Here is a 455,390-nt window from a genome sequence, read left to right on the forward strand (position 1 = left end):
GGCCGTGCTCGAGCAGGTAGGCGCAGATGCCGGTCAGCCGGTCGAACACGTTCTCGGCGCTGTCGTCGGTTTCGGGAATCTCGATGTCCATCAGCCCGAGCATGTCCATCCCCAAGGTGTGGCCGGTCATGGTGCCGTCGGGGCGCGCGCCGATGTTGAACGCGACCCAGGCCAGCGGCATCGGTTCGGGCAGCTGGGCCATCGCCAGTTCGCGAAACAGCGCCGGCAGCACGATGTGGTTGGCGCTGCCGAAGTAGACCGCGCGCACGGTGTCCAGCAGCGCGGTCGCCGAGGCCAGCACGCGGCTGAGCAGCACGGCGCGGCCGAGGGCGTCGAGCGTGGGGGCAGTGCCCTCGGCCGGGAATTCCATGACCGTGACGATGGTGTGCGCGGCGTAGTCCTCCGGCGCGGGCTCGGCGTTCGGCCACAGCCGGCTGTGGGCGGCGATCTGCGCGATGTCGTCGCCGATCGGGGCGGCGATGGGCATCAGCAGGATCGAGACGTCGCCGTAGTCGATGCTCAGCGGGCCGTCGGGCATGTCGAAATCGCGTGGCTCGGCGCGCAGAAGCTCGGTGTCGAGGTCGGGCCAGTCGGCGCGCATCTGCGCGGCCAGTGCCTCGGCGGTCAGCGCGGGGTCGGCACGGTCCTGCAGCAGCATCGCCAGACTCGCGGTCATGCACCGGCCTCCGCGTCGCCGTGCAGGTAATCCAGGCTGACCTGCAGCAGGGCGCGCAGGCCGAGGTCGAGCGCGGATTCGTCGAGGTCGAACTCCGGCGAGTGGTTGCTCGGCGCGCGCATCGGGTCCTGGCCCTTGGGCGTGGCACCGACGAAGAAGAACAGGCCGGGCACTTCGCGGGCGTAGTACGAGAAGTCCTCGGCGCCCATCGTCAGCGAGGGGTCGACGACGTTGTCGGCGCCGGCCACGGCCTGCAGGCTGGGCAGCAGGCGCGCGGTCAGCGCGGGGTCGTTGGCGGTGACCGGGTTGCCGTCCTCGGCCGGGATGCGGGTCTGGACGGTGGCGCCGTGCGCGGCGGCGACATGGGTGGCGACGTTCTGCAGGTCGGCGAAGATCGCCTTGCGCACGTCTTCGTCAAAGGTGCGGATGGTGCCGACCAGTTCGACCTTGTCGGGAATGATGTTGTAGCGGATGCCGCCGTCGATCGCGCCGAACGACACCACCGCCGGCAGTGTGGAGATGTTGGTGCGGCGGCTGACGATGGTCTGCGCGGTGCCGACGAGGTCGGCGGCCGCGACGATCGGGTCGATGCCGCCCCAGGGCCGCGAGCCGTGGGTCTGGCGGCCGATCACGTCGATCGAGAAGCGGTCGGACGCGGCCATCAGCGGGCCGCCGCGCACGCCGATCTGCCCGGCCTGCAGCGTCGAGAACACATGCAGCCCGAACACCGCGTCGGGGCGGAAGTCACGGAAGATGCCTTCGGCCAGCATCATCGAGGCGCCGCCTTCTTCGCCCTCCGGTGCGCCTTCCTCGGCGGGCTGGAACACGAACAGCACTTCGCCGGGCAGTTCGTCGCGCATCGCCACCAGCGCCTGGGCCACGCCCATCAGGATCGCGGTGTGGGCATCGTGGCCGCAGGCGTGCATGACGCCGGTGGTCTGGCCGCGGTACTCGGCTGTGGCGGTGGAGGCGAACGGCAGGCCGGTGCGCTCGGTCACCGGCAGCGCATCCATGTCGGCGCGCAGCGCGATGCGCGGGCCGGGCCGACCGCCCTTGAGCACGGCGGTCACGCCGGTGTGGGCGATGCCGGTCTTGGGCTCGAGGCCCAGGCTGCGCAGGTGCGCGGCGACCTTGGCCGCGGTGCGGGTCTCGCGGTTGCCGAGTTCGGGATGCTGGTGGATGTCGCGCCGCCAGTCGACGACGCTGGCCTGCAGCGTCGTCGCGGCGCGGGCGACCTCGGGGCGTTGCGCGCTCTGCGCGTGGGCGGTGACGGGCAGGGCGGTACAGGCGCATAGCAGCGCGGCGGCGAGTCGCGTCATCGACAGTCTCCGGACATGGAATCCCGATCCTAGGCGATTTCGCGCCGCAACCGGTCGGTCGCGGCGGGGACGAAGCGGGCAGCGCTCTGGCACTCAGCCGTCGGTTGCGCCGCTCTGCAGGTCCAGCGTCGCGCGCAGCAAGGCGCGGACGCCGATCTGCAGCGCGGCCTCGTCGGGTGCGTAGTGCGGCGAATGGTTGATCGGCATCGTCGCCGGGTCCTGGCCTTGCGGCGTGGTGCCGACGAAGAAGTACGCGCCGGGCACGACATTGGCGAACTGCGAGAAGTCCTCGGCCACCGTGACCAGCGGCATTTCGAGGACGTTGTCGGTGCCCACCGCGGCCTGCAGGGCGGGCAGCACGCGGCGCGCGAGGTCGGGGTCGTTGACGGTCGCCGGGGCGTTGTTGACGACGTCGAGCTTCGCGGTCGCGCCGGCAGCGTGGGCGTAGTCGCTGGCGATGCGGTCGAAGCGGGCGATGACGTCCTCGCGCACGGCGGCGTCGTAGGTGCGCAGCGTGCCGACCAGGCGGGCATCGTCGGGAATGATGTTGAAGCGCACGCCGCTCTGGAACTGGCCGGCGGTCAGCACCACCGGGGCGTTCACGGTGTTGATCTGACGCGCGAGCATGCTCTGCGTGGCCAGCAGCACCTGGGCGCCGACGGTGATCGGGTCGATGCCGTCCCACGGCCGCGAGCCGTGGGTCTGCTTGCCGGTGATCGTCAGCGCCCACTCGTCGGCGCTGGCAAGCGAGGGGCCGCTGCGGAAGCCGATCTGGCCGGTGTGCAGGCCGGCCCAGACATGCAGGCCGAGGATCGCATCGGGCTTGCCGTCGGCGAATGCGCCCTCGTCGAGCATGCGCTGGGCGCCGAAGGTCTCGCCGGGCTCCGGCGGGCCTTCCTCGGCAGGCTGGAACACAAACACCACCTCGCCGGCGAGCTGGTCGCGGTGCTCGGCCAGCGCCTGTGCCACGCCCATCAGGATCGCCACGTGCATGTCGTGGCCGCAGGCGTGCATGACGCCGACCTCCTGGCCGCGGTAGGTGGCGCGCGCGGTCGAGGCGAACGGCAGGTCGGTGCGTTCGGTCACCGGCAGCGCGTCCATGTCGGCACGCAGCGCGATGCGCGGGCCGGGCCGGCCGCCCTTGAGCACGGCGACCACGCCGGTCGGGCCGATGCCGGTGCGCGGTTCCAGGCCGAGGCGCTGCAGGTGATCGGCGACGAGCGCGGCGGTGCGCGTCTCCTGGTTGCCGAGCTCGGGGTGGCGGTGCAGGTCGCGGCGCCATGCGACCAGCCGGTCCTGCAGCGCGGCCGCGGCCTGGGTCGGATCGAGGGCGTCCTGGGCGTGGACGGGCCCGATGGCGGCGAACAGGCAGGCGAGCAGCGGAACGGCGAAACGAGGGCGCATGGCGGTGTCCAGAACGGGGGGCCTCCGGATGCTAGGGAATTTCCGCGTGGATTGCGCGCGGGTCCAGACGCGGACGCGGGCGAGGACACGTCACGAAAACTATCGTCTGAAGATCGTGAGAGCGACTTTTGCGCATGTCCGCATCGCGCACACTTCGGTCCGCAATCTGCGGGAGGGCCGATGCGCAGCAAACTGTTCGTGCCGGGCGTGCGTCCGGACCTGTTCCAGAAGGCCTGGTCCGGCCCCGCCGATGGGGTGTCGTTCGACCTGGAGGACGCCGTGGCGCCGTCGCGCAAGGCCGAGGCCCGCGCCGCGGTCGCGGCGTTTCTACGCGAGCATGCACTGGGCGAACACGCGTTGCGCGACCCGGCCCGTGCGGCCTCGGCACCGCTGGCGATCGTGCGGGTCAACGCGCCCGACACCGCCGACTTCGAGGCCGATCTCGCCGCGTTACTGCCGGTGTCCCCGGACCTGATCAACCTGCCCAAGATCGACTCGGCCCAGGCGCTGCGCGCGGCGGTCGCGCGCATCGAGGCGCAAGAAGCCGCGTTGCCGGCCGATCCGGCCCGGCGGGCGCCGGCATTGCTGGTCAACATCGAGACGCCGCGCGCGCTGCGCGTTGCCGCAGAGATCGCCGGTGCGCATCCGCGCGTGGCCGGACTGCAACTGGGGTTGGGCGATCTGTTCGAGCCGGCGGGGATCCGGCGCGATGTGGCCGCGCACGTGCAGGCGGTGATGTTGCAGGTGGCGCTGGCCGCGGGTGAGGCGGGGGTGTTCGCCTGCGATGGGGCCTACGCCGATTTCCACGACGATGCCGGTTTCGAGCACGAGGCGACGATGGCGCAGCAGTTGGGATTCATCGGCAAGAGCTGCATCCACCCGCGGCAGGTGCCGCTGGCGCACGCGGTGTTCTCGGTCGACGCGCAGGCGCAGGCCGACGCGCGTCGGATCGTCGATGCCGCGGACGCTGCGCGCGCGCAGGGCTTGGGGGTCTGCGTGGTCGAGGGCCGCATGATCGATGCGCCGTATCTCAAGCGTGCCGAGCGCGTGCTGGCCCAGGTGGAACGCGATGCGGCGCGCTGACCGCGCGGGTCGGCGCTCGGGATTGCTGGCAGCGCTGCTGGCCCTGCTGGCGGTTTTCGCCGTGTTGCCGGCGCAGGCCGAGAGCCTGGCTTCGGTCGATGCGACGCCGTTGGCGGCGTTGCCCGACGGTGCGCGCGTGCAGACCTTGCTGACGCTTGGCGACCGGCCGCTGGCGATCGCAGGCCACCGCGCGTGGCGCTTGGACGGTGACGGCGCCGACGGCCGCTGGCAGCCGATGGCCTTGCCGGCCGGGGTCTCGGTGGCGCGCCTGCAAGCGGCGACACCCGACGGCGCCGGGACGCATCTGCTGCTGGGCAATGGGGGCATGGCCCAAGAGGCCGTGACGCTGGCGCAGGTGTCGGGCGCGCTGGTCGTGCAGCCGTTGCCGCCGTTGCCCGAGCCGCTTGTCCACGCCCGTCTGGCGGTGCTGGCCGGGGTGCTCTATGCCGCCGGCCTGGACGCGGACGGCCAGGCGCGGTTCTACGCGCTGTCGCGCACCACGCCCGGTGCCGGCTGGATCGCGCAGGCGTCGTGGCCGCACGGCAGCGCGCCGTCGTCGCTGGTGGCGCAGAAGTTCGCGTTGTACCTGACCGCGGTCGACGGCCGCATCCGCCAGTGGACGCCCGCCGAAGGCTGGCAGGACCGCGGCGCGCTGCCCGGCGCGGTGGTGGACGGATCGGCCCAGCCGATCGGCCAGGCGCATGTGCTCTACCTGCTGCGGCCGGCACCGGGCGCGCAGCCGGCGCTGCAGACCTTCCACACCATCACCGGCTCCTGGGCGGTGTTGCCGGCCACGCTCGACGGCGAGGCGCGCCTGGCCGCCGGCTGGCGCAGCGGTCTGGTTTGGGCCTCGGCGGACGGCGGCCTGCACGCGGCGCAACTGCGTTCGGGCAAGCACCTGCTGCACTGGCTGGACTGGGTGGTGATCGTGGTCTATCTGCTCGCGATGCTCGGCATCGGCGGCTACTTCTATCTCAAGGACCAGACCGCGTCGGAGTCGGACTTCTTCATGGGTGGGCGCAGCATTCCGTTCTGGGTGGCCGGCGTGAGCCTGTATGCGACCAACACCAGTTCGATCAGCTTCATCGCGATTCCGGCCAAGGCCTACGAGACCAACTGGCAGTACCTGACCAACAATCTGATCGCGGTGCTCGGCCTGATGTTCGTCGCGGTGTGGATCGTGCCGCTGCTGCGCCGGCTGGATCTGATGTCGGTGTTCTCGTACCTGGAGACGCGCTTCCATCCGGCGATCCGGATGCTGGCCAGTGCGCTGGCGATCGCGATGCAGGTCGGCAGCCGCCTGAGCGTGATCCTGTTCCTGCCGGCGCTGGCGATCGCAACGATCACCGGCATCCCGGTGGTGTGGAGCATCCTGATCATGGGGGTGTTCACGATCCTCTACACCGCGATGGGCGGTATGCGCGCGGTGGTGTGGACGGACTTCGTGCAGGTGTTCGTGAAGATGGGCGGCGCGGTGTTCGCAATCATCTTCATCCTGGTGTCGCTGGGCAGCGACCTGGACACGGTGCGCGAGGCGGTCGCGATCGAGCACAAGACCAAACTGCTGGACTTCAGCTTCGATCTGACCAAGGCCACCGTCTGGGGCTTCCTCTTCCTGGTCGTGTTCGACGTGGTGCTGACCTTCCCCAAGGACCAGGTGCTGATGCAGCGCACGCTGGCGACCAGTTCGGACAAGGAGGCGGGGCGCTCGATCTGGGTGTTCGCCGCGATCATGATTCCGGGCGGCTTCGTGTTCTACAGCATCGGCACCGCGCTGTGGATGTACTACCGGCAGAACCCCGAGCGGCTCGACCCGCTGCTGCCGATCGATGCGACGTTCCCGTTGTTCATCGCCGCCGAGTTGCCGGTCGGCGTGACCGGCTTGATCATCGCCGGCATCTTCGCCGCGGCGATGTCGACGCTGTCGAGCATCATCAACAGCGTCGCCACGCTGCTGTCGGTGGACTTCTATTCGCGGCTGGCCAAGGCGCCGACCGAGAAGGGCAGCGTGCGCTTCGCCGAGTGGATGACGGTGGTGGTCGGGTTGACCGGCATGGGCCTGGCGCTGGTGCTCTCGCGCTACGACATCCATTCGCTGTTCGACGTGTCGATCGAGCTGGCCGGCCTGCTCGGCGGCGGCTTCGCTGGCGCCTATACGCTGGGCATGTTCACCAAACGGGCGAACTCGCCGGGGGTCGCGATCGGCATTGGTGGCAGCATCGCGCTGACCCTGCTGGCCTGGTCGTTCGACCTGGTGCACCCGTACTTCTATCTCGGCATCTCGATCATGCTGTGCATCGTGATCGGCTACGTGGCCAGCCTGTTCTTCGCGCCGACCCCGCGCTCGCTCGAGGGGCTGACCATCCACACCCGCAAGGCCGACGCCTGAGACGCCCCGCGGCGGCCGGCGTCCAGGCCCTTCGGCAGGGGCGCAGGCGGCCGCGGCGCGGGTAGGCTGGCGCGTCGCCGCCGACGTCCCCCAGGACCGCGCCCTTGGATACCCAGTTCCTCAACACCTTCGTGCACGTGGTCGATCGCGGGTCGATGGCCGCCGCGGCGCGCTACCTCAACATCACCCCGGCCGCGGTTGCCCAGCAGATCCGCACGCTCGAGCGCGAGTTGGGCGCGCCGTTGATCGCGCGTGCTGGGCGCACGGTGTGCGTGACCGAGCCCGGCGCGCGGATCCTGCAGCGTGCCCGCGACCTGCTGCGCGACGTGGCCGACCTGCGCAGCGTCGCCAACGACCGCGCGCTGTCGGGCGAGCTGCGGCTGGGGGCTTGCCCGACTGCGCTGGCCGGGATGCTGCCCGACGTGCTGGCGCGCATGGTCAACGTGCTGCCGCAGATCAACGTCTTCATCAAGCCGGGGTATTCGGCCGAACTCTATGCCGATGTCGAGCGCGGCGACCTGGACGCGGCGATCGTGCTGCAGGCGCCGTTCGCGCTGCCCAAGACCTGCGACTGGGAAGTGCTGCGCGAGGAACCGCTGATCGTGCTCGCGCCGCAGCACCTGGCGCATCGCGACCCGCACGCGTTGCTGGCCGAGGAACCGCTGATCCGCTACGACCGCCACCAGTGGGGCGGCCGCCAGGCCGACGACTATCTGCGCCGGGTCGGGATCGTGCCGCGCGAACGTTTCGAGCTCAACGCGCTCAATGCGATCGCGGTGATGGTCGATCGCGGCCTGGGCGTGTCGCTGGTGCCCGACTGGCAGCAGCCGTGGCCGGCCGGGTTGCGGCTGGCGCGGCTGCCGTTGCCCGAACCGACCGAGCCCCGGCGCATCGGCATCGTGTGGTCGACCGCCAGCGTGCGCAGCCGGCTGGTCGCTGCGCTGCGCGAACAGTGCCGCACCGTTGCACGGGCGTCGACACGCGACGAGGCCACAGTCTCGGAGTGACCGGAATGCTGCGGCGCAACACATATTTGCTTGCCTCGTAAGCAATAAAAACTTCGGTTTGAACATACGTTCAGGCGATGCATCGCTGTGGCGCAGACCCCTAGTCTCTCTGGCCACCGGAGGACGCATCGCGCCGCCGGTTCCACAGCCTCCAGGCCGCCGCCGGCACATCCGGCCGCCACGCACTCCTTCAGAGACTTCGACATGATCAAGCCGCTTTCCGCCGCGATCGCCTGCATCCTGCTGCTGCCTGCCGCCGCCTGGGCGCAGCAGGTCGACGACGCCGACGAGCGCACCCGCGACCGCGATGCCGTGAACCTGGACCGCATGGTCGTGACCGGCACGCGCGTGGCCACCTCGATCGACAAGATTCCCGGCGCGATCAGTCTGGTGTCGCAGGAGCAGGTCGCGCACACGCTGGCGCTGACCGAGGACGCGACCGCGGTGCTAGCGCGCACGGTGCCCGGCTACGCCGAGTCCTCGCAGGCGATGAGCAATTCGGGCGAGACGCTGCGCGGCCGCATCGCGCTGCGCCTGTTCGACGGCATCCCGCAGGGCTCGCCGCTGCGCGAGGGCAATCGCAACGGCACGTTCACCGACATGGGCCTGGTCGGCCGCATCGAAGTCATCAATGGGCCGTCGGCGTCGGAAGGCATCGGCGCGGCCGGCGGCATCATCAACTACATCTCCAAGGTGCCGACGGTCGAAGGTCATGAGACCACGGTGGTCTCGCGCTACTCGACCCAGTCGGGCAGCGACAGCGCGGGCTGGAAGCTGGGCGTCAACCACGCCTACAAGAGCGATGACTTTGATGCCCTGCTCAGCGCCTCGTACATCGACCGTGGCATCTCCTACGATGGCAACGGCCGCCGCATCGGCATGAACACCAGCGGCTCGCTGGCCGATTCGGAATCGCGCAACCTTTACGCCAAGCTGGGCGCGAATTTCGGCGAAGGCGGTGTGCAGCGCCTGCAGCTGAGCCTGAGCGACTTCCGCATCGAGGGCAAAGGCAATTACAAGCAGGTCGAAGGCTGCCGCTACGATCCGGTCGACTGCCCGATTCCGAGCACCAACACTTCCGAGCGCGGCCAGATCGCAGGCGCGCTGACCGAGTTCAACGACTTCCAGCAGGCCGCGCTCAACTACAGCCACGGCGACCTGTTCGGCGGCACGTTCACCGCCGACATCTACTGGGCCGACCAGGCGATGCGCTACCTGCCCGAAGACGGCGACGACCGCCAGCTGGTGAAGGTCGACGACAACTTCGACGAGAGCCAGCGCATCTACGACCAGTCGGAGATCGTGTCCAAGAAGCGCGGTCTGCGCACCAGCTGGACCCGCGGCGATCTGTTCGGCGTGGCGGGCCTGCAGCTGCGCACCGGCGTCGACGTGGTCGAGGACGAAGCCGCGCAGCGGCTGGCGCTGACCCATCGCGTGTGGGTGCCGCCGATGGAGTACAGCAGCGTCGCGCCGTACGCGCAGCTGACCTGGGACGTGGGCCCGGTGACGATCAGCGGCGGCCTGCGCCGCGAGGACGGCGAGCTGCATGTTGACAGCTACACCACCACCGCCTACCGCAACAGCGTGTTCGTGCAGGGCGGCGGGCTGGAATACACCGAGACGATGAAGAACCTCGGTGCGATCTGGCGCATCACCGATACCTGGTCGGTGTTCGCGTCTTACGGCGAGGGCTTCGGCCTGGCCAACATCGGCATTCCGCTGCGCAACATCAACGTGCCGGGGCAGTCGGTCGACCGCATCGCCGATCTCGATCCGATCATCGTCACCAACAAGGAAGTCGGTTTCAACTGGCGCGGAGACTCGGCAGCGTTCGGTGCCTCCTACTACGACTCCAAGTCGCCGTTCGGCTCGACGCTGTCGGTCGATCCGGTCAGCAACGACTTCGTGATGGCGCGTGCGCCGGTGCGCATCCGTGGCTTCGAGGCCAACGGCGAGTACCGCTTCAATCCGCAGTGGAAGGTCTCGGGCATCTATTCGCGGATCCGCGGCAAGACCGCGTTCTGGGCCGAGGCGGCCGACGGCAGCTACGGCGCCGGTGGGCTCAACAAGCCGATGGGCGTGCTCGATGCCAACCCCGACAAGCTCGCGGTTTCGGTGACCTGGAACTTCGCCCCCGATGCCGACCTGACGCTGGGCGCGACCAAGCTGTTCGACCGCCATCTGTCGGGCAGCGACGTGCGCGAGTACGACGGTCAGGCCTTCAGCTACGAAGAGAACACCCAGGGCTACACCCTGGTCGACCTCGGCGTGAACTACGACACCGGCCGCTACGGCAAGCTCACGCTCGGCATCGAGAACCTGTTCGACAAGCAGTACATCCTCAGCTGGTCGCAGGTCCCCGGTTGGCAGAACTACTGGGCCGGTCGCGGGCGCATGGTGTCGCTGACCCATACGATCGCGTTCTGATCGAAACGAGGGCGGGGCGCAAGTCATGCGGGAGGTGCGGGTGCAGCGGGACACCAGGCGGCGGCCAGTCGCCGGCGCGCGACTCGGTGTCGTCTGGGTGGCCGCGCTGGCGCTGTTGGCGGCAGTCGCGCCGGTCTGGGCGGGCAGCGATGACGCCGCGCGCTGGCAGCCGCTCGACCGGTTCCTCGATGCCGCCGTGGCCGATGCCGGCTACGTCGGCGTCGTGGCGACGGTGTGGCAGGACGGCCGGCCGCCGCATACCCGCGTCGCCGGCCATCTGGATCTCGCCCAGCGCAGGCCGATGCGCGCCGATGCGATCTTCCGCCTCTACTCGATGACCAAGCCGGTGGTGTCGGTCGCGGTGCTGATGCTCTGTGACGACGGCAGGATCGGCCTCGACGACGACATCGCCCGGCATCTGCCCGAGTTCGCCGACCTGCGCGTGCTCGCGGCCGACGGCACGCGGCGCGCGCCGTCGGCCGCGCTGACCATCCGCCATCTGTTGACCCACACCAGCGGTATCGCGATTGGCGACGGCCCGGCGCTGGAACTGCGCGAGGCCGCCGACCTGCACGGTGCGCCCGATCTTGCCGGCTATGTGCAGCGGCTGGCGGCGTTGCCGCTGCAGCACGATCCGGGCACGACCTTCGCCTACGACGGCGCCGCGACCGAGGTGCTGGCGCGGCTGGTCGAGGTGATGTCGGGCCAATCGCTGGACACGTTCCTGCGCACGCGCCTGTTCCAGCCGCTGGACATGCCCGACACCGGCTTCGTGGTGCCGGCCGATGCGCGTGCACGCGTGGTCGACATCACCACGCTGGGCGACGACGGTCGCCTGCGACTGGCCGACGGCCCCAGCGCGACGACGCCAGGCGCCTCGCTCAATCCCTACACCAGTGGCGCCGGCGGGCTGTACTCGACCGCGGCCGACTATCTGCGGCTGTGCCGCATGCTGCTCGGCGGCGGTGCGCTCGACGGCCGCCGTTACCTGCGCGAAGAGACGGTCGCGGCGATGCTGCGCAACCAACTCGGCCACCTGGCGCAGCCGCATACGCAGTTCAGTCCGGCCGAAGGCTTCGGTCTGGGCCTGGCGGTGCAACTCGATCCGGCCGTGCGCGGGCGTCTCGGCGCCCCGGGCCAGGTCGGCTGGTCGGGCGCAGCCTCGACGCACTTCGTCATCGACCCCGCGCAGCATGCGATTGCGATCCTGCTCGCCCAGCATCTGCCGCGCGACGTTCCAGGCGACCTGCCGCGGCTGGCCACCCCGTTCTACAACCTCGTCCAGCAAGGGCTTTCGCATGAGTGAGTCGCCGGCCGCCGCTGCGGTCCTTGTCGCCGGTTCGGCCAACCTCGATTTCGTCGTGCGCGCAGCGCACATTCCGGCGCCCGGCGAGACCGTGCTCGGCCGCGATTTCCGCACCTTCCCCGGCGGCAAGGGCGCCAACCAGGCGTTCGCGGCCGCGCGTGCCGGCGCCGCGCCGACCCGGATGCTGCTGGCGCTGGGCGACGATGCGCATGCCCGCCCGCTGGAAGACTCGCTGCGCGCGGCCGGCGTGTCGTTGGCGATCCGCCGCCAGGCCGCGTTGCCGACCGGCGTGGCCTTCATCTGCCTGGCCGACGGCGCCGAGAACGCGATCACTGTTGCGCCGGGCGCGAATGCCGCGTTGACGCCGGATGACCTGCCTGCGCTGGACGGCGTGGGCTATCTGTTGCTGCAGCTCGAAACGCCGCTCGACAGCGTGGCCGCCTATGCCGCGCGTGCGCAGGCGGCCGGCGTGCGCGTCGTGCTCAACGCCGCACCGGCGCAGGCGTTGCCCGAGGCCTTGCTGCGCCTGGTCGACGTGCTGGTGGTCAACGAGGGCGAACTGGCGATGCTGGTCGGCGACGATGGCGACCTCGTCGCCGCGCTCGCGCGCCTGCCGGTGCCCTGCGCGGTGGCGACGCTGGGCGCGGCCGGCTGCCTGGCGCGCGAGGGCGAGGCCTTGCATCTGCAGCCGGCGTTTCCGGTCGAGGCGGTGGACACCACCGGCGCCGGCGACACCTTCTGCGGCGCGCTGGTCGCCGCGCTCGCCCGCGGCGACGCCTTGCCGGCCGCGCTGCGCGACGCGGCCGCCGCCGCGGCGCTGGCCTGTGGCGCGCTCGGCGCGCAATCGAGCGTACCGGCCCGCGCGCAGGTGCAGGCGTTGCTGGCCAGCGACGGCGATGCGCCCGGCCGCGCCGCGCTGGCCGCACGCTGCGGCCTGGCGCCCTGATCCCCCATTCTTTGACGAGACGCCCCCGATGACCTCCCCCTACGAGACGCTCGACGACGCCGACAGCGCCGACCACGGCCCGGCGCCGCTGCGCAGCGAGTACAAGTTCTCGCACGTCACCACCGGCCGCTACCTGCCCACGCCGGGCAAGGCGCCCGGCTGGCCGTTCGCCGATATCGGCGGCTGGATGATCGACGCCAACGAGAGCGCGGCCGACTGGCTGGCCGAACTGCGCGACTGGCGCCGCGAGCATCTGGTGCGCATCGGTTACGACGACGCCAACTACCGCCGGCCCGAGCTGCTGTGGGCGCAGCGCAATTTCGTGCATGCGCAGATGATGGTCGAGGACCGCTACTTCTACGACGCCGAGCGCGCCGAGTACACGGTCGACCGCTATCTCGACGATCTGATCGCGCGCTTCGGCGGCATCGATTCGGTGCTGATCTGGTATGTCTATCCCAACATCGGCATCGACGACCGCAACCAGTTCGACCTGGCGCACGATCTGCCCGGCGGACTCGACGGTCTGCGCCGTGCAGTGCAGGCGTTCCAGGCGCGCGGCGTGCGGGTGTTCCTGCCGGCCAAGCCTTGGGACCACGGCACCCGCGATCCGGGCACCAACCACTGGGAGGGCCTGGCGGAGATCGTTGCGGCGGTCGGCGCCGACGGCATCAATGGCGATACCTTCAACGGCGTGCCGCGCGCGTTCCTCGAGGCCTGTGAGCGCCATGGCCGGCCGGTCGTGCTGCAGCCCGAATCGACGATCAGCTCCGAAGAGCAGCTGATCTGGAACGTGCAGAGCTGGGGCAAGAAGGCGCCCGACGGTCCGGTGCCGCCGGTGTCGAAGTGGAAGTGGCTCGAGCCGCGGCACATGGTCAACTACGAGAACCGCTGGGGCCGCGACCGCACGCACGACCTGCAGTACTGCTTCTTCAACGGCATCGGCTACAACGCCTGGGAAAACATCTGGGGCATCTGGAACCAGTTTACCCCGCGCAATGCCGAAGTGCTGCGGCGCATCGCGACGATCTACCGTGCGTTCCCCGAGCTGGTGGTGAGCCTGGACTGGGTGCCGTATCAGCCCTGCCTGCAGCGCGGCGTGTTCGCCAGTCGTTTCCCGGGTGCGGACCGCACGCTGTGGACGCTGATCAACCGCCACGAATATCCGCTCGACGGCGAGCAACTCGCACTGCCGCACGTCGACGGCACCCGCTACTACGACCTGTGGCGCGGCCAGCCGATCGCGCCGCGCGTCATCGACGGCGAGGCGGTGATCGAGCTGCCGCTCGAGGGGCGCGGCTTCGGCGCGCTGCTGGCGCTGGCGCCGGGCGCCGACACCGAGGGTCTCGACGCGATCCTGGCCACGCTCGCCGCGCAGGCCAAGACGCCGATCGGCGCGCACTCGGCCGCCTGGCACCCGTTGCCGCAGGCCATCGTCGAGGTGGCGCCGACCGCGCCGCAGGCCGCCGCGCCCGAGGGCATGGTGACGATCCCCGGCGGCGAATTCCTGTTCCGCGTCGGCGGCGTCGAGATCGAGGGTTTCGACTGGGCGGGCCTGGACGTGCAGTACCCATGGGAAGCGTGCCCGCGCCGGCACCATCGTCGCCGGATGACGCTGGCCACGTTCCACATCGACCGCCATCCGGTGACCAATGCGCAGTTCGCGCGGTTCCTGGCCGACAGCGGCTACGCGCCGCGCGACGCGCACAATTTCCTGCGGCACTGGGTCGACGGTGCGCCGCGCCCGGGCTGGCAGAACAAGCCGGTGATCTGGGTGTCGCTGGAGGACGCGCGCGCCTACGCGCAGTGGGCCGGCAAGCGCCTGCCGCGCGAATGGGAGTGGCAGTACGCCGCGCAAGGCCACGATGGCCGCCGCTATCCCTGGGGCGACACCTGGCACGACACCTGCGTACCGCGGGTCAACCGCGGCCGCCGCCTGCTGCCGCCGGCCGATGTCGGCGCGCATCCGCAGGGCGCCTCGCCGTTCGGGGTCGAAGACCTGATCGGGCACGTCTGGCAATGGACCGACGAGTACATCGACACGCATACGCGCGCGGCGATCCTGCGCGGCGGCAGCAGCTACCAGCCGCAGACCTCGCACTGGTATTTCCCGCAGGCCTACCGGCTCGATCAGCACGGCAAGTACCTGCTGATGGCGCCGGGCAAGGACCGCTCTGGCACGGTGGGCTTCCGCTGCGTGGTCGATGCGGAGCGTGGGCATGGCTGAGCCGCTGGACATCGCCGCCGGCGACGCGCAGCGCCCGCCCGCGCCCGCCCAGGTGCGCTTGCGCGGCTTGCTGGGCGAGGCGCTGGAGGCCAATCGCCGCGGGCGCTTGTCGCATTTCGTCACCGGGCCCGACAGCCCGGCGATCGCGATCTTCGATCCGGCGCACCGCGCCGGCAACGAGGAGGGCGACTGGTACGGCGAGCACGCCGGCAAGTGGCTGGCGGCCGCGGCCAAGGCCGCCGCGCGCAGCGGCGACGCCGCGCTGGAAGACAGCGTGCGCGCCGTCGCGGCGTACCTGGCCCAGGTGCAGGAAAACGACGGCTACCTCGGCACCTATGCACCGCACCGGCGCTTCATGGTGCCGCAGCCACCCAAGCCCGAAAGCTGGAACGGCGAGCCGGCGCTGCGCACCTGGGACGTGTGGACGCACGCCTATCTGCTGCTGGGCCTGCTCGAGGTGTACCGGCGGTTCCCGGAGGCCGGCGCGTTGGAGACCGCGCGCCGGATCGGCCTGCTGTGCTGGCGCACGTTCTGCATCGAAGGCCTGGACATCACCACGGTCGGCAACCACCACGGCATGTCGGCGACGGTGCTGCTTGATCCGGTCATGGACCTGCACGCGGCGACCGGCGATGCGCGCTTCCTCGAACTGGCCCGGCGCATCCTCGCCCAGGCCGATGCCAATCCGCGGCTGGCATTGCTCGAGCGCGCGCTGGCCGGCGCCGATCCATCGGAGATCGCCACCGGCAAGGTCTACCAGCTGTGCTGGAACCTGGTCGGGCTGGCGAAGCTGGCGCGGGCGAGCGGCGATCCGCGCCATCGCCAGGTGCTCGATGCGCAGTGGCAGGCGATCCGCGACCATCACCTGAGCCTGGGTGGCGGCCCGTTCGGCGGCATCGGCCACCGCTCGCGCGAAGTGTTCAACCCCGCGTTCGTGTTCGACCCGCAGGCGTATGTCGAGACCTGCTCGATCCTCGCCTGGCTGCAACTCAATCGCGAACTGCTGGCGATCACCGGGCAAGCGCGGTACGCCGAGGAGATCGAGCGTACCGCCTACAACGACCTGCTCGGCGCGCAGGCGCCCGACGGCGAGGGCTGGTGCTATTACTCCTACGCCAACGGCCGCCGCATCCACACCAACTACTGGCGCTGCTGCAAGTCCAGCGGCGCGATGGCGATCGAGGAGCTGCCGGCGCTCGCGTATGCGACCGATGACGAGGGCGTCGTCGTCAACTTGCTGGGGCCGGGCGAGGCGACGTGCACGCTGCCCGGGTCGGGCGAGGTGACCGTCGTGCAGGACACGCGCTATCCATTCGACGGCGACATCGGCCTGCAACTGCGCCTGGCGCAGCCGGCGCATTTCGCGCTGCGCGTGCGCATCCCGGCCTGGGCGCAGGAGGCCACGCTCACCGTCGCCGGTGCGCCGTGGCCCGTGGTCGCTGGCGACTATGTGCGCATCGAGCGGACCTGGACCGATGGCGACGAGGTCGCGCTGACCCTGCCATTGCGTCCGCGCATCCACCGCCGCGTCTACCGCAACGTGCAGGAATCGCGCGCGCCCGACGGCTCGCCGGTGCGCCAGCAGGTGCTGCGTCAGGACTACATCGCCTTCGGCCGTGGCCCGCTGGTCTACGCGACCGGCTTGATCGACGGCTATCGCACCGCCGAGACCGTGCGCTTGCCCGACGACGATGCGCAGATCCGGATCGAGGAGCTGCCGCCTGCGGGCGACGGCGATGCGGCCGCGGTCGGCCTGCGTCTGCACCTGGCCGAGCGCGCGCCCATCGATTTCGCGCCCTACTACGGCATCGGCGAGCGCCGCGATCGCATCTGGCGCACCACCTGGCTCGGGCTGGCGCCGTCGGCCGACGGTGCCGATGCTGGCGATTGCGGCGCCCTTTGAATGCAGCGACGGATGCGCAAGCAAGTTTCTGTGGCGGGAGAACATAGGTCGGACGCATGGCTCGCGGCGCACGCGTCGCGCAGACTGCCCCGGACCTGCGCTGTCGCGTTGAATGGATATCGGACGAGATGACGGATTCCCCCTTCGCCCATGACCGCGGCGGCGCGCCCGGCCCGCTGAGCGGCATCCGCGTGCTGGACCTGAGCGCCTACATCGCCGGCCCCTACGGCTGTGCGCTGCTGGCCGACCAGGGCGCGGACGTGATCAAGGTCGAGCCGCCCGACGGCGACAACCTGCGCAACTACCCCTCCACGCTGGCCGCCGAGAGTCGTGCGTTTCTCGGCATCAACCGCAGCAAGCGCGGCGTCACCCTCAACCTCAAGGCCGAGGACGACCGCGCGGTGCTCTACCGGCTGGTGCGCGAGGCCGATGTGCTGGTGCACAACTTCCGGCCCGGCGTGCCCGAGCGGTTGGCGATCGACTTTCCGACGCTGTCGGCAATGAACCCGCGGCTGATCTACTGCGCGGTCACCGGCTACGGCGAGACCGGGCCGCTGAAGGACAAGGCCGGCTACGACCAGGTACTGCAGACGATGACCGGTATCTGCACGCTGCAGGGCAAGCGCGGCGGCCCGCCGGAGCTGGTCTACGGCTCGGTGGTGGACTACTACGCGGCCGCGCTGCTGGCGGCTGGCGTGTCGTCGGCCCTGTACGAACGCGAACGCAGTGGCGAAGGCCAGTTCGTCGGCGTCTCGCTGCTGCGCAGCGCGCTGGCGATGCAGTCTGCGCGCATGGTCTGGGCCGAAGGCGAGGCGCTCGACATCGGCCGCGACATGCGCTCGGGCGGGGTGACCGGGCTGCATCCCACGCGTTCGGGCTGGCTCTATATTTCGGCCAATACACCGCGGTTCTGGCAGGCGCTGTGTGCGCTGACCGGGCTCGAAGCGCTGGCCGCCGACCCGCGCTACGACAGCGTGCGCAAGCGCGCCGAGCATGCCGATCAGATCCTGCCGCAGTTGCACGCGGCGCTGGCCGCGCGCGATGCGCTGGACTGGGAGACGCGCTTCGGCGATGCGGTGCCGTGCGCGGCGGCGCGCGCGGTCGAGGACATGTTCGAGCATCCGCAGGTGCTGGCCGAGGGCATCGTCACCACGATCCCGCATCCGACCCTGGGCAGCTACCGCGGCGTCGCCCAGGCGATCCGCTTCGGACGCACGCCGGGGCCCGCTCCGTTCGCCGCGCCCACGCTGGGCCAGCACTCCGATGCGGTCAGGGTGGCCCTGGACGCCGGTGGACGCGACAATGGCGATTCCGCCTGAGCGGCGGTCCACGTCCCAACCCGAGGTGTCCATGTCCGCTGCCGCATCCAAGCTCGACCAACTGCGCACGATGTCTGTCGTCGTCGCCGACACCGGCGATGCCGACGCGATCGCGCGGCTCAAGCCGGTCGACTGCACGACCAACCCGACGCTGGTGCGCAAGGCGCTGGACCTGCCGATCTATGCCGAGCTGATCGAGCGTGAGCTCGAGCGCGCACGAAGGATCGACGGCGATCCCGACGCGTTGGTCCGGCAGGTCGTCGACCGGCTGACGATCGGCGTCGGCCGCAAGCTCGCCGGCCTGGTGCCGGGCCGGGTGTCGACCGAGGTCGATGCCGACCTGTCGCACGACACCGAGGCCACGCTCGCCAAAGCGCGCCAGTTCATCGACATGTACGAGGATGCCGGCGTCGGCCGCGAGCGCGTGCTGATCAAGATCGCCGCGACCTGGGAAGGCATCCGCGCCGCGCAGCAGCTGCAGCGCGAGGACATCGACTGCAACCTCACGCTGATCTTCAACCGCAGCCAGGCGATCGCCTGCGCCGAGGCCGGCGTGTTCCTGATCTCGCCGTTCGTCGGCCGCATCCTCGACTGGCATGTCGCGCGCGGCGAGGTGCCGGCGACGATCGACGACGATCCGGGCGTGCGCTTCGTGCGCGACGTCTACACCGAGTTCAAGCGTCGCGGCTCGCCCACCGTGGTGATGGGCGCTTCGTTCCGCTCGACCGCGCAGATCGAGGCGCTGGCCGGCTGCGACCGGCTGACGATCTCGCCCGACCTGCTCGAAGCGCTGGATGCCGAGCACGGCCCGCTGGCGCGCGCGCTGACGCCGGGCAAGGGCGATGGCCGGATCGACCCGCCGGTCGACGCCGAGCGCTTCGCGCGCGACCTCAAGGCCGATGCGATGGCCGATGAAAAGCTGCGCGACGGCATCGCCGCGTTCGCCAAGGATCTCGCCGCGCTGCGCCAGACGATCGCCCAGCGGCTGCAGGCCGGCTGAGATGCGTATCCGGCGCGCCGTGGGCGTGCTGGTGGCGCTGCTGGTCGCCGGTTGCGCCGGCGGCCCGCGGTCCACCGCAGCCGCGCCGGTCGTCGTGCCCGAGCACCGCCCGGGCGTCAGTGTCGGTTACCTCGATGCGCCCGGCTTCGACAGCCGCGCGTTGCTGCCCGCGCCGCCCGCGCCGGATTCGGCCGCGCGGGCCCTCGACGAGGCCATCGCCACCCGCGCACTGGCGCTGCGCGAGACCCCGCGCTGGCAGCAGGCGGCGATCGATGCCGACCTCGACTTCCCGCAGGCGGTCGACCTCTACGCCTGCGCGCTCGGCGTGCCGATCGACACGACCCACACCCCGCACCTGGTGCGGCTGCTGCGGCGCAGCCTCGCCGACGCCGCGATCGACGGCCGCGCCGCCAAGCTGCACTGGCAGCGCCGTCGGCCGTTCCTGGCCAATGGCGCGCCGATCTGCACGCCGGACGATGCCGCGCACCTGCGCGACAGCGGCTCGTATCCGTCGGGCCACACCGCGATCGGTTGGACCTGGGCGCTGGCGCTGACCGCCATCGCGCCCGACCGCGCCGATCCGCTGCTGCAGCGCGGGCGCAGCTTCGGCGAGAGCCGACTGGTCTGCAATGTGCACTGGTACAGCGACATCGTGCAGGGCCAGGTGGTGGGCGCGGCGACGTTCGCGCGGCTGCAGGCCGAACCGGCGTTCCTGGCCGACCTGGCGGCGGCGCGCACCGAAGTCGCCGCCCAGCGCGCACGCGGTGCGCAGCCCGAGGGCTGCGACGCGCAGACCGCCGCGCTGCGCCTGTCGCCGTTGCCGGCCGCCGACGACCGCTGAGCCCGGCTTACTGCGCGACAATGGCCGCGCGATGACCACGACGCCTGCCCCCGATCCCGATCCCGATCCGCGGCCCGAGCCGCCCGAAGCCCCGCTGCCCAGCGACTGCTGCGACAGCGGCTGCCCGATCTGCGTCTACGATCTGTACGCCGACGCGATGGCCGACTACCGCGCCCGGCTGGCCGCGTGGCGCGCGCGGCATCCGGGGGCTGACTGACGTCGGTCTTTGCCGGGATTGGCTTGAAAGGGGGAGACGCTGGATGACCAAGCGCTGGGTCGGCGTGGGCGCGCCGCGCGTGGCGCTCGCCGTGCCGTTGTTCGATGACCGCGCCAGGACGGTGGCGAACCTGGTCGATCTCATCGCCCACGAAGGCTTCCACATGGCGGGATTCTTCTCGGGAGATGGGTTGACCGCTGGCGATGAGCGCAAGGCGTATTACGCAGGCCTGTGCGCACAATTGGCCGTGCGGGGCGAGATCCATATGAATTCGCTCCCGGGTGCAGTCATTGAAGGGGTGGACGATTCGATGGTCACGGCGTCTTCGGGGGCTGCCTATCGGGTGAGGCGGGAGTTCGCGAAATTCTTTGAAGACGACAAGCGCATCGTGCAGTCCGAGGCCGGCGCCGCGGTGATCAAGCGCTGCGAGGCGGTGCTCGGTCTTACGTGGAACAGCTGACGTCACCGATCCCAGTCAGAGCGGCCGACTGACTCATGCGGCTGCGCTTACGCAACCACGTCGAAGCGCGCGGCGTGACGGGCCAGGAACGCGTCGGCTTCGGCGCGCAGCCAGGTACCGACGGCGGCGACGGCCGGCGTGTGTGCGGTACCGGGTGCGGCCAGCAGCCGGAAGTCGTGGCCGTCGAGTGCAGGGCCGAACGGGATCTGCAGCACGCCGTCTTCCAGCGCGTCGGCGACCAGGGCGACGCTCGCCAGTGCGATGCCCTGACCGGCGATCGCGGCCTGGATCGCATGCGCTTCGTCCGAGAACCCGAGTTCGCCGCCGTGCGTATCCGGCAGGCCGGCGGCGCGGCACCAGCGCGGCCAGTCGGGGGTGTGGGCGTCCTGTAATCGCCAGGCGTAACGCAGCCGCGGCACGGTTGCCAGCGCGCGTGTGCCGGCCAGCGCCAGGCTGGGGGCGCAGACCGGAATGAACCGTCCGGGCAGCAGCGGCCAGGCCTCGACCTGTGGACCCGGTACGGGGCCGTAGCGGATCGCCAGGTCCGCGCCGCCGGCGGCCAACCGGACCGGGTCGTCGGCCGCGTGCAGGTGCAGGTCGATCTCGGGCGCCGCGGCGGCGAGCGCGGGCAGGCGCGGCAGCAGCCAGCGTGCGGCGAAGCCTCGGGTCGTGCTCAGCGTTACGGCGGGCCGGCGCGTCTGCCGTTGCAGGTCGGCGACGGCGGCGGCGATGCCGTCGAAGCCGCCACGCACGCTCGGGTACAGGCGTTGCCCGGCTTCGGTCAGCCGCACCTGACGCACCTGTCGTGCGAACAGCCGCAGGCCCAGCCAGTCTTCGAGCTGGCGGATGCGATGACTGACGGCCGTGGGCGTCAGCGACAACTCCTCGGCCGCGGCCTTGAAGCTCTGTCGCCGCGCGGCGGCCTCGAACGCGCGCAGCGCGCTCAGCGGGGGCAGACGGGCGGGACGCGTGTGCATGAGCGCAATTCATCCATTGGACGAGAAAACATCGTTTGTCGGGGTTCCGGTTGGCGCCAATCATGCCGGTGTGCCTCGGCGCGCATTCTCTCCCATGTTCGACAGGTGAATCATGCTCAGCTTACTCCATCTCGATGGCAGTGCCCGTCCCGGTTGCTCGGGCGAGGTCCCGCACGGCTCCCACACCCGCCGGCTCGGCGCCCGCTTCGTCGCGCGCTGGCGGCAGCGCCGCCCTGGCGATCGCATCGTCTATCGCGATCTCGGCCTGACGCCGCCGACGCATGTCGACGGTCACTGGATCCATGCCGCGTTCACGCCGCCGGCGCAACGCGCGCCGTGGATGATCGAGCGACTGGCGCAGAGCGATGCGCTGATCGACGAACTGCTCGACAGCCCGCTCGTGGTGATGGGGGTGCCGATGTACAACTTCGGCATGCCGGCGCCGGTCAAGGCCTGGATCGACAACATCGTGCGCGTGGGCCGCACCTTCGGTTTCGATCGCGCGCGCACCGGCGCGCCGTACTGGCCGATGCTCGCCGATCAGGGCCGCCGCGCCGTGCTGCTGGGCGCGCGCGGCGATCACGGCTATGACCCCGGCGGTCGCAACGCCGGCGACAACCTGGTCGAGCAGGGCGTCATGACGCCGTTGCGCTACATGGGCATCACCGCGTTCGACCGGGTCGCGGTGGAGTACGACGAGTTCGCCGATGCCCGGCTGGCGGCGTCGATCGCGTGCGCCGAGGCCGCGGTCGATGCGCTGGTCGATCGCCTGGCCGATGAGGCCGATGCGCGGGAGACGGCCGCCGAGGCGATGCCCGCTTGACCGCCCGTGCGGTCGGGGCTACCGTGTCGCCGCCAAGGTTCATCTCTTCATGCGAATGAAGCGATGATTAAAAGGGAAGCCGGTGCGCCGCGATGCGGCAATTCCGGCGCTGCCCCGCAGCGGTAATTGGAAACGACCCCCGTCAATGCACTGGCGCCCGTCCGGGCCGGGAAGCGACGGACAGTAGGCCCGCCACCTCGCAGGTGGCCCGTCCATGAGCCCGAAGACCTGCCTTGGCCGTCCGCGTCGACAGGTGCGGACGTACGACCTGGGGCCTCCGCGGGGAGGTGCACGGGCATCGCGCCGCGCATGTCGCGGCCGGTCCCGCACGTCCGCACGCAGGCCCCGGTTCGCCCGAGGGGGCGAAGGTCGGCCGTGTGGCAGGCGGGCGCGCGCAGGCGCGGCGCACACCATGCGGACCCTTCGTTCCTCAATCCCACGCATTGAGGACGCATCCACCATGACCGGCATCACCAATCTCGGATTTCCCCGCATCGGCCGCAAACGCGAGCTCAAGCGCGCTGTCGAACGTCATTGGCGCGGCGAGGCCGACGCCGCGCAGTTACAGGCAGTGGCGCGCGAACTGCGCCTGCGCCATTGGCGCCTGCAGCGCGAGGCTGGTGTCGCCACGCCGCCGAGCAACGACTTCTCGCTCTACGACCAGGTCCTTGATGCCGCGTTTGGCGTCGACGCCATCCCCGAGCGCTACCGCGCGCTGGCCGATGCCGATCCGCTGGCGGGTTACTTCGCACTGGCGCGGGGTCATCAGCAGGACGGCATCGACCTGCATGCGCTGGAGATGACCAAGTGGTTCGACACCAACTACCACTACCTGGTCCCCGAACTGCAGGCCGGCCAGCGCTTCGCACTGCGTGACGACAAGCCGGTGCGCGAATACCTGGAAGCCAAGGCCGAAGGCATCGAGACCCGGCCGGTGCTGCTCGGCCCGGTCACGCTGCTGTGGCTGTCGAAGACTGTTGACGGCAGCGATCGTTTCGCGCTGCTCGATGCGCTGCTGCCGGTGTACGCCGAGTTGCTGGCGCGGCTGCAGGCCGCCGGCGCGGCCTGGGTGCAGATCGACGAGCCGGCGCTGGTGCTCGACCTCGATCCGGCGGTGCGTGCGGCCTATAGCCGTGCCTACGCGGCGCTTGCCGAGGGCGCGCGGCCGAAGCTGCTGCTGACGACCTACTTCGGGCCGCTCGACGACAACCTGGCGCTGGCCGCGTCCTTGCCGGTCGACGGCCTGCATGTCGATCTGGTGCGCGGGCGCGAACAGCTCGACGCGGTACTCGGTGCGTTACCGGCCGGGCGCGTGCTGTCGCTGGGGCTGGTCGATGGCCGCAACATCTGGCGCACGCGGCTCGACGACGCACTGGTGCTGGCGCGCTATGCGATCAGTGCGCGCGGCGACGATCCGGTGTGGTTGGCGCCGTCGTGTTCCCTGCTGCATGTGCCGGTGGATCTGGCGGGCGAGACGTCGCTGGATGACGAGCTGCGCAGCTGGCTGGCCTTCGCCCGGCAGAAGCTCGACGAACTGCGCCTGCTGGCCGAGGCCCTGGCCGACCCCGATGCCGCCGAGCCGGCGCTGGCGCGGGCGCGCGACGCGATCGCCGCGCGCCGCGCCTCGCCGCGTGTGCGGCGGCCCGAGGTCGCGGCGCGGGTGGCCGCGCTCGACGCGTCCGCGGCGCGCCGCAGCGCGTCCTATGCCGCGCGCCGGGTTGCGCAGGACGCGTTGCGCCCGCTGCCGCTGTGGCCCACCACCACGATCGGTTCGTTCCCGCAGACGCTCGAGGTACGGGAGGCGCGCGCCGCGCACAAGTCCGGCAAGCTGAGCCAGGCCGACTACGATGCGTTCATCGCCGAGCAGATCGCGCACTGCGTGCGTGTGCAGGAGGAGCTCGACCTGGATGTGCTGGTCCACGGTGAGTTCGAGCGCAACGACATGGTCGAGTACTTCGGCGAGCAGCTCGACGGCTTCGCGTTCACCAAAAACGGCTGGGTGCAGAGTTATGGCTCGCGCTGCGTGAAGCCGCCGGTGATCTATGGCGATGTCGCGCGTCCGGCGCCGATGACCGTGCGCTGGTCGCAGTACGCGCAGTCGCTGACCTCGCGGCCGATGAAGGGCATGCTGACCGGCCCGGTGACGGTGCTGCAGTGGTCGTTCGTGCGCGACGACCAGTCGCGCGCCGACACCTGCCGGCAGATCGCGCTGGCGTTGCGTGACGAGGTGACCGACCTGGAGGCCGCCGGCATCGGCGTGATCCAGATCGACGAACCGGCGCTGCGCGAGGGGCTGCCGCTGCGCCGCGCCGACTGGGCGGGGTACCTGGATTGGGCAGTCGAAAGCTTCCGCATCAGCGCGTCGGGCGTGGCCGACACCACCCAGATCCACACCCACATGTGCTACTCGGAGTTCAACGACATCATCGAGGCGGTCGCGGCGATGGACGCCGACGTGATCTCGATCGAGACCTCGCGCTCGCGCATGGAACTGCTCGAGGCCTTCGTCCGGTTCCGCTATCCCAACGGCATCGGCCCAGGCGTCTACGACATCCATTCCCCGCGCGTGCCCGATGTCGAAGAGATGACCGCGTTGCTGCGCCGGGCGGCCGAGTCGATCCCGGTCGCCCAGTTGTGGGTCAATCCCGATTGCGGGCTCAAGACCCGCGGTTGGCCGGAAACGCGCGCGGCGCTGGCGGCGCTGGTGGCGGCCGCGCGTACGCTGCGTGCGCAAGCGCAGCGCAGCCAGGCCGAGCCGGTTGCGGCGGTGACCGCCTAGCCTGCGGGTCGAGGCCGGGTGCCGCGATCGTCGTCAGTGCTGGGCGACGGCGTGGCGCCCGGTCTGGCCGGGCGCGTGGCTGGCGTGGCGGTCCGGGTCGTGGCGCAGGCGCAGGCGGCCCGGCGTGCTGGCGTCGGCCACGATCGGGTAGGCCTCGCACAGCGCACCGACGAAGGCCAGCGGCGCATCGCTGCGGAACACGCCGGTCACCCGCAGTGCCTGCAGCGCCGCGTCCTCGATGACGATGCGCTCGTGGCTGTAGCGGTTGAACTCGGCCACGACCTCGGCCAGCGTCGCATCCTCGAACACCAGCCGGCCCGACAGCCAGGCCGGTGCGGCGGGCTTGCGCAAGCTGCCGATCTGAGGCGCGTCGAGGTCGCGGCTGAGCCGCGCGGTCGTGGTCTAGGAATATCGTGCGCTCGCGCGGCCGGCAGGCCTCGCGCAGCCGGGTGTCGGTGTTGAGGTGATGCGGGTCTTGTGTTCGAGCGTCATCTCGCGGCGCTCGCAGACGCCGGTGGCGCAGACGCACTCGGCCGGCGTCACGGCTTCCACAAACGCGAAAACCGCGACCACACCTTCTGGGCCGGCGTCACTTTCTGGCAGGCCAACCTCCTCGACGACTAATACCGGACAGCGTGCAAATCCTCATATGACGGCGAGCGACGCTCTAATGGCGTCGCTCGCCGTCGCAAAGGCGTTGTCACTGGCACGCCATCGCTAGGAGGCGAACATGCCCCGACGCCACCGGTCTGACCCCGGTGTTCAGAGGGGCGGGAGGCGGAGGGGCGGGAAGGCGCGTTGGACGCAGTCGGTGCGTTCGCAGACTTTGCAGCCCGGGCCGATCGGGGTGGCGGTGGCGGGGTCGTCGAGGTCGAGGCCGCGCGAGTAGGTCAGGCGGTCGGCGTGGCGCAGGTCGCAGCCCAGGCTCACGGCGAAGGTCTTGCGCTGGCGGCCGTAGCCGGTCGGGCCGCTCTCGACCTGTCGGGCCAGCCAGAAGTGGCGGCGGCCGTCGGGCATGCGTGCGACCTGGGTCAGGATGCGGCCGGGCTGGTTGAAGGCCTCGTAGACGATCCACAGCGGGCAGGCGCCGCCGACGTGGGAGAAGTGGAAGTCGGTTGCCGAGTGGCGTTTGGAGATGTTGCCGGCGCGGTCGACGCGCACGAAGAAGAACGGCAGGCCCGGCCGGCCGGGGCGGGCGAGCGTGCTCAGGCGATGGCAGACGGCCTCGAAACCGACACCGAAGCGATGGGCGAGGCGGTCGATGTCGTAGCGCTCGGCCTGGGCGGCGTCGAGGAAGGCGCCGTAGGGCATCACCAGCGCGCCGGCGTAGTAGTTCGACAGACCGATGCGCGCCTGCGCGGCGCGCTCGGTGTCGGCGAAGCCGGCCTGGGCGACCAGGGTGTCGATCAGCGCGCCGTGCTCGCGCAGCGCCAGTTCGGCGGCCATCTGGAAGGCCTGCTGCCCCGGCTGCAACCAGTCGGGCAGCCACAGCGTGCGGGTGTCCGGGTCGAAGCGGCGCTTGGCGTCCATCCGGTCATCCAGTGCCACGGCGATGCTGTGCGCGTCGCGCAGGCGCTGGCGCAGTCGCGGTGCGACCTGGCCGGCGACCAGCCCGTGCGCGCCAAAGGCGGCTTCGGCGATGTCATCGAGTTCGGCGACGTGGTTGCGGCGGCGGTTGAAGTAGTCGCGCACCGGGTCGCCGTCGGGCCCGGCGAGCTCCACCTCGCCGAGCTGCGCGGCGAGCACGTCGGCGCGTTCACGGATCGTGCGCTGGCGACGATGCAGGTCCAGCAGCAGGCGCGCGATGCCGGGCAGGTCGCCGGCCAGCGTCTCGAGCTCGTCGGGGGTCGCGGCCGACTCGCCTAGGTCGGCCAGCGCCTCGCGCAGCTCGCCGACCAGCGCGGCCGGGCCGGCGTCGTCGAACAGGGCCGGCTGCGGACCGAGCAGGACCTCGAGGCGCGCCTGCACCGCAGGGGTCAGCGGGCGCTGGTCGCGCTCGATCTGGTTGAGATAGCTCGGCGACAGGGCCAGCGCCTGGGCCAGCGCGGCCTGGGCCAGCCCGTGTTGCTGACGCAGTCGTCGTAGCCGGGCGCCGACGAAACGCTTGGGGCGGCTCATGGCGGATTCGCAATATTCGCAGGAATGTGCGCGATGTTCGCACGATACGCGGGCCTTCGCAGGCGCCTACCAGGCCGATTCTGCAAATAATGCGAATCCCGTCCCGCCCGCAGGCCTGCCCCATGTCGAATGCTCCGCACTCCGTCCCGCTGCTGATCGACGGCGAATTCGTCCAGTCCCAGACACGCGAATGGCGCGACGTGGTCAACCCGGCCACGCAGGCGGTGCTGGCACGCGTGCCGTTCGCGACCGCGGCCGAAGTCGACGCCGCCGTCGCCGCTGCGCAGAAGGCGTTCAAGACCTGGCGCAAGACCCCGATCGGCACGCGTGCGCGGATCTTTCTCAAGTACCAGCAGCTGATCCGCGAGCACATGAGCGAGCTGGCTGCGATCCTGACCAGCGAGCAGGGCAAGACCCTGCCCGACGCCGAGGGCGATGTGTTCCGCGGTCTGGAGGTGGTCGAGCACGCCGCGGCGATCGGCAATCTGCAGCTGGGCGAGCTGGCCAACAACGTCGCCAATGGCGTCGACACCTACACGCTGCTGCAGCCGCTGGGCGTGTGCGCCGGCATCACCCCGTTCAACTTCCCGGCGATGATCCCGCTGTGGATGTTCCCCATGGCGATCGCCACCGGCAACACCTTCGTGCTCAAGCCCTCCGAGCAGGACCCGCTGGTGACGATGCGCCTGGTCGAGCTCGCGCTCGAAGCCGGCATTCCCAAGGGCGTGCTCAACGTCGTGCACGGCGGCCCGGACGTGGTCAACGCGATCTGCGACCACGCCGACATCAAGGCGGTCTCGTTCGTCGGCTCGACCAAGGTCGGCACCCACGTCTACAACCGCGCCTCGCTCGCCGGCAAGCGCGTGCAATGCATGATGGGTGCGAAGAACCACGCGATCCTGCTGCCCGACGCCAACAAGGAGCAGACCCTCAACGCGATGGCCGGCGCCGCGTTCGGCGCGGCCGGCCAGCGCTGCATGGCCGCCAGCACCGCGGTGCTGGTCGGCGAGGCGCAAGCCTGGATTCCCGACCTGGTCGCCAAGGCCAAGACGCTGAAGGTCGGCGGCGGCACCGAAGCCGGCACCGACGTCGGCCCGGTGATCTCGTGCGCGGCGCGCGAGCGGATCGAAGCGCTGATCGCCTCGGGGATAGAGGACGGCGCGACGCTGGAACTCGACGGCCGTAATCCTAAGCTCGATGGCGACTATGCCAAGGGCAACTTCGTCGGCCCGACGATCTTCTCCGGGGTCAAGCCCGGCATGCGCATCTACGACGAAGAGATCTTCGGGCCGGTGCTGGTGATCCTGTCGGCCGAATCGCTCGACGAGGCGATCGCGATCGTCAATGCCAACCCGAACGGCAACGGCGTTGCGGTGTTCACGCAGTCGGGCGCGGCCGCGCGCAAATTCCAAGAAGACATCGATGTCGGCCAGGTCGGCATCAACGTGCCGATCCCGGTGCCGGTGCCGCTGTTCTCGTTCACCGGCTCGCGCGCGTCCAAGCTCGGCGACCTTGGCCCCTACGGCAAGCAGGTGGTGACGTTCTACACCCAGACCAAGACAGTGACCGCGCGCTGGTTCGACGACGAGACGCTGGGCCACGGCGTCAATACCACGATCAGCCTGAAGTGACGATGGGCGCGACCACGACCGCAGGCAACGATTTCGGCCTGACCGAGGAGCAGATCGCGTTCCGCGAGGCCGCGCGCGATTTCGCCGTCGCACAACTCGCGCCGCAGGCCGCGCACTGGGATGCTGCATGCATCTTCCCGCGCGAGGTGATTGCCAGCGCCGGCGCGCTCGGCTTCTGCGGCGTCTACACGCCCGAGGATGCCGGCGGCATCGGGCTGTCGCGGTTGGATGCGGCGCTGATCTTCGAGGAACTGTCGGCGGCCGATCCCTCGACCGCGGCCTACATCAGCATCCACAACATGGCGACCTGGATGCTCGCGTCCTGGGCCGGTCCGCGCGTGCGCGGGCAGTGGGCCGCGGCGATGGCCAGTGGCGAGAAGCTCGGCTCCTACTGCCTGACCGAGCCGGGCGCGGGCTCCGATGCCGCCTCGCTCAAGACCCGGGCGGTGCGCGACGGTGATGAGTACGTCATCGACGGCAGCAAGGCGTTCATCTCCGGCGCCGGCGCGACCGACATGCTGATCGTGATGGCCCGCACTGGCGGCGAAGGCGCGCGCGGGATCAGCGCGTTCGCGGTGCCGGCTGACCTGCCGGGCATCGAGTACGGCAAGAAGGAAGAGAAGATGGGCTGGAACAGCCAGCCCACCCGCACGATCAGCTTCACCGGCGTCCGCGTGCCCGCCGACCACCTGCTCGGCGCGGAGGGCGAGGGGTTCAAGATCGCGATGAAGGGCCTGGACGGCGGCCGCATCAACATCGCGGCCTGCTCGCTGGGCGCCGCCCAGGGCGCGCTCGATGCCGCGCGCGGCTATCTGCGCGAACGCAAGCAGTTCGGCAAGGCGATCGGCGAGTTCCAGGCATTGCAGTTCAAGCTCGCCGACATGGCCACGCAGCTCGTCGCTGCGCGGCAGATGGTGCACACCGCCGCGCGCAAGCTCGATGCCGGCAGCGGCGATGCCACGGTGTGGTGCGCGATGGCCAAGCGTTTCGCGACCGATGCCGGCTTCGCCGTGTGCAACGATGCGCTGCAGCTGCACGGCGGCTACGGCTACATCCGCGAGTACCCGGTCGAGCGCCTGTTGCGCGACAGCCGAGTGCACCAGATCCTGGAAGGCACCAACGAGATCATGCGCGTGATCGTCGCGCGCCATCTGCTCAACACCGAGGAGGACCTGCGATGAGCCAAACCGCCCACGACTACCGCACGCGCGACTGGACCGGGCTGGGACTGGAGATCGACGGGCACACCGCGATCGTCACGCTGCGCAATCCGCCCGCCAACACCTGGACCGTGCACAGCCTGGCGGCGCTGCGCGATCTGGTCGCCGCGCTCGACGGCGATCGCGACATCTACGCGCTGGTGATCACCGGCGAGGGCGAGAAGTTCTTCTCGGCCGGCGCCGATCTCAAGCAGTTCGCGTCGGGCGACAAGGCGGCCGCGCGCGAGGCCGCGCGCCGCTTCGGCGAGGCCTTCGAGGCGCTGAGCGCGTTCCGCGGCGTGTCGATCGCCGCGATCAACGGCTATGCAATGGGCGGCGGGCTCGAATGCGCGCTGGCCTGCGACCTGCGCATTGCCGAGACGCAGGCGCAACTCGCGCTGCCCGAGGCGACCGTGGGCCTGTTGCCGTGCGCGGGCGGCACCCAGAACCTCACCCGCCTGGCCGGCGAGGGCTGGGCCAAGCGCATGATTCTGCTCGGCGAGCGCATCGACGCGGCGACGGCACTGCGCATCGGTGTGGTCGAGGAGGTCGTGGAGCGCGGCGACGCCAAGGCGCGCGCGCTGGAGTGGGCCGCCAAGGCCGCCAAGCAATCGCCGACCAGCGTCGCGGCCTGCAAGCGGCTGGTGCAGACCACGCGCAGCCAGCCGGCGGTCGCCGGCCTGATCGCCGAGCGCGAGCTGTTCGTCGATCTGTTCGACACCGCGGACCAGAAAGAAGGCGTCGCTGCGTTTCTGGAAAAGCGCAGCCCCGTGTGGACCAACGCATGAGCGCGGCCGATCCCGCCGCGGTGCTGTTTGAAGAGCGCGCCGCCGCTGGCGGCCGCCGCGTGGGCATCGCCACGCTCAACCGGCCCAAGACCCTCAACGGTCTGTCGCTGGAGATGGCGCAGCTGCTGGATGCGCAACTGGTGGCCTGGGCGAAGGACGAGGCGATCGCCCTGGTCGTGCTGCAGGGCGCCGGCGAGAAAGCGTTCTGTGCCGGCGGCGACCTGCATGCGCTGTACGAGAGCATGACTGCGTATCGCGCGGCAGGTGCCACCGACGTGCGTGACAACGCCTACGCCGCCGAGTTCTTCGAGGTCGAGTACCGTCTCGACCACCGCATCCACACCTATCCCAAGCCGGTGCTGGTCTGGGGCCACGGCATCGTCATGGGCGGTGGCATCGGGCTGATGGCCGGCGCCAGTCACCGGGTGGTGACCGAGCGCTCGAAGCTGGCGTTCCCGGAAATCACCGTGGGTCTGTTTCCGGATGTGGGTGGCAGCTGGCTGCTCGCCCGCGTGCCCGACCGCGCCGGCCTGTTCCTCGCGCTGACCGGCGCGCTGCTGGGACCCGGGGACGCGATCCACGCGCAGTTGGCTGACGTGCATCTGGTCGAGACCGATCGAGAGGCGGTGTATGACGCCATCGCCGCCGAGCCCTGGGCGCGCGACGACCGCGACAACCATGCGCGGCTGGATGCGCTGCTGCAGCGCTTCGTCGCCCCGGTCGAGGCCGGCCCGCTGCAGCGGCATGCGCAGACCGTGGCGGCGGTCTGCGCCCACGCGCGGCTGGAGGACATCGTCGAGGCGATCGCCGTCCTCGACACCGGCGACGATGCCTGGCTCGCCGCGGCGCAGACGACGCTCGCCGCCGGCGCGCCCGGATCGGCACGGCTGGGCTTCGAACTGCAGCGCCGCGCCGCCGAGTTGTCGCTGGCCGACGTGTTCCGCATGGAGTACGTCGCCGCGCTGCATTGCGCCGCGCATGGCGATTTCGCCGAAGGCATCCGTGCGCTGCTGATCGACAAAGACCGCAACCCGCGTTGGGCGCCGGCAACGCTGGCCGCCGCGACGCCGGCCTGGGCGCAGACCTTCCTCGCCGAACCCGACTGGCTGGGCGGTGCGCATCCGCTGGCCGACCTGGCCGCGCCGCGCGCCGCATGACCTGCCGGCCGTAGAGCGCGCGCCCCATCCGCACCGTCACCTGGAGAACCACATGACTCGCATCGCCTTCATCGGACTGGGCAACATGGGCGGACCGATGGCCGCCAACCTCGTCAAGGCCGGCCACGCTGTGCGCGCCTTCGACCTCAATACGGACGCGATCGCCTCGGTCGTGCAGGCCGGCGCGACCGCTGCCGCCAGCGCCGCCGATGCAGTGGTCGAGGCGGAGGTCGTGATCTCGATGTTGCCGGCCAGCCGCCACGTCGAGGGCCTGTACCTGGGCGAGGACGGCCTGATGGCGAAGATCCCCGATGGCGCGCTGGTGATCGACTGCAGCACGATCGCGCCGGCCTCGGCGCAGAAGGTCGCCGCCGCGGCCAAGGCGCGCGGCCTGCAGATGATCGACGCGCCGGTTTCCGGCGGTACCGCTGGCGCCCAGGCCGGCACGCTGACCTTCATTGTCGGCGGCGCTGCGGAGACGCTCGAGCGCGCCCGCCCGGTGCTCGAAGCGATGGGCAAGAACATCTTCCACATGGGCGATGCCGGCGCCGGCCAGGTCGCCAAGCTGTGCAACAACATGGCGCTGGGCGTGATCATGGCCGCAACTGGCGAGGCGATCGCGCTCGGCGCCGCGCATGGTCTGGATCCGAAGGTGCTGTCGCAGATGATGGCGGTCAGCACCAGCCGCAGCTGGGCGACCGAGGTCTGCAATCCGTGGCCCGGCGTGCTGGAGAACGCGCCGGCATCGCGCGGCTATACCGGCGGTTTCGGCAACGACCTGATGCTCAAGGATCTGGGCCTGGCCGCGGAGGCCGCGATGGGCACGGGCGTGGCGGTGCCGTTGGGCGAGCTGGCACGCAACCTGTACGCGATGAACAGCCAGGCCGGTAATGGCGGGCTGGATTTCTCCAGCGTGGTGACGCTGCTGCAGCGACGCTGATCTGCACCCCCGTCCGGCATCGCCGGGCGGCTGATCGCGCAGGCGTACGTGGCGCCGTCGCGTGGCGTGGACACGCACACGCGATCGGCCGGCGCGGGGCGCGCCGCGTCTGTCGAGCTGGCGGATGCGCGGCGATCCCCGCATGTCTGCCTGAGAATGCGACGGCGCGCACACAGGCGCATGCCCGCGCATGACTTCCGGCGCCTGCGCGACCGTCACTCGCCGCTTAAGCTCGCGTGTTGGGTCGCCTGTGTGGCGGCGCGTTTGTCTGGGGACTCCTGATGACTTCACCGTCGCTGCGCGCGCGGGCCCTGCGCCTGCGGTCCTGGTGTCTGCTGCCGTTGCTTGGCCTGCTGCTGTGCGGGCCGGCGTCGGCAGTGACCGGCTACTACCGCGATCCCGCCCTCTACGGCGCGCATCTGGTGTTCGCCTCTGAAGGCGACCTGTGGCTGTCGGGCATCGACGGTGGCCAGGCCCGGCGTCTGACAAGTCATCCGGCCAACGAGACCCAGCCCTGGATCTCCGCCGACGGCACCCGGCTGGCCTATGCGGCCGACTACGACGGCGCCACCGAGGCCTATGTGATGCCGCTGGCCGGAGGCATGCCCAAGCGCCTGAGCTTCGAAGGCGGGCGCGTGCTGGTGCAGGGCTGGACGCCGCAGGGCGAGGTGCTCTACGCGACCGACCAGCGGGTGGGGCCGACCTGGTCGTGGACTTTGCATGCGGTGCATCCCGACACGCTGGCGCGGCGCGAACTGCCGCTGGCCGACGCGCGCGAGGCGACCTACGACGAGCAGGGGCGGCTGTACTTCATCCGCTTCGGCCTGGCCGTGACCCAGGACAACGCCCGCGAGTACCGCGGTGGCGCACGCGGCCAGCTGTGGCGTTTCGATCCCGGCGCCCGCGAAGCGGTGCGCCTGGCCGCCGACCACGTCGGCACGCTGGCGCGGCCGATGTGGTGGCAGGGGCGGCTGTACGTCACCAGCGATGCCGACGGCGTGCCCAATCTGTGGTCCTTCGATGCCGACGGCGGCGATGCGCGCCAGCTCACCGCGCATCGCGATTTCGAGGTGCGCGGGGCGCAGCTGCGCGAGGGCCGCATCGTCTACCAGCGTGGCGCCGATATCGCCCGCTACGATCTCGCCAGCGGCGACGATCGCCTGCTCGCCCTGACGCTGGCGACCGACACCGCGTCGCGGCGCACGCGCTGGCTGGATCGTCCGCTGGCCTTTCTCGACAGTGCGCGCGTCTCCGCCGATGGCAGCCGCGTGGCGCTGACCGCACGCGGGCGCGTCGCACTCGCCGGCACCGGCGCATTGCGGCGGATCGAGCCGGCGCTGCCGGAAGGCAGCCGGGCGCGCAATGCGGTCCTCAGCCCCGACGGACGCTGGCTCTACGCCATCGGCGATGCCACCGGCGAGCATGAGATCTGGCGCTTTCCCGCCGACGGCAGCGGCCCCGGCGAGGCCCTGACGCACGACGGCCGCACCCAGCGCTTCGATCTGGCGCCGTCGCCCGATGGCCGCTGGCTGGCACACAGCGATTTCAACGGCGCGCTGTGGCTGCTGGACCTGCGCAGCGGGCAGAACCGTCGCATCGACCAGAGTCCGGTGCGCGCCTACGAAGGCATCGTGTGGGCGCCCGACAGTCGCGCGCTGGCCGTGGTGCGACCCGATACCAGCTATCAGCGCGAGCAGATCGTGCTCTACAGCGTCGCCGACGGCCAGCGCCATGTGCTGACCAGCGATCGCTACAACAGCCACTCGCCCGCGTTCACCGCCGACGGCCGCTGGCTGTACTTCCTGTCCGAACGCGAGTTCCGGGCGACCCCGGGTGCGCCCTGGGGCGACCGCAACATGGGGCCGATGTTCGACCGGCGCACCCGCCTGTATGCGCTGGCGCTGCAGCCGGGCAACCGCTTCGCGTTTCAGCCGCCGACCGAGCTGCGCGCCGTCGATCCGGCGATCGATGCCGATACGCCGGAGCGCGAGGCCGAGAAGGCCGAGGACGCCAAGGAGGCCGCGGCGGGCGCGCTGCCGCGGATCGTCACCGCTGGGCTGTCGTCGCGGCTGTACGAGGTGCCGGTCGAGGCCGGCAACTATCGCGCACTGGCCGCCGGCCAGAAGCAGCTGTTCGTGCTCGAGCAGCCCTCGCAGGCCAACGCCACGCCGGCGCTGCGCAGCATTGCCTACCGTGCCGAACGGGCGCGCATCGACACCTTCGCCGAGCATGTCGCCGAGTTTGGGCTCTCGGCCGACGGCAAGACGCTGTACTACCGCAGCGCCGAGCATGATGGCCCGGGCGCGATGTACCTCGTCCCGGTCGCCGACAAACTGCCCGACGACCTCGCGCCGTACCAGGTCCGGATCGGTGACTGGCGCCTGGCGGTCGAGCCGGCGCGCGAATGGGCGCAGATGTTCGACGATGCCTGGCGCATGCAACGCGACTATCTGTTCGATCCCGGCCTGCGCGGCCAGGACTGGGTGGCGATCGGCAACAAGTACCGGCCGCTGCTACCGCGCGTGGGCGAGCGCACCGAACTCGACGATCTGCTGCGACAGATGGTGGCCGAGCTGGGCGTGCTGCATTCCCAGGTGCGCGGCGGCGAGTACCGCCAGGACCCCGAGCGCCCGGTGCCGGCCTCGCTCGGCGGTGTGTACGAGGCCCACGCCGACGGCGTGCGCCTGCGCCACATCTATCGCAGCGATCCGGAACTGCCCGACGCGCGCGCGCCGCTGGCGCAGCCCGGCACCGCGCTGCGCGCCGGCGACCTGATCACCGCGATCAACGGCCAGCCAGTGCACACGCCGGCCGATGTCGCCTTGCGCCTCGAACACCAGGCCGGTCAGCAGGTGCGGCTCGACTACCGCCGCGACGGCGCTGCGCGCAGCACCGTCGCGGTGCCGGTGACGATGGAGCGTGATGCCCAGCTGCGCTACGACGACTGGGTGCAGTCGCGCCGCGAACATGTCGAACAGGCGACCGACGGCCGTATCGGCTACCTGCACCTATACGCGATGGGCGCCAATGACATCGCCGCGTTCGCGCGCGAGTTCTACGCCAACGTCGACCGCGAGGGCCTGGTCATCGACGTGCGCCGCAACCGCGGCGGCAACATCGACAGCTGGGTGCTGGGTACGCTGCTGCGCCGTGCCTGGGCGTTCTGGGCACCGCCGGGGTCGGCGCCGTACTGGAACATGCAGCAGAGCTTCCGCGGCCACCTGGTGGTGCTGGCCGATGCGCTGACCTACTCCGACGGCGAGACCTTCTCGGCCGGCGTGCAGGCGCTGGGGCTTGGGCCGGTGATCGGGCAGCGCACGGCCGGCGCCGGGGTGTGGCTGAGCGACAGCAACCGGTTGGTCGATCACGGGGTGATGCGCGCGGCGCAGAACGCGCAGTTCGACCGCGACGGGCGCTGGCTGATCGAGGGCCGCGGCGTCGAGCCGGACATCGCGGTCGACAACCTGCCGCACGCGGCGTGGCGCGGCGAGGATGCGCAGCTCGACCGCGGCATCAGCGAACTGCTGCGCCGGCTCGAGGCGACCCCGGTGCCGCGGCCGCAGCCGCAGCCGTTCCCGATCCGCGGCCGTTTCGACGACGGGCAGACGCCCGCCGTCGATGACGTGCAGACCGGCCCATAGCCGCAGCGGCCGCACCTCATCCCGGCGTGCCCGGGATGGCGCGCCGGCGGGGCGGTACCATACCGTCCGGTCTCTCTCCGCTCGCATCGCCATGTCCACACCCGCACGCCAGCCGCTTCCGCTTCCCGACGGGTTCGAACCCGCGCACGATCGCCTGCTGCTGCATTCGTGCTGCGCGCCGTGTTCGGGCGAGTTGATGGAGGCTTTCGTCGAGGCGGGCATCGACTACACGGTGTTCTTCTACAACCCCAACATCCATCCGGTGAAGGAATACCTGCTGCGCAAGGAGGAGAACATCCGCTTCGCGCAGAAGCACGGCGTGCCGTTCGTCGACGCCGACTACGACACCGATAACTGGTTCGCACGCGCCAAGGGCATGGAGAACGAGCCCGAGCGCGGCATCCGCTGCACGATGTGCTTCGACATGCGTTTCGAGCGCACCGCGCTCTACGCCCACGAGCATGGCTTCCCCCTGATCACCAGTTCGCTGGGCATCTCGCGCTGGAAGAACATGGCGCAGATCAACGACTGCGGCCACCGCGCCGCCGCGCCCTACGACGGGCTGCGTTACTGGGACTACAACTGGCGCAAGGGCGGCGGTTCGTCGCGGATGATCGACATCAGCAAGCGCGAGCGCTTCTACCAACAGGAATACTGCGGCTGCGTGTACTCGCTGCGCGACAGCAACCGCCATCGTCGTGCACAGGGGCGCGAGCGCATCCGCATCGGCGTCCAGTTCTACGGCGATGCCGAGGACTGAGACGCACGGCGCCGCGCGCGGCGCCCCCGATGCGCTACTGTCGCCGATCATCCGAAGGAGACCCGTCATGCGCCTCGTCCTGGCCGCCTGTGCCACCCTGGCCATCGCGCTGCCCGCGGTTGCCGCAGACCGCATCACCGGTCGTGCGTTCGCGACCCGCAGCGAAGTCCTTGCCCCGCACGCGATGGCCGCGACCTCGCACCCGCTGGCGACCCAGATCGCACTCGACACGATGCGTGCTGGTGGTTCGGCGGTCGATGCCGCGATTGCCGCCAATGCCGCGCTCGGGTTGATGGAACCGACCGGCAACGGCATCGGCGGCGATCTGTTCGCGATCGTCTGGGACCCGAAGACGCGGCGTCTGTACGGCTACGACGGCTCCGGTCGTTCGCCGCAGTCGCTGACGCTGGCCGAGTTCGCGCGCCGCGGGCTGACCGACATTCCCTCGCACGGTCCGCTGCCGGTCACCGTGCCCGGTGCGGTCGACGGCTGGTTCGCGCTGCATGGCCGCTTCGGCCGACGCGCGATGTCCGACAACCTCGCGCCGGCGATCCGCTACGCGCGCGAAGGCCATCCCGTGCATGAGGTCATTGCCTACTACTGGGACCGGTCGGTGCCACGGCTGTCGCAGTGGCCCGGCTTCACCGAGCAGTTCACGATCGACGGCCGCGCGCCGCGCAAGGGCGAGACCTGGCGCAACCCCAATCTCGCCAATACCTTGCAGGCGATCGCCGACGGCGGCCGCGACGCGTTCTACAAGGGCCAGATCGCGCGCACCATCGGCGACTACTTCGCCGCCAATGACGGCTTCCTCTCGTACGAGGACCTGGCCGCGCACACTGGCAACTGGGTCGAGCCGGTGTCGACGAACTATCGCGGCGTCGATGTCTGGGAGTTGCCGCCCAGCGGGCAGGGCATCGCCGCGCTGCAGATCCTCAACCTGCTCGAACCCTACGATCTCGCGTCCTACGGCTTCGGCAGTCCCGAGCACGTGCACCTGTTCACCGAAGCCAAGAAGCTGGCCTTCGCCGACCGCGCGCGCTGGTACGCTGACCCGGCCTTCCATCCCGCACCCGTCGCCCGGCTGATCTCCAAGGACTACGCACGCGAGCGCGGGCAGCTGATCTCGATGGACCGCGCGCTGCGCGAGGTGCAGCCGGGCACGCCGCGCCAACTCGACGAAGGCGACACGATCTACCTGACCACGGCCGATGCCGATGGCATGATGGTCTCGCTGATCCAGTCCAATTACCGCGGCATGGGCAGCGGCATGGCACCGCCGGGCCTGGGCTTCATTCTGCAGGACCGCGGCGAGCAATTTGTGCTCAAGGCCGACCACCCCAACGGCTACGCGCCGGGCAAGCGGCCGTTCCACACGATCATCCCCGCGTTCGCGACCCGCGACGGCGAGCCGTGGCTGAGCTTCGGTGTGATGGGCGGCGCGATGCAACCGCAGGGCCATGTGCAGATCCTGATCAACATGATCGACTTCGGCATGAACCTGCAGGAAGCCGGCGATGCGCCGCGGATCCAGCACGACGGCTCGACCGAGCCGACCGGTCAGAACACCGCGATGACCGACGGCGGCGAGCTCGACCTGGAAAGCGGCTTCTCGTACGAGACCGTGCGCGCGCTGATGATGAAGGGCCATTCCGTGCGCTTCTCGCACGGGCCCTACGGTGGCTACCAGGCGATCATGAAGAACCCGCACGGCGGCTGGATCGGCGCCAGCGAATCGCGCAAGGACGGCCAGGCGGCCGGCTACTGAGCGAAGGTCGACGCCCCAAGTCACCTCCCCCGCTTGCGGGGGAGATTGGCGCGGCAAGCGCCGGTTGGGGCACCACACAATCGGCACCGCGTATCCTGCACCGATGATCGACATCCGGAAGTCCTCGATGCGCCCCCTGCTGCTCGCCGTCCTGATCGCGACGTTCGCCGCGCCAGCCGCGCAGGCCCAGGCGCCGTACACACGCTTCGACGAGGCGCCGCAGGCCGATGCGCCCTCGCAGGCCGAACAGCGCGCCTGGACCGACTGGCTGCAGCGCAGCGCCGCCGCCCTTGCCGAACGCGGCCAGCCGCGCGATCTCGCACTGGCGGCGATGCTGCGTTCTGCGACCACGATGGCGGGCGATGCGCCGAGTGATGACGACGCGCCGTCGTTGGCGGCGCCCGCCGATGCGCAGGCCGACGCCTGGCGTCGCAGCGCGGCGGACAAGGCCGGAGGCGATGCGTTGGCCAATGCGTTGTTGATGGCCGGCGGCGACGCCCCGCTTCGCCTGCGCGCAGCGCAGCGCTGGCTCGGCAGCGACCCAGAGAATCTCGCGCCCTTGCTGTACCGGGGCGGCCGTGTCGACACGCTGCTGGCCGATGCGCGCGGCGCCCGTCGCTTCGACCTGGGCATGCTCGAGCAGGTCCGCTGGATTCAGGCTGCGCTGCTGCGCCACCCGCCGACCGCGACCGAACGCGCTGCATTGGCCGATGCCGGCGACTACATCGCCGATGAGCACGCGGCGACAATCGCGATGACGCTGTGGGCCGCGTTCCCGCCGCCGGGCCTGGCGCCGATGTTGCAGGCCTGCTCGCCGGACGCGTTGCGCGGCGACGTCGGCCGCCTGCGCGATTGCCGCCATGTCGGTACGCTGATGGCCGACACCGCTGATACACAACTCGGTCGCATGCTCGGCCTGGAACTGCTGGCGCGCACCGCGTCGACCGCGGCCGATCGGCGCGACGCGCAGTCGCGCCAGCGCACGCTCGATTGGCAGATGCTCGAGTGGGGGCGTATCGCCGGGTCGCAGCCGCGCGACGGCGCCGCGCAGCTGGTGCGTCTGCTTGCCGACCCGTCGATCCGCAGCGAGGTCGCGCTGGTCGAGCGCGTGCTGCAGGAGGCGGGCGTGCCGCTGACGCCCCCGGTGGACTGGCAGCCGATGCGTTGATCCGCAGCGCGCCGCGTCGCGTGTGCGTGGTCAGTCGCGTCTGATCGCACGCCCGCGCACGGTGCGCGCTTCGAACACGAACGCGTAGGTCAGACGCACCGGCACGGCGACGGCGACCGCGTCGTCGCCGCGACAGTCCGGATCGGCGTCGGCGGCCGCCGCGTCGGGAAATGTACAGATCGCGGCCGCGATAAATGACCAACGCGCCAATGCGGCGTCTACAGCGTGGGCGAACGGCGCAATGCCGGTCGTCCGCAACGCACGAAGTGCGGATCCCGTGCTGCGCGGTGGCCGTGGCCAGGCGGGCTTGCCGCTGGCCCAGGACGCCCTGTTCGGCGCCGAGCCGGCGTTGCTCGCTGCCCAGCCGTTCTTGCTGCGTGCCCGGTTCGCCCTGTTCGCCGCCGAGGCGGGCGAGCGGCTCGAACCAGGGGTCGAAGCGGCGCTGGGCGGCGGGGTCGCGGATCAGCTAGCGGTCGCCGCCGCGTCGCAGCCACAGCGCAGTGCCGCCGGGTTGGCGCCAGGCGTCCTCTGCGCGCTCACGGCTTCCAGATAGGCCGTGCACATCAGCAGCAACTGTTCGCGAACAGCCTCGGCTTCAGTGGAAGGGAGGTTGCGTTCGAACACGTTGCGCACCGTCCCGAAGATGGTGGTCAGAAGCGTGAGATTGACGCCCGGCAAGTCAGTGAAGACAGCGTCGGACGCACTGGAGAGCATCGTGGTGGTCGCGGCATCGACACGTCGGCCAAACGCCTCAATCAACGGGCCGTTATCCAATTCCGCGATGGCGCGGTAGAGCGCTTGGGTCACGTCGGGGCGTTCCATCTTGGCGTTCCAGTAGGTGGTGAGAAGCGCTTCCACCATCTGGCGGACGGGGATTCCATGCCGTGCCTTACAAGTGGTCTCCACCTTCTCAGCCAAGGTGTCCATGTAGCGCTCATTCAAGGCATAGAACAACGCCTGCTTGTTCGGAAAGTACTGATACATGGTGCCGACCGAGACCCCGGCGCGCAGGGCGACCCGCGTCGTCGTCAGTCGGTAAGGGCCATCGGTCAGCAAAACCTGAATCGTTGCCTCGAAAATCGCATCCAGCGTGGCCAGCGCGCGGGCCTGACGCGGCTTTTTACGGGCGTCCAGGCGGGGAGACGTGCGCGACGGCATAAGCGAATTCCAAAACCGAAGGATCCTTCACACAATAGCAACGCCCACACACTCCTGATAGGAGCTGGTCGTGAATGCCACACAGCGCGTTGCACTCGTCACTGGCGCGAATAAAGGGATTGGACGGGAAATTGCCCGCCAGCTTGCCCGCGCTGGCATCTCCGTCATCATTGGCGCTCGCGATCTGGGGCGCGCGCAAGTTGCGGTCGACGATCTGGCCTCTCACGGACTGCGTGTTGAGTCCCTGCGCATCGATCTCAACGATGCAGTGAGCATTCAATCCGCGGCTGAGTTTATCCAGGCCAATTATGGAAGGCTGGATATTCTCGTGAATAACGCCGGCATCGTGGATACCCACGACGGGCCGCCGAGCACGGCGGCACCTGAAGCGGTGCGTCGCATTATCGAGACCAACTTCGTCGGCACGTTGCAAGTGACGCAGGCCATGCTGCCTATGCTGCGTCAATCGGTGGCGGGTCGGATCGTCAATGTGTCCAGCTCTCTCGGCTCACTGACGCTCAATGGCGATCCGACCTCGAAATTCTATGCCGTACGCTTGACTGGCTATAACGCATCCAAGGCGGCACTCAACATGCTGACCGTGCTGCTTGCCGAAGAGCTTCGTGGGACATCCATTGTCGTCAATTCGATCTCCCCCCGGTCATGTGAAAACGGATCTGAACGGGCATCAGGCAGAAATCGAAGTGGAAGAGGGCGCGACGTTGCCGGTCGAGTACGCGCTTCTTGGTGATGACGCGGTTTCCGGTCGATTTGTCGAAACACCGCACACCGCGATCCCGTGGTAGCGCAACGAGCAGGCATGCGGGACCTAAAAGGGGTTCCATTCCTGGTGCGTCGGGCGCATCGGGCCGTTCGCCGCAAGCGTCGCAAGGCGCGGCGCCCGTCGCAAGGCGCGGCGCCGGTAGCGGGGCACGGCACGCGGGCGGTGCGTGGGCCGTGGCCCTGCGCATCGCCCGCGGCCGCGACCACGGTTACAGCCGCTGCGCCTTGCCGGCGGCCAGTGCGTCGTCGAGCAGGCGCGGCAGCGCCGCTTCGACCTGGCGGCTGGCCTCGGCCTGGCGCTCCCCGAGCGCGCCCTGACGGCGGCCCAGTTCGGCCTGCTGTCGGCCCAGCGCACGTTGACGGTCGCCAAGTTCGCGCTGGCGGGCGGCGATCTCCTCGAGGTCGCGCCGTTCGCTGGCCGGCACGTCGCCGTCGCCGGCCAGTCCGCGCTGTGCGGCGGCAGTGGCCAGGCGGGCCTGCCGCTGACCCAGGGTGCCCTGCTCGGCGCCGAGCCGGCCTTGCTCGCCGCCCAGCCGACCTTGCTGCTTGCCCAGCTCGCCCTGCTCGCGGCCGAGGCGGGCGACGGGTTCGAACAGCGTGTCGAAGCGGCGCAGGGTGGCGGGGTCGCGGATCAGATAGCGGTCGTTGCCGCGTCGCAGCCACAACGCATCGCCGCTGCCGGTCTGGCGCTTGGCCTCCTCGAAATCCTCCGTCGACCCGCTCATGACGAAATCGGCGCCGCCGCGGCTCCGCACATAGGCCTGGGGCGTGTGGCCGGAGATCTGGATCTGGCGGGTGCTGACCGTCGTCGCCGAGGCGACCGACGAGGCGATCGCCGGTGCAGCGGCGGCCAGGGCTTCGGACGTCGCGGCGGCCGTGATCGCGGCGATCTCGGCTGAACTGAGCGCGGCCTCGGCCGCCTGCGCCGCGGAGGTGGCGATCTTGGCGATCTCTTCCGCGCTGAGCGCGGCGGCCACCGTCGCGGCGATGGGGTGCGCAGGCGCCAACGGTGTCGCGGGCGCCGCCGGTGCCGTCACCGGCAACACCGGGCGCGTGGGGGTCGCGGCTGCGGCCGGCACCAGGGGCACGGCGGGGGCGGCAGGCGCCGCGACCAACCGCAGCGGCAGCACGCCGGCAACGGCGACCCCGAGCAGCAATAGCGATGCGCCCAGGCGAGAGGAGGAATGCGTGGTCTGCAGCATGGTCAGTCTCCGCTTGAGGCTCAGGAAGGTGGGCGATGCACTGGCCAGGCACGCGGGCCGGCCAGGCGTGACGCCCAGGCGCACCAGCAGGCGGCCGTAGCCGTGCCGGCAGCGATGGTCGCCGGCGACCACCGCGGCGTCGCAGGCGGCCTCGCGGGCGATGCCGTACTCGCGCACGGCCAGATGCACCAGGGGGTGGAAGAACAGCAGGTGGCGCGCCAGCGTCGGCACCCAGCCCAGCCACAGGTCGCCGCGGCGCAGATGCACCAGTTCGTGGGTCAGGGCCATGTCCAGTTCGTCGCTGTCGAGCGCGGTCTGTTCGGGCAGCAGCAGGGTGGGGCGCAGGGCACCGACCAACTGTGGCGAGGCGATCCGTGCGGAGATCCGCAGCGGCGGTGCGCGGCGCAGGCCGTGAGCCTCGCAGGCCAGCGCCAGCGCCTGGGTCAGCGACGCGTCGGTGCAGGGCCGCGCGCTGCGGACCAGGGCGCGAGCGTCGCGCCAGCCGCGCAAGGTGCCGACGGCCATCAGCAGGACACCGGCGGCCCACAGGGCCGCGATTGCGACCGGCCACAGCGGTACGGCGAGCTGCGGCGTCTGCACGGCGACGATCGCGACGTCGCTGGCGGGCAGCGCCAATGCCGGCATCGGTGGTGGGGCGGTGGCCGGCAGCCACGGCAGTTCAAGCCGGCCGACGGTCAGGCCCAGCACGGCCTGCAGACCCACCAGCCACCACAGCCAACACTGGCTGGCGGCGGACAGCCGCGGCAGCCAGCGGCACAGGCCCCAGATCACGGCGGCGAGCACCAGAGTGTGCAGGCTGGTCGTGGCCAGGCGTTCGAGCAGCAGCGTGATCGTGGTGTCCATGCTCAGTCCTCCCCGCGCTCGGATTGCAGGCGTGCGACCAGCGCCTCGAGTTCGGCCAGCTCGTCGTCGCTGACCTTGCCGCGCTTGGACATGAAGGCCACGAACGGGCTCACCGAGCCCTGCAGGGTCTTCTCCACGAAGGCCGCGACCGCGCCCTGTACCACGTCGTCCTCGCCGCGCGTGGCGGCATAGCGATAGACGCCATCGACGCGATGGCGGCGCAGATAGCCCTTGGCGCGCAGCCGCTCCATCATCGTGAGCACAGTCGAGCGCGCCAGGCCGCGCGCCTCGCCGAAGTCGGCGGCGACTTCGCCGACCGTGGCATCTCCTTGCTGTCCGATCGACTGGAGCAAGGCGAGCTCCTGGTCTCCGATCGTGGATCTGGCCATCATGGTGTCCCGGGTTGACTACAGATGTCGTCAGGCTAGGCGTGACGACAGCTGTCGTCAACCATGACCGATGGCATGGGTGCGCCGTCCTCGTGCCGCGATCGGCTGCCTGCCGGCTTGTCGGGGCTCCATACACGCCTGTCCGCTCGCCGGTGTACGCTGGCTCGACCGGATCTGCGGAAGACCTCGATGAAGACCGTGCTGGTGGCCAGTTCCAAGGGCGGCGTCGGCAAGACCACGATCGCCACCCATCTCGCCGCGCACGCGGCGCTGGCGGGCGAGTCGACCGTCTTGGTCGATGCCGACCCGCAGCACTCCTCCACGCGTTGGGCTGAACGCCGCGCCGGGCTCGATAGCGCGGTGCTGCCGATCGACGGCAGCGCGCGGCACCGCAAGGTGCTGGCGGCGGTCCCCGAGGGCACGACGCGGTTGATCATCGATGCCGCCGCTGGCGCGATGGCCGACGATCTCGACGCCTATCTGGAGGCCGCCGATGCCATCGTGGTACCGGTGCTGCCGTCGGCGCTCGACATCGATGCGACGGTGGGCTTTCTCAATACGCTCGCCCGCCATCCGCACGTGCGTCGCGGCAACACCCGCGTAGGCCTGGTCGCCAATCGGTTGCGGCCGTGGACCAACGCCTCGCAGCAGGCGCTCTACCTGCTCGCGCAATGGCCGTACCCGGTGGTCGCGCAACTGCGCGACAGCCAGGCCTACGTCATGCTCGTGGGGCTGGGTCGCAGCCTGTTCGACTACCATTCGGCGCAGGTGCGCGAGCATCAGGACGATTGGACGCCGCTGCTGAAGTGGCTGAAGAAGTAGCCGCGCACCCGATCCCGACCCGACGACGAGACCGCCACGCCCATGCGCGAACTGATCCTGCTCCGCCACGCCCACGCCGACCCTGCGTTGCCCGGACAGGCGGACATCGACCGTCCGCTGTCGGCCGAGGGCCTGGCCGAGGCCGAGGCCGCCGGGCGCTGGTTGCGCGACAAGACGCTGATCCCCGATTGCGTGCTCTGCTCGCCGGCCAGGCGCACGCGCGAGACGCTGGAGGCGGTGCTGGGCGTGGTCGGCTACGTCGATCAGCGCCTGGAACCGGCGATCTACGAAGCCATGCCCGGCACGCTGGCCGGCCTGGTCGACGAGCATCGCGAGGTCGGGCGGTTGCTGCTGGTCGGCCACAACCCGGGCCTCGAACGGCTCGCGGCGCTGCTGCACAGCGGCCAGTCGGGCGACTACCGTGGCATGCCGCCGGGCGGCATCGCGGTGTTGAGCCTGCGCGACGACGCTGCGGTCGAGCCGGGCGTTGCCGACCTGTCGGCGTTCTGGTGGCCCTGAGCGTCACGCTCGAGACGATGCCCACGCCACCGGGTCGCATTGCGCGCGCAGGCCGCAGGCCGTCGCCCGGCACGCCGTGGCTGCTGTCGGCCGGCCTCTGGCTGGCGGCGGTCGCGGTCGCGCCGGCGATGGCCAACGAGACCCGCGCGCTGGTGCTCGACACCGCGCGCTCGGACATCGGCTTCCAACTGCGCACGCGCTGGGGCCAGCAGCTCGAAGGCCGGTTCGATGCTTGGCGCGGCGAGATCGTGGTGCTGCCCGACGGCCGGCATCAGGTGCGCTTGACGCTGCCCACCGGCGGCGTGGAGATCGTCGGCAGCCGCAGCTACACCCGCATCACCCGGGGCGCCGGTTTCTTCGATGTCGAGCGCCATCCCGAAGTGCGGTTCGTTTCCGATCCCTATCCGCCGACGCTCGCCCGCGAGGGCGGTGCGATGACCGGCGTGTTGAGCATCCGCGGCATCGCCCAGCGCGAGACATTCCGGATCGCGCCTGCCGAGTGCGCGCGTCCGGCCGTGGACTGCGACGTCGTGGGCGAGGGCGATGTCCGCCGCAGTCGTTACGCGATGGACCGCTGGGGCTACGCCCTGTCCGACCAGGTCCGCTTCACGCTGCGGATCCGGGCGGTGGAGCCGCACTGATGCGCTGGATCGGACGTGCCCTGCTGCTGGCGGCCACGCTGGCCACCGGCGCCTGTACGACGCTCACCACCGCGCAGCGCGAGCGCGCGGCGCAGATCGCGATCGAGGCGCGCGACACCACGATCGTGTGCGCGCGCGCGGATGCCTGCGCGACGCCGTCACCGCTACGCGAACTGGGCGTGCGCGCCTTCGCACGCAGCGCGCCCGAGGCGCCGCACCATGCCGCGTTGCTGCTCGAGTACGGCCAGGATGCGCTGATTGCGCGGCTGGATCTGATCCGCGGCGCGCAGCACACGCTCGATGTGCAGACCTACATCTTCGACGAGGACGATTCGGGCCATCTGGTGCTCGAAGAGCTGTTGGCCGCCGCCCGCCGCGGTGTGCGCGTGCGGCTGCTGGTCGACCAGCTCTCGGCATTGCGCACCGTCGAGACCCTCACCGCACTGGCCGGTGCGCATGTCGGTTTCGAACTGCGCATCTACAACCCGGTGCTCGGCCGTGCGCGCATCAGCTATCCGCGCTACGCCCTGGCCGCGGCGTGCTGCTGGCGCCGGCTCAACCAGCGCATGCACAGCAAGGCGCTGCTGGTCGACGGCCTGGTCGGCATCACCGGCGGCCGCAACTACCAGGACGACTATTTCGACTGGAACGATAGCTTCAACTTCCGTGACCGTGACGTCCTGGTCGCCGGCCCGGTGGTGGCCGACATGGCCGCAAACTTCGAGGCGTTCTGGCAGTCGTCGCTGAGTACACCGGTCGAGCAGCTCACCGACGTCGGCCAGCATCTGCTGCGCGGCGGCGTGCCCGATGTGTCGTTCCTGGACTATGCGCGGCCCGAGCGCGTGGCCTCGGTCTCGGCCGACGCCAGCGACGCGGTGCTGGTGCAGCAACGCCTGGCGGCGGCCGCGATCGACGTGGGCCACGTGGAATTCATCGGCGACCTGCCGGCCAAGCACAAGCGCGACCACGAGCGCGCGCAGGACGCGACCGCCGCCACGCCGCGACTGCGCGAACTGATCGAGTCGGCCGACCACGACGTACTGCTGCAGACCCCGTACCTGGTGCTGTCCAAGCCGGCCGAGCAGATGTTCGAGACGCTCCGCGAGCGGCCCGATCCGCCGCAGGTCACGGTCTCGACCAACAGCCTGGCGGCGACCGATTCGTTCATCACCTACGCGTTGTCCTACAAGTACAAGCGCCGGCATCTGCGCGATTTCGGCTTCCACATCTACGAGTACAAACCGTTTCCCGAGGACGCACCGATCGATCTGGAGGCGACCGGTGCGGTCGGCATCTCCTGGAATGCCGATGGCAGCGTCAATATCGAGGAGAGCGGGGCGGAGGGCGTGGCGACGACCCGCGAAGCGGCGCTCGCCGCCCGGCCGGACAGCGCGCCACCGCTCACGCGCGAGTACTCGGCGCTGCGCTATGCCGGCATCGGCGTGAACCGGCGCGTGCCGCTCAACCGCGCCGGTGTGCGCGTCGGGCTGCACGCCAAGTCGATGGTGATCGACGACCGGGTCGGCGTCGTCGGCACGCACAACTTCGACCCGCGCGGCGACACACTCAATACCGAGAGTGCGATCGTCATCGCCGATCCCGCATTCGCGCGCCGGCTGGCGGCGAGCATCCAGCGCGACATCGCGCCGGCGAACTCGTGGACCATCGCCCGGCGCGACAAGCCAGCCTTCTTCTCCGGCATCGATTACACGATGGCGAAGATCTCCGAGCGATTGCCGGTGTTCGACCTGTGGCCCACGCGCTATGCGACCAGCTACGAGTTCCAGCCCGGACCTGATTGCCCGGCGCCGCTGTCGCCCGACGATCCGGGCTTTCGCGCCTGCTACGCGCCTGTCGGCGACTTCCCCGAGGTCAGCCTCGGTTGGCGCAGCCTGCTGACCCGGATCTCGACCGCCTTCGGGGCGGGCCTGGTGCCGATCCTGTAGCGAACGCCGGCCCACGGCGCGCGGTGGAGACGCCTTGCGCGGGCCGTCGGCGTGCTGGCGTGTGCCGCAGGTGCCTCTGGCGGCCTTCCTCCCGCACCACGCGCCGTGTCCCCCTGGGATGGACGGCTGGGAGGCGCGCCTTGCGCCCGGCGCGGGCGCCGGATGGTCGGCAGAAAATAAACGATTGCTGAACAGTTCCGAGGTGCTGGCCGGCTATGACCTCCGGCACATGGTGTTCTCGAACGGTGGTGTTGTAGTCTACCAACACACCGAAGCACAACCACACCGGAGCACGACCATGCAGACCCAGACCGCCCCCACCCGCACCGCCCCCAACGCTGCCTATGTCCGCCCCTTCGGGGTTGGCTACGGCCGCAGCAGCGGCTACGGCACGCCGCGCAGCTACAGCCAGTCGTCGGTGCCCAGCCGCTTCCGCGTCGCCTGACCGTCCCCTTCCCCCCTCCCCTTTCCCCCTCGCCCCCGGACCCTCGCCATGACCCGCATGCTCGCCATCGTTCACGCTGCCGCCCGTCTCGCCCCGATGTCGTCGCTGCCGCGCGCGACCGGCTGCGCGCAGGCCGCCCGCCGCCGGAGCGGCGCCGCTGCCCGCAGTCGCGATGCCGGCACGCTGCCGTCGCGGTTCCGTTTCGCCTGACCCACTGCACCGGCCGCGACGGCCAGGGCCCACGAGGCCGCCCCGTCGCTGACGCCCGGCCGCACCGCAACGCACCGATGCATGCGCCACGTCGAGGAACGGCCTAAGCTGGCACGTTCCCGCCCGGAGTCCGCGACGCATGTTCCGCAGCGATACCACGGTCGAGCAGCTCAACGCGCTGTCGGCCAATACCGCGATCGCCACACTTGGCATCGTTTTCACCGAGATCGGCCCCGATTACCTGCGCGCGACCATGCCGGTCGATGCGCGGACCCATCAGCCCTACGGGCTGCTGCACGGCGGCGCGTCTGCGCTGCTGGCCGAGACGATCGGCAGCTCCGCCGGCGGCCTGGCCGCGCCCGAGGGCTGCGGCGTCGTCGGTATCGAGATCAACGCCAATCACCTGCGCGGTGTGCGTAGCGGCATGGTCACCGGGACTGCGCGCGCGCTGCACGTGGGCCGCAGCACGCAGGTCTGGGATATCCGCATCGAGGATGCTGACGGTCGGCTGGTCTGCGCCTCCCGGCTGACGCTGGCGGTGATCCCCAAGCCGTGAGCGCCTCCTCGTTCCGCAGTGGCGCGCCCATGACCGGTTTGGGTATGGTGCGCGCATGACGTCCTCCCCCATTCATGCCGGCACCGGCGGCCGGTCGGTGCGCGCATTGCGCTACGCGTATCGCGTGCCGATGCTGCTGTGGCACGTCTTCGTGCACCTGCCGCTGGTGCTGTTGTCGATGGTGCCGTTGATTGGGACACGCACGCTGCGCAGCGGCGAGCGGATCGACCACCGGATGATCCGCTGGTGGCAGGGCGGCTTGATGCGGGTGTTCGGCTTCCGCATGCGCCGCATCGGCACGCCGTTGCCCGGCGCGACGCTGTTCGTCGCCAACCACGTGAGTTGGGTCGACATCGTCGCGCTGCACAGCCAGCGGATGATGGGTTTCGTCGCCAAGCGCGAGATCGCCGGCTGGCCGGTGGTGGGTTGGCTGGCCGCGCGCGGGGAGACCATCTTCCACCAGCGCGGCAGCCAGGAATCGCTGGGCGGGGTGCTGCAGGAAATGCTCGCGCGGCTGCGCGCCGGGCGTCCGGTCGCGGTCTTTCCCGAAGGGCGTACGCGCGGTGGCACGCACGTCGGCCCGTTCCACGCGCGCATCTTCCTGGCCGCGGTCGAGGCCAATGTCGCGGTGCAGCCGGTCGCTCTGCGCTACGGCGTCGACGGTGCGGCGCAGACGATCGTGGCGTTCCACGATGGTGAGTCGTTCTTCGCCAACTTCCTGCGGTTGCTCGGCGAAGCGCCGCGGCAGGCCGACGTGATCTTCCTCGAGCCGATCCTGCCGGGCGAGGGCGACGGCCGGCGCCGGATCGCCGATGTCTCGCGCGAGCGCATCGTCGCCGCGCTTGGGGCGGCGGGATGACCGCGACGCATCCGTCGGCGACGGCGGATGCGGACCGGCCGCCGGGTCCCGATGGCGGCCTGCGCGGCAGCGACTATGTGCCGCCGGTCTGGCTACGCAGCCCGCACGTGCAGACCGTGCTCGCCAGCAGCCCCTGGCGCCGCCGACGCGGCGCCCGGCTGCTGGCGGCGACTGGCGCGGTGACCACCGAGCATCTGGTCGACGGCGGCGAGGGCGTGCGCCTGCACGGCCTGCATTCGGTGGTGCCCGGCGCCGCATCGCGCGGGCTGGCGCTGCTGTTGCACGGTTGGGAGGGCAGCACCGAATCGAGCTACATGCGCTTGACCGCGGCGCGGATGCTCGAGCGCGGCTACGAGGTGTTCCGGCTGAACTTCCGCGATCATGGTGGCAGCCATCATCTCAATGAGGCGATCTTCCACTCCAACCGGATTGACGAGGTGGTGCACGCCGCGCTCGACGTGTCGCGACGCTTCCCGGCCCGGCCGATGGTCGCAGCCGGCTACTCGCTCGGCGGCAACTTCGTGCTGCGCCTGGCGCTGCGCGCGCCGGCGGTTGGCCTGCCATTGGCCGGCGTGGCCTCGGTGTGCCCGGTGGTCGATCCGGCGCGCACGATGGTGCACATGGAACGCGGGCATCGGCTGTACCTGCGGCACTTCGAACGCAACTGGCGCGCGTCGCTGCGGCGCAAACGCGCGCTGTTCCCGGACCGCCACGCATTCGACGATGCGACCTTGCGCCTGGGCATGCGCGAGTTGACCGAGTGGCTGGTCCAGACCCATACCGATTTCGGCACGCTCGACAACTACTTCGACGGCTACTCGGTCGCCGGCGACCGCCTGGCCGGCCTGCAGGTGCCGACCGACATCCTGATGGCCGCCGACGATCCGGTGATCCCGCTCGATGCGTTTCACACCCTGGCATTGCCGGCGCATGCCCGCATCGAGCTCAGTCGCTGGGGCGGACACTGCGGTTTTCTGCTCGACGCTCACCTCGACGGGTTCGCCGAACGCTGGGTCGCCGCGCGACTCGACGCGCATGCCGGCGCGGCACGCGAGGCCGGCACGCGGACCCGGCTGGCGAATGCGATCGGCAGCGACCTGGCGCCCGGCACCGGCTGAGCGTCGCCGCACAGATCACCTCCCCACATCGTCGGCGAAGATCGACGCGCGCAGCGCGACGCGGGCGCACGAGCGCCGGCCGCCAGCAGATGGCCCGCTACAATGGCCGGCCCAGCCAGACGGACGGCGCCTCGCCGGCACCAGCATGCAGCAACAGATCCTCGATGCCCTGCGCCGTGGCGCCCACGACGATGCCGCCGCGCTCGCGCGCCAGGCCCTGGCCGATGCGCCCCGCGATGTCGGTCTGCTGCGCGCCGCTGCGCTCGCCCTGCGCACGGCCGGTGATCGCGACGGCGCGCTGGCCGCGATCGACGCTGCGATCGCCGATGCGCCCGACGAGGCCGAGCTGCACTTCCTGCGCGCGGGCATGCTGCTGGACGCGCGCGACCTGGAGGCCGCGCAGGCGGCGTTGTCGCAGACGGTGTCGCTCGATCCCAATCAGTTCGGCGCCTATGTGATGCGCGCGCAGCTGGCGATCGGCCGCGGCGATCTCGACGAGGCCGAGCAACAGCAGAAGCTGGCCGAGCGCGTGGCGCCCGAGCACCCGTGGACGACGATGCTTGCCGGCGCGATCGCCTCGCGTCGCGGCGACCACGACCGCGCGCTGGGCCTGCTGTCGCACGCCTCCAGCCAGGCGCCGGACGACCTGCAGGTGCTGCATGCGCTGGCCTTCGGCTATCTCGCGGCCGGGCACCTGGCGTTTGCCGAGCAGGCGTTCCGCCGCGTGATCGAGCAGACCGGCCAGGCGCCGTTGCGCGGCTTGCTGGCGCAGATCGTGCTGCAGCAGGGCCGTCCGGCCGATGCCGCCGACGTGATCGCCGAGATCCTGGCCGATCCGGCGCAGATCACCCCGGCGTGGCAGACCCTCGGCGGCGAGCTCGAACTGGAGGCTGGGCGTCCCGAGCGCGCAGCGCCGTTGCTGCATGCCGCATTCGCCGCGCATCCCGAGTCACGCCGCGCGACCAATGCACTGGTCCAGCTGTGGAGCAGGACCGACGCTGCGGACGACGCCCGCAGCACGCTCGATGCCGCGCTCGCGGCCGGCCCCGAGCACGATCATCTGTGGCTCGCGCGGCTGGCGTTCGAGCCGTTCGCCGGTGAGGCCGCGCGCGGCATCGTCGAGCGCTGGAACGCACGCCGTCCCGATCACCTGCCGGCGTTGCAGGCACGCCTGTCGCTGGAGACCGGCGCCGGCGACATGGAAGCGGCCGAAGCGGTCGCGCGCGCGGTCACCGCGCTGCAGCCCGGCCATGCCGCGGCCAACGAGTTCCTGTTCAACCAGTTGCTCGCGCGCGATCCGGACGCGGCGGTGACCTTTGCCGAAGGTCTGCAGGCAACTGCGCACGACGCTGCGCGGCTGATGCTGCGCCGCTGGGTCGGCCTGGCCCAGGACGCCGCCGGCCGCCACGCCGATGCGGTCGCGACCTGGACCGCGGTCAGCGTCGAGACCAGCGCCGCGGCGAGCGCACCGCCCGAGCCGACCGCCGCGCCGCCGCAGTGGCCGCCGGTCGCCGACTCGTTGGCGGCGCAGCCCGCGGCGGTGTTCCTCTATGGACCGCCCGGCGCCCAGGTCGACCGCATCGCCGGCCTGCTGCGGCAGGCGGTGCGCCAGTTCCGCGCCGACCGCTTCGCCGGCCCGGTTGCCGACGCATTCCAGGACACTCGCGTGCCGGCCCGGCTCGCCGCGGGCGAATTCACCGCGCGCCAGATCGTCGACAGCTGGCGCACCCAGTTGCCGGCACGCGATGCCGGTGACGGCGCAATCGTCGACTGGCTGCCGTGGTGGGACAACGCCTGGCTGCTGGCGCTGCGGCCCGAACTGCCGCAGGCGCGCTTGCTGCTAGCGCTGCGCGATCCGCGCGACATGCTGCTCGAATGGCTGGCGTTCGGCACCGCGTTGACCATGCGCATCGAAGACGCCCAGAGCGCGGCCGACTGGCTGGCCCGCCACCTGGCGCAGTTCGCCGACCTCATCGAGCAGTCGCTGATGCCGCTCACGGTGGTGCGCACCGACGCGCCGGCCGCCGATCCGATGGCGGTCGCGGCCGCACTGGGCGAGGCCCTCGCGCTCGACGGCTTTCCGGTGCCGCCGCCGCAGGCGCTCGGCACAGATCGCCTGCCGGCCGGACGCTGGCGTGCGTACACCGACGCGCTGGCCGGCCCGATCGCCGCCTTGACCCCGGTCGCGGTGCGCCTGGGCTATCCGCAGGCCTGACCGCCGCCCCGACTTTCCGCATCCCAGGAGACGACACCATGCGCATCCACAGCGACAGTTTCGCGCCCGGCCAGCCGATTCCCGCGGCGTTCGCGGCGGGCACGCCCGACGGCTTCGGCGGCAACCGTAACCCGCACCTGGCCTGGGACGAGGTCCCGGCCGGCACGCGTTCGTTCGCGCTGCTGTGCCTGGACCCCGATGCGCCGACCGACCCGTCGCTGGCGGGCCGCGACGATGTCGAGATCCCGGTCGCGCATCCGCGCGGCACGTTCGTGCACTGGGCCGTGGTCGACTTGCCGGCCGAGCTGCGCGCGATCGAGGCTGGCAGCGCCAGCGACGGTGTGACGCCGGGCGGCAAGCGCCGACCGCCGGGCCCGGCCGGCGCGCGCCAGGGTCTGAACGACTACACCGGCTGGTTCGCAGGCGATCCCGATATGGCCGGCGACTGGTTCGGCTACGACGGTCCGTACCCGCCGCCCAACGACCTGCGCACGCATCGCTATTTCTTCCGTCTGTTCGCGCTCGACGTCGAACGTCTCGACGTGCCGGAGCGCTTCACCGCCGGCGACGTGCAGCGCGCGATGCAGGGCCATGTGCTGGCCGAAGCGACTATGTGGGGCAGCTACGCGCTGCATCCGGGCGCCACGCCGGCCTGACGCATGAGGCGCGCGCGTCGTTGCGCGCGCGCTTCATGCGGTCGCGCCAGGTTGGGCTCAGCGCGTGACGGTCTCCGACTCGACCACCATATCGAGCACGTAGGCCTGCGCCGGCGCATCGGTCGGCGGGTCGGCCACATCGAAGCGTCGCACGCGCACGACATTGCGTGTGCCGTCTTCGTGGGTGAATCCCTCGATCTCCTGGTACAGCGGCGCCCACGGCGCGTCGCCGGGCACGCGCACGCCGTTGGCGTCGTAACGCACCTCGCGCGCCTGCAGGCAGCGGTGGTCGGGGATCAGCGGATGGCTGCAGGCCACGCGCTCAGGCGCGATCTCCAGAAACACCTGCTCGCCCTCGCTGCCATAGCGCGTGGCGGGCGTGGGCGTGCCCTCGAACGTCAGCACGTCGCCGCTGTCGGTCTGCAGCGTCAACCGCGGGGTTTCGCCCTCAGCGATGGTGATGTGATGGGTGCCGGGCAGGCGCTGGCCGATCTCGCGCTCGAGCGTCTGCAGCCGCGGGTCTTGGCAGGCCATCATGGTCGAGATCACCTGGTCGACGGTCATGCGGTCGTCGTCAAGCGCCACGTTCGCGCTCATATTGTTGCAGGCGTTGCGGACCTGGACGCCGCCATCGCGGAAATCGAGCTGCAACGGCGCGCCGCCTTCGGCCAGCAGGCCCTCGATCCGCGCGCCGGCGCCCGAGCGGGCATCCACCAGGCGCCAGTGATAGGCCCCGAGCGTGGCCGTGTGGTCGGCCGGCGCGGCGTCGGGCAGTTCGGCGGTCGCCGCTTGCCCATCCGGCGTCGCGGCGCCATCGGGCGGCGAGGGGGTGGGCGAGCAGGCGATCAGGGCGAACGGCAGCAGCAGGGGCAGTGCACGACGCATCGGGCGTCTCCTTGTCGATCGAACAGATGCGCCCAAGCTTAACCGGCCCGCCTGCACGCACCTTGTGCATGCCGACGCGCAGGGGGCCCGCGGTTCAAACATCGAACAGGACGACTGCCCGGACCGCGCCCAGTTCGAGATCGCTCGGCGCGTTGCGCGGAGCAGACATGGCCGATGTCACCGCCCGTGTTCGCGGGGGCGGGCGGCGACACCTGGGCCTTGCGAAAGGTCTCAGACCCCCGACGGCATCAACAGCAGCAGGCCCAGGCCGAGCGCGATGCGGTAGAGCGCAAAGCCGGTGAAACGATGGCGCTTGATGTAGCCGAGCAACCACTTGACCACGATGAAGCCGGTCACCATCGCGGCGACGAAGGCGATCGCGACGTCGCCCCAGGCTTCCTCGCCCAGGCCCTGGTCGAGCCACAACTCCAGGAACGCATAGCCGCTGGCCGCGAACATCGTCGGGATGCCGACCAGGAACACGAACTCGGTCGCCGCCGAGCGCCGGCTCAGGCCGGCCAGCATCGCGATGAAGATCGCGGCCGCCGAGCGCGAGGTGCCGGGGAACACGCCGGCCAGCACCTGCGCCAGGCCGACCAGCACCGCGACCGTCCAGGTCACATCGCTGCGGTCGGGCCGGCGCTCGGCCAGGCGCTCGGCGACGATCATCCACAGCCCGCCGATCACCAGCGCCCAGGCCACCGGCGTGACGGTCTCGGGCAGCTCCCAGCCGGCCATGCGCACCGGCAGGCCGACCAGCGCGGTGACCAGGAACGCCAGCGCCAGCTTCATCGCATAGTCGCGGTTGGCGCGTTCGTGCAGGCCGGTGGTCAGGCTCCAGATCCGCTGGCGGAACACCAGCGTGATCGCGACGATCGCGCCGGCCTGGATGACGATGTTGAAGAAATCCGAACGGGCGCCGAGCCAGTGCTGGGTGATCAGCAGGTGGCCGGTGCTGGAAACGGGCAGGAACTCGGTAAGCCCTTCGATGATGCCGAGCAGCAGGGCGGAAATCGGGTCGGACACAGGGACTCGCGGTGCAGCGGTGGGGGCGGGCAAGCATACGCGCCCGGTCCGGGCGGGGCCAAACCACGCAGTGCCGTCCTGGTCACTTTCCCCGCTCGCGGGGGAGGTCGGTGTGCGCTGGGCGCCGGGTGGGGGCCCGCCCCGCGCTGTTAGTCGTGCACTGCCGCCGCCGGCTGCTTGAGCTCGCGATAGCGCGCCAATGCCGCGCGCAGATCGCCGCCAAGCGCGGCCTGGTCGGCCAATTGCTGCTCGAGCACCGCGGTCTGGCGTTCCAGATCCGTGCGCTGGGCGCGGATGCCGGCGATCAGCGTCGCGTCGACCGGCGCGTCGCGCAGTTCCAGATCGGCGGCCTGGCGCAGCAGCGACAGCAGGCTCGCGCGCAGATTGGCGATGCCCAGCTGCGAGGTCTTGATGGCTTCTTCGACCAGCACGATGCGCTCGCCGTAGGCGCGGCGCAGGTCGGCTTCGGTCGCGTAGGCCTCGACCATCGCCAGTTCCCGGCGCTGCAGCACGCCGCGCGCGTCGGCCTCGCGCTGCGCCTGCGCCTGGGCGGCTTCGGCCGCACTGCGTTCCTCGTCGGTGAGCGCGCGGCCGATCTCGGCGGTGCGCACGCCGCTGCGGGCGTCGATTTCGGTGCGCGCCGCGTTCACTGCGGAGGCGGGCAGGGCATCGCCGCAGACCCGGCGGCCGCCTTCGTCCCAGCAGTACACCTTGCGCTCGGGCGCGATGGTCTGTGCCCCGGCGGTCGCGGCGGCGAGCGACAGCGCGACGGCCAGAAGTCCCTGCAACGTCATCGTGTGCCTCCCCCGGCGGCGCTGGCGGGCCATCAGCGCGCCGGGCCGCTTCCGTACTGCGACCGGTAGGCGAGCAGGCGGTCGCGCTCGGCGTCCAGTGTCGCGTTTTCGCCTGTGAACGCAAGCAGGTCCGACAGCCCGGCGATCGACACCACCGGCACGTCCTGCGCGTCGGCCACGCGCTGGGCGGCCGAGCGCGGATCGTCGTCGCTCAGGCGCTCCTGGCGGTCGAGCGCAATCACGATGCCCGCCACTCGTCCGCCGGCCGCGTCGATCAGGCCCAGCGCCTCGCGGATCGCGGTGCCGGCGGTGATCACGTCGTCGACGATCAGCACCCGGCGGCCGTCGAGCGGTGCGCCGATCAGGGTGCCGCCCTCGCCGTGGGTCTTGGCCTCCTTGCGGTTGAATGCAATGGGCAGGTCGCGCCCGCGGCGCGCGTACTCGACGCCCAGCGCGCTCGCCAGTGGAATGCCCTTGTAGGCCGGTCCGAACAGCAGGTCGAAGTCGAGCTCCGCCGCCTCGAGCGCATCGGCATAGCAGCGTGCCAGCGTCGCCAGGGCCGCGCCCGAGTCGAAGCGACCGGCATTGAAGAAGTACGGGCTGACGCGACCGGACTTGAGCGTGAACTCGCCAAAGCGCAGCGCCTGCACATCGAAGGCAAGCTGCAGGAAGCGGGTGCGGTGGTCGGACATCGGCGGCCTGACGGAAGGACGGAAAGCGCAAATGGTAAGGCACAGCGCGTCGCGGGCCGTGCCAGCACAGGGCGGCGCGCGTGAGGCCGGCCGTCGTCGCGTCCTCGATGTGCAAGGGCCGGCCGGACAGGGCCGCTGACGGGCGAGGCGGCCGCGATCGCGCGGACTCGATCGCCGTGCGTCGGTTACCCTTCGCGCCATGAGAATCATCAGCTTCAACGCCAATGGCCTGCGCTCGGCCGCCCGCAAGGGGTTCTTCGACTGGTTCGCCGCGCAGGACGCCGATGTGTTATGCGTGCAGGAGACCAAGGCCCAGGAGCACCAGCTCGCCGGTGCCGAGTTCCTGCCGGCCGGCTACAAGGCCTGGTTCCGCGATGCGACCACCAAGAAGGGCTACAGCGGGGTGGCGATCTATGCGCGGCGCGAGCCCGACGAAGTGCGCACCGCGCTGGGCTGGGCGCCGTTCGACGAGGAGGGCCGCTACATCGAGGCGCGCTTCGGCAACCTGAGCGTGGTCTCGTTCTACATCCCGTCCGGCTCGTCGGGCGATCTGCGTCAGGGCTTCAAGTTCGAGGTCATGGCCTGGTTGCGACCGATCCTCGACGAATGGCTCGCCAGCGGCCGTGATTACGTGCTGTGCGGCGACTGGAACATCGTGCGCAGCCGCAACGACATCCGCAACTGGTCGAGCAACCAGAAGAACTCCGGCTGCACGCCGCCCGAGCGCGCCTGGCTCAACGGCATGATCGCCGATGCCTGCGGCGACGGGCTGTGCGCGCCGCCAGCGAGCGGCTGGCTCGACGCGCTGCGCGTGCTGCGGCCCGAGGCCGCCGAGTACACCTGGTGGAGCAACCGCGGCGCGGCGCGTGCCAACGACGTGGGCTGGCGCATCGACTACCAGTTCGTCACGCCCTCGCTGCGCGAGCGCATCCAGGCCGCCGCGGTTCATGCCGAGCCGCGCTTCTCCGATCACGCGCCGCTCATCGTGGACTATCGCGCGTGAGCGCCGCCGCGCCGACGCGCGCCGGCAAGCCGTCGATCTGGCAGGCCTTCACCCAGCCCGCGGCGCGGACGATGTTCCTGTTCGGCTTCGCGTCGGGCCTGCCGTTCCTGCTCGTCGCCGGCACGCTTGCCTACTGGCTGCGCGAAGGCGGCATGGAGCTGCGCGACATCACGATGATCGCCAGCGCCGGCATGGCGTACTCGTTCAAGTTCCTGTGGGCGCCGCTGGTTGATCGCTGGCGGTTGCCGCTGCTCGGACGGCTGGGCCAGCGGCGCGGCTGGTTGCTGCTGGCGATGGTGGCGGTGATGGCAGGACTGCTGGGTATGGCGGCCGTGGGCACCGGGCCGCTGGCGTTGTTCATCGCGCTGACGCTGCTGGTCGCGTTCTCGGGCGCGACGCTCGACATCGCGGTCGACGCCTATCGCGTCGAGATCGCGCCGGCCAATGCGCAGGGTGCGCTCGTGGCGACCTATTCGCTGGGCTATCGCATCGCGCTGATCGTGACCGGCGCGCTGGCGCTGGTGCTGGCCGACCATGTCGCCTGGCCGATGGTCTACCGCGCGATGGCCGCCTGCATGCTGTTGCCGATCGTCGCCTGCCTGCTCGCACGCGAGCCGGACGTGGTGCGCGTGCGCGCGCAGAACTGGGCGCAGGGTCTGCGCGAAGGCGTGGTCGAGCCGTTCGCCGATTTCTTCCGCCGGTTCGGCGGCAAGGTCGCGCTGGCGATCCTGATGTTCATCCTGGCGATGAAGATCTCCGACCAGGCGCTGATCGGCGGCATCATCGGCCCGTTCTATCTCGACCAGGGCTTCAGCAAGACCGAGATCGCGGCGGTCACCAAGGTCTACGGCATCTGGATCGGTATCGCCGGTGCTTTTCTGGGCGGCGTCGCGGTCGCGCGCTGGGGCGTGCAGTGGCCGCTGTTTGTCGCCATCGTGCTCGGCGCGGCGAGCAACCTGCTGTATCTGGCCCTGATCGGCGCCGACGGCGACCTGACCCGGCTCACCATCGTGATCTCCGGCGAGAACCTGGCGCAGGGCTTCCTCGGGACGGTGGCGGTCGCGTACATGTCGGCGCTGGTCAACCAGCGCTACACCGCCACGCAGTACGCGTTGTTCTCGTCGCTGATCATGTTGCCTGGCAAGCTGCTGGGCTTCTTTTCGGGCTGGATCGTCGAAGTCACCGAGGGCTACGCGGTCTACTTCGTGATCACCGCGGTCGTCGCGGCGCCGGCATTGCTGCTGTTCTTCTGGCTCAAGCCGCGTGTGAGGCTCGGCGAGGACGCCGCGGCCGGCGCGCAGAGCGACGCCGGCCCCTAGGGCCGGCGCCGCCGCACGGTGGCGTCAGCCCTGGATGTCGGCGAGCGCACCGTCGGTCGCCGGGGGCGCATGCAGGCAGGCGTCCGGGTTGCCATCAAGGCCGGCCGGCATCTGGCAGGTGCGCGGCGCGAAATCGAGCGTGCCCTGCCAGCCGAGCCGGCGGTCCGGACGCAGGCCCACCTGCACGTCCACGTCGCGGATCACCACGCGTGCGGTCTGCGGCGCGCCGCCGGCGACCGCCCAGCTGTCGAGCTGGTGGGCGAGCGTCGGATCGAGCAGGCGATTGTCCTCGAGCAGACCGCGCACCTGGTCCAGCGCCGCGGTGTGCTCGCCGCCGGCGCCGCTGGGCTCGATGTTGACGCTGGCGAGCATGCCGTCCTGCTGGCGGAACGCGACGCGCTCGGCCGGGACCGTCAACAGCCGGCCATCGGGCAGTCGCAACGTCACCTGACGCGCTTGCGCGATCGTGTGCTCGCTGGCGAGCGCGCCGTTGTGCTGCGGCCAGGCCAGGTCCACCTGCTCGGCGACGGGCGCCGACAGGTCGATGTGCAACGGTTTGACCAGCGCGGGTGGCGTGTCGATCTTCGCGCAGCCGGCGGCCAGCAGGCCGGCCAGGAGCAGGGCGGTCGCGGCCTGGCGCAAGCCGGACCGGGTGTGGGAAAGGGGGGTCGAACGCATGGCAAAACATCCTGTGGAGGGAGACAGCGGGGACCTGACCGGGTCCGTCTGCGCGGACCCTGGCGTCGTCGTGGCGAAGCGCGGCCGACGACAGGCGCGCTGCGCCTGCGTGGCGTTGCCGATGATCCCCCGCGGCGGATCAGACCAGCGCTGGAGTTAAGGGCGCGTCGATGATGTGTTGGCGTCGCTGCTCTGGAAACGCTTTCATTGCCGGGTCGACGGTGCATCCAACCGCGCCATTGCAGCCACCGCGCCTGCGCGATCGGGCCTGTGGCATGGCGGGCTATCCCGCGCGCTGGCTCAGCAGTTCGCGCAGCGCCTGCTTGCCGGCGGCGTCGAGCGCGCCCTCGCGCTGGCGGGCCAGCAGGTCGTCGATACGCTGCTGCAGCACCTGCCGGTCGAGCTGGGCGACGACATCGCGCAACTCGATCTCCCACGTCGCCTCGTCGCCGGGTAGCGACTGGCTGGCGAGCTTCTGCAGTGCTGGCGCCTCGTCGCGGCCGTCGAAGTGGGCGAGCAGCGAGCCGGTGCTGATGTCGGGGCGCACGCTGGCAACCGCGATCAGCTCGGTCAGCAGGTCGATGCCCGGCTGCTGCAGCGCGACGAATGGATACGGCGGCGGCAGCGTCGCGGCCATGGCCGGCTTCTGCAACAGCAGCGCGATTGCGTGCCGCACCAGGCTGCGTCGTGGCGCCGGCACCGCGCGCCCACCGCGCGGCATGCGTGTCGGCGGCGCGGCCACCGATGCCGCAGGCCGGCCCAGCCCGGTCAATTCGGTCAACCGCTGGCGCATCAGATCGGCGAACGCGCCTTCCGGAATCTGTGCCAGCATCGGTTTGGCGCGCTCGGCCAGGCGGGCCTTGCCGTCGAGCGTCGACAGTGCGATGCCATCGCCGATGGTGTCGAAGAAGAACGTCGACAACGGCGTGGCCTGCGCCAGTCGCGCCTCGAAGCCCTGCACGCCCTCCTGGCGCACGATGGTGTCCGGGTCCTCGCCGTCGGGCAGGAACAGGAAGAACGCCTGGCGGCCGTCGCGCATGCGCGGCAGCACCGATTCCATCGCGCGTGTCGCTGCGCGCCGGCCGGCGGCGTCGCCGTCGAAGCAGAAGTACACGTCGGCCGCGTTGCGGAACAACAGCTCGGCGTGGTCGGGCGTGGTCGCCGTGCCCAAGGTGGCGACCGCCTGCGGCAGGCCGTGCTGGAACAGCGCGACCACGTCCATGTAGCCCTCCACGACCACCAGCCGCTCGATCTTCTGGTTGGCCTGGCGCACCTGCCACAAGCCGTAGAGTTCGCGGCCCTTGTGGAACAGCGGCGTCTCGGGCGAGTTGAGGTACTTGGGCGAGTCCTCGGCCGCCAGCACCCGGCCGCCGAACGCGATCGGCCGGCCGCGGCGATCATGGATCGGAAAGATCACCCGGTCGCGGAACTTGTCGTAGCTGTGCCCGCGTTCGTTCTTCGACAGCAGGCCGACCTTCTCCAGCACCGCGATACGGCGTGCGTCGTCCTTGCCCAGTGCGTCCTTGAGCGCCGAGAACCCGTCCGGCGCATAGCCGATCGCGAACTGTTCGCGTGTCGCCTGGTCGACCTCGCGGCGATCGAGGTACTCGCGCGCCTTGTCGCTGCCGGCCAGCTGGCTGCGGAAGAACCGGGTCGCGGCCTCGAGCGCCTCGTACATCGGTGCGCTGTCGGGCCGCGCCTCGCGCTGCGTCGTCTCGCGTGGGATCTCCATGCCGGCGCGCTTGGCCAGCTCGTCCACCGCGTCGAGGAACTCGAGGCGGTCGTAGTTCATCAGGAACGAGATCGCAGTGCCGTGCGCCCCGCAGCCGAAGCAGTGGTAGAACTGCTTGGTCGGCGAGACGGTGAAGCTGGCCGAGCGCTCGTCGTGGAACGGGCAGCGCGCCGAATACTCCTTGCCCTGCCGCTTGAGCGGCACGCGCGCGTTGATCACCTCGACGATGTCCGTCCGGGCGAGCAGGTCGTCGATGAAGGCGTCGGGGATGCGGGCCATGGCTGCACTAGGATGCCATGCGCGCCCGCCTTCTCCGCGTGGCGCGGGTAGATCAGTCCGGTGCGCGGGGCGGGGACGCCGCCGGGGGTAGGCCTGACGCCGAGGTGCCCTCGCCGGTGGCCTGCCGCTCGGCGCGCTTGCGCAGCGCGCGGTCGACCGACGCCCGGCGCAGGCGCTCGTCGACGACCGCGGTGATCAGCGCGCCGACGAAGAAGATCGTCGCCGCGTAGTACATCCAGATCAGCAGGATCACCAGAGTCCCGAACGAGCCGTAGGCGCTGCCCGGTGCGGCGTGGGTGATGTACAGCCCGATCGCCCAGCGTCCGAGTACGAACAGCATCGAGGTAATGAGGCCGCCGAACAGCGCCTGGCGCCAGCGCACGCGTCGGTCGGGCAGGTAGTGATAGAGCAATGCGAACGCCATCGAGTAGAGCACCAGCATCAGCGCGTTGCCGATCAGCGGCAGCACCGTCGGCACGTTGGCGAAGATCACCTCGACCGCGGTGGTCAGCAGGGTCGAGGCCAGCACCAGGAAGCCGAGCGCGAACACCACACCGGCCGAGAACACGCGCTTGCGCAGGAACGCCTTCAGTCCGCCGGGAATGTGGCCGCTGTCGGTCTTGAAGATCAGGTTCAACGTGCCCTGCAGCTGCGCGAACATGACCGTCGCACCGACGAACAGCAGCAGCGTGCTCCACAGGCCCGCGAGCGAGCCAACATCGGGCTGCTCGTTGGCGTTCTGGATGACCGTGCCGGCCACCGTCCGCGCGCCTTCGCCGGCGAGCTCGCCGATCTGCTCGAGCAGCGCGTCCTGCGCCGGGGGGTACAGCGACGCGGTGATCCACAGTACCAGCACCAGCAGCGGTGCCAGCGAGATCAGGGTGTAGAACGACAGCGACGCGGCCTGCGTCAGCAGGTCGGCATCGATGAAGCGCTTGACCAGCGTCATCGGCACGCTGTCTTCCATGCGCTCGACTGTCTTGTCCAGGCGCCGGCGCGCACGCGACCAGCGCGTATGCGGCACAGATGCGGCGTCGTTGGACTGGGACGAGGCGGGCGACGGGGAGGAATTGGCTGTGTTCATGCAGTCGGTCGTGATCGGGGCTGGACGGCGGGCTGCGCGAAGCGCCCTTTCGGCGTGGCCGTCACTCTAGTCGCGCAGGCGTGCGGACGTGATGAACGTGCGACGCACGGCGATGCCTGCGCGGCGTCGTCGTGCGTGCCCTACCCGATGCGCAGTACGCATCGCCCTTCTGCGCAGGCGGGAAGTGGCACAGGCGGTGCTCAGCCGATCACGCGCTCGAACGGCGGCAGCGCGTCGAGGATGCGCTTGCCGTAGCGGCGGGTCAGCAGCCGCGAGTCGAGGATCACCACGCGGCCGGTGTCGCTCGAGGTGCGGATCAGGCGGCCGGCGAACTGGGTCAGCGTGCGCAGCGCGTGCGGCACCGCGATCAGGTTGAACGGGTTCAGCCCGCGGGCCTCGAGCCATTCGCCGAGCGTCGCGGTCTGCGGGTCGGTCGGCACTGCGAACGGGACCTGGGTGATGACGACCGTTGTGCAGGCCTCGCCGGGCAGGTCGAGGCCCTCGCCGAACGAGTTGAGCCCGAACAGCACCGAGCCCTTGCCGGCGGCGACGCGCTCCAGGTGCGCGGCGACGACCTGCGATTTGTTGCCCGCACTCTGCAGCTGGATCGCACCGCGGCGCGAGGCCGGCATCAGTTCGGCGACCTTCTCCATCTTCCAGCGCGAGGTGAACAGCACCATGCTGCCTTTCTTCCAGTCCAGTTCGCGCGCCAACCAGTCGGCGACCGCCTTCGGATGCCCTTCGCGGTCGTCGGGCGGCACCGGGAACGGCGGCACCACCAGTTGCGCCTGGCGCGGCAGGTCGAACGGAGAGGGCAGCGACGCGGTCTCGGCATGCTCGGGCAGGCCGGTGTCGATCGCGAACGACTGGAAATCGCCGCCGCCGGTCAGCGTGGCCGAGGTCATGACCACCGAATCGACCTCTTTCCACAGCAGCGTGCGCAGCACATGCGCGGCCGAGACCGGCGAGCAGTGCAGCGCCAGATCGCCTTCGCGCGTCGCGGTGACCCAGCGCGCCATCGGCGGTGCGCCGTCGCGGTCCTCGCGGCGCCAGCCCGCCCACAGGTCGTATTGCTGCTCGACCATTTCCAGCGCCATGCCCAGACTGCGTTGCAGCTTCTCGCGCGCCGGATCGTCCTGCTTGGCGCGCGCGACCGCCTGTTGCGCGGCATGCACCCAGTTGAGCAGTGCGCGGGTGTCCTCGGCCAGCGTCTCGATCGCCGGTGCCCAGTCGTCCGGCAGCCGCCCCAGCGGCGCGCGCCACATCGGCTCGCGCTCGCCCGGCTCGGGCTGCCAGACCCGGTCCACGTCCAGTTGGAAGGCTTTGAGCGCTTTCGACACCCGCACCGCCAGGTCGATCGCCTCGTTGGGCAGCAGCGTGCCGATGCGCTCCTTGTCGACCAGCCGGTAACTGCCCGCGATCAGGATCTGCATGCGGCCGGTGCGCTTGGCCATGTCGGCCAGCGGCAGGCGCGCGGCGCCCTGGTCGATCGCGACGTTGGCCACATGATGGCCCTCGTCGAGCACCAGCAGCATCTCGTTCGGCGGTGCCAGCAGCGGCTGGCCGTTCTCGACATCGCCCATTGCCAGCGACGACAGCAGCAGCGCGTGGTTGGTGACCACGATCTGCGCGTCGCGCACGGTGGTCCGCGCGCGCAGCACCGGGCACTGCTGGGCGAAGCTGCAGCGACGACCCGCGCAGCCCGAGGCCGGCGTGGTGATGCGTGCGCGCAGCGTCGGCGAGACCGGCTCGGGTGCGGCATCGAGGTCGCCGTCCCACAGCCGGTCGGCGTGCGCTTCGAGCAGGCGGCGCGCGGCATCGACCTCGTGCGGCGCCAGCGGGCGATCGAAGAGCTGGCGCTCGAAATCGCCGCCCTCATCAAGGCCGGCGTCGCCCGGCAACAACGCGCCCTGGCTGTGCTCGGCGTGCAGTTCGGCCGCGTTGCGGGTGCACAGATAGCGGGTGCGCCCTTTGGCCAGCGCGACCTTCGCCTCCAGTCCGGTGGCGGCGAGGAATGCGGGAATGTCGCGTTCGACCAGCTGCGACTGCAACGCGACCGTGCCGGTGCTCACGACCAGCTTCTTCTTCGTCGCCAGCGCGATCGGCACGCCGGCGGTCAGGTAAGCGAGCGACTTGCCGACGCCGGTCGGCGCCTCGGCCACACCGATGCCGCCCGAGGTCGCGAGCGCGCGCGAGACCAACCCGATCATCGCGCTCTGCGAGCGACGCGTGCTGAAGCCGGGCGTGTTGGCCTGGAGCTTCGCGTACGCGGCGCGGATGTCGGCCTTCAACGCCTCGGTGAGGACGCGCGGCGGTGCGTCGGCCGCAGGCCGGGCCGGCGGCTGGAGTTCGGGTTCGCCCATGCGCGCATTGTCCCACGGCCGGTCGCGCCGTTTGAGAGCGCCGCCCCGCCGCTAGACATGAGCACAGGCGGTCGACGACACGTGCAGCCGCGCCCAGTCGGTCTCGAACAGCGGTTGCCCGTTCGAGGCCGAGACGCCGCCATCCGACCGTGGCGACATGGCTGAGCAGCGGCTGGTGTTTACGGTAGACATTCCGGCTCGACGGGCCCTTCCGTGCAGGCGGAGGGGTTGCTCACGGTTCTTCTGCAGTACGCCATATCCAGGCGGGCCCGATCCAAGCGGGCCCGACAGTCGGGACCGCCCAGGCGCCGTTCGACGCCGGGGGCGAGCGGTTCCATGCCAGGTTGGCAGGCGGGCAGATCGGGCTGGCGTGTGCAGCAGTGCCTGACCGCCAGCGTTGCATGGCTGCGACGATGCGTCGTGGCGCCGCCGCTTCCGTGTATCGGGGCCCGCGCCCATCGTGAGAGGCGATCCCGCTCCCAGGTGCCCCCATGTCCCCGCTGCCCGCGCTGTACGTCTCCCACGGCTCGCCGATGACCGCGCTGTCGCCCGGTCGGGTCGGTGTGCGGCTGGCCGAACTGGCGCGCGAGCTGCCGCGACCGCGCGCGATCGTCGTGGCGTCCGCGCACTGGCTGGCGGCACGGCCGCAGGTCGGTGGCGGCGCGCAGCCGCAGACCGTCCACGACTTCGGCGGCTTTCCGGAGGCGCTGTATGCCATGCGCTACCCGGCGCCAGGGGACCCGGCGCTGGCGCAGGACATCGCCGCGCGCCTGGCCGCGGCCGGCCTGCCCGCGCAGGTCGATCCGCAGCGTGGGCTCGACCATGGCGTCTGGGTGCCGCTGCGCCTGCTCCATCCCGAGGCCGACATCCCGGTGGTGCCGCTGTCGATCCAGCCTGCGCTCGGTCCGGCGCATGCCCTCGCACTCGGTCGCGCGCTGGCGCCCCTACGCGCGCAAGGCGTGCTGGTGATCGGCTCGGGCAGCATCACCCACAACCTGCACGACTGGCGCGGCCGCGACGGCAGCGAGGCGCCGTACGTGCGGCCGTTCACCGACTGGATCGAAGCGCGGCTGCGCGCCGACGACCTGCCCGCACTGCTCGACTACCGCCGGCAGGCGCCGTTCGCGGCGCAGGCGCATCCGACCGACGAGCACCTGCTGCCGTTGTTCGTGGCGATGGGCGCGGCCGGCGGCGCGCGGCTCGGCGCGCAGCGCATCGAGGCCGGTATCGACATGGGATTCCTGGCGATGGACCTCTACCGCTTCGACGGGGCCAGCGAGGCCTGAGGCGCGGCCGCGCGCCAGGCGCGCCAGGCGGCGCGGTCGTCGAAGTGCGCGGCATAGTGCGACTGCACGTGCCGGCTGATCCAGGTCGACAGCCCGCGACCGGCCTGCGCGGCCGCGCACAGTGCCGCGAAGTGTCGCGCGCCGATGTCCCGGCGCGTGTAGACGTAGACCGGTCCGTGCGCGAACTCGACGGCGATCGCATCGTCGTCGATCGCGTAGGCGGTGACGCCGCTGTCGCCGTGCCGGTTCGCGTAGCGCTGTAGCGCCGGCCCGGCCATCGTGCGGCGCCGCGGCGCTCAGGCCACGGCCGACTGCAGCGACGCGGTTGCAGCCTCGACGCTGGCGACGAGTTCGTGCTGGCGGAACGGCTTGCCCAGAATCGTCAGGCCCGGATCGAACTCGGCCATGCTGGTGTAGCCCGAGACGATGACCACCGCCGTGCCCGGCAGCCGGTCGCGCACGGTCCGGGCCAACTCGGCGCCGGTCATGCCGGGCATCAAGTGGTCGGTGACCAGCACGTCGGGGGCCAGGCCGCCCTCGAGCGCGGCCAGCGCTTCTTCGGCCGAGCCGGCCTCGATGACCCGGTAGCCCATGTCGTCGAGCGCGTCGGCGGTGCACATGCGCACGGCGTCCTCGTCGTCGACCACGAGCGCGGTACCGCGATGTTCGTCTGTCGTGTTCACATGATCGTCCTCGTTGCTGTCTGCATTCGCGGCTGCGCGGCGCGTCCCCACCGGCAGCCAGAGTTCCATGGTGGTGCCCCGCTGCGGGGCGCTGTCGATCGCCAGCCGGCCGCCGAGCTGCGAGGCCAGGCCGTGCGCCATCGACAGGCCCAGGCCGGTGCCGCGGCCGATGCCCTTGGTCGAGAAGAACGGCTCGACCGCGCGTGCGCGTGTCGCCTCGTCCATGCCGTGACCGGTGTCGGCGACCGAGACGACGACGTAGTCGCCGGGCGGCAGGCCGTCGGCGCGCGTGCCGGCATCCATTCGCGCATTGCGCGCGCGGAGTGTGAGCACACCGCCATCGGGCATCGCGTCGCAGGCGTTGACGCTGAGGTTGAGCAGCGCCATCTCCAACTGATTGGGGTCGGCGATCGCCGGTGGCAGGTCGTCGGCGATGTCGAGTACCAGGCGTACGCGTGGGCTGCTGGAACTGCCGATCAGTTCGGCCATGCCCGCGACCAGCGGGCCGACCTCCACATCCACCGGCTGCAGCGGCTGCCGCCTTGCGAAGGCCAGCAGGCGCTGCACCAGGGTGGCGGCGCGTTCGGCCGAGCGCTGGGCCACGGCGATCATGCGCGCACGGCGTTCGGGCCGGGCATCGGGGTCGCCGGCGAGTTCGAGGGCGGTGAAGATCGGCGTGAGCAGGTTGTTGAAATCGTGCGCGACGCCGCCAGTCAGCTGGCCCATCGCTTCGAGCTTCTGCGACTGGCGCAGCGCCTCTTCGGCGTGGCGACGCTCGGTGGTGTCGATCGCCTCGGGGACGACCGCGATGATCCGCCCGCTGGCATCGCGGATCGGGCGGATCGACAGGTCGTGCATCCGTCGCCCGGACGCCAGCTCGACCTCGATCTCGGCACGTGCGGTGCCGCCGCGGGTGGCTTCGTTGAACAGGCCGCGGACGCGCTCGGACATGCCTGGCGTGGTGCTGAACCAGGGCGTCTCCCACAGCGGCCGGCCGACGATCGCGTCCAGCTCTTCGCCGATCGCATCGAGCACAGTGCGGTTGGCGTCGGTGAGTGTGCCGTCGGGCGTGCACATCGCCTGCAACTGGTAGCTGGTCTCGAACAACGTGCGTAGCTGCGCCTGCGAGCGCGCCAGCGCGTCGGCGGCGGCCTTGATGTCGGTGACGTCGCGCGCGCTGCAATAAAAGCGCCCGCTTTCGGGCGTGGCCACCCACGACAGCGTGCGCACGCCGCCGGCGCGCGTGCGCCAGCGATTCTCGAAGCGCAACACCGGTTTGCCGGCGCGCAGGGTGTCGAGCACGCTGCGGGTGACATCGTGGTCGTCCGGATCGACGTACGCCCACCACGGCTGGCCGACCAGTTCATCGGCGCGCCAGCCCAGCATCTGTGCCCATGCCGGATTGGTCGTCTGCATGCAGCCGTCGGCATCGACCACCGCCAGCAGATCGGGCGTGACCTGCCAGGTCAGCGAGCGTTCGCGCGCGCGCGCCACAACCTGTTGTTCCAGGTCGCTGTTGAGCGTGCGCAGCTCCGCCTCGCGCTCGCGCAGCGCTTCGTCGGCCAGCGCGCGCGCGGTCACGTCCACGCCTTGGACGAAGATCCCGATCACGCCGCGCTCGTCGGTGACCGGTTGATAGACGAAATCGAGGTAGCGCTCGACCGACGGCCCGCCCGGCGTGGCCTGGACGACGAAGCGGGCTCCGGTGGCCGAAAACGCGCGGCCGGTCGCGTAGACGTCGTCGAGTAGCGACTTGAAGCCTTGGTCGACGGCGTCGGGCAAGGCCTCGGCAACGGTGCGGCCGATCAGGTCGCGGTCGCCGACCAGGCGCCGGTAGCCGGGATTGGCCAGCTCGAAGCGGTGCTCCGGCCCGCGCAGCATCGCCATGAAGCTCGGCGCCTGGTCGAACAGCCGGCCCAGGCGTTCGGCTTCGGCCGCGAGCCTGCGCTGGGCGAGGACCTTCTGCGTGGTCTCGGTGGTGATGTTCAGAAAGCCCGGAATCTGTCCCTGTTCGTCGCGGACCGGCGTGTAGGAGAACGTCCAGTACGTCTGTTCCGGATAGCCGTGGCGCAGCATCGTCAGGGGCATGTCCTCGTGCGAGGTCGACGTGCCCGACATCGCTTGCTCGATCAGCGGCAGGATGTCGTCCCAGACATCCGGCCAGATCCGCGCGATCGGCCGGCCCAGCGCGGTAGGTTCCTTGGCGCCGAGCATCGGCGCGTAGGCGTCGTTGTAGAGGAGCGTCAGCTCCGGGCCCCAGCTCAGGCACATCGCAAAGCGCGAATCGAGCATCAGCGCCACGGTGGTGCGCAGCGACTGCGGCCAGGCCTGCAGCGGCCCCAGCGGCGTCGTCGACCAGTCGAACGCAGCAATACGGCCCGCCATCGCGCCATGCGCGGGCAGGAAATCGACAGTGGCGGGACAGGCAGCAGGCGGGTTCAACAGCGGGACGCGCAGCTCGGATCGGGCCGCATCCTGCCATAGGTGCCGGTGGTGGGGGGATGACGACCGCGGGCCGGCGTCGCACTCGGGGGCGGCTGCCTCACCTGCGCCGGCGCGCCGCCGGGCCGGCAGCGGTGGCCGGCCCCGCCTGCAGGCGATCCTGCAGCGCGGCCGCATTGCCGGTGGCATGGCCGGCGACGGTGTTGTCGAACACGACCCAGTGGCGGCTCGCGGGGCGCGCGGCGATGGCTGCGGCCAGCGCATCGAGTGCGGCCGCGTCGTAGGCGCTGCGGTAGATCTGCGGCGAGCCGTGCCAGCGCCAGTACACCAAGTCTGGGGCGCCGCCGGGCCGGGCATCGGTACCATGCCGGGCCGGGTCCGCGGCGACGCGCGCGACGCCGTGCCGCTGCAGCAGCGCCTCGGCCGGCGGCGTCAGCCAGCTGCCATGGCGGACCTCGCAGGCCAGGCCGCCCGTCCAGCGCCTGCGCAGCACCGCCAGGAAGGTCGCGGCGCTGCGCGCGTCGAACGCCAGGCTGGGTGGCAATTGCACCAGCAGGCAGCCGAGCCGGTCGCCCAGGCCGGTCGCCGCCTCCAGGAAATCGTCGAGCAGCGGGCCGCATCCGCGCAGCCGGTACTCGTGGGTGATCGTGCGCGGCAGCTTGGCGCTGAAGCGGAAGCCCGCCGGCACGCTGGCCGCCCAGCGTTCGTAGGTTGCCCGTCGGTGCGGCCGATAGAACGAGGAATTGATCTCGACCAGATCGAAGCGGGTGGCGTAGCGCGCCAGCATGCTGGCGCCGTCGCCGAACAGCGCGACATCGCGCGAGGCGATCGACCAGCCGGCGCAGCCGATCCGCGGCGGGGCATGCGGCGGGCGGGTGGAACCCTGGACCATGCCGATGTCGTAGCAGGATGCGTCGTGTGGCGGCGTGAGGCCGCGCGCATCCCCTGCACACCTGTGGCCCGAGTCGACGCGCGCGCTCACGGCGGCGCGGCGTCGGCGGCAGGACGCTGCGCCCACCGATCCCAAGCCGGAGCCTGCGATGGCACGCAAAGACCCGCCCGACGACGCCCCGATCCCCAGCCGGCCACGCAGCTATCCGCACGGCAGCGGCGACCGCAATGTTTGGTCGCCGGTCGGCGACGACCGCATGCGCCGACGTGGTGGCGGCGCGGAGCGCGCGCCCGATCCCGACCCGACTGGGCCCGATCACGCCGATTCCGCGGCCGAAGACGGGGCGAGCGACAGCTGACTGGCGCTTACTTCGGCGGTCGCGTCAATGCTTGGGCTTGGGATAGGGGCGCTCGGCCAGCAGCCGCGCCAGGTGCGCGGCGTTGCTGGCGACCGTGCGGATGGTCTCGTCGACCTTGTCGGGAATCGCGTCGAGATCCTTGAAGTCGGTGCTGCCCATCGCCTCGCCGACCCAGTACGGCGGCGCGCCGGCCGGCAGGGTGAATCCCACATCCGCCAGGCCCTGGTAGAGCTGGGAATGGACGAAATGGGCGCCGTCCTCGTTGCCGACGACCGCGGCGATGGCGACCTTGCCGAACGTCGGATAGACGCCGTCGTCGTCGATCTCACCGAGCACCGCGTCCAGCCGCTCAAGCACGCGCTGGGCCAGGCTCGAGGGATGCCCCATCCAGATCGGCGTGGCGAGGACCAGGATCTGCGCGTCCATGATGCGGCGGCGCAGTGACGGCCACTGGTCGCCGTCGCCTTCGTCGGCGGTCACGCCGGGGCGTACGTCGAAGTCGGCCATGCGCGCGCTGTCGGTGCGCACGTCGTGCCGCGCGAGCGCGGCCAACACGGCGTCGAGCATCTTCTGTGTCGAGGAGGGGGCGTCGCCTGACTTGAGCGTGCAGTTGAGGCCGAAGGCGGACAGGGACATGGCGCGACTCGCGGTGCGGACAGGAGCGCCACTGTCGGCGTCCGGCCGTCCAGGGCGCGTCGTCGGTCTGAGATGCCCATGAACGCGCACGCACTGTCCCAAGATGCGGCCAACAGCTACTTGCTGCAATGCAACATAATGCGCAGTCGTCCTTTTCGGAGACCTGCGATGGCCAGCGCCTCGCCCGCGTCGCTGCCCAGCCGCGCCGCCACGCCGATCCTGTTCGCGCTCGCCCTGGGCGGGTTCGCGATCGGCACCAGCGAATTCGCGATGATGGGCCTGATGCCCAATCTGGTGCGTGCGTTCGGGGTTAGCGAACCGGAGGTCGGCCACCTGATCAGCAGCTATGCGCTCGGTGTGGTCGTTGGCGCGCCGTTGTTGGCGATCCTCGGCGCACGCCTGCCGCGGCGCACCTTGCTGCTGGCGCTGATGGGCTTCTACGCCGTGGGCAACCTGGCCAGCGCGCTGGCGCCCAATTACCTGGCCATGCTGGTGGCGCGTTTCGTCGCCGGCCTGCCGCACGGCGCCTATTTCGGGACCGCGGTGCTGGTCGCCGCGTCGATCAGCCGGCCCGACCAGCGCGGCACGGCGGTCAGCCGTGTGCTTCTGGGGTTGTCGATCGCGATCCTGGTCGGCAATCCGCTGGCGACCTGGCTGGGGCAGTTGTCGAGCTGGCGCTGGACGTTCGCGCTGGTGGCGGCGATCGCACTGGTCACCGTGGTTCTGGTCGCCCGCTTCCTCGCGCCCGACCCCGTGGCGCCAGGGCAATCGCCGATGCGCGAGTTGCGCGCGTTCAACCGCTCCCAGGTCTGGCTGGCGTTGGCGATCGGCGCGATCGGGTTCGCCGGCATGTTCTGCGTTTTCAGCTATCTGGCGCCGACGCTGATCGAGGTGACCGGCGTGGCCGAGACCTGGATTCCGGTTGCGCTGGCGGCGTTCGGTGTCGGCGCGATCATCGGCAACGTGGCCGGCGGCTGGCTGTTCGACCGGCTGCAGTTCCGCGCCGCGGCAGTGATCCTGGCGTGGTCGCTGCTGGTGCTGCTGCTGTTCCCGCTGGCGGCGCAGGCGACCTGGTCGATCCTGCCGGCCGTGGTCGCGCTCGGCACGATGGGCGCACTGGCGCCGGTGCTGCAGACCCGGTTGATGGACGTGGCCGGCGATGCACAGACGCTCGCAGCCGCGTCCAACCATGCCGCGTTCAACACCGCCAACGCACTTGGTCCGTGGCTCGGCGGGCTGGCGATCAGTGCGGGCCTGGGTTGGACCTCGACCGGATGGGTGGGCGCGGCGACGGCCACGGCCGGCCTGCTGATCTACGCCTGGGCACGCCGCGACGAGCGGCGGCAACCGGTGCCGAGCGCAGGCTAGCGGCAGTGCGCACGCGGCGTGCTGTCTTCACGTCCGCGGCGCTGGTCGACGTCGACACTCGGCGCCGACCCCCGACATGCGGAGCACCCGATGGCATCGCCCAGCAAGGCCGAAGAGGACGCGAAGACGATCGCGTCGCTGATCGACGATATCGACATCACGATGTTCACTACCGTCGCCCGCGGCGGCGCGTTGGTCAGCCGGCCGCTGTCGACGCAGAAAGCGCAGTTCGACGGTGAGCGGATCTGGTTCTTCGTCGCCGCCGACAGTCCGAAGATCGACGAGATCGCGCGCAATCCCAACGTCAACCTGGCCTATGCCTCGCAGCGTCGCAACACCTACGTGTCGGTCTCGGGCCGGGCGCGGGTCAGCGACGACCGCACCAAGGTGGTGGCGTTCTGGAACGATGCGCTCAAAGCCTATTTCCCGGGCGGCATCGACGACCCGAACCTCGCGCTGGTCGAGGTCGAAGCCCACACCGCAGAGTACTGGGACGCGCCCGGCACGTTGATCGGCAAGGCGATCGCGTTCGCCACCGCGCGCGTGACCAAGCGCGAGAATACGATGGGCGAGAACCGCATCGTCGACCTGCGCGGCGAGCGCAAGACGTCGCGCCCGCCGCCGTCGCGCAAGGCACGCGGCAAGGCACCGGCAGCTTCGAAGACGGCGTCCACGACGCGGGCCGCGGCCGGCAAGTCGGCAACCAGCACGCGCGCGACGACGAAGGCCGCCACGAAGAAGGCCGCCACGAAGAAGGCGGCGTCGAAGCGGGCCGTCACCAAGGCAGGCGCGGCCAGGACGGGCGCGAAGAAGACCGCAGCCGCCAAGACCAATGGCCGCACCGCCGCGGCCAAGGCGCCGGCGAAGCAGGCGGCCGGCACCTCCAAGCGTCGGACGCACTGAGCGGCCATTGGCACGGGGGGCTGCAGCGCGGGCGCAGCAGCGGCACACTGCACGCCCCCAACGCCGATCCGCCCGTCATGTCCCTGCCCGAGACCGAGTTCGACCCCGACGACAATTTCGCCTTCCTCGCCGATGGCCGTGCCGAGGCCGAGGACGATCCGGACGCCGACCTTGAGGCGATCGCCTGGCAGTGGCTGTTGCTGATCAACCCGGGGGACGAGGAGGCGGCGCGCCAGCAGGTCCTCGCCTGGCAGGAGGCGTTGCCGCCCGATCCCGACGCCGAGGCAGTGCGTGACGCGCTGGGTGTCGTGACCGACTGGCGGGCGAGCTTCCGGATCGATGAAGACGACCGCGTCGCGCTGATCGAGGTGTTGGTCGAACTGGCCGCGCGGTTCCGCGTGGAGATCGACTGGGAGGTGGAAGACCCCACCGATGCCGACGCCCTGGCCGAGGTTCCGCCCTCGGCCCTGCTCGGCGCGGCCTACGATCAGCTGCGGGTCGCCGGCTACACGCTGTGGACCTGGGAGACCGGCGACGACACCTTCGCCGGGGCGATCGCGCTGCGCGACGACGACGATGGCGTGCGCACGATCGGTCACGCGCTGGGGCTGGATCTGCGCCCGGGCGTCTGAACACGGGCCCGGTGTCTCTGCACACCACCGTCCCCGATTCGGTGCTAGCGTCTGCGCCATCGCCAGCGCGTGGAGGGTGCGATGGACGAGATCGTCAGTGGACGTGCGCAGCGCTGGGCGGTGCCCGCCGCGCTGCTCGCGCTGGCCTGCGGATCGCCGGCCTGGGCCGGCGACGGCGCCGCCGCGGCGCAGGCCGACGCGGTGGCCGCCGAACCGCAACCGTGGGCGCAGCCGATCGGTGAGTCCTGGCCGATCCGGCGCGCCTCGTCGTTGAAAGCCGAGTACCGCCGCATCCGCGCATTGCGGATCGAGCAGATGCAGCCCGAGTACGAGCGCCGGAGCGCGCAGGCCGGTCCGGATGCGGCGCAGGCCTGGCGCGACGCCACGCTGCGCGACATCGCCCGCCAGGATCTGCGCGACCTGCGCGCGCGGCTCGATCGCTGACGCGGCTACCTGCGCTGCGATCAGCGCGGCGCGGCAGTGACGTTGGCCTCGGCGCCGGCGACCGCCGCCTGTGCATCGGCACGCGCCTGCGCATCCGGGGACAGACCGGCGTCGGGCGCGTTGTGACCGGGTGCGAGCGCCAGTTCGACGAGAATCGGGAAGTGGTCCGAGCCGATCGCCGGCAACCGGCGCATGCACACCAGGGTGAAGTGCCGGCTGTGGAACAGATGGTCGAGCGGCCAGCGCAGGCCCGGCAGGCGCGCATGGAAGGTGTTGTACATGCCACGCCCGATGCGCGGATCGAGCAGGCCGCTGACCTTGCGAAACAGACGCGTGGTCCGCGACCACGCCACATCGTTGAGGTCGCCGGCGACGATCACCGGGTGCTCGGCTTGCCGCGCGGCGCGTCCGACCAGCACCAGTTCGGCGTCGCGGTCCTGCGAACTGTCGGCTTCGGTCGGGCTGGGCGGGCGCGGATGCAGGGTGTGCAACACGACCCGCTGACCGTCATCGAGCTCGAGGGTGGCATGCATCGACGGAATGTCATCCTCGACCAGATAGCGCACCTGGGCATCGTGCAGCGGCAGGCGCGCGTACAGGTGCATGCCGTACAGATTGTCGAGCGGGCAGCGCAGCGCATGCGGCAACAGGTCCTGTAGACCGTCGAGCGCGCGCTCCCAGTGCCGGTCGGTCTCCACCGCGATCAGCACGTCGGGGCGGTGCTCGCGCACCAGTGCCACAAGGGGCGCGGTGTCGCGGTTGTGCATCAGCACATTGCTCGCGAGCAGGCAGATGCGCGTGCGTGCATCGGCGGGCGCATCACTGACCTCCGGCCGCCGCAGCCGGGTATAGGGGACGATCCACCAGGCCTGCCAGAGCACGCAGCCGGCATTGACGATGACGATCGCCGTGGTCCACGCATCGTCGATCGGCTGCAGCACCATCTGCGCCGCGAGCACGGCAATCGACAGTGCGAGCAATTGCAGACGCGGAAAATCGAAACCGCGGATCCACCATGCACCGCTGCGGATGGTGGGCATCAGCGTGGCGGTCGCCAGCACCATCGTGGCGATCGCGAAGACGGGGGTCAGCATGGACGGGCCGGCGGGAAGGAGGCCGGACTATCCGCGATGTCGGCCCGCGCCGATGTGAATGCGGCGCGGACCGCGAGGCCGGGGCGGCGTGAGCCCCCGCGAGGACCTCAGCGCGTGCCCGCGTCGCCTGGTGACGACGCGCCGGCACCACGTTGCGCGCCGGACGCCAGGTCGCCGGCGCCCTGGCCGGTGTCGTGTTGGCGCGCGGCGGTCGACAGCGGCCCGACCGCGCCGGGGCCGGAGGCGGGGGGCACGTAGGTCGATGCGCCGGTCGAGGTGGCACTGCCCGACGCATCGCCGCCCGAGTGGGCCGAGGCCGTGCCGCTTTCGGACTGCCAGCGCCCTGCGTCGCGCACGCGGATACGGTTTTCGACGTCCTTGACGCCCGCGCAGCCCTCGGCGATGTCCTCGATGCGGTGCTTGGTCCAGCGCTGCTCGACGTGACCTTCGAGCGTCACGACGCCGTCGTGGACACGCACCGAGACCTCGCGTGCATCGATCTCGTCGCTGTGGGTGAGCCGTTCGCAGATGTCTTCGGTGATCCGCGCATCGGAGCGGACATAGCCCTTCGGGCCCACGCCGCGCCAGCCGCGTTCCGGCGCGCGCGCAGCCTCGCCACGCGGAGTCGCTCGGCCGACACGGCCCTCGCGGTCGTAGGCCCCGAAATGCGCGAAATCGGGCGCGCCGCCCAGGTGGTCGACGTCGTTGAACCAGTGCGGGCTGCGATGGCCCCAGTCCGACAGGCGGTCGTCGCCGTCGCGCAGATCGCCGCGGCCGCCGCCCGCACCGTAGGCGCGACCGCTGCCGCGCGCGTCGTCGGGATGGCCGGACGCATCGTGGTGACTGCGCGGGCCCTGCTGGCGGTGCCAGTCGTGGTGTTGCGCTGCCGCTGGATCGTCGTACCCGGCGTCGCCGCCGCGGTCCTCGCCGCGATAGGGCGCGTCGCGGTAGGCGCGGCGCCCCCCGTGCGGGCCGTGGCGACCCGCGTCGCCGTCTCGGGATGCCATCTGGTCTCTCCTCTCGCTCAGCCAGCGTCTGCCGGCGTCGATGTAGCGCGCACCCGTGGCCAGCAGTTCTTCGCCGAAGGCCTTCATTTCCGAGGTGCCGGGAATATCGTCTTTGCGGTCGTGCATCGCGGTCTCCTCGCCGTCGGGCGGCGATGGCGGCGGCGCACCGTAGGCGGTGCCCGTGGAACGGCCGTCGGGACACCCGTGTGCGGGGTGCGCCGTCCACCTGGACGGCCGGCCGTGCGGCATCTCCTTGAAATCAGGAACGCCCGACGCCGCGTTGGCGCGGGCGTCGGGGCGATGCCGTCACGCGACGGTGCGCGCGGGCGCGTTCGCGAGGCGTCAAATTCCCGCGGCATTTCCGTGGCGCGACGGCAATCCAGTGCCCTCAGCGGCCGAGCGCGGCCATACCCGCCTGCGGGTAGCGCGTGCCGGCGGCGGCATCGGGCGGGAAGATCGCGTCGATGCGCGCCAGGTCGTCGTCGGTCAGCCCGATGGCGAGCGCGGCGATGTTCTCGTCGAGGAACGCCAGACGCTTGGTGCCGGGGATCGGCACGATGTCCTCACCCTGGGCGAGCACCCAGGCCAGCGCCAGCTGGCCGGGAGTGACCCCATAGTCCTGCGCGATCGCCTGCACCTGTTCGACCAGCGCCAGGTTGCGGTCGAAGTTCTCGCCCTGGAAGCGCGGCGAACGGCGACGGTAGTCGTCGGCTTCGAAGTCGTCGGGGGTGCGGATCGTGCCGGTCAGAAAGCCCCGGCCCAGCGGCGAGTAGGCGACGAAGCCCACGCCCAGCTCGCGACAGGCGGCCAGCGTGCCGGTGGTCTCGGGGTCGCGCGACCACAGCGAGTACTCGCTCTGCAGCGCGGTGATCGGATGCACCGCGCAGGCGCGGCGCAGGGTCTGCGCCGAGGCCTCCGACAGGCCGAGGTGGCGGACCTTGCCCTGTTCGACCAACCGCGCCATTGCGCCGACGGTGTCCTCGATCGGCACCGTCGGATCGACACGGTGCTGGTAGTACAGGTCGATCGTCTCGATGCCCAGCCGCGACAGGCTCGCCTCGCAGGCGGCGATCACATACTCGGGACGCCCGTCGACGCTGCGCGCCTGGGGGTCGTCCGGGTTGAGCCGGATGCCGAACTTGGTCGCCACGAACGCGTCGTCGCGTCGGCCCTGCAGCGCCCGGCCCACCAGCGATTCGTTGGTGTGCGGGCCATACATGTCGGCGGTGTCGAGAAGAGTGATGCCCTGATCGAGGGCGTGGTGGATGACGCGGATGGCGTCGGCGTCGCTTTCGCGGCCGCCGTAGAACGCGCTCATGCCCATGCAGCCCAGGCCGATCGCGGAAACGGCGGGGCCGCCGAGGCCGAGTTGACGGGTGTTCATGGTGTGGCTCCGGGGTCGGGGGAAGGAGGAGGCAACGGGGCGGCCGCAGCTTCGCGTGCGGCTTCGCCTTCGCGGTCGGCGGCGGTCACCGTCTCGGCGCCGGGCGAGCGGGTATCGGCAAGGTCGGGCGCGGGCACCGGCTGCGGCGGACGCGTCCGTTGTGCGCCGACGTCCTCGACATCGTTGCGCAACCGCGGCAGCGCCTCGGGGTGATGCGCGGCGAGGAACGCCAACATGCCTTCGCGGACCGCGCAGCGCAGGTCGAACAGCTCGCCCGAGTTGCGCGCGCTCACCAGCAGGCGGACCTCGATCGTGTGCTTGTCGGTCTCGGTGACCTGGGTCACGCACACGCGGCGATCCCAGCGCGGGTCGGCCTCGCACAGCCGCTGCAGTTCTTCGCGGATCGCCGCGATCGGCGCGCGGTGGTCGAGCCACAGGAAGGCAGTGCCGAGCAATTGCGCGTTGGTGCGCGTCCAGTTCTGGAACGGGTTGGAGATGAACCACTGCAACGGCACCACCAGGCGGCGCTCGTCCCAGATCCGCACGACCACATAGGTGGAGGTGATCTCCTCGATGCGTCCCCATTCGCCCTCGACGATGACCACGTCGTCGAGCCGGATCGGCTGGGCCAGCGCGATCTGCAGGCCGGCGATCAGATTGCCGAATACCGGCTGGGCGGCGATGCCTGCGACCAGGCCGATGATGCCGGCCGACGCCAGCAGCGCGGCGCCGACTTGACGCACCTGCGGAAACGTCATCAGCGCCAATGCCACGCCGACCAGGATCACCGTGCCCTGCACGACCCGGCTGATCACGCGGGTCTGGGTCTGGATGCGCCGCGCAGCGAGGTTGTCCTCGATGTCGACCGGATGCTCGCGCAGGATGCGTGCCTCGACCGCGCCGACCACGCGGGCCAGCAGCCAGGTCAGACACAGCATGCCGCCGATCCCGAGGCCATGCCGCAGCGACCGCACCAGATCGGGATCGAGCGGCGTGTAATCGAGCGCGATCGCCAGAAACAACAGCGGCAATGCGACCGCGGCCGGAGTCGCCACCACCTGCGCGATGCGCGCGCGCAGATGGTCCTGCGCATGGCGGCGCGCAGAGCGGCGCAGCGCACGCAACGCCCAATGCACGATCAGGCCCAGCAGCAACGCCGCCGCCAGCGGCCAGGCCACGGCGGTCAGGTAGTGCCAGTCCAGCCTCATCTTGCCTCCGCGTCGGAACGTGAAAGCGGCGATCCTGCCCGAGCACCGGTCGATGGCATGTGGAGCGCGCGGCATGCACGCTATGCACCGCAGCTGCGCTTCAGCCGCGGTGACGCATCCGGCGCAGCAGCGCGACCACCAGCCACAGCCCGACCACGATGTACGGCACGCCACTGGGTACCCACATCAACAGCCCGGCCAGTTGCTGGTCGCGCAGCGGGTCGAGGCCGATCAGCAGGGCGCGGTCGGTGTAGACCGGGTACAGCAGCCGCGGCGCGAAGGTCAGCAGCGCGCCGAGAAAGCCCATCTGCATCATCACCGCCACCAGCGCGACGAGTCCGCCGACGGCGCCGGCATCGGGTGCGCGCAGCCGCCGCCACACCGCCGCCCAGAACCAGATTCCGGCAATCAGAAAGCTGGCGTGCATCGCGCGGTGCAGTGCCGTATCGGCAAGCGCGGCCGAGGTCGCACCCGGCAAGTGCCACAGCCACATCGTGGCGCCATGCACCACGGCCGCCGGCGCGAGCGCGGTGGCCAGCGCCGACAACGGCCGATGCAGGCTGCGGTGCAGGCGCGCGGACCAGCGCCTTGGCAACGCGGATGCGACGAGCGACCACGGCCGGCCTGCGAGCAACAGCGGCGGCGCCAGGGCGAGCAGGGTCATGTGCTGGGCCACGTGCGCCGACAGTGCGTAGGCGGCGAACGCGTCCAGCGGCCAGACCATCGCCAGCAGGAGTGTGAGCACCCCGGCTGCGAATGCACCGGCCTCGCCGCGCGACACGCCGCGACCGATACCCGCGCGGCGCCACAGCCGCGTCAGCCCGCGCACGTACAGCGCCGCGAGTACGAACAGCGGCAGCAGCGTCCAAGGCGACAGCGTCCATGCGCTGGCAAGCGTGGGCGGCGGCCCCTCGGGCACGGCGGCGATCGCCGACGTGGCGGCGCAGGCGACAAGCAGGAGCAGACAGCGGAGGGTCGAGCGCGACATCGCCGGCAAGCCTAGCAGCGGTGATGTCGCGGCAGCGGTGGGCCATGCGCGATCGACGCGGTGCCGACCGCGCGCACGTCGGCTTTACCGGCGACCGCCTAGGCTGTCGGTATCCCCGTCCCGGAGTCGCCGGTGTACTTCTGGCTCAAGGTGCTGCACATCCTCGCGATGACGGTCTGGTTCTCCGGGCTGTTCTTCCTGCCGCGATTGTTCGTGGCGCGGCACCGGCGCGAGATCGATGCCGATCCCGCGTTCTGGAATCCGGTCACCAATACGCTGTTCTTCCGCGTCATGACGCCGGCCGCGCTGGTGACCATCGTCGCCGGTGGTGTGTTGATCGCGTTCGGCCCCAGCGGCGCCTGGCTGGTGCTCAAGCTGGTGGTCGTCGCCGCTGCGGTGCTGCTGCACCTGTACTTCGGCCTGCTGCTCTACGAACTGGGCCAGGACCGCGACCATCACGGGCCGACGTTCTACCGTGCGATCGGCTGGGTGCCGCTGGTGCTGCTGCTGTCGATCGCCGCGCTGACCGGCGCCAAGCCGCGCACGATCGGCGATCTGCCGCCACCGCCGCAGGCGTCGGTACCGTCCCGCTGACGGCGCAGCACGTGCGCGCGACAGCGATCACGCGGACGCGTCCGGCAACGCGCCGCCGGTGGTGCACCCCGATATGGGGCGCACCGGGGCCCGTCACTGGAGGGTGTCGGCCTGCAGCAGACGGCCGATCTGCGTATGCGACGGCGAACTGGCCAGATCGAGCGGCATCACCAGCTTCGGATTGGGATGCGGGATCGCCCGGGCAGGCGTCTCGGCCGAGGCTTCGTCGAGCAAGGCGCCGGCATCGTCCACGCTCGCGGTGATCGGCAGCACCGACAGGCCCAGCCGTTCGCGCACGGCGTTGGCGCGCTCGCGCAATGCGGCGTCGGCCGGCGCGCCTTGCAGCGGCGGGGTCGCGGCCTTCGGATCGGTCTGCAGGTGGGTGCGGATGGCTGCCAGCGCCTGCTGGCGCTGTGGATGCAGCAGGCCCCAGACCTCTTCGAGCAGCGCCTTGGCATCGATCTTCGGGAACGGCAGGTGCGTCGGCCCGGTCATCACGATGCGCGGTGCGAGCCGGCCGACCGGCTGCACATCGCATTCGGCGAGCGCGCGATAGACGACCTCGCTGCAGATCATGTGGCTGGGATTGTCCTGGATCAGATGGTCGAGTGCTTCGCGTACGACGATGCGTGCCAGCCAGTTCTGCGGCCACTTGCCGCGGACCGCGACGACCACGCCCAGAAACGCCAGCGCATCGACCGGATAGGGAATGCCGATCATCGACTCGGCCTTGGCCAGCACGCTGGCGCGGTCGGCGTCGTCGAGCGCGCTGCCGTCGTGTGCGAGTGGGCGGTAGGCGTCGATCAATACGATCTCGGTGGTGTCGACCAGCCGCTGCGCCAGCGGATACCGGCGCACGCCCGAGGCGGCGGCTTCGATCAGGTCGCCCTGGTTGGCGACGATCGCGGCATGGCTGTAGATGCTGTCGCCGCACCAGGCGATCAGCGCGGACAGCTGGCCGCTGCTGAGCATCAGCAGAATGTCTCCGGGCAGCAGGTCCTGCTCGCTGGCGGCGGGCGGTGTCGGCGTGGCGTGGGTCTGGGTCATGTGCTGGCGTCCGTGTGGGCGGCGGGAAGGGAAGCGGGCGGTGGGGCGATGCTGACGCGGTCGCGGCCGCTGGTCTTGCTGACGTACAGCGCGGCGTCGGCGCGCGCGAGCAGGTCGGCCATCGACTCGCCGGGCACGAACTGGGCCACGCCGATGCTGAGCGACAGCGGCAGCGTCTGCTCTCCGGCCGACAGCGGGTGGGTGCGGACGGCTGTGCAGATCGCCTGCGCGGTCGCTTCCGCCTGCGCGAGCGGCGTTCCGGGCAGGACGGCCAGCAGCTCATCGCCGCCGTAGCGGCCCAGCGCATCGCGTTCGCGCAGGCGGTTGCGGGCGCGGGCGGCGACGATGCGCAGGCATTCGTCGCCCAGCGCGTGGCCATAGCGGTCGTTGATGGCCTTGAACCGGTCGAGGTCGATGAACGCGACCGACAGCGGCGTCGCGCGTGCGTCCGCCTGTGCGATCTCCTGCGCCAGGCGTTGCTCGATCGCGTTGCGACTCGACAGCCCGGTCAACCCGTCGATCATCGCCAGCCGGCTGGCGCGGTCGCGATCGCGGCGCATCTCGACCATCGCATCGGCCAGGCCCAGCGTCAGCAACAGGCCGGACGTGGCCAGGCCCAGATCCATGCCGCTGCCCACCCACGCCGGCGCGTTCCAGGCGCCCATCAGTTCGAGCGTGCGCAGGATGCAGAAGCCCAGCAGCGGCAGCCAGGCGATCGACAGGATCCGGGCCTCGCGCTGGCCGCGCCAGGCCTGGACCCACGCGACCAGCAGCAGGATGACCGACGACACCATCAACCCGAGATTGCCGAGATAAGACAACAGCCGGCTGTCGAACAGCGCATGGCCGCAGGCGATCGCGGCCATCACCGCCGCACAGATGCGCAGCACAATCGCGATCCGCGGCAGATGGCGATCCACGTCGAGATAGCGTGCCTGGAACAGGATTGCGAACAGACCGCCGAGCGCGGCCAACACGCGTTGAGGCTGCAGTGAGCTGCCGAACGTAGCCTCCAGCAGCGGGATGTCGCGGGCTTCGCCGCCCAGCACCAGCAGGTAGGTCAGCACGCAGATCAGATTCGCGGCGAAGTACAGGTGTGCGCGCTCGCGCAGGCGCAACCAGAACGCGGCGGCCAGCAACAGCAGCACCGTCGTCGCGCCCAGGCTGAAGGCGCGCCGATAGGCATAGCGCAGGTCCTCGCGCTGCACCTGCGCCAGGGGCGCGATGTCGACGTGCATCGGGATCGAGCCGTTGGCGATCACCCGCAGCCACACCGTCTGCCCGGCGCGCAGACCGTCGGGCAGGTCGATCACCAGTGCGCGCGGCGAATAGCGGTGGTCGGCATACGCGCCGTAGACCCCGTGCCGCGACGGCGTGTCCGCACCGGGTGGCCAGGCTTCGATCTGGTTGAGGAACGGCGTGTACACCAACAGCTTGGGCGCCTCGTCGGCCGGGAACGCTACCCGGCTGGTGAGCTTCCACCACACGCCGCCGCGTTCGCGCTCGAACAGCATGTCAGGGCGGTTGGGGCGCAGTGGGCCGGCCGTGTCCGCCGGGGGCGCATCGGCGCTCGCCGTCGGATCATCCAGGCGCTGCAGCGTCCAGCCCTGCGCATATGCGACCGTCGCGCACGCCCACAGCAAGGCCGCCGCCGCCCAACGAGCCACCATCCCCATGCCTGCGCCGCGTGTTCCCCCCGAGAGCAGGCAGAATATCGCAGCCCCCGGGCCGGCGCAGGGCGCGCAGCGCCCTTTTTACGCGCACGGCCGTATTCAGTCTCCGCCGCCGCATGCGTCATTGCGCGGCGCGGTGTGCCCCGCCTTTTGGGAGCGCGCCGCCGGGGTCACTCCGTCGGCGGTGTCTTCTCCCGATCGCGGTCTTTCGGCGTCTGCGCTTCCTCGTCGCCGTAGACCCCGACGCCGTGGCGAAAGCTCAGCGTGCCACCGAGCCAACCGGCGACCGCCACCAGCAGCGCCATCACCGCCGACGACAACAGGCCCCAGGGCCAGACCGCGGCCACGGGGTCGGGCAGGCGCAACCACACGCCGAGTGCGGCCATCGCCAGCACCATCACCGCGACGATGAAATGGTTCCAGGCCGAGACGTGCCGCCGCACCACGCGGATCGACATCATGTCCATCGTGCCGACGATGCCGGCCAGGACGCCGAAGCCCAGCCCGCCGACGTTGAGCCAGAACGCCAGTTCCGCCCAGAACGGCACGCGCAGCCACAGGTACAGACCGTCGGTGACGACGACCATCGACAGGAACGCGATCGGGAAGGTCACCAGCATCGGATGGATCGGGTGCTTGGCGATCGCCACCACGCTCTCGACCGTGTGGCTCTGGGTCTTGGGAACGGGTTGTCTCAGATCCTTGCGCATCGGGGTCTCGTTGGGCGCCTCAGGCGCAGGTGGGCAGCAGCGCGACCGGCAACGCGGTGAACACGACGCCGATGGCCGCGACCAGCGCGACGAGCGCGGTCAGCAGGGGCAGGAACTGGCGGCGGTCGCCCGGCGGACGGGTCGGCGCGACCGCCTGCCGCGCGCGCCAGGCCGCACGGCCGGACCATGCGATGCCCAGCAGTGCGAGCAGTGTCAGCGCCCACAGCGCCCAGGTCATGGCCTCGAGCCCCGCGACCGGCGTGCGGCCCAGTCCGCGCGCGCAGGCCAGCCCCTGCAGGCTGTAGACGACGACGAAATGCAGCGCCCAGACCGCCAGCGGTGCGGCCATGCGGGTCAGGCTCAGGCGACCCTCGGGCCGGGTCATAGCCACCTCGGGAACAGGTGCAGCACGCCCCAGGCGACCACGCCCTGGCCCACCGCGTAACGCCAGAAGCCGGCGGCCACGCGCGACTCCAGGCTGCGCACGGCGTCCACATGGCCGCGGTGGATGCGCAGCGCGACGAAGCCGCCGATCAGCATCGCCACAACGATGTGCACCGCATGGAAGCCGGCCAGCGTCCAGACCACCGACGCGTAGGCATGGACCTGCGGCGCGCCGGTCGACTGCCAGATCGCCGGCAGGTGCAGCGCGAGGAAGGCGGCACCGGCGACGAGGGCGACGCCTTGCCAGGCGATCGCGGTCCCGCGACGTCCGGCGCGCAGCGCGCGCGGCGCGGCCCATGCCGACAGCAGCGGCACCATCAGCGCCGCGAATGCGGCGAGCGTCGGCGCCCAGGCCGCCAGCTGCGCACCGCCGGCCGGCCACGCCGGCGCGTTGAGCCACAGGTAGAAATACGCGAACACCAGCGACGCGAACAGCGAGCCGTCGATCAACAGTGTCGCCACCAGCGCCCACCAGCCCGGCGCGTTGCGCGCCGCCGCCTGCGTCGGCAGCGTCAGGCCCGGTGCGACCTCGATCGACGCCGGCGCATGGCGGTCGCCGGTGGTCCAGGCCCAGACCAGGAACACGCCGAGCAGCGGCCCCAGCATTAGCACCGACAGCCAGTACTGCGAGGTGATGAAGCCGGTCAGCAACACGCCGATCGACAGCGCCGCCAGCAGCGGCCACCAGGTCGAGGTCGAGACCCGGATCACCTGCTCGGGGCGCGCCGATTGAATGCCTGTGCCGAGGATCTCGCGGCGCCCGTCGTGCGCCTCGCCGAGCAGACCGTCGGTGCGGGTCACCTCGTCGGCGATCGCCGGGCGGTGCCACAGTGGGTAGCGGTCGCCGACCTCGGGCACCGAGGCGACGTTGTACGCCGGCACCGGCCGCGGCAGCGCCCATTCCAGCGTGCCGGCCTGCCAGGGATTGGCCTCGGCGCGGCGGCCGAGCACGAAGCACAGCGCCACATCAATCAGGATCGCGATGACCCCGACCGCCAGCACGAAGCCGGCCGCGGTCGACACCAGATTCAGCCAGTGCACGCCCAGCTCCATCGCATAGCTGTCCACGCGCCGCGGCAACCCGACCAGCCCGGTCAGGTGCATCGGCAGGAACGTCAGGTTCATGCCGATGAACACCAGCCAGAAGCCGCTGCGGCTCAACGATTCGGACGGCATGCGCCCGCTCGCCAGCGGCAGCCAGTAATAAAGCCCGGCAAACATCGGAAACATCAGCCCGCCAATCAGTACGTAATGCAGGTGGGCGACGACGAAGTGGGTGTCGTGCGCCTGCCAGTCGAACGGCACGAAGGCCAGCATCACCCCGGTCAGCCCGCCGCAGACGAACACCACGAAGAAGCCGACGATGTGCAGCATCGGCACGCGCAGCCACGGCTTGCCCGACCACAGCGTGGCGATCCACGCAAAGACCTGGATGCCGGTGGGGATGGCCACCATCATGCTCGCGGCACTGAAGAACGCCAGCGCCAGCAACGGGATGCCGACCGCGAACATGTGGTGCACCCACAGCCCGAAGCTCAGAAAGCCGGTCGCCACCAGCGCCAGCACGATCCAGGTGTAGCCCACGATCGGACGGCGGGCGAACGTCGGCACCACCATCGACACCACGCCGGCGGCCGGCAGGAAGATGATGTAGACCTCGGGATGGCCGAACAGCCAGAACAGGTGCTGCCACAGCAGCGGATCGCCGCCACGCGCGACCTCGAAGAACGCGAAATCGAACGCGCGCTGGATCTCCAGCAGTAGGCTGGCCAGGATCAGCGGTGGAAAGCCGAACGCGATCATGAAGGCGGTCACCAGCACCGCCCAGGCGAACACCGGCATGCGGGTCAGATCCATGCCCGGCGCGCGCGTGATCAGGATCGCCACGATCAGCTCCACCGCTGCGGTAACCGCGGCGATCTCGGCGAACGTCACCCCGATCAGCCAGAAATCCGCACCCTTGCCCGGCGAGTAGGTCGCATCGGTCAGCGGCGTGTACATGAACCAGCCGCCGTCGGGAACGCTGCCGAACAGGAAGCTCGAATACAGGAACAGCCCGCCGAACAGATAGCACCACCAGCCGAACGCCGAGAGCCGCGGGAACGGCAGGTCGCGCGACCCGAGCATCTTCGGGATCAGATACATCGCGAAGCCTTCCATGATCGGCACCGCGAACAGGAACATCATCGTCGTGCCGTGCATGGTCACGAACTGCGCATAGCGCTCGGGGTCGAGCACCTGCAGGCCCGGCCAGGCCAGTTGCAGCCGGATGAACATCGACAGCATGCCGCCGATCAGCAGGAACGCAAAACCGGTGACGATGAAGCGCATCGCGATCGTCGAGTGGTTGACCGCGGTCAGCTGGCCGACCAGGCCGCGCCTGTTCGACCACACGCGCTCCAGCAGCGCCAGGCGCTCGGCGTGGCGCAGGTGATCGCCCGGCGACGGCAGCACCGGATCGGGCCCCAGCCCGCCGCTCACAGCACATTCTCCGAGGCGCGGTGGCGCGGCGGCGCGCGCCCGGCCGGGGCCTGCGCCGGCGGCTGCGCGGCCAGCCATTCGGGCATCGCCTCGGCGGCCATCACCCGCACCGGAAACAGCATGCGCGCGTGCTCCAGGCCGCAGAACTCCGCGCACTGGCCGCGCATCGGTACTGCGGCATCGGCGCGCAGGCGCAGGACGTTGACGCGGCCGGGGATTGCATCGATCTTGCCGCCAAGCCGGGGCACCCAGAAGCTGTGGATCACATCCTCGCTGGTGATACGGAACTCGACCATCCGGCCGAGCGGCATCGCCAGGGCGTCGACACTCTCGCCCAGCACCCGGTCGTCGGCATCGCGATAGCGGAAATGCCATTGCCATTGCCGGGCGGTGACCTCGACGACCATGTCCGGTGTCGCGCCCACTCCCGTCACCCGCGCGCTGGTCAGGCTGCCGTAGACCAGCAGCGCGGTCAGCACCAGCGTCGGCAGCACCAGACCGCCCCACACCACCAGGCGTTCGGGTTGCCGCAATGCCTGGCCGGCCTCACGGCGGCGCAGCGCACGCCACAGCAGTGCGAGCACGAGTGCCCAGACCACGGTGAACGCGCCGGCCATCAGCCACCAGCCGAAGGCGATCTGCGCCGCGGCCGGGCCGGCGGGGTCGAGTGCCGATTGCGGGCCGGCGCAGCCGGCCAGCGCGAGGCCGCTCAGCGCCACGCCGGCGGCGATACCGGCGCGAAGGCGCCGTGGTTGTCGGTTCCGATGCTCGATGATGCCGCCCCTGGGATGCACGCGCCGCAGTCGTGTCGATCGACACCACCCGCGCTGCACGCTAACGGCCGCGGCGGCCACACGATGTGAATGCGCGCTGTCGTGCACGCCGCGACGCGGCAAGGTCGGCGATTGGCTCGGCGGACACGACCTCCTGCCGCCGCGGTTCAGCGCGGTGACGATGCCGTCTCACGGATTGAGACCTCGACCTGTCACGGTGCGCCGGTGAATCTGACCGACAAGCTCGCCGTGCTCGCCGACGCCGCCAAGTACGACGCCTCCTGTGCGTCGAGCGGTGCGAACCGGCGCGACTCGTCGAAGACCGGCGGCATCGGCAGTACCGAGGGCATGGGCATCTGCCACTCGTACACGCCCGACGGCCGCTGCGTGTCGCTGCTCAAGATCCTGCTGACGAACTTCTGCGTGTTCGATTGCGCCTACTGCGTCAATCGCGTGTCGAGCAACGTGCGCCGCGCGCGCTTCACGACTCAGGAGGTCGTGGACCTGACCCTGGATTTCTACAAGCGCAACTACATCGAAGGGTTGTTCCTGTCGAGCGGCATCATCCGCAACGGCGACTACACGATGGAGCAACTGGTCGAGGTTGCGCGCAGCCTGCGGCAGGACCATCGCTTCGGCGGCTACATCCACCTCAAGACCATCCCTGACGCCGCGCCCGAACTGCTTGCCGCGGCCGGCCGCTACGCCGACCGGCTCAGCATCAACATCGAGCTGCCGACCGAGGCCGGCATGTCGGCGCTGGCCCCGGAAAAGACCCATGCCGGCATCCATGGTGCGATGGGCGAGCTCAAGTGGCGCATCGACGAGGACAAGGACGCGCGCCGCGCCAAGCGCCAGGCCGTGGGCGTGCGCCGGGCCAAGGCGCCGCGGTTCGCGCCTGCCGGGCAGAGCACGCAGATGATCGTCGGTGCCGACGGCGCCAACGATCGTCGCATCCTCGAATCGAGCAGCCGCATGTACGGCACCTACCGCATGCGCCGCGTCTACTACTCGGCTTTCAGCCCGATTCCCGATGCCGCCAAGACCCTGCCGCTGCAGGCCCCGCCGTTGCTGCGCGAGCACCGGCTCTACCAGGCCGACTGGTTGCTGCGCTTCTACGGCTTCGATGTCGACGAGATCGCGCCCGAAGCTGCCGCCGAGGGCGTGCCAGCCGGTGACGGCACCGAGGCGGGCATGCTCGACCTCGACGTCGATCCCAAGCTCGCCTGGGCCCTGCGCAACCCGACGCGTTTCCCGGTCGATGTCAACCGCGCACCGCGCGAGATGCTGCTGCGCGTGCCGGGGCTGGGTGCGCGCAATGTCGAGCGGATCATCGCCGCGCGCCCGCACGGGGCCCTGCGCCTGGACGATCTGGCGCGGCTGCGGGTGCCGCTGAAGAAAGTCATGCCGTTCGTCGTCGTGCCTGGTCACCATCCCCGCCAGCGGCTCGACGATCCCGCCCGCCTGCGCAGCGAGCTGGCTCCGCAACCGCGCCAGGCGAGCCTGTTCTGACGCCCGTCGTGAGGTCTGCACCCGCCCACGCATGTGTGACCGCGACGGTCGACCCGCCCTGGGACGCCAGCGCCTGGCGCAGCGCGGCGCGTGCGGCGCTGTGCGCGGGGCTGCCGCCCGAGCAGCTCGATTGGAGCGGCGGCGCGCAGGGCTCGCTGCTGGGCGGCGTGGATCTCGCCGCGCTGCCCGCGCAACGCAGCGCGCCGCAGGTTCCGTCTGCTTTTTTGGCTCTGGCCGACGCCGTGCTCTGCCATCGCGCCGACGATCGTCATGGCCTCCTGTACCGCATGCTCTGGCGCATCGCGCAGGGCGAGCGTGCGCTGCTGCTGCGCGCAGCGGACCCCGACGTGCACCGCGCGCGCACGATGGCCCAGGCGGTGCGCCGCGACACCCACAAGATGAAGGCCTTCGTGCGCTTCCGCGCCGTGCCCGGCGCCGACGAGGAGTACGTTGCCTGGTTCGAGCCCGACCATTGGATCGTCGATCGCGTCGCGCCGTTCTTCGCGCGCCGCTTCGCCGGCATGCGCTGGGCGATCGTGACCCCGTACCGCAGCGCGCTGTGGGATGGCCGGACGCTGGCCTTCGCCGCCGGCGGTACGCGCGCCGACGCCCCGGCCGAGGACGCACGCGAGGACCTGTGGCGCACCTACTACGCCAACATCTTCAACCCGGCGCGGCTCAACACCACGATGATGCGCGCCGAGATGCCGCAGAAGTACTGGAAACACCTGCCCGAGACCGCATTGCTGCCGACGCTGGTGCGCGAGGCCGGCGTGCGCGTGCGCGAGATGGCCGAGCGCGAACATCAGGCGCCGCGTCGGCGTATTCCGGCCGCGCCCGCAGCGCCCGCCCCGGCGCCCGACGGCCTGGATGCGCTGCGTGAGGCCGCGCGCGATTGCCGGCGGTGTCCGCTGTGGCAACCGGCGACGCAGACGGTGTTCGGCGAAGGGCCGGGCGATGCCCGCACGATGATCGTCGGCGAGCAGCCGGGCGACGAGGAGGATCTGTCGGGCCGGCCGTTCGTCGGGCCGGCGGGCCGGCTGTTCTCGCGCGCGCTCGACGAACTCGGCATCGACCGTGGTTCGCTCTATCTGACCAATGCGGTCAAGCATTTCCGCTTCGAGCCGCGCGGCAAGCGGCGATTGCATCGTCGCCCCGATGTCGCCCACATCGAGGCCTGCAACGGCTGGCTGCGCGCCGAGATCGCGCAGCTGCGGCCCGCGCGCATCGTCTGTCTGGGCGCGACGGCGGCGCGTGCGGTGTTCGGGCCGGGCGTGCGACTGACCGAGGCGCGCGGGCTGTGGCGCACGCGCGACGATGGCGTGCGCGCCTTCGCGACCGTGCATCCGTCGTGGGTGCTGCGCCAGGGCGATCCCGACGCGCAGGCCCAGGCCTATGCCGGCTTCGTCGACGACCTGCGGCTGCTGACGGCGGCCTGATGCCGGCGTCGCCCGTGCGGGCCGGTCGCCTCAACGGCCCTGGGCGTGCTCGCCGCGCAGCGTCATGACCTTGCTGGCCATGCGCGCGACGACCTTGCCATCCTCGCGCTGGATGTCGCAGCGGTAGTGCGCGATCGTGCGGCCGCGATGTTCGGCCCAGGCATGCGCGCGCAGACGCGTACGCCAGACCGGCCGCACGAAGGTCGCGTCGAGGTCGATGCTGGTGAAGGTTTCGCCCGGCTGCATCAGCGTCGAATGCGCGGTGCCGATGGTCGCATCGGCCAGTTCGCACAACAGCCCGCCGTGCACGGTGCCTTGCTGGTTGCCGTGGCGTTCGGGATCGGCCTCCAGCTCGATGGCGGCCATCGCCTCGCTCACCGCGACGAGCCGAAAGCCCAGCAGCTGCGAAATCGCGGTGGGGTAGCGCAGAGGAATGGCAGTGGGGTCGGCAGGACGTCCATCGAGCAGGCGCTGCAGGTGGTCGAGAATCGGCAGGCGCGGTGGTTCGTGAGACATCGGCGCTCCTTGGGGCGTGAGGTGGATGGCGTGTCGGCGCGGCGTCACCAGTCCACAGGTGAGGCCGTTGAGCCGGGCCGCGCCCGCATTTCGTCCGGAAGCGTGATCGCGTAGATTGGAGCAATCAAGAAATTGTCCTAGGGACGTCTGCATGGCCACTTCGCCGGTCGCGGTCATCGTCGAGCGCCTCGCCGCGCAGATCCACAGCGGCCGGTTGGCGCCGGGCACGGCGCTGCCCACGCATCGCGAACTGGCCGCCCGGCAGGGGATCGCGGTCGCCTCGGCCAGCAAGGTCTACGCGCAGTTGCGGTCGATGGGCCTGGTCGTCGGCGAGACCGGACGCGGCACGTTCGTGCGCGATCGCCCGCCGCAGCGCGAGTGGGACAGCGGCGACGAGGCGCGACGCAGCGCGAGCGCGGTCGACCTGTCGTTCAACCATCCGACCTGGCCCGGCCAGGCGGCGCTGCTGCGCGGCATGCTGCGCGAGTTGGCCGCCTCCGGCGACCTGGCGGCGCTGATGCACCAGCAACCGCCCGGCGGGCGACGCCACGAGCGCCGGATCGTGGCCGACCTGCTGGCCGCCGCGCGCGGCATCGATGCCGATGCCGAGCGGATCCTGCTGGTCAACGGCGCCCAGCACGGCCTGGACGTGGTGGTGCGGGCGATGCTGCGGCCGCACGACGCGGTCGCGGTCGACGCCTTGGGTTACCCGGGCTTTCGCATGCTCGCCGAGCTGCAGGCGCTGGATCTGGCGCCGGTGCCCGCGTGCGCCGACGGTCCCGATCTCGACGAGCTGGAGCGGCTGTGCCGCAGCCGCCCGATCCGGGCGATCTACGCGATGCCGACGCTGCACAACCCATTGGGCTGGGTGCTCGACATCGAGCAGCGGCAGCGGCTGGTGGCGATCGCGCGACGCCACGACTGCGTGCTGATCGAGGACGCGGCCTATGCGTGGCTGGCCGAGCCGGCGCCGGTCGCGCTGGCGACGTTGGCGCCCGAACGCACCTTCCATGTCGCCAGCCTGTCCAAGAGTCTGGCCAGTGGCTTGCGCTTCGGCTACGTCGTCGTGCCTGCGGCCTGCGCGGTGCGGGTCAAGGCGGTGATCCGGGCCAGTCACTGGAGTCTGCCGAGCCTGGTGACCGCGATGGCGACGCGCTGGATCGCCGACGGCACGGTCGCGCAGCAGGAGGTCGCCTTGCGCCATGACGCGCGCCAACGCCAGGCGATCGCGGCCGACGCGCTCGCCGGTCTCGACGTGCGCGCGCATCCTGCATCGCCGTTCCTGTGGCTGCGCCTGCCCGAGGACCTGCGTATGGATGGCGCCTGCGAGGCGCTGGCCGAGCGCGGCATCGCCGTCTCCAAGGCCGAGGCCTACGCGACCGGCCGTCACGCACCGCACGCGCTGCGGCTGGCGCTGGGGTCGGTGCCGCTCGACGGACTCCAGCCGGTGCTGCGGCGCCTGCGCGACACCCTCTGGATCTGATGTCCGAGTCAGTCGGCGCACCACCTGCGGTCGTGGCGTCGTGTCAGACCAACGGCGGCAGCAGATTCATCAGCAGCACCATGCACAGCCCGACCAGCGACACGATCGACTGCACCACCGAGATGGTCTTCGTCGCCTCGCCCATGCTCATGCCGAAGGACTCCTTCACCAACCAGAAGCCCGCGTGGTTGGCGTAGTTGAAGAACAGCGAGCCGCAGCCGATGGACAGCGCCAGCAGCGGCAGGTTGAGCGTGGGCTCGGCCGCGCCCAGTGGTGCCAGCAGACCCGCCGCGCCGACCACGCCCACGGTCGCCGAGCCGGTGGAGACCGACAGCAGCATCGCGATCAGCCAGCCCAGCAGCAGCGGCGACAGGGCCAACTGCTGGCTCATGTGCACGATCGCATCGCCCACCCGGGCATCGGTCAGTACCTGCTGGAAGGCACCCCCGCCCGCGATGATCAGCAGCACGCCGGCCACCGGCTTGACGCTCTCGCCCAGCGCTTTGCGCACCGCCGTGGGCTCGCCTGGCCGCAGGACCACCATGGCCAGCATCACGCCCAGCAGCATGGCGACGATCGGATGGCCAACGAAGGCAGCGACGTGCAGCACGGTCGAGCCTTCGGGGAGCAGCACCTCCGCCACTGCATGGCACAGCATGAGCAGCGCGGGTGCCAGCGCCACGACGATGCCAAGCCCCAGTCCCGGTGGCGCGTGCTGCGCCGTCGCCGCGCCTTCAGCGGCGGCATCGGAATCGAGCAGGGCCGCGTCGGGTCTTACCGACATGCGCGGCGCGATGAACATGCCGTAGACCGGCCCCGCCAGGACGATGGCCGGGATCGCGGCGATGAAGCCGTAGAGCATGGTCGCCCCCACGCTGGTGCCCAGGGTGGCGATGGCGGTCAGCGGCCCCGGATGCGGCGGCACCATGCCGTGCATGGCGGCCAGCGCCGCGATCACCGGCACGCCCACATACACATAGGCTGAGCCGCGACCCTCGCCGTGCGACTCGAGTTTGCGGGCCACGCCGAAGATCAGCGGAAGCAGGATCACCAGCCCGACTTCGAAAAACATCGGGATGCCGATGATGAAGGCCACGCCTGCCATCGCCCACGGCAGCACACGCGGCGAGGCGCGCCGCAGGATGGCATTGGCCAGCGTGTCCGTCACGCCCGCCTGCGCCAGCACCTTGCCCAGCATGGCGCCCAGCGCCACCACCAGGCCGACGGCGCCCAGCGTCTTGCCGGCGCCGTTGCTCACCGCATGCACCAGCGCGTCCAGTGGCATGCCGGTGGCCAGGCCCGCGCCGAACGACACCAGCAACAAGGCCAGCAGCGGATGCAGCCGGGGCCGCGCCACGATCAGCAGCACCAGCACGACGACGCTGGCAAGGGCGATGAGCAGGACCTGGATATCGCTGGACGTCATGGGGGCGGCGGTGCGTGGAGGCCGGCCGCGAGCATAGTCCGCCTGCTGTCCGCCCCGTGTGTCGCCGCTGGCGACGGTGCGGCGCCGCGTCGATGAACCGCGCCCGGCATCGGCGACCGCCGTTCACTGCTGCTTCGCGCAGCCCGCAGAAGACTCGGCTCACCCTTTTCCTGGAGCCCTATCGATGAAGACGACCCTGATCCGTGGCCTGGTGTTCGCGCTGTCCCTGGCCGCCGGCGCCGCCGTTGCGCAGGACGCCATGACCAGCGCCCAGGTCCGCACCACGCTGACCGAAGGCGGCTATACCGACGTGACCGATCTCGAATTCAAGGATGGCTTATGGAAGGCCGACGCCAGGGATGCCAACGGGCGCAAGATCGATGTCCGTCTCGATCCGGCGACCGGTCGCGTCTATCCGGACACTGCCGGCGCGACGACGCTGGGCGAGGCCGACATCCGCGCCAAGCTCACTGCCGCGGGTTTCACCAAGATCGAGGACGTGAAGTTCGATGACGGCCTGTGGGAAGCCGAGGCCGATACCCGCGAAGGCCAGCGCGTCGACCTCAAGCTCGATCCGCAGGACGGGCGCGTGATCAGCCAGTCGCGCGACTGACCGCAGCGCGACACCACGCTTCGAAACGCCCGGCGCAAGCCGGGCGTTGTCGTATCAAGGATTGACGCCGTGCGCGAATGCTGCCGGATCAGTCGCCGCGCTCGGGACGCGGCACGTCGCCCGGCATCGCGTCGCGGACGCAGTTGGCGGCGGTGCGCGGTTGTTCGGGCGTTGCGACCAGGCAGTGCGCCGCGGCCTGGGCCCAGCGCGAGACCGCGTCGCGACGGTCGGCCAGCGCGCCGGTCTCGACCAGCCAGTGCGCGATGTCGAGCATGCGTTGGCGATCGTCGAGCGAGGCGACCGCATCGAGTGCCGCGGCGCTGACCACGAAACTGTGCGCGAAGGCCGCGGTCGCCCGCTCGGCGGTCTGCGCCGGGTCCAGCCGTCCGTCGTCCGCCACCAGCAGCTCCTGCAGGCGGATGGCCTCGCGCGCCTTGAGATCGCCGGCCGAGCCGATGCTCGTGCGCAGCATGACCGTCGTGCCCAATGCGCCGATGAAGATGCCGCCCAGCAGCACGAACACCGCGCCGATCATCATCGGCGTGCGCGATGCGGGCTCGGCCCGGGGAGTCGGATCGGGATGGGTCACGCCTGGCCTCCTGTGCCGGCCACAGCGGCCGGGCCGGCTAGGCTAACGCAGCCAGCCGGCGAGTTCCTCGCGGCTGAGGCGGCCATCGCGATTGCTGTCCACCGCGTCGAACTCCGCCAAGAGCGTGGGATGGGCGCGCGCCTCGGCGCGGCTGATGTAGCCGTCGCCGTTGACATCGAGCGCGGCGAAATCGATCCGGTAGGCGCTCGTCGTTGCCGGGCGCGGCTCGTAGGAGCGGATGATCACCTGCTGGCCATCGGCGCCGTCGTAGGTCACCACGCCCGTCTGGCGTCCGCTCTGCGACGACACCGCCGGCGGATCGGCGAGCGGCTCCAGTGCGCTGGTGCTCACTTGCGCGGATGCGGCGGCGGGCAGCGCGAGCGCGATCAGCGCGGCAGGCAGCAGGCGGTAGTGGGACATGGCGTGCTCCTGGGGACGAGGCCTCTACGATGCCGCGCCGATGCCATGCGGAACATGAACGCGCTGCCGCATCGCGGCACGCGTCATGCGGCCCGCTGGCGCAGCTGCAGCACGACCGTCTGCACGACCAGCAACGTCGCGATGCCCAGCGCGACCCAGGCCGAGGTCGTCGCCCCGGCCAGCGGCCAGTCGGTCTGCTTGATCCACACCGCAAACAGCCCCCACAGTGCGACCGCGGCATAAGCCGGGTTGCCGCGCATGCGCGCATTGAGCACCAGCAACAGTGCGGCCGCGATCACCCACAGCGCCAGGCTCCAGCCGAGCATGCGCGAGGTCGGCAGCCACTGGTAGGCGACGATGGTCTGCGCGATGTTGAGGAAGGCGGCCAGCGACAACCACCCCGCGTGCAGCGACAGCGCCACCCAGGCGATGCGCCGGCCGCGCGCGGCGTTGCCGTCCGACAGCCGTACCGCGCACCAGGCCAGGCACGCGAGTGCACCGACGATCACCGCGACGCACGCGATGAACTGACCGGCCGAGAACAACGGCATCCAAATCGTGGTCAGCGCGAACCCCAGGGCGGCGACCGGGGCGATACGCGCGAGCAATGGATCGTGACGGCGTGCGCCGGTCGCCTGCCAGGCGGCGTAGGCGATGTCGAGCAGGAAGATCAGGCCCCAGACCGAGAACGCGTAGCCGGCCGCGACCAGCAGCGTCGGGTAGCGCCCCGACACCGTGCCCTGGTCAGGGCCGAATGCACCGGTCTGCGACAGCCAGCCGACGATGGGCATGGCGAGCGAACACAGCAGCACGAGCAGGCGCATGGACGCGATCCAGGAGTCGACCGCGGGCATGGTCGCACGGCCGCGTGACGGCCGCGCAGTGCGGGCGCGGGGCGGTGTCGCCGACCGGCCGTGCGCTCAGGCGGCCATGCCGCTGTGCCGCAGCAATGCAGCGATGTCGGGATCGCGGCCGCGGAACGCGCGGAAGTTCTCGGCCGCATCGCGGCTGCCGCCGCGTGTCAGGATCTCGTCGCGGAACCGGGCGCCGGTCTGCGCCAGACGGTCCGGGGCCTGCTCGAACGCGGCATAGGCGTCGGCGCTGAGCACCTCGGCCCATTTGTAGCTGTAGTAGCCAGCCGCATAGCCGCCGGCGAAGATGTGCGCGAACTGGTGCGGGAACCGGTGCCAGGCCGGCGTGCGCAGCACCGCGACCTCGTCGCGCACGCGCTCGAGCAGGGCGAGTGCATCGTCCTGGGCCGGGTCGAAGCCGGCGTGCAACTGCATGTCGAACAGCGCGAACTCGATCTGGCGCAGCGTCTGCAGGCCGCTTTGGAAGTTGCGCGCGGCCAGCATGCGGTCGAACAGATCGCGCGGCAGCGGCGCGCCCGTGTCCACGTGCGCGGTCATCGCTTCGACGCGCGGCCACTCCCAGCAGAAGTTCTCCATGAACTGGCTCGGCAGTTCGACCGCGTCCCACTCCACGCCGTTGATGCCGGCGATCGGCAGTTCGCCGACCGCGGTCAGCAACTGGTGCAGGCCGTGGCCCATCTCGTGGAACAGCGTGGTCACCTCGCCGTGGGTGAACGTCGCCGGGCGACCATCGGCGCCGCGGCCGAAGTTGCACACCAGGTACACCAGCGGCGTCTGCACATGGGCGCCGGTCGCGCGACGGTTGCGGCAGTCGTCCATCCACGCACCGCCGCGCTTGCCTTCGCGCGCGTACAGGTCGAGATAGAACTGCCCGACCAGCGTGCCATCGCCGTCGACCAGCCGGTAGAAGCGCACATCCGGATGCCAGACCGGGGCGCTGTCGGTTTCGACGCGCAGACCGTAGAGGGCGTGGATCAGGTCGAACAGGCCGGCGAGCACGCGATCCTGCGTGAAGTACTGCTTGACCGTCTGTGCCGAGTAGTCGTAACGCGCCTGGCGCAGACGCTCGGCGGCGAACGCGACGTCCCAGGGCTGCAGCGTATCCAGGCCCAGCGTGTCGCGCGCGAACGTCTCGAGCGCATCGCGGTCGCGCTGGGCATGCGGACGTGCGCGCGCCGCGAGGTCGCGCAGGAAGCCGAGCACGTCGTCCGGCGAGGTCGCCATCTTGGTCGCCAGCGACAGGCTGGCGTAGTCGTCGAAGCCCAGCAACGTGGCCTGCTCGGCGCGCAGCATCAGGATCCGGGCGATCAACGGGCCGTTGTCGCGCTCCGCAGGACCGGCCTCGGACGCGCGCAGGCCGTAGGCGCGGTACAGCGTCTCGCGCAGGTCGCGATCCTCGGCGTAGGTCTGCACCGGCAGGTAACACGGCATCTGCAGCGTGAGCGTCCAGCCAGGCCGTCCGGCTTTCTCGGCGGCTGCGCGCGCCGCGGCGACGACATCATCGGGCAGGCCGGCCAGCCGCGCGGCATCGTCGACATGCAGCGAAAACGCATCGGTCGCATCGAGCACGTGCTCGGAGAACTGCGCCGACAGCGCGGCCAGCTCCTGACGGACCGCCGACAGCCGCGCCTTGCCTTCGGCGTCGAGCGCGGCGCCGCCGAGGCGGAAGTCGCGCAGTGCGTGGGCGATCACCCGTCGACGCAGCGGATCGAGGCCGAGCGCATCGGCCTCGTCGGACAGACGCCGGTACTGGGCGTACAGCGCCTCGTCCTGGGCGAGGGCGTTGAAGAAGGCGGTCACCTTCGGCAGGGCGGCGTTGTAGGCCGCGCGCAGTTCGGGCGTGTTGACCACGGCGTTCAGGTGCGAGACCTGGTTCCAGGCGCGCCCCAGGCGCTCGGTCGCATCCTCGAGCGGGACCACGACCTGCTCCCAGCCCACCGGCTGGGTCCGGCCCGCGACCGCCAGCGCGGCCTCGGCCTCGGCGACGAGCGCATCGATCGCCGGCTGCACGTGCGCCGGCGTGATGGCGTCGAAACGGGGCAGGCCGGAGAAGTCGAGCAGCGGATTGGTCATCGTCGGGCACAGCGGCTTGGGGACGTTCGATTCTAGGGGCTCGCGGCGTTGGGCGATGTCACAGACCGCTTCGCTCCTCCGCCGCGTTAGACGAAGTCGCGTTCACAACCCTTACCGCAGTGGGCTGGCGGCCGGAGGCCACGTCAAGCGCGCCATGGATGGCGCGCGCCCGAGTCAAGGCAGGATGCCTTGTCGAGTGAAGAGTGGCTTCCGGCCGGCAGCCCGCTGCCCACTTGAAGTCGAGCTGCAATGCTGGCGCGAACGACGCGCCCCTTCAGGAAACCAACTGCCATTCCAGCCTCAACCTCCGCATGCACGCGGGCTATACCGAGACACGGGCACGCACGCGATGCGCTCCCCCGCGATCGCCGGACAGCGTTATCGTGTTGGACTCCCGCGCCGCGCGCCGCCGACCGCCCCATGCATTCGATCGAAGTCGTCCTGGTGATGCTGCTGGCGGTCGTCGTCAGCGGCTATCTGACCCGCGTGCTGCAGCGCTGGCTGCCGCTTCCGCTACCGGTGGTGCAGATCGCACTGGGCGCGACGATCGCCGGCGTGTTCGGGCGGGGCGTCACGCTCGACCCGCACCTGTTCTTCGTGCTCTTCCTGCCGCCGCTGCTGTTCCTCGACGGCTGGCGGATCCCCAAGAGCGGCCTGTTCCGCGACCGTCGCGTGATCCTGCAACTGGCCCTGGGGCTGGTGGTGTTCACCGTGCTCGGCGCCGGTCTGCTGATCCACTGGATGATCCCGGCGATGCCGCTGGCGGTGGCGTTCGCGCTGGCCGCGATCCTGTCGCCGACCGATCCGGTCGCGGTGTCGTCGATCGCCGCGCGCGCACCGATTCCCTCGCGCGTCATGCACATCTTGGAGGGCGAGTCGCTGCTCAACGACGCCTCGGGCTTGGTGTGCTTCCGCTTCGCGGTGGCCGCCGCGCTGACCGGCGGCTTCTCGCTGCTCTCCGCCTCGCTGACCTTCCTGTGGGTGGCCCTGGCTGGCGTCGCGGTCGGCGCGGCGTTCACGATCGCGATCAACCGCGGACATGCGCTGGTCTCGCGCGTGTTCGGCGAGGAGGCGGGCACGCCGATCCTGATCAGCCTGCTGACGCCGTTCGGCGCCTACCTGCTGGCCGAGCAGATCGGTGCCTCAGGCATCCTCGCTGCCGTGGCAGCCGGCATCACGATGAGCTACGTCGAGCTCAGCGGCCGCGCCCTGGCGACGACCCGGGTGCAGCGCGCTGCAGTCTGGGACACGGTGCAGTTCTCGCTCAACGGCATCATCTTCGTGCTGTTGGGCGAGCAACTACCGTGGATCGTCGACCGCGCGGTGAGCACGGTGCGCGAGGCCGGCCACGTCACGCCGTGGTGGCTGCTGGTCTACGTGCTGGCGATCTACGCCGGCTTGTTCGCATTGCGCTTCGCCTGGGTGTGGGTGACCTTGTGGATCGCCCTGTCGCGCAGCGGTGCGGAGCGGCGGCTGCCGGCGACGCGGCTGGTTGCGGCGATGTCGCTGGCCGGTGTGCGCGGCGCGATCACGCTGGCGGGTGTGCTGACGCTGCCGCTGGCGCTGTATGACGGCACGCCGTTTCCGGCGCGCGACCTGGCGATTTTTCTGGCGGCGGCGGTGATCCTGATCTCGCTGCTGCTCGGCAGCTTGGTGTTGCCGCGGCTGCTGCGCGGCCTCACCGCGCCGGTCGAGGACGAGAGCGACCGTGAGATGGATCTGGCGCTGTACGAGGGCGCGGCCGCCGCGGTGGCGGCCGTGGAGCGCGCGCAGCATGCGCTGCCCGAGGCCAAATCCGAGCCCGACCTCTACGCCAGTGCCGCGGTCCGGGTCATGGCGCTGTACGAGGACCGGCTGCGCCGCGAGGCGGGCGGCGGCATCGATGCCGAAGAGCTACGCCGCGCCGATCACGCCGAGCGCGCGCTGCGCATCGCGGCCGTCGCGGCCGAGCGCGAATGCATCTACAGCCTCGCCCGCCATCGCCGGATCTCCGACGAGGTCGCGCGCCGGCTGGTCCGCGATCTCGATCTGCTCGAGGCGCGCTACCGCTGACCGACTACGGCGCCGTCGCCCGTTCCAGATGGGCGAGCAGGGCGAACGCGGCATTGCGCGATGCCCCACACATGTCCTCGGCCGGGCGCAGCGAGGCGCAGAACGCGGGTCGTTCGGGACGGCCGAACAGCCGGCAGCGCAGTGTCTCGTCGAGCTGCACACACGCCACGCCCGCCGGCTTGCCGTCGGGCATGCCGGGAATCGGCGAGGTGATCGACGGCGCGATGCAGCACGCCGCGCAGGCCGGACGGCAGTCCATCGGTGCCCGCCGTCAGCGGCGCCGGCGCACGACCGCCAGTGCCACCAGGATCAGGCCGGTCGCCTCGATCATCGCCAGTCCGATGCCGATGACGCTGTAGAACAGCCCCGTCGCCGCGAACGGCAGCGCGGCACTGGTGACATAGGCCTGCAACAGCGGATAGGTCACCGCCGCGAGCACCTGGGCGGCCAACATCACGCCGAATCCCCAGGCCGCCAGCCGCACTGCAAACGGGTCGGCCGCCCGCTGCCGCAGCACCAGCGCGAGCGCGACAGCGAGCGCGATCAGCAGCGGCACGCGAGCCGGCAACTGCATGAGCATCGACATCAACAGCGCCTGGACGTCCACCGTCGGCCCTTAGTCCGCGCTGACCAGCGCGACGTTGCGCGACTGCAGAGATGCGAACACCGCATCGGTCTCCGGGCGCACGCCGTGCCAGAGCGCGAAGCTCTCGGCCGCCTGCTCGACCAGCATGCCCAGCCCGTCGATCGCATCGCGCACGCCGTGGGCGCGCGCCCAGGCCAGGAACGGCACCGACGCCTCACCGTAGTTGAGGTCGACTGCGGCGGTGCGCATGCCCACCAGGGCGCGTGGCAGCGCCGGGACAGTGCCGGCGCGCCCGGCGGAAGTGGCGTTGACGATCAGGTCGAACTCGCCCGCCTCGCCGACGCGTTCGAGATAGCGTGGATGCACCCGCCCGGGCTCGCCGAGCGCATCGGCCAACGCGTCGGCGCGCTCGGGCGTGCGGTTGACGATCGTCAGGCCGTCGACCCCGGCTTCCAGCAGCGCCCCGGCGACCCCGCGTGCCGCGCCGCCGGCGCCGATCAGCAACGTCCGCCGCCCGCGCAGATCCAGGCCGTGGCGATCGGTCAGATCGCGGACCAGGCCGGCGCCGTCGGTGTTGTCGCCATGCCAGGTCGCGCCGCGGCGCACCAGCGTATTGACCGCGCCCACACGTTGCGCGCGTTCGGACTGCGTGTCGGCCAATGCGAACGCCGCCTCTTTCAGCGGCAGCGTGACGTTGGCGCCGGTGCCGCCCGATGTCGCGAAGGCCGTCAACGCCTCGGTGAAGGCCGAAGGCGCGGCATCGATCGCGGTGTAGTCGATCGCGATCCCGGTCTGCCGCCCGAACGCGGCATGGATCCGCGGCGACAGCGAATGGGCGACGGGATGGCCGAACACGGCGTAGCGGGGGCTGGGCATCGGGCGACTCGGGCAGGCGGCGCGCCGGTCCGGCGCGTGACGAGTCTAGGGCATGCCATCGGCATTGGCAGGGATGCGCCGGGGCGAATCGGCCGCAGCGCAGGATGCGGCCACGGCCAGGACGCGGTATACACGGAAGTGCAAGCAGGGGGACGCAGCGAGCCAGGGGGGCGCGGCGGCATCGAGAAGGTCGGGCGGGGACGGCACCCGTGCCGTGCGCGTCGGACAGGTCACCGGTGAATCACCGTATCTGAAGAGGGGAGTCTTTCGCATGTCACGTATCCGCACATTCTGCGGGGCTTCGGTCCTGCTCGGCGTCGTTGCCGTCGCCGCCGCAAGTACCGTCATTCCCGGCGCCGAGCCCGCCGCCCGGCAGGCCCTGCAGTCGGCCCGCCAGAGCGTGGGCGCGCTGCTGGGCACTGCCCCGGTCGCCTCTGCCGCCACGCCGCGCGGTGCATCGCCGGCACCGGCCGCACAAGGCCCGGGGCGCTACATCGTGGTCTTCGACGATCCGGCGCTGGCCGGCTACACCGGCGGCGTCGCCGGGCTGGCGGCGCCGGCCAAGCGCCGCGACGGCCAACGCCTGGACGTGCGCAGCGCACCGGCGCGCAGTTACCTCGGCTATCTGCAGCGGCGCCAGCGCGAAGTCGAAAGCGGCATCGCGCTGGATCTGGGGCGGTCGCTGCGGGTCGAGCGCCGGATGCAGCATGCGATCAACGGCATTGTCGTCGAGCTGGCGCCCGCCGAGGCGGCGAAGGTCGCCGCGCGCAGCGACGTGCGCTTCGTCGAGCCCTACCGCGAGTACGCGCTCGACACCGACACCGGGCCCGGCCTGATCGGCGCACCGGCGCTGTGGAACGGCGCGGTCGGCGGCCTGGGCGCGCTGCAGGGCGAAGGCGTCGTGGTCGGCATCCTCGATTCGGGCATCAACTTCGGCTCGCCGTCGTTCTCGGCGGTCGACCCGGTCGACGGCTACGTCCATACCAATCCGCTCGGCAGCGGCACGTACCTCGGCACCTGCGCGCCCGGCGGCATCGATGCCGGCCGCTGCAACGACAAGCTGATCGGCGGCTACGATTTCGTGTGCGAGGCGCCGGGGCTGACCTGTGGCCGCGAGGGCATCCGCGAGGAACCCGGCTTCGGTGATACCAACAGCCACGGCAGCCATGTCGCCTCCACCGTCGCTGGCAACCGCCGCAACGTGGTCTTCAGCGGCAACGCGCGCGCGATCTCCGGCGTGGCGCCGCGCGCGAACATCGTCGCCTTCGACATCTGCTACACGCGTCTGTCGGACGGTCAGGGCCTGTGCCCGAACGTCTCGGCAGTGGCCGCGGTCGAACAGGCGCTCGCCGACGGCATCGTCGACGTCATCAACTACTCGATCGGCGGTGGCGGCCAGCCGTGGAGCGAGGCGGTCTCGCTGGCGTTCCTGTCGGCCAGCGAGGCCGGCATCTACGTCGCGGCCTCGGCCGGCAACAGCGGTCCGGCCGCCAACAGCATGGGCCACCTCGAGCCCTGGGTCGCCTCGACCGCCGCGGCGCAGCATGGCCGCGGCGCCTTCGCGTCCGCGCTGCAGGTCACAGGGCCGTCCCCGGTGCCCGAGCCGCTGTCGCTGATCCTGCTGACCGAAGGCACCGGCGGTACGCCGCACACCGCGAGCATTCCCGGTACCACGCCGCTGCGGATCAGCGCCGGGATCGACGGGGGCACGGATGGCTGCAGCGCCTACGCTGCGGGCACGTTCCAGAACGCGATCGCAGTCGTGCGCCGCGGTAGTTGCGCGTTCTCCGACAAGGCCGCGAACGCAGCCGCAGCCGGTGCGGTCGCGGTGCTGATCGCCAACAACGCGCCGGGTGGTCTGGTGCCGTCAGTGCCGGGCGCGACCGTACCGGTGTTCTCGGTGACCCAGGCCGAGGGCGATGCGCTGCGCGACTTCGCCGCGACCCGGCCCAACGCCACCGCCGGCATCGGCTACCCGCCGCTGCCCACGCCCAACGTGCCCGACGCGCTCGGCGCCTTCAGCTCGCGCGGGCCGGCCGGGACCTTCAACCTGCTCAAGCCCGACGTGGTCGCGCCGGGTGTGTCGATCCTGGCCACGGTGGCCGGCGACACCATCACCGGCTACGAGAACGCGCTGGGTCTGATGAACGGGACTTCGATGGCCTCGCCGCACCATGCCGGCGCCGCCGCGCTGCTGCGCCAGGCCCGGCCGGACTGGTCGGTGCCCGAGATCAAGTCGGCGCTGGCACTGACCGCCAAGACCCTGGTGTACACCGAGGACGAGGTCACGCCCGGCACGCCGTTCGATCGTGGCAGCGGCCGCATCCGCGTCGATCGCGCGGCCGAGGCGGGTCTGGTGATGCACGAGACCGGTGCGCGCTACCTGGCGGCCAACCCGGCGCAGGGCGGCGATGTCGCCAACCTCAACCAGCCGGGCCTGGCCAACCGCAACTGCCAGACCAGCTGCAGCTTCGTGCGTACGTTCCGCAATCCGCATGCCCAGGCCTCGACCTGGCGGGTGCGCGTTGCCGGCGTTGCGGCGACGGCGGTGCCGGCGCAGCTGCGGGTGCCGGCCGGTGCCAGCGTCAGCGTGCGCATCACGGTCGACGCGCGCAGCCTGCCGGCCGACGGCAGCTGGCGCTTCGGTGAGGTCACGCTCGAGCCGGTCGGCGGTGCGCTCGGTCCGCAGCGCACCGCGCTGACGCTTCCGGTCGCGGTGGCCCGCCAGGCCAACTGAAGCAACGCCGCCTCCCCCGTTCGCGGGGGAGGCCGGCATCGGCTGCGCGGGGGCTCAGCCCGCGCGCAGCCAGCGGGCGGCGTCGAGGGCGAAGTAGGTCAGCACGCCGTCGGCGCCCGCGCGCTTGAAGCCCAGCAGCGTTTCGAGTACGCACTTGCGCTCGTCGAGCCAGCCATTGGCGGCCGCCGCCTTGAGCATCGCGTACTCGCCGCTGACCTGGTAGGCGAACACCGGCACCGCGAATTCGGTCTTGGCGCGGCGCACGATGTCCAGGTAGGGCATGCCGGGTTTGACCATGATCATGTCTGCGCCCTCGTCGAGGTCCTGCGCGATCTCGCGCATCGCTTCATCCGAGTTGCCCGGGTCCATCTGGTAGGTCGCCTTGTCGGCCTTGCCCAATGCGCCGGCCGAGCCGACCGCATCGCGGAAGGGGCCGTAGAACGCGCTCGCATATTTGGCGGCGTAGGCGAGGATGCGCACATGCACATGGGCGTCGGCCTCGAATGCGGCCCGGATCGCACCAATGCGCCCGTCCATCATGTCGCTGGGTGCGACGATGTCGGCCCCGGCGTGCGCATGCGACAGCGCCTGGCGCACCAGTGCCTCGACGGTCACGTCGTTGAGTACGTAGCCGGCCTCGTCGACGATGCCGTCCTGGCCGTGCGTGGTGTAGGGGTCGAGCGCGACGTCGGTGATCACGCCCAGCTCCGGAAAGCGTGCCTTGAGCGCACGCACCGCGCGCTGGCACAGACCCGCATCGTCCCAGGCGGCAGCCGCGTCGAGCGACTTGGCGTCGGGCGCAGTGACCGGGAACAGCGCCAGCGCGGGCACGCGCAATTCGCTCGCGACCTCGGCCACGCGCAGCAGTTCGTCGATCGACAGACGCTCGACACCGGGCATCGACGGCACCGCCGCGCGCCCGCTGGCCTCGTGCACGAAGACCGGATAGATCAGGTCGTCGGCGGTGAGCGTGGATTCGCGCATCAACCGGCGCGAGAAATCGTCGCGGCGCATCCGCCGCATGCGGGTATCGAGTCTGATCATCCGGCGATTCTACGCTCGCCCCGGCGCCGCGCCCTGCGACGCCGGGTCGCAGGGCGCGGGTGCGCCCGCGAGACGACGCGGTTCGGTCAGCCGAGGTCGTGGACGCCGTCGATCTCGACCGCCAACTCGCGCCGGCAGATCGCCGCGTGCAGCAGGACCCGCGGGACGTCGCCGCCGAAGCGTGCATCAAGGGCGTCGGCCACGATCGGCAGGTCTTCGGCATCGCGCACATAGACCTTCAGCCGCGATCCCGCGCCGAAGGCACCCGGTAGACCGGGGCGGCGGGTACGCGCCGATGCGATCAGCGCATCGAAATTGGTGAAGGTCTCGTCGAGCTGGGCCAGCAGTTCGCCCTCGTGCAGCGAGGCATGCCCGACGATGCTGGCCGTGCCCGACAGCATCAACGGCATCGGGCTGCCCTCGGGCGGCAGCATCGCCCGCGCGAAGCTCGGGGCCTGTGGCCCGTGTTGACGCGGATAGCGGTAGGCGCTGACCTGACGCGGGTTTTCCACCGGCGTGCCGGGCACACGCGCGGCCAGCCAGTAGATCTGGATCGTGCGCGCAGCGTCGCAGCGGCCGATCGCGGTCGCGGCCGGCAGGCGCGAGGTGTCGAAATCGCCCAGGCCGCGGGCACGGCCGATACAGAACTGCCGATAACGCTCGGTATCGCCGTCGCCCAGCGTGATCGCATCGAGGTAGTTCCAGATCCGCAGCAGGTGCGGGTGCTCGCCGGCCTCGATGAAGCGCGTGAGCTGCCGGTAGGCGTGTTCGGCCGCCAGCAAGATGCCGCTGTGATCGCCCTCACCGGTGTGGCCGGCGGGCTCGTCGACCTCGATCGCGCCGAACAGCAACGCGCCGTCGCTCGACCAGGCGATCTCGCCGTCACGCCCGCTGCGCACCGGGGCATGCGCGTGCCAGACCTCGATGGGCGTGGCGCCGTGCGGCTGCAGCGGCACGCGCAGCCAGCGCGGATCATCGATCCTGGGCGCGTCGTCGCCGAACCCGAACGCGGCGAGCACGTCGGGTTGGGCGAGCAGCTGCGCCGGGTCCTGCCCGTGCACGTACTCCACGCGCAGCCGTGGCAGCGGATGCGGCATCACCGGCGCGGGGCGGCTCATGGGTTGCCGCCGTGCAGCGTGTCGCCGCGGAAGGCGACGCGGGCCTGACGCCGTCGCGTGCGCCAGCCGCGCAGCGCCTGCGGTGCGATCGCGATCGCATTGAGCGCGTAGATCATGCGGAACACGTACAGGCGCCAGCGCACCGCCGCGTTGTCGAACACGTCTCCGGCCAGCATCGAGATCACCGCCTGCTCCAATTGCAGATCGTTGCGGGGCGCCGAGAACAGCCGCTGCATGACCGGCGTGTTGAAGCGATAGATGAACCACGTGAAGTGCCGCAGGCCGCGGTCGAGCCTTGCCTGCATCGCGCGCTGCAGCCGGGCCTCGCGCGCCGGCGCGCGCAGCGACGCATCGACCAGGGCGGCCGCCTGCCGGGCGCTGTCCATGGCCAGGAACACGCCCGACGAAAAGATCGGATCGACGAACGCGTAGGCATCGCCGATCAGGAGCCAGCCCGGCCCGGCCATGCGCGTGGCGGCGTACGAGTAGTTGCCGGTGGCGTGGACCGGGGCGATGCGCTCGGCGCCGTGCATGCGCGCACGCACCGCCGGGTTGGCGTCCAGCGTGCGCATCAACAGCGTCTCGTTGTCGATGCGGCCGCCGTCGGCGCTGCGCTGGCGCAGGTAATCGGGCAGGCACACCGCGCCCACGCTCATCACATCGTCAGGCAGCGGGATGAGCCAGAACCAGCCATACTCGAAACGCGCGATCGTGATGTTGCCGGCATCGATGCCGGACTGGCGCGCCACGCCGCGGAAATGGCTGAACAACGCCGCCGACTGGTGCGTCGGGTTCTTGCGCTTGATCCGGCGCTGCGCCGCCACGACGGTATCGCGGCCGCTGGCATCGATCAGGTAGCGCGGCCGCAGTTGCAGGGGGCTGCCGTCGGCTTGGATCGCATCGACCCGCTCGGGCCGGCCGTCCGCGCCGAACGCCACGTGCACCACGCGCGTGCACTCGTGCATGTCCGCGCCACAGGCGCGTGCGTGCTCGAACAGCAACTGGTCGAACTGGTCACGGCGCACGTGCACGGCGGCATCGGGGCCGGGCGTGAGCGTGCGGGTGAAGCGGAACACATGGCTATGGGCCTGGCCGGGCAGCGGAAAGTCGGCGCCGGCCTTGTGCACGCCGATCGCACGGACCTGGTCGAGCACGCCGAGCTCTTCGAGGATCGGCATGTTCATCGGCAACAGCGACTCGCCGATGTGGAACCGGGGATGGGCGTCCTTCTCCAGCACGACCACCTGGTGGCCGGCGCGCGCGAGCAGGGCGGCCGCGGTGCTGCCGGCCGGCCCGCCGCCGATGATCACCACGTCGGCCTGCAGAGCGGGAGCATCGGTGGCAACGGTCGGGGCGGGAGTCATCCGGGGAAACGGCGGTCAGCCAGAGCAGGCGCGCATGATAGCGGAAGGCTGGTGGCGCGCTGCGCCGCGGGGCGGCGGCATCGGGCGCTTGCGCGGCCCGGCCCGATGCCGGATCGTGGCGACCTGCCCACCGATGGAACACCGCATGTCCGCACAAACCGAGGCCGAGCACGCGCTCGCGCAGTTGCTGGTCGAAAGCCTGAATCTGGAAGACGTCCAGCCCGCCGACATCGATCCCGAGGCGCCGCTGTTCAATGCCGGGCTGGGCCTGGACTCGATCGACGCGCTGGAGCTGGCGCTGGCGGTGAGCAAGCGCTACGGCTTCCAGCTGCGCTCGGACAACGACGAGAACCGCAAGATTTTCGCTTCGCTGCGGGCGCTGTCGGCGCACGTCGAGCAGCACCGCACCACTTGATCGCCCTGCTGCAACTGCTGCTGGCCCTGGGCTACGCGGTCCTGGCCCACCTGGCCAGCCTGTGGCAGCACGATGGCTGCGCGCTCGCCGCGATGGGCCTGCTGATCGCGATGCTGCTGGTCGAGCCGCTGCTGCACCGCCGGCTGTGGGCGTTCGCGGCGCTGCCGCTGGCCGGCTGGGGCGCGTTCGCGCTGTACGCAGCCGGCCAGGCCGCGTTGCCGCTGTTGCTGGTGCCGGTGGTGTTCGTGCTGGCGATCGCCTGGATCTTCGCGCGGACCCTGCGCTCTGGCGTCGAGCCGCTGATCACCCGGATCGTGGCCGGGATCGAGGGGCGCGATGCACAGGACATCGCGCCGGATCTGCGGCGCTACACCCGGGGCCTGACCGCGGCCTGGGCGGCGGTGCTGGTGGCGATGGCTGCGGCCAACCTGGGATTGGCGCTTGTCGCCAGTCCGGGCGGGCTGCTCGAACGCGTCGGGATCGCCTCGCCATGGCCGATCACCCCCGAGCAATGGTCCTGGTTCGCCAACCTGCTCAACTACGGGGTCATCGGCGGCTTTTTCGCGCTGGAGTTCATGGTCCGCAAGCGGCGCTTCCCGGGCCGGTACCACAGCTTCGCGGAGTTCCTGCGCAAGCTCATGGGGCTCGGGCCGGTGTTCTGGCGTGACCTGCTGCGCTGAACCCGGTCGGCACGCGCAGTCCGGGCGCGATCCCCGTATCCTAGCGCCTCAATGGAATACCGACAGACCCGCGTCGAGACCGGAGCGGCGACCTTCACCGCCCTGCCGATGCTCGCGTTGAATGCGCTGCAGTTCCTGTTCACCCTGCTCTGGACGGCGGGCTGGATCAGCGTGGCCCTGTGTCTGCAGGCGGTCACCGGGCGCAGCGGGCTGGCGCTGGACATGGCGCGCACGCACTGGGCGCCGGGCCTGATCGGACCGGCCGGCGGGCTGACAATCGAAGGCGCCGACGCGGTCGACTGGTCGCGGCCGTATCTGGTGGTCGCCAATCACGAGTCGCTGCTCGACATCTGCGTGCTGTTCATGGCCGTGCCGGTGCCGCTGCGATTTCTGCTCAAGGAAGAAATGCGGCGGGTGCCGTTTCTCAATCTCTACGCCCGCGCGACCGGCATGCTGTTCATCAGCCGTGACGACCGCCGCGCTGGCCCGCAGCTGCGACGCCAGGTTGCCCAGGTGCTGGGGGCGGGCCACACGCTGTGTCTGTTTCCCGAGGGCACGCGCTCGCGCGACGGCCGGCTGGGCGAATTCAAGTCGGGCTCGTTCCAGGCCGCGATCGACGCCGGCGTCGACGTGCTGCCGATCGCGCTGCACGGCACCGGCGCGGTGTTGCCGGTCCACGGGTTCTTCCGTGTGCGCCGCGGGCCGATGCGCGCTGTGGTCGGGCAACCGATCCCGGTCGCCGGCCGCACCGGCGCCGCCGGTCGCCAGGCGGTGGCGCAGGACGCCCGGACCGCGGTCGCCACGATGCTGGGGCGCTGAGGTGGCGGCGGACGCCCTCGTTGTCGAGGCGGCGCATCCGTGCCTGCCCGGCCACTTCCCCGGTCGGCCGGTGGTGCCGGGTGTGGTGATTCTCGACCGCGTGGTCGCGGCGATCGAAGCGCTGCATGGGCCGCTGGGCGCACTGCGGCTGCCGCAGGTGAAGTTCGTGCAGCCGCTGCTGCCCGAGCAGACCGCAGCGATCCGGCTCGAGCCGATCGCCGGTGAGACGCCGCGCTGGCGGTTCCGGGTCGAGCGCGACGGCACGCTGCTGGCGTCGGGCGAGATCGCCGCGGCGAGTCCGGCATCGGCATGAGCAGCGAGTGGAAGCGCCGCCGCGAGGGCGGCGGGCGGCTCGCACTGTCGCTGATCCGTTGCATCGGCCGACATTGCGGGCGCACGCCGGCGCGCGCGCTCTTGTATCCGATCACGCTGTACTTCCTGCTGCGCCGGAGTGCGGAGCGGCGCGACTCGCGGACCTATCTGTCGCGCGTGTTCGGCCGTCCCGCGAGGCTGGGCGAGGTCGCGCGTCACATCCATACCTTCGCCGCGACGATTCTCGACCGGCTCTACCTGCTCAGCGAGTCCACGCGCCGGTTCGACGTGCGCACCGAGGGCTTGCCGACGCTGCATCGCCATCTCGAAGCCGGACGCGGCGTGCTGCTGTTCGGCTCGCACCTGGGCAGCTTCGAGGTGCTGCGCGTGCTCGCGCGCCAGCGTCCCGACACGCCGATTCGCGTTGTGCTCGACCGCGCGCACGGCCGGGCGGTGACCGAACTGCTCGAGGCGCTCAACCCCGAAGTCGCCGCGACCGTGATCGATGCCGGCGCCGATGGGCCTTCGGTCGCGCTGGCGATCCAGGACGCGCTGACGCAAGGGGCGATGGTCGCGCTGCTGGTCGATCGCAGCCAGGAGGGCGGCGCCACGCTCGAGGTGCCGTTCCTCGGTGCGCCGGCGCCCTTCCCGGTCGCGCCCTGGCTGCTCGCCTCGGTGCTGAAGGTGCCGGTGATGCTGGCCTTCGGCCTGTACCGGGGTGGCAACCGCTACGACCTGGTCTTCGAGCCCTTCAGCGAAGGCGTCGACCTGCCGCGGCGCGAACGCATGCATGGCGTGGCCGCACTCATCCGCCGTTACGCCGAGCGTCTGGAGCATCATGCGCGCAGCGCTCCCTACAACTGGTTCAATTTCTATGACTTCTGGAAACGCGACCCCCGCGCTTCGGTGGCGGGCGCCTTGCCTGCTGCTGGCGATGCTGGCCCTGGCCCCGGCCTGGAGCGCGGCGCAGACCGCTGATGCCCCGCTGCGCGCCGGCCAGTCGCGCGATCGCGTGCCGGCGCCGGCTGCCGTCGCACCGCGCAGCGTCGATGCCGACTGGATCCTGCAGCGGTTGACGCAGTCCGGACCGAGCGCGACACCGTTCGTCGAGTTGCGCACGTCCTCGATGCTCAAGCGGCCGCTCGCCCTGGTCGGCGAGTACCGCCGCCCCGACGCCGGCACCCTGGTGCGCGAGGTCCGCAGCCCCTACGCCGAAACCACGACGATCCATGCCGGCGAGGCGACGATCGCGCGCGAAGGGCGCGCGCCGCGCACGTTCTCGCTCGCGCGCGTGCCCGAGCTGGCAGCGCTGCAGGACAGCTTCGGCGCGCTGCTCGCCGGCGACCGCACCGCGCTCGAGGCGCTGTACGCGCTCCAGGCCGATGGCGTGCCCGCCGACTGGACCTTGCGGCTGACGCCGCGCGATCCGCGCGCCGCAAGCCGGCTGACCGCGATCGTGCTGCGCGGCCGTGATGCCGAGCTGCGCTGCATCGAGACCCAGCCCAAGCAAGGCGATCCCCAGCCGACGCTGCTGGGCGGGGCCGCAGCCGATGCCGCGGCGATCGACTCGCCCGAGGCCGCGCGTCGGCTGTGCCACGACGTGCCGCGTTGAACAGGGCCCCCGGCCTTCGCGAACGGCTGCTGCAGCGGCCGCGCCTGCGGCTGGGCCTGGCCGTCGCCTGGTTGCTGGCGTTGGCCGCGCTGAGCTGGGTGGCCGGGCAGGCGCTGGAGTTCAGTGGCGACCTGCGGCGCTTCCTGCCCGATGCGCGGACGCCCGAGCAGCGGCTGCTGATCGACGAACTCGGCGACGGGCCGGGCTCGCGGCTGCTGATGCTGGCGATCTCGGGCGAGGCGCCGGAAGCGTTGGCCGCGCGTTCGCGCGCGCTGCACGATGCGCTCGCCGGCGATGCGCGTTTCACACTGGTGACCAACGGCGGCGAGGCCGGGCTCGAGGCCTTCCCCGAGCATCTGCTGCCCTACCGCTACCTGCTGACCGATTCCTTCGACGACGCGCCGCTGGATGCCGAGGCCTTGCGTGACGCGCTCGATGCGCGCTTGCAGGATCTCGGCTCGCCGGCCGCCGGCCTCGTTGAGCCGCTGCTGCCCGCCGATCCCACGCTCGAGGTCCTGGCCCTGGCCGACGCCTGGCAGCCGGCCGGCGCCCCGCAGCGGCTGCACGAGGTCTGGTTCGACCGCGCCGGCACCCACGCGCTGTTGCTGGTGGAGACCCGCGCGGCCGGTTTCGATCCGACCGGCCAGCTTGATGCGGTCGGCACGATTCGCGAGACCTTCGCGCGACAGGCGCGCGGCAGCATGGCGACGCTCGAAGTCGTCGGTCCGGGCGCGTTCTCGGTCGACATCGGCAGCCGGACCCAGAGCGAGGCGCAGCGCATCGGCCTGGTCGACACGCTGGGCCTGATCGTGCTGCTGCTGATCGCCTATCGCAGCTGGAAAATGCCGCTGCTGGGCGTGCTGCCGCTGGCGAGCGCCGGCATCGCCGGCCTGACCGCGGTCGCGCTGCTGTTTCCCGGCGGCGTGCACGGCATCACGATCGCCTTTGGCTTCACCCTGATCGGCGTCGTGCAGGACTATCCGATCCACTTCTTCAGCCACCAGCGCGCCGGCCTGTCGCCGTGGCGCAACGTGCGCGGCCTGTGGCCGGCGCTGTCGACCGGCGTGATCGCCACCTGCATCGCCTACGCGACGTTCCTGTTCTCCGGTGTCGACGGCCTGCGTCAGCTGGCTGTGTTCACGATCACGGCGCTGGTGGTGGCCGCGCTCGCCACGCGCTACCTGTTGCCGGGACTGGTCGACCCGTCGCCGCCCGACATCGCCGCGTCGCTGCGGCTGCAGCGGCTGTGGCACTGGATCGAGACGCTGCCGCGACCGAAGTGGTCGCTGGCCGTCCTCGCGCTGGGCTCGGGGCTGGCGATCGCGTTCGCGCCGGGCGAGGTCTGGCAGAACGACCTGTCCAAGCTGACCCCGGTCGATGCGGCGTCGATGCAGCGCGATGCCGAACTGCGCGCCGAGCTGGGCGCGCCCGACGTGCGCTACGTCCTGGTCGCACAGGCGCGCGAACGCGACGCGGCGCTGGCGGCGACCGCCGCGCTGCGCCCCGACCTCGATGCGCTGGTCGCCAGCGGGCGGCTCGACAGCTACGACATGGCCGCGCGCTATCTGCCCAGTGCCGAGCTGCAGCGCGCCCGTCAGGCCGCGCTGCCCGACACCGCGGCATTGCGCGCCATGCTCGCCGACGCGCTCGCCGGTTCGGCGTTCAACGACGACGCCTTCGCGCCCTTCGTCGCCGATATCGCGCGCGCCAAGACCGCACCGCTGCTGACCCGCGAGGACCTGGCCAGCTCGCCGCTGGCGACCGCGGTATCGGGCCTGCTGCTTGAGCGCGATGGCCGCAGCACGGCGCTGGTCTCGCTCAGCGGCCTTGATGAACCCGCCGAGATCGCCGCCATTGCCGCCCAGGCCCAGGCGCGCAGCCCCGGCGTCGACCTGCGCCTGCTCGACATGAAGGCCGCCTCCGAGTCGCTGGTGGTCGAATATCGAGGCCGTGTCGTGGCTGCGATGGCGGTTGCGCTGGTGTTGTTGATCGCTACGGTCTGGATCGCACTGCGCAGCCCGCGCCGCGTCTGGCGGGTGCTGCTGCCGACGCTGCTGACGCTGCTGGCCGTGATCGCGGTGCTGCGCCTGGTGGGCGTCGAATTGACGCTGTTCCACCTGGTCGCGCTGATCCTCGCCGCCGGCCTTGGCTTGGACTACGCGCTGTTCTTCGAGCATGCCGGCGACGACCGCGACGACCAGATCCGCACGCTGCACGCGATCGTGGTCTGCACCCTGATGACGCTGTTGGTGTTCAGCCTGCTGGGCCTGTCGTCGATCCCGGTACTGCGCGCGATCGGCAGCACGGTCGCGCTCGGCGTGATCTTCAATTTCGTACTGTCGTTGCTAGTCGCGCGCCATCGCGGCGCGATCGAGGCTGCACGCTCGGAACAGGGACCGACCGCATGACCAAATTCGACCGCGACGCGATCGCCTCGATGATTCCGCACCAGGGCGCGATGTGCCTGTGGGACACGGTCGTGGCCTGGGACGCGGCCAGCGTGACGCTGCGCAGCGCCGGCCATCGCGCGCCCGACCATCCGCTGCGCAGCGACGACCGGCTGCGCGCGCTGCATCTGTGCGAGTACGGTGCGCAGGCGATGGCGGTGCACGGCGGCCTGCGCGCGCGTCAGGCGGGCGGCCGGGTGCGGCCGGGCATGCTGGTCGCGCTGCGCGGCGTGCACCTGCACGTGGCCCGCATCGACGACCTCGCTGGTGACCTGGAGTGCGTGGCCGAGGTCCTGGTCGAGTCCGACGACAGCCAGCAATATGCATTCCGCATCAGTTGCGATGGCGTGCTGCTGGCCGAGGGCCGCGCGGCAGTGATGCTGGGCGCGTAAGAGGCGCATGCGGCATGGCGGATGCCCCCGCAGCCGCGACACCCGCTTCTGCGAATCACGAAGGCGAGGCTAGAATCGCCCCATGAACACTCCCAGCAAACGCGCGCTCGTCACCGGCGGCAGCGGCGACCTCGGCGGTGCGATCTGCCGACGCCTCGCGGCCGATGGCCACCATGTGATCGTCCATGCCAATGGCAATCGCGCCCGGGCGCAAGCGGTCGTCGACGCGATCGTCGGGGCCGGCGGCAGCGCCGAAGCCGTGGTCTTCGATGTCGTCGACGGCGAAGCCACGCGCCAGGCGCTCGAGGCGCTGCTCGAGGCCGGCGCGATCCAGATCGTCGTCAACAACGCCGGCATCCACGACGACGCGCCGATGGCGGGCATGTCCGAGGCGCAGTGGAAGCGGGTGATCGACGTCTCGTTGCATGGCTTCTTCCACGTCACCCAGCCGCTGCTGCTGCCGATGGCGCGCAAGCGCTGGGGCCGCATCGTCAGCGTGTCGTCGGTCGCAGCCGTGCTCGGCAACCGCGGCCAGACCAACTACGCGGCGGCGAAAGCAGCGTTGCACGGCGCCTCCAAATCGCTGTCGCGCGAGATGGCCAGCCGCGGCATCGCCGTCAACGTGGTCGCGCCCGGCGTGATCGCCGGCAGCATGGCGCAGGACGCGTTTCCCGAGGACATGGTCAAGCAGATCGTGCCGGCGGGGCGGGCGGGTACGCCCGACGAGGTCGCCGCGCTGGTCGGCTTCCTGTGCTCGGACGCGGCCGGCTACATCAACGGGCAGGTGATCGGCATCAACGGCGCGATGGGCTGATCCGCGGTCGCGGCTCGCCCCCGATACCCGACCCGGACCATCCAGATGCTGGGTCGCGCCGGCCACGGCGCGCTCGATAGGCGTTGGCTGCGCCGTCCGGTGGACGGCGCCCGATCGGCCAAGGTGGCTGAGCCGGCACCATCCACGCCGGCTTCAGGTCGGGCGGGCGATGATCGGCCGGCGCCCATCCGGGCACCCACGAGTCGAGGCACCGCCATGCGCATCGTTCGCACCCTGTCGCTCCTACTGGCCGTGGCGGCGATTGCCGGCTGCGCCAGCTCCCACGTCCTCACCGGCACGCCGCGCGCGCCGATCGACCCCGCCCAGGTCCGGATCTACCACGGGCCGCCGCCGGGGCACTACGAGGAAATCGCGATCCTCAACACCAGCAGCGGCGCGCTGACCTACGGCGAGCAGAACAAGACCGACTCGGTGCTGCAGAAGCTGCGCAACGAAGCCGCCAAGCTCGGCGCCAATGGCGTGCTGTTCCAGGGCACCGCCGATAGCGAGCGCAGCGGTGGGGTCAGCGTTGGCGGCGGTCTGGGCCGCGGCGGTGGCCGCTCGTTCTCGGCCGCGGGCGTCGGCGTGGACATCAGTCCGCGGCAGAAGTACGCCAGCGGGATCGCGATCTGGGTCGCCGATCCGCCGCCGCCGGGACCGACGACGTCGCCGCCACCGGCGCGCTGACCTCGGCAAGCCGCGGCGCCTTCACCAGGGCAGTGGCAACCGCCCGTTCCGGCGTCCGCGCCGGGACGACGCCAGCCTCAGGCCGCGTCGGCGTACCACTGCGGGGCCAGCGACGTCTCGGGCGCTGACGGGCCAGCCAGCAGCGCCGCCAGCCCGTGATCGGCGATCTGCGGATGGACGGTGCGCGCATGGGTCAGGATCTCGCCGGCCAAGGACCGCATGCGCGCGACGTTGTCGCCGATGCGCGCGATGAATGCGTCGGTGTCGAGCGTGTCGGCCAGCGCGCGGTTCATATCGCGGAACCAGACGATGTCGAACTGGTCGAGCGAGCGGACCTGCGGCGCTGCGCGGCCGCAATTGCGTGCACCCCACTCGCGCAGCAGCGGTTGCAGCGCCAGGTTGAGCGCGCGCGCATCAGCGAACGCCGGCCGCAACCGGCCCAGTGTCGCCAGATCGGTCAGCCGGTCGGCAAAGAACAGCGGCGCCAGCACCGCCCAGTAGTAGGTGTAGTCCCAGATGACCTTCAGCGGCATGACCTGCGCATCGCCGAACAGCGGGTACTGGTCCTGGTAGAGCGTCAGGGTGTTCTCGTAGAACGAGAAGTACAGCTGCTGGTACAGCTCAGCATGCCGACTGACATCGAGGCCGGCGTGCGACTTGCCGATCAGATCGCAGATGTAGGTATTGCTGATCGCGATGAAGTCGCTGCCGGGCGAATAGAACGGATCGAGGAACAGCCCGGCCTCGCCGGTCAGCGCCCAGCGCCGCCCTGAGAACACCTGTTTGACGCTGTGCGAAAAGTGGCGCAGGAACAGGAAATCCTGCAGCGTGTGCTCGGCGCGGTCCAGGCTGGCCGCGACCTGCGGCTGGTGGATCCGCAGCCAGTCCATCGCCTTGGCGTGGGTGTTCATCGTCTCGAGCGGATGCATCTTCGCGTCGCAGACGATGCCCAGCGAATGCGCGCCCGACGACAGCGGGATCAGCCAGAACCAGTAGCCCGGGCCGCACATGTGGTTGGTCGAGCGCCAGCGGTCCGGCGGATCGCAGCGCTGCAGCCAGTGCGCGTCCTGCGACCAGGCGTTGGGATCGACGATGCCGTCCACGCGCCACCACACCGCATTGGCATCGTGGTCATTGGGCTGGGCGAGGTCGAGCTTGCGCTTGAGCAGGCCGGCGCGCCCGCTGGCGTCCACGAGCCAGCGGCAGCGCATTTCACGGATGTTGCCATCGCGCTCGACCCGGACGACATGGTCGCCGTCGTCGTCGGCCAGCTCGATGCCGCGCACCACGGCGCCGTCGTCGAAGCGCACGCCACGTGCGCGTGCGCGCTCGCCCAGGTGGTTCTCGAAACGGCCGCGGTCGATCTGCCACGACGGTGTGGGCATCAGCTGGCTCACGCCCATCTCGGTGCAGCGGTCGACCTGGTCGGCGCCTTCGGAGAAGAAGAAACGGAAGCCGAACTTGCGGATCTGCTCGGTGTCCAGGTGCTCGCGCAGTCCGAGCACGTCGGCGAAGTAGTGCGCGCCGATCTCGACGGTCGACTCGCCGACCTTGTGCGCAGCCTCGCGCACAGGGTGCGCACGACGTTCGACCACCGTCACCGACAGCGTCGGCGTGCGGTCGCGCAGTTGCAGCGCCAGGGTCAGGCCGGCGAGCCCGCCGCCGAGAATGAGCACGTCGGTGGTGGCGGTCGCGGTCTCGGAAATCTGGGGCGTGGCCATGGTGCAGACATCCTGTGTGCGTCGGGGGAGCCGTCAGCGCCGGTCTGGGGTCAGATTACCGCAGGCGCGTGACGGCTCAACCAGCCAGGGGCGAGTCGGAGGCCGGCGCGTGATCGGGGGCAGGGGGCGGTGCGCCAGGATCGAAAATCACCGGCGGGCGACGGCGTTTGCGCCGGTAGACACCGACCAGATCGCCATGCGCCAGCACTTGGCCGACGACGTGCGAGGTGATCTGGTAGAGGTCATGGAACAGCCGGAAATGGCTCTTGCGGAACTGCTCGTCGCAATCGGCGCTGTGATAGCGGGTTTCGACCGGCACCGACACCACGCCGCAGCCCAGCGCACGCGCGGCCGAGATCAGGATCTGCGCCTCGAACACGAAACCTTCGCCCGGCACGTCCTGCAGGGCCAGCACGTTGGCCGGATACAGCCGTTGCCCGCTCTGGCTGTCGACCAGCCGATAGCCGCAGCCCCAGGCGATCCCCCAATCGCCGAAATCGTTGCCAAGCCGCCGGTACCAGGGTTGGGTACTGCGCTTGCGCAGCCGCGCACCGTTGACGATGCAGTTGGGATGGCGGTTGGCGGCCTCGATCAGACGCGGGATGTCGCTGGCGCGGTGCTGGCCGTCGCCGTCCATCGTCACCACCGCTGCGAAGCCGCGGCGCCGGGCCTCGGCGAAGCCGGCGCGCAAGGCCGCGCCCTTGCCCATCCGGGTGGCATGGCGCAACAGCGTGACAGGCAGCGCGGCAGCGATGTCGGGGGTGGCATCGTTGGACCCGTCGTCGACCACGATCACGTGATCGCAATGCGCGAGTGCGCCGTTGAGGACTTCGGCAATGCGCAGCGCTTCGTTGAGTGCGGGTACGACCACCGCGACATTGCCGCGGTGCAGGGGGAGCGCGGTCATCGCAGGATCTCCAGCGCCAGCTCGCGGTGCGGCCCGGCGCTCAGGACCGCGCGGTCGCTTCCGGTGGCCAGTGCATCGAACAGGGGCAGCATCTGCGCCATCGCATTGTGCGATGCGCGCGCCGACAGCGGCCCCGGTGCGGCGCTGGCATCGCCGTCGCGGAGCGTCGCCGACAGCCGCGGGCCGTCGCCGACACGCGTGAGCACCAGCGCGCCGCCGAGTAGCCCTTCGCTGGGCGACATCGTCGACAGCAGGCCGGCGGCCGTGCCGTCGTAGGCCACCAGCAGCACCGCCTCGCTGCCGGCCGCCAGTTGCAGCATGGCTTCCACCAGCCCCTGCGCGAACGTGGCGTTGTGGGCGCTGATCGCCGTCGCGGCCTCGGTGCATCCGGCGCCGATGGTCCAGTAGCCGGCCGCCGCGTTGTGCACCGAGTTGTGGAACTTGGTCGGCGAAATCGCGGTCGGGTCCTGCGCCAGCGTCTCGCACATATAGTCGGTGATCGCCAGTTCGCCGTGGGTGGAGGCGAACACCGACGGCAGCGTCGCCGGCTCGCGCCCGGCGGCCTGGCAGGCGGCGAGCGCCACTTCCAGGGCGACGGCGACCGAACCGGGCGCACGTCGCCGCTCGTTGGGTGCGAGCAGCTGTGGCGACGGTCGGGCGGGCGCGGCGTCGGGCAGCGCGCCGGTGGCGGCGAAGGCCTGCGCGGCGGGCCAGCCGGGCAGGCCGTCGTTCCAGAAGCCGATTCCGGCGATCGTGGCGGTCAACGCGCTCATGCGGCCGCCTTGCCGAACAGCAGCGCGCAGTTGTTGCCGCCGAAGCCGAACGAGTTGTTCATGGCGTAGTCGATCGTGCGCTGGGCGTTGTCGAAGCGGATCTGCGGGCCGCACGCCGGGTCGCGCACCTGCGATTCCAGGGTGCCCGGCAGCAGGCCGTGCTCGAGCGCGGTCAGCGCGAACACCGATTCGACGATGCCGGCCGCGCCGAGCGTGTGGCCGGTCCAGCCCTTGGTGGAACTGGCGTGCAGCGTGCCGGGAAACAGCGCATCGACCGCGCGCGCCTCGACCGCGTCGTTGGCGGGAGTCGAGGTGCCGTGCAGGTTGAGATAGCCGACCTGGGCGGCGTCGATGCCGCCACGGGCCAGCGCACCGCGCATCGCCAGGATCGCGCCCAGACCTTCAGGATGCGGTGTGGACATATGATGCGCATCGCTCGATTCGCCGTAGCCGCGCAGTTGCAGGCCATCGTCGCCGCGTGCCGGGCGCTCGAGCAACGCGAAGCCGCCGGCCTCGCCGATCGACAGTCCGTCGCGCGCGGCATCGAACGGCCGACAGCGCTCGCGCGAGACCAGTCCGAGTGCGTTGAAGCCGAACAGCACGCTGCCGCACAGCGTGTCCACACCGCCCACCAGCGCCGCGTCGACCACGCCGGCCTCGATCATCCGCGCAGCCTGCGCGAAGACCTTCGCGCTCGACGAGCATGCGGTCGCCACCGTGATGCAGGGGCCGCGCAGCCCGGTGGCGTGTTGCAGAAAATGACCCAATGAATGCGGGGTGTGCACGATCGGTCGGGCCAGATCGTCGGGGAACCGGCGCGTGCCGTCGTCGCCGGTCACCGCGCGTGCATAGGCCTCCTCGCTGGCACCGATGCTGGCGGTCGAGGTGCCCACTAACAGGGCGATCCGGTCGGCGCCATGGCGCGCCACCAGCGCCTCAAGGGCATCGGGCAGGCCGTCCTGCTGCAGTGCCAACCAGGCCAGCCGGTTGTTGCGGCATTCCCAGCGCGCCAGCGCTGCCGGCAACGCGGCGTCCTCCAGCCCGTCGACGCGGCCGATCCAGGTGGGCAGCGGGGTCGCACCGAAATCGTTGCGGCGCAGACCGCCCCTGCGTTCACGCAGGGCCTCGCGCTGCGCCGCCGCGCCGCGGCCCAACGCGGTAGTGGCGGTGTAGGCGCGGATGGCGACGGGCGGCATCGGCGGCAACGATTGCGATGGGGGCACGCGGGGGGTCCGTCTCGGGAAGCGGCCGAGTATAGCCATCGGGCGTGAGGCTAGAATTCAGGGCGCACCCCAGGACCGCCGCCGCGCGAACCCGCCTCCATGTCCCGTCCCCGCCTGCTGCATCAGCTGCGTCTGCTCGTCGACCGAGACGCGCTGCATGCGCTGGTGGTGGCCGCCAGCGCATGTGTGCTCAGCCTCGGCATGGTCTATGTGGGCTATGTCGTGCACGTGTGGCGGGTCGCGCGCAATGCGCCCTGCGCCCCGGTGTGCGGGGACTGCGTGCTGTTGTTCGGCAAGCATGCGCCCGATGGCCGGCTCGATGCGGATTTCCAGGCCCGGCTGGCGCGGGCCGCGACGTTGTGGGATGCGCGTGCGCCGCGCAGCCTGCTGCTGCTCGGTGGTGGACCCCAGGGTGCCCCGACCGAGGCGGCGCTCGCCCGCGAGGCGCTCCTGGCGCGCGGGATCGCCGCCGATGCGCCGCTGCTGCTGGAGGACCGCTCGCGCGACACCCTGCAGAACCTGCGCAACGCGCGTGCCCTGTTGGCGCAATCGACCGGCACGCCCGTGGGCCAGGTCACCCTGCTCAGCAGCCGTTACCACCTCGCGCGCTGCGCACGGCTGGCCGACCACCTGGGCCTGGACTGGGAGCTGTGCGCAGCCGAGCCCGCACTGTCCTGGCGCCCGACGACCTGGTTACGGATCGCAGGCGAGGCCGCGTATCTGTGCTGGACCGACGTGGGCATGCGCTGGGCCCGGCTGATCGGTCATCGCCGGATGCTCGCGCGGCTCGGCTAGGGCGACCGGCCTAGCGTCGACCCGCCGGCGTCGCCTTCGCCCGCTGCGCGGGCACGAACTGGGTCTCCACCGCCTCGGCCAACTGGTCGGGCGGCAGCAGGCCCTGGTCGAGCAGGAAATTGTTGAACGCCAGGCGATCGAAGCGCTCGCCCAGCGCCAGTTCGGTGCGCATACGCAGTTCGAGAATGCGGGTGTAGCCGTAGAAGTAACTCGTCGCCTGACCGGGCGCGTTGACCGTGTAGCGATCGAGTTCCTGACGCGCCATCGCCGGCGACAGCATCACCTCGTCGGTGAGCACGCGGCCGGCGCGTTCACGGTCGATCAGGCCCAGGTTGAGCATCGGATCGAGCATCGCGCGGGCGGCGCGCAACAGGCGGAACTGCAGCGCGATCAGCTGGCCATCGAGCGGCTCGTAGGGCACCAGTTCGGCTTCGGCGTACAGCGCCCAGCCCTCGACGTTGACCGAGTTGAACGCGAACATCGAGCGCGCCAGCGACACCCCGCGCTCGACCATCGCGGTGAACTGCAGTTCGTGGCCCGGCCGGCCTTCGTGCGCGGACAGCGTCCAGCGCACTGCATCGAAATTGAAATCGTCGTAGGCGGCGTGTTCGCCGTCTCCGCCCGGGTTGCCCAAGGGCAGTACGAAGGTGCCCTGCTGGCCGGTATTGCCGACCAACGGCGCGGGCCGGAAGTGCGGTGCCGGTTGCGCGGCAGATTCCGCGGGCGACCCCAAGCGCATCTGCATCGCGCGCTGCGGCACGTCGACGATGCGCTCGCGCGCGATGATCGGATCGATCGCGTCGATCACCTCCCGGTAGCTCGCCTCCAGACGGTCGTCGGCAATCGCATCGCGCTTGAGCGCGGCGATCACCTCGCGATAGTCGGTGGCGGCGATGCCCTTGTCCTTGGCGACCAGCGGCGCGAGCTGCTGCATCTGCGCGCGGATCTCCATGAAGGCCAGTTGCGCGCGCTGCATCAGCAATTGCGGGTCGATATCGGTGCCGTACTGCTTGAGTCCGAACGCGTAGAGCTCGGGCGGCAGGCGGGTATCCTCGCGGGCCTTGGGCAGCACGACGGTGCGCGTCCACTGCGCGTAGTCGGCGATCTCCTTGGCGATCGCGTCCAGCGCCGCGTCGGCGCCTTCGACCTGGTACTCGACGAACAGATCGCGGATGCCGGCGGCGTAGGTGTCGGCGCTTTCGAGCGCGCGCTCGACTTCGCGGCGCGTGGGCTGCAGCAGCGTCGTGTCCGACAGACGTTCCTCGTAGCGTTGGCGCGCCAGCCGCGTGATCGGCGCGCTGCCTTCGGTGAGGCCGGCGTAACGCTGCAGGCGCGCGAGGGCATGCGCACGTCGCTCGGGCGGCGTCTGCACAGACAGCAGGCTGTTGATGCCGTTGAACACCAGCTGCGGCGCGTCGGTCCACGGCAGCAGGAACCGCTCCTCGAGCAGGCTGCCCTCGATGCTGTCGTCGATGCTCTTGAGCAGAATCTGCAGATCCTGGCGTACGTTGGCGTCGCGCTCGAGTTCCAGCTGGGTCTGTAGCTTCGCACGCGCATCGGTGATCGCATCGCGGTAGCGGCGGGCGTTGTCGGGGCCGAGATCGGCGACCTGGTCGTCGTAGCCGGGCACGCCGAAGAAACCGACCGACTCGGGCTGGAACGGCGCCTGGGCGTCAATCAGGATCTGCGCAAGCGCATTGCTACGGGCGACCCAGGCCGTGCCTGGCGTCTGCGCCGCGGACGCTGTCTCGGCGGTAGGGTCGGCATGGGCACCGGCCGCGAATGGCGCGGCGAGGGTCAGGGCAATGGCGAGGACGAGCGGCTTCATGGCGAGATCCGGCGGCGGCGATCGGGCCACCGTAGACGCCGCGCCCCGCGCCGGCAATGCCCGGAGGTCACGGCGCGATGGCGGGCGCTCCGATGCCAGCGTCGGCGTCGACCAATGTCACCGGCCCGCGCCCGGAGGCGTCGAGGAACACCAGCGACGCATAGCGCCATTGCCCGCGCTTGCGCTCGGCCTCGACGACCAGCGTGCCGTCGCCGTCGGGGCCGGTCAGCGTGATCGTGAGCTCGGCCTCGCCCGAACCGCCCCCGGTGGTCGAGGTGTTGATGCTGCCCGTCGGCATGAAGCCCTCGGCCATCGGCTCGCCGATCAACGCGATGATGTCGTGGTTCGCACGGGCGCGCGCGACGGCATCCTGATAGACGTCCGAGCCGACCAGGGTGCTGCGCACGCCGAACAATAAGGCCGCGATTGCGAGCGCGACCAGCGCGATCGCGGCCACGATGGCCACCGGCAACGCCCACTTCCAGTGTCGCTGCCACCAGCCGCGAGGTGGCGCGCCACCCGGCGGGGCAGGGGTGGGACCGGCGGGCAACGGGGGTGGCTGAGCGGACATGCTGGCGGCTCCGGTGGCGCTCAGGGCGCGAGGCAGCGTTGCAGAAAGGCCTCGGTGGTGCGATAGCGATGCAGCGCGTCGCGACCGCGCAGGCCGTGTTTGGCGCCAGGGTAGGTCATCAATTCGAATGGCGTGCCGGCCGACTGCAGCTGGCTCATCACCTGCGTCGCGTTGGTGAACAGCACATTGTCGTCGGCCATGCCATGGATCAGCAGCAAGGCGTTGGGGCGGATGTTGCCGGCGTGGGTGAACACGCTCGCCTCTCGATAGCCGTCCACGTTGGTCTTGGGCAGCCCCATGTAACGCTCGGTGTAGTGCGTGTCGTAGAGCGCCCAGTCGGCGACCGGCGCGCCGGCGACGCCGCAGGCGTAAGCCTCAGGTGCCTTGGCCAGTAGCATCAACGTCATGTAACCGCCGTTCGACCAGCCGTTCACCGCGATGCGGTCGCCGTCGACCCACGGCTGCGCCTTCAACCAGTCCACACCGCGGACCTGGTCTTCGACCTCGACCGTGCCCTGGCGCCGATACAGTGCGCCGACGAAGTCGCGGCCGCGCCGCGGCGTGCCGCGGTTGTCGAGCGAGAACACCACGTAGCCGCGCTGCGCCAGGTACTGATGGAAGCTCGCGTCGGCGCGCCCGGGCCAGGTGTCGAGCACGGTCTGCGAGGCCGGTCCGCCGTAGACGTGCACCACGACCGGATAGCGCTTGTTTGCGTCGAAGCCCGCGGGCCGGATCAGCGAGTAATGCAGCGGCGTGCGCCCGTCGGCCGCGGTCAGCGTGCCGAACTCGGTGGGCAGGTGCGCGGCCCGGTAAGGCGCATAGGGGTGGTCGGCCGCGGCGAGGTCGTTGTCGACCAGCGTCGCGACCTTCGTGCCGTCGGCGCGGTGCAGGGCGATCTGCGGCGGCGTCGTGGTGTTCGACCAACTGTCGACGTAGACCGATGCATTGCGCGCGAAGCTGGCGTTGTGCATGCCGGGCGCCGTCGACAGCGCGGTATAAGCCTGCCGACCGTCGAGGCCGACGCTGTAGAGCCGCGACTCGGTCGGCCGGGCGACGGCCTTGCCGTCCTCCAGTGCCATGCCCGCGCGGAAGTACACCCGCCCGGCGGCTTCGTCGACGGCCAGCAACGCATCGACCGGCCAGTCGCCGCGGGTGAGCTGCGTCGCCCGGCGTCCGTCCTCCGACATCAGGTACAGGTGTTGGAAGCCGTCGCGCTCCGACGACCATACGAAGCGGCCGTCGGCGAGGAACCGCAAGTCGTCGTGCAGCGGGACCCAGGTGCGGCTGCGTTCGACGAGCAGCGTGCGCTGGCGGCCGGTGGCGAGCGTGGTCTCGATCAGTTCCAACGTTTGCTGGTCGCGCGACTGGCGCTGGAACGTCAGCCGCTGTGCATCGCGCCACTGCACGCGGGCGAGATAGATGTCGGGATCGGGCCCGAGGTCGATGGCGGTCGCAGTGCCGCCCTGCGGTGCGACCACATGCAGCGAGATGCGCACATTGTCGTCGCCGGCCGCCGGATAGCGCTGCTCGACGACATCGGTGCGATCGGGATAGACCTCATAGCGCTTCTGCACCGGGACCGGCGACTCGTCGATGCGCGCATATGCGATCGCGCTGTCGTCGGGCGCCCACCAGTAGCCGGTGTGCCGGTCCATTTCCTCGTCGGCAACGAACTCGGCGACGCCGTTGCCGATCGTCGCGCTGCCGTCGGTGGTCAGCCGGCGCTCGGCGCCGCTCGCCAGATCCACGATCCACAGATCGCGCGACCGGACGAAGCTCACGAAGCCGCCGCGCGGCGAGACCTTCGGATCGGTGGCGAACCCGCCGCCATTTGTGAGCTTGCGGACCGCGTCGTGCCCGGTCTTCGCCAGATCGTAGAGATACAGCTCGCCGCCGAGCGGAAACAGTAGCGTGCGTGCATCCGGTGCCCACTGGTAATCGACGATGCCCAACTGCCCGGCGATGCGCTGGCGTTCGCGTCGGGCCTTCTCCTCGTCGCTGAGCGTCTCCTCTCCCGGCAGCACGACCTTCGAGTCGACCAGCATGCGGGTCTGCCCGCTGGCGATGTCGTACTCCCACAAGTCCAGCTGGTTGCGGTTCTCGTCCTTGCCGCGCAGAAACGTCACCCGCGACCCGTCCGGCGCGACCTGCGGCTTGAGCAGCGTCGGCCCCGACAACGGCGCATCGCCGGTGATCGCCTCGAGCGTGAGACGGCCGTCCGCAGGCGGCGTCGTGGCGAGCGTGTCGGTGGCGGTCGTGGCGAGCATCAGAGCGGCAGCAGCAAGGACGGAGCGCATGGTGGATCCAGTGGAGCGGGGAGGGGAGTGTATCGGGTGGCCGTGCGCCGCCTTGTACGCTGCATCAGCCCGCCGGACAGACCTCGCTGCGCGCGGCACTGCCCGACCAGCTCCACATGCGATGGATCTGCGGTTGGAAGGTGTGCAGGACATGGCCGCAGGGGGCGCCGGCATCGGGTGGCAGGCACGCGGCGTGCCGCCCGTCGTCGGCGACGTACCAGCGCGCCTGCGCCGGGGGCGTGGTGATGTAGGCCAGTGCGAGCAGTTCGCTCGCGACTTCGGGCGCCGGGATCCGCCGCCAGCCATCGCCGGCGAGTGCGTCGCAGCGCGCGGCATCGGCGATGGGGGCGGCGGTCGGCGTCGATGCGCACGCGGCCAAGAGGCAGGCCACGGCGCCTAGGGGGATCGCTCGCATCGGGCGCGTCCTTGGGTCTGGAGTGGAGCTCCGATCCTACGCAGGGCGTTCGAATTGCGCACCCGGATGCATTGCGTCAGCGGCGCCCCTGTCCGAACAGCAGCGCCTTCTCTTCCTCGCTCAACGGCTTGCCGGCGTCCGGATTGACGTCTCGCGCCTTGGCGTAGGCGCGCTGCGTTGCCGGCCGGGACTGGATCGCGGCGTGCCAGCGGCGGATCTCGGGGTAGGGTGTCATATCGATCGGGGCCTTGTCGTAGACGCCGATCCACGGGTACGCGGCCATGTCGGCGATCGAGTACGCATCGCCGGCGATGAAGTCGCGGCCTGCGAGGCGTTTGTCGAGTACCTGCAGCAGCCGGTTGACCTCGTTGGTGTAGCGCTCGATCGCATAGGGAATCTTCTCGGGCGCGTAGACGTTGAAGTGGCCGTACTGGCCGGTCATCGGTCCCAGGCCTGCCATCTGCCAGAACAGCCATTCGATCGCTTCGATGCGCTTGCGTGGATCGGCGGGCAGGAAGCGGCCGGTCTTCTCGGCCAGGTACAGCAGGATCGCACCGGATTCGAACACCGTCTGCGGCGCGCCGCCGTCGGCCGGGGCGTGATCGACGATCGCCGGCATCTTGTTGTTCGGCGAGAACGCGAGGAACTCGGGCTTGAACTGGTCGCCTTTGCCGATGTTGACCGGGTGGATCGTGTAATCGAGGCCGGCTTCCTCGAGGAACAGCGTGACCTTGTGGCCGTTGGGGGTGGGCCAGTAGTGCAGGTCGATCATGGCGACGCTCCGAAAGGCAGGTGCGTCGAGTCTAGGCATGTCGCCGTCACGCGGTGTGGCGACGCGGCGCACGCAGCGTTGCGGTGGCGGCGCTTGGGCATGAGGCGAGCACGCAGCCCTCCCCGCCAGTGCGGGGAGGGGTGTATGGGGAAGTTCGCTTTCGCGGGCGGCTGCTCGCCCCCATCCCAGCCTTCCACCCGTGAAGGGCGCAATGCCCCGCATGCGGGGGAAGGAGCGATTACCGCGCGCTTATTGGGCCTTGCAGTCCAACCGGTGCGTGGCGTCGGTGCCGATGCGGATATCGGCCACGCCCAGCGTCAGGCCGGCCGGTGCGCGCAGCGCGAACGGCGTGCTGACGCGGGTGGCGTCGAGGCCGGCGGCCGTGAGGCATTTGAGCGGCACGCCGACTGTCACCCATTCGCCGCGCGGCAAGGTGCCCAGCCACGGGCCGATCGGCAGTTCGGCCTGGCAGCCTTCGCCGCAACCGGCGGACAGCGTGACGTCACCGGCGGCGGGCACAGCGTCCACACGCACGGTGGCGAGCAGCAGCGAATCGCCATTGGTCTCGCGGCTGAGGTCGAACGGCGAATGCGACAGCAGTTCGGCGGTGGCATTGCCGGTCCAGGTCAGCAGACGCGCGCCTTCCTGGGTCTGGTAGTCGACCGCGGCCAGCGTCAGCGTGCCGTCGGGCGTGGCGACGCGCGGATGCAGCACATCGGCGCCGCGGCCGTCGGTGCCGGTGACGACCAGACGCAGGCCGGGGCCGGGCACACCGCGGGCGAAGTAGCCTGCATCCTTGCCGTCTTCGGCGCTGACGCCGGCATCCTCGGGCAGCGGTGCAAGATCGCCGGCATCGGCGTAGGTCAGGCCGAAGCCGAACGCGAACAGCGGGTCGTAGCCGTCCATGCCGACATTGTTGACGTACTGGTCGGCGCGACGCGGCCACGAGAAGCCAAGCTTGCCCTTGAAGTCGTGCTGCGGCTGGCCATCGGCGCCGCGCAGCAGCACGTCGGCGATGCCCGCGCCTTCCGAACCCGGCAGCCACGCGGCCACGAAGGCGTTGGAGGCGTTGATCTCGCGGTTCATCCACAGCGGGCGACCGCTCAGGAACACCGAGACGACCGGGATGCCATCGGCGCGCAGGCGCTTGATCAGTTCGAGGTCGGCGTCGTTGCCGGGCTTGTACAGCAGGTTCGGCAGGTCGCCGAGGAATTCCGCATACGGATCCTCGCCGAACACCACGATCGCCACGTCGGGCTTCTGCCGGTACGTGCCGTCGACCGCCAGCTGCGCGGTGCCGCCCGCGGCTTCGACCTGGGCGCGGATGCCGTCCCAGATGCTGTCGGCGTTGGGATAGTCGGCGCGCTTGGTGCCCGTGCCCTGCCAGTTGAGCGTCCAGCCGCCGGACTGCTTGCCCACGTCGTCGGCGCCGTCGCCGGCCACCAGCACGCGTTGCTTGGGCGAGAGCGGCAGCACGCGGCCTTCGTTCTTGAGCAGCACCAGCGATTCGCGCACCGCGCGACGCGCGACCTCACGATGTTCGGGGGCGCCGAGCAGTTCGAACTTGCCGCCGAGCGCGCGTTCCGACGGGCGCGGCTTGTCGAACAGGCCCATGCGGAACTTGACCTTCAGCACGCGACGCACGGCGTCGTCGAGGCGCGCCATCGGCAGCTCACCGGACTTGGCGTGCGCGAGCGTGCTCTCGTACAGGCCGCGCCAGCTGTCGGGCGCCATTGCCAGGTCGAGCCCGGCGTTGAACGTTGCGGCGCAATCGGTGGTCGTGCAGCCCGGCAGCTGGCCGTGGCCGTTCCAGTCACCGACGACCAGCCCGCCGAAGTTCATCCGCCCCTTGAGCACGTCGGTGAGCAGCGCGTGGTGACCGTGCAGGCGCTCGCCGTGGAAGCTGTTGAACGAGGCCATGACCGCCTGCGCGCCGGCGGCGATTGCCGGCGGATAGCCTGCGCCGTGAATGTCGCGCAGCTGCGCGTTGGTGACCTGGGTGTCGCCCTGGTCCTTGCCGCCGACGGTGCCGCCGTCGCCGAGGTAGTGCTTGACCGAGACCATCACGTGGTGGTCGTCGAGGAAGTCTGCCTTTCCGGGCTCGCCCTGCATGCCCTTGACGACGGCCGGCGCGAACTGGGCGACGACGTCCGGCGATTCCGAATAGCCCTCGTAGGTGCGACCCCAGCGATCGTCCTGCGGCACGGCGACGGTCGGCGCGAACGCCCACTCCATGCCGGTGGTGCGGGTCTCGATCGCGGTGACGCGGCCGATCTCGCGCATCAGGTCGGGATTGCGGGTTGCGCCCAGGCCGATGTTGTGCGGGAACAGCGTGGCGCCGACGATGTTGCTCTGGCCGTGCACCGCGTCGATGCCGAAGATCACCGGGATCGCCTTGCCGCCGCCGGTCGTGTCCATCGAGGCTTCCCAGAACGCGTCGGCCAGCGCCAGCCATTCGGCCGGCGCGGCGTCGTAGCGTCCGCCAGGGTCGGAGTTACCGCCCGCCAGAATCGAACCGAGCCGGTACTTGCGCAGGTCCTCGGGCGTGATGTCGGCGATGTCGCCCTGGATGATCTGGCCGACCTTCTCCTCGACGGTCATCGTGGCCAGCAGCGCGTCGACCTTGGCATCGAGTTCGGTGTCGTCGAACGGCCAGGTGACTTCAGGCCACTGCGACGGATCGACGGCGTTGGCATCGGCGGTGGTGGCGACCTGCGCATCGGTGCCTGCTGCGGCGTCGGTGGCCTTGGGATCGTTGCCGCAGCTGACCAGCGCGAGCGCGGCGGCGAGGGCGAGCAGGCGCTTGCCGGCGGGTCGGGTGGCGCGCTCGCGCGCCGCCGGTGTGGGCTGGATGGACATCGTCGGGTTCCCCTCCGCTACGTGGTCGTCAGTTCGGCTGACAGCGTTGTCATGAACGCTGCAGAATACCGCAAGCTGTCTGCAATGTTTGCTGCAGAGCGGCAAAACCGCGGCGGGCCGGCGTCGCCCTCATGGCGCCGGTGCCGGTCTGGCAGAATCTGTCGCGAAATCGCACCGAATCTGGATTCGACTACATGCGTGTCCGCATCGAGGACGTCGCCGCAGAGGCCGGCGTGTCCATGAAGACCGTCTCGCGGGTGCTCAACCGCGAGCCCAACGTCGCCGCGGCCACGCGCGCGCGGGTCGAGGCCGCGGTCGGCAAGCTGCGCTACACGCCGCACCCCTCGGCGCGCACGCTGGCCGGGCGTCGCTCGTACCTGGTCGCGATGCTCTACGACAACCCGTCGAGCAACTACTTGATGGAGGTCGAGCTCGGCCTGCTCGACGCCTGCAAGGCGCATCACTACAACCTGATGCTTGCGCCGCTGATCTACGACGCACGCGACATTGTGGACACGGTGGAGGCGATGGTCGAGCAGTCGCGCCTGGACGGCGTGGTGTTGACGCCGCCGATCACCGACGACCCGGCGCTTCTGGCGCGGCTCGACGAGCTTGATGTGCCGTACGCGAGCATCTCGCCGATGGAAGCGCACCGGCGGGTTGGCGTGACCGTCGACGAGGGCAGCGCGGTGCGCGAGATGATCGCGCACCTGGTTTCGCTCGGGCATCGCCGCATCGCGCACATCAAAGGACACCCCGCACACGGCGCCACCGGCTGGCGTCTGGCCGGCTATCGCGCCGGACTGCGCGAGGCCGGGCTGGCCTTCGATCCGGCTCTGGTCGTGGACGGCGAGTTCTCGCACGAGTCGGGCTTCCGCGCCGCGACACGGTTGCTGGCACTGCCCGAGCCGCCGACCGCGATCTTCGCGGCCAACGACGACATGGCGGCCGGCGTGATCTGCGCGGTGTACGAGCTCGGGCTGCAGGTCCCGCGCGATGTCTCGGTCTGCGGCTTCGACGACACCCCGATCTCGCGCCACATCCATCCCGCGTTGACCACGGTGCGCCAGCCCACGCGTGAAATGGGCCAGCTGGCCGGGTTGGAACTGCTCAAAGCGCTGCGCGATCGCGACGAGGCCGGCATGGTCGAGGTGCCGTACACGCTGCAGCTACGGCGCTCGACGGGTCCTGCGCCGCGCTGACCGGCGCGCTGATGGGGCCCGCCCGGGACGCCCCGCCTGTTCGCGGCGGCGTCGCTGCGACAGAGCGTGCGCCGGCGCACGCACAAGTGGCCGTCGAGACGGTATCTTCGACGTTCGAGCCTGACCGGCGCCGGCGCATCCGCCGCGTCGCACGCGTTACTCCGGGGATATGGATATGAGCAGCCTCATCATTGCCGGCGACGCCTCCGCGCGCGCTGCCGAGAACACCCGCTTCATCGTCCTGATCAGCTGTGTCGCCACGATCGGCGGCTTCTTGTTCGGCTTCGACAGCGGCGTCATCAACGGCACCGTCGACGGCCTGCAGCAGGCCTTCGGCTCGAGCAAGGCCGCGCTGGGCTTCGAGGTCGCCTCGATGCTGCTCGGCTGCGCGATCGGCGCGTTCTTCGCCGGCCGGCTCGCCGACCGCTGGGGCCGGCGCAGCGTGCTGATCATTTCCGCGGTGCTGTTCCTGTTGTCGGCGATCGGATCGGGCGCGGCCACCAGCTCGTTGATGTTCATCGCCGCGCGCGTGCTCGGCGGCTTCGCGGTCGGCGCGGCCAGCGTGATGTCGCCGGCCTACATCGCGGAAGTGGCGCCGGCGCGCTACCGGGGCCGGCTGGCGACGGTGCAGCAGATCGCGATCATTTCCGGCCTGTTCGCCGCGTTCCTGAGCAACTATCTGCTCGCCCGCAGCGCCGGCGCATCGACCGATGCGCTATGGCTGGGCGCCCCGGCCTGGCGCTGGATGTTCTGGATGATGGCGTTCCCGTCGCTGCTGTTCCTGGCGCTGTTGATGCTGATTCCCGAGAGCCCGCGCTATCTGATGGTCAAGCGTCGTCACGGTGAGGCGCTCGCGGTGCTGTCGCGGCTGTACGGCCCGGCGCAGGCGCAGACCACGCTTGGCGAGATCGAACGCTCGCTGGCCGGCGACCAGCACCGTCCGCGGCTGTCGGACCTGGTCGACCGGGTCAGCGGCCGCATCCGGCCGATCGTCTGGGTCGGCATCGGCCTGGCGACGTTCCAGCAGCTGGTCGGCATCAACGTGGTGTTCTATTACGGCGCGGTGCTGTGGCAGGCCGTTGGTTTTTCGGAAAGCGATGCGCTGCTGATCAATGTGCTGTCGGGCGCGCTGAGCATCGGCGCCTGCCTGATCACCGTGGTGTTGATCGATCGCATCGGCCGCAAGCCGCTGCTGTGGATCGGCTCGCTCGGCATGGCGGTGTCGCTGGCCGTGCTGACCTGGGTCTTCGCCAGTGGCGCCCTGGTCGACGGGCACCTGCAGCTGCCGGACGGCATGGGCACGGTGGCGCTGATCGCAGCCAATGCCTACGTGGTGTTCTTCAACATGTCCTGGGGCCCGGTGATGTGGGTCATGCTCGGCGAGATGTTCCCCAACCAGATCCGCGGGTCGGGCCTGGCCGTGGCCGGTGCCGCGCAATGGACATCGAACTTCGCGATCACGATGAGCTTCCCGGTCCTGCTGGCCGGCATCGGCCTGGCGTCGACCTATGCGATCTACATGGTCGCCGCGTTCGTCTCGGTGGGCTTCGTGCTCAAGTACGTCCGCGAGACCAAGGGCCGCGCGCTGGAGCAGATGGAAGGCTGACGACGCGGTCGATGGGCGCGTCGCTGTTCGCCGCGCCCGGTCCGGGGTGCTGAGAGGCGCTCAGGCCGGCGCGGCCGGGCAGTAGCGCTGCAGATAATCGTGGTGGGCGGGCAGCGCATCGACGGTCCGCTCCACATCGGCACGGACCGCGGCGAGGAAGCCGCGCAGTTCCTCGTCACCCATAAGGTCGGGAACCGGGTGGCGATGCCGGGGCACGATGCCCTGGCCCAGCATCACCTGGATCCAGGAGTTCTCGGCGAACAGTTCGCCCGGGACGTGATAGACGGTGCCGGTGTCTCGGAACAGGTCGATGCGATGTTGCAGCGTGTCGGGCAGCGGCATCTCTGCGACATAGCGCCAGTACGCGGAATCCCGCCGTTCGGTGGCGTGGTAGTGCAGGATCACGAAGTCGCGCACGTGCTGCAGTTCCTCGTCCATGCGCGCGTTGTACTCGGCGATGGCTGGCGCGGCGAGCACCTGTGGGAACGCCTGCAGCAAGCGGACGATGCCGCGCTGGATCAGGTGGATGGTCGTCGATTCCAGCGGCTCGATGAAGCTGGCCGACAGTCCGATCGCGATGCAGTTGCCGTGCCAGCTCCGCAGTCGGCGCCCGGGGCGGAAGCGCAGCTGCAAGGGCTCGCGCAGTCGCTCGCCCTCGATGCTCGACAGCAGGCGCGCCCGGGCCGTGTCGTCGTCGACATGGCGGCTGGCATAGACGATGCCGTTGCCCATGCGGTGCTGCAGCGCGATGCGCCATTGCCAGCCCCAGGGCTCGGCGATCGCACGCGTATACGGGGCCGGCGGGCGGACCGCCGCGGTCTGTGTGGCGATCGCGCTGTCGTTGAGCAGCCAGTGCGACCAGTCCTCGAAGCCGACGCCGAGCGTCTGCCCGATCAGCAGCGCGCGAAAGCCGGTGCAGTCGACGAACAGGTCGCCTTCGATCGTGCTGCCGTCGGCCAGTTGCAGCGCGCGGATCAGGCCGGAGTCTGGATCGGTGATGACCTCGGCGATCCGACCTTCGATGCGCCTGCAGCCGTGCGTCTCGCTGATCCCGCGCAGGAAGCGAGCGTATCGTCCGGCATCGAGATGGTAGGCATAGTTCATCCGGTAATCGGACAGATGCGCAAAGCGGTGCCGCAGCGCGGCCTGCAACTCGATGCAATAGGCCGGATAGTCCTCGGCGAGCCCGCGCTCCCGGCCGCGCATCCAGAAATGCTGGAATCCCGCGCTCCAGTGATCCTTGCCGGTGATACCGAACGAGTGCAGATAGCGGTGATCGGGATCTCGCCAGCCCTCGAATGAGATGCCGAGTTTGATCGTCGCCTGCGAGGCCGCCATGAAGGCCTGCTCGTCGATGCCGAGCAGCCGGTGGAACGTGAGCATCGTCGGAATCGTCGCTTCGCCCACGCCGATGGTGCCGATGTCCTCCGACTCGACCAGCGTGACCTCCAGTGTGCGGCCGAGCAGCTTGCAGATCGCAGCGGCGGCCATCCAGCCGGCCGTTCCGCCCCCGGCGATCACGACCCGCCGCACGGGGGTCTGCGGCAACACGGATTCGGACGGCGACGATGGCGACATGACGCTCCTTAGCGGTTGAGGCGTTGCAGCAGGCGCGCGCGCAGCCTGCGCGCCCGCTCCGCATCCAAGGGGGCGAGCGCCCCGCGGGCGGCGTCGGGAATATGCGCGGCGGTGGCGTCGCCGGGGTCGAAGACGTAATGCGCGAACACCTCGCGCCAGATCGCCCGTTGCGCCGGCGGCAGGTCGCGCACGCTCAACAGCGCATGCATCAGCGCGTCCATCGGCGTGTCCATCCATCCCGGCGACTGGCGCCACCAATAGTTCACCAGCACGTTGAAGGGCTCCAGGCCCTCCATGTGGTGCCACCACATCGATGGGATCAGCACAGCATCGCCGGCCGCGAGCTCGGCCACCTGCGCATGGCGCATGGCCTCGGCGAAACGGGGGAAGCGCTGGAGGTCGGGCGCCGCGAAGTCGACAAGACTGATCGGCTGTCCGGCGGGGGTCAGGTCGAGCGGGCCGACATACAGGTTGGCGAGTTGGTCGGGCGGGAACAGGGTGACCCGGCGCCGGCCCGCGGCCACGCAGGCCAAGTTGTCCGGCAGGTCCTGGTGCGCGGCGATGCGTGTGCGGTTGCCGATCCAGATGCTCGCCAGCGGCGCGCGTTCGCCCAGCGTGATGGCGTTGTCGCCGCCGAATCCCGGCAGCCAGGTGTCGATCGTCGTCGAGGCGACATAGATCGCGGGTGGCGCGGGATCGTCGAGATAGTTCAGCAATGTGCGCAGCACCACCGGCAGCGGCACCTGCTCGCGCCGGAAGTTGAAGCCGTCGAGCGATGCGTTGTAGAAGAAGCGGCCTGCGATCTCCGGTGGCCCGACGGTGACGACCACGGGCGGTGCGTCCACGCGCGCGAGACCGGTCAGGTAGTCGGCAGCGGCCTGCGCACCTTCGCGCGCAGCGCGCACCAGCGGCCAGTCCGCGACCAAGCGGCGCAGCACGACCGGCGTCTCGCTGCGCAGGATCTCGTCCGGAAGCGCGTCCGGACGCAGATCGTGTCGCTCGGCGATGGGACTAGCGGCCCAGGGCATCGGCACGGTTCGTCCGATCGATGAGGTCGCGCAATCGTGACATCGAGGCCATCGCCATGTGGATGGCTTCCAGATGGCCGGCTGCGTGCAACGGACCGGCGACATCGGGTGCAAGACTGCGGACGCGGTCCTCGGCGATCGTCAGCAGGCCGTCGAGCGTCAACGAACGGCCGTTGTCGAGTCGGACTTGGAGCGTGAATGGTTCGAGCAGGTCATGGGTGGTCAGCGCGCTGACGAAGGCCGGTCCCGTTGCCAGCCCGTCGTGGAGTGCCTGCAGCACCGTCTGTACCTTCGCAAGCAACGGGCTCCAGCCGCCGTGCTCGAGAAACAGCGGCTGCCCGCCGTGCGTCCGTAACCGGGGGCTGTCGAGATCGATGTGGATCGTCGGACCCGCCTCACTGTGGCCGATCAGAAACGGTTGGCGTTCCATCGCCAGCGGAATGTAGGCCGCATCCCAGCGACCGTCGACCAGGAACAGGTTGCGCCCCCGCTCCAGGCCGAACAACGCCAGCGGCTGGATACGGTCCTGCGTGTCCTGGTGGAACACGATCGGGTAGTGCGCCTGGAGGTCGCGGAACTCGCCGGGGAACGTCTGGGCAAGCATCACGCCATCGCCGAGCGCCGTGCTGCGCGCGGTCTCCACGCCCAGCGTGCGGTGTTCGATGCTGTCGAGCGGGACGTGTCGGGGCATGTCCTGGGTCTGCGATGTCGGGCCGGCGGGCGATCGGTGCGGAACGCGGCTGGAAACCGCGTCCGCACCGGACGACCGTCAGAAACGATAGCGCAGACCGAACATGTAGCGCGGTCCGGTCTGGGTCGCGAACCGGAGCATGTTCGTGTGACGCGCATGCACACGATAGGTCTCGTCGGTCAGGTTGATCGCTTCGGCGTGCAGCGAGAGCTGGTCGTTGACCTGGTAGCTCACGTTGACGTCGAGCTGACCGTAGGCCTCGGTGTAGTTCGGGTTGGGACCCTGGCCGCCGATACCCGACAGGAACTCGTCACGCCAATTGTAGGCCGCACGGATTTGCCACTGGTTCTTGTCGTAGAACGCGACGACGTTGGCCGAATCGCTCAGGCCGACCATTGGGTACTGGGTGTCCAAGCTGGCGTTGTCGAACGTCAGCCCCGAATCGACGATCGTGTAGTTTGCCGACACACCGAAGCCGCTCTCGCCGAACATGTGCTGGACATTGAACTCCCAGCCGTCGAGCGAGTCCGAGCGCTGGTTGGCCGGTACGCTGATGTCGAAGCCAGCAATCGGGTCGCCCGGCTGACCGACGATGCTGCCGACCCGCTCACCATTCTCGTTGAGGCCTTTGTAGGTGACACCGGGGTCGCCAGCGTGATTGACGAAGATGTAGTTGCGGATGCAGACCAGGTCGGTGTTGGCGCAGCCATTGGCGACGGCATTGTTCCAGTACGTACCGCCAACAGGCGTATGGAGGTTGTAGGGCGTGTCGCGAACGATCGTGTCGCTGATGAAGTTCCGGATGTTCTTGCGGAACCAGCCAACCGACACGAAGCTCGCTTCGCCGTAGTACCACTCGAACGACAGATCGAAATTGGTCGACTTCAAGGGCTCGAGCGCAGGATTGCCGAGCGAACCGTCACCGCCGTCAACACGGACGATGTCCGCAAGCGTCAGGCCACCCTGGATCTGCTGCCACCCAGGGCGGCCCAGCGTCTGGCTGTAGCTACCGCGTAGCACCATGTTCTCGGCGACCTCCAGGCTCATGTCCAGGCTCGGCAGGAAATGATCGTAGCTGGCTTCCTGGGTCTGGAACTCGCGCTCGGCGTCGTAGAGGACATAGAGCTCGTTGGCGGAATCCCAGGAGATCGCGTTGCCGACGCGCACCAGCGAACTGGACGTAACGTCGGTTTCCTCGTAGCGGACGCCGGCGGCGACCTTGAACGGCATCGACCAGTCGAACGTCGTGCTCCACTGCACGTAGGCCGCCTTGGATTTCTCTTCGGTCAGCAGATCGTTGGTGAACTCGGTGGGTGCGCGATACCCGGCCTCGTCGCCGGTGATCTCTGCTGCGCGCTGCCGTAGGCGATCGAAGTCGAACACCATGAAGCGGCCGGTGAAGCGCGGATCGTTGTGGCCGCGGAAGGCGTCGAAGTAGCGCGCCATGTCGTCGGCGTAGAAGATGCTGTCGTCGTAATCGCCAGGACTGCCGACGCCGCCCCAGGTGTCGCGTTGGGTGACCGCGGCCGCAGACCGGTTGTTGACCTCGGTCAGCGACACGCCGAAGTCGAGGTTGGAGTAGTTCTGGAACTCGAAGCGGCCGCCCGCTTGGAACTGCTCGACCTCGGACTTGTTGTAGCTGTTCTGGAAGACCGAGCCGGTGACCACGACATCCGACGGGTTGATCTGCGACACGCCCGGCGGCAGGCCGATGGTCAGGATCGGGAACTCGCCGCTGTAGTCGACCAAGGTCGATGCGCGCTTGAGCGCGGCGGTGCCGAGCACGCCGGCCGAGCCATAGGGGCTGTCGGGGCGAGATTCGGCGGTGGAGTTGTGATAGTCGAAGCGCAGCTTCAGCGCATCGGTGGCGTCCCATTCGACGTTGAAGCCGGTGGATTCGAGGGTATTACGCGTCCCCAGTTCCATGCCGCCCATCGCGATGTCCGCGTAGCGCGGGGTGCCGCCGTCGAATGAGACATTGTCCTCGCCGTAGTAAATCGGTGCGGCGATCGGGCCATCGGTCCATGCACTGTCGCCGGGACCGTAGTTGAACCACACCGACAGTTCGTTGCGTTGCTGCTGCACCTTGTTCTCGGCGTAGGTGTAGTCGAGCGTGGTGCGCAGGTTGTCGAGCGGCTGCCACTGGAACGTGGCCTGGCCGTTGGTGCGCTGGCGCTGCACGCCGTTGACGCTGTAACCGGTGTTCTGCGGCCGGGCGTAGATCGTGTCCGGACCAGGCCGGTTGGTGATGCGGTCGTAGCCGGGCTCGCCCGGCAGCGGTAGGCGGTTCCAGGCGGCGGTGTCGTCGCCGCGCATCGTCGCCCAGCCGTCGGCCACCGAGGCCTGGCTGTAGCCCGAGTCGCGTTCCTGGTAGCTGCCGCTCAACGCGATGCCGAAGCGGCCGTCGGCGGAAGTGTTGCTGAAGATGCCAGACAGCTCGCCGGTGAACTTGCTGCCCGGATAGGTGTCGGGCAGGTTGTCGACCGAGGTGTCATGCACGGCCTTGAGGCCGATGTTGGCATGGGCGCCCGGATTGTCGAGCGGGCGTGCGGTCTTGATGTTGATCGTCGCGCCGATGCCGCCGGTCGGGGTCGAGGCACGGCTGCTCTTGAACACTTCGATCTCCGACACCGCCTCGGACGCGAGGTTGGCGAAGTCGAAGGCGCGCGAGCTGGACGTGCCGCCGCCGCCCGGGCCGAGGTTGGAGGCCGGCATCTGGCGGCCGTTGAGCAGCACCAGGTTGAAGTCCGGACCGACGCCGCGGACGGTGACTTTCGAGCCCTCACCGCTGGCGGTGCGGTCGATCGACACGCCCGAGATGCGCTGCAGCGACTCGGCCAGGTTGGTGTCGGGGAACTTGCCGATGTCCTCGGCGACGATGCCGTCGACGATGCCCTGCGAGTCGCGCTTGAGGTTCATCGACGAGGTCAGGCTGCCGCGGATACCGGTCACGACGACAGCGTCGAGTTCGGTTGCATCGGACGGCGGGTCGGCGACCTGGGCAAGCGTCGGCGAGGCGAGGGCGAGCAATAGGGCGGACGTCAGCAGCCGCTGCTTCGGCGCGGCATGGAATGGCTTCATGGATCTTCCCCTCCCAAGGGATCTCACGAAAGTCGATCGAATTGTGGGCAGCGCACCGCGCGTGGAACACGCCGTGGGCCAGGGCGCATTAGGAAGGGAGACTGACAGCGTTGTCAACGGGGGCCGCGCGCCCTGCATGGGGACCGCCCGCAGCGGCGGTGGCGCTCACCGGCGGTGCACGCCACCCTCGTCAGTCTCGACCGCCCATCCGGAGCGTGCAGATGATCCAAGACATCGATGTCGCGGTGGTGGGCGGCGGGCCGGCGGGCTTGACTGCGGCGACCTATCTGCGGCGTTTCCTGCGCAGTGTGGTCGTCATCGATGGCGGCCGCAGCCGGGCGCGCTACATTCCCGAGAGCCACAACTGCCCCGGCTTTCCACAAGGCGTGTCCGGCACCGGGCTGTTGCGTCGCATGCGCGAACAGGCCCAGGCGTTCGCGGTCGAGATCACCACCGGTTGTGTGGACACGATCGTCCGCGAGGGCGAGGCCTTCGTCGTCGCCGCGGCCGGAAGGCGCTGGCGTGCGCGCAAGGTGATCCTGGCGACCGGCCTGGCCGACCGATTGCCCGAGGTGCCTTGGGCGGAAGCCGCGATCGCCTGCGGCGCGTTGCGCCTGTGCGCGATCTGCGATGCCTACGAGGCCAGCGACCAGGCGATCGCGGTCTACGGCCCCGGGGCTGCGATCGGCGGCCATGCCGCGTTCCTGCGCAGCTATTCGGCACGCATCGCACTGCTGCCCACCGACGCGGACCTGGCGCACGCGGCCGTTGCCCAGGCGCAGGCGCTCGGCGCGACTTTGTTGCCGCCCGGCGGAACGCTCGAATTCGATGGCGAGCACTGCCACTACTGCACGCCCGATGGGGGTGTGCACCGTTTCGACACTGTCTATCCGTACCTGGGCTACGAGGGCGGGCCGTCGTTGCCGACCGGGCTGCGCCTGGACAGCGACGACAGTGGCGCGCTGGAGGTTGATGCGCATCAGCAGACTCGGGTGCCCGGGCTCTATGCGGTCGGCGATGTGGTCAGCGGTCTCAACCAGATCTCGGTCGCGGTCGGCCACGCGGCGATCGCGGCCACGCATGCACACAACACGCTGCCGTTCGTGCCGCGCGCGCCCGCGCCCGGGTAGCCCGAGCGCGGGAACGCGTATTTCCGATGTGGCCGGCGAGGCCGCCTGCCCGGGTTAGAACTGATAGCGCACGCGCAGGCCGTAGGCGCGCGCATCGTTGAGGAAGCGGATGTTGAGCCGCGAGCCCACGATCGCCTTCTGCGACACGTCGTTGTCGAGCAGGTTGCTGCCGTAGAGCTCGTAGCGCCAGCGCCCGTCGAGTGAGGTGAGGCCAATGCCAGCGTTGAGCGTGACTTCGCCGCGCTGGCGATCGGGGAATCCGGCCTCGGCCGCGGTTTCCTGCCGCACGAAGTCACCGGCCTGACCCACGTACACCACGTCGCGGTTGTTGTACTGAGTCAGGTAGTAAGCCGAGCGGTAGGACGCCAGCAACTGCCAGTCGAGCGAGCCGAAAGACAGTTCAGCCATCTGCTGCAGGCGAATGTTGCCGGTGAAGCGCGAGGCGAGCGGCAGCTCGTTGCCGGTCAGATCGATCAGCGACGTCACACCGCCGGCGCCGTAGTTCTGGCTTCGGGCGTCGCCGACGGTGCCTTCCTTGATCTCGCTGTCGAGCGCCAGCGCGTTGATGTGCAGCATGAACCCTGCGCCGAAGCGCGTCACGCTTTCGGCCTCGATGCCGTAGATCGCCGAGCGGCCGATGTTGCGGTTGACCAGCGAGTAGCCGGCCGGTTCGCCATCGTTGTTGAGCGAGATCACCGTCAGGTCCTGGAACACCTGGTCGGTGTAGTCGTAGTAGAACGCGCTGACGTTGAAGTTGCCCGGGCGCCCGAACCAGCGGTGGCTCATCTTGCTGCCGATCTCGTAGGCCTTGATCGACTCGGGGCTGAAAGTCTCCGGGATTACGTTGACGTCGAAGGTGTCGTTGAAACCGCCGGACTTGTGGCCGGTGGACACCGTGGCGTACAGCATGTGGTCGTCGGTCAGGTCGAACTCCACGCCGGCGCGCCAGTCGTTGAACTGGAAGCGGCTTTCGCCGAACTGCTGCGAGGGGATCGAGTTGACCTGCACCCAGGACTGGTACGGGCAGTCGATGGTGTCGCCGCCGATATCGGGACGATCGACGCAACCGAAGTCGCCGCCGTTCGCCACGCCGCCGATCTGTTCGGCGATGGTGTCGCGCTGGCCGTGCTGCAGGATGCCCTGCAGCAGGAAGCGCGCCATGTCCGCCTGGGACGTCAGCCCGGTCACGTCGAAATTCGGTCGCTTCATAAAGGCGGGGGCGAAGCCCTCGGTGCCCAGCCGCGTGGCGAAGTCGCCGCCCACGCCCGGCAGACCCAGCGCCCAGTTGCCGCCGATGCCATAACGCGACTTGGCCTCGCGGGTGCGGCGCACGCCGGCCTTCAGGCGGGTGCGGTCGTTGACTTCGAACGTGCCATCGGCGAACAGCGCGGTCGAGCGCCCGTTGACGCGCGGCATCGTGAACTCGGTGCCCGAGAACCAGGTGCCCTTGTCGGTCAGCGACAGGTAGCCGACCTGCTGGTTCTCGTTGAAGTGGAACGCGCCGCCGGTCCACTGGAAGCGGCCGTCGCCCGACGAAGACAGGCGCAGCTCATGGGTCGTCGACTGCGACAGCGTCTCCCAGTACTGGGTCGAGAAATTGTCGTAGTCGACGCCACCCGGATTGTCCGGTCCGCGCGGGCTGACGTCGCGGCCCGGCCACAGGATGCCTTCACTGGCGGCGTTGGTCTGGCGGTAGTCGACGTCGCGATAGCTGGTGTTGTACTCGGCAACGATCGGGCCGAAGTCGTAGCTCACATTGGCCATCGCGCCCCAGTTGGTGCTGTCGAGCGTGCCCTGCGGGCCGCGATAGACCACGTTGCGCAGGTCGAGATCGTCGGGCGAGAGGCCGGGGCTGTTGGGGCAGGTGTCGGGGTCGGCGCTGCCGCAGGCCGCGGTCCAGATGTTGGCGCCCGGATAGCCGGTGCCGCCTTCCTTGCCCATGTCGGCCATCGCGAAGACGCTGAGCTTGTCGTCGGGCTGGTAGAGGAACGACACGCGGCCGCCCTTCTCGTTCTGAATGCCGGCCGGGTCGAGGCGCGGGTCGCCGGCGTTGCGGAACGAGCTGTCCTTCTCGACCTTGTAGCCGGCAAAGCGCAACGCCGCCCAGCCGCCGAGCGGCAGATTGAGCGCGAACTCGCCGGCCTGATGGTCGCGGTTGCCGGCCTCGAGTTGCACGTAGCCGCCGAACGCCTCGAGATCCGGGCGCTTGGTGACGATGTTGAGCGAGCCGGCGAGCGCGTTGCGCCCACGCAGCGTGCCCTGCGGGCCCTTGTTGATCTCGACGCGTTCGATGTCGTAGAACATCCCGCCCAGGCCGCGCGGACGCGCGATGTAGGCGCCGTTGATGTGCGGCGCCGCGCCCGGATCGCCCAGCTCGGTGTTGTTGGCCGAGCCCACGCCGCGGATGAAGATCTCCAGGTTGCCTTCCTGGTTGGCCATGCTCAGGCCCGGCACCACCGCTTGGATGTTGCGCAGCTCGTTGTTGATGCCCAGGGCGCGGGCGTCGTCGCCGGAGATCGCCTGCGCGGTACCTGCGTACTTCTGCAGGTCTTGTTCGCGGCGTTCGACGGTGACGATCACCGAGTCGAGCGTCTTCGCCTCGTCCCGGTCGGTGGTCGTCGTCGCGGCGGTGGACTGGGCGGCGGCCGGCAGGGCGCCGAAGGCCAGCACGGTGGCGATGGCGCAGCACAGCGCGCGCCGCGGATGCGGTGTGTACATAGGGTCCCCTCCCAAGGGCATGTCGGCGCGTCGGGTATCGGGATGCGCTCGAGGGGCGCATTTAGCGTGGCTTTGACAGCGCTGTCAAATTGGCGCTGGCCGGGCGAGAGGCGGCTGCGTCGCGCTTGCGAAAACAGGCGGCCACGCGGCCGCACTGGTGTGCACTGCAGCATGCGTTCGCGCAGCGACGCGGCGTGCTAGCGCCGGCGCGTGTGCCCGCGCATCACCGCCAACACGTCGTGACAGGCGCCCATCGTGTGGTAATCGGTCTTGCCGGCCGGGCTCTTGAGGTCGTCGACCTTGTGGTTGCGACGGTCCAGGATGCGGTACCAGGCACCGTGCGCGTGATCGACGAAATGCGTCCAGGCGTAGGTCCACAGACGCAGGTAGTCGTCGCGGTAGCGCGCGTCGCCGGTGGCCTCGAACAGCCGCCAGGCTGCGGCGATCGCTTCGGCCTGGACCCAGAAGTACTTGTCGTCGTCGCACCAGAACATCGGGGCGGTCGCCAGGTCCGGCGGCGGTGCGCCGGGGGCGGGCGAGGCCTCGCGCAGCGCCTGCGGCGCGAAGCCGTAGACGATGCCGCCGTGCGCGGCATCCCAGCCATGGGCCAGGGCGGTGTCGTAGAGATGGCGCGCGGTCGGCAGCAGCCAGTCGGGCGCATCGGGGCCCAGGTGCGCGCGCAGCGACAGCAGCAGCTTGGCCCACTCGACCTGGTGGCCCGGCTGGAAGCCCCAGGGACGGAACAGGTGCTTGGGGTCGTCGCGGTGATAGTCCCAGTCGACCGACCAGTCCGCGTGCCAATGCTCCCAAACCAGACCACCCGACAACGCGGCCTGGCGCCGGGTCATGTGGTCGGCCAGCATCAAAGCGCGCGCCAGGTAGCGGCCGTCGCCCCCGGCCTCGTGCGCGGCGATCAGCGCCTCGCACAGATGCATGTTGGCGTTCTGGCCGCGATAGGGCGTGTACCGCCACTGTGCGTCGGCCTCGTCGCGGTACAGCCCGTACGCCGGGTCCCAGGCGTGCTGCTCGAGCAGGTCCCAGGTCTCGTCCATCTCGGCTGCGGTGTCGAGCCCGGCCTTGCGTGCGCTCGCCTGCGCCAGCAGCACGAAGGCCAGCCCATAGCTGTGATGGGTGCGGTCTTCGGGCGCGCCGTCGCGCAGGGTCCAGGCATAGCCACCGCTCGCCGGATCGCGATGGGCCTCGCGCAGGAAGCGCAGGCCGTGCAGGGTTGCGGCGCGGTCGCGGTCGGCATCGGGTCCGTCCGTGAACTCGACGGCGGCCATCGCGAAGTCGTAGACGAAGCGGGTGCTGCTGACCAGGTGCCGGTGGCTGCGGTCGTAGACCGTGCCGTCGTCGCGGAAGTAATGGAAGAAGCCACCGGCCGGGTCGAGCGCGCGCGGACGGTAGAACGCCATCGTATCGGCGATGTGCGCACGCAGCGTCTGGGGCGAGGTGAAGTCGGGAACAGGCGTTGCAGGCAACATCATTGCGCAGTCTCGAGCAGGCGGTCGACGGCGTCGCGCGCGGGCATCGCGTCGAAGGCGCCGTGGCGGGTGGTGGCCAGCGCGCCGGCAGCCGCGGCGTGCGCCAGCAGATCGGCGCGCAGCGCGGGGGTGTCGAAGGCGGTGCCCAGGGCGCGGGCATCGACCGCGCGGTCGGCCAGTCGCCACAGCAGTCCGGCGACGAAGGCATCGCCGGCAGCGGTCGTGTCGACCGTGCAGACCGTGAACGTCGGTGCCGTGCCGGCGCTCGTGCGCGTCCACCAGCGGATCGGTGCGGCGCCGTCGGTGACGACGAGCACGTGGGCCGTCTCCAAAATGCGCGCAACGGCTGCGGCCGGGTCGCCGTCGCCGGCAAGGAATGTCAGTTCCTCCGCACTGAGCTTGACCAGATCGGCCTGTGCGAGCGCGCGCCACAGCGTGGGCGTCGGATCGGTTCCGGCCGGCCACAGCGCCGGACGCAGATTGAGATCGAAGCTCACCAGCGCGCCCTCGCGGGCGGCGCGTGCCATGCCGTGCAAGGTGGCCTGGGCGATGGCCGGCTCGGTCAGGCTGTTGGAGCAGGCGTGCAGCGCGGCCACGTCGGTGAAGGCGGCCTCGGCGAAATCGTGTTCGGTGAACAACAGGTCCGCCGCCGGCGGGCGGTAGAAGCTGAAGCTGCGCTCGCCGTCGTCGGCGAGCGAGACGAAGGCCAGCGCCGTCGGCGCGGCGTCCGTGCGTCGCACCTGCGACGTGTCGACACCGTGCCGCCGCAGCGCCGCGTCCAGGGTGTCGCCGAACATGTCCTGCGCCAGCATGCCGACGAAGCGCGCGGTACCGCCGAGCGCGGCGATGCCGACCGCGACGTTCGCCGGCGCGCCGCCGGGCTGCTCGACGAACCGCCGCGCCTGGCCGGTGGTCGCCGGCTCGGCACGGAAATCGATCAACGCCTCGCCGAAGCAGGCGATGGTGCGTCGCGTCTGAGCCATCAGTGCATCGCGCTCGGACGCGGCGTCGGCGTACCGGCGGGCGCGAGCGCATCGCCCCGCACCCGCGAACCGCGCAGCCCGTACCAGATGATGTAGACGTAGCAGACCAGCGGGATGACGAACGACAGCTGGATGCCGACGCGGTCGGCTAGTGCGCCCTGCGCCAGCGGAATCAACGCGCCGCCGACGATCGCCATCACCAGCAGGCTCGACGCCTTGCTGGTCAGCGTGCCCAGGCGCTCGATCGCGGTGGTGAAGATGGTCGGGAACATGATCGAGTTGAACAGCCCGACCGCCAGCGCGCTCCACATCGCGATGCTGCCGCTGCTGGTCATCGTCACCGTCAGCAGCACGCACACCATGACCGCGGCGAATGCGAGCAGCCGGCGGGCGTCGATCTTGGTCATCAGCGCCGCACCGATGAAACGGCCGACCATCGCGCCGCCCCAGTAGAACGCCAGGAAGCGTGAGGCCGCCGCTTCGCTCAGCCCGCCGATTGCGGGCTCGGCCATGTAGTTGATCAGGAAGCTGCCGATCGCGACCTCCGCGCCGACGTACATGAAGATGCCGAGCACGCCCCAGCGCAGGTGCGGGTGGGCCAGCGCTTCACGGAACGTATGCGGGTCACGGGTCGATGCGCCTTCGGCACGCAGAGAGGGAATCCGCATCGTCACCACGAACACCGCCAGCAACAGCAGGCCGCCGGCCAGCATCAGATAGGGCAGCTCGACCGAGCGCGCCTCCGAGGCGCGGTAGGCGATCTGGTCGGCCATCGGCATTGCCGCGATCTGGTCCGCCCCGAGCACTGTGCCGGCCAGGATCAGCGGCCCGATGAAGTACGGGAACGCGGTCGTGCCGAACGAGTTCAGCGCCTGGGCGAAGGTGAGCCGGCTGTGCGAGGACTCGGGCGGGCCCAGGAGCGCGATGTAGGGGTTGGCGGAGACCTGCAGCAGCGTGATGCCCGAGGCCAGCACGAACAACGCAGTCAGGAACAGGCCGTAGGACGGCAGGCGGGCGGCCGGGAAGAACAGCGCCGCGCCGGCCGCGGCCACCATCAGGCCGACGACGATGCTGGCCTTGTAGCCGATGCGCGAGACCACCGTACCGGCGGGAATCGACATCAGGAAGTACGCGCCGAAGAACGTGAACTGGATCAGCAGCGTCTGCACGTAGTTCATCGAGAACACGGCTTTGAGATGCGGAATCAGCACGTCGTTGAGGCTGGTCAGGCCGCCCCAGGTCAGAAAGATCAGGCTCACCACCGCGATTGCGGCGGAATTGGACATCGTGGAACGGGATGTGCTCATGCGTCGGCTCCGGTGGCCTGCGTCGGGACGTTGGAAAAGGAACGGCGGGTGCGCACGCGCACTCTCGTGCGGGCGATGGGGGAGGCGGTGGTTTCGGACGGCATCGCACGCCGCAAGCCCGACAGAATCGTCCCTTGAACCGATTGAAGGTCGGACATGGTGACGCTGACGAAGTCAGGCGGCATCTTGCAATGCAGCATGCGGAAAACGGCCCCAGGTGCTAGGGTCGGCCGAATTGAATCGATACAAATGAGGGCGCGATGGCCAGGCTGGGGGCAGCGATGACGGTGGCGATGGGCGCGTTGTTGGGGGCGGGGGTGGCGCTGGCCGATCCGGGCACGGTGGGCGACAAGGCCTACGGCTCGGTCGATCCGTTCATCGGCACCGGCGGCGAGGGCCATACCTATCCCGGCGCGACGGTGCCCTTCGGCATGGTCCAGCTCAGCCCCGACACGCGCATCCAGCCGCGCGAGAAGGGGTACGACTGGGCCGCGGGCTACCGCTACGACGACACCAGCATCGTCGGCTTCTCGCACACGCATTTCTCCGGCACCGGCCACTCCGACCTCGGCGACGTGCTGCTGATGCCCACGACCGGGCCCGAACGGCTCGAACGCGGCGACCCCGATCGTCCCGGCAGCGGCTATACCTCGCGCTTCCGCCACGACGACGAGGTGGCACACCCCGGCTACTACGCGGTCACGCTCGACGATTACCGCGTGCGCGCCGAACTGACCGCCAGCGCCCGCGCCGGCGTGCATCGCTACACCTTCCCGGCGGGCGAGGACGCGCGCGTGCTGCTGGACCTGCGCACGTCGATGTACGAGTACCCCGGCAAGATCCTGTGGTCGCGGCTGCGGCGCATGCCCGACGGCACGATCACCGGCTTTCGCGAGACCCGGGGCTGGGCGCCGGGCCGGCAGCTGTACTTCGCGATGCGCTTCTCGCGGCCGCTGCAGGGCCATGCCTTCCACAACACCGAGACCGACATCCTCTACAAGGGCTTCGCGCCGCCGGCCGATCGCAGCCCGGGCGAACGCGCGCAGATCGAGGGCCGGCAACTGGTCGGGACCTTCGACTTCGGCAAGCTCGACGCGCCGTTGGTGGTCAAGGTCGCGATCTCGTCGGTCGACGAGGCCGGCGCGATCGCCAATCTCGAGGCCGAGGTGCCGGACTTCGACTTCGACCGCGTGCACGCCGAGGCCAGGGCGCAGTGGACGCAGGCACTGTCGGTGCTCGACATCGATGCGCCCGAGCACGACCGCCGCAGCGCCTACACTGCGCTCTACCACACGCTGCTGGGCCCGACCCTGTTCATGGACGTCGACGGGCGCTATCGCGGCCCTGACCAGGCGGTCCATACCGCCGAAGGCTTCGCCCACTACTCGACGTTCTCGCTGTGGGACACCTACCGTGCGCTGCATCCGCTGCTGACGATCGTGCAGCCCGAGAAGCGCAACGCCGATTTCATCGACTCGCTGCTCGCGCACCGTCGCCACAGCCCGTACGGAATCCTGCCGGTGTGGTCGTTCCACGGCCAGGAGACCTGGACGATGATCGGCTACCACGCGGTGCCGGTGATCGCCGACGCATATCTGAAGGGCATCCGCGGCTTCGATGCCGACGCCGCGCTCGAGGCGATGACCGCCAGCGCGTCCTACGGCCCCTACGACGGACTGCGCCAGTACATGGAACTGGGCTGGGTGCCGATCGACGAGGAGGGTGAAGCTGCCTCGAAGACCCTGGAGTACGCCTATGGCGACTGGACGATCGCGCGCATGGCCCAGGCGATGGGGCGCGAGGACGTCGCCCGTGACTTCACGCGCCGCGCCGGGAACTGGCGCAACGCTTTCGACCCTGCGACCGGTTTCATGCGCGCGCGCAACCGCGACGGCAGCTTCCGTGTCCCGTTCGACCCGACCGCCAGCGGCTACGGCACCGACTACACCGAAGGCAACGCCTGGCAGTACTCCTGGTACGTGCCGCACGACGTCGCCGGTCTGGCGGCCGCCCACGGTGGGGCCGACGCGCTGCTGGACAAGCTGGACGCGGTGTTCGAGGCGGATGTCGACCCGGCGATCTTCGAGCACATGGAGGACATCACCGGGTTGATCGGCTGGTACGCGCACGGTAACGAGCCCAGCCACCATGTGGCCTATCTCTATGCATATGCCGGTCAGCCCTGGCGCACCCAGGCGCGCCTGGGGACGATCATGGCGAGCCAGTACGCCGACCGACCCGATGGCCTGGCGGGCAACGACGACCTGGGCCAGATGTCGGCCTGGTACCTGTTCACCGCGCTGGGTTTCTACCCGGTCGCGCCGGGCAGCGGCGAATACGTGATCGGCCGGCCGTTCCTGCCGCGCGCCGCGCTCGACCTGCCCAACGGCAAGCGCTTCACCATCGTCGCCGACGGCCTGGCGGAGGGCCACGGTTACATCGGCGCGGCGACGCTCAACGGCCAGCCGCTGCGACGCGCATTCCTGCGTCACGACGAGATCCTGGCCGGCGGCGAGCTGCGCTTCACCATGCAGGCCACGCCCAATCGTGATTGGCCGGGCGCGGACGCCGAGGCGCCGTACTCGATGAGCACCGCGCCGGCACGCTGAGCCGGCCCCGGTCTTCCCGTGCGGCCGCGCCGTGCACGCGCGGCCGCACGCTGTCGCGGCGCGTCGGCGACGGCCGTCTCGCTCGGCATCCTCGATCCTCCCAGATCCGGAACACGCGGCGTCTGATGGCGCCGCCCGGTCCTTGTACGAGGGCATGACAACGCTGTCAACGTGCGTCAGCGGTCGATGCGTCGCCGGAATCGCTGCGCGGGCGTGCCCAAATGGGGGCTGTGCGCCGGGGCGGATGGGCCTGAGACTGCGCGACCAGGCGGGAGCGACGTCTCGGCACGCAGCTGACGCGCGCCCATCGGTCTGCGCGGCCGACGATTGGCAAAGTCACGGGCCCTCGCTACGCTCCGCGCACCCCCCGCAGGCTCCCCCCATGTCGACCCCGCTGTCCGCGCCGCCGCGCCTCAACCCGCTGTCCTACGTCATCTTCGGCTCGCGCTGGCTGCAGCTGCCGCTGTACCTGGGTCTGATCGTTGCCCAGTGCGTCTACGTCTTCCTGTTCGTCAAAGAGCTCTGGCACCTGGTCCACGGCGCCAACACGCTGACCGAGCAGGGGATCATGCTGCTGGTGCTGGGCCTGATCGACGTGGTGATGATCTCCAACCTGCTGGTGATGGTGATCGTCGGCGGCTACGAGACCTTCGTCTCGCGCCTGGGCCTGCAGGGCCATCCCGACCAGCCCGAGTGGCTGAGCCACGTCAACGCCAGTGTGCTCAAGGTCAAGCTGGCGATGGCGATCATCGGCATCTCGTCGATCCATCTGCTCAAGACCTTCATCGCTGCCGGCGAAGTCGGCCTGCCGGTGTGCGGCACCGCCGACGCGATCGCCGCGGCCGCCGCCCACGCCCAGGCGATCGCCGGCGGGCTGTCGCTCGCCGCACCCGCCTGCACCAAGGTCACCACTGCCGGCGTCATGTGGCAGACGATCATCCATGGCGGCTTCATCCTCTCGGCGATCGGCATCGCCTACACCGACAAGCTGATGACCGGCAGCAGCGCCCGCCGCGAACACGCCGCCCACTGACCCAAAAACCGGGGTCAGAGTCGATTTCGCGATCGGGCTGACTCCGGCTTCGAGCCCTTGAAGAACGACCTCGTTCCGGCCGCGACGATAAATCGACTCTGACCCCGGTTTTGGGAGGGGCGTAGAATGCGGGGATGGATGTCTCGCACCTGCTCGATGGGCTGAACGCAGCCCAGCGCCAAGCTGTCTCGGCGCCCGATTCGCACTATCTCGTTCTGGCCGGCGCCGGCAGCGGCAAGACCCGCGTGCTGACGCACCGGATCGCCTGGCTCAACGAGGTCGTCGGGGTGCCGGCGTACGGCGTGTTTGCTGTGACCTTCACCAACAAGGCCGCGGCCGAGATGCGGCATCGCGTCGACGCGCAGCTGCGCAACGGCGCGCGTGGCATGTGGATCGGCACGTTCCATGGTCTTGCGCATCGTCTGCTGCGCCTGCATTGGCAGGACGCGAAGCTGCCCGAGGGCTTCCAGATTCTCGACAGCGACGACCAGCTGCGGCTGGTCAAGCGCGTGGTCCAGCAACTCGAGTTCGACGACGCGCGCTTTCCGCCGCGGCAGATCGCCTGGTGGATCAACGCGCAGAAGGACGAGGGCAAGCGGCCGCAGCACATCCAGGATGGTGGCGACGAATGGTCGGGCGTGATGCTCAAGGCCTATGCGCTGTACCAGGAGCGCTGCGACCGCGCCGGCCTGGTCGACTTCGCCGAGATTTTGCTGCGCGCGCACGAATTGCTGCGCGATACACCGGCGTTGCTCGCGCACTATCGCCAGCGCTTCGGCCATCTGCTGGTCGATGAGTTCCAGGACACCAACGCGATCCAGTACGCGTTCGTGCGCGTGCTGGCCGGCGACACCGGCAAGGTGTTCATCGTCGGCGACGACGACCAGGCGATCTACGGCTGGCGTGGTGCGAAGGTCGAGAACGTGCAGCGATTCCTGCGCGACTACCCGGGTGCGCAGACGATCCGGCTCGAGCAGAACTACCGCTCCAGCGCCAACATCCTGGGCGCCGCCAACGCGGTCATCGCGCACAACCCCGACCGGCTCGGCAAGCAGCTGTGGACCGACAGTGGCGAGGGCGATCCGATCGATCTGTACGCGGCCTACAACGAGATCGACGAGGCGCGCTACGTGGTCGAGCGCGCGTTGCAGTGGGTGCGCGACGGCGGCAGCCACGGCGACATCGCCGTGCTCTACCGCAGCAATGCGCAGTCGCGGGCGATGGAAGAGCAACTGGTCGCCGAGCAAGTGCCCTATCGCGTCTATGGCGGCGTGCGCTTTTTCGAGCGCGCCGAAATCAAGGACACGCTGGCCTACCTGCGGCTGATCGCCAACCGCGACGACGATGCCGCGTTCGAGCGTGCGGTCAACACGCCGCCGCGCGGCATCGGCGAGCGCACGCTCGACGAGGTGCGCCGGCAGGCGCGCGAACATGCGATCCCGTTGTGGGAATCGGCGCTGCGCTGCGCCCAGGGCGGCGGTCTGGCGGGCCGCGCGCGTAACGCGCTGGCCGGCTTCGCTCAACTGATCGATGCACTGGCCGGCGAGGTCGCTGAGCTGTCGCTCAAAGACAAGATCGATCATGTGCTCGCACGCTCCAACTTGCGTGTGCACTACGCCAACGAGTCGAAGGGCAGCGCCGATTCGCGGGTCGAGAACTTAGACGAACTGGTCTCGGTGGCCTCGCGTTTCGTACGCGGCGACGACGAAGAGAGCGCCCAGCTCACCGAACTCGTTGCGTTCCTGGCCTATGCCGCGCTCGAAGCCGGCGAAGGCCAGGCGCAGGCCGGCGAGGACGGCGTGCAGCTGATGACACTCCACAGCGCCAAGGGCCTGGAGTTTCCGCTGGTATTCCTGGTGGGTCTAGAGGAAGGCTTGTTCCCGAGCGCCCGTACCGCCGAGGAGAGCGGCCGGCTGGAGGAAGAACGCCGGCTTGCGTACGTGGGCATCACCCGCGCCCGGCAGAAGCTGGTGCTGACCTACGCCGAGGCGCGCCGCCTGCACGGCCAGGACATGTTCGGCGTGCCGTCGCGCTTCCTGCGCGAGATCCCGGCGGCGCTACTGCACGAGGTGCGGCCGAAGGTGCAGGCCACGCGTGCGACGTTCCCACAGCGGCAGCGTCCCGACTACGGCCATGCCAGTCTGGCGCCGTCGGTCGGCGTGCGGCTGGGCCAGAGCGTGACGCATGCGAAGTTCGGCGCCGGCACCGTGACCGACATCGAAGGCGACGGCGCGCATGCACGCGTGCAGGTCAACTTCGACGAAGTCGGCAGCAAGTGGCTGGTGATGGCTTACGCGAATCTGCAGCCGGCGTAGCGCACGGCGTCAGGCGGGTGGGATGCGACGTTCGGCCGCGCCAGCCCGGTCGGGCGACGGGGGTATATTCGAGGCGACCCTCGTCATCCCCGGGAGCAGGCCATGTATCGCAATATCCTTGTCGCCACCGATGGATCCGAACTCGCCGCGCGCGGTGTTGAGCACGCGGCCACGCTCGCCGCAGGGCTCGGGGCGTCGCTGACCATCGTCACGGTGTCGGAGCCCTGGAACACCGCCCTGACCGATCCCAGCGGATTGGTCGGTTTCGACGAATTCCTCAAGGACTACCGCGTCGCCGCTCAGGCCCATGCCGACGAGGTGCTCGCCGCCGCGAAGCAGGCCGCATCGCGGCATGGCGTCGAGGCCACGACGCTGTTCGTCGCCGAGCAGCCGCCGGCCGATGCCATCCTCGAGACCGCGCAGGCGCGCGGCATCGACGTGGTGGTGATGGCCTCCCACGGGCGGCGGGGGCTGGGCCGGCTGTTGCTCGGCAGCCAGACCCAGGCGGTCGTGGCGCGCAGCGAGCTGCCGGTGCTGATCGTGCGATGACCTGAGCCGCGGTGCCTGCGAGGGCAGTGCCGGCGGACGGGCCGCTAGTCGCGCAGCGCGAACCCCGGCGACTCGTTGAGCTGCCCGTCGCCTTCGACCACCAGCCAGCGCGCGCCGGCCTTTTCGAATACGACCGGGACAGGCGCCCGGAACAGCGGGCGGCGCACGAAACGCAGTTCCCAGCCCAGTGCCTCGAGGGTCGCGATCGCGGCCGTCTGCTCGGGCGTCAGGCCCCGGCGCAGGGCGGCGGGGTCGGGCGGGGCCGGTCGACGGCGTTCGGATCGGCTCATGCGGACTCTCGCTCGGGACGCGACGGATGCAGCGCGGCATCCGCGCGTTGCATCGTACGTGAAGGCACCGAACCCGCAAACTTCGTGCTGTCCGTCACAACCTAGGGTCTCGCACCGCAGACACGGCAGCCTCTAGGCTGTGCGGGTCCGGCCCGCGCGGCCACCTCAACCCGGAGACTCGCCCATGGCGCCCCAGACCCTATCGCGGCTGCTGTCGCGTCCGCGCGTTGCCGTTCTCGTTGCACTGGCCCTGCCGTTGGCCGGCCAGGCCGCAGAGGGGATGTGGACGCTCGACAATCTGCCGCGCGATGCGCTCCAGGCGCAGTACGGCTTCTCGCCCGACCAGGCCTGGATCGATCACGCGATGCAATCGTCGGTGCGATTGGCCGGCGGCTGTTCGGGCTCGTTCGTCTCGCCTGACGGCCTGGTGCTCACCAACGCCCATTGCGTGGTCGGCTGCGTGCAGGGCCTGTCGTCGCCGCAGCGCGATCTGCAGAACGCGGGTTTCGTCGCCGATGCCCGCGGCGAAGAGCTGCAATGTCCGGCCGAGGAGCTCAACGTGCTGCGCGCGATCACCGACGTTAGCGCGCGCGTGGCCGCGGCCGCCGAGGGCAAACAGGGCCAGGCCTATGTCGACGCGCGCAACGCCGAAAAAGCGCGCATCGAGTCGGAATGCGTCGGCGATGCGGCCGACACTACGCGCTGCGACGTCGTGGAGCTCTACAACGGCGGCCAGCAGCATCTCTACCGCTATCACCGCTATTCGGACGTGCGCCTGGTGTTCTCGCCCGAGTACGCAGTCGGCTTTTTCGGCGGCGACCCGGACAATTTCAATTTCCCGCGCTACAACCTCGATGCCGCGCTGCTGCGTGCCTACGAGAACGGCGAGCCGGCAACGGTCGAGCATCACTTCACGCTCAAGCCCGAGGGCGCGCAGGCCGGCGAGTTGGTGATGGTCACCGGCCATCCGGGCCGCACCCAGCGCCAGCTCACCGTCGCTCAGCTGGAGACGGTGCGCGATGTCAGCCTGATCAACACGCTGCTGTGGCTGGCCGAGCGCCGCGCGATGCTCGGCGAGTACGGCCGGCTAGACGAGGAGGCCGCGCGCCAGGCGCAGTCGGACCTGACGTTCACCGACAACAGCTACAAGGTCTACCGCGGCCAGCTGCAGGCGTTGCTCGACCCGCAGGTGTTCGCGGCCAAGCGCGCCGAGGAGGCGCGACTGCGCGAAGGCGTCGATGCCGCGCCGTGGCGCGAGGTCGAGGCGGCGCAGGCCACGGCGCGCCAGATCGCCGTGCCCTACATGCTGCTCGAACAGGGCCGGGGCTTCGATTCTCGATTGTTCTCGATCGCACGCACGCTGGTGCGCGGCGCCGACGAACGCACCAAGCCCAACGACGCCCGGCTGCCAGAGTTCCAGGACGCCGGCCAGGGACGCCTGCGCCAGACGCTGCTGAGCACGGCGCCCGTCTACCCGGCGTTCGAGACCGCCAAGCTCACCTGGTCGCTGACCAAGCTGCGCGAGCTGCTCGGCACCGACGACCCGCTGGTCAAGTCGGTACTCGGCAACCGCTCGCCGGCGCAGGTGGCCAAGGCCCTGGTCGAGGGATCAACGCTGGCCGATGTCGCCGAGCGCGAACGCTTGTGGACGGGCGGCGCCGCGGCGGTCGCGGCGTCCGACGATCCCTTCATCCGGCTCGCGCGTGCGGTCGATGCACCGGCGCGCGCGGTGCGTCAGCGTCAGGAATCGGAGGTGGGTGCGATCGAGTCGCGCGCCGCGACGCAGATCGCCAAGGTGCGCTTCGACAAGCTCGGCACCACGGTCTATCCGGATGCGACGTTCACGCTGCGGCTGTCGTATGGCGATATCGCCGGCTGGGAGGAGAACGGCAGGGCCATCACGCCCTTCACGACGATGGCCGGGGTGTTCGCCCGCAACACCGGCGCGGCGCCGTACGCGCTACCGCAGCGCTGGCTGGATGCCCAGGCCCGGATCGCCGGCGATACGCGCTTCAACTTCGTCAGCACCAACGACATCATTGGCGGCAACTCCGGCAGTCCGGTCATCGATCGGGACGCGCGGGTTGTCGGCCTGGCGTTCGACGGCAACATCCATTCGCTCGGCGGCAGCTTCTGGTACGACCCGACGCGCAACCGCACGGTCTCGGTGCACAGCGGCGCGATCGTCGAGGCGCTGAAGTCGGTGTACGGCGCTGATACGCTGGTGGACGAATTGCTGCGCAAGTAACCAGTCGCAGCAATCGATGGCTGCACGGCGCCTCGGATTCCCGGGCGCCGCCGCTACAGCGTCACGACCTGCCCGCGCGCTGCGCTGTCGATGCCGGCTTGCAGCACCCGCATGACATCGAGCGCCTCGTCGAGCGTGACCGGAAGGCGTGCGCCGTCTGCGATCGCCGCACGCAGACCGGCGTAGTAATGGCGATAGTCGCCTGCGGGAGTGGGCGAGGGCGCCTCGTGCACCGTGCCGTCCTCGCCAACGCACAGCAGGTGGCCAGGCGCTGGATCGACGCCCCAGTCCGGCCCGCCCGGACGCTGGCCGGCGCGCAGCGCGGCCTCCTGCGGATCCAGCCCGTGCTTGAACCAACTGCCGCCGGTGCCGTGCACGGCAAAGCGCAAGCCGGCGCCGGGCACCAGTGCGCCGGCGTGCAGCACCACGCGCAGGCGGCCGTAGCGCAGCACGACGTGGAACCAGTCGTCGACCTGCGCAGCATCGCGCTGCAGCGCGATGTCGGCCTGCACCGCATCGGGCAGGCCGAACAACTGCAGCGCCTGATCGACCAGATGCGGCCCCAGATCGAGCCAGAGCCCCGCACCGGGCTCGGCGCGGTCGCGCCAGCGGTCGGGGACCTCCGGTCGGAACCGGTCGAAATGCGAGTGCACCTCGGCGATGCGACCGAGCGTACCCGCCGCGACGAGCGCGCGCAGCGCGAGGAAGTCGGCGTCCCAGCGCCGGTTGTGGAACACGCTGAGCAGGCGGCCGGACGCGCGCGCCGCCTCGGCGACGGTTCGCGCCTGGTCCAGATCGATCGCCATCGGCTTGTCGATCACGACGTGGCGACCGGCGGCGAGTGCGGCGATCGCCAGCGGTGCATGCGTGGCGTTGGGCGAGGCGAGCACGACCAGGTCGATCGCCGAGTCAGTGAATACCGCGTGCGGATCGGCGCACACGCGTGCATCGGGGTGGTCGGCGTGCACGCGGTCCGGGTCGCGCGAGACCACCGTGTGCAACCGCAACCCGGGCGTCGCCGCGATCAGCGGCGCATGGAACACCCGGCCGGCGAGGCCGTATCCGACCAGCGCGACCTGCAGCGCATCGCCCATCGTGGACTTACCAGCCGAACAGCTTGAAGTAGGTCTGCGGGACGTCGTCGCGGTCGCTGTCGATGCTGCCGTCGCCGTCGCGGTCGTAGAGGAAGTACGCCGGGCCGCGCGACGGCACGACCTGCACCGCGCGCAGCTGGCCGGCCACGCGGAACTCGGTGATGCGGTCGCCGTTGGATTCGGTCCGGGTCACCTGTTCGGCGTCGGCCGGGATGCCATCGGGCAGTGCGCCGCCGGGACTGGCGCAGGCGGACAACCCCAGCAGTGCGATCGCGAGCACAGCGGTACGGGAGGCGGACATGGCGAATCTCCAGCGGGCGGACCGCCATTATGCGCGCACGGCGTGCAACTGCCGTGCGCGCACCAGCGGGGGCTATTGCAGCGGGTCGTCGCTGAAGCGCCACAGCTGCGTGCAGAGCCTGTTGGCAGGTGGCGATCATCGCGACACAGTGTTCGAATTTCGTCATCGCCCGTGCGCCGGCAGGGGTTGAAGGGTGAACACCTCGGTTCAGTGGATGGGGTCGAACGCGATGCCCACGGCCGACGCCGTAGAATCTGCGGATGACGAAACGGCTGATTCTGATCGACGGGTCCTCGTACCTGTACCGCGCCTTCCACGCCCTGCCGCCGCTGTCCAACGCCGATGGCGAGCCGACCGGCGCGCTGTTTGGCGTGGTCAACATGCTGCGTGCCACGCTCAAGGAAGCGCCCGACTATGCGGCGTTCGTGGTCGATGCGCCGGGGCGCACGTTCCGCGACGATCTCTACGCCGCCTACAAGGCCAACCGCCCGCCGATGCCCGATGACCTGCGCGCGCAGGTCGACCCGATGTGCGACATCGTCGAGGCACTGGGCTTCCCGATTCTGCGCGTGCCCGGCGTCGAAGCCGACGACGTGATCGGCACGCTCGCCGTACAGGCTGCCGAGGCCGGCATCGCGACGACGATCTCAACCGGCGACAAGGACTTCGCGCAGCTGGTGCGCCCGGGCATCACGCTGGTCAACACGATGAGCGGCAGCCGCATGGACAGCGAGGCGGCGGTGCATGACAAGTTCGGGGTCCGCCCCGACCAGATCGTCGACATGCTCGCGCTGATGGGCGACAGCATCGACAACATCCCCGGCGTGCCCAAGTGCGGGCCGAAGACCGCGGCCAAGTGGCTGGCCGAGTACGAGTCGCTCGACGGCGTGATCGCGGCCGCGGCCAACATCAAGGGCAAGATCGGCGAGAACCTGCGCGAAGTGCTGGACCAGTTGCCGCTCAGCCGCAGGCTGGCGACGATCCGCACCGACGTGCCGCTCGACGGCGGGCCAGACACCCTGGTGCTGCGCCAACCCGCGACCGACGCGCTGCGCGGGCTCTACGCCCGCTACGGCTTCACCCAGGCGCTGCGCGAGCTTGACGGCGGCGGTCCGGCCGCGGCCGCCGCGACGACGGCGCCGGCATCTTCGATCGAGATTGACCCGGCCCTGTCGGCGCCGGGCGAATACGAGACCGTGCTCACGACCGAGCGCCTCGAGGCCTGGATCGCCCAGTTGCGCGGCGCCGAGGAGTTCGCATTCGACACCGAGACCGACGCACTTGATGCGATGCGGTCCAACCTGGTCGGGTTGAGCGTGGCGGTCGAGCCGGGTCGGGCGGCCTACATTCCGCTCGGGCACGACTATCCGGGCGCGCCCGCTCAGCTCGATCGCGCCCAGGTGCTCGAGGCACTGCGTCCGGTGCTCGAGGACCCGGCACGGCGCAAACTCGGCCAGCACGGCAAGTACGACCTGCACGTGCTGCGACGGCACGGCGTCGCGCTGCGCGGCTACGCCGACGACACCCTGCTCGAGAGCTTCGTGCTCGACGCCGGCATCGCCCGGCACGACATGGACTCGCTGGCCAAGCGGCATCTGGGCATGGACACGATCCGCTTCGAGGACGTCGCCGGCAAGGGCGCCAAGCAGATCTCGTTCTCGCAGGTCGCCATCGACGATGCGACCCGCTACGCCGCCGAAGATGCCGACATCACCTTGCGTCTGCATCGCGTGCTCAAGCCGCGGGTCGAGGCCGCACCGGGCCTGGCGCGGGTCTACGGCGAGATCGAGATGCCGTTGGTGCCGGTGCTGGCCCGGATCGAGGCCAACGGCGTGTGCATCGATGTCGACGAACTGCGCCGGCAGAGCGCCGACCTGTCCAAGCGCATGCTCGCCGCGCAGCAGAAGGCGACCGAGCTGGCCGGACGCACGTTCAATCTCGATTCGCCCAAGCAGGTCTGCGCGCTGCTGTTCGAGGAACTGGGGCTGCCGGCGGTCGTCAAGACGCCCAAGGGCCAGCCCAGCGCCAACGAAGAAGCGCTGGAGGCGATCGCCGACCACCACGAACTGCCGCGGGTGATCCTCGAGTACCGCAGTCTGGCCAAGTTGCGCGGGACCTATGTCGACAAGCTGCCGGAGATGATCAATCCCGACACCGGCCGCGTGCACACCAGCTACCACCAGGCCGGCGCGGCGACCGGGCGGTTGTCGTCGTCCGACCCCAACCTGCAGAACATTCCGATCCGCACCGATGACGGTCGCCGCATCCGTCGTGCCTTCATCGCACCGCCGGGCCGCCGGCTGGTCGCGTGCGATTACTCGCAGATCGAGCTGCGGATCATGGCCCATCTGTCCGAGGATGCTGGCCTGATCGGCGCGTTCGAGACCGGGGTCGACGTGCACCGCGCGACCGCAGCCGAAGTCTTCGGCCGGCCGCTCGACCAGGTGACCGCGAACGAGCGCCGTGCCGCCAAGGCGATCAACTTCGGGTTGATGTACGGCATGAGCGCGTTCGGTCTGGCCCGCAACCTCGGCGTCGGCCGCGGCGAGGCCCAGGACTACATCGCGTTGTACTTCTCTCGCTATCCGGGCGTGCGCGATTTCATGGAGCGGACCCGCCAGCAGGCGCGCGAGACCGGCTTCGTCGAGACGGTGTTCGGGCGCCGTCTGACACTGGACTTCATCCAGCGCGGCAATGCCTCGCAGCGCGCGGGCGCCGAGCGCGCCGCGATCAATGCGCCGATGCAGGGCACCGCGGCGGACATCATCAAGCGCGCGATGGTCGCCGTCGACGCCTGGCTGGCGGACCACGCCGCGCAGGCCAAGATGATCCTGCAAGTGCACGACGAACTGGTGTTCGAGGCCGATGCCGACTTCGTCGAGCCGCTGCTGGCGGGTGTGGTGCCGAGGATGACCGAGGCCGCCCAGCTGCGCGTGCCGCTGGTGGTGGATTGCGGCGTCGGCGACAACTGGGACCAGGCGCACTGATCCGGCCATGCGGCCTGTGCGCATCTGGGCCGGTTCTGCTGTATTTGCCGCGCTGCGGGATGCCGACAACGTGCAGCGCGGCGGAGTAAATGCAGCCTGAATTTGCCCGAAAATTGAATGTCGCCTTCACGAACCATCAATGCGTCGGGTGGTCTCATACTCGCGACAGATGCAAGGTCTGTCGCAGATCTCTCCCTTCCCCTGGAGTGATCGACCGGAACCAACAGGCTTCTCCCCGAGCCCGGTTCCCGAGCCCCGTAGGCCCCCCCTGCCTACGGGGCTTTTTTATGTCCGTCTCCCACGTTTGGGCGCTTGACTCCAAAACCGGGGTCAGAGTGCCATTTCACCTCGCGAAATAGCACTCTGACCCCGGTTTTGGTCATTCATCCATGGCTGACTCACCCTCGCGGCCATCCATGGGCCGCTCGCGCAATTCCGGGTCGGCATGACGCTGCCTAACCCAAGTGGAATTTCCGTCCCGCCCTTGGGACATGCACCTCGTTCATGTCCGTCATTCAGGCGGACACCGACGATTGACGACACGCTGGAAGCGGCGTCTTTCGATCCACCGCATTCTTCCATCGCCCATGCGCTTCTAGAACGGCGTCGGGCAGTGCAGGCGCAGCGGTGCGCCGGTGGCGGGGTGGGGCAGTTCGAGCGATTCGGCGTGCAGCAGCAGGCGCGGGGCGCGGCGCTGTGCGGGCTCGGGCGCGTACAACGGGTCGCCGAGGATCGGATGGCCGATCGCCTGCAGATGAACGCGCAGTTGGTGGCTGCGTCCGGTCACCGGCATCAGCACCACACGGGCGACCGGGGCGCCATCGGCCGCGGTCTCGCGCCGCAGCACCCGCCAGCGCGTCAGCGCGGGCTTGCCATCGACCGGATCGATCTTCTGCCGGGGTCGCTCCGGCCAGTCGAGCAGCAGCGGCAGGTCGATCTCACCGGCATCCTCAGCCGGCCAGCCGTCGACGACCGCGATGTAGCGTTTCTCGACCCGGCGTCCCTCGAACGCCGCCCCCAGCGCGCGCTGCGCATCCGCGCCCCGGGCCAGCAGCATCAGGCCGGAGGTCGCCATGTCCAGCCGGTGCACGACCCGGGCGTCGGGCCACTGGGCGCGCGCGCGGGTGGCCATGCTGTCCTGCTTGTCCGGCCCGCGGCCGGGCACCGACAGCAGCCCGGCGGGCTTGTCGAAGGCCAGCACGTGGTCGTCGCCGTAGAGCTGGCGCAGACAGTCCGGCACCACATCCGGATGGGCGATGTCGAGGGCTGCGGCCGCCATGGATCAGGCCAGTTCGGCGAGCCAGTCGCGCGGGCGCAGGTAGTCGGCCAGCCGCGCCTCGGCGCTGTCGGCCTCGGGCGTGTAGCCGTACTCCCAGCGCACGCGCGGTGGCAGGCTCATCAGGATCGATTCGGCGCGCCCGCCCGACTGCAGCCCGAACAGCGTGCCGCGGTCGTAGACCAGGTTGAACTCGACGTAGCGGCCGCGGCGATAGAGCTGGAACTCGCGCTCGCGCTCGCCGTAGGGCGTGTCGCGGCGTCGCGCGACGATCGGCAGATAGGCATCGAGAAAACCATCACCGACGGCCCGCATGTAGGCGAACTCGTGCTCGAAATCGCCGTGCTGGTCGTCGAAGAACAGCCCGCCCACGCCCCGCGTCTCGGCGCGGTGGCCCAGGAAGAAGTACTGGTCGCACCAGCGCTTGTGGGCTTCGTAGCGTGCCTGGCCGCCGAACGGCTCGCACAGCGCCCGCGCGGTGCGGTGCCAGTGCGCGATGTCCTCGTCGACCGGGTAGAACGGGGTCAGATCGAAGCCGCCGCCGAACCACCAGGCCACCACCTCGCCGTCGCGCATCGCGCGGAAGTGGCGCACATTGGCGTGGGTCGTGGGCAGGTGCGGGTTGCGCGGGTGGAACACCAGCGACACGCCGGTGGCGCGCCACGACGCGCCGGCCAGTTCCGGCCGGTGGGTGCTGGCCGAGGGCGGCAGCCGGGTGCCGCTGACGTCCGAGAAGCCGATGCCGGCCTGCTCGAACACCGCGCCATCGCGCAGCACGCGGGTTCTGCCGCCGCCGCCTTCGGCGCGCTGCCACAGGTCCTCGGCGAACCGGGCCTGGCCGTCGGCCTGCTCGATCGCGGCGCAGATGCGGTCCTGCAGCCCGGTGAGGTAGTCCCGGACCGTGTCGAAAGTGTCATTCATCCGGGGCATTGTAGGTGCGCCGCCCCGCTCGGCATTGATCCGGGTCAATCCTTGCTGGCCGGCGCGTAGGCCCGGTGCCACTGCTGCAGCCGGGCCGCGAGCGCGTCGGCACCCAGGCCGTAGGTGTCGGGCAGGGCGCCGTGGAAGCCACTCAGGCCGCGGTTGACCCGCCGCAGCCGCGCGCCGTGATCGACGTGCGGGGCGAAGTCGAGTCCGACGACCGGGTGCAGGCCGACCCGGGTGGTGCCGAACCGGGCGATGTCGCTCCAGGCCAGGTGCGTGGTGCGGAACAGCGCGCGCAGTTCCAGGCCGTTCGCATCGAGCCGGAGGTGATGGGCGCCTGGCAGCAGCCCGGCCAACGCGACGAGTGTGCAGGCCCCGAAGATCCCGCCCAGGCCCCAGGCGACCGCGGGCTGGCGGCCGCCGATCGCGACCGCCAGCCCGACCAGCGCCAGCGACACGGCCAGCAGCGCCAGCCGTTTCCACGGCGCCGGCCGCAGCAGTTCGACCGCCGGCAGCGGCGCAGGCGTCACTTGAGCGTGCGTTCGAACAGCTCGTGGATGCGGCGGTACTGGTCGTACCACGAGGCCGGATGCTGGTAGGCGTGCCGCTCGAGCGGGTAGCTCGCCAATTCCCACTTGTCCTTGCGCAGTTCGATCAGGCGCTGGGCCATCATCACCGAGTCCTTGTAGAACACGTTGTCGTCGATCATGCCGTGGGCGATCAGCAGATGGTCCTGCAGGCGGTCGGCGTACTCGATCGGCGAGGACTTCAGATAGGCCTCCGGATCGATCTCGGGCGTGTTGAGGATGTTGGCGGTGTAGGCGTGGTTGTACTGCGACCAGTCGGCGACCGGGCGCAACGCCGCGCCGGCCTTGAAGCGGCCCGGTTCGCGCATCAGCGCCATGAAGGTCATGAAGCCGCCGTAGCTGCCGCCGTAGATGCCCACACGGTCGCGGTCGGCTTGGTGGTGCTCGACCAGCCAGTCGATGCCGTCGAGATAATCCTCCAGCTCCGGATGGCCCATCTGCCGGTAGATCGCGGTGCGCCAGTCGCGGCCGTAGCCGGCCGAGGCGCGAAAGTCGAGGTCGAGGACCAGATAGCCCTGCTGCACGAGCATGTTGTGGAACATCTGCTCGCGGAAGTAGTTCGGGTAGCGGTCGCTGACGTTCTGCAGATAGCCGGCGCCGTGCACGAACAGCACCACCGGGTACTTGCGGCCGGGCTCGTAGGCCTTCGGGCCGTAGAACTTGCCCCAGACCGTGCCGGCGCCGTGCTTGGACGGGACCTGCACGTACTGCGGCTGCAGCCAGTCATGGGCCTTGAACTCGGCGGTGCGGGTGTCGGTGAGCATCCGCACCGCCCCGTCGTTGACGTCGGCGACCGCCAGCTGCGGCGGCAGGTAGCTCGACGAGGTGCGCAGCAGCAGACGGGTCTCGTCGGGCGAGAGCGCGAAGTCCTCGATGCCGCCGGTCGCGGTGATCTCGCGCACGCCGCCGTCGCCGGACATGCAGACCTCGTAACGGCCGGGCCACTGCTGGTTGCACAGGAAGAAGAACCGGCTGCCGTCATGCGACATCACCGGCGCGGAGACCTCCCAGCGGCCGGAGGTCAGCGCACGCTTGCGCGTACCGTCGTGCAGGTAGAGATGCGAATAGCCCGATTCCTCGGACAGGAACCACAGGGTGCGGTGGTCGGGCAGCCAGCCGAACTCGTTGAAGTCCCAGTTGATCCACGCCGGATCAGTCAGCCGGTGGCGGCTGCGCAGCGTCGCGCTCTCCAGGTCCACGGTCGCCAGCCACCGGTCCTTGTTGTCGACCGAATGGATCGACAGTGCGACGTTGAGGCCGTCGTCACTCCAGCGGATCGCACCGCCGCCACCGCCGCGGCCGTCGATCTCCAGGCGCACCGGGCGGTCGCCTTGCAGCGGGTCCTTGCCGGCGGCCCGACGCAGATCGGCCAGCGGATCGATGCCGATGCCCGGCAGCGTGCCGGTGCCGAGCTCGCGCACGCGCCCGGTGGCCAGGTCCACCAGCCACAGCCGGTGCGGCAGCGGGTCGTTGCGGCCCACGCGGGTGCGCACGTCCTCGAATTCCTCGTAGCCCGATTCGGTGACGTACTTGGGCATCTTGCCGTCGCGGCCGGCGTCGCCGTCCTTGGGCTCGGTGACCACGATCAGACGGTCGCCGGTCGGCGATAGCGCACTGCCGGCGATGCGCACATCCTTGCCCAGATACACCGGACCAGGGGCGCGCGTGGCATCGACCTGGCGCCAGCGCTCGTTCTGTGCGCGCAGGCCGTCGCGGCGCTCGCGCTCGGTGCGCAGGGTCTCGATCATGCGCAACTGACGGTCGCGCAAGGCATCGTCGGGCGGCGGCTTGGCTGGGTCGGCCTCGGCCTTGAGGCTGGTCAACTGCGCGGTGCCGCGTTGCGGATCCCAGCCGTACCAGTCGTCGCCGGACCGCCACACGAGGCCGCCGCCAGTGGTCCACTGCGCCTGCGTCTCGGTCGCTTCGGTGCGGGTGATCTGGCTCAGCTGGCCGGTACGCAGGTCGCGCACGAACAGATCGCCATTGCGGACGAAGGCCATGCGCGTGCGGGTCGCATCGAGAATCGGATCGCGCCCGTCAATGTCCGGACGCGTCGCATCGTCCACAGGCACCGAGGCGCCGCCGGCGAGCGGCTGCACCCAGGTGTCGCGCACGTTGCTGCCTTCGCGCTTGGCGGTGTAGTAGGCGCGGCTGCCGTCCCAGCTCCACCACGCCGATTCGACCGGTGCGCCGATCCAGTCCGGATCGGCCATGATCCGGTCCAACGTCAGCGGCTGCGCGGGTTGCGCGGCGGCAAGTGGGGTGGCGAAGGCGCAGGCGAGCACCCAGTACAGCGGCAGATGACGCATCGGCAGCGATCCGTGGAGCGGAAAGGAGGGCGCAGTGTACCGGCGTGCGCCCCACGACCGCTCTGGCGAAGGTCATGGCACCTTCGCATTTGCGCGCAGCGCCAGATCAGGCCGCGTCCTTGGCCCGCTTCATGTCTTCCTTGTGCTTGCCGGCGTCGAGATACGAGATGTAGGTGGTGGGCTGCCGCTTGTCTTCCCAGCGTCTCTTGAACTCACCGAACTCCGATCGGCGATGCTCGAAGATGCTCACGTCTTCCGGGCTCTTGCGCCCCCCCCACTTCGCATTCCGGAGGTCCCAGTAGTTCCCGACGGTCTCTTTGGCATCCTTGAAATCGGCCAGCGTGGTGCGCACCCAGTCGTACTTGACCGCCCAGTCGCCCTTCGCGACGCCGTCGCTGGCCAGCTGGTTGAACCAGTCGTACTGTTCGCGATTGATCGCCTTGCTCTTCGCTCGTGACGTGAAAATGTTCGCGAACAGATCGGCGATGGTCAGCGGGATTGCGAGGGGACCCGCCACGCGCGAGATCATGCGCAGCGCGGACAATCCCGCGCTGGCACCGGTTTTGCCGGCGGCGGCCGCCGCGGTGGTGAACTCGCTCGCGGTGCTCAGCGCCGGCTGGACCACGCCCAGTGTGCCCGAGATCGCGCCGATGACCGCGCTCGCCTTCTCCGCGTCGGTGGCATCGCCGCTCGACAACGCGGCATGTGCGCCCAGTCCGCCGGTGACCGCGCCCAGCACGCCGCCGACCCGGCCCGTATAGTCCACCAGCGTGTTGAAGGTGGCCTTCGCGGCCCGGGTGGCATCCTGGCCGTCGAGTCCGCCCTTGGCCGCATCGTTCAGCTGGTCGAGAATCCGATCGCGATGCTCGACCTTCGGTCCATCGGGGATGTCGGTGTCGGCGACCCGCTCGCCGATGGCATCGACGCCCATGTTGCCTTGCCGCGTCTTGATGTCGAGCGCGTCCTTGGCACCGTCGCCAACGCCCAGCAGCTTCAGCGTCGATCCGTCGATGCCCTTGGTGAGGTTGCGCAGCAGCGACGTCGACTCGGGCAGGCTACCGATCATGCTCAACAGCCCGCCGGCGGTCGCCAGCTTCTCTTCCGGCGTCTCCCCGAGGTCGCCGCCCGCGAGCTGGCGGGCGGTCGAGACCACCCCGATCGCGCCGGTGACCGCAGACAGCACACCGTTCGACGACAGGTCGTGATACAGCGAGCGAATCGATTCGCGACGATCGCCCTGGATGCCCGATTTGTCGACCGCGGCGTCGATCGTGTCGTGATCGACAAAGTCGCCGCCGCGCAGCTCGGCCGCCATCTTCGCGAAATCCTGCTTGCCGGCGATGCCGGCGTCCTTCAGGAACGCTTCGATCTTGTCGGCCAGCTGGAACGGCAGTCCGGCCTTGTCGATGCCGTTGCTGATCGCGCCCAGGCCCGCATCCACGGCATCGGCGGCGGCATCGGCGTCGATCGACGACGGGTCGGCGAAGGTGGCGTCGAAGTCCACCGCCAGTGCATTGTTGGCAAAGGTCTTGGACGCGCTTTCCGCCCGCTTCGGGTCGAGCACGGCCAACTGGGACATCGCGTTCTCGATGTCAGCGTAGGCGCGCGGCATCTCGGTGTCCGGAAGCTCGCTGATCGCCTTGACGTACTCTGTGCCCTCGAGCAACTCGGTCAGGTTCTTCTCAACGTTCTTCACGCCATCGCCGGGGACGGCGTCGAGCGCTTCCTTCAGTTTTTCGTGATGCAGCTTCGCGATCTCGTCCGATTGCATCAGGTCGCGGATCCCGTCGCGGATCTTCGATCCTTCCAGCATGTCCTGCATGTCGACCGGCTCGAGCTTGCGCGCGCCCTCGTGCTGCGTGCGGGTGGCCTTGCCTGCGCCGGACAGCCGCTCTTCGTAGACAGGAATGACATCCTTGCCCTCGGTCACCGCGTGATCGGCTTCGAGCAGGCGCAGCAGCTTGGCCTCCTTGCTGTCGGTCTCCAGATCGCGGTCGCGCAGGTCCTCGATCATCAACTTCATCGCCGCGTCTTCCACCTTCAGCGGCTTGCCGTCGTGCTCGATGTCGGTTTCGAGCGCATAGAGGTCCGTCTTGTCGCGCGCCGGCAGCCCGGCCTTCTCGCGGATCTCGTCGATGCGTTCGTTACCCGATGCCAGATCCAGATAGTGGTGTTCGGCGGCCGCGTACGCGTCCGGCGCCTTCGCTTCGGGAATCGCGTAGTGGTCACCATCCTTTGTGGTGACCTGCAGCCAGCCATCGCCGCCGGCGCCGGGGTGCGCGCTGGACTTGATGTCGTCCACCGACAGGTCCTTGTCCTCGGTCAGCACCTTGAACTTGCCGTCGTCGGTGATGATGTCCATCGTCTTGCGCTGCGCATTCGCACCATCGGCGATCCGGATAAGGTCGCCGACCTCCTTGGGCGCGATGCCCGGAGGCAGCGACGCGATGAGATCGGCATTGGCGCGCGTGGTCGCGCCATCGAGCAGATGCGGCAATTGCCGGATGTCCGCGGGCACGAGCCCGGGAGGCAGCGAGGCGATGAGGTCGGCCTTGTCGGCGGCCCAGTCTTCGGGTGACGCCGCCGGATCGAGGCCCGGGACGGATGGATTGACGGACAGGTCGGACACGGGCGTTCTCTCGTACGGGGGGGGAGGAGCGCAGCGCGGTCGTGACATCGGCCCGCTCGCCGCGGCCAGCCTGACCTGATTGCGCCGGTCGCTCAATCTGGGGGTGACCCTATGTCAGCGAGGGCATGGCGCTACGCGTATCGACGGCCGCGCAGCGCCGGTGGGCGCCGGACGAAGCTGTGTGTCCGGCGCCCCGGGGCGACGATCGGCCGCATCCCGGTTTCACGGCAGGTGCCGCACACTTGGGCCCCGACCGTTGCAAGCAAGGAGCGTCGGCATTGGACACGCTGCTGCTGTCTCGGATCCAGTTCGGATTCGTGATTTCGTTCCATGTGCTGTTTCCCGCCTTCACGATCGGCCTGTCGAGCTGGCTGGCGTTCTTGGAGTGGCGCTGGCTGCGCACGCGCGCGGCGGTGTGGCGCGACCTGTATTTCTTCTGGCTGCGGATCTTCGCCGTGTCGTTCGGCATGGGCGTGGTGTCGGGCATCGTGATGAGCTTCCAGTTCGGCACCAACTGGTCGGCGCTGAGCGTCGCGGCCGGCAACATCCTCGGGCCGTTGCTCAGCTACGAGGTGCTGACCGCGTTCTTCCTGGAAGCGAGCTTCCTGGGCGTGATGCTGTTCGGCTGGGGGCGGGTCTCGGAGCGGCTGCATTTCCTGTCGACCTGCCTGGTGGCGGTGGGCACGCTGATCTCGACCTTCTGGATCCTGTCGGCCAACAGCTGGCTGCACACCCCCGCCGGCTACGAGATCGTCGATGGCGTGTTCCACCCGGCCGACTGGATGGCGATCATCTTCAATCCGTCGTTCCCTTACCGCTTGGCGCACATGGCGCTGGCGGCGTTCATCACCACCTGTTTCGTCGTCGGCGGCGTCGCGGCGTGGTATCTGCGGCGCGGCGAGCATGTTGAGGCCGGGGCGCGGATGCTGAAGCTCTCGATCGTGTTCGCTGCGATCACCGTGCCGCTGCAGATCGTGGCCGGCGACCTGCATGGCCTGAAGACCGGCGAGGTGCAGCCGGTGAAGCTCGCGGCGATGGAGGCGCACTGGCATGAGGGCGCGCCCGGGGCGGGCGTGCCGCTGGTGTTGTTCGCGGTGCCCAATGCCGATGAGGCGCGCAACGATTACGAGATCGCCATCCCGCGCCTGGGCAGCGTGATCCTGACCCACAGCTGGGACGGCACCATCGCGCCGCTGACCGCCGTGCCGCCGGAGGACCGACCGCCGGTGGCGCCGGTGTTCTATGCGTTCCGGGTCATGGTGGGCATCGGCATGGCGATGCTGGCGCTGACCGCGGTGTCGCTATGGGCCTGGCGGCGGCGCACGCTGCTGCGCTCGCGCTGGTTGCTCGATGCCTGGCGGTTGATGGCGCCCAGCGGATTCATCGCGGTACTGGCGGGTTGGTTCGTGGTCGAGATCGGTCGCCAGCCCTGGGTGATCCAGGGTCTGCTGCGCACCGCCGATGCGGTCAGCGACATCGACCGGGCCAGCGTCATCGTCTCGCTGTCCGTATTCGCGGTTGCCTATGCGGTCGTGTTCGGTGCCGGTGGCGGCTACATCCTGAAGATGATCCGCAAGGGGCCGCAGCCGTTCGACGATGGGCCCGACCAAGATGCGGGCGAGCGCACGCCGATGCGGCCGATCTCGGCCGCCGACGGCCCGGTGGGGGAGGACTGATGGATCTGGAAACCGTGCTTCCGGTGGTCTGGTTCGGCGTGATCGGCTTCGGCGTGATGATGTACGTGCTGCTTGATGGCTTCGTGCTGGGGCTGGGGATCCTGGCGCCGTTCGCCGAGGACGAAGCCCAGCTCGACCACATGATGACGACCGCCGCGCCGATCTGGGACGGCAACGAGACCTGGCTGGTGCTCGGTGGCGCGGGCTTGCTGGCAGCGTTCCCGCGCGCCTACGCGATCGTGCTCTCGGCGCTGTACCTGCCGGTGCTGCTGATGCTGATCGCGCTGGTGTTCCGCGGGGTGGCGTTCGAGTTCCGCTTCAAGGCCCGGCGGGGCAAGCGGTTCTGGGGCGGCGCCTTTGCGCTCGGGTCACTGCTCGCCGCCTTCGCGCAGGGCGTGATCCTCGGCGCGCTGGTCGAGGGCATGCCGCTGGAGGCCGGCAAGTACGCCGGCGGCGCACTCGACTGGTTCAGCCCGTTCTCGATGCTGACCGGGGTGGCGGTGGTGTTCGGATACGCATTGCTGGGCAGCAGCTGGCTGATCCTCAAGACCGAGGGGCGGTTGCAGTCGATCGCCCGCACCCTGACCCGGCCGCTGGTGCTGGTCGTGGCCGCCTTCATGGGGCTGGTCAGCGCGTGGTTGCCGTTCCTCGATTCGCGGATCATGGCGCGCTGGTTCGAAGACGGGAATTTCTGGTGGCTGTCGCCGGTCCCGCTGTTGGCGCTGCTCAATGCGGTCTGGCTGTGGCGTGCGGCGATGCGCGAGGGCCGCGATGCGCGTCCGTTCCTGTTGACCCTGGCCTTTTTCGTACTGGGGTTCGCCGGACTGGTGCTGGGCATCTGGCCCAATATCGTGCCGCCCTCGCTGAGCATATGGGAGGCGGCGTCGCCACCGTCGTCGCAGCTCTTCGTGCTGGGCGGCCTGGTCTTCCTGCTGCCGTTGATCCTGGGCTACACCGCATGGTCGTACCGGGTGTTCCGCGGCAAGGTGCAGGCCGACGCCGGCTATCACTGAACGCGACGCGGGCGGCGCGATACCCAAGGCGGTCCTTTTGCCGCACAATTCGGCGCATATCGCCGATTCTGCGCACATGCACGCCTACGTCTACAAAAGTCAGCGCAAGGCGGACACCTACGTGTACCTCGCTGCCAGGGACGCGTTCGACGTCCTGCCCGATCCGCTGCGCGCCGAGCTTGGCGCGCTGGCGTTCGTGCTCGAGGTGGCGCTGACGCCCGAGCGCCGGCTCGCCCGCGAGAACCCGGCGCAGGTGCTCGGCAACTTGCAGTCACAGGGCTTCCACTTGCAGATGCCACCGCGGCTGGTGGCCGATCCGCTGACCGACGACTGGAGCTCAGATGCCTGAGCGCCTGCATCGCCACCTGTCGACGGCCCCGCAGCGACGGTTTCCCATCGCATTGGGCGCGGCACTCGCACTGGCCGCGTGCACGCTGCTGGGCGGCGTGCCGGCGGCGGTGGCCGGGGTGCTGGCGCAGCCGGCCTTCGCATTGGCCGCGCGCGGGCGCGCGCGTGGCGCCGCCGATGGCCGTTTGCCCTGGCCCGATGTCCGTGCGCTGGCGATCGTCTGGACGAGCGCGGCCGCTGCCGGCGCGCTGCTGGTGGCCTGGCCGCTGGCCGCGCTGCGCCGCGGCGGCGATCTGGGCGGTGCGCTCGGGCTGAGCGTCGCAGTCGGTCTGGTGATGGTCGGCGTCTGGCGAACCTGGCCGTTGTGGCACGCGATCGAACGCGACGGCGGCGACCTGCGCGCGCACTGGCGGGCGCTGGCCGACCAGGATGTCGGCGCCGCGCGCGGGGTCGCGGTCGCCGCTGCGGTGACCGCGGCGCTCGCGATCGCACTTGCGCCGGCCTGGCTGCCGACGCTGGCGCCGGGCATGCGGGTCGGTCTGGCCGTGACCGCCGCACTGGCGTGGTGGCTGTTGCACGCTGGCCTGCAACGGCTCGCTCCGCCGCAGGCGCTGCCGATGCCGGTGGTGGAGATGCCCGGCGACCCGGCCGCCGCCCTGTTCGACGAGCCCGTCGATGCCGATCCCGAAGTGGCGCTGTATGCCGCGGCGCGCGCCGGCCGGGTCGAACGCGCGCTGGCGTTGATTGAGGCCGGCGCCGACGTGCGCGCGCTGCCGCCGCCCGAGACGCGTGACCAGCGCAGCCTCGCCGTGCTGGCGGCGGTACTGCCGGATCTGCGGCTGCTGCGCGAACTCATCGCACGCGGCGTCGACGTCAATGCCGCGCATGCCGGCATGACCCCATTGCTGGCAGCCACGCGCGACAGTTGGCATGGCCGCCCCGATGCGGTGATGACCCTGCTGGCCAATGGCGCCGACCCGCGGGTGACCGACCATGAAGGCAATACACCGCTGCACCTGGCCGCACGCAGTTCCGACCCGGGCGTGGTCGCCCTGTTGCGCGATGCGGCTGCCGAACTCGATGTCACCAACCACGATGCGCTGACCCCGCTCGGGGTGGCCTGCGCCGCGGGTAACTGGCGGCTGGCGAAGTTCCTGCTCGAGCATGGTGCCCGGCCCGAGGTCGAAGGCGCGACGCCGGCCCTGCTGGCGGCGGCCGGCGGGGACGAGGACGATGCGGCCGGCGTGCAGCTGCTGATCCGCCACAAGGGCCGGGTCGATACGCGCGATCGCCAGCGTCGCAGTGCGCTGCACGTGGCCGCCGCGCACGGCCATACCGAGATCCTGGCCGCCCTGCTTGCCGCCGGCGCTGATGTACGTGCGCGCGACAACGACGGCCGCACACCGCTGCTCGATGCCGCGCGTGGCGGCAGCCTGGCTGCGCTCGAGGCGCTGCTTGCCGCCGAGGCCGACGTCGCCGCGGTCGACATCGCCGGGCGCAACGCGATCATGCTTGCCTGCGCCTCCGAGCAGGCGTCGCCGGCGCTGGTCCAGCGCCTGCTCGCGCTGGGTGTGCCGGCCGATGTGGTCGACGGCGACGGCAAGCGTGCAGTCGACCGCGCCGCCGAGGCCGGGCGCTGGTCGCTGGTCCGCCTGCTCGATCCCGACTACCCATTGCCGGTCAATCTCGACATGGACGGCGACGACGGTGCAGGCGATCGCACGCCGCTGGTGCTGCTGCGCGCCGGGCTGCGCGAGGGACGACAGGCGCAACTGGGCGACCTGTTGCGCTTGGTCGGCCCCGCCGAACTGGGCAGTCTGCTGGCCGACCCGACATCACCGCCATCGCTCGAACAAGTGGAGTGGCTGCTTGCCCACGGCGCCGATCCCAACGTGCGCGATGCGGACGGCCGCACACCGCTGACCATGCTGCTCGCCAGCGCGCCGGACGCACTGCCGGTGCTTCAGGTGCTGCTGCGCCATGGCGCGTCACCCGCCGGTGCGGGCGGGCTGGCGGCCTACTTGGCAGCCTGCGTCGAGGGCGACCATGCGGCGCGGGCGTTCGAAGGGCTGTCGCTGGAGCTGCTGGCGCGCGGCGCTGATCCGTTTGCCGCATCGCCCCAGGGCGATCCGCCGCTGGCACTGGCGGTCCGGCTGGGATGGCCGCGGCTGGTCGAGCGCTTGGCCGGATTGGGCGTCGATCCCGACGCCCGCGATTCGCGCGGCATGACGGCCTTGCATCTGGCGGCCGCGCTCGGCCGCGAGGGCGCGCTCAAGGCGCTGGTGCGTCATGGCGCATCGCCGTCCGCGCGGGCAGCCGACGGACAGACGCCGCTGGGGGTCGCGCTGTCGGCCGGCCGGCGCGATCTTGCCGATTGGCTCGACTGGCAGGGCTGGGCGCTGCCGCGTCGCGCGCTCGCGGCCACGGATCTGCCGCAGGCGGCCTCGGCCGGCGACGCCGATGCCGTCCGCCGGCTGCTCGATCTGGGCTTCGATATCGACACGCCCGACACCCAGGCCTGCACCGCGCTGCTGCGCGCAGCGGGTGGCGGGCATCTGGCGGTCGTCGATCTGCTGCTTGCGCGCGGGGCCGACACGACCTGCGCAGCCCGTTCGGGCGCAACGCCGCTGTCGGCGGCGGTCAGCATGCGTCATGCCGCGGTCGTTGACCGCTTGCTCGCGGCCGGGGCGCCGCTCGACCAGCGCCTGCCGGGCGAGGTCAGCGTGCTGATGCTGGCCGCCGCGCTCGGCCTGCCGGACCTGGCGGCACGCCTGCTCACGGCCGGTGCCGACATCCACGCCACCGATGCCCAGGGATTGACGCCGCTGCATTGCGCCGCCCTGTACGGCTTCACCTCGCGCGATCGCACACGCCTGCTGGCGCTGTTCGACACGCTGCTGCTGGCCGGTGCCCAGATCGACGCGCCGGCGGCTGGCGGGGTGACGCCGTTGCTGCTGTTGCTCGGTGCGCGTGCAGAACCTGGCACCGCCTGCGACGAGGATGTCGTGCTGGCGGCGATGGAGCACCTGCTCGATGAGGGCGTGTCGCTCGATGCGCAGGACCCGCGCGGCTTCGGACCGTTGCATCTGACCGGCCTGCACGGGCAATTGCGCCTGGCCCGGCGCCTGCTGCGCGCCGGGGCCGATCCGGATCTGCGCGACACGCTCAATCGCACGCCGCGGGAGATTGCGGTGATGCGCGGCTTCGTCGACGTCGCGGCGGAGTTCACGCCGGTGCCGGCGCAGGACGGCGTGTCGATGGCGAGGTTCCTGCGCGAGCGCTGAGCCGAACGAATCCACGTTGCGTCTGTCTGTTCACGTGGACATGATCACCTGCCCATCAATGCAGGATGCACTCATGGGTCGCAGGCGTGTCGTTGTGCTTGTCGCGTTGTTGGTGCTGTGTCTGCCGCCGGTATTCGCGCAGAACGTGCGCCAGATGCGCAGCGATGTCGAGGCCAGCATGCTGGTGACCGGGACCGTCGATATCGAACGCGATGGCGCTGTGTCGGGCTACGCGCTCGACCAGAAAGACAAGCTTCCATCACAGGTGACGAGCCTGGTGCATGGCTTCGTACCGCAGATGCGGTTCGAGCCGGTCCTCAACGAACAGTTGCCCGGCCCGGACAGCGCCTCTCTGACCCTGACTACGGCCGGTGGACTACATACCACCCAGGGCCGCGCAGTAGTCCGACATGGGCGGATCCCGACCCGCCCGGCTTCAGCCCCGACGCACTGCTCGCCGGCGGGGTTTACGCAGCCCAGTCACGCTTCCGGCTGCTGACGCCCCTGGAAGGCTGACCGCGAATGCCACCGTGAACCGCGCGGGCGTCGGCGGCTGCAATCGGTTGCATCTAGTCCCATTTGGGACTATAACGGGCAGCGAGTCCCATTCATGGACTCGGAGGTCTGCCATGCACGTCAACGAAGCGCCGCTGATTCCGTCAACCCGCCGCGATCTCGCCGGCCCGGCCCTCAAGGCGTTCTTCAACATCGCCGAGCGCTGGGGGCTGAGCGCTGACCAGGAGCGGCGGCTGCTCGGCAACCCCGGGCGGTCGACCTATTTCCGCTGGAAGCGCGACCGTGTCGGCGCCGTCTCGGGCGACGTGCTGGAGCGGATCAGCTACCTGCTTGGCATCTACAAGGCGCTGCGCATCCTGTTTCCCGACGATGCGCAGGCCGACGGCTGGGTGCATCGGGCCAATACCGCGCCGCCGTTCGGCGGTACGTCGGCGTTGGAGCGGATGCTTGGCGGCCACGTCGCCGACCTCTACGTGGTCCGCGAGTACCTCGATGCCCAGCGCGGCTGGAACTGAGATGGCGCCTCCGGTCCGCCCGATCGCGTGGCGGCCGAGTCATCGCATCGTGTCCAGCCGGTTTCCACCGGTCGGCGTCTTCGACGCGATCGCCGACCCCGAGGACCTCGACGCGCTGTTCGAGCTCGAGGGCATGACCAATCCGCGGTTGCGCCAGGAACTGGGCCGGATCCAGCTGGTGCCGCCCGGGCGTCGGATCACCGGCCCCGGGACCACCGCGATCATGGCGGCGTTCACTCATCCCAACCGCGATGGCTCGCGCTTCGCGGACGGGACGTTCGGCGTCTACTACGCCGCCCGAGAACGCGACACCGCGATCGCCGAGACCGTCTATCACCGCACCCGCTTCCTGCAGCACACGCACGAGCCGCCGTGCGTGCTGCAGTTGCGCAGCTATCTGGCGGATGTGGCCGGCGACTTCCACGACATCCGCGGTGGCTGGCCGGCCCTGCATGATCCCGACCACTACGGCGCCAGCCAGCGCGCGGCCGTCGCGCTGCGCGCGGCCGGCAGCGAGGGCATCGTCTACGACAGCGTGCGCCAGCCGGGCGGCCAGTGCGTGGCGTCATTCCATCCCGACCTGGTCTCGCCCGCGCGCCAGGGGCCGCACTTGCACTACCACTGGGACGGCGTGGCGATCACCCACGTCGCCATCGGCACCGAACTGCTCGCGCTCGGGGCAGCCCGACCGGGCCAGTAGGCAGAGACGCACAAAAAAAGCCCGGCACAGGCCGGGCTTTTTTGTTTCGCATGACGCGTGGCTCACTCCGCGGTGGGGCGGCGCACCACGTAGATCAGGTCGTCTTCGTAGGCCTTGGCCAGGTCGGTCTTGGAGATCGAGATGCGCTCGCTGTCGTCGAACACGATGGCCGACGGGTCCTTGATGTCCGAGCGGGCGCGGTCGCGGGTGCCCAGTGCGGCGTTCTCGGTCACGACGACGACGCCGTCGTCTTCGACCGCCACCACCTTCATCAGGCCGTAGGCCGGGTCAATCGCGGTCTGCTTGTCGTCGGTGAACTCGTAGTCCGAAAAGGCGCTGAGCTCGGCGGCGTACAGATCGCCGACGGCCGGGGCCTGCAGCAGAGCCTTGTCGGCCTCGCCGCGCTGGCAGGCCGACAGCAGGAAGGCCGCGGACAGGACGAGAAGCGCGGGCAACAGGCGGAGCATGCGACGCATGGCGATATCCATCGTTGAGAGAGAGCGGCAGTATAGGTCGGGGCCCGTGATGTTGGCAGCGTTTCGCGCCTTTTCGCGCCCGGCCGCGGTAGGCTCGCCCCATGGATACGATACGTCCCGAGACGGTGACCGCGTTCTGGCGCGAGGCCGGCATGGCGAAGTGGTTCGGCGGCGGCGAGGCCTTCGATCGTGACTGCGAGCGCCGCTTCCGCGACGCCCATTTCGCCGCTGCGCGCCGCGAGCTCGACCATTGGGCCAAGACCGCCGAGGGTGGGCTGGCGCTGATGATCCTGCTCGACCAGATCCCCCGCAACATCTTCCGCGGCAGCGCGCATGCCTTCGCGACCGACGCCCTGGCCCGCCACCACGCGCAGGCGCTGGTGGACGCCGGCCTCGATCGCGCGCACGAGGACGCCCTGCGCGGCTTCATCTACCTGCCGTTCGAACACGCCGAGGATCTCGCCGACCAGCAGCGGTCGGTGCAGTTGTTCGCCGATGTCGGGATCGCGAACTATCGCGACTACGCGCAGGCGCATCTGGACGTCATCGCGCGCTTCGGTCGCTTTCCGCATCGCAATCACGTCCTGGGTCGCACCAATACGCCCGAAGAGCAGGCTTGGCTCGACGCCGGCGGCGGCTTCTAGCGGCGCACGCGCCGCGCAGCGGTCACAAGAACGAGTCGGCCAGCCGGGCGATGCCCTCCAGGCTGCGGCGCCAGGCCGGGCGCTGTTGCCAGTCCTCGAGCGTCACCGGCGTGGCGTCGGCCAGGTAGCTGGCCTCGATCGCGCGCATGCGTGCGACCACGTCGCGGTCGTAGACCAGCAGGCCGATTTCGGCGTTGAGCGCGAACGAGCGGATGTCGAGATTGATCGAGCCGACCAGCGCCATCTCGTCGTCGATGCTCATGTGCTTGGCGTGCAGGAAGTGCGGCCGGTACAGCGCGATCTTGATGCCGCTCTCGAGCAGTTCGCCGTAGTAGGAGGCCTGCGCCCAGGCGGTCAGCCGTTGGTTGTTGCTGGCCGAGAGGATCAGTTGCACCTCCACCCCCGACAAGGCGGCGATGCGCAGGGCGCTGAGCGTGGCATCGTCGGGCACGAAGTAGGGCGTGGTCAGCACCAACCGGCGCTGGGCCAGGTGGATCAGCGCGTTGACGGTGTCGCGGGCGTTCTCGAACGGATACGCCGGGCCGCTGGGCAGCAGTTGCGCGGCGACATCGGCATCGGGCAGCGCGGTGGTCGGGGCGACCGCGAGCCGCTCGCCGGTCTCGATGAACCAGTCGCTGGCGAACACCGCCTCCAGGTGCGCCAGCGCCGGCCCCTGCACGCGCGCAACCAGTTCGCGGTTGGGGGCACTGACGATGAAGTGCGCATCCGCCAGGTTCTGCGAGCCGACATAGGCCGCGGTGTCGTCGATCACCGCGACCTTGCGGTGGTTGCGCAGATCCATGCGTCCGCTGCGGCGCCATTGCAGCCCACCGGGCAGCATCGCGTGGACCTGCACCCCGGCCGCGAGCAGCCGGCGCGCATAGCGGCGCAACCCGCGTTTGGCGCCGACCGCATCGAGCAGCAGCCGGCAAGTCACGCCGCGTGCGGCCGCGCGTTCGAGCGCCTCGGTCACCGCCTCGCCGGTGCCGTCGTCGAACATCAGGTAATAGAGCAGATGGACGCGGGTGCGCGCGCCGTCGATATCGGCCAGCAGCGACTGCAGCGCACCGTCGTAGTCGTCGATCAGCTGCACCGCATTGCCGTGCGTGGGCATGAAGTCACCCAAACGTTCGAGCAGCGGCGCCATCTCGGCCGAGGCGCCGGTATCGGGTGGTGTCCAGCGCAGGTCCGCCAGCGGCAGTTGCTCCTCGCGGATCACCTGCGAGGCTTGGCGCTGTCGCGCGATGCGGTCGCGCGAGAGCCAGGGATGGCCGAACAGCAGATACAGCGGCAGCCCCGCCAGCGGGACGAAGCCGATCAGCAGCAGCCAGCTGCGCGCCGCCGCCGGACGCGTGCGCGAGGGAATCCACAGCAGGGCGACGATCCGGATCGTCCAGTCGGCGATCAGGATCGCCAGTCCGAGGTTCAGGGCATGCCAGTCCATCGGACGATTGTGCAGGGCGCGGCGTGGTTGCGGCGCAGACTCGACCTCGGATGCGCAGCAAGGAAGGATGTATGAAGAGAGCTGCCTGGACGGACCGAGTGATGCCTCTGGCTCGCAGGCTCCGAGCCGCCGGCATCGGACAGGTGTCCCCGAACGCAGAAAGCCCGCCTTGCGGCGGGCTTTCCGGGCCCCGCGGATGCGGGGAGGACGCGACGGCGTTCGCGTCGGCGAACGCGCGGTCAGGTCACTTGATCTTGCCTTCCTTGTAGACCACGTGCTTGCGGACGACGGGATCGTACTTCTTGATCTCCATCTTGCCGGGGGTGTTCTTCTTGTTCTTGTCCGTCGTGTAGAAGTGGCCGGTGTTGGCCGAGGAAATCAGACGGATCTTGTCGCGCTTGCCTGCCATGTTGCGTTACTCCTCAGATCTTCTCGCCGCGGGCACGGAGCTCGGCGAGGACGGCGTCGATACCGTTCTTGTCGATGGTGCGCAGGGCCTTGGTGGACACACGCAGCTTCACCCAGCGGTTTTCGCTGGCGACCCAGAACCGGCGCTCATGCAGGTTCGGGAGGAAACGGCGGCGGGTACGGTTGAGCGCATGCGAGACGTTGTTGCCGGTCGTCGTGCGCTTGCCGGTGACTTGGCAGACTCGGGACATGATGCACCTCGATCAATGGGAAGTCCGACGGTGAGTCGGGCTCCTTGCGGAAAGGATTTTCCGCGAACGGTATCGCCCTTGGCCAGGGAGATGGCGGCCCCGACGGCAAGGCCGTCGCGCGGTACGGGAGTCGAACCTCTCGTTGCACCGCCGCCGGGAAGACCGCGCTTCCCCGGGCGGGTCGGGAGCATGTCGCCATGATCCGGACGCAACGAGCCGGCCATATTGCCGGAACGGGTGCTTGGATGCAAGGCGCGTGACGACACGCGCGCTAGGCGGAGCGGCTGGGGGCCTGCTTCAACTGCCCTCGCCCTGTCGCCGGCGCGATTTCGATCGAGCGCGCGGCTTGCCCGCCGGTGTCGGTGCCGCCGTCTGGCCCGGCAGGGCACCGGCCTCCTGCAATTGCGCCAGGCCGGACAGGGTGTCCACGTAGGCCAGGAAGTGCTCCAGGTACTCGGGCGAGACCTGGCGCATCAGGGTCAGCGAGCGGTGCACCAGGCGGGCCGAGTTGAGCGGGCCGGCGTCGTCGGACGTCTTCGCCAGCGAACGCCGCACCTGGCTGCCGATGCGCACGGCCGACCACAGCCGCCGGAACGTATCGAGCGCGGGCAGCTCGGGGTAGCGCGCCGCGTCGTGTCCGGTGCACATCGAGCGCGCCAGTGCGCCCAGCGGACCGGGTGCCGCCGGCTCGGGCGCGGCGTCAGGCGCGGCCGTTGCAAGACCTGCATCCAGGGCCTGGGCCAGCGCGCCTGCACGTCGCAACAGCGCCGTGCGTGGCGGACCTTGCAGGCGCTCGGCGCGCTGCAACAATGCCGCCACCGCATGCACGCGCAGCGGTTGGCGCCGGTCCAGGCCTTGCGCGCGCCAGGCGTCGAGCCGGGCGTGCAGGGCCGCGGGATCGGGCTGGGTGGCCTCAGCGGCCATCGCGCGCGGCCGGGTTGCGCGGCACCGGGGCTATCTCGACCCGGCGGTTGCGTGCGCGGCCCTCGGCATCGGCGTTCGAAGCGACCGGCTGCTGCGCGCCGAAGGCTGCGGCGAACACCGAATCGGCCGGCACCCCGTCACCGACCAGCGCGCGGGTCACGGTCAGCGCGCGCTGCGCCGACAGGTCCCAGTTGTCGGTGAAGTGGATGCGGTCACGCAGCGCACGGTCGTCGGTGAAGCCGCTGACCATCAGGATCTCGTCGCGTGAGGCCAGGTACTCCGACAGCGGTCCGGCCAGGCTGCGCAGCAGGTCGCGGCCCTCGGGCTGCAACTGGTCGGAGGCATCGGCGAACAGCACGCTGCCGCGGATGCCGATGCGGCCGTCGACCAGCGTGATGCGCCCGGCCGCCAGCGGCGCGGCCAGGGCCTGCTCCAGTGTCTGCAGGCGTTGTTGCTCCGCCTGGCGTTGCGCGATCTCCGCGTCGAGCTTCATCTCCAGCTGCAACTGCACGCCAATCACCCCGACCAGGATCAGCACGAACGCGCCGAGCAGCACCGACATCAGGTCGCCGAACGCGGCCCAGACGGGGGCGGCGCCCGCGTCGTCGCTGTCGAGCTCCAGGCTCATGCTGCGCTGGCCTGGCGGCCGCCCAATTGCTGCAGTTCCTCGACGATCTGTCGTTGTGCCAGCACGCTCAGGTCCACGACCTCGCGCGCCTGGGCGACGTAGTAGGTCAACTGCTCGTCGCTGCGCGCCAGGGCCTTCTCCAGCGTGTCCTCGATCCGCGCCAGGCGCTCGGCCAACTGCGCATTGGCCTCGCCGAACACCTGGGCCGCGGCGCCGAAGGCTTCGCCCAGGCTGGCGACTTCGGCCGCGCCGACGGTCACCTGGTCGGCGACCGCGCCGAGCTTGCCGGTCTCGGCCTCGACGTGGTCGGTGAAGCGGGTGCCCACGCGTTCGAGCAGGTCGGCAGAGGTCGCGACCAATGCGTCGATTGCCGCGCGCTGTTCGGTCGAGGCGTGGTTGACCGCGCCCAGCAAGGTGTCGAGGGTCGACAGCATCTGCGTGCGCTCCTCAAGCATCGCGGTGTCGCGGGCCATGCTGTCGGACAGCGACTGGCGCAGCTCGGCGATCACCTCGGCCGCGGCCCGCGGCGCCTGCGACGCGGTGTCGATCAACCGCGAGATCTCGGCGATCGTTTCGCCGGCATGGGTGCGCGTCTGTGCGGTGATGGTGTCGGCAGTGGCCGCCAGCGTGTCGCAGATCGCCTGCTGCTGACGGGCGGTCTCGGCGCCTGCCTGCGCCCAGTCCTCGCGCAGTGCGCCTGCCAGCGCGGCCAGGCTGTCGGTCCAGGCGGCCAGCCGCGTCCGGTCCTGCTCGGCGAGTGCGGACTGCAGCGCACCATGCGAAGCATCGACGCGCTCGAGCAAGGCGGCCGAATGCCGCTCGAACGCCGTCGCGGCCGCGGTCAGCGCCTGCTCGTGGCGGTCGGCCTGCGCATCGTGCGCGTCGGTCTGCTGCGACAGCGCCTGGCGCCAGCCGTCGGCGATCTGCCCAGTGGTCGCCTCCAGTCGCGTCGCGACACCGTCCACCAGCGTCGTCGTGCGCTGCTCGAAGGTCTCGCCGACACCCGCCAGCGTCTGGCGCAGATCGGTCACAAGCGCGGCTTGCGCGGCCTGCTGGCCGGCCAGCGCCTGCTGCCAGCGCTCGGTGACCTCGGCCGTCGACGCCGCCAGGCCGGCGGTGACCGCTTGCAGCTGGCGATCCACCCCGTCGGCGACCGTGTCGTGCAGTGTCGCAGCCTGCGTGGCGGTGGCATCGAGGCGCGCGACGACCGCATCGAGCAGTCCGCTGGCGCGCTGCTCGAAGCTGGCGTTGAACCCCGCCAGCGCTGCCTGCAGCTCGCCGGTCAGCGCCGCACTGGCGGCCTGCTGGCCGTCGAGCGCCTGCTCCCAGCGTGCGGCCACGGCGTGCGTGGAGCCCTCGAAGCCTTGCGTCAACGCCTGCAGCTGGCGGTCCACGGCCTCGGCCACGCGCGTCTGCAGCGCCGTGGTTTCGCGGGCCAGTGCCGCCATCGTGGTCTCGAACACCGGCTGCAGCGCCGCGGTCGCGGCCTGCGCGCTCTGCGCCACGCTGGTCTGCAGCGAGCGCTCCACCGAGGCGGCGAGCTGCGTGTACACCGTTTCGGTGCGGGCGTGGAACGTGGCCTGCTGCGCCGCCTGGCGCTCGCCCGTCGCCTCGGCCTGCTGCTCGATCGTCGCCATCATCGCCTGCAGCCGGTCGACCAGCGCCGGCATCGTGTCGACCTGGCGCTGCAACAGGCGCAGGGTTTCTTCGTGCCGGTAGGCGTGGGAGTGCGGGCGCAGCGTCGTCGCGATCGCAGCGTCGAGCCCGTGCACGATCGTTGCCCGCTCGCGCCGCACCAGGGCCGAAGCCAGGCCCAGCATCGCCGAGCTCGCGATGCCCGCGATCGACGTGCCGAACGCAAAGCCCAGCCCCTTGACCGGCGCGGCCAGCGAATCGCGGATCGCCTGCAGGTCGGTCGCGCTTTCCAGCGCCAGTCCAGTGCCGCGCAGCATCGCCATCATGCCCAGCAGGGTGCCGAGCATGCCCAGCAGCACCAGCATGCCGACCAGATACGGCGTGAGCGCAGGGACCGGCAGCGCGGTACGCGCGCCCTCGACCCGCAGGCGCACGGCGGCGCGCAGCGACGGGTCGAGCCGGTCGAGCCAGTCGCCCAGCGACGGCGGCGTCGTCGACAGTCCGGCCACGGCATCGGCCAGCGTCGCCGTCGCGCGGCGGTAACGCCACAGTTCCAGCGCACCGGCCGCGTAGCAGACGCCGATCAGCAGCGTGACCGCGAGCGCCAAAGGGTTGGTGCCGAGGTAGCCCAGCGCGATCCAGGCGATTGCGGCCAGGCCCAGCGCGAGCGCCAGGGCGGGGAGAAGAGACAGCGCGCGAGAACGTGAGGACATGGGCATGACTGCGTCAGGGGGTGCGAAGCGCGGCGAGCAGCGCGTCCACCGGTTGGAAACGGACATCCAGTTCGGCGCTCAGTACGCCCTGCATATCCCTGCGAAAACCATCGAGCCAGGCGTCGTGCACCGTAGGCTCTGCGTCGGCCGCGGCTGCGCGCAGCCGCTCGAAATGCGCTTGAAGCAGCGCCGGCACCGCCCCCAGCAACGCGGACTCGCGCGGGGCCAGTGCGCCCTCCATGACCGCATCGACCTCGGCCAGCCGCGCCGCCTGCGCCGAGCGCTGAGCCAGCATTTCGCGCAGTTCCCCGCGCAGCCGCCCGGCCGCGGCCTGCATCGCGCGCTGCAACGTCAGGCAGCGCTGGCGCAGCGGCGCGAAGTCGGGCGCGGGATCGCTGGCAGTGTTGCCGAGGTTGGCATCGTCGGATGGTGCACCGGGTTGCGGCGTCGCCAGTTCGGGCGCGCTGGCGATGGCCTGCGCCAGCGTCGCGCGGACCCGTGCGCAGGCCGCGTCGGGGTCGTGCGCGCTGGGCGTCCCCGGCGCGTCCGGTGGCGCCGGCCGTGCGTCGAGCACCTTCGACAGCGCCACCGCCCGCGTCCAATCGATCCACTCGCTCAGTCGATCGGCCGGCACCAACGCCGCCCGCGCGGCCTCGGCATCGGTCAGTCGGGCCAGCAGCCGGACGAACGTCGGACCCTGGAGGGCGGGGCGGGGCAAGAAATCCACAGGGGAGGCGCGCAAAAGACGGCGATTTTACAGGCCCCCGCGGCCCAGGGGGTCGCTCCGGTGGCGCCCGCCCGCCGCGTCGAAAGCCGCGGTTGTGCTTCGCTGGCGCGGGTTGGGCCGCGCAACGGCGGTCTGACGCGCAGCGCAGCCTCGCCCGCCGGCACGGCCGCCGGCGCGATGTGCGGGCCGTCGCGGCTTTGCAGGCGGGCAGTCAGCCACACCATTGTTCAGGAGCCACCGCGACTGGATCGAAGCGGTGATCGCCTGGAGGCGGTCGGCTGGGCGCGTTGGCGACGGGCACGACTCGGGCACCGCGCGCACTTCATTTGCGTGCCGAGCCCCGCGTATCCGGTGCGCGTGTCGCCTTGTCGAACTTCCGGACGAAGGCCACCAGGTCCTGACCGCAAGCCTGGCAGTACTCCTGCAATTGCAGCAGATCGAGCCGGCGCACGCCGCGTTCGACGTCGCTGACGTAGGACTGGGGCCGCTCCAGCCGTTCGGCCAGCTGTGCTTGCTTGAGGTCGGCCTTGTCGCGCATCTCGATCAGCAGGGCCAGCAGGAGCTTGTACTCGGGCTTGTGGATCGACTTGCCGGGCATCCGGGTGTCCTCATTGGAAGTGGCAGTACCGTATATCCGGAATTCCGGTATCCGAAAAAGCAGATGGCGCGTCGGGGCCGATCGGGCTCCCGCCGCCGCCTCGCTTCGGCGCCCGCCCATGCGTCCAGAGCCCACGAACGCTCGTCCGACGGCAGCGGGTGGCCCCAGCGGTTGGGCGTGTGCGTCAGGCGTGCTTGAACACCGTCCGCTGACCGATCGGCGCGCTCTTCTTCGCCGTCGGGCGGGCGAGCCCGGGGATGAGGAAATCCGCGGCGTTCTGGCCGCGCCGTGTCTTCTCGGCCAGCCAGCGCGGCATCCGGCCGCGGCCCGACCAGGTGTTGCGCCGGTTGTCCGGGTCGCGGTACTTCACGGCGGCCTTGGCGCGCTTGCGCTTCCTGGCAGGTGCCGCGGCACTGCGTGGCGTGGACGCAGACGGCGTGCCGACGAGTTCCTCGATTGCATAGCCCTGGGACGCGGCGAAGGCGATCAGGTCTTCACGCACCGCCGCCAGCGGTCGCCGGCGGGCCAGCACTGTCCTGCGTTTCTCGGCAGCGGCCAACAGGGCATCGAGCTCGCGCACGCCGAGCGCATCGATTTCAATCTTCATGCCGTCAGCGTCGGGCCGAGCCGATGAGGTGTCAAGTCCGTGAGAGGCGCCGAAGGCGTCGGGTCGGTGCCGACGAGACGGCATGCAGGCACGCTGTCGGATGGTCGATGCGTACCGCCTGGGGAGATCAGGTGCGTCCGTCGACCGCCGAGACGAGGCGGCGTATCGCCGAGCGATGCGAGCGCATTGGCCCGCTGACGCGATGCCGGGCCCGGCGTTCAGCGCCGGGCCCTCAGATTCGCCTACTCGCAGCGGAACCTGACGTCCGCCGTCGCGCGCTTGCCTGCGGTGGCGAACGTGGCGGTGTGATTGCCTGAGTGATGGGCGAGGCATGTGGGGGCGGCGCGAATGTGCGCAGGCCCATGCGACCTTGTGCGTCGGCAGGCACATGGCCCATCGGATTTACGACGAATTTACGACTGCGCCCGGGTCGCCGCATGGAGACTTTACGGCCGAAGCGTCGACACTGCGCGGCATCGGCGGAGCCTGTCCGCCAGGACCGATGTCATGGATCGTCGTACCGCCACCACACGTCGGGTCGCGCTGTCGCTCGCTTTTCTGGCGCCGCCGCTCGGCAGCGCTGCGGCCACCGAGTTGTCTGGCAGCGCAGCGCTAACCAGCGATTATGTCTGGCGCGGCACCAGCCAGAGCGATGAAGAGCCGGCCCTGCAGGCGGGCATCAAGATCGCCGGCACGCGCGGGCTGTATGCCCAGGCCTGGGGCTCGGACGTGCGCTTCGCGCCGCAGACGGCCGCCTCGCATGAGCTCGACCTCGTGCTCGGCTGGGCCGGGCCGCTGTCGGAGGCGTTCGCGTTCGATGCCGCGCTCACGCATTACCGCTATCCCGGCGCAGCGGTTGATCTGGATTGGACCGAGCTCGGCGCTACGCTGACCTGGCGCACGCGCGCCTGGCTGCAACTGGCGCATGCATCCGATGCCTTGGCGAGCGGCGCGCCGGGCACCTACGCGCAGATGGGCGTGCGGATCCCCGTCGGCGACCGTCTCTGGTGCGAGATCGCGGTCGGCCGCTACCGGCTGCACGCGGCAGGCGGCGACAACGACTACACCCACGCCCAAGCGGGCGTGGTGTGGACGCTCGCACCGCCGCTGGCGCTGCGACTGACGATGCACGACACCAGTGCATCGGCGCAGCGTGCGTTCGGCGGCTGGGCGGGGTCGCGACTGGAGGCGGCGCTGCAAGCGTCGTTCTGACCATGCTTCTTCATCGCTACGGATGCGCGTCATGATCGAATTCTTGGTCTCTCTCGCCCTGGCCGTCGTGCTGGCCTGGCCGCTCGGGCGCTATCTCGCCGCAGTGATGCGCGGTGGCCCGGCGCCGGGCGATCGCGTGTTCGCACGCCTGGAGCGACCGCTGTACCGGCTGCTCGGCGTCGACCCGACCGTCGGCATGGGCTGGAAGGCGTATGCGGGTGCGTTCCTCGCCAGCAACGTCGTGTTGCTGGTCCTGGCGACCGCAGTGTTCATGCTGCAGGCGTGGCTGCCGCTCAACCCCAACGGGGCGCCGAACATGCGTTGGGACTTGGCGCTGCACACGGCGATGTCGTTCCTGACCAACACCAATCAGCAGCATTACGCCGGTCAAGCGCAGCTCTCGCATCTGGCGCAGATGACGGCGATCGTCGGGCTGCAGGTAGCGACGCCGATGATGGGGCTGGCGTTGGTCGTGGCGACCTTGCGTGGCCTGTTCGGTGGCCGCGCGGCATTGCAGACCGGACCCGACCTGCACGTGGCGCCCGACGTCGTCGCGGCATCGGCCGGCGATGCGCGCCGGCGCATAGCTGCGCATGTCGACGTCGGCAACTACTGGGCCGACGTCATCCGCCCGACCGTGCGCGTCATGCTGCCGCTGTGTCTGCTGTGGTCGCTGCTGCTGACGGCGCAGGGCGTGCCCTCGACCCTGGCAGGTGGGCCTGAGGCGACACCGCTCGACACGAATGCGGAGATGACCCACCAGAAGATTCCGCTCGGCCCAGTCGCGGCGATGGTCGCGGCCAAGCAACTGGGCAGCAACGGCGGCGGCTGGTACGGGCCCAACAGCGCCACGCCGCTGGAGAATCCGACGCCGCTGTCCAACCTGCTGGAACTGCTGGCGATCGTGCTGCTGCCGGTGTCGGTCGTGGCGATGGTCGGCAGGTTCACCGGCCGGCGTCGATTCGCCGCGCTGGTGTTCGGGTGCATGTTGGCGATGTCGCTGCTGTCGGGGGCCGCCGCGCTCTGGGCCGAGCGCCACGGACCGGCCCCGGTCGAGGCGGCGCTGATGGAGGGCAAGGAGGTGCGCTTCGGGGTCGATGCCTCCGCGGCCTGGGCGGCGCTGACGACGCAGGTCAACAACGGCTCGGTGAACATGATGCACGACTCGGCGGCGCCGCTGACCGGGTTGGTGGCGATGGGCAACATGCTGGTCAATGCGATCTGGGGCGGCATCGGCTGCGGCCTGCAGCAGTTCCTGGTCTATCTGCTGCTGGCGGTGTTCGTGGCCGGGCTGATGACCGGGCGCACGCCGGAGCTGTTCGGCCGCAAGATCGAGGCGCCGGAGGTGCGCCTGTTGGCAGTGCTTGTCTTGCTGCAGCCGGTGGTGCTGCTGGGGCTGACCGCGGCGACGCTGGCGATGCCGTCGCTGGCGGGCACCTCCAATCCAGGCGCGCATGGAATCGGCCAGGTGTTCTACGAGTACGCATCGGCGTTCGCCAACAACGGCTCGGGTTTCGAAGGGCTGGCGGATGCGTCAATGTGGTGGAACCTGACCACGACCGCGGCGCTCGCGCTCGGCCGCTATCCGGCGCTGGTGCTCCCGTTGGTCATCGCGGCGCTGCTCGCGGCCAAGCGCGCGGCGCCCGAGAGCGCCGGCACCTTGCGGATCGAGACGCCGACGTTCGGTCTGACGCTGCTGGCGATCGTCGCCGTGCTCACGCTTCTCCAGTTCATGCCGGTTCTGGTACTCGGGCCTGTGGCCGAGCATCTGGCGCTGGCCTCGGCCCACGCGGGGACTTGATCGATGACCGCCCTTTCCCAAGACGGCGCGCCCGTGCGCGGGACCAATCCCGGCCTGTTCGATGCCGGCATTCTGCGCGCGGCGGCTCGCCACGCCTTCGTCAAACTTGCACCGCAGCACGCGATGCGCAATCCGGTGATGGCCGTGGTCTGGCTCGGCACCCTGCTGACCGCCGCGCTGACCGTGACCGGTCGGGTCTCGTCGCCCGGGCTGGGCTGGGCGGTGACCGGATTGCTGGCGATCACGGTGCTGTTCGCCAACTTCGCTGAGGCGATGGCCGAGGCACGGGGCCGCGGACAGGCCGCCTCGTTGCGGCGCGCGCGCCAGGATCTGGTCGCACGTCGAGTCCCCTCGGCGCAGGCCACCGAGGCGCCGGAGCGCGTGGCCGCGTCCGCGCTTCGACCCGGCGATCTGGTGATCGTGTCGGAAGGCGAGTTGGTGCCGGCCGACGGCGAGATCGTGCTTGGCCTGGCGACGATCAACGAGGCGGCGGTCACCGGCGAATCGGCCCCGGTGCTACGCGAGGCGGGAACCGACCGCAGTGGCGTGATCGGCGGGACCAAGGTGCTGTCGGATGAGATCGTCGTGCGGGTCACGGTCGAGGCCGGGCACAGCTTCCTCGATCGCATGATCGCGTTGGTCGAGGGGGCGAACCGGCAGAAGACGCCCAACGAAGTCGCGCTCGGCCTGCTGCTGGCGACCATGACGCTGACGTTCCTGGTCGTGGTGGTCACGCTGCCGGCGATCGCGGGCTTCGTCGGTGCAAGCCTCGATCCCTTGTTGTTGATCGCGTTGTTGGTGTGTCTGATCCCGACCACGATCGGCGGGCTGCTGCCGGCGATCGGCATCGCCGGCATGAACCGCGCGCTGTCGGCGAATGTGCTGGCGAAATCGGGCAAGGCGGTCGAGGTGGCCGGCGATATCGACGTGCTGCTGCTCGACAAGACCGGCACGATCACCCATGGCGATCGCCAGGCGACCGCGTTGCATCCGCTGGCGGGAATCGACCCCGACGCGCTGCGCGAGGCCGCACTGCTGGCCTCGCTCGCCGATCCCACGCCCGAGGGCAAGTCCATCGTGCGGTTGGCGCGACGACCGGGCGCGTCGCTCGAAGCCCCCGCTCAGGCGCACTTCGTCGCGTTCACTGCACAGACGCGCATGAGCGGTGTGGACCTGGGCGGCGGCGACACACCCCGGCGCATCCGCAAGGGCGCGATGGACGCGATCGTCGCGCATGTCGCGGCGCTGGGCGGCACGGTGCCGACGGAACTGCGTGCCCGCGTCGAGCAGGTCGCACGCGGCGGCGCCACACCGTTGGTCGTTGTCGAAGGCCCGCACGTGCTCGGCGTGGTCGAGCTGTCGGACGTGGTCAAGACCGGCATCCGCGAGAAGTTCGCGCAACTGCGCGGCATGGGCATCCGCACGGTGATGATCACCGGCGACAACCCGCTGACCGCCGCCGCGATCGCCGCCGAGGCCGGGGTCGACGACTACATCGCCGAGGCGCGCCCGGAGGACAAGCTCGCGCGCATCCGGGACGAGCAGGCGCAGGGCCGGCTGGTGGCGATGGTCGGCGATGGCACCAACGATGCGCCGGCGCTGGCGCAGGCGGACGTGGGCCTGGCGATGCACGCCGGCACCCAGGCGGCCAAGGAGGCCGGCAACATGGTCGATCTGGATTCCGATCCGGCCAAGCTGCTGCGGGTGGTGGAAGTGGGCAAGCAGCAGCTGATCACCCGCGGCGCGCTGACGACGTTCTCGCTGGCCAACGACGTGTCCAAGTACTTCGCGATCCTGCCGGCGCTGTTCGCCGCGTCGGTGCCGGCGCTGGCGGCGCTGGACGTGATGCGGCTGTCGAGCCCGCGCAATGCGGTGATCGCGGCGCTGGTGTTCAACGCCGCGATCATCCCGCTGTTGATTCCGTTGGCGCTGCGTGGCGTGCGCTTCCGCGCCTCCGGGGCAACGGCATTGCTGCGCCGGAACATGCTCGTCTATGGCCTGGGCGGCGTGGTGCTGCCGTTCGCCGCGATCAAGCTCATCGACCTGGCGCTCGCCGCCACTATCGGCCTGTAGAGGAGTCCCCATGACCGCCTTTCCGTCTTCGCATCCGGCTGGCCTGCTCCGGCCGGCCCTGGGCCTGGCCCTGATCACGCTGCTGGTCGCGGGCCTCGGCTATGCGCTGCTCGCCACCGGGCTCGGACGCGTGCTGTTCCCGGTGCAGGCGCAGGGCAGCCTGCTCGAGCGCGACGGCCGCATCGTCGGCTCGTCGCTGGTCGGCCAGCCGTTCGTCGGCGCGCGCTGGTTCGTATCGCGTCCCTCGGCGGCCGGCGACGACCCGATGGCGATGGCCGGCAGCAATCTGGCGCGCGGCAATCCGGCGTTGCAGGCCGAGATCGCAGCCGCACGCCAGGCCGTCGCCGCGCGCGAGGGCGTCGCCGCTGCGGACGTGCCGGACGAGTTGATCACGCGTTCGGGCAGCGGCATCGACCCGCATATCGGGCCGGCGGCGGCGCGCGTGCAGGTCGCGCGGGTCGCGGCGGCACGCGGCCTCGACCCGGCGCGGCTGCAGGCGCTGGTCGATGCCCATACCGAGGGCCCGACCTTCGGCCTGTTCGGTGCGGCGCGGGTGAACGTGCTCGCGCTCAACCTCGCCCTCGACGCGCAGGCGCAGGTCGACGGCGCACAATAAGCCAATGCCCGCCGACCGCGACGCCCGCGCCGATGCCTTGCTGGCCGATGCCGTCCGCGCGCACGGAGGGGGCCGCCTGACGGTGTTCCTGGGCGCTGCGCCCGGCGTCGGCAAGACCTGGGCGATGCTGGCGCGGGCGCGCGAGCTGCAGGCGCAGGGCCATGCGGTGCTCGTGGGCTTCGTCGAGACCCACGGCCGGGCCGATACCGCCGCGTTGCTGGACGGCCTGGAGGTGCTGCCGCGTCGGCGCCTCGCCTACCGGGACCGCTGGCTCGAAGCCTTCGATATCGACGCCGCGCTCGCCCGGCGACCGACGCTGGTGCTGGTCGACGAACTCGCGCACCGCAACCCACCGGGCAGCCGCCACGGGCGGCGCTGGCAGGATGTCGTCGAACTGCTCGATGCCGGGATCGACGTGCATACGACGGTCAATGTCCAGCACCTGGAGAGCCTCAACGACGTCGTGTATGCGATCACCGGCGTGCGCGTGACCGAGACCGTGCCCGACAGCGTGTTCGACCGGCTGCGCGACATCCGCCTGGTCGACCTGCCGCCGCGCGACCTCATCGAGCGGCTGGAGGCGGGCAAGGTCTATCTGCCCGAGCAGGCGACGCAGGCGCTGCAGAGCTTCTTCACGCCTTCCAACCTCGCCGCGCTGCGCGAACTGGCGATGCAGGTCGCGGCCGATCGCGTCGATGCCGACTTGCGCGAATCGCAGGCCGCCCACGGGCGCGCCGGACCGGCGTTGCGACGCCGGGTGCTGGTCGCGATCGACGGGCTGGGCACGTCCGAGTACCTGGTGCGCGCGGGCCGGCGCATCGCCGAGCGTCGCGACGCGCCCTGGACGGTGACCACCGTGCAGTCGGGGGCGCCGCCCGATGCCGAACGGCAGCTCGAGCTCGACCGCGCGTTCGCACTCGCCCGCAGTCTCGGCGCTGCGACCGAGGTCGTGCACGGCGACGAGGTCGCCGCTGCATTGCTCGACCAGGCCGAGCGCGTCGGCGCGTCCTCGATCGTGCTCGGCCGCACCCGCGAGCGCCCCGTCGCGCGCGCGTTCAACCGCACGCTCACCCAGCGCCTGCTGCAGCGGGGCGCACGCTTCGAGCTGGTGATCGTTGGCACGCCCGACGCGCGCGCGCGGGCACGTCGGGCGGGGCGCGGCGATCGCACGATGCGCGGTCGCGGCGTCGCATGGGCCGTCGGCGTCACCCTAGGCGCGGTGGCGCTGGGATGGGGGGCGCAACGCTGGCTGCACCTGGACGATCTGTCGATGCTGTTCATGCTCGCAGTCGTGCTGGTGGCCGCGCGCACGCGCATGTCCACGGCTGTGGTCACCGCCGTGCTGAGCTTCGCCAGCTACAACTTCTTCTTCATCGAGCCGCGCTTCACCTTCCAGATCGCCGCCCATCGCAGCGTGATCACGGTGACCTTGTTCCTGATCGCGGCGCTGGTCGCCGGACGGCTGGCCTCGCGGCTGCGCCAGCAGGTGCTGGCGCTGCGCGCTGCCAATGCGCATGCGACCGGCCTGCAGACGCTCGGGCGCGAGCTCGCCGCCGCGGCCGACCTCGGCCAGGTGCTGGCGGCCGGCCGCGACGCGTTGGCGCAGGGACTGGGCGCGGAGGTCTGGATCCAGTTGGATGAGACCGCGAGCACGTCGACGCTGCCCGACGGGCTCGACCGGGCCGCGGTGGACTGGGTGCATCGCCACGGCGAGCCGGCGGGTCGCGACACCGACACCTTGTCGGCATTGCGCTGGTGGCTGCTACCGGTCCGCGACGGCGATACCGTCCACGGCGTCGCCGCGCTGCGCTTCGAGGCGCAGGCCCCGCGCCCCGGGCTGGAGCAGCGTCGGCTCGCGCAGGCGATGCTCGACGATATCGCGCAGGCGGCCTCCCGCGTGCGCCTGGTCGGCGCGCTCGAGCGGGCCCGGGTCGAAGGCGAGACCGAACGCCTGCGCGCGGCGTTGCTGTCGTCGGTGTCGCACGACCTGCGCTCGCCGTTGGCCTCGATGATCGGCTCGGCCGGCAGCCTGGCCAGCTACGGCGAGGCGATGGAAGCGGCGGACCGGCGCGCGCTGCTGGAGACCATCGTGCTCGAGGGCGAGCGTCTGGACCGCTACATCCAGAATCTGCTCGACATGACCCGGCTGGGCCATGACGGGCTGTCGCTCAATCGCGACTGGATTGGCGTTGACGAACTCGTTGGCTCGGCGGTCACGCGGCTGCGCCGCTATCGTCCCGACGTCCGCGTCCTGCTCGATCTTGCATCCGGCTTGCCGCCGCTGTGGGTGCATCCGGCCCTGCTCGAGCAGGCGCTGTTCAACGTGCTGGAGAACGCGGCCGGATTCTCGCCGCCCGGCGAGCCGATCACGGTGGTCGCGCGCCTGTTGCCGGGCGCAGCCCCTGACGCCGGGCAGGATGTGCTGCGCATCGATGTCGCCGATCGCGGCCCCGGCATTCCCGACGAGGAGCGCGCGCGTATCTTCGACATGTTCTACAGCGTCGAGCGCGGCGATCGCGGACGCAAGGGCACCGGCCTGGGGCTGACGATCTGCCAGGGCATGGTCGGCGCGCACGGCGGTGCAGTATCGGCGTTGCGCGGGCCCGATGGCATCGGCACGCTGATCCGGATCGAACTGCCCTTGCAGCACCCGCCCGCCCCGGAGCCCGACCATGCCGGCGACATCTGATTCCGCTGCGCCGATGCCCGCGCGCATCCTGGTCGTCGACGACGAGCCGCAGATCCGGCGGTTTCTGGACATCAGCCTGCGCGCGCAGGGCTACCGCGTCGCGCTCGCCGAGGACGGCAGTCACGCGCTGGCGCTGCTGGCCGAAGGCGGCGCCGACCTCGTGGTGCTCGACATCGGGCTGCCCGACATGGACGGGCATGCGGTGCTGCGCGAGATTCGCGGCTGGTCGCAGGTGCCGGTGGTGATGCTGTCGGTGCGCAACGACGAGGGCGGCAAGGTGGCCGCGCTCGATGCGGGCGCGAACGACTACGTGACCAAACCGTTCGGCACCGCCGAACTGATGGCGCGGATCCGCATGCTGCTGCGCCAGCAGGCACATGGCCCGGACGAGGCGCCGGTGTTCGACGACGGCCACCTGCACATCGACCTGGCGCGCCGCGAAGTGCGCTTGGACGGCGCGCCGCTGGCGCTGTCGCGCAAGGAGTACGCCTTGCTGTCGATGTTGCTGCGCAATGCCGGCCGCGTGCTGACCCAACCGCAACTGCTGCGCGAGATCTGGGGACCCAGCCACACCGAGGATGCGCATTACGTGCGCATCCTGGTCGGCAAGCTGCGCGCCAGGCTCGGCGACGATGCCGCCGCGCCGCGTTACATCGCGACCGAGCCGGGTGTCGGGCTGCGCTTCATTGCTCTGGACGACGGCGCGACCGACGGTGCGGGCGAGCGGCGCGGCGTATAGCGGCACCGCCGCGTTGTTTCGGCGCGCCGGTTGCGGCCTGCCGTGCACCGGACCCGCAGGCTGCACCTGGTCGTCAGACGGGCGCCGGTATGCTCTGGCGCTTCGCGATCGCCTGACCCGAGGAGTGCCATGCCGAAATCGACCATGACCGCCATCGCCATCCGCGGCGGCAAGGGTGACGCGGATGCGCTGCATCCGGTCGAACTGCCGATGCCGGTGCCGGCGGAGGGACAGGTGCTGATCCGGGTGCGTGCGGCGGGCGTCAACCGGCCTGACATCGTGCAACGCCTCGGCAGCTATCCACCGCCGCCCGGCGCGCCGGAGACGCTCGGCCTGGAGGTGGCGGGCGAGATCGTGCACGGCGCAGGTCGGTGGCGCCCGGGCGACCGGGTCTGCGCGCTGCTGGGCGGTGGCGGCTATGCGACCCACGTGGTGGCCGACGCCCGCCACGTATTGCCGATGCCGGACGGGTTGGACTGGGTCCACGCCGCCGCGCTGCCCGAGACCGTGTTCACGGTCTACGCCAACGTGTTCGAACATGGCGCCTTGCAGGCCGGCGAATGGCTGCTGGTGCACGGCGCGACTTCGGGCATCGGCGTGGCGGCGATCCAGATGGCGCGCGCGGCCGGGGCGCATGTGCTGGCGTGCAGCCGGGGCGCGGAGAAGGCCGCGCAGGCGCGCGCACTGGGCGCCGACGTGTCGGTCGATACGCGGACCGAGGATTTCGCCGAGGTCGCGGGTGCACACGGCGGCGTCGACGTGGCGCTGGACATGGTCGGCGCGCCGACGTTCGAGGCGACGTTGCGCGCGCTCAATCGGGGCGGGCGCATCGTCTACATCGCCGCGCTGGGCGGTGCGGTGCTGGAGGTGCCGGTGATGAGGCTGATGCAGAAGCAGGCCGTCCTCACCGGCTCGACATTGCGTCCGCGCAGCGCCGACGAGAAGGCGCGCCTGGCCGAGGCGGTCGAACGGGTGGTGTGGCCGTGGATCGCCGAGGGACGGGTCCGCGCGGTCGTCGACCGCACTTTCCCGCTGGCCGACGCCGCGGCCGCGCACGCCTATCTGGAGGCCGGTGCGCATGTCGGAAAGGTGGTGCTCGAGGTCGCATAGGCACGCACCGGCAATCACCCGCAGCAGGCCGGCGCCGCGCGCGCGATTCCAGGCGCTCGATCGCACATGCGAGAACCGATGGCCCGCGGCTTGACCACCGGGTTGTGCCGGCTCAGCCGACCGGCGGCCCGTGCTCGGATCCACGACACCGCCGCAGCAAGGCTGCGCACAGCGTGCGCAAGCGGCGGTTGTCGCGGGCCAGGCGTGCGAGGACCAAGGCATCGACGCCGGCGTCTGCCGCTCGCGATGCAGGATCGAGGACATCATCCAGTGCGCAGGCGCCCGCCACCAGCGCCGCGGCATCGGCCTCTGCGCTCGCGACCCCGCCGTGTGCGATGAGCGGTGCCACCGGGACCAGCAGCCGGTAGCCGCGCCGGTGCAGCGTGTCGATGTAGCGCGGGGCCTGGGCACTGTCGCCCAGCGCCGCGCGCAACAGCGCCACGTGCTTGTGCACCGCGTTATCGCCCAGGTCCTGCCCGGGCCAACAGGCATCGAGTAACGCGTCGGCGCTGCGGACCGCGCCGTTGCTCGCGGCCAGCGCGCACAGCACGGTCATGGTCCTGGGTTCCAGATGGCGGCGGTGGTCTGCGCGCAGCAGGCAGCCCTCTGCGGGAACGACGATCCAGTCGCCCATCCGGAATCGGCGCCAGATCGCCGGGGTCTTGTTCGCCATTCGCCCTCCTGTGGCGCCGGCGCGGATGCCGGTGTCTTCGCGAATCCATGTCCGTTGGAACGCGCGCACGTGCGATCGGCGCGGGTCGCGCATCGGCGGATACCGTGGTGCGCCGCCGGCCCGGAAGCTTTCCGGAAGGACTTTGGGCGGGCGTGCTGGCGATGCTCGGTCCGGGGGCGGCGCTCGCCGCGTCATCGACGCTAGGGAGGGGAGCGATGATCCGGCGACGGCATGTGAACGAGGCGACCGCGCATTGGCGCGAGGTGTTGGGCTCAGGCCTGGGAATGCGCGGAGGTGCGCGATGACGCTGCGCATTCTGCTGGTCGACGGCCAGACGATGGTGCGCGACGGTGTACGTGCATTGCTCGCCGGCGACCCACAATTCGAGATCGCAGGGGTGGCCGGCGACGGCCTGGAGATGCTGCGGCTGGCGCGGCGCCTGGCCTTCGACATCGCGGTGGTCGAGCCTGCGATGTCGGGCATGAACGGCATCGAGGCGACCCGCCGCCTGCTGGCGAGAATGCCCGAGGCACGCGTGCTGTGCCTGGCGCATGCCGGTAGCCACAGCGCGGTCAAGGAGGCCTTCGATGCCGGCGCGCGCGGCTATGTGCTCAAGCGCGATTCGCTGGAGGTCCTGCTCGCTGCGCTGCGCGGCGTGGCCGGCGGCCGCATGGTGCTCAGTCCGGGATTGGAAGCGGTGTTCATCGATGCCTACCGCAACCGCGATGTCGGCTTGGGGCCGTCGCCGCTGACCGGACGCGAACGCGAGGTCACCCAGCTCTATGCCGAAGGCTGGTCGACGCGGCAGATCGCCGCGCGGCTGCACATCAGCGAAAAGACGGTGGCGACGCATCGCGAGCATGTGTTCGCCAAGCTCGGCGTCATGGGCATCGCCGGCCTGACCCGCTATGCGTTGCGCGAAGGGATCAGCCGACTGGACGAAGGCGGCGCCGATGGCGCGTACGGCGCCCGCTGACGGTGTGCGTGCTGCGCGCGGGCTCGACGCGCCACTCGGGTGCGATGTCGCCCGAGCGGCTGCGGCTGGCACGCACACGCGCGTGCGCACTGTCGGGCAGGGCAACGGCAGAAGGCGTGTCGACATGCGGGTGCCGGCTCCGGTCTCGCGCAGCGGCGCGTGCTCGGCACTGTTGTCGCCGGTCGTACGGCGCGCCATCGGTGCGATGCCGATCCTTGGCGACGCCAGCGCCGATGCCACGGGCGCGAACGCTGCACGCCTGCGCACACGGGCCATGCAAGGTCGGCAAGCGCGCACCGCGGTCTCGGCATCCTGCCGATGGGCCCCGGGCACGGCGTCGAGGAGGCTGCATCCATCGCACAGCGCACCCGCGCAACGAGGATGTCATGGCCGACTTTCAACGCTTCTTTCCCCATTTGCTGCGCTTCGAGGGCGGCTACGTCAACGATCCGGCCGACCCGGGCGGCGCGACCAACAGGGGCATCACCTTCGCCACTTTTCGCCGGCATGCGCAGGCGTTGCTGGGCGTGACGCCCAGCCTGGATGCATTGCGCGCGCTGACCGATGCACAGGCCGCGGTGCTCTATCGCCGGCTGTACTGGGACCCGGTGCATGGCGACGCGATCGCCCTGCAGCCGCTGGCCGAGATCGTGTTCGACTTCCACGTCAACGCCGGCGCCAATGCCATCAAGCTGCTGCAGCGCGTGCTCAACGACTTGGGCGCGCAGCCGCGGCTGCAGGTGGACGGCGCGTTCGGCCGCGGCACGCTCGCCGCGCTCGAAGCGGCCGATCCGGTCGCGGTGTACCTCGCCTATCGCAAGGGCCGCATCGACTACTACCGCACGCTGGTCGCGCGTCGCCCCTCGCTGCAGCGCTTCCTGCGCGGCTGGCTGGCGCGGGTCGAGGCCTTTCCCGCCGATCCCGCGGCCGGTTGAACGCATCCCCGGCGCCTGCCGGCAAGGACTCCCGACATGACGACACAGACGACGCTCAACAGCCTGATCGAGGCGCTCGCAGGCGCGGTGATCGAGGCGCAGGACCGGATCGAGCAACACCAGACCGCGCACCTGGGCGAGTTCTTCGACGAGGACAACCGACCCAAGAGCGTGGTGATCCGGCTGCCATCGATGCATCCCGACGCGCAGCCCGGCGATGAGGATCTCTACCGGGCGCCGTTGCTGCCGCTGGTGTCCACCAATGTGCTGCGCATCAAGGACGTCGAGATCACCTTCGACGCCGACCTGGGCGGGTTGACCGCGCGTGAAGAGCAGACGCCTGCGCGCGACGATCCGCCCGAGCGCGCCTGGGCGCGCCGCGGCAGCGGGTCCCGGCCCTGTATCAACGTCGACACCGGCGCGGCGGTCGCTGGTGGACAAGGCTCCGTCCACGTTGTGTTGCGCGTGGAGGGCTCCGAGCCGACGGACGGCGCCGCCAGACTCATCAACCATCTCGCGCAGACCCAGGGCGTCTTTCGCACGGTCGGCCAGAGCTGGCCGCCCGAGGAGGGCGACCTTCCGGTCTAGCGGACTTCAAGGAGCAATGACATGGCAAACGAACTCGTCAACATTTCCGATCAGTTCCAAGGGTTGCCGATGGGCGATCTCATCGGCGGACCGCTGAACGCGGCCTGCGATGCGCAGGTCCGGCTTGCGCAGGCCACAGCCGATTTCATCAAGGTGATCGGCTTCCTGCCGCCGGCCGATCCGGCGAACGACCCCACCGGCGTCGGCGACACGCGCACCGCCACATTCCGCTTCAAGCGGCCGGTGGACAGCATCGATCCGGCCAACCCCGACATCCACGAAGAGGAAGTGGAACTGGAGGTGCCGCTGCTGGCGATCGTCAAGGTGCCCAACCTGTCGATCAGCACGGTCGACGTCACTTTTGACATGGAGGTGAAGTCGTCGTTCTCCAGCAAGGACAGCACCGACGCCTCGGCGAGCCTGGACGCGACGATGCAGGTCGGCTGGGGGGTGTTCAGCGCCAAGGTCCGCATCCAGGGCTCGGTCGCCACGCACAAGGAGAACACCCGCTCGTCGGACAATTCGGCCAAGTACCACGTCAACGTGCACGCCGAGGACAACGGGTTGCCCGAAGGTCTGGCGCGGGTGCTCGACATCCTGCAGACGGCCTGTGCGCCGAGAAAGATCAGCGCACCGGTGCCGGTGACCTGATCGCATCGCGCCCGCGCCGCGTGCGCGGGCGCACTTTCGCAGCGATCGACATGGAAGGCGGGACGCCGATGACGGCGACGCCGTCCGGCGTCGATGGCCGCCGAACCCGCACCGGGAGCATCCGATGTTTGATCTGAGCGAGGTGAAGTTCGTCAAGCGCATCGTCGTGGGCACCGACAATCCCACGCGCATGCGCACCGACGAGGAAGTCGAGGCGGCCCGCGCGCTGCTCAATCGCTGCCTGACCGACGCGCCGCGCGGCAGCATCGTCGGGCTCGAGAAGAGCTTCACCATTCTCCAGGTCGGCGAGCATCAGGTGGTGCTGCAATGGCTCTGCTACCACGTCGGCTTTCCGCGCAAGCCCGCCTGGATGGAGGGCGCCTGAGTGGCGACCCAGCGCTATCCGCTCGCCATGCTGGTCGACGCCTTCCAGGGCGCCGTGCGTGATGGGCACGCGCGCATGGAGGCAGTCTTCCAGCGCTGCCGACACGAGGCGTTGATGCGGCTCGCGCACGGTGGCACCGCACTCGAGAACCTGCGCCCGTGGCGGCGACATCGCCTCGCCCATGCCGAACTGCATGTCGCCTGCACCGTGCGGCGGCATCCCGACGGCCGCGTGCATGCGTTGCGACTGCTGGGGCGCCGGCGCGGGCGGGAGGTCGTGCACCGGCTGCGGGTCGAACTGCATGGCGAGGACTGCGAGGAGGTTCGGGTGTACTTCGATGACCTGCCGTTGCCCACGGACGGGATGCGGTGATGAGACGCACCATCGAGTTCGGACTGACACCGGAGATGGCCGAGGCGATCGCGCGTTCCCTGCCGCCGATCCCGCAGCGCAGGCGAAGCGTCGCCTGGCTCGTGGCGACGGCAGCGGCGGGGTTGGCTGCGGCAGTCGCATCGGCATGGCGCGTGTGGGGCTGATCGATCGCAATGGCGCGGTCGACGAACAGAGGACAGCGAACATGGACAGATGGACACTTCGAGGCGTCGCGCTGCTGGCCGCCTGGCTGCCGGCATTCGCCGGACACGCCGCCGACGCCAACGCCAACGCCGACGTCTGGCTGGGCAGCGGATGGGACGGTCCGGTGCCGCATGCGGTGCGGTTGCAACTGACGCCGGGCGGCGGCGAACTGCGCCTCGGCGCGCCATGGGCGTGCCGGCTGCCGCTCAAGCGCGAGGGCACCGGCTACACGCCCGGGCTGTCGGTGAATGGCGGCACGGCCTGCGACCGTCTCTCCGGGCGCAGGCTGACAGTGCAGGTCGACGGTCAGCGCCTGCGTCTGGACGGGCTGTCGCTGACGTCGCTCACCTTGCGCCCGGCGGGCGATGCGGCCACTGCGAGTGGGGCGCGCACGCTGGCGCTGTCGGCGCCCGGCGACACCGCGGTCGAGCTGCGTCTGGTCGCTGCCGCGTTGGGCGAGCGCTCGGGCGAATGGCGGCAGGGCGGCGCGACCCCGTGCCGCGCCGTCCTGGAGTTGGCAGCCGTGGACACGGGGCAGCAGTGGCACGTGTTCACCGCGGGCACCAGCGGTGGAGGCTGCGACCGGTGGGTGGGCCGCACGGTCGTGCTGCCGAGCGCGCCGGGGGCGGCGGTCACGGTGCGCGGCGCGCGCGGCGCGGATGTCGTGCTTTCACCGAAGTGAGGACAGGCCATGGACAGCATGCTGATCCAACTGTGGATCGTCCTGGCCGGGGTCTGCGGCGCGCTGTTGCCGCTGGTCCTCGACGATGCGCCGTCGCGGCACCGGGCGATGGTGCGGGCGATCAGCGGCGCGCTGGTCGCGGTGTTCGTCGGGCCGGCGCTCAACGAGCGCTTCTTCGCCGGGGCCGGGGCTCACCTGCAGGCCGGCATCGCGTTCCTGGTCGGCTGTTTCGGACTGCAGGCGACCGCGATCGTGCAACGGCTGCTGCATCGTCGCGGCGATCGCATGGCCGAGCGGCTGGTCGAGCGCGTCGTCGGCCCTGACCCGGAGGAGCGTCGATGACCATCGCCTACCTCATCGTCACCACACTGCTGATCGTCGCCGCGCTGTGGATGATGACCGCCACCGGGCAACCCCGCGGCATCAAGTTGTGCGGCACGCTGGTTGCTGCCGGCGCCATCGTCGATGTCGTTGGCCTGGTTGCGGCGATGGCGACTGGACATGGCTATGCGGCCATCTGGCCCGGCGAACTGGTGCTCAACGGCGGCATGGCGTTGCTGCTGCTCGAATGGGCGCGGCTCGAACGCCGGCAGCGTCGCCGGACTGCACGCACGAAGGGCGCGGGCGGGCTCGGGCCGGCGGCGCGCTGACGGCACCGCCGGCGCGCGTCAGGGACGCTGCTTCTCCAGCCGGATGTCGCCGCCGCCGATGTCGGATGCCTGGCCCCAGCCCAGGCGGCGATAGAAGCCCTCTGCACGCGAGCCGCCGGCAGTCTCGAGCCAGGCGATCGAATGCCGCGCGAACAAGGCGCGCTCGGCCGGCGCCACGAGCGCCTTGCCGATGCCGCGGCCCTCGTGCGACGGCAGCACGAACGCGGCGAACAGCGCACCTTCGTCCAGGTCGACCATCGAAAAGCCCACGACCGTCGGCCCGTCGCAGGCGACCCAGGCGCAGGGCGCGTCCTGCAGCCTCTGTGCGATCGATGCGGGGGTGATGCCCAGGGCCGCGAGCGCATCGAGACTCAGCGCGTTCTCGTGCACCGAAGTGCGGACGTGGAAGATGCCGTCGATATCGTCGAGCCGCGCAGGACGCAGCGCGAACCCGGTGGTGACGTGGTCGTGCATGCGCACAGCATACCGGCGCGTGTGCGGGCGCATGACACGCCGACGGCGATGGCCTAGGCTTCGGTTCCCCACACACACGCATCCGGCGCCGCCGATGCGCCCCGAGGCCGCCGCGGACCACGCGGGCGCGCGGGCCGCGGCGCTCGCGATTCAACCGATCTTCGATGTCCGAGCCTTCGTCCCAGCCCCCCGCCGCCGTCGCATCCGATCCGACCCCGCCTGCGCAGGGCTTCGCGCTCGGCGTGGTCGGCGCCGCCGCGTTCGCGCATCTGCTCAACGACCTGATCCAGGCGACGCTGCCGGCGATCTTCCCGATGCTCAAAAGCAATTTCGACCTGAGCTTCGGGCAGATCGGCGGCATCGCATTGGTCTACCAGATCACCGCCTCGTTGCTGCAGCCGTGGATCGGCCTGTACACCGATCGCCACCCGATGCCGTATCTGCTGCCGGCCGGCATGGCGGTGACGTTTGTCGGTATCGCGACCCTCGCGGCGGCGCACAGCTATCCGATGCTGTTGCTGGCGGCGGCGATCGTCGGCGTCGGTTCGGCGACGTTCCATCCCGAGGCCTCGCGCGTGGCGCGGATGGGGTCGGGTGGGCGCTTCGGCACCGCGCAGTCGACATTCCAGGTCGGCGGCAACACCGGTCAGGCCATCGGTCCGTTGCTGGCGGCCGCGGTCGTGATTCCACATGGGCAGTCGGCGGTCGCCTGGCTGATGCTGGTCGCAGGGCTCGCGGTGTTCGTGCTGCTGCGGCTCACGCGCTGGTCGGTGCAGCACGGCCAGGCGCGGCTGGCGAGCCTGGCGGGCCGCCGCGGCAGCGGATTGCCGCGCGGCAAGGTCGTCCAGGCGATCGTGGTGGTGGCGGTGCTGATGTTCGCGAAGTTCGTCTACATCGCCTCGTTCACCAACTACTTCACGTTCTACCTCATCGAGCGCTTCGACTTGGGCGTGCAGCAGAGCCAGGTCTGTCTGTTCCTGTTCCTCGGCGCGATCGCGCTGGGCACATTCGCCGGCGGTCCGGTCGGCGACCGCATCGGGCGCAAGGCGGTGATCTGGATCTCGTTCCTGGGGGTGGCGCCGTTCGCGCTGGCGCTGCCGTATGTCGGGCTGATGGCGACAGTCGTGCTGGCGGTGGTGATCGGCCTGGTGATGTCGTCGGCCTTCGCCGCCCTTGTGGTCTATGCGCAGGAGGCGGTCCCGGGCCGTGTGGGCATGGTGTCGGGCGTGATGTTCGGTCTGATGTTCGGGATCGGCGGCATCGGCGCGGCCGCGCTCGGTCAACTGGCCGACGCGCGCGGCATCGTCTGGGTGTACCACGTCACCGCCTACCTGCCGCTGCTCGGGCTGGCGACCGCGCTGCTGCCGCGCACACCGGGCGGTCGGATCTAGGCGGGTCGCCTGCGCGTGGCCGCGATCACCGGCGCTATCTGAAGAGCCCGAGCACCAGGCGGCCACCGGCGAGCAGGAGGCCGTCATGGATGCGCAGGCTCACGCTCAGTTCGAGCGCCAGCGCCAGCACGACGATCCATCGCAAGGGCAGACGCGTGGCGATCGCGAAGCCGAGCATCGCAAAGCCGGTGTCGGCCAGCGAGTTGAGGATGCTGTCGCCGTGGTAGTCGGGCGCGGCGTTGGTCGCATTGTTCAGCAGCGCGATGACCCAGGGCGTGTTCTCGATGATCTCCCAGGCGGTGCTGCTGATCAGCGCCAGCACGGCGCGGTCGATGCGCGGCCAGCGCGGACGCAGCCAGGTGAAGACGAGATAGAGCCCCATCCCGAAGATGACGTGCAGCAGCGAGTAGGCATCGGCGGCCTGCTGGGAGTTCTGCGCGGGATCGTCGCTGAACTGCCACAGCGTGACCACGCCGCAGGGACAGACCAGGCTGCGACCGAGCATGCGCAGCCACAGCACGTGTAGGCCCAGCGTGGCCAGCACCACCAGGCTGTCGTGGCGCAGCCAGCGCAGGCGTGGGAAGGCCAGCCTGTCCTCCAGGCGCCAGCCCGAGCGCCAGGAGCGCGGCCGGGTCACAGGCGCCGCGACCGTTGGGCCATGCCACCCTGACGCGGCCTTTCACAGCGCGTGGTTACGCTGTCGCATCCGCCCGCGACGCCGGCCATGTCCCTGCTCACCAACACTGCGGTCTTCCTCTGCACACTGGCTGCGATGGAGTGGGTGGCCTGGGCCGCGCACAAGTACATCATGCACGGCTGGGGGTGGGGCTGGCATCGTTCGCACCATGTGCCGCGGCGCGGGCGCTTCGAGAGGAACGACCTGTTCGCGGTGGTGTTCGCCGGCATCGCGATCGCGCTGATCTACCTGGGGACGAATGGCCGGCCGCCGCTGCAATGGATCGGCGCAGGCATGACCGCCTACGGTGCGCTCTACTTCATCGCGCACGATGGCCTGGTGCACCAGCGCTGGCCGTTCCGCTACGTGCCGCGCCGCGGCTATCTCAAGCGCCTGTACCAGGCCCATCGCATGCACCACGCGGTGGACGGCAAGGACGGCTGCGTGTCGTTCGGCTTCCTGTGGGCGCCTTCGGTGGACCGGCTCAAGGCCGATCTGCGGCGCATCCACGGCGGCCCGCTGCGCCGGCACGCTGCGCCCAGGTCATCGCCCCGCGTCTGAGGTCAACGGCCGCTGCCACAGCTGCGCCGGGCGTGCTGGCGAGACCTGCCGCCGCGACCGCACGGCGGTACCGGCGGCGCGCAGGAGCAGTCGCAGCTTGGTCGCACGCGAGGTGCTGACACGCCGGTCCCACGCCCGCATACCCTCGCGTTCGACCCGCAGGCCGATCTCGCGATAGACCCCGTGGGCGGTGGCCACCGCCCACGCCGAACGCAGCGGCAGCGCTGCCAGGCCGTGCCGGGCGGACGCGTAGTAGGGCTCGGCGGCGCGTACGAGCGCTGCGGCCATGTCGGCCAGGGCGTGCCGGTGGCGAGGATCGGCCAGTTCCGCCCTCGGCACCCGGTGCATGGCCAGCCAGGTGTCGGGCAGGTAGCAGCGGCCCACCTGCGCGTCATCGACGATGTCGCGCGCGATGTTGGTCAGCTGAAACGCCAGGCCGAGGTCGCAGGCGCGGTCGAGCGTGGCGTCGTCGTGCGCGCCCATGATGCGCGCCATCATCAGGCCTACCACGCCGGCGACGTGGTAGCAGTAGCGCAGCGTGTCGTCGAGCGTGTCGTAGCGATGCCCGTCGACGTCCATCGCGAAGCCATCCAGATGCGCCAGCGGCAGCGCGATTGGGATGCGGTGCGCGAGGGCGACGGCCTGCAGCGCGGCGAAGGCGGGCTCGGTCATCGTCTCGCCCGCGTAGGCCTGTCGGGTTTGCGCGTAGAGCATGTGCAGACGCTCGGCGCCCCCGCCCGGATCGGCCGCGCCGCCCGCACCCAGATGCTGGCCATCGACAACGTCGTCGCAGTGGCGGCACCAGGCGTACAACAGGACGGCGCTGCGACGAGTCTGGGCATCGAACAACCGCGACGCGGTGGCGAAGCTCTTGGAGCCGGCCGCGATCGTGCGATGCGCGTGCGCGAGCAGCGCGCTGCTCATGGCGCCGCGCTGTCGAGCATCAGTGCAGCGGTGGCCTTGGCCGAACCGACGACACCGGGCACGCCGGCGCCAGGATGGGTGCCGGCGCCGACGAGATAGAGGTTGGGAATATCGGCGTCGCGGTTGTGCGGACGGAACCACGCGCTCTGGGTCAGCACCGGTTCGAGCGAGAACGCCGAGCCGTGATGCGCATTGAGCGTGTCGCGGAAATCGAACGGGGTGATGAAGCGACTGGTGACCAGTTGCTGGCGCAGGCCGGGCATGTAGAAGCGCTCGAGGTAGTCGAAGATGCGGTCGCGATAGCGCGGGCCTTCAACGTCCCAGTCGATGTCGGCATTGCCCAGGTGCGGCACTGGTGCGAGCACGTAGTGGCTGCCGCAGCCGGGCGGTGCGAGCGAGGGATCGGTCGCGCAGGGGGCGTGCAGGTAGAGCGAGAAGTCGTCGGGGAGCGTCCGGCCGTCGAAGATCTCGTCGATCAGGCCGCGGTAGCGCTGGCCGAAGCACACGGTGTGATGCCGCAATTGCTCGTGACGGTGATCGAGACCGAAGTACAGCACGAACAGCGACATGCTGAAGCGCTTGCGCTTGAGCGCGGCCGCCTGCTGTGCGCCGCGCGGATGGTGGCCGAGCAAGCGGTCGTAGGTGTGCACGACATCGGCGTTGGAGGCCAGCGCGTCGAGCGCGAACTGCCGGCCGTCGGCCAACTGCACGCTGGTGGCGCGCGACTGCGCGACCTCGATCCGGGCGACGTCGGCATTGAGTTCGATGTGTCCGCCCATGTCCTCGAACAGCCGCACCAGCCCGCGCACCAGCGCACCGGTGCCGCCACGCGGGAACCACACGCCCCACTGCCGCTCCAGCGCGTGGATCAAGGTGTAGATGGACGAGGTCTTGAACGGATTGCCGCCGACCAGCAGCGAATGGAACGAGAACGTCTGGCGCAGGTGCTCGTCCTGGATGAAACGCGCCACCATGCCGTACACGCTCTTCCACGCCTGCAGCCGGGCCAGACGCGGGCCGGCGGCAAGCATGTCGCGGAACGACAGGAACGGCACCGCGCCCAGTTCGACGTAGCCGGCCTCGAACACGGCTTTGGAGTAGGCGAGGAAGCGCCGATAGCCGGCGACATCGGCCGGGTTGCGCGCGTGGATCTGGCGGTCGAGCGCGTCCTGGTCGTTGGCGTAATCGAAGTGCGAGCCGTCCTCCCAGCACAATCGGTAGAACGGCTCAACCGGCAGCAGCGCGACGTAGTCGGCCATGCGCCGGCCGGTCAGCGCGAACAGTTCCTCCAGCGCCGAGGGATCGGTGATCACGGTCGGGCCGGCGTCGAAGACGAAGCCCTGGTCTTCGTAGACGTAGGCGCGGCCGCCGGGCTTGTCGCGTTTGTCGAGCAGCGTGGTCTGCCAGCCGCCGGCCTGCAGCCGGATGGCGAGCGCGAGCCCGCCGAAACCCGCGCCGATCACCACAGCGCGTTTGGGTGCCGTCATGGCGTCTTCCTCGAAGCGATGGGGGTGTCGCGCACGGCGCGCCAGGCGGCCGCGACCGGGACCGGCGGCTTGCCGGCGACGATGCGCAGCTTGTCCAACAGGTGCAGGCGGTCGGCATAGAACCGGGCGATCAGGTCCGCTGGCAGACCGTAGAAGCGTTGCATCACGCGCCAGCGGTCTTGCGGGCGGCCGGCGCGGAACAGCATGCGATTGAGCGCGCGGAAGAACGCCTGACGCTGCCAGCGCATGCATGCTTCGTCCCGGGTGAGTGCGTACAGAGACTCGGCATCGAGCCGGGGGCTTGCGACGATGCGGTCGGCGAGCCGGACGGCGTGCGGCAGCGAGTAACCGGTGGTGGGGTGGAACAAGCCGGCGGCGAGACCGGCGCGCGGCTGACGGCCGCCTTCGTCCCAGAACGCATCGACATCGCCGTCGAGCACGATCGGCAGCACGCCGCGTTCCTCGCGCAGACAGGCCGTCACCTGCCAGTCGCGGTTGCGTGCGTAGCGGTCGATGTTCGCGCCGAGTGCATCGAAATCGGGCTGGTCGTCGTCGACGTAGTGGGTGTCCTCCACTAGCACGGTGTCGGCCGAGAACGGCAGTAGATAGACGAACCGGTAGCCCTGTCCCTGGGGCACATCGGCGTCCATGATCATCGGCAGTTCCAGCCCATGCGGCTGCGCGGTGCGCAGCACGCGGCCGAGAAACGCCTGGTGGCCGAGCGCCATGGACGGGCTCCGGCGTGCGCCGCGGCCGTCGACGACGGCATCGGCGGTGAGCGTGCGGCCATCGCCGAGCACGACCTGCGTCGGCGCCAGCTCGACGACCGCCGTGTCGCAGTGCAGCCCATCGCCGAGCGCGTCGCGCAGGCGTGCGGCGAGGGTGTCCGACAGCACGCTGGCATAGCCGCCGTCCAGGCGCCGTTGCCGCTCGGGGAAGCGCACGGTGTACGCCGGCCAATGGCGATGCACCAGCGGTGCCAGCCAGCGCCGCTGCGCATCGGTCAGGTCACTGTCGTGGAACGACCAGGTGTGATTGCCGCAGGGCTGCGGACCGCGCTCAAGCACCAGCACGCGCAGGTCGGGGCGGGTATCGCGCAGGCGCAGCGCGATCAGCGCGTTGGCCAGTCCACCGCCGACCAGGATCAAGTCGTGATGCGCGTCCATCAGGCGGCCTCGGCCAACACGGGGCGGGCGGTGGTCGCCACCGCCTCCACGATCCGGGCGGCACGCGCGCTGCCGCCCGCGGCCTGCGCCGCGACGCCCAGCGCCTGCGCGCGCTGCCGGAAGTCCGGTTCGGTGAGCAGCCGGGTCAGCAGGCGTTGCAAGCGGCTGGCGCCGGCCAGGTGCGCGGAGGCCTTCAGGCCGGCGCCGGCATGGACCACGCGGGCCGCGACCCCCGGCTGATCGAAGGCGATCGGCAGCGCGAGAATCGGCGTGCCGGCGACGCAGGCATCGAGGACGGTATTGAGCCCGGCGTGCGAGATCACCGCATCGGCGCGTGCAAGCATCGCGCGTTGCGGCACGAAGTCCACGACCTCGACCTCGCCGGGCACCTGCAAGCTGCGCGCCTGGGCCGGCGACAGGCCACCGCAGTGGGCCAGCACCAGGTGCGCATCCAACCGGCGGCAGGCGCGCACGATGCGGCGGAAGATTGCCAACCGCTGGCCCTGCAGGGTGCCCAGCGACGCGAACACCAGCGGCCGGTCCGCCGCCAGGTCCAGCGTCAGCGGCGGATCGGGCGTCGCATCGCGCAACGGACCGACATGATGGAAGTGCGCGGGCAGCGCGCGGCGCGGAAATTCCAGCCTGGCGACGGTCTGGCTGAGCTGCGCGTACGGCGACAGGCAGTCGTGCAGCGCCTGGCGGGGCGGCAGGCCGAACGCCGCCGCGTGGCGCGCGATCACCTGGCAGTGCGGCGCCATCAGACGGTCGTAGACGCGGCTGCTCGCCTCGCACAGCTGCCGTGTCCGCGCATCGTCGGCGTAGGCCCACGGCATCACCGGCAGCGGCACGCCGGGCTCGCGGTTGACCGGCAGCGCGCAGGCGACCGAGACGTAGGGCAGGCCGCGCGCCTCGGCCACGAGGCCGCCGGCCGCCTCCATTTGATCGCAGACCACCGCGTCGATGCCGGCGCGCGCAAAGGCATCGGGCAGGGTGCGGCACAGCAAGTCGGTCGACTCGGCGACGTCCTGGATCACGCGGCGCAGGCCCAGGGGGCCACCGGGCCGCGCGGCCCGCCGCAGCATCGCGGCCAGCGCGCCGGCTGGCTGGTCGGCCGCCCCGACCGCGCGAAAGCCGATGCGCGGGTCGCTGAGCCAGCCCGCGGCCTCTGGCAGATGGAAGAAGGTGGCTTGGTGACCGCGATCGATCAGCGCCTGCGCGACCGTCTGCAGCGCGCGCATGTGACTGGGAAAGGGCGGGGCGACGAACGCGAAATGGGTCATGCCGGCGGCGGGATGCGGTCGCCACGCTGGTCGCGCAGGGGCGCATTGCGCAGGGCGCCGAGGTCGCGGCTGCTGGTGCAGAAGCAGGCGATCCGCAACTGCCGCACCACGATCTCGAAATGGGCGATGACCGCCTCGGTCGAGGCCACCGCGCTGGCGAGCAACGATGCGGCCTGACCAACGAGATCGGCGCCCAGCGCGATCGCCTTGGCGGCGTCGACACCGTCGCGGATCCCGCCCGAGGCGATCAGCGTGGCCTCGGGCAGCGCCTGGCGGACGTCGGCGATCGCTCGCGCAGTCGGAATCCCCCAGCCGGCGAAGGCCATCGCCACGGCCCGGTCCGCAGGATCGCGTGCGCGTTCGGCCTCGACTGCGGCCCAACTGGTGCCGCCGGCACCGGCGACATCGATCACCGACACGCCCGCGTTCCACAGGCGCCGGGCGACGTCGGGCGACAGGCCCGCGCCCACTTCCTTGGCCACCAGCGGCACGGGCGTACGCGTGGCCAGTTGCTCGATCGCGCCGAGAATGCCGCGCCAGTCGCGATCGCCGCCGCGCTGGACCGCTTCCTGCAGCGGATTGAGATGCACGATCAACGCGTCGGCGTCGATCATCTCGACCGCACGCCGCGCCAGGTCCGGGCCGCCGTCGCGCAGTTGCGCAGCGCCGAGATTGGCAAGGATCGGCACGTCGGGTGCGCGGCGCCGCAGGTCCCGGGTCAAGCCGTGGTCGGCCGGGGTTTCCAACGCCACCCGCTGCGAGCCCACGGCCAAGGCAATGCCCAGCGCTTGCGCGGCTTCGGCGAGGTGGCGGTTGATCGCGGTCGCGCGCAGCGCGCCGCCGGTCATCGAGCTGATCAGTAGCGGCGCGCGCAGCAGGCGTCCGAACAGCGTGGTACTCAGATCGATCGCATCGAGGTCGAGCTCGGGCAGCGCGCAATGTTCGAACACGTAGTCGGCCAGGCCGGTCGCCACGCGCGTGCGGGCACGGGCGTCGTCGAGCACGATGTCCAGGTGATCGTTCTTGCGGGCCACCAACGACGCCGCGTCGCCGGCACCGGCCGCGAGCTTCATCGCGGCGCTCCGAACAGGCGGCTGCAGTACGCCTCCAGCGCGCTGTCCTCGCCGTAGAGGTCCGCCAGCGTGTCGCGGGCGCGCTGCAGATGCACGCGCAGCCGGCGCTCGGCTTCGTCGACGCCGAGCAACGACGGCAGGGTCGACTTGCCGGCATCCTGGTGGCTGTCCTTGCCGGTGGATGCACTGTCGTGGCTGTCGCGCAGATCGTCCTGGAGCTGGAACGCCTGCCCCAGCTCGAGTGCGACCCGGCCGAGCGCACGCCGCGTGCTCTCGTCAGCATCGGCGAGCAGCGCGGCCATCTCCAGCGCCGCCACGAACAATGCGCCGGTCTTGAGATGGTTGGTGTCGGCGATCTCGTCTGCGGCGCGTACGCCACTGTCGCGCAGATCCAGGCACTGGCCGCGGACCAGGCCCTGGGGTCCGATCGCGGTGGCGAGCACCCCGACCATGCGCGTGCGCGCGGCGGGGGCCACACCCGGCAAGGCCGCCACCGTCGCGAACGCCTGGCTGAGCAGCCCCACCGAGGCTAGCGCGGCGACGTCCTCGCCGAAACGGCGGTGGATTGTCGGTCGGCCGCGCCGTAGCGCTGCGTTATCCATGCACGGCATGTCGTCGAGCACCAGCGACGCGGCATGCACCATTTCCATCGCACAGCCCAGGTCGAGCAAAGCGGCCGGATCGCCGCCGAGCTCCCGGCCCGCGATCACGACCATCAACGGACGCGTCCGCTTGCCCGCCGCGAGCGCAGCCTCGCGCATCGCCATGCACACCAGATCGCGATGATCGGCGGGCCGGGGCAGCAGTTCGGACAGGCGCGCATCGACGCGGCCTTTCAGGCGTTCGGGCGAGGGCGCATCCTGAAGCGGAACGACCAGAGCGCGCATGGAGATTCCTCGGGATGCAGGGAACGACGTGGATGGCCGCCCCGACCGGCGATCGGTGCGGGCGACAGCGCGTGATGAAGACGTGCAGTCCATCCTCGCCCACCTCTTGTCGAGCCCGCGTTCACACCCCCCAAAACCGGGGTCAGAGTGCAATTTCAAAAGAATTGCACTCTGACCCCGGTTCTAGAGGCGGAAGTGCTGGCGATGCACCGGGGCGCGTCGTCTCGCTACGATGCGCGCTGCATCGCACAGGAGGTGAACCGGATGCGTCGTCACGGATTGCTGTGGGGGTTGCTGCTGGTAGGGGGCATGGCGCAGGCGTCGGTATCGTGGTCGCCGATGGGGCCCGAATCGGTCGTGGCCGGCGGCGGCAATCTGGATGCGCCGGGAGGGGCTGCGCTCACGCTGTCGGCCGAGGCGACAGGACCCTCCGGTTTCGCAGGTGCGATCACGGCCCTGGAGGCCGACGCTTACCGTGGGCGAGACGTCGAACTGTCCGGCGTGCTCGAGGTCCTGAGCGGGCCAGGGGTTGCGACGCTGTGGTTGCGAGCGGACGGGCCAGACGGACGGCTGGCTTTCACCAGCACGGGCGCGCATCCCGTCGCCCTGGGCGAGGGCGCCCGCTCGCAGGTGCTTCGCTTGTACGTGCCGCCAGCCACGACTCGGCTCAAGCTTGGCGTCACCTTGCAGCCGACGGGCGCGATGACGGCCCGGGCCGTGAGGTTGAAGGCGTTGTCGGCACGCACGCTGCTGGAGGCCGCGATCCATGCGGTACGCGAGCAGGCCTTGCATGCGGATCGCATCGACTGGGCGGCGGTGACTGGGCGCTTGCCAGCGCTCGACGAGGCGCCCGCATCGGCGGCACACGCACCGATTCGCCAACTGCTCCAGGCGCTCGGAGACCGACACAGCATGCTGCAATCCGCAGAGGCATCGGCGCAGTACCGCGCCGATGCCGTTGCGACGGAACCGATCGCGTCGGATGTGCGCGATGGCGTCGGCTACCTACGGGTGCCCGGTCTGCGCGGAACGGACCGAGAGGCCGGGCGACGCTTTGGCGAGACGCTGTGCGCTGCCATTGCGGACCAGCGCACCGCGGCGTCCTCGGGCTGGATCGTCGATCTGCGCGGCAACATGGGCGGCAACATGTGGCCGATGCTCGCGGGGCTGCGGCCGTTGCTGGGCGATGGCGACATCGGTGCGATCAAGGATCGTGCGGGTCGAAGCACCGCGTGGCGTCCGGATCGGCTTGACGCGTGCGCCAGTGATCTCGCCGGGGTCCCAGTGGCGGTGCTGATCGGCCCGGAGACCGCAAGCTCTGGCGAGGCGGTGGCCGTCGCCTTCCGGGGACGTGCGCGGACACGCTTCTTCGGACAACCAACCGCCGGGCTGGCGACCTCTAATCAGGATTTTCCCTTGCCCGATGGCAGCCGGCTCTGGCTGACGACCGCGGCGTTCGTCGATCGGAAAGGCCACGCCTATCCCGAGGGTGTCTCGCCGGATGTCGCACTCGACGACGCCCAGAATGCGGTCGAGATCGCCGCAGCCTGGGTGCGCAGCCAAAACCGGGGTCAGCGTGCAATTTCTCGGGAAAATGCACTCTGACCCCGGTTTTAGAGGAGGCGGGTGCGGATCTCGGCGGCGATCCTGGCGGTTTCGCGCAGGGGAACGACGGGGATATCGGGCATGGCGTCGCCCAGGACGTGGAGGCGGCCGTCGGCGATCAGGCTGTCGACGAAGCGGCGCGGGCCGCCGTCGATGCGTTCGGGTTCGAACACGAATACCGGGGCGCGGGTCGCGGCGGCCTCGGAGAGCATGTTGACCGAGTCGGCCGAGCAGACGATACGGTCTGCCCAGCCGAGCAGGCCGGGGTAGGGGTTCGTGCCGTCGGCCTCGTCCGCCCAGACCAGGGCGGCGCGTTGGGCGTAGCGGGCGCGCAGCGCGGCGCGCACTGGCAATGGGGTCCGCCGCGAGCCTGCGATCAGCAGGCTGCCGCCGTCGCGGGCGACCAGCGCGTCGAGCCGCGCGGCCAGGGTCTCGAACGCGGCGACGTCGAAGCGGCCATGTTTGGAATCGCCGCCCAGCAATACCGCGATCCGTGGCCCGGGCAGCGTCGCCAGTGTCGGATGCGCCGCACGGGCGGTGGCCAGCCAGTCGTCGTCGACCGGATGCAGACTGCCGCGCGCGACCAGCACGTTGTCGCCGCGCAGCGCGTCGTGCGCGGGCACAACGACGAGATCCCAATGTCGCGGATCGATGCGCGGGTCGAGGAGCTGCACGGTTCGGGCGCCGTGGGCACCGGCGAGGCGGGTGGCGAGCGCCGCTTGTCGGCCGCAGCCGATCGCAAGCACAGGGGGCGTACGCAACCGCCGCTGGTAAGGATCGCCGAACGCGGCGTCGGCGCCGGGCAGGCGCCGGGGGGCGGCCCAGCGCCACGGCGCCCGGGGCGTGAGATGCAGCTGCGCCACGGGGTGCTCCGCCGCCACCGCCGCAGCTAGAGCTTCCGCTTGGCGGGCGTTGCCGGCGCGGCCGTCGCTGACTGCCCAGATATGTCGGCAATCGGCGCCGTCGTGCGGGTTTCGTTCCACAAGTGTGACCATCCGTTCCGGGCGGTGCACGCGCGCCACCGCCGCGTGACTCTACACTGCGGCCCAGTCCAGTCCTTGCGAGACGTTCGATGACCGATGCCCTGCCCGATGCCGCGCTCGACCAGTTGTTCCGCACCGCCCGCACCTACAACGGGTTCGGCGGGCAGATCGACGACGCCACGCTGCACCGGCTCTACGACCTGCTGAAGTTCGCCCCGACCTCGGCCAACATGTCGCCGGCCCGCTTCGTGTTCGTTAGGTCTGCCGAGGGCAAGGCGCGGCTGGCGCCGGCGTTGAGCGAGGGCAACCGCGACAAGACGCTGTCGGCGCCGGTCACGGTCATCATCGGCCACGACGAGGACTTCCACGAGAAGCTGCCGTTCTTGTTTCCGCATACCGATGCCAAGGCCTGGTTCGACGGCCCGCGCGAGAACCGGCGTGAGGCCGCGTTCCGCAATGGCAGCCTGCAGGGCGCGTACCTGATCCTGGCCGCGCGCGCGCTGGGCCTCGATACCGGCCCGATGTCGGGCTTCGACAATGCGAAGGTCGACGCCGAGTTCTTCGCCGGCACGCAGATCAAGTCGAACTTCCTGGTCAACCTGGGCAAGGGCGATCCTTCGACGATCTTCCCGCGCTCGCCGCGCCTGCCGTTCGACGAAGCCGCGCGCATCGTCTGAGTTACCCGCACCACCCTTCCGCAGTTCCCATCCACGTATCCGAGGACACCGTCATGCGCACCACCCGTCTGCTGCTCCCGCTCGCCGCCGCCATCGCTCTCGCCGCCTGCGGCCAGCAGGACGGCGCGCCCGCCAACACCGCCGATGCGCCCGCCGCGTCCGCGCCCGCCCAGCCCTCGGGCGAGGCGGGCGCCGAGACCCAGGACACCGCCCAGGCGATCGCCGGTGTGTCGGGCACCTACGTGCTCGATCCCCACCACACCGACGTGGTTGCGCAGTGGAGCCACTTCGGCTTCTCGCATCCGGTGGCGCATTTCGGTCAGGTCGAAGGCCGCATCGTGTACGACGCCGACAACGTGTCCGCGTCCTCGGTCGAGGTGACGCTGCCGCTGGCCGGCCTGAACTCGCATGTCTCCGAGTTCGACGACCACCTGCGCAGCGCCGATTTCTTCGACGCGGCCAAGTACCCCAACGCCACGTTCAAGAGCACGTCGGTCGAGAGCGCGGGCACCAACAAGCTCAAGGTCACCGGTGATCTGACGATCAAGGACATCACCAAGCCGGTGGTGCTCGACGTGACGATCAACAAGTTCGGCGAGCAGCCGATGGTCAAGCGCGCCGCCGCCGGCTTCGACGCCGTCGCGCAGATCAAGCGCAGCGATTTCGGCGTCGGCGCCTATGCGCCGAACGTCAGCGACGAGGTCGAACTGCGGATCACGACCGAGGCCGTCGTCGCCGAGGACGCCGCCGCACCGGCCGCTGCCACCGCGCAGTGACGTCCGCTGCCGCCGGTGCGCCGGCGGCAGGGTCGCGATTCCCAGCGGGGTCCGGGGGCAATCCCGGGCCCCGCGTATTTTTCGGCGTGGGCGCGTGTGCCCTCGGCCCATGCCCCCACCCGACGCGCGGTGCGCGTCGACCTCCCCCGCATGCGGGGGAGGTGACCAGGAGTGCCGTCATGAAACTGCATCGCCCCGCCGACGCCCGCGGCCAGGTCCGGACCGACTGGCTCGACAGTCGCCACACCTTCTCGTTCGGCCATTACCACGACCCGGCGTGGATGGGCTTCGGCCCGTTGCGCGTGATCAACGAGGACCGGGTCGCGCCTGGCGCCGGCTTCCCGACCCACGGCCACGCCAACATGGAGATCCTCAGCTACGTGCTCGAAGGCACGCTGGCGCATGCGGACAACCAGGGCGGCCGCGGCGCGCTGGCGGCCGGCGAGCTGCAGTGGATGGGCGCTGGCCACGGCATCGAGCACAGCGAGTTCAACGAGTCGGCGCTGGCGCCGGTGCATTTCCTGCAGATCTGGATCCAGCCCGATCGCGTCAACCTGCCGCCCGGCCACGCGCAGCGCGCATTCGATCCGGCGGCGCGGCGCGGCGCCTGGGCGGTGTTGGCCTCGCCCGACGGCCGCGACGGCAGCCTGGCGATCCGCCAGCAGGCCACGCTGCAGGGCGTGCTGCTGGGCGAGGGCGAGCGTGTCGAGGCGGTGCTGTCGCCGGACCGGCGCTACTGGCTCCAGGTCGCGCGCGGTGCGGTGCGTGTCGATGGTGAACGGCTGTCGGCCGGCGATGCGCTGGGCTGGGTCGACGAGGCCGCGACGCTGGTCGTTGAGGGCGCGGGCGAGGACCTTGCCGACGTGCTGCTGTTCGACCTGCCGCGCTGAGCGCCGGGGCCGCGGCCGGCGCCCGACGGGTGAGCGGCGCGCACGCTAGAATGGCCTTCCACGTTCGATCGATGCCGCCGCCATGACCGCAGCCAACGTCCAGCCGACGCAAGCCAATGCCGCCAAGCAGTACGAGGTGCGGCGTGCCGACCTGCCGCTGAGCTGCCCGCTGCCGTCGATGGCGCTGTGGAACTCGCATCCGCGCGTCTACCTGCCGATCGAGGCCGAGGGCGGCGCGGCCGATTGCCCGTACTGCGGCGCGCACTTCGTTCTGGTCGATTGACCATCGGCGGCGTCGCCGTCCGCCGCGCCGGATGCGTGTTCCGCTGACCGTCGTCCAGCTGTTGCCGGCGTTGTCGTCGGGCGGCGTTGAACGCTCGACGATCGAGATCGCGTCGGCACTGGTCGCGGCAGGACACACGGCCATCGTGGTATCGGCCGGCGGGCGGCTTGTGCCCGAGCTCGAGGCCACCGGCGCGCGCCACATCGCGCTCGACATCGGCGCCAAGCGGCCCTGGGCGCTGCGCCACGTCCGCACGCTGCGGCGGCTGTTCGCCGAGACTGGCGCCGACATCGTGCACGCGCGCTCGCGGCTGCCGGCTTGGCTGGGCTGGCTGGCGCTGCGCGGCATGCCGGACGCCCGGCGCCCGCGGTTCGTCACCACGATGCACGGGCTGAATTCACCCTCGCGCTACAGCGCGATCATGGCGCGCGGCGAGCGGGTGATCTGCGTCTCCGACACCGTGCGCGCGCATCTGCTGCGCCACTATCCGCGGACTGACCCGGCGCGGCTGCGGGTGATCCCGCGCGGCATCGACCCGGCGCGGTTCCCGCCGGCGCCCCGGCCTGATCCCGCTGCGCGTGCAGCCGTCGCCGCCGCCCATCCGGCGCTCGGCGGCGACGGCCCGCTGCTGCTGCTGCCGGGACGCGGCACCCGCCTGAAGGGGCACGGCGATGCGATCGCGCTGCTGGCGGCCGTACGCGCGCAAGGCCTCGACGCGCGCCTGTGGATGCCCGGGGCGCGCGAGGCGGGCCGCGAGGCCTATCTCGATGCCCTGATGCGCGAGGCCGATGCGACGGGTTGCGGCGCTGCGCTGGCGATGACGCCGCCGACCTCGGCGATCGTGCAGGCCTATGCGGCCAGCGACCTGGTGCTGCAACTGTCGCGCAAGCCCGAGGCCTTCGGCCGCACCGTGATCGAAGCGCTGTCGTGTGCGCGGCCGGTGCTTGGCTGGGCCCATGGCGGCGTCGGTGAGCTGTTGGCCGAACTGCAGCCTGAAGGCGCGGTGCCGCCGTTCGATGCTGCCGCGCTTGCCGATGCGGCTGTCGGCCTGCTGGCCCGACCGCCGGCGCCACCCGCTACGATGCCCTACACCCTGCAGGCCATGCAGGCGGCGACACTGACGGTCTATGACGAACTCGACGACGACAATTGAGCCTGCGGGCACCGCGCCTGCGCCGCAGACGGTGGGCTGGCGCTGGGCGCCGCACTGGGTGCTGGCGTTCGTGATCCTGTGGCCGGCCCCCGGCTACGCCGAAGGTGTGATGGTGCTCGGCGCGCTGGTGGCGATCGTGCTGTTGTTGCGCGCGCGCTTCCGCGGCGGCAGCGCGCTGCTCAGCGCCCCGGCCTGGGCGCTGACCAGCGTGCTGTTCTGCGCGTACTGGCTGCCGCAGTTGATTTCGGCGATCGACTCGGTCGATGTCGGCCGCGCGCTGCGCGAGGCTCTGGTCGACCTGCGCTATCTGCCGTTTCTGTGGCTGGTCGCCTCGGCGGTCGCCGACCGGCGCGGCCGCCGCATCACCCTGGGCGGCCTGGCGATCATCCTCGCGGTGTGGACCATCGACGGTCTGGTCGAGGTGTTCTTCGGCACCAGTCCGCTGTTCTTCGGCATCGACCAGCTCAAGCACCTGATCAGCCACCGGCCGATGTGCTCGGCCGAGCAGGTGGCGATGGCCGACCGGCTGGGCGGCGTGCTCGGCCCGTGCAACCTCAAACTCGGCATCGTGCTGGCGAGCCTGTCGCCGTTCGCGCTGTACGCCGCCGGGCGGCGCTTCGGCGCGGCCGGCTGGGTCGTCGCCAGCGCCGCGATCGGCGTGGTGCTGCTGTTCGCCGGATCGCGCGCGTCATGGCTGACCTACGCGCTGGTGCTGCTGTTCTCGGGCGGGCGCCTGCTGGGTTGGAAGCGGCTGCTGGCGGTGTTCGTGGCGGGCGCCGCGGTCGCCGTGGTCGTGGCGCTGGTCTCGCCGCAGGTGCGCGAGCGCGTCGAGCGCACTGCGATGGGGCTGTCGGCCGACCAGTCGGGCGTCGACACCGCGCTGTCGGGGCGGACCCGCATCTGGGGCGCCGCCTTGTGCATGGTGCGCGAGCACCCGATCAACGGTGTGGGCGCACGCGGCTTCCGCGAGGCGTTCCCAGACTGCGATCCGCGCCCCGGCCAGTTGGCCGAGTGGGGCGAGGGCCCGGCCTACCACGCGCATCAGATCGTGCTCGAGGTCGCTAGCGAGACCGGCCTGATCGGCGTGCTGCTGTGGCTGGCCGGCCTGGCGCTGGCCTGGCGCGCGTGGCGCTACGCGACCCCGGCCGCGCGCGAACGGGCACGGCCGGCGATGCTGGCACTGGCGGTGACGGTGTTCCCGCTCAACACCCATCTGGCGTTCTATTCGACCTTCTGGGGCGGCTTCACGCTGCTGCTGTCGGCGCTGTACGCCGGCAGTCTGCTGGCGCGCGAGGAACCGGCGCCGCCGGGCCACGACGCGGTGCGCTGAGGACGAGTCGCTTCCTTTGGGATGTCGCCCGCGGGTGACGTCAGTACAGCTGCGCGCCGTCCGGCTGCCGCTTGAAGCGGCGGTGGATCCACAGGTACTGATCGGGCGCAGCGCGTGCCATGGCCTCGATGCCGGCCATCACGGTCGCGGTGTCGGCGATCGCGTCGGGCGTCGGATAGGGCGCCGGTGCCGGCGTCAGGGTCAGCGTGTAGCCGCCATCGGGGCGGCGCACGTGCTGGTAGAACACCACCGCCGCGCCGGACATACGCGCCAGTTGGTGAGTCGAGGTCAGGCTGTGCGCGGGCCGGCCGAAGAACGGCACGTAGACCGCGTCGCCACCACTGGGGTCCTGGTCGGGCGCATACCAGAGCAGGCCGCCGCGCTTGAGATGGCGCACGGTGCCGCGCACGTCGCGCTTGGGGAACATCGCGGCCGCATAACGCGCGCGGCCGCGGCGCACCGCCCACTCCATCGCGGGCGACCGATGCGGGCGATACATGCCGGCCAGCGGCACGTAATCGCACATCAGCCGGCCGCAGACCTCGAGCGTGGTGAAGTGGCCCGAGACCACGATCACCCCGCGCCCCTGCGCGCGTGCGGCCTCGATGTGCTCGACGCCCTCCACCACCAGCCCGCGGCGCAGCGGCTCGATCGAGCCCCACCACGCGCGTGCGAACTCGAACATGCCGATGCCCAGCGCGTGGAAATGCGCGCACAGCAGTGCCTTGCGCTCGGCGGCGTCGCGCTCGGGAAAGCACAGCGCCAGATTGCGGGCGGCGATCCTGCGGCGGCTACCGAGCGCGAGCCGCAGTGTCGTGCCGATCGCGCGGCCCAGCGCGCGTTGCAGCGGCCAGGGCAGGCGTGCGGCCAGTGCCATCAGCCCGATGCCGCACCACGCCGGCCAGTGGCGGGGCGCAAGCGGTGGGCGGGGGAAGACGGGGGGCGCGGAAGACATGCGGCCATTGTAGAAGCTGCGCGTCGCTGCGCCGTTCCGGCGCGCCATCGCGCAGTCTCGCGACCGCCACCCATCCGCTATCCTGTCGCGATGCGGGCCGACCTCACCGAACGACTGTTGCGCGGCCTCTATTCGGCGCTGCTGGTCGTGCTCGTGCCGGTCACGGTCTACCACCTGATCTGGCGCGGCTTCCGTCAGCCGGCCTACCTGCAGCGCTGGAACGAGCGCTATGGCGTGTATCGCAGCACGCCATCGCCGACGCCGGTCTGGGTGCACGCGGTCTCGGTCGGCGAGGTCAACGCCGCGGCGCCGTTGATCAATGCCCTGCTTGCGCGCGATCCCGAGCGGCGGTTGCTGGTGACGACCATCACTCCGACCGGCTCGGAGCGGGTGCGCGCGCTGTGGGGCGAGCGGGTCGAACACGTGTACCTGCCCTACGACCTGTCGGGCGCGGTGCGGCGGTTTCTCGCCCGGTTCCAGCCGGGCATCGGCCTGATCGTGGAAACCGAGATCTGGCCCAACCTGCTGTTCTGCTGCCGCGATGCCGGCGTGCCGACGGTCATCGTCAACGCCCGGCTGTCGGCGCGCTCGCTGCGCGGCTATCGCGTGCTGCGGCCGCTGGTGGGGCGCGCGCTGCGGACGGTGCGCCGGGTCGCGACGCAATCGGCCGACGACGCTCGCCGCTTCGTCAAGCTCGGCGCGACGCGCGAGCAGGTCGCCGACGTCGGCAACCTCAAGTACGACATCACGATCGACGAGGGCGCGGTCGCGGCGCTGGCAGCGACGTTCCGCGCGAGCATCGGCGGGCGGAAAGTGTGGATCGCCGCGAGCACGCATCCCGAGGAGGAAGCAGCGGTGATCGCGATCCATCAGCGCCTGCGCACGCGCTGGCCGGACCTGCTGCTGATCTGGGCGCCACGCCATCCCGAGCGCTTCCGCGGCGTCGCGCAGCTGGCGGTCGAAGCCGGCTGGCGCGTGGCCACGCGCGCGTTCACGCGTTGGCCGGATGCGAGCGACGATGTGTTCGTGCTCGACACGCTGGGCGAGCTCGGCGCGTTCTTCGCCTGCGCCGATGTCGCGTTCGTCGGCGGCAGCCTGCAGGACATCGGCGGCCACAACCTGCTCGAGCCGGCGGCGGTCGGCGTGCCCGTGGTCACCGGTCCGCACCTGCAGAACTTCGTCGACATCGCCCGCCAACTCGGCCGGGTCGGCGCGCTGTGCATCGGCGAGGATGCCGACGCGGTTCACGACCATCTGACCACACTGCTGGCCGATGCCCAAGTGCGTACCAGGATGGGCGAGGCCGGCCGCGCGCTGTTCGCCGAAGGCCGCGGGGCGCTTGCGCGCACGCTTGCGCTGATCGCCGACGATCTGCCGGCGCCATGAACGACAACGGCGCGGATCGTTCGATCCGCGCCGCGCGTAGACGAGGGTCAGTAAATCAGTTGGCCATGCAGATGGCGTAGACGGTCAGATTCTCGACCCGCGCTGGATGCTGGGACAGCTGGATCCGCCAGCCCTGATTTCCTGACGCCGTCTGGACCGGCATCATCGAGGTGAAGATCGGCACGTCGAACTTGGCATCGGTGAACTGATAACCGCCGCTCACCACTTGCTCGCCCGGCAGGCACTCGGCCTCCAGCAACTGGTTCTGATTGATGGTCTGGGTGGGCGAGGCACGCACGGTGATCTGCGCGGCGAGTACGCCGTTGGTCAGCAGCATGCCGGCCACGATCGCACTACATACAAGCTTGTGCTTCATCTCATTTCCCTATCAGTGAAGGAACCGAGACCATAGCCGCCAAGTGGCCCCGCATCTGTGATGCGGGGCACGGGTCGGAGACGATACGCCGATCAGTTCGTACGCTGGCCGTCGCCGGTGCCGGTCGAAGCCTGCACGCCGTTGACGTCGACCGTCAGCTGGCGGTTGACCTCCTGCAGGTTACCGATGTCCAGCGTGCCGGCGGCCTGCTCGAGCAGCAGCCGGCTTTGCAGGAAGTTGTACTTGGCGAACGCATAGTCCTGGCGCGCCGAGAACAGGTTCTGCTGGTTGATCAACACGTCGATGACGGTGCGGGTGCCGACTTCCAGGCCGACCTGCGAGGCCTCGTAGGCGGCGTTGGCCGAGACCAGCGCCAGCCGGCGCGCCTCGACCTCGGTGATGCCGGCGACGAGGTTCTGGTAGGCGCTGCGGGTATTGCGCTCGATCGCGCGGCGCTGGGCCTCGTACTGGTCGGCCGCGATGTCGCGCTGGGCGATCGACTGGCGGACGCGCGACTGGGTGACACCGCCGCTGAAGATCGGCACAGTCAGCGTCAGGCCGATGCTGTTGGTTTCCGACTCGCGTTGCTGCGAATCCACGCTGCGTTCGCCCCAACTGTCGCTCTTGCCATAGCTGGCGCCGAGATCAAGCGTCGGCAGGTGCCCGGCCTTCGCCGCGGCGACGCCATGCTCGTTGGCGGTGACCTGGTACTGCAGTGCCTTGAGCTGCGGGTTCTGCTCCAGTGCGGTGGCGACCCAGGCTTCGGCGTCGCGGCCCTCGGGCAGCTGCGGAGTGAAGTCGTCGGGCAGGCCACGCAGGTTGGTGACCGGCTGACCGGTGATCTCGGCCAGCGCCTGATAGGCGTCCTGCAGCGCGTTGCGGCGCAGGATCGTGTTCGCGCGGGCGCCGTCGTACTGTGCGCGCGCCTCGTGCACGTCGGTGATCGGCGCCAGGCCGACTTCCAGCCGCTTGTCGGCAAAGTCGAACTGACGCTTGAATGCCTGCTCAGCGGCCTCGGCGGCGGCCAGCGTCTCGGTCGCGATCAGCACGTCGAAGTAGGCCGAGGCGGTGCGGGTGATCAACGAATCGTTGTCGGCATCGAGTTGGAAGTCCGCTGCGGTGCTCAGCGCGCGCTGCGAGCGCAGCGAGGCAATCCGGCTCCAATCGAACAGCACTTGGCCGGCGTTGACGCCGTAGCTGCGCGTACGCGCCTTGCCCGACAATCCCGCGACGCGGCTGTCGCTCAGCGACGCGCTGCCGTTGATCTGCGGCAGCAATGCGCCGCGCGCCTGCACCGCACCCTCGCGGGTCGACAGCCGCTGCGATTCGGCGATCGACAGCGTCGGGTCGTTGGTGCGGGCCAGTTCGTAGGTCTGGACGAGATCGGCGGCGAACAGCGGGCCGGATGTCAGCGCGAGCGCGAGCGACAGGAACAGGGGGCGGCGGAACATCAGGGAAGTCCTTCGGTCGATCAGAGGGAGAAGTGCGGCACCGGGGCAGCCCCGGCGAGATAGGCGAGCCCGGTCTCGAACAACGACTCGATGCGCGGCGCGTTGACGTCCTCGCCCTCGCGCCGGACCAGCACCGCTTCCATCGCCGGTGCCTGGCCACGGACGATGAACATGCGGCCGCCGGGACGCAGCCACTGCACGAAGCGGGCGGGCACGGTATCGACGGCGCCGCCGACGCAGATCGCGTCGAACCGGCGCTCAGTGTTCCAGGCGAAGACGTCGGCGTGGACGACTTCGACATTGGCGATGCCCTGCGCCTGCAGCCGGGCGCGCGCGGCGTCGGCGAGGTCGGCGTGGCGCTCGAGGCTGACGACGTCACGGGCCAGGTGCCCCAGGCAAGCAGCCAGATACCCGCTGCCGGTGCCGATCTGCAGCACCTCATCGCCCTGTTCGAGCTTGAGCGCCTGCAGCGCGCGGCCTTCGACGACGGGCTTGAGCATGGTCTCGCCGTGGCCGATCGGCAGTTCCAGGTCGGCATAGGCCAGGGCCCGGCGGGCATCGGCGACGAACGCCTCGCGCGGCACGCGCGAGATCGTCTCGAGCACGCGCGCATCGAGCACGTCCCAGGGCCGGACCTGTTGTTCCACCATCGCCGCGCGGGCCTTGGCGTAGTCGATCGTCATTGTTGCGGTTTCCTAGTTCGCCAGCGCGCAATTCTAGCGGTCGCGGGCAGGGTGATCATCGCGGGGCGCTCGGCAAGGGCGCAGTGCCGGAAGTCACCGGCCCTGTCGGCATGCCGGCCCCCCATGGGGGCGTTCAGCGGCCGCGGTGCGGCCGGCCGTAGGCACGCAGGAACATGTCGACCGAGGCCTCCAGATGGGCCCGGCGCTGGCGCGCGCAATCGTCGGCGTCCTCGCAGTCGAACACCATGCGCTGGTGCAGGTCGCCCTTGACCAGCACGAAGAACTGCGCGGCCGCGGTCGGCACCAGGGCCTCCTCGATCTCCAGGTCGCCGGTTTCGATGCGCCGGCGCAGCAGCGCAGCGAATGCCGACTGCACGCGCTCGGGGCCACCCTGCCAGAACCGCTGGGCCAGGCGCTTTTCGACCATCTGCGGCGTGCACAGCAGGCGGTGGCCGGCCACCGCTTCGGGCGCGCTGATCATCGCAAAGAACGCCTCGGCGACCTCCAGCAGGCGCTGGCGCAGCGGCGTGCCAGGCGCGGGCTCGAACACTGAGGCGGGCATCTGCTGCTCGCAATACGCGGCCGCGGCCTCGGTGAACAGCGTGTCCTTGTCGCCGAAATGGCTGTAGACGGTGAGCTTGGAGACACCCGCCTCGGCGGCGATCTGGTCCATGCTCACGCCTTCGTAGCCCTGCTGCAGGAACATGCGCTCGGCCGCTTCGAGAATGGCCGCGCGCTTGGCCAGGTCCTTGGGTCGGCCGGGGCCGGCCGGGCCCCGGGCGTCGGGATGGGAGGCAGGAACGGAAGGGGCACGCATGCTCATGTGTTAATACTATACCAGCCAGTTCTGAAAATATACGATACGACGTTCTCGCCCGCGTTCAGCCGGAGCTTCCATGCCCCGTGTCAAGTCCACCGCCGTGCTTCGTCTTGCGGCCGTCCTCCTTGCCGCCTCGCTGCTGGGCGCCTGCGGACGCGAGCCCGCGCCGACGGAGGCTGCGCGCCCGGTGCTGGTCGTCACCCCGTCCGATGCCGCGCAGGGCGATGCGCTCGCCTTCGCGGGCGAGGTCCGGGCGCGGGAGGAGAGCCCGTTGTCGTTCCAGGTCGGCGGGCAACTGGTGCGGCGGCTGGTGGATGCCGGCGCGCGGGTAACACACGGCCAGGTGCTGGCCGAGATCGACCCCGGCGATCTGCGTCTGCAGGCGCAGTCGGCGCAGGCGCAGCTGGCCGCCGCGGAGGCCGAGTACGCCCGGGCGCGGACCGATCGTGCGCGTTACGCACAGCTCGTGGACCAGCAACTGGTCAGCCGCTCGACGATGGACGCCCAGGACGCCGCCTACCGCGCGGCGCAGGCGCAACTGAACTCGGCGCGTGCGCAAGCCGAGGTCGCCGGCAATCAGGCTGGCTACACCCAGTTGCTGGCGCCGCGCGACGGCGTCATCGCCAGCCGCCAGGCCGAGGCTGGGCAGGTCGTGGCCGCCGGCCAGACGATCTTCACCTTCGCCGGCGACGAGGGCCGGGAAGTTGCGATCGCACTGCCCGAGTCACGCATCGACGGATTCTCGATTGGCCAGCGCGCCTGGATCGAACTGTGGAACCGGCCTGGCGCGCGCCTGCCCGGCACGCTGCGCGAGATCGCCCCGGCCGCCGATGCGCAGGCGCGGACCTACGCGGCCCGGGTCGCGGTCGACGACAGTGCCCGCGACGGCCTGGAGCTGGGCCAGAGCGCACGGGTGCACTTCGAACTCGCCGACGGCGACACGCTGCGGGTGCCACTGACCGCGATCCAGCCTGGAGCAGACGGCGGCAAGGCGGTCTGGGTGGTCGATCCGCAGACCCGCACGCTGCGCTCGGTCCCGGTGGAGACCGGGGCCTTCGGCGCGCAGACCGTGCCGATTCTCTCGGGACTGGCGCCCGACGCGTTGGTGGTCGCCGCCGGCGGCCATCTGCTGCGTGAGGGCCAGGCGGTGACGCCAGTCGGCCGCGACAACCGGCCTCTGCTTCCCGACGCGACGAAGCCGGCGGCGGCACGATGAGTGGTCCTGCCGTCGTGCATGGTGTCCGTACGGCACGATCCCAGCTCGTCCGCTCGCGGGCGAGAACGGGTGGAGGCGGTGGCCCACTTGCCGATCGCCGCGCGCTTGATGGCGGAGCCGGGCGTGCGTCATCGCGCACGGGCGCGCCGCTGCTGGGCGCGGGCACACGAGGCGTCCGCGCATGAGCCGCTTCAACCTGTCCGAATGGGCGCTGGGCAATCGCACCCTCGTGCTCTACGCGATGCTCGTCGTCGCGATTGCGGGCATCTGGTCCTACGGTCGGCTGGGGCAGTCGGAGGACCCGCCGTTCACGTTCAAGGCGATGGTCATCCAGACCCAGTGGCCGGGGGCCACCGCCGAGCAGGTATCGCGGCAGGTGACCGAGCGCATCGAGCGCAAGCTCATGGAGACCGGCGACTACGAGTTCCTGCGCTCGTACTCGCGGCCCGGCGAGTCGCAGGTGATCTTCTTCGCGCGCGATTCGATGCGGTCCAGCGAGATCCCGGCGCTGTGGTACCAGGTGCGCAAGAAGGTCGGCGACCTCAGGCCGCAATTGCCGCAGGACATCATCGGCCCGTTCTTCAACGACGAATTCGGCGACACCTTCGGCAACATTTACGCGCTGACCGGCGACGGCTTCGACTACGCGATCAAGAAGGACTACGCCGACCGCATCCAGCGTGCGCTGCAGCAGGTCGACGATGTCGGCAAGGTCGAACTGGTCGGGCTCCAGGACGAGAAGATCTGGATCGAGGTCGACAACACCCGGTTGGCGACGCTCGGCATCCCAATGGCGGCGGTGCAACAGGCGCTGTCGGAGCAGAATGCGATGGTGCCGGCGGGCTTCTTTGAGACCGCCGATGCGCGCGTGCAGTTGCGCGTGGACGGCGCATTCGAGTCGGTCGAGGCGATCCGCGCCTTCCCGATCCGCGCTGGCGACCGCACCGTGCGCCTGGGCGACATCGCGACCGTCGAGCGCGGCTTCGCCGATCCGGCGGCGCCGCGGATGCGCTTCATGGGCGAGGACGCGATCGGCATCGCGGTGGCGATGCATGAGGGCGGCGACATCCTCCGACTCGGCAAAGCGTTGGAGGCGGAGTTCGCGCGGGTGCAGGAAACCCTGCCGGCGGGCATGGTGCTGCGCAAGGTCTCCGACCAGCCACGCGCGGTGCGCGATTCGGTCGGCGAGTTCGTCAAGGTGCTGGCCGAGGCGGTGATCATCGTGCTGCTGGTGAGCTTCCTGTCGCTAGGTCTGCGCACCGGGCTGGTGGTCGCGGTGTCGATCCCGCTGGTGCTGGCGATGACCTTCACCGCGATGGACCTGTTCGACATCGGCCTGCACAAGATCTCGCTCGGCGCGCTGGTGCTGGCACTGGGCCTGATGGTGGACGACGCGATCATCGCGGTGGAGATGATGGCCATCCGCATGGAGCAGGGCGACAGCCGGCTCAAGGCTGCTAGCTACGCGTGGACGCACACCGCCTTCCCGATGCTGACCGGCACGCTGGTGACCGCGGCGGGCTTTCTGCCGATCGCGACCGCGGCCTCGAGCACCGGCGAGTACACGCGCTCGCTGTTCGAGGTGGTCACGATCGCACTGGTGGTGTCGTGGATCGCGGCGGTGCTGTTCATCCCGCTGCTCGGCGAGAAGATGCTGCCCGACCTCGCCAACCCGCAGCCGCCGCGTCCCGGCTCGTTGCCTGCGCGGTGGCGCGATGCGCGCCGGCGCGCGGCCGACCGCTGGCCGGCGTTCGCGTTCGCGCTGGCACCGGCCAATCCGCAGGCGCACGACCACGATCCTTACCAGCGCCCGTTCTACCGGCGCTTCCGTGGCTGGCTGCATTGGTCGTTGACGCATCGCTGGCTGGTCATCGGGGCGACCGTGGCGCTGTTCGTCGCGTCGTTGCTGCTATTCCGCTTCGTGCCGCAGCAGTTCTTCCCCGATTCGACCCGCTTGGAACTGATGGTGGATGTCGAACTCGCCGAGGGCAGTTCGCTGCGCGCCACCGAGGCCGCGGCCGCGCGGCTCGACGCGCTGCTTGACGGGCGCGAGGGCGTCGACAGCCGCGTGGCCTATGTTGGCACCGGCTCGCCGCGGTTCTATCTGCCGCTGGATCAACAGCTGCCGCAGGCCAACTTCGCACAGTTCGTCGTCACCGCCACCGATGTCGAGGCGCGCGAGCGCCTGCGCGCCTGGCTGATCGACGAGGTCGCACCCGCTTTCCCCGAACTGCAGCTGCGCGTGACCCGACTCGAGACCGGGCCGCCGGTCGGCTATCCGGTGCAGCTGCGCGTGTCCGGCGAACACGTCGAGCGTGTACGCGCCATCGCGGACGCGATCGCGAGCAAGGTGCGCGAGCACCCGCACACGATGAACGTCAATCTCGACTGGGACGAGCCCAGCCGGATCGTGCGCCTGGTCGTCGACCAGGAGCGTGCGCGCGTGCTGGGCGTGAGTTCGCAGCAGATCGCCCAGTTCCTGTCGAGCTCACTGTCGGGCCAGCAGATCAGCACCTACCGCGAAGACAACGAGCTGATCGGCATCGTGATGCGCGGGCCCGCCGACGAGCGCGTCGCGCTCGAGCGGCTGGCCAGCCTGGCCATGCCCAGCGCCAACGGCCCGGTGCCGCTGTCGCAGGTCGCGCGGCTGGAATCGACGTTCGAGGACGGCATCATCTGGCACCGCGACCGATTGCCGACGATCACCGTGCGCGCGGACGTGCGCGGCGATGTCACCCCGCCGACCGTCGTCGCCCAGATCCTGCCCAAGCTCGAGGAGATCCGCAGCAACTTGCCGCCGGGTTACCGCCTGGAGACCGGCGGCACGGTCGAGGACTCGGGCAAGGGCCAGGATTCGATTGTGGCAGGCCTGCCGCTGTTCCTGTTCGTGGTGGTGACGCTGCTGATGCTGCAGCTGCGCAGCTTCTCGCGCAGCGCGCTGGTGCTGCTGACCGCGCCGTTGGGATTGATCGGCGTCACCCTGTTCCTGCTGGTGTTCCGGGTGCCGTTCGGCTTCGTGGCCATGCTCGGCACCATCGCACTGGCGGGCATGATCATGCGCAACTCGATCATCCTCGTTGACCAGATCGAACAGGACATCGCCGCCGGCCACGCGCGTTGGGACGCGGTAATCGACGCGACGGTGCGTCGCTTCCGCCCGATCGTGCTGACCGCACTCGCCGCGATCCTGGCGATGATTCCGCTCTCACGTAGCGTGTTCTTCGGCCCGATGGCCGTCGCGATCATGGGCGGGCTCACCGTTGCCACGCTGCTGACGCTGATCTTCCTGCCGGCGCTGTATGCGGCGTGGTTCCGGGTGCACGAGGATGAGCGGCCGCGCGCGGGTGAGTGAAGACGCGTGCTTAAAGGTGTCGGACGGACCTGATTTCGTCCCGAAGGCTGCGAAAGCGCTGATCGAGCAAACAACATGAGCTGATGCCATGTTGCACGTGTCACTGACGAGATCTAACTGACGGATGTTCCGCGGAATCGTGCGCTTGGGATTACCCGCGATCGCTCGCTCAGTTGCACGTCGACATCATCGCCAGAGAACCTCAGTCGAAACCGGTACATGTTGATATTTCCGATCTCGTTGTATTCGACAAGGAAGGTGCTGTCGCTCTCCCACCTGCCGCTTACTGCGACGGGAATACCAAAATTTCCGTCCGAAGACACGCGCGGAACGCCGTCCAGCCCGATCGGCCTCGGTGGATCGCTGCGATAGCCCAATTCGAGCTGAAGTTGCGCGTCCTCGGCGTCCGGAAACGTGAGGACGAAGGATTTCAGGGCCGGTACGATCGGCATGTCAGGCACCGCGATCTCGTGCTGCCCGGTGGTGGGCGCGGGGTCGGCTGCGGCGGGCGCCGCTTGCGCAGGTGCTGCCGCCGTCTCGGTTTCTGCCTGGGGTGGTGTCGGGGCCTTCGTACACGCCGCGAGCAGCAGCCCCAGCGCGCACAGCACGATGCCGTTTCGGAATGCCTGCATTCGCGTCCTTCCCACCGCGCCCGGCGGCTGGCCGGACGGTCGGCAATCGATTGTGAGCCGTGCGTTTCAAACGCGCGGTGCGCCATGCGTTACCCTCTGCGCGCTGACCGGGCCAGCTGCGTCCGAAGTGTTCTTCCGGGGGATTGATCCTGCCTGCTGTCCACGTCCTGGCGATGCGATCGTCGCCGCCTGCCACGCGCCCATCCGGCGCCATCCTCCGTCTGCGGCACGTGCTGCAGCTGTGGATGCGCGTGTGGCTGGCCTGCGGACTGGCCGCCGCGGGACTGCCTGCATTCGCGATGGCCGGCCCGCTCGATCCGACCTACGGCAATGCATTGCGCCACTACGGCGATGCCGAGGGTCTGCCGCAGGTCAGCATCAACGCCATCGTGCAAAGTCGCGACGGGTTCCTGTGGTTGGGGACCTTCGGCGGGCTGGTGCGGTTCGACGGGCGCGACTTTCGCGTCTACAGCTCGGTCGACCACGTTCACGGTGGCGACCACGGCCTGGGCCCGGCGAGCAATCGCATTCTGTCGCTGCACGAGGACGGCCAGGGCCGGCTGTGGATCGGCACCCAGGACGCGGGCATCGGTCTGTTCGAGCGCGGCCGATTCCGGCATCTGCAGGTGTGCGAGGGGCGCTGCCAAGTTGATCGCCTGCTGCCTATCGACGACCGCACACTCTGGGCGCAGGGCGCGCAGGGGATCTACCGGATCGACATGCAATCGCTGCAGGCCGAACACTTTCTCGGCGCCCGGGCGCTGCTGGCGTCGGCGCATCTGCCGGGTGAGGGCAGCGTCTATGCCGGTGGCGACGACGGCCTGTGGCGGCTGGGCCCGCGCGGCGTCGAGTCCGTGCACCTGCCCGAAGGGCACACCGTGCGCCACCTGGCCGCCTCGCCAGGGCTGTTGTGGCTGGTCACCCACGACCGGATGCTGTATCGCCATCGGCCGGCGACGGGCGAGTGGACGCGTGTGCGCACCGCGCTGCCCCTCGACACCCGGCTGGGGACGGCGGGCGACGGCCGCATCTTTCTATCCGACGATGTCCACGGACTGCGCATGCTCGATGACGCGAGCCGGGAGCATCCCGTGCCGGGCGCCTCGACGCTGCATGCGGCGACCGTGCATCCCGACGGCTTTGGCAATACCTGGATCGGGACGCCGACGCACGGCCTGTGGCGGCTGCGGCCGCGCGATGTGGCGATGCTGCATGCGCCCGGATTCGGCGGCCGGGCGCCCGGCCGGGTGGTCGAGGACGATGGGCGCGGTGGTCTGTGGCTGGGCTTCGGTTGCGAAGGGTTGTGGTATCGGGCGCCCTCGGGCGAGGTCACACGCCTGCCGCTCGAGAACGCGATGCAGGATGCGTGCACCGCGAGTCTGTTCTACGACGCTGCGCACGCCACGCTGTGGATCGGCAGCTCGTCCGGCGGTCTGGGCCGGTTGCGCGACGGTCGTCTGGCGTTGGCCTGGCAGTGGCCCGGCGCCAAGATGCTGGGCATCTGGCGGTCGCGCGACGGCACCTGGTGGGCGGGGTCGTCGCAGGGCGTACGTCGGCTGGACATCGACGCGGACGGCACGGTGCGGGCGGCGCACGCGATTCAGGGGGTCGCCGACGTCAATGTCGCCCGCCTGGCCGATGCGCATGCCGGTGGCATCTGGGTGGTGGGCGATCGGGGCGTGTTCCGGGTGCGCGACGATGTCGTCGTCGAGCAGTGGACCGCGGCAGACGGCCTGCCGGCGTTCGCGCGCGCCGTGCACGACGGCGAAGACGGCCTGTGGGTCGGTACCTACGGCGGTGGGCTGGTGCACATCCACGAGGGTCGGATGCGGCGCTACACCACGGCTGACGGGCTGGCCGACGATACGGTGTCGTGCATCCTGAGCGATCGTCGCGGCCGGTTCTGGATGGCCGGCAATGCGGGATTGTCCGTGCTGCTCGTGCGTCCGATCGACGCGAGCGGTCCGCGCCTGCGCACGATCGGCGCGGCCGAGGGCCTCGATCCGGTGGAGTTCAACGGGGTCACGTTCTCCGCCTGCCACATCGATGCCCAGGGCAACAAGGCGTTCGCGATGATGCGCGGCTTCGGCTGGGTCGAGCCGGGCCGCCTGGATGTCGCCGCCCGCCGTCCGCCGACACCCTACGTCGACCGGGTCACGCTGTCTGGGCAGCCACTCGACCCATACGCGCTGCCGACGCTGGGCGTGGATGCCGCGAACCTGGAGATCGTGGTCGGCGTCATCGGTCTGGCTGATCCCGAGCGCACCCGCATGCGCTACCGCGTCGGCGATGGTGCGCAGTGGGTGGAGGCCGAGGCGGGGCGCAGCGTGCTGTTGCCCGATGTGCCCTGGGGCGAACTGCGGTTCGAGGCGCAGGCGCGCTACCTCGACGGCGGATGGTCGGCGCCGGTGACGCTGCGCTTCCTGCGTCCGATTCCTTGGTACCGCCGCGACTGGATCTGGCTGGCCGCGAGCCTGGCGGGCCTGTTGTGCCTGTTGTGGGCCACGCGTGAGCGGCGCGGGGACGAGGGCGACTACGATGCGCTTGTCGAGCGTGCCCGGGCCCGGCTCAGGGACGGGCGTACGATCGGCTGACGCCCACTACGCCGCCGCGGCGGCAGCGCCTGAGGGGCCGGCCTGAAGCGGTAGTTTCAGGACGAACCGGGCGCCGGCTCCTGGGGCACTGTCGCAGTCGATTGTGCCCCCGGCCTCGGTCACGATCCGGTGCACCATCGCCAGGCCGATGCCCGATCCGCGCTCGCGCGGCTTGGTGGTGAAGAAGGGTTCGAAGATCCGCGCCCGCGTCTGCGCCGACATACCGTGGCCGGTGTCCTCCAGTTGCAGGTGTACCTCGGTCGGCTCGAGCTCGGTCGTGAGTGTCATCCGGCCGCCGCCGGGCATCGCATCGACCGCGTTCTTGGCGAGATTGAGCACCGCCGCCTCGAACTCGGCGCGGTCCATGCGGACCCACGCCGCGCCATCGCATAGCGCGGTCTGGGCCTCGACGCTCTGGCCTGCGATCGACTGCAGCATCGGCTGTAGATCGTCGAGCACGCGATTCGCATCGAAGATTTCGTGCAGCGCCGCATCGTTGCGCACCAGCGTCAGCAGTTTCGAGGTCAAGGTCCGGCCCCGGCGCGCTGCGGCCTCGATCCGCTGCAGACAGTGCCTTGTTTCGTCGTCGAGCACGCGATGGTCGAGTCCGCGCTGCGCGAATCCCAGTATCACACCGAGCAGATTGTTGAAGTCGTGGGCGACGTTGCCGGCGAGCTTGCCCAAGGCATCAATACGCTGGGATTGCAGCAACTGTGCCTGCGAGGTTTCCTTGTCGCGGATCTCGAGCTCGAGGTGCCGACAGATCAGCGTCAACTCGCGGTTGCGTCGGGCCGCGATGTCGGACTTGAGGATCAACCGGTCTAGAATCAGCGCGACGATCGCATTGGCCAGCACCGGCTGCAGCAGGTACGAGGCGAACTCGCGCCATCCATGGACATGTGGCGTGAGGTGCTGCATGTCCGTCCGGGCGCCGAGCAGCAGGATCGCCAGGTAGGCGGTCGCCGCCGCCCACAATCCGCGACGTCCGAGCAGCAGACCGGCGAACAGCAGCGGCAGGATGCTGAGCATCACGCTGCCCGACTGCGCCGCCAGCCCATAGCGGGCATAGCTCAGGCCGAGCAGGACCAGACCGGCGGCGATGAGAACGGCGGCGACCGCACGTTGGACAGGGTGGCGACGGAGCGGCATGCCGGCATTATGCGGGCCATCGCGTCGACGACGCTTGCAGGCCGCCCGTCGGGCGCGCCCGGCCCGGAGCAGGTGAATGCGGGCCGCGCCCGCGAGTCTCAGACGTGCAGTCGGTAGCCGGCCGTCACCGTGCGGCCGCGACCGGCGTAGTAGCGCGCCGGCTCGACCAACGCGCTTTGCGAGGAGTCGCTGATGCATTGCCGGTCGAGCAAGTTGGCGATGCCCAGGCTCATGCTGCCGCGTGCCAGTCCGATGTCCAGCCGGGCGTCAAGCAGCGCGTAGCCGTCAAAGGTCTTGGCTCCTCGTGTCGCCAGCCGCCCTGCAATGTGAGCCTGGTCAGCAGCCGGTAGTCGGCCTGAACGAATGCGGCGAGGCTACGGAACGACGACTCGGGGAGGTACTGTGCGTGCGACGGCGCGCTTCCGTCTGCTGCCCTGTGTCGTCAGGCGGTTCTGCCCGCGGCTGCGAGCCCATAGCCGCCGAGCGGCGTCGTCTCGATGCGTTGGCCAAATCCGGTGATGTGCGGCCGCGCCTTCGCGATGGCGGCCTGGAGCGCCGGCAGTGCGAGCGATGCCTGATGATCGGCCTGGCTCGCCCAGACCTCGGTAACCCAGATGGCATCCCCATCGGACGGGTCTTCGGCCACAATGTAGCTCAGGCAACCGGGCATCGCCCGGGTGCCTTCCAATAGCGCCGACACCACGGGCGTGCGCTGGCCGGATGCCAGCGTCATCTTTCCGATCAAGCCGTACATACGGTGGGCTCCGGGGTGTCGCGGCGGCGCGTGTTAGGACGCACGGTCCGGTTTCGCCTGTGCTTCGGCACCGCGGTGACCGTTCGGTCGTGCCTCGATCTGCCGCTGGATGTCGGGCGGCGGCGGGCGACAGCCGCAGGCTGCCGCATGAGCGCGGTGCCAGGCGAGGCGCTGCTCGGCCGTTGCATGCTCAGGCATGCGGTGTTGCGCATGCCAGTCTTTATTGGTCTTGCTCATCAAAGGCCTCCAGCGCGGTGGGGACGGCGGCGATAACCACTGCGCCTGCGGCGGGCAGGCCGATCAGCACTGCACTCAGGACCTCCTGCCGGGAGGCGCCGTGCGATTTGGCCGACTGGACGTGGAACGCCACGCCAGAGGTGTTGCCGGTGGCGGCCAGCACCGCGAGATAGGCCAGGTCCGCAGTCTTGGCATCCAGCGCGCTGGCGGCGCCCAACGCATCGGCCGCCTGGCGCCAGGCCTTGGCGTGTTCCGGGGCTTGCTGCACGAACAACGCGAATGCGGGCGATACGTGCATCGGGGATCCTTCGGAACTCAATGGGCGGGATCGAACGATACTGCGGCCGACGCGGTCTGGCGCGGTGCTTGGGGATGCGTCCATTGCATCGCGTACTCGGCATGGCCGGTTGCGGCATCGACGGTGTGTCCCACGATCGAGAAACCCCGCGCGCGGTAGAACGCGATGCTGGGCGCATTCGATGCGTAGACCGACAGCACGAGACTCGTTCTGCGCCGCTGGGCATGCCGCATCAGCGCCGTGCCGATGCCGTGACCCTGTCGCTCCGGTGCGACAAACAGCGCCGCCAGCCGGTCCTCGACCAACGCGCAGAAGCCGGCGACCGTCGCCGCGTGCTCGAACACGTGGACCTCGGCGGCGGGAAGGTACTGGGTGCGCATGGCCTCGCGCTGGGCCTGCCAAACATCGGGCGGCACGAAGTCGTGGGCGCGGATGGACGCCCGCAGCCAGAGGTCGAGGACGGCGTCCATGTCGTCGTGTGCGAAGGTCCTGATCAATCGTGTGCGTCCGAGGGGCTTCGGTCGCAGCGGATGGACGTGGTCGGCCTTGCCGCGAGGCACGTCGGTCCAGGTGTGCGACCCCGTGGGCATTCTCGGCGTGCCCTCGGGGGCGGGTCAATGCGGTGGCGGCGCCAATCGCGCCGATGCCCGTGCGCAGCATGCCGCGACGCGCGGGTCGGGCATCGCGGTCCCCCGTCGCATGGTCGCGCCACCGCCGACGACGGCGCTGCCGATCAACGACGTGGCCGTCGCCGAGCGCGGGCAGGCCTTCCGGATCAGGCTGCCCGCGCTCCCGGCGACGGCCGCGATGCGACGATGGCTCAGTAGTAGCGCAGGAAGTCCGGCGCCGACTGCGGGCGGACCGGCACCGGCGCCACGATGTCCGGCGACGTGGACGTCGGCAACGACGGGCCATGCGAGAGCAGCGGCGCTGGCGTGCTCGGCGGCGTCGGCACCGGCGTCGACGGCGGCGTCGTGAGTGTGGTCGGCATCGGCGTCGACGGCGGCGTCGTGAGTGCGGTCGGCATCGGCGTCGACGGCGGCGTCGTGAGTGCGGTCGGCATCGGCGTCGACGGCGGCGTCGTGAGTGCGGTCGGCATCGGCGTCGACGGCGGCGTCGTGAGTGCGGTCGGCATCGGCGTCGACGGTGGCGTCGTGAGTGTGGTCGGCATCGGCGTCGACGGCGGCGACACGAACGGCGAGGGCAGCGGCGAGGCGACGGGCGTCGGGCTCGGGCTGCCCGGCGGCGTGGGGGTGGGCGTCGGCACCGGTTGGGCGTTCGGCGCGCCCTGCGACGGCGTAGGCGTGTTGCCCGCAGCCGGTGTGCGGAACGGCGCCGCCAACGGCGTCAGATTGGGCAAGACGCCGGTGGCGATGCCGTTCATGGCGTTGGCGGGACTGGAAAACAGGTTCGGATCGAGCATGGTGTTGGTGATATTGAGCCCGCCTGCGAAGGCCTGGGCAGCCGGGTGCGGGATCAGGCTGGCGGCCGCGCCGCCGAGAGTGAACATGGGACGCAGATAGTCGTCGCGGATCACGTCCCAGTTGTCGCGGTTGGTGCCGTCTGCCTTCACGTGCTTGTCGTTGGTGCTGTCGAGCGTGCCGTTGGCGCGCTCCAGGTGGCCGAGGCCGTACTTGTTGACGTCCTGCAGCATGCCGGCCTCAGTGCCGTGGCGCGCATGGCCGTCCTTGGTGAACCCTTCGATCTTGCCGTTGCCCATCACCTCCTCGGAGCGGGCGGTGCCGTCGGCCTGACCGAGGCTCTTGATATGGGTCAGGATCGCCGCGGCACGGAAGGCCTGATCGGGATCGTTGTGCATGTCGCCGCCGACCAGCTCATTGAGGTTGTCGCGCACCTTGCTCTGGTTGCCCAGGTTCGCGAGCACGGGATTGTCCTCGCGGATCTCGGCCGCGCTGCGCGTGTCACCCGGTGGACGCGCGGTCGATTCGTTCGGCGGCACCATGGTGTACATCGTCATGGTGCGGTCGGAGGTGACCGGGTTGCGCAACTGGGTGTAGTCGATCTGTCCCGGGGGCATGCCGCCGTAGGATTGCGGCTGGGCGTAAAGCGCCAACTCGGGTGGCATGCCGGTGGTCGGCATGCCAAGCGGGAACTGCACCGCTTGGTCATACGGATTGGCCAGACCGGCCGGAAGCGTGTTTGCGGAAGGATAGCCCTGTGCGTACATGACGGGTCCTCAGAGTCAGGGGGGGGCGACGCCTGACGGCGTCTCGGGGGCGACTCTAGGTCGGGTCCCGCGCGCTGCCTATCGGGGCGTGCCCCGACTTGTCCACGGGACAATCGCATGGTTTCATAGATCACTTTTGGCGCTCTTCCAGCGCTCTGCAGGCCTTTCGTGCGTGATCGCGGGGTCGATTCGGACCTGCTGCGCGAGGCGCGCATCCTGCGGTCGGTCGATCCGGCCGCGGCCGGTGGGCTCAATTTCCCAGCAGGCACCGGTCGCGCACCGCCCACTTGTCGGCGTTGGTCGCGAGCAGCGCGTAGGCCTTGAGCGCCGTGCTCACGTGTCGCGCGCGCTCGGCGAGGATTGCGGGCACGCCGCCGGCGCGGTGTGCGTCCTCGACGCGGTGGTTGGGCGAACTGCGCAGTTGGAGCGCTGGCGGGATCGCGTGGCGCGACTGCCAGGGCATGATATCCGCACTGGGCAGGAATGCCGAGCAACTCAGGCGTCGACAGGTCGCAAGCGCGCCCTGATCCATGCGGCGAGCGCGGTATCGTCGAGGTCGCCGGAGGCGACTTGCAACCAGATCTGGACGCAATCGGCGTCGCTCGCGTCTAGCCGGTGGCCGTGCAAATCGATGAAGGTTTCCGCTGCGACGAGGGACGTGCGGTTGTTGCCGTCGATGAAGGGATGCAGCCTGGCGATCCCATGCGCATAGGTGGCCGCGAGTGCGGCCAGGTCGGGAGGCGGCGCCCCATAGGCGAGGCACTGCTGCGGTTTGGCGAGCGCGGTGTCGAGGAAACCCGGATCGCGAAGGCCCACACCTCCACCATGTTCTGCGAGCTGATCCTCGTGCATGGCGATGATCAACGCTCGGCTCAACCAGAGCCAATCGCTCACTTCGCCAGTTCTCGCAGCGCCGCCCGACGACGTTTCATCACCTTGCGCGCGACCTCCATCTGCCGCTCGAACTCGGGGTCGTAGGGCGAGAGGCGATAGCCGTCGGGAGACTCGCTGAGGTAGACCGCATCGCCCGCCTCGAGATTGAGCCGGGAGAGGATGTCCTTCGGCAACACGACGCCGACCGAATTGCCAATCCGGGTGAGCTTGAGCATGGTCATGGCAACGTCCAGAAAGTTATTACGAACGTAATTACAAACTCGCCGGTGGCCTGGGTCGAGTGGGCATTCGAGGCAGGCGCACCGGCGTTCAGTCGCCCAGCAGCGCTAGATTGCGAACCGCGCCCTTGTCCGCGCTGGTCGCCAGCAGCGCGTACGCCTTGAGTGCGGCGGTGACCTTGCGGCGGCGTGGCTGGGCCGGCTTCCAGCCGAGGGCCTGTTGTGCGGTACGGCGCGCAGCGAGTTCCTCGGTGGCGACGCACAGATCGATGGCACGGCTGGGAATATCAATGCGGATGCGGTCGCCGTCGCGGACCAGGGCGATCGTGCCGCCGGCGGCGGCCTCGGGCGAGACGTGGCCGATCGACAGGCCGGAGGTGCCGCCGGAGAAACGACCGTCGGTCAGCAGTGCGCAGCGCTTGCCCAGGCCCTTGGATTTCAGGTAGCTGGTCGGATACAGCATCTCCTGCATGCCCGGGCCGCCTTTGGGCCCTTCGTAGCGGATCACCACCACGTCGCCGGGCTGCACCTCGTCGCCGAGGATGCCGGCGACCGCGGCGTCCTGGCTTTCGTACACGCGCGCCGGGCCCTCGAACACGTGGATCGCGGCATCGACACCGGCGGTCTTGACCACGCAGCCGTCGGCGGCAAGGTTGCCGGCGAGCACGGCCAGGCCGCCTTCCTGCGAGTACGCGTGCGCGAGGTCGCGGATGCAGCCCTGGGCGCGGTCGAGGTCGAGCGTGGGCCAGCGCGTGGCCTGGCTGAAAGCGGTCTGCGTGGGGATGCCGGCCGGGCCGGCGCGAAAGAACGTGTGCACTTTCTCGTCCTGCACAGTGGCGACATCCCACGCTGCGAGCGCATCGCCGAGCGTCCTGGCGTGCACGGTCGCGACCTCGGTGTGCAGCAGGCCGCCGCGCGCGAGTTCGGCCAGGATCGCCGGCACGCCACCGGCGCGGTGCACGTCCTCGACGTGGTAGTCGGGCGCGTTGGGCGCGACCTTGCATAGCTGCGGCACACGCCGCGAGAGCCGGTCGATGTCGGCCATCGTGAAATTGACGCCGGCTTCCTGGGCGGCGGCCAGCAGATGCAGGATGGTGTTGGTCGAGCCGCCCATCGCGATGTCGAGCGTCATCGCATTCTCGAACGCCTCGAACGTGGCGATGCCACGCGGCAGCGCGGTCGGGTCTTCACCGCCATACCAGCGGTGGCACAGCTCGACCGCGGTGCGCGCGGCTTGCAGAAACAACTGCTCGCGGTCGGCGTGGGTGGCCAACAGCGTGCCGTTGCCAGGCAGCGACAGGCCCAGCGCCTCGGTCAGGCAGTTCATCGAGTTGGCGGTGAACATGCCCGAGCACGAGCCGCAGGTCGGGCAGGCGCTGCGTTCGACCGCGGCGACCTGCTCGTCGCTGGCGGCGGGGTCGGCGGCCAGCACCATCGCGTCGACCAGGTCGAGCTTGTGATCGGCGAGCCTGGTCTTGCCCGCTTCCATCGGCCCGCCCGAGACGAACACCACCGGGATGTCCAGCCGCAATGCGGCCATCAGCATGCCTGGGGTGATCTTGTCGCAGTTAGAGATGCACACCAGCGCATCGGCGCAGTGTGCGTTGACCATGTACTCGACCGCGTCGGCGATCAGTTCACGGCTCGGCAGCGAGTAGAGCATGCCGTCGTGACCCATCGCGATGCCGTCGTCGACGGCGATGGTGTTGAACTCCTTGGCGACCCCGCCCACGCGCTCGACCTCGCGTGCGACCAGCTGGCCCATGTCCTTGAGATGCACATGGCCGGGCACGAACTGGGTGAACGAGTTGGCGATCGCGACGATCGGCTTGTGGAAGTCGCCGTCGGTCATGCCGGTCGCGCGCCATAGCGCGCGCGCGCCGGCCATGTTGCGACCAAAGGTGGAGGTGCGGGAGCGGTAATCGGGCATGGGAATGGCTGCAGTCGGCGGAGGCTGGCGGTGGCGGTGGCGGTGGCAGTGATGGTGCCGGTCAGATGACGCCCTGGGCGAGCATCGCATCGGCGATCTTGATGAAACCGGCAATGTTGGCCCCGGCAACGTAGTCGACGCGGCCGTCGGCGCGCTTGCCGTGGCGGACGCAGTGGCCGTGGATGTCCTTCATGATGGCGTGCAGGCGCTCGTCGACCTCGGCGTGGTGCCAGGCCAGGCGCAGTGCGTTCTGGCTCATCTCCAGGCCCGAAGTCGCGACCCCGCCGGCGTTGCTGGCCTTGCCCGGCGCGTACAGCGTGCCGGCGGCCTGGAAGGTGTCCACTGCTTCGAGCGTGCACGGCATGTTCGCGCCTTCGGCCACGCACACCACGCCGTTGTCGATCAGCCTGCGCGCATCGGCTTCGTCGAGTTCGTTCTGGGTGGCGCAGGGTAGGGCGATTTCGGCCGGAATGTGCCAGGGGCGCCGGCCTTCGAGGTAGTCGAAACGCGGGTCGTCGGCCAGTTCGGCCAGCCGGCCGCGGCGCTGGTTCTTCAGCGCCATCAGCGCCTCGACCGCCTCGCTGTCGAAACCTGCTTTCGCGTACAGCGTGCCGCCCGAGTCGGAGAAGGTCAGCACGCGTCCGCCGAGCTCGATGGCCTTGAGCGCGGCGTACTGGGCGACATTGCCGGCGCCCGAGACCAGCACGCGCGCCCCGTCGGTGTCGCGGCGTGCGTGGTGCAGCATCTGTTCGACGAAGTACACGGTGCCGTAACCGGTGGCCTCCGGGCGCATCAGGCTGCCGCCATAGCTCAGCCCCTTGCCGGTGAACACGCAGCCGGCGTGGTTGGCGAGCTTCTTGAGATAGCCGGCCATGAAGCCGATCTCGCGCGCGCCCACGCCGATGTCGCCAGCCGGCACGTCGGTGTCCGGGCCCAGGTGGCGATGGAGCTCGGCGATCAGCGCCTGGCAGAAGCGCATCACCTCGCCGTCGCTGCGCCCCTTGGGGTCGAAGTCCGAGCCGCCCTTGCCACCGCCCATCGGCAATGTGGTCAGCGCGTTCTTGAAGGTCTGCTCGAAGGCGAGGAACTTCAGGATCGACAGGTTCACGGACGGATGGAAGCGCATGCCGCCCTTGAACGGGCCGATCGCCGCGCTGTGCTGCACGCGCCAGGCGCGGTTGACCTGCACGCGGCCGCGATCGTCGACCCAGGGCACGCGGAACTGCACCACGCGCTCGGGTTCGACCAGGCGCTCGAGCAGCGCCTGGTCGCGGTAGTGCGGGTGGCGTTCCAGGAACGGCCACAGGCTGGCCATGACTTCGCGCACGGCCTGCAGATACTCGGGCTGGTGCGGATCGCGCGCCGCAACCGTCCGCAGGAACGCGTCGAGTTCGGCGTCGCCGCCGCTCATGCAGCCTGTTCGCTGGCCTGGGCCAACTGTTGCACGATCGCGTCGGTGGCCTCGCGTGTCGAGCGGGCCGCGTCGTGCGGCGCGAGGTCGGCGGTGAACACGCCGGCATCGAGCACCGCGTCCACTGCCTGCTCGATGCAGGCCGCTTCCTGTGACAGGCCCAGCGAGTAGCGCAGCAGCAGCGCGGCGCTGAGAATCGTGCCGACCGGGTTGGCGATGCCGCGGCCGGCGATGTCGGGCGCCGACCCGTGGATCGGCTCGTACATGCCGACGCAGCCCTCGCCCAGCGACGCCGACGGCAGCAGCCCGAGCGAGCCGGCGAGCATCGAGGCCTCGTCGGTTAGGATGTCGCCGAACATGTTCTCGGTCACGATCACGTCATAAGCGCGCGGCTTGGCCAGCAGGTGCATCGCCATCGAATCGACCAGCTGATGCTCGAGGGTGATGTCGGGGAACTCGTCGCGCACGACGCGCGTGGCGACCTCGCGCCACAGTCGCGAGGTCTCGAGCACGTTGGCCTTGTCGACCGAGGTCACGTGGCCGCGGCGCCCGCGGGCGAGCAGGCAGGCGCGGCGCACGACGCGCTCGACCTCCTCGACCGAGTACCGGCACAGGTCGGTCGCCTGTGTCTCGCTGCGGGTCTTGTCGCCGAAGTAGATGCCGCCGGTGAGCTCGCGCACGACCAGCAGGTCGACGCCGGCCAGCAGATGCGACTTGATCGGCGAAGCGCCCGCGGCCGCAGCATGCGGGCGCACCGGACGCAGGTTCGCGTACAGGCCGAGCGCTTTGCGGATCGCCAGCAGGCCCTGTTCCGGACGCACCGGGGCATCGGGCGCCGACCACTTGGGGCCGCCCACCGCGCCCAGCAGCACCGCATCGGCATCGCGCGCGGCGGCCAGCGTGGCATCGGGCAACGGCTGGCCGGTGGCGTCGATCGCGGCGCCGCCGATCAGGTACTCGTGCAACGTGAAGTGGTGGCCGAAGCGGTGCGCGACCGCCTGCAGGACTTCGACCGCGGCGGCGGTCACTTCCGGGCCGATGCCGTCGCCCGGCAGTACGACGATGTCAGCGTGCATGGTGGCGCTCCTCGTAGGATCGGATCTCGGCGCTGCGCGCCAGCAGGTAGCCCATCTCGTCGACGCCCTCGAGCAGGCAGGTGCGCGCGAACGCGTCGAGCGGGAAACGATGGACGGCGCCACCCGGCGTCCGCAGTTCGCAGGCGTCGATGTCGACGTTCAGCACGTCGTCGGGCCGCGACATCAGGTCCTGGACAACCGCTTCGGGCAGCACCACCGCCAGCAGGCCGTTCTTGAGCGCGTTGTTGCGGAAGATGTCGGCGATTTCGCTGCTCACGACCACGCGCAAGCCCAGGTCGCGCAGCGCCCACGGCGCGTGTTCGCGCGAGGAGCCGCAGCCGAAGTTGCGCCCGGCCAGCAGGATCTCGCGGCCGGCGTTGTGTGGCTGGTTGAACGCGAAGTCCGGATTGGGCGCGCCGTCCTCGCGCCAGCGCCAGTCGTTGAAGGCGTGCCGGCCCAGGCCCTGGCGCTCTGTGGTCGACAGAAAGCGCGCGGGAATGATCTGATCGGTGTCGATGTTGGTCTGGGCCAGCACGACGCTGGCCGACACGATCCGGGAACTGGCAGGCATCGGCGTTTCTTCAGGCAAGGGAGCGGCAGGGGATCGCGACGCGTGCATCAGGCCACCGCCCGGCGGTCGTCGAACAGTTCGCGCGGATCGGCGACGACACCGCGCACGGCCGCCCAGGCGGCGGTGGTCGGCGAGGCCAGCAGCGTGCGCGCGCCGGGCCCCTGACGGCCTTCGAAATTCCGGTTGCTGGTGCTCACTGCAAGTTGTCCGGGCGCGACCAGGTCGCCGTTCATCGCGATGCACATCGAGCAGCCGGGCTCGCGCCATTCGGCGCCGGCCGCGCGCACGACCGCATCGATGCCTTCGGCCTCGGCCTCGCGCTTGACGATCTCCGAGCCGGGCACCACGAGCATGCGCACGCCGGCGGCGATGCGGCGGCCCTGCAGCACCTGGGCGACCTCGCGCATGTCGCGCAGCCGGCCGTTGGTGCACGAGCCAACGAACACCACGTCGACCGGCATGCCAGCCAGCGGACGGCCAGCGGCGACGCGCATGTAGTCCTGGCCCTTGCGCTCGGCGGCATCGCTCGCCTCGGGCACCGGCACATCAACGCCGATCGCGGTGCCCGGGTGCGTGCCCCAAGTCAGTGTCGGGCGGATGTCGGCCGCGTCGATGTGCACTTCGACATCGAACACCGCGCCCGGGTCGCTGCGCAGCGTGCGCCAGAACGCGACCGCGGCGTCGAAGTCTGCGCCCTTGGGGCCGCGCGGCGTGCGCGCGATCCAGTCGAACGTGGTGTCGTCGGGCGCGACCATGCCGGCGCGCGCGCCGGCCTCGATCGACATGTTGCACAACGTCATGCGCTGCTCCATGTCCATCGCCTCGATCGTCGAGCCGCGATACTCGATGACATGGCCGGTGCCGCCGTTGACGCCGATCACCCCGATTGCGTGCAGAGTCACGTCCTTGGCGCCGACGCCTGGTGCGAGTGCGCCCTCGACGTTGATCGCCATCGTCTTGGGCCGCCGCTGCAGCAGGCACTGCGTGGCCAGCACGTTGCCGACTTCGCTGGTGCCGATGCCGAAGGCGAGCGCGCCGAACGCGCCGTGGGTCGAGGTGTGGCTGTCGCCGCAGACGATGGTCATGCCGGGCTGGGTGAAGCCCTGCTCGGGCGCGATCACGTGGACGATGCCGCGCTGGTCGGAGGCCATGTCGAACAGTTCGATGCCGAACTGCGTGCAGTTGGCGGCGAGCGTCTCGACCTGTTTCTCTGCGGCCGCGTTGGCGTAGGGCAGCCGACCATCGGGCCCTGCCGGTAGCGTCGGCGTGGAGTGGTCCATGGTCGCTTTGGTGCGGTCGGGCCGGCGCGGCGACAGCCCGCGCGCGCGCAGCTCGGTGAAGGCCTGCGGCGAGGTGACCTCGTGGATCAGATGCAGGTCGATGTAGAGCACCGCGGGCGCGGCGTCGGTCTCGGGGATCACGACGTGCGCGTCCCACAGCTTGTCGAACAGGGTCTTGGGCGAACTGGCGGTCATTGCGGGCTCTGGAGAATGGCGGTCAGGCATGGACGGCGTGCGGCTTGGTGGCGGCGCCGGCAGCGGCGGTCGCGCTGCGACCGCGCAGGATGCGGTTGGCGACGTCCAGCCAGGCCAGCGCGCTGGCCTCGATGATGTCGCGGCTGGTGCCGCTGCCATCGAAGATGGCATCGCCGTGGCGCACGCTGACGCTGGCCTCGCCGCGGGCGTCGCGGCCGGTGCCGACACTGTGCACCTGGTAGCTCTCCAGCGACAGGTCCACGCCGGTCGCCGTTGCCAGCGCCGCGAACAAGGCGTCCACCGGCCCGTCGCCCAGCGCACTTTCGCTGACCTTGTTGCCGTTCGGATCCGACAGTTCGATCACCGCGCTCGCACGCTGGCCGCGATCGCTGATCGTCATCGACGCCAGGCGCCAGCCCTGGCCGTGCACATCGCCATGCATCAGCGCTTCCAGATCGTCGTCCTCGACCACGCGCTGGCGCTCGCACAATGCCTTGAACTCGGCGAATACCTGGTCGAGCTGCGCATCCTCGACCGTGTAGCCCAGCGCGCGCAGCCGATGGCCGACCGCGGCGCGACCGCTGTGCCGGCCCAGTACCAGTTTGGAATCGGGCCAGCCGACGTCCGAGGGGTTCATGATCTCGTAGGTGCCGCGGTGGCGCAGCATGCCGTGCTGGTGGATGCCCGACTCGTGCGCGAACGCGTTCTCGCCGACGATCGCCTTGTTGCGCTGCACGCTCATGCCGGTCAGGCGGCGCAGCAGCTGCGAGGCCGGCACCAGGCGGCGGGTGTCGATGCCGGTGTCAATGTCGTAGAAGGCGTTGCGGACTTTCAGCGCCATCACCAGCTCTTCCAGCGCGGCATTGCCGGCGCGCTCGCCGATGCCGTTGATCGTGCACTCGACCTGGCGCGCGCCGCCCTCGATCGCGGCCAGCGAATTGGCGACTGCCAGGCCCAGGTCGTTGTGGCAGTGCGCGCTGAAGATCACGTCGCGGGCGCCGGGTACGGTGGCGATCAGTCGCTGGAACAGTGCCCGGCTTTCCTCGGGCGTCGCATAACCCAGCGTGTCGGGGACGTTGATCGTGCTGGCGCCGCTGGCGATCGCCGCGGCGATGACCTCGGCCAGGAAATCGTCTTCGGTGCGGGTGCCGTCCTCGGTCGAGAACTCGACATCGTCGACCAGCCGGCGCGCATGCGCGACGCTGGTTGCGGCCATGTCGAGCACCTGTTGCCGGCTCATGCGCAGCTTGTGCTCGCGGTGCAGCGGGCTGGTGGAGATGAAGACATGGATGCGCGGGTGCGCGGTGCCTTCGAGCGCGCGCGCCGAGGCCTCGATGTCGGCGGGCAGGCAGCGCGAGAGCACCGCCAGCGTGGGGGTGCGGACCTCGCGCGCGATCAGCCGTGCGGCCTCGCGGTCGGATTCGGAACTGGCGGGAAAACCGGTCTCGATGATGTCCACGCCCAGCTCGGCGAGCGCGCGGGCCATCACGACCTTCTGTTGCGGCGACATGCTGCAGCCCGGCGATTGTTCGCCGTCGCGCAGGGTGGTGTCGAAAATTCGAATGGTGTCGGAAGCGGTCATGCGGGAAGTTCCTCGGCAATACGGTGGGGCGTGCGGTCGGTCGGGGCTTTGATCGCGCGTCGAAGTCGCGGTTCGCCGCCTCCGGCCGGCGCTGTGGTGCCTAGGTCGTTGCGCCGCCGCGGCGTGGCGGCCGGTGCCGGGGGCGCCGCGGTGGTTGCGGTCGCGTCGACGATGCGCTGGCGGCGCCGGGGCTTGCGCGGTGGCCGCGGGCGGACCTCCGACAGTAGGCGCGCCAACACCCCGGCGTCGAGGTTGCCGCCCGAGACCACAGCGACCTTGCGGCGTCCGGCGACGCGACGTCCGGCGGCCAACGCCAGTGCGCCAGCCCCCTCGGCGATCACGTGTTCCTCCAGCGCCAAGCGGACCAGGGTTTCGCGCAGTTCTGCCTCGCGGACGATGACCATATCGTCGAGCAGTTCGGCAAGCAACGCCCGGGTCAGCTGGCCGGGGTCGGCCACGCGCACGCCGTCGGCCAGCGTGGTGACCGGCGAGAACGGGGCGTCTTCACCGCGCAGCACGCGCGCCATCGCGTCCACGCCCTCGACCTGGGCGCCGACAATGCGCACCCCTTGGCTCTTGAGCGCGAGCGCCACGCCGGCCGCGAGCCCACCGCCGCCGATCGGCACGATGACCACGTCCGGCACCAGAGCCGCGGCGATCTCCAGGCCCACGGTGCCCTGGCCGGCGATCACGTCGATATCGTCGAAGGCCGACAGCAGCCGGAAGCCGTTCTGTGCCGCCAGTTCACCGGCGAACGCCTTGGCCTCGTCGTAGGTGTCGCCGTGCAGGCGCACCGTGGCGCCCCAGTGCGCGACGCCGGCGATCTTGGTCTGCGGCGCGTTGCGGGGCATCACCGTGATCGCCGGGACACCGAGCCGGTACGCGGCCCAGGCCATGCCCTGGGCGTGGTTGCCGGCTGAGGCGGCGATCACCGTGCGGTCATCGCCGCGCTCGCGTGCGGCCAGCAGCGCGTTGAGCGCGCCGCGCACCTTGTACGAGCCGGTGCGCTGCAGGTTCTCCAGCTTCAGCCAACAGCCGAAGCGCTCGGCGTAGTGGATCGGTGTGGCGTCGAGATGGCGGCGCAGCCGCGCCTGCGCCGCCAGCACATCGCTGGCGGTGGCGCGGGGTGCACGACGTACATCAGGGTCGGGCATGCTCAAACCGCCGTCAGCCAGCCGCGGCCGGTCTCGGCCTGGCCGCGCACCACGCGGGCGTACAGATCGGCCAGCTCGCGGGTGACCGGATTGTCGCCATAGATCCGGTCCTCGATCGACTGCACCGGCGCGACCTCGGCAGCGGTGCCGCAGGCGAACACCTCGTCGGCATCCAACAGCTCGGCGACGGTGACCGCGCGCGACGGTGTGCCGGTCAGCGCGATCAGGGTGTCGCGGGTGATGCCGGGCAACGCGTCGCGGTGCGCGACCGCGGTCAGGCGGCCGTCCTTGACCAGGAACACGTTGGCGCCGGTGCACTCGACGACGAAGCCGTCGGCGTCGGTGAACAGCGCCTCGTCGAAACCGCGCGACTTGCTCTGCCGTTTGGCCAGGATCGAGTTGACGTAGGCGCCGCACAGCTTCAGCGGCGGCAGCGAATCGGCAGGATTGCGCCGCCAACTGCTGATGCCCAGCCGTGCGCGGGTGCCGGCCAGGTGGACGCGCGTCGCAGTGGTGGCGACCATCAGATGTTCGGTGTGGCCCTCGACATCGAGCCCGAAGCCGCCTTCGCCGAACCAGGCCAGCGGTCGGATGTAGGCATCGCGATGGCGGTTGGCGCGCAGCGTCGCCAGCACGGCCTCGGTCGCGAGCGCCGGGTCGAACGCCATGCCCAGCAGCGCCGCCCCTTCGCGCATGCGCGCCAGGTGCTCGGGCAGCCGGAACACGGCGGCGCCGTCGTCAGTGGCGTAGGCGCGGATGCCCTCGAAAACGCCGCTGCCGTAATGCATCGCGTGCGTGGTCAGGCCGGCCTGCAGTGCATCGACATCGTGCAGTGCGCCGTCGTACCAGACCTGGTCGCTGGGCGCGCGTGCGGTGTCTGCGACCGGTGCGACCGCAGCCGCGGCGTCGGCGGCGACATTCAACGACACGGCTGGACCTCCACCGACAGGCAGTCGTAGAGCTTGGCCAACTGGCCTTGCAGCGTGCTCGCGGCGCGTTCGCCCTCGACAGTCATGCGCAGGCGCCAGCGGTCATCGTCCTCGCCGGCGGCACCCTCGAATGTCAGTGGTCGGAAGCCGCGGCGCTCGGTGGTGCCCAGCACGCGCACCAGCGCACCTTCAGCGCGTCGCAGGGTCATCTCAAACTGGTAACGCATGGCGGCATTCCTCAGGGGCGGGGGAGGCGGGGTCGGTCAGGGCGGGGGCGCCGGTGGTTATTTCATCGGCATCGATGTCGGCATCGGCGTGGTCGAGCATCTGCGCATTGTTGTGGTTGGGCGGCACCAGCGGCCAGACGTTGGCGGCGGTGTCGATGGCGACATGCAGCAGCGTCGGGCCGGGCGCATCGAGCAGGGCCTGCAGCGCAGCCTCGACATCGTCGCTGCGGTCGACCGACAGCGCCTGGATGCCGAACGCGCGCGCGACCTGGGCGAAGTCGGGGTTGTCGGACAGGTCGATCTCCGAATAGCGGCGATCGAAGAACAACTCCTGCCATTGCCGCACCATGCCCAGCGCCTGGTTGTCGAGCAGCACGATCTTGACCGGCACCTGGTAGCGCTTGAGCGTGGCCAACTCTTGCACGTTCATCAGGAACGAGCCATCGCCACTGACGCAGACCACACGCCGCTTCGGGTCCTCGAGCTGGGCGCCGATTGCGGCCGGCAGGCCGAAACCCATCGCGCCCAGCGCGCCGCTGGTCAGGTGCTTGCGCGGATGATCGAAGCGCCAGTGCTGGGCCACCCACATCTGATGCTGGCCGACGTCGCAGGCCACCACGGCATCGGGCGCCAATTCGCTCAAGCGCTTGAGTAGCGCGGGGGCGTAGACCTTGTCGCCGGGGGCATCGTAGCGGGCGGCGAAGCGTTCGCGTCGTTCCGCGCACAACGCACGCCACTGCGCGCGCGCCGCAGCGAAGCGCCCGTGCGTGTGCGCCGCGCAAGGCGCGGCCAGCCGCGACAGGCTGGCCGCGACATCGCCGCACACCGCGACATCGGTCTGGCGCAGTTTGCCGATCTCGCAGCCGTCGCCGTCCAGGTGCACGATCCGCGCGTGCGGGGCGAACTCGGCCAGCTTGCCGGTGGCACGGTCGTCGAAGCGGGCGCCCACGACCAGCAGCAGGTCGGCCTCCTGCACCGCGAGGTTCGCCGCGCGCGTGCCGTGCATGCCGAGCATGCCCAGGTTCGCCGGGTGCGAGGGCGGCAGTGCACCGAGGCCGCGCAGCGTCAGCACGGTCGGGATTGCGGTCAGGTCGGCGAACTCGCGGAACGCCTCCAGCGCGTCGCCCAGCACGATGCCGCCGCCGCCGTAGACGACCGGACGCTGCGCTTGCGCCAGCAATGCCGCCGCCTCGTGTAGCGCGTGGTCGGCGCAGGCCGGCATCGTGTCAGCGCGCGAGGGCACGTACGCCCCGAGATGGGCGGCATCGCCGATCTGCACATCCTTGGGCATGTCGATCAGCACCGGCCCGGGGCGGCCGGAGCGGGCGAGCCGGAACGCTTCGGCGACCGCCCGTGGCAGTTCGTCGACACTGCGCACCAGGAAGCTGTGCTTGACGATCGGCAGCGTCATGCCGAACACGTCCAGCTCCTGGAACGCGTCGGTCCCCATCAGCGGGGTGGCGACCTGGCCGGTAATGATCACCATCGGCACCGAATCGAGCATCGCATCGGCGATGCCGGTGACCAGGTTCGAGGCGCCCGGGCCGGAGGTCGCCACACAGACGCCGACGCGCCCGCTGGCCCGCGCGAACCCGTTCGCGGCGAACGCCGCGCCCTGTTCGTGGCGGACCAGCACGTGCTTCAACGACGCGCCGTGCAGCGCATCGTAGAACGGCATGATCGCGCCGCCCGGATAGCCGAAGATCGTCTCGACTCCCTCGGCCTCCAGCGCCTGCACCAGCCAGCGGGCGCCATTCATCACGCGACTTCCGTGTGCGAGTCCCTCGCAGAAGCCCGCACATCCATGTGCGGACTTTCCACAGAGGGGGCCTGCGCGGCGTCGGCCTGCTCGCCCAGCCAGGTCATCTTTGCGCGCAGCTGGCGGCCGACCTGTTCGATCGGGTGATCGAAGTCGGCCTGCTTGAAGCGCTTGTAGTTCGGCAGCCCGGCCTCGTACTCGGCGACCCAGTTCTTGGCGAACGTGCCGTCCTGGATGTCGGCCAGCACCTCCTTCATGCGCGCCTTGACGCTGGCGTCGATCACGCGCGGGCCACTGACGTAGTCGCCGTACTGCGCGGTCTCGGAGATGAACTCGAGCATGCGGGTGATGCCGCCCTCGTAGAACAGATCGACGATCAGCTTGAGCTCGTGCAGCACCTCGTAGTACGCGATCTCGGGCTGGTAACCGGCTTCGACCAGCGTCTCGAAGCCGGCCTGCACCAGCGACGACGCACCGCCGCACAGCACCGCCTGCTCGCCGAACAGATCGGTCTCGGTCTCTTCCTTGAACGTGGTCTCGATCACGTTGGCGCGTGCGCCGCCCAGACCCGCGGCATACGCCAGCGCGGTGTCGCGGGCACGGCCGCTGCGATCCTGGTGCACGGCGTAGATGCACGGCACGCCGCGGCCGATCTCGTACTCGCGGCGCACCAGGGCGCCGGGGCCCTTGGGTGCGACCAGGACCACGTCCAGGTCCTCGCGCGGGGCGATCATGCCGTAATGCACGTTCAGGCCGTGCGCGAACAGTAGCGTCGCGCCCTGCTTCATATGCGGCGCCAGCACCTCGGCATAGAGCTGCTTCTGCACCATGTCCGGCGTCAGCACGGCGACCAGGTCGGCCTCGCGCACCGCATCGGCGGGTGCCTTGACGATGAAACCGTCGGCCTTGGCCTTGTGCTCGGTCGGCCCGCCGGGGCGCAGGCCGACGACGACGTCGAAGCCCGAGTCGCGCAGGTTCAGCGCGTGCGCGCGGCCTTGGCTGCCGTAGCCGACGATGGCGATGGAGGGGTGTGCATTGCTCATGGGCGATCGTGTCCGCTGGAAGAAAAGGAAGTGGGGGACGTCGGGATCGACGCCCGGATACGACGACGGCCGGAGGTCGAGGGCATCGCCCTGTTCCATCCGGCCGTCGCATGGGTCGTCGCCATCGCCGCATCAGTGCGTGCAGGTGTCCGACACGCCCGCGCCGCGCCGCGAGCGCCGGGGGCGGCGCTGCGAGCGGGGGTGAAGGCGGGCATCGTGTCGGACATCGGTTCGCTCTGGTGATTGGCAATGGGCAACAAAAAACCCCGCGCTTGTCGGCGCGGGGTTCGGTTCTTTCGACCTTGGTGTTCGCTTTTCTCTACACGAACCCCGTTCCCGCGCCTGTTTGGACGGTAATAAGAAGTACGGCGAGAAGGAGCGCGGTGGCCGCGGCGAACATGACGGTCCGGCCGTCACCGGTGGCGGTGCGGGCGGGGAGCTGCATGCGGGTGCTGCGCTGCGTCATGCGTCGAGAAAAGCATGCCCGGCGCGGGCTGTCAACAGTTGCGTCGACAACCAATCCCACCGCCAGCCAAATCAGCGCTTGCGCGCCGCGCGGTGGGCGCGCCGCAGCAGGCCGAGCGTCGCCTGCTCCCACTGCCGCGGGCCGCGGGCCTTGGCGGCGGCGCGCTGCAGGCTGCCGTCGCGCCATGCGGCGTAGAGCACCGGATCGATGTAGGCCTTGCGGCACACCGACACCGTGTTGCCGAGGGTCGCGGCGACGTCGGCGATGACCTGTTTCTCCTGCAGCGCCAGCGCCCGCTCGCTGGGCGGACCGCCCTTGCGTCCGGTGGGCAACGGCAGTGCGGCGAACCGGCGGAACGCCAGCGCGGTGCCGCCCCAGGTGCGGAAATCCTTGGCGGTGAACGACTCGCCCATCGCCTCGTGCAGGTAGTCGTTGACCATGCCCGAGTCGACGCCGCGGCACTCGCCCTCGTCGTCCATGTACTGGAACAGCGCTTGCCCCGGCAATTGCTGGCAGCGGCGTACCAGTCGGCACAGCCGGGCGTCGTCGATCGCGATATCGTGCGCCTGACCGCTCTTGCCGCGGAAGCGCAACCGCGCGCCGCCGGCCTTGGCCCGCTCGAAGTGCCGGTTGCGCAGCGTGGTCAGGCCGAACGAGCCGTTGCTGCGGGCGTAGCTGTCGTTGCCGACCCGGATCAAGGTCTGCGACAGCAGCGACACCACGATCGCCAGCACCTTCTCACGGGGCATGCCCGGGCGCGCCAGGTCGCGTTGCAACGCACGGCGCAGGCGCGGCAGTGCGTTGCCGAACGCGACGATCCGGTCGAATTTGCCAAGGCCGCGGGTGGTCGACCAGTCGGGGTGGTAGCGGTACTGCTTGCGACCGCGCGCGTCGCGACCGGTGGCTTGGAGATGGCCGTTGGCGTAGCGGCAGATCCACACATCGGTGTAGGCCGGCGGGATAGCCAATTGCCGGATCCGGGCGAGGACATCACGATCCCGCACCGCGGCGCCGTCAGGATCGCGGTAGCTGAACCCTTTGCCGGCGCGGCGGCGGCACAGACCGGGATCGCGGTCGCAGACCCAGCGCAGGCCGGCGGCCCGGGCCGCCTCCAGACTGGCTTGCGTGACAGGTGCGGCAGGGGGGGAGTGGCGATTCATGAGCGGCTGATAACAACGTGACGCGTTGCGCGTCGTGAACGCCGTCACCTTCACCCCCCCGGCACGGAGGCCTACGCAGACTCGCCGCACACCATAAGATTCGGAGGACACCCAATGAAGACGCTGCACAAGACCCTGATGGCCGGCGCGCTTGCGGGCGCGGTCGCATTCACCGGTTCGGCGCTCGCGCAGGATCACGATCGCAAGGATCGCACCACGGCCGCGCAGACCGATTCCCACCATCCCGTGTCCGATACCTGGATCACCACCAAGGTCAAGGCCGATCTGCTGGCATCGAGCGACGTGTCGGGCCTGGACATCAGTGTCGAGACCAGTAATGGCATCGTCAGCCTGTCGGGCGACGTCGAGTCGCAGGCGCAGATCGATCGCGCGACTGCGATCGCACGTGGAATTGAGGGCGTGAAAAGTGTGGACGCCAAGCAGCTGAAGGTTGCCACCGGCACTCGCACCTCGCGTCCCTGATCGACGCATCGCCTGATCCAAGGCCCCCGCCATCGGCGGGGGTTTTTCGTTTCGGCGTCTGCGCGATGTGCTCAGGCTAGATCTCGCGCAGCGCGCAGGGCGCGGTGATGCGCCGCTACCAAGCTTCGAGCGTCGCCGCGAGTGCGGCGTCGTCGGCCGGCAGCGGCGTGCCGTGCGCGCGGCGGGACAGGCAGTCGGCGAGCGCGGGCGGTAGCGGCACGGCCTGGCCGATCAGCGGTTCGACGATGGTCTCGAACTTCGCCGGATGCGCGGTCGCCACCACGGCCCAGTCGCGTGTATCGCCGGCCTCACGCAGTTGCTCGAGCACGGCCAACGCCGTTGCGGTATGCGGACAGGGCACGATGCCGTGTCGCGCTGGCGCTGCGGCGATGGTCCGGCGGATCGTGGCATCGTCCACGCTGTCGGCGGCGAAACCCGCGCGCAGCGCGGCGTCGTCGGGATGCCAGTGGCGCAGGCGCTCGAAGTTGCTTGGCGCACCGACGTCCATCGCATTGGCGAGCGTGGCCCGGGTCGGCTGCACCGCATAATCGGCGCCGGCGAAGAAGCGCGGCAGTGTGTCGTTGGCATTGCAGGCCAGGCGGATCTCGCCCAGTGGCGCACCCATCGCGCGTGCGAGCACCGCGGCGCAGGCATTGCCAAGGTTGCCGGTGGGCACGACGAGGTGCAGGGGGGCGCCGTGACGCGCATGGTGCGCGGCGGCGGCATGCACGTAGTACGCCGACTGCGGCAGCAGACGCCCGAGACTGATGCTGTTGGCCGAGCCCAGCGGCACGCGCGTTCGCAGCGCGACATTCGACAGCGCGTGCTTGGCCAGCCGTTGGCAGTCGTCGAAGCTGCCGTCGATGCGGAACGCGCGCACGTTGTCGCCCCAGCATTCCAGGCCGTGCGCCTGACGCGGGGACACGCGGCCCTCGGGATAGAGAATGGCGACACGAAAGCCCGGCCGCCGATGGAAAGCTGCGGCCACTGCGGCGCCGGTATCGCCCGAGGTGGCGACCACGATCGTGGTGTCGGGCGCGGCGGGCGAACGCAACGCGCCCAGCGCACCGGCCAGGAAACGCGCGGCGTAGTCCTTGAATGCGGCCGTCGGGCCATGGAACAGCTCGAGCACATGGTCGCCGGCGCCGTACAGCGGTCGCAGGGGCGCCTCGAAGGCGAACGCCTCGGCGCACAGTGCAGGCAACTGCGCCTCGAGTCGGGAGGTCGAGAACCAGGGCGCCAGGGTCGCGGCTGCGGTCTCGGCAAGCGTGGCACGCGGCACGTCCAGGTCGAGGACAGGAATCGACGCCGGCACATACAGGCCCCCGTCGGGCGCGAGGCCCGCCACGAGGGCATCGTCGATCGGCGTCGGCGGCACGCCGCCGCGGGTGCTCAGAAAATCCATGGTGGGCTCGTTACTGGGAGAAGGGCAGATGTGCGGCGCGCGCGCCGGACGTCTGTGATGCGGGAGTCGGCCCGAGCAGTGCGGCACGGGGGCCGGCCACCGGCCCGACATAGGCGCGGGCGTCGAAGCCGGCGTCGACGAACGCCTGGCGCATGGCCGGCGCCGCGGCCTCGGCGTCGATGCGCGAGGCGAACCAGGCGAACACGCTGGGCCCGCCGCCCGAAATGCTGGCGCCGAGTGCGGCGTGGTCCAGTGCGGCCGATTTGACCTGCGCGAACCCGGGAATCAGGCCGGCGCGGCGCGGCTCGACCAGCACGTCGTGCAGCCCGGCGCGGACCAGATCAAGATCGCCACGTTGCAGGCCGGTCAGAAACAGCGCCAGGTGCGCACCGTGCGCGACGATGTCGTGCAGCGGATAGGGCTCGGCAAGCACTTCACGCGAACGCCGCGTTTCCAGCACTTGATCGGGATGCACGACGACCGCGTGCAGCGTGGCCGGCACGTCGAGCGCGATCGCCCGGTCGGCGGTCGCCAGCGTCACCCCACCCAGCAACATTGGTGCGACATTGTCGCCGTGCCGGCTGCCGCTGGAGATCGCTTCGCCGTCGAGCGCGAACGGGTACAGCGCATCGCGCGGCAAGGGGGTGTCGAGCAGCGCGTTCGCGGCCACCAGCGCCGCCACGCACGACGCGGCCGAGCCGCCCAGCCCCGACCCCAGCGGGATGCCTTTCTCCAGCCGCAGCGCGAAGCCGTACGGCAGCGACAGCGCCTGGCGCAGCGACTGCAGCGCCAGGCCGGCGGTGTTGCGAGCCGTATCGAGCGGGATCGCCTCGATGCCCGCGACGTCGCCATCGACCGCCTCGATGACGACGGCCGGCGCGGTGATGCGGCGTACTCGGGCGATATCGCGGGGCCCGTGGATCGCGTGGCCGAGCAGATCGAAGCCGACGCCGATGTTGCCCACGCTCGCCGGCGCGAATGCGGCGACCCAGGGATGTTCGGGCATGGTGGAGCCTCCTGCTGCCGCGCGGGCGGCGGGGTTGGATCGGGAGATCGATCGCGCATCGACCGACGGGCGACTGGGCGCCGTCTGGGCCTGCGCCGTCATCCGCAAGTCGCCGATTCGACGGCGTGCGCGCTGCCGCCATCATGCCGCAGGAACGGCAGGCCGGCCTGCTTGCCGAGCGCATGGGCGATCGTCAGGACATCGGCGAACACGCCCGCGGCGGTCACCTCCGGGCCGGCGCCCGGCCCCTGGACGACCAGTGGGTTGTCGGCGTAGCGGGCGGTGCGGAACTGCACGAGATTGTCGGTCAGTCGGGTGTGGCAGCACGAGTGCTCGGCCGGCAGCGCGACCACGCCGACGCTGGCCAGGCCGTCGCCTTGCAGGCGCGCCAGGTGACGCAGTGTATGGCCATCGGCGTGCGCGGCATCGAGCCTGGCCTGCATCGGCGCATCCAGCTCGTGCAGACGCGCAAGAAACGCGTCCAGCGGCACCTCGCGCAGTGCCTCGGGCACCAGACTCTCGACCTCGACATCCTCAAGCGACAGCGTGCGGCCGGCCTCGCGCGCCAGGATCACCAGCTTGCGTGCGACATCCAGGCCCGACAGGTCATCGCGCGGGTCGGGCTCGGTGTAGCCCAGGGCGCGCGCTTCGCGCACCAGGTCGGAGAACGGCTGGCGGCCGTCGTAGCGGTTGAACAGCCAGGCCAGCGTGCCCGACAGCATGCCGTCGATGCCGTGCAGCGTGTCGCCGGTGTCGAGCAGGCCGCGCAGGGTCTGGATTACCGGCAGGCCGGCACCGACGGTGGCCTCGTACAGGAAGCGGCCGCCGCCTGCGCGCTGGGCCTCGCGGATCGCGGCGTAACGCGCCCACGCGCCGCTGCCGGCGTGCTTGTTCGGGGTGACCACGTGAATGCCGGCGGCCAGCCATTCGGGATACTTCGCCGCGACGGCATCACTGGCGCTGCAGTCGACGATCAACGCATTCGGCAGATGGCTGGCGCGCACGTGCGCGGCGAACGCATCGAGATCGCAGGCCTGTGCGGTGGCGTCGAGCATGGCGGCGGCGTGGGCGGGGTCGAACGGCGCGTCGTCGAGATGCATCCGCCGGCTGCTGGCGATCGCGCGCAGCCGCAGGTCCACGCCCGCGCGTTCGCGCAGCGCCGGCACCACATCGGCCAACTGTGCCAGCAATGCCCTGCCGACGTTGCCCGGTCCGATCACGCCGACCGAAACCGTCTGCGGCGACAGCCAGAAGGCCGCATGCGCGGCGCGCAACGCGCGGGTGGCGTCGACCTGGGCGATCGCCACCGAGATGTTGCGCTCGCCCGCGCCCTGCGCAATGGCGCGGATGTTGACGTGGGCCTGGGCGAGGCCGGCGAACAGTCGCGCGGCGACGCCCTGAGTGCCGACCATGCCGTCACCGACCGCCGCGAGCACGCAGAGGTCGCCGGTCACGGTCACGCCCTGGGCCTGCCCCTGGGCGATCGCGTCGGCGAATGCGGCGACGATCGCCGCGCGACCGCGCTCGACCTGGCCGGCCTGCACGACGCAGCAGATCGAATGCTCCGACGAGCCCTGCGAGATCATCGTCACCGATACGCCGGCCGCGTGCAGGGCGGCGAACATGCGCTCGGCGGTGCCGGGCACGCCGACCAGACCGTTGCCGACCAACTCGAGCACCGCCACGTCGCGCACCAGGCTCAGGCCCTTGACCGGCGAGGCGGCGGCCGCTGCGGCCGGCGCGATCGTGGTGCCCGCCGCGGACGGGTTGCGGCTGTTGCGGATGCGCACCGGAATGCCTCGGGCCTGCACCGGCGCCAGGGTCTGGGGGTGCAGCACGCTGGCCCCGAAGTACGCGAGTTCGCAGGCTTCGGCATAGGACATCGCCTGCAGGCAGACGGCGTCGGGGACCAGGCGCGGATCGGCCGAGAGCACACCGTCGACATCGGTCCAGATGGTCAGGGCCTGGGCGTCGAACAGATTGGCGAAGATCGCCGCCGAGTAGTCGCTGCCGTTGCGTCCGAGCGTGGTGTCGCGGCCATCGCCGTCGCGGGCGACGAAGCCGGTGATCACCACGTCGCGTGCGGCGTGGGCCAGCCGCCAGCTCGCCAGACGGGCGCGGCTCGCGTCCCAGTCGACCACCGCGCCCATTTCGCCCTGCTCGACCACCAGCACCTCGCGGGCGTCCAGGCGTTGCCAGCTCGGGCCGAGCGCGGCTTGTGCCAGTCGCGACGACAGCTGCTCGCCGCAGCCGTGGATGCGCGCCAGCCGCGCGTCGCGATCCGCGACGTCCGCATGCAGGCCCTGCACGTCATGGGCGAGGGCGGCGAACTCGTCTTCGAGCGCGGCGTGCAGCGGGCCGTCGGCCTCGTGTTCGAACGCATCCGCGGTCGCCAGGTGGCGCTGGCGCAGGGTGTCCCAGGCCGGTTTCCAGTCCTCGAGCGCGAGTGCGGCATCGGCCAGCGCGACCAGGGCATTGGTGGTGCCGGCCATCGCGGAGACGACGACCGGCCGCACCCGCGCGTCGGCCGGCACCAAGGAGGCCAGTGCCGCGATGCACCCCGCGTCGGCCAGGCTGGTGCCGCCGAACTTGTGGACATGGCAGCTGAGCGCCGGCGGCGCGTCGGCAACGGGGGCGACGGAATGGGGGAGGGGCGCGACGGCGGACGACATGGAGAGCTCCTGGAAAAGGGGCTCCGCATCACGGTCGGGCGGGACGTGGCGTCCGCATCCCGGGAGGGGATGCGGAGCGGGCGGTCAGGTCAACTGGCGGCGCGCGTCCACATCCCGGTCCCGGTGGTACCGGTGCCGGTAATGCCGACGATCGTCGTGATGGTCGCTGCCGCCGCGCGCGTGCCTGCGGCCGCGCGGGTGGCGGTCGTCGGCAGGGCGGCGGTGTTGGTGCGATGCATCATGCCCGCAGCACACCACGCCGTCGCGCGCGCTGTCAATGGTTTTCGGCGAAACGGTTCGCGTGGTGGACACCCGCGGCCCGCGGGCCGCGGGGTCGACGGTCCGGGCTCAGTAGTCGTAGCGGACCTGGAAACGGAATGCGCGCGGCGACTGGTAGCTCACCGCACGGTGGGCCTGGTTGTAGATCGTGCCCGGGCTCGGGTGCTCCCAGTACTCGATGACGTTCTGCACGGTCTGGCTGTCGAAGACGTTGAACACGTCGCCGCGCACCTGCAGCCGGCCCTGTGCGAAGCGCGGCTGCCAGGTCAGGCCGAGGTCGAGCTGGGTGGTCCAGGGCAGGGTGCCGGCGCTGCCGCGTGGGGATGGTTCGCCGTCGACGTAGAAGTAGTAAGGCCCGTTGTAGTAAATGAAATCGTAGAAGTACGGATCGTCGACCTCGTCGGCGGGCAGTCGCCCGAGTTTGTTCAGCGGCCGGCCCGAGGCATGGGTCAGCGTGGCCGACACCCGCCATTGCGGCCCGAGCTGGTAGTGACCGAACGCGCGCAGATAGTGGCGCCGGTCGTTGGGCAGGTTGCCGTAGGCGTTGTAGCCCAGTTCCGGGAAGTCGTAGGTCTGCGTGGCGGAGACGTCGGACTGGCCGAGGTCGGACAGCAGTTGGCCTTCGGCGTTGCCGTAGTTGTGCGACCAGGTGTAGTCGAGCTTGCCGGACAAGCGCTCGCCCACGCGGCCTTCGAGGAACAGGTTCAGTCCCAAGTAGCGGCGCTTGAGCTTCTCGAAGCCGAGCGCCTGCGCCGACAGCGGCACCTCGGTGACGTTGCCGTCGGCGTCGATCGCGCGGAAGGTGTTGTTTTCGCCGGGATTGAACAGCCGGCAGTTGGCGAAGTTGTCGACGATGCCGCCCGGCACGAAGCCGGTCCGGTTGCCGGCCGCATCGAACGTGAAGCCGGGATCCACGCCGTTGGCCTCGGCCCAGGCGACGGCGCCACGGATGTCGCAGAAGTCCTCGATCGCACTCTTGAGGTCGCGGTAGACGAAGCGGGTGCCTAGGTTCCAGCTCTCGCCCAGCCGCTTCTCGAAGCCCACCACCAGCTCGTCCTGGTAATGCGACTTGATGTCCTTGGCGGCGACGGCATCCGGGTTCTTGGCCTGTCCGTACTCGTTGTTCGGCGAGAACGGCCCGCGACCGATCGGCGTCAATCCCTGCGGCACGCCGGTGACCGGGTCGATGCTGTCGAACGCGAAGTACTCGGATGTGCTGAGCGACGGCAGCGCTTGCCGATAGGCGGTGCGGTTGGGCAGCGCCAGATGGTAGCGGCCGGCGTTGGCGAAGACCTTCAGCGACGAGTCGCCGTGGACGTCCCATGCCAGGCCCAGTCGCGGCGCCAGCTGGTGGCGTTGGGAGATGAACGCCTCGCCCTGGCTGTTGTAATTGGTGAACTGCTCGTTGCGCAGGCCCAGCGACAACAGCAGGCGGTCGTTGACCTGCCAGCGGTCCTCGATGTACTGCGCCGACTGCTCGACGCTGAAGGTGCCGCCCTGGCGGGTGACGCTGCGCACGACGTACTCGCCACCTGCCGGCGCCACGGCGCCGCCGCTCAGTACCGTACCCGGCGCTGCCCAGGCGTACGACCACGAATGCCCTGGGCCCGTGGACGCGGTGCCGCGGCGCACTTCCAGGTCCTGATGGTCGAGGCCGACGCGGACGTCATGGTCGCCCAGCCGCCATTCGAGGTCGAGCCGGTAGCCGTCGGTCTTGTCGTACTGGTCGGGCCAGGCGGTGGTCGAGAACGGCTGCTGGCTGTTGCCGAAGCGTTGCTCGGGCGGCACGTTGGTGCGGGTATCGGAGACATAGACAGCGTTCGGATCGGGATTGAGCCCACTCTGGATCACGATGTGATCCTGCTTCTGCTGTCCGTAGAGCGCGGTCAGTGTCAGGTTGTCGGTCAGGTTGCCGGTGTACTTGCCGATGTAGAGCTCGCCGCCGTCCTCGTAGTAGTAGCCGGAGGTCCTACTGCGGTCGATCTCGCCCGTGGTGTAGCGATAGCCGTGGTAGACGTCGGTCTGCTTGGTGACGTCCGAGATCGCCGTCAGTTCCAGGCGATGGTCGTCGTTGACGTACCAGTCGATCTTCGCCAGCCAGCGCGGGATGTCGTAGTCGTAGTTGCGATGGCCGGTCTGCGTCGCGGTGGAGGTGTCGGGCTCGAGTGCCGTGATCTCCTGTTCGGTGAACTCGCCGGCTGCGTAGAAGAACAACCGGTCCTCGACGATCGGGCCACCGACATAGGCGGCGTAGGTCAACGCCTCGTTCTCGTAGTAACGCGCGCGATCCTGGTAGAGACGGCCCTCGTAGTCGGCCACACCGGTGCCGTCAGGATAGTAGATGTTGCGGCGGTCACCGCGGCCTGCGTCTGGATTCCAGACGACCTGTCCACCGAACGTCCATGCATTGGTGCCGCTCTTGGTGACGATGTTCACCACACCGCCAGTGGCGCGGCCGAACTCGGCGCTGTAGCCGCCGGTGATCGCCTGGTACTGCGCGATCCCGCCAAAGGGCAACGTCGTCGAGCCCAGCGCGGTGTACGGGTTGGTCACCGCGTAGCCGTTGATGTAATAGGCATTCTCGGACGCCGACGCGCCGCCGAATGAGGCGACGTTGCTGAAGCCGCGCGCGCCCTGGTACCGCGAATCGCCGGCCACGGCGCCGGGCGCGAGCAGCGCCAGCGCCCCGAGGTCGCGACCGACGGTGAGTTTCTCCAGATCCTCGCCGGTGAAGACCGTGCGTGAGTCGACCTGCGAGACGTCGATCGTCGGCCCCGCGATACCGATTACGCGCACGCGGTCGAGGTCGACCGCGGCGCTCGCCGCGAACGAAACGTCCGCGCCGCCGCCCAGCAGGACGGCAACGTCATCACGCGTCGCGACGACCTCGCCGCCTCGCTCGAGCGTGACGCGGTAGCGGCCGACCGGCAGCGACGCCGCCCGGTAGCGGCCAGTTGCATCGGTGGTCAGCGTGCGCACGGTCCCGGTGTCGAGGTTGCGAATCGTGACGGTATCGCCCGGGGTTCCGGTCGTGCCGAGGATATTGCCGGTCGCATTGGACTGCGCGGCGGCCTCGCTGCCGAGCAGTACCAGTCCGAGCGCGGCGGCGAGCAATGTGGGCGGAAGCGCCGATCGCCGGCGCGCGCGGGTGTGGTGCTGTGTCATGGCCTTCCCCTGATCGTGTGGTGCGGTGTCTCCCCATCGACGGTGATAGGACGCCGGGCCCGGCGTGGCAAATGACGATTCGGCATTCTCTAAGTCGCCCACGGGTGGGAACGCGCTGCGCGGCCCACGTCACCGGCGGCGCCCCTTGGGCGTCCATCGGCTTCGTGGTCTAATCGGCCCCGAAGCGGGGGTACCGACACCAGTCGGTTGAGACAGTCCCTTCGAACCTGATCCGGTTGATACCGGCGTAGGGAAGCTTCGCAGCCGGCCCCCGGACCGACAGCGCGCGCAGGCGTGCAGGCGGCACGCGGTCCGGGCGCGCCGCCGCTTCGTCCCGCCTTGCGAATCCCTCGCAGGCGACGCCCGCACCTTGAGGTGCGGCATCCAACAGGACGAACGCCATGAACGCCCAGCCCGCCAGCCTGTTGCAGCAGGCCCAGCAACTCTCCGACTCGGTGACCCGACCCATTCCCGGTTCGCGCAAGATCCACGTCCAGGGCTCGCGCCCGGACCTGCGCGTGGCGATGCGCGAGATCGCACTGACGCGCACGCCCACGTTGTTCGGCGGCGAGGACAATCCGCCGGTCACCGTCTACGACCCATCGGGCCCCTACACCGATCCGGACGTGAAGATCGATCTGGCCGCGGGCCTTGCACCGCTGCGTGCGGCCTGGATCGCCGAGCGCGGCGACACCGAGGTCCTGCCCGGGCTGTCGTCGAGCTTCGGGCGGGCGCGCGAGCATGATCCCCGGCTCGATGGCGTGCGTTTTCCGTCGCGTGCGCAGCCGCGCGTGGCCAGGTCCGGCGCCAACGTGACCCAGATGCATTACGCGCGCCGCGGCATCATCACGCCGGAGATGGAGTACGTCGCGATCCGTGAGAATCAGCGCCTGGAGCTGGTGCGCGATGCGATGCTGCGCAGCCAGCATCCCGGTCAGGCCTTCGGCGCGAGCATCCAGCCGTCGATCACGCCTGAGTTCGTGCGCGACGAGATCGCGCGCGGCCGCGCAATCCTGCCCAACAACATCAACCATCCCGAGAGCGAGCCGATGATTATCGGCCGCAACTTCCTGACCAAGATCAACGCCAATATCGGCAACAGCGCGGTGTCGTCGGGCATCGCCGAAGAGGTCGAGAAACTGGTCTGGGCGATCCGCTGGGGCGGCGACACGGTCATGGACCTGTCGACTGGCAAGCACATCCACGAGACCCGCGAGTGGATCGTGCGCAATTCGCCGGTTCCGATCGGCACCGTGCCGATCTACCAAGCGCTGGAAAAAGTGGACGGCCGCGCCGAGGAGCTGACCTGGGAGATCTTCCGCGACACCCTGATCGAGCAGGCCGAGCAGGGCGTGGACTACTTCACCATCCATGCCGGCGTGCTGCTGCGCTACGTGCCGCTGACCGCGAAGCGCGTCACCGGCATCGTGTCCAGAGGCGGCTCGATCATGGCCAAGTGGTGCCTGGCACATCATCGCGAGAGCTTCCTGTTCGAACACTTCGAAGACATCTGCGAGATCATGAAAGCCTACGACGTCGCGTTCTCGCTCGGCGATGGCCTGCGCCCGGGCTGCATCGCCGACGCCAACGATGCGGCGCAGTTCGGCGAGCTGGAGACACTGGGCGAGCTGACGAAGGTGGCCTGGAAGCACGATGTCCAGACGATGATCGAGGGGCCCGGCCACGTGCCGATGCAGCTGATCAAGGAGAACATGGACAAGCAGCTGCGCGAGTGCGGCGAGGCACCGTTCTACACGCTGGGGCCACTGACCACCGACATCGCGCCGGGCTACGACCACATCACCAGCGCGATCGGTGCGGCGATGATCGGTTGGTACGGCACGGCGATGCTGTGCTACGTGACGCCCAAGGAGCATCTGGGCCTGCCCAACCGCGAGGACGTGCGTGATGGGATCATGGCCTACAAGATCGCCGCGCATGCCGCTGATCTGGCCAAGGGCCACCCGGGTGCGCAGGTGCGCGACAACGCGCTGAGCAAGGCCCGGTTCGAGTTCCGCTGGCAGGACCAGTTCCACCTGGGGCTCGACCCGGAGAAGGCGGAGGCCTTTCACGATGAGACCCTGCCCAAGGACGCCCACAAGGCGGCCCATTTCTGTTCGATGTGCGGGCCGCATTTCTGCTCGATGAAGATCACCCAGGACGTGCGCGACTACGCCGCCGAGCACGGGGTGGCGGACGCCCAGGCGTTGGCGACCGGCCTGGCCGAGAAGTCGGCGGAGTTCCTTGCGCAAGGGGCCGAGGTTTACCGTCCGCAATGAGGGCGGCCGACGGCCGCAGGCACGTGTCTTGCGGCCGTCGCATCCGCTCGACGGCGCGCGGTGTATGTTCAGGATCGGTATCGTGGCAGCGCGTCACGATCCACCCGTCAACAGGGAGACCCCAAGATGAAGACCTCGACCTCCCGCGTGGCCGCTTGGCTGGTGGCCTTGTGCGGCCTTGCCCTGCTCGCCGGCTGCGCGACCGGACCGCGCATCACCACCGAGGCCGATCCGCGGGCGGATTTCTCGGCCTACCGCACTTGGTCGTTCTATACGCCGCTGGCGATCGAGAAGGAGGGCTACGAGACTCAGACCAGTGAAGTGACCAAGGCGGCCGTGCGCGCGGAGATGGAGCGCCGCGGCTACCGCTACAGCGAGACTGATCCGGACCTGTGGGTGAACATCAACGCCTACATGGAGCGTCGGACCGATGTCAGCAGCTATCCGACCGTCGACTATGCCTATTACTACAGCTATCGCTACCGCGGTTATTTCGCGATGCCCTACTGGAACGAGCGTACCAGCGTCTACCGCTACACCGAAGGCACGATGAATGTGGACCTGGTGGACGCCCGGCAGAAGCGCCTGGTGTGGGAGGGCATCGCGGTCGGACGCGTCGCCAATCTCAAGCCCGAACAGCGCGAGCAGCGGATCTATTCGACGATCGCCGAGATTTTCGCCAACTATCCGCACCAGGCCGGCGCGCGCAGCCAAGCGCTGTAGGCGGCCGACGCGGGAGACGAACGAAGCGGGCCGATGGCCCGCTTCTTTGTTTGTGTGTGCGGCCGCAGCCGGTCAGGAGCTGGGCGTCTGCCAGCGGGCCTCGATGAAAACTCGGATCTCCTGCGCCATGTCTTCATCCTCCGGCGTTCCGCCCATGAAGCCGCCATGGGGCATGCCTTCTCCGAGATAGAACTCGACCGGGATCTTGGCACGGACCAGCGCCCGGTGCAGGCGTGCCGCGTTGGAGAGGAACAGGTCACGGGTCCCTGTTTGCAGGAAGGTCGGCGGCAGTCCGTCGAACTGGCCGAACAAGGGGGACAGATAGGGATGACCGAGGTCCGCGCCTCCGGCATAGAGCCGGTTGATCGGCATCAGCGGGACCGGAAGCATCACATCCACATCGCGATTGGTGTGAAAGCTGTCGCCGGATTCGGTCAGGTCGACTTCCGGCGACAGCAGCACCAGGCCGCCGGGCATCGGCAGGCCTTCATCGCGTCCGCGCAAGAGCATCGCCAGGGCGAGGTTGCCGCCCGCCGAACGCCCGATGAGGACGATATCGGCGGACGCGTGCTGGGTCAGCACATGCCGATAGGCCGTCAGACAATCGTCCAGCGCGGCAGGGTAGGGATGTGCGGGCGGCAAGCGGTAGTCCACGCCATAGCAGCGGACACCGTAGCGGTCCGCCTGTTGCTGCGCACTGATGCGGCAGGCCTCGCCACCACCGAACAGAAGGGCGCCGCCGTGCAGATCGATGCAAGCGCGCTCGGGGTGCGCCGACGCGTCAGGCGTGGCGACATGGATCTCGGTCTCGCCAAGAGTCAAGGTCTCGAAACCGGCGTCCAGGTGCTCGGCGAGGCCTGTCATGGCGGCCTCATACTGACGATTCACCTGGTCCTTGAGGGCTTGCCAGGCGGCGTCATCCTCCGCTGCGGGCAGACGCATCAGCGCATTCACCGGCGCGCCCTGGGGCGTGACCAAGCGCTGCATTGCGGCCATCGCCTGCGCGCTGATCGACGTCGGAAAGGGAACGATGCGTTCAGGGAGCGACACGCCGTTGCACGGGGTGGCGGTCTTGGCTTGTGTCATGAGGGTTCCGGAGCCTGGTTGGGTTGCAATGGGGAATGGAGCTTGTCTACGAAGAAGTCCCATTCAGAAATCGCGCGACCAAGCCGCCATCCCGGCGCGGACCATAGCGGGCTTGCGCTGGATCGCCTCGATGCGGCCCCCAGGGACGTGGTCTTCTCGCGGATTCGGGAACCGGGGAGTGTAGGCGGCTGCAGATTGCATCCGAGCATGCCCCTGGCGGCACTGTCGTGTTGCGCTCGTCCGCTTTGCCGGATCTGGCGCCGGATCGTGCTGTGTTCAGCTGACGTTGACTAGGCTTGGCGCCCACGCCGTTTGGATCGCAGCATGACCGTGTCACGCCACGTGGAGGAGGTCGCTTCCCCGCAACGCCTTCGCGTTGGCGCGGGCGTGGTGGATTTCGCCACCCGCGAGATCGAGATGCTGGGTGCGCGGCGCAGCGTCCGTGTGACACCGAAAGCGGTGGCGGTGCTGCGTGTGCTTGCGCGTAGTCCTGGCGCAGTGTTTTCGCGCAACGATCTGTTGGCCGAAGCCTGGCCCGACACGATGCCGACCGACGACGTGCTGACGCAGGCGATCACGCAGTTGCGCAAGGCCTTCGGTCAAGGTGACGTTGGCGCGGCCGAGGGACGGCGCTACATCGAAACCATCGCCAAGAGCGGCTATCGGCTAACGGTGCCGGTCTCGGTGCTAGAGCCCCCCGCTCTGGAGCATGTCTCTCTAGAGACCCCCCCACCGGGGCACGTATCTCCAGCGTCGCCGATATCGAGTGATGCATCGCCGGTGGCGCATCCGGCACCGGCGTCTTCTTCGGCCCGTTTTCCGTCGACGGCAGAGGTTGCGGCAGTGCCCGGTTCGGCGTCGGCGTCCGGACATGCGGCTTGGTGGGCCGGTGCGGTGGTCGCGCTGGTGGCGATCGGCCTGGTGAGCCTGATGTTGTTGGCGCCTCAGATCTCCGGCTCGAGACCTGCGTCCACCGATGCGACCGCGGTCGTCCAGGGCAAACCCTATCGGCTGGTGACCTCGGCCGCCGGGTTCGAGCTGTCCCCAAGCCTGTCTCCCGATGCCAGCCAGGTCGCTTACTCGGCCCGCACGCTGCACGACGGGACGCCGTTGCCCGGTCAGTCGATCCTCGTCCAGGCGACGACCGGCAGCGCGCCCCATGCACTCTCGATCCCTGCGGTCGGCGAGCGCGACGATCTGCCGGTCTGGTCGCCTGATGGCGAACGCATCGCGTTCGCGCGGTGGGACGATGCAGGTGGTTGCCGCATCATGCTGGCTGCCGTCGCGGTCGTCGGTCAGGCGCGCGAGATCGCCCGTTGCGATGGCAGCGAGTTGCTGAGCTTCGATTGGCTGCCCGACGGCAGCGGGCTGTTGTTCGGCACCATGACTGGCAGCCTCGACGGTGCGGGCGTGCGCGTGCTTGACCTGGCGACGGGGCAGTGGCGTGCGATCCGCTATCCGGCCTCGCCTGGCGATATCGACTATCTGCCGAAGGTTTCGCCTGATGGGCGTTGGATCGCGTTCGTGCGCAATCCGCAGCTCGGCGATCTGTGGCGGATTCCCGTCGATGGGGGCGAGGCCGAGCAGTTGACCCAACTGGGCGCAGAGTTTCGCGGTCTGAGTTGGACGTCCGATGGCCAGTCGCTGGTCTACGGCCGCAGGATCGACAGCGAGACCCGCCTGCACCGGTTTGACCTGGGCACCGGCACGATCTCGGATCTGGGCATCGAGGACGCGCAAATGCCGGCGATCGCACGCAATGCGGACATGGTCGCGTTCGTGCATCGGCAACCGCAATTCGCGCTCAACCGGATCGATGCCGTCTCCGGGCATCGCGAACGCTTGTTCGCGTCGTCGGGACGCGACACGCAGCCGGTCGTGGCGCCGGATGGCCGGCAATTGGTGTTCACGTCCGATCGCTCGGGCAGCTCGGAGTTGTGGTGGGCCGACCTGGAGCGCTCCGATTCGCTGCGATCGATCCCGGGAGTCCGTCCCGACACGCGGCAGCCGCCGGTGTGGTCGGACGACAGCCGCCGCGTGCTGATCTCGGCGCTGGATGCGCATGGGCGTCCTGGAATCGTCGAGATCGAGCCGGCATCGGGGACCGTGACGGCGCTTCCGGTACCCGCCGCCCATCCCCTGCAGGCGGTCTACGGTGAGGATGGGGCGCTGTTCGTGATCGAGGAGGAGCGCGAGGGGCGGACGGCCTTGGTGGCCTACGATCGCAGCTGGCGCGTGCGCGGGCGGCTGGATGGCGTCTCGCACGTCCAATTCGATCCGCAACGCGGCCGGGTGCTCTACACCCGCCTCGACGGCAACGGCATCTGGAGCGCGACGGCCGATCTGGCGCAGCCGCAGCGGCTCAGCGCGGACGTCCCCTCACGCTGGCGCTACCGCAGTTGGGCGCTGACTTCCGACGGGCAACTGTCCTATCTCGACAGCGACAGCGATTGCCGCAGCAGGATGACCCGGTTCGTGATCGGCGATGGCGGCTTGGAGCGGCAAGACGAACATTGCCTTGATGCATCCAATCGCAGCACGGTCAACGGATTCAGTGGCCATCGCCAGGGCTGGCTGGTCTCGATTGCAGTCGACGATGGCACCGATATCGGGGTCATGGCGATGCCGGTCGCGTCGAATGATGAGCGCAGCTTGCTCGCCAAATTCTTGATTGCATTGAGGAGAAAGATGTCGTAATGCTTTCGGAAAAAAGACGGGACGAATTCGGCAAAGTTTAGCCGCGCCGTCAGGCAAGCCGAGAGGAGGCGTGGCAAAAAGGCCGCCCCTTTCCTGTCAGGCGTGTTCGCATGTCCTCTGTCCTGTGGTCGCAGCGCGGTCATCTGCTGCAGTTCGATCAGCTTTCGGCGTCGGCCCAGTGCGTCGGCGCGTCGCGGTTGGGGGTGGTGCAGGTGACCGCGCCTGCATTCAGCATCTGGGTGCAGGTCCGCGGGGATGGCTGGATCGAGTCGCGCGAGGGCCGTTTTCGCATGCGCTGCGGCGACTGGATGGCGTTCGAGAAAGAGTCCGCGCCGCTGATCCAGACCGGGCCGCAGGGCATTTGCATCGGCTTGGCGCTCGATGCGCGCGCGCTGGCTGAACTGCAAGCGCTCGATGACGGTGGCTTGTACGCCGGCCGCGGGCGGGTGTCGTCGCGGGAGGTGCGTGGGCTGCTCCGCCTGTGGCGCGAAGCCCAGCGCGGCGCGGGCGACCGGCTCAGCGTACGGCCGCTGCTGCTGCAACTGGCGATCGTGCAGCGCGACCTGGCCGCTCGCGCACGGCGTTGTCCGGGACGTTCGCGCAATCGCAAGCGGCAGGTCTTCGGCCGCATGCAGCGCGCCCGGCTTTATCTGGAAGGGCATAGCGACCGCGTCGTGCGTATCAGCGAGCTGGCGGATCTGACCAGCTTCTCAAGCTGGTACTTCTCCAAGGCGTTCCACGCGCTGTACGACGAAAGCCCCCAGGCGCTTTCGGTGCGCCTGAGGCTCGAGCGGGCCGGTCATCTGCTGCGGACGACCTCGATGATGGTCGGCGAGGTCGCAGCCGCGACCGGTTTCGACAACTGCTGCAGCTTCGCCCGCGCGTTCAAGGCCCATCACGGCACGTCAGCGAGTCGGTTCCGGGCGGCGGCTGCGCGTAACAGCGGGGCCGGCGTGGGGACCGAAGAGGTGTACGCGAGCCTCTGAGACGCCGCTGTGACAGAAGTCACACAACAACGGCGCATTCATCCAAGAAGCCAAATTCGGCAAATCCAGAGGGCCTGCGCAGCAAGGCGTGAATCCGGCGTGCAGACGTAACGTGCGATGGGCGTCTTAACGCGTCAGTAACACACCACTCTGGAGAGAGAATTTTGATGAACCTTCGCACCTCCGCGATCCGCAAGGGCCTGCTGCCCGCCGCGATCGTGTTCGCGCTCGCGCCCGCCGCTGCCAGCGCGCAGAACCAGACGCAGGGCACCACTGAACTGGACCGTATTCAGGTCACGGGTTCACGCATCCGTAAGGTCGACGTCGAGAACGCACAGCCGATCCAGACCATCTCGCGTACCAATATCGAGAATCAGGGCTTCCAGTCCGTCGGCGACATTCTGCAGAACATCGCTGCCACGGGTAGCCCTTCATTGAGCCGCTCCAACCCGCTGGCGTCCGGTGAAAGCCCGGGCGGTACGTTCGTCGATCTGCGCAATCTGGGCCCCGAGCGTACGCTCGTGCTGCTCAATGGTCGTCGCCTCGGCGTCAACAATGACGGCCTCCAGGATCTGGCCACCATTCCCTCGTCGATGGTGGAACGCATCGAAGTGCTGAAGGATGGCGCCTCGTCGCTTTACGGCTCCGACGCAGTTGCAGGCGTGATCAACGTCATCACCCGTCGCAACTTCGATGGTGCCGAAGCAAACGCCTACTACGGTCAGTACGGCGAAGGCGATGGTGCTGTCCAGTCGTTCGACTTCACCATCGGTTCGCAGGGCGAGCGTAGCTCCATCGTCTTCGGTGCGCAGTACGACAAAGAAGATCCCGTCTTCGCGAAGGATCGTCCTTTCTCGCGCTTCTCCTATCCGGGCCAGGACGAGTCCAACAACTACACGACCGTCGGCGCGATCGGCAACATCCGTAATCCGAACGGTCCCGGCTGGCTCGTGCTGCGCGACGGCGGAGATCCGACCAATCTGGCCGATTACCGCCCGCAGGTGAATCCGGGTGACGGCGTCATCGGCGATACGAGCAATGCCGCCGAGCAGATGATGGTCAAGACCGGCATGGAGCGCACGTCGATCTTCACCAGTGCCGACTTCGACCTGACCGACAAGCTCCGTTTGGTCACCGATGCGAGCTTCAACCGTCGCGAGACGAGTGTGCAGGTTGCAGGCTACCCGTTGCAGAGCGGTGCGGTCGATGTGCAGACCCCGATCAGCGCCGACAGCTACTTCAATCCGACGGGTGCGACGCTCGATTTCCGGCGCCGTGGCTGGGAAGTGCCGCGCACCACCGACCGCCGTCTCGACACGTACCGCTTCAGCGCCGCGCTTGAAGGCTCGTTCGAGGTCGGCGAGAAGTTCTTCGACTGGGATGCGGGTTACCTGTTCACCCGTGGCGACTCCACCATTCGTGGCCGCGGAGACTTCAACAAGCTTGCCGTGCGTCAGGCGGTCGGCCCGTCGTTCCTCAACGATGCTGGTGTCGTCCAATGCGGTACTCCTGATGCACCGATTGCGCTGGCGGACTGCACGCCGTGGAGCCCGGTTCTCAGCGAAGGGCCCTACTCGCTGGCCAATCCGGACATCCAGCGTCGATTCTTCCTGATGGAGAACGCGACGTCGGAGACGACGACCCATAACTACTTCGCCAACGTCAGCGGCTCGATCGTGACGATGCCCGCCGGTGAACTCAGTTTTGCCGCTGGCCTGGAGAACCGTCGCGTCAAGGGACGTTACTCGCCAGACGCCTTCGCGCAGACAGGTAACTCGACCAACCTCGCCGCACAGGAAACCTCCGGCGGGTACAGCGTCAACGAAGCGTACCTCGAGCTCGACATTCCGCTGCTGGCGGACGTGCCTGGTGCGCAGGAACTGGCGCTCAATGTCGCGAGCCGCTACTCGGACTATGACGTTTTCGGCGACACGACCAACAGCAAGGCGAGCTTCCGCTGGAGGCCGATCGACGACTTGTTGGTGCGGGGTACCTGGGCGGAGGGTTTCCGTGCGCCGGCGGTGTCCGACTTGTATGGCGGCGTTGGTCAGACCTTCGATCGCTACGTCGATCCTTGCGACACCGTGGCCGGTGCCGCCGCCAACAATCCGGAAGTTTTCGCCCGCTGCGCCGCCGACATCGCCAACTACGAAGGCTATCGTCAGCGCGGACAAGGCGGTACGGTCGCCTACGGCGGCCAGACCGGTACGCCGTTCCTCAGTGGCTCCAATCCCGATCTGACCCCTGAAACCTCAGTCAGCCGTTCGCTCGGCCTGGTGTACAGCCCGCAGTATGTGAACGGTCTGGGTGTTTCGCTCGACTGGTGGAAGACCAAGATCGACAACGTCGTGACTGCGTTCACGGCGTCGGGCATCCTGGCCGACTGCTATATCTACGACATCAGCTCGCAGTGCGACTATTTCACTCGTGACGAAACCACGGGCACTGTCGACAACCTGACGCGAATTGGCCGTAATGCGGGTTACTGGGAGATCGAAGGCTACGATCTCGAGGTCAACTACGCGCTGCCCGAGACTGCGTTCGGTAACTTCGGTGTGAACTGGGCGACGACCTACTACAGCAACTTCGAGATCAAGTCCGACAGCACCGACAACACGACGCCGCAGCCACAGGTCGGCTTCGGAGGGTCGTTCCGCATCCGCTCCGTGGCATCGTTGAACTGGGACTACGGTGATTTCGGGGCGACCTGGACTGCGCGTTACTTCTCGGGCGTCAAGGAGGAGTGCTATTTCGATGTGCCGTGCAATCTGCCCGACTACATCGATCAGGACGACAACGCGATTCCGCAGAACAAGACCGGTTCCAACACGTTCAACGACGTTCAGATCCGCTGGAAGGCGCCGTGGAACGCGACGGTGTCCATCGGTGTGAACAACGTGTTCGATCGCGTCGGTCCTTTGATGTACACGCAGCCGAGCAGTGGCTTCTCCTACCAGGGCAGCTTCGATATCGGCCGCTTCACGTACATGAAGTACCAGCAGCGCTTCTGATCGATCGAAGCAACGCACGTGGCAAGACTACGGCCCCGAAAGGGGCCGTAGTTCTTTGTAGCGAAGGCATTGGTCGTGCGGCTCGCCGCCCAGGAGCTAGGCGGGCGGGGGTCGCATGAAAGCGAGGTGCTCTTACGCGGGCCGATCGCGGGCCGCCCAAGGGCACTCCATCAGGGCACCGCGGACGCCCGGGCCGTGTCGAGTGCCCACGCACGCCAATCCTCCACCCGCTCGAGCATACCGACGCGCGCCAGATAGTCTTCGCGCAGCGGCAGGTCGCCCGCGAGCGAGGTCGCGACGTGCACCGCGCCGACGATCCAGAAGCCGCGCGTGCCAGCAAGGGCGGGGTCGCGCTGGAATGCAACGGCCTCGATGATCGGCATCGGCAGGCCCCACAGGCCCAGCAGGTAGGCGCCGGCTTCGATGTGGCCGGGGGCATCGAATGGGGTGTCGTCGTCTGTCGCCACTGCGTCCGGACGGGCATCGCGGACGCCGGGCAGCAGCAGGCCGATGTCGGCCAGCAGCGCGGCAGTCGCGCCGAGTTCGGCGCTGGCATCGGGCAGCAGCCGGCGGGCGAGCTGCGAGGCGTGCAAGGCGCGCTGCTGCAGCGCGTGGCGGTCGACGTCGATGCGCCCGTGCTGCGCGAAGACCTCGCTGGCGAGCACCAGGTCGCGCATCGTCGACAGCCCCAGGCGTGTCACCGCGGTCCGCAAGTCGGCGACCGTCCGCCCGGCCGCGTAGTAGGCCGAGTTGCATAGCTGCAACACCTTGGCGGCAATCGCCGGATCACGGCCGATCAGGCGGGCGATGTCGGCCGCGCCGGCGGCATCCTCCGCCTCCAGGGCATGGGTCAGCGCCAGATAGGTCTGCGGCGGTGGCGGCAGCCGTTCGATGCGGCCGATGCACGTGCGCAGGGCCGGGTCGTCGAGCAGGTCACGCAGTTCCTGGAGGCTGCCGATGGCCTCGAGCAACTGGGCGTCGTCGACCGGAAGGGGCAGGAAGCGGTGGGCGAGCGAGAGCAGGCGGGCCGCCGGCTGGGCGCCGATCAGCGCGATGCGCGAGGTCTCGGGTCGCAGCGTCCGGATCTGGCCGAGCAGCATGGCCGCGGACATGTCCGGCAGTGTGGGTGCCACGACAACAACGTCCTGCGGCGATTCGGCGGCAAGGGCCATCGCAGCGCCACCGTCTTCGACATGCGCGATGTCCCAGCGCGCGTCCATGCTGCCCGCCAGTTCGAGCCATCCGGCGGGCAGGCCGTCGCTGCCCCCCACGAACAGAATGCGCACGTGTGCCTCTCCCCCTGCGGGATGCTGCGCGGGCGCAGCGTCGGTGCGCCGGTGCGCCTCGAGTGCGCGCCGGGCGGGCGCCGGCGCTCGCCCGGCGCCGGATGCGGATCAACCCGCCTGCTTGTAGGCCTCGATCGCGTCGACCAGGATCTGCTTGGCCTCGGCGGCATCGCCCCAGCCTTCGACCTTGACCCACTTGCCCTTCTCGAGATCCTTGTAGTGCTCGAAGAAGTGGCCGATGCGCTCGAGCCAGTGCGTGGACACCTTGTCGAGATCATCGACGTGGGCATAGCCGGCGAAGATTTTCTCGACCGGAACGGCGAGGATCTTCTCGTCGCTGCCGGCCTCGTCGCTCATCTTCAGCACGCCGACCGGGCGGCAACGGATCACCGAGCCGGGCACCAGCGGCAGCGGCAGCACGACGAGCACGTCGGCCGGGTCGCCGTCGCCGCAGACGGTCGAGGGCACGTAGCCGTAGTTGCACGGATAGCGCATCGGCGTGGACAGGATGCGGTCGACGAAGATCGCGCCGCTCTCCTTGTCGACCTCGTACTTGACCGGCTCGGCGTCCTTCGGGATCTCGATGATGACGTTGATTTCGTGCGGCGGGTTCTTGCCGGTGGAGACGGAATCCAGGCCCATGCTGCTGCGGTTCCAGTGCGGAAAGTGGGCCGTCATTCTACGCGCAAGGCATGTTGCGGCGCAGCGCGCCTTGTCGGGCCGTTTCGCCTGAAACCGTCATGGCCGGGGCCAGCCTCGGGTACGCCCTAGTATGGTCGTCCCATACGCTGGCGTACATATGGCCGTCACTCTTCTCGTGCAGGGCCCGTCATGACCACGCTCGACTCGCTGTCGCCCACGTCTGTTCCGTCCGCAAGCACCCAGGGCTACTGGGACAATCCGCTCGATCCCAACCCTCGCGAGCATGAGGGGCCGGCCGACGGCATCGATCTCAGCCAGCCGATCAAGGGCCTGGCAGACGACGGTCCACAGGTGACCGTGAGCGAGGGGATGCGGCGCGCGGCCGAGGGCGCGGTGGAGATCGACGGCACGGCCAGCAATCCGAGCCAGCGCACCACGGGCAGTACGCCGGACGGCAAGCCGATCCAGATCGATCCGCTGCACAAGGATGGGCAGGTGGAGATCGCCCGCGAACGCACCGTCGCCCAGGGCTATGTCAGCCGCGACCAGGTCGTGTTCACCACCGGCAGTGGCGACGACGATGTCGGTGTCAGCCAACGCGACGACGGCACGCTCGATGTCTCCGTCAACGGCGAGAGCTACGAAGTGCGATTGGGCGAGGGCCAGGAGCTGACGCTGCGCACCGGCGAGGGCAATGACACGATCAAGGTCGCCCCGAATGTCGACGTCAACATCGTCGTCGACGCCGGCCAGGGCGACAACGATGTGCTTGTCGAAGGCAACGGCGACAACCGCATCGCCAGCGGCGACGGTGACGACCTGATCCGGGTGACCGGCAGTGGCCGCAACGATATCCACACCACCGGCGGCACCAACGAGATCCATGGCGGCAGCGGCGTCAATGTGATCTATGGCGGCGACGGCAGCGACACCATCCATGCCGGCTCGGGCACCAACTACATCGAGGGCGGCCGCGGCGATGACGTCATCCACGGCGGCGGCGAGTTCGACATCATCTCCGCCGGGCGCGGCGACGATACGGTCCACGTCGGCGAGGGGCGCACCACGGTGTACGCCGGCGAGGGGCAGGACACGATCGAGGGCGCCCATGCGCAGACGACCGTGTATGCCGAGGTCTCGGATCTGGTCAATGCCGCGACCGGCGCCAAGCCGACCGTGGTCAATGTCGAGATCGACAACAGCGTCGGCGACCGCGGCATCGCAGTGAAGGGCTCGGACGCCTTTGTGCAGCGCATGCAGTCGGAACTGGACTTCCTGCGCGCCTCGCCCAACGGCCAGCAGATGCTCGCCGAATTCGACAAGGCGGCCGAGGCCAAGGGCAACAGCGTGACGATCCAGGAGCTCGCGAACGAGGACAACGGCTACGCCCAGACCTTCAGCAACGACGCCGACATCATCAACGGGCGTCCGGGCGCCGGCGGCGATGTGACCATCAGCTACAACCCGTCCTTCCACATGGACGCCTTCCCGGCGCCGTCGGTGGTCCTCTATCACGAGATGTCGCATGCCTATAACGGCGTCAACGGCACCTTCCTGACGGGCACCTATCGCGGCGAGGGTCCCGACAGCGGCCAGGTGCCCAATGCCGAACGGCAGGCCGTGGGCCTGGAGACCAGTGCCCAGCCTTACGACTTCGACGGTACCGGTCCGCTCACCCACAACCCGATCCATCTGACCGAGAACGGCATCCGCCGCGAACTGGGCCTGCCGGATCGGCCGAGCTACGCGCTCTGAGCAACCGCGCCGCGATGCGGCGCGGTGATGTCGGCACGGAAGGCGGCGCATGCGCCGCCTTCCGCGTGAGAACGAGGGCGCCGCGGCGCGGGTGAGGCCGCGCGCGGCGTGCGCGCCCCGCTCACGGCGTCCGCCGCATGCTGGTGCCTGCCCCGCACATCGTGCGCCGCGCACGGCCTGCGGCGCTGCCGGCACCCTTGCGTGCACGGGGTCCGATGCCGCTTCCCGAGAACGAGGTCTTCCATGACGCCGACCGATACTGCCCGCGCCCATGTCGACGCCGACGGCGTCACGCTCGAAGCCGTGTTTGCTGTGACGACGCGCGGTGCGCTCGAGGTTCGCTATCGGCTGCGCAATGCTGGTAGCGTCGCGCTCGCGGTGTTCGACCGGGGCGACCGCCATGCGGTGCTGACCGGGCGCCAGAAGCAGGGCGCGGCCGGCATGCCCTACCTGCGCGAAGAAGGCGACGGGCGGGTCACGCTCTCGCACATCGCGCAGTCGCTGCCCACGCCGGCACCGACCGTGCCGCCTACGCCGCTGGTCCGTCGTGTCGAGCCGGGCGGTGACCTGGCCGGCGAGTTCGCCTTCTCGCAGTGGCTGGGCGATGCGCCGGACGCGGTGCGCTGGTGTCTCGGGGTCGCCCCGGCCGACGCCGCCCGGTTGCTCGCGCCTGAGCCGGGCGACGACGGCGAGGTGTGGCGTGCCGATTTCTCGTTCGCCGATGCCCAGCGCCTGCTGTGCACGCCGTGGTTCGATCTCGCGCAGGGTGTGTTCCTGCGCGATTGACTGCGGTCCAGGCCGGTCGCACGTGGCGCGCCGCGGCAGGCGCTGCGCCGGACGCGATGCAGCGACAGCGCCGTCTCGTTGATACATCGACGGCCGCGTCGACGCGCCGTTCTGCCTACAGCAACGGCACCAGCAACAGCGCGACGATATTGATGATCTTGATCAGCGGGTTGATTGCCGGACCGGCGGTGTCCTTGTAGGGATCGCCGACGGTGTCGCCGGTCACCGCGGCCTTGTGGGCTTCGCTGCCCTTGCCGCCGAAGTGACCATCCTCAATGTACTTCTTGGCGTTATCCCAGGCGCCGCCGCCGGTGGTCATCGAGATCGCGACGAACAGGCCGGTGACGATCGTGCCGATCAACAGGCCGCCGAGCGCGCGGATGCCCGCGCCGGGGCCCATCAGCACATTCATGCCCAATGCGACGACGACGGGCACCAACACCGGCAGCAGGGACGGGACGATCATTTCCTTGATCGCCGAGCGGGTGAGCATGTCGACCGCGCGGTCGTACTGCGGCTTGCCGGTACCGGCCATGATCCCGGGGATCTCGCGGAACTGGCGGCGCACTTCCTCCACGACCGCGCCGGCCGCGCGGCCGACCGCCTCCATCGCCATCGCGCCGAACAGGTAGGGGATCAGGCCACCGATGAACAGGCCGATGATCACCGCCGGGTCGGCGAGGTCGAAGCGGAACTCGACACCCGGGTACCTCGCCTCGAGGTTGTGGGTGAAGTCGGCGAACAGCACCAGGGCCGCCAGCGCCGCCGAGCCGATCGCATAACCCTTGGTCACCGCCTTGGTGGTGTTGCCGACCGCGTCGAGGGGATCGGTGATCTCGCGCACCTCCGGCGGCAGCTCGGCCATCTCGGCGATGCCGCCCGCGTTGTCGGTGATCGGGCCATAGGCGTCGAGCGCGACGATCATGCCGGCCATCGACAGCATCGCAGTCGCCGCGATCGCGATGCCGTAGAGCCCGGCGAACGAATAGCAGGCCCAGATCGCGAAGCAGACCGCAACCACCGGCAGCGCGGTCGACTTCATCGACACCCCGAGCCCGGCGATGATGTTGGTGCCGTGGCCCGTCGTCGACGCCTGCGCGATGTGCTGGACCGGCCCGTACTGGGTGCCGGTGTAGTACTCGGTGATCCAGACGATCGCGCCGGTGAGCAGCAGCCCGATCAGCGCGCACCAGTAGAGGTTGCCGGCGCCGTGGGCGTTGTCGGCCATCAACTGCGTGGTGATCGGCCAGAACAGTACCGCGGCGATGACGCCCGAGACGATCACGCCCTTGTACAGCGCGCCCATGATCGAGCCGCCCGACTGCACGCGGACGAAGAACGTGCCGACGATCGAGGCCAGGATCGACGCACCGCCGAGCACCAGCGGATAGAGCACGCCATTGGCGCCGACTTGGTTGGCCATCAGATGGCCCAGCAGCATTGTCGCGATCACCGTGACCGCGTAGGTTTCGAACAGGTCGGCGGCCATGCCGGCGCAGTCGCCGACGTTGTCGCCGACGTTGTCGGCGATCACCGCCGGGTTGCGCGGGTCGTCCTCGGGAATGCCGGCCTCGACCTTGCCGACGAGGTCCGCGCCGACATCCGCGCCCTTGGTGAAGATGCCGCCGCCCAGACGCGCGAAGATCGAGATCAGCGAACTGCCGAAGGCCAAGCCGATCAGTGCGTGCAGGGCGGGCTCGCCGGCAATGCCGAAATGCGGCAACAGCATCCAGTAACCGGCGACACCCAACAGGCCCAGGCCCACCACCAGCATGCCGGTGATCGCGCCACCCCGAAATGCAACGTCCATCGCCGGCCCGATGCCGCGCCTGGCGGCCTCGGCCGTGCGCACGTTGGCGCGGACGGAGACGTTCATGCCGATATAGCCCGCCGCACCCGACAGCACCGCGCCCAGCAGGAAGCCCAAGCCGGTCGACCAGCCCAGGAACAGACCGATCAGCACGAACAGCACCACGCCGGCGATCGAGATGGTCAGATACTGGCGATTGAGGTAGGCGCGCGCGCCTTCCTGGATCGCGCCGGCGATCTGCTGCATCCGTTCGTTGCCGGCCGGTTGCCGGTTGATCCAGCCGGCGGAGACCACGCCGTAGAGAATCGCGATGGCGGCGCAGCCCAGCGCCAGCCACAAACCGTATTGCTCGAGCATGGACCCCCTCCCGAAAGTGGTGATGCCAGACGAAACAGCGGTGGTGCGGGCCGACTATCGCACAGCGCAGGCGCCGAGGGCATGCCGCGCCGCCGCGAGCGCTCAGCTGTTCGGGGCAACCTGCAACGTCGGCACACCGGCGGCGTCGCAGCCCAGCCGAAGCGGCGCCCCGAACGCCTGCGACAGCAGAGCTTCTGTCAGCATTGCCTCGCGCGGCCCTTCGTCCAGGATCCGGCCCTCGCGAAGCAGCACCACATGCCCGATTTCGGGCAGCAGTTCCTCGGCGTGGTGGGTCACCAGGACGAGTGTGGTGCCGCCACGCGCCAGCGTGCGCAGGCGGTCGAGCAACTGTGCGCGGGCGACGACATCGAGTCCGGTCGAGGGCTCGTCGAGCAGCAACGCTTCGGGCCGATGGACGAGCGCCCGGGCGATGAGGACCCGGCGCGCCTCACCCGCCGACAGGGTCGCGTAGCGGCGTCCGGCCAGGTGCGTGGCGGCCATTGCGGCCAAAGCGTCACGTGCTGCGCTTCGCAGGGAGGCATCGACGCGCGCGGACGCAACGGGTGCGATGCTGCCGTGCGCCGCCGCGACGACGGCGTCTTCCACCCGTAGGGCTGGGAGCGACAGCAGGTCCTGGTGGATGCGCCCGGTGACGATGCCCAGTCGCGCGCGCAGCTGCGTCACATCGCCCAGCCGAGCGCCGAACACGCGCACCGGCGGCGTGCCGTCGGCATGCGCCAACGGGTGCAGTTCGCGTGTAAGCAGGTGCACCAGCGTGGACTTGCCGCAGCCGTTGGCGCCCAGGATCGCGGTGTGTCGGCCGGCCGGAATCCGCAGCCGCAGTGCATGCAGCACCGTCCGTCCGTCACGGACCACGGTCGCATCGTGCAGGTCCAGCAGCGGGGGTGTCCGGGGATCGGGCGTGTTCATATGGCGCGCAGTGTGACAGGCCTGAACGCCGCCGCTCACCATACGGGCGGGCAGGGATGGCAATCGTCGCAGGTCCGTCCCATCATGGGACATACACCCGAACCCGTTGTCCATCGCCATGTCCGTCTCGTTGCTCGACCTGTTGTCCGGTGGCCTGTTGCAGTGGGGGTGGGGCGCGATGCTGCTGTACCTGCTGGCCGCCACCCAACTCACCATCTTCGCCGTCACCCTGTACCTGCACCGCAGCCAGGCACATCGCGGCGTGGATTTCCATCCGGCCGTCGCGCACGTCTTCCGCTTCTGGACCTGGCTGACGACGTCGATGATCACCCGCGAATGGGTCGCGATCCACCGCAAACACCACGCCAAATGCGAAACCGAGGACGACCCGCACAGCCCGATGCACAAGGGCATCGGCAACGTCTTCTGGCGCGGCGTGGAGCTGTACCGGGAGGCGCGCGCGCAGCGCGCCGACATCGAGCAGTACGGCAAGGGCACGCCCAGCGACTGGATCGAGCGCCACCTCTACACCCCGTACGCGACCATGGGGCCGACGGTGCTGCTGCTGGTGAGCATCGTGCTGTTCGGCTTCAAGGGCGTCGCGGTCTGGGCGATCCAGATGGCGTGGATCCCGTTCTGGGCCGCCGGCGTGGTCAATGGCCTGGGCCACTGGTGGGGCTACCGCAACTTCGAGACCACCGATACCGCGACCAACCTGACGCCGTGGGGCGTGTGGATCGGCGGCGAGGAACTGCACAACAACCACCATGCGTTCCCGAGCTCGGCGAAGTTCGCGCTGCGGCGCTGGGAGTTCGACATCGGCTGGGCGGTGATCAAGGGGCTGGAGGCGCTGCGCCTGGCCCGGGTGCTGCGGGTTGCGCCGTCGCTCGACGTGCGCCCGAACATCCACGCGCCCGATACCGACACGCTCAAGGCGCTGCTCGCCCATCGCTTCCACGCGATGACCGACTACCAGCGCAACGTGCTGGGCCCGGCGCTGCGCGAGGAGGCGCAGGCGGCCGGCGCCAAGTTACGCGCGCTGCTGCCGCGCAAGCTGCGCCGCGGCCTGGTCGACGATGGCCGCTGGCTCGCGCCCGATGCACGCGCGCAGTTGCAGGCCTGGATCGCGCAACGGCCGCGCATCCGGACCCTCGTCGAGTACCGTGCGCGCCTGGCGGCATTGCTGGAGGCGCGCACGCACAATGCCGGCGAAGCGTTGCAGCACCTGCAGGCCTGGTGCCGCGAGGCCGAAGCCAGCGGGATCCGCGCGCTGCAGGACTACGCGGCCCGGCTCAAGGGCTACTCGCTGCAGAGCGCGCGCGCCTGAGCCGGTCTCTGGGATGAGGCGCGCACCTGGACCGCGCGTCGCGCCGTTGGGCATCGTCCTGGCCTGCGGCGCCTTCGCGACGACCGCCGGCGCCCAGGTCGCGCGCACCGCCGAGTATCTGCAACGGATGGACACCGACGGCGACGGACGCGTGTCGCTGGCCGAGTACCAGGCGTGGATGGGCTACGCTTTCGACCGCATGGATCGCAACGACGACGGCGTGCTGTCGGCCGACGAGTTGCCGGGCGGCCAAGGTCGCCCGATCACCCGGGCCGAGCATCTGGCGCGCCTGGCCGCGACCTTCAATCGCCAGGATCGCAATCGCGACGGCTATCTCGACGCCCGCGAGTTGGCGGCGCCGCCGCAGCGCTGACCGCGTCCGCGATCCGGGGACGCGCGCGAACCGAGCCCGGTGGCGTAGTTACGCGCCGATCGACGTAAACCCCGGCGCTGCCGCTGCGGCCTGACGGCTCCGCTCCGACAAGAGGGCAACGCATTGCGACTGCGTTGCCGGGCAACCCGCGCGCTCACCGCGAACACGATCGGCCCAGCAACGGATGTCGGGCAGGGCCGGTGGGCCTGTCGGCCGCGGGCGACGACCTGGCGGGCGACGCATGCCACGCCTCCGTCTCCCGGATACGGAGGCGCGATGCCCCGAACGACGAACGCCGGCCCAAGGGCCGGCGTCCGGGTCTTGCGTGGCGGGTTCTGGGTCCCGCCGAGAGTGCCTACTTGGTGATGTCGACGTTTCGCGTCTCGCGCAGGAAGAACGTGCCGATCACCAGGGTCATGATCGCGATGCCGATCGGATACCACAGGCCGTAGTAGATGTTGCCCGTGCCGGCCACCAGTGCGAACGAGATCGCGGGCAGGAAGCCGCCGAACCAGCCGTTGCCGATGTGGTAGGGCAGCGACATCGAGGTGTAGCGGATCCGGGTGGGGAACAGCTCGACCAGGTAGGCGGCGATCGGGCCGTAGACCATCGTGACGTAGAGCACCAGGATCCACAGCAGCAGGATCGTCATCGGCACATTGATGCGATCGGTGGCGGCCTTCTCCGGGTAGCCGGCCTGGGTCAGCGCCGCCTTCAGCGCGCCGCCGAACTCGCCCTGCTGCGCCTTGAGCGCATCACCCGCCAGCCCCTCGGCCTCATAGGAGGTGACGACGGTCTGACCGACATGCACCTGGGCCAGCGAGCCGACCGGTGCCGGATCGACGCTGTAGGGCACACCGGCGCGGGTCAGCGCGGCGGTCGCGACATCGCACGAGCTGGTGAACTTGCGGATGCCCACCGGATCGAACTGGAAGCTGCAGGTCTTGGGATCGGCGACCACGACGGCCGGCGAGTTGGTGCTGGCTTCCTCGATCGCCGGGTTGGCGTAGTGGGTGATGCCCTTGAAGATCGGGATGTAAGTGATCGCGGCGATCAGGCAGCCGGCCATGATGATCTTCTTGCGACCGATCCGGTCCGACAGCCAGCCGAAGAAAAGGAAGAACGGCGTGCCCAACAGCAATGCCGCGGCGATCAGTAGGTAGGACACCGTGAGGTCCACCTTGAGCATGCTCTGCAGGTAGAACAGCGCGTAGAACTGGCCCGCATACCAGACCACGGCCTGGCCGGCGGTCGCGCCGAAGAGCACTAGCAGCATCAGCTTCAGATTGCCGTCCTTGAGCGAATCGCGGAACGGCATCTTCGAGCCCTTGCCCTGCGCCTTCATTTCCTGGAACAGCGGTGACTCCGACAGCTGCAGGCGGATCCACACCGAAATGCCCAGCAGCACGATCGAGCCCAGGAACGGAATGCGCCAGCCCCAGTCCTCGAACGCCTCGACGCCGAGAATCCAGCGGCAGCCCAGGATCACCGCCAGCGACAGGAACAGGCCCAGCGTCGCGGTGGTCTGGATGAAGCTGGTGTACAACCCGCGCTTGCCGGGCGGGGCGTGCTCGGCGACGTAGGTCGCCGCGCCGCCGTACTCGCCGCCCATCGCCAGGCCCTGCGCCAGACGCAGCACGATCAGGATCACCGGCGCGGCGACGCCGATCGACGCGTAGCTGGGTAGCACGCCGACCAGGAACGTGGAGATGCCCATGATCAGGATCGTGATCAGGAACGTGTACTTGCGTCCGATGCGGTCGCCGAGGCTGCCGAAGAAGGCAGCGCCGAACGGACGCACGAAAAAGCCCGCGGCGAACGCCAGCAGCGTGAAGATCATGCCGGTGGTTTCGTTGACGCCGCTGAAGAACTGCCGCGAGATGATGATCGCAAGCGAACCGTAGAGATAGAAGTCGTACCACTCGAAGACGGTGCCGAGACTGGATGCGAAGATGACCTTCTTATGGCCCTTCGTCAGCGGGCCCGTAGGCGCCGCGTTGGCGGTCGTGCTGGACATGGGAAGCTTCCCCTCCGAAGCGTGCGTGGGATGGACGGCCCCGGCGGAATGCCGGCGGTCCGGTCGTGCGTGCGGCAGGCGCGCGAGCGCAGTCCGGCGCGGTCGATGCAGCGACCGCGCCGGGGTGGATCAGAACGAGTAGCGGGCCATCGTGTGCAGACGCATCAGCTCGCCGTCGACGCCCGATTCGAGCGTGCGTTCGCCCCAGATCGCCTCGACGCCGAAGTCGAGCTTGGGCACCGGCGACCAGATCACATTGGCGTGCACCGAATGCACCTTGCGGGTCACACCCAGGCCCGTCCAGGCGGTGTCGTTGTCCCACTGCGAGCGGGCGTAATACAGATTGCCGCGCACCGACGGGCTGAACACCTGGCGCACGCCGAAATAGCCGGCCCAGCCACCGAGCGCGTCGATGTTGCCGGCGGCGTCGACCATCGCGTCCTGCTGGATCGTCGCCAGACCGATGTAGCGGCCGATGCCCTCGCCACCGCTGACCTGGTAGCGGATGTCGGTGCTGTCGCCCAGCTTGACCAGGCCGCTGACGGTCGCGCCAAAGCCGGTATCGGTGCTGTCCAGGCCCGGCGCGGGCTCGTACTTGAGCTGGCGCGCCATGCCGGCGACGCTCACGTGGCCCCAGTCGGCCTTGTGGGTGTAGCGGGCGATAACGTCGGGGATCGCGCTGTTGTCGCCGGCGATGATCCGCGCCGCGCCGCCGAAGGGCTGCACCGTCGTCTCCGGGCTTTCGATCGATACCGTCCACGGGCCGCTGGTGTAACGGACCTGCGGCTGGCGCACGAACACGACTGCGTCGGTCGGGCCGACGAAGTCCACCGCGTCGATCAACGCGTTGGTGTCCATGAAGTTCGACCAGGTCTGGCCGACCAGCCAGTTGTTGTAGGTCAGATAGGCGTGGCGCAGCGTGGCGCCGTAGGTGTTGGTCGCCGCCGAGTTGCCGAGCGTGCCGCCGAAGAAGTCCATCTCCACGCGCGCGCCGAGCTTGTCGCCCGAGTCGAGCACGGTGCTGGCGTCGAACCACAGCCGCGAGAACTTCGCGTGCGCGTCCATGTAGGTGTCCGGGCCTTCGCCGCCGACCGGGATCGCGCCGGGCACGTAGAAGTCGCGGCCGGCGGTGCCCTTGGCGATGTCGCCGTCGGTGGTTTTGGTGGCCATGCCATCGATGCGGATCATGCCGCCGACGGTGAACTTGGTGCCCGGATTGGCCTGCGGGGTGATCGTGGTGGCTTGGATCGGCTGGCTGCCGGCCGGGATCGGTGCCGCGGCGACCGCCGGCGCGGCCGCCTGCGCGGTGCGCACTTCCTGCACCTGCGCGGCGGTCTGCTGCTGTTGCCCGAGCAGCGCCTGCACCTGCGATTCGAGTTGCGCGATCCGCGCCTCGAGCTCGCGCTCCTTGGCGGTTTGCGCAAATGCGGCGCCCGGCAGTGCGAGCGCGACGAGCACGGCGGCCGTGAGCAGGCGCGGCCTGGCCTGCGCGGCGATGGTCTGTGTCATGTCCCCTCCCAAGGGATGCGTGAGCCTGAGCCTGGTCGAACCGGCGCCCGGTCCTGCGCGCAGACTGCATGGCAGCGCGCTCCGCGCCCATTCGCCATTGGTCGAAGTGCGGCCGCCCGTAGCGGACGCGGCACGCGCCGGGCCGGCGCGCGGACGCACGGGGGACCCCGCGGGCTAGACCAAGGTCCTAGCGTCGCGAGCCGGCGGATGCGGCACACTGGCGTGACGCGCAACAAGGGGAAGAGGTCCCGCATGTCCAGTCCCGAAGAACGTCATCCGGTCCCGGCCGGTTTCGCCGGTCCCGACACCATTACCCAGGACGACTACGCGCGCGACTACGCGCGATCGGTCCAGGACCCCGAAGCCTTCTGGGGCGAGATCGCCCAGCGGCTGGACTGGTACCGGCCGCCGACCCGGATCCGCGACGTCAGCTACGACCTGTCCGACTTCCGCATCCGCTGGTTCGACGACGGCGAGCTCAATGTCAGCGTCAACTGCCTGGACCGCCACCTGGCGCGCAACGGCGACAAGACCGCGTTGATCTGGGAGCCCGACGGCCCCGACACCGAGGCCCGCCACATCAGCTACCGCGAGCTGCACGCTCGCGTGTGCCGGCTGGCCAATGCGCTGCGCAACCTCGGCATCGCCAAGGGCGACCGGGTCACGATCTACCTGCCGATGATCGTCGAGGCCGCGGTGGCGATGCTCGCCTGCGCCCGCATCGGCGCGGTGCATTCGGTGGTCTTCGGTGGCTTCTCGCCCAATTCTATCGCCGACCGCGTCGGCGACTGCGGCAGCAAGCTGATCATCACCGCCGACGAGGGCATGCGCGGCGGCAAGCGCGTGCTGCTGAAGGCAAATGTCGATGCCGCGCTCAAACTGCCCGGCGCGCAGAGCGTGGAGACCGTGCTCGTGGTCCGCCACACCGGCGGCGCCGTCGACATGCAGATGCCGCGCGACCGCTGGTACGACGCCGTCGTCGACGGGCAGCCCGACACCTGCGAGCCCGAGCGCATGAACGCGGAAGACCCGCTGTTCATCCTCTATACCTCCGGCTCGACCGGCAAGCCCAAGGGCGTGCTGCACACCACCGCCGGCTACCTGCTGTTCGCCAGCTATACGCATGCCTCGGTGTTCGACCTGCGCGACGACGACATCTACTGGTGCACCGCCGACGTGGGCTGGGTGACCGGCCACAGCTACATCGTCTACGGCCCGCTGGCGAACGCGGCGACCTCGCTGGTGTTCGAGGGCGTGCCGAACTACCCGAGCGTGTCGCGCTTCTGGGAAGTGATCGACAAGCACCAGGTCACGATCTTCTACACCGCGCCGACCGCGATCCGCGCGCTGATGCGCGAAGGCGAGGCGCCGGTCAAGAAGACCTCGCGCGCAAGCCTGCGCCTGCTGGGCAGCGTCGGCGAGCCGATCAATCCCGAGGCCTGGCGCTGGTATTCCGATGTCGTCGGCGACGGCCGCTGTCCGATCGTCGACACCTGGTGGCAGACCGAGACCGGCGGCATCCTGATCTCGCCGCTGCCCGGCGCGATCGAGGCCAAGCCCGGCTCGGCGACCAAGCCGTTCTTCGGCGTGCAGCCGGCGCTGGTCGATGCCAATGGCACGATCCTCGAAGGCGCAGCCGAGGGCAATCTCGTGATCACCGACTCGTGGCCGGGGCAGATGCGCAGCGTCTACGGCGACCACCAACGCTTCATCGACACCTACTTCAAGGCCTACCCGGGGATGTACTTCACCGGCGATGGCTGCCGGCGTGACGAGGACGGCTATTACTGGATCACTGGCCGCGTCGACGACGTCATCAACGTGTCCGGTCACCGCATCGGCACCGCGGAACTGGAAAGCGCGCTGGTGCTCCATCCCAAGGTCGCCGAGGCGGCGGTCGTCGGCTTCCCGCACGACATCAAGGGGCAGGGCATCTACGCCTACGTCACCCTCAAGGCCGGCGAGGAGTACACCGAGGAACTGCGCAAGGAACTGGTCGCGCACGTGCGCCGCGAGATCGGGCCGACCGCAACCCCGGACCACATCCAGTGGGCGCCGGGCCTGCCCAAGACCCGCTCGGGCAAGATCATGCGGCGCATCCTGCGCAAGATCGCCGAGAACGCCCCCGACCAGCTTGGCGACACCAGCACGCTGGCCGACCCCTCGGTCGTCGATGCGCTGGTCAAGGAACGCTACGTCCCCAACGCCTGATCCCGCCCGATGACGACCCTGCTGATCGCCGATGACCATCCGCTGTTCCGCGAAGCCCTGCGCGGGGCGATCGCGCGCGCCGTGCCCGATGCCCGGCTGCGCGAGGCGCACAACGTCGAGGCGCTGTACGCGATGGTCGAGGCCGAGCCCGACGCCGATCTGTTGATGCTCGACCTCAACATGCCCGGCGCCCAGGGGTTCAGCGCACTGGTGCACCTGCGCGCGCAGTTCCCGCAACTGCCGGTGCTGATGGTGTCGGCGCGCGAGGAGCCGGCGGTGATGCGCCGGGCACTCGACCATGGTGCGGCCGGCTTCGTCCCGAAGTCGGCCGATGCCGAAACGCTGGGGCGCGCGGTCGCGCAGGTGCTCGACGGCGATCGTTTCGTCCCCGAGGCCGCGGTCTCGGCGCCGGCGGTCTCGGCCGGCGAACACGATGTCGCCGCGCGCCTGCGCGACCTCACGCCGCAGCAGTTCCGGGTGCTGCAGATGCTCGGCGATGGCATGCTCAACAAGCAGATCGCCTACGAGCTCGGCGTCTCCGAGGCCACGGTCAAGGCGCACATGACCGCAGTGCTGCGCAAGCTCGGCGCCTCCAACCGCACCCAGGCGGTGTTGATCGCCGGCAAGCTCGCCGTCGACCCCGACGTCGACGGCATCCCGCCCGACGCGCGCTGAGCCGACGCGCAGGGTAAGCGCCTTTCTCCGACCGCGGAGGAAGGCGCACGTGCCTCAACGGTGCCGGTAGGCCCGCGGCAGGCCACCCTCGTTGGCCGGGACTGCCGGCGGCAGGTAGCGGTCGCGCAGTTCGGTCTGGCGCGAGCGCATCTCGATCGCGCGGCCGCCGAACCACACCTGGTCCGCGGTGTAGGCGACGTCCAACGGGTCGCCCGACCACAGCACCAGATCGGCGGTGCGACCAACGGCGATCGTGCCGATCGCCGCATCGACGCCGAAGGTCTCGGCCGGCACACGTGTCAGTCCGGCCAGGCCGGCCTCCCAGGGCAGCCCGTGGGCGACCGCATTGCCGGCCAGCTGGCGCAGCTTGCGGGCGTTGTGCGAGGCGTCGCTGGCCTGCGCGAAGCCGACACGCACGCCGGCTGCGTGCAGGCGTGCGGCGTTCTCGAGCGTGGCACCGATCTGGTCGAAGTCCGACGGCAGGTTGACCAGCGGATCGACGAACACCGGCACGCCGGCGGCCGCGAGTTCGGGCGCCAGCTTCCAGGCCTCGGCACCGCCGCGGATCGCGATGCGCAGGCCGTGGCGCTTGCGCCAGCGCAGCAGTTGGCGGATGTCGGCGGCGCGGTTGACGCCGACGACGATCGTGCCCTGGCCGTCGAGGTAACGCGTCAGTGCGCGCTTGCCGGCCGGCGTCAGCGACGCGACGTGCGAATCGGTCGGCAGCCGGCCGCGCGCCTCGTCGATCAACTGGTCCAGCAGCATCCACTGCGCCGCGCGCGACTGCCCGCTTTGCTCGGCGCCGGCGCTGCCCAGCGCCAGGTACAGCACCTTCGGACCGGCCGGATCGACGCTGCCGTCCAGGCGCATCGCCGCGCCCTGGCCGCCGACGATCGCGTTCGCGTTGCCGGCCGACAGCAGCGTGAAGCCGATGCCTTCCACGCGCGCGACCGGGATCACGATCGAGTCGGGATTGAACGCCAGCGTGACGTCGAACTCCGGACGCACGACCATGTCCTCGGCGCGGCCGAGAGACAGGCGGTCGTCGCGGGTGCCGCGCTCACCCGACACCTCCTCGATGCCGATCCCGGTCACGCCGCCGAACAGCGTCGGTGTCAGCGGACGCCCGCCGGCCTCGACGACCGGCACGCCGGCCGCCGACAGCCCTGGGCCGACCGCGGCGATGCGGCCGCCGCGCACCAGCACGTCGGCCTCGCGTAGCGTGCCCTGGGCACCGGCGGTGTGGACCGTCGCGCCGCGGATCAGCACGTCCTGCGCGACGACCGGCAGCGTGGCGGCGACGAGTGCGCCTACGCACAGCAGGCGCGCGATCGTGCGCCCGACGCGCCGGGTGGAGACAGCGCGGCTCATCGGGTGCCTCCGGTGACGGCTGCGCCCTGGCCGAGCATGAAGTCCGTCACCGGCTGGCGCGTCGGATCGAACCGGTCGTAGACATGCGCGCCGTCGATCCACACCTGCTCGGCGAGCGCGTAGACGCTGAACGGATTCCCGTTCCACAGCACCACATCGCCCATCTTGCCCGGCGCCAGCGTGCCGGTGCGCTCGAGCACACCCAGCGAGCGCGCCGCGTTCTCGGTCAGCCAGCGGATCGCATGCTCGGGCGCGATGTCGAGCCCCGCGCGCTGGGCGCTGGCCAGCACCTTGGCCGCCTCCTGGTTGAGGCGCTGGATGCCTTCGTCGGAATCCGAATGCACGATCGCGCAGCCGCCCGGCGCGCGGTCGACAATCGCGATGTTCTCCTGGATGCCGTCGAAGGCCTCCATCTTGAAGCCCCACCAGTCGGCCCAAAGCGCACCGCACACGCCCTCGGCGGCCAGCCGGTCGGCGATCTTGTAGGCCTCCACGCCGTGGTGGAACGCGGTGATGTGGAAGTCGAACTCATGCGCCAGATCCAGCATCTGCGCCATCTCGTCGGCGCGGTAGCAATGGATGTGCACCAGAATCTCGCCGTCCATCGCGCCGGCCAGCGTCTCGAGCTTGAGGTCGCGCTTGCCGGGCGAATCGCCGGTCTGTTTGTCGCGGTACTCGGCCGCGTCGATCAGTGCGGAGCGGTAGCCGGCGACATTGCCCATGCGCGTGGCCGGGCCGCCCTTCTCGCCGTAGACGCGCTTGGGATTCTCGCCGCAGGCCATCTTCAGCCCGTAAGGCGCGCCGGGAAACTTCATCCCCTGCACCGTGGTCGCGGCGACGTTCTTGAGCGTGACGCCGCGCCCACCAACGAGGTTCGCCGAGCCGGGCAGGATCTGCAGCGTGGTGATGCCACCGGCTAGCGCCGCGCCGAAGCCCGGGTCCTGCGGCCACACCGAATGCTCGGCCCACACCTGCGCGGTGACCGGCGCGGTCATCTCGTTGCCGTCGCTGTGCGCGCGCGCGCCGGGGCTGGGGTACACGCCCAAATGGGAGTGGACGTCGATCAGGCCCGGCGTGACCCACTTGCCGGAGCCGTCGACGCGCTGCGCATCGGCCGGCACATCGAGGTTGCGTCCGACCGCGGCGACGCGGCCGTCGCGCAGCAGCACATCGGCGCCGTCCAGGCGCTGGCCGTCGCCAATCAGCACCGTGGCGCCGCTGATCAGTACCGGCGCAGCGGCGATCGGCGCATAGGTGCTGGGGTAGGGCGCGGACGGGGAAGCGGCACGGGACGGCGCCCCGGATGAGGCGGTAGTGGCACAGCCGCCCAGCAGGACGGCCGCCAGGGCGGCGGACAACAGACGAGACATCGACAACTCCCCGAAGCGATGGATGATGGAACAGCCGTCGCGCATGCGCGACCCCCGAAGCGTCATCGAGTGTACCCGTGTCGTGGCCGTGCGCACTGCGACCGTGCGCGCAGTTGTGGCGGGCTGCGCCGACCAGGGCGCGGTGCGAGAATGCCTCCGAAGTAAGGAGAAGACGATGAAAGAAAAAGACCAGATCGTCGGCAACTGGCTGCCGCGCTACACCGGCGTACCGCTGGACCAGTTCGGCGAGCACGTGCTGTTGACCAACTTCGGCGGCTACCTGCATCACTTCGCGCGCCTGACTGGCGCCCAGGTCGTGGGCCTGGATCGGCCGATGCCCAGCGCCACCGCCGACGGCATCACGATGATCAACTTCGGCATGGGCAGCCCGAACGCGGCGACGATGATGGACCTGCTCTCGGCGGTCATGCCCAAGTCGGTGCTGTTCCTGGGCAAGTGCGGCGGGCTCAAGCGCAAGAACCAGCTGGGCGACTTGGTGCTGCCGATCGCGGCGATCCGCGGCGAAGGCACCAGCAGCGATTACCTGCTGCCGGAGGTGCCGGCGCTGCCGGCGTTCGCGCTGCAACGCGCGGTCTCGACGATGATCCGCGACCTTGGCCACGACTACTGGACCGGCACCGTCTACACCACCAACCGTCGCGTCTGGGAACACGACGACGCGTTCAAGGAGCGGTTGCGGGCGATGCGCTGCATGGCCATCGACATGGAAACCGCGACGATCTTCGCCGCCGGCTTTGCCAACCGCATTCCGTCGGGTGCGCTGCTGCTGGTCAGCGACCAGCCGATGATTCCCGAAGGCGTCAAGACCGAAGTTTCCGACGCCCGGGTCAGCGCCGACTTCGTCGAGCGCCATATCCAGATCGGCATCGAAGCATTGAAGCTGATCCGCCGCCACGGCAAGTCGGTCCGGCATCTGCGCTTCGACGAGTGAAGACATCGCACGGGCGCCGCCTCCGCGCGGGGCGGATTCCGGCGCCTGAAACCGAGACGGCGTGAGTCAGTGCCAGAGCAGAAAGTCCGACGCCCACTGTTTGCCTACTTAAAAAACCAGGGTCAGAGTGCAATTTCGGCTTGCGAAATTGCACTCTGACCCTGGTTTGCGCCGGCCACGCGTTCGAGTCAAGGCAGGGCATGGATAGCGTGCGCGGTATTGCCGCGCATCCATGCGGACGCTACGTGTGGCCAGACCACGAAGCGGCCTTGACCGAGAGGAGAGCGGCTTCCGGCTGGCGGACTGCTGCCCATCCGAAGCGGCACTCCGATCCCCACACCTGAGAGAAAAACCAAAAAAGAACGCCCCGCGATGCGGGGCGTTTCTCCGGAAGGCCGGGAGCCTTTAGCGCTTCATCGACGAGAAGAATTCGTCGTTGGACTTCGTGCTCTTCATCTTGTCGAGCAGGAACTCCATCGCGGCGATTTCGTCCATCGGGTGCAGCAGCTTGCGCAGGATCCAGATCTTCTGCAGCAGCTCGGGCTCGATCAGGTAGTCCTCGCGGCGGGTGCCCGACTGGTTGACGTTGATCGCCGGATAGACGCGCTTCTCGGTGATACGACGGTCCAAGTGGACTTCCGAATTGCCGGTGCCCTTGAACTCTTCGTAGATCACCTTGTCCATCGCGCTGCCGGTATCGACCAGTGCGGTGGCGATGATCGTCAGCGAACCGCCTTCCTCGACGTTGCGGGCCGCGCCGAAGAAGCGCTTGGGCCGGTGCATCGCGTTGGCGTCGACGCCGCCGGTGAGCACTTTGCCCGAGCTCGGCACGACGTTGTTGTAGGCGCGGGCCAGACGGGTGATCGAGTCGAGCAGGATGACCACGTCCTTCTTGTGCTCGACCAGGCGCTTGGCGCGCTCGATCACCATCTCGGCGACCTGCACGTGACGCGCGGCCGGCTCGTCGAACGTCGAGCTGATGACCTCGCCGCGCACAGTGCGCTGCATCTCGGTCACTTCCTCGGGCCGCTCGTCGATCAGCAGCACGATCAGGTGCACGTCGGGGTGGTTGTAGGTGATGGCGCTGGCAACCTGCTGCATCATCATCGTCTTGCCGGCCTTGGGCGGCGAGACGATCAGGGCGCGCTGGCCCTTGCCCTGCGGGGCCATCAGGTCGAGGATGCGTCCGGCGATGTCCTCGCTGGAGCCGTCGCCACGCTCGAGCTTGAAGCGCTTGCGCGGGAACAGCGGGGTCAGGTTCTCGAACAGCACCTTGCCCTTGCTGGCCTCCGGCGGCTCGCCGTTGATCGTGTCCACGACCGACAGCGCGAAGTAGCGCTCGCCGTCCTTCGGCCAGCGGATGCGGCCGAGCAGGTGGTCGCCGGTGCGCAGGTTGAAGCGGCGGATCTGGCTGGGCGAGATGTAGACATCGTCCGGACCGGCCAGGTAGCTGGCCTCGGCTGCGCGCAGGAAGCCGTAGCCGTCGGGCAGGATCTCGAGCACGCCGTCGGCGACGACGCCCTCGCCATGCCGGGTCAGCACCTTGAGCAGCGCGAAGATCACGTCCTGCTTGCGGGCGCGGGCGACGCCCTCGATCGCGAGCTGGTCGGCGATGTCGAGCAGCTTGTGTGCCGGCATCCGCTTCAGGTCGCTCAGCGAGTACTGCGGGAAGCCCTCAGGCACGTTCGGCGGCGGCAGGCGCTGCGCGTGGTCGTTGCCGCCGTCCTGCGGCAGGCCGTCGTCGCGGCCGCCGCGCTGGCGGTCCCGCCGGTTCTTGAAGCGATCGCGGCGGTTGCCCTGGTCCTGGCGATCCTGCCGGTTGTTCTGGTCCTGGCGGTTGTTCTGGTAAGGCTGCTGCTGCGGGCGCGGTTCGCCGCCCTGGCGCTCACCGCCATTGCGGGGTTCACCGCCGTTGCGCGGCTCGTGGCGCTGTCCGCCGTCCTGCGGCGTGCCATCGCCGCCTGTGGCAGGCGGGGCCTTCGGCGGCTGCGGGCGCGGCGCCTCTGGTGCGGCCGATGCCGGGGCCTCGGCGGCCGGACGTGGCGGCGCCGGGGCGGCAGGGGCGTCCTGGGCGGGAAGCTGGAGCTGGGGCTGGGGGGCGTCGGACGCAGCATCGGCGGGCTTTTTGGCCGCGCGGGGCTTGCGGACGCGCTTGACGGCGGTGTCGGCGGCCGGCGTGCCGGCGTCGTCAGGGGTGTTGTCGGACAAGAGCAGAATCCTCGCTCGGTGCGAGCGCCCGGAGGGCGGAAGGTGGAAACGGGCAGGGCCGGGAGATCACGCCCGGCAGGTGCAGTTCAGATGGGTGCGGCAGGCGAATGCCTACCGGAGTCGCGCAAACCTAGCATCGCCGCGGGGGCGTCGGCAAGCGGTTGCGGCGATGGCGATTCAGGCCGAGGCCGCTGGCGGCGGTGTTGGGGCCGCCGCGGGAGGGGCGCTCAGAGCGCCTTGTCGATCAACTGGGCCAGCTGGGCCTTGCCGACCGCGCCAATCTGGGTGCCATGGACCTGGCCGTCCTTGAACACCAGCAGCATCGGGATCGAGCGCACGTGGTACTTCAGCGCGGTGGCCTGGTTTTGGTCGACGTCGACTTTGACCACCTTGGCGCGCCCGGCGTAGTCGCCGGCCAGTTCGTCCAGCGCCGGGGCGATCATCCGGCAGGGGCCGCACCACGGCGCCCAGAAGTCCACCAGCACCGGCACGTCGGCCTGCAGCACGGTGGCGTCGAAGTCGGAATCGGTGGCATGGATGACGCGTTCGCTCACGGGCTTCTCCAGATCGAGGAGGCGCCGGCTGCGGCAGCGGCGCCGGGATGGATGGTAAAGTGGGGGATCGTCGGCCCGAATCAAGGCGGCGCATCCGCGGGACGACCCACGCGTCCTGCATCCAGGCAGTCTGCGTTGCGGATGCCTCCCACGCAAGCACGCGGCGCCCACTGCCGGCGACGCCCGGATACAGACCTACGCATGAGCGACAAACCCCTTACCGACCTCACCTTCGCCTCCTTCGAGTTACATCCGGCCCTGCAGGCCGGCCTGGAAGGCGCGGGCTTCACCCGCTGCACTCCGATTCAGGCACTGACGCTGCCGCTGGCGCTCAATGGCCGTGACGTCGCCGGCCAGGCCCAGACCGGCACCGGCAAGACGCTGGCGTTCCTGGTCGCGGTGATCAATCGCCTGCTGACCCGCCCGGCGCTGGCCGATCGCAAGCCCGAGGACCCGCGCGCACTGATCCTGGCGCCGACCCGCGAACTGGCGATCCAGATCCACAAGGACGCGGTCAAGTTCGGCAGCGAGCTGGGCCTGAAATTCGCGCTGGTCTACGGCGGCGTCGACTACGACAAGCAGCGCCAGATCCTGCAGGAAGGCGCCGACGTCATCATCGCGACCCCCGGCCGGCTGATCGACTACGTCAAGCAGCACAAAGTCGTCAGCCTGCACGCCTGCGAGATGTGTGTGCTCGACGAGGCCGATCGGATGTTCGACCTGGGCTTCATCAAGGACATCCGTTTCCTGCTGCGCCGGATGCCGGTGCGGACCGAGCGCCAGACCCTGCTGTTCTCCGCCACGCTCAGCCACCGCGTGCTCGAGCTCGCCTACGAGCACATGAACGAGCCGGAGAAGCTCGTCGTGGAAACCGAGTCGATCACCGCTGCGCGCGTGCGCCAGCGCATGTACTACCCGGCCGATGACGAGAAGCTGCCGTTGCTGATCGGCCTGCTGTCGCGCAGCGAAGGCGCGCGCACGATGGTGTTCGTCAACACCAAGGCATTCGTCGAGCGCGTCGCGCGTGCGCTGGAAAAGGCCGGCTACCGCGTCGGCGTGCTCTCGGGCGACGTGCCGCAGAAGAAGCGCGAATCGCTGCTCAAGAAGTTCCAGGCCGGCCAGCTGGAGCTGCTGGTGGCGACCGACGTCGCCGCCCGCGGCCTGCACATCGACGGCGTGAGCCACGTCTTCAACTACGACCTGCCGTTCGACGCCGAGGACTACGTGCACCGCATTGGGCGCACCGCGCGCCTGGGCGCCGAGGGCGATGCGATCAGCTTCGCCTGCGAGCGTTACGCGACCTCGCTGCCGGACATCGAGGCCTACATCGAGCAGAAGATTCCGTCCGAGCCGGTGACCCAGGAACTGCTGACGCCGCTGCCGCGCAAGCCGCGCGAAGGCGTCGAGGTCGATGCTGTCGAGGGCGAGAGTGTCGGCGAGATCTTCCGCGAGGTCCGCGAGGCGCGCGCTGCCGAGGATGCCAAGCGCGGCGGTGGTCGCGACGGCCGTCCGGGCGGTGGCCGCGGGCCCCGCAGCGGGGGCAGCGAACGGGGCGAGCGCGGCGAGCGTCCGCGTCGCCGCAAGCCGCAGGTCGAAGCTGCCGGTGAAGCGAGCGGCACGGCGACCGCGCCTGCTGCCCAGGCGCCGGTGATCGACGCCGCCGGGGCGGTCGCCCAGGCGATGCCCGATGCCAGCAAGCCGCCGCGCAAGCGTCGGCGTCGTCGTCGCGGCCAGAAGGTCGAGGGCGCCGAGACGCCGGCCGTGCAGTCCGGTGAGGCCGCTGCCGGCAAGCGCGGCAACGGCAACGCCGCCGGCCAGGGCCCGCGCGAGGTCCGTCCGACGCAACGCCAGGTGCCGGCCGCACCGGCCGCCGAGAAGGCGCCGTCGCTGTTGGGCCGGATCGGTCGCGGCCTGCGCCGGCTGGTCTCGGGGCGCGACGCGCGCTGACGTCGTCTGCCCGGTGTCGCCCAAGGACGCTCCGCTTGCGCGGGGCGTTCGCGTTTCCGGAACGGGCGCCTGTGGCGGAAACGCCCGCGCTGCGCGCGCCTCGACATCGATCCGGGCCATTCCCTGCGATACTGGCGTGCATGAGCGTTCTGCGATTCGACAACGTGAGCAAGCAGTACGCCGGCGGCCATGTGGCGCTGTCGGACGTCAATTTCGCCGTGTCGGCGGGCGAACTGCTGTTCGTCACCGGCCACTCGGGCGCGGGCAAGAGCACGCTGCTCAAGCTGATCCACCTGGCCGAGCGGCCCAGCCGCGGCGCGGTGGTGTTCGCCGAGCGCAACCTGTTGAAGGTGCGCGGGCGCGGCGTGGCGCTGCATCGCCGCGATGTGGGCGTGGTGTTCCAGGACCATCGGCTGCTGTCGGACCGCAGCGTGTTCGACAACATCGCGCTGCCGCTGATCCTGCGCGGCCAGCGCCGCGGCGAGATCGGCAAGCGGGTGCGCGGCGCGCTCGAGCGGCTGGGCTTGGGCAACCGCGAGCGCGCGTTGCCCACGCAGCTGTCGGCCGGCGAGCAGCAGCGGGTCGGGATCGCGCGCGCGATCGTCGGCGAGCCACGGCTACTGGTCGCCGACGAGCCCACCGGCAACCTCGACCCGACGCTGTCGGCCGAGATCATGGCGCTGTTCGCCGAGTTGCCCGAGCGCGGCACCAGCGTGCTGATCGCCAGCCACGACCTGGGCCTGGTCAAGCGCATGAAGAAGCGCACGCTCGTCCTCGATCACGGCACCCTGGTCGACGACATCGCGCCGGAGGATCTCGCCGATGCCTGAGGCGCCCCACAAGCAGCCGGCCCGCACCGGCGCGTCCCCGGTCGGTACCTGGGTCGACCACCATGTCTACAGCTTCGTCGCCAGCCTGGGGCGCGTGTTCCGCAGGCCCTGGTCGACCGCGCTGACGATCGGCGTGATGGCGGTCGCGCTGGCCCTGCCGCTCGGCCTGTGGCTGGTGCTCGACAACGTCGGTCGGCTTGGCGGCAGCATCGACGCCTCGCGCGAGATCAGCGTGTTCCTGCAGCGTGATGTCGATGCCGAGCGCGCCGGCGCGCTCGCCGGCGAGCTGCGCGCGCGCGATGATGTCGGCAGCGTGGTCCATCGCACGCCCGAAGAAGGCCTGGCCGAACTGCGCGAGCGCGGCGAGTTCGGCCCGGCGATCGATGTCCTCGACGAAAACCCCTTGCCGCATGTGCTGATCCTGACCCCCGCGGGTGACGAAATGCTGCTGGCCGATGCGCTGCGGCAACTGCCCGAGGCCGAACTGGTGCAGCACGACGCGCAGTGGCGGCAGCGGCTCGACGGCTGGCTGCGCTTGGGCGGCCGCGTGGTCTGGGTCCTGGCGGCGCTGCTGGGCCTGGGCGCGCTGCTGGTCGTGGGCAACACCGTGCGATTGGACATCCAGTCGCGACGCGAGGAACTGGGCGTGCTGCAGTTGCTGGGCGCGACCGACGGCTTCATCCGGCGGCCGTTCCTCTATCTGGGCGCCTGGTACGGGCTGGCTTCGGGCGCGGTCGCACTGGCGCTGCTGGGCGCGGCGGCGGCCGCGTTGCGCGCGCCGCTGGCCGAGGTCGCGGCCAGCTACGGTGCGACGTTCGCGCTGCGCGGCTTCGGGCCGCTCGGCGTGTTGGCGGTGCTGGGCGGCTCGACCGCGCTGGGCTGGCTCGGCGGCGGCATTGTCACCGGCCACTTCCTGCGCCAGACGCGTCCCGACCATGCCTGATTCGCAAACGATGACGCCCGCGGTCGAGACCGCCTCCCGCATCAAGCTCGAGCCCTCGTGGAAGGCGCATGTGGGCGACTGGCTGCTCCGCGACGACATGCAGGCGCTGTCGGCGTTCCTGCGCACACGCCGCGCCGAGGGCGCGCGGATCCATCCGCCGGGCCCGGACATCTTCGCCGCGTTCGACGCGACCCCGTTCGACGCGGTCAAGGTCGTCATTCTCGGACAGGACCCGTATCACGGGCCCGGCCAGGCGCATGGCCTGTCGTTTTCGGTACGGCCCGACGTGCGCATCCCGCCGTCGCTGGACAACATGTTCAAGGAGATCAACCGCGACCTCGGACTGCCGCGGCCCGACCACGGCTGGTTGATGCCGTGGGCGCGCCAGGGCGTACTGCTGCTCAATGCGGTGCTGACGGTCGAGGAAGGCCGGGCCGGCTCGCACCAGGGCAAGGGCTGGGAGGGCTTCACCGACCACGTTGTCGACACCCTCAATCGCGAGCGCGAGGGCCTGGTGTTCCTGCTGTGGGGCAGCTACGCGCAGGCCAAGGGCAAGCTGGTCGACACGCGCCGCCACCGGGTGCTGCGCAGCACCCACCCCTCGCCGCTGTCGGCGCATCGCGGGTTCCTCGGCTGTGGCCATTTCTCGGCCACCAACGACTACCTGCAGCGCCGCGGCGAGCAACCGATCGATTGGTCGCTGCCGCCGCGCGCCTCGCTCGCCTAGATCGGCTGTCCCATGTCTCCAGGATCCGGGCGGGGAGGGCCCGGCCGAGTCCGACGACCGTACAGCCCCGCGCGCGTTCAGCAGGAACCGTGGCGGTCACGATTCGCGTGGGTCGCGGGTTTGGCCTACGGGGCGTTCAGAAAGCGTGTGACTGCATCGTTGAGCGGTGCAGCACATTCCATTCTTCGGGCAACCAATGACCGCAGTCGGGCAGGATCAGCCCCGTCACGTCGGTGGCGAAGCGCTTCATCATCTCGACCTGGTACCGCCCCATTCCGCCGTGATCGCCGCCGCCGATGGCCAGCACAGGAAGGGTGATATTGGTCTGTGACAACACCTTGTTGTCCTCCACGCATTGATTGAGCACGCGGTAGTACTCGAACGCGGCATGCAGGCTGTGCGGCTTGGCATAGGACGCGGCGTAGAGGTCAAGCAGTTCGGGCGTGAAGACTTCCTGGTTGGTGGCATGCTGCTTGATGAAATGCTCGAAGAACATCCGCTCCTTGCCGGTGATCAGTGTCTCGGCCAACCGGTGATCGGCGGCGAAGAAGCTGAAATGCCAGACCAGCGATTCGTCCTGCGGCGTGAACGCCGGAAACGAGTAGATCGTGTCGTTGGGGATCGGTGCTTCCATGTAGATCGCGCGGCGCTTTACTGAAAATTGAAGGCGAAACAAGCGCGCAGCGGATGCGCGGTGGTTCAGTGGTCGGCGGCATGTGCCCGGGGCCCCGGGCGGAACCCATGCGTCTTGGCTGCCCAGGCGATGACGAACGCGATGGCCGACAACGCCATCAGTGCCCAAGGGAAGGTGTAGGCGCCCCACTGCTGCAGCAGCACGCCGCCCAGAACACCGCCACCGGCGATCACGCTGTTCCAGGCCACCACGTTCATCGACAGCGCCACGTCGGCGCCATCGCCCGCGGTGTCGGCCAGCGCCGTTTGCAGCAAGGTCGCCGCGCCGCCGAACGTCAGCCCCCAGATGGCGACGCCCACGTAAACGAGGCTGGGCACGGCGGGCAGCCAGGCGAATGCCAGCGCCACCAGGAAGAAGGCCGCCAGGCTCGCAAGTACGGTCCTGCGCAGGTGGCGCTCCACCAGCCGGCCGGTCATCGCGATGCCGATCAGCGCAGCGAGTCCGAAGACAAGCAAGACGACGTCGACGCGATCGAGCAATCCCGCCTGGGCCACAAAAGGCGCGACATAGGTGTAAAGGATGTTGTGCGCCAGCATCCAGGCCATGACCGTCGCCAACACCGGCCGAACGCCGGGTGTCGTCAGTACCTTGCGCAGGGGCATACGCGCATGCCCGGCTTGGCCGGGGTAATCGGGGACCTTGGCCAGCACCCAGAGGATCAGAACCAGCGTCAGCCCGGACATCACGCCGAACGCACTGCGCCAGCCCACTGCGCCGCCCAGCCAGGTGCCCAGTGGCACGCCCAGCGACAACGCGATCGGTGTGCCGACCATCGCGATCGCCATGGCGCGGCCTTGCTGATGGGGCTGCACCATCCGTCGTGCGTAGCCGGCCAACAGGCTCCATGCCAGGCCGGCCGCCATGCCGGCGAAAAAGCGCGCCGTCAGTGTCAGCCAGTAGTGAGAGGACAGCGCGGTGACGGTGTTGAACACCAGGAAGCCCACAATGGTGAGCAGCAGCACGTTGCGCCGTCTCCAGCCGCGGGTGGCGAGTGTCAACGGAATGGCTGCGAGCACCGAGCCGAGCGCATAGGCCGTCACCGTCTGCCCTGCCATCGCGGCGGACACGTCCAGTCCATCCACGATCTGCGGCAGCAGCCCGGCTGGCAGGGTTTCAGTCACGATGCAGATGAAGCCAGTCATCGCCAATGCCAATAACGCCGCGATGGGTAGCCGCTCAGCGGACGCGTGAGGGGGCAACGTATCGGAAGAGCGCACAGGATGTCCTTGATATGGAGGGCCGCGGGAGACGCGGTTATTTATGTATCGATCGATATATTAATCGGCGAAGCGACGCTTTTCCATGAATTTTGTATCGAATAGTATTTATTTCGAGACCAGGAGCACGCCATGGCACAACTGGGCAGACCCCGCAGCTTCGATCGAGACGCCGCCATCGAGCAGGCGCTGCATCTGTTCTGGGAGCAGGGCTATGAATCCACATCCCTGAGCCAGCTCAAGGCCGCCATCGGTGGCGGGATTTCCGCGCCCAGCTTTTACGCTGCGTTCGGCTCCAAGGAGGCCCTGTACCAAGAATGCGTCGCGCGCTATCTGGCCACCTATGCGCAGGTCACCGAATGCCTGTGGGACGAGAGCCTTGCGCCCAGAGAGGCGCTGGAACTGGCCCTCAGACGTTCCGCGCGCATGCAGTGCGAGCGCGGGCGCCCCCGAGGGTGCATGGTCGGGCTGGGCGTGATGAGCGCGCCCTCGGCCGAACTGGCGTCAGTGACGGCTCCGCTCAAGCGCTCGCGTGCGCGGACCCGCGCCGGCATCAAAGCCTGCATCGAAAGGGCGGCCGCTGCAGGGCAACTCGCGGAAGGCGTCGATATGGGCGCACTGGGCACGGTCTTCGATAGCTTCCTGCTCGGTCTGTCCACGCTTGCCAGGGACGGGGTCGGCCTTCCGGTCATGGAGGCTGCGATCAGTCAGGTCATGGCGCTCTGGGCCCCGGATCTCGGAAACCAGGAAAACCAGGGTCAGAGTGCAATTTCGCAAGGCGAAATTGCACTCTGACCCTGGTTCTGCGACACCAGTGGCCGGCTATGCTGCCAGGCTGCTGTTCGTCCGAAGTGGGTGTCCCTTCGTTCCTGTGGGTGAGGGAAGGGCCATAAAAAAACCCGGCAGCGCAAGCTGCCGGGTCGGCTCAGGCGAGGGAGGGATCGCCCGAGTGTTCGGTGGCATGCGGGCCGTGGGCCAGTATGCGGTCAACGCTTGGCGGTGGGCTTGCCCGCGGCCGCCTTGGCGACGGTCTCGGCCTGCGCGCGGACGTCGGCGGTGGCCGATTCGAGCTGTGACTTGGCGAGTTCAGCGATCGCCTCGTTGGTCTTCACGGTGCGGCCGATGACTTCCTGGCCAGCGCTGACCAGGCGCTCGACGTTCTCGCGGGCGATCTGCGCGCCCTTGGGCCACAGCGCCTTCATGCCGTCGAGATCGCGGACCTCGATCGCTTCGTTGACGAACGCGAAGGTGGCGTTGGCATTCTCGCCGAGCGTGGTGAAGTGGACGCCGAAGACCTTCTCGACGTTCTCGAGGGTCAGGCGGTTGATCTGAGCCGCGGCATCGGCAAACTGGCGCGACGCGGCGGTGAACTGCTCGTTGAACTGGTAGGACATGGCGGTTACCTGCGTGGGCCGGCGGCTGCCGGGTTTGTGCAATGCAGCATAGCGCGCCCATGTTGCATTGCAACATCGAGCCGACGAACGGTCGCAGTGTATTCAGTTTCATGGGCGGATCAACGGCTTGGCCGCGGACGGCGCGCCGCCGGCCCCGGGATGCAGGTTGCCCGTCGCACCGATGCGGGACCCTGGGCCGCCAAGGGCCTTTCTGGGCTCAGGGGCCGGTGTAGCGACAGCCCGAGGTGCAGGTCTCGCGGATCACGATCGCGCTCAACGCAGGCAGGGTCGGCTTGAGCCGCTCCCAGATCCAGATCGCCAGGCGTTCGCTGGTCGGGTTGTCGAGCCCGGGGATCTCGTTGAGGTAGTGGTGGTCGAGCTGGGCGTAGAGCGGCGCGAACGCGGCTTTGAGGTCGCCGAAGTCCATGATCCACCCCGAGGTCTCGCCCGGCTCGCCCGAGACATGGATCTCGATCTGGAACGAGTGGCCGTGCAGCCGCGCGCACTTGTGTCCGGGCGGCACGTTGGGCAGGCGATGCGCCGCCTCGACGGAGAAGACCTTGAAGATATCCATGACGGCATTGTCGAGGGTGGCCGGCGGCGCGGCAATCGCGGCGTGGCAGGGGAGGCCGCACGGCGTCCATGGGCACGCGACGCGGCGCTGGCCGCGCATAGAATGCGGGCATGCATCGTCGCGCGCGCTTCCGCTGGGCCTGGTGGCTGCTGGCCTACGCCAGCCTGGGCCTCGGCATCCTGGGCATCTTCGTGCCGGGCCTGCCGACTACGGTGTTCATCCTGATCGCCGCCTGGGCCGCCTCGCGCGGTTCCGAGCGCCTGCATCGCTGGCTGCTGGCGCACCCGCGCTTCGGGCCATCGATCCGCGACTGGCAGGCGCATCGCGCGGTCAGCCGCCGGGCGAAGTGGCTGGCGACGGTGACGATGCTCGCCTCGTCAGCGATCCTGGTCGCGCTGGTGTGGTGGATCCCGGCCCATCGCTGGTGGATGACCGCGCTGCCGATCGGTTGCATGGTCGTCGTCGGCACCTGGCTGTGGCTGCGGCCTGAACCGCCGGCGGCCTAACGCGCAGACGCGCGCTGCGACGGCGCGCTCAGCGCGCGCCGGTCTCGGCCTTGTAGCGGTCGAGAAATCCGTCGAGCGGCGAGTAGAGCAGGTCGCCGGCCAGTCGCCGTGGGGGCTCGTAGGAGAAATCGAACGAAAACTGGCCGCTCGGCTCGATCGTCAGCAGCACGCTCGACCACGCGCCGCGCTCCTCGCGCATGGTCTCGCGCAGTGCCACCAGCGCCTCCTTGGCCGCACGCGAGAGACGGAAGTCGACATCCTCGAGCGGCTGCGCGGGGGCGGCCGCGATCGCGGAGGTCTGCGAGCTGATCCTGCGACCGCCCTCGGTGTCGATTTCGGCATGCAGACCGATGCGTTTCCACTCGCGCGCGCCCCATTCGCCTTCCATCACATCGGTGACGCAGGCGGCGACTTCGCGCACGACCCGTTCCTGGGCTTGCTGGATGGCGATGGCGTCGAGCATGGGATTCCGGACGGGATTCGGGGATCAGTGGATGTTATCGAAATCGAACTCCACCCACTTCCCGCCTTCCTGCCGGTAGGCGGCGACGAAGCCGTCGGGCCGCGATGTCGTGTTGCCGGCGTCGTAGTAGGGCTCGACCCGGATCTGCACATCCAGTTCCGGATTCTCCTGCTTGAGCGCGCGGATCTGGCCCTCGAACTGGTGGCCGTAGGCGCCGGTGTTGAGGTTCTTGGTGCCGTCGGGCAATGGTTTGCCGTTGCCGGGCACGACGTTGAGCCGGTTGGTCGGGCCGGCGAACGAGTCGGCGATTAGGTGGAAGCCCACGTCGGTGGGATAGCCCTCGTGCCCGATCTGCCGCTGCAGGCCGAGATCGTTACGGCCCGCGGGTTCGAGCGACACGCTGCCTTCGGCTTTGACCACGCGGCCGGCCTCGTCGGTGCTCCAGCGGTAGTCGCCGAACTCGTACACCGTGTCCGGACGCGCGGCGTTCGCGGCGACATTGAAGTCGTCCATCGTGTCGAACTGCAGCAGCGGGCGCCCGCCGACCGTGCGGCCGGTGTCGGCGCGGGCGAGGACATCGGCGAGGTCCGGCGTCTCGCTGCCGCGCGCGGCAGCGCGTCCGCCCTCTCCCAGGTCCTGTGCGTGCTCGGCCACGCGCGCGGCATCGGCGACGTCGCCGGCGGCATCTGCTGCCTTGGCGCCCTTGGCCGCCTTGTCGACGCCCTTGGTGCCGGCGACCGTGAGCACGAGCTCCGCGGCGCTGCGGCCGATCGCCTCGCCGTAGCGTCCGGACTGCCAGTCGTCGACGATCGGGTCGACGACCGCATCGACCAGCAGACCCGGATTGCGCGCGATCGTGGAGACCAGGTCGGCCGCGGCCTCCATGCGCTCGCCACCGCGTTCGGCCGACGGCAGCCAGTCGGGAACATCGAGCGTGTCACCGGTCGCCTGCGTGTAGAGCGCCGATGCACCGTCGGCCAGCCAACCCGCCGGGCCGAGGTCGTAGCCGGTCTTCAAGGCGTTCGCGCCCAGCGTGACGACCCCTTCGCCGGTCTCCCAGAGCACCTCGCCGGCGCCCTTGAACACCCCGCCCACTTGCGAGGCGGCGCTGCCCAGCTTATCGAGAATGTCCATCGTGCGGTCCTGTGGCGCGTGGCCCTCACAGTCTGGGTAGGGGCGTTGCCGCGGACAATCTGGGGCCGACCCTAATGCGTCCATGAACGCACGCATCCACGGCGCCCGCAGCCGCCGGTTCGGGCGGACCGGCGGACGCGGCGCCTGTACACTTCGCCAATGAGCAACCGTCTTCCGATCGTGCTGACCGCCCTGCTGCTGGCCGCCTGCGGCAACAAGGCCGACCTGCTGATGCCCTCCCAGGTGCCGCCGGAGGACGCCGGCCGCTTCCTGATCAAGTCCTCGGTGCCGACGCGCGCGCAGCGCGACGCCGATACCGACGCGGTGCAGGACGACGCCGACGACGCCGACGCGGCGCAGGATCGCCCCGCACCCGCGGTGCCGGTGATCCGCGACGTGCCGCCCGCGACCGGGACGCCGTGACCGGGCGCGGCCCCGTCGAGTCGAGGGACCGGTGCCGATGATGTCCGCGTCCTCCCCGCCGCTGCGCTTTTCGAAGATGCACGGCGCCGGCAACGATTTCGTCGTGCTCGATCTGCGCGACGGTACGCCGCCGCCCGATGCCGAACAGTGCCGTGCGCTCGCCGATCGGCACGTCGGTGTGGGCTGCGACCAGATCCTGACCATCGAGGCCCCGCATGCGGCCGGGGCGGTGGCGCGCTATCGCATCTGGAATGCCGATGGCTCGTCATCGCAGCAGTGCGGTAACGGCGCGCGCTGCGTGGCCGCCTGGCTGGTGCGCGACGGTGCGGCGGGGGCCAGCGGTTTCGTGCTCGAAAGCCCTGCCGGCCTGCATGCGGTCGATTGCGATGGCGCGCACTTCCGGATCGCGATGGGCGTGCCGGCGTTCGCGCCGGACGATGTGCCGTTGGTCGGCTTCGCTGCCGCGCCGCTGTACACGGGCGTGCTCGACGATGGCACGCCGGTCGCCTTCGGCGCGGCGTCGATGGGCAATCCGCATGCGGTGATCGAGGTCGACGATCTCCAGGTCGCACCGGTGGCACGCATTGGTGCGGCCTTGCAGGCCTCGCGCTGGTTTCCCGAGTCGGTCAACGTCGGTTTTGCGCAGGTGTTGGCCACAGACCGGATCGCGTTGCGCGTGTTCGAGCGCGGCGTCGGCGAAACCCGCGCCTGCGGCAGTGGCGCCTGCGCGGCGGTCGCGGTCCTGGCGCGGCGTGGTCGCATCGCGCGCTGCGCCGACGTATCGTTGCCCGGCGGCACGCTGCGCATTGCTTGGCCCGAGGATACGGCCACGCTGACGATGGCCGGCCCGGCCGCATTTGTTTTCGAAGGGGAGTGGAGCGCATGAGCGAGACCACCGAGACACTCGGCGCGCACGAAGTGGCCGCCTGGCTGCGTCGGCAGCCCAAGTTCCTGCAGCAGTTTCCGGACCTGGCGCTGACGCTGGTCGTCCCGCGCGACGACGGTCCGGCCGCGTCGCTGGCCAGCTACCAGCTCGAAGTGCTGCGCGACAAGAATCGCGAACTGTCCAAGCGCCTGCGCGAGCTGTATGCGATCTCGCAGGAGAACGAACGCCTGGCGGTGCGCACGCACCAGCTGACGCTGGCGCTGATGCGCCAGCCCGACGCGGCCTCGACGGTGCGCGCGCTGGCCGCGACGTTGGCCGAGGATTTCAACGGCGATCTGGTCCGCCTGGTGCTGTTCGCGCCGGTCGCCGGGCTCGACGAGGACTGGTTGCAGATTATCTCGCGCGACGATCGTCGCCTGCAGCCCTTCGCCGACTGCCTCAAGGACGAGACCCCGCTGTGCGGCCGCCTGCATCCCGACAAGCAGTCGCTGCTGTACGGGCCGCGCGTGGACGAGGTGCATTCGAGCGCGCTGCTGCCGGTCGAGGGCATCGGCCTGATCGCCGTGGGCAGCCGCGACCCCAACCGGTTCTATCCGGGCATGGGCACGCTGTTCCTGCACATGATGGGCGAGGCGTTCGCGGCGGCGATGAAGCGCTACGCCGGCTGAGCGTGGCGATGTCGGCCGACGTCGAGGCGTTCCTGGCGCACCTGCAGGTCGAGCGGCGCATGTCGGCGCACACGCTCGACGCCTATCGCCGCGACCTCTTCGCGCTGGCCGGGTGGGCCGAGGACGGCGGGCATGCTGGCCTGCGCGGCTTGCAGCCCGACGATATCCGCGCCTTCGTCGCTGCCGGCCACCGCGGTGGCCTGTCGGCCAAGAGCCTGCAACGGCGGTTGTCGGCCTGTCGCAGCTTCTACCGTTGGCTGCTGCGGCACGGTCACGTCGTCGCCAACCCCGCAGCCGGCGTGCGCGGCCCCAAGGCGCCGCGCAAGTTGCCGCAAGTGCTCGATGTCGACGAGGCGACGCAACTGGTCGAGGTGCCGACCGACGCGCCCCTGGGCCTGCGCGACCGCGCGCTGCTTGAACTGTTCTATTCGTCGGGTCTGCGCCTGGCCGAACTGGTCGCGCTGCGTTGGCGCGACCTCGATCTCGACGGCGGGCTGGTGACAGTGCTGGGCAAGGGCAGCCGCCAGCGCAGCGTGCCGGTTGGCTCGCATGCGGTCGCGGCCCTGCGCGCGTGGCGCGCCGACAGTGCCTCGGGCGCCGACGCACCGGTGTTCCCCGGTCGCGGCGGCGGTCCGATCACCGCGCGCGCGGTGCAGATGCGGCTGCGGCTGCTCGCCCAGCGCCAGGGCCTGTTCAAACGCGTACACCCGCATCTGCTGCGGCACTCGTTCGCCAGCCACGTCCTCGAGTCCTCGGGCGACCTGCGCGGCGTGCAGGAACTGCTCGGCCACGCCGACATCGCCACGACCCAGATCTACACCCATCTCGACTTCCAACACCTGGCCAAGGTCTACGACGCCGCGCATCCGCGGGCGCGGCGCAAGCGCGGCGCCGCTGGCGAGGACGGCTGACGCAGAAGTGTTGCGAGGATGGCGGGCCTTGGGGCACGACGCCGCGGCGGCCTATCGACGTGACGATCGTCGCGTCAGCACTTCGCGTGATTCGGGCGGTCGGCGTCGGGTTCGATGCCCCAGGCGAGATGCCAGTCCTCGCCCTCGTTCTCGATCGGGTGCTGGGTGCGGCCGGCGCCGTTGCCGCAGGCCAGGGCATCGGCCGCGCAGTACTTGTCGCAGCCCCAGCAGATGCGCTCGGGGTGTTTGGGATGCAGCGGAAACGGTTTGGCCATGCCTGCGCCTCGTCGGGACCGGCTGCCAGCATCGCGCGGTGCGCGGCCGCGCGCATTGATCCAGGGCAAGCGACGCGGGATTGCGCGCTGCGCGCCAAAGGGGGCTCGTCGCCCTTGAACCGTGCTGGAGGATGTCTCGCGATAGCCGGCCTCGGCCGCGCGGGTTGAATGGGGCGCGTGGACGCCCCACTGATGGGGTTCGATCCACGGAGGCCGCATGGACCCCAGCCAGAATCCCAATGTCTTCCACGCCACGACGATCGTCTCGATCCGCAAGGGCGGCAAGGTCGTCGTCGCCGGCGATGGTCAGGTCACGCTCGGCCACACCGTGATGAAGGGCAATGCCCGCAAGGTGCGCCGGCTCGGCGACGGCAGCGTGCTCGCCGGCTTCGCCGGTGCGGCGTCGGACGCATTCACGCTGTTCGAACTGTTCGAGGCCAAGCTGCAGCAGCACGGCGGTCAACTGGTGCGTGCCGCGGTCGAGCTGGTCAAGGACTGGCGCACCGACCGGCGTTACGGAAAGCTCGAGGCGCTGCTGGCGGTGGCCGACAAGGACACCTCGCTGATCATCAGCGGCAACGGCGACATCATCGAGCCCGAGGACGGCATCGTCGCGATCGGCTCGGGCGGCTCCTATGCGCTGTCGGCCGCGCGCGCGCTGTTGGCCCACACCGACCTTGACGCCCGCACGATCGCCACCGAGGCGCTGCACATCGCTGGCGACATCTGCATCTACACCAACCGGAACGTCGTCGTCGAAGAACTCTAAGGCGGGATTGGGATCGGGCGGCGGGATTCGGTCCGGCCGATCCCCACCTGTCGATCCCGAGTCGCGCGCCCCTCCGCTCTTACGAAGCCCGAATTCCCCATGCCCAATTCCAGCTCTTCCACCATGACCCCACGCGAGATCGTGCAGGAACTCGACCGCCACATCGTCGGTCAGAATGCGGCCAAGCGCGCGGTTGCGATCGCGCTGCGCAATCGTTGGCGCCGGGCGCAGTTGCCCGATGAACTGCGCAACGAGGTCATGCCCAAGAACATCCTGATGATCGGCCCGACCGGTGTTGGCAAGACCGAGATCGCGCGCCGGCTGGCGACGCTGGCCAATGCGCCGTTCGTCAAGGTCGAGGCGACGCGGTTCACCGAGGTCGGCTACGTCGGCAAGGACGTCGAACAGATCATCCGCGACCTCGCCGACACCGCGGTCAAGCTCTATCGCGAGCAGGCCAAGGTGCGGGTGCGCACGCAGGCCGAAGACCGCGCCGAGGACCGGATCCTCGACGCGCTGCTGCCGCGGCGCGAGACGCCGTCGCAGCCGTTCGGCTTCGGCGCGCAGCAGACCACCGTCGACATCGGCGCCGAGCCGTCGTCGAAGGAGTCCGAGACGCGGCAGAAGCTGCGTCGCCAGTTGCGCGCCGGCGAGCTCGACGAGCGCGAGATCGAACTCGAACTCAGCGCCGGCCAGGGCCTGGACATCATGACCCCACCGGGCATGGAGGAAATGGGCCAGCAGCTGCGGCAGATGTTCGCCAATCTCGGCGGTGGCAAGACCCAGAAGCGCAAGCTGACGATCCGCGCCGCGCGTCCACAGCTGATCGAGGAGGAAGCCGGCAAGCTCGTCAACGAGGACGACGTGCGCGAGGCCGCGATCGAGGCCTGCGAGCAGCACGGCATCGTGTTCATCGACGAGATCGACAAGGTCGCCAAGCGCAGCGAGGCCGGCACCACCGGCGGCGACGTCAGCCGCGAAGGCGTGCAGCGCGATCTGCTGCCGCTGGTCGAGGGCAGCACGGTCAGCACCAAGTACGGCTCGGTGAAGACCGACCACATCCTGTTCATCGCCTCGGGCGCGTTCCACCTCGCCAAGCCCAGCGACCTGATCCCCGAGATGCAGGGCCGGTTCCCGATCCGTGTGGAACTCACCGCGCTGACCAAGGACGACTTCGTGCGCATCCTCACCGAGCCCAAGGCCGCGCTGACGCGCCAGTACGTGGCGCTCCTGCGGACCGAAGGCGTGGACCTGGCGTTCGCCGACGACGCGGTCGAGCGGCTGGCCGAGATCGCTGCCCACGTGAACGAGCGGCAGGAGAACATTGGCGCGCGGCGCCTGCACACGGTGCTCGAGCGCCTGCTCGACACGCTGAGCTTCGAGGCCCCCGACAAGGGCGGCACGGTGACGATCGACCGCGCCTATGTCGATGCGCACCTGGGCGAGCTGGTGCAGGATCAGGACCTGAGCCGTTACATCCTCTGAGAACCTGTCCAAGGTCCTGCTGCGCTTGCCAGATGGCGCGCGTGCGGTGCTCGGAATGCTCACGTACCTGCACGTACGCTGCGCTTCCTGCGCTCCGCCACGCGCCATTTGGCGGCGCTCGCGACGGACCTTGAACAGGTTCTGCCGGCGCGCTGGGTTCACGGCCGCGAAAGGGAAAAATGGGTATATTGGCCTCACGTCCATCGTGAGGCCGTTCCCATGTCCGTCGCCCCCAAGTTCGATGCCCTCGACGCGCTGCCGCGCACGCCGGCGTCCGACGTCAAGAAACTCGGCTGGCGCGGCGTCATGAAGTCGGTCGCCCGCGACGGCCAAGTGGTGGTGACCCACCACAACACGCCCGAAGCGGTGATCCTGTCGGCCGAGGCCTACGACGCGATCCTGCGCGCGCTGGAGGCGGCCGCGGCGCCGCAGCGCTCGGCGCTCGAGGCGCTGCAGGCGAGGTTCGACGCCAGGCTGGCGTCGCTGGAAGCCGCCGATGCCGGCGACCGACTGCGCGTGGTGATGGCGCAGCCGGCCGCCCTGCGCGGCAAGGTCAAGGCCGGCGCCTCGCATTGAGCCTGCGCGGGCGTCCCGGCGCACGGCGCACGCTGCGGCCGCGCGGTACCGCGGCCACGGCTGCGCCCACTACGGTCGAACGCAAGCGCGGTGCCACGGCTGGCGAAGAGGCCACTGGGCCGCGGCCAGTGCTGTTCGTGCTCGCAGGCGTCAACGGAGCCGGCAAGAGTTCGATCGGCGGTCACCTGCTCGCCGATGCCGGCCTGACCTGGTTCAATCCCGATGACTTCGCGCGCGCGCTCGTCGCCGCCACCGGCTGCAGCCAGCGCGACGCCAATGCCGAAGCGTGGCAGGAAGGCATGCGGCGGCTCGACGCGGCCATTGCAGCCGGTCGGCACTACGCATTCGAGACCACGCTGGGCGGCAACACCGTGCCGGCGAAGATCGCCCGGGCCGCGCGCACGCACGACGTGCTGATGTGGTTCTGCGGCCTGTCGTCGGTCGACCAGCACATCGCCCGCGTGCGCGCCCGCGTCGCCGCCGGCGGTCACGACATTCCCGAATCCGACATCCGTGCGCGTTGGCAACGGGCGCGCGAACACCTGGTCGTGCTGATGCCGCACCTGGCGCATCTGCAGGTCTACGACAACAGCGTCGAAGTCGCGCGCGGCCACGCGGTGCCCGATCCGCTGCGCGTGCTGGAGATGGTGGCCGGGCGCCTGGTGCACCCGGCACCCGACGATCTTCGCGCCCTGCGCGCGACGCCGGGCTGGGCGCAGCCGCTGGTCGAGGCCGCGCTGGTCGCACACGATCGACGTGCCTAGCGGATCGTCGTCGAGCGCGGCAGCGTGGCGTTTGCGATGCCCGAATCAGTGCGCCGGTGTGCGCGGCGCATCGTCGGGCGCATCGCCTGCGGCCGCGGTATCCACCGAGACCACCACCGACATGCCGGGGCGCAGGCGTTCGGCCAGTGGCTGATCGCGGTCGATCGCGATGCGCACGGGAATGCGCTGGGCGATCTTGACGAAGTTGCCGGTCGCATTGTCCGCAGGCAGCACGCTGAACTCCGAGCCGGTTGCCGGCGAGATGCGTTCGACGTGCCCGGTGAGCTGCGCGCCGCCGAGGGCGTCGACGGTGAAGGTCGCCGGCTGTCCGACGCGCATGTCGGTCATCTGCGTTTCCTTCATGTTCGCCACGACCCAGATGTCGGCCGGCACCAGTGCCATCAATTGCGTCCCGGCATTGACCAGCGCGCCCTGGCGCACAGTGACCTGGCCGAGCAGACCGTCCTCGGGGGCGACGATGCGGGTGTTGTCGAGGTCGATCTTCGCCAGCCGCACCGCGGCCTCGGCGCTGGCGACCGCCGCCTCCAGGCTGTCGCGATTGACGTCGACGCTGCGCGCGTCCTGCTCGGAGATCTGCAGGGCCGCGCGGGCCTGGGCGGCAGAGGCGCGGGCCTGCGCGCTGTTGGCACGCGCGAGATCGCGATCGTGCGCGGAGATCAGCTTCTGCTCGGCCAATTGTTCGAGTCGGCGCTGGTCGATGGTGGCGACCTCGGCCTGCGCGCGCGTGGCCGCGATGTCGGCGGCGCTGCGTGCGATGCCGGCTTCGGCGCTGCGCCTGGACTGCGTGGCGTTGGCCAGCGCGGCCTGCTGCACCCGCAGATTGGCCTGGGCCTGTTCGTAACGCTGACGGTAGATGCGGTCATCGATCGTCACCAGCAATTGGCCACGGGTGACCGCTTCGAAGTCCTGCACGGCGACGTGGGTCACATAGCCTGTGACCTGCGGCGCGATCAGCGTCACCCGGCCACGCACCATCGCGTTCTCGGTGCTCTGCACGCTGCTGCCGAACGGCGGCAGACGCCAGGCGTAGAGCACCACCAGGATGCCGGCGAGTGCGACGCCGACGAAGGCCGCGATCTGCACTGCCCGCCATCGGCGCGACGGCGCAGCGGGTTGTTCGGGAGGCGTGGGGGCAGGGGTACTCATGCGGTGTCCGGTGTTGCGGGAACGGGGGGTGCGGGCGCGCGCAGGCGCGCCCACGCCCGGGAAGCGATGATCCACATCAACGTGCAGAACGCGATGAAGGCGATCAGCAGGAACACGTCGTTGTAGGCCAGCACATTGGCTTCGCGGCTGGCCGCCGCACCGAGCGCGCGCAGCGCGAGCGCGTCGCGCAGCGCCGGGTCGGCGACAGTCGGCGCGTAGCTCTGGGCAGTCGCATGCACGCGCGCGGCGACCTGGGGATCGAGCAGGCTCAAGTGCTCGTTGAGCACGCTGGAATGGAACTTCTCGCGCATGGTCTGGAACGTGCCCAGCACGGCCGAGCCGAGCAGGCCGCCGAGGTTCTGGGTCATGCCGAACAGCACGACGAAGCTGATCAGGTTGCGCGGCTGGCTGATCACCGGGCCGATACCGGCGATCAGCATCGGGCCAAGGAAGAAGGTGCTGCCGAACGCCAGCAGGAACTGGCTCAGATACATCTGCTCGGGCCGGGTGGCATTGGTCGCCTGCGCGTCCATCAGTGCGCCGGTCATCATCAACATCAGCGACAGCAGCACCGGTTGCCAGGTCTTGGCTGGATTGATCGTCGCCGCGCTGGCGGCCAGCCCGGCGATGCTGCCGGCCAGCACAATCATGAACAACGTGTGCATCTGCGCGTTGCCCAAGCCCAGCGCTTGCAGAAAGCCGACCGCGCCGGTGGCCTGCTCCGACAGCACGATGCGGATCAGCACGATGGCCAGGGCCAGCCGCAGCATCGAGGCGGTCGCCAGCCAGCGCGTATTGAGCAGCGGACGCGCGCGGAAATGCTCGATCGCAATAGCGGCGGTCACCAGCGCGACCGAAGCCGCGAGCGCCCAGCCCAGCCACGCAGTCTCGGTCCACCAGGCGATGCGGCCCTGCGCCAACACCGCGGTCAGCAGCGCGACCCCCGGTGCGAACAGGCCGAAGGTGAGGAAATCCAGCGGTTCGAAGGCTTTGTGTCGGTCGCCCGGGGGCAATTTGAGCAGCAGCACGCAGCCCAGCGCCAGCAGCGCCAGGCCCAGTTCGAACAGATACAGGCCGCGCCACTCGCCGAACTGGAGCAGGTCGGTCGAGAACACCCGCGCCAGCGGCAGCGCCAACTGTCCGATGCCCAATCCCAGCACCAGGCCGCGCAGCCGGTGCTTCTGTGGGAAGGCCTGCAGCATGTAGTACAGGCCGAGCGTGTTGAGCGCAGCGCCGGCGATGCCGTGGCCGGCGCGGACTGCGATCGCCGACCCCAGATCGTTGACGAACAGATGCGCCAGCGTGATCAACGCGTATAGCACCAGGAACGCTTCGGTGAACAGCCGCAGGCCGAACTGCTGCCTGAACTTCACCAGCAGGATGTTCATCGATACGTTGGTCATCACGTACGCCGCTGGCAGCCAGGCGACCTGCGCGGCGTAAGCGCCGAGTGCGCCCTGCAGGTCGAGCAGGTTGGCGGTGACAAGCGCATTGCCCAGGCCGCCGGTGATCGCGATCACGAAGCCCACCACGCCGTAAGCGATGCGCCGCCGGGTGGGGTGCAGGGGCGTCGATGGCGACCCCGGCATTATCGGCCGTTCGTGCGGCGCCCACGCACGCGGTGCGTAGCGGTCCGCACCGGGCGATCGCGGTACGGAGGACGGAGCAGGCGGTGGAACGCGCGGCATGGCGCGCAGTCTGGAGGCGCACCCGGCATGCCCGCAAGGCGCCGCGCGCACCGGAGCGTTGCGCGCGGCATGGCGCATGCTGCGTGTGATGGCCGCGTCGACGCCGTGTCGATCGCGGCGACAGACAATGGCGTCTCCGTTTCGCAAGAGCATTCGCGATGTCCGTTGTCCGCCCTCTCGTGCTTGCCTGCGTCGCGCTGCTGGCCGCGTGCGCGGAACCGGCGCCGCCGGCAACGCCCGATACCGCCGTCACGGCGTCGGCCCCCTCTACCGTGCCGGCGACCGCCGTGCACGATGCGGACACGACGGCGGGCGCCGCGCGCAGCGCAGTCGCGCCGCTGTATCGGCAACTGCACGACTTCACCGTGGCCTGCGACAACGGCCTGGCCTGCGAGGCGATCGGCGTGAACGACGGAGCGTTCGGTCTGGTGCTGCGGCTGTCGCGCGCGCCGGGCGGCGACGGTGCGCAACGGCTGCAGTTGGGCACGGCGGACGGCACGCCCGAGCCTGCGTCGCTACGGCTCGACGGCGTGGCGGTACCGGAGTTGGCCGTGCTGCCGTGGCGTCGCGATGATGACCGCGCTGCGCTGACGCTCGACGTCCCTGCCGACATCTCGGCGTTCATCGCGCGGGTCGGTAACGGCGCTCGGCTGTCGGCCGGTAGCGGCGAGGACGCCCCGGCGTTGTCGCTGTCGGGCCTGCGCGCGGCATTGCTGCTGATCGACGAGCACCAGCAGCGATTGGACACGCCCAGCGCCTGGGCACGCCCCGGCGAGCGCGATTCGGCGGCTGTGCCCGGCGCGCCGGCGCTGCCGAGGGTGCATGCAGCGCCGCCGCCACCGGCGTTGTCGCTGCAAGACGCCACACGGCTGACCGTCGCAGTCCGCATGCAGGCGGCCGATGCGCTGCGCGAGGCCGATTGCGCCTCGCCGGGCGAGGGGGTCGACATGCGCAGCCAGGACGCGGCGTATCCGCTCGATGCCGAGCACGCCCTGGTGTTCGTCGCGTGCCTGAGCGGCGCCTACCAGACCTCGAGCCTGGCGTTCCGTGCCGTGCGCGACGGCAGCGGCGCGGCGCGCATCGTGCCGCCCGGCCCGCCAGGGCTCGATGGCACCAGCTCGGGCTTCGCGCTGCTGACCAACGCCGACTACGCGCCGGACACCGCCACGCTGTCGCATTTCGCCAAGGGGCGCGGGCTCGCGGATTGCGGCGAAGCGGCGCAGTGGCGCTACGACGGGCAGGCATTCCAATTGGCGCATTACGCCGAACTGCGCCGCTGCGGCGGCGCGGCGCCCGGCGATTTCCCGACCCTGTGGCGCACCGAGACGGCGCGCTGAGCGCGCCGTTGTCGCGGGACTGCGTCAGTCCTCGCCGATATCCTCGTTCCAGACCTGCGGGTGCTGGGCGATGAAGCCGCCGAGCAGGTCGATGCAGTCCTGGCTGTGCAGGTCGATCACCTCCACGCCGTGCTCGCGCAGCCAGTCGATGCCGCCGCGGAAGGTCTGCGACTCGCCGACGACGACCGTGCCGATGCCGAACTGGCGGACCAGGCCGCTGCAGTACCAGCACGGCGCCAGCGTGGTCACCATGATCGTGTCGCGGTAGCTGCGCTGGCGGCCGGCCTTGCGGAAAGCGTCGGTCTCGCCGTGCACCGACGGGTCGTCTTCCTGCACGCGGCGATTGTGGCCGCAGCCCAGTAGCCGGCCATCACGGTGGTAGAGCGCCGCGCCGATCGGGATGCCGCCCTCGGCCAGGCCCTGGCGGGCTTCGGCGATGGCGGTGTCGAGCAGGGCACGGTAGTCGGGCGTGGCGATCATGCGGCGGTCGTGGCAGCGCGGGGCCTGCAGTCTGACGTGCCTGTGCGATACGGTCGAGCGAGGCTGGCGATCGCGGCAAATTCTTAACACTCGCGTGGCAGAATTCGCGCTCCTCCTCACGCGCGATGCAAGAACACCTATGGAATGGCTGGCCGACCCGACGATTTGGATGGGTCTGGCGACCCTGGTGGTCCTCGAGATCATCCTGGGCATCGACAACCTGGTGTTCATCGCCATCCTCGCCGACAAGCTGCCACCCGAGCAGCGCGACCGCGCGCGGATCATCGGCCTGACCCTGGCGCTGCTGATGCGCCTGGTGCTGCTGGCGTTGCTGGCGTGGATCATGAGGCTGACCGCGCCGCTGTTCACGGTCTGGGGCAACCCGTTCTCCGGACGCGACCTGATCCTGCTCGTCGGTGGACTGTTCCTGCTGTTCAAGGCGACGATGGAGCTGCACGAGCGGCTCGAGGGCCGGGAGCACGACAATGGCGGCAAGAAGGCCTACGCCGCGTTCGGCGTCGTGGTCGCGCAGATCGTCGTGCTCGATGCGGTGTTCTCGCTCGACTCGGTGATCACCGCGGTCGGCATGGTCGAGCACCTGGGCGTGATGTATGCCGCGGTGATCATCGCGATGGCGGTGATGATGCTGGCCAGCAAGCCGCTGACGCGCTTCGTCAGCCGCCATCCGACGGTCGTCGTGCTGTGCCTGGGCTTCTTGCTGATGATCGGCTTCAGCCTCGTCGCCGAAGGCCTGGGCTTCAAGATCCCGAAGGGCTACCTGTACGCGGCGATCGTGTTCTCGATCCTGATCGAGGCGTTCAACCAGTGGTCGCGCTACAACCGCGAGCGCCATGTGCGCCAGCTGCCGTTCCGTCAGCGCACCGCCGACGCGGTGCTGCGCCTGCTCGGCGCGCGCCCGGACACGGCGAGCGAGGGCGTCAGCGAGCCGGCCGAGCAGGCGCCCGATGGCGAGCGCCTGGAGGCGGCCGAGCACGACATGATCCGCAGCGTGCTGACCCTGGCCGAGCGGCCGGTGTCGAGCGTGATGACGGTGCGCGGCGACATCGAGTGGATCGACGCCACGCGCGGTCTTGAACACGCGACGGAACGGTTGGTGCAGTCGCCGCACACCCGCCTGCCGGTCTGCGACGGTGAGCTCGACCGCCTGTTGGGTGTCGTGCAGAGCAGCGATCTGCTGTCGAGCGTGCTGCAGGGGCGGGCGTTGAACGTGACCGAGTTCGTCCGCGAGCCGCTGGTCGTGCCCGAGGGCACGTCGACACTACGCGTGCTCGAGCAGATTCGCGCCCACCCGATCCCGATCGCGATCGTCGTCGACGAGTACGGCAGTATCGAAGGCATGGTCACCGCGAACGACCTGCTGGCCACGATCGCCGGCGACCTGGCCGACACCCAGGACGCCGACTACGGCGCGGTGCGGGGTGAGGACGGCGCGTGGCTGGTCGACGGCTCGATGTCGATGCAGGATCTGGCGCTGGCGACCGGTCTGAGCCTGCCGACCAGCCCGACCTACGTGACCCTGTCCGGGTTGGTGGTCCATGCGCTCGACCGGATGCCGGCCGAAGGCGACGAGGTGACCATCGACGGCCACGTCCTGCGGGTCGATTCGTTGGAGCGGCGGCGGGTCGGGCGCCTGCGGATCGCGCCGGCCCCGAATGAGGGATAATCGGCCCATGAGCGACGAATCCTCCAGACCCGGCACCACCCATTTCGGCTTCCGCGACGTCCCCACCGGCGAGAAGCAGAAGCTGGTCGGCCAGGTGTTCTCCTCGGTCGCAGGCAATTACGACCTGATGAACGACCTGATGAGCCTGGGCATCCATCGGGTGTGGAAGCGCTATTTCGTTGCGACCGCGCAGGTGCGCCGCGGTGACCGCGTGCTCGACCTGGCCGGCGGCACCGGCGACATCGCGGCCCTGCTCAAGAGCCGGGTCGGCGAATCGGGCGAACTGGTGCTCGGCGACATCAATGCCGCGATGCTGCGGACCGGACGCGACCGCATGACCGATCGCGGGCAGGTGCGCGGCTTCGAGTACGTGCAGTGCAACGCTGAGACGCTGCCGTTCCCCGACAACAGCTTCGATCTGGTCACGATCGCCTTCGGGCTGCGCAACGTGACCGACAAGGACGCAGCGCTGCGCGAGATGCATCGTGTGCTGCGCGTCGGCGGCCAGGCGCGCGTGCTGGAGTTCTCCCAGGTCAAGCCCGAGTGGTTCCGGCCGCTCTACGACTTCCACTCGTTCCAGGTGCTGCCGCGGCTGGGGCGGTTGTTCGCCGGCGACGCGGACAGCTACCGCTACCTGGCCGAGTCGATCCGCAAGCATCCGCCGCAGGACGCGCTCAAGTCGATGATGGATGCGGCCGGTTTCGTGCGTTGCCGCTACCGCAACCTGTCGGCCGGCATCGTCGCGATCCACGACGGCTTCAAGGCCTGACGCCCGACGGCCGGCCGTGCGCCGGCCCGGGATCGCGCATTACGGGCGCGCATCAAGCAACCTGCTTGAGCGCGGCACGCCTTGCAGCGGTGCCTCAGAACAGCGTGGGCGCGACCTCGATGGCGCCCCGTCGCGATGCGAGCCGGTCGGCCAACCGGGTCGGCTCGGGCAGCCGGTAACCACGCAGGCAGCGCAGCGTCCAGTCCAGCGCGCCGTCGACCGAGACCCGGTGACCTGGCGAGATGATCAGCGGATTGCAACGTGTGCGGCTGCGCAGCGCCCAGCCGATGTGCGCGCCGCGGTCGCGCAGCGGCGATCGGTCGCCGGGGGCATCACCGGGCCGCTCGAACTGGCCGGCCAGGCGCTTTTTCGCCACGCCGATGCTGGCGACGCCCGTGGCCACGCCGAAGTGCGCCGCAATGCCCAGGCGCCGCGGATGCGCGATGCCTTGGCCGTCCACGAACACCAGGTCGGGCGCCTGCGACAGCCGCGCGAGCGCGGCCAGCAGCGCCGGCAGCTCGCGAAAGCTCAGCAGCCCGGGCACATAGGGCATACGGGTCGGCAGGCGGGCGATATGGGTCTCGACCGGCTGCAGCGACTGCGCATCGAGCAGCACCACCGCGGCGCGGGTGATCTCGCCGGCGTCCTCGAACCCGACGTCGAAGCCGGCGAGCCAGCGGATACGCGCCGGCAGCCGGTCCTCGAGCACGACCTGCGCGGCCAGGCGCGATTGCAGGGCGCGCGCCTGGGCGGGGCTGCCGTCCCAATCGTCGAAGGGGGCCTCGTTCATCCGCGTAAGCTGCAACGCATCCGGTCGCCGGGACGTGCACGGCAGGTGGCGCGGGGCGACGGAGTAGACTGCGCATCGGTTCTTCCGCCGCGAGACGTTCCGTGATCCGAATTCCCCCGTTCCGTTTCCCGCAGCTGGCCTCCGTGCTGCTGCTGTCCCTGTCGGCCCTGGTGATCGGCGGCTGCAAGCCTGAAGCCGGCACCGCACCCGCACCGCCGGCCAGCGAAAAGCCGCCGGCCGAGTCGGCCGACCGCGACGAACACTCCTACGCCGAACCCGACAAGGTCGTCACCGAGGATCTGGCGCTGGACCTGGCGCTCGACTTCGACGCCCGCACCATCGCCGGCACCGCGACCTACACACTGCAGTGGAAGGACCCGGCGGCGACCGAACTGGTGCTCGACACGCGCGCGTTGACGATCGACAAGGTCGAAGGCGAGGCCGGCGGGCAGTGGCAGCCGCTGCAGTACGCGCTCGCCGATGCCGACGCCACCCTCGGCAGCAAGCTGACGATCCAGGCCCCGGACCGCAATGCCCGGATCCGCGTGACCTACACCACCTCGCCCGACGCCTCGGGCCTGCAGTGGCTGACGCCGGAGATGACCGAGGGCAAGAAGCTGCCCTTCATGTTCAGCCAGTCGCAGCAGATCCATGCCCGCTCGTGGGTGCCGCTGCAGGACACGCCGGCGATCCGCTACACCTATAGCGCGCACGTGACCTCGCGTCCGGACGTGATGGTGCTGATGAGCGCGGACAATGACCCGGCCGCGCAGCGCGACGGCGACTACACGTTCAAGATGCCGCAGAAGATCCCGTCCTACCTGATGGCGATCGCCGCCGGCGACCTGGTGTTCAAGCCGATCTCCGAGCGCAGCGGCATTTGGGCCGAGCCTGCGACGATCGACCGCGCGGTCGCCGAGTTCGCCGACACCGAGAAGATGATCGCCACCACCGAGCAGCTCTACGGGCCCTATCGCTGGGAGCGCTACGACCTGCTGATCCTGCCGCCGTCGTTCCCCTACGGCGGCATGGAGAACCCGCGCCTGTCGTTCATCACCCCGACCGTCATCGTCGGCGACAAGTCGCTGGTCTCGCTGGTCGCCCACGAGCTCGCGCACAGCTGGTCGGGCAACCTGGTGACTTTCGCCAGCGCCAAGCACGGCTGGCTCAACGAGGGCTTCACCAGCTACGTGGAGAACCGCATCGTCGAATCGGTCTACGGCAAGGAGACCAGCGACATGGAGTTCGTGATCGCCCGCAACGCGCTCAAGGAGAGCATCGTCTCGATGCCCGAGCCGGTGCAGGCGCTGGCCGTCAAGCCGGGCACGCTGCTCGACGCCGACGATGCACTGAGCGCGGTCGCCTACGACAAGGGCGCCTGGTTCCTGCAGTTCCTCGAGCAGCGCTTCGGCCGCGAGCCGTTCGATGCGTTCCTGCGCGGGTACTTCGATCATTTCGCGTTCCAGAGCATCACCACCGAGCAGTTCCTCGCGTACGCGAAGGAGCACCTGTTCGACAAGTATCCCGGCACGGTCACCGACGCCGAGATCCAGGAGTGGGTCTACGGCCCGGGCATTCCCGCCTCGGCGCCGCAGGTGATGTCGCGCAACTTCGGCATCGTCGACTCCGCGCGGCTGGCCTGGCTGGGCAGTGCGCAGCTGCCGCCGCGCCAGATCACCGATGCCTGGTCGACGCAGGAGTGGCTGCACTTCCTCGACAGCCTGCCGGCGACGCTGACCCACGAGCAGATGGCCCAGCTCGACGGCGCCTACCACTTCACCGGTACCGGCAACGGCGAGATCGCGATGCGCTGGTATCCGCTGGCCGTGCGTAGCGGCTACACCGAAGCGAACGCAGCGCTGTCCGAGTTCACCGCACGCGTCGGCCGTCGAAAGCTGATCATGCCGATCTATGACGCGCTGGTGCAGACCGAGTCCGGCCTGGCGTTGGCCAAGGAGATCTTCGCCAAGGCGCGTCCGGGCTATCACCCGATCACGACCGGCTCGGTGGAGAAGGTGATCGCCGAGGCCAAGCCGGCGCCGGCTGTCGATCCGGCCGTGGCGCCCGTCGACGAGGCCGCCCCTGCGACCCACTGACGGCCCGCGCCGTCCCACGCGGCCGCCTTCGGGCGGCCGTCTGCGTTTTGGGCGGGTGCGGACGCCTGTTACGCTGATGCAGTGCGCGCCGTCGCGCCCTTCGACACTCGAGAGCCTGCCCATGCCTGCCGTTGCCCGCCCGTTCGCTGCCGCCCTGTTCGTCGCGTCGCTGGCGCTTGCCGGTTGCCAGGATCGCGAGGCGCAGGCCGCCGCGCAGGCCCAGGCGCAGGCGCAGGCCGACGAGCAGCAGGCGGCCGCCGGCGAGCGCGACTTCGAGGCCGCCGTCGCCGCCGAGAACTGGGCGCTGGCCAAGGCCCAGGCCGACGTGCTGCTGTCACGCTACCCCCAGACCGAGGCCGCCGGCCGCGTGCGCGCGAAGTTCGACGAGGTCCGCAGTCGCGGCGACGCGGTGCGCGAGCAAGCGCGGACCGCCGCGCTATGGAGCTATGACACCCGGCCTGCGGATGGCGGGCAGCAGGTGTCGGCAGCGATCTATGCACGCGAGCCGGTCGATGTCGACGGCAGCGGCGCCAAGCCCGTGCGGCTGATCTTCCGCGACCATCCGTCGTGGGGGCGCAGCAGCTACCTCGTGCTGGAAGCGGGGGATTTCGACTGCTATCCCAGCTGCCGGGTCGAGGTCGCGGTGGACGACGCCGCGCCGCGCCGCATGGCGGCCAACCGGCCGCAGACCGACGAGGCGATCGCGATGTTCATCGACGATGAGAAGGCGCTGTGGCGTCTGCTCGATGGCGCGAAGACGCTCTCGATCGCGTTTCCGGTCAAGGCCGGCGGCACCCGCACCGCGGTGTTCGAAGTCGCCGGGCTCGATCGGGCGCGGATGCCGGGCTGGCAGTGAGCCTGCGCTGCAAGACGCGAGGACATCCTCGCTGATGGATGTGGCCATCGTCGTCGTGGTCAGTGGCTTGGCGCAGGCGCTGCACGTCGTGCTGTTCGTCCTGTTCCGGCGCTGGATGAACCGCGATCTGGCGTTGTCGTTCGCCGGAGACGAGCCTGCGCGCCGCGCCTACATGCTGGTGCAGTTGCAGCAAGCGCGGGTGCAGGGCATCGCTCGGCGCGCGCTCCCCGATTGGCTGGCCCGTGCAGCGGCGAACGTGCCGGATGTTGCCCCCGCCGCTTGATACCGGCTTAGTTGCAGTTGGCCTGCGCGACCCGCAATTGCTGGGCGGCGGCATCGCGTTCGCGCGCGATCGCGCGCTGCTGGTTCTCCTGCTGCTCACGCAGACCGGAGCGATCCGTCGGATCGGTGCCCACGGCGCCGGTCGCTGCGCGCTGCGCCTGGGTGGCCGCCAGCCCGCGCTGGGCCGCAGCGACACGTTGGTCGGACACCGGCTGCACGGCGCTTCGCGCAGTCTGCAGGCAGCGCTCGCGTTGTGACAACGCCGGCGTAGGGGTGACCGGGCGGGTGACATCGTTCGAGAGTTGCCGCGTCGGTTGCGGCGCGCGCAGCGTGGCTGCCGGTGGTGGGGGCGGGGGCGTGCGCAACTGCTGTGGGGCGGGCGCGGGCGCTGCGGGCCGCGCGACCGCGGCAGGCGGGGGATCGGCCGGGTTGCGCAGCTGTTGCGCCGCGACGGGGAGCGCGAGGCTGGCGCATGCCAGCACGGCGGTCAGCAAGGAAACGGGGCGCATGGGCGTTTTCCACAAAACGGGGCGGACGTCCTTCCTACAGCGGTCGGGCGTACGCCGGCGTCAATGCGCTTTGCGGACGGGCCGTTCAGGTCCTCAGTCGGCCGTCGTCTGCGGTCGGCAGGGCGGCACGCCGGCGACCGGTGCCGGCGGCGGGGCCGGGACTTCGGCCGGGATCGCGACCTGTTCGTCGGCGAGCATGCGCGCCGCACGCCAGCCACCCCAGCGGTAGTAACCGACTGCAAGCAGCATCGCCACCAGCGCGCTGGCCGGAAAGCTCCACCAGATCGCATCGGCGCCGAGCGTCGGCTGCAGCCAGGTGGCGAACGGCACCCGCACGCCCCACAGGGTCGCGCCCAGGATCACCAGCGGCGGCAGCACCGCGCCGGTCGAGCGCACCACGCCGAACAGTACGAAGGTCACGCCGAAGAATAGGAACGACCAGATCGCGATCCGATTGAGATGGCGCGCGGCCTCCAGCGCGGCGCTGCCTTCGGGCAGAAACAGCGCCAGCGCGTGGCGGTCGAGGCCGATCAGCACCGCGATCAGCGCGCCGGTCATCAGGAAATTGATCGCCACGCCGGTCTTGGCAACCCGGCCGACGCGGTCCCAATGGCCGGCGCCGACGTTCTGCGCCGCCATCGTCGAGCACGCAGCGCCGATCGCCATCGCCGGCATCTGCACGTAGGTCCATAGCTGCAGTGCGGCGCCGTAGGCGGCGGTGGTCTCGATGCCGTGCGCGTTGACCATCGCGATCATCGCGATCATCGCCGCTGACAGCATCACCATCTGCAGGCCCATCGGCAGGCCCTTGACGAGCAACGCGCGGACGATTGTCCAATCGGGGCGGTACAGCGCGCGCTCGTGGCGGCTGATCCACAGCCGATGGCGGCGATGCCGCAGCCAGGCCAGCATCGCCACCAGTCCCAGCGCGTTGGCGATGAGGTTCGCGGCTGCCGCGCCGGCCATGCCCATCTCCGGCAACGGGCCCACGCCGAACAGCAGCAGCGGCACCAGCACGATGTCCAATGCGACCACCAGCAGCAGGAACAGAAACGGAGTGCGCGAGTCGCCGGCGCCGCGCAGGATCGCCGACAGGAACGCCAGCGTGTACAGAAATGGCACCGCCAGGAAGATGATCCGCAGGTACGCTTCGGCATACGGCAGCGCCGAGGCCGGCGTGCCCATCCATTCGAGCACCGGGCCTGAAAGCGGCAGGCCGGCGAGCGCGACGAGCACCGACACGCTCAGAAAGAACGTCGCGCTGGTGCCGATCGCGCGCTTGGCTGCGGCCAGATCGTCGCGGCCGATGGCCTGCGCGACGAGGATTGTCGCCGCCATCCCAACGCCGAACACCGCGCCCAGCAGGAAGAACAGGATGTTGTTGGCATTGGCGATCGCCGCGATCGCGTCCTCGCCCAGGAACCGGCCGATCCAGATCGCATTGACCGAGCCGTTGAGCGACTGCAAGGCGTTGCCGCCCAGAATCGGCAGGGCGAAGACCAGCAGCGTGGGCGCAATCGCACCACGGGTCAGGTCGCGGGGGTGGGCGGGGGGCGGGCGTCTCAGCATTCGCGCATTCAAACGAGGGAGGGATCGCGAGGCGGTGAGGAACATGCTGCGGACACAGCGTCCATCGGCGCAAAGTCAGCCTGACCTCTATGGATCATGCCGACGGCCTCCCCGGTTTTGCGGGTAATCGCTGACCAGATTATCCGTATCTGGACTGAATGCGGCCATCGTCACGCCAAGGACGTCGCTAGGGTATTCCCCAGCATGTGCAAGCCCACCCGCCCCCATAAGATTTCTCCATCCTTGCCCTGGAGTGAGTCGGATGACAAGTGTCGATTCTGCAGTCAACACTGCCAAGGACCGTCTGGAGCAAGGCATCTTCGATTGGGATGTCACGAAGGGCGACCTCGACGACATCACCGCTGCAGTCGGCGATCTGTCGCCGCGGGAGCGCAACGAGTTCATCAGCCGGCTCAGCGACGACGACATCAAGAACTGGACGCAGGAAATCGATGGGCTGAACGGCTCGTTGAGCGCAACCGAGCGCGCGGACCTGTTCAACACGCTGGCCGAAGGCCTGGACGCCACGCAGATGACGCGTTTCGTCCAGGCATTCGACGGCAGCTCGAGCGGGCGTGTCGCCCTTGCCGATGCCGTCGCCACTCGCGGGAGCATTGAGGCCAAGACCGGTTTTATCGAAGCGACCCGGAGCAGCATCAACGGCGAGTACAGCGCGACGCAAGGGACGTGGGGAAATGCCGAGACCGTTGCGATCGGCAAGATTCTCGCCAGCCTGGAGGGCGATCCGGCTGCATTCGAGCAGGCAGTAGAATCGCTCAGTTCCGACCAGTTGCAGGACGTCATGTCCGTTGCGATGGGACGTCGGTACATCGCTGACTTTTCCGGCATGACGGCGGGAACCACGAGCTATGACCCATCCACGCTCACCGGCATCCTGGGTGCGGCGGAAGGGACGGACCTGGCCACGCGCACCGCGATCTTCGAAGCCGCGATGCCCCAGCTCGCGACGATGCAGGGTGACAACGTAGGATTACTGGGGGCAGCTTCCTTCGTCGACGACGTGGCCCAGGCAATGGGGCAAGTGATGTCTCGCGAGGAAGCCGCGGCGGCGGGTCTGGTCAACACGCCCGAAGCGCCTCCCTCGGCGTCGATCGACGACAATATTGCCGAGGCCCAGGCACATGCGTTCCCGCAGGATCTCCCCTGGTTCTACGAGCAGGTCAAGGGTGGTGCCGAGTGGGACTACAAGCAGCAGGGCGCGCAGTATGAGAACTTCGGCAACTTCCACTATGGCGTGGTGGCGGCCGCGATGGGCATTCCTGAGAACCTGGCGCTGCGTGCCGCTGGGTACGCCCAGACACAGGCGGGCACGTCGACGGACGAGTGGGGCAATCCCTACGACCTTGGCGGCTCGTATGGCGACGATCCGGCCGATCAACAGCAGATCAAGGATGGCTACGACTACTACAATGCTGGCCTGCATCGGGTTTGGCCCGACTGACCTCAACTGCGCCGCGATGACACGCATTGTTTATGGACTTCATACGACCGATGGCGCGCGCGACCTACGCGTTTGCGTTGCTGACTGTCCTGGCAGCTTGCGCGCCGGTATCGGGCGACGCTGAAGTGGAGGTGTCCAGATTGCCCTCGCCCGACGGCATGGTGGATGCCGTGCTGACGGAGGGTAATCCCGGTGCGACCGCGTCGTTCGTTTACCGGGTTCATGTCGTGCCGAGAGGCGAAGCGCCGAGCCAAGCAGCTTACGCCGCGCAACTGTATGGGGCGACCCGCAGCCCCAGTGCCTATGGAGTCGACCTGCATTGGCGCGAACCAGACGTGCTGGATATCCGTTACCTGCAGGCGCGATCGATCGACGTCCCTGCCCGCGTAATCGATGTGAGTGGCCGCAAGGTGTCGATCGTTCTCCAGGATGGCGTCGAGAATACTGACGCGCGTGCGGGAGGAATGGCGCCGCGAGATTGAGGGTCCAATCGACTTGAGCCGAGAAACGATCTTGGCTCGTACCAGGGGAGGGCGTCGTTCCACCCGTTCGCCGTGCTGTCCGCGCGCAGTGACTGCGAAGGGCATAGGGCGCCGGATTGCCCGGCGTCGGGCTGCCTGTCCGCCGGCGCGCACGGCGTTGGTCTCGGCGATTTCATCCGGGCTCGCGCGTCCTTGGGCCATGCTGGACATCGTCGACTGCCCCCGGTTCACTCACCTCAAGGAGACCCCATGTCCGCTCCCCGGATTGCCGTTCTCGTCGGCAGCCTGCGCAAGGCCTCGATCAACCGCCGTCTGGCCCATGCCCTGGAGCGCCTCGCGGCCGACCGCGCGATGTTCGTGCACGTGGAGATCGGCGACCTGCCGCTCTACAACCAGGACGACGACGACGCGCCCTCGGCGCAGGTCGTGCGCCTGCGCGATACGGTGCGCGACGCCGACGCCGTGCTGTTCGTCACGCCCGAGTACAACCGATCGGTGTCCGGCGTGCTGAAAAATGCCATCGACCACGGCTCGCGGCCCTACGGTCAGAGCGTGTGGGCGGGCAAGCCGGCCGGCGTCCTCGGCGCCTCGATCGGCAGCATCGGCTCAGCGCTCGCCCAGCAGCATCTGCGCAACATCCTCGCCTACCTCGACATGCCGACGCTGGGCCAGCCCGAGGTCTTCCTGCACGCCAAGGACGGCGTCTTCGACGACGACGGCGGCTTCGGCAAGGCCAGCCGTGACTTCATGCAGGGCTGGCTGGACGCGTACCTGACGTGGATTGCGCGGCACGGTGGAGCGTCGCGCGACTAGGCGACGCGACGCGGGGAGCTTTTCGGTGTCGGGCGGGTATTAAGCCGCCCGCGTCACGGCATGCCGCAGGCGCGGCCGGCTCGCCGTGCTCAAGGCCGCTCTCAGGCGCGCTTGCTTTCCAGCGAATACCCGAACTGCTGCCGGAACTGCAGTGAGAACTCTTCGTAGTCAAAGCGCTGGTTCTGGGTGCCGGGGTGCTCAACCTTCAGCGCGCCCATCAGGTTGCCGATGCGGCCGATGGTCAGCCAGTCGTAGCCCTTGTCGATGCCAAACAGCAGGCCGGCGCGGAAGGCATCGCCGCACCCGGTCGGGTCGGTCACGCGCCGCTCGTGCGCGGGCGGCACGTCGTGGGTCTGGCCTTCGGCATGGATCACCACGCCCTTGGGGCCGCGCGTGCAGATGTAGGCGCGCACCTTGCCGGCGATGACCGTCTCGTCCCAGCCGGTGCGCTCCTGTAGCAGGTTGGACTCGTAGTCGTTGACGATCACGTAGTCGGCCAGCTCGATGAACCGGCGCAGCTCGTCGCCGTTGAACAGCGGCATCGCCTGACCCGGGTCGAACACGAACGGGGTGCCGGCCTCGGAGAACTCGCGCGCATTCTGCAACATGCCTTCGCGACCGTCGGGGCCGACCAGGCCGATCGTCACGCCGGGCACGTCCTTCACATGGTTTTCGTGACTGCGCATCATCGCGCCGGGATGGAACGCGGTGATCTGATTGTTGTCGTGGTCGGTGGTGATGAACGCCTGGGGCGTGAACAGTTCGGGGATCTCGCGCACGTGGTCGAGCGTGATGCCCAGCTCGGTGAACCATTCGCGATAGGGGCCGAAATCCTGCCCGACCGTCCCCATCGGAATCGGGTTGCCGCCAAGCAGCTTGAGGTTGTAGGCGATGTTGCCGGCGCAACCGCCGAATTCTCGGCGCATCCGCGGGACCAGAAACGAGACGTTCAGGATGTGCACCTTGTCCGGCAGGATGTGGTTCTTGAACTGGTCCGGAAACACCATGATGGTGTCGTAGGCCAGGGAACCGCAGATCAGTGCAGCCATCGCGCGCAACTCGTCAATCGTCGAAGGCCGGTTAGTTTACGTTAACCCGGGGTGCGTCGGGCCCGGTGCGGGCCGGCCTGGCGGCGGCGCAGGCTGCTCGCACGGCTGACCGAGGCTTGGCGGGACGGGGAGTCGGGCCTTCTGGACGGGAGTCATACGAGGCGTTCGGGACGCCGCGGGTCACCGGCTTTTTTGCTAGGCTAGCGCGCTTGTGTCGCCCCCTCTGACGGACGCCCTTTTCCGATGTTCAAGAAGTTCCGCGGCCTGTTTTCCAACGACCTGTCCATCGACCTGGGCACCGCCAATACGCTGATCTTCGTCCGCGGCCAGGGCATCGTGCTCAATGAGCCGTCTGTCGTGGCCGTGCGCCAGGACCGCACCGCCGGCCAGAAGGTGGTCGCGGCGGTCGGCGCCGAAGCCAAGCAGATGCTGGGCCGGACGCCGGGCAACATCACCACGCATCGCCCGATGAAGGACGGGGTCATCGCCGACTTCACGTACACCGAGGAGATGCTCAAGCACTTCATCAAGAAGGTGCACAAGTCGCGCTTCCTGCGCCCGAGCCCCCGCGTGCTGATCTGCGTGCCCGCCGGCTCGACCCAGGTCGAGAAGCGTGCGATCAAGGATTCGGCGCTCGAGGCCGGTGCCCGCGAGGTCTCGCTGATCGAGGAGCCGATGGCCGCGGCGATCGGTGCCGGCATGCCGGTGACCGAGGCGCGCGGCTCGATGGTGGTCGACGTCGGCGGCGGGACCACCGAGGTCGCGGTCATCGCGCTCAACGGCATCGTCTACTCGCAGTCGGCCCGCATTGGCGGCGACCGGTTTGACGAGTCGATCATCAATTACGTGCGCCGCAACCACGGCATGCTGATCGGCGATGCGACCGCCGAGCGGATCAAGCTCGAGATCGGCTGCGCCTACCAGCAAGACCCCGTGGTCGAGATCGAGGTCTCGGGCCGGCATCTGGCCGAGGGCGTGCCCAAGGTCATCAAGATCAGCTCCAACGAGGTGCTCGACGCACTGCGCGAGCCGCTGTCGGGCATCGTCGAAGCGGTCAAGCAGGCGCTCGAGCAGACGCCGCCCGAGCTGTGCGCCGACGTCGCCGAGCGCGGCATCGTGCTGACCGGCGGCGGCGCGCTGCTGCGCGATCTCGACCGCCTGATCAGCGAGGCCACCGGTCTGCACGTGCAGGTCGCCGAAGACCCGCTGACCTGCGTCGCTCGGGGCGGCGGCCGTGCGCTGGAATTGCTGGACCTGCACGGCAACGAGTTCTTCGCCGACTGACCGCGCGGCGCCATCGGCATTGCCGGCGGTCGAGGGTCCGTGTCCCGTCCTCGCTGCAGGCATGAGGGGCTTGCCCCGGCCGTGCGCCCGGTCCCAGGCCGCTGGCGTCCCGCTGCCGCGGGACTGACGATCGACTCCCATCAGGACAACACGCCCGATGTCGTCTTCCAGCTCACCGGCTCCCCGATCTGGCGACGTGTCCGGCACGCTGCGGTTGCTGGCCTACCTGGCGCTGTCCTGCGTGCTGATCGTCATGGACCACCGCGGCAGCTGGCTGTCGGAGGCCAGGCACCAGGCGGCAGTCATCGTCCAGCCGTTGTGGTGGTTGGCCGGTCTGCCCTCGCGTCTGGGCACGAGCATGCGCAACGACGCGGCGACGCGCTCGCAACTGGCCGAGGACAACCGCCGGCTGCGCAACGAGCTGCTGGTGCTCAACGCCCGCCAGGCCCGGCTGCGGGTCGAGGCGACCGAGAACGCCCGCCTGCGCCGGCTGCTCGGTGCGGTCGGGCAGGGCAATCTGAATGTGCAACTGGCACCGGTCCTCGATGTCGACCAGGATCCGACGCGGCAGCGTCTGCTGCTCGATGCGGGCACCCGCAACGGCGTGCGCACCGGACAGAGCGTCATCGATGCCGGCGGGCTGCTCGGCCAAGTCATCGCCACGACGTCCACCACCGCAACCGTACTGCTGGTCACCGATCTCGAGCATGCGGTGCCCGTGGTCGTGGCGCGTAATGGCGTGCGCCTGGTCGCTTACGGCAGCGGGCACGCCGATGCGCTGCTGCTGCGCAACGTGCCGCTGTCGGCCGATGTCCAGGTCGGCGACGCGATGGTCACCTCGGGGCTGGGCGGCCGCTTCCCGCCGGGGTTCCCGGTGGGCACGATCGCCTCGCTCGAGCCCGACGACAGCCGGGCGTTTCTGATCGGCCGCCTGACACCCGCCGCGCAGTTCGACCGCGGCCGCGATGTGTTGCTGCTGCGCGACGAGGTCGTGCCGGTGACCACCGCCGACCTGGATGCGGCCGCGGCCGAGCGCGAGGCCGCGGCGCGCGCCAGGGCAGAGGCTGCCGCCGCTGCCGAGGCCGCAGCAGGCGGCGCGCAGACTGGCGCGGCCGTCGAGGCCCCGGCCGCGACCGATCCCGCACCGCCTGCCCCGAGGCCCGCACCATGATCCGCCGTCGCAAGCGCTGGTTGCTGCCGGTGAGCCTGCTGGCGGCGATACTGCTTGGCCTGCTGCCGCTGCCGGCCGGGCTGCAGCCGCTGCGCCCGTTCTGGCTGGCGCTGGTGGTCGCCTACTGGGTGATCGAGGACCCCGACCGCGCGGGCCTGGGCCTGGCGTTCTCCGTCGGCCTGATCTCCGATCTCGCGTTCGGCGGCCTGCTGGGCGAGCAGGCCCTGCGGCTGGTGGTGATGAGTTTCATCCTGCAGCGCTTCCGCTCGCAGCTGCGCTTTTTCCCGGTCGCCCAGCAGGCGGCGGCGGTCGGCGGGTTATTGCTCAACGACCGCATCGTCAGTGCTGCGATCCACGGCGCGCTTGGCTTGCCGCAATTGCCATGGACGTACTGGATCGCGCCGCTGCTGGGTATGCTGCTGTGGGCGCCGCTGTACCTGGTCATGGACGCCCTGCGCTTCGGGCGCCGGACTTAGCCGCACATGGCCGCGCGTCGTCACTCGAATGTCCGCAACAATGCCGCAGAGGCCGCGGCGTTCGCGCGTCGCGCGTTGCTGGGCTTCGTGCTGGTTGTGGCCGCTCTCGCGGTGCTGGCCGGCTGGTACTTCAAGCTGCAGGTCATCGACCATGAGGTCTATGCCAAACGCTCGGAGGCCAATCGCATCAAGCCGCGTCCGGTGGTGCCCGGTCGCGGGCTGATCTACGACCGCCAAGGCCGCATCCTGGCCAGCAACGAGCAGGCCTATCGGCTTGATGTCACCCCCGAGGAGGCCGGCGACCCCCGGCACCTGGTCGCTGAGCTGTCGCGCATCATCGCCCTGTCGCCCGACGACATCGCGCGCTTCGAGCGCGAGCGCAAGGCGCAGCGCGGGTTCCGGCCGGTGACGCTGAAGCTGCGCATCAGCGAGGACGAAATGGCGCGCTTCGCGATCGACCGCTGGCGCTTCCCGGGCGTGGAGGTCGTGCCCTATCTCAACCGCCACTACCCCTACGGCGATCTGTTCGCGCACGTCGTCGGCTATGTCGGCCGCACCGACGACAGCGACATCGAGCGCTATGGCCAGGCGCATCTGCTGTTCCCGCAGACCGGGCGGACCGGGCTGGAGCGTTACTACGACGAGCAGTTGCGCGGCAAGATCGGCTACGAACAGGTCGAGACCAACGTCGAGGGCCGCGCGCTGCGGCGGCTGGGCCTGGTGCCGGCGACCGCGGGCACCGATCTGCGGCTGAGCATCGATGCCGAACTGCAGCGCGCGATGGTGCTTGCGTTTGGCGGCCTGCACGGCTCGGCGGTCGCGGTCGAGCCCAAGACCGGCCTGATCCTGGGCATGGTCAGCCTGCCGAGCTTCGATCCCAACCTGTTCGTCAACGGCATTTCGCATACCGATTACCGCCGGCTGATGGATGACCCGGCGCGGCCGCTGTTCAACCGCAACGTGCTCGGCGGCGGGCCGCCGGGCTCGACGATCAAGCCCCTGGTCGCGCTCGCCGGCCTCGACAGCGGCCTGCGCACGCCCGAATACCGGGTGTTCTCCACCGGCGAGTTCTTCATCCCCGGCCAGCGGCGCGGCTACCGCGACGCCGGACGTGGCGGCGGCTGGACCGATCTGCGCGACTCGATCTCCCGTTCGGTCAACTACTACTACTACCAGCTCGCCTACGAGATGGGCATCGAGCGCTTCGACCAGTACATGACCCGGTACGGCTTCGGCCGGCCCACCGGCATCGACCTGCTGGGCGAGAACGCCGGCGTGGTGCCGTCGCCGCGCTACAAGGCCCAGCGCAGCAAGGAGCCCTGGTACGCGGGCGAAACGGTCATCGCCGGCATCGGCCAGGGCTACTGGATCGCGACCGCGCTGCAATTGGCGCGTGGCACCGCGGCGATCGCCAATGGCGGTGTGCTCAACCCGCTGCACCTTGCCGCCGAGCGCCGCGACGGCTTCGATGCGCCGTGGCGGCCGATCGCGCGCCCGCCGGGCGAGCGCATCACCGAACGCCCCGACCACCTGCGCGCCGTGCAGGAAGGGATGGCGAACACGATCCACGGTCGCGGGTCGGCGACCGCGATGGCGCGCGGCGCGCAGTACCGCATGGCCGGCAAAACCGGCACCGCGCAGCGCGTGAGCCGCCGCGGTAATGCCAGCCTCGATCCGCGCGCGCTGCCGTACCACTTGCGCCACCAGGCCTTGTTCGTCGGCTATGCGCCGGCCGAAAACCCCACGATTGCGGTCGCGGTGACGGTTGAGCACGGCGGTTACGGCGGCACGGCGGCCGCGCCGATCGCGCGCCGGATCTTCGATGCCTGGCTGCTGGGCACGATGCCGGAGGTCGAGGTGGACCCGGTGACCGGTGCGCCGGCCGCGGTCGTCGCCGCCGCGCCCGGGGCCGCGCCGACACGCGAGGTTTCCTTCGAGGGCGTCGTCGATGGCGTGCGCACGGTGCCGCCGGGTGCAATCGCCGTGCCCGTGCCGGCGGAGGCACCGCGATGAAGGTGATCCTGCGCTGGTTGCTGGACCTGTGGCTGCGCTTCAGCCGGACGCTCGACTGGCCATTGCTGGCGGCGCTGGCGGCGCTGATGGGTATCGGCCTGGCGGTGTTGCACAGCGCCAGCGGCAAGAACATGGCGATGGTCGGGTCGCAGGCCGGGCGCTATGCCGTGGGTCTGGGGGCGATGTGGCTGCTGTCGCGGATTCCGGCCGTGCAGTTGCGGCGCTTCACGCCGCTGGCCTATGCCGCCTCGTTGCTGCCGCTGATCGCGGTGCTGTTCGTGGGCACTGGCCGCAGCGGCCAGCACTGGCTCAACCTGGGTGTGTTCTATGTGCAGCCGGCGGAGTTGATGAAGCTGTCGCTGCCGATGATGGCGGCCTGGTGGCTGGGCCAGCAGCCGACGCCACCGCGGCTGGGCGCGATCGCCGTCGCGGCCGCGATCATCGCGCTGCCCACCGGCCTGGTGCTGCTGCAGCCCGACTTGGGCACCGCAGTGCTGGTCGCCTCGGGCGGCGCGTTCGCGCTGTACCTTGCGGGCCTGTCGTGGTGGTGGTTCGTCGGTGGCGCCACAGTCGCCGCCGTGGGCGCCCCCGCGGCCTGGTTCTGGTACCTGCAGCCTTATCAGAAGGACCGCATCCTGACCTTCCTCGACCCCGAGTCCGACCCCCTGGGCACGGGCTGGAACATCATCCAGTCGCGGATCGCCATCGGCTCGGGCGGCCTGACCGGGCAGGGCTGGGGCGACGGCTCGCAGTCCCATCTCAACTACGTGCCCGAGCACACCACCGACTTCGTGTTCGCGGTGCTCAGCGAAGAATTCGGCTGGCTGGGGGTCGTGGTCGTGCTGGCGCTCTACCTGTTCGTGATCGCGCGCTGCCTGTGGATCGCCAGCCAGGCGCGCGACGGCTTCTCGCGGCTGCTGGTCGGCAGCCTGGGCCTGGCGATGTCGGTGTACGTGGTCGTCAACGGCGGCATGATCTCGGGCCTGCTGCCGGTGGTCGGGGTGCCGATGCCGCTGCTGAGCTTCGGTGGGACCGCCGCGGTGTCGCTGCTCGCAGGCTTCGGCGTGGTGATGGCGGTGCAGACGAGCGGCCGGCGGCGTCGCTGACCGCGTCACAACGATGACGGCGACGCAGTGTTGGCGTTACGGGCACGCGTGCTACCCTCGCCGCCGATGAGCCGACGTCCTTTCTTCCGACTCTCTTTGGCCGCGCTGCCATTCGCACTGGCGGCATGCGCGACGCCTGCCAATCATGCCGATGCCCAGGCCGACGACTATCGCGCGGTCACGCCGCTGGCCGAGCCCGGACGCCCGCAAGGCGCGCTGCTGCCCTCGGTGCCGCAGCCGCCGGAACGACCGGCCGCGCCGCCATCGGTGACCGATCCGGCGATTCCTCGCGCACAGCGCGTGGAGAATTTCGTCCAGTACACGGCGACGACCTACGGGGTCGACCCGACGCGCATCCGCACCACGCTGGCGCAGGCCCAGGTCCAGCAGAAGATCCTCGATGCGATCAGCCGACCCGCCGAAGCCGTACGGCCCTGGCGCGATTACCGGCCGATCTTCATCAACCCGGCGCGCATCGATGGCGGCGTGGCCTTCTACCGCGAGAACCGCGAAGCGCTCGAGCGCGTGGCCGCCGACAGCGGCGTGCCGGCCGAGTACATCGTCGCGATCATCGGTGTGGAAACCAGCTACGGCCGGGTGACCGGCAGTTGGAAAGTGCTCGACGCGCTCTACACCCTGGCGTTCGATTACCCGCCGCGCGCGCCGTTCTTCGCTGGCGAGCTGGCGCAGCTGTTCGCGTTACAGAAGGCCGAGCCGCAGCTTGAGATCGGCGAGCTCAAGGGCAGCTATGCCGGTGCGATGGGCATGGGCCAGTTCATGCCGTCGAGCTATCGGCTGTGGGCCAAGGACGGCGATGGCGACGGCCGTCGCGACCTGCTGACCCACAAGCCTGACGTGTTCGCCTCGATCGCCAACTACTTCGTCGTCCACGGCTGGCAGCGCGGCGGGCCGGTGGTCGCGCGCGCCCAGCGCGCCGACGGCGCCGCCGACTTCAAGCCCGAGAACTGGGAGCCGGTGTATCCGCTGGCCGATCTCGCCGCGCGCGGCTATACGCCGCGCCCCGGCGAACCCACCGCCGAGGGCGGCACACTGCTGACGCTGGAAGGTGAGGCGGGCACCGAGTACTGGCTGGCCTACCGCAACTTCTACGTGATCACCCGCTACAACCGCTCGCCGATGTACTCGCTGTCGGTGCACCAGCTGGCGCAGGCGATCCGGGCGGGGGTCGGCCCGTGATTCGCTGGCTGCTGCCGGCGGCCGCCCTGCTGATGCTCGCCGGCTGTGCGGGCGCGCCCAAGAAACCGGCCGCCGCGTCCGGCGGCGAGCGGGTCGGCACGCCGGCAGGCACCGCATCGTCCGCGCATGGCGCACGTCGGGCCTCGCCGTATGCGCCGGCGAAGGAGGACCCCCGGACCCGTGGGCACTACACTGCAGGCGGCCTCTACCGGCCCGGCGTCCCCGACAGCCTGCCCGACTACCTGCCCAACGTCGATGCGATTCCCGAGCCGGAGGTCGTCGACCTGCCGCGTTCGGAGATCGGCAACCGCAGCCCCTACCAGGTGCTCGGCAAGACCTATCGCGTGCTCGACGACCACAGCGAATTCGTCGAGACCGGCACCGCCTCGTACTACGGTGCCAAGTTCCATGGCCGACTGACCTCCAATCGCGAGGTCTACGACATGTACGCGTTCACCGCGGCGCACAAGTCGCTGCCGCTGCCCAGCTTCGCGCGCGTGACCAACCTCGACACCGGGCAGTCGGTGGTGGTGCGGGTCAACGACCGCGGCCCGTTCCACGACGGTCGCGTGGTCGACCTGAGCTATGCCGCCGCGGTCAAGATCGGCATCCATCCGGCCGGCACCGGCCGGGTCGAAGTCCGCGCGCTGAGCCCGGGCGAGAACGCCCGGCACGACTACCGCGCCGTCGCGCAGGCGTCGCCGACCGCGGCACCGGCCTCCGCACCCGCTGCCACGGTCGCCGCGGCGGCAACCCGTCCGGCGCCGTCGCAGGCGACGAGCACGATCGATGCCATCGTCGAGGCCCTGCCGATCGCCAGCGCACGCGCCGGCGAGCGCCCCGCGCCGCTGCCGCAGCCCAGCGCGGCGGACGGGCGGTTCAACATGTACCAGAACGGCAAGGTCATGACTGCCGACGATTTCGATGCCTGGCTCGCCGCGCGCGGGCTCAAGCTCGAGAACGGGCGTCAGGTGCCGATCAATGGGGCGGTTGCGGCCGCGACTGTTCCTGCTGCGGCGCCGATCCCGGCCGCCGCCGCGCCGGTGCCCATGCCCACGCGTCCGGCGGTTGCGCCGGTGTCCGGTGGGGTTACGCTGCAGGTCGCGGCGTTCGGTGCCCGGGCCAATGCCGAACGGGCGCTCGCCACGCTGCGCGGCGCCGGCATCGGCGCAGCCCAGCTCGAAGACGGCACCGCCGCCGGCAAGCCGGTCTGGCGCCTGCGCGTGGGCCCGGTTGAGGCTGCGCGTGTCGCCGAGATGACCTCGCGTGTCGCCAGGCTCGGCTTCGGTGCGCCGACCGTCGTGCGCGACTGAGTTTTCTTCCATTTTCCCCGCCTGCCCTCGCGGCGAGCATTCCGGAGTTCCGTAGCAGATGAAAGTGCCTGTCGTCGTTTCGCGCATGCTGCTGGCCGCCATGGCCACCGCGGTGGTCGGCCTTGCGGTCGCCCGGGACCCCGCGCCGCGGCCGACACCAGCGCCGGCGCCTGCGCCGGCCGCCGGCGCCCAAGGGGGCGCTGCACTCAGCGATGCGCTGCCCACGCCCCCACCGCCGGAGGTGACCGGCACGGCCTGGGTGCTGATGGACTATGCGACCGGTCAGGTGCTGGCCGGCGAGAATGTCGACCAGCGCGTGGAGCCGGCCAGCATCACCAAGGTGATGACCAGCTACGTGATTGCCGCCGAGATGGCCGCCGGCAAGGTCAAGCCGGACGACCAGGTGCTGATGAGCGAGAACGCCTGGCGCAAGGGCGGCGCAGGCACCGATGGAAGCTACAGTGGTTTCCCGGTGAACCAGCGCGCGCCGCTGCTGGATATGGAGATCGGCATGGTCGTGCAGTCGGGCAACGATGCCGCGATCGCGCTGGCCGAGCACGTGGCCGGCACTGAGGAAGCGTTCGCGCAGCTGATGAACGCCTACGCCGAACGCATCGGCATGAAGAACACCCACTTCACCAATGCCACCGGCCTGTCCGGCCCCGAGCATTACTCGACCGCACACGACCTGGCGATCCTGGGCCGCGCGATGGTGCGCGACTATCCCGAGGAGTACGCGCACAACAAGATCAAGGAGTTCACCGTCGGGCCGATCACCCAGCACAACCGCAACCGGCTGCTGTGGCGTGATGACAGCGTGGACGGCATCAAGACCGGTCACCACTCCGGCGCCGGCTACTGCCTGATGGCTTCGGCGCTGCGCGGCGACCAGCGGCTGATCTCGGTCGTCATGGGCTCGAGCAGCGAGGCCCAGCGTGCCACCGATTCGCTGGCGTTGCTCAACTGGGGGTTCCGCTTCTTCGAAACCCACGCGGTTTACGACGCCGACAAGGCGGTTTCGACGCAGAAGGTCTGGAAGGGCAAGACCGACGAGGTGCAGTTGGGCGTGGCTGAGCCGATGCTGGTCAGCATGCCGCGCGGCAAGTACGCACAGCTCAAGCCGTCGATGGACATCCCCGAGACCCTGGTCGCGCCGATCGAGAAAGGCCAGCAGATCGGCACCGTGCGCGTCGTCCTCGACGGCAAGGTCATTGCGCAGCGACCACTGGTCGCGCTCGAGGCGGTCGAGGAGGCCGGCTTCTTCAAGCGGCTGTGGCACGAATTCTTGATGTGGTGGAACTCCTGAGTCCACTTGATCGCTAAAGAGGCCGGCGAATGCCGGCCTTTTTTGCTTCGAAACCGGATAAAACCGGGGCTCGCGCCGCGATCACTTGGGTTCGGCGGCAGCAGCCCCGATAATCCGTCGATGGACATCAAATCAGACAATCCCGAGCACGGCTTCCAGTTCCCGGGCGTGTTCGAGCTCACCGCGATGGGCGCCGCCGATGCCGGTCTGGAGACCGAACTGCCCCGGCTGCTCGGCGATGCAGGCGTCGCCGTGTTGCACGAGACGGTGAACACCCGCGCGTCGAGCGGCGGGCGCTACGTGTCCGTGCGCCTGAGCATCCGCGCCGATACGCGTGCGCAATACGACGCGGCGCACGAGGCGCTGCGCGCGCATCCCGAGGTCAAGTGGACGCTGTGACCCGCCCGCAATCCAGCTGCAGGGCGTCCAGCGCGTGAATCGGCAGTTGCTCTATCGCAGCGGGCAGCTGTACGAGTTCACTGCGTTCGACATGCGCGCGCTGTTGCAGCATGCCCGCCAGGCCAATGCACCACGCGGCGTCGGCGGGCTGCTGGCGCTGCGCGACGGGCTGTTCATGCAGTTGCTGGAGGGTCCGGCCCCCGTGGTTGATGCGTTGTTCGCGCGCATCGCTGCCGACCCCCGGCATTGCGAGGTCCGCCTGCTGGTGCGCGCCGAGCGCGCCGCCCCGCTGCTGCCGGACTGGCCGATGGCCTGGGCCGAGGCGCCGCCGGAGGACGGCGAGGCGCCGGCGTTCGCCGGGCTCCAGACCGACCACCGCGCGCTGGCCCAACTCGAGCGGGCCGGCCGCGACCCGGTCGCCCGAACCCTGTGCGCGTTCCTGGACGGGGCGTCCGTGCCGCAGGGCGGCCTGGTGCCGGCGTTCGCGGGAGGGCGGGGATGACCGACGCGTCCTTGCCGCTGCTACCCGCGTCCGTGCGCCGGCTCGGGCGCCAGGCCTATATCCCGGTCTGGCACGCGATGCAGCGCTTCACCGATGCCCGCGACGCGAGCACCGACGACGAACTGTGGGTCGTCGAGCACGACCCGGTGTTCACCCTCGGCCAGGCCGGCAAGCCCGAGCACGTGCTGGCGCCGGGCGATATCCCGGTCGTGCAGGTCGATCGCGGGGGGCAGGTGACTTATCACGGCCCCGGCCAACTGGTGGTCTATCCGCTGCTGGACCTGCCCCGGCTGAAGGTTGGCGTGCGCGAATACGTCTGCCGGATCGAGCAGGCGGTCATCGACACGCTGGCTGAATGGAACATCGAAGCGGTGCGCCGCGAGGGCGCCCCCGGCGTCTATGTCGCCGGCGCCAAGATCGCCGCGCTCGGCATCCGTGTGCGGCGGGGCCGCACTTTTCACGGCCTCGCATTCAACGTCGCGATGGACCTCGAGCCGTTCCAGCGGATCAATCCTTGCGGCTACCAGGGCCTTCAGGTGGTCTCGCTGGCCGACCTGGGCGGCAGCGCATCGACGGAGACGGTCGCGCCGGTACTGCTGGCGCACCTGGCGCAGCAGTTCGGTCTGGCCTTGTCGGACGCGCCGGCTCCGGCGCTTGCCGAGGCGGCGGCGCCTCGCTGACACGCAGCGTCTCCCGCCTGCCGCAGACACTGCGGGGGCGGGGGCCTACAATGGCCGTCCGATCCGCGCAATGCCTTCGCCATGACCCAGACCGCCGACAAATCGATTCCGCTGCAGGTGGTGTCCGCGCCGCCAGCATCGCTGGAGACCGGCGTCAAGCAGGTCGCCGGCGACAAGATCGCCCGTTCGCCAGTGCAATTTGCGCAGGCGCCGGTGCTGCGCAAGCCCTCGTGGATCCGCGTGCGCATCCCGTCCAACGGCGCGGTCGCCGCGCTCAAGTCGAAACTACGCGAGAACCGGCTGGTCACGGTCTGCGAAGAAGCCAGCTGCCCGAATATCCATGAGTGCTTCGGCCACGGCACCGCGACGTTCATGATTCTGGGCGAGGTCTGCACCCGCCGCTGTTCCTTCTGCGACGTCGCCCACGGCCGGCCCAAGCCGCCGGATGCTTCGGAGCCGCGGAACCTAGCGAACACAATCGCCGACATGGGCCTGAAATACGTGGTGATCACCTCCGTCGACCGCGACGACCTGCGCGACGGCGGGGCCCAGCATTTCGTCGACTGCATCCGCGAAGTCCGCGCGCAGTCGCCGCACATCCGCATCGAGATCCTCACGCCCGACTTCCGCGGCAAGGGCCGCATGGAGCGCGCGCTGGAGATCCTGCGGACCGACCCGCCGGACGTGTTCAACCACAACGTCGAGACCGTGCCGGACCTGTATCGCAACGTCCGGCCCGGCGCCGACTACCAGTGGTCGCTGACCTTGCTGCAGAAGTTCAAGGCCCAGCACCCGGAGGTGTCGACCAAGTCGGGCATCATGCTCGGCCTGGGCGAGACCATGGAGCAGGTCCAGGGCACGCTGCGCGACCTGCGCGCGCACGACGTGGACATGGTCACCATCGGCCAGTATCTGCAGCCTTCCGCGCATCACCATCCGGTGCTGCGTTACTGGACGCCCGACGAGTTCAAGGCGCTCGAGGACTACGGCATGGCGCTGGGCTTCAGCCACGTTGCCTCCGGTCCGCTGGTGCGCTCGTCCTACCACGCCGATCGCCAGGCGATGGAAGCCGGCGTCGCCGCCTGAGCCATGTTCGGCCCGTGGGGCCGAGCCTGACGAACGCGTGAACGCCGGGCCACGGCGGGGCGCAGCGTGTCCGCAACACAACGGATCGTGCGTCCGGCTTGCATCGGACATGCAACTTTCGGCACTGTCATCACGTCTATTCACGCGACAGGCTCGACGACCTGTCCATGATTTCCCGAACCCGCAGCGCAGGACACCGAATGAAAGCTTCCCGTGTCGTTTCCGGCTCACTGATCGCCCTGGCGCTGGCGGTGCCGTTGGCGCTGATGGCCAGGCCCGACGCCATCGCCGAGGTCCCGGTGACGCCGAACGTGGACCAGGTCGCGGCCTCCAAGCTCGTCTACGGGTTGCTGTCCGACAGCCGCTACGCCTACCGGCCGCGTCCGCTCGATGCCGGCATGTCGAGCGAGATCTTCGACCGCTACTTCGAGAACCTGGACCCGGGCAAGGTGTTCTTCACCCAGCAGGACATCACGCGCTTCGAGGCGCTGCGGCCGAAGATGGGCGCGGCGGTGCGCGACGGCGACATCGCCCCGGCGCTGGAGATCTTCACGCTGTTCAAGACCCGGGTCGCCGAGCGCACCGCGCAGGCGCGCAACCTGCTGTCGCAGGACATCTTCGACTTCAGCGGCCACGACCGCTGGGAATACGACCGCAAGGACGCCGCGTGGGCGGCCGACGGCGCCGAGCTCGACGCGCTGTGGCGGCAGTCGGTGCGCAACGACTGGCTGCGCCTGAAGCTGGCCGGCAAGCAGCCCGATGAGATCCGCAAGACGCTCGATCGGCGCTACCTCAACCAAGGGAACACGGTCGCAGCGTACAACGACGAGGACGCCTTCAGCAGCTTCCTCAATGCCTACACCGGCGTCATCGACCCGCACACCGACTATTTCAATCCGCGCGCCGCGCGCCTGTTCAACCAGAGCATGTCGCTGTCGCTCGAGGGCATCGGTGCGCAGCTGCAGAAGCAGGACGATGTGGTGGTGATCCGCGAGGTCATTGCCGGCGGCCCCGCGGCGCTGAGCAACCGCTTCAAGCCCGGCGATCGCATCGTCGGCGTCGGTCAGGGCACCAACGGGCCGATGGAGGATGTGATCGGTTGGCGCATCGACGACGTCGTCGAGAAGATCAAGGGCCCCAAGGACACGCAGGTGCGCCTGGATGTGATCCCCGCCGAGGCCACGCTCGACAGTGAGCCGGTGCGCATCACCCTCACCCGGGCTCGCGTGCGCCTGGAGGAACAGGCCGCGAAGGCCGAGACGCTGACGTTGCCGGCAACCGAAGGCGGTGTCGACAAGCGCATCGGCGTGATCAAGCTGCCGGCGTTCTATCAGGACTTTGAAGGCCGCCGCAGCCGCAACGGCGAGTACGCCTCGGCGACGCGCGACGTGGCGCGGCTGCTCGAGCAGTTCAAGCAGGACAAGGTCGACGGCGTAGTGCTGGATCTGCGCAACAACGGCGGTGGATCGTTGAACGAAGCGGTCGAATTGACCGGCCTGTTCATCGACCAGGGTCCGGTGGTGCAGGTGCGCGAATCGGGCGGCCGCGTCGGCGTGCAGGCTGATCGTGAGCCAGGCGTCGCCTGGGACGGTCCGCTGGCCGTGCTGATCAACCGCGGTTCGGCCTCGGCCTCGGAAATCGTTGCCGGCGCCATCCAGGACTACGGGCGTGGCCTGATCATCGGCGAGACCACTTTCGGCAAGGGCACGGTGCAGAACCTGGTCGATCTCGACCGGTGGCCGGCCAACGAGAACAAGCGCTACGGTCAAGTCAAGCTGACGATCGCGCAGTTCTTCCTGCCCGGCGGCAGCAGCACGCAGAACAAGGGCGTCGAGCCGGACATCCACTTCCCGGTGACGGTGGATGCCACCGAGTTCGGCGAGAGCACCTACGACAACGCCCTGCCGTGGTCGCGCATCGCCGCTGTGCCGCACACCCAGTACGGCAACTTCGGCGAATTGCTGCCGCAGCTCGAACAGCTCCACGACACCCGCGTCGCCACCGACAAGGAATTCCAGTGGTGGGCTGAGGACATCGCCGAGTTCCGTGCCGAGCGCGAAAAGAAGTGGGTGTCGCTCAACGAGGCCGAGCGGCGTGCCGAGCGCGACCGCCAGACCGCCAAGCGCGCGCAGCGCCAGGAAGAGCGCAAGGCGCTGGGCCTGGAGCTCGACCCGCTTGCCGAGGACTCGGACGACGATGGCCTGCAGGCGAGCGAGCGTGCGATCGCGCAGCAGACACGCCTGGAAAAGGCGGCCGAAGAGCGGCCCGATCCGTTGCTGCGCGAAGCCTCGGCGATCCTGGCCGACGCCGTGCGCCTGCTCAACAACGACCGCAAGCTCTCGGCCTCGGTGCTGCCTGAGTCGACCGGCCCCGGCCGCTGGGCACGCTGAGTTCCGGTTACAGTCGTGCCAGGAAAGCCGCCGCGCCTTGTCGCGGCGGCTTTCGTTTTGGCGCTTGTGAGGAGGGGCGCTCGCCCGCGCGACACGGCACCGCGATCAGGCGGATACCTGACGCTGCCGTTGCCGCGTGGGGGCGTTCAGGGCGCGGGCGCCACCGGCGCGCGCAGGGCGTGGATGGCACGCCGTGCAACACCGCCATTCCAGCCATGCAACGTGCGCCCGGCGTAGAATCTGCGGCCCGCTGATGCGGGTCTGCCCCCCTTCTCGGAACTGCCCCCATGAGCAACGCGTCCGGTGCGCGTCCGGCGTCGATATTGGCCATCGGCCTGGCGTTGACGGCTGTCTATGTGGTCTGGGGCTCGACCTATCTGGCAATCCGTTTCGCGCTTGAGGGCGGCTATCCGCCGCTGCTGATGGCCGGCTCGCGCTTCATCGCCGCCGGCGCGCTGATGTACGCGGTGTTGCGCCTGCGCGGCGTGCCGGCGCCCACGCGCGCCCAGTGGCCGAACGTGATCGCGATGGGCGTACTGCTGTTGGGTCTGGGCAACGGCATGGTCTGCATTGCCGAGCAGAGCGTGTCGTCGGGCATGGCTGCGGTTGCGGTGGCGTCGGTCCCGATCTGGGTGGCGCTGTTTTCGGTCATGCGCGGCGAGCGGCCCGGCCCGATCGAATGGGCGGGCCTGGCGATCGGCTTCGTCGGCGTGCTGTGGCTCAACGCCGGTAGTTCGTTGACCTCGACGCCCGCCGGCCTGGTCGCGCTGCTGATCGCGCCGCTGGCCTGGGCCTTCGGGTCTGTCTGGAGCCGCGGCCGCGACCTGCCGTCGCCGTTCATGGCCGCCGCCGCGCAGATGCTCGCCGGTGGCGTGCTGATCCTCGCCGCCGGGCTGCTGCTGGGGGAGCGGCTGGACGTGCCGCCCACGCCCAAGGGGCATCTCGCGCTCGCCTACCTGGCGTCGTTCGGCTCGATTGTCGGTTTCACCGCCTACGTGTGGTTGCTGCACAACGTGCGCCCGACGCTGGCCAGCAGCTACGCCTACGTCAATCCGGCGATCGCCGTGGTGCTGGGTGCCTGGCTGGCCGCCGAGCGGTTTACCGCGCACGACCTGGGCGCGATGGCAGTGATCCTGGCGGCGGTCGTGGCGATCACGCTGGGCCGTGCGCGCAAGGCGCCTGCACCGGTCGCCGCAGGAGACGAGGCATGAACGACGCCGTGCAGGCCCGTCGCGGCACCTGGATCGCCGCCGCGGCCTTCGTGATGTGGGGACTGATGCCGATGTACTGGCATCTGCTGCGCGAGGTGCCGTCGTTGCAGATCGTGCTGCACCGGGCGATCTGGTGCGCGATCCTCGTGGCCGCGTGGCTGACGCTGCGCCATGGACGCGGTTGGCTGCGCGAGACCATCGCCCAGCCGCGCTTGGCCGGCATGCTGGCGATGTCGGGTGTGTTGATCGCCGGCAACTGGAGCCTGTACGTGTGGGCGGTCAACAGCGGCCACGTGGTCGAGGCGAGCCTGGGCTACTTCATCAACCCGTTGCTCAACGTGGTCATCGGCGTGCTGTTCTTGCGCGAGCGGTTGTCGCCGCCGCAGTGGATCGCCGTGGTGCTGGCGGCTTGCGGTGTGCTGTGGCTGACCTTCAACTACGGCAGCTTCCCGTGGATCGCGCTGTGTCTGGCGGGCTCGTTCGCGCTGTACGGCCTGATCCGCAAGTTCGCGGCGGTCGAGGCGGTCAAGGGCCTGGGGGTGGAGAACCTGTTCGTGTTCGGGCCGGCGCTGGTCGCGCTGGCCTGGCTGGAACTGCGCGGCGGTGGCGGTTTCTTCTCGCTGCGCTGGGGCGGGGTCACCGACGTGCTGCTGGTGATGGGTGGCGCGCTGACCGCGATTCCACTGATCTGCTTCGCCTATGCGGTGCGGCGCGTACCGCTGACGGTGGTCGGGCTGATGCAGTACATCGGCCCGACGCTGCAACTGCTGCTGGGCGTGTTCTTCTTCGGCGAACCGTTCGGCACCGATCGCGCCGCCGGGTTCGCCTTCATCTGGGCCGGACTTGCGGTCTTCGCGGTCGACGGCTACCTGCAGGCACGTCGGCGCATCGTCGCGCAACAGGCCTGAGCACGGGCATCAAACCCTGGCCCGCGCGGTGCGCGCGTTGGCGGGGCGCGCGTTGGCAGGGCACGCCGGCGCATCGAACCAGTCGACGACCGTCGGCAACAGCAGGTCGAGCCGCATCGGCAGGCTGAGGTGGTCCTCGCCGGCCAGTTCCAGATAGCGCGCCCGCGGCGCGGCGGCCGCCAGCGCGCGGCCCTGCGCGACCGGCACGTGCTGATCGGCGCGACCGTGAACCAGCAGCACGCAGCCCGGCACGCGGGCGAGCGCCGCGCCGACGTCGACCTCGTCCAGCGGCAGGTCCAACCTGGCGCCGGCCTGCGCGATCGCCGTGTCCAACGTCGCCGCATCGATCCGCCAGCGCAGCCAGTGTCGTGTGAGCCGCGTCTGCCAGTCCCCGGTGTCGTCGGCGAGCATGTGCGGCACCATCGCGCGGATCGCGCCGCCGGCGTTGTCGAACGACGCCAAGGCCACGACGCGATGTGCCGCCAGGCTTGGATCGGCCGCGGCGAACAGCGCCGTCGCTGCGCCATAGGACACGCCGAACAGCGACAGCGGTCCGACCACCTCGCCGCTCGCGCGCAAGGCGGCGACCGCATCGACGACATCGGCCGCCTCGCGCGTGCCGTAGCCCGACGGCGCGGCGCCGGAGCGACCGTGGTTGCGCAGGTCCAGCGTGATCGTGCGGTAGCCGGCCTGCGCCAGCGCCAGCGACCAGGGCAGCAGCGAGCCACCGTCCATCATCCAGCCATGCAGCAGCACCACCGTGCCGCGCGTGGCGGCGCCGGTCGCGACCGGCGGTTGGAAGTCCAGGTGCACATCCAGGGGCGCGCCTTCGCCCGGCGGGCGTGTCCAGGCGTAGTCCATCCGGTAGTCGCCCGGATCGAGCGCGCGCCAGAACAGCGCCACGCCCGAGGTGGTGGTCACGTAGCCGCTGCGGTGCGGAAGTCGTGCGTAAGCGGCCTCCAGGCGCGCCTGCGGCAGCAGCGGCGAGGCGCCGTCGGGGGTGACCAGATGGGCGGCGAGCGATGCCGCCAGACCCGGCCACGACGAGAACCCGGCGACCAGCAAGCAGGCGAGCAGCAGGGTAGCGAGGCGGAGCATCGGACGGCCGGATCGACAACGGCCGCGCAGACTAGCGAACCGGTCGCCGGCACCGCTATCGCAATCCGATGACAACGGCATGACAGACGGTGCGCGTTCAGCGCATCGATCCGGGGGCCCCGAGGCGTGAGCTCTGACACAGTGACGCGATGTCCAGTGCCGAAGCGAATGCAGTCGTGGGCCCTGCCGCAGTTCAGCGCAGTACGGCCGGCCAGGCTGTCGTCGTGCTCGCCGCCGGTGGCAGCACGCGGCTGGGTTTTCCCAAGCAACTGCTGCGTCGTGCAGGCGAGCCGCTGGTCTCCCGTGCGGTCCGGCTCGCGGCGGACACCGCGCCCGATCGGCTGGTGGTGCTGCTGGGCGGGTATCGCGATGCGGTCGCCGCCGCCCTGACGTCCGCACCCGGCGAGCGCTCGCGGCGCTGCCGCAAGCCGCGTTGTTACGACTGGAGGCAGCCGACGTTGCAGCGCGATCTCGACACGCCCGACGATGTCCGGCAGGCGCAGGCCGACGGCCTGCTGGACCACGACCGCTGAGTGCGCCCCGTCGCGCGATGTCGTGTTAGCGCGTCGCCACCAGCCAGGCGACGACGGCGCTGCCGACGATCGCCATCGCGATCGCGGCCTGACGCCAGCGCGCCGCGCGTCGGCGGTAGCGCGCGACGCGCTCGGTGTTGAGCGCATTCGCGCGCTCGATCCACGGCGCGGTCTCGCGTTCGGCGCGGGCGTAGATGGCCTCGGCGCGGTCGGGGGCAGCCTCGGCCTGCAGCGCGGCGTCCTCGTAGCATTCGAACGCGCGGGCCTGCAGCGCCTGGATCTCGCGCTGCAGGTCGGCGTTCGACAGCGTGGCCGGGTCGCCGCCGCTCATCCGGCGCGCAGCGCGGTGGTCACCGGCAGTTGCGCCGCACGCACCGCCGGGAACAAGCCGCCGACAAAGCCGATCGCCAGCGCCCATTTCAGCCCGCCCCACAACAGCGTGGGCGTGACCCGGAACTCGAACGTCGTCTGGCCGACGCCGCCGGCAAGCGTCGATGCGCCGTAGCCATCGAACAACAGCCAGGCGATCGCGCCGCCGAGCAGTCCGCCCAGCAGCGCCAGCAGCATCGTTTCGAGCATGACCGCGACCACGACCGGCAGGCCGCGGAAGCCGATCGCGCGCAGGGTCGCGATCTCGCGCGCCCGCGCCGCGACCGTGGCGAACATCGTGTTGAGCGCGCCGAACACCGCGCCGACCGCCATGATCGAGCCCACCACGATGCCGATGACGCGCAGCACTTTGGACATGCCCTCCGACTGCTTGGCGAAGTAGTCCAGCGTGGTGCTGACCTCGACCTGGGTGCGCGGATCGGCGTCGAGGCCGGCCTTGAAGGCGGCGAAGGCGCCCGGATCGGTCAGTCGCGCGGTGATCGACGCACGCGTCGAACCGCGGCGGTAGGTGGTGGCGACGACCTCGGCATCGGCCCAGATCTCCGAGTCGGTGGCATCGCCCGCCTCAAACGCACCGACCACCTGCCAGGTGTCGCTGCCCAGTCGGACCGGCTGCCCCGGATCGAGCCCGGCGAACTGCTTGCGTGCGCCTTTGCCGACCACCAGTTCGCGCTTGCCGGTCTCGAACATCCGACCCTCGACGATCCGCAGTTTCGGCCGTACCTGGAAGGCCATGTCGCCGACGCCGCGGACCTGCACGCTGCCGTCCTCGCCGGGTGCGCCGCCGCGCAGCGGCAGCGTTGCGGCGACGACGAGCTCGGGCGAGGCCAGCGGACGACCGTCGGCGCTGCGGGCGATCTGCGGCGCCTGCACGACCGTGCTGATCGTCGCGCGGTCGAGGGTGGACATCACCTCGGCGACCGAGCCGCCGCGCAGCACGATCGCACTCGTGGCGTCGCCGGTGCCGCCGACGGTCTGCCGGTAGCCCTCGGCCATCGACAGCAGCGCGACCAGGACGGCGACCACGCCGGCGATCCCGATCACCACGACCGATGAAGCGCCCAGCCGCTGGCCGAGCGTGCTGATGCCGACCTGGCTGACCGACGCCGCCTGGCGCCCGCCGTGGCTGAGCATCATCCACAGCGCAACCGCAAGTGCGGCAGCCAGCAGCACGTACCACGGTGCCAGGATCCAGACGACGAGCGCGACGAGAAGGGCCGCGACCAGGCCGGCGTTCTGCAACAGGGTTTTGAGCAACGGATGCATAGCGGTCTCCTCAGCGGCCCGCGAGGGCATCGACGATGTTCAGGCGCATCGCGCGCAGCGCCGGCAACGCACCGACGACCAGGCCGATCGCGGCCATCAGGCCCAGCCCCAGCAGCCAGCTGCGCCATTCGATCCCCGGCAGGCGGATCATGTCGCCGGCCACGAGGTTGAGCACCGCACTGGCCGCCGCCGCCAGGCCCAGGCCGAGCACGCCGCCGAAGACCACCAGCACCATCGATTCGGCCAGCACCAGCATCAGCACGCTGGGGCTGGAAAAGCCGATGGTCTTGAGCACCGCCAGTTCCGAGGTGCGTTCGCGCACCGCCTGCGCCATCGTGTTGCCGGTCAGCAACAACAGGGTGAAGAACACCGCCCCCATGATCGCGCTGACGATCATGCCGATGTCGGCCATCTGCTTGAGCTGGAAGGCGATCGCCGCGCCTTCGGTCATCGTGCGGGTCTCGTGGGGCGAGTTGGCCGACAGCGCATCGATTGCCTTGGCCGCGCGATCGGCGCGGCGCACGTCCGACACCCGGCTGACGTACCAGCCCACCTCGTTGTCCACGTACGGCGTGGACTCGGCGTAGTAGTCGTAGTGCATCAGCAGCATCTGGTCGTTGAAGCCGCCCTGCTTGCCAGCACGGTTGCGCAGCACGCCGACGATGTCGAACGACCAGTTCATCGAGCCATCGCTGTTGGGGAAGATCGACGACTGCAGTGGGATGCGGTCGCCGACTTCCCAGTCGAAGCGTTGCATCAGCTTCTCGCCGACCAGGATGCCGGTGCGCGTGCTCGCGAACGCATCGCGTTCGGCCTGCGAGACCTCGATCTCAGGGTACAGGTCGAGGTAGTTGGGCGCGACCGCGAAGCTGAAAATCTGGTTGCGCGGCCCCTGGTAGGTGCCGCCGAACCAGCTGGCGTAGGTGACCGCCTCGATGTTGTCGACCAGTTCGATGCGTTTGCCCAGTGCCTTGGGCAGCGTCTCGATGAACGACAGCCGCGACGTTGTCTGCAGCCGCTGCGCGCCGTCGGCGTTCTTGCCGAGCTGCGCGAACGCCACCCGGATGCCGTCGAGCAGGCCGAACAGCAGGAAGGCGGCGACGATCGACGCCACGGTGAGTGCGGTGCGGGTCTTGCGGCGCATCAGCGCGGCCCAGACCAGATGCAGGTATTTCATGGGATGTCCTGCCGGTGGAGTTCAGGAATTCGGTGTCGCAGCGAGTCGGCGCTTCCCCTTCCCCCGCATGCGGGGGAAGGCCGGGATGGGGGCGAGGCATCGGATTGCGGAGAAGTGCGTCCCGCACGATGCGTGCGCGTGTTCTTCGTCGAACTGATCGTTTGCCCCCACCCAACCCTCCCCCGCACGCGGGGGAGGGCTTTCAGATCAAGCCGCTGCGGCTTGATCGCCGACCAGCGTGCCCTTGTCCAGATGCAGCGTGTGGCTGGCGTACTCGGCGGCCTTCGGGTCGTGGGTGACCATGACGATGGTCTTGCCGTGTTCGCGGTTGAGTGTCTGCAGCAGGCCCAGGATGTCCTCGGCCGATTGCCGGTCGAGATCGCCGGTGGGCTCGTCGCAGATCAGCAGCGTCGGGTCGGAGACGATCGCGCGCGCGATCGCCACGCGCTGCTGCTGACCGCCCGACAGCTCGTTGGGCTTGTGCGAGGTGCGGTCCGACAGCCCGACCAGGGTCAACGCGATCTGCGCGTTGCGCTTGCGCTGCGCGCCCGAGAGCTTGGTCAGCAGCAGCGGCAGCTCGACGTTCTTCTGCGCGGTCAGCGCCGGCATCAGGTTGTAGAACTGGAACACGTAGCCGACGTTGCGGCTGCGCCAGCTCGACAGTTGTCCGCCGCCCATGCGGTCGATGCGTTCGCCGTTGACGGCGATCTCGCCGCCAGTGGGCGTGTCGAGCCCGCCGATCAGATTCAGCAGCGTGGTCTTGCCCGAGCCCGAAGGCCCCATCAGCGCGAAGAAATCGCCTTCGGCGATATCGAGATCGACCCCGTGCAGCACCTCGACCCGCTCGGGGCCGCGCTGGTAGGACTTGGTCAGATTGCGGATCGACACCAGTGCCATCGTCATTCCCCCTTTCGTGATCTGGAATTGCGGTGCTGCGCCAAGCATGCAGCATGTTGTCGCCGGTCGCGCCATGCGCGCATGGCGGCGGATGATCAGTCCTTGACCCGGACGCGGCTGCCGTCGGCGAGTGCGTCGGGGGCATTGACCACCAGCACCTCGCCGGGCGTCACCCCCGAAGCGATCTCGACATTGCCGCCGATGCGCTGGCCCGTCTCGACGGTACGCTGGCGCACGACGTCGCCGTCGACCACGAACACCACCTGGGCGCCATCGCGCTCGGCCAGCACGGTCGCCGGCACCCGCGACAGCCGCGGCGCATCGGCGCTCTCGGCCGGGCGTGCCTGTTCGAGGAAGCTCACCGTCGCGCCCATGTCCGGCACGATGCGCGCGTCTTTCGCGTCGAGTGCGATGCGCACCTTCACCGTCGCCTTGCCGCGGTCGGCGGTCGGCACGATCGCGATCACGCTGCCGGGGATCTTCCAGTCGGGATAGGCGTTGAGCGTGGTCTCGACCGGCATGCCCGGCGACACCCGGCCGATGTACGACTCGCCGACATCGACCTCGACTTCGAGCGAGTCCATGTCGACGATGGTGCCGATGCCGGTGCGGGTGAAGCCACCGCCGGCCGACAGCGGCGAGACGATTTCGCCCGGCTGCGCGGCCTTGGCGATGACCACGCCGGCAAATGGCGCGCGGACCAGGGTGTCATCGACGCCGATCGTGGAGATCCGCAACTGCTCGTCGGCGACGCTGGCGTTGCGGCGCGCAGTGGCCAGCTGCGCACGCAGGGCGTCACGCTGGGCGACGGCCTGCTCGTACTGCGCCTTGGACACCAACTGCTGACCGACCAGGGCCTGCAGGCGATCGGCGTTGGCGGCGGCCTCGGTCAGCTGCGCCTGCACGCCGGCGACCTGGCTGCGCGCGGCCTCGAGCTGGGCGGCCGACAGATCGCGCCGGGCATCGGCGTCGATCGGATCGAGGGTGGCGAGGATCTCGTCGGCCTGCACGTGCTGGCCTTCCTCGATCCGCACCTCGCGCACGCGGCCGGTGATCTTGGCCGATACGGTCGCCATGCGCCGGGCGACGACGTAGCCGCTGGCGTCGAGGACCGAGCCGCCGGCGCTGCCCGGCACGCTGGGCGCGGCCACTACCGTGGTCTCGACCTCGATCGCGCGCGGCGCCAGCAGCCAGGCCGCGAGCAGCACGACGATCGCGACCACGGCCGCGATGCCCAGCCCGATCCACAAGCGGCGACGCGACGGCGGCGGCGGGGCGCTGCGGTCGATGCGGAGTTCCTTGAGCAGGTCTGCGTTCGTGTTCATCGAAGCCTGGACGGGAGAACTGCGGCCAGTGTGACCGCGGGGGACGACGGTTTCCAATCGGCCGCTGGCCGTGGCCGACGGGCGAGTACGCCGCATCGGCACAGTCTGCCGCCGCGCAGGTGCCGGCGGCACGTGACAGCTGTCAGGCGATCGTACTGACGTTTGCGTCTGATGCCACGCGGCCCCAGCCCCAAGACTGGTGGCGCCGGTCCGAAGGAGACGAGACGATGTCCATGCCTGCGATCGCCCACGCCCCCACCACCGCCACGGTCGAACCGCTCGCGCGTTTGCGCGGTGTCGTACGCACCCGCGGGCGCGTCCGTGTGCTCGACGGCGTGGACCTGGCGGTGCCACCCGGCCAGGTCACCGCGCTGCTCGGCGTCAACGGTGCGGGCAAGTCCACGACCCTCGACGTTCTGCTCGGCCTGCAACCGGCCGACCGGGGCGAGACCCGGTTGTTCGGCCGCCCGCCCGCCGACCCGGTCGCCCGACGACGGATCGGCGTGATGCTGCAGCAGGCGCAGTTGCCGGAGCGGCTGCAGGTGGGCGAACTGCTCGCGTTGGTGCGCAGCTGGTATCCGGCGCCGCACAGCATGGCGGACTGCGTCGCCCTGGCCGGGCTTGAGGGGCTGCTGTCGCGGCGCTATGGCCGGCTCTCGGGCGGGCAGCAGCGCCGTGTGCAGTTCGCGCTCGCGCTGTGCGGCCGTCCGCAATTGCTGTTCCTCGACGAGCCGACGACCGGCCTGGACCACGACGCCCGGCGACAGGTCTGGCAGGCGGTCCGCGCCCTGGTGACCAGCGGGGCGGGCGTACTGCTGACCACGCACGACCTGGCCGAAGCCGAGGCGTTGGCCGATCGCGTCGTGGTACTGGCGGCCGGGCGTGTCTGTGTCGCCGGCAGCGTCGATGCGGTGCGGGCGCGGGTCGCGCAACGGCGCGTGGCCTGCGACAGCGCGCTGCCGGAAGGCGCCATCGCGACCTGGCCGGGTGTCGCGTCGGTGACCCGGACGGGTGATCGCCTGACGATCGTGGCCGATGACGCCGACGCGCTGGTGCGCAGGCTGTTGCAGGCCGGCGGGCTCGAGGTGCGCCGCGCGGACCTGGCCGAGGCGCTGACAGCCGTGCCTGGGCAGGCCCGGACGGGAGCACAGGCATGAGCGTGCAGGCACGGGGCAGTGCGTCGGCCGGGCGGGCGTCGGTCGTGCGCGCAGTGGCGCAGACGGTGCGCTGCGAACTGCTGCGTCTACTGCGCGAGCCGATGTACGTGCTGCCGACGTTGCTGTTTCCTGCCGCGTTCTACGCGATGTTCGGACTCGTGCTCAGCGGCAACCGGGGCAGTGCCGAGGCCGCCCGCTATCTACTGGCGACGTACGGGGTGTTCGGCGCGATGGGGGCGGGTCTGTTCGGGTGTTCGGTGACGCTGGCGATCGACCGCGAGCGCGGGTTCTTCGCGTTGCAGCGTGCGCTGCCAGCCCCCGGCGGCGCCTGGCTGGTGGCGCGTGCCGCGATCGCGCTGCTGTTCTCGTTGGTCATCGTGCTGGAACTGGCGGCGCTGGCGACGGCGTTCGGCGGTGTATCGCTGCCGCCCGTGCAATGGGCGCAACTGTGGGCCGTCACCGTGCTCGGCGCGTTGCCGTTCTGCGCGATCGGCCTGCTGCTGGGCAGCGTCGCCAGCGCCAATGCCGCGCCGGCCTGGGCGAACGTGCTGTTCCTGCCGATGGCCTTCCTGTCAGGTCTGTGGCTGCCGCTGTCGATGCTGCCCGACGCGCTCGCGCAACTGGCGCCGCTGTGGCCGGCCTATCACCACGGCCAGCTCGCGCTCGCGGTGCTGGGCGCCGATGCAGGCGACGGCGCCGGGCGGCACGTCGCGGTGCTGGCGACGACGACGGTGGTCTGTGTGGGGCTCGCGCTGCGCCGGCTGGTGCGGGTGGGCTGAGAGGCATGGACGCAGATCGCCTGCCGTCCGCCGGGCCGGTTACGCTGGCGGCCGTGAGCGCCCAGACGCCAGAACAGGTCCCGCTTCATCCCATCGCGGGGCTGCGCCCGGCGCCCGATTCGGTGCTGGGAATGGCCCTGCGCCAGGGCCGGCCGGCCTGGAGCGAGGGCATCCACGCGCTGTGGTCGATCTGGGTGTTCGTGGTGCCGATGTTCTCGCCGCGCGGCTACGACCTGCGCTGGCTGGTGCTGACGCTGCTGTCGTATCCCGTGTTCCTGGCGTTGTTCGTCGGCGCCCTGGTGCTGCCGCCGCGCCGCGCGCCGTGGTGCGCGGCAGCGATGATCGCGATGTGCTTAGGCATGCTGCCCTGGTATGTGTCGGGCTTGAGTTACTTCGTGTTCGGCTGCGTGTTCCTCGGCACACTGTCGCGCGGGTCGGTGTGGCGCTATGCGCTGACGCTGGTGGCGCTCAATGCGGTGTTGCTGGTGTGGGCGCACGGGCTCGGCTATCCATTCACGGCGCTGGCCTGGATGCCGCTCACCACCGGGGTGATCGGCATGCTGGTGCATGTCGACCGCCTGCGGCACGCGCAGGATGCGGCGCTGCGGCTGTCGCACGACGAGGTCCGGCGTCTGGCCGCGGTTGCCGAGCGCGAGCGCATCGGACGCGATCTGCACGACCTGCTCGGGCACACGCTGTCGATGGTCGCGCTGAAGGCCGATCTCGCGTCGCGATTGGTCGATCGCGATCCCGATGGCGCGCGCCGCGAGATCGGCGAGGTCGGCGGCATCGCACGCGATGCGCTCGCGCAGGTGCGCCAGGCGGTCAGCGGCATCCGCGCCGCCGGGCTCGCCGCCGAACTCGCATCGTCGCGTTTGCTGCTTGAGACCGATGGGATCGCGTTCGACTACGTGCTCGACGACCACGTCGCGGCCGCAGGCCTGCGGCCCGAGGTGGAAACGGCCTTGGCGATGACGCTGCGCGAGGCGGTGACCAATCTGCAGCGCCACGCCGGCGCGCGCACCGCGCAGGCGACATTCTCGCGTGAAGGCGATGCAATCCGCCTGCAGGTGGTCGACGATGGCCGCGGCGGTGCGATCGTGCCGGGCAATGGCCTGTCGGGCATGCGCGAGCGCATCGAGGCGCTGGGCGGCCGCCTGCGCGTGGAAGGCGGCCCTCACGGCACCCGCGTCGATGCGCGCATTCCGTTGCAGCCGGCCTCCGCGCCTTCACCCGGCGCACGCCTGCGCGCCGGGGCCTGCTAACGTCGCGCCATGCCGCGCATGCCCACTGCCGACGCGCCGTTGCGCATCCTCATCGCCGAGGACCAGGCGATGCTGCGCGGCGCGCTGGCCGCACTGCTCGATCTGGAGCCGGACCTGGCCGTTGTCGGTGCGGTGGGCGACGGCGAATCGGCCTGGCGCGCGCTGCAGCATCTCGCCCCGGACGTGCTGGTCGCCGACATCGAGATGCCGGGCCTCACCGGACTGGAGCTGGCGCAGCGCATCCAGCGTCATGGCTTGCCGGTGCGCGTGGTCATCGTCACGACGTTCGCGCGGTCCGGCTACCTGCGTCGCGCGCTCGACGCAGGCGTCGGCGGCTATCTGCTCAAGGATGCGCCGCCCGAGCAACTCGCGCAGGCGCTGCGCCGGGTCCACGGCGGCGGACGCGCGATCGATCCGCAACTCGCGCTCGAGGCCTGGAGCGAACCCGATCCGCTGAGCGAGCGTGAACGTCAGGCCCTGCGGCTTGCCGGTGAAGGCCTGGATGCGACCCAGATCGCGGCGCGGCTGCAGCTTTCGCATGGCACCGTGCGCAACTACCTGTCGGAGGCGATCGGCAAGCTCGGCGCCGGCAACCGCATCGAAGCCTATCGGCTCGCCCGCCAGAAGGGCTGGCTGTAGCGACGGCCGCACACGGCTGTGCGCGGCGGCGGCGGGCTGCTAGCCTCGTGTGTCCGTGCCCACGCGGGTACGTTTGCCGGAAGGCCCCGTGATCCGATCCTCGATGCCGCTGGGCGGCCGTGTCGTCGCCCTCATCGCATTGCTGTGGTACCTGTTCGGCCTGTTGCTGCTGATGCTGCGGCTGGCCACGCTGCCGGCGCAGGCCGATGTCGACGCGACGGCGATCCCGATGTGGTTCGATCTCGTCTCCGGCCTGGCCGTGGTCGCCGGCACCTCCGGTTCGGTCGCGCTGTTGATCGCGCGCCGTTGGGCGGTGCCGATGCTGCTTGCGGCCTTCGTCGCGGTCGCGGTGCTGGTCGCTGCCGGCCTGGCACTGCTCCCCGCACTGTTTCCCACCGGCGCTGCCATGCCGCTGTTGCTGGTGCTGGTGGTCGGTTCGATCTGGCTGTTCGCGCGCTCGGCCGCGCGGCGCGGCTGGCTGCGCTGACGACGCGGCGTTGCCGCCGCGCCGTCGACCGGCGAAGCCTCAGCCGCAGCGCGCCTGCAGCATCGCCCAGGCCGCGCGCAGACCCAGCGCTTCGCCACCCTGTGGATGGCCCGGACGGCTGCTGTCGTTCCAGGCGTAGGTGTCCAGGTGCGCCCAGGGCAGGTCGCCGGGCACGAAGCGCTCCAGGTACAGCGCCGCGGTGACGCTGCCGGCCATGCGCGAGCCGGCATTGGCGATGTCGGCGATGCCGCTGGTCAGATAGCGCAGGTATGGCCGCCACAGCGGCATCCGCCAGACCGGGTCGCGGGTGGCTTCGCCGCCGGCGATCCAAGCGGCGGCCAGCGCGTCGTCGTTGGCGAACAGAGCCGGCAGGTCGGGCCCGAGCGCGATGCGCGCCGCCCCGGTCAGCGTGGCGAAATCGAGCAGCGTGTCGGGCGACTGTTCGGCGGCGAAGGCAAGCGCGTCGCACAGCACCAGGCGGCCTTCGGCATCGGTATTGTCGATCTCCACAGTAATGCCCTTGCGCGTGGCGATGACTTCACCCGGGCGCAGCGCATCGGGGCCGATCGCGTTCTCGACCGCCGGCACCAGCAGCGTGATCCGCAGCGGCAGTCGGCGCGTCATGACCAGTTCGGCCAGCGCGATCGCGTGTGCCGCGCCGCCCATGTCCTTCTTCATGTTGCGCATGCCGTCGGCCGGCTTGATGTCCAGCCCGCCGGTATCGAAGCACACGCCCTTGCCGACAATCGCCACATGCGGATGCGCGGCGTCGCCCCACTGCAGGTGCAGCAGACGCGGTGCGCGGTGCGAGGCGCGGCCGACGGCATGGATGGCCGGGAAATTCCGTGCCAGCAAGTCGTCGCCGACGATGCTCTCGAACGTGGCGCCGTGTGCGGCGGCGATGTCGCCGACCACCGCCTCCATCTGGTCGGGCCCCATGTCTTCGGTCGGCGTGTTGACCAGGTCGCGCACGCGCGCGGTCGCGGCGATCAGGTCGACGATCGCCGGGTCCGGTTCGACCGCCAGGCGCGCCGGCTTGCGGGCGGTGGCTTTGTAGCGGGTGAAACGGTACGCGCCCAGGCCCCAGCCCAGCTGCAGTGCGTCGGGCGCGTAGTGGCCGACCGGGCGCCAGCAGCCTTCGGGCAGGCCGTAGACGGCATGCGCATAGCTGTCGGGATCGTGCGCATCGCCGATGCCGATCACCGCGCCGCCCAGGCCGTCGTCGCCGGGTAGCAGGGTCAACGCGCCCGGCGCACCATCGAACGCCAAGGCATCGAGCCAGCGGCCGATGGCGGCCGGCTGGTCGTCGCGCCAGGTGGCGAAGTGCTTGCGCGAGACGATGTGCAGCGGGCGGGCGTCGCGCGCGTCGGCGGCGAACACGTCGGTGATGTCAGTCATGAGGATGTCCGGTCAGGCGTCGTCGGCGGCGGTCGGCACGGTGTCGAGCCAGTCGGCGAGCGCAGTGAGGGTGTCGAATTCGAGATCGGGCGTCAGCTCGGGGTGCTCCCAGCGACGGCCCTCGCGGTTGATCCAGCAACTGCGCAGGCCTGCGCGCGCGGCGCCGGCGACGTCCATCTCGATATGGTCGCCCACGTGCAGCACGTCGCCGTGCGCGCAGCCCAGCCGCGTGCAGGCGGCATGGAAGATGCTCGCCTCCGGCTTCGCGGCGCCGTGCTCGTGCGCGGCCAGCTTGAACGCAAACAGATGCGACAGGCCGATATGCTCGATATCGGCATTGCCGTTGGTCAGCGCAGCCATCGGCACGTGGGCGGCGATCCGCGCCAGTGCCTCGAGGCTGTCGGGATAGAACTCGATGCGGTTGCGCTCGGCATGGAACACCCGGTAGGCGGCGTCGAGCAGACCGACATCGCCGCCGCTGTCGCGCAGCGCGTGTTCGATCGTGAGCTGGCGCAGGGCCTCGATATCGTGCGCCAAGTGCGCGTTGTCGGCGAACACCTGGGCGCGCAGGGCGCGCATGCGTTCGATCGGATAGCGCTCGGCGGTCGCCGGGCTGTGTTCGCGCAAGAAGGCGTCGAGCGCCTGTTCGATGCGCGTGCCGATCGGCGCGAACGGCCACACGGTGTCGTCGAGATCGATGGTGATGGCGCGGATCGGGAATCGCATGCGGCCATTGTAACGGGCGCGCTCAGGCCAGCAGCCGCGCCCAGCCCTCGAACCCTTCCACACGCCGGAAGACCAGCTTCACGCACACCAGCAACGGCACCGCCAGCAACAGGCCGACGATCCCCCACATCCAGCCGAACAGCAGCAGTGCCAGCACCAGCATCAGCGGTGACAGCGCCATCCGCCGGCCCAGCACGATCGGGGTGACGAACTGGCCTTCGAGCGTGTGCAGCGCCAGGTAGATCGCCGCTGGAATCACCGGCGCCCAGGCCGGGGTCGGCCAGGTGCCGTCGTAACTGACGAAGCCCACCAGCAGCATCAGCAGCACGCCGATCAGCGGGCCAACGTAGGGCGCGAAGTTCAGCAGCGCGACGACCGTTCCCCATAACAGCGCGTCCTGCAGCGGCAGACCCATCCACAGCAGAATGCCGGCGAACAGCGCGCCCAGCAAGGTGTTGATGATCGAGATGGTCAGCACGTAGCGGGAGATCTCACGCTCGATCGATTGCAGGATGTCGACAGTGAGCTTGCGGCGCTGGCGGTCGGGCAGCAGGGCGATCGCGTTGCGTTGCAGGTTCTCGCCATAGACCATGAAAAAGAACGTCAGCAGCACCACCGCCAGCACCGAGGCCAGCATGCGCGGGGTGGCGACGAGTGTGCGCCAGGAACTGTCATCCTGGATCCGCACCAACTGCACACGACGCTGCGGACGGTCCTCGGTCGCACGGGCGAAGGTTTCGGCCGCCCGGTTCGCCTGCTGCACCGGCTGGGTCATCTGCTGCAGACGCGGTGCCAGCGCACGCAACTGCTTGGGCGCCTGCTGCACCCATTCGCTGGCTGGCCCGTAGAGCTGGGTGCCGAGCAACCCGGTGGCGGTGAGCCCGGCGGTCAGCACCAGCAAGGCACCGATGAAGCGGGGAATCCACAGCCGACGCAGGCCGCGCAGCACGGGATTACCAATCAATGCGAAGAACATCGCCAGCAACACCGGCAGGATCACGCCCTGCGCGGCCCACAATGTGACCAGCACCGCGAGCGTGGTCAGCACCACCAGCGCGGTCGAGGCGCGCGGCCGGGGGGCGACAGGCGTGGGCACCGGCGGCGGTGCATCCTCCGGCGGAGGCGGCGTGGTCGGGGTGCTCATCGAAGGAAAGGACGCGTCTGGGCGGCGCTCAGCGTCCGGATTCCGACATTTCGGTGGCGGCCTCGGCAGGCCTGGGCTGAGCGTCGTATACCGGCTCGGGTCGCCGGCGGTCGGCGCGGATACCCGCGGCCGGCGCCGCGTCGTCGACTGTACCGGCGGCGAGGTCGGCCGAGCCGGCCGCCGGATTGTGGGGGGCTGTCGTGGTGACGCCGGCCGCTGCCGGCGACGTCGCCTCGCTCGCGACATCGGTCGCGGCCTCTTCGGAGGCATCGGTGGCATCGGCCGCCTGCTTGGCGCCGACCGCTGCGATCGTCGCCTGGATAGAGGAGGCCAGGCCCGACAACGCGCTGACCATTTGCAGCGACTTCGGCCCGCCCAGCTTGCCCAGCCGGCGCAGCGCCAGCTTGGGCTGGGCGACCCCGGTGGCGAAGCCGGCGATCAGGCCGGCGATCACGATACGCGACGGCGTCCAGGCCTCACGCCAACTCGAGCGCAACGCTGCGTGGCGGTCGAGCGTCTGCACCACGCGCCCGTCGACCAGCGCCTCGGCACGTTCGACCCGTGTCTTGAGTCCTTTGAAGTTCATGGCGTCCTCGGTGTCTGCGCTGGCGGCGGGACGTCCTCGTCGTCATCGTCATGCGTGCTCTCGGAGAACATCCCCAGTCGGGTCAGCTGGCGCCGTGTGGCGTGCATGCCAGCATGATCGAAGAACACCGAGACCCGCCAGGCCGCCAGTGCGGTCACCAGCAGACTGATGGCCATCGCAATCGAGATCGAGGCCAGCCACGACAGGCCCCAGGACTGCAGCAACGCAATCGCGGCGCCCATGGCCAGCAACCACGCCGAGGCGCCGAACACCACCGAGACAGCCGACCACGCCAGGGCCCGTCCCAGTGCGCTGCGGGCCAGGGCGAAATCGGCCGACACCAGCCTGCGCAGCGCGCGTCCGGTCGCGAGCCCGGAGCCCAATGTCTCCTTGGCCGCCGCGCGGACGCGGCGGACGCTTTCATCCAGGTTCGGCGCTTCGCCGGGCGCGCGGGTCGCACTGCCGGCCGGCTGCCCCTCGCGCGGGTCTTCCCCGGTCACGCGCTCGGTCATGTCGATCCGCGATTACTTGCTGCGGGCGAGCTTGGCGATGATCCAGCCCGCCGCGAACGCCGTGCCGAAGGCTGCGATGGGACGCTCGCGGATCAGGTCGGCGGCACTGTCGATCAGGTCGCGGCCCTTCTCCATGAGCAGGTCGGCTTGTTCTTTTGCAGCGGCGGTGCCTTCCTCGACTGCGGCCAACCCGGCAGAGGCCGAACCGGCGAGATCGGCCTTGACGCTGGCCTTGCCGAGCTTGAGCTCTTCGCCCGCGACGCCAGCGGCATTCTTCACGGCCGAGGTCGCATCACGCGCCGCCTGCGCCAGGTGGTTGCCGGCTTCGCCGAGGTTGGACTTCACCGTTTCGGTGGAGGTGGGGCTCATCTTCGCTCACTCCTGTGTGGGACGTGCCGTGCGGACGCGCACGGCGCGGATGGGGTCAACGCATGATCACGTTGTAGATGCGTCCGCCGCGTGAAATGCGCATGGCCAGATCGGTCGGCCGGTTGGCCAGCGAATCGCGGAATCCCGCGAGGTCGCGGAACTCGCCACTGTTGGCGGCCAGGATCAGGTCGCCCTCGCGCAGGCCATTGTCGAATGCCCGGCTGCCGGGGGCCACCTTTTCGATCCGCACGCCACCGATTCGGTTGTTCTGGCGACGGACTGCCTCGGGCAGATCGGCCAGTGTCGCGCCGGCCAGGCGCGGGTCGAAGCTCGCGCCGTCGCGGGGCAGGGCGCGCAGGCGGGTGTCGATCTTCAGCGGCTTGCCGTCGCGCAGTACCTCCAGCGTCACCGGCGCATCGAGTGTCTGCAGGCCCTGGAAATTGCGCAGCGCCTCGCTGTTGTCGATGCGCTGTCCGTTGGCGGCGATCACCACATCGCCCGTCCGCAGCCCGGCGTCGGCGGCCGGCGAACCGCCGTAGACGCGCGTGACCACCGCACCGCGGGGCGCCTCCAGGCCCAGGCCTTGCGCGATGCGCGCATCGACGGTCTGGGTGTCGACGCCGAGCGTGCCGCGCTGCACGCTGCCGGTGGTCGCCAGCTGGGTCATCACGTTGCGCGCCAAGCCGATCGGGATCGCGAAGCCCAGGCCGATGTTGCCCGCCATGCTGCCCTGGGTATTGAAGCTGGCGGTGTTGATGCCGACCAACTCGCCGCGCAGGTTGACCAGCGCGCCGCCGGAGTTACCGGGATTGATCGAGGCGTCGGTCTGGATGAAGTTCTGAAAGCCCACGCCCGGCACGTTGCTGCGCTCGACCGCCGAGACGATGCCCGAGGTCACGGTCTGCCCGAATCCGAACGGGTTGCCGACCGCAACGACGAAATCGCCGACCTGCAGGTTGCTGTCCTGGGCCAGCGGGATCGCGGTCAGGCCCGAGGCCTTGACCCGCATCAGCGCCACGTCGGTGTCGACGTCCGAGCCGATGAACTCGGCTTCGAGCGTACGCCCGTCCGACAGCGTCACCGAGACATCGTCTGCACCTTCGATGACGTGGTGGTTGGTGAGCACGTAGCCCTGCGCGGCATCGACGATGACGCCCGAGCCGAGCGATTCGTTGATGCGTTCCTGCGATAGCTCCGGAAACATCCGCCGAAAGAAGGGGTCGTTGCCGAACGGGCTCACCCGCACGCGCTGCTTGGTGTGCACCGACACCACCGAAGGCGTGACCTGGCGCAGCATCGGCGCCAGCGACGGCAGCGGCTGGCCATCGACCGCGGCGGGCAGGGCGACCATCGGCACCGCGGCGCTCCCGGGCGGCGTCGCCGCCGCAGGCTGTTGCAGTGCGTCGCGCATCGCGGTCGCAGCGAAGCCGCCGAACGCGGCGGCGAGGGTCAGGGCGAGAAGCGTGGTCTTGGCTCGCATGGCGGTGGCATCCCCTGTCGGCTTGGCCGTGGCGGAAACGAATCGGATCGGAAATCGAACGTGGTGGCTGCGGCGGCGTTGGTCAAGCGCTCTGCGAGACCTGTGGCGGCCGGCGCCGTCGCAGTGTCGCTGCCTGCGCTTGAATCGGTGTTGAAGTCCGCATTCATGCGGCGGCTGCGCACCCGACGCGACCGGGTGGGGGACCCTGTCCGGCGCACCGGCCAAGCGTTGCCGAAAATGCCCGCCCGCCATCGGCACGCGCGGCTACTCGGGGGTATCGGGTCGCGTTACATTGCGCGGTGCGGGCGACCGGCCCGCACGCACAGGACGAGGGCAGCAGCATGGGCAAGGACAAGGGGAAGACCGCTGGACACGCTGGCGACGTGGTCGCAGTCGTGCGCAAGCGGGTCCGGACGGCCGCCGCATCGGTCGAGACCTCCGCCCGGCACGCCGAGGCGGCCGTGGCGGACGGCGCCCGCACGCTGGGCGATCGGGCCAGCCGCATCGTGGCCAAAGCTGCCGATGCGGTGAGTCGGCGCGTGGCCGCAGCGCGCGAAACGCTGGAGACCGCGCAGTCGGCCGCCGCGGCCGAGATCGCTGCGCTCAAGCGCAAGGGCGCCGGACGGACCGCGGTCGAACGCGCGGCTGCGAAGGCGCGCCCGGCGAAGGCCGCCAAGAAGACGTCTGCGCGTCCGGGCGCCAAGCCTGCGGCGAAGACTGCGGTGGGCAAGGTCGCCAAGAAGGCTGCGAAGAAGGTCGCAAAGAAGACCGCCAAGAAGGCGACGAGGAAGGCGACCAAGAAGACCGTCGGCGCGACGACGACCACGGCGGCGCGTGCCGGCACGGCATCCAAGGCCTCGCGCAAGACGGCCGCCAAAACACGCTAGATGCGGTGCGTCGGTCTTGCCGGACGCCGCGCGGCGTGGCGAAGGCCGCATCGAATGAGGGGCTCGACCGCCATGCCGTGACGGCATGGCGGCGGGCGCTCAGGCGACCGCCTGGCTCAGGTCCGCGATCCGGTAGCCGGCGCCGGTGATCGTGTGCAGCAGTTGGACCGGCTGGTCGCGGTCGATGATCTTGCGCAGGTTGTACAGGTGGCTGCGCAGGGTGTCGGAGTCGGGCAGGCTCAGTCCCCAGATCTCCTGTTCGATCTCCCGGCGGGTCACCACCCGCGGCGCTTCGCGCATCAGGATGGTCAGGATCTTCATCGCGATCGGCGCGAGATTGAGCTCGCGTCCGCCGCGCTGGACGCGCAGCGAGACCGGGTCCAGGCGCAGGTCGCCGACCTCCAGCACCGCAGCCCCGACCTCGCGACGATCGCGGCGGATCAGCGCCCGGATCCGGGCTTCGAGTTCCTTGATGTCGAAGGGCTTGGTCAGGTAGTCGTCCGCGCCGGCCTCCAGGCCCTCGATCTTCTCCTCCAGCGAGTCACGCGCGGTCAGCATCAGGATCGGAGTGGCATTGCGACCGTCGGCGCGCAGGCGGCGACAGACTTCGATGCCGCCCAACCGGGGCAGCATCAGATCCAGCACGATGACGTCGAACGGATTTTCGGAAGCAATGTTGTAGGCGTCCAGGCCGTCGGCGGCATAGTCCACTTCGAACCCCCGGCTTTCCAGATATTCGCCCACAGGTTCGGAAATATTGCGGTTGTCCTCGACCAGAAGGACGAGGCCTCCGGGGCTGTGATGCGCCATCCAACGAACTCCGACTGCAATTAAGGTCGGCGAAGGTCGCATCAGATCGGTGCAGGTCCGGTGAACGCGGCAGCGCCCTGCGCCGGGCGGTCGTGCAGCCTCGTCAGGCGACCGCGGCGGCGGCCGTTTCGGTCCGATCGCGTCCGCCGCGCTTGGCTGCATACATTGCCGAATCGGCGCGGCGCAGCAGGGCTGCGGTGTCCCGGTCCAGCGGGTGCAGGGCGCTGACACCGGCGCTCAGGGTGACCCGAAGGCCGGTGATGCCCAGCGCGGTGCCGATGTCCTGCAGCGAGACGCGGAGCACGTCGATGCGCGTCTGCGCATGCACCGGCTCGGCACCGGGCAGGATGGCCAGAAATTCCTCGCCGCCCATGCGCGCGATGTGGTCGGCGTCGCGGAATGCGTGCCGCAGCGCGCGGGCAACATGGCGCAGGACACGGTCGCCGGTCTCGTGGCCATGGACATCGTTGATGCGCTTGAAATGGTCGACGTCGAGAAAGGCGATCGTCAGCGGTGTGTCGGTAACGCGCGCATCGGCCACGCACTGCTCGAGCCGTTCCAGCGCGGCACGCCGATTGGGCAGGCCGGTCAGCGCATCGGTCTGCGCGAGCATGCGCATCTCGTCGCGCTGGCGCCGCAGCCGGCCCAGCCGCAGCGTCAGGGTCATGCTGCAGGTCAGCGCCAGCCAGGCGCCGGCCAGCATGAAGGCCTCCACCTTCCACAGCGCCAGCCCATCGGGCCAGGCCGCCTGCAGGCCGGCGATCGGCAGGAACGGGATCACGCCGGCCAGCAGCAGCAAGCCATCGCCACGGCGCTGCGTCAGTGCGGCCAGTGCCGTGATCGCGAACGCCAGGCACAGCAGGTAGAAGCCCAGTTCGATCGCCACCGAAAGGGCGGCCACCGCCTGCGTCGGCAGCCAGGGAACCACGGCGGCCATCGCAATCAGGCCGCGCGCGCCCCAAGTGGTGGCCCGATCGAGCCGGGGGCGTCGCCGCCGCAGCCCGGACTGGCGCAGCAAAGCGCTGGCGGTCAGGCCGGCCATGCCCAGCCCCAGCGCGACCAGGACCGGGACCGCAGCGCCGGCTACCGGAAGCCAGGGGCGGGGCCAGGCCCACAGCCCGGACAGCAACGCCTGCCACAGCGCGAACAGCGATGCGGCCATCGCGTAATTGGCGAATGCGCGCTCACGGGTGGCGAAGAACGCCAGCAGCGCCGAGACCAGCAGCGTCAGCACCACCGTGATCGAGGCGATGCGGACCGCGAAGCGTGCAATGTCGGCCCGCTGGATCGGCGCAGGTTGGCCCAGCTGGACGATCGGGCGCCACAGGGGCAGCGCGTTGTCGTCGAAGCCGACTTCGATCGGCGCGGTGTCGCCCGCCTCGGGCACGATCACCGCGCCGACCCCGGCGCGGAACCGCGAATCCAAGGTCCGGGCATCCTCGGGCGAACCGCAGCGCAGGCGCGTGCCGTGCTGGATGTCGACCGAGCCGGCGAAGGTGTTCATCACCACCACGGCCTGTGGCGCACCGGACCAGCCGCCCTCGGGCGCAGGCAGGCGCAGTGCGACATGCGGACCGGTGTGGGCATGGTCGCAGGCCTGCGAGGCCTCGACTGCCGTCGTCGGCAGACCCGTGACCACCGGCGCATCGTGATGCCAGCCGACGCAGGCCGCCAGCGACAGCACGCCTGCACAGATCGTCAGCAGCCCCGCCTTGCGCATCCCCGATCCCGTCTTCATGCCCGCTTCGCTCACCGCTTCGCGTCGAAGCAGTCCCTGCGCCTTCCCAAGGAAGGGACGACATGGTACGGGATGGGCGTGATCGACCGTCGTCCGGGGTGGCGTACCCTGTCGCGCCCTGCCGGAGCCCTTAGATGGGTGCGCGTGCCATCGTCCACCTCCTGCTCCACGCCGCGGTGCCGGCGCTGCTGGCCTGGCTGTTCTGGCGCGAGCGGTTCCTGCACGCCTGGGGTCTGCTGCTGCTCGGCTGGCTGATCGATCTCGACCATCTGCTGGCCGACCCGGTGTACCAGCCCGATCGTTGCAGCATCGGCTTCCATCCGCTGCACACCGCGCCGGCGGTCGCGCTCTACGGCGCCATGGTGGTGCCGCGTCGCACGCGGCTGCTGGCGATCGGCCTGCTGGTGCACATCGCGCTGGATGCGATCGACTGCCTGTGGATGCGTCACGGCTGACCGGCATCGGGTCGCGGCCAGCGGCGATTCAACGAAACACTGGTAGCGTGGGCCGTCGCCCTCGGGTGTAACGGGACCTGCGCCATGCGCACTTCGATGCTGACCTGGCTGCTTGCGGCCGCACTGGCGCCGCCGTTGGCTCTCGCCAGCGATGGACGCGCCGATCTGCGCCTGCCCGAGACGCCGATGTTCACCGGCGAGGCTGCATTCGGCGAGGGCGAGTACACCGGCCCGCGCACCGCGACGCCCGCCTGGCGTCAGCGCCACGACGACGCCCTGGTGCGGCGTGGCGGCTGCCCGACTGCGCCCGACGGCCAGGAACGCGCGATCACCGGCAGCGTCAGCACCGGCATCGGCCATTCCTCGCGTGGCGGCACCAGCCACTGGAACGCCGCCGATCTGAATCTGTGCCGCGAGCGCGAAGGCGAGGCCGGCGGCACCGTGAACCTCAATCTGCGCGTGGCGCGCTCCGACGGTCCGGTCGGCTACCGCGGCCTGGGCCTGCTGCCCGGCGATGGGATGTACGACGCGTTCGATACGCCGTTCGGGCCGACCTGGCGCGACATCCACGACCCGTGGCCGGCCGGGCGTCCGCGCTCGGGCTCATGGACCGAGGGGCGTCGGCCCTGGCGCTGAGCGCGCCGCGCTCGACCCCGCGTCGCATTGCATCGCGCTCACATCCGCCTGCCTACATTGGCTTGGCGCCATCCGGCGCGATGCAGCGAAGTGGAGGCGAAACGATGACGATGAAGATTCCCCAGGGCGCGATGATCGTGGTGGCCAACGGGGGCGCGGCGCGCGTGTTCACCAATGTCGGGCAAGCGGGCGCGCTGACGCTGCGCCAGGAAGCGCTGCTGGAGGGCATGAACCTCGACGACGACGGCCCGGCCGGCGCGATGCCTGCCGAATCGAGCGCATCGCAACTCGACGAGGCCACGTTCGCCAAGCAGTTGGCGCTGGGGCTCAACGAAGGCGCCTTGAAGAACAAGTTCACCGACCTGGTGCTGATCGCCGACCCGAATACGCTGGGGCGGGTCCGGCCGTTGTTGCACAAGGAAACCACCCAGCGCCTGGTCGCGGATCTGGCCAAGGACTATACGAACCTGCCGCTCGACGCGATCGAGCGTGCATTGTCTTAAGTAAGTCGGAGCGGCTGACCATGACCTGGACCGCACGCTATTCCGCCGACGCGCCCACGCGCGACGACATCGACGCCACGACAGGCGTGCTCGCGCTCGAGTTCGGGGCGAACTGGTGCGGCCACTGCCAGGCGGCCCAGCCGCTGCTGCGCACCGCGATCGAGGCGCGCCAGGATCTCACCCACATCAAGGTCGAAGACGGCAAGGGCCGGCCGCTGGGCCGCAGCTTCGGCGTCAAGCTGTGGCCCACCCTGGTCGTGCTGCGCAACGGGGTCGAGGTCGCGCGGGTCACGCGCCCCCGTTCGGTCGCGGACGTGGAAGCAGCGCTCGCCGCATCCGACTGAGCCGAGCGCTCAGCGTGGCGCCCGCTTGCGGGGAAGCGACCGGACCCGAGAGACATGCGGATGCTCGGGCACCGTCCAGCGCCAGGGGCGGTCGGCGGCGCGGCGGATGCCGATTCGCGGCGTGGCGAGGGGGGCATCGGGCGGTGGCGTGCCGTCGTCGCCAATCCACAGACGCGACCGGATGCAGGTCAGGTCCAGGCCGCGATCGTCCGCTGAGACCCCGAAGGCCTGAGCGAGCCGCCCCGGCCCCGAGGCGAGTAGGCGTGGGTCGGGGGTGCCGCGTGCGGACGCCATCTCGGGTAGGCCGAGCAACGGCTCGGCCGCGCGCAGCAGGACACCATGACCGCAGCGCTCGCCACAGACGGCGTTGACCGCCCAGTGGATGCCATAGATGAAGTACACATACAGATGGCCGGGTGGTCCGAACATCGCCCGGTTGCGCGGCGTCGGGCCGCGGAACGAATGGGCCGCCTCGTCCTCGGCGCCGCAGTAGGCCTCGACCTCGACGATGCGGGCCTGGCGGCCATCACGGGCCACCAGGCGCTTGTTGAGCAAGTCGGGTGCAACGCTGCGGGCGTCGCGCGCGTAGAACGATCGGGGCAGGGGACGCATGGGGCGAGCTTGCCGCTGCCGGCATCGCCGGCGCGCGAAGCCGGCTGGTCAGCCCTCTGACGGCTGCACTGAAGTGACGCGCAGGCGCAGGACGCCGCCGGGCGTCGGCCAGTCGATGCACTGTCCGATCGACAGGCCGAGCAACGCGGCGCCGACCGGTGCGAGCACCGAGACGTGGCCCTTGGCGACATCGGCTTCCTGGGGATAGACCAGGGTAAGGTGGCGCGGGGCACCGTCGGCGTCCTCGCACTCGACGATCGTGTGCATGCGCACGACATCGGGGGGCATGGCATCGGGCGGCAGCACCTCGGCGCGGTCGAGCTCGCGCTGGAGCAGTTCGGCCGTGGGGTGGTTGCGCAACGCAGGCGATTGCAGCATGGCTTCGAGCCGCGCCAGGTCGATGCTGGACACGGTGATTGCGGGCGTAGCGCCGGCATCGGACGGCGGCAGGCCGCTGCGGGGAAGCGTGGACATCAGGTTCTCCATGAAGAAAGGCCGGCAACGGTCGCGCCGGCGAGACACAGACGAAAGGCGACGCCCTCGCGTCGCCCCGAGGTCGATTGTGCCCCGCCGCGCCCGCGCTGGCGATCCCACCGGTCGCGGCGGCGTGCTCCCGTTGGCGTTCGTGCAGATAGTGCAGCCCATCACCGGGCTGCACACCAAACCCTCATCGGGTGGCGTTCATGATGCCTTGTCGCCGGTACACCCGGTTGTCGCTTTTCATTGACCGAAGGCCGCCATGACCCCGATCCGCTATCTGCTGCGCCACTGCGCGGCTTCGCTCGACTGGACCCTGCTCGACGCCGGCTCCGGACGGACGCTCTCGCACCACCCCACGCGCGATGCCGCGTTCCGGCAGCTGGCGGGCGACGCCTCGGTGCTGCTGTGCGGCGCCATCGTGCGCGTCCACAGCGTGGACGGCGGCTTCGAAGGCGAGCGCGAGGTCGCGGCAATCGCGCCGACGTCGCCACCGCCCCGGCGCGCGCCCGAGGCCCGTCGGCAGCCGCCGGCGCCTGCGATGGCGTGACGCGTCACCCTCCGCAGGGCGGTGCGGCCCAGGATCGCCTCAGGCCGGTCGCGGTGGATCCTGCGGACGGGTGGGCGACGGTGGATCGCGCTGCGGCTGCGGGTCCCGTTCGGGATCGCCGGGCGTCGGCACAGGCGGGTCGATCGGCCGGTCGGGCATCGGGTCGTGCATCGGATGCGGCGCCGAGCCGGGCACGTCGCCATCGGGCATCGGGGCCTCCTGCGGATCTGGGGTGCGCTGCATGTCGTCATCCTCTTTGGAGAGCGCACGACCCTGGCCCGCAGCGCGGGGGCAGCACGTGAAGACCGGCGCGGTCGCTTCACGCGTCCCTGGAGAGAATGCACGCATGTCCAGTCGACAGCTTGCGCCGATGGCGCCCGGTCCGAGCGATGCGTAGGTTCGTGCAGGCCTTCGGCAATGCGCCATGGCCGCCGCCGCTGCCCCGCGACGTCGGCGAGACGTTGTCGGCCACCCCGCCGCGCTACAACATCGGCAAACGGCGCCCGGCGGCGGTGATCTTCGATCGCGGCGACGGCCCGGTCGTCGAGGACTTCGACTGGGGCCTGGTGCCGCGCTGGTCGCCATTGCCCGAAACGCCCTACACCACGGTGACCGCGCGGCTGGCGCGAGCCCCGCGCAGCCGGATCTTCCGCCGGCCCTGGGAGACCCGCCGCTGCGCGGTGCCGATGAACGGCTACTACAAATGGGACCGCAGCGGCGAGATGCCGGTGCCGTACTTCATTCAGGCGCAGGACGGCGAGCCGCTGTTCGCTGCCGGACTGTGGGACCACTGGGACAAGGACACCCCCGAGCTGTACACGTTCGCGGTGCTGACCCATCCCAACCCGGCGATCCCGGCGCCGCTTGTGCCCGACGGTCCGGTGTTCATGCCGGCCGCGGCGATCGGTAACTGGCTGACCGGCCCGCCGACGCTGCGCTTATTGGACACGATGCCGCAGCCAATGCTGGAGGCCTATCCGGTCTCGCGGCGCATCCGCAGCCCCGATGTCGACGATTACACGCTGCTCGAGCCCGCGCCGCACGAGCGCCACGACGACGAGACCGACGGCGACTGGCTCGCGCATGCCTTCGACGACGACGACTGACGCCATTCGCGGTGTTGGCGGTGGCGCGGATCAGAAGCGCTTCCCGGTCACCGGGTCGCGACGCGGGTCGGGCACGGCGTGCATGCGCTCGAGCGTCTTCGCATCCGGCGCGCTGCGCTGGATGTCCCAGTCCTGGCCGCGGGGGTAGGCGCCAACGACGCAGAACGCCGCGTCGGCCCGCACGCAGCAATGCCCCGTGCCGACCGGCAGCAGCAGCGCATCGCCCGCGGCGACCTCGACGATGCTGCCATCGGGGCCGCCCAGCATCAGCGCCGCGGTCCCGGCGGCCACGCCGAGCACTTCGTGGGCGCTCGAATGGAAGTGGTGGTAGTCGTAGACCCCGCCGCGCCAGTCGGCGGGCCAGCCATTGGCAGAGAAGCGGGTCTCGAAGGCCGCAGCGTCGAAGGGCGCATCAGTCGCCATGCGCAGGCCTCGGTAGATCCGCACCGGAAGCCGGGGGTTGTTCGGCATCCAGTCGTTGCGACTCAGGGTCAGGTGTTCCTCATGCATGGGGCGGGGACAGCGGGTGGGGGCCCGCACCATAGGTCGGCTCCCGTCGAAGCGCCGCGACGACGGTACGCGCCGTTACCCCGGCAACGCGACGTGCAAGGGCACGGCGTGGTCCCAGCGCGCGCGTCCACCGAGCGCTGCCAGTTCGACCAGCACCGCAGCCCCGAGGACCTCGGCGCCCTGCGCCCGCGCCAAGGCGTAGGCCGCACGCAGCGTGCCGCCGGTCGCCAGCACATCGTCGACCAGCACCACGCGCGCGCCGGGCGGCAACGCGTCGGCATGCATCTCCAGTCGGTCCTTGCCGTATTCGAGCGCGTAATCGTGGTGCAGCACGCGCGCGGGCAGCTTGCCCGGCTTGCGCACCGGCACGAAGCCAGTGCCCAGCGCCTGCGCGAGTGCGGCGGCGAAGATGAAACCGCGCGATTCGATGCCCACAAACGCGGTCGGCGGCGTGTCGCGCCACGGCGCGGCCATCGCCTCGATCGCGGCGGCGAACGCGGCGCCCTCGGCCAGCACCGGGGTGATGTCCTTGAAGACGATGCCGGGCTTTGGAAAATCGGGAATCTCGCGGATCAGGGTCGACCAGTGCGGCATCGAAGGGGCTCGAGCAAGGGGTGGGGATGATCACCGCAATCGTGCCGCCGACACAATGTTCACCGGGCCGGGCGTATTGGCCGGAGTTTCCTGCCGGAGCCCGTATGCCCGTCCAAGGTCCCTCGCTCGCCGTCTGCGGTCTCGTCCTGGCCGCCGTGCTGTCCGCCGTGCCCGCGCAGGCGCGCACGGTCTGGCGCTGCGTACGCGACGGCACGGTGAGCCTGTCGACGGCGCCCGAGCCCGGATCGAAGTGCGAGGCCCGCCAGATCGCCGACGATGCGGTGCAGACGCCGAACCTGTGGGGCGCGATGGGGGTGTTCAGCGGTGTGCTCTATGAGCGCGAGCAGGACGGGCAACGGGTCTACGGCACGCGTCGGTTGCCGGGCGCGCGCGAGTACCTGCGCTTCACCGCCCACACGCCACCGGGCGAGCCCGCGCACGAGGGCCTGGGCGCGGTGGGAGCGCCCAGGCTGCAGCCGCATTCGGCGGTGTTCGCGTCGGCTGCGAAGGCCTACGGATTGGACGAGGCCTGGCTGCGCGCGATCGCGCATGCCGAGAGCGGCTTCGACGCCGACGCGGTGTCGCCCAAGGGCGCGCGCGGGGTGATGCAGCTGATGCCGGACGTGATCGCGGACTATGGCGTCGCCGATCCGCACGCGCCCACCGAATCGATCCGCGCCGGCGCGCGCCATCTGCGCGCCTTGCTGCGCCGTTACGACGGCGACCGCACGCTGGCGCTGGCCGCCTACAACGCTGGGATCGGCGCGGTGACGCGTTATGGCGGCGTGCCGCCTTACGCCGAGACGCAGGCCTACATCGCGAAAGTGCAGGCGTTGTACGTGCGCTATCGGGCGGCGATGGGCCACCCGATCGAGCGGCCGGCGCTCTGACCGGCCGCCGCAGGCCGCGGTGACGCGATCTGTGGATGCGTGAAGGGCGTCGCGTCTTCGGCGACGCCGCCGCGCTCACCCTTCGCGCGGCGCCAGTCGGATCAGTCGGCCGTCCTTGCCATCCTCGATGACCCACAACGCGCCGTCGGGGCCCTGTTCGACGCCGCGGATACGCGCGCGCATCGCGAAGCGCTCGGCCTCGCGCGCGCTGTCGCCGTCGATCTCCACGCGCACCAGGGTCTGGCCCGACAGGCCGCCGATGAAGGCGTTGCCGGTCCATGCCGGGAACAGCGTGCCCGAATAGAACATCAGGCTCGAGGGCGAAATCACCGGCGTCCAGGTGATCGCCGGCTTCTCGAACTCCGGGCGGGTGTCGTGGTCGGGGATCGGCCGTCCGTCGTAGTGGTTGCCGTTGGAGACGATCGGATAGCCGTAGTTCGCGCCGCGCTTGACCAGGTTCAGTTCGTCGCCGCCGGCCGGGCCCATCTCGCTGTTCCACAGCCGGCCCTGCGCATCGAACGCGATGCCCAGCGGATTGCGATGGCCGAGCGACCAGACCTGCGCCGCCACGCCGCCCTGGTCGACGAACGGATTGTCGGCCGGCACGCGGCCGTCGTCTTCGAGCCGCAGGATCTTGCCGAGGTTGGAGGCCATGTTCTGCGAGGGATCGAACTTCTGCCGCTCGCCCGACGAGATCCACAGCTTGCCGTCGCGGTCGAACGCGAGGCGGTGGCCGTAATGGCCGTTGCCCGAGACCTTGGGCACCTGGCGCCAGATCACTTCGACGTCCTCAAGGGTGCCGGCCTCGGTATCCAGACGTCCGCGCGCCACCGCCGCACCGCGGCCGCCGTTGCCGTCCTCGGCATAGCTCAGGTAGATCAGGCCGTTCTGCGCGAACTGCGGGTGCGGCGCGACATCCCCCAGGCCGCCTTGGCCTGCGTAGGCCACGTCTGGCACACCGGCGATCTCGCGCGCCTGCCCGTCGGGCAGCGTCACCAGCTTCAGCGTCCCGGCCTTCTCGGTCACCAGCAGTCGGCCGTCGGGCAGGAAGGCCAGGGCCCACGGTTCGTCAAAGCTGGCAACTGCGGTGCTCGCGAACGGCAGGCCTTCGATCGCATCCGCGCCGGCGGTGGCGTGTGCGGTCTGTTCGCCGCTCGAGGCCGCGGTCGCGCTCGATGCGGTGTTGGCGGCGGTGCCATCGCAGCCGATCGTCAACAACAGCGAGGCGGCGAGCGGGGCGAGCGCGAGCAGTCGTGGCATGCGGATCTCCAGGAAACAATCGGGGAAAACCCGAGTGTGGCATACGTTCGCGCGTCGGCTGAAAAGCCCGGCAGATCGCGGCGGTTCGTAAATATTGTGTTGTCGTTCATCGAAACACGTCGCATCGCGATACCGATGCATGTGCGCTGCATCTCCAAAGAAAGCCCATCGGGGCGGGCCTGGCGGTGCGGCGTTCACCGTTCGGGAACATGGGCTTACCCGGCATCGCACATCGTGTGGTTAAGGGGTCGTAATCAGGCGGGATTCAGAGGGCGGGGCGGTTCATTTCGGCGCAGGCAGGGTAGGGGCCGTGCGGTATCCACGACGAGGATGAAAGACCCCCGCGCCAACTTCCCCAAAGAAACGCAGGAGAGACCATGATGAAGAATGCTCGCACGCCGCTGATCGCCGCCATTGCGCTGGGTGCCGCGATGGCCATGCCGATGGCATTCGCGCAGGATCCGACCGCGGAGCAGGCGCCGCCGACCACCGAGGCGGCTACGCAGGATTATGCGCAGGATGCGACGGCCGAGGCGCCGCAGGCGCAGCAGGGCCAGGTCACCTGGGCCGATCTGGACACGGACGGTGACGGCCGTCTGAGCCAGACCGAGGCCGCCGGTCTCGAGGGCCTGGCGCAGGTCTTCAGCGATGTCGATGCCGACGGCGATGGCTTCATCACGCCGGAGGAGTACCGCAACTACGTTAACGCCCAGACCTCGGGCGCGGGCGCCAGCGAGAACTGAGTCTCGCTTGCTTGCAGGCCGCTTATCGCGGCCTGCAGTCCAGACCAAAGCGGCTCCGTTCGGGGCCGCTTTTTTTTACCTGTTTGACTTGCGGAGACGGGAGTTCTGCTTCGAAGACGCAGCAGCCTGGCTGCCGGAAGCCGCTTTCCCCTCGGTCAGGACATCCTGTCCTGACTCGGACGCGCGCCCGCTCCGCTTCGCGGATCGGTCCGGCCCGGCGAAGCACGCCGGGCGTTCATCCGCTCGCGCGGCATGCCGCGCAAGCTAAAGCGGGTTCACCCATGGCGCGCTTGGCGCGGCCACCGACTGCCAGTCCGCTGCCACAAACGGTTACGACCCGAATTCGGCGATACGCAGAAGCAGGATGCGCTGACTTCGGCGAAGCACCGCCTTTGGGCCTCGCAGACGCGGGAGCTGCCATCCTGCATTCGCGACATACGCTCTGGTCGATCTCCGCGACGAAAGGCGGCGGCCGGCATAATGCGCCGATGACCCACGGCATCCGACTGGTCGGCTTCGATGCCGACGACACGCTCTGGCGCAGCCAGGACTATTTCGACGAAGCGCAGCTGGAGTTCGAGCGCATCGTCGGGCGCTATGTGGACCTGGCCGACGGCCGTGTCGCCGAAGCCCTGTACGCGGTCGAGACTGCCAACATCGCCGTGTTCGGCTACGGCGTGAAGGGGATGGCGCTGTCGATGATCGAATCGGCGACCCAGATCACCGGCGGACGGATCGCCGCGGCCGATCTCCATCGCATCGTCGAGATGGCCAAGGCGCTGCTGCGGCACCCGGTCGAACTGCTGCCCGGCATCCGCGACGCGGTCGCCGCGGTCGCCGAGCGCTTCGAGGTCGTGTTGATCACCAAGGGCGACCTGTTCCACCAGGAAGCCAAAGTGCGCGACTCGGGCCTGTCGGATCTGTTCGGGCGCATCGAGATCGTCAGTGAGAAGGATGCAGCGACCTATGCGCGCGTGCTGGGCGAGTTCGACATCGACGCACAGGCCTTCCTGATGGTGGGCAACTCGTTGCGCTCGGACATCGCACCGGTCCTCGCCCTTGGCGGCTGGGGCGTATACATGCCCTACCGCACGACCTGGGCGCACGAGACGCAGGCCGACATCGGCGAAGGCCGCGAGCGCATGCGCGAGGTCGCCACGCCCGACCTGCTGCCCGAGGCGGTGATCGAGCTGGCGGCGCAAGCGATCGCATTGCGTTGAGTGCCTGAAACACGCATTGAGTGCGCGTAACCGTTTCCAATTTGAATGCGCTGTTTACGCCGCGCTTTTGTATCTGCGCGTCGCAAGCAATATTGCATGACGATTCATTTCGCGCACGGCATGTTGAGGGCGTGGGCCGCCGCGGTGGTGGCCACGTTGCAGGAGAGTCCGATGACATCCAACACTTTGACCCGCTGGATGTGGCCGGCCGCGTTGGCCACCGGTTTGGCCGCGACGTTCGCAGTGCCGACGCCGGCCCGTGCGAGCGACGACTTGGTCCAGGTCATCGTGGACATCGCCGATGTCGTGATGCGCGGCGACCAGCCCTACGATCGGCGCGGGCGCTACGGCTACGACGATCGCCTGCGCCTGTCCTACGACCGCTACGGCCGGCCGGTGTACTACCGCACCGCGCCGCGCAGCCACGGTCGTCACCATCCTGCTCCGCCGCGCTATGCCGCCGAGCGCTATCGCCACCACGAGCGTGCGCGGGGCAGGACCGAGTGCGACCGCCGCGGCCGCTGCACGACGCACTACTACGATCCACGCGAGGATCGCGGGCGTCGAGGCGGTTGGCGCTGAGGACGCGCAATCGGGCTCTATCGCAGCGAACGTGCATCCCCCAAATCGCCGTCTTCGGGCGGCGATTTGCGTTTGGGGATCATCCTAGGGCGTCGCCCGGGGCTGCGATCAGTTGGCGCGGTGCCGGGTGTCGTCATTGCGCGGCACATTGCGCAGGCTGTTCTCGGCATCCTGGCCGACACGCGTGGCGACGTGGTCGAGCGCGATCCAGAAAGCGCCCAGGCCCAACGCGATGACGCAGGCCGCGATGCCCCAGCGCAGCATGCGCGGCGCGCGCGGGGTGGTTCGATGCGGCTCCATCGTCGGCTGTCCTCGCTTGCGGTGTTGGGCTATCGTCGGCCCCTGTGCGTCGCGGCGGTGTCGAAGCCGCGATGCGCTCCGACCTGGTCCTGCCTCGAGTAACCGCCGTGCGTTCGCTATCCGCTGCCATGTGCCTGTCGTGTCTGCTGCTGGCCGCTGTCGTGTCTCCGGTATACGCCCAGGAGGGCGCCCCCAGCGCCGATGCTGCTGAGGCCGGCGAAGACGCCGTGCCAGATCCCGGGACCGGTGATGCCTGGCTCGACACCTGGCTTGAGGATGTCGATCTGTACGCGGCACGCTACCGGGAGGCGTTCGTCGACGAGGTGGCGCGTTACCAGGTTGCGCCGCGGTCGCTGGTCGAACAGTTGCTCGATGAGGCGGGCATGCGCGCCGGTGATGTCTATTTCGCCTGCGCCGTGGGCCGGGCGTTGGGTCGGCCCTGCCGCGAGATCGCCGCACACTGGCGACGTGATCGCAGCGGCGGCTGGGTCGGCGTACTCGAGCGCCTCGGTGTGGCGTCTGACGATGAGCCGGTCGTGCGGGTCAAGCGTGGCCTGGTGGCGAGCTATGACCGCTGGGCGCGCCCCATCCAGCTCGATGCGTCCTTGCGCCGGGCGTTTCCCGACCGCGAGTCCTGACGACCGCCGGCGCGCGACCTGCGCGCGCCGGCGGCGGCCTCAGCCGATCGCCAGCGTCTTGTTCTTGCGCTCGGCCAGGCGCTTTTCCAGGTAATGGATGTTCTGGCCACCGGCGTGGAAGCCCTGGTCGCGCATGATCCGCTGCTGCAGCGGGATGTTGGTCTTGATGCCGTCGACCACCATCTCCGACAGCGCCACCCGCATCCGACAGATCGCCTGCTCGCGGTCGGCGCCGTGCACGATCAGCTTGCCGATCATCGAGTCGTAGTTCGGCGGGACCGCATAGCCTTCATAGACATGCGTGTCAACCCGTACACCCGGGCCGCCCGGGGCGTGGAAATGCAGGATCGTGCCAGGCGAGGGCAGGAAGCTCTCGGGGTCTTCGGCGTTGATGCGGCATTCGATCGCGTGGCCGGTCAGCACCACGTCCTCTTGGCGGATCGACAGCTTGTGGCCTGAGGCGATCATCAACTGCTCGCGCACCAGGTCGATGCCGGTCACCATTTCGGTCACCGGATGTTCGACCTGGATGCGGGTGTTCATCTCGATGAAGTAGAAGCGGCCGTTCTCGTACAGGAACTCGAACGTGCCCGCGCCGCGATAGCCGATGCGGATGCAGGCGTCCACGCAGACCTTGCCGATCTGTGCGCGCGCCTCGGGGGTGATGCCCGGCGCCGGCGCTTCCTCGACGACCTTCTGGTGTCGACGCTGCATCGAGCAGTCGCGCTCGCCCAGATGGATCGCGCCGCCCTGGCCGTCGGCCAGCACCTGGATCTCCACGTGGCGCGGGTTCTCCAGGAACTTCTCCATGTAGACCATGTCGTTGCCGAATGCGGCCTTGGCTTCCTGTTTGGTCGTGGCGATCGCGTTGACCAGCGCAGCTTCGGTGTGGACCACGCGCATGCCGCGTCCACCGCCGCCACCGGCCGCCTTGACGATGACCGGATAGCCGATCTCGCGGGCGATCTTGACGTTGGTCGCCGGGTCGTCACCGAGCGGGCCGCCGGACCCGGGCACGCAGGGCACGCCGGCCTCCTTCATCGCGCGGATCGCCTCGACCTTGTCGCCCATCAGGCGGATGGTTTCGGCCTTCGGGCCGATGAACACGAAGCCCGACTGCTCGACGCGTTCGGCGAAGTCGGCGTTCTCGCTGAGGAAACCGTAGCCGGGGTGGATCGCCTGGGCGTCGGTGACCTCGGCGGCGGCGATGATCGCCGGCATGTCGAGATAGCTGCGGTTGGACGGCGGCGGGCCGATGCAGACCGACTCGTCGGCCATCGCCACGTGCTTGAGGTTGCGATCGACGGTGGAATGCACGGCGACCGTACGGATGCCGAGCGTATGGCACGCGCGCAGGATGCGCAGCGCGATCTCGCCGCGGTTGGCGATGACGACTTTTTCAAGCATCGGGGCGGCCTCAGCCGATCACGAACAACGGCTGATCGAACTCGACCGGCTGGCCGCTTTCGCACAGGATCGCGACGACCGTGCCCGAGGCCTCGGCCTCGATCGGGTTGAACATCTTCATCGCCTCGATGATGCCCAGCGTGTCGCCGGCCTTGACCTGCTGGCCGACCGACACGAACGCCGGCTTGTCCGGTGCGGGCGAGGCGTAGAACGTGCCGACCATCGGCGACTTGGTGACCTGGCCGGGCGGCAGGTCGTCGCCGGCCTTCGGCGTGCCGCCGGTGGCTGCGTCGACCGGGGAATTCATCGGCATCACCGGCTCGGCGGCGCGCGGGGCGGGCGCCGGGGCCGGGGCGTAGGCCACCGGTGCGGCCGCGGCCGAGGTGCGCGACAGGCGGACCGATTCCTCGCCTTCCTTGATCTCGATCTCGGTCAGGTTGGACTCCTCGAGCAGGTCGATGAGTTTCTTGATTTTGCGGAGATCCATGCGGGCCTCGTGGTTGTCGGCGAAATGGCGGGCAGGCTTACAGCGCGCGAAGCTGCTGCAACTGTCCGATGCGAAGACGGGTGTGGTCGATCAGGCACGTCAGGCGGGCGTCGTTGCGACCGCTGCCGGCGATGGCGAGGGCGTAGATGGCGTCGCAATCCCGGGCGCGGAAGCGCTGCCAGGCATCGTGTGCGTCCGCGAGCGCGGCGGCCGCAGCGTCGCAGGCGCCGCCGCCGCACCCGTCGGGATCGGCCATCGCTGCGACGGCGTCGGCCTGGGCCCGCTCGAGCTCGGCATCCAGGCGCGCGTAGTCGGCGGACATGCACAGTGCGGCGGTGTCGGTCGACAGCGGCGCGACGCAATCGGCCTCGGTCAGCAGGTCGGCCGACGCCGCCAGTGGCCAAGCCGCCGCGATGCCTGCCAGCAACCAGGCGGGGACGGGACCGCGGTGCGTCATGCGACCGGCTCCAGCCTGCGCAGCGCAGCATCGAGGGCGTAGCGGTAGCTGTCGGCACCGAAGCCGCAGACCACACCGATCGCCAGATCGCTGAAGTAGCTGGTCTGCCGGAACGGCTCGCGGCGATGCGGGTTGGACAGGTGGATTTCGATGAACGGGATCGCGACCGCGGCCAACGCGTCGCGCAGCGCGACCGAGGTGTGGGTGAAGGCCGCGGGGTTGAGCAGGATCATCGCCGTGCCGTCGGTCCGCGCCGCCTGGACGCGGTCGACGAGCACGTGCTCGGCATTCGACTGTAGGCTCTCGAGCGCATGACCGGCGGCGGCCACGCCCTCGCGCAGCATCGTGTCGATGTCGGCGAGCGTCGCATGGCCATAAACCTCCGGCTCGCGCGTGCCGAGCAGATTGAGGTTGGGACCATGCAGGACGAGGATCGACGCCATCGGGCACCGGGTGCGGGAAGTGCGCGAAGTCTGCGGGATGTCTCCATTGCTGTCCAGTTCGCAGACGTTCGGCGATTTTAAACGGCCGTTTGATTTTGCCGCTCAGCGGGTGGCCCAGTCCCCGGTCTCCCCGTGCGCGAACGGGCCGATCCGCTGCTTGCGCACCCGGCCCTGGGCATCGAGCAGCACGGTATAGGGCAACACCCCGCGCGGATTGCCCAGGCGCACGCCGGCATCGGCCGGACCGGGGGCGTCGATCGCGATCGGGTAGGTGACCGGGATGCGCGCCAGAAACGCCTGCACGGCGTCGGCATCGTCGAGCGCGATGCCCAGCACCTGCACGCCGTCTGCGCCCTGTTCGCGGGCGAAGCGGTCGAGTTCGGGCATTTCCTCGATACAGGGGCCGCACCAACTGGCCCACAGGTTCACCAGGACCGGGCGTCCGGCGTAGGCGTCGGGCAATTGCAGCCGTCCGCTGTCGAGCAATGCGATTTCGAAGTCGGGGACCTGTTCGCCGCGACGGGCCATGGTCACGCCGGCCGGCGGCGGCTCGGCGGCGGCGACCAGGGCATCGTTGTACAGGCGTTGGCCGGCCTCGGTGCCGAGCAGCGGGCCCGGGCCGGAGACGAACAGGCTGGCGAGCACGCCCAGTCCGCCGGCCACGAGGGCGACCGCGACGATCGCCAGGGTGCCGCCACGCTTCACTGCACGGCGCCCGCGCGCTCGAGTGCGTCGGTCACGACGGTCTCGCTCAGCAGCGCCGGCAGCACCTCGCCATCGCCGCCGCCACGCGGGTAGACCACATACAAGGGGACGCCGACCGCGCCGTGCGCCTCGAGGAACGCGCCGATCTGCGGGTCGACATTGGTCCAATCGCCGACCATATAGGTCGCACCGGCACGCGTGAGGGCTTCGCGGAACGGCGGCTGCGACAGCACGCGGCGCTCGTTGGCTTTGCAGGTCACGCACCAGTCGGCGGTCATGTTCACGAACACCGGCGTGCCCGCCTCGCGCAGTGCCTGCAGGCGCTCCGCCGAATAGGCCACTTTATCGCTCGTGCCGGTGGGGGCTGCGCGGGGTGTGTCGGCCTGCGCATCGCGCACCGCGTAAGCGGCCGGCAGCAGCGACACCACCAGCAGGGCCAGCGCCAGTGCGCGCGAGAGGCCGCCACCGGTCCAGCGGCGGCGTTCGAACCACCACAGCGCGAGCGCGAACAGCACCAGGCCGGCGAGCAGCAGTGTCATCGCGTTCACGCCCGCCTGCCGACCGAACACCCACAGCAGCCAAAGGGCCGTGAGGTACATCGGGAATGCCAGCGCCTGCTTGAACGTCTCCATCCACGCGCCGGGCTTGGGCAGGCGATCGGCGAGCGCCGGCACCAGTCCGATCAGCAGGAACGGCAGTGCCAGGCCCAGGCCGAGCATCAGGAATACCGCCAGCGCGAGCGCGGCGGGCGCGGCGAACGCGTAGGCCAGCGCCCCGCCCATGAACGGGGCGATGCAGGGACTGGCGACCACGCAGGCCAGCACGCCGGTGAAGAAATCGCCACTGGGCCCGGTGCGCGCAGCCAGCGCCTGGCCGAGATTGCCGACCCGGCCGCCGAGCGTGAACACGCCCGACAGGCTCAGCCCGACCGCGAACATCAGGTACACCAGCGCGGCCACGAACCAGGGCTGCTGCAACTGGAAGCCCCAACCCAGCGCTTGACCTGCGGCGCGCAGCGCCAGCACCAACAGGCCGACCGCTGCGAACGCGACCAGCACGCCGGCCGTGTACCACAGCGCGTGCGCCCGGGCCCGCGCGCGGCTGCCGCCGCTCTGCGCCAGACCCAGCACCTTCAACGACAGGATCGGCAGCACACAGGGCATCAGGTTGAGCACCAGGCCACCGAGCAGCGCCAGGGCGAGCGCCGCCAGCAGGCCGATGCGCGGCGTGGTGGGGGGCCGGGTACGCGCGGCGTTGTCGGCGACCGCATCGCTGCCGGCCGCGGCCGCGACTGCGGCATCCGGGGCGGTTTCGGGCGTGGGTGGTGTGGTGGCGGTGGTGTCGGCAGATGCCGGCGGGGCGTCGGCGGGGCCTGTTGCGACGGCCTCGGGCGTGGGCGCGTCGGGCGCGCCGGGCGCGGCCGCAGCGGCCGTCGTCGTGCCGGCAGGCAGCGCCACCGGCACACGTCGCGTCATCGGCGGGTAGCAGATGCCATCGGTCTGGCAGCCCTGGAAGGTCGCCACCACCTCGACGTCGGCGGCATCGGGCCGGCTGCGCAGAACCGGCAGCGGCACGTCGACCTGGTCGAAGTACACGGTCACCGCGCCGAAATGGTCGTCGTGATGCGCTTTGCCGGCCGGCCACCGCGGCTGGCCGGCGCGGATGCCCGCCGCGCCCTCGACCGTGAACCGGTTGCGGTCCTGATACAGGTAATAGCCCGGCGCCGGAGTGAAGCGCATCAGGAGGGTGTCGCCGTCCTGCGCGATCGCCTCGAACGCGAACGCGCGCTCTGCGGGCAGCGCGTCGCCCGTCCCCGACAGCGCCCGCCCCAGCGCCGCAAAACCGGGGTCAGCGTCGCCTTTTGCCGAAGGCGCCGTCGCGTCCGGGCGCGAGAAAACCGACGCTGACCCCGGTTCTTGCGGGGGCAGAGCGACTTGGAGGGTGCGGGTCTGCGGGGGGTAGCAGATGCCGGCGTCGGCGCAGCCCTGATATTTGACCTGCAATGCGACACCGCGTGTGCCGGCGGGCGGGTGTCCGTCCAGCGTCGCGACCAGGCGATCGCGGTAGGTCTCGACTTCGCCGAAGAACTCGTCGACGTGGCGGTGGCCGTCGGGCAGGGTCAGCGTGCTGCTGCCGAAACTGCCGTCGGGCACCTGGGCCGCGGTGCGGTGGCGATACAGGTAGTAGCCGTCGGCGATCTTCCAGCGGATCTCGATCCGGTCGTGCGCGACCGCCGTGGCCGAGAGCGCCAAGGCCTCGTCGACCGGCAGCACGTCGTCGAAGTCGACGGCAGTGGCCGGCGACACCGTGGCCAGCAACGCGACCGCAAGCCGGCCATACCAGGTGCGACAGGCCTGGCGGCGGATGCGCGCAGCCTGGGACAGAAACGAGGCGGGGAAGAACGTACGCATCGCGCGAGTATCGCAGGCCGCCGCTCGCGATGCCCAACCCGGGATTTCAGTCCGCGTCGCGGGGGGCGGTCGCTGCGGTCTCCGCATCGACCCAGTGCAGGTAGTCGGCCAGTCCGCCGACGACCGGCAACGCGACCAGTTCGGGGACGTCGTAGGGATGCAGGGCCCGCAGCCGTTCGCTCAGCGCCTCCAGTCGGTCGTTGGTGGTCTTGATCACCAGCAGGACCTCGGTATCGGTCTGGACCTGGCCTTGCCAGCGGTAGATCGAGGTCACGCCCGGCACGAGATTGACGCAGGCGGCCAGGTGGGCGTCGACGAGCGCGCGGGCGATCCGCTGGGCCGTGGCCGCGTCGGGAGAGCTGTTAAGGCAAGTCAGAACAGACATCTCGCCAAGGTATCTGCTCGGCGTTCATTGTGCACGCGGCGTGCACAACTCCGGCGCGACGCTGCGCCGGCCCCTTGGGGATGGTCTATCCCGCCGGTGGGCGATCCAGCGATCAACGATTAGTGAACTCGCCGGTATACTTACTTTCCCTCCCCTATCGCTGTCCTGGCGGTCCTCCATGCGCCTTTGCTCGTCTTTCGTCCTCGCCGCCGGTCTTGTGCTGGCCGCGCCGCTTGCCGCCCAGGCGGCCTCTCCCATTGATGTCGGTGTCGGCGTCTCGGCCACGCGCGAGAACGAGACCACCGTGGTCGCGACCGCGGCCTGGATGCCCGAGTGGCGACGTACCGCCCACGGCGTACTGCGCTGGGAACTGGGCGCGATCTATGTCCGTGCCCGTGACAACACCCGCTTCGACCTCGACGAGGATGTCGGCGTCATCCACGGCGGCGCCCGCTACGAACGCGACAACGGCTTCACCGCCGGTTTCGGCGTCGGTGCCCAGATCGGCGAGACCGATGCGCTGTCGGGCAATCCGCAGTTCGTGAGTACCATCGGTTGGCGCTGGCAGCGCTTCTCGCTGCTGGCCCGGCACATCTCCAACGCCAGCATCAAGCAGCCCAACGACGGCGAGACCATGCTCGTGGCCGCCTGGCGCTTCCGCTGAGCCACCGTACGCATGCCTGCCCCGGCCCGGCGCCGGGGCAGTGCGTTTGGACGATCTGATGATTTTTCTGCGCGCCCCCTTGTAAAGCCGGCGCGTGCACCCATCTCCCGTCGCGTCCCGGGTTGCCGGGGTGCGTGCGCCGCGCGTTCTAGCAGTCGCCACAGGCGAGTGCTAGAATTCGGGCCCGTTTTCTTCACAATCAATCACTTAGAGAGGGTTGGAATGAGCAATCTCAAGCCGCTGTACGACCGCGTCGTGGTCAAGCCCGTCGAGGCCGAAGAGAAGACTGCCGGCGGCATCCTGATCCCGGACAACGCCAAGGAAAAGCCCACCAAGGGCGAAGTCGTCGCCGTCGGCGAGGGCAAGGCCCTGGACAACGGCAGCGTGCGCGCGCCGAAGGTCAAGGTCGGCGACATCGTGATCTACGGTCAGTACTCGGGCAGCGCCTACAAGGCCGAGGGCATCGAATACAAGATCGTGAAGGAAGACGACATCCTCGCGATCGTCGGCTGATCGAAAGCTAAGGACTTCAAAAATTCGCGGGTGGGGAATCGAGGCGGTCAGCGCCCATCCCTTTCCTTGCGAATCATCAGTGTCCTGCGCTTCTCCAAATTCCTAATCCCCTATCCAAATTCCGGAGTTTTCAATGGCTGCTAAGGAAATCCGCTTCGGCGAAGACGCGCGCTCCAAGATGGTGCGCGGCGTCAACGTGCTCGCCAACGCCGTCAAGGCGACCCTCGGCCCGAAGGGCCGCAACGTCGTGCTCGAGAAGAGCTTCGGCGCGCCGACGATCACCAAGGACGGCGTGTCCGTCGCCAAGGAGATCGAACTGGCCGACAAGTTCGAGAACATGGGCGCGCAGATGGTCAAGGAGGTCGCCTCCAAGACGTCTGACAACGCCGGTGACGGCACCACGACCGCGACCGTGCTCGCCCAGGCGTTCATCCGCGAGGGCTCCAAGGCCGTCGCCGCCGGCATGAACCCGATGGACCTCAAGCGCGGTATCGACAAGGCCGTGCAGGCCGCCGTCGCCGAGCTCAAGAACCTGTCCAAGCCGACGGCCGACGACAAGGCGATCGCCCAGGTCGGTACGATCTCGGCCAACTCCGACGAGTCGATCGGCACGATCATCGCCGACGCGATGAAGAAGGTCGGCAAGGAAGGCGTGATCACGGTCGAGGAAGGCTCGGGTCTGGAGAACGAGCTCGACGTCGTCGAGGGCATGCAGTTCGACCGCGGCTACCTGTCGCCGTACTTCGTCAACAACCAGCAGTCGCAGACCGCCGACCTCGACGATCCGTTCATCCTGCTGCACGACAAGAAGATCTCCAACGTCCGTGACCTGCTGCCCGTCCTCGAAGGCGTGGCCAAGGCCGGCAAGCCGCTGCTGATCGTCGCCGAGGAAGTCGAGGGCGAGGCCCTGGCCACGCTCGTCGTCAACACCATCCGCGGCATCGTCAAGGTCGTGGCCGTCAAGGCGCCGGGCTTCGGCGACCGTCGCAAGGCGATGCTCGAAGACATGGCCGTGCTGACCGGCGGCACCGTGATCTCCGAGGAAGTGGGTCTTTCGCTCGAGAAGGCGACGATCAACGACCTGGGCCGCGCCAAGAAGGTGCAGGTCTCCAAGGAGAACACCACGATCATCGACGGCGCCGGCGACACCGGTTCGATCGAGTCGCGCATCAAGCAGATCAAGGCGCAGATCGAGGAGACCTCCTCGGACTACGACCGCGAGAAGCTGCAGGAGCGCGTGGCCAAGCTGGCCGGCGGCGTGGCGGTGATCAAGGTCGGCGCATCGACCGAGATCGAAATGAAGGAAAAGAAGGCCCGCGTCGAAGACGCCCTGCACGCCACGCGCGCAGCGGTCGAGGAAGGCGTGGTCCCGGGCGGTGGTGTGGCCCTGGTGCGCGCGCTGCAGTCCATCGGTCAGCTCAAGGGCGCCAACGAGGACCAGACCCACGGTATCCAGATCGCGCTGCGCGCGATGGAAGCCCCGCTGCGCGAGATCGTGACCAACGCCGGCGAAGAGCCGAGCGTCGTGCTCAACGCGGTCAAGGACGGCACCGGCAACTACGGCTACAACGCCGCGACCGGTGAGTACGGCGACATGATCGAGTTCGGCATCCTGGATCCGACCAAGGTCACTCGTTCTGCGCTGCAGAATGCGGCCTCGATCGCTGGTCTGATGATCACGACCGAAGCGATGGTCGCCGAGCTGCCGAAGAAGGACGAGCCGGCGATGCCGCCGGGCGGTGGCATGGGCGGCATGGGCGGTATGGATTTCTGATCCAGCGCCTCAGTCTGATCGCGACACCCAAGACCCCCGCGCAAGCGGGGGTCTTGCTTTATGGGGGCAGTCGGGCCCCGATCAGGCCTGTCTTCGGCGTGCGTGGCTTGGGTGCCGGCGGGCGGGACCGTGCGCATGCCAGGGCATGGATCACGCCGTGTGGCGCGCGACGGAACCCACGCAGTCGCCGCGCACGCGCAATGCCCCACGTGCTGAACGATCTGGTGGGGCTGCCGAGGCGTGTTCAGCGCCGTCACCGATCATCGGCGATGCTGTCGCCATGACGACTACACCTGCCTCCTGGATCCGCGCGCACCGGCGAGGGCTGCGCCTGGGCGCGGCCGTGCTCGTGGCGCTGTACCTGCTGTACCTGATCGCCGCCAACGTGCTGCTCAACAGCGCGCTGGGCGAACGCCTGGTCAATCGCAAGCCCGAGCGCTATCACGCGCAGTGGTCCTGGGCGATGAGCCTGTATCCCGGGCACATCCACGCGCGCGATGTGGTGATGGGCGGGCATGCCCGCACCAATCTGTGGACCGCCGCCACGCCGCGTGCCAATGGCCGGATCAAGCTGCTGCCGCTGCTGTGGCGCGAGGTCGCGTTCGGCACCATCCGCGCGCAGGACGTGTCGGTGCACGTCGCGCGCACGCCGCACGACATGCCGACCTCCCAGCGCCCGGGACGCAAGCCCTGGACGCTGCGCTTCGATGCGATCACCACGCCGAGCCTGCTGCGTTTCGACTTCTACGAGGCGCAGGTGACCGGGCACGGCGACGCGAAGTTCGTGTTCGAAAAACAACTGGAGGGCGGGCCGATGGAGGTCGGGCGCTCGACGCTGCACATGCCCGACGCGAACCTGCGCGTAGGCGACGTGGAACTGCTGCGCGAAGGCGCGCTGGACCTCGAGATCGCGATGCCGGGCCACATCCGCGAACAGGCGCAAGGCGTGGAGAAGCTGGTGCTGGTCGATCTGCGGCTGCAGGTCGACGGCCCGGCACCAGGTGTCGACCTGGTGGCCCACAACGACGATGCGTTGCCGATCGGGACGGCCGAGACATCGGGGCAGTTGCGCGCCGACCTGCGGCTCGAGCGCGGTGTGCTGATGCCCGGCAGTCGGCTCGATTGGTCGGCGCCGGTGTTCTCGCGCGGCGCCGACGGCACGCCCTTGCGCCATCCGCTCGGGGTCGCGCTGCGGACCGCGCCCGATACGATCGCGCTCGCAGCGCGGGTGCCGGCGCCGGCGACCGGCGGCACGCCTTGGCTGCGTGCCGACCTGCACGTCGACGACCGCCGGATCGGGCCGGGTGACTGGCTGCGTCCGCTCCGCGCACTCGGCGGTACCGTCGAGACGCAGTGGCCGGCGGTGCCGCTGCGCTGGGTCGACGTGCTGCTCGAGGATGTCGACTGGCTGTCGTTCGATGGGCGGGCCGATCTCGATGCCGCGCTCGCCCTGCAGCAGGGCCGCTTGCGTCCTGGGAGCCGGATCGACGTGCGCGATGCGCGCGTGCGCGCCCGCGTGCTCGACAACCGGCTCGAAGGCGCCGCGCATGCCGCGATGCGCATGCAAGGGACCGAGGACGACACGCCGCGGACCACTATCGCGATCGAGATGGATCGCTTCACCCTGGCGCCCGAGGCCGCCCCCGAGCGCATCGATCTGCGCGGACGCGACCTGCGCCTCGAGCTTGCATCCAGCGGTCCGCTGGCCGAATTCCACGAGCGCCTGGACGCGCGCCTGCGGTTCGACGATGCGCAGGTGCCGGACCTGCGCAGCTTCAACCGCTATCTGCCCGGGGACAGCGCACGCATGTTGGGCGGCAGCGGGCAAGCGAGTGGCGACCTCCGCCTGGACAACGCCGGCGAGATGGCCAGCGGACGCCTGCAATTGCGCGGCAGCGGTGTCCGGGTCGCGCTCGGGCCTTCGCGGCTGACGGGCGATGTCGCGCTCGACAGCCACCTGACGCGGGCACAGAAGGTGGGGCGCCATTACACGATCGACTCGGTGGCCGCGCGCCTGGATGGCGTGCGCCTGGAGGGTGAGACGAGCCAGGAAGCCGCACCTTGGTGGGCACGCCTGGCGCTCGAGCAGGGCACGCTGCAGTGGAAGGAGCCGTTCGAGGTGGTGGGTCACGGTCAGGTCGACATGCGCGACATCAGCGTGCTGTTGGGCCTGTTCGCTGAGCGGCGGGTGCTGCCGCGCTGGATCGGCAACCTGGTCGACGCCGGCCAGGTCCATGCGACGGGCGACTTGCGCATGCGCAACAAGGAGCTGGTGTTCGATCGCATCGAGGCGAGCAACGACCGCGTCGACCTGAAGGCCAAGCTGCGGATCGACGACGGCCATCCCGCGGGCGATCTGTACGCGCGCTGGGGTGTGCTGGGCCTGGGCGTGGAGCTGCAGGGCGGCGAGCGCACCCTGCATATCGCCGGCGCGCGCGACTGGTACGAGGGGCGGCCACCGTTGCTGCCCAGGTCCGCCCGGTGAGGCGATGGTCGCAGATGCAACCGTCGCATCGCCCGGAACGACGTGGTATCACTGACGCCATGAACCGCGCCGCCGCCTTCTACCGTTGGTATTGGTTTCCCACGCCCCCGGCGGTGGAAGGCCTGCGCGTACCCTGACGATCTCGGTTCACACGCATCCCCGAAAGCCGCCAGCGCCCCTGGCGGCTTTTTTCATGCCCGCACTCACGCTCCCTTCCAGGATGTTCCGCATGCCCCCCGATACCGACGACCTGCGTATCCGCGACCTGCAGCCGCTGACGCCTCCGATGCAACTGCTGGCAGAGCTGCCCTGCGACGAGGCGATGTCGTCGACGGTCGCCGATGCCCGCGCGGCCTGTCACGCCATCCTCCACGGCCATGACGACCGGCTGATCGTCGTCGTCGGCCCGTGTTCGATCCACGACCCGATCGCGGCGATGGACTATGCGCACCGGCTGCGCGCGCTGCGCGACACGCACGGCGATGCGCTGGAGCTGGTCATGCGCGTGTACTTCGAGAAGCCGCGCACGACGATCGGCTGGAAGGGGCTGATCAACGACCCCGATCTCGATGGCAGTTTCCGCATCGACCGCGGGCTGCGGCTCGCGCGCAGCCTGCTGCGCGACGTCAATGCCCTCGGGCTGCCGGCCGGCGTGGAGTTCCTCGACATCATCAGCCCGCAGTACCTGGCCGACCTCGTCGCCTGGGGCGCGATCGGTGCCCGGACCACGGAGAGCCAGGTGCATCGCGAGATGGCGTCGGGGCTGTCGTGCCCGGTCGGCTTCAAGAACGGCACCGGCGGCGATGTGCGCATCGCGGTCGATGCCGTCGGCGCCGCGTCACACCCGCATCATTTCCTCGCCGTGGGCAAAGACGGGCGCTGCGCGATCGCCGCCACCGCCGGCAATCCGGATTGCCATGTGATCCTGCGCGGCGGCGTTCGGCCCAATTACGACGCGGCCAGCGTCGAGGCCGCCGCCCAGGTGCTCGTCGGCAACGGCCTGCGCCCGGCGCTGATGGTCGACGCCAGTCATGCCAACAGCGGCAAGAATCCGGACAACCAGCCCGCAGTGATCGCCGATATCGCCGACCGCATCGCCGCCGGCGAACGGCGCGTCGTGGGGACGATGATCGAAAGCCATCTGGTCGCCGGCAAGCAGGCGCTCAGCCCCGGCCGGGCGCTGACCTACGGCCAGAGCATCACCGACGGCTGCATCGACTGGGCGACGACGGTTGCCGTGCTCGACCGGTTGGCTGACGCGGTCCGAACCCGTCGGAGCCGGACCGACGCGCAGGCCGCGTGAACGTCGACGGGGAGACGGCGGTGCGCGCTCAGGCCGCGCTGCCGGCGGCCATGCCCGACGCCCAGGCCCACTGGAAGTTGTAGCCGCCCAGCCAGCCGGTCACATCGAGCACCTCGCCGACGAAGTACAGCCCCGGCGCGTGCCTGGATTCGAGCGTGCGCGACGACACCGCCTGGGTGTCGACGCCGCCGAGCGTGACCTCGGCGGTGCGGTAGCCCTCGGTGCCGCTGGCGACCAGCGGCCAGGCCTGCAGCAGCGCCGCGGTGTCGTGCAGTTGCGCCGGCGTGTACTGCCGCATCGGCCGGCTCGCCAGCCACACTTCGCACAGCCGCTGTGCGAATCGGCGCGGCATGACCTCCGCCAGCACCGTGCGCAGTTCGGACGCCGGGCGCTCGACCTGCTGCGCCTGCAGCCACGCCAGTGCATCGCGGCCCGGCAGCAGATCCAAGCGCAGATCGTCGCCGGGCTGCCAGTAGGAGGAGATCTGCAGGATCGCCGGGCCGCTGAGGCCGCGATGGGTGATCAGCATGCGGTTGCGGAACGTGGTGCCGTTGCAGCCGGCTTCGACGTCGAGTGCGACGCCCGACAGCTCGGCCAGCCGCTCCTGGTGCTTGCCGCTGAGGGTCAGCGGCACCAGGCCGGCCCGCGTGGGCAGCAGGGCATGCCCGAATGCGCGTGCGATCTCGTAGCCGAACCCGCTCGCGCCCAGGCTCGGGATCGACAGCCCGCCGGTCGCGACGATCAAGGACGCGCACTGCAGCGTGCCGATCGCGGTCTCGAGCCGGAAGCCGCCCTCGACTGCGCGCGGCAGCTGCACCGCGCAATGCGTGCGGACCTGCACGCCGACCGCCTGCGCCTCGTCGAGCAGCATGCGCACGATCTGCTTCGACGAGCCATCGCAGAACAACTGGCCCAGTTCCTTCTCGTGCCAGGCAATTGCGTGGCGGTCGACCAGATCGATGAAATCCTGCGGTGTGTAGCGCGCCAGCGCCGACTTGCAGAAGTGCGGATTCGAGGACAGGTACTGCGCCGGTGTGGTGCCGGTGTTGGTGAAGTTGCAGTGGCCGCCGCCCGACATCAGGATCTTCTTGCCGACCTTGTTGGCGTGGTCGAGCACCAGCACGCGGCGACCGCGCTGGCCGGCCGCGATCGCGGCCATCAATCCGGCCGCGCCCGCCCCCAAGACGATCACGTCCGGATCCTGGCGGGGTGGGGAGGCGACGGCGGGATCGGGCATCGGGACGGCACGGCGGAAAGCGGGGGGCGCAGTCTAGGCGGTCCGCCGCCTCGACGCCTCCGCGGTGGGCCGGCCGGTCTCTGCATGGCGCTCACATGGCCCTGAATAGGCTGCGCCATCTTCCTCGATGATGCAGCTATGGATCTCAAGAGCGGCTATCCGTTCTGGGCCGTCCGCAACGGCCTGATGCATGCCTTTCCCAAGCTCGACCAGGACCTGCGCTGCGACGTGCTGGTGATCGGCGGCGGGATCACCGGCGCGTTGATCGCCGACGAATTGGCGGCGCACGGCCACGAAGTCGTCGTGGTCGAGCAGCGCGATGTCGCCTGGGGCAGTAGCGCGGCGAGCACCGCCCTGCTGCAGTACGAGATCGACACCCATCTGGTGGACCTGGCGCAGCGCTACGGCGAGGACGACGCGGCGCTGGCCTATCGCGCCTGTGGCGAGGCGATCGACCTGCTCGCTGGCATCGCCCGCGACGTGCGCGATGTCGACTTCGAGCGCACCGGCAGCCTCTACTACGCCAGCCGGCAGCGCGACGTCTCGGCGCTGCGGGACGAATACGTCGCGCGTCGCGGACACGGATTCGACATCGAATATCTCGACGGGCCCACGGTGCAGGCGCGCTACGGGTTCCAGGCACCGGCCGCGTTGCTCAGCGCGCAGGCCGCGCAGGTCGATCCCTACCGCTTCGCCTCGCGGTTGCTGGCGCGATTGGCCCGGCGCAGCGCCGGTGTCTACGACCGCACGCAGGTCGTCGACCTGCAGGCGCGCAGCCGCGACGTGCTCGCGACGACCGACACCGGCGCCCGGGTCCGTGCCGGTCATGTCGTCGTCGCGGCCGGCTACGCCAGCCAGCATTGGCTGCCCAAGCGCGTGGCGCGCAACCGCAGCAGCTATGCCTTCGTGACCGACCCTCTGGCCGACGCCCTGCCCGAACGGCTGGCGCGACTGCTGGTCTGGGAGACCGCGCGGCCGTATCTGTACCTGCGTACCACCGCCGACCGTCGCCTGCTGATCGGCGGCGAGGACGACGCGGTCGATGTGCCCGCGCGCCGTGATGCGCGCGTCGACAAGAAAGCGCGCCGGTTGATGAAACGTGTCCATGCGCTCTGGCCAGAGCTCGACCTGCAACCAACCTTCGCCTGGGCCGGCACGTTCGCCGAAACCGAGGACGGCCTGCCGTTCTTCGGCCCGCATCCGGCGACCGGACCGCGCGTGCACTACGCGATGGCCTACGGCGGCAACGGCATCACCTATTCGATGCTCGGGGCCGGCCTGTTGCGTGCCGGGATCGAGCGCCGCCGGCATCCGTTGGCCCGGCTGTTCGCGTTCGACCGGCTCGACCGCTGACAACTGCGCGTCGGCATGGATAATGCCTGCGATGACCGCGCCGCCGCCCTGGTACTTGTACCTGCTCGAATGCCGCGACGGCAGCTGGTACGCCGGCATCACCAATGACCTCGCGGCGCGGTTCGCCGCCCATGCGGCCGGCCGCGGCGCGAAGTACACGCGCGGCAATCCGCCGATCCGCATCCTCGCCAGTCGCGCCTATCCGGATCGCGCCAGTGCCTCGCGCGCCGAATGGCAGCTCAAGCGCCAGCCGCGCGCGCGCAAGCTGGCGTGGTTGCAGGCACCGCCGACGCCGTAACGCGGCGCGCGCCGCTCATCGCGCTGTGCGCATGTCGCCGGTGTCGAGCCAGCGCTGGTGCCACGACAGCGCCTCGGGCAGCAGGTGCGGCGTGTGCTTGCCATAGCTCTCACGCAGCGCGCGCGCGAAGTAGTCTTCGAGCGCGTCGCGATAGTCCGGATGCGCGCAGTGGTCGATCAATACCCGCGCGCGTTGCTTGGGGGACAGCCCGCGCAGATCGGCCAGACCGTACTCGGTGACGACGATCGACACGTCGTGCTCGGTGTGGTCGACGTGGCTGACCATCGGCACGATCGACGAGATCGTGCCGTTCTTGGCCGTGCTCGGACTCATGAAGATCGACAGGAAGCCGTTGCGGGCGAAGTCCCCCGAGCCGCCGATGCCGTTCTGCATGCGGCTGCCCATGATGTGGGTCGAGTTGACGTTGCCGTAGATGTCGACCTCGACCATGCCGTTCATGCCGATGCAGCCCAGGCGGCGGACGAGTTCGGGATGGTTGGAGATCTCCTGGGTGCGCAGCACGATGCGCTCGCGGAAGAAACCGAGGTTGGCCTCGAAGCGCAGGCTGGCCTCCGGACTCAGCGCAAAGCCCGTGCACGAGGCAGTGCGCAGCACACCCGACTCGAGCAGGTCGAGCATGCCGTCCTGGATGACCTCGGTGAATGCGGTCAGGTCGCGGAAGCCGCTGTCGGCCAGGTTCGCAAGAACCGCGTTGGGAATGTTGCCCACGCCCGACTGCAGCGGCAGCAGGCCCTTGGGCAGCCGACCCTTGGCGACCTCGTGCTGCAGGAACTCGACCAGGAATGCGGCGATGCGCTGGCTGGCCGCGTCGGGCGGGTTGAACGGGCTGTTGCGGTCGGGGGCTGCGGTACGCACGATCGCGACGATCTTGTCCGGGTCGCAGCGCAGCGCGGTCTCGCCGATGCGATCGTCGGCGTGTTCGAGCGGGATCGGGCGGCGCTGCGGCGGCAGCGCGGTCCCGTAGTAGATATCGTGCATGCCTTCGAGCCCGAGCGGCTGCGCGTCGTTGACCTCGACGATCACGCGCTTGGCCAGGTCCAGCCAGGTCTTGCTGTTGCCGACCGAGGTCGACGGCACGATGGTGCCGTCCTCGCGGATCGCCACCGCCTCGATGACTGCCACGTCGATGTCGCCGTAGAAGCCGAACCACGCGTGCTGGGCGACGTGGCTCAGATGCGCGTCGATGTAGGCCAGGCTGCCGTCGTTGATGCGGCGGCGCGCTTCGGGATCGCTCTGGAACGGCAGGCGCAACGCGATGCCGTCGACCTTGGCCAGTGCGCCATCGAGCTCGGGTGCAGTCGAGGCCCCGGTCAGCAGCCGGATCTGGAACGGCTGCCCCGCGGCATGGACCTGCTCGATGCGTGCGGCCAGCGCCACTGGCACCGCCTTGGGGTAGCCCGAGCCGGTGAAGCCGCTCATCGCGACCGTCTGGCCCGGTGCGATCAGCGCGGCTGCCTGCTCGGGCGTGACGATGCGGTTGCGCAGGGCGGCGTTGCGGATGCGGTCTTCGGTCATGACGGGCACGGTGGACGTGAAGTCCCGATTATCGCGTGGGCGGCTGGATCGTGCAGGACCACGCGGCGGCGCGTGCGCTCGCTATAGTCGTGCCCCCGTCCGTCCCCGGATTCGCCATGTCGTCGCCCGTCGCCCGCACCTCGCTTCCCGCCGTCGCCTGCGCCGCAGGCGGCACCGGCGGTCATCTGTTCCCGGCCGAGGCACTGGCGCGGGAACTGCAGTGCCGTGGGCATCCGGTGGTGATCTACACCGAGCGCCGCGGCGCGGCCTACACCCAGGCACTGGCCGGGCTCGACCACGTCGTCCTGCCGGCGCGCAGCCTTGAAGGCGGCATCACCGGCAAGCTCGCCGCCGGGGTCACGATCCTGCGTGCGGCCTGGCAGGCGCGCCGCGACATGCGCCGGCGCGGTGTCGGCTTGCTGGTGGGGTTCGGCGGCTATCCCAGCTTCGCGCCTGCGCTCGCGGCCAGAAGCCTGGGTTGCCCGCTGCTGCTGCACGAGCAGGGCGCGCGCTTGAGCCTGGCCAATCAGAAGCTGCTGCGGCTGGCCGTTGGCGTGGCGACCTCATTCCCGGCGACCGCCGGGCTCGACGGCTTCGATCCGGCGCGCGTCGTCGACACCGGCAATCCGGTGCGTGCCGCGATCTTGGCCGCGCGTGGCGACTATCCTGCGCTCGACGGCGATGCGCCGCTGCGGCTGCTGGTCGTGGGCGGCAGCCAGAGCGCGCGGGTGTTCGGCGAGGTCGTGCCGCCTGCGCTGCTGCGGCTGCCCGAGCCGATGCGGCGCCGGCTGCACGTCTCGCTGCAGATGAAGGGCGAGGGCGCCGACGAAGTCGAGGCGACGCTGCGCGCGGCCGGCATCGAGGCGACCGTGCGCCCGTTCTTCGACGACATGGGCATGCGGCTGCGCGATGCGCATCTGGTCATCACCCGCGCCGGCGCAACAACCGCCGCCGACCTGCTGACCGTCGGCCGCCCCGCGGTGATGGTCCCGATCCCGCAGGGCGGCTCGCGCGACGAGCAGCGCCGCAATGCCGAGGCCCTCGCCGCCGCGGGCGTGGGCTGGTGCATGCCCGAGGCCGAACTGAGCGCGGAGCGGCTCGCCGCGTTGCTCAACGAGGCCTTTGCATCGCCGACTGTGCTGCCGAATGCAGCGCGTGCGGCTGCCGTGCTCGGGCGGCCCGATGCCGCGTCGGCGCTCGCCAATCTCGTCCAGGCGACGCTGGGCATTGCGCGTCACGAAGACCCGTGGGGCGTCCATACCGCGCCCTGAGCCTGAATGCGCGCAGGTTGGTGAACCCGCCAGTATTGTTTTGCACTGCAGCGTGCATCCCGTCGACCAGTCTTCCAATATCGCTCCGCACCCGACGTGGGGGAGGGAGCAAGCCCGTAACCGGTTCGCCGGAAGCGGGCTTTTTTTTGGTTCTTCGTTGACGGGGTCAGAGTGCAATTCCGCGATGCGAAATTGCACTCTGACCCCGGTTTGAGGCCCCGGTTTTGCGATGAGAGAGCGGCTTGCGGCTGACAGGCCGCTGCCCATCCGAAGTGGAACGTCCATTCCCCATTTGGGAGAAGAGCCTTCTTTGGCGCTTCTTCTCGGTCGTGAACGTGAGCGTGTCCTGTTTCGCGCCGGCGGCCACTGTCATGATGGCGGGATGACCGACGATCCCCGTGCAGCGCTCGATGCGCATGTCGCCCGCCTGCTGGCCCGCCTGCCCGACGCGGTACACGCCGACCCCACGGCGATGGCGCGGCTGCGTCCGGTCGCGGTCGCCAGCGACGTCGCGATCGACGTGCTGCAGCGCCAGCCCGACCTGCTCGCACATCTGCTGGCCGATGACGGCGACACGCCGCCCGCACCGCCGCGGCTGGACGCCGACAATCGCGGCGACTGGCCGATGCTGCTGCGGCGCTACCGCCTGGCCTGCTCGACACGGCTGATCTGGCGCGACGTACACGGGCTGGATGATGTCGAAGCGACGCTCGCCGGCAGCACCCAGTTGGCCGAGACCTGCCTGCAGGTCGCACTGGCCGCCCTCGAACAGGACTTCGCCAGCCGCCACGGCGTCGTGCGCGACGCCGACGGCCGTGCGGTGCGACTGGTGGTGTTCGGGCTCGGCAAGCTCGGCGGTGGCGAGTTGAACTTCAGCTCCGATATCGATTTGGTCTACGGCTTCGAAGCGGCCGGCGAGAGCGATGGCGCGCGGCCGTTGGCGGCCGAGGACTATTTCACCCGGCTCGGCCAGCAACTGGCGCGGCTGCTCGACGAGATCACCGGCGACGGCTTCTGCCATCGCGTCGACCTGCGTCTGCGGCCGTTCGGCAACGCCGGCCGGATCGCGCTGAGCTTCGCGGCGATGGAGCAGTACTTTCAGCGCGAGGGACGCGACTGGGAACGCTACGCCTGGCAGAAGGCGCGGCCCGTGGCCGGCGACCTCGCCGCGGGCGCGCGTTTTCTCGACCTGCTGCGGCCGTTCGTCTACCGCCGCTATCTCGACTTCGGCGCGCTCGACGGCCTGCGGCAGATGAAGGACATGATCGCGGCCGAGGTCGCGCGTCGGGAACTGGCCGACGACATCAAGCGCGGCGACGGCGGCATCCGTGAAGTCGAGTTCCTGGCCCAGGCGTTGCAGTTGATCCGGGGCGGGCGCGAGCCGGCCTTGCGCGAACGACGGCTGCTGCCGGCGCTGCGCGCGCTGCATGCGGCCGGGCAACTGTCCGACGAGGCGCTCACGCGGCTGCAGGCGGCATACCTGTTCCTGCGCCGCGTCGAGAACCGCTTGCAGATGGTGCGCGATGCGCAAACCCATCTATTGCCGGCCGATCCGCTCGACCGGCTGCGGATCGCGTCCGGCCTGGGCTACGCCGATTGGGCGGCGCTCGAGGCCGAGTTGCGGCGCGAGCGTGGCCACGTCGCGCACGAGTTCGATGCGCTGTTGGCGGTACGCAGCCAGCAGCGCCGCGTCGATACCGACAGCGATCTGGCGACCTGGTGGCGCGCGCTGCCCGATGGCGGTGATGCGCAGACACTGGCCGAGGCCGGTTTTGCCGATGCGCGCGAGGTCGCCGAGGCACTGCGCGACTTCGCCCGCTCGCCGAGCGTGCGTGACCTATCGGACAACGCACGCGCGCGGCTCGATCGATTGATGCCGGTGTTGCTGCAGGCCTCCGCGCCCGCGGATCGGCCGCTGCAGGCGGTGCGCCGCCTGTTGGCACTGCTGCACAACATCCTGCGGCGTGCCAGCTATCTGGCCCTGCTCGACGAACAGCCGGCTGCGCTGGCGCGGCTGGTGGAGGCGGTGACCCGCAGCGCCTTCCTCGCCGAGCGCCTCGCCGCGCATCCGCTGCTGCTCGACGAACTGCTCGATGCCCGGGTCGAGGGGCCACTGCCCGAGCGCGAGGGTCTGGCGACCCAGTGCAGCCGCGTGCTGCAGCAGCGCGATCTGGAATCGGCGTTGCTCGCACTCAACGAGATCCGTCAGCAATTGAGTTTCCGCATTGCGCTGGCCACGCTCGACCGCAGGCTCGATCCGCCGACGGCGACCCGGCAACTGGCGTGGCTGGCTGACGCGGTGGTCGAGGTGGTGCTCGCGTTGGCGATGCGTGAGCTCGAACGTGCCCATGGCCGACTGCCCGATGCCCGTTTCATAGTGGTCGGCTACGGCAGCCTGGGCGGCGAGGAATTGGGGTTTGGTTCGGATCTCGACCTGGTCTTCCTCTACGACGCACCCGCCAACGCCCAATCCGACGGCGCCCGGCCGCTCGATGCTCAGCGCTGGGCGGCGCGTCTGGCGCAGAAGATCGTCGCGCTGCTGGGCACGGTCACCGGCGGCGGTCGACTCTACGACGTCGACGTGCGCCTGCGCCCGGACGGCGGCAAAGGGCTGTTGGTCTCGTCGCTGGCGAGCTACGCGGAGTACCAGCGCGAGCGCGCGTGGACCTGGGAACACCAGGCGTTGGTGCGTGCGCGGGTGGTCGCGGGCGATGCGTCGATGCGCGAGGCGTTCGAGTCCGTCCGCAACGACACGCTGGCCCGGCCTCGCGACCCGGGGGCGCTGCGGGAGGAGATTGCCGCGATGCGCCGGCGCATGCGCAGCGAACTCGACCGTTCAACCGCCGAGCGCTTCGACCTCAAGCAGGGCGAGGGCGGGCTGGTGGATCTGGAGTTCCTGGCCCAGTCGTTGATCCTGCAAGGGGCGGCGACGCATCCCGGGCTGCTCGTGCCCCGGGCGACCCCGGCGTTACTCGAGGCCGCCGCGACCGCGGGCCTGCTGCCGCCCGCCCAATGCCAGGCGCTGCGTCAGGGCCATGCCTGCCTGCTGGACGTGGCGCTGGCCTGCATGCTGGATCGCCGGCCGCGCATCGCACCGGTCTCGCCGGCATTGGCCTCGGCTCGGGAGACGATTACAGGCATCGCCGGCTGGGCCTGATCTTCATCGTGGATTCGCCTGGCGAGGCGCAGGATCGAACATCTGGAGACGGCCCACAGCGGCGGCGCGGCTATCCGCTTAGGTGAACGATCCCTGTCCAGGAAGCGCTGGATGTTCCATGACCAGAACGCTCGGGAACTTCCAGCGGCCTTAGCAGTCATATCTGGGGACTGCTACCATCCTTTCATGAGCACGCAGACCATGACCCACGCCCTGGTTGCCAACAGCCTGCCGATCCTCAACCCGCTCGGTTCGCTCGATGCCTATATCGGCGCCGTGCACCAGATTCCGGTGCTGACGGTCGAAGAGGAACAGGCGCTGGCGCAGCGGTATCGCGATCACGACGATCTCGATGCCGCGCGCGAGCTGGTCCATTCGCACCTGCGCTTCGTCGTCCATGTGGCCCGCGGTTACAACGGCTACGGACTGCCGCTGGGCGACCTGATCCAGGAAGGCAACATCGGCCTGATGAAGGCCGTCAAACGCTTCGATCCGGACGTCGGTGTGCGCCTGGTGAGCTTCGCCGTGCACTGGATCCGGGCCGAGATGCACGAGTTCATCCTCAAGAACTGGCGCATCGTGAAGGTCGCCACCACCAAGGCCCAGCGCAAGCTGTTCTTCAACCTGCGCAAGAGCAAGACCCGTCTGGGCTGGCTCAACGCCGAAGAAGTGCGCACCGTCGCCGCCGATCTCAACGTGTCCGAACGCGAAGTGCTGGAGATGGAATCGCGCCTGTCGGGTCGCGACATCGGCTTCGATGCGCCCGCCGGCGAGGACGACGACAACGCGCCGCCGGCGCCGGTCGCCTACCTCGTCGCGCAGGACGAGGATCCGGCGCAGGCGTACGAGCGCAGCGACAGCGAGGCCGACCAGCTCGAACTGCTGCGTGAGGGCATGGCCAAGCTCGACGCCCGCTCGCGTGACATCATCCGTCGCCGCTGGCTCGACGACGAGCACAAGGTGACGTTGCAGGAACTGGCCGACGAGTACGGCGTGTCCGCCGAGCGGATCCGCCAGGTCGAGGCCAACGCGCTGAAGAAGATGAAGGCGTTGTTCGCAGCCTGACTCGAAGTCGCCACTACTGGATACAGACCGACGGCCCGCGCAAGCGGGCCGTTTTTGTATGCCACGTTCTACGCGCAGCATGCTGACTCGCGGCCCAGGCAGGCGACCGTTCGTCGGAAAGCTCCGTTACAACCCATTCAGGTTGTTGCATTTTGGTTAAATCTCGTACTAGCTTCTTCCTCTGTTTTGTTTCAGTTCATTAATGCGACCCGGCATCTGCCGGTCGTATCAACCTGAGGAGAAGCAATGAACGAGTGCCGGAGTCGCCGCAAACCCGTGTTCCGCCGGGCCGCGTTGAGCATCGCCTTGTTGGGCTGCATTGGCGTTGCGACCGCGCAAAGCACGTCGGGCGACATTTTAGGCAGCAACGGCGGTGACCCTGGGAGCCGTGTTCAGGTCCGGAGCCTCGCTTCGGGCGCAACGCGGGACGCAGTGGTTGGCGCGGACGGCCGTTTCCGGATCTCGGCGCTGCCGCCGGGTCAGTACGAGTTAACAGCCGCCGGACGCACGACTCGGGTCACCGTCATCGCCGGTCAAGCGGTCTCGACGTCCCTCGCGGCCGACGCGACCAGCCTGGACACGGTCCGCGTACGTGGACTGGGTGGCGTCAACAACATCGATTTGAGCAGCATCGAAACGCGGACCACATTCACCGCAGAACAACTCAACACCTTGCCGGTGGCGCGCAACGTGACCGCCGTGTCCTTGCTGACACCTGGCACCGCGTCGAGCAGCGAGTACTTCGGCAATGCGTCTTTCGGTGGCGCTTCGGCAGCCGAGAACAGCTACTACATCAATGGCTTCAACGTCACCAATCTGTATGACAACCTCTCGTTCACCGAGGTGCCTTACCAGGCCATTGAGCAGTTGGATGTGCAGACAGGTGGTTACGGTGCCCGGTATGGCTTCTCGACGGGTGGTGTGACGAGTGTCGTGGTCAAGCGCGGCAGCAATGAACTCAAGGGCGGGGTGAGCTACACATTTGCTCCAAACTCGCTGCGGGAACAGCCCGATCCGGTCACCCTCAAGGACGGCACGATCTGGCGGTCCTATGACCGCAACGAGTCCTCCTCCGACAATCTGAGTTTCTGGACCAGCGGCGCATTGGTCGAGGACCGACTGTTTTTCTTCGCGCTGGGGTCTTTCAGCAACTGGGACCAGGCATCCTACGGCGTGCGCGGCAGCGGCTATTCGTCGTCACCGACGGGCGCCTACACCAGTGCGCTCGGTACGACCGCCTACGACTACAAGTCCGAGCAGCCGTACTGGATGGTCAAGCTGGACTGGTACCTCAACGACAACAACCATCTCGAGTACACGGGCTTCGACAATACGCGTAAGCAGACCTACACCAATTACCTCGCTGCTTTTGACAGTACGGCGGCCAATGCGCAGGCGAGCAAGACCGATTACACGGGTAAGGAATTCAGGGAGAACGGCGGCGACACCCACATCCTGAAGTGGACGAGCTACCTCAACGACGATCTCACGCTGTCGCTGCAATATGGGCGGATGCAGAACACCAACTCCAACTACACCGTCAATGCCGACGGTGTGGAGAACAAGTACTACGGCGATGTCGAGAGTTCGCCGCCGTGCCCCTATGTGTTGGATTACCGTCCGGACAGTCCACGGTACGGCCAGAATATAGGCTGCGCGACGGTGAGTAGTGTGGACGTATTCAATGGCTCGAACGAACGTAACGCCGGCCGCATCGATCTCGAATGGCAACTGGGCGACCATCGATTCTCGTTCGGTTACAGCGACGAACGCTGGAAATCCTTCCAGGGCACGATCCAGGACCTGCAGTACATCACCACGTCCGATTTTTGGCTCGACGCCGACGAGTCGGTCGATATCGTCGACCGGATCAAGTATGCGACCGGCGGCAGCGTCGAGATCGACCAGAAGTCCTGGTACGTCGAGGACAACTGGAACATCACCGACAACTTCATGCTGTATCTGGGCGTGCGTAACGACTCATTCGAGAACAAGAACAGCACCGGGGTAACGTTCGTCAAGCAGGACAATATCTGGCAGCCGCGTGTGGGCTTTACCTGGGATGTGACCGGCAACGGTGACAGCAAGCTGTATGCGTCGGTCGGCCGCTACTCGCTTCCGATCGCTGCCAACGTGGCGCTTCGCGCCGCCTCCGCTTCGTACTACGTGGAGAACTTCTATACCTATTCCGGTGGCCTCGATCCGATCACCAGCACACCGATCAATATCACTGGCCCTTATGACGGAGGCTCGCAGGACCTGGTGTACAACGGCGAGGACGGCAGCGTCCCCGATCCGCGCGCGGTCGCGTCACGCGATCTTGACCCTTACACGCAGGACGAGGCCATCCTTGGCTATCAGCATCGGATCGTGTCGGAGAACGCATTCTTCGACGGTTGGACGCTGGGCGTGAAAGGCACCTATCGCCGGGTCGACACCGCGATCGACGACACCTGCGATGCGCGTGCGCTTTACCGGGCGGGGATCGAGGCGGGTTACGACTTGTCCAACTGGGAGGATGAGTGGACGGTGCCCGGCGGTATTCCCGGTTGCTTCCTCTATAACCCGGGCAAAGACCTGACCATCACCACCGACATCAACGTGGACGGAAACCCGGTCACGCTCACCGTGCCAGGCAATACCCTCGGGCCGGAAGCCAAGCGCAACTACAAGGCGGTCACGCTGAGCGCGGACAAGGCCACTGAGAACTGGTACCTGAGCGGTTCCTATACCTGGTCCAAGTTGACCGGCAACCTGGAGGGACTGGTCAAGAGCACCAACGGTCAGGATGACACGGGCACGACCTCCGACTTCGATTTCGCCGAAATCATGATCGGTGCCGACGGTTACCTGTTCAATGATCATCGCCACAGCCTGAAGATATTCGGCAGCTATTCGCTAAGCGATCAGTGGGAGATCGGTTTCAATCTGCTGGCGCAGTCGGGCTCGCCCATATCGTGCCTCGGCGGCGGCTACGGCAGCTTCGGTACCGAGTACGGCTATACCGGTGTGTTTCACGTCTGCGATCCCGGGAGCATCACCACAGGCGCCAATATCGATCGTGCCAAAGACGACGTGGTCAGCCCTGTCGGCGCTGCCGGCCGGACCCCGTGGATCATCACGCTCAGCCCGAGCCTGGTCTACAAGCCGAGTTGGCTCGAGGGGCTGCGCATGAATGTTGATGTGATCAACGCCTTCAACAACATCAAGCCCGTGCAAGTGTACGAGACCAACTTCGCCTATAACGGTCCCAGCGGCTACCGCAATTACTACAACTACGGCCAGGCGAAGTACTTCTCCGATCCGCGCTACGTACGGTTCCAGATCCAGTACGACTTCTGATCGAGCAACGGGACTGACACCGTCTACCGGCATTTGGCCCGCCTCTTACGAGGCGGGCTTTTTCATGCATGGCCAGTGTGGCGGGCCTTGGCAGCCTATTCTGCGGCGGATGATCAAACGGCGGTAATTGGCTGCTGCAGCGTCCAACCTGTTCACTGTCGCCGGTTGAGTATCACCACTTGAACAGCACCAGACTCAACGCCAGCGCGGCCATGCCGGCGACCAGGCCGTAGACGGTTTCGTGGCCCTTGGCGTAGCGCTTGGCGGCGGGCAGCAATTCGTCGAGTGCGAGGAAGACCATGACGCCGGCGATGAGGCCGAACACGGTGCCGAACACCGGTTCGGACAGGAACGGGCGCAGCAGGGCGTAGCCGATCAGCGCGCCCAGCGGCTCGGCCAGGCCCGACAGCAGACAGGCCAGGAAGGCGTAGGTCTTGTTGTTGGTCGCGAAGTACACCGGGACCGCGATCGCGATGCCTTCGGGAATGTTGTGGATCGCGATGGCGAACGCCAGCGGCAGGCCGACGCCGGGGTTTTCGATCGTGGCGAAGAACGTCGCCAGGCCTTCGGGAAAGTTGTGCGCGGTGATCGCGACCGCGGTCAGCAGGCCGACGCGCTTGACGTAGCTGGTGTTGTGTTCGCGGAAGTAGGGGTCGTCGACTTCGAGGCGCTCATGCGGGTTGGGCACCAGGCGGTCGATGGTGACGATGAACAACACGCCGCCTAGAAACGCCAGCGTGCCCCAGGTGAAGCCGAGCTGCTCGCCGTAGGCGTCGGTGAACGCGAGAATCGATTTGTCGAGGATCTCGGTCAGCGACACGTACACCATCGCGCCGGCGGCGAATGCGAGTCCGAAGGCCAGTAGGCGCGCATTGGGCTGTTTGGCGAAGATCACCAGCAGGCTGCCCAGGCCGGTGGCCAGGCCCGCCGCGGTGGTGACCGCGAGCGCGATCAGGAAGTGCTGGCTGGAGATGTCGAGCATGGAGATGGCCGGATCGAAGAGGCTCAGTCCGGCGCCGTGTCCGGCGTCGACGGATGAGCGGCCATGCTATCCGAAGCCTGCAGCGAACGGTCCTGTACCGCGGCCTCGGGGCCGATTCCCGGCGGCGGGCCGAAGATGATCCGCGCCGCGCGCCGGTGGGTCCAGTAGGCCAGCGTCCAGTTGAGCAACACGACGATGCGGTTGCGAAAGCCGATCAGGAAGAACACGTGGGCGACCAGCCAGAACCACCAGGCGGGCGCGCCCGAGAGCTTGATCCGCCCCAGGTGGGCCACGCCGGCCATGCGACCGATCGTGGCGAGGTTGCCGTAGTCGCGGTAGGCGAACGGGATCCTGGGCTGGCCGCGCAGGTCGGCGAGCAGGTTGGCGGCCGCGCGCTCGCCCATCTGCTTGGCCGCGGGCGCCACGCCCGGCACTGAGCGTCCGCCACTCTCGATTGCGACCATGTCGCCAATGGCATAGATCTCGGGATGACCGGGCACGGTGAGGTCGGTGTTGACCTGCACACGGCCGGCGCGATCGCGCGGCACGTCCAGCAGCGCGCCCAGCGGCGAGGCTGCGACGCCGGCGGCCCAGATCACGGTTCGGGCTGCGATGCGACGCGCGCCGATCCGATAACCGTCGGCATCGATCTCGGCGACCGGTTCGCCGGTGAGCACCTCGACGCCGAGCTTTTCCAATTGGCGGCGGGCTTTGGCCGACAGGTCCTCGGGGAACGAGGCGAGCACGCGCGGGCCGGCTTCGACCAGCCGGACCTTGGCCAACGCCGGGTCGATGTGCCGGAACTCGCTGCGCAGGGTGTGGCGCGCGATCTCGGCCAGCGTCCCGGCCAGTTCGACGCCGGTCGGACCGCCGCCGACGATCGCGAAGCTCAGCCACGCGGCGCGGGCCTCCGGATCGGTCTCGGCCTCGGCGCGCTCGAAGGCCAGCAGCATGCGGCGACGCAGGTGCAACGCGTCGTCGAGCGTCTTCAAGCCTGGCGCGTGTGGCGCCCAGCGGTCGTTGCCGAAATAGGCGTGGGTGGCGCCGGCAGCGAGAATCAGGCGGTCGTAGCCCAAGGTCATGCCGCCATCGAGAGTGAGCGTGCGGGCCTCGGGGTCGATGCCGTCGACCTCGGCCATGCGGACCTCGACATTGCGCTGCCGCCGCAGGATGTGGCGCAGCGGCGCGGCGATGTCCGGCGCCGACAGGCCGGCCGTGGCAACCTGGTAGAGCAGAGGCTGGAACAGGTGGTGATTGCCGCGGTCGATCAGCGTGAGCCGCACTGGCGCATGGGCCAGGGCGCGTGTGGCCCAGAGCCCGGCGAAGCCGCCGCCGACGATGACGACGTGGGGAAGGTCAGAAGCAGCGGGCATCGCGGCCTCTCGAAGCGGGGGACGTCTCGATTCTAGGTCGAACGCCGTGCACGGACGATCGTCCTTGGCCTGGCCTCGAGCGGCCCGTTCACCCAGAACCGGGGTCAGCGTGCAATTTTCAAGACACCGGGGCAAGGGACGACTTTGGATTCCGCCCTCCGACGGAGGCGGCAAGTATTCGACTCTGACCCCGGTGTTGATCGCGCTAGCGTTGCGCGGTTACAGCCGGGCGCGTTGTGCGGCGAGGGCGTCGCGTTGCGCGGTCCAGTCGGCCAGACGCTGACGTTCCTGTTCGACGACCGTCATCGGTGCGTTCTTGACGAAGGTCTCATTCGACAGCTTGCCGTGACATTTGGCCAATTCGCTCTCGACACGCTTGAGCTCCTTGTCCAGGCGCGCGCGCTCGGCATCGAGGTCGACCAGACCTTCGAGCGGGACGTACAACGCGAACTCGCCGACCAGCGCGGTCGCTGCCGGCGGCGGATCGCCCTCGAGCCGGTCGATGCGCTCGAGGCGGACCAGCGAGCGCAGCTGCGAGTCGAAGCGGCGCAGCCGCTCGGTCGACAGCGGATGGTCTTCCCGGGTCAGTAGCGCGATCTGGCGCGACGGCGACACGCCCAGTTCACTGCGGATGCGGCGCAGTGCGCTGACCATCTGCTTGAGCCATTCGACATCGGCGTCGGCCTTCGAATACGCGGCCACCGCCTGCGCGTCGGCCTGCGGATAGGGGCGCAGCGAGATCGTCGTGTCGTCGATGCCCAGCCGCGGCGCGACCTGGCGCCACAGTTCCTCGGTGACGAACGGGATCAGCGGATGCAGCAGTCGCAGCAGCGATTCGAGCACGTGCAGCAGGGTGCGGCGGGTGCTGTCGGCAGCCGCCTGGTCGGTGCCCAGCAGCGCCGGCTTGGCAAGTTCGACGAACCAATCGCAGAACTGGTTCCAGGCGAACTCGTAGAGCGTCTGCGCAAGCAGATCGAAGCGGTAGCTCTCGAAATGCGTACGGGCTTCGTTGGCGGCCTGGTCGAGTCGCGACAGGATCCACTTCTCGGTGTCGGTCACCGGCCAGGCGGTATCGGACGTGGCAGCGTCGAAGCCCTCGGTGTTCATCAGCACAAAGCGCGTGGCATTCCACAGCTTGTTGCAGAAGTTCTTGTAGCCTTCCGCGCGGCCGAGATCGAACTTGATGTCGCGGCCGGGGCCGGCGAGCGCGGCCATCGTGAAGCGCAGCGGATCGGCACCGTGCGCGGCGATGCCGTCGGGGAATTCCTTGCGCGTGGCCTTCTCGATCTTCGGCGCATCCTTGGGCTTCATCAGCCCGGTGGTGCGCTTGGCGACCAGATCCTCGATCGCGATGCCGTCGATGATGTCCAGCGGGTCGAGCACGTTGCCCTTGGACTTGGACATCTTCTGGCCGTCCTTGTCGCGGACCAGGCCGGTCATATAGACATCGCGGAACGGCACCTGGCCGACCAGGTGGTCGGTCAGCATGATCATCCGTGCGACCCAGAAGAAGATGATGTCGAAGCCGGTCACCAGCACGCTCGACGGCACGAAGTGCGCGAAGCCGCGCGCGTCCATCGCTGCCGCGTCCGGCCAGCCCATCGTGCCGATCGGCCACAGTCCCGACGAGAACCAGGTCTCGAGCACGTCGCTGTCCTGGGTCAGCGCCACGTCGGGGCCCAGGCCCGCCTTCTCGCGCGCCTCGGCTTCGCTGCGTGCGACGTAGATGTTGCCGTCAGCGTCGTACCACGCCGGGATGCGGTGGCCCCACCACAGCTGGCGGCTGATGCACCAGTCCTGGATGTTCTCCATCCAGTGGCGATAGGTGCTGGTCCAGTTTGGCGGCACGAACTTGACGGCGCCGCTCTCGACGAGCGCCAGGCCGCGCTCGGCCAGGCCGTCCATCGCGACGAACCATTGGTCGGTCAGGTACGGCTCGATGACCTGGCCCGTGCGGTCGCCGCGCGGCACCTGCAACGTGTGCGGACGTGCCTGCAGCATCAGCCCGTCGGCCTCGAGTTCGGCGAGCACGGCCTTGCGCGCCTCGAAGCGGTCCAGGCCGCGGAAGCGCTCGGGCGCTGCGTCGTTGAGTGCGGCCTCGGGCGTGAACAGGTTGATCGTCGGCAGGCCGTGGCGCTGGCCGACCTGGTAGTCGTTGAAGTCGTGCGCCGGGGTCACTTTGACCACGCCGGTGCCGAATGCCCGGTCGACGTAGGCGTCGCCGATCACCGGGATCGTGCGGCCGGTCAGCGGCAGCGCCACGGCCTTGCCGATCAGGGTTGCGTAGCGCGGGTCCTCCGGATGCACCATCACCGCGGTGTCGCCGAGCATCGTTTCCGGGCGCGTGGTGGCCACGACCAGGTGGTCGCGCGTTTCACGCAGCGTCTCGTTGCCGTCGGCGTCGGTCTCGACGTGCTCGTAGGTCGCGCCATCGGCCAGCGGATAGCGGATTTCCCACAGGAAGCCGTCTTCCTCTTCGCTGACGACCTCCAGGTCGGAGATCGCGGTCTTGAGCACCGGATCCCAGTTGACCAGGCGCTGGCCACGATAGATCAGGCCCTGCTCGTGCAGGCGCACGAAGGCTTCGACCACGGCCTGCGACGGTTGCGGGTCCATCGTGAACGTCGTGCGCGACCAGTCGCCCGAGGTGCCCAGTCGCCGCATCTGGCGCTCGATCGTGCCGCCCGACTCGGCCTTCCATTCCCACACCTTCTCGATGAAGCGCTCGCGCCCCAGCGAATCGCGGGTCTCGCTGCTGCCGGCGAGCTTGAGGTTGCGCGAGACCACCATCTCGGTCGCGATGCCGGCGTGGTCGGTGCCCATCTGCCACAGCGTGCGGTAGCCGCGCATCCGGTGATAGCGCACCAGGGCGTCCTGCAGCGTGTGCTGGAACGCGTGGCCCATGTGCAGCGTGCCGGTGACGTTGGGCGGCGGCAGCAGGATCGTGTAGGCCGGGCCCTCACCCTGCGGCGCGAACACGCCGCCGGCCTCCCACTCGGCGTACAGGCGGGCTTCGAAGGAACCGGGGTCGTAGCTGGGGGCGAGGGGCATGGTGGGAGCGCCGTGAGTCGTGATGGGTGATGCGTGTTGGGAGAGCGAGTGTTCGGAGCGGGGCAGGATGGAATGCTCGACGCCCCAAGCCCCAGTCCCGGCGTTCGGCCTTCCACTCACATGTCGTGCTTGGAGACCTCGAGTCCGGCGGCCTTGTAGTGGCGCCAGCGCTCGCGCAGCGGTTCGCGGGCCGAGTCGTCGGCGGGGACCACTTCGAGCACCCGTTCGAAGCCGCCGTCGACCGCAGCGTCGCGCAGGTTGATGACCAGTGCGCGCATCGGGGGGGCAGCGTCGGGCGCTGCGATCAGCACCGGCGCCTCGTCGTCCTCGTCGTCGGTACCGGCGATCTGGTGCGGGATATAGTCGTCCTCGCCCATGTCCCAGAGCATGTCGTCGAGCATCTCGGCCTGCGCCATGTCGCGCGCCAGCACCAGTGTCCACTGCTGCGCGGCATAGGCCTTGCGCACCAGTTCGCAGACCAGCCGCAATGGCTCGTCGCGGAAGCGGGGCTTGGCGATCAGATAGAAGTCGGCGCGCATGGAAGAGGCAGGGGAGGAGGTCGTCTCAGGCAAGAATCAAGCAAGCGGGCTAAACCGGGGTCAGCGTGCAATTTCGAACGAGGGGGTCAGACTGCGAATTTCGCCTTGCGAAATTGCACTCTGACCCCGGTTCTCCCGGTTCTAGGCGGCGGTGCGGTCGAGCAGCCACTGCGACAGCAGGCCGACGGGGCGGCCGGTGGCGTAGGCCATCTTGCCGCTGCCGCTGGCGCTGCCGGCGATGTCCAGGTGGGCCCAGCGCTGTCCTTCGGTGAAGCGCGAGAGGAAGCAGCCGGCGGTGATCGCGCCGCCCCAGCGGCCGCCGATGTTGTAGACGTCGGCGAAGTTGGAATCGAGCATCGACTGATATTCGTCCCACAGCGGCAGGCGCCAGGCGCGGTCGAAAACGTGTTCGCCGGCGGCCAGCAGTTCGGCGGCTAGATCGTCGTGCTTGCTCATCAGGCCGGTGGCCTGCGTGCCAAGCGCGACCATGCACGCGCCGGTCAGTGTGGCGACGTCGACCAGGGCGGCCGGCTCGAACCGCTCGGCATAGGTCAGGGCGTCGCACAGGATCAGCCGGCCCTCGGCATCGGTGTTGCCGACCTCGATCGTCTTGCCCGACATGCTGGTGATGACGTCGGACGGGCGATAGCTGTTGCCGTCGATCGCGTTCTCGACCGCGGGCACCACGACATGCAGGTTGATCGGCAGGTCCAGGCCGACCGCGGACACGAATGTGCCCATGACCGTCGCCGCGCCGCACATGTCGAACTTCATCTCCTCGATGCCGCCCTGGGTCTTGAGGTTGACGCCGCCGGTGTCGAAGGTGATGCCCTTGCCGACCAGGACGTAGGGCTTGGCGTCGCCGCCGTTCTTCCAGCTCAGCACGACCAGGCGCGGGCGGTTGGCCGAGCCACGGGCGACGGCCAGCAGCGAGCCCATGCCCAGCGCTTCCATCTGGGCTTCGTCGAGCACCTCGCACGAGGCCTTGTCGAAGCGGTCGGCGAAGGTGCGCGCCTGTTCGGCGAGGTAGGCCGGGTTACAGACGTTCGGCGGCAGGTTGCCGAGCTCGCGCGCGAACTTCACACCCGCCGCGATCGCCTTGCCCTGGGCCAGTGCGTGGTCGTCGTCGCCGACGATGGCGATCGAGGCCAGCTTCGCCGGCTCGCGCTTCTTGTTGCGCGCGCCCAGCGTGGCGACATAGCGATAGGCGGCGTGGTCGGCGGCGACGGCCGCCTGGCGGATCTTCCACGCGGTGTCGTGGCCGGCGACCTCGAGGTCGGCCAGCGCCAGCGCCGCGTTGGCGACCGTGCCGTCCTTGAGCGCGCGGACCGCATCGCCGACGGCGCGCAGGTACTGGGGCGCGCCGAACTTGGCGCGCTCGCCCAGGCCGACGGCCAGCACGCGCGGTGCGGTCACGCCGGGCAGGTCGTGCAGCAATGTGGTGCGCCCGGGCTTGCCGGGCAGGTCGCCGCGCTGCGCGAGCGCCGACAGGCGACCGCCGCTGGCGGTGTCGATCGCGGCCGCCGCGCCCGACAGCGGACCGTCGGCGAAGACGCCGACGACCAGGCAGTCGCTCGACAAAGTGGGGGGCGCGTCGCGGTTCAGGGAGAATTCGAGGGTCATCAACCAGATTCCATGGGGTGATCGGTACACTTCACGGTCCAGCGGGCGTGGCCTGTGACAGGCTCGCCATCGCAGATGCGTCGTGAAGGCGCGGCTGGACGAACCCCTAAGTCTAAAGCAAAGCCCCCGCGCCCGATGCCGAAGCTCGACCGATACCTGCTCCGCGAATTTGCCCAGGCGACCTTCGCGGCGCTGGTGGTGCTGATGATCGTCAGCCTCGGTGGGGTGTTCGCCGACGTGCTCGGCGACATCGCGCGCGGCCGGGTGCCGGCCGGCCTGATGCTGGCCCAGTTGGGCCTGCAGGTCGTCAATTACCTGCCGTTGATCCTGCCGCTGGGCCTGATGCTCGGCCTGATGCTGGCGTTCGGGCGTCTGTACCGCGATTCGGAGATGCCGGTACTGACCTCGGTCGGCGTCGGCCCGGTGCGCCTGTTGCGGCCGCTGGCGCTGGTCGTGGTGCCGATGACGCTCTTCATCGGCGCCTGCTCGCTTTGGCTGGGGCCGTGGGCCCGCGCCTACTCGCAGCAGATGATTGAAGCCGGGCAGCGCAGCCTGCTGGTCTCAGGGCTGGAGGCCGGCCGGTTCGTCGAGTTCCCCGGCGGCAACGGCGTGGTGTACGTCAATGCGATGTCCGACGACGGCAGCCGTCTGGGCCGGGTGTTCGTCTATCGCCAGGACGATGGGCGCATGGACGTGACCACCGCGCTGAGCGGCGAGTTGAGCGTCGAAGCGGCGGGGCGCTTCCTGCGGCTGGACGAGGGCTTCCGTGTCGAAGGGCCGCTCGATGCCGGGCTCGATTACCGGCTGATGCGTTATGCCAGCAACGAAATCCGGTTGCCGGCCGCCGATCTGGGCGCCGATGCCGACGACCCGGCGCTGCAGCCGACGCTGGCGCTGCTGGGCGACGACCGCCGCGAGGCCCGCGCGCAGTTGCATTTCCGGCTGGCCCCGCCGCTGTTGGCGTTGGCCTTCGCCCTGCTCGCGGTGCCGCTGGCTCGCAGTCCGCCGCGCCAGGCCCGCTACGGGCGGATGATGATGGGCTTTTTGGCCTACGTCATGGGCATGAACCTGATGATGCTGGGCGCCGACTGGGTGGGTGAAGGTCGGATTCCGGTCGCCCTGGGCTTGTGGTGGCTGGTGTTGCCACTGTTGGGCTTCGGCGCCTGGCTGTATTTCCGCGATGGCCGCGTGGTCGCGCCGAAGTGGAGGCGTGCGCGATGAGGCCGTTGGTGCGTATCCATGATCTCTACGTCGCCCGCATGGTCACCATCGCGGTGTTCGCGACCTGGGTGGTGCTGGTCGGGTTGGATGCGCTAATGGCCGGCGTCAACGAGATCGGCGCGGTCGGACAGGGCAATTACAGTTATATGTCGGCGGTGGCGTACATCCTGCAGACGCTGCCGCGCCGGGCCTATGTGATGTTCCCGACGGCGGCGGTCATCGGATCGCTGATGGGCCTGGGACAACTGGCCGCGACCTCGGAACTGATCGCCATGCGCGCGCTGGGCCTGTCGCGGACGCGACTGGCTATCTCGGTCGCCCTGCCGCTGCTGGTGCTGACTGCGCTGATGGTGGTCAACGGCGAGACGCTCGGGCCGATGGCGCAGCGCAATGCCGACAGCATGAAGTCGGCCCTGCGCTCCAACAACATGGTGGTCGGCCGGTACTCGGGCCTGTGGGCGCGCGAGGGCGATACCTTCCTCAATGCGCAGAACGGCAGCGAGGTCGCCGAGGCCGGCGGCAGCCGGATCCAGTTGCAGGACGTGCGCCTGTTCGAGTTCGCGAGCGACGGCCGGCTCGAATCGGTGGCGCATGCCAAGACTGCCGAGCACGGCGCCGACGGTTGGCTGCTGCGCGACGTGAAGCGCACCTGGTTCGAACCGCGCGCGGTGACCCGGACCGAGGCGCTGGAAGAGCATTGGGCCTCGCAACTGGATGCCTCCACGCTGGCGGCCAGCGCCAGCAGCATCTGGCGGCCGCGCTACATGCCGGCCAGCGAGCTACGCGCGGGCATCGAGTATCGCAAGCGCAACCAGCTCGACGCCGGCGAGTTCGAGGAGCATTACTGGGGGCGCTGGTTCTATCCGCTCAATGTGCTCGCGCTGTGCCTGGCAGCGATTCCGTTCGCGTTCGGCTCTTTGCGCAGCGGCAATGCCGGTAAGCGGCTCTTCATCGGCGTGGTGTTCGCGCTCGGCTTCTGGCTCATGCAGATGCAGGTGGTGAAGTTCGCCGCGGTCTACCGGATCGATTTCCGCCTGGCCTACCTGCTGCCGCCCAGCGTGATGCTGCTGGTGTCCTGGCTGCTGTTCCGCCGACGCGGCGCCTGACGCGCTGCCAATCCTGGCTGCGTGCTGGCGGAGTCGCACGGCCAGTCTTCGACGTGGAATGTGTTCTGCCGCGCCCGCCGTGCATGGGCTCGCGCAGGTCGTTAGTGCGCTGACCGCTTGGGGTCGCGCACGATCCGGGTGCCGCTCGCCCGGTCGTGCCAGGTCAGGCGGTCGCGATCGAGCCAAGCCCACCAGAACCCCAGGCCACCGGCCAGCAGCGACACTGTCCCGATCGCGAAACGCAGCCACAGTGCGCGCGACGACGGCTGGCCGCCATCGCGCCCGCGCACGCGGATGCGCCAGGGGCGCATGCCCAGTGTCTGGCCGCCGTGGCGCCAGCTCACGACCGAATAGGCGCCGGTCGCCAGCCAGCAGCACAGCCACAGCAGCCACTGCAGTGCGCTCATCGGTGCGATGTTCTCGTGCGGATCGTGATGCCCGGCGAAGGTATAGCCCGCGGTGAACAGGGCCGACAGCAGCAGCCACAAGGCGAGCGCCGGCCACAGATCGTAGACCAGCGCCAGCAGCCGCCAGCCGATCCAGGGGCGGGCAGGGGCGGCGGGACGAGAGGGCGATGCGGACATCGCGACAGGATAGCGGCAGTGCCCCGCGTTGCGCTGCGGATGCACGACGATGACGCCTGCGTGTGGCGGCGGATATCAGGCAGACGGTGCCGGGCCGGCCACCAGGCCCTAAGCTGCGCACGATGACCCCGACCACCGCCACGCCTGCCGAACGCCGTGCCCTCGTAGTCGGCCTGCCGCCGTTGCGCGACGACGATCGTCAGGCGATCGACGGGTTTCTTGACGCGTTCTGGGCCGAGACCGGGATCGCCGCCCAGACCGGTTCGGCCTACCGACGCGATCTCGAAGGACTCGCGCGCTGGCGCGACGGCCGCGACGGCGGCATCGCCAACGCCGACCGTGCCGCGTTGTTCGACTACCTGGCATGGCGCACCCGCCACGGCTGGTCGCCGCGTAGCAACGCGCGGCTGCTGTCGGCGCTGCGTGCGTTCTACGCCGACCGGCAGCGACGGCATGGCCGCGCCGACGATCCGACCGCGCTGCTCGAACCGCCGAAGCTGCCGCGGCCGCTGCCCAAGGCCTTGGGCGAATCGCAGATCGAGGCCTTGCTCGCTGCGCCGGATGTGACCACAGCCGATGGCCTGCGCGATCGTACGATGCTCGAGCTGATGTACGCCTGCGGCCTGCGGGTCAGCGAACTGACCGGCCTGCCCGCCAATGGCGTCAATCTGCGCCAAGGCGCACTGCGGGTTACTGGCAAGGGCGAGCGTACTCGCCTGGTGCCGCTGGGCGAGGAGGCGCAGCACTGGTTACAGCGGTATCTGACCGAAGCCCGCCCGGTGCTGGCCGGCGGCAAGCCGCTGCCGGCCGACGCCCAGGGCGGCACGCCCCTGTTCCTGACCGTTCGGCGCCTGCCGCTGACCCGGCAGCAGTTCTGGGGCCTGGTCAAGCGCTATGCGGCGATCGCAGGCATCGACCCGGCCCGCATCAGCCCACACGGCCTGCGCCACAGCTTCGCCACCCATCTGCTCAACCACGGCGCCGACCTGCGCGCGCTGCAGATGCTGCTCGGCCACAGCTCGCTGTCGACGACCCAGATCTACACCCTGGTCGCACGCGAACACCTCAAACGCCTCCACGCCACCCACCACCCGAGGGGGTGAGCCCCCGTCGCTCACGCGGCATGCCGCGTGACGGGGGCGAACGCCTCGCGTGCTTCGCGAGGCCGGGCGTGCGCTGGAATCAATAGCCGATAGCAACCCGACGCCGACCGCGCAGGCGCGAACGCCCGGCCACGGATGGCCGGGCCGGGCGTTCATCAGGCGACCAAGCATGGCCATGGATGGCGGCAAGGGGTATCGACCCCGAGGCGGCACTGCCGCGCGGGCTTGGCGAACGCCTCGCGTGCTTCGCGAGGCCGGACGAGCGCCGGAGTAACTAGCCGATCGCAATTCAACGCCGACCGCACAGCGGTATGGTCTTTCTACCCGCGATGGAAGTCGTTGCCTTCGGCGGGGGGCAGGGAACAGGCTCGCGCGAAATGCGCCCCCATCCCAATCTTCCCCTGCAACGCGGGGGAAGGCGCCGAGCGCCATCAGCGTCCCCATAGGCCGGGAGGCGCTCCCAGCATCCGCGCACCGCACTTGTCCCCATCCCCATCTCACCCGCCGCCGTGAACGAGAACGGGCCGTGAAGGCGGCCGGAAGCGCCCGAGCCCCGGCTTCGTGCCAGAATCGCCTTCCCTGGAGTTTCTCCGTCCGCGGTAGCCGATGCGATGAAGCGATACCTGTTCGCCCTGTTGAGCGCCTTCAGTCTGTCCGCCTGTGCCCAGGGCACGAGCGCCCCCGATGCGACGGGCACGCCAGCCGCACCGGCCCCGGCCGCGAGCGCGGCTGCCAACGTTGCGCCGCCGCCGGGCACGCCGGCCGCGCGCGCGCGCGATTCGATCCTGTCGATCAACCCGCAGGTTTCGATCGAGAGCATCCACGACGCGCCGTTGCCCGGTTTCCAGGAGGTGATCGTCGCTGGCCAGGCGCTCTACGTCAGCAACGATGGCCGCTACGTCATGCAGGGCAGCCTGTTCGATGCGGAGGAAAAGCGTGACTTGAGCCAGTCCGGTCTGTCGCAGTTGCGCAAGCGCTTGCTCTCGGAGGTGCCTGAAGAGCAGCGCATCATCTTCGCGCCGGCCAACCCCAAGTACACCGTGTCGGTCTTCACCGACGTCGAATGCGGCTATTGCCGCCGTCTGCACGAGGACATCGCCGAGTACAACAAGCGCGGCATCGCCATCGAGTACCTGGCCTATCCGCGCATGGGGCCGGGCAGCGAGGATTTCCGGTCGATGGAGTCTGTCTGGTGCGCGGCCGATCGCCGCAAGGCGTTGACCGACGCCAAGGCCGGGCGCCGGGTGACCTCCCAGCCCTGTGACAATCCGGTGGCGGCGCATTACGCGCTGGGCCAACGCGTGGGCCTGACGGGCACCCCGATGATCGTGGCCGAGGACGGTACCCAGATGCCCGGCTACATGCCTCCTGACCAGTTGCTCGCCGCACTGCAGCGCCTGGCGGGCGCGGCCGACGGCCGCTGAGTCGAGAGTTGATCCGTGGCCGGGCGGTGGGCCCGGCCATTGGCTACAATGGGCGGCCCTGAATCACGGTTTGCCCGGACATGATCGTCCTCGAGGGCCAGCAGGCCCTGTCGCCGTTCCGACGCGAGCGGCTTGAAGCGCGTCTGCAAGCGGTCTCGCCGGCGCTGCGCGTCGTCGATGCCTGGCACGTCTACTTCGTCGAGGCCGAACCGGGCCGCACGCCGGATGACGCCGTGCTGCGTCGCCTGCTCGAAGTCGATGCCGGTCCGGGACCTGCGCGCGCACCCGCTGCGGTGTCGCGCATGGTGTCGCCGCGGCTGGGCACGATGTCGCCTTGGGCGAGCAAGGCCGGCGAACTGCTGCGCGGTGCCGGGCTGCCGATCCACCGCGTCGAGCGCGGTCTGCGCATCGACCTGCTCGGCTGGTCCGATTCGGCCGTCGAGCGCGCCGCGGTAGACAAACTGCTGCACGACCCGATGACCGAGTCGTTGCTCGACGACGTCGATGCGGCGCAGGCGCTGTTCGCCGTGCCGCAGCGGGGCGTGCTCGAGCGCATCCCGCTCGACGAGCTGGAAGCGGCGAATGCGCGTCTGGGCCTGGCATTGGCCGACGACGAGATCGCCTACCTTCGCGAGCGTTTCGGCGTACTCGGGCGTGCGCCCTCGGATGTCGAGCTGATGATGTTCGCGCAGGCCAATTCCGAGCATTGCCGGCACAAGATCTTCAATGCGACCTGGACCATCGACGGCGAGGCGCAGCCGCAATCGTTGTTCCGCATGATCCGTCATACGCATGCGCAGACGCCCGAGCACACGCTGTCGGCCTACAGCGACAATGCGGCGGTGGTGGAAGGCTATCCGGCCCGTCGCTTCCGGCCCGATCCGGTGTCGTTCGAGTACCGCAGCGAGCCGTTGCTCGACAGCGCGTTCTGCATCAAGGTCGAAACCCACAACCACCCGACGGCGATCTCGCCGTTCGCCGGTGCGGCCACCGGTGCGGGCGGTGAGATCCGCGACGAGGGCGCGACCGGACGCGGCGGCAAGCCGAAGGCGGGCCTGACCGGTTTCACGGTCTCGCATCTGCGCATTCCGACGTTGCCGCAGCCGTGGGAGGGTGCGCGCGCACTCAATCCGCGCATGGCGCCGGCGCTGGAAATCATGCTCGACGGGCCGCTCGGCGGCGCGGCGTTCAACAACGAGTTCGGCCGGCCCAACCTGCTCGGCTATTTCCGCAGTTTCGAACTCGCCGAGGGCGACGACGGCCTGCAGCGTGGCTACGACAAGCCGATCATGCTGGCCGGCGGCCTGGGCGCGATCGATCGCACGATGGTCGAGAAGAAGCGTCTGTCGCCCGGCGATGCGGTCGTGGTGCTGGGCGGGCCGGCGATGCTGATCGGTCTGGGCGGCGGCGCCGCCAGTTCCGTGGCCTCGGGCGAGAGTGCCGAGGACCTGGATTTCGCCTCGGTGCAGCGCGACAACCCCGAGATGGAGCGGCGCTGCCAGGAAGTGATCGACCGCTGCGTCGCGCTGGGCGAGCGCAATCCGATCCTGTGGTTCCACGACGTCGGCGCGGGCGGCTTGTCGAACGCGATTCCCGAGCTGCTGCACGACTCGGGCGTGGGTGGCCTCATCGATCTGGACCGTGTGCCCAGCGACGACCCGTCGCTGTCGCCGATGCAGCTGTGGTGCAACGAGTCTCAGGAGCGTTACGTCCTGGGCATTCCGCAGGATCGGGTCGACGAGTTCACCGCGATCTGCGCGCGCGAGCGTTGCCCGTTCGCGGTCGTCGGCGTGGCGACGGCCGAAGAGCATCTGACCGTCGGGTACGGCGTGCTCGCCGGCGCGCAGACGTCCACCGGTGCCCACCCGATCGACCTGCCGATGGATGTGCTGTTCGGCAAGGCGCCGAAGATGCATCGCGACAGCGCACGGCTGGCGCCGCACCGCTGGCCGGCCGTCGATACCCGCAGCGTCGACCTGCACGAGGCCGGCCTGCGCGTGCTCGCGCATCCGACCGTCGCGGCCAAGCAGTTCCTGGTCACGATCGGCGACCGCTCGGTCGGCGGGCTGACTGCACGCGACCAGATGGTCGGCCCGTGGCAGCTGCCGGTGGCCGACTGTGCGATCACGCTGTCGGATTTCGACGGCTTCACCGGCGAGGCGATGGCGATCGGCGAACGCACGCCATTGGCGCTGATCGACGCCGCTGCTGCTGCGCGCATGGCCGTCGGCGAGGCGATCACCAACCTGTGCGCGGCACCGGTGGAGACGCTGCACCGGGTCAAGCTGTCGGCCAACTGGATGGCTGCCGCCGGTCACCCTGGCGAGGATGCGCGTTTGTTCGACGCCGTGCGTGCGGTCGCGATGGAGTTGTGTCCGGCGCTCGACCTGTCGATCCCGGTCGGCAAGGACTCGCTGTCGATGCAGGCGCAGTGGCAGGACACCGCGGGCGCTTCCGCATCGTCGAGCGATTCCTCGCAAAGTGCCGTCAAGGTGACCCATAAGGTCGTCTCGCCGGTTTCGCTGATCGTCAGCGCATTCGCGCCGGTGCCGGACGTGCGCACGCAGCTGACGCCGTTGCTGGCGCGCGCGCCGGGCAGCGAGCTGTGGCTGATCGGCCTGGGCGCTGGCAAGCAGCGGCTCGGTGGATCGGTGCTGGCGCAATGTTTCGACGCCTTCGGCGGGCCGTGCCCGGACATCGACGATCCGGCCCGGTTGAAGGCGTTCTTCGAGCTGATCTGCGAGGCCCGCGAGGCCGGCCTGCTGTTGGCCTACCACGACCGTTCCGACGGCGGCGCGTTCGCCGCGCTGTGCGAGATGGCGTTCTGCTCGCGTCAGGGGCTGGAGATCGATCTGGAAGGCTGGGGCGAGGCGCGCCACCGCGATGCCGTACGCACGCTGTTTTCCGAAGAACTGGGCGCGGTGGTGCAGATCGCGTCGGAGAATCGGGCTGAGTTCGCCGATCTGGTCGAACGGCACGGTCTGATCGAATGCGCGCAGCGCATCGCCCGGCCGACCTCCTCACCGACGATCCGTGTCGTCGATGGCGAGGACGCATTGGCCGAGTGGAAGTGGGATGCGTTGTTCGACGCGTGGTGGTCGGTGACGCATGCGATGCAGGCGCTGCGCGACAACCCTGAGTGCGCCGACGAGGAACGGGCGTCTGCGCGCGACTTCGCCGCCCCCGGCCTGCGCCCGGTGCTCACCTTCGATCCGACCTCGGCGCCGTCGATCGTCACTGGCGCGCGTCCGCGCGTGGCGATCCTGCGCGAGCAGGGCGTCAACGGTCAGATCGAGATGGCCGCGGCCTTCGATCGGGCGGGCTTCGCCGCGATCGACGTGCACATGAGCGACCTCATCGAAGGGCGCGTGGACCTGGCGACCATGCAGGGCCTGGCGGCTTGTGGCGGCTTCAGTTACGGCGACGTGCTCGGCGCAGGACGTGGCTGGGCCACCTCGGTGCTCGAACGGACGCAGCTGCGCGACGCGTTTGCGGCCTTCTTCGAGCGCGGCGACACCTTCTCGCTGGGCGTGTGCAATGGTTGCCAGATGCTCTCCCAGCTCAAGGCGATCATTCCTGGCGCCGCACACTGGCCGCGTCTGTTGCGCAACCGCAGCGAGCGGTTCGAGGGGCGTGTCGGCCTGCTCGAGGTTGTCGAGTCGCCGTCGCTGTTCCTCGCCGACATGACCGGATCGCGCATTCCCGTCGCGATCTCGCATGGTGAAGGGCGTGTGGCGTTCGACGACGCGCAAGCGCGGGCCTCAGCGCGCGTGGCGCTGCGCTACATCGAGGGCGATGGCGCGCCGGCGGTGCGCTATCCGGCCAATCCCAACGGCTCGCAGGACGCGATCGCCGGGCTATGCTCGGACGATGGGCGCGCGACGATCCTGATGCCGCACCCCGAGCGCACCCCGCGCACCGTCAACTTCAGCTGGGCGCCGGCCGACTGGGCGGACGCCAGTCCGTGGATGCGGATGTTCCAGAACGCACGCAGGTCCGTGGCCTGAACTGACGCGATTCGTCACTGTCGCGCAAATCCATCCCGATCGATACCTGGCCTGGCGGCCGGGTCCCGTTTTCGTGCCTGGCGTTCCGTATTCGCCTGCCCCTTGGCGCCGCCTCGGGAAGCGGCCATCCGTTGCGGGAAAAGCCACTGAATTCAGTAGGTTGACGCCGCCGTCCCTCTGGCACTTTGTCAGGCACAAAACGTCAGCAAAACGCACCCTTCGTCACCGTACTGACACTCTGCGGCAATGCCACTTGACGCGACGCGTCAGTCTGAGGAGAGTCGGCATCCGGTCGGTCGTTTGGGGACGATTCAAGTTGCGTACACTCGCCATTCATGAATTGCGCGCCGCTGGGCGCGCCTCCGCGCCCGGCGCGGGTTCCCAGCCCCACTGAACTCCATCGCAAAGCCGCTCGGTCGTCCCCGACCTGCGGCTTTTTTTTCGCCCGTATTCCATCAGACCAACAAGCACTCCGAGGGGAACCCGCATGAACCGGATCTATCGCAAGGTGTGGAACAAGTCGCTCGGCCAGATCGTCGTCGCCTCCGAACTGGCGACCGGCGACGGCGTCGGGGCGACCGTCACCGTCGGTCGGAGCGCGCGCCCCGCGCTGCTGGCACTGGCGCTGATGGCCGCGATGCCGGCTGCCTGGGCCCAGGTCGCCATCGGTGGGCTCGAAGAGTGCACGGTCGGCGGCGTGACCTACGAATGCATCGTGCCGGGGGACGCGAGCGCTGCGGCGGGCGCGGTCGCTATCGGCGGCGGGGCGCAGGCGGGCGGCGTAACCGCCACTGCTGTGGGGACGCAGACGGTCGCCACTGGGTTCGCATCGGGCGCCTTCGGTGCATCGGCGCGCGCCACGGCCAGCCAAGCGCTCGCGTTCGGTGCAAATGCAAGGGCGATCGCTGCCGACAGCGTCGCGCTGGGCGCGAACGCGCGCGCGACCCGCGCCAACACGGTGTCCGTGGGCGCCGAAGGCGAAGAGCGCCAGATCGTCAACGTGGCGGCGGGCGTGGAGGCCACCGATGCCGTCAATCTCGCGCAGCTCGATGCCGTCGCCGCCATCGCCGAGGACACTGCCCAGTACGTCGCGGGCACCGGTGATGGCGAGGCGATCGCCGACGGCGATGTCGCGTTCGCTGCCGGCTCGGATGCGACGGCCGGGGGTGATGGCAGCGTCGCAGTCGGCGCGGACAGCAGCGCATCCGGGCTCGAAGCCACGGCGGTGGGCTATGGCAGCGATGCGTCAGGCGAACTCGCGAGCGCGATCGGTGCCGAAAGCATTGCCAGCGGTGGCATGTCGGCCGCCCTCGGCTTCCTGGCGGCGGCCGAGGGCGAGTGGTCGACCGCAGTCGGCGCGCTGGCGTCGGCGAGCGCGCAGGAAGCCACGGCACTGGGCAACGGCAGCGCGGCCAGTGGCGTTGCCTCGACCGCCGTCGGCACCGGCGCCGCGGCGTCGGCCGACAACAGCGTCGCGCTCGGTGCGAACTCGGTGGCCGACCGCGACGACAGTGTCTCGGTGGGCTCGGAAGGTGCCGAGCGCCAGATCACCAACGTCGCCGAAGGCACCGAGACGACCGACGCGGTGAACCTGGGCCAGTTGCAGGAAGCGACGGCCTACACCCAGTACTTCCGCGCCACCGGTGATGGCGAAGCCTATGCCGAGGGCGAGGATGCGACGGCGTCGGGTTCCAACGCGATCGCCGAGGCGGATTACTCGACTGCGGTCGGCTCGACCACCTACGCCTCCGGCGTCGGGTCGTCGGCCTTCGGCAGCGGTGCGAGTGCGAGTGGGCAGTACGCGACGGCGTCGGGCTACAACGCGGTGGCCGAAGGCGACTCGAGCACGGCGGTTGGCGGCTGGCTCTACTACGATAACGGCGACGTGCTGCTGGACCAGACGACGACCGCCAGTGAGGTCGGTGCATCGGCCTTGGGCGCGGGCGCGCAGGCAATTGGCGCGTTCAGCACCGCGACCGGTGCGGCCGCCAACGCAACGGGCGTGCAATCGACGGCGCTGGGCTACAGCAGCAGCGCCGCTACGGACGCGTCGAGCGCGCTGGGTGCGTTCTCTGAAGCAACGGGTGGCTTCGCCACGGCGGTGGGCTACGGCAGCGTCGCCAGTGGCGACTATGGCTTGGCGGTCGGTGGCATCGCCGACTACGGCGACCTGCTGATCGGCTTCCCCGGCTTGATCCTGCAGACGACCGAGGCCAGCGGTGTGGCGTCGACCGCACTGGGCAACGGCGCATGGGCGACCGACGTCGGCGCGACCGCCGTCGGCACCTTGGCCGAGGCGACCGGCGTGCAAGCAACGTCGCTCGGCACGCTGGCGTATGCAACCGCGGACGGGGCGTCGGCGCTGGGCAGCGGCAGCTCGGCCAGCGGCGTGGACTCGACGGCGATCGGCTTCCTGGCTGGCGCATCGGCCGACAACAGCGTGGCACTGGGTGCGAACTCAGTGGCTAATCGTGAGAACAGCGTGTCGGTCGGTTCTGCAGGCAGCGAACGCCAGATCACCAACGTCGCGGCCGGCACGCAGGGCACCGACGCGGTCAATGTCGCGCAGCTCGAGGACGCGACCCAGTACACCAAGTACTTTGCCGCGTCGGGCGGCGAGGACAGCGACAACGGCGCGTATGCGGACGGCGAGTACGCGACCGCGGCAGGCGAATCGGCATTGGCATCCGCGCAGGGCGCTTCGGCGTTCGGTAGCGGGGCGTTTGCACTGGCGGACAATGCGACGGCCGTCGGCTTCAACGCCGTGGCCGATGGGCAGAACAGTGCGGCCTTCGGCGCAGGCGCCGAGGCGCATGGTGCGGCGAGCGTGGCCGTCGGCGGCAATGCCGTCGACGAGAATGGCGAGCCGCTGCTGACGCTTGGTGGCCAGCCGGTCGAGACCTCGGCCACCAGTGCGGGCGTGGCGGGTACCGCGGTCGGTGCGAGCGCGGAAGCCACGGGCTTCGCGTCCTCGGCCTACGGCGTAGGCGCATCTGCACTGGGCGCGCAGTCGTCGGCGTTCGGTGCCATCGCCACCGCCTCGGCGGACTATGCAACGGCCGTCGGCACGCAGGCGATCGCCAGTGGCGCGAGCAGCGTCGCCGTGGGCGGGCCGGCGGATCTGATCCCGGGTCTGGGTCTGCTGGTGTCGACCCGCGCGTCGGGCGACGGTGCGGCCGCGTTCGGCAGCGGCGCGATCGCCTCAGGGACCAACGGCACCGCGGTCGGCACCCTCACCGAGGCCGAGGGCGCAGGCAGCGTGGCATTGGGCTACTTCGCCTATGCACCGGGCACCAATGCCGCGGCGCTGGGTGCCGAAGCATGGGCCAGTGGCGAGAACAGCACCGCAGTGGGCTACTACAGCACCGCTCTGGCCGACAACAGCGTCGCGCTAGGTGCGAACTCCGAAGCCGATCGCGACAACACGGTGTCGGTCGGTTCGGCAGGCGAGGAACGACAGATCACCAACGTCGCCGAAGGCACCGAGACGACCGACGCGGTGAACCTGGGCCAGTTGCAGGAAGCCACAGCCTATAACCAGTACTTCCGTGCGACCGGCGACGGCGAAGCCTCTGCCGAGGGCGAAGACGCGACCGCGTCGGGCTCGAACGCGATCGCCGAGGCGGATTACTCGACCGCGGTCGGTTCGACCACCTATGCCTCCGGCGTCGGGTCTTCGGCCTTCGGCAGTGGCGCGAGTGCGAGTGGGCAATACGCGACGGCGTCGGGTTACAACGCAGTGGCTGAGGGCGACTCGAGCACGGCGGTCGGTGGTTGGCTGTATTACGAGGACGAGAACGGCGACGTGCTGCTGGACCAGACGACGACCGCCAGTGAGGTTGGCGCATCGGCCTTGGGCGCGGGCGCGCAGGCGATCGGGGCGTTCAGCACCGCGACTGGTGCGGCGGCCAATGCGACGGGCACGCAGTCGACGGCGTTGGGCTACCGCAGCAGCGCGGCTACGGACGCGTCGAGCGCGCTGGGCGCGTTCTCTGAAGCAACGGGTGGCTTCGCCACGGCGGTGGGTTACGGCAGCGTCGCCAGTGGCGACTATGGCTTGGCGGTCGGTGGCATCGCGGATTACGGCGACCTGCTCATCGGCTTCCCCGGCTTGATCCTGCAGACAACCGAGGCCAGCGGTGTGGCGTCGACCGCACTGGGCAACGGCGCATGGGCGACCGACGTCGGCGCGACCGCCGTCGGCACCTTGGCCGAGGCGACCGGCGTGCAAGCAACGTCGCTCGGCACGCTGGCGTATGCAACCGCGGACGGGGCGTCGGCGCTGGGCAGCGGCAGCTCGGCCAGCGGCGTGGACTCGACGGCGATCGGCTTCCTGGCTGGCGCATCGGCCGACAACAGTGTGGCGCTGGGTGCGAACTCGGTGGCCAATCGGGCGGACAGCGTGTCGGTCGGTTCTGCGGGCAGCGAACGCCAGATCACCAACGTCGCGGCCGGCACGCAGGGCACCGACGCGGTCAATGTCTCGCAGCTCGAGGAGGCGACCCAATACAACAAGTACTTCGCCGCGTCGGGCGGCGAGGACAGCGACAACGGCGCGTATGCGGACGGCGAGTACGCGACCGCGGCAGGCGAATCGGCGCTGGCATCGGGGCAGGGCGCGTCGGCGTTCGGTAGCGGTGCGTTCGCACTCGCGGAGAACGCGACGGCGACGGGCTTCAATTCCGTGGCCAGCGCGGCCAATGCATTGGCGGCTGGCGCATCGGCGGAAGCTTCGGGCGAGTACGCCGTCGCGGTGGGTGCCGAGAGCCTGGCGTCAGGCGAACTGGCGACTGCCACTGGTGCCGCCGCGGTCGCCAGTGGCGATGGCAGCCTGGCGTCCGGCGCGCTGGCGGAAGCCGGCGGTGTCGAATCGACAGCGGTCGGCTTCTATGCTGCTGCCACCGGCGATGGCGCGACCGCCATCGGCGCCGAGAGCGTTGCGGACGGAACGACCGCCGCGGCCTTTGGCTTCGGTGCAGAGGCCACCAGCAACTATGCGACCGCGCTCGGCGGCTACGCGACGGCGTCGGGCTTCAACAGCACGTCGGTCGGCAACTTCAGCACCGCGAGCGGCTCCAACGCGCTGGCTGTCGGCGCCGACAGTACCGCGTCGGGTGACTACAGCACGGCTGTGGGACAGGCGGCGACAGCCACCGGCATCAACAGCGTGGCGGTGGGTGGCGCTTTGCTTGGATTGCTGCCTGCAGAGGCTTCGGGGGACTACTCGACTGCCGTCGGTGGTGCGGCGTGGGCAGGTGGTACAAACAGCACGGCACTGGGCAACTTCGCCGAAGCGGGAGCCGTCAACAGCGTGGCATTGGGTGCGGATTCGATCGCCGATCGAGAGGACAGTGTCTCGGTCGGCTCAGAAGGTAACGAGCGCCAGATCACGAATGTCGCCGAAGGCACCGAGACGACCGACGCGGTGAACCTGGGCCAGTTGCAGGAAGCGACGGCCTACAACCAGTACTTCCGCGCGAGTGGCGACGGCGAGGCCTACGCGGACGGCGAAGACGCAACTGCCTCGGGCTCGAATGCGATCGCCGAGGCTGACTATTCGACCGCAATCGGTTCGACCACCTACGCCTCCGGTGTGGGGTCGTCTGCCTTTGGCAGCGGCGCGAATGCGAGTGGCCAGTACGCGACGGCGTCGGGCTACAACGCGGTGGCTACGGGTGATTCGAGCACGGCGGTCGGCGGCTGGCTGTACTACGAGGATGAGAGCGGCGAGGTCGTGCTCGACAAGACGACAATGGCTGTCGAAGTCGGTGACTCGGCGCTGGGCGCAGGCGCGCAGGCGAGTGGCGGCTTCAGTACGGCCATCGGCGCAGCATCGGAAGCGAGCGGTCTGCAATCCACAGCGACCGGGTATTCGAGCGCGGCTGCAGGCGACTACAGCGTCGCAAACGGCGGCTTCAGCGTTGCGAGCGGTCGAGGCGCCACCGCGCTCGGCTATGCGACAGAGGCATCGAACCAGTACGCCACGGCCGTGGGCTGGGGCGCCGTAGCCAGCGGTGCCGGCGCCACGGCGGTCGGCGGCATGGGGGATCTGGCTCCCGGTTGGGGCTTCCTGGTGCCGGCCGAAGCGGCCGGCACCGCCGCCTCCGCCTTCGGCTCGGGTTCGGGGGCCTGGAGCAACTACGCCACCGCGATCGGCGCACTGGCGCAGGCCGACGGAGCAGGCGCGACGGCGCTGGGCTACTTCGCCTATGCGCAGGCCGAGACCTCGACTGCAGTGGGTGCGCAATCATGGGGCAGCGGCGATCGCGCCACTGCGGTGGGCTACTACACCACCGCTGAAGGCGCCGACAGCACTGCACTGGGCTTCAATGCGTTCGCCTCGGCCGACAACAGCGTGGCACTGGGTGCAAGTTCGGTCGCCGACCGGGAGGACAGCGTATCGGTCGGCTCGGCAGGTAACGAGCGCCAGATCACCAACGTGGCTGCTGGCACCGAGGACACTGATGCGGTGAATCTGGCACAGCTTTACGCCGCCGCGGACGGGGCATTGCTCGCGGGGCGGTACTTCCGCGCGACCGGAGACAGCGAAGCCGCGGCCGAAGGGGAGGATGCGACGGCGTCGGGATCGAACGCCATCGCTGAGGCCGACTACTCGACGGCAGTCGGCTCGTCGACCTATGCGGCCGGTGAAGGGGCGTCGGCGTTCGGCAGCGGCGCCCACGCACTGGCGTACAACACGACGGCGACGGGCTTCAACAGCACGGCCTCTGCCGATTACGCCACGGCCTATGGCGCCGGAAGCGAGGCGACGGGAAGCAGCGCCACCGCCATCGGTGGCTACCTCTACGCGATGAGCGGCGAGACCTGGGAGCTGGAGGCGTTCGCCACCACTGCTTCGGGCGTCGAAAGCACCGCGATCGGTGCCGGGGCGCGGGCACTTGAGTACGCTTCGACCGCCGTCGGTGCTGGTGCCTACGCCGATGGGCGGATGTCAGTCTCGGTTGCCGGCAGCGCACGTGCAGACCGCACGACTGCGGTGGGTGTCATGGCGACCGCAACCGGCGATTTTGCGACTGCACTCGGCAGCGGTGCTACGGCAGGGGCGATCCGGACGCTGGCTGTCGGGACCGGAAGCATCGCCGCCGCCGACAGTGCGACCGCAGTGGGTCAGGTCGCGCAGGCCGCTGGCGAGCAGAGTGTCGCTCTCGGCTTCCGCAGCCTTGCCGTCGGTGCGGGCAGCCTTGCGCTCGGCGCCGATGCCGTGGCGCTGGCAGGCGGAAGTGTTGCGCTCGGTCAGGGTGCCGTTGCGGATCGTGCGAACACGGTATCCGTCGGCTCGGCGGGTGCAGAACGTCAGATCACTAATGTGAAAGCAGGCACCGAGGACACCGATGCCGTGAACGTGGCGCAGCTCAATGCGGTCTCCGCCGGGCTAGGCAATCTCGCCGAAAATGCGTTGGTCTATGACGACGACGACAAGGCGCAGGTCACGCTGGCCGGTGAAGAGGGCACGGTGATCTCCAACGTCAAGAACGGCGACGTCTCGGCGACCAGTACCCAGGCGATCAACGGCAGCCAGCTTCACGGTGCGATGCAGTCGGCGGCCGACATCTTCGGCGGCGATGTCACGGTGACGGCTGCCGGTACGTTGACCATGCCGAGCTACGCGATCCAGGGCGCCAGCTACAGCTCGATCGGCGACACCTTCGCTGCGCTCGACAATCAGATCACCGAGCTCAAGACGCGCGTGGGCCAGGTCGAGACGGTGATGGAGTCCGGTGCCGGCACCAATGAGCAGGTGGCGGTGGGTGGCGATACGCCGGCGACGATCGCTGACGGCACCAACGGGGTCGCGGTCGGCGACGGTGCGCAGACCGGCGGCCAGAACGGCGTGGCGGTAGGCGGCGACGCCTACGCGCACGGCCCCAACGACACTGCGGTCGGCGGCAACGCCAAGGTGTACGCGGATGGCAGCACGGCGCTCGGCGCCAACACGACGATCACTGCCGAGGCAACCAATGCGGTGGCCGTCGGTGAGGGCGCGAGCGTGAGTGCGGCCTCGGGAACGGCGCTGGGGCAGGGGGCATCGGTCACCGCGGAAGGCGCAGTCGCACTGGGACAGGGCTCGGTCGCCGACCGCGCCAACACCGTCTCGGTCGGCAGCGCGGGCAGCGAGCGTCAGATCACCAACGTCGCGGCCGGTACCGCGGCGACCGACGCTGCCAATGTCGGCCAGGTCAATGCGGGCGTCAGCGAGGCGAAGGCGTACGCCGACACCACCGCGACGCAGGCGGTGGCGACATCCAAGGCCTATACCGACCAGAAGTTCGCCACCTGGAACGACAACTTCGAGTCCTTCAAGGGCGACGTCGATCGTCGGTTCTACGACACCGACCGCCGCATCGACCGTCAGGGCGCGATGGGGGCTGCGATGTTGAACATGGCCACCAGCGCCGCCGGCATCCGCACGCAGAACCGGGTCGGCGTCGGTGTCGGCTTCCAGGGCGGCGAGAGTGCGCTGTCGCTCGGCTACCAGCGTGCGATCAGCGAGCGCGCCACGATCACCGTGGGCGGCGCGCTCAGCGGCGATGAAAAGTCCGTGGGTCTGGGTGCCGGCTTCGGCTGGTAACCCCGCAAGGACCGGTGGGCGTTGCCCATCGGTCCGCGGTTCGATGGCACCGGGGCCATCCGATGCCATCCATGCGACGTCCGTCGGGACGGTGGCCCTGTGCCGCCGCACCGACGCTTCCGAGGTCCAATACTCCAACGAGGGTCCAAAATGAAGAACAGCATCATCCCCAGCGCCCTGGCCATCGCGGTCGGCGCGGTGCTCGCCACCGGCGCCGTCCATGCGGGCAAGACCCAGCGTCCGGCCGACAAAGCGGGGACCGAGGCGCCATTGCAGCAATCGGACGCGACCCCGATCCGGCGCTTCATCGTCGAATACCGGGACGGCGCGCGGGAGCGGCAGGACCAGCAGGCGGCGGTTGCGGGCGTCCGCACTGCACTCGCCCGTTCGGGCATCGTGCGCGGCGCCGCCAAGGCCAACAACGTGCAGTATCTGCGCACGCTCGCGACCGGACACCAGGTGCTGCGCTTGGCCCAGGGCGTGGACCGGGTTTCGGCCGAGGCCCTGATGCGGCAGATCGCCGCCGATCCGAACGTCAAGTCGGTCGCGCCTGACCGCCTGCGTCAGATCGCCGCCGGCCCGGTGCAGCCGGCCTACGTGCCCAACGATCCGGGGCTGGAATGGCAGTGGCACATGCTCGCCCCGGACGGCACCGTGACCGGCGACGGCGGTCCCAACCGCGGCGGTATCAATGCGCCGGCTGCCTGGGATCTCACCGACGGCGAAGGCATCACGATCGCGGTGCTCGATACCGGCATCACCGAACATCCCGATATCGACAGCTCGCTCGGCGATGCCGGCTACGACTTCATCTCCGATGCGTTCGTATCGGGGCGCGCCACCGATGACCGCGTCGCGGGGGCTTGGGATCTGGGTGACTGGACGATCGGCTACCCCGGCGCGGAAACCTGCCAGCAGCGCAACAGCAGCTGGCACGGCACGCATGTCGCCGGCACCGCAGGCGCGCAGCGCACCGACAACGGCGTCGCAGTCTCCGGCATCGCCTACGGCGCCAAGGTCCTGCCGGTCCGCGTACTCGGCCATTGCGGCGGCTACGATTCGGACATCGTCGACGCCATCATCTGGGCTGCGGGCGGCGACGTGGATGGCGTGCCGGCCAATGCCAACCCCGCGCAGGTCATCAACCTGAGTCTGGGCGGCTCCGGGGCCTGTTCGGCGGCTGAGGCCGACGCGATCGCGCAGGCGAATGCGCTCGGCGCGACCGTGGTGATCGCCGCGGGCAACAGCAATGCCGACGTGGCGAACTTCTCGCCGGCCAACTGCCCCGGTGCGATCGCCGTCGCGTCCAACGGCATCACCAGCCGCCGTGCCTACTACTCCAACTACGGCACCGGCATCGACATCTCGGCCCCGGGTGGCGGCGTCTATGCCAACGACAGCAACTCGGGCACGCAGATCGAGGACGGCTTCGTGTGGCAGGCGAGGAACCCGAGCACGACGACGCCGACGCCGCTGGCCAGCATCACCGGCGCGCCGACCTATGGCACCGCTGGCACCTCGCAGGCCTCGCCGCACGTCGCAGGCGTGGTCGCGCTGATGCAGGGCGCGCGTCTGGCCGCCGAGTTGCCGCTGCTCACCCCGGAGGAAGTGCTTGATGTGCTCACAAGCACCGTCACGCCCTTCACGGTGGCGCCGTCGACCAGCCAGCCGATCGGCCCGGGTATCGTCAATGCCGGTGCTGCGGTGCTCAAGGCCATCGAACCGCCGTGCGATCCGGAGGTCGAGACCTGCGCGCCGGATGCCACGCCGATCGGCAACGGCGTCCCCTTGCGTAGCCTGTCGGGCACGGCGGGCGGTGAGACGCTGTACTCGATCGAAGTGCCGGCCGGCGTGACCGGTGCGCTGACCATCACCACCAGCGGTGGCAGCGGCGATGTGTCGCTCCATGTCAGCCTTGACGAGGCGCCGGCACAGACCGGGACCTGGAACTCGACGCGACCCGGCAACACCGAGACCGTCCGGATCAACCGGCCGGCCGCGGGCATCTACTACATCAAGCTGGCCGGCACGCGCGCCTACAGCAACGTGACCTTGCAGGCCAAGTTCACGGCGCCGGGGGTGTAAGACCGCCGCCGCACCCGCAAGGAGGCGGGTGCGGTCCGCCATTCGAGCCCGCGGCCATCCGCGGGCTTTTTTGCGGCCCTTCTCCCAAATCGAATACGGGCCTGGGCCTTTCCACTTCGGACGGCCAGCAAAAACCGGGGTCAGAGTGCAATTTCGTGAGACGAAATTGCACTCTGACCCCGGTTCTGCGCAGTGCGCGTGGCGGGCGGGCCGAGCGGTACAGGCGGCATCTGGGATACTGTCGCGCCAGGTTCACCGCCCAGATCGTCATGTCCAAACCTTCCGGTCCGCGCCGTTCCCCGGTCGAGAAAGCCGCCCGCCGCGCGCAGGGCACGCCGATCCATGCGCAACTGCGCGACGGCGATGGCCGCGTGATCGCCGGCGCGACACTGGAGGATGGCGAATGGACCATGGTGCTTGCCGGTCGCCCGGTGGCGAGTACGCCCAGCGCTGCGATGCTGCTGGCGATGCTGCGCCACACCGCCGCGGTGCAGGGGCGGGCTGGGGTGCGGACCCGGCTGTCGGTCTCCAAGGTCCTTGACGCCGCCGCGTGCGCGGAGGCGCAGGCGGCCGGTCGCACGCTCGCCGCGCATCTGGACTGGCTCGAGGCCGAGCGGCGCACGCGCAACGACCCGGCCCCGGCGCTGCACTGAGCGGACACCACCTGCTGAACAATGAACTGTGCAGGCGGCGTCGACGGCGCTGGCGGCCGTCGCCGCTATCATCCGCGGCTCGTCCATTCGATACGCCCATGATGGTTCGCGTCCGTCTGTTGCCCGCCCTGGTCTCGTTGCCGTTGGCCGCTGCGTTGCTGGCCGGCTGCGGGCGCAACGCGCGCGAGGACGTGCCTTTCATGGGCGAATCGTTCGACGCCGACGACACCTACTCGCGCACCTACGATCTGCCGCCGGCCCAGGCCTGCAGTGCCGCGCGCTTGGCGCTGCTCGGGCAGGGCTACGCCGTCGGCAAGGCCGGGGACGATGCGGTCGAGGCGACCAAGAACTTCCAGCCCGAGGACGAGGTGCACACCCAGCTGTCGGTGCGCGTGTCGTGCGTGCCGCGCGGCAGCGACCGGACGTTGCTGTTCGTCAGCGCGCTGCTCGACCGCTACGTGCTGCGCAAGAGTTCCAACTCGGCGAGCCTGGGCGTCGGCGCGCTCGGTTCGTTGTCGGTGCCGATCGGCAGTCGCGAGGATTCGCTGGTGCGGGTGGCCAGCAGCACTGTGCAGGATGCCGGCTTCTACCGCCGGTTCTTCGAGCGCGTGGGCTACTACGTGCCCAGCCCGACGAACGAGGACCGGCGCGCGCCGGCCGCCCAGGGCGATGAGGATCCGCCGCCCGACGATCTGCACCGCCCGGCGCGGGACGACGCGCCGCGCTGAGCGCCGGCTGCGACCGAACTGCTACAGTCGCCCGGTCCATCGCCGCTGGGGTTGTGTCTGGTGAATGCCGTGCTGGAGGGGTCTGAGGCGTCGTCCGCTGCGCCGGAGCTGCGGGTCATCGCGCGGCTGCGCGACAACGGCCGGCTCAAAGACGTCGATCTCGCCCGCGCGCAACGCTTGCATGCCGAGGCGGGGGGCAGCCTGCTGGGGCTGCTGGCCCGGCTGGGCCTGGTGTCCGAGCGCGATCATGCCGAAGCCTGCGCTGCGGAGTTCGATCTGCCGCTGCTGGCCGGGCGCGAGCTGCCAGACGAACCGCCCGAGGCGGCCGAAGGCGCGACGCCGCTGTCGGTGCGCTTCCTGCGCCAGTTCCACGTGCTGCCGATCGGCGAGCAGGACGGCCGTCTGCGGCTGTGGATGTCCGATCCCTACGACGCTTACGCGCTCGATGCCGTGCGCCTGGCGACCGGGCGCGAACCGGTGCCTGCAGTGGGCCTGCGGTCGGAAATCGACGATGCGATCGAGCGCTGGCATGGCCAGGGGCGCAGCGCGATGGGCACGATCGTCGAGTCGGCCGACGGCGAGGGCGGCGGCGATGTCGACGATGTCGAGCACCTGCGCGATCTGGCGTCCGAGGCGCCGGTGATCCGGCTGGTCAATCTGGTGATCCAGCGCGCGGTGGAACTGCGCGCCTCCGACATCCACATCGAGCCGTTCGAGAGCCGGCTCAAGGTCCGCTACCGCGTCGACGGTGTGCTGATCGACGGCGAGAGCCCGCCGGTCAATCTGACCGCCGCGGTCATCAGCCGCATCAAGATCATGGCCCGGCTCAACATCGCCGAGCGTCGCCTGCCGCAGGACGGACGCATCATGCTGCGCGTGCAGGGCAAGGAGCTCGATCTGCGTGTGAGCAGCGTGCCGACCGCGCATGGCGAGAGCGTGGTGATGCGTCTGCTCGACCGCGAGACGGTGGTGTTCGACTTCCAGCGGCTCGGCTTCGACGGCGCGTTCCTGCCGCAGTTCCAGAAGGTGCTCGACCAGCCGCACGGCATTCTGCTGGTGACCGGTCCGACCGGCTCGGGCAAGACGACGACGCTCTACACCGCGCTGTCGCAGCTCAACACGCCGGACGTGAAGATCATCACGGTCGAGGATCCGGTCGAGTACCAGATCGAAGGCATCAACCAGATCCAGGCCAAGCCGCAGATCGGTCTGGACTTCGCCAATGCGCTGCGCTCGATCGTGCGCCAGGATCCGGACATCATCATGATCGGCGAAATGCGCGACCTGGAAACCGCGCGCATTGCGATCCAGTCGGCACTGACCGGGCACCTGGTGCTCAGTACGCTGCACACCAACAATGCCGCCGGCGGTATCACCCGCATGCTCGACATGGGCGTGGAGGACTACCTGCTGACCTCGACGGTCAACGGCATCCTGGCCCAGCGCCTGGTGCGCCGGCTCGAGCCGACGCATGCGGTGCGCTATGCGGCCTCGCCCGAGGAGATCGAGCGCTTCGAACTGCGCCGCCATCAGCCCGAAGGCGAGATCCATCTCTACCGCCCGGGCCCGTCGGCTGTGGCGCCGACGGGTTATCTGGGGCGCACCACGATCGTCGAGTTCCTGGTCATGAACGACGAGATCCGGCGCGCGGTGATGCGCCATGCGGGCATGGGCGAACTTGAAGACTTGGCGCGGCGTGCGGGCATGCGCACGATGTACGAAGACGGGATCGCCAAGGCCCTGCGCGGGCTGACGACGATCGAGGAAGTGCTGCGGGTGACCGAGGAGGCATGATGCCGCAAGACACGCGAAGTACGCACCGCCACCGCCCCAGCACCCTGCAATGACCCTCTACCGCTACAAGGCCCTCAACACCCGCGGCGAAGTGCTCGACGGCACCATGGACGCCGCCAGCGAGGCCGAGGTCGCGCTGCGCCTGCAGGAGCAGGGGCACCTGCCGGTGGAGGCGCGTCCGGCGAGTGAGGCGCGCGGGCTCGCCGACTGGCGGACGGCGTTCAAGCCCAAGCCGTTCTCGGGTCAGCGCCTGGTGCAGTTCACCCAGCAACTGGCGACCTTGCTGCATGCCGGGCAGCCGCTCGATCGTGCATTGACGATCCTGCTCGATCTGCCGGAGGAACCGGAAGCCAAACGCACGATCACCGAATTGCGCGACGCGGTGCGCGGTGGTGTGTCGCTGTCGACGGCACTGGAGCGGCAACACGGCACGTTCTCGCGGCTGTACGTGAACATGGTGCGCGCGGGCGAGGCCGGCGGCAGCCTGGAGGACACGCTGCAGCGGTTGGCCGACTATCTCGAACGCGCACGCGCCTTGCGCGGCCGGGTGATCAACGCGCTGATCTATCCCGCGATCCTGATCGTCATGGTCGGCGCCTCGCTGATGTTCCTGCTGGGCTATGTCGTGCCGCAGTTCGCAGCGATGTACGACAGCCTCGACGCCGAATTGCCGGTGTTCACGCGCTTGGTGCTCGGCGTCGGCAGCTTCGTGCGCGACTGGTGGATCGTGCTGTTGATCGTGCCCGTGCTGGCGGCCTACGCCTTCGCGCTGAAGTTGCGCGATGCCCGGTTCCGGGCGCGCTTCGATGCCTGGCTGCTCGAACGCCGGCTGGCCGGTCCGCTGGCCGCGCGCATCGAGACCGCGCGGCTGGCGCGGACATTGGGCACGCTGTTGCGCAACGGCGTGCCGTTAATCACGGCGCTGGGCATCGGCCGCAACGTGCTGGGCAACCTGGCGCTCGCGGCCGATGTGGAGGCCGCAGCGGGGGAAGTGAAGAATGGCGTCGGGCTTTCGACCGCACTCTCACGCGGCGGGCGCTTTCCGCGGCTGGCGATCCAGATGGTCCAGGTCGGCGAGGAATCGGGCGCCCTTGATGCGATGCTGATGCGCACCGCGGACACCTTCGACCAACAGACCGGACAGTCGCTCGACCGCATGCTCGCGGCCTTGGTGCCCGCGATTACGATGCTGCTCGCACTGGTGGTGATGGTGGTGATCCTGGCGGTGCTGGTGCCGATCTACGACCTGACCAGTGTGATCGGGTGAAACGCCGCCCGTCGTGATGGGCGATTGGTGAGCGACGGCTCACCTCGCTCCTGCCATCTGCGCGCGCTCGAACGACGGATCACGCGAAGTCGATCACCGCATCGCCCATCACCGCGCACTGCGCGGCCGCGCAGCACGCGCAGGCTCGCGCCAGCGCAGCCATAGCAGCACGGTCGCGGCGCCCGCGCTCGCTACGCCCCACAGGCCGACGGCGCCCTGCGCCGGGCCCCAGATGTGCACGCACGCCCAGGCCGCGAGCGTCAGCACGAAGCCGCCTGCCCAGCGAAAAGCACGTCGGCGTGCAGGCGTGGGCGTGCCGCCGATGACCGCCGCGTGGTGGCGGTCCATCGCCAGCGCCAGCGCGGCGAAGCCGGCGGCCGCGAGCAGGGTGGCCAGCACGACCAGGACGGCGCTCATGCCGGCACCTGCGTATCGCCGACGCGCGCACGCCGTGGCAGTCGCGCCGGGGCGCGGCGCGCGTGGCGATCGACCGCCCAGGCCGCCCAGCCCAGCGCCGCACCCAGGACCAACAGGCCGATCTCCATCGTCGCCATCGCGGTGTCGCCGGCGGCCAGGCTGGCGAACAGCCCGTGGTGCGTTGCGATCAGGTTGTAGACCGGCAGCGCCGCGAACAGCAGGGCGCCAATCGCCAGTTGTTCGCGCCAGGCCGCGACCGGCCGGCGCACGCAGGCGTGCAACACGCACGCCAGCCAGAACAGGAAGAATAGGTGGATCTCCCATTGCGCACGCTCGGCCATGCCGGTGGGCAGCAGCCGGTTGGCCCAGAAGAAGACCGCCATCGCGGCCGGCAGGCCGGCGACGAAGCCGATGTTGAGCGATTCGACCAACCGGAAGCCAAAGTGGGGGCGCGCCGGGTCCGGCAACTGCGCGCGCCGCTTCACCGTCCACAGCACCAGCCCGCTGGCGACCATCAGCGTGCCGGCCAGGCTCGACAGGAAGAACAGCCAGCGCATGGTCATCGGGGCGAAGCGCGCGGCATGCAGTCCGACCATGCCGTCGCGGGTGTCGGCGGCCGCGCCCTGCGACGGCGTGCGCCAGACGAGTGCGCCGCTGGTGCCCGAGAACGCCATCGACTCGTAGTCGTAGACGATGCGCGCATCGGTGCTGCGCGAGGCCACGACTTGCGCGGCGGCATCGCCGGGCAGGTCGATGCGCAGCGTGTCGACGCGGTCGGGCTGCCAGCCGGCGGCCGCACGCACGCGCATCGCCTCGACGTCGCCCAGCGGCGCCGGCGTGCCGCTGCGCTCGACGGTCGGCGCCTGCGGGAACAGTTCGGCGTAGAACGCCTGCGCGTCGGCGTAGCGGGCATCGACGCCGAACGGCATGTACAGCGCCATCAGCGTGATCAGGCCGGTGTAGGTGATCATCAGGTGGAACGGCAGCGCCAGCACCGCCAGCGCGTTGTGGCCGTCGAGCCAGCTGCGCTGGCCTTTGCCGCGGCGGAAGGTGAAGAAGTCGGCGAAGATCTTGCGGTGCGTGACCACGCCGCTGACGATCGCCACCAGCATGAACATCGCGCAGATGCCGGCCAGCCAGCGCCCCCACAGCACCGGCATGTAATGCATGTCGAAATGCAGCCGGTAGAAGAAATCGCCGCCTCGGGTGTCGCGGACCGCAACCGCGTGGCCGTCGGCGTCCAGCCAGGTGCGCGAGGCGTACGCCTCGCGGAACGACTGCCCCGGCATGCGCCACGACACCTGGGTACCGGTGGTGCGCGGCCCGGGCAACTGCACGGTCCACGCGTCCGCGCCCTGGGCGTGCGTCTCCAGCCACGCCAGGGCCTGGCGGGTGGCGGTCGCGGCCTCGACCGGGGCGCCCAATTCGGGGGTCATCCAGCGGGTGATTTCTTCGCGCCAATACGCGCTGGTGCCGGTCAGGAACATCGCATAGAGCACCCAGCCCACCAGCAGCCCGCTCCAGGTGTGCAGCCAGGCCTGCGACTGGCGAAAGCCGCGGCTCATGCCGGCGCTCCGGTCAACGCGACGACCGTGCCCGCCACGGCCGCGATGCCGGCCAGCCACAGGCCGGCACGCAGGCCGTCGCGCGCCGCGAACGTGGCCATCACACCGGCCGCGAACAACGCGAACGACAGCAGCGTGGCGGTCACCGCCGCCGACAGCGCGCCGCCAGGCAGCAGGCGTGCGATCGCCACGACCGCCAAGGCGGTGACGGCGTAGTTGCCGGGCACCGCGACCACAATGCGGCACAGCACATCCAGGCGGACGGCGGTCGGCGTCCGGTCGCGCTGGGCGCGGGCGGTCAAGGGAGCGGGGGTGGGCATTGCGGGCGTCAGGCAGGGCGGCGACGGCGATGATATCAAATGCGAATCATTTACAACTAGATTGGGCGCCGAGCCTCAGCCGTCGATCTTGCCGAAGCCGGGCTTCCCGGTCGATCGTCTGTGCGGCATACAATCCGGACTCGATCCCAAGACGAGGCAGCGCCCCATGCATCACTCCCTCCGATCGCGTCGCGGGGTCCGCAAGACGGCACAGGGCGGTTTCAGCCTGATCGAGATCATCCTGGTCGTCGTGCTGATCGGCGGCATCGTCGCGTTCGCCGCGAGCCGGATCCTGGGCGGCGGCGATCGCGCCCGGGTCAACCTGGCCAAGGCCCAGGTGCAGACCCTGGCCGAGAAGGTCCATCAGTTCGAGATGGACACCGGCCGCTTGCCCAACGCCCTGAACGACTTGGTCGTCCAGCCCGGCGATGCCAGTGGCTGGCTCGGGCCATACGCGAAGGAAGGCGAACTGCGCGACCCCTGGAACACGCCCTACGAATACCGCGCGCCGGGCGATAGCCAGCCCTTCGAGATCGTCAGCTTCGGGGCCGATCGCAAGCCTGGCGGCGACAGCGTCAACGCCGATATCCGCTACGAATGATCCTGCGGCGGCCGCGACCGACGGCGCCGCGGCCGCCCACGGACCGCACGGCGCCGGGGCACCAGCGCGGCTTTTCGCTGCTGGAGGTCCTGCTGGTCGTCGGCCTGATCGCGGTGACCGGGGTGCTTGCCGCGGCGGCAATGAGCGGTGGCTTCGACCGCATCGCGCTGCAGTCGACCGCCAAGGAACTGGCCGCGCAGTTGCGCTACACGCGGACCCAGGCGATCGCGACCGGTGAGCCGCAGCGCTTCGTGCTCGATCCCGAGGCGCGCACCTGGCGGGCGCCTAACGGTCGGCATGGCGAGATTCCGGCCAAGCTCGATGTCGAATTCACCGGCGCGCGCGAACTGCAGACCTCGCAGAGCGAGGGCGCGATCGTGTTCTTCGCCGACGGCGCGGCCACCGGCGGCCGGATCCGGGTGATGCTGCGCGGCGCGGCCTGGCAGGTCGATGTCGCCTGGCTGACCGGAGAAGTGCGGCTGGGCAGAGGCGAACAATGAACCGCCCGGGCGCAGGACGCGGCCAGGCCGGCTACACGTTGATCGAGGTCATCGTGGCCTTCGCCGTGCTGGGGTTGGGCCTGATGCTGTTGCTGGGCACGTTGTCCAACGGCACCCGACAGGTCCGTTGGGCGGCCGATGCCGGGCGTGCCGCACTGCATGCACGTTCGCTGCTCGACGGCGTCGGCCTGTCGATCCCGGTCGTGCCGGGCCAGCGCAACGGCAGCTTCGAGGACGGCCGCTACCGCTGGACGCTCGCGATCGTGCCGTACGTCGATCCCGAACTGCCGCCCGCCGAGCCGCTCGCGCAGGGCGGACCGCAGGTGTACGAACTGACGCTGGCGATGGACTGGGGCGAGGCCGGCCCGCGCGAGCGCCTGCAGGTGCGCACCCTGCGGTTGCATGCGCCCGAGCAGACCGGACCGGCGACGCCATGAGCCGCCCGGCCCGCGGCTTTACACTGATCGAAGTGCTGGTGGCGACCGCGCTGCTGGCCGCCGGCCTCGCGCTCGCGCTGACCACCTTGCGCGCGGCCACCGCGACCGTCGAGCGCGGCGAAGCGCTGGCCCAGCGCAGTGAGCGCATGCGCGCGGTCGAAGGCTTCCTGCGCCGCCGGATCGCCTCGGCGTTGCCAATGGGCTTCGAGGTCGACGAGACCACCGGCGAGCCAGTGCGCTTTGTCGGCGAAGCGCAGCGGCTGCGCTTCGTCGCCGACCTGCCGGACTACCTGGGCCAGGGCGGGCCGCACCTGCATGACCTCGCGGTCGACGACGACGGCAAGCCGCAGCGCCTGACCGCGGCGTTCGCGATGGTGCTGAGCGGACGCACGGTCGAGGAGGCCGCGCCGCGCCCGCCCGAACCGCTGATCGACGACCTGACCGCACTGCGCCTGCGCTATCGCGGCTTCGACGCCACCGGTGCGCTCGGCGAATGGGGCGAGCGCTGGGGGCCGGCGACCTTGCCGTTGCAGGTCGAGATCGCGATCGAGACCGAGCGCGATGGCGCCTGGCCGCTGCTGGTCGTCACCTTGCCGCAGGGCAGCGGGCAACCTGCGCGGGAGGCCTTGCCATGAGCCGAAGCCGGGGCGCGGCGCTGTTGCTGGTGTTGTGGTTGATCGTGCTGCTGTCGGCGCTGGTCGGCGCCTTCGCGCTCACCGCACGCATCGAGAACCAGCAGGGGCGCGTGCTGGCACGCGGCACTGTGGGCGATGCCGCCGCGCGTGCCGGGCTCGAATACGCGTTGATGCGGCTGGCGTTGCCGGACCCGGCCCTGCGCTGGCAGCCCGACGGGCGGCCCTACGCCTGGCAGTTCCATGACATGGCCGTGGAGATCCGGATCGTCGACGAGACCGGCAAGGTCGATCTCAACGCGGCCGGCAGTGACTTGCTGGCTGCGCTGCTGCATGCGGTGGGCGCCGAGCCGGACGTGGCGGCGCAAGTGGCCGGCGCGATCGTCGACTGGCGCGACGAAGACGACTTGGTGCAGCCGGTGGGCGGCGCCGAGCGCGCCGAGTACGCGGCGCAGGGGCGCGCGTATGGCGCCAAGAACGCGCCATTCGAGACCGTGGCCGAGGTCCAGCAGGTGCTCGGAATGACGCCGGCGCTGTTCGAGGCGGTGGCGCCGCACCTGACCATTTACGGCCGTCTGCCGTCGCCCGATCCGCAATTCGCCGATGCGGTGGTGCTGCAGGCGATGGGCGTCGACGCCGATCCGATTCTGGCCGCGCGCGCCGCCACCGGTGCACTGCTTGCCGAGGCGGTGCTGGGTGGCGGCAGCGGCACGTATAGTATCGACAGCCGTGCGCGGCTCGAAGGGGGACGGAGCGCGCGGTTGCGGGCAGTGGTCAGGACCGGCGCTGGCGCCGTACCGGGCACGGCATACAGCGTGCTGCGTTGGGAGGAGGGAGCTTCACCGCGATGATGTCCGCAACACCCGCATCACCGGGCGCGTCCGCGCCGCCGCGCCGCGGCTGGCGCCCGGACGGGCGAACCTGGGCCCGCGTTCGCAGCGCGTTGGCGTGGTGGCGCGCCGCGCTCGCGGCCTGGCTGCCGCCGCGCGTGCGCGAACTGTTCGGACTGTCCGGTCGCCGCCTTCTGCTGCAGCCGCAGGGCGATGACCTGCGGTTGGTCCTGCACGAAGCGCGTGAAACACGTGAGCTGGCGCAGGTGCCGCTGGCTGAATTGGCAGGCCGCGCCGGCGATCCGTTGGCGACGTTGCTGGGCGATCGCTTGGCCGGGACGCCGCGCTGGCTGCTGCTGCCCGCCCAGGCGGGATTGCGTCGGCGCATGCTGCTGCCCGAAGCCGCCGCCGATCGCTTGCACGATGTGCTCGGCTTCGAGATCGACCGGCAGACGCCGTTCGCCGCCGGCGACGTGCGGCATGGGCACCGCCTGCTGGGGCGCCGCGGCGACGGCCAACTCGAGGTCGAACTGGTGGTGGTGCCGCGGGCGACGATCGAAGCGGAACTCGCGGCGCTTGGCACCCTGGCGCCGACGCTCGCCGGCATCGACCTGGCCGAGGGCGACCGCCCGCTCGGGGTCGACCTGATCGACGCCGAGCGCCGGCGCCGACGCGAAGATCCCCAGCGCCGCTTGCAATGGCTGCTCGCGGCGATCGCCGTGTTGCTGACGGTGGCCGGCCTGTGGCAGATGCGCGAGAACCGCGCCGCCGCGGCCGATGCCTTGCAGGCGAAGGTCGAAGCCGAGGCGATCCGCGCGCGTGCGGCGTCCGCGCAGCGCCAGCAACTGGCCGATCTGCGCGAGGGCATGGCCTTCCTGCAGGCCCAGCGGGCTGCGCGGCCCACCACGGTCGCCGTCCTCGACGAACTGAGCCGGCGGCTACCCGACAGTACCTCGCTGGAGAAAGCGGCGATCGAGGGCAACCGGATCCTGTTGATCGGCCTGAGCACCGAGGCCTCGGCGCTGGTCGGACAACTGGAGGGGTCGCCGCTTTGGCACTCGCCGGCGCTTGCTGGGGCGTTGCAGAACGACCCGCGGACGCGCTCGGATCGCTTCACGTTGACCGCCGAACTCGCGCCGCCGCCCGCGCCCACCGCGCCGCCACCGCAGGAGGCCGCCCGTGTCGACGATGCCCGATAGTCCGGTGCCCGCGCGCGACCGCTGGCTGGCGCTGGGTCTGCTGCTGGGCGCGCTGCTGCTCGGCTATCTGGTGCTGCTGCACCCCTGGTGGACACAGCCGATGCGGGACCTGGGGACGCGCATCGATTCGCTGCAGGAGCGCGAACTGCGCATCCGCCGCGAACTCGAGCAGGCGCCGCAGGTCCGCGCCGAACTCGAACGTGCGCGCGAGGCGATGGCGGCGGCGCCCGGCTTCATGCCGCAGCCGAGCGTCGAACTGGCGACCGCGGCCTTGGTACAGCGGCTCGAGAACGCGGTGCTCGAGGCCAGTCCCGGCAACCGCAGCTGCGCGATCAGCAACCGCTCGCCGCTGGCCGGCGGCCGCAACGACCGCTACCCGCGTGCGACCGTGCAGGTGCGGCTGCGCTGCGGCATGCCGGAACTGGCCGCGGTGCTGCATTCGCTGGAAGCGGGCACGCCCCGGCTGTTCGTCGACAACCTGAACATTCTCAGCCAGCGGCACACGCTGGCCGCGGGTGCCGCCAGCGGCGGCGTTGACGTGAGCTTCGACCTGTCCGGTTATGTGCTGCCGGGTCCGTCCGCACCCGCGGCGGCGCCTGGTGCGGAGGCGACGACCGATGCGGGTTGATCGGCTCAATCCCCAGACCTGGCTGATCGGCGCCGTCGCGGCGTGGGCGCTGCTGTTCCTGGTGCTGACCTTGGCCGGCCTGGGCGGGCGCATCGGTCAGCGCGAGGACGAGGACGACCCGTCGGCGGCAACCGCACCGGCGATGCCGGACGTGGCTCCTCAGCCGCCGCTGTCGCAGTACGGGGAGATCGCGGCGCGGCCGCTGTTCTCGGCAGATCGTAAACCGCACCCATTCTTCATCGACCCGCAGGACGAAGGCGGCGAGGCCGCGCCAGGCTTCGACTTTGTGTTGACCAGCGTGTTGCGGACGCCCGATTTCGCGATGGCGATCCTGCAGCCCAGCGGGGGCGGCGAATCGATCCGCCTGCGCATCGGCGAGGCGCCGCCAACCACGCCCGGCTGGGTGCTCGGCAGCGTGGACGCGCGCAGCGTCGTGTTCAACGGCCCCGAGGGCCCGCGCACGCTGGAACTGCGTGTGTTCGACGGCACCGGCGGCCAGCCGCCGACACCGATGACCACGCCGGTCGCCCAGGACCGCACCATGCAGATGCCGCTGCGGCGGCCGCCGCCCGCGACCGATCCGACGCCGCCCGATATTCCCCAGGCTGGCGATGCCGGGCGCGCCCAGGCCCGGGACGGTGCGCGCAACCGCGCACCGCCAGGCGGCGCGCAGGCGGCCGGCAACGAAGTGGACGCGACAGCGGAGGCGCAGGTCGAGGCGATCCGTCGCCGGATCGAGGAGCGGCGCGCGCGCCTGCGCCAGGAACAGCAACAGCAGCCATCTCGGCCGTCGCCCTCGCCGCAGCCGTCCCCCACCCCCGTCCAGGACCCGTAGACTCCAGTCGATGAAGCCTCTTTCGATGACTCCCGCCCTTCCGTCCAGGACGCTCGCGATCGGCATCTGCATCGCATTGCTCGCCGGCTGTGCCACGGCCCCGCCGCCGACCGTTCGGCGCGACGCCGATCTGCGCCAAGGGGTGGAGGCCGATGCCTCGGGCGTCGCCGACGGGCCACGCGTGCAGTCGCTGGTCGACGATGACGACCGCCCGCGTCCGCAGATCCGTCGCGGCAGCGGCACGGTGATCAATCGCGGTGCCGCGGCCGCGCCGCCACCGACGCTCGGCACTACCACCACCGGGCAGGCGTCGTTCAATTTCGAGGGTGAATCGGTCCATGCGGTCGCCAAGGCGATCCTCGGCGACATGCTCGGACAGAACTACGTCATCGCGCCGGAAGTGCAGGGCACGGTCACGCTGGCCACGCCCAAGCCGGTGAGCGCGGCGCAGGCGCTGAGCCTGCTGGAGATGGTGCTGGGCTGGAACAACGCCCGGATGATCTACAGCGATGGCCGCTACAACATCGTGCCGGCCGACACCGCGCTCGCCACCGGCACGGTCGCGCCGCGCACCGGCGGCACCGGGGCGGCGCGCGGCTTCGAGGTGCGCACGGTGCCGCTGCGCTACATCTCCGCGACCGAGATGGAGAAGGTGCTCGAGCCTTACGCGCGCCCGAACGCGATCGTCGGCGCCGACAACGCACGCAACGTCATCACGATCTCGGGCAGTCGCTCCGAACTCGACAACTACCTGCGCACGATCGAGATCTTCGACGTCGACTGGCTGTCGGGCATGTCGGTGGGCGTGTTCCCGCTGCAGTCGGGCAAGGCCACGCAGGTAGTCGCCGATCTGGAGAAGGTGTTCGGCCAGGACAGCGAATCGCCGGTCGCCGGCATGTTCCGCTTCATGCCGCTCGAAGGCGCGAACGCGGTGCTGGTGATCACGCCGCAGGCCGATTACCTGGGCGAGATCCAGCAGTGGCTCGAGCGCATCGACAACGCCGGCCAGGAGCCGCGGTTGTTCTCGCTCGAACTGAAATTCATCAAGGCGCGCGAGCTCGCGCAACGCTTGTCGGAGGTCTTCGGCAGCAGCGGTGGCAGCAGCGGCCAGGACAGCGCCTCTTTGATGCCGGGCCTGAGCGGCAACACGCTGCGCAGCGGTGGTCTTGATGGCAGCACATCGGGTAGCCGCGGCGGGCTCGATTCGTCGACGGGCGGCCTGGGCAGTAACTCAGGGATGGGCGGCGGCCGGGGCGGCCGCGGCGGCATGCGCGGTGGCGGTGGCAGCGGCGGGGACATCGGCCAGATGCAGCTCGACGAGCGCCAGGATGGGCCCAGCAGCGTGACCCTGGAGGTCGGCGGCGACCGCGTTGGCGTGTCGGCGGTCGACGAGACCAACACGCTGCTCGTGCGCACGACACCGGCGGCGTGGCGGTCGATCCGCGATGTCGTCGAACGGCTCGACGTGATGCCGGCGCAGGTGCATATCGAGGCGCAGGTGGTGGAGGTGACGCTCAAGGGCGAGCTCAGGTACGGCGTCAACTGGTTCATTGAGAAGGGGATGTCCGACAACAGCATTGGACCCTTCGGGCCCTCTGGCGCCGGGCAAGGACTGGCTGGCCCAACCCGCTGGAGCACGCTGGGCGCCAGCATTGGGGGCGTATCGGGACCTGGCCTGGCCTGGACACTGGTCAAGAACGATGCCGCGGCAGTGATCGACGCTTTGGACGAGGTCACCGACGTCAACATTTTGCAGTCGCCGTCTGTGTTCGTTCGCAACAATGCGATGGCGGAGTTCAACGTTGGCGCGAGCATTCCGATCTCGACCACCAGCGTCAATCCAATTCTCGGCGACAGCAGCTATACCAGCGTGCAGTACCTGGAGACCGGTACGATCTTGAAGGTACGGCCGCGTGTGACCCGCGACGGCATGGTGTTCCTGGATATCGTGCAGGAAGTCAGTTCCCCGGGTCCGAGCAGTACCGCAGATGCGCAGGGCAACGTCCGCATCGACACCCGGCGGCTGAAGACCGAAGCGGCGGTGCAGGCTGGCGATACGGTGATGCTGGCCGGCCTCATCAAGGACGAGGTCGGACGGTCCTCAAAAGGATTGCCCGGCCTGAGCCGGATTCCGGTGTTCGGCAGCCTGTTCGGATCCCAGGCGACGAGCAACGAGCGTAGCGAAGTCATCGTGCTGCTGACGCCGACGATCGTGCGCAATCCGCAGGAAGCGCGCCAGTTGACCGACGAGTACGGCCGTCGCTTCCGTGCGTTGCAGCCGCTGCAACCGCGCGACTGACATGGCCGGGGACGCGCGCCGATGACGGCACTGCCGGTGGTGTTGCTGCCGGTCGGGCACGACGACGATGCGCTCGACGCCTGTCTGGCCGCACTCGACGCGGGCACGCCTGCGGGTACACAGGTGTGGTTGGCCGACGACGCGCGCATCGGGCCGCGCGGCGCGCAGATCGTGCAGCGCTGGCTGGCCAGCACGCCGTTGCAGGCCGACTACACCTGCCGCCAGCGCGGGGTCGGCGAGGTCGCGCACCTGGACGATGTGCTGCGCGCCTGCGGCGATGCCGATGTCGTCGTGCTCGCGCCCGATGCCGTGCCGCTGCCCGGCTGGCTGGTCGAGTTGGCTGCGTGCTTCGCGCGTGATGCCTCGATCGCGACCGCGACGCCCTGGTGCAATGCTGGTGAGGCTGCCTCGTGGCCCCGCATCGGCGAGATCGCATCGGTGCCGGATGATCCGCTGCGCCTCGCACGTGCCTGCCAGCAGTTGCCGCCGCTGCATCCTGAGCTGCCGGCCGCGATCGACCACGCGGTCCTGCTGCGCGGCAACGCCCGGCGCAAGGCGGGTGGGCTGGACGCCGCGAGTTACGGGTCCTGGTATGCCGCGCTGATCGATCTGTCGCTGCGCATGGCCGGCCTGGGCTGGCGCAACGCGTTGTGCGAGACCGCGTTCGTCGCGCGCGGCGGCGAGGGCGGTCCGCGCGAGGGCGACATGGATGCGCTCGCGGCCCGCTGGCCGTCCTGGCATGCGCGGCTGGCGACCTATCTGATGAATGACCCGCTGCACGCCTGTCGCGCACAGTTGCAGCGCCGCTATGCGGCGCTCGAAAACGCACCGACCCAGCAGGGACTGTTCGCCGCACACGACCTCGCTGATGAAAGCGGTGCGCCTGCAGACGGAGACGCGGATCCGGCCGACACGCCGTCGCCCAACGACGCAACGGTCACGCAGACCGAGGGCGGGACCTCACTGCGATGATTGCATCGTCACCTCCGACGCCTGCGGCCGATGTGGTCGCCGTCGTTGTCACTCACCAGAGCGCGAGCACGATCGACGCCTGCCTGCGTCGTCTGCGCGAGGCCGATGGCGTGGCGCAGATCCGGATCGTCGACAACGGCTCGATCGACGAGACCTTGGCGATTGTGCAGCGTCATGCCTCGCTCGATCCGCGCGTGCATTTCATCGGCAACCCCGACAATCCCGGTTTCGCGGTCGCCTGCAACCAAGGCGCGCGCGATGCCGACGCGCCCTGGATCGCCTTCGTCAATCCGGATTGCCTGGTCGAAGTGGACACGCTGACGCGGCTCCGCGCGCATGCCGATGCGCTCGCTGGCGAGTGCCTGCTGGGTAGCGAACTGCTCGGCGAAGACGGTGTGGCCGATGCGGCCGCCCGGCGCCGGGATCCCGATTTCGTCGCGATGCTGCGCACCGCATCCGCGCGCGATCTCTCGCTGCCGCGCGATGCGGCGCAGCCGCTGCAGCGCGTGGACGCGGTGTCGGGTGCGCTGATGCTGCTGCCGCGTACGCTGTTCGATCGCATCGACGGCTTCGACACCGGCTACCGGCTGCATGCCGAGGATCTCGATCTGTGCCGCCGCGCCCGCGAGGCGGGTGCCAAGGTCGCGGTCGCCAACGATGTTGCGGTGCTGCACGTGCGCGGCGTCTCCAGCCGCGTGCGTCCGCTGTTCGTCGAGTGGCACAAGCACCGCGGGCTGTGGCGCTACTTCCGCCGCTTCGAGGCGCCGCAGCGGACGCTCGCGCAGCGGGTCGGCGTGTGGCTGGCGATCTGGCTGCGCTTCCCGCTGGCCGTCCTGCGCCGGCTGTAGCCGCTGGGCCGAAGTGTTCTGCCGCCGGTGACCGGTGCAGGCGCTTTCGCCACTGTCCACGCGCTAGGCTAGCCGGGCTCTTTTCGTGGATCTCCCCATGCCGATCATCCAGTCCCTGCTCGACACCGACCTGTACAAGTTCACGATGATGCAGGCGGTGCTGCACCAGCACCCCGGTGCGCATGTCGAGTACCGATTCAAGTGCAGGACGCCGGGCATCGACCTAGCGCGCTATCTTGGTGAGATCGGCGAGGAGATCGACGCGCTGTGCGCGCTGCACTTCACCGATGACGAACTGGGCTACGTGCGCGGCCTGCGCTTCATCAAGCCCGACTTCGCCGACTTCCTCGGGCTGTTCCGGCTCGACCGCAAGTACATCGAGTTGCGGCCGTCGGCATCGGTGCCGGGTGAGATCGAGCTCGATATCCGCGGCCCCTGGCTGCACACGATCCTGTTCGAAGTGCCGCTGCTGGCGATCGTGAACGAGGTCTGGTTCCGCAACACCTCGGCGCCGGATTTCGCCGAGGGCGAGCGCCGGCTCCAGGCCAAGGCGGCCCTGTTGCGCGATACGCCCGGCTTCGACGATTGCAAGGTTGCCGACTACGGCACGCGGCGCCGCTACTCGCGACAGTGGCACGGCCACATGCTGCCGTTGTTGCGCGACGCACTGGGCGCGCAGTTCGTCGGCACCAGCAACGTCGATTTCGCACGCCGCTACGGCATGACGCCGCTGGGTACGATGGCGCACGAGTACCTGCAGGCGTTCCAGGCGCTCGGGCCGCGGTTGCGCGACTCGCAGGTCGCCGCGTTGGAGGCCTGGGCCCACGAGTATCGCGGCGACCTGGGCATTGCGCTGTCGGACGTCGTCGGCCTGGACGCGTTCCTGCGCGATTTCGACATGTATTTCTGCAAGCTGTTCGACGGCGTGCGCCACGACTCGGGCGACCCCTTCGTCTGGGGCGACCGCATGCTCGCGCATTTCCAGCACAACCGCGTCGATCCGGCGAGCAAGACCCTGGTCTTCAGCGACGGCCTGGATTTCGCCAAAGTGATGCGGCTCCACGACCACTTCCGCGGTCGCTGCCAGGTCGCGTTCGGGGTCGGCACGCACCTGACCAACGACCTCGGCCCGACGCCCCTGAACATCGTCATCAAGATGGTCCGCTGCAATGGCCAGCCGGTGGCCAAGCTCAGCGATTCGCCGGGCAAAAGCATGTGCGACGACCCCGGCTACCTGAGCTATCTGCGCCAGGTGTTCGGCGTTCCGCCGGAGCAGGCCGCCTGACCGACGGCGTGTGGGCGGCCGCAAGCGGCCGGACGCGTCAGCGATGGCGGTTGATCATGTCGCGCAGCGCGCGCGCCGCCGTGGCCGCGGCCTCGGCGTAATCGTCGCCGCTCGAGGCATAGAGGATCGCGCGCGAGGAACTGACCATCAGCCCGGTGCCGTCGGCGGTCCTGGCATGGGTCACGACCGCCTCGACATCGCCGCCCTGTGCGCCGACGCCGGGCACCAGGAACGGCAGGTCGCCGACGATCGCTCGCACTTCGCGCAACTGCGCCGGCCAGGTCGCCCCGACGACCAGTGCGCAGTTGCCGTGCGCGTTCCAGTCGCGCGCGATGGTCTCGGCGACGTGTTGGTACAGCGGGCGCGTGGCGCCGCCGTGCGCGACCGGCAGGTCCTGCAGGTCGGTGGCGCCGGGATTGGAGGTGCGGCACAGAATCACCACGCCCTTGTCTTCGCGGTCGAGGAACGGCTGCACCGAGTCACGCCCCAGATACGGATTCACCGTGACCGCATCCGCGGCATAGCGCCCGAAGGCCTCGCCCACATACTGCTGGGCGGTGCTGCCGATATCGCCGCGCTTGGCGTCGAGGATCACCGGCACGTCGGGATGCGCGGTACGCAGATGCGCGATCAGCCGCTGCAGCGCGTCCTCGGCACCGAGCGCGGCGAAATGCGCGATCTGCGGCTTGAACGCGCAGGCGTACTCGGCCGTCGCATCGGCGATGTCGCGACAGAAGGCGAACACCGCATCCGGATCGCCGGAAAACCGGGCGGGAAACTTCGCGGGTTCGGGGTCCAGCCCCACGCAGACCAGCGTGTCGGCGGCCTGCCAGCGCGCGCGCAGCGCCTGCATGAAGGAGCGGGGCATGGCGGTCCTCAGGTGACGATGATCGGGGCGTCGTGAGTGACCACGACCGTGTGCTCGAACTGCGCGCCGACGCCCTTCGGGCAGACCAGCGACCAGCCGTCGTCGAGCGCGTCGGTGCGGGTGCTGTGCGTGGCCAGGAACGGCTCGACCGTGATCACCATGCCCGCGTGCAGTCGGCGGGTGTCGCGGCGGTCGTAGTAGCCCGGAATCGAGCCCGGTTCCTCGTGCAGCGCGCGCCCGACGCCGTGGCTCTGCAGATCGCGGATGACCTGGAAGCCGCGACGCGCGGCGACCGTCTCGATGGTCCGGCCGATGCTGTTGAGCATCCCGCCAGCGCGCAACTGGGCGATCGCCGCATCGCGCGCCTCACGGGTCGTATCGAGCAGGCGCTGCTGGGCCGCACTGGCGGTGCCGACGACGAAGCTCGCCCCGGTGTCGGCGAAGAAGCCGTCGAGCTCGGCCGAGACATCGATGTTGACCAGATCGCCGTCGCAAAGCGGCGTCTCGTCCGGGATGCCGTGTGCGACCACCCGGTTGACGCTGATGCAGGTCGCCGCCGGGAAGCCGTAGGTCAGCACCGGCGCCGACTGCGCGCCGGCCTCGCGCAGCATCGCCGCACCGATCGCATCGAGCGCGCGCGGCGTGACGCCCGCGATCGTCTGATCCCGCATCGTGGACAGGATGCCGGCGACCAGCGCACCTGCGCGCCGAAGGCCTCCGAGCTCGTCAGGTGTCTGGATCGTCATCGATAAACCGGGGTCAGAGTCGAATTTTGATCGCGGCGCGCGTCCAGTGGCGGGGGCAGAGAATTCGACTCTGACCCCGGTTTTGGGGCGCGGTCGCGGCTTACTTCAGGGCCTTGAACCGCAGGCGCTTGGGGCCGGCGTCGTCGCCGAGGCGGCGCTTCTTGTCTTCCTCGTACTCGCGGTAGTTGCCCTGGAAGAACTCGACGTGGCTGTCGCCTTCGAACGCGAGGATGTGCGTGGCGATGCGGTCGAGGAACCAGCGGTCGTGCGAGATCACGAACGTGTTGCCCGGGAACTCCAGCAGGGCGTCCTCCAGCGCGCGCAGCGTTTCGATGTCGAGGTCGTTCGACGGTTCGTCGAGCAGCAGCACGTTGCCGCCCTGCAGCAGCGTCTTGGCCATGTGCAGGCGGCCACGCTCACCACCGGACAGCGAGCCGACCAGCTTCTGCTGGTCCTGGCCCTTGAAGTTGAAGCGGCCGATGTAGGCGCGCGACTGGATCTCCACGCCGTTGATGTTGAGGATGTCCAGGCCGCCGGCGATTTCCTGGAAGACGTTGTGGTTGCCTTCGAGCTTGTCGCGGCTCTGGTCGACGTAGGACAGCTGCACGGTCGGTCCGACGATGATCTCGCCCGAGTCCGGCTTCTCCTGCCCGGTGATCATCTTGAACAGCGTCGACTTGCCGGCGCCGTTGGGGCCGATGATGCCGACGATCGCGCCTGGCGGCACGATCATCGACAGGTTGTCGATCAGCAGCCGGTCACCGAACTTCTTGCTGACGTTCTTGAACTCCATCACCGAGTTGCCCAGGCGCTCGCCCGGCGGGATGAAGATCTCGTTGGTCTCGTTGCGCTTCTGGTAATCCTGCGACTGCAGTTCTTCCAGGCGGGCCAGGCGGGCCTTGCCCTTGGAACGGCCGCCCTTGGCGTTCTGCCGCGACCACTCCAGTTCCTTCTGGATCGCCTTCTGACGGGCCTTCTCCTGGTTCTCCTCCTGCTTCAGGCGCTCGTCCTTCTGCGTCAGCCAGTCGGTGTAGTTGCCCTTCCACGGGATGCCGCGGCCGCGATCGAGCTCGAG

399 protein-coding genes, 5 pseudogenes and 2 riboswitches (2 of these 406 only partly in view) are annotated in these 455,390 nt (G+C 69.8%); of the genes and pseudogenes, 212 read left to right on the plus strand and 192 right to left on the minus strand.

The features are described from left to right. From MNO14_RS00800 to MNO14_RS00810, 3 genes are all read right to left on the minus strand, one after another. Positions 1-676 carry the 5' portion of a DUF4261 domain-containing protein gene (locus MNO14_RS00800; RefSeq protein ID WP_241944924.1) on the minus strand. 128 nt of this gene lie to the left of the window's left edge, so the window shows 676 of its 804 coding nt (coding positions 1-676); its start codon is at positions 674-676; its stop codon lies beyond the left edge, outside the window. Then, positions 673-1,995 (minus strand): amidohydrolase, encoded by a 1,323-nt coding sequence (locus MNO14_RS00805; RefSeq protein WP_241944925.1) that lies wholly within the window; start codon positions 1,993-1,995, stop codon positions 673-675. The genes MNO14_RS00800 and MNO14_RS00805 overlap by 4 nt, the downstream gene beginning before the upstream one ends. Before the next feature lie 93 nt (positions 1,996-2,088). Continuing rightward, positions 2,089-3,399 carry an amidohydrolase gene (locus MNO14_RS00810; protein ID WP_241944926.1) on the minus strand — a complete coding sequence of 437 codons (1,311 nt, stop codon included), beginning with the start codon at positions 3,397-3,399 and terminating at the stop codon, positions 2,089-2,091. Positions 3,400-3,579: 180 nt separating this feature from the next. Here MNO14_RS00810 and MNO14_RS00815 point away from each other — a divergent pair, with 180 nt between their 5' ends. From MNO14_RS00815 to MNO14_RS00875, 13 genes are all read left to right on the plus strand, one after another. Next, on the plus strand, positions 3,580-4,482 hold the full coding sequence (locus MNO14_RS00815; protein WP_241944927.1) for a CoA ester lyase: 903 nt from the start codon (positions 3,580-3,582) through the stop codon (positions 4,480-4,482). Beyond that, positions 4,469-6,871 carry a sodium:solute symporter gene (locus MNO14_RS00820; protein ID WP_241944928.1) on the plus strand — a complete coding sequence of 801 codons (2,403 nt, stop codon included), beginning with the start codon at positions 4,469-4,471 and terminating at the stop codon, positions 6,869-6,871. The genes MNO14_RS00815 and MNO14_RS00820 overlap by 14 nt, the downstream gene beginning before the upstream one ends. A gap of 104 nt (positions 6,872-6,975) precedes the next feature. Next, positions 6,976-7,878 (plus strand): LysR family transcriptional regulator, encoded by a 903-nt coding sequence (locus MNO14_RS00825; RefSeq protein WP_241944929.1) that lies wholly within the window; start codon positions 6,976-6,978, stop codon positions 7,876-7,878. Between the two features lie 204 nt (positions 7,879-8,082). Next, positions 8,083-10,305 carry a TonB-dependent receptor gene (locus tag MNO14_RS00830; protein ID WP_241944930.1) on the plus strand — a complete coding sequence of 741 codons (2,223 nt, stop codon included), beginning with the start codon at positions 8,083-8,085 and terminating at the stop codon, positions 10,303-10,305. A 40-nt stretch (positions 10,306-10,345) separates the two neighbouring features. Then, on the plus strand, positions 10,346-11,611 hold the full coding sequence (locus MNO14_RS00835; protein WP_241944931.1) for a serine hydrolase domain-containing protein: 1,266 nt from the start codon (positions 10,346-10,348) through the stop codon (positions 11,609-11,611). Next, positions 11,604-12,557, plus strand: a complete 954-nt coding sequence (locus MNO14_RS00840; RefSeq protein WP_241944932.1) for a PfkB family carbohydrate kinase — start codon at positions 11,604-11,606, stop codon at positions 12,555-12,557. Before MNO14_RS00835 ends, MNO14_RS00840 begins: the two co-directional genes overlap by 8 nt. Positions 12,558-12,585: 28 nt before the next feature. Continuing rightward, the gene (locus MNO14_RS00845) at positions 12,586-14,784 is read left to right on the plus strand and encodes an SUMF1/EgtB/PvdO family nonheme iron enzyme (protein ID WP_241944933.1); all 2,199 of its coding nucleotides are present in this window, start codon (positions 12,586-12,588) and stop codon (positions 14,782-14,784) included. Next, a complete protein-coding gene (locus MNO14_RS00850; RefSeq protein WP_241944934.1) occupies positions 14,777-16,687 on the plus strand; it encodes a beta-L-arabinofuranosidase domain-containing protein in 1,911 nt (636 codons plus the stop codon). Before MNO14_RS00845 ends, MNO14_RS00850 begins: the two co-directional genes overlap by 8 nt. Positions 16,688-16,815: 128 nt before the next feature. Then, entirely contained in the window at positions 16,816-18,006 is a 1,191-nt protein-coding gene (locus MNO14_RS00855; RefSeq protein ID WP_241944935.1) for a CoA transferase, read from the plus strand. A gap of 31 nt (positions 18,007-18,037) precedes the next feature. Continuing rightward, a complete protein-coding gene (locus MNO14_RS00860) occupies positions 18,038-19,006 on the plus strand; it encodes a transaldolase (protein WP_241944936.1) in 969 nt (322 codons plus the stop codon). 1 nt (position 19,007) lies between these two features. Continuing rightward, positions 19,008-19,847, plus strand: a complete 840-nt coding sequence (locus MNO14_RS00865; RefSeq protein WP_241944937.1) for a phosphatase PAP2 family protein — start codon at positions 19,008-19,010, stop codon at positions 19,845-19,847. A 31-nt stretch (positions 19,848-19,878) separates the two neighbouring features. After that, entirely contained in the window at positions 19,879-20,064 is a 186-nt protein-coding gene (locus MNO14_RS00870) for an oxidoreductase-like domain-containing protein (protein WP_241944938.1), read from the plus strand. 43 nt (positions 20,065-20,107) lie between these two features. Further along, the gene (locus MNO14_RS00875) at positions 20,108-20,524 is read left to right on the plus strand and encodes a hypothetical protein (protein WP_241944939.1); all 417 of its coding nucleotides are present in this window, start codon (positions 20,108-20,110) and stop codon (positions 20,522-20,524) included. A gap of 47 nt (positions 20,525-20,571) precedes the next feature. On the opposite strand, the gene MNO14_RS00880 is transcribed toward MNO14_RS00875, so the two are convergent. Next, on the minus strand, positions 20,572-21,501 hold the full coding sequence (locus MNO14_RS00880; protein WP_241944940.1) for a LysR substrate-binding domain-containing protein: 930 nt from the start codon (positions 21,499-21,501) through the stop codon (positions 20,572-20,574). 112 nt (positions 21,502-21,613) lie between these two features. Here MNO14_RS00880 and MNO14_RS00885 point away from each other — a divergent pair, with 112 nt between their 5' ends. Both MNO14_RS00885 and metE read left to right on the plus strand, forming a co-directional pair. Further along, entirely contained in the window at positions 21,614-22,324 is a 711-nt protein-coding gene (locus MNO14_RS00885; protein WP_241944941.1) for an NAD(P)H-dependent oxidoreductase, read from the plus strand. A gap of 18 nt (positions 22,325-22,342) precedes the next feature. Beyond that, a riboswitch (cobalamin riboswitch) is annotated at positions 22,343-22,575 on the plus strand. Between the two features lie 209 nt (positions 22,576-22,784). After that, on the plus strand, positions 22,785-25,103 hold the full coding sequence (metE, locus tag MNO14_RS00890; RefSeq protein WP_241944942.1) for a 5-methyltetrahydropteroyltriglutamate--homocysteine S-methyltransferase: 2,319 nt from the start codon (positions 22,785-22,787) through the stop codon (positions 25,101-25,103). A gap of 33 nt (positions 25,104-25,136) precedes the next feature. On the opposite strand, the gene MNO14_RS00895 is transcribed toward metE, so the two are convergent. Together MNO14_RS00895 and MNO14_RS00900 are read right to left on the minus strand one after the other, a co-directional pair. Further along, on the minus strand, positions 25,137-25,454 hold the full coding sequence (locus tag MNO14_RS00895) for a FecR domain-containing protein (protein WP_241944943.1): 318 nt from the start codon (positions 25,452-25,454) through the stop codon (positions 25,137-25,139). Between the two features lie 411 nt (positions 25,455-25,865). Next, on the minus strand, positions 25,866-27,221 hold the full coding sequence (locus MNO14_RS00900; RefSeq protein ID WP_241944944.1) for a short-chain fatty acyl-CoA regulator family protein: 1,356 nt from the start codon (positions 27,219-27,221) through the stop codon (positions 25,866-25,868). Positions 27,222-27,343: 122 nt separating this feature from the next. Here MNO14_RS00900 and MNO14_RS00905 point away from each other — a divergent pair, with 122 nt between their 5' ends. From MNO14_RS00905 to MNO14_RS00945, 9 genes are all read left to right on the plus strand, one after another. After that, positions 27,344-28,852, plus strand: a complete 1,509-nt coding sequence (locus MNO14_RS00905; protein ID WP_241944945.1) for a CoA-acylating methylmalonate-semialdehyde dehydrogenase — start codon at positions 27,344-27,346, stop codon at positions 28,850-28,852. A gap of 2 nt (positions 28,853-28,854) precedes the next feature. After that, a complete protein-coding gene (locus MNO14_RS00910; RefSeq protein ID WP_241944946.1) occupies positions 28,855-30,033 on the plus strand; it encodes an acyl-CoA dehydrogenase family protein in 1,179 nt (392 codons plus the stop codon). Next, on the plus strand, positions 30,030-30,839 hold the full coding sequence (locus MNO14_RS00915) for an enoyl-CoA hydratase (protein ID WP_241944947.1): 810 nt from the start codon (positions 30,030-30,032) through the stop codon (positions 30,837-30,839). Before MNO14_RS00910 ends, MNO14_RS00915 begins: the two co-directional genes overlap by 4 nt. Continuing rightward, the gene (locus MNO14_RS00920; RefSeq protein WP_241944948.1) at positions 30,836-31,996 is read left to right on the plus strand and encodes an enoyl-CoA hydratase/isomerase family protein; all 1,161 of its coding nucleotides are present in this window, start codon (positions 30,836-30,838) and stop codon (positions 31,994-31,996) included. The genes MNO14_RS00915 and MNO14_RS00920 overlap by 4 nt, the downstream gene beginning before the upstream one ends. A 52-nt stretch (positions 31,997-32,048) precedes the next feature. Then, positions 32,049-32,936, plus strand: coding sequence for a 3-hydroxyisobutyrate dehydrogenase (mmsB, locus tag MNO14_RS00925; RefSeq protein WP_241944949.1), 888 nt, complete (start codon positions 32,049-32,051; stop codon positions 32,934-32,936). A gap of 281 nt (positions 32,937-33,217) precedes the next feature. Further along, positions 33,218-36,577 (plus strand): S41 family peptidase, encoded by a 3,360-nt coding sequence (locus MNO14_RS00930; protein ID WP_241944950.1) that lies wholly within the window; start codon positions 33,218-33,220, stop codon positions 36,575-36,577. Between the two features lie 91 nt (positions 36,578-36,668). Then, positions 36,669-37,337 carry an epoxyqueuosine reductase QueH gene (locus MNO14_RS00935; protein ID WP_241944951.1) on the plus strand — a complete coding sequence of 223 codons (669 nt, stop codon included), beginning with the start codon at positions 36,669-36,671 and terminating at the stop codon, positions 37,335-37,337. Positions 37,338-37,386: 49 nt separating this feature from the next. Next, positions 37,387-39,105, plus strand: coding sequence for a gamma-glutamyltransferase (gene ggt / locus MNO14_RS00940; RefSeq protein WP_241946220.1), 1,719 nt, complete (start codon positions 37,387-37,389; stop codon positions 39,103-39,105). A 103-nt stretch (positions 39,106-39,208) separates the two neighbouring features. After that, positions 39,209-40,273, plus strand: coding sequence for a hypothetical protein (locus tag MNO14_RS00945; RefSeq protein WP_241944952.1), 1,065 nt, complete (start codon positions 39,209-39,211; stop codon positions 40,271-40,273). 30 nt (positions 40,274-40,303) lie between these two features. Here the strand turns inward: MNO14_RS00945 and MNO14_RS00950 are convergent, their stop codons facing one another. Together MNO14_RS00950 and MNO14_RS00955 are read right to left on the minus strand one after the other, a co-directional pair. Continuing rightward, positions 40,304-40,483, minus strand: coding sequence for a hypothetical protein (locus MNO14_RS00950; RefSeq protein ID WP_241944953.1), 180 nt, complete (start codon positions 40,481-40,483; stop codon positions 40,304-40,306). A 252-nt stretch (positions 40,484-40,735) separates the two neighbouring features. After that, positions 40,736-41,431: a TetR/AcrR family transcriptional regulator gene (locus tag MNO14_RS00955; RefSeq protein ID WP_241944954.1), complete on the minus strand. Its 696-nt coding sequence runs from the start codon at positions 41,429-41,431 to the stop codon at positions 40,736-40,738. A gap of 70 nt (positions 41,432-41,501) precedes the next feature. Here MNO14_RS00955 and MNO14_RS00960 point away from each other — a divergent pair, with 70 nt between their 5' ends. Next, a complete protein-coding gene (locus MNO14_RS00960) occupies positions 41,502-42,182 on the plus strand; it encodes an SDR family NAD(P)-dependent oxidoreductase (protein ID WP_241944955.1) in 681 nt (226 codons plus the stop codon). 241 nt (positions 42,183-42,423) lie between these two features. Here the strand turns inward: MNO14_RS00960 and MNO14_RS00965 are convergent, their stop codons facing one another. Further along, entirely contained in the window at positions 42,424-44,280 is a 1,857-nt protein-coding gene (locus MNO14_RS00965; protein WP_241944956.1) for a M56 family metallopeptidase, read from the minus strand. Between the two features lie 2 nt (positions 44,281-44,282). Beyond that, positions 44,283-44,669, minus strand: coding sequence for a BlaI/MecI/CopY family transcriptional regulator (locus MNO14_RS00970; protein WP_241944957.1), 387 nt, complete (start codon positions 44,667-44,669; stop codon positions 44,283-44,285). Between the two features lie 189 nt (positions 44,670-44,858). On the opposite strand from MNO14_RS00970, the gene MNO14_RS00975 reads away from it, so the two are divergent. The 11 genes and pseudogenes from MNO14_RS00975 to MNO14_RS01025 all read left to right on the plus strand — a co-directional run bounded on the left by MNO14_RS00975 (position 44,859) and on the right by MNO14_RS01025 (position 54,656). Next, a complete protein-coding gene (locus tag MNO14_RS00975) occupies positions 44,859-45,491 on the plus strand; it encodes a ParA family protein (protein ID WP_241944958.1) in 633 nt (210 codons plus the stop codon). A gap of 42 nt (positions 45,492-45,533) precedes the next feature. Beyond that, positions 45,534-46,010 (plus strand): histidine phosphatase family protein, encoded by a 477-nt coding sequence (locus tag MNO14_RS00980; protein ID WP_241944959.1) that lies wholly within the window; start codon positions 45,534-45,536, stop codon positions 46,008-46,010. Beyond that, positions 46,001-46,651: a YceI family protein gene (locus tag MNO14_RS00985; protein WP_241944960.1), complete on the plus strand. Its 651-nt coding sequence runs from the start codon at positions 46,001-46,003 to the stop codon at positions 46,649-46,651. Before MNO14_RS00980 ends, MNO14_RS00985 begins: the two co-directional genes overlap by 10 nt. Beyond that, a complete protein-coding gene (locus MNO14_RS00990; RefSeq protein ID WP_241944961.1) occupies positions 46,651-48,597 on the plus strand; it encodes a phospholipase D family protein in 1,947 nt (648 codons plus the stop codon). Before MNO14_RS00985 ends, MNO14_RS00990 begins: the two co-directional genes overlap by 1 nt. A gap of 298 nt (positions 48,598-48,895) precedes the next feature. Continuing rightward, positions 48,896-49,042: a hypothetical protein gene (locus MNO14_RS00995; RefSeq protein WP_241944962.1), complete on the plus strand. Its 147-nt coding sequence runs from the start codon at positions 48,896-48,898 to the stop codon at positions 49,040-49,042. A gap of 48 nt (positions 49,043-49,090) precedes the next feature. Continuing rightward, positions 49,091-49,252 (plus strand): hypothetical protein, encoded by a 162-nt coding sequence (locus tag MNO14_RS01000; RefSeq protein ID WP_241944963.1) that lies wholly within the window; start codon positions 49,091-49,093, stop codon positions 49,250-49,252. 139 nt (positions 49,253-49,391) lie between these two features. Continuing rightward, a complete protein-coding gene (locus MNO14_RS01005; RefSeq protein WP_241944964.1) occupies positions 49,392-49,808 on the plus strand; it encodes a hotdog fold thioesterase in 417 nt (138 codons plus the stop codon). A 55-nt stretch (positions 49,809-49,863) separates the two neighbouring features. Continuing rightward, a complete protein-coding gene (locus tag MNO14_RS01010) occupies positions 49,864-50,667 on the plus strand; it encodes a lysophospholipid acyltransferase family protein (protein WP_241944965.1) in 804 nt (267 codons plus the stop codon). 59 nt (positions 50,668-50,726) lie between these two features. Next, a pseudogene (locus MNO14_RS01015) lies at positions 50,727-51,695 on the plus strand (alpha/beta fold hydrolase); the annotation flags it as partial. A 235-nt stretch (positions 51,696-51,930) separates the two neighbouring features. Further along, complete coding sequence (locus tag MNO14_RS01020) at positions 51,931-54,000, plus strand: tetratricopeptide repeat protein (RefSeq protein ID WP_241944966.1); 2,070 nt, start codon at positions 51,931-51,933, stop codon at positions 53,998-54,000. Positions 54,001-54,038: 38 nt separating this feature from the next. Then, a complete protein-coding gene (locus MNO14_RS01025; protein ID WP_241944967.1) occupies positions 54,039-54,656 on the plus strand; it encodes a YbhB/YbcL family Raf kinase inhibitor-like protein in 618 nt (205 codons plus the stop codon). Between the two features lie 57 nt (positions 54,657-54,713). Here the strand turns inward: MNO14_RS01025 and MNO14_RS01030 are convergent, their stop codons facing one another. The 4 genes from MNO14_RS01030 to pyrE all read right to left on the minus strand — a co-directional run bounded on the left by MNO14_RS01030 (position 54,714) and on the right by pyrE (position 58,053). Continuing rightward, a complete protein-coding gene (locus tag MNO14_RS01030; protein ID WP_241944968.1) occupies positions 54,714-55,541 on the minus strand; it encodes an META and DUF4377 domain-containing protein in 828 nt (275 codons plus the stop codon). Between the two features lie 231 nt (positions 55,542-55,772). After that, positions 55,773-56,567 carry an undecaprenyl-diphosphate phosphatase gene (locus MNO14_RS01035; protein WP_241944969.1) on the minus strand — a complete coding sequence of 265 codons (795 nt, stop codon included), beginning with the start codon at positions 56,565-56,567 and terminating at the stop codon, positions 55,773-55,775. A 149-nt stretch (positions 56,568-56,716) separates the two neighbouring features. Continuing rightward, positions 56,717-57,361, minus strand: coding sequence for a hypothetical protein (locus MNO14_RS01040; protein WP_241944970.1), 645 nt, complete (start codon positions 57,359-57,361; stop codon positions 56,717-56,719). A gap of 32 nt (positions 57,362-57,393) precedes the next feature. Beyond that, positions 57,394-58,053 (minus strand): orotate phosphoribosyltransferase, encoded by a 660-nt coding sequence (gene pyrE, locus MNO14_RS01045; protein WP_241944971.1) that lies wholly within the window; start codon positions 58,051-58,053, stop codon positions 57,394-57,396. A gap of 199 nt (positions 58,054-58,252) precedes the next feature. On the opposite strand from pyrE, the gene MNO14_RS01050 reads away from it, so the two are divergent. Together MNO14_RS01050 and MNO14_RS01055 are read left to right on the plus strand one after the other, a co-directional pair. Further along, the gene (locus MNO14_RS01050) at positions 58,253-59,056 is read left to right on the plus strand and encodes an exodeoxyribonuclease III (protein ID WP_241944972.1); all 804 of its coding nucleotides are present in this window, start codon (positions 58,253-58,255) and stop codon (positions 59,054-59,056) included. A gap of 71 nt (positions 59,057-59,127) precedes the next feature. After that, positions 59,128-60,375 (plus strand): MFS transporter, encoded by a 1,248-nt coding sequence (locus MNO14_RS01055; protein ID WP_241946221.1) that lies wholly within the window; start codon positions 59,128-59,130, stop codon positions 60,373-60,375. Positions 60,376-60,399: 24 nt separating this feature from the next. On the opposite strand, the gene MNO14_RS01060 is transcribed toward MNO14_RS01055, so the two are convergent. From MNO14_RS01060 to dinG, 4 genes are all read right to left on the minus strand, one after another. Continuing rightward, entirely contained in the window at positions 60,400-61,053 is a 654-nt protein-coding gene (locus MNO14_RS01060) for a hypothetical protein (RefSeq protein WP_241944973.1), read from the minus strand. A 283-nt stretch (positions 61,054-61,336) separates the two neighbouring features. Further along, complete coding sequence (gene dnaG, locus MNO14_RS01065; protein WP_241944974.1) at positions 61,337-63,064, minus strand: DNA primase; 1,728 nt, start codon at positions 63,062-63,064, stop codon at positions 61,337-61,339. Positions 63,065-63,116: 52 nt separating this feature from the next. Further along, positions 63,117-64,031: a YihY/virulence factor BrkB family protein gene (locus tag MNO14_RS01070; protein WP_241946222.1), complete on the minus strand. Its 915-nt coding sequence runs from the start codon at positions 64,029-64,031 to the stop codon at positions 63,117-63,119. Between the two features lie 317 nt (positions 64,032-64,348). Then, on the minus strand, positions 64,349-66,511 hold the full coding sequence (gene dinG / locus MNO14_RS01075) for an ATP-dependent DNA helicase DinG (RefSeq protein WP_241944975.1): 2,163 nt from the start codon (positions 66,509-66,511) through the stop codon (positions 64,349-64,351). Between the two features lie 491 nt (positions 66,512-67,002). Between dinG and MNO14_RS01080 the strand changes: the two genes are divergently transcribed. Next, positions 67,003-67,797 (plus strand): class III extradiol ring-cleavage dioxygenase, encoded by a 795-nt coding sequence (locus tag MNO14_RS01080; RefSeq protein ID WP_241944976.1) that lies wholly within the window; start codon positions 67,003-67,005, stop codon positions 67,795-67,797. A gap of 50 nt (positions 67,798-67,847) precedes the next feature. Here the strand turns inward: MNO14_RS01080 and MNO14_RS01085 are convergent. From MNO14_RS01085 to MNO14_RS01095, 3 genes and pseudogenes are all read right to left on the minus strand, one after another. Then, a pseudogene (locus MNO14_RS01085) lies at positions 67,848-68,075 on the minus strand (hypothetical protein); the annotation flags it as partial. Positions 68,076-68,093: 18 nt separating this feature from the next. Beyond that, positions 68,094-70,922 carry a PAS domain-containing protein gene (locus MNO14_RS01090; protein WP_241944977.1) on the minus strand — a complete coding sequence of 943 codons (2,829 nt, stop codon included), beginning with the start codon at positions 70,920-70,922 and terminating at the stop codon, positions 68,094-68,096. A 100-nt stretch (positions 70,923-71,022) separates the two neighbouring features. Further along, on the minus strand, positions 71,023-71,814 hold the full coding sequence (locus MNO14_RS01095) for a DUF72 domain-containing protein (protein WP_241944978.1): 792 nt from the start codon (positions 71,812-71,814) through the stop codon (positions 71,023-71,025). Positions 71,815-71,962: 148 nt separating this feature from the next. Here MNO14_RS01095 and MNO14_RS01100 point away from each other — a divergent pair, with 148 nt between their 5' ends. Then, positions 71,963-72,172, plus strand: coding sequence for a hypothetical protein (locus tag MNO14_RS01100; RefSeq protein WP_241944979.1), 210 nt, complete (start codon positions 71,963-71,965; stop codon positions 72,170-72,172). Between the two features lie 24 nt (positions 72,173-72,196). Here the strand turns inward: MNO14_RS01100 and MNO14_RS01105 are convergent, their stop codons facing one another. Then, complete coding sequence (locus MNO14_RS01105) at positions 72,197-72,808, minus strand: NAD(P)H-dependent oxidoreductase (RefSeq protein WP_241944980.1); 612 nt, start codon at positions 72,806-72,808, stop codon at positions 72,197-72,199. Positions 72,809-72,976: 168 nt separating this feature from the next. On the opposite strand from MNO14_RS01105, the gene MNO14_RS01110 reads away from it, so the two are divergent. The 4 genes and pseudogenes from MNO14_RS01110 (at position 72,977) to MNO14_RS01125 (ending at position 76,155) form a co-directional block, all read left to right on the plus strand. Next, entirely contained in the window at positions 72,977-74,176 is a 1,200-nt protein-coding gene (locus MNO14_RS01110; protein WP_241944981.1) for an MFS transporter, read from the plus strand. Positions 74,177-74,266: 90 nt separating this feature from the next. Then, positions 74,267-74,770: pseudogene (locus MNO14_RS16675) on the plus strand (pyridoxamine 5'-phosphate oxidase family protein); the annotation flags it as partial. Between the two features lie 386 nt (positions 74,771-75,156). After that, a complete protein-coding gene (locus tag MNO14_RS01120; RefSeq protein WP_241944983.1) occupies positions 75,157-75,711 on the plus strand; it encodes a hypothetical protein in 555 nt (184 codons plus the stop codon). Between the two features lie 81 nt (positions 75,712-75,792). Then, positions 75,793-76,155, plus strand: a complete 363-nt coding sequence (locus MNO14_RS01125; RefSeq protein WP_241944984.1) for a hypothetical protein — start codon at positions 75,793-75,795, stop codon at positions 76,153-76,155. Positions 76,156-76,175: 20 nt separating this feature from the next. On the opposite strand, the gene MNO14_RS01130 is transcribed toward MNO14_RS01125, so the two are convergent. The 5 genes from MNO14_RS01130 to MNO14_RS01150 form a co-directional block, all read right to left on the minus strand. Continuing rightward, a complete protein-coding gene (locus MNO14_RS01130; RefSeq protein WP_241944985.1) occupies positions 76,176-77,249 on the minus strand; it encodes an endonuclease/exonuclease/phosphatase family protein in 1,074 nt (357 codons plus the stop codon). Positions 77,250-77,356: 107 nt separating this feature from the next. Next, complete coding sequence (locus MNO14_RS01135; protein WP_241944986.1) at positions 77,357-78,382, minus strand: BON domain-containing protein; 1,026 nt, start codon at positions 78,380-78,382, stop codon at positions 77,357-77,359. A 262-nt stretch (positions 78,383-78,644) separates the two neighbouring features. Next, complete coding sequence (locus MNO14_RS01140; protein WP_241944987.1) at positions 78,645-79,640, minus strand: aldo/keto reductase; 996 nt, start codon at positions 79,638-79,640, stop codon at positions 78,645-78,647. Next, positions 79,637-80,848 (minus strand): mechanosensitive ion channel domain-containing protein, encoded by a 1,212-nt coding sequence (locus MNO14_RS01145; protein ID WP_241944988.1) that lies wholly within the window; start codon positions 80,846-80,848, stop codon positions 79,637-79,639. The genes MNO14_RS01140 and MNO14_RS01145 overlap by 4 nt, the downstream gene beginning before the upstream one ends. A gap of 100 nt (positions 80,849-80,948) precedes the next feature. After that, entirely contained in the window at positions 80,949-81,836 is an 888-nt protein-coding gene (locus MNO14_RS01150) for a cytochrome c oxidase assembly protein (protein ID WP_241944989.1), read from the minus strand. A gap of 132 nt (positions 81,837-81,968) precedes the next feature. On the opposite strand from MNO14_RS01150, the gene MNO14_RS01155 reads away from it, so the two are divergent. Then, on the plus strand, positions 81,969-82,430 hold the full coding sequence (locus MNO14_RS01155; protein ID WP_241944990.1) for a CopD family protein: 462 nt from the start codon (positions 81,969-81,971) through the stop codon (positions 82,428-82,430). 93 nt (positions 82,431-82,523) lie between these two features. Here MNO14_RS01155 and MNO14_RS01160 read toward each other — a convergent pair whose 3' ends face one another. The 6 genes from MNO14_RS01160 to MNO14_RS01185 form a co-directional block, all read right to left on the minus strand. Further along, positions 82,524-83,477: a hypothetical protein gene (locus MNO14_RS01160; RefSeq protein ID WP_241944991.1), complete on the minus strand. Its 954-nt coding sequence runs from the start codon at positions 83,475-83,477 to the stop codon at positions 82,524-82,526. Then, positions 83,474-85,147: a diguanylate cyclase gene (locus tag MNO14_RS01165; RefSeq protein ID WP_241944992.1), complete on the minus strand. Its 1,674-nt coding sequence runs from the start codon at positions 85,145-85,147 to the stop codon at positions 83,474-83,476. The genes MNO14_RS01160 and MNO14_RS01165 overlap by 4 nt, the downstream gene beginning before the upstream one ends. A 173-nt stretch (positions 85,148-85,320) precedes the next feature. Beyond that, positions 85,321-85,860 (minus strand): DUF2231 domain-containing protein, encoded by a 540-nt coding sequence (locus MNO14_RS01170; protein ID WP_241944993.1) that lies wholly within the window; start codon positions 85,858-85,860, stop codon positions 85,321-85,323. Positions 85,861-85,879: 19 nt separating this feature from the next. Next, the gene (locus MNO14_RS01175) at positions 85,880-86,245 is read right to left on the minus strand and encodes a hypothetical protein (RefSeq protein WP_241944994.1); all 366 of its coding nucleotides are present in this window, start codon (positions 86,243-86,245) and stop codon (positions 85,880-85,882) included. Next, positions 86,242-88,785 (minus strand): cytochrome c oxidase subunit I, encoded by a 2,544-nt coding sequence (gene ctaD / locus MNO14_RS01180; RefSeq protein WP_241944995.1) that lies wholly within the window; start codon positions 88,783-88,785, stop codon positions 86,242-86,244. The genes MNO14_RS01175 and ctaD overlap by 4 nt, the downstream gene beginning before the upstream one ends. Beyond that, positions 88,782-89,504, minus strand: coding sequence for a cytochrome c oxidase subunit II (locus tag MNO14_RS01185; RefSeq protein WP_241944996.1), 723 nt, complete (start codon positions 89,502-89,504; stop codon positions 88,782-88,784). Before MNO14_RS01185 ends, ctaD begins: the two co-directional genes overlap by 4 nt. Positions 89,505-89,783: 279 nt before the next feature. On the opposite strand from MNO14_RS01185, the gene MNO14_RS01190 reads away from it, so the two are divergent. Next, positions 89,784-91,070 carry a putative DNA modification/repair radical SAM protein gene (locus MNO14_RS01190; RefSeq protein ID WP_241944997.1) on the plus strand — a complete coding sequence of 429 codons (1,287 nt, stop codon included), beginning with the start codon at positions 89,784-89,786 and terminating at the stop codon, positions 91,068-91,070. Positions 91,071-91,105: 35 nt separating this feature from the next. Then, on the plus strand, positions 91,106-92,509 hold the full coding sequence (locus MNO14_RS01195) for a UdgX family uracil-DNA binding protein (RefSeq protein WP_241946223.1): 1,404 nt from the start codon (positions 91,106-91,108) through the stop codon (positions 92,507-92,509). A gap of 30 nt (positions 92,510-92,539) precedes the next feature. On the opposite strand, the gene MNO14_RS01200 is transcribed toward MNO14_RS01195, so the two are convergent. Continuing rightward, a complete protein-coding gene (locus MNO14_RS01200; RefSeq protein ID WP_241944998.1) occupies positions 92,540-93,202 on the minus strand; it encodes a PaaI family thioesterase in 663 nt (220 codons plus the stop codon). Between MNO14_RS01200 and MNO14_RS01205 the strand changes: the two genes are divergently transcribed. Further along, positions 93,177-94,508 (plus strand): PLP-dependent aminotransferase family protein, encoded by a 1,332-nt coding sequence (locus tag MNO14_RS01205; protein ID WP_241944999.1) that lies wholly within the window; start codon positions 93,177-93,179, stop codon positions 94,506-94,508. The genes MNO14_RS01200 and MNO14_RS01205 overlap by 26 nt on opposite strands. Before the next feature lie 43 nt (positions 94,509-94,551). On the opposite strand, the gene MNO14_RS01210 is transcribed toward MNO14_RS01205, so the two are convergent. Next, the gene (locus MNO14_RS01210; RefSeq protein WP_241945000.1) at positions 94,552-95,934 is read right to left on the minus strand and encodes a gluconate:H+ symporter; all 1,383 of its coding nucleotides are present in this window, start codon (positions 95,932-95,934) and stop codon (positions 94,552-94,554) included. 184 nt (positions 95,935-96,118) lie between these two features. Here MNO14_RS01210 and MNO14_RS01215 point away from each other — a divergent pair, with 184 nt between their 5' ends. Continuing rightward, entirely contained in the window at positions 96,119-96,547 is a 429-nt protein-coding gene (locus tag MNO14_RS01215; protein ID WP_241945001.1) for a PepSY domain-containing protein, read from the plus strand. 88 nt (positions 96,548-96,635) lie between these two features. On the opposite strand, the gene MNO14_RS01220 is transcribed toward MNO14_RS01215, so the two are convergent. The 4 genes from MNO14_RS01220 to MNO14_RS01235 all read right to left on the minus strand — a co-directional run bounded on the left by MNO14_RS01220 (position 96,636) and on the right by MNO14_RS01235 (position 100,501). Continuing rightward, positions 96,636-97,136, minus strand: coding sequence for a hypothetical protein (locus MNO14_RS01220; RefSeq protein ID WP_241945002.1), 501 nt, complete (start codon positions 97,134-97,136; stop codon positions 96,636-96,638). A 42-nt stretch (positions 97,137-97,178) separates the two neighbouring features. Continuing rightward, the gene (locus tag MNO14_RS01225; RefSeq protein ID WP_241945003.1) at positions 97,179-97,556 is read right to left on the minus strand and encodes a hypothetical protein; all 378 of its coding nucleotides are present in this window, start codon (positions 97,554-97,556) and stop codon (positions 97,179-97,181) included. An 83-nt stretch (positions 97,557-97,639) separates the two neighbouring features. Continuing rightward, positions 97,640-98,380 carry a hypothetical protein gene (locus MNO14_RS01230; RefSeq protein WP_241945004.1) on the minus strand — a complete coding sequence of 247 codons (741 nt, stop codon included), beginning with the start codon at positions 98,378-98,380 and terminating at the stop codon, positions 97,640-97,642. A gap of 96 nt (positions 98,381-98,476) precedes the next feature. Next, a complete protein-coding gene (locus MNO14_RS01235; protein ID WP_241945005.1) occupies positions 98,477-100,501 on the minus strand; it encodes a M3 family metallopeptidase in 2,025 nt (674 codons plus the stop codon). Between the two features lie 420 nt (positions 100,502-100,921). Here MNO14_RS01235 and MNO14_RS01240 point away from each other — a divergent pair, with 420 nt between their 5' ends. Continuing rightward, entirely contained in the window at positions 100,922-102,553 is a 1,632-nt protein-coding gene (locus MNO14_RS01240) for a Na+/H+ antiporter (RefSeq protein ID WP_241945006.1), read from the plus strand. 4 nt (positions 102,554-102,557) lie between these two features. Here MNO14_RS01240 and MNO14_RS01245 read toward each other — a convergent pair whose 3' ends face one another. From MNO14_RS01245 to aroE, 3 genes are read right to left on the minus strand one after another with little or no spacing between them, the layout of a single operon-like run. Beyond that, positions 102,558-102,812 carry a YkgJ family cysteine cluster protein gene (locus MNO14_RS01245; protein WP_241945007.1) on the minus strand — a complete coding sequence of 85 codons (255 nt, stop codon included), beginning with the start codon at positions 102,810-102,812 and terminating at the stop codon, positions 102,558-102,560. 12 nt (positions 102,813-102,824) lie between these two features. Then, positions 102,825-103,160, minus strand: coding sequence for a hypothetical protein (locus MNO14_RS01250; RefSeq protein ID WP_241945008.1), 336 nt, complete (start codon positions 103,158-103,160; stop codon positions 102,825-102,827). A 9-nt stretch (positions 103,161-103,169) separates the two neighbouring features. Continuing rightward, a complete protein-coding gene (gene aroE, locus MNO14_RS01255) occupies positions 103,170-104,015 on the minus strand; it encodes a shikimate dehydrogenase (protein WP_241945009.1) in 846 nt (281 codons plus the stop codon). Positions 104,016-104,286: 271 nt separating this feature from the next. Here aroE and MNO14_RS01260 point away from each other — a divergent pair, with 271 nt between their 5' ends. Next, positions 104,287-106,752, plus strand: coding sequence for a S8 family serine peptidase (locus MNO14_RS01260; protein WP_241945010.1), 2,466 nt, complete (start codon positions 104,287-104,289; stop codon positions 106,750-106,752). A 54-nt stretch (positions 106,753-106,806) separates the two neighbouring features. On the opposite strand, the gene hemB is transcribed toward MNO14_RS01260, so the two are convergent. The 3 genes from hemB to MNO14_RS01275 all read right to left on the minus strand — a co-directional run bounded on the left by hemB (position 106,807) and on the right by MNO14_RS01275 (position 110,278). Then, the gene (gene hemB / locus MNO14_RS01265) at positions 106,807-107,796 is read right to left on the minus strand and encodes a porphobilinogen synthase (RefSeq protein ID WP_241945011.1); all 990 of its coding nucleotides are present in this window, start codon (positions 107,794-107,796) and stop codon (positions 106,807-106,809) included. An 86-nt stretch (positions 107,797-107,882) separates the two neighbouring features. Further along, positions 107,883-108,914 (minus strand): pteridine-dependent deoxygenase, encoded by a 1,032-nt coding sequence (locus MNO14_RS01270; RefSeq protein WP_241945012.1) that lies wholly within the window; start codon positions 108,912-108,914, stop codon positions 107,883-107,885. Further along, positions 108,911-110,278, minus strand: a complete 1,368-nt coding sequence (locus MNO14_RS01275) for an NAD(P)/FAD-dependent oxidoreductase (RefSeq protein ID WP_241945013.1) — start codon at positions 110,276-110,278, stop codon at positions 108,911-108,913. Before MNO14_RS01275 ends, MNO14_RS01270 begins: the two co-directional genes overlap by 4 nt. A gap of 145 nt (positions 110,279-110,423) precedes the next feature. Here MNO14_RS01275 and MNO14_RS01280 point away from each other — a divergent pair, with 145 nt between their 5' ends. From MNO14_RS01280 to MNO14_RS01325, 10 genes are all read left to right on the plus strand, one after another. Then, the gene (locus MNO14_RS01280) at positions 110,424-110,693 is read left to right on the plus strand and encodes a phosphopantetheine-binding protein (RefSeq protein WP_241945014.1); all 270 of its coding nucleotides are present in this window, start codon (positions 110,424-110,426) and stop codon (positions 110,691-110,693) included. Continuing rightward, positions 110,690-111,373 (plus strand): ketosynthase, encoded by a 684-nt coding sequence (locus MNO14_RS01285; RefSeq protein WP_241945015.1) that lies wholly within the window; start codon positions 110,690-110,692, stop codon positions 111,371-111,373. The genes MNO14_RS01280 and MNO14_RS01285 overlap by 4 nt, the downstream gene beginning before the upstream one ends. A gap of 108 nt (positions 111,374-111,481) precedes the next feature. Continuing rightward, a complete protein-coding gene (locus MNO14_RS01290; protein ID WP_241946224.1) occupies positions 111,482-112,192 on the plus strand; it encodes a lysophospholipid acyltransferase family protein in 711 nt (236 codons plus the stop codon). Position 112,193: 1 nt separating this feature from the next. Continuing rightward, positions 112,194-112,505, plus strand: a complete 312-nt coding sequence (locus MNO14_RS01295) for a hypothetical protein (RefSeq protein ID WP_241945016.1) — start codon at positions 112,194-112,196, stop codon at positions 112,503-112,505. Further along, positions 112,502-113,482, plus strand: a complete 981-nt coding sequence (locus tag MNO14_RS01300; RefSeq protein ID WP_343226405.1) for an acyltransferase — start codon at positions 112,502-112,504, stop codon at positions 113,480-113,482. Before MNO14_RS01295 ends, MNO14_RS01300 begins: the two co-directional genes overlap by 4 nt. Continuing rightward, positions 113,439-114,116, plus strand: coding sequence for a LolA-related protein (locus tag MNO14_RS01305; RefSeq protein ID WP_241945017.1), 678 nt, complete (start codon positions 113,439-113,441; stop codon positions 114,114-114,116). The genes MNO14_RS01300 and MNO14_RS01305 overlap by 44 nt, the downstream gene beginning before the upstream one ends. Beyond that, complete coding sequence (locus tag MNO14_RS01310; RefSeq protein ID WP_241945018.1) at positions 114,113-116,524, plus strand: MMPL family transporter; 2,412 nt, start codon at positions 114,113-114,115, stop codon at positions 116,522-116,524. The genes MNO14_RS01305 and MNO14_RS01310 overlap by 4 nt, the downstream gene beginning before the upstream one ends. Then, positions 116,521-116,955 (plus strand): phosphotransferase, encoded by a 435-nt coding sequence (locus tag MNO14_RS01315; protein ID WP_241945019.1) that lies wholly within the window; start codon positions 116,521-116,523, stop codon positions 116,953-116,955. Before MNO14_RS01310 ends, MNO14_RS01315 begins: the two co-directional genes overlap by 4 nt. An 82-nt stretch (positions 116,956-117,037) precedes the next feature. Beyond that, on the plus strand, positions 117,038-117,769 hold the full coding sequence (fabG, locus tag MNO14_RS01320; RefSeq protein ID WP_241945020.1) for a 3-oxoacyl-ACP reductase FabG: 732 nt from the start codon (positions 117,038-117,040) through the stop codon (positions 117,767-117,769). A gap of 216 nt (positions 117,770-117,985) precedes the next feature. Beyond that, positions 117,986-118,456 carry a DUF4156 domain-containing protein gene (locus MNO14_RS01325; protein WP_241945021.1) on the plus strand — a complete coding sequence of 157 codons (471 nt, stop codon included), beginning with the start codon at positions 117,986-117,988 and terminating at the stop codon, positions 118,454-118,456. A gap of 77 nt (positions 118,457-118,533) precedes the next feature. Here the strand turns inward: MNO14_RS01325 and MNO14_RS01330 are convergent, their stop codons facing one another. The 4 genes from MNO14_RS01330 to MNO14_RS01345 all read right to left on the minus strand — a co-directional run bounded on the left by MNO14_RS01330 (position 118,534) and on the right by MNO14_RS01345 (position 123,053). Further along, positions 118,534-120,177 carry a tryptophan 7-halogenase gene (locus MNO14_RS01330; RefSeq protein WP_241945022.1) on the minus strand — a complete coding sequence of 548 codons (1,644 nt, stop codon included), beginning with the start codon at positions 120,175-120,177 and terminating at the stop codon, positions 118,534-118,536. A 76-nt stretch (positions 120,178-120,253) separates the two neighbouring features. Then, positions 120,254-121,084, minus strand: coding sequence for a glycosyltransferase family 2 protein (locus tag MNO14_RS01335; RefSeq protein WP_241945023.1), 831 nt, complete (start codon positions 121,082-121,084; stop codon positions 120,254-120,256). After that, a complete protein-coding gene (locus tag MNO14_RS01340; RefSeq protein ID WP_241945024.1) occupies positions 121,081-121,857 on the minus strand; it encodes a beta-ketoacyl synthase chain length factor in 777 nt (258 codons plus the stop codon). The genes MNO14_RS01335 and MNO14_RS01340 overlap by 4 nt, the downstream gene beginning before the upstream one ends. Then, the gene (locus tag MNO14_RS01345; protein ID WP_241946225.1) at positions 121,854-123,053 is read right to left on the minus strand and encodes a beta-ketoacyl-[acyl-carrier-protein] synthase family protein; all 1,200 of its coding nucleotides are present in this window, start codon (positions 123,051-123,053) and stop codon (positions 121,854-121,856) included. Before MNO14_RS01345 ends, MNO14_RS01340 begins: the two co-directional genes overlap by 4 nt. A gap of 126 nt (positions 123,054-123,179) precedes the next feature. On the opposite strand from MNO14_RS01345, the gene MNO14_RS01350 reads away from it, so the two are divergent. Beyond that, on the plus strand, positions 123,180-123,875 hold the full coding sequence (locus tag MNO14_RS01350; RefSeq protein WP_241945025.1) for a YdcF family protein: 696 nt from the start codon (positions 123,180-123,182) through the stop codon (positions 123,873-123,875). Positions 123,876-123,885: 10 nt separating this feature from the next. On the opposite strand, the gene MNO14_RS01355 is transcribed toward MNO14_RS01350, so the two are convergent. The 6 genes from MNO14_RS01355 to MNO14_RS01380 form a co-directional block, all read right to left on the minus strand. Then, positions 123,886-125,703 carry a DUF885 domain-containing protein gene (locus MNO14_RS01355; RefSeq protein ID WP_241945026.1) on the minus strand — a complete coding sequence of 606 codons (1,818 nt, stop codon included), beginning with the start codon at positions 125,701-125,703 and terminating at the stop codon, positions 123,886-123,888. A 67-nt stretch (positions 125,704-125,770) separates the two neighbouring features. After that, positions 125,771-126,274, minus strand: a complete 504-nt coding sequence (locus MNO14_RS01360) for a cytochrome c oxidase assembly factor Coa1 family protein (protein WP_241945027.1) — start codon at positions 126,272-126,274, stop codon at positions 125,771-125,773. A gap of 20 nt (positions 126,275-126,294) precedes the next feature. Then, positions 126,295-128,571, minus strand: coding sequence for a S9 family peptidase (locus MNO14_RS01365; protein WP_241945028.1), 2,277 nt, complete (start codon positions 128,569-128,571; stop codon positions 126,295-126,297). Positions 128,572-128,635: 64 nt separating this feature from the next. Continuing rightward, a complete protein-coding gene (locus MNO14_RS01370) occupies positions 128,636-128,986 on the minus strand; it encodes a hypothetical protein (protein WP_241945029.1) in 351 nt (116 codons plus the stop codon). Positions 128,987-129,062: 76 nt separating this feature from the next. After that, positions 129,063-129,758 carry a glutathione binding-like protein gene (locus MNO14_RS01375; protein ID WP_241945030.1) on the minus strand — a complete coding sequence of 232 codons (696 nt, stop codon included), beginning with the start codon at positions 129,756-129,758 and terminating at the stop codon, positions 129,063-129,065. A gap of 249 nt (positions 129,759-130,007) precedes the next feature. Next, positions 130,008-132,617 carry an exo 1,3/1,4-beta-D-glucan glucohydrolase gene (locus MNO14_RS01380; protein WP_241945031.1) on the minus strand — a complete coding sequence of 870 codons (2,610 nt, stop codon included), beginning with the start codon at positions 132,615-132,617 and terminating at the stop codon, positions 130,008-130,010. A 194-nt stretch (positions 132,618-132,811) separates the two neighbouring features. Here MNO14_RS01380 and MNO14_RS01385 point away from each other — a divergent pair, with 194 nt between their 5' ends. Both MNO14_RS01385 and MNO14_RS01390 read left to right on the plus strand, forming a co-directional pair. Further along, complete coding sequence (locus MNO14_RS01385) at positions 132,812-133,819, plus strand: LacI family DNA-binding transcriptional regulator (RefSeq protein ID WP_241945032.1); 1,008 nt, start codon at positions 132,812-132,814, stop codon at positions 133,817-133,819. 175 nt (positions 133,820-133,994) lie between these two features. Continuing rightward, entirely contained in the window at positions 133,995-135,425 is a 1,431-nt protein-coding gene (locus tag MNO14_RS01390) for a sugar porter family MFS transporter (protein ID WP_241945033.1), read from the plus strand. 60 nt (positions 135,426-135,485) lie between these two features. Here the strand turns inward: MNO14_RS01390 and MNO14_RS01395 are convergent, their stop codons facing one another. From MNO14_RS01395 to MNO14_RS01410, 4 genes are all read right to left on the minus strand, one after another. After that, complete coding sequence (locus MNO14_RS01395) at positions 135,486-137,003, minus strand: tryptophan halogenase family protein (protein ID WP_241945034.1); 1,518 nt, start codon at positions 137,001-137,003, stop codon at positions 135,486-135,488. A gap of 8 nt (positions 137,004-137,011) precedes the next feature. Then, positions 137,012-138,031, minus strand: coding sequence for a cupin-like domain-containing protein (locus MNO14_RS01400; protein WP_241945035.1), 1,020 nt, complete (start codon positions 138,029-138,031; stop codon positions 137,012-137,014). Beyond that, on the minus strand, positions 138,015-138,722 hold the full coding sequence (locus MNO14_RS01405; RefSeq protein WP_241945036.1) for a SapC family protein: 708 nt from the start codon (positions 138,720-138,722) through the stop codon (positions 138,015-138,017). The genes MNO14_RS01400 and MNO14_RS01405 overlap by 17 nt, the downstream gene beginning before the upstream one ends. A gap of 78 nt (positions 138,723-138,800) precedes the next feature. Beyond that, positions 138,801-141,803: a TonB-dependent receptor gene (locus MNO14_RS01410; RefSeq protein WP_241945037.1), complete on the minus strand. Its 3,003-nt coding sequence runs from the start codon at positions 141,801-141,803 to the stop codon at positions 138,801-138,803. A 221-nt stretch (positions 141,804-142,024) separates the two neighbouring features. On the opposite strand from MNO14_RS01410, the gene MNO14_RS01415 reads away from it, so the two are divergent. Then, complete coding sequence (locus MNO14_RS01415) at positions 142,025-142,933, plus strand: NAD(P)/FAD-dependent oxidoreductase (protein WP_241945038.1); 909 nt, start codon at positions 142,025-142,027, stop codon at positions 142,931-142,933. Positions 142,934-142,987: 54 nt separating this feature from the next. Here the strand turns inward: MNO14_RS01415 and MNO14_RS01420 are convergent, their stop codons facing one another. The 4 genes from MNO14_RS01420 to MNO14_RS01435 all read right to left on the minus strand — a co-directional run bounded on the left by MNO14_RS01420 (position 142,988) and on the right by MNO14_RS01435 (position 149,425). Beyond that, the gene (locus tag MNO14_RS01420; RefSeq protein ID WP_241945039.1) at positions 142,988-145,651 is read right to left on the minus strand and encodes a TonB-dependent receptor; all 2,664 of its coding nucleotides are present in this window, start codon (positions 145,649-145,651) and stop codon (positions 142,988-142,990) included. 197 nt (positions 145,652-145,848) lie between these two features. After that, positions 145,849-147,138 (minus strand): AGE family epimerase/isomerase, encoded by a 1,290-nt coding sequence (locus tag MNO14_RS01425; protein WP_241945040.1) that lies wholly within the window; start codon positions 147,136-147,138, stop codon positions 145,849-145,851. After that, the gene (locus tag MNO14_RS01430; protein WP_241945041.1) at positions 147,135-148,118 is read right to left on the minus strand and encodes a carbohydrate kinase; all 984 of its coding nucleotides are present in this window, start codon (positions 148,116-148,118) and stop codon (positions 147,135-147,137) included. The genes MNO14_RS01425 and MNO14_RS01430 overlap by 4 nt, the downstream gene beginning before the upstream one ends. Beyond that, positions 148,118-149,425 (minus strand): sugar MFS transporter, encoded by a 1,308-nt coding sequence (locus MNO14_RS01435; protein WP_241945042.1) that lies wholly within the window; start codon positions 149,423-149,425, stop codon positions 148,118-148,120. Before MNO14_RS01435 ends, MNO14_RS01430 begins: the two co-directional genes overlap by 1 nt. A 260-nt stretch (positions 149,426-149,685) precedes the next feature. Between MNO14_RS01435 and MNO14_RS01440 the strand changes: the two genes are divergently transcribed. The 4 genes from MNO14_RS01440 to MNO14_RS01455 all read left to right on the plus strand — a co-directional run bounded on the left by MNO14_RS01440 (position 149,686) and on the right by MNO14_RS01455 (position 155,931). Then, the gene (locus tag MNO14_RS01440; protein ID WP_241945043.1) at positions 149,686-152,034 is read left to right on the plus strand and encodes a GH92 family glycosyl hydrolase; all 2,349 of its coding nucleotides are present in this window, start codon (positions 149,686-149,688) and stop codon (positions 152,032-152,034) included. Positions 152,035-152,416: 382 nt separating this feature from the next. Further along, positions 152,417-153,067, plus strand: a complete 651-nt coding sequence (locus MNO14_RS01445; protein ID WP_047138252.1) for a TIGR00645 family protein — start codon at positions 152,417-152,419, stop codon at positions 153,065-153,067. A 134-nt stretch (positions 153,068-153,201) separates the two neighbouring features. Continuing rightward, positions 153,202-155,382 carry a DNA helicase II gene (gene uvrD / locus MNO14_RS01450; RefSeq protein ID WP_241945044.1) on the plus strand — a complete coding sequence of 727 codons (2,181 nt, stop codon included), beginning with the start codon at positions 153,202-153,204 and terminating at the stop codon, positions 155,380-155,382. A 102-nt stretch (positions 155,383-155,484) separates the two neighbouring features. Then, complete coding sequence (locus MNO14_RS01455; protein ID WP_241945045.1) at positions 155,485-155,931, plus strand: universal stress protein; 447 nt, start codon at positions 155,485-155,487, stop codon at positions 155,929-155,931. A gap of 44 nt (positions 155,932-155,975) precedes the next feature. Here the strand turns inward: MNO14_RS01455 and MNO14_RS01460 are convergent, their stop codons facing one another. After that, entirely contained in the window at positions 155,976-156,221 is a 246-nt protein-coding gene (locus MNO14_RS01460) for a hypothetical protein (protein WP_241945046.1), read from the minus strand. Between the two features lie 184 nt (positions 156,222-156,405). Here MNO14_RS01460 and MNO14_RS01465 point away from each other — a divergent pair, with 184 nt between their 5' ends. Then, positions 156,406-158,469 (plus strand): S46 family peptidase, encoded by a 2,064-nt coding sequence (locus tag MNO14_RS01465; protein WP_241945047.1) that lies wholly within the window; start codon positions 156,406-156,408, stop codon positions 158,467-158,469. Positions 158,470-158,522: 53 nt separating this feature from the next. Here the strand turns inward: MNO14_RS01465 and MNO14_RS01470 are convergent, their stop codons facing one another. Both MNO14_RS01470 and MNO14_RS01475 read right to left on the minus strand, forming a co-directional pair. After that, positions 158,523-159,563: an oxidoreductase gene (locus MNO14_RS01470; RefSeq protein ID WP_241945048.1), complete on the minus strand. Its 1,041-nt coding sequence runs from the start codon at positions 159,561-159,563 to the stop codon at positions 158,523-158,525. A 7-nt stretch (positions 159,564-159,570) separates the two neighbouring features. Beyond that, entirely contained in the window at positions 159,571-159,864 is a 294-nt protein-coding gene (locus MNO14_RS01475) for a DUF2782 domain-containing protein (RefSeq protein ID WP_241945049.1), read from the minus strand. A 260-nt stretch (positions 159,865-160,124) separates the two neighbouring features. Between MNO14_RS01475 and polA the strand changes: the two genes are divergently transcribed. After that, a complete protein-coding gene (polA, locus tag MNO14_RS01480; RefSeq protein WP_241945050.1) occupies positions 160,125-162,851 on the plus strand; it encodes a DNA polymerase I in 2,727 nt (908 codons plus the stop codon). A 595-nt stretch (positions 162,852-163,446) separates the two neighbouring features. Here the strand turns inward: polA and MNO14_RS01485 are convergent. From MNO14_RS01485 to MNO14_RS01505, 5 genes are all read right to left on the minus strand, one after another. Next, positions 163,447-164,130: an RluA family pseudouridine synthase gene (locus MNO14_RS01485; protein WP_241945051.1), complete on the minus strand. Its 684-nt coding sequence runs from the start codon at positions 164,128-164,130 to the stop codon at positions 163,447-163,449. Between the two features lie 3 nt (positions 164,131-164,133). After that, positions 164,134-165,048, minus strand: a complete 915-nt coding sequence (gene hemF / locus MNO14_RS01490; protein ID WP_241945052.1) for an oxygen-dependent coproporphyrinogen oxidase — start codon at positions 165,046-165,048, stop codon at positions 164,134-164,136. 44 nt (positions 165,049-165,092) lie between these two features. Continuing rightward, positions 165,093-165,581 (minus strand): PH domain-containing protein, encoded by a 489-nt coding sequence (locus MNO14_RS01495; RefSeq protein ID WP_241945053.1) that lies wholly within the window; start codon positions 165,579-165,581, stop codon positions 165,093-165,095. Then, positions 165,578-167,947, minus strand: coding sequence for a S9 family peptidase (locus MNO14_RS01500; protein ID WP_241945054.1), 2,370 nt, complete (start codon positions 167,945-167,947; stop codon positions 165,578-165,580). The genes MNO14_RS01495 and MNO14_RS01500 overlap by 4 nt, the downstream gene beginning before the upstream one ends. Before the next feature lie 106 nt (positions 167,948-168,053). Further along, positions 168,054-170,672: a hypothetical protein gene (locus MNO14_RS01505; protein ID WP_241945055.1), complete on the minus strand. Its 2,619-nt coding sequence runs from the start codon at positions 170,670-170,672 to the stop codon at positions 168,054-168,056. Between the two features lie 182 nt (positions 170,673-170,854). Here MNO14_RS01505 and MNO14_RS01510 point away from each other — a divergent pair, with 182 nt between their 5' ends. The 7 genes from MNO14_RS01510 (at position 170,855) to MNO14_RS01540 (ending at position 178,628) form a co-directional block, all read left to right on the plus strand. Beyond that, positions 170,855-172,252, plus strand: coding sequence for a cytochrome ubiquinol oxidase subunit I (locus MNO14_RS01510; RefSeq protein WP_241945056.1), 1,398 nt, complete (start codon positions 170,855-170,857; stop codon positions 172,250-172,252). Beyond that, on the plus strand, positions 172,252-173,265 hold the full coding sequence (gene cydB, locus MNO14_RS01515) for a cytochrome d ubiquinol oxidase subunit II (RefSeq protein ID WP_241945057.1): 1,014 nt from the start codon (positions 172,252-172,254) through the stop codon (positions 173,263-173,265). Before MNO14_RS01510 ends, cydB begins: the two co-directional genes overlap by 1 nt. 76 nt (positions 173,266-173,341) lie before the next feature. Beyond that, on the plus strand, positions 173,342-173,614 hold the full coding sequence (locus MNO14_RS01520) for a YcgL domain-containing protein (protein ID WP_241945058.1): 273 nt from the start codon (positions 173,342-173,344) through the stop codon (positions 173,612-173,614). After that, on the plus strand, positions 173,607-176,897 hold the full coding sequence (locus MNO14_RS01525; protein ID WP_241945059.1) for an ankyrin repeat domain-containing protein: 3,291 nt from the start codon (positions 173,607-173,609) through the stop codon (positions 176,895-176,897). Before MNO14_RS01520 ends, MNO14_RS01525 begins: the two co-directional genes overlap by 8 nt. 34 nt (positions 176,898-176,931) lie before the next feature. After that, positions 176,932-177,396 (plus strand): hypothetical protein, encoded by a 465-nt coding sequence (locus MNO14_RS01530; RefSeq protein ID WP_241945060.1) that lies wholly within the window; start codon positions 176,932-176,934, stop codon positions 177,394-177,396. A 130-nt stretch (positions 177,397-177,526) separates the two neighbouring features. Then, positions 177,527-177,928, plus strand: coding sequence for an MbcA/ParS/Xre antitoxin family protein (locus MNO14_RS01535; protein WP_241945061.1), 402 nt, complete (start codon positions 177,527-177,529; stop codon positions 177,926-177,928). 49 nt (positions 177,929-177,977) lie between these two features. Next, entirely contained in the window at positions 177,978-178,628 is a 651-nt protein-coding gene (locus MNO14_RS01540) for an RES family NAD+ phosphorylase (RefSeq protein WP_241945062.1), read from the plus strand. Between the two features lie 62 nt (positions 178,629-178,690). Here the strand turns inward: MNO14_RS01540 and MNO14_RS01545 are convergent, their stop codons facing one another. Beyond that, positions 178,691-179,104: a hypothetical protein gene (locus tag MNO14_RS01545; protein WP_241945063.1), complete on the minus strand. Its 414-nt coding sequence runs from the start codon at positions 179,102-179,104 to the stop codon at positions 178,691-178,693. A 101-nt stretch (positions 179,105-179,205) separates the two neighbouring features. Between MNO14_RS01545 and MNO14_RS01550 the strand changes: the two genes are divergently transcribed. Next, positions 179,206-179,748 carry a DUF924 family protein gene (locus tag MNO14_RS01550; RefSeq protein WP_241945064.1) on the plus strand — a complete coding sequence of 181 codons (543 nt, stop codon included), beginning with the start codon at positions 179,206-179,208 and terminating at the stop codon, positions 179,746-179,748. Positions 179,749-179,770: 22 nt separating this feature from the next. On the opposite strand, the gene cls is transcribed toward MNO14_RS01550, so the two are convergent. The 9 genes from cls to MNO14_RS01595 all read right to left on the minus strand — a co-directional run bounded on the left by cls (position 179,771) and on the right by MNO14_RS01595 (position 187,683). Then, the gene (cls, locus tag MNO14_RS01555) at positions 179,771-181,192 is read right to left on the minus strand and encodes a cardiolipin synthase (RefSeq protein ID WP_241945065.1); all 1,422 of its coding nucleotides are present in this window, start codon (positions 181,190-181,192) and stop codon (positions 179,771-179,773) included. A gap of 244 nt (positions 181,193-181,436) precedes the next feature. Then, positions 181,437-181,601 (minus strand): 50S ribosomal protein L33, encoded by a 165-nt coding sequence (rpmG, locus tag MNO14_RS01560; RefSeq protein ID WP_183424779.1) that lies wholly within the window; start codon positions 181,599-181,601, stop codon positions 181,437-181,439. Between the two features lie 13 nt (positions 181,602-181,614). Beyond that, entirely contained in the window at positions 181,615-181,851 is a 237-nt protein-coding gene (gene rpmB, locus MNO14_RS01565) for a 50S ribosomal protein L28 (RefSeq protein WP_047137660.1), read from the minus strand. A 297-nt stretch (positions 181,852-182,148) separates the two neighbouring features. Beyond that, positions 182,149-182,775 carry a DUF2894 domain-containing protein gene (locus MNO14_RS01570; protein WP_241945066.1) on the minus strand — a complete coding sequence of 209 codons (627 nt, stop codon included), beginning with the start codon at positions 182,773-182,775 and terminating at the stop codon, positions 182,149-182,151. Then, positions 182,765-183,403 carry an OmpA family protein gene (locus MNO14_RS01575; RefSeq protein ID WP_241945067.1) on the minus strand — a complete coding sequence of 213 codons (639 nt, stop codon included), beginning with the start codon at positions 183,401-183,403 and terminating at the stop codon, positions 182,765-182,767. The genes MNO14_RS01570 and MNO14_RS01575 overlap by 11 nt, the downstream gene beginning before the upstream one ends. Next, positions 183,400-185,751, minus strand: a complete 2,352-nt coding sequence (locus MNO14_RS01580) for a DUF802 domain-containing protein (RefSeq protein WP_241945068.1) — start codon at positions 185,749-185,751, stop codon at positions 183,400-183,402. The genes MNO14_RS01575 and MNO14_RS01580 overlap by 4 nt, the downstream gene beginning before the upstream one ends. Before the next feature lie 13 nt (positions 185,752-185,764). Further along, positions 185,765-186,469, minus strand: a complete 705-nt coding sequence (locus MNO14_RS01585) for a DUF3348 domain-containing protein (RefSeq protein WP_241945069.1) — start codon at positions 186,467-186,469, stop codon at positions 185,765-185,767. A gap of 331 nt (positions 186,470-186,800) precedes the next feature. Continuing rightward, complete coding sequence (locus tag MNO14_RS01590; protein ID WP_241945070.1) at positions 186,801-187,076, minus strand: helix-turn-helix transcriptional regulator; 276 nt, start codon at positions 187,074-187,076, stop codon at positions 186,801-186,803. A gap of 184 nt (positions 187,077-187,260) precedes the next feature. Next, the gene (locus MNO14_RS01595; RefSeq protein ID WP_241945071.1) at positions 187,261-187,683 is read right to left on the minus strand and encodes an H-NS histone family protein; all 423 of its coding nucleotides are present in this window, start codon (positions 187,681-187,683) and stop codon (positions 187,261-187,263) included. 507 nt (positions 187,684-188,190) lie between these two features. Here MNO14_RS01595 and MNO14_RS01600 point away from each other — a divergent pair. From MNO14_RS01600 to MNO14_RS01630, 7 genes are all read left to right on the plus strand, one after another. Continuing rightward, positions 188,191-188,895 (plus strand): TorF family putative porin, encoded by a 705-nt coding sequence (locus MNO14_RS01600; RefSeq protein ID WP_241945072.1) that lies wholly within the window; start codon positions 188,191-188,193, stop codon positions 188,893-188,895. 31 nt (positions 188,896-188,926) lie between these two features. Beyond that, entirely contained in the window at positions 188,927-190,696 is a 1,770-nt protein-coding gene (locus MNO14_RS01605) for a potassium-transporting ATPase subunit KdpA (RefSeq protein ID WP_241945073.1), read from the plus strand. A gap of 3 nt (positions 190,697-190,699) precedes the next feature. Next, on the plus strand, positions 190,700-192,769 hold the full coding sequence (gene kdpB, locus MNO14_RS01610) for a potassium-transporting ATPase subunit KdpB (RefSeq protein WP_241945074.1): 2,070 nt from the start codon (positions 190,700-190,702) through the stop codon (positions 192,767-192,769). A 10-nt stretch (positions 192,770-192,779) separates the two neighbouring features. After that, positions 192,780-193,385, plus strand: coding sequence for a potassium-transporting ATPase subunit KdpC (gene kdpC / locus MNO14_RS01615; RefSeq protein WP_241945075.1), 606 nt, complete (start codon positions 192,780-192,782; stop codon positions 193,383-193,385). 4 nt (positions 193,386-193,389) lie between these two features. Next, positions 193,390-196,074, plus strand: a complete 2,685-nt coding sequence (locus MNO14_RS01620; RefSeq protein ID WP_241945076.1) for a sensor histidine kinase KdpD — start codon at positions 193,390-193,392, stop codon at positions 196,072-196,074. Further along, positions 196,058-196,813, plus strand: coding sequence for a response regulator transcription factor (locus MNO14_RS01625; protein WP_241945077.1), 756 nt, complete (start codon positions 196,058-196,060; stop codon positions 196,811-196,813). The genes MNO14_RS01620 and MNO14_RS01625 overlap by 17 nt, the downstream gene beginning before the upstream one ends. A 129-nt stretch (positions 196,814-196,942) precedes the next feature. Then, a complete protein-coding gene (locus tag MNO14_RS01630; protein ID WP_241945078.1) occupies positions 196,943-197,923 on the plus strand; it encodes an NAD(P)H-quinone oxidoreductase in 981 nt (326 codons plus the stop codon). A gap of 112 nt (positions 197,924-198,035) precedes the next feature. On the opposite strand, the gene MNO14_RS01635 is transcribed toward MNO14_RS01630, so the two are convergent. Further along, positions 198,036-198,596, minus strand: coding sequence for a winged helix-turn-helix domain-containing protein (locus MNO14_RS01635; RefSeq protein WP_241945079.1), 561 nt, complete (start codon positions 198,594-198,596; stop codon positions 198,036-198,038). A 301-nt stretch (positions 198,597-198,897) separates the two neighbouring features. Between MNO14_RS01635 and MNO14_RS01640 the strand changes: the two genes are divergently transcribed. The 10 genes from MNO14_RS01640 (at position 198,898) to MNO14_RS01685 (ending at position 204,039) form a co-directional block, all read left to right on the plus strand. Continuing rightward, complete coding sequence (locus tag MNO14_RS01640; RefSeq protein WP_241945080.1) at positions 198,898-199,572, plus strand: response regulator transcription factor; 675 nt, start codon at positions 198,898-198,900, stop codon at positions 199,570-199,572. 386 nt (positions 199,573-199,958) lie between these two features. After that, complete coding sequence (locus MNO14_RS01645; RefSeq protein ID WP_241945081.1) at positions 199,959-200,507, plus strand: glycosyl hydrolase 108 family protein; 549 nt, start codon at positions 199,959-199,961, stop codon at positions 200,505-200,507. Between the two features lie 36 nt (positions 200,508-200,543). Continuing rightward, a complete protein-coding gene (locus tag MNO14_RS01650; protein WP_241945082.1) occupies positions 200,544-201,095 on the plus strand; it encodes a DUF2589 domain-containing protein in 552 nt (183 codons plus the stop codon). A gap of 21 nt (positions 201,096-201,116) precedes the next feature. Further along, positions 201,117-201,746 carry a DUF2589 domain-containing protein gene (locus MNO14_RS01655; protein WP_241945083.1) on the plus strand — a complete coding sequence of 210 codons (630 nt, stop codon included), beginning with the start codon at positions 201,117-201,119 and terminating at the stop codon, positions 201,744-201,746. A 124-nt stretch (positions 201,747-201,870) separates the two neighbouring features. Further along, positions 201,871-202,131 carry a hypothetical protein gene (locus MNO14_RS01660; protein WP_241945084.1) on the plus strand — a complete coding sequence of 87 codons (261 nt, stop codon included), beginning with the start codon at positions 201,871-201,873 and terminating at the stop codon, positions 202,129-202,131. Positions 202,132-202,158: 27 nt separating this feature from the next. Further along, positions 202,159-202,503: a hypothetical protein gene (locus tag MNO14_RS01665; protein ID WP_241945085.1), complete on the plus strand. Its 345-nt coding sequence runs from the start codon at positions 202,159-202,161 to the stop codon at positions 202,501-202,503. Continuing rightward, a complete protein-coding gene (locus tag MNO14_RS01670; protein ID WP_241945086.1) occupies positions 202,503-202,667 on the plus strand; it encodes a hypothetical protein in 165 nt (54 codons plus the stop codon). Before MNO14_RS01665 ends, MNO14_RS01670 begins: the two co-directional genes overlap by 1 nt. 41 nt (positions 202,668-202,708) lie before the next feature. Further along, on the plus strand, positions 202,709-203,389 hold the full coding sequence (locus MNO14_RS01675; protein ID WP_241945087.1) for a hypothetical protein: 681 nt from the start codon (positions 202,709-202,711) through the stop codon (positions 203,387-203,389). Positions 203,390-203,398: 9 nt separating this feature from the next. Then, on the plus strand, positions 203,399-203,731 hold the full coding sequence (locus tag MNO14_RS01680) for a hypothetical protein (RefSeq protein ID WP_241945088.1): 333 nt from the start codon (positions 203,399-203,401) through the stop codon (positions 203,729-203,731). Next, positions 203,728-204,039 (plus strand): hypothetical protein, encoded by a 312-nt coding sequence (locus MNO14_RS01685; RefSeq protein ID WP_241945089.1) that lies wholly within the window; start codon positions 203,728-203,730, stop codon positions 204,037-204,039. Before MNO14_RS01680 ends, MNO14_RS01685 begins: the two co-directional genes overlap by 4 nt. An 18-nt stretch (positions 204,040-204,057) precedes the next feature. Here MNO14_RS01685 and MNO14_RS01690 read toward each other — a convergent pair whose 3' ends face one another. Beyond that, positions 204,058-204,513: a GNAT family N-acetyltransferase gene (locus MNO14_RS01690; protein WP_241945090.1), complete on the minus strand. Its 456-nt coding sequence runs from the start codon at positions 204,511-204,513 to the stop codon at positions 204,058-204,060. A 164-nt stretch (positions 204,514-204,677) separates the two neighbouring features. On the opposite strand from MNO14_RS01690, the gene MNO14_RS01695 reads away from it, so the two are divergent. Beyond that, positions 204,678-205,904: an MFS transporter gene (locus tag MNO14_RS01695; protein ID WP_241945091.1), complete on the plus strand. Its 1,227-nt coding sequence runs from the start codon at positions 204,678-204,680 to the stop codon at positions 205,902-205,904. Between the two features lie 34 nt (positions 205,905-205,938). Here the strand turns inward: MNO14_RS01695 and MNO14_RS01700 are convergent, their stop codons facing one another. After that, the gene (locus tag MNO14_RS01700; protein ID WP_241945092.1) at positions 205,939-206,541 is read right to left on the minus strand and encodes a DUF2585 family protein; all 603 of its coding nucleotides are present in this window, start codon (positions 206,539-206,541) and stop codon (positions 205,939-205,941) included. A gap of 87 nt (positions 206,542-206,628) precedes the next feature. Between MNO14_RS01700 and MNO14_RS01705 the strand changes: the two genes are divergently transcribed. After that, complete coding sequence (locus tag MNO14_RS01705) at positions 206,629-207,141, plus strand: sterol desaturase family protein (RefSeq protein ID WP_241945093.1); 513 nt, start codon at positions 206,629-206,631, stop codon at positions 207,139-207,141. Here the strand turns inward: MNO14_RS01705 and crtB are convergent. Genes crtB through MNO14_RS01735 form a run of 6 tightly spaced genes read right to left on the minus strand, consistent with a single transcriptional unit; the run spans position 207,124 to position 213,958 of the window. After that, entirely contained in the window at positions 207,124-208,065 is a 942-nt protein-coding gene (gene crtB, locus MNO14_RS01710; protein WP_241945094.1) for a 15-cis-phytoene synthase CrtB, read from the minus strand. The genes MNO14_RS01705 and crtB overlap by 18 nt on opposite strands. After that, on the minus strand, positions 208,062-209,552 hold the full coding sequence (locus MNO14_RS01715; RefSeq protein ID WP_241945095.1) for a phytoene desaturase: 1,491 nt from the start codon (positions 209,550-209,552) through the stop codon (positions 208,062-208,064). The genes crtB and MNO14_RS01715 overlap by 4 nt, the downstream gene beginning before the upstream one ends. Next, positions 209,549-210,718, minus strand: coding sequence for a lycopene beta-cyclase CrtY (gene crtY, locus MNO14_RS01720; RefSeq protein WP_241945096.1), 1,170 nt, complete (start codon positions 210,716-210,718; stop codon positions 209,549-209,551). Before crtY ends, MNO14_RS01715 begins: the two co-directional genes overlap by 4 nt. Beyond that, positions 210,718-211,998 carry a nucleotide disphospho-sugar-binding domain-containing protein gene (locus MNO14_RS01725; RefSeq protein ID WP_241945097.1) on the minus strand — a complete coding sequence of 427 codons (1,281 nt, stop codon included), beginning with the start codon at positions 211,996-211,998 and terminating at the stop codon, positions 210,718-210,720. The genes crtY and MNO14_RS01725 overlap by 1 nt, the downstream gene beginning before the upstream one ends. Further along, a complete protein-coding gene (gene fni / locus MNO14_RS01730; RefSeq protein WP_241945098.1) occupies positions 211,995-213,071 on the minus strand; it encodes a type 2 isopentenyl-diphosphate Delta-isomerase in 1,077 nt (358 codons plus the stop codon). The genes MNO14_RS01725 and fni overlap by 4 nt, the downstream gene beginning before the upstream one ends. Beyond that, a complete protein-coding gene (locus MNO14_RS01735; RefSeq protein WP_241945099.1) occupies positions 213,068-213,958 on the minus strand; it encodes a polyprenyl synthetase family protein in 891 nt (296 codons plus the stop codon). The genes fni and MNO14_RS01735 overlap by 4 nt, the downstream gene beginning before the upstream one ends. A gap of 204 nt (positions 213,959-214,162) precedes the next feature. Between MNO14_RS01735 and MNO14_RS01740 the strand changes: the two genes are divergently transcribed. After that, a complete protein-coding gene (locus MNO14_RS01740) occupies positions 214,163-215,563 on the plus strand; it encodes a S41 family peptidase (protein WP_241946226.1) in 1,401 nt (466 codons plus the stop codon). Between the two features lie 8 nt (positions 215,564-215,571). Here the strand turns inward: MNO14_RS01740 and MNO14_RS01745 are convergent, their stop codons facing one another. Beyond that, entirely contained in the window at positions 215,572-216,558 is a 987-nt protein-coding gene (locus tag MNO14_RS01745; protein ID WP_241946227.1) for a mitochondrial fission ELM1 family protein, read from the minus strand. Positions 216,559-216,635: 77 nt separating this feature from the next. Between MNO14_RS01745 and MNO14_RS01750 the strand changes: the two genes are divergently transcribed. The 6 genes from MNO14_RS01750 to MNO14_RS01775 all read left to right on the plus strand — a co-directional run bounded on the left by MNO14_RS01750 (position 216,636) and on the right by MNO14_RS01775 (position 221,655). After that, on the plus strand, positions 216,636-217,223 hold the full coding sequence (locus tag MNO14_RS01750) for a malonic semialdehyde reductase (protein WP_241945100.1): 588 nt from the start codon (positions 216,636-216,638) through the stop codon (positions 217,221-217,223). A 53-nt stretch (positions 217,224-217,276) separates the two neighbouring features. Beyond that, positions 217,277-217,999: a YceI family protein gene (locus MNO14_RS01755; protein ID WP_241945101.1), complete on the plus strand. Its 723-nt coding sequence runs from the start codon at positions 217,277-217,279 to the stop codon at positions 217,997-217,999. A 179-nt stretch (positions 218,000-218,178) separates the two neighbouring features. Then, the gene (locus MNO14_RS01760; RefSeq protein WP_241945102.1) at positions 218,179-218,889 is read left to right on the plus strand and encodes a pirin family protein; all 711 of its coding nucleotides are present in this window, start codon (positions 218,179-218,181) and stop codon (positions 218,887-218,889) included. Between the two features lie 82 nt (positions 218,890-218,971). Continuing rightward, a complete protein-coding gene (locus MNO14_RS01765; protein WP_047135595.1) occupies positions 218,972-219,172 on the plus strand; it encodes a zinc-finger domain-containing protein in 201 nt (66 codons plus the stop codon). 31 nt (positions 219,173-219,203) lie between these two features. Next, positions 219,204-220,325, plus strand: a complete 1,122-nt coding sequence (locus MNO14_RS01770) for a glycosyltransferase (RefSeq protein ID WP_241945103.1) — start codon at positions 219,204-219,206, stop codon at positions 220,323-220,325. Further along, positions 220,300-221,655, plus strand: a complete 1,356-nt coding sequence (locus MNO14_RS01775) for an O-antigen ligase family protein (protein ID WP_241945104.1) — start codon at positions 220,300-220,302, stop codon at positions 221,653-221,655. Before MNO14_RS01770 ends, MNO14_RS01775 begins: the two co-directional genes overlap by 26 nt. Positions 221,656-221,695: 40 nt before the next feature. Here MNO14_RS01775 and lpxL read toward each other — a convergent pair whose 3' ends face one another. Then, a complete protein-coding gene (gene lpxL, locus MNO14_RS01780; RefSeq protein ID WP_241945105.1) occupies positions 221,696-222,610 on the minus strand; it encodes an LpxL/LpxP family Kdo(2)-lipid IV(A) lauroyl/palmitoleoyl acyltransferase in 915 nt (304 codons plus the stop codon). Between the two features lie 90 nt (positions 222,611-222,700). Here lpxL and waaA point away from each other — a divergent pair, with 90 nt between their 5' ends. After that, on the plus strand, positions 222,701-223,996 hold the full coding sequence (waaA, locus tag MNO14_RS01785) for a lipid IV(A) 3-deoxy-D-manno-octulosonic acid transferase (RefSeq protein ID WP_241945106.1): 1,296 nt from the start codon (positions 222,701-222,703) through the stop codon (positions 223,994-223,996). A 55-nt stretch (positions 223,997-224,051) separates the two neighbouring features. Here the strand turns inward: waaA and MNO14_RS01790 are convergent, their stop codons facing one another. The 4 genes from MNO14_RS01790 to MNO14_RS01805 all read right to left on the minus strand — a co-directional run bounded on the left by MNO14_RS01790 (position 224,052) and on the right by MNO14_RS01805 (position 227,323). Beyond that, the gene (locus MNO14_RS01790) at positions 224,052-224,372 is read right to left on the minus strand and encodes a hypothetical protein (protein WP_241945107.1); all 321 of its coding nucleotides are present in this window, start codon (positions 224,370-224,372) and stop codon (positions 224,052-224,054) included. 92 nt (positions 224,373-224,464) lie between these two features. Then, the gene (locus tag MNO14_RS01795; RefSeq protein ID WP_241945108.1) at positions 224,465-225,823 is read right to left on the minus strand and encodes a TolC family outer membrane protein; all 1,359 of its coding nucleotides are present in this window, start codon (positions 225,821-225,823) and stop codon (positions 224,465-224,467) included. Between the two features lie 20 nt (positions 225,824-225,843). Next, positions 225,844-226,506: a protein-L-isoaspartate O-methyltransferase gene (locus tag MNO14_RS01800; RefSeq protein WP_241945109.1), complete on the minus strand. Its 663-nt coding sequence runs from the start codon at positions 226,504-226,506 to the stop codon at positions 225,844-225,846. Positions 226,507-226,639: 133 nt separating this feature from the next. Then, entirely contained in the window at positions 226,640-227,323 is a 684-nt protein-coding gene (locus MNO14_RS01805; protein WP_241945110.1) for a TetR/AcrR family transcriptional regulator, read from the minus strand. A 79-nt stretch (positions 227,324-227,402) separates the two neighbouring features. On the opposite strand from MNO14_RS01805, the gene MNO14_RS01810 reads away from it, so the two are divergent. Next, a complete protein-coding gene (locus MNO14_RS01810; RefSeq protein WP_241945111.1) occupies positions 227,403-228,542 on the plus strand; it encodes an efflux RND transporter periplasmic adaptor subunit in 1,140 nt (379 codons plus the stop codon). A 181-nt stretch (positions 228,543-228,723) separates the two neighbouring features. Further along, the gene (locus MNO14_RS01815) at positions 228,724-231,894 is read left to right on the plus strand and encodes an efflux RND transporter permease subunit (RefSeq protein ID WP_241945112.1); all 3,171 of its coding nucleotides are present in this window, start codon (positions 228,724-228,726) and stop codon (positions 231,892-231,894) included. Between the two features lie 113 nt (positions 231,895-232,007). On the opposite strand, the gene MNO14_RS01820 is transcribed toward MNO14_RS01815, so the two are convergent. After that, positions 232,008-232,526, minus strand: a complete 519-nt coding sequence (locus MNO14_RS01820) for a hypothetical protein (RefSeq protein WP_241945113.1) — start codon at positions 232,524-232,526, stop codon at positions 232,008-232,010. 173 nt (positions 232,527-232,699) lie between these two features. Here MNO14_RS01820 and MNO14_RS01825 point away from each other — a divergent pair, with 173 nt between their 5' ends. Further along, positions 232,700-235,120, plus strand: a complete 2,421-nt coding sequence (locus tag MNO14_RS01825; protein ID WP_241945114.1) for a two-component regulator propeller domain-containing protein — start codon at positions 232,700-232,702, stop codon at positions 235,118-235,120. 6 nt (positions 235,121-235,126) lie between these two features. Here MNO14_RS01825 and MNO14_RS01830 read toward each other — a convergent pair whose 3' ends face one another. The 22 genes from MNO14_RS01830 to MNO14_RS01935 all read right to left on the minus strand — a co-directional run bounded on the left by MNO14_RS01830 (position 235,127) and on the right by MNO14_RS01935 (position 255,641). After that, positions 235,127-236,269 (minus strand): ATP-binding protein, encoded by a 1,143-nt coding sequence (locus MNO14_RS01830; RefSeq protein ID WP_241945115.1) that lies wholly within the window; start codon positions 236,267-236,269, stop codon positions 235,127-235,129. A 98-nt stretch (positions 236,270-236,367) separates the two neighbouring features. Further along, a complete protein-coding gene (locus MNO14_RS01835) occupies positions 236,368-236,502 on the minus strand; it encodes a hypothetical protein (protein WP_241945116.1) in 135 nt (44 codons plus the stop codon). A 209-nt stretch (positions 236,503-236,711) separates the two neighbouring features. Further along, entirely contained in the window at positions 236,712-237,023 is a 312-nt protein-coding gene (locus MNO14_RS01840; protein WP_241945117.1) for a putative quinol monooxygenase, read from the minus strand. Between the two features lie 33 nt (positions 237,024-237,056). Then, the gene (locus MNO14_RS01845) at positions 237,057-237,260 is read right to left on the minus strand and encodes a hypothetical protein (RefSeq protein ID WP_241945118.1); all 204 of its coding nucleotides are present in this window, start codon (positions 237,258-237,260) and stop codon (positions 237,057-237,059) included. Beyond that, positions 237,244-237,558 carry a carboxymuconolactone decarboxylase family protein gene (locus MNO14_RS01850; RefSeq protein ID WP_241945119.1) on the minus strand — a complete coding sequence of 105 codons (315 nt, stop codon included), beginning with the start codon at positions 237,556-237,558 and terminating at the stop codon, positions 237,244-237,246. Before MNO14_RS01850 ends, MNO14_RS01845 begins: the two co-directional genes overlap by 17 nt. A 17-nt stretch (positions 237,559-237,575) precedes the next feature. After that, the gene (locus MNO14_RS01855; protein ID WP_241945120.1) at positions 237,576-238,055 is read right to left on the minus strand and encodes an N-acetyltransferase; all 480 of its coding nucleotides are present in this window, start codon (positions 238,053-238,055) and stop codon (positions 237,576-237,578) included. A gap of 323 nt (positions 238,056-238,378) precedes the next feature. Continuing rightward, positions 238,379-239,746 carry a hypothetical protein gene (locus tag MNO14_RS01860; RefSeq protein WP_241946385.1) on the minus strand — a complete coding sequence of 456 codons (1,368 nt, stop codon included), beginning with the start codon at positions 239,744-239,746 and terminating at the stop codon, positions 238,379-238,381. Between the two features lie 250 nt (positions 239,747-239,996). Further along, the gene (locus tag MNO14_RS01865) at positions 239,997-240,209 is read right to left on the minus strand and encodes a hypothetical protein (RefSeq protein WP_241945121.1); all 213 of its coding nucleotides are present in this window, start codon (positions 240,207-240,209) and stop codon (positions 239,997-239,999) included. A gap of 32 nt (positions 240,210-240,241) precedes the next feature. Next, the gene (locus tag MNO14_RS01870) at positions 240,242-240,598 is read right to left on the minus strand and encodes a type II toxin-antitoxin system death-on-curing family toxin (protein ID WP_241946228.1); all 357 of its coding nucleotides are present in this window, start codon (positions 240,596-240,598) and stop codon (positions 240,242-240,244) included. A gap of 38 nt (positions 240,599-240,636) precedes the next feature. Continuing rightward, positions 240,637-240,855 (minus strand): AbrB/MazE/SpoVT family DNA-binding domain-containing protein, encoded by a 219-nt coding sequence (locus tag MNO14_RS01875; RefSeq protein WP_343226419.1) that lies wholly within the window; start codon positions 240,853-240,855, stop codon positions 240,637-240,639. A gap of 94 nt (positions 240,856-240,949) precedes the next feature. Further along, on the minus strand, positions 240,950-242,788 hold the full coding sequence (ilvD, locus tag MNO14_RS01880) for a dihydroxy-acid dehydratase (protein ID WP_241945123.1): 1,839 nt from the start codon (positions 242,786-242,788) through the stop codon (positions 240,950-240,952). Between the two features lie 61 nt (positions 242,789-242,849). Then, positions 242,850-244,199, minus strand: a complete 1,350-nt coding sequence (gdhA, locus tag MNO14_RS01885) for an NADP-specific glutamate dehydrogenase (protein ID WP_241945124.1) — start codon at positions 244,197-244,199, stop codon at positions 242,850-242,852. Beyond that, a complete protein-coding gene (gene leuB / locus MNO14_RS01890) occupies positions 244,196-245,275 on the minus strand; it encodes a 3-isopropylmalate dehydrogenase (protein ID WP_241945125.1) in 1,080 nt (359 codons plus the stop codon). The genes gdhA and leuB overlap by 4 nt, the downstream gene beginning before the upstream one ends. Continuing rightward, positions 245,265-245,846 carry a 3-isopropylmalate dehydratase small subunit gene (leuD, locus tag MNO14_RS01895; RefSeq protein WP_241945126.1) on the minus strand — a complete coding sequence of 194 codons (582 nt, stop codon included), beginning with the start codon at positions 245,844-245,846 and terminating at the stop codon, positions 245,265-245,267. Before leuD ends, leuB begins: the two co-directional genes overlap by 11 nt. Positions 245,847-245,893: 47 nt before the next feature. Continuing rightward, entirely contained in the window at positions 245,894-247,321 is a 1,428-nt protein-coding gene (gene leuC, locus MNO14_RS01900) for a 3-isopropylmalate dehydratase large subunit (protein WP_241945127.1), read from the minus strand. 22 nt (positions 247,322-247,343) lie between these two features. Beyond that, positions 247,344-248,903 (minus strand): 2-isopropylmalate synthase, encoded by a 1,560-nt coding sequence (locus tag MNO14_RS01905; protein ID WP_241945128.1) that lies wholly within the window; start codon positions 248,901-248,903, stop codon positions 247,344-247,346. Further along, positions 248,900-250,057, minus strand: coding sequence for a threonine dehydratase (locus MNO14_RS01910; RefSeq protein WP_241945129.1), 1,158 nt, complete (start codon positions 250,055-250,057; stop codon positions 248,900-248,902). The genes MNO14_RS01905 and MNO14_RS01910 overlap by 4 nt, the downstream gene beginning before the upstream one ends. A gap of 2 nt (positions 250,058-250,059) precedes the next feature. Continuing rightward, on the minus strand, positions 250,060-250,986 hold the full coding sequence (locus tag MNO14_RS01915) for an aminotransferase class IV (RefSeq protein WP_241945130.1): 927 nt from the start codon (positions 250,984-250,986) through the stop codon (positions 250,060-250,062). Next, complete coding sequence (locus MNO14_RS01920) at positions 250,977-251,213, minus strand: ACT domain-containing protein (RefSeq protein WP_241945131.1); 237 nt, start codon at positions 251,211-251,213, stop codon at positions 250,977-250,979. The genes MNO14_RS01915 and MNO14_RS01920 overlap by 10 nt, the downstream gene beginning before the upstream one ends. Beyond that, entirely contained in the window at positions 251,197-252,972 is a 1,776-nt protein-coding gene (ilvG, locus tag MNO14_RS01925; RefSeq protein WP_241945132.1) for an acetolactate synthase 2 catalytic subunit, read from the minus strand. Before ilvG ends, MNO14_RS01920 begins: the two co-directional genes overlap by 17 nt. After that, a complete protein-coding gene (gene ilvC, locus MNO14_RS01930) occupies positions 252,972-254,015 on the minus strand; it encodes a ketol-acid reductoisomerase (protein WP_241945133.1) in 1,044 nt (347 codons plus the stop codon). Before ilvC ends, ilvG begins: the two co-directional genes overlap by 1 nt. 537 nt (positions 254,016-254,552) lie before the next feature. Beyond that, positions 254,553-255,641 carry a DNA topoisomerase IB gene (locus tag MNO14_RS01935; protein WP_241945134.1) on the minus strand — a complete coding sequence of 363 codons (1,089 nt, stop codon included), beginning with the start codon at positions 255,639-255,641 and terminating at the stop codon, positions 254,553-254,555. A 114-nt stretch (positions 255,642-255,755) separates the two neighbouring features. Here MNO14_RS01935 and MNO14_RS01940 point away from each other — a divergent pair, with 114 nt between their 5' ends. Next, complete coding sequence (locus tag MNO14_RS01940) at positions 255,756-256,124, plus strand: BON domain-containing protein (RefSeq protein ID WP_241945135.1); 369 nt, start codon at positions 255,756-255,758, stop codon at positions 256,122-256,124. 115 nt (positions 256,125-256,239) lie between these two features. Here the strand turns inward: MNO14_RS01940 and thrC are convergent, their stop codons facing one another. The 5 genes and pseudogenes from thrC to MNO14_RS01965 all read right to left on the minus strand — a co-directional run bounded on the left by thrC (position 256,240) and on the right by MNO14_RS01965 (position 264,651). Beyond that, entirely contained in the window at positions 256,240-257,529 is a 1,290-nt protein-coding gene (gene thrC / locus MNO14_RS01945) for a threonine synthase (protein WP_241945136.1), read from the minus strand. A gap of 10 nt (positions 257,530-257,539) precedes the next feature. Next, positions 257,540-258,535 (minus strand): homoserine kinase, encoded by a 996-nt coding sequence (locus MNO14_RS01950; RefSeq protein WP_241945137.1) that lies wholly within the window; start codon positions 258,533-258,535, stop codon positions 257,540-257,542. 185 nt (positions 258,536-258,720) lie between these two features. Continuing rightward, a pseudogene (thrA, locus tag MNO14_RS01955) lies at positions 258,721-261,207 on the minus strand (bifunctional aspartate kinase/homoserine dehydrogenase I); the annotation flags it as partial. 89 nt (positions 261,208-261,296) lie between these two features. Next, complete coding sequence (locus MNO14_RS01960) at positions 261,297-261,449, minus strand: hypothetical protein (RefSeq protein ID WP_241945138.1); 153 nt, start codon at positions 261,447-261,449, stop codon at positions 261,297-261,299. A 106-nt stretch (positions 261,450-261,555) separates the two neighbouring features. Then, on the minus strand, positions 261,556-264,651 hold the full coding sequence (locus MNO14_RS01965) for a carboxypeptidase regulatory-like domain-containing protein (RefSeq protein WP_241945139.1): 3,096 nt from the start codon (positions 264,649-264,651) through the stop codon (positions 261,556-261,558). Positions 264,652-264,827: 176 nt separating this feature from the next. Next, positions 264,828-264,923: riboswitch (TPP riboswitch) on the plus strand. Positions 264,924-265,052: 129 nt separating this feature from the next. Here MNO14_RS01965 and thiC point away from each other — a divergent pair. Beyond that, complete coding sequence (gene thiC / locus MNO14_RS01970) at positions 265,053-266,930, plus strand: phosphomethylpyrimidine synthase ThiC (protein ID WP_241945140.1); 1,878 nt, start codon at positions 265,053-265,055, stop codon at positions 266,928-266,930. Between the two features lie 126 nt (positions 266,931-267,056). Further along, positions 267,057-267,653, plus strand: a complete 597-nt coding sequence (locus tag MNO14_RS01975) for a DUF4136 domain-containing protein (protein WP_241945141.1) — start codon at positions 267,057-267,059, stop codon at positions 267,651-267,653. Positions 267,654-267,725: 72 nt separating this feature from the next. Here MNO14_RS01975 and MNO14_RS01980 read toward each other — a convergent pair whose 3' ends face one another. Further along, positions 267,726-268,739 carry an alpha/beta hydrolase gene (locus MNO14_RS01980; protein ID WP_241945142.1) on the minus strand — a complete coding sequence of 338 codons (1,014 nt, stop codon included), beginning with the start codon at positions 268,737-268,739 and terminating at the stop codon, positions 267,726-267,728. A gap of 324 nt (positions 268,740-269,063) precedes the next feature. Between MNO14_RS01980 and MNO14_RS01985 the strand changes: the two genes are divergently transcribed. The 3 genes from MNO14_RS01985 to MNO14_RS01995 all read left to right on the plus strand — a co-directional run bounded on the left by MNO14_RS01985 (position 269,064) and on the right by MNO14_RS01995 (position 275,433). After that, the gene (locus MNO14_RS01985; protein WP_241945143.1) at positions 269,064-271,436 is read left to right on the plus strand and encodes a winged helix-turn-helix domain-containing protein; all 2,373 of its coding nucleotides are present in this window, start codon (positions 269,064-269,066) and stop codon (positions 271,434-271,436) included. Positions 271,437-271,546: 110 nt separating this feature from the next. Next, the gene (locus tag MNO14_RS01990; protein WP_343226406.1) at positions 271,547-272,422 is read left to right on the plus strand and encodes a helix-turn-helix domain-containing protein; all 876 of its coding nucleotides are present in this window, start codon (positions 271,547-271,549) and stop codon (positions 272,420-272,422) included. A 167-nt stretch (positions 272,423-272,589) separates the two neighbouring features. Next, positions 272,590-275,433, plus strand: coding sequence for a TonB-dependent receptor (locus tag MNO14_RS01995; protein ID WP_241945144.1), 2,844 nt, complete (start codon positions 272,590-272,592; stop codon positions 275,431-275,433). A gap of 170 nt (positions 275,434-275,603) precedes the next feature. Here the strand turns inward: MNO14_RS01995 and MNO14_RS02000 are convergent, their stop codons facing one another. Beyond that, on the minus strand, positions 275,604-276,653 hold the full coding sequence (locus tag MNO14_RS02000; protein WP_241946229.1) for an HDOD domain-containing protein: 1,050 nt from the start codon (positions 276,651-276,653) through the stop codon (positions 275,604-275,606). A gap of 174 nt (positions 276,654-276,827) precedes the next feature. After that, positions 276,828-277,361, minus strand: coding sequence for an inorganic diphosphatase (gene ppa, locus MNO14_RS02005; protein ID WP_241945145.1), 534 nt, complete (start codon positions 277,359-277,361; stop codon positions 276,828-276,830). A gap of 189 nt (positions 277,362-277,550) precedes the next feature. On the opposite strand from ppa, the gene MNO14_RS02010 reads away from it, so the two are divergent. Beyond that, the gene (locus tag MNO14_RS02010; protein ID WP_241945146.1) at positions 277,551-279,116 is read left to right on the plus strand and encodes a M91 family zinc metallopeptidase; all 1,566 of its coding nucleotides are present in this window, start codon (positions 277,551-277,553) and stop codon (positions 279,114-279,116) included. Positions 279,117-279,359: 243 nt separating this feature from the next. Then, a complete protein-coding gene (locus MNO14_RS02015; protein ID WP_241945147.1) occupies positions 279,360-279,902 on the plus strand; it encodes a hypothetical protein in 543 nt (180 codons plus the stop codon). Positions 279,903-280,017: 115 nt separating this feature from the next. Here MNO14_RS02015 and MNO14_RS02020 read toward each other — a convergent pair whose 3' ends face one another. Next, positions 280,018-282,069 carry a sodium-translocating pyrophosphatase gene (locus MNO14_RS02020; protein ID WP_241945148.1) on the minus strand — a complete coding sequence of 684 codons (2,052 nt, stop codon included), beginning with the start codon at positions 282,067-282,069 and terminating at the stop codon, positions 280,018-280,020. Between the two features lie 102 nt (positions 282,070-282,171). Next, positions 282,172-282,999 (minus strand): ATP-binding cassette domain-containing protein, encoded by an 828-nt coding sequence (locus MNO14_RS02025; RefSeq protein WP_241945149.1) that lies wholly within the window; start codon positions 282,997-282,999, stop codon positions 282,172-282,174. Between the two features lie 118 nt (positions 283,000-283,117). On the opposite strand from MNO14_RS02025, the gene MNO14_RS02030 reads away from it, so the two are divergent. After that, on the plus strand, positions 283,118-284,326 hold the full coding sequence (locus MNO14_RS02030) for a fatty acid desaturase (RefSeq protein ID WP_241945150.1): 1,209 nt from the start codon (positions 283,118-283,120) through the stop codon (positions 284,324-284,326). A 13-nt stretch (positions 284,327-284,339) separates the two neighbouring features. Beyond that, positions 284,340-284,699, plus strand: coding sequence for an EF-hand domain-containing protein (locus MNO14_RS02035; protein WP_241945151.1), 360 nt, complete (start codon positions 284,340-284,342; stop codon positions 284,697-284,699). A 355-nt stretch (positions 284,700-285,054) separates the two neighbouring features. Here MNO14_RS02035 and MNO14_RS02040 read toward each other — a convergent pair whose 3' ends face one another. Both MNO14_RS02040 and MNO14_RS02045 read right to left on the minus strand, forming a co-directional pair. Then, the gene (locus MNO14_RS02040) at positions 285,055-286,716 is read right to left on the minus strand and encodes an MFS transporter (RefSeq protein ID WP_241945152.1); all 1,662 of its coding nucleotides are present in this window, start codon (positions 286,714-286,716) and stop codon (positions 285,055-285,057) included. Positions 286,717-286,845: 129 nt separating this feature from the next. Continuing rightward, positions 286,846-288,225, minus strand: a complete 1,380-nt coding sequence (locus MNO14_RS02045; protein ID WP_241945153.1) for a DcaP family trimeric outer membrane transporter — start codon at positions 288,223-288,225, stop codon at positions 286,846-286,848. Positions 288,226-288,477: 252 nt separating this feature from the next. Here MNO14_RS02045 and acs point away from each other — a divergent pair, with 252 nt between their 5' ends. Together acs and MNO14_RS02055 are read left to right on the plus strand one after the other, a co-directional pair. Then, on the plus strand, positions 288,478-290,436 hold the full coding sequence (gene acs / locus MNO14_RS02050) for an acetate--CoA ligase (RefSeq protein WP_241945154.1): 1,959 nt from the start codon (positions 288,478-288,480) through the stop codon (positions 290,434-290,436). Positions 290,437-290,445: 9 nt separating this feature from the next. Beyond that, entirely contained in the window at positions 290,446-291,111 is a 666-nt protein-coding gene (locus tag MNO14_RS02055) for a response regulator transcription factor (protein WP_241945155.1), read from the plus strand. A 54-nt stretch (positions 291,112-291,165) separates the two neighbouring features. Here MNO14_RS02055 and MNO14_RS02060 read toward each other — a convergent pair whose 3' ends face one another. Both MNO14_RS02060 and MNO14_RS02065 read right to left on the minus strand, forming a co-directional pair. Continuing rightward, complete coding sequence (locus MNO14_RS02060) at positions 291,166-292,482, minus strand: amidohydrolase family protein (RefSeq protein ID WP_241945156.1); 1,317 nt, start codon at positions 292,480-292,482, stop codon at positions 291,166-291,168. Beyond that, entirely contained in the window at positions 292,479-293,852 is a 1,374-nt protein-coding gene (locus MNO14_RS02065) for an amidohydrolase (protein ID WP_241946230.1), read from the minus strand. Before MNO14_RS02065 ends, MNO14_RS02060 begins: the two co-directional genes overlap by 4 nt. Positions 293,853-294,027: 175 nt before the next feature. Between MNO14_RS02065 and MNO14_RS02070 the strand changes: the two genes are divergently transcribed. Then, entirely contained in the window at positions 294,028-294,804 is a 777-nt protein-coding gene (locus tag MNO14_RS02070; RefSeq protein WP_241945157.1) for an AMP nucleosidase, read from the plus strand. 405 nt (positions 294,805-295,209) lie between these two features. Here the strand turns inward: MNO14_RS02070 and rho are convergent, their stop codons facing one another. Both rho and trxA read right to left on the minus strand, forming a co-directional pair. Further along, the gene (gene rho, locus MNO14_RS02075; RefSeq protein ID WP_241945158.1) at positions 295,210-297,012 is read right to left on the minus strand and encodes a transcription termination factor Rho; all 1,803 of its coding nucleotides are present in this window, start codon (positions 297,010-297,012) and stop codon (positions 295,210-295,212) included. 227 nt (positions 297,013-297,239) lie between these two features. Next, a complete protein-coding gene (gene trxA, locus MNO14_RS02080) occupies positions 297,240-297,566 on the minus strand; it encodes a thioredoxin (protein WP_047135552.1) in 327 nt (108 codons plus the stop codon). Positions 297,567-297,767: 201 nt separating this feature from the next. Between trxA and rhlB the strand changes: the two genes are divergently transcribed. From rhlB to ung, 4 genes are all read left to right on the plus strand, one after another. Then, complete coding sequence (gene rhlB / locus MNO14_RS02085; RefSeq protein WP_241945159.1) at positions 297,768-299,513, plus strand: ATP-dependent RNA helicase RhlB; 1,746 nt, start codon at positions 297,768-297,770, stop codon at positions 299,511-299,513. A gap of 140 nt (positions 299,514-299,653) precedes the next feature. Beyond that, positions 299,654-300,343 carry a cell division ATP-binding protein FtsE gene (gene ftsE / locus MNO14_RS02090; RefSeq protein WP_241945160.1) on the plus strand — a complete coding sequence of 230 codons (690 nt, stop codon included), beginning with the start codon at positions 299,654-299,656 and terminating at the stop codon, positions 300,341-300,343. Continuing rightward, positions 300,336-301,286: a permease-like cell division protein FtsX gene (gene ftsX, locus MNO14_RS02095; RefSeq protein WP_241945161.1), complete on the plus strand. Its 951-nt coding sequence runs from the start codon at positions 300,336-300,338 to the stop codon at positions 301,284-301,286. Before ftsE ends, ftsX begins: the two co-directional genes overlap by 8 nt. 10 nt (positions 301,287-301,296) lie before the next feature. After that, on the plus strand, positions 301,297-302,013 hold the full coding sequence (gene ung / locus MNO14_RS02100; protein WP_241946231.1) for a uracil-DNA glycosylase: 717 nt from the start codon (positions 301,297-301,299) through the stop codon (positions 302,011-302,013). Positions 302,014-302,149: 136 nt separating this feature from the next. On the opposite strand, the gene MNO14_RS02105 is transcribed toward ung, so the two are convergent. Both MNO14_RS02105 and MNO14_RS02110 read right to left on the minus strand, forming a co-directional pair. Then, positions 302,150-302,647: a hypothetical protein gene (locus MNO14_RS02105; RefSeq protein WP_305879406.1), complete on the minus strand. Its 498-nt coding sequence runs from the start codon at positions 302,645-302,647 to the stop codon at positions 302,150-302,152. A gap of 65 nt (positions 302,648-302,712) precedes the next feature. Continuing rightward, positions 302,713-303,849, minus strand: coding sequence for an MFS transporter (locus MNO14_RS02110; protein ID WP_241945162.1), 1,137 nt, complete (start codon positions 303,847-303,849; stop codon positions 302,713-302,715). 207 nt (positions 303,850-304,056) lie between these two features. On the opposite strand from MNO14_RS02110, the gene MNO14_RS02115 reads away from it, so the two are divergent. Then, a complete protein-coding gene (locus tag MNO14_RS02115; protein ID WP_241945163.1) occupies positions 304,057-304,719 on the plus strand; it encodes a TetR/AcrR family transcriptional regulator in 663 nt (220 codons plus the stop codon). Positions 304,720-304,910: 191 nt separating this feature from the next. Here MNO14_RS02115 and MNO14_RS02120 read toward each other — a convergent pair whose 3' ends face one another. Together MNO14_RS02120 and queD are read right to left on the minus strand one after the other, a co-directional pair. Beyond that, positions 304,911-305,318: a phasin family protein gene (locus MNO14_RS02120; RefSeq protein ID WP_241945164.1), complete on the minus strand. Its 408-nt coding sequence runs from the start codon at positions 305,316-305,318 to the stop codon at positions 304,911-304,913. A 217-nt stretch (positions 305,319-305,535) separates the two neighbouring features. Continuing rightward, positions 305,536-305,892, minus strand: coding sequence for a 6-carboxytetrahydropterin synthase QueD (gene queD, locus MNO14_RS02125; RefSeq protein ID WP_241945165.1), 357 nt, complete (start codon positions 305,890-305,892; stop codon positions 305,536-305,538). Positions 305,893-306,002: 110 nt separating this feature from the next. Between queD and MNO14_RS02130 the strand changes: the two genes are divergently transcribed. After that, on the plus strand, positions 306,003-306,398 hold the full coding sequence (locus MNO14_RS02130) for a YbaN family protein (protein WP_241945166.1): 396 nt from the start codon (positions 306,003-306,005) through the stop codon (positions 306,396-306,398). A gap of 28 nt (positions 306,399-306,426) precedes the next feature. Here MNO14_RS02130 and MNO14_RS02135 read toward each other — a convergent pair whose 3' ends face one another. Together MNO14_RS02135 and MNO14_RS02140 are read right to left on the minus strand one after the other, a co-directional pair. Next, positions 306,427-306,861: an antitoxin YezG family protein gene (locus MNO14_RS02135; protein ID WP_241945167.1), complete on the minus strand. Its 435-nt coding sequence runs from the start codon at positions 306,859-306,861 to the stop codon at positions 306,427-306,429. A gap of 24 nt (positions 306,862-306,885) precedes the next feature. After that, positions 306,886-307,995, minus strand: a complete 1,110-nt coding sequence (locus MNO14_RS02140) for a DNA/RNA non-specific endonuclease (protein WP_241945168.1) — start codon at positions 307,993-307,995, stop codon at positions 306,886-306,888. A gap of 159 nt (positions 307,996-308,154) precedes the next feature. Between MNO14_RS02140 and MNO14_RS02145 the strand changes: the two genes are divergently transcribed. The 4 genes from MNO14_RS02145 to xerC are packed head-to-tail and all read left to right on the plus strand — an operon-like array spanning position 308,155 to position 310,883. Then, entirely contained in the window at positions 308,155-308,418 is a 264-nt protein-coding gene (locus tag MNO14_RS02145; RefSeq protein ID WP_241945169.1) for a hypothetical protein, read from the plus strand. A gap of 40 nt (positions 308,419-308,458) precedes the next feature. Then, a complete protein-coding gene (gene dapF / locus MNO14_RS02150; protein WP_241945170.1) occupies positions 308,459-309,304 on the plus strand; it encodes a diaminopimelate epimerase in 846 nt (281 codons plus the stop codon). Beyond that, complete coding sequence (locus MNO14_RS02155; RefSeq protein ID WP_241945171.1) at positions 309,301-309,972, plus strand: DUF484 family protein; 672 nt, start codon at positions 309,301-309,303, stop codon at positions 309,970-309,972. Before dapF ends, MNO14_RS02155 begins: the two co-directional genes overlap by 4 nt. Positions 309,973-309,980: 8 nt before the next feature. Next, on the plus strand, positions 309,981-310,883 hold the full coding sequence (gene xerC / locus MNO14_RS02160) for a tyrosine recombinase XerC (protein WP_241945172.1): 903 nt from the start codon (positions 309,981-309,983) through the stop codon (positions 310,881-310,883). Between the two features lie 74 nt (positions 310,884-310,957). On the opposite strand, the gene MNO14_RS02165 is transcribed toward xerC, so the two are convergent. Beyond that, on the minus strand, positions 310,958-311,158 hold the full coding sequence (locus tag MNO14_RS02165) for a DUF3079 domain-containing protein (RefSeq protein ID WP_241945173.1): 201 nt from the start codon (positions 311,156-311,158) through the stop codon (positions 310,958-310,960). Between the two features lie 217 nt (positions 311,159-311,375). Here MNO14_RS02165 and hslV point away from each other — a divergent pair, with 217 nt between their 5' ends. The 4 genes from hslV to MNO14_RS02185 all read left to right on the plus strand — a co-directional run bounded on the left by hslV (position 311,376) and on the right by MNO14_RS02185 (position 314,752). After that, entirely contained in the window at positions 311,376-311,927 is a 552-nt protein-coding gene (gene hslV, locus MNO14_RS02170; protein ID WP_241945174.1) for an ATP-dependent protease subunit HslV, read from the plus strand. A gap of 99 nt (positions 311,928-312,026) precedes the next feature. Next, complete coding sequence (gene hslU, locus MNO14_RS02175; protein ID WP_241945175.1) at positions 312,027-313,412, plus strand: ATP-dependent protease ATPase subunit HslU; 1,386 nt, start codon at positions 312,027-312,029, stop codon at positions 313,410-313,412. 219 nt (positions 313,413-313,631) lie between these two features. Continuing rightward, positions 313,632-313,988, plus strand: coding sequence for a type II toxin-antitoxin system prevent-host-death family antitoxin (locus MNO14_RS02180; RefSeq protein ID WP_241945176.1), 357 nt, complete (start codon positions 313,632-313,634; stop codon positions 313,986-313,988). 128 nt (positions 313,989-314,116) lie between these two features. Next, positions 314,117-314,752, plus strand: coding sequence for an AAA family ATPase (locus tag MNO14_RS02185; protein ID WP_241946232.1), 636 nt, complete (start codon positions 314,117-314,119; stop codon positions 314,750-314,752). Between the two features lie 45 nt (positions 314,753-314,797). Here the strand turns inward: MNO14_RS02185 and MNO14_RS02190 are convergent, their stop codons facing one another. Continuing rightward, entirely contained in the window at positions 314,798-315,919 is a 1,122-nt protein-coding gene (locus MNO14_RS02190) for an HlyD family secretion protein (protein WP_241945177.1), read from the minus strand. Next, positions 315,916-317,607: an MFS transporter gene (locus tag MNO14_RS02195; RefSeq protein ID WP_241946233.1), complete on the minus strand. Its 1,692-nt coding sequence runs from the start codon at positions 317,605-317,607 to the stop codon at positions 315,916-315,918. Before MNO14_RS02195 ends, MNO14_RS02190 begins: the two co-directional genes overlap by 4 nt. A gap of 158 nt (positions 317,608-317,765) precedes the next feature. On the opposite strand from MNO14_RS02195, the gene MNO14_RS02200 reads away from it, so the two are divergent. Then, a complete protein-coding gene (locus MNO14_RS02200) occupies positions 317,766-318,944 on the plus strand; it encodes a DUF1176 domain-containing protein (RefSeq protein WP_241945178.1) in 1,179 nt (392 codons plus the stop codon). Positions 318,945-318,968: 24 nt separating this feature from the next. On the opposite strand, the gene MNO14_RS02205 is transcribed toward MNO14_RS02200, so the two are convergent. Then, complete coding sequence (locus tag MNO14_RS02205) at positions 318,969-319,424, minus strand: nucleoside deaminase (protein ID WP_241945179.1); 456 nt, start codon at positions 319,422-319,424, stop codon at positions 318,969-318,971. A gap of 139 nt (positions 319,425-319,563) precedes the next feature. Here MNO14_RS02205 and MNO14_RS02210 point away from each other — a divergent pair, with 139 nt between their 5' ends. Further along, on the plus strand, positions 319,564-321,108 hold the full coding sequence (locus tag MNO14_RS02210) for a TerC family protein (protein ID WP_241945180.1): 1,545 nt from the start codon (positions 319,564-319,566) through the stop codon (positions 321,106-321,108). 7 nt (positions 321,109-321,115) lie between these two features. After that, complete coding sequence (gene ubiE, locus MNO14_RS02215) at positions 321,116-321,877, plus strand: bifunctional demethylmenaquinone methyltransferase/2-methoxy-6-polyprenyl-1,4-benzoquinol methylase UbiE (protein ID WP_241945181.1); 762 nt, start codon at positions 321,116-321,118, stop codon at positions 321,875-321,877. A gap of 94 nt (positions 321,878-321,971) precedes the next feature. Here the strand turns inward: ubiE and nfi are convergent, their stop codons facing one another. Next, positions 321,972-322,667 (minus strand): deoxyribonuclease V, encoded by a 696-nt coding sequence (gene nfi, locus MNO14_RS02220; protein WP_241945182.1) that lies wholly within the window; start codon positions 322,665-322,667, stop codon positions 321,972-321,974. 101 nt (positions 322,668-322,768) lie between these two features. On the opposite strand from nfi, the gene MNO14_RS02225 reads away from it, so the two are divergent. From MNO14_RS02225 to MNO14_RS02235, 3 genes are all read left to right on the plus strand, one after another. Next, complete coding sequence (locus MNO14_RS02225) at positions 322,769-324,763, plus strand: M1 family metallopeptidase (RefSeq protein WP_241945183.1); 1,995 nt, start codon at positions 322,769-322,771, stop codon at positions 324,761-324,763. 121 nt (positions 324,764-324,884) lie between these two features. Beyond that, positions 324,885-325,619, plus strand: a complete 735-nt coding sequence (locus MNO14_RS02230) for a hypothetical protein (protein WP_241945184.1) — start codon at positions 324,885-324,887, stop codon at positions 325,617-325,619. Positions 325,620-325,653: 34 nt separating this feature from the next. Beyond that, positions 325,654-325,902 (plus strand): hypothetical protein, encoded by a 249-nt coding sequence (locus MNO14_RS02235; RefSeq protein ID WP_241945185.1) that lies wholly within the window; start codon positions 325,654-325,656, stop codon positions 325,900-325,902. 7 nt (positions 325,903-325,909) lie between these two features. On the opposite strand, the gene MNO14_RS02240 is transcribed toward MNO14_RS02235, so the two are convergent. Together MNO14_RS02240 and MNO14_RS02245 are read right to left on the minus strand one after the other, a co-directional pair. Further along, positions 325,910-326,410: a hypothetical protein gene (locus MNO14_RS02240; RefSeq protein ID WP_241945186.1), complete on the minus strand. Its 501-nt coding sequence runs from the start codon at positions 326,408-326,410 to the stop codon at positions 325,910-325,912. A 93-nt stretch (positions 326,411-326,503) separates the two neighbouring features. After that, positions 326,504-327,979 carry an MATE family efflux transporter gene (locus tag MNO14_RS02245; protein WP_241945187.1) on the minus strand — a complete coding sequence of 492 codons (1,476 nt, stop codon included), beginning with the start codon at positions 327,977-327,979 and terminating at the stop codon, positions 326,504-326,506. A 262-nt stretch (positions 327,980-328,241) separates the two neighbouring features. Between MNO14_RS02245 and MNO14_RS02250 the strand changes: the two genes are divergently transcribed. From MNO14_RS02250 to MNO14_RS02260, 3 genes are all read left to right on the plus strand, one after another. Next, on the plus strand, positions 328,242-329,441 hold the full coding sequence (locus MNO14_RS02250; protein ID WP_241945188.1) for a polymorphic toxin type 44 domain-containing protein: 1,200 nt from the start codon (positions 328,242-328,244) through the stop codon (positions 329,439-329,441). Between the two features lie 50 nt (positions 329,442-329,491). After that, positions 329,492-329,923, plus strand: coding sequence for a hypothetical protein (locus tag MNO14_RS02255; RefSeq protein WP_241945189.1), 432 nt, complete (start codon positions 329,492-329,494; stop codon positions 329,921-329,923). 249 nt (positions 329,924-330,172) lie between these two features. Further along, positions 330,173-330,736 carry an NAD(P)H-dependent oxidoreductase gene (locus MNO14_RS02260; protein ID WP_241945190.1) on the plus strand — a complete coding sequence of 188 codons (564 nt, stop codon included), beginning with the start codon at positions 330,173-330,175 and terminating at the stop codon, positions 330,734-330,736. Positions 330,737-330,837: 101 nt separating this feature from the next. Here MNO14_RS02260 and MNO14_RS02265 read toward each other — a convergent pair whose 3' ends face one another. Further along, positions 330,838-331,785 (minus strand): carbohydrate kinase family protein, encoded by a 948-nt coding sequence (locus MNO14_RS02265; protein WP_241945191.1) that lies wholly within the window; start codon positions 331,783-331,785, stop codon positions 330,838-330,840. Between the two features lie 243 nt (positions 331,786-332,028). Here MNO14_RS02265 and MNO14_RS02270 point away from each other — a divergent pair, with 243 nt between their 5' ends. From MNO14_RS02270 to rarD, 15 genes are all read left to right on the plus strand, one after another. Beyond that, a complete protein-coding gene (locus tag MNO14_RS02270) occupies positions 332,029-333,069 on the plus strand; it encodes a rod shape-determining protein (protein WP_241945192.1) in 1,041 nt (346 codons plus the stop codon). A gap of 196 nt (positions 333,070-333,265) precedes the next feature. Next, complete coding sequence (mreC, locus tag MNO14_RS02275; protein ID WP_241945193.1) at positions 333,266-334,240, plus strand: rod shape-determining protein MreC; 975 nt, start codon at positions 333,266-333,268, stop codon at positions 334,238-334,240. Then, a complete protein-coding gene (gene mreD, locus MNO14_RS02280; RefSeq protein ID WP_241945194.1) occupies positions 334,237-334,716 on the plus strand; it encodes a rod shape-determining protein MreD in 480 nt (159 codons plus the stop codon). The genes mreC and mreD overlap by 4 nt, the downstream gene beginning before the upstream one ends. Before the next feature lie 6 nt (positions 334,717-334,722). Then, positions 334,723-336,729 carry a penicillin-binding protein 2 gene (gene mrdA / locus MNO14_RS02285; protein ID WP_343226407.1) on the plus strand — a complete coding sequence of 669 codons (2,007 nt, stop codon included), beginning with the start codon at positions 334,723-334,725 and terminating at the stop codon, positions 336,727-336,729. After that, positions 336,726-337,835, plus strand: a complete 1,110-nt coding sequence (rodA, locus tag MNO14_RS02290; RefSeq protein WP_241945195.1) for a rod shape-determining protein RodA — start codon at positions 336,726-336,728, stop codon at positions 337,833-337,835. The genes mrdA and rodA overlap by 4 nt, the downstream gene beginning before the upstream one ends. A gap of 66 nt (positions 337,836-337,901) precedes the next feature. After that, positions 337,902-339,032, plus strand: a complete 1,131-nt coding sequence (gene mltB / locus MNO14_RS02295; protein WP_241945196.1) for a lytic murein transglycosylase B — start codon at positions 337,902-337,904, stop codon at positions 339,030-339,032. Between the two features lie 32 nt (positions 339,033-339,064). Next, positions 339,065-340,345: a septal ring lytic transglycosylase RlpA family protein gene (locus MNO14_RS02300; protein ID WP_241946234.1), complete on the plus strand. Its 1,281-nt coding sequence runs from the start codon at positions 339,065-339,067 to the stop codon at positions 340,343-340,345. Positions 340,346-340,430: 85 nt separating this feature from the next. After that, a complete protein-coding gene (locus MNO14_RS02305) occupies positions 340,431-341,651 on the plus strand; it encodes a D-alanyl-D-alanine carboxypeptidase family protein (protein WP_241946235.1) in 1,221 nt (406 codons plus the stop codon). 120 nt (positions 341,652-341,771) lie between these two features. Further along, on the plus strand, positions 341,772-342,050 hold the full coding sequence (locus MNO14_RS02310; protein WP_241945197.1) for a DUF493 family protein: 279 nt from the start codon (positions 341,772-341,774) through the stop codon (positions 342,048-342,050). 34 nt (positions 342,051-342,084) lie between these two features. Beyond that, entirely contained in the window at positions 342,085-342,552 is a 468-nt protein-coding gene (locus MNO14_RS02315; protein WP_241945198.1) for a BLUF domain-containing protein, read from the plus strand. Continuing rightward, complete coding sequence (gene lipB / locus MNO14_RS02320) at positions 342,549-343,232, plus strand: lipoyl(octanoyl) transferase LipB (protein ID WP_241945199.1); 684 nt, start codon at positions 342,549-342,551, stop codon at positions 343,230-343,232. Before MNO14_RS02315 ends, lipB begins: the two co-directional genes overlap by 4 nt. Positions 343,233-343,313: 81 nt before the next feature. After that, positions 343,314-344,318, plus strand: coding sequence for a lipoyl synthase (gene lipA, locus MNO14_RS02325; protein ID WP_241945200.1), 1,005 nt, complete (start codon positions 343,314-343,316; stop codon positions 344,316-344,318). A gap of 200 nt (positions 344,319-344,518) precedes the next feature. Further along, entirely contained in the window at positions 344,519-346,708 is a 2,190-nt protein-coding gene (locus MNO14_RS02330; protein ID WP_241945201.1) for a carboxy terminal-processing peptidase, read from the plus strand. Positions 346,709-346,995: 287 nt separating this feature from the next. Beyond that, on the plus strand, positions 346,996-347,919 hold the full coding sequence (gene yedA / locus MNO14_RS02335; RefSeq protein ID WP_241945202.1) for a drug/metabolite exporter YedA: 924 nt from the start codon (positions 346,996-346,998) through the stop codon (positions 347,917-347,919). Beyond that, the gene (gene rarD / locus MNO14_RS02340; protein WP_241945203.1) at positions 347,916-348,827 is read left to right on the plus strand and encodes an EamA family transporter RarD; all 912 of its coding nucleotides are present in this window, start codon (positions 347,916-347,918) and stop codon (positions 348,825-348,827) included. The genes yedA and rarD overlap by 4 nt, the downstream gene beginning before the upstream one ends. Positions 348,828-348,836: 9 nt before the next feature. Here the strand turns inward: rarD and MNO14_RS02345 are convergent, their stop codons facing one another. Beyond that, positions 348,837-349,925, minus strand: a complete 1,089-nt coding sequence (locus tag MNO14_RS02345) for an alpha/beta fold hydrolase (RefSeq protein ID WP_241945204.1) — start codon at positions 349,923-349,925, stop codon at positions 348,837-348,839. A gap of 149 nt (positions 349,926-350,074) precedes the next feature. Here MNO14_RS02345 and MNO14_RS02350 point away from each other — a divergent pair, with 149 nt between their 5' ends. Continuing rightward, positions 350,075-350,458: an NTP transferase domain-containing protein gene (locus MNO14_RS02350; protein WP_241945205.1), complete on the plus strand. Its 384-nt coding sequence runs from the start codon at positions 350,075-350,077 to the stop codon at positions 350,456-350,458. A gap of 25 nt (positions 350,459-350,483) precedes the next feature. Here MNO14_RS02350 and MNO14_RS02355 read toward each other — a convergent pair whose 3' ends face one another. The 5 genes from MNO14_RS02355 to MNO14_RS02375 all read right to left on the minus strand — a co-directional run bounded on the left by MNO14_RS02355 (position 350,484) and on the right by MNO14_RS02375 (position 355,513). Beyond that, positions 350,484-350,789, minus strand: a complete 306-nt coding sequence (locus tag MNO14_RS02355) for a hypothetical protein (protein WP_241945206.1) — start codon at positions 350,787-350,789, stop codon at positions 350,484-350,486. Next, the gene (locus tag MNO14_RS02360; RefSeq protein ID WP_241945207.1) at positions 350,786-352,114 is read right to left on the minus strand and encodes an ABC transporter permease; all 1,329 of its coding nucleotides are present in this window, start codon (positions 352,112-352,114) and stop codon (positions 350,786-350,788) included. Before MNO14_RS02360 ends, MNO14_RS02355 begins: the two co-directional genes overlap by 4 nt. Positions 352,115-352,124: 10 nt before the next feature. Further along, the gene (locus MNO14_RS02365) at positions 352,125-353,291 is read right to left on the minus strand and encodes an ABC transporter permease (protein ID WP_241945208.1); all 1,167 of its coding nucleotides are present in this window, start codon (positions 353,289-353,291) and stop codon (positions 352,125-352,127) included. A 207-nt stretch (positions 353,292-353,498) separates the two neighbouring features. Continuing rightward, positions 353,499-354,194, minus strand: coding sequence for an ABC transporter ATP-binding protein (locus tag MNO14_RS02370; RefSeq protein ID WP_241945209.1), 696 nt, complete (start codon positions 354,192-354,194; stop codon positions 353,499-353,501). Between the two features lie 89 nt (positions 354,195-354,283). Continuing rightward, positions 354,284-355,513 carry an efflux RND transporter periplasmic adaptor subunit gene (locus MNO14_RS02375; RefSeq protein WP_241945210.1) on the minus strand — a complete coding sequence of 410 codons (1,230 nt, stop codon included), beginning with the start codon at positions 355,511-355,513 and terminating at the stop codon, positions 354,284-354,286. Positions 355,514-355,746: 233 nt separating this feature from the next. Between MNO14_RS02375 and MNO14_RS02380 the strand changes: the two genes are divergently transcribed. From MNO14_RS02380 to MNO14_RS02400, 5 genes are all read left to right on the plus strand, one after another. After that, complete coding sequence (locus tag MNO14_RS02380) at positions 355,747-356,670, plus strand: ABC transporter ATP-binding protein (protein ID WP_241946236.1); 924 nt, start codon at positions 355,747-355,749, stop codon at positions 356,668-356,670. Then, positions 356,667-357,449, plus strand: coding sequence for an ABC transporter permease (locus MNO14_RS02385; protein WP_241945211.1), 783 nt, complete (start codon positions 356,667-356,669; stop codon positions 357,447-357,449). The genes MNO14_RS02380 and MNO14_RS02385 overlap by 4 nt, the downstream gene beginning before the upstream one ends. Positions 357,450-357,580: 131 nt before the next feature. Beyond that, complete coding sequence (locus tag MNO14_RS02390) at positions 357,581-358,714, plus strand: sensor histidine kinase (protein WP_241946237.1); 1,134 nt, start codon at positions 357,581-357,583, stop codon at positions 358,712-358,714. 18 nt (positions 358,715-358,732) lie between these two features. Continuing rightward, positions 358,733-359,353, plus strand: a complete 621-nt coding sequence (locus tag MNO14_RS02395; protein WP_241946238.1) for a response regulator transcription factor — start codon at positions 358,733-358,735, stop codon at positions 359,351-359,353. Between the two features lie 88 nt (positions 359,354-359,441). Next, positions 359,442-359,840: a hypothetical protein gene (locus MNO14_RS02400; RefSeq protein WP_241945212.1), complete on the plus strand. Its 399-nt coding sequence runs from the start codon at positions 359,442-359,444 to the stop codon at positions 359,838-359,840. 39 nt (positions 359,841-359,879) lie between these two features. On the opposite strand, the gene MNO14_RS02405 is transcribed toward MNO14_RS02400, so the two are convergent. Genes MNO14_RS02405 through MNO14_RS02435 form a run of 7 tightly spaced genes read right to left on the minus strand, consistent with a single transcriptional unit; the run spans position 359,880 to position 366,055 of the window. Further along, on the minus strand, positions 359,880-361,238 hold the full coding sequence (locus MNO14_RS02405; RefSeq protein ID WP_241945213.1) for a leucyl aminopeptidase family protein: 1,359 nt from the start codon (positions 361,236-361,238) through the stop codon (positions 359,880-359,882). 12 nt (positions 361,239-361,250) lie between these two features. After that, the gene (locus tag MNO14_RS02410) at positions 361,251-361,964 is read right to left on the minus strand and encodes an HAD-IA family hydrolase (protein ID WP_241945214.1); all 714 of its coding nucleotides are present in this window, start codon (positions 361,962-361,964) and stop codon (positions 361,251-361,253) included. Between the two features lie 22 nt (positions 361,965-361,986). After that, on the minus strand, positions 361,987-363,108 hold the full coding sequence (locus tag MNO14_RS02415; protein WP_241945215.1) for an AI-2E family transporter: 1,122 nt from the start codon (positions 363,106-363,108) through the stop codon (positions 361,987-361,989). A gap of 28 nt (positions 363,109-363,136) precedes the next feature. After that, positions 363,137-363,694, minus strand: a complete 558-nt coding sequence (locus tag MNO14_RS02420; protein ID WP_241945216.1) for a protein sip-5 — start codon at positions 363,692-363,694, stop codon at positions 363,137-363,139. After that, positions 363,691-364,206, minus strand: coding sequence for a phage holin family protein (locus MNO14_RS02425; RefSeq protein WP_241945217.1), 516 nt, complete (start codon positions 364,204-364,206; stop codon positions 363,691-363,693). The genes MNO14_RS02420 and MNO14_RS02425 overlap by 4 nt, the downstream gene beginning before the upstream one ends. 12 nt (positions 364,207-364,218) lie before the next feature. Further along, the gene (locus tag MNO14_RS02430; RefSeq protein ID WP_241945218.1) at positions 364,219-364,575 is read right to left on the minus strand and encodes a hypothetical protein; all 357 of its coding nucleotides are present in this window, start codon (positions 364,573-364,575) and stop codon (positions 364,219-364,221) included. 55 nt (positions 364,576-364,630) lie between these two features. Then, positions 364,631-366,055: a Do family serine endopeptidase gene (locus MNO14_RS02435; RefSeq protein WP_241945219.1), complete on the minus strand. Its 1,425-nt coding sequence runs from the start codon at positions 366,053-366,055 to the stop codon at positions 364,631-364,633. A 341-nt stretch (positions 366,056-366,396) separates the two neighbouring features. Here MNO14_RS02435 and MNO14_RS02440 point away from each other — a divergent pair, with 341 nt between their 5' ends. Continuing rightward, positions 366,397-366,942, plus strand: a complete 546-nt coding sequence (locus MNO14_RS02440) for a hypothetical protein (protein WP_241945220.1) — start codon at positions 366,397-366,399, stop codon at positions 366,940-366,942. A gap of 99 nt (positions 366,943-367,041) precedes the next feature. Here the strand turns inward: MNO14_RS02440 and MNO14_RS02445 are convergent, their stop codons facing one another. Both MNO14_RS02445 and MNO14_RS02450 read right to left on the minus strand, forming a co-directional pair. Beyond that, positions 367,042-367,752 carry a response regulator transcription factor gene (locus MNO14_RS02445; RefSeq protein WP_183427834.1) on the minus strand — a complete coding sequence of 237 codons (711 nt, stop codon included), beginning with the start codon at positions 367,750-367,752 and terminating at the stop codon, positions 367,042-367,044. Between the two features lie 103 nt (positions 367,753-367,855). Next, on the minus strand, positions 367,856-369,490 hold the full coding sequence (locus MNO14_RS02450; protein WP_241945221.1) for a GGDEF domain-containing protein: 1,635 nt from the start codon (positions 369,488-369,490) through the stop codon (positions 367,856-367,858). Between the two features lie 134 nt (positions 369,491-369,624). Between MNO14_RS02450 and MNO14_RS02455 the strand changes: the two genes are divergently transcribed. The 4 genes from MNO14_RS02455 (at position 369,625) to MNO14_RS02470 (ending at position 371,428) form a co-directional block, all read left to right on the plus strand. Further along, on the plus strand, positions 369,625-369,945 hold the full coding sequence (locus MNO14_RS02455; RefSeq protein ID WP_241945222.1) for a DUF6122 family protein: 321 nt from the start codon (positions 369,625-369,627) through the stop codon (positions 369,943-369,945). Positions 369,946-370,029: 84 nt separating this feature from the next. After that, positions 370,030-370,581, plus strand: coding sequence for a hypothetical protein (locus MNO14_RS02460; RefSeq protein WP_241945223.1), 552 nt, complete (start codon positions 370,030-370,032; stop codon positions 370,579-370,581). 104 nt (positions 370,582-370,685) lie between these two features. Further along, positions 370,686-371,084 carry a host attachment family protein gene (locus MNO14_RS02465; protein WP_241945224.1) on the plus strand — a complete coding sequence of 133 codons (399 nt, stop codon included), beginning with the start codon at positions 370,686-370,688 and terminating at the stop codon, positions 371,082-371,084. Between the two features lie 20 nt (positions 371,085-371,104). Beyond that, entirely contained in the window at positions 371,105-371,428 is a 324-nt protein-coding gene (locus tag MNO14_RS02470) for a thioredoxin family protein (protein ID WP_241945225.1), read from the plus strand. 9 nt (positions 371,429-371,437) lie between these two features. Here MNO14_RS02470 and MNO14_RS02475 read toward each other — a convergent pair whose 3' ends face one another. Together MNO14_RS02475 and rnk are read right to left on the minus strand one after the other, a co-directional pair. Then, entirely contained in the window at positions 371,438-372,040 is a 603-nt protein-coding gene (locus MNO14_RS02475; RefSeq protein ID WP_241945226.1) for a DNA-3-methyladenine glycosylase, read from the minus strand. A gap of 48 nt (positions 372,041-372,088) precedes the next feature. Further along, positions 372,089-372,514: a nucleoside diphosphate kinase regulator gene (rnk, locus tag MNO14_RS02480; RefSeq protein WP_241945227.1), complete on the minus strand. Its 426-nt coding sequence runs from the start codon at positions 372,512-372,514 to the stop codon at positions 372,089-372,091. 265 nt (positions 372,515-372,779) lie between these two features. Between rnk and MNO14_RS02485 the strand changes: the two genes are divergently transcribed. Further along, a complete protein-coding gene (locus tag MNO14_RS02485) occupies positions 372,780-373,067 on the plus strand; it encodes a DUF2188 domain-containing protein (RefSeq protein WP_241945228.1) in 288 nt (95 codons plus the stop codon). A 39-nt stretch (positions 373,068-373,106) separates the two neighbouring features. Here the strand turns inward: MNO14_RS02485 and MNO14_RS02490 are convergent, their stop codons facing one another. Further along, entirely contained in the window at positions 373,107-373,310 is a 204-nt protein-coding gene (locus MNO14_RS02490; RefSeq protein WP_241945229.1) for a hypothetical protein, read from the minus strand. A 146-nt stretch (positions 373,311-373,456) separates the two neighbouring features. Between MNO14_RS02490 and MNO14_RS02495 the strand changes: the two genes are divergently transcribed. Continuing rightward, positions 373,457-374,173: an SOS response-associated peptidase family protein gene (locus MNO14_RS02495; protein WP_241945230.1), complete on the plus strand. Its 717-nt coding sequence runs from the start codon at positions 373,457-373,459 to the stop codon at positions 374,171-374,173. A gap of 30 nt (positions 374,174-374,203) precedes the next feature. Here MNO14_RS02495 and MNO14_RS02500 read toward each other — a convergent pair whose 3' ends face one another. Both MNO14_RS02500 and MNO14_RS02505 read right to left on the minus strand, forming a co-directional pair. After that, on the minus strand, positions 374,204-374,683 hold the full coding sequence (locus MNO14_RS02500) for a cupin (RefSeq protein WP_241945231.1): 480 nt from the start codon (positions 374,681-374,683) through the stop codon (positions 374,204-374,206). A 75-nt stretch (positions 374,684-374,758) separates the two neighbouring features. Next, complete coding sequence (locus MNO14_RS02505) at positions 374,759-375,277, minus strand: adenine phosphoribosyltransferase (RefSeq protein WP_241945232.1); 519 nt, start codon at positions 375,275-375,277, stop codon at positions 374,759-374,761. Between the two features lie 104 nt (positions 375,278-375,381). On the opposite strand from MNO14_RS02505, the gene MNO14_RS02510 reads away from it, so the two are divergent. Beyond that, positions 375,382-376,167 (plus strand): lytic transglycosylase domain-containing protein, encoded by a 786-nt coding sequence (locus MNO14_RS02510; RefSeq protein ID WP_241945233.1) that lies wholly within the window; start codon positions 375,382-375,384, stop codon positions 376,165-376,167. Positions 376,168-376,242: 75 nt separating this feature from the next. Here MNO14_RS02510 and MNO14_RS02515 read toward each other — a convergent pair whose 3' ends face one another. After that, positions 376,243-377,427: a PQQ-dependent sugar dehydrogenase gene (locus MNO14_RS02515; RefSeq protein ID WP_241945234.1), complete on the minus strand. Its 1,185-nt coding sequence runs from the start codon at positions 377,425-377,427 to the stop codon at positions 376,243-376,245. Positions 377,428-377,807: 380 nt separating this feature from the next. Between MNO14_RS02515 and MNO14_RS02520 the strand changes: the two genes are divergently transcribed. The 3 genes from MNO14_RS02520 to MNO14_RS02530 all read left to right on the plus strand — a co-directional run bounded on the left by MNO14_RS02520 (position 377,808) and on the right by MNO14_RS02530 (position 379,972). Then, positions 377,808-378,170, plus strand: a complete 363-nt coding sequence (locus tag MNO14_RS02520; protein ID WP_241945235.1) for an EF-hand domain-containing protein — start codon at positions 377,808-377,810, stop codon at positions 378,168-378,170. Between the two features lie 488 nt (positions 378,171-378,658). Continuing rightward, positions 378,659-379,390 (plus strand): HAD family hydrolase, encoded by a 732-nt coding sequence (locus MNO14_RS02525; RefSeq protein WP_241945236.1) that lies wholly within the window; start codon positions 378,659-378,661, stop codon positions 379,388-379,390. Between the two features lie 171 nt (positions 379,391-379,561). After that, on the plus strand, positions 379,562-379,972 hold the full coding sequence (locus tag MNO14_RS02530; protein WP_241945237.1) for a hypothetical protein: 411 nt from the start codon (positions 379,562-379,564) through the stop codon (positions 379,970-379,972). A gap of 108 nt (positions 379,973-380,080) precedes the next feature. On the opposite strand, the gene MNO14_RS02535 is transcribed toward MNO14_RS02530, so the two are convergent. Continuing rightward, positions 380,081-380,272 (minus strand): hypothetical protein, encoded by a 192-nt coding sequence (locus tag MNO14_RS02535; protein WP_241945238.1) that lies wholly within the window; start codon positions 380,270-380,272, stop codon positions 380,081-380,083. Positions 380,273-380,400: 128 nt separating this feature from the next. On the opposite strand from MNO14_RS02535, the gene MNO14_RS02540 reads away from it, so the two are divergent. Further along, positions 380,401-380,910, plus strand: a complete 510-nt coding sequence (locus MNO14_RS02540; protein ID WP_241945239.1) for a hypothetical protein — start codon at positions 380,401-380,403, stop codon at positions 380,908-380,910. A gap of 39 nt (positions 380,911-380,949) precedes the next feature. Here MNO14_RS02540 and accC read toward each other — a convergent pair whose 3' ends face one another. The 7 genes from accC to cutA all read right to left on the minus strand — a co-directional run bounded on the left by accC (position 380,950) and on the right by cutA (position 387,205). Further along, the gene (accC, locus tag MNO14_RS02545; protein WP_183427853.1) at positions 380,950-382,317 is read right to left on the minus strand and encodes an acetyl-CoA carboxylase biotin carboxylase subunit; all 1,368 of its coding nucleotides are present in this window, start codon (positions 382,315-382,317) and stop codon (positions 380,950-380,952) included. Between the two features lie 10 nt (positions 382,318-382,327). After that, positions 382,328-382,804 carry an acetyl-CoA carboxylase biotin carboxyl carrier protein gene (gene accB, locus MNO14_RS02550; RefSeq protein ID WP_241945240.1) on the minus strand — a complete coding sequence of 159 codons (477 nt, stop codon included), beginning with the start codon at positions 382,802-382,804 and terminating at the stop codon, positions 382,328-382,330. A gap of 37 nt (positions 382,805-382,841) precedes the next feature. Next, on the minus strand, positions 382,842-383,261 hold the full coding sequence (locus MNO14_RS02555; RefSeq protein WP_241945241.1) for a lysozyme inhibitor LprI family protein: 420 nt from the start codon (positions 383,259-383,261) through the stop codon (positions 382,842-382,844). Then, positions 383,258-383,704 carry a type II 3-dehydroquinate dehydratase gene (gene aroQ / locus MNO14_RS02560; RefSeq protein WP_241945242.1) on the minus strand — a complete coding sequence of 149 codons (447 nt, stop codon included), beginning with the start codon at positions 383,702-383,704 and terminating at the stop codon, positions 383,258-383,260. The genes MNO14_RS02555 and aroQ overlap by 4 nt, the downstream gene beginning before the upstream one ends. 102 nt (positions 383,705-383,806) lie before the next feature. Next, positions 383,807-384,409, minus strand: coding sequence for a TlpA disulfide reductase family protein (locus tag MNO14_RS02565; RefSeq protein ID WP_241945243.1), 603 nt, complete (start codon positions 384,407-384,409; stop codon positions 383,807-383,809). After that, positions 384,406-386,820, minus strand: a complete 2,415-nt coding sequence (locus tag MNO14_RS02570; RefSeq protein WP_241945244.1) for a protein-disulfide reductase DsbD — start codon at positions 386,818-386,820, stop codon at positions 384,406-384,408. Before MNO14_RS02570 ends, MNO14_RS02565 begins: the two co-directional genes overlap by 4 nt. Before the next feature lie 46 nt (positions 386,821-386,866). Further along, positions 386,867-387,205, minus strand: coding sequence for a divalent-cation tolerance protein CutA (cutA, locus tag MNO14_RS02575; protein ID WP_241945245.1), 339 nt, complete (start codon positions 387,203-387,205; stop codon positions 386,867-386,869). A 178-nt stretch (positions 387,206-387,383) separates the two neighbouring features. Here cutA and MNO14_RS02580 point away from each other — a divergent pair, with 178 nt between their 5' ends. From MNO14_RS02580 to MNO14_RS02600, 5 genes are all read left to right on the plus strand, one after another. Next, positions 387,384-387,869, plus strand: coding sequence for an acyloxyacyl hydrolase (locus MNO14_RS02580; protein WP_241945246.1), 486 nt, complete (start codon positions 387,384-387,386; stop codon positions 387,867-387,869). Positions 387,870-388,091: 222 nt separating this feature from the next. Continuing rightward, positions 388,092-388,382 carry a co-chaperone GroES gene (gene groES, locus MNO14_RS02585; protein WP_183427860.1) on the plus strand — a complete coding sequence of 97 codons (291 nt, stop codon included), beginning with the start codon at positions 388,092-388,094 and terminating at the stop codon, positions 388,380-388,382. 133 nt (positions 388,383-388,515) lie between these two features. After that, positions 388,516-390,156, plus strand: a complete 1,641-nt coding sequence (groL, locus tag MNO14_RS02590) for a chaperonin GroEL (protein WP_241945247.1) — start codon at positions 388,516-388,518, stop codon at positions 390,154-390,156. 280 nt (positions 390,157-390,436) lie between these two features. Beyond that, positions 390,437-392,641: a hypothetical protein gene (locus tag MNO14_RS02595; RefSeq protein WP_241945248.1), complete on the plus strand. Its 2,205-nt coding sequence runs from the start codon at positions 390,437-390,439 to the stop codon at positions 392,639-392,641. A 229-nt stretch (positions 392,642-392,870) separates the two neighbouring features. Continuing rightward, positions 392,871-393,944 (plus strand): 3-deoxy-7-phosphoheptulonate synthase, encoded by a 1,074-nt coding sequence (locus MNO14_RS02600; RefSeq protein WP_241945249.1) that lies wholly within the window; start codon positions 392,871-392,873, stop codon positions 393,942-393,944. A 28-nt stretch (positions 393,945-393,972) separates the two neighbouring features. Here the strand turns inward: MNO14_RS02600 and MNO14_RS02605 are convergent, their stop codons facing one another. Next, positions 393,973-395,181: an NAD(P)/FAD-dependent oxidoreductase gene (locus MNO14_RS02605; RefSeq protein WP_241945250.1), complete on the minus strand. Its 1,209-nt coding sequence runs from the start codon at positions 395,179-395,181 to the stop codon at positions 393,973-393,975. Between the two features lie 138 nt (positions 395,182-395,319). On the opposite strand from MNO14_RS02605, the gene MNO14_RS02610 reads away from it, so the two are divergent. After that, positions 395,320-396,534, plus strand: coding sequence for an FAD-dependent oxidoreductase (locus tag MNO14_RS02610; RefSeq protein ID WP_241945251.1), 1,215 nt, complete (start codon positions 395,320-395,322; stop codon positions 396,532-396,534). Positions 396,535-396,565: 31 nt separating this feature from the next. After that, the gene (locus tag MNO14_RS02615) at positions 396,566-396,832 is read left to right on the plus strand and encodes a GIY-YIG nuclease family protein (protein WP_241945252.1); all 267 of its coding nucleotides are present in this window, start codon (positions 396,566-396,568) and stop codon (positions 396,830-396,832) included. A 15-nt stretch (positions 396,833-396,847) separates the two neighbouring features. Here MNO14_RS02615 and MNO14_RS02620 read toward each other — a convergent pair whose 3' ends face one another. Then, positions 396,848-398,368: an acetyl-CoA hydrolase/transferase family protein gene (locus MNO14_RS02620; protein WP_241945253.1), complete on the minus strand. Its 1,521-nt coding sequence runs from the start codon at positions 398,366-398,368 to the stop codon at positions 396,848-396,850. A 116-nt stretch (positions 398,369-398,484) separates the two neighbouring features. Between MNO14_RS02620 and MNO14_RS02625 the strand changes: the two genes are divergently transcribed. The 4 genes from MNO14_RS02625 to MNO14_RS02640 all read left to right on the plus strand — a co-directional run bounded on the left by MNO14_RS02625 (position 398,485) and on the right by MNO14_RS02640 (position 407,203). Further along, complete coding sequence (locus tag MNO14_RS02625; RefSeq protein ID WP_241945254.1) at positions 398,485-399,639, plus strand: UDP-N-acetylglucosamine--N-acetylmuramyl-(pentapeptide) pyrophosphoryl-undecaprenol N-acetylglucosamine transferase; 1,155 nt, start codon at positions 398,485-398,487, stop codon at positions 399,637-399,639. Positions 399,640-400,021: 382 nt separating this feature from the next. Beyond that, entirely contained in the window at positions 400,022-402,796 is a 2,775-nt protein-coding gene (glnE, locus tag MNO14_RS02630) for a bifunctional [glutamate--ammonia ligase]-adenylyl-L-tyrosine phosphorylase/[glutamate--ammonia-ligase] adenylyltransferase (protein WP_241945255.1), read from the plus strand. Between the two features lie 186 nt (positions 402,797-402,982). Further along, positions 402,983-403,861, plus strand: coding sequence for an RNA polymerase sigma factor RpoH (gene rpoH, locus MNO14_RS02635; protein WP_241945256.1), 879 nt, complete (start codon positions 402,983-402,985; stop codon positions 403,859-403,861). A 246-nt stretch (positions 403,862-404,107) separates the two neighbouring features. Beyond that, entirely contained in the window at positions 404,108-407,203 is a 3,096-nt protein-coding gene (locus MNO14_RS02640) for a TonB-dependent receptor (protein ID WP_241945257.1), read from the plus strand. 172 nt (positions 407,204-407,375) lie between these two features. On the opposite strand, the gene zupT is transcribed toward MNO14_RS02640, so the two are convergent. The 5 genes from zupT to MNO14_RS02665 form a co-directional block, all read right to left on the minus strand. After that, on the minus strand, positions 407,376-408,185 hold the full coding sequence (zupT, locus tag MNO14_RS02645) for a zinc transporter ZupT (protein WP_241945258.1): 810 nt from the start codon (positions 408,183-408,185) through the stop codon (positions 407,376-407,378). Positions 408,186-408,208: 23 nt separating this feature from the next. Continuing rightward, the gene (locus MNO14_RS02650; protein WP_241945259.1) at positions 408,209-409,558 is read right to left on the minus strand and encodes an NAD(P)/FAD-dependent oxidoreductase; all 1,350 of its coding nucleotides are present in this window, start codon (positions 409,556-409,558) and stop codon (positions 408,209-408,211) included. A gap of 219 nt (positions 409,559-409,777) precedes the next feature. Beyond that, positions 409,778-412,609 (minus strand): valine--tRNA ligase, encoded by a 2,832-nt coding sequence (locus tag MNO14_RS02655; RefSeq protein ID WP_241945260.1) that lies wholly within the window; start codon positions 412,607-412,609, stop codon positions 409,778-409,780. Positions 412,610-412,725: 116 nt separating this feature from the next. Then, the gene (locus MNO14_RS02660; protein ID WP_241945261.1) at positions 412,726-413,148 is read right to left on the minus strand and encodes a DNA polymerase III subunit chi; all 423 of its coding nucleotides are present in this window, start codon (positions 413,146-413,148) and stop codon (positions 412,726-412,728) included. 141 nt (positions 413,149-413,289) lie between these two features. Continuing rightward, positions 413,290-414,771, minus strand: coding sequence for a leucyl aminopeptidase (locus MNO14_RS02665; RefSeq protein WP_241945262.1), 1,482 nt, complete (start codon positions 414,769-414,771; stop codon positions 413,290-413,292). Positions 414,772-414,906: 135 nt separating this feature from the next. Between MNO14_RS02665 and lptF the strand changes: the two genes are divergently transcribed. After that, on the plus strand, positions 414,907-415,992 hold the full coding sequence (gene lptF, locus MNO14_RS02670) for an LPS export ABC transporter permease LptF (protein ID WP_241945263.1): 1,086 nt from the start codon (positions 414,907-414,909) through the stop codon (positions 415,990-415,992). Continuing rightward, positions 415,989-417,098, plus strand: a complete 1,110-nt coding sequence (lptG, locus tag MNO14_RS02675) for an LPS export ABC transporter permease LptG (RefSeq protein WP_241945264.1) — start codon at positions 415,989-415,991, stop codon at positions 417,096-417,098. Before lptF ends, lptG begins: the two co-directional genes overlap by 4 nt. A 101-nt stretch (positions 417,099-417,199) precedes the next feature. Here lptG and MNO14_RS02680 read toward each other — a convergent pair whose 3' ends face one another. Beyond that, positions 417,200-417,682, minus strand: a complete 483-nt coding sequence (locus MNO14_RS02680; protein ID WP_241945265.1) for an RDD family protein — start codon at positions 417,680-417,682, stop codon at positions 417,200-417,202. 122 nt (positions 417,683-417,804) lie between these two features. On the opposite strand from MNO14_RS02680, the gene xerD reads away from it, so the two are divergent. The 9 genes from xerD to MNO14_RS02725 all read left to right on the plus strand — a co-directional run bounded on the left by xerD (position 417,805) and on the right by MNO14_RS02725 (position 439,333). After that, complete coding sequence (gene xerD / locus MNO14_RS02685) at positions 417,805-418,785, plus strand: site-specific tyrosine recombinase XerD (RefSeq protein ID WP_241945266.1); 981 nt, start codon at positions 417,805-417,807, stop codon at positions 418,783-418,785. 611 nt (positions 418,786-419,396) lie between these two features. Next, positions 419,397-420,209, plus strand: a complete 813-nt coding sequence (locus MNO14_RS02690; protein ID WP_241945267.1) for a DsbC family protein — start codon at positions 419,397-419,399, stop codon at positions 420,207-420,209. An 80-nt stretch (positions 420,210-420,289) separates the two neighbouring features. Beyond that, positions 420,290-424,216 carry a phosphoribosylformylglycinamidine synthase gene (gene purL / locus MNO14_RS02695; RefSeq protein WP_241945268.1) on the plus strand — a complete coding sequence of 1,309 codons (3,927 nt, stop codon included), beginning with the start codon at positions 420,290-420,292 and terminating at the stop codon, positions 424,214-424,216. Positions 424,217-424,703: 487 nt separating this feature from the next. Beyond that, positions 424,704-432,806 (plus strand): ESPR-type extended signal peptide-containing protein, encoded by an 8,103-nt coding sequence (locus MNO14_RS02700; protein ID WP_241945269.1) that lies wholly within the window; start codon positions 424,704-424,706, stop codon positions 432,804-432,806. 99 nt (positions 432,807-432,905) lie between these two features. After that, positions 432,906-434,891: a S8 family serine peptidase gene (locus MNO14_RS02705; protein WP_241945270.1), complete on the plus strand. Its 1,986-nt coding sequence runs from the start codon at positions 432,906-432,908 to the stop codon at positions 434,889-434,891. Positions 434,892-435,160: 269 nt separating this feature from the next. Next, positions 435,161-435,544 (plus strand): hypothetical protein, encoded by a 384-nt coding sequence (locus MNO14_RS02710; protein WP_241945271.1) that lies wholly within the window; start codon positions 435,161-435,163, stop codon positions 435,542-435,544. A 98-nt stretch (positions 435,545-435,642) separates the two neighbouring features. Further along, positions 435,643-436,272, plus strand: a complete 630-nt coding sequence (locus MNO14_RS02715; protein ID WP_241945272.1) for a DUF2242 domain-containing protein — start codon at positions 435,643-435,645, stop codon at positions 436,270-436,272. 60 nt (positions 436,273-436,332) lie between these two features. Next, positions 436,333-438,066, plus strand: a complete 1,734-nt coding sequence (gspE, locus tag MNO14_RS02720; RefSeq protein ID WP_241945273.1) for a type II secretion system ATPase GspE — start codon at positions 436,333-436,335, stop codon at positions 438,064-438,066. Positions 438,067-438,115: 49 nt separating this feature from the next. Then, on the plus strand, positions 438,116-439,333 hold the full coding sequence (locus MNO14_RS02725; protein ID WP_241945274.1) for a type II secretion system F family protein: 1,218 nt from the start codon (positions 438,116-438,118) through the stop codon (positions 439,331-439,333). A 108-nt stretch (positions 439,334-439,441) separates the two neighbouring features. On the opposite strand, the gene MNO14_RS02730 is transcribed toward MNO14_RS02725, so the two are convergent. Genes MNO14_RS02730 through MNO14_RS02740 form a run of 3 tightly spaced genes read right to left on the minus strand, consistent with a single transcriptional unit; the run spans position 439,442 to position 441,635 of the window. Next, positions 439,442-439,750: a DUF3325 domain-containing protein gene (locus MNO14_RS02730; protein WP_241945275.1), complete on the minus strand. Its 309-nt coding sequence runs from the start codon at positions 439,748-439,750 to the stop codon at positions 439,442-439,444. Beyond that, positions 439,747-441,315, minus strand: coding sequence for a PepSY-associated TM helix domain-containing protein (locus MNO14_RS02735; RefSeq protein ID WP_241945276.1), 1,569 nt, complete (start codon positions 441,313-441,315; stop codon positions 439,747-439,749). The genes MNO14_RS02730 and MNO14_RS02735 overlap by 4 nt, the downstream gene beginning before the upstream one ends. After that, positions 441,312-441,635 (minus strand): hypothetical protein, encoded by a 324-nt coding sequence (locus MNO14_RS02740; RefSeq protein WP_241945277.1) that lies wholly within the window; start codon positions 441,633-441,635, stop codon positions 441,312-441,314. The genes MNO14_RS02735 and MNO14_RS02740 overlap by 4 nt, the downstream gene beginning before the upstream one ends. Before the next feature lie 166 nt (positions 441,636-441,801). Here MNO14_RS02740 and gspG point away from each other — a divergent pair, with 166 nt between their 5' ends. The 12 genes and pseudogenes from gspG (at position 441,802) to pncB (ending at position 452,701) form a co-directional block, all read left to right on the plus strand. Continuing rightward, positions 441,802-442,236 carry a type II secretion system major pseudopilin GspG gene (gene gspG, locus MNO14_RS02745; RefSeq protein WP_241945278.1) on the plus strand — a complete coding sequence of 145 codons (435 nt, stop codon included), beginning with the start codon at positions 441,802-441,804 and terminating at the stop codon, positions 442,234-442,236. After that, complete coding sequence (locus MNO14_RS02750) at positions 442,233-442,736, plus strand: GspH/FimT family pseudopilin (RefSeq protein ID WP_241945279.1); 504 nt, start codon at positions 442,233-442,235, stop codon at positions 442,734-442,736. Before gspG ends, MNO14_RS02750 begins: the two co-directional genes overlap by 4 nt. Continuing rightward, positions 442,733-443,173, plus strand: a complete 441-nt coding sequence (locus MNO14_RS02755) for a prepilin-type N-terminal cleavage/methylation domain-containing protein (protein ID WP_241945280.1) — start codon at positions 442,733-442,735, stop codon at positions 443,171-443,173. Before MNO14_RS02750 ends, MNO14_RS02755 begins: the two co-directional genes overlap by 4 nt. Beyond that, on the plus strand, positions 443,170-443,808 hold the full coding sequence (locus MNO14_RS02760) for a prepilin-type N-terminal cleavage/methylation domain-containing protein (protein WP_241945281.1): 639 nt from the start codon (positions 443,170-443,172) through the stop codon (positions 443,806-443,808). The genes MNO14_RS02755 and MNO14_RS02760 overlap by 4 nt, the downstream gene beginning before the upstream one ends. Then, positions 443,805-444,656 carry a type II secretion system protein GspK gene (locus MNO14_RS02765; RefSeq protein ID WP_241945282.1) on the plus strand — a complete coding sequence of 284 codons (852 nt, stop codon included), beginning with the start codon at positions 443,805-443,807 and terminating at the stop codon, positions 444,654-444,656. The genes MNO14_RS02760 and MNO14_RS02765 overlap by 4 nt, the downstream gene beginning before the upstream one ends. Before the next feature lie 92 nt (positions 444,657-444,748). After that, positions 444,749-445,834: a PilN domain-containing protein gene (locus MNO14_RS02770; protein ID WP_241945283.1), complete on the plus strand. Its 1,086-nt coding sequence runs from the start codon at positions 444,749-444,751 to the stop codon at positions 445,832-445,834. Further along, positions 445,824-446,462 carry a type II secretion system protein GspM gene (gspM, locus tag MNO14_RS02775; RefSeq protein ID WP_241946239.1) on the plus strand — a complete coding sequence of 213 codons (639 nt, stop codon included), beginning with the start codon at positions 445,824-445,826 and terminating at the stop codon, positions 446,460-446,462. The genes MNO14_RS02770 and gspM overlap by 11 nt, the downstream gene beginning before the upstream one ends. Next, positions 446,452-447,297, plus strand: a complete 846-nt coding sequence (locus MNO14_RS02780) for a general secretion pathway protein GspN (protein WP_241945284.1) — start codon at positions 446,452-446,454, stop codon at positions 447,295-447,297. Before gspM ends, MNO14_RS02780 begins: the two co-directional genes overlap by 11 nt. Before the next feature lie 25 nt (positions 447,298-447,322). Beyond that, positions 447,323-449,596 carry a type II secretion system secretin GspD gene (gene gspD, locus MNO14_RS02785; protein WP_241945285.1) on the plus strand — a complete coding sequence of 758 codons (2,274 nt, stop codon included), beginning with the start codon at positions 447,323-447,325 and terminating at the stop codon, positions 449,594-449,596. A gap of 21 nt (positions 449,597-449,617) precedes the next feature. After that, positions 449,618-450,400, plus strand: a pseudogene (locus tag MNO14_RS02790) (glycosyltransferase); the annotation flags it as partial. Positions 450,401-450,564: 164 nt separating this feature from the next. Then, positions 450,565-451,416, plus strand: coding sequence for a glycosyltransferase family 2 protein (locus tag MNO14_RS02795; RefSeq protein WP_241945286.1), 852 nt, complete (start codon positions 450,565-450,567; stop codon positions 451,414-451,416). Positions 451,417-451,513: 97 nt separating this feature from the next. Continuing rightward, positions 451,514-452,701 (plus strand): nicotinate phosphoribosyltransferase, encoded by a 1,188-nt coding sequence (gene pncB, locus MNO14_RS02800; protein WP_241945287.1) that lies wholly within the window; start codon positions 451,514-451,516, stop codon positions 452,699-452,701. Between the two features lie 37 nt (positions 452,702-452,738). Here the strand turns inward: pncB and pyrF are convergent, their stop codons facing one another. The 3 genes from pyrF to ettA form a co-directional block, all read right to left on the minus strand. Then, the gene (gene pyrF, locus MNO14_RS02805) at positions 452,739-453,569 is read right to left on the minus strand and encodes an orotidine-5'-phosphate decarboxylase (RefSeq protein ID WP_241945288.1); all 831 of its coding nucleotides are present in this window, start codon (positions 453,567-453,569) and stop codon (positions 452,739-452,741) included. Between the two features lie 8 nt (positions 453,570-453,577). Then, entirely contained in the window at positions 453,578-454,315 is a 738-nt protein-coding gene (gene map / locus MNO14_RS02810; RefSeq protein ID WP_241945289.1) for a type I methionyl aminopeptidase, read from the minus strand. 100 nt (positions 454,316-454,415) lie between these two features. Further along, a protein-coding gene (ettA, locus tag MNO14_RS02815) for an energy-dependent translational throttle protein EttA (RefSeq protein ID WP_241945290.1) crosses the window boundary here: on the minus strand, positions 454,416-455,390 show its 3' portion. Its footprint extends 690 nt past the window's final position; the window shows 975 of its 1,665 coding nt (coding positions 691-1,665); its start codon lies beyond the right edge, outside the window; the stop codon is at positions 454,416-454,418.

Source organism: Luteimonas sp. S4-F44 (assembly GCF_022637415.1).
Lineage (GTDB): Bacteria > Pseudomonadota > Gammaproteobacteria > Xanthomonadales > Xanthomonadaceae > Luteimonas.

Coding starts and splice junctions, on each gene's coding strand:
- MNO14_RS00805 (WP_241944925.1), bottom strand. CDS start 1,995: ATGACGCGACTCGCCGCCGCGCTGCTATGCGCCTGTACCGCCCTGCCC.
- MNO14_RS00810 (WP_241944926.1), bottom strand. CDS start 3,399: ATGCGCCCTCGTTTCGCCGTTCCGCTGCTCGCCTGCCTGTTCGCCGCC.
- MNO14_RS00815 (WP_241944927.1), top strand. CDS start 3,580: ATGCGCAGCAAACTGTTCGTGCCGGGCGTGCGTCCGGACCTGTTCCAG.
- MNO14_RS00820 (WP_241944928.1), top strand. CDS start 4,469: ATGCGGCGCGCTGACCGCGCGGGTCGGCGCTCGGGATTGCTGGCAGCG.
- MNO14_RS00830 (WP_241944930.1), top strand. CDS start 8,083: ATGATCAAGCCGCTTTCCGCCGCGATCGCCTGCATCCTGCTGCTGCCT.
- MNO14_RS00840 (WP_241944932.1), top strand. CDS start 11,604: ATGAGTGAGTCGCCGGCCGCCGCTGCGGTCCTTGTCGCCGGTTCGGCC.
- MNO14_RS00845 (WP_241944933.1), top strand. CDS start 12,586: ATGACCTCCCCCTACGAGACGCTCGACGACGCCGACAGCGCCGACCAC.
- MNO14_RS00850 (WP_241944934.1), top strand. CDS start 14,777: ATGGCTGAGCCGCTGGACATCGCCGCCGGCGACGCGCAGCGCCCGCCC.
- MNO14_RS00855 (WP_241944935.1), top strand. CDS start 16,816: ATGACGGATTCCCCCTTCGCCCATGACCGCGGCGGCGCGCCCGGCCCG.
- MNO14_RS00860 (WP_241944936.1), top strand. CDS start 18,038: ATGTCCGCTGCCGCATCCAAGCTCGACCAACTGCGCACGATGTCTGTC.
- MNO14_RS00865 (WP_241944937.1), top strand. CDS start 19,008: ATGCGTATCCGGCGCGCCGTGGGCGTGCTGGTGGCGCTGCTGGTCGCC.
- MNO14_RS00870 (WP_241944938.1), top strand. CDS start 19,879: ATGACCACGACGCCTGCCCCCGATCCCGATCCCGATCCGCGGCCCGAG.
- MNO14_RS00875 (WP_241944939.1), top strand. CDS start 20,108: ATGACCAAGCGCTGGGTCGGCGTGGGCGCGCCGCGCGTGGCGCTCGCC.
- MNO14_RS00880 (WP_241944940.1), bottom strand. CDS start 21,501: ATGCACACGCGTCCCGCCCGTCTGCCCCCGCTGAGCGCGCTGCGCGCG.
- MNO14_RS00885 (WP_241944941.1), top strand. CDS start 21,614: ATGCTCAGCTTACTCCATCTCGATGGCAGTGCCCGTCCCGGTTGCTCG.
- metE (WP_241944942.1), top strand. CDS start 22,785: ATGACCGGCATCACCAATCTCGGATTTCCCCGCATCGGCCGCAAACGC.
- MNO14_RS00900 (WP_241944944.1), bottom strand. CDS start 27,221: ATGAGCCGCCCCAAGCGTTTCGTCGGCGCCCGGCTACGACGACTGCGT.
- MNO14_RS00905 (WP_241944945.1), top strand. CDS start 27,344: ATGTCGAATGCTCCGCACTCCGTCCCGCTGCTGATCGACGGCGAATTC.
- MNO14_RS00910 (WP_241944946.1), top strand. CDS start 28,855: ATGGGCGCGACCACGACCGCAGGCAACGATTTCGGCCTGACCGAGGAG.
- MNO14_RS00915 (WP_241944947.1), top strand. CDS start 30,030: ATGAGCCAAACCGCCCACGACTACCGCACGCGCGACTGGACCGGGCTG.
- MNO14_RS00920 (WP_241944948.1), top strand. CDS start 30,836: ATGAGCGCGGCCGATCCCGCCGCGGTGCTGTTTGAAGAGCGCGCCGCC.
- mmsB (WP_241944949.1), top strand. CDS start 32,049: ATGACTCGCATCGCCTTCATCGGACTGGGCAACATGGGCGGACCGATG.
- MNO14_RS00930 (WP_241944950.1), top strand. CDS start 33,218: ATGACTTCACCGTCGCTGCGCGCGCGGGCCCTGCGCCTGCGGTCCTGG.
- MNO14_RS00935 (WP_241944951.1), top strand. CDS start 36,669: ATGTCCACACCCGCACGCCAGCCGCTTCCGCTTCCCGACGGGTTCGAA.
- MNO14_RS00945 (WP_241944952.1), top strand. CDS start 39,209: ATGATCGACATCCGGAAGTCCTCGATGCGCCCCCTGCTGCTCGCCGTC.
- MNO14_RS00955 (WP_241944954.1), bottom strand. CDS start 41,431: ATGCCGTCGCGCACGTCTCCCCGCCTGGACGCCCGTAAAAAGCCGCGT.
- MNO14_RS00965 (WP_241944956.1), bottom strand. CDS start 44,280: ATGGACACCACGATCACGCTGCTGCTCGAACGCCTGGCCACGACCAGC.
- MNO14_RS00970 (WP_241944957.1), bottom strand. CDS start 44,669: ATGGCCAGATCCACGATCGGAGACCAGGAGCTCGCCTTGCTCCAGTCG.
- MNO14_RS00975 (WP_241944958.1), top strand. CDS start 44,859: ATGAAGACCGTGCTGGTGGCCAGTTCCAAGGGCGGCGTCGGCAAGACC.
- MNO14_RS00980 (WP_241944959.1), top strand. CDS start 45,534: ATGCGCGAACTGATCCTGCTCCGCCACGCCCACGCCGACCCTGCGTTG.
- MNO14_RS00990 (WP_241944961.1), top strand. CDS start 46,651: ATGCGCTGGATCGGACGTGCCCTGCTGCTGGCGGCCACGCTGGCCACC.
- MNO14_RS00995 (WP_241944962.1), top strand. CDS start 48,896: ATGCAGACCCAGACCGCCCCCACCCGCACCGCCCCCAACGCTGCCTAT.
- MNO14_RS01000 (WP_241944963.1), top strand. CDS start 49,091: ATGACCCGCATGCTCGCCATCGTTCACGCTGCCGCCCGTCTCGCCCCG.
- MNO14_RS01005 (WP_241944964.1), top strand. CDS start 49,392: ATGTTCCGCAGCGATACCACGGTCGAGCAGCTCAACGCGCTGTCGGCC.
- MNO14_RS01010 (WP_241944965.1), top strand. CDS start 49,864: ATGACGTCCTCCCCCATTCATGCCGGCACCGGCGGCCGGTCGGTGCGC.
- MNO14_RS01020 (WP_241944966.1), top strand. CDS start 51,931: ATGCAGCAACAGATCCTCGATGCCCTGCGCCGTGGCGCCCACGACGAT.
- MNO14_RS01025 (WP_241944967.1), top strand. CDS start 54,039: ATGCGCATCCACAGCGACAGTTTCGCGCCCGGCCAGCCGATTCCCGCG.
- MNO14_RS01030 (WP_241944968.1), bottom strand. CDS start 55,541: ATGCGTCGTGCACTGCCCCTGCTGCTGCCGTTCGCCCTGATCGCCTGC.
- MNO14_RS01040 (WP_241944970.1), bottom strand. CDS start 57,361: ATGACGTTGCAGGGACTTCTGGCCGTCGCGCTGTCGCTCGCCGCCGCG.
- pyrE (WP_241944971.1), bottom strand. CDS start 58,053: ATGTCCGACCACCGCACCCGCTTCCTGCAGCTTGCCTTCGATGTGCAG.
- MNO14_RS01050 (WP_241944972.1), top strand. CDS start 58,253: ATGAGAATCATCAGCTTCAACGCCAATGGCCTGCGCTCGGCCGCCCGC.
- MNO14_RS01055 (WP_241946221.1), top strand. CDS start 59,128: ATGTTCCTGTTCGGCTTCGCGTCGGGCCTGCCGTTCCTGCTCGTCGCC.
- MNO14_RS01060 (WP_241944973.1), bottom strand. CDS start 61,053: ATGCGTTCGACCCCCCTTTCCCACACCCGGTCCGGCTTGCGCCAGGCC.
- dnaG (WP_241944974.1), bottom strand. CDS start 63,064: ATGGCCCGCATCCCCGACGCCTTCATCGACGACCTGCTCGCCCGGACG.
- MNO14_RS01070 (WP_241946222.1), bottom strand. CDS start 64,031: ATGGAAGACAGCGTGCCGATGACGCTGGTCAAGCGCTTCATCGATGCC.
- dinG (WP_241944975.1), bottom strand. CDS start 66,511: ATGGGCGAACCCGAACTCCAGCCGCCGGCCCGGCCTGCGGCCGACGCA.
- MNO14_RS01080 (WP_241944976.1), top strand. CDS start 67,003: ATGTCCCCGCTGCCCGCGCTGTACGTCTCCCACGGCTCGCCGATGACC.
- MNO14_RS01095 (WP_241944978.1), bottom strand. CDS start 71,814: ATGGTCCAGGGTTCCACCCGCCCGCCGCATGCCCCGCCGCGGATCGGC.
- MNO14_RS01100 (WP_241944979.1), top strand. CDS start 71,963: ATGGCACGCAAAGACCCGCCCGACGACGCCCCGATCCCCAGCCGGCCA.
- MNO14_RS01105 (WP_241944980.1), bottom strand. CDS start 72,808: ATGTCCCTGTCCGCCTTCGGCCTCAACTGCACGCTCAAGTCAGGCGAC.
- MNO14_RS01110 (WP_241944981.1), top strand. CDS start 72,977: ATGGCCAGCGCCTCGCCCGCGTCGCTGCCCAGCCGCGCCGCCACGCCG.
- MNO14_RS01120 (WP_241944983.1), top strand. CDS start 75,157: ATGTCCCTGCCCGAGACCGAGTTCGACCCCGACGACAATTTCGCCTTC.
- MNO14_RS01125 (WP_241944984.1), top strand. CDS start 75,793: ATGGACGAGATCGTCAGTGGACGTGCGCAGCGCTGGGCGGTGCCCGCC.
- MNO14_RS01130 (WP_241944985.1), bottom strand. CDS start 77,249: ATGCTGACCCCCGTCTTCGCGATCGCCACGATGGTGCTGGCGACCGCC.
- MNO14_RS01135 (WP_241944986.1), bottom strand. CDS start 78,382: ATGCACGACCGCAAAGACGATATTCCCGGCACCTCGGAAATGAAGGCC.
- MNO14_RS01140 (WP_241944987.1), bottom strand. CDS start 79,640: ATGAACACCCGTCAACTCGGCCTCGGCGGCCCCGCCGTTTCCGCGATC.
- MNO14_RS01145 (WP_241944988.1), bottom strand. CDS start 80,848: ATGAGGCTGGACTGGCACTACCTGACCGCCGTGGCCTGGCCGCTGGCG.
- MNO14_RS01150 (WP_241944989.1), bottom strand. CDS start 81,836: ATGTCGCGCTCGACCCTCCGCTGTCTGCTCCTGCTTGTCGCCTGCGCC.
- MNO14_RS01160 (WP_241944991.1), bottom strand. CDS start 83,477: ATGACCCAGACCCACGCCACGCCGACACCGCCCGCCGCCAGCGAGCAG.
- MNO14_RS01165 (WP_241944992.1), bottom strand. CDS start 85,147: ATGGTGGCTCGTTGGGCGGCGGCGGCCTTGCTGTGGGCGTGCGCGACG.
- MNO14_RS01170 (WP_241944993.1), bottom strand. CDS start 85,860: ATGCGCAAGGATCTGAGACAACCCGTTCCCAAGACCCAGAGCCACACG.
- MNO14_RS01175 (WP_241944994.1), bottom strand. CDS start 86,245: ATGACCCGGCCCGAGGGTCGCCTGAGCCTGACCCGCATGGCCGCACCG.
- MNO14_RS01205 (WP_241944999.1), top strand. CDS start 93,177: ATGGCCACTTCGCCGGTCGCGGTCATCGTCGAGCGCCTCGCCGCGCAG.
- MNO14_RS01200 (WP_241944998.1), bottom strand. CDS start 93,202: ATGACCGCGACCGGCGAAGTGGCCATGCAGACGTCCCTAGGACAATTT.
- MNO14_RS01210 (WP_241945000.1), bottom strand. CDS start 95,934: ATGACGTCCAGCGATATCCAGGTCCTGCTCATCGCCCTTGCCAGCGTC.
- MNO14_RS01215 (WP_241945001.1), top strand. CDS start 96,119: ATGAAGACGACCCTGATCCGTGGCCTGGTGTTCGCGCTGTCCCTGGCC.
- MNO14_RS01225 (WP_241945003.1), bottom strand. CDS start 97,556: ATGTCCCACTACCGCCTGCTGCCTGCCGCGCTGATCGCGCTCGCGCTG.
- MNO14_RS01230 (WP_241945004.1), bottom strand. CDS start 98,380: ATGCGCCTGCTCGTGCTGCTGTGTTCGCTCGCCATGCCCATCGTCGGC.
- MNO14_RS01235 (WP_241945005.1), bottom strand. CDS start 100,501: ATGACCAATCCGCTGCTCGACTTCTCCGGCCTGCCCCGTTTCGACGCC.
- MNO14_RS01240 (WP_241945006.1), top strand. CDS start 100,922: ATGCATTCGATCGAAGTCGTCCTGGTGATGCTGCTGGCGGTCGTCGTC.
- MNO14_RS01245 (WP_241945007.1), bottom strand. CDS start 102,812: ATGGACTGCCGTCCGGCCTGCGCGGCGTGCTGCATCGCGCCGTCGATC.
- aroE (WP_241945009.1), bottom strand. CDS start 104,015: ATGCCCAGCCCCCGCTACGCCGTGTTCGGCCATCCCGTCGCCCATTCG.
- MNO14_RS01260 (WP_241945010.1), top strand. CDS start 104,287: ATGTCACGTATCCGCACATTCTGCGGGGCTTCGGTCCTGCTCGGCGTC.
- hemB (WP_241945011.1), bottom strand. CDS start 107,796: ATGATCAGACTCGATACCCGCATGCGGCGGATGCGCCGCGACGATTTC.
- MNO14_RS01270 (WP_241945012.1), bottom strand. CDS start 108,914: ATGAGCCGCCCCGCGCCGGTGATGCCGCATCCGCTGCCACGGCTGCGC.
- MNO14_RS01275 (WP_241945013.1), bottom strand. CDS start 110,278: ATGACTCCCGCCCCGACCGTTGCCACCGATGCTCCCGCTCTGCAGGCC.
- MNO14_RS01280 (WP_241945014.1), top strand. CDS start 110,424: ATGTCCGCACAAACCGAGGCCGAGCACGCGCTCGCGCAGTTGCTGGTC.
- MNO14_RS01290 (WP_241946224.1), top strand. CDS start 111,482: ATGCTCGCGTTGAATGCGCTGCAGTTCCTGTTCACCCTGCTCTGGACG.
- MNO14_RS01300 (WP_343226405.1), top strand. CDS start 112,502: ATGAGCAGCGAGTGGAAGCGCCGCCGCGAGGGCGGCGGGCGGCTCGCA.
- MNO14_RS01305 (WP_241945017.1), top strand. CDS start 113,439: ATGCTGGCCCTGGCCCCGGCCTGGAGCGCGGCGCAGACCGCTGATGCC.
- MNO14_RS01315 (WP_241945019.1), top strand. CDS start 116,521: ATGACCAAATTCGACCGCGACGCGATCGCCTCGATGATTCCGCACCAG.
- fabG (WP_241945020.1), top strand. CDS start 117,038: ATGAACACTCCCAGCAAACGCGCGCTCGTCACCGGCGGCAGCGGCGAC.
- MNO14_RS01325 (WP_241945021.1), top strand. CDS start 117,986: ATGCGCATCGTTCGCACCCTGTCGCTCCTACTGGCCGTGGCGGCGATT.
- MNO14_RS01330 (WP_241945022.1), bottom strand. CDS start 120,177: ATGGCCACGCCCCAGATTTCCGAGACCGCGACCGCCACCACCGACGTG.
- MNO14_RS01335 (WP_241945023.1), bottom strand. CDS start 121,084: ATGACCGCGCTCCCCCTGCACCGCGGCAATGTCGCGGTGGTCGTACCC.
- MNO14_RS01340 (WP_241945024.1), bottom strand. CDS start 121,857: ATGAGCGCGTTGACCGCCACGATCGCCGGAATCGGCTTCTGGAACGAC.
- MNO14_RS01345 (WP_241946225.1), bottom strand. CDS start 123,053: ATGCCGCCCGTCGCCATCCGCGCCTACACCGCCACTACCGCGTTGGGC.
- MNO14_RS01350 (WP_241945025.1), top strand. CDS start 123,180: ATGTCCCGTCCCCGCCTGCTGCATCAGCTGCGTCTGCTCGTCGACCGA.
- MNO14_RS01355 (WP_241945026.1), bottom strand. CDS start 125,703: ATGAAGCCGCTCGTCCTCGCCATTGCCCTGACCCTCGCCGCGCCATTC.
- MNO14_RS01360 (WP_241945027.1), bottom strand. CDS start 126,274: ATGTCCGCTCAGCCACCCCCGTTGCCCGCCGGTCCCACCCCTGCCCCG.
- MNO14_RS01365 (WP_241945028.1), bottom strand. CDS start 128,571: ATGCGCTCCGTCCTTGCTGCTGCCGCTCTGATGCTCGCCACGACCGCC.
- MNO14_RS01370 (WP_241945029.1), bottom strand. CDS start 128,986: ATGCGAGCGATCCCCCTAGGCGCCGTGGCCTGCCTCTTGGCCGCGTGC.
- MNO14_RS01375 (WP_241945030.1), bottom strand. CDS start 129,758: ATGATCGACCTGCACTACTGGCCCACCCCCAACGGCCACAAGGTCACG.
- MNO14_RS01380 (WP_241945031.1), bottom strand. CDS start 132,617: ATGTCCATCCAGCCCACACCGGCGGCGCGCGAGCGCGCCACCCGACCC.
- MNO14_RS01385 (WP_241945032.1), top strand. CDS start 132,812: ATGCGTGTCCGCATCGAGGACGTCGCCGCAGAGGCCGGCGTGTCCATG.
- MNO14_RS01390 (WP_241945033.1), top strand. CDS start 133,995: ATGAGCAGCCTCATCATTGCCGGCGACGCCTCCGCGCGCGCTGCCGAG.
- MNO14_RS01395 (WP_241945034.1), bottom strand. CDS start 137,003: ATGTCGCCATCGTCGCCGTCCGAATCCGTGTTGCCGCAGACCCCCGTG.
- MNO14_RS01400 (WP_241945035.1), bottom strand. CDS start 138,031: ATGCCCTGGGCCGCTAGTCCCATCGCCGAGCGACACGATCTGCGTCCG.
- MNO14_RS01405 (WP_241945036.1), bottom strand. CDS start 138,722: ATGCCCCGACACGTCCCGCTCGACAGCATCGAACACCGCACGCTGGGC.
- MNO14_RS01410 (WP_241945037.1), bottom strand. CDS start 141,803: ATGAAGCCATTCCATGCCGCGCCGAAGCAGCGGCTGCTGACGTCCGCC.
- MNO14_RS01415 (WP_241945038.1), top strand. CDS start 142,025: ATGATCCAAGACATCGATGTCGCGGTGGTGGGCGGCGGGCCGGCGGGC.
- MNO14_RS01420 (WP_241945039.1), bottom strand. CDS start 145,651: ATGTACACACCGCATCCGCGGCGCGCGCTGTGCTGCGCCATCGCCACC.
- MNO14_RS01425 (WP_241945040.1), bottom strand. CDS start 147,138: ATGATGTTGCCTGCAACGCCTGTTCCCGACTTCACCTCGCCCCAGACG.
- MNO14_RS01430 (WP_241945041.1), bottom strand. CDS start 148,118: ATGGCTCAGACGCGACGCACCATCGCCTGCTTCGGCGAGGCGTTGATC.
- MNO14_RS01435 (WP_241945042.1), bottom strand. CDS start 149,425: ATGAGCACATCCCGTTCCACGATGTCCAATTCCGCCGCAATCGCGGTG.
- MNO14_RS01440 (WP_241945043.1), top strand. CDS start 149,686: ATGGCCAGGCTGGGGGCAGCGATGACGGTGGCGATGGGCGCGTTGTTG.
- MNO14_RS01445 (WP_047138252.1), top strand. CDS start 152,417: ATGTCGACCCCGCTGTCCGCGCCGCCGCGCCTCAACCCGCTGTCCTAC.
- uvrD (WP_241945044.1), top strand. CDS start 153,202: ATGGATGTCTCGCACCTGCTCGATGGGCTGAACGCAGCCCAGCGCCAA.
- MNO14_RS01455 (WP_241945045.1), top strand. CDS start 155,485: ATGTATCGCAATATCCTTGTCGCCACCGATGGATCCGAACTCGCCGCG.
- MNO14_RS01460 (WP_241945046.1), bottom strand. CDS start 156,221: ATGAGCCGATCCGAACGCCGTCGACCGGCCCCGCCCGACCCCGCCGCC.
- MNO14_RS01465 (WP_241945047.1), top strand. CDS start 156,406: ATGGCGCCCCAGACCCTATCGCGGCTGCTGTCGCGTCCGCGCGTTGCC.
- MNO14_RS01470 (WP_241945048.1), bottom strand. CDS start 159,563: ATGGGCGATGCGCTGCAGGTCGCGCTGGTCGGATACGGCCTCGCCGGC.
- MNO14_RS01475 (WP_241945049.1), bottom strand. CDS start 159,864: ATGTCCGCCTCCCGTACCGCTGTGCTCGCGATCGCACTGCTGGGGTTG.
- polA (WP_241945050.1), top strand. CDS start 160,125: ATGACGAAACGGCTGATTCTGATCGACGGGTCCTCGTACCTGTACCGC.
- MNO14_RS01485 (WP_241945051.1), bottom strand. CDS start 164,130: ATGGCGGCCGCAGCCCTCGACATCGCCCATCCGGATGTGGTGCCGGAC.
- hemF (WP_241945052.1), bottom strand. CDS start 165,048: ATGAATGACACTTTCGACACGGTCCGGGACTACCTCACCGGGCTGCAG.
- MNO14_RS01500 (WP_241945054.1), bottom strand. CDS start 167,947: ATGCGTCATCTGCCGCTGTACTGGGTGCTCGCCTGCGCCTTCGCCACC.
- cydB (WP_241945057.1), top strand. CDS start 172,252: ATGGATCTGGAAACCGTGCTTCCGGTGGTCTGGTTCGGCGTGATCGGC.
- MNO14_RS01520 (WP_241945058.1), top strand. CDS start 173,342: ATGCACGCCTACGTCTACAAAAGTCAGCGCAAGGCGGACACCTACGTG.
- MNO14_RS01525 (WP_241945059.1), top strand. CDS start 173,607: ATGCCTGAGCGCCTGCATCGCCACCTGTCGACGGCCCCGCAGCGACGG.
- MNO14_RS01535 (WP_241945061.1), top strand. CDS start 177,527: ATGCACGTCAACGAAGCGCCGCTGATTCCGTCAACCCGCCGCGATCTC.
- MNO14_RS01545 (WP_241945063.1), bottom strand. CDS start 179,104: ATGCGTCGCATGCTCCGCCTGTTGCCCGCGCTTCTCGTCCTGTCCGCG.
- MNO14_RS01550 (WP_241945064.1), top strand. CDS start 179,206: ATGGATACGATACGTCCCGAGACGGTGACCGCGTTCTGGCGCGAGGCC.
- cls (WP_241945065.1), bottom strand. CDS start 181,192: ATGGACTGGCATGCCCTGAACCTCGGACTGGCGATCCTGATCGCCGAC.
- rpmG (WP_183424779.1), bottom strand. CDS start 181,601: ATGGCAGGCAAGCGCGACAAGATCCGTCTGATTTCCTCGGCCAACACC.
- rpmB (WP_047137660.1), bottom strand. CDS start 181,851: ATGTCCCGAGTCTGCCAAGTCACCGGCAAGCGCACGACGACCGGCAAC.
- MNO14_RS01570 (WP_241945066.1), bottom strand. CDS start 182,775: ATGGCCGCTGAGGCCACCCAGCCCGATCCCGCGGCCCTGCACGCCCGG.
- MNO14_RS01575 (WP_241945067.1), bottom strand. CDS start 183,403: ATGAGCCTGGAGCTCGACAGCGACGACGCGGGCGCCGCCCCCGTCTGG.
- MNO14_RS01580 (WP_241945068.1), bottom strand. CDS start 185,751: ATGTCCTCACGTTCTCGCGCGCTGTCTCTTCTCCCCGCCCTGGCGCTC.
- MNO14_RS01590 (WP_241945070.1), bottom strand. CDS start 187,076: ATGCCCGGCAAGTCGATCCACAAGCCCGAGTACAAGCTCCTGCTGGCC.
- MNO14_RS01595 (WP_241945071.1), bottom strand. CDS start 187,683: ATGAAGATTGAAATCGATGCGCTCGGCGTGCGCGAGCTCGATGCCCTG.
- MNO14_RS01600 (WP_241945072.1), top strand. CDS start 188,191: ATGGATCGTCGTACCGCCACCACACGTCGGGTCGCGCTGTCGCTCGCT.
- MNO14_RS01605 (WP_241945073.1), top strand. CDS start 188,927: ATGATCGAATTCTTGGTCTCTCTCGCCCTGGCCGTCGTGCTGGCCTGG.
- kdpB (WP_241945074.1), top strand. CDS start 190,700: ATGACCGCCCTTTCCCAAGACGGCGCGCCCGTGCGCGGGACCAATCCC.
- kdpC (WP_241945075.1), top strand. CDS start 192,780: ATGACCGCCTTTCCGTCTTCGCATCCGGCTGGCCTGCTCCGGCCGGCC.
- MNO14_RS01620 (WP_241945076.1), top strand. CDS start 193,390: ATGCCCGCCGACCGCGACGCCCGCGCCGATGCCTTGCTGGCCGATGCC.
- MNO14_RS01625 (WP_241945077.1), top strand. CDS start 196,058: ATGCCGGCGACATCTGATTCCGCTGCGCCGATGCCCGCGCGCATCCTG.
- MNO14_RS01630 (WP_241945078.1), top strand. CDS start 196,943: ATGCCGAAATCGACCATGACCGCCATCGCCATCCGCGGCGGCAAGGGT.
- MNO14_RS01635 (WP_241945079.1), bottom strand. CDS start 198,596: ATGGCGAACAAGACCCCGGCGATCTGGCGCCGATTCCGGATGGGCGAC.
- MNO14_RS01640 (WP_241945080.1), top strand. CDS start 198,898: ATGACGCTGCGCATTCTGCTGGTCGACGGCCAGACGATGGTGCGCGAC.
- MNO14_RS01645 (WP_241945081.1), top strand. CDS start 199,959: ATGGCCGACTTTCAACGCTTCTTTCCCCATTTGCTGCGCTTCGAGGGC.
- MNO14_RS01650 (WP_241945082.1), top strand. CDS start 200,544: ATGACGACACAGACGACGCTCAACAGCCTGATCGAGGCGCTCGCAGGC.
- MNO14_RS01655 (WP_241945083.1), top strand. CDS start 201,117: ATGGCAAACGAACTCGTCAACATTTCCGATCAGTTCCAAGGGTTGCCG.
- MNO14_RS01660 (WP_241945084.1), top strand. CDS start 201,871: ATGTTTGATCTGAGCGAGGTGAAGTTCGTCAAGCGCATCGTCGTGGGC.
- MNO14_RS01665 (WP_241945085.1), top strand. CDS start 202,159: ATGCTGGTCGACGCCTTCCAGGGCGCCGTGCGTGATGGGCACGCGCGC.
- MNO14_RS01670 (WP_241945086.1), top strand. CDS start 202,503: ATGAGACGCACCATCGAGTTCGGACTGACACCGGAGATGGCCGAGGCG.
- MNO14_RS01675 (WP_241945087.1), top strand. CDS start 202,709: ATGGACAGATGGACACTTCGAGGCGTCGCGCTGCTGGCCGCCTGGCTG.
- MNO14_RS01680 (WP_241945088.1), top strand. CDS start 203,399: ATGGACAGCATGCTGATCCAACTGTGGATCGTCCTGGCCGGGGTCTGC.
- MNO14_RS01685 (WP_241945089.1), top strand. CDS start 203,728: ATGACCATCGCCTACCTCATCGTCACCACACTGCTGATCGTCGCCGCG.
- MNO14_RS01690 (WP_241945090.1), bottom strand. CDS start 204,513: ATGCACGACCACGTCACCACCGGGTTCGCGCTGCGTCCTGCGCGGCTC.
- MNO14_RS01695 (WP_241945091.1), top strand. CDS start 204,678: ATGTCCGAGCCTTCGTCCCAGCCCCCCGCCGCCGTCGCATCCGATCCG.
- MNO14_RS01705 (WP_241945093.1), top strand. CDS start 206,629: ATGTCCCTGCTCACCAACACTGCGGTCTTCCTCTGCACACTGGCTGCG.
- crtB (WP_241945094.1), bottom strand. CDS start 208,065: ATGAGCAGCGCGCTGCTCGCGCACGCGCATCGCACGATCGCGGCCGGC.
- MNO14_RS01715 (WP_241945095.1), bottom strand. CDS start 209,552: ATGACGGCACCCAAACGCGCTGTGGTGATCGGCGCGGGTTTCGGCGGG.
- crtY (WP_241945096.1), bottom strand. CDS start 210,718: ATGGACGCGCATCACGACTTGATCCTGGTCGGCGGTGGACTGGCCAAC.
- MNO14_RS01725 (WP_241945097.1), bottom strand. CDS start 211,998: ATGACCCATTTCGCGTTCGTCGCCCCGCCCTTTCCCAGTCACATGCGC.
- fni (WP_241945098.1), bottom strand. CDS start 213,071: ATGAAGCTCGCGGCCGGTGCCGGCGACGCGGCGTCGTTGGTGGCCCGC.
- MNO14_RS01735 (WP_241945099.1), bottom strand. CDS start 213,958: ATGCGCGCTCTGGTCGTTCCGCTTCAGGATGCGCCCTCGCCCGAACGC.
- MNO14_RS01740 (WP_241946226.1), top strand. CDS start 214,163: ATGCACCGGGGCGCGTCGTCTCGCTACGATGCGCGCTGCATCGCACAG.
- MNO14_RS01745 (WP_241946227.1), bottom strand. CDS start 216,558: ATGGTCACACTTGTGGAACGAAACCCGCACGACGGCGCCGATTGCCGA.
- MNO14_RS01750 (WP_241945100.1), top strand. CDS start 216,636: ATGACCGATGCCCTGCCCGATGCCGCGCTCGACCAGTTGTTCCGCACC.
- MNO14_RS01755 (WP_241945101.1), top strand. CDS start 217,277: ATGCGCACCACCCGTCTGCTGCTCCCGCTCGCCGCCGCCATCGCTCTC.
- MNO14_RS01760 (WP_241945102.1), top strand. CDS start 218,179: ATGAAACTGCATCGCCCCGCCGACGCCCGCGGCCAGGTCCGGACCGAC.
- MNO14_RS01765 (WP_047135595.1), top strand. CDS start 218,972: ATGACCGCAGCCAACGTCCAGCCGACGCAAGCCAATGCCGCCAAGCAG.
- MNO14_RS01770 (WP_241945103.1), top strand. CDS start 219,204: ATGCGTGTTCCGCTGACCGTCGTCCAGCTGTTGCCGGCGTTGTCGTCG.
- MNO14_RS01775 (WP_241945104.1), top strand. CDS start 220,300: ATGACGAACTCGACGACGACAATTGAGCCTGCGGGCACCGCGCCTGCG.
- lpxL (WP_241945105.1), bottom strand. CDS start 222,610: ATGTCTTCCGCGCCCCCCGTCTTCCCCCGCCCACCGCTTGCGCCCCGC.
- waaA (WP_241945106.1), top strand. CDS start 222,701: ATGCGGGCCGACCTCACCGAACGACTGTTGCGCGGCCTCTATTCGGCG.
- MNO14_RS01790 (WP_241945107.1), bottom strand. CDS start 224,372: ATGAAGCACAAGCTTGTATGTAGTGCGATCGTGGCCGGCATGCTGCTG.
- MNO14_RS01795 (WP_241945108.1), bottom strand. CDS start 225,823: ATGTTCCGCCGCCCCCTGTTCCTGTCGCTCGCGCTCGCGCTGACATCC.
- MNO14_RS01800 (WP_241945109.1), bottom strand. CDS start 226,506: ATGACGATCGACTACGCCAAGGCCCGCGCGGCGATGGTGGAACAACAG.
- MNO14_RS01805 (WP_241945110.1), bottom strand. CDS start 227,323: ATGCGTGCCCCTTCCGTTCCTGCCTCCCATCCCGACGCCCGGGGCCCG.
- MNO14_RS01810 (WP_241945111.1), top strand. CDS start 227,403: ATGCCCCGTGTCAAGTCCACCGCCGTGCTTCGTCTTGCGGCCGTCCTC.
- MNO14_RS01815 (WP_241945112.1), top strand. CDS start 228,724: ATGAGCCGCTTCAACCTGTCCGAATGGGCGCTGGGCAATCGCACCCTC.
- MNO14_RS01820 (WP_241945113.1), bottom strand. CDS start 232,526: ATGCAGGCATTCCGAAACGGCATCGTGCTGTGCGCGCTGGGGCTGCTG.
- MNO14_RS01825 (WP_241945114.1), top strand. CDS start 232,700: ATGCGATCGTCGCCGCCTGCCACGCGCCCATCCGGCGCCATCCTCCGT.
- MNO14_RS01830 (WP_241945115.1), bottom strand. CDS start 236,269: ATGCCGCTCCGTCGCCACCCTGTCCAACGTGCGGTCGCCGCCGTTCTC.
- MNO14_RS01835 (WP_241945116.1), bottom strand. CDS start 236,502: ATGAGCCTGGGCATCGCCAACTTGCTCGACCGGCAATGCATCAGCGAC.
- MNO14_RS01840 (WP_241945117.1), bottom strand. CDS start 237,023: ATGTACGGCTTGATCGGAAAGATGACGCTGGCATCCGGCCAGCGCACG.
- MNO14_RS01845 (WP_241945118.1), bottom strand. CDS start 237,260: ATGAGCAAGACCAATAAAGACTGGCATGCGCAACACCGCATGCCTGAG.
- MNO14_RS01850 (WP_241945119.1), bottom strand. CDS start 237,558: ATGCACGTATCGCCCGCATTCGCGTTGTTCGTGCAGCAAGCCCCGGAA.
- MNO14_RS01860 (WP_241946385.1), bottom strand. CDS start 239,746: ATGTACGCACAGGGCTATCCTTCCGCAAACACGCTTCCGGCCGGTCTG.
- MNO14_RS01865 (WP_241945121.1), bottom strand. CDS start 240,209: ATGCCCTGGCAGTCGCGCCACGCGATCCCGCCAGCGCTCCAACTGCGC.
- MNO14_RS01870 (WP_241946228.1), bottom strand. CDS start 240,598: ATGCACGAGGATCAGCTCGCAGAACATGGTGGAGGTGTGGGCCTTCGC.
- MNO14_RS01875 (WP_343226419.1), bottom strand. CDS start 240,855: ATGCTCAAGCTCACCCGGATTGGCAATTCGGTCGGCGTCGTGTTGCCG.
- ilvD (WP_241945123.1), bottom strand. CDS start 242,788: ATGCCCGATTACCGCTCCCGCACCTCCACCTTTGGTCGCAACATGGCC.
- gdhA (WP_241945124.1), bottom strand. CDS start 244,199: ATGAGCGGCGGCGACGCCGAACTCGACGCGTTCCTGCGGACGGTTGCG.
- leuB (WP_241945125.1), bottom strand. CDS start 245,275: ATGCACGCTGACATCGTCGTACTGCCGGGCGACGGCATCGGCCCGGAA.
- leuD (WP_241945126.1), bottom strand. CDS start 245,846: ATGCCTGCCAGTTCCCGGATCGTGTCGGCCAGCGTCGTGCTGGCCCAG.
- leuC (WP_241945127.1), bottom strand. CDS start 247,321: ATGACCGCCAGTTCGCCCAAGACCCTGTTCGACAAGCTGTGGGACGCG.
- MNO14_RS01905 (WP_241945128.1), bottom strand. CDS start 248,903: ATGACCGCTTCCGACACCATTCGAATTTTCGACACCACCCTGCGCGAC.
- MNO14_RS01910 (WP_241945129.1), bottom strand. CDS start 250,057: ATGCCCGACCCTGATGTACGTCGTGCACCCCGCGCCACCGCCAGCGAT.
- MNO14_RS01920 (WP_241945131.1), bottom strand. CDS start 251,213: ATGCGTTACCAGTTTGAGATGACCCTGCGACGCGCTGAAGGTGCGCTG.
- ilvG (WP_241945132.1), bottom strand. CDS start 252,972: ATGAATGGCGCCCGCTGGCTGGTGCAGGCGCTGGAGGCCGAGGGAGTC.
- ilvC (WP_241945133.1), bottom strand. CDS start 254,015: ATGAGCAATGCACACCCCTCCATCGCCATCGTCGGCTACGGCAGCCAA.
- MNO14_RS01935 (WP_241945134.1), bottom strand. CDS start 255,641: ATGAATCGCCACTCCCCCCCTGCCGCACCTGTCACGCAAGCCAGTCTG.
- MNO14_RS01940 (WP_241945135.1), top strand. CDS start 255,756: ATGAAGACGCTGCACAAGACCCTGATGGCCGGCGCGCTTGCGGGCGCG.
- thrC (WP_241945136.1), bottom strand. CDS start 257,529: ATGGATTTTCTGAGCACCCGCGGCGGCGTGCCGCCGACGCCGATCGAC.
- MNO14_RS01950 (WP_241945137.1), bottom strand. CDS start 258,535: ATGCCCGAACATCCCTGGGTCGCCGCATTCGCGCCGGCGAGCGTGGGC.
- MNO14_RS01960 (WP_241945138.1), bottom strand. CDS start 261,449: ATGATGCATCGCACCAACACCGCCGCCCTGCCGACGACCGCCACCCGC.
- MNO14_RS01965 (WP_241945139.1), bottom strand. CDS start 264,651: ATGACACAGCACCACACCCGCGCGCGCCGGCGATCGGCGCTTCCGCCC.
- thiC (WP_241945140.1), top strand. CDS start 265,053: ATGAACGCCCAGCCCGCCAGCCTGTTGCAGCAGGCCCAGCAACTCTCC.
- MNO14_RS01975 (WP_241945141.1), top strand. CDS start 267,057: ATGAAGACCTCGACCTCCCGCGTGGCCGCTTGGCTGGTGGCCTTGTGC.
- MNO14_RS01980 (WP_241945142.1), bottom strand. CDS start 268,739: ATGACACAAGCCAAGACCGCCACCCCGTGCAACGGCGTGTCGCTCCCT.
- MNO14_RS01985 (WP_241945143.1), top strand. CDS start 269,064: ATGACCGTGTCACGCCACGTGGAGGAGGTCGCTTCCCCGCAACGCCTT.
- MNO14_RS01990 (WP_343226406.1), top strand. CDS start 271,547: ATGTCCTCTGTCCTGTGGTCGCAGCGCGGTCATCTGCTGCAGTTCGAT.
- MNO14_RS01995 (WP_241945144.1), top strand. CDS start 272,590: ATGAACCTTCGCACCTCCGCGATCCGCAAGGGCCTGCTGCCCGCCGCG.
- MNO14_RS02000 (WP_241946229.1), bottom strand. CDS start 276,653: ATGGACGCGCGCTGGGACATCGCGCATGTCGAAGACGGTGGCGCTGCG.
- ppa (WP_241945145.1), bottom strand. CDS start 277,361: ATGGGCCTGGATTCCGTCTCCACCGGCAAGAACCCGCCGCACGAAATC.
- MNO14_RS02010 (WP_241945146.1), top strand. CDS start 277,551: ATGACCACGCTCGACTCGCTGTCGCCCACGTCTGTTCCGTCCGCAAGC.
- MNO14_RS02015 (WP_241945147.1), top strand. CDS start 279,360: ATGACGCCGACCGATACTGCCCGCGCCCATGTCGACGCCGACGGCGTC.
- MNO14_RS02020 (WP_241945148.1), bottom strand. CDS start 282,069: ATGCTCGAGCAATACGGTTTGTGGCTGGCGCTGGGCTGCGCCGCCATC.
- MNO14_RS02025 (WP_241945149.1), bottom strand. CDS start 282,999: ATGAACACGCCCGATCCCCGGACACCCCCGCTGCTGGACCTGCACGAT.
- MNO14_RS02030 (WP_241945150.1), top strand. CDS start 283,118: ATGTCCGTCTCGTTGCTCGACCTGTTGTCCGGTGGCCTGTTGCAGTGG.
- MNO14_RS02035 (WP_241945151.1), top strand. CDS start 284,340: ATGAGGCGCGCACCTGGACCGCGCGTCGCGCCGTTGGGCATCGTCCTG.
- MNO14_RS02040 (WP_241945152.1), bottom strand. CDS start 286,716: ATGTCCAGCACGACCGCCAACGCGGCGCCTACGGGCCCGCTGACGAAG.
- MNO14_RS02045 (WP_241945153.1), bottom strand. CDS start 288,225: ATGACACAGACCATCGCCGCGCAGGCCAGGCCGCGCCTGCTCACGGCC.
- acs (WP_241945154.1), top strand. CDS start 288,478: ATGTCCAGTCCCGAAGAACGTCATCCGGTCCCGGCCGGTTTCGCCGGT.
- MNO14_RS02055 (WP_241945155.1), top strand. CDS start 290,446: ATGACGACCCTGCTGATCGCCGATGACCATCCGCTGTTCCGCGAAGCC.
- MNO14_RS02060 (WP_241945156.1), bottom strand. CDS start 292,482: ATGAGCCGCGCTGTCTCCACCCGGCGCGTCGGGCGCACGATCGCGCGC.
- MNO14_RS02065 (WP_241946230.1), bottom strand. CDS start 293,852: ATGTCTCGTCTGTTGTCCGCCGCCCTGGCGGCCGTCCTGCTGGGCGGC.
- MNO14_RS02070 (WP_241945157.1), top strand. CDS start 294,028: ATGAAAGAAAAAGACCAGATCGTCGGCAACTGGCTGCCGCGCTACACC.
- rhlB (WP_241945159.1), top strand. CDS start 297,768: ATGAGCGACAAACCCCTTACCGACCTCACCTTCGCCTCCTTCGAGTTA.
- ftsE (WP_241945160.1), top strand. CDS start 299,654: ATGAGCGTTCTGCGATTCGACAACGTGAGCAAGCAGTACGCCGGCGGC.
- ftsX (WP_241945161.1), top strand. CDS start 300,336: ATGCCTGAGGCGCCCCACAAGCAGCCGGCCCGCACCGGCGCGTCCCCG.
- ung (WP_241946231.1), top strand. CDS start 301,297: ATGACGCCCGCGGTCGAGACCGCCTCCCGCATCAAGCTCGAGCCCTCG.
- MNO14_RS02105 (WP_305879406.1), bottom strand. CDS start 302,647: ATGGAAGCACCGATCCCCAACGACACGATCTACTCGTTTCCGGCGTTC.
- MNO14_RS02110 (WP_241945162.1), bottom strand. CDS start 303,849: ATGACTGGCTTCATCTGCATCGTGACTGAAACCCTGCCAGCCGGGCTG.
- MNO14_RS02115 (WP_241945163.1), top strand. CDS start 304,057: ATGGCACAACTGGGCAGACCCCGCAGCTTCGATCGAGACGCCGCCATC.
- MNO14_RS02120 (WP_241945164.1), bottom strand. CDS start 305,318: ATGTCCTACCAGTTCAACGAGCAGTTCACCGCCGCGTCGCGCCAGTTT.
- queD (WP_241945165.1), bottom strand. CDS start 305,892: ATGGATATCTTCAAGGTCTTCTCCGTCGAGGCGGCGCATCGCCTGCCC.
- MNO14_RS02130 (WP_241945166.1), top strand. CDS start 306,003: ATGCATCGTCGCGCGCGCTTCCGCTGGGCCTGGTGGCTGCTGGCCTAC.
- MNO14_RS02135 (WP_241945167.1), bottom strand. CDS start 306,861: ATGCTCGACGCCATCGCCATCCAGCAAGCCCAGGAACGGGTCGTGCGC.
- MNO14_RS02140 (WP_241945168.1), bottom strand. CDS start 307,995: ATGGACATTCTCGATAAGCTGGGCAGCGCCGCCTCGCAAGTGGGCGGG.
- MNO14_RS02145 (WP_241945169.1), top strand. CDS start 308,155: ATGAGCAACCGTCTTCCGATCGTGCTGACCGCCCTGCTGCTGGCCGCC.
- dapF (WP_241945170.1), top strand. CDS start 308,459: ATGTCCGCGTCCTCCCCGCCGCTGCGCTTTTCGAAGATGCACGGCGCC.
- MNO14_RS02155 (WP_241945171.1), top strand. CDS start 309,301: ATGAGCGAGACCACCGAGACACTCGGCGCGCACGAAGTGGCCGCCTGG.
- xerC (WP_241945172.1), top strand. CDS start 309,981: ATGTCGGCCGACGTCGAGGCGTTCCTGGCGCACCTGCAGGTCGAGCGG.
- MNO14_RS02165 (WP_241945173.1), bottom strand. CDS start 311,158: ATGGCCAAACCGTTTCCGCTGCATCCCAAACACCCCGAGCGCATCTGC.
- hslV (WP_241945174.1), top strand. CDS start 311,376: ATGGACCCCAGCCAGAATCCCAATGTCTTCCACGCCACGACGATCGTC.
- hslU (WP_241945175.1), top strand. CDS start 312,027: ATGCCCAATTCCAGCTCTTCCACCATGACCCCACGCGAGATCGTGCAG.
- MNO14_RS02180 (WP_241945176.1), top strand. CDS start 313,632: ATGTCCGTCGCCCCCAAGTTCGATGCCCTCGACGCGCTGCCGCGCACG.
- MNO14_RS02190 (WP_241945177.1), bottom strand. CDS start 315,919: ATGAGTACCCCTGCCCCCACGCCTCCCGAACAACCCGCTGCGCCGTCG.
- MNO14_RS02195 (WP_241946233.1), bottom strand. CDS start 317,607: ATGCCGCGCGTTCCACCGCCTGCTCCGTCCTCCGTACCGCGATCGCCC.
- MNO14_RS02200 (WP_241945178.1), top strand. CDS start 317,766: ATGTCCGTTGTCCGCCCTCTCGTGCTTGCCTGCGTCGCGCTGCTGGCC.
- MNO14_RS02205 (WP_241945179.1), bottom strand. CDS start 319,424: ATGATCGCCACGCCCGACTACCGTGCCCTGCTCGACACCGCCATCGCC.
- MNO14_RS02210 (WP_241945180.1), top strand. CDS start 319,564: ATGGAATGGCTGGCCGACCCGACGATTTGGATGGGTCTGGCGACCCTG.
- ubiE (WP_241945181.1), top strand. CDS start 321,116: ATGAGCGACGAATCCTCCAGACCCGGCACCACCCATTTCGGCTTCCGC.
- nfi (WP_241945182.1), bottom strand. CDS start 322,667: ATGAACGAGGCCCCCTTCGACGATTGGGACGGCAGCCCCGCCCAGGCG.
- MNO14_RS02230 (WP_241945184.1), top strand. CDS start 324,885: ATGCCTGCCGTTGCCCGCCCGTTCGCTGCCGCCCTGTTCGTCGCGTCG.
- MNO14_RS02235 (WP_241945185.1), top strand. CDS start 325,654: ATGGATGTGGCCATCGTCGTCGTGGTCAGTGGCTTGGCGCAGGCGCTG.
- MNO14_RS02240 (WP_241945186.1), bottom strand. CDS start 326,410: ATGCGCCCCGTTTCCTTGCTGACCGCCGTGCTGGCATGCGCCAGCCTC.
- MNO14_RS02245 (WP_241945187.1), bottom strand. CDS start 327,979: ATGCTGAGACGCCCGCCCCCCGCCCACCCCCGCGACCTGACCCGTGGT.
- MNO14_RS02250 (WP_241945188.1), top strand. CDS start 328,242: ATGACAAGTGTCGATTCTGCAGTCAACACTGCCAAGGACCGTCTGGAG.
- MNO14_RS02255 (WP_241945189.1), top strand. CDS start 329,492: ATGGCGCGCGCGACCTACGCGTTTGCGTTGCTGACTGTCCTGGCAGCT.
- MNO14_RS02260 (WP_241945190.1), top strand. CDS start 330,173: ATGTCCGCTCCCCGGATTGCCGTTCTCGTCGGCAGCCTGCGCAAGGCC.
- MNO14_RS02265 (WP_241945191.1), bottom strand. CDS start 331,785: ATGGCTGCACTGATCTGCGGTTCCCTGGCCTACGACACCATCATGGTG.
- MNO14_RS02270 (WP_241945192.1), top strand. CDS start 332,029: ATGTTCAAGAAGTTCCGCGGCCTGTTTTCCAACGACCTGTCCATCGAC.
- mreD (WP_241945194.1), top strand. CDS start 334,237: ATGATCCGCCGTCGCAAGCGCTGGTTGCTGCCGGTGAGCCTGCTGGCG.
- mrdA (WP_343226407.1), top strand. CDS start 334,723: ATGGCCGCGCGTCGTCACTCGAATGTCCGCAACAATGCCGCAGAGGCC.
- rodA (WP_241945195.1), top strand. CDS start 336,726: ATGAAGGTGATCCTGCGCTGGTTGCTGGACCTGTGGCTGCGCTTCAGC.
- mltB (WP_241945196.1), top strand. CDS start 337,902: ATGAGCCGACGTCCTTTCTTCCGACTCTCTTTGGCCGCGCTGCCATTC.
- MNO14_RS02300 (WP_241946234.1), top strand. CDS start 339,065: ATGCTCGCCGGCTGTGCGGGCGCGCCCAAGAAACCGGCCGCCGCGTCC.
- MNO14_RS02305 (WP_241946235.1), top strand. CDS start 340,431: ATGCTGCTGGCCGCCATGGCCACCGCGGTGGTCGGCCTTGCGGTCGCC.
- MNO14_RS02310 (WP_241945197.1), top strand. CDS start 341,772: ATGGACATCAAATCAGACAATCCCGAGCACGGCTTCCAGTTCCCGGGC.
- lipB (WP_241945199.1), top strand. CDS start 342,549: ATGACCGACGCGTCCTTGCCGCTGCTACCCGCGTCCGTGCGCCGGCTC.
- lipA (WP_241945200.1), top strand. CDS start 343,314: ATGACCCAGACCGCCGACAAATCGATTCCGCTGCAGGTGGTGTCCGCG.
- MNO14_RS02330 (WP_241945201.1), top strand. CDS start 344,519: ATGAAAGCTTCCCGTGTCGTTTCCGGCTCACTGATCGCCCTGGCGCTG.
- yedA (WP_241945202.1), top strand. CDS start 346,996: ATGAGCAACGCGTCCGGTGCGCGTCCGGCGTCGATATTGGCCATCGGC.
- rarD (WP_241945203.1), top strand. CDS start 347,916: ATGAACGACGCCGTGCAGGCCCGTCGCGGCACCTGGATCGCCGCCGCG.
- MNO14_RS02345 (WP_241945204.1), bottom strand. CDS start 349,925: ATGCTCCGCCTCGCTACCCTGCTGCTCGCCTGCTTGCTGGTCGCCGGG.
- MNO14_RS02350 (WP_241945205.1), top strand. CDS start 350,075: ATGTCCAGTGCCGAAGCGAATGCAGTCGTGGGCCCTGCCGCAGTTCAG.
- MNO14_RS02355 (WP_241945206.1), bottom strand. CDS start 350,789: ATGAGCGGCGGCGACCCGGCCACGCTGTCGAACGCCGACCTGCAGCGC.
- MNO14_RS02360 (WP_241945207.1), bottom strand. CDS start 352,114: ATGCATCCGTTGCTCAAAACCCTGTTGCAGAACGCCGGCCTGGTCGCG.
- MNO14_RS02365 (WP_241945208.1), bottom strand. CDS start 353,291: ATGAAATACCTGCATCTGGTCTGGGCCGCGCTGATGCGCCGCAAGACC.
- MNO14_RS02370 (WP_241945209.1), bottom strand. CDS start 354,194: ATGACGATGGCACTGGTGTCGATCCGCAATCTGACCAAGTCCTACCAG.
- MNO14_RS02375 (WP_241945210.1), bottom strand. CDS start 355,513: ATGAACACGAACGCAGACCTGCTCAAGGAACTCCGCATCGACCGCAGC.
- MNO14_RS02380 (WP_241946236.1), top strand. CDS start 355,747: ATGCCTGCGATCGCCCACGCCCCCACCACCGCCACGGTCGAACCGCTC.
- MNO14_RS02385 (WP_241945211.1), top strand. CDS start 356,667: ATGAGCGTGCAGGCACGGGGCAGTGCGTCGGCCGGGCGGGCGTCGGTC.
- MNO14_RS02390 (WP_241946237.1), top strand. CDS start 357,581: ATGGCCCTGCGCCAGGGCCGGCCGGCCTGGAGCGAGGGCATCCACGCG.
- MNO14_RS02395 (WP_241946238.1), top strand. CDS start 358,733: ATGCCCACTGCCGACGCGCCGTTGCGCATCCTCATCGCCGAGGACCAG.
- MNO14_RS02405 (WP_241945213.1), bottom strand. CDS start 361,238: ATGACTGACATCACCGACGTGTTCGCCGCCGACGCGCGCGACGCCCGC.
- MNO14_RS02410 (WP_241945214.1), bottom strand. CDS start 361,964: ATGCGATTCCCGATCCGCGCCATCACCATCGATCTCGACGACACCGTG.
- MNO14_RS02415 (WP_241945215.1), bottom strand. CDS start 363,108: ATGAGCACCCCGACCACGCCGCCTCCGCCGGAGGATGCACCGCCGCCG.
- MNO14_RS02420 (WP_241945216.1), bottom strand. CDS start 363,694: ATGAACTTCAAAGGACTCAAGACACGGGTCGAACGTGCCGAGGCGCTG.
- MNO14_RS02425 (WP_241945217.1), bottom strand. CDS start 364,206: ATGACCGAGCGCGTGACCGGGGAAGACCCGCGCGAGGGGCAGCCGGCC.
- MNO14_RS02430 (WP_241945218.1), bottom strand. CDS start 364,575: ATGAGCCCCACCTCCACCGAAACGGTGAAGTCCAACCTCGGCGAAGCC.
- MNO14_RS02435 (WP_241945219.1), bottom strand. CDS start 366,055: ATGCGAGCCAAGACCACGCTTCTCGCCCTGACCCTCGCCGCCGCGTTC.
- MNO14_RS02440 (WP_241945220.1), top strand. CDS start 366,397: ATGGGCAAGGACAAGGGGAAGACCGCTGGACACGCTGGCGACGTGGTC.
- MNO14_RS02445 (WP_183427834.1), bottom strand. CDS start 367,752: ATGGCGCATCACAGCCCCGGAGGCCTCGTCCTTCTGGTCGAGGACAAC.
- MNO14_RS02450 (WP_241945221.1), bottom strand. CDS start 369,490: ATGAAGACGGGATCGGGGATGCGCAAGGCGGGGCTGCTGACGATCTGT.
- MNO14_RS02455 (WP_241945222.1), top strand. CDS start 369,625: ATGGGTGCGCGTGCCATCGTCCACCTCCTGCTCCACGCCGCGGTGCCG.
- MNO14_RS02460 (WP_241945223.1), top strand. CDS start 370,030: ATGCGCACTTCGATGCTGACCTGGCTGCTTGCGGCCGCACTGGCGCCG.
- MNO14_RS02465 (WP_241945224.1), top strand. CDS start 370,686: ATGACGATGAAGATTCCCCAGGGCGCGATGATCGTGGTGGCCAACGGG.
- MNO14_RS02470 (WP_241945225.1), top strand. CDS start 371,105: ATGACCTGGACCGCACGCTATTCCGCCGACGCGCCCACGCGCGACGAC.
- MNO14_RS02475 (WP_241945226.1), bottom strand. CDS start 372,040: ATGCGTCCCCTGCCCCGATCGTTCTACGCGCGCGACGCCCGCAGCGTT.
- rnk (WP_241945227.1), bottom strand. CDS start 372,514: ATGTCCACGCTTCCCCGCAGCGGCCTGCCGCCGTCCGATGCCGGCGCT.
- MNO14_RS02485 (WP_241945228.1), top strand. CDS start 372,780: ATGACCCCGATCCGCTATCTGCTGCGCCACTGCGCGGCTTCGCTCGAC.
- MNO14_RS02490 (WP_241945229.1), bottom strand. CDS start 373,310: ATGCAGCGCACCCCAGATCCGCAGGAGGCCCCGATGCCCGATGGCGAC.
- MNO14_RS02495 (WP_241945230.1), top strand. CDS start 373,457: ATGCGTAGGTTCGTGCAGGCCTTCGGCAATGCGCCATGGCCGCCGCCG.
- MNO14_RS02500 (WP_241945231.1), bottom strand. CDS start 374,683: ATGCATGAGGAACACCTGACCCTGAGTCGCAACGACTGGATGCCGAAC.
- MNO14_RS02505 (WP_241945232.1), bottom strand. CDS start 375,277: ATGCCGCACTGGTCGACCCTGATCCGCGAGATTCCCGATTTTCCAAAG.
- MNO14_RS02510 (WP_241945233.1), top strand. CDS start 375,382: ATGCCCGTCCAAGGTCCCTCGCTCGCCGTCTGCGGTCTCGTCCTGGCC.
- MNO14_RS02515 (WP_241945234.1), bottom strand. CDS start 377,427: ATGCCACGACTGCTCGCGCTCGCCCCGCTCGCCGCCTCGCTGTTGTTG.
- MNO14_RS02520 (WP_241945235.1), top strand. CDS start 377,808: ATGAAGAATGCTCGCACGCCGCTGATCGCCGCCATTGCGCTGGGTGCC.
- MNO14_RS02525 (WP_241945236.1), top strand. CDS start 378,659: ATGACCCACGGCATCCGACTGGTCGGCTTCGATGCCGACGACACGCTC.
- MNO14_RS02530 (WP_241945237.1), top strand. CDS start 379,562: ATGACATCCAACACTTTGACCCGCTGGATGTGGCCGGCCGCGTTGGCC.
- MNO14_RS02535 (WP_241945238.1), bottom strand. CDS start 380,272: ATGGAGCCGCATCGAACCACCCCGCGCGCGCCGCGCATGCTGCGCTGG.
- MNO14_RS02540 (WP_241945239.1), top strand. CDS start 380,401: ATGTGCCTGTCGTGTCTGCTGCTGGCCGCTGTCGTGTCTCCGGTATAC.
- accC (WP_183427853.1), bottom strand. CDS start 382,317: ATGCTTGAAAAAGTCGTCATCGCCAACCGCGGCGAGATCGCGCTGCGC.
- accB (WP_241945240.1), bottom strand. CDS start 382,804: ATGGATCTCCGCAAAATCAAGAAACTCATCGACCTGCTCGAGGAGTCC.
- MNO14_RS02555 (WP_241945241.1), bottom strand. CDS start 383,261: ATGACGCACCGCGGTCCCGTCCCCGCCTGGTTGCTGGCAGGCATCGCG.
- aroQ (WP_241945242.1), bottom strand. CDS start 383,704: ATGGCGTCGATCCTCGTCCTGCATGGTCCCAACCTCAATCTGCTCGGC.
- MNO14_RS02570 (WP_241945244.1), bottom strand. CDS start 386,820: ATGCGTACGTTCTTCCCCGCCTCGTTTCTGTCCCAGGCTGCGCGCATC.
- cutA (WP_241945245.1), bottom strand. CDS start 387,205: ATGTCTGTTCTGACTTGCCTTAACAGCTCTCCCGACGCGGCCACGGCC.
- MNO14_RS02580 (WP_241945246.1), top strand. CDS start 387,384: ATGCGCCTTTGCTCGTCTTTCGTCCTCGCCGCCGGTCTTGTGCTGGCC.
- groES (WP_183427860.1), top strand. CDS start 388,092: ATGAGCAATCTCAAGCCGCTGTACGACCGCGTCGTGGTCAAGCCCGTC.
- groL (WP_241945247.1), top strand. CDS start 388,516: ATGGCTGCTAAGGAAATCCGCTTCGGCGAAGACGCGCGCTCCAAGATG.
- MNO14_RS02595 (WP_241945248.1), top strand. CDS start 390,437: ATGACGACTACACCTGCCTCCTGGATCCGCGCGCACCGGCGAGGGCTG.
- MNO14_RS02600 (WP_241945249.1), top strand. CDS start 392,871: ATGCCCCCCGATACCGACGACCTGCGTATCCGCGACCTGCAGCCGCTG.
- MNO14_RS02605 (WP_241945250.1), bottom strand. CDS start 395,181: ATGCCCGATCCCGCCGTCGCCTCCCCACCCCGCCAGGATCCGGACGTG.
- MNO14_RS02610 (WP_241945251.1), top strand. CDS start 395,320: ATGGATCTCAAGAGCGGCTATCCGTTCTGGGCCGTCCGCAACGGCCTG.
- MNO14_RS02615 (WP_241945252.1), top strand. CDS start 396,566: ATGACCGCGCCGCCGCCCTGGTACTTGTACCTGCTCGAATGCCGCGAC.
- MNO14_RS02620 (WP_241945253.1), bottom strand. CDS start 398,368: ATGACCGAAGACCGCATCCGCAACGCCGCCCTGCGCAACCGCATCGTC.
- MNO14_RS02625 (WP_241945254.1), top strand. CDS start 398,485: ATGTCGTCGCCCGTCGCCCGCACCTCGCTTCCCGCCGTCGCCTGCGCC.
- glnE (WP_241945255.1), top strand. CDS start 400,022: ATGACCGACGATCCCCGTGCAGCGCTCGATGCGCATGTCGCCCGCCTG.
- rpoH (WP_241945256.1), top strand. CDS start 402,983: ATGAGCACGCAGACCATGACCCACGCCCTGGTTGCCAACAGCCTGCCG.
- MNO14_RS02640 (WP_241945257.1), top strand. CDS start 404,108: ATGAACGAGTGCCGGAGTCGCCGCAAACCCGTGTTCCGCCGGGCCGCG.
- zupT (WP_241945258.1), bottom strand. CDS start 408,185: ATGCTCGACATCTCCAGCCAGCACTTCCTGATCGCGCTCGCGGTCACC.
- MNO14_RS02650 (WP_241945259.1), bottom strand. CDS start 409,558: ATGCCCGCTGCTTCTGACCTTCCCCACGTCGTCATCGTCGGCGGCGGC.
- MNO14_RS02655 (WP_241945260.1), bottom strand. CDS start 412,609: ATGCCCCTCGCCCCCAGCTACGACCCCGGTTCCTTCGAAGCCCGCCTG.
- MNO14_RS02660 (WP_241945261.1), bottom strand. CDS start 413,148: ATGCGCGCCGACTTCTATCTGATCGCCAAGCCCCGCTTCCGCGACGAG.
- MNO14_RS02665 (WP_241945262.1), bottom strand. CDS start 414,771: ATGACCCTCGAATTCTCCCTGAACCGCGACGCGCCCCCCACTTTGTCG.
- lptF (WP_241945263.1), top strand. CDS start 414,907: ATGCCGAAGCTCGACCGATACCTGCTCCGCGAATTTGCCCAGGCGACC.
- lptG (WP_241945264.1), top strand. CDS start 415,989: ATGAGGCCGTTGGTGCGTATCCATGATCTCTACGTCGCCCGCATGGTC.
- MNO14_RS02680 (WP_241945265.1), bottom strand. CDS start 417,682: ATGTCCGCATCGCCCTCTCGTCCCGCCGCCCCTGCCCGCCCCTGGATC.
- xerD (WP_241945266.1), top strand. CDS start 417,805: ATGACCCCGACCACCGCCACGCCTGCCGAACGCCGTGCCCTCGTAGTC.
- MNO14_RS02690 (WP_241945267.1), top strand. CDS start 419,397: ATGAAGCGATACCTGTTCGCCCTGTTGAGCGCCTTCAGTCTGTCCGCC.
- purL (WP_241945268.1), top strand. CDS start 420,290: ATGATCGTCCTCGAGGGCCAGCAGGCCCTGTCGCCGTTCCGACGCGAG.
- MNO14_RS02700 (WP_241945269.1), top strand. CDS start 424,704: ATGAACCGGATCTATCGCAAGGTGTGGAACAAGTCGCTCGGCCAGATC.
- MNO14_RS02710 (WP_241945271.1), top strand. CDS start 435,161: ATGTCCAAACCTTCCGGTCCGCGCCGTTCCCCGGTCGAGAAAGCCGCC.
- MNO14_RS02715 (WP_241945272.1), top strand. CDS start 435,643: ATGATGGTTCGCGTCCGTCTGTTGCCCGCCCTGGTCTCGTTGCCGTTG.
- MNO14_RS02725 (WP_241945274.1), top strand. CDS start 438,116: ATGACCCTCTACCGCTACAAGGCCCTCAACACCCGCGGCGAAGTGCTC.
- MNO14_RS02730 (WP_241945275.1), bottom strand. CDS start 439,750: ATGAGCGCCGTCCTGGTCGTGCTGGCCACCCTGCTCGCGGCCGCCGGC.
- MNO14_RS02735 (WP_241945276.1), bottom strand. CDS start 441,315: ATGAGCCGCGGCTTTCGCCAGTCGCAGGCCTGGCTGCACACCTGGAGC.
- MNO14_RS02740 (WP_241945277.1), bottom strand. CDS start 441,635: ATGCCCACCCCCGCTCCCTTGACCGCCCGCGCCCAGCGCGACCGGACG.
- gspG (WP_241945278.1), top strand. CDS start 441,802: ATGCATCACTCCCTCCGATCGCGTCGCGGGGTCCGCAAGACGGCACAG.
- MNO14_RS02750 (WP_241945279.1), top strand. CDS start 442,233: ATGATCCTGCGGCGGCCGCGACCGACGGCGCCGCGGCCGCCCACGGAC.
- MNO14_RS02755 (WP_241945280.1), top strand. CDS start 442,733: ATGAACCGCCCGGGCGCAGGACGCGGCCAGGCCGGCTACACGTTGATC.
- MNO14_RS02760 (WP_241945281.1), top strand. CDS start 443,170: ATGAGCCGCCCGGCCCGCGGCTTTACACTGATCGAAGTGCTGGTGGCG.
- MNO14_RS02765 (WP_241945282.1), top strand. CDS start 443,805: ATGAGCCGAAGCCGGGGCGCGGCGCTGTTGCTGGTGTTGTGGTTGATC.
- gspM (WP_241946239.1), top strand. CDS start 445,824: ATGCCCGATAGTCCGGTGCCCGCGCGCGACCGCTGGCTGGCGCTGGGT.
- MNO14_RS02780 (WP_241945284.1), top strand. CDS start 446,452: ATGCGGGTTGATCGGCTCAATCCCCAGACCTGGCTGATCGGCGCCGTC.
- gspD (WP_241945285.1), top strand. CDS start 447,323: ATGACTCCCGCCCTTCCGTCCAGGACGCTCGCGATCGGCATCTGCATC.
- MNO14_RS02795 (WP_241945286.1), top strand. CDS start 450,565: ATGATTGCATCGTCACCTCCGACGCCTGCGGCCGATGTGGTCGCCGTC.
- pncB (WP_241945287.1), top strand. CDS start 451,514: ATGCCGATCATCCAGTCCCTGCTCGACACCGACCTGTACAAGTTCACG.
- pyrF (WP_241945288.1), bottom strand. CDS start 453,569: ATGCCCCGCTCCTTCATGCAGGCGCTGCGCGCGCGCTGGCAGGCCGCC.
- map (WP_241945289.1), bottom strand. CDS start 454,315: ATGACGATCCAGACACCTGACGAGCTCGGAGGCCTTCGGCGCGCAGGT.